Raw genomic sequence first — 461,373 nt, 5'->3', positions numbered from 1 at the left:
TCAGAAATGTTCCCAAATAGGAGATGAGTACCCCTAGAAATATTGGGTTACGCGAATATTTGAACAGTCCCTTGCTGATCAGTTTTGTCTTCTCATTGTAGTCAATACCAATCCGCCATGATTTTGACATTTGGTATTGTGCGATACTTGTCCAGATAAATGAAATAATCAGAAGCATAAGACCTGAAAACCTGAGCAGCTCATTTTCCAAATAGTCGATTGGTTGTAAATAATCATAAACACTTGGAAAAAACGAATAGCATCCGATAGACACCCATGTGAACAGTACCATCAGTTTATAAACCCTTCCGATATAGTCATGGGCTTTTTCCGATTTTCCAAAAACAAATGGATTTACCCCTGTCTGCTTCCAAAGAATCACTGACCTAAGAACAAAAACCAGCAGGAGGTAGAGTAGGGTCGCAATGGGTAAAAATATTTGATAAAAACTCATGATTATAAACTTATATTAATAATTCGACCATGCACTCATGTTCGTGTTTTCGGAAAATCAGGCCTCAAATGTGACCACCTGAAGATTTCAGAAGGAGAGTCCATTTTGCTGATTATGAATGTGATTTTACTCAATTTCTCACTTTTTATAAGCCAACAACCTCAAGGCATTAAATACTACCACCAGCGTAGAACCTTCATGAATAAGCACTGCAACACCAATATTGGCGAATCCGAAAACCGTAGCTGGAATCAATAAGGCTACTATTCCCAGGCTCATCCACAGGTTTTGCTTGATAATGCCTTTGGCCTTCCTGCTTAGCCCAATAGCGAAGGGCAATGTTTCCAGCTTATCGGCCATCAGGGCAATGTCGGCTGTTTCAAGGGCCACATCACTTCCTGCCGCACCCATGGCAATGCCCACTGTGCTGTTGGCCATGGCCGGGGCATCATTTACGCCATCGCCCACCATCGCTACTTTAGATTCCTTTTCCTTAAGTTTTTGAATAGCTTCTACTTTTTCTTCCGGCAGCAGGCTGCCCCAGGCATCTGTAAGGCCTATTTCTTTGGCTACTGCATCGGCCACTTTCTGGTTGTCACCGGTGAGCATAATCATGCGTTTGATGCCGATCTTCTTCAGTTGCTCTAAGGTATTTTTCGCTTCTTCTCTTGGCGTATCCATCAGGGCGATGATGCCTATGTAATTGTCATTCTGCCGGATGAGCATGGTGGTATTGCCATCAGACTCTAAGGATTTTACTTTTTCTTCTGTTTCCTTTGATGGCTTCTTATCATCCAGCGACTCAAACAACTCCAGGTTGCCAACGTAAACTTTGTCACTTCCCAGTGTGGCTTTGATCCCTTTCCCAAGCACGGCCTCAAGGTCTTTCGCCTCCGGTATGTCAGCACCCTTCAGTCGCTGTTTCCCGTCATGCACTACGGCCTTAGCCAATGGATGGTCACTGAGATTCTCTACCGCCACTGCTATTTTCAATAATTCCTCTTCATTCACCTCACCCAGGGCCACCACTTCGGTTAACTTAGGCTTACCTTCCGTTAGTGTTCCGGTCTTATCAAAAGCCAGGGCGGTAAGTACGCCTAAGTCCTCCAGTGGACGGCCACCTTTGATAAGCACCCCACTTTTGGCAGCCCTGGCTACTCCACTGAGCACCGCACTCGGAGTGGCAATAGCCAGCGCGCAAGGGCTGGCAGCAACCAGCACGGCCATGGCGCGGTAGAAGCTTTCGCTAAAAGTTTCGTCAATGACCAGAAAAGCGAAATGGAGCAACACCACTAGTACTAATACAGCAGGTACAAAATATTTCTCAAATTTGTCGGTAAGTTGCTGGGTAGGTGATTTCTGGGTTTGGGCTTCATTGACCAGTTTCACAAGGCGGGAGAGTGTAGAGTCCTTCGCTACTTTGATCACCTTTATTTCCAGTGTGTTGTTACCATTGATCGTACCGGAAAAAGCGCGGTGCTCGTCTTTGATGTCTTTTTCCTTTGACCAGTCTTTATCGGGATCATCCACCGGTGCTTTATCTACCGGTACACTTTCCCCTGTTATGGGGGCCTGGTTAACGCTACTTGTACCGCTGACGACCACCCCATCGGCAGAAATTTTGCTATTAGGCTTCACTACGATGATGTCTCCAATGCTCAGTTCCTCTATACCTACTTCTTTTGTTTTGCCATTTCTCTTGAGCAAGGCCGTTTTGGGGGCCAATTCTGCCAAAGCAGCAATAGATTTACGGGCCTTGTTCATGGCATAATGCTCCAGGGCATGGCCCATGCTGAACAGGAAGAGCAAAAGGGCCCCTTCTGCCCATTCACCAAGAATAGCCGCACCGATGGCTGCTACCAACATTAGGAAATCTATCTCAAAACCACCTTTGGCGACTGTTTGAATGGCCTCTTTAGCCGTGAAATATCCGCCAAAGAAATATGCACCTATATAAAGTGACAGGCTCACCCATGAAGGGACCGTTTCCACATAAGAAAGCCCAAACCCAATGCCTAGCAATACCCCGCAAATAACAGAAAAGATCAGTTCGGTATTTTTACCGAAAATACCCCCGTGTGAGTGATCGTGATCTTCACCTCTCTCATGATCATGCTCTTTTTCTTCTGACTCATACGGTTCAGATTTGCTGGCTTGCCGCAGAAATCGCTCGGCACTAACCTGTGTATCGGGAATGTCCAGGCCTTCTTTTCGCAAGGTTTTTAGTATTTCAGCCTCATCGGTCTGAGCGGTATCAAATTCCAAACGCACCATGCCTGAAGCCGAGACAGAGGCTTCCAGAATGACCGCTTTGTTACTAAGGTTTCGCTCTATGCTACGGGCATGGCGAGTGTGCCGTATCCCCTCAACTTCTATGAGTTTATGACCAAATTTTTTGGTGATTTCCGCTCCGGTTTGCTCCGCCAGTTTTTGGATATTGTGGATTGATATCACCTCAGGATCATAGTGAAAGCAGAGCTGTGGTACACCATTGTCGGTTTCATCAGCCACATGCACTTTTTCCATGCCTTTCTTTTCCTGGAGCTTTTGGATGAGTTTATAAACGCATTGATCTTTTTCATCAGGTACTTCAGGAAGCAGCAGAGGTATTTTTATTTTTAGTTTACCCATAATTCTATATAGTTTCGGTTAAACACTCCGGGCAAATTCCATTTAGCAACAGGCTGGTCTTCTTATTTTTATACCCCCTCGGCAGCTTGATATCCGGAGTCCTGAGTCGGGGTAAACAATAAGTAAGCTCACATACATTACAATGAAAGTGAGGATGGTCACCCTGATAAAGGCTGAAATCTTTCAGGTCATAGTTCAACCCATATGTAGGGAATCTTGTGCCATCATTAATGCTATGTACCAAACCACTTTCCTGGAAAATTTTCAGCGTACGATAGAGTGAAACCCTTTGAGATTTTGCTACCACCTTTCTTAGGTAAAAAAGACTGGTAGTGGCTTCCTGAGCTGCGAGCGTTTCCAGTATCAAGAGTCTCAAGGCCGTTGAGCGCAGCTTTTTCAGCGTCAATAATTGTTTAAACTTATTATCCATCGTTAGCATCTTTTAATGGGGTACAAAAAACTTATCCTCCCCATTAGACATAAGGATTCACTGCAAGGGAGGACATTAACAATCATCTAATGTTCATGTGAAGTCTCACTTTTCTTCATTTCTGAAATGAGGTAGTAAGCATTGTTCCAGGCTACAAGGGCCCCTTTTGGCAAAGGTTCCAAAAGCTTGATTTCAATCCAGCCATCGTCAATAAGACCCGTCCGTATCTCAACCGCTTTAAAAGCCCATTCTGTTTCCCCGTCTTCCTGATGTGAGGTGGCCATGAAAATATATGGTTTACCTTCTTCCTCTATAATAGCCGCCTCTGGCAAGGCAAAAACTGATTTAGTTTCTGTATGAATCTTGCCATTGATATACATGCCAGGAATAAGAAAGTCCCGCTTCTCCTCAATTTCTGCATGAACATGAACAGCCTTTGGGTTTTGCTCAAACTGTTTTCCAACAGAATAAATCTTTGCTGAAAGCATGGCCCCTGGTACGGACTCAACTGTGAAGAAGATGTCCTGACCCTTTTTGACTTTATGAACATCCTTCTCAAAAACCATGAGGTCTGCATGAATATGATCTGTGTTGACAATCAGGAACATTTCTGATTGAGGATCTACAAACTGACCAATCTGAACCTTGACTTTTTCGATGTATCCATCAATTGGACTGGTAACCGGTACATTTTGACGAACTCCCTCATTTCTTACTTCCAAAGCATTTAAGCCAACTTGATTCAGTTGAACTTCAAGTCCTTCTACCTCTCCCTTGGTGCTTTGATAATCTGCCAGAGTTTGTTGATAAGTTTTGCCGGAGCCCACTTTTTCTTCATACAACTTTTTTTGCCTTTTCATTTCCTTTTCCAGGTACTGCATCTGGCTAAGGGCTTTTATATAATTGGTTTGAAGCTGAGTCAGGTTAGGATGTGATAAGTTTGCTAAAACCTGTCCCTTACGAACTTTGTCCCCCTCTATCACATCGATAGTCACAACATTTGCACCCAAAACGGCTGTAACAGTGGCCTCATGTTGGGGGGGGACTTCCAACTGGCCATTAGCCTCCACCAGTCCGGAAAGAGGCCTGACCGAAAGAGTGTCTAATTTGATACCTAAACTATTAAACTTAAGTGAAGACAAATGTAATTCCCCTTCTTCAGAGTCCTTCTCCTCTTCATTCATTCCTTTTTGATTCTCGACTGTTGTCGCATCATTTCCTTCGCCCATACAGGCAGTGAAAAAGGTCATTGCTACAAGAAGGGTAACTATATATATGATCGTATTTTTCATTTTTTCTGATGTTTTCATTATTGAAACTATTGACCGATGAGGTATTCCAGGTGGATGAGGGCCTGATTGAACCCATTTATAGCGATGAGGTAATTGAATTTAATATCAAGTGCCTGATTCAGACTTTGAAAGTATTCCACATAATCAATGGCCCCACTTTCAAAGCTTTTTTGGGCGTTCTTGATCATTAAATCGGCCTGAGGTATCGCCTTTTCCTTATAGTAGGCCAGGCTACTTTGAAACTTTATGACTTCCTGCAACCCTTGACTGTATTGTCCCTGAAGACCCGTGTAGTAGTAGTCTGCTCTTATTTGCGCCATTTCTCTGTTTAGCTCCGCAGATTTAACTTTCGATTTATAAGCACCATAAAAAAGAGGGAGTGAGATGCCAAATTCCAGGCCATCGAATCTATCAGATGCTCCCGCCACGCTTCCGTCAACATTGGGGGTTCCGATCAACGACTGATTGAAATAACCAATAAACAGGTCCGGCAACCTCTTGGAAGATTGAACCGCCCGCTCAGCATTGGCTATGGCAACCTCTTGTCTGGTTAGTCCTAACAGTGGATTGTTTATCAGTGATGAACTACTTAGTGGAGCAATAAACTCCCTTTCTCGCAGGCCAGTGGGGTGGAAGGACAATTCGGTGCTGTCGTTTAGCAACACCTGAAGTTGTTTTTGCTGAATGGCCATGTCGGCTGTTAACAATCTCAACTGGTTTTGAATTTCCATGGCCCCCGTTTCCGCGCTGACCTTCTGCAGGTAATTCGCTTCCTGAGTTTCATACCTTAAGGTAGCGGTACGAACAAACCTGGCATAAATGGAATCCTGGTAGAGAAGAAGATTTTCCTTTGCCTCCAAATAGGCCAATTGGTACCATACCTGACGGATATTGCGCTTCAATTCGTTTTCAGTCACTGCAAGGAATTGCTGACTTCCTTTTGTTCTTTCTCCAGCGAGCTTTTTCTGATTTGAGTACACCGCGGGAAATTCAAAATTTTGACCAATACTGAAACTAAAGTCATTTTCAAAGCTGTTGTACTGACCAAGCTGAAAACCCAGGCTGGTTTTTCCAGGATTGAAGGATGATTTAGATCCTTGCTTCTCTATCGCAATTTTCGTTTTGGCTACCAAAACGCTACCGTTATTGGCCAGGCCAATGGAGATAGCCTCTTCCAGGGTATTGACCTGTTTAGCTTCCTGAGCACTGGCCGGTGATGGCACTCCAATAAGTCCGCCCACAACGAGCAATACAAGAATAATATTGGTATTAGGAGTCCGAAGCCCTTTCTTTTTGTCACTTCGCCTCTCTACGAAGGTGTAAAGCACTGGCAGTACAACAAGCGTGAGCAATGTTGCCGAAAGCATTCCTCCAATCACTACGGTAGCTAATGGCCGCTGCACTTCGGCACCTGCCGAACCTGAGAAGGCCATCGGTAGAAACCCGAAAATATCTGTGGTTGCTGTTAACATAATGGGTCTGATCCGTTCTTTTGTTCCTGTTAAAATTCGTTCTCGGATGCTGTTCACACCTTCCTCTTTTAATGAATTGAAGCGGTTAATCAATACCAATCCGTTAAGTACCGCCACCCCAAACAATACTATGAAGCCAACCCCGGCCGAAATACTGAAGGGCATGTCTCTCAACCAAAGGGCAAATACCCCCCCGATGGCTGCCAGTGGAATGGCTATATAGATCATGATTGATTGGGAAAATGAACCCAGGGCGAAATAAAGGAGTACGAAAATGAGAAAGAGTGCAATAGGCACCACTATGGCCAGCCTGCTCTTGGCTCTTTCCAGGTTCTCAAACTCACCTCCATAAGTAATGTAATAGCCAGGCGGAAGTTCCAGCTCTGCATCCAGCCTTGCCTGTATATCATTCACAACCGATTCTACATCTCTGCCTCGTGTATTTACCCCCACATAAGTCCTCCTGTAGGTGTTATCACGCGAAATCTGCATAGGACCTGGCACATAGCTGATATCCGCTACTTCTTTGATGGGAATCTGTGTTCCATCAGGCAAGTCAATAAACAAGGTTTTCAGGTCATCAATACTTTTTCGGTGGGCATCATCAAAGCGGATGACCAGATCAAAGCGTTTCTCCCCCTCAAAAACAACCCCGGCCACACCACCGGCAAAAGCAGCACTCACATACTCGTTCAACTTTTGAATGTCCAATCCATACTGTGCTACTTTATTTCGATTGTAATGGACGGTCATTTGAGGAAGGCCGGAAGTGCGTTCCGGACTAATATCTCCAGCACCAGGTACAGTCGAAATGATATCGGCCATCTCTTGTACCTTGGTAGCCAGAACCTCCAGGTCCTCACCGTACAGCTTGACAGCAATATCTTCTCTTACTCCCTCCAGCAATTCATTGAAGCGCAGTTCGACAGGTTGAGTAAATACCAGGTTAACGCCTACGAGTTGTTGATCCAACTTATTCTTGATGTTTTCAATCAACTCATCTTTGTTCTCAGCGGACACCCATTTGTCCTTATCCTTTTCCAAAATGAGGTACATATCCGCTATGTCCATGGGCATAGGGTCAGTAGGAATGTCAGCCACTCCGATACGGGCCGTTACCGTTTTTATCTCAGGAAAGTTTGCCATCAGGATGTTCTCTATCTTAATCGAAACCTCCTTGGATTCGGTAAGCGAACTACCTGGCCGGATCAACGCTTGCATGGCGATATCTCCTTCGTCCAATTGAGGAACGAATTCTCCACCCATTCGTGAAAAAGTAAATCCTGCCAGGACAAGTAGCACAAGGGCAGCTATGATTACTATGGCTTTAAATCTTAAGGCACTTTTCAGCAATGGAAGATAAAGGCGATTGATACCCCCAATTAACTTATCACTGACATACTCCAGCGATCGTTCGAAACGTCCAAACCAGTTTTTCTTGTTCTGAACAGGTTTCATAAGCAATGCCGACATCATGGGTACATAAGTGAGGCAAAGTACAATGGCTCCGATCATAGCAAAGCCGAAGGTATAGGCCATAGGCTGGAACATTTTACCCTCAACTCCGGTGAGAAAGAGTATCGGTGCAAAAACAATGAGGATAATGATTTGACCAAAGAAGGCGGAGCTCATCATGGTGCTCCCGGCTTCAGAGGCCAAGTCATCCATTACCTTCTGATTAAAGCCAAGCTTTCCAGACCTGATCCTTTTTTGAATTTCGTACACAGTGCCCTCTATGATTATGACTGCTCCATCAATGATGATCCCAAAGTCAATGGCTCCTAAACTCATCAGGTTTGCCCATACATTGAACTGCTTCATTAAGATAAAAGCGAACAGCAACGAAAGGGGAATAGTGGTGGCTGTAATGATTCCGCCTCGCAGACTTCCCAGCAAGATCACTAAAGCAAAAATGACAATCAAAGCCCCTTCTATCAGGTTGGTTTTTACAGTGTCAGTCGTTCGGGCAATAAGCGCACTCCTATCAATGATCGTGTTAATCTCTAATCCTTCAGGAAGTGATTTGGCCACTTCCTCCATACGGGCTTTTACGTTCTGAATAACCGCATTAGGGTTAGCACCCTTTAGCATCATAATGATGCCTCCGACTGCTTCCTTACCATCTTGAGTAAATGCGCCATATCTTACCTGATGGCCAAAATGTACTTTAGAAGCCACATCCCCAATGGTGACAGGAATACCGCTTTCAGTTTTGATTACAATTTTTCGAATATCGTCCAGGGAGCGAATAAGTCCTTCACCTCGTATAAAGTTGGACATCTTGTTCTTTTCGATATAGGCTCCACCGGTATTGACATTATTCCTTCCTAAAGCTTCATAAACTTGCGATATACTCACGTTCTGAGCGTTGAGTTTGTCAGGATTGATGGCTACTTCGTACTGTTTGATATAACCACCAAAAGAATTAACCTCAACCACTCCATCCAATAAAGTGAGCTGCCTCCTAACTATCCAATCCTGGATAGTGCGAAGCTCTGTTGGGGAGTACTTAGCCTCAAACCCTTCTTTTGGTTGAATGGTATATTCATAAATCTGACCAAGACCAGTTGAAATAGGTCCCATTGTTGGGCTACCAAATTTCTCCGGTATTGTTTCCTGCAACTCGTTGAGCTTCTCTTGTACCAACTGACGTGGAAGATAGGTGCCCATATCATCCTCAAAAACGATGGTAACTACTGATAGCCCAAACCTGGAAATAGAACGAATTTCTTCTACGCCAGGAAGGTTTCCCATGGCAAGCTCCACGGGATAGGTTACAAATTGTTCAATATCCTCAGTAGCCAGATTAGGCGAAACGGTCATCACCTGTACCTGGTTATTGGTGATATCCGGGACTGATCCCAGGTTAACAGTTGACATGGAGTAGATGCCTACTCCGATAAGAGCCAGCGTAAGCAAGCCCACAATGAATTTGTTCTTTATTGATAAAGAAATGATTTTGTTAATCATAAATAGATTGATTTAATATCTGATGTGAATTCCTGTTTCGGTATCCGAAACAGATCTGGGGATAGTGTATCTGTATCCCTTTAGAAAGTCGATATTAAACCTGTGGTGGCTGGAAAGGGGAGGAGAGATATCCACTGACCAATGGCGTAGTATAATCTCCTTTATGGCCTTGAAATTTAAACCCCTCTAAATAACTCATCATGAATTGATAAACGACAAGGTGTGAATGACAGCAATGGCAGATACACAGGGGTGAGCAAAAGTCCTCTGAACCGTTGTGATCGTGACCCCCGCTGGCATCCTGATATGAAATCTCAATATTATCAATTACAGGCTCATCCGCACAGGGTACCAGAGACAAGCCCAGAAGAAAAACAGATAATATGAGTGCGAGAACTTTCACCATGCAATTCTAATGAAAAACCAATGCAACCTGTTTGCAAAGTTCAGAGACAATTTGGACAAGTACCTTTGTAGACCATGCTGGCGCTTGATGCCCTGAAACCTACAGGGATATTTGTTTGGGGTATTTTAGACTGTGTCAGGCAATAGGTTTCATTACATTTCACACAATGAAAATGGATGTGTTGATCTTGTGGCTCGCATTCACATCCTTCTGCACAGAGTGCGTATTTTGTGGCCCCACTTCCATCATCTATGCTATGTATTAGCTTTTTGTCCTCAAAGGTTTTGAGTGTTCTGTAAAGGGTAGCTTTGTCAGCCCGTTCAAACTTCGCCTCTAGGTCGTTCAAACTTACTGCAGCACTCGATTCCACTAATGCTTTTAGCACCAATAGGCGCACAGCAGTGGGTTTGATGTTTCGATGTTCCAGTTTTTTCTCAAGCATTACACATTATTAACATCTATACATTCCTTGTTGTATTGGCGGACACTTGACCGATCCGTAAGAGCAAAATATGCAACAATCTCCTTCAAGTGGCTTTAGCACTTCATTGCAGCCATCACATTGATAAAAGAATTGACATGAATCGGTTGGCATCGTTTCCTCGTTGGAATGGCCACAATTCGGGCAAGTAATAACTGATTGTAATAAAACCTCCGATGCCATAACTATTCTTCTACAGGTGTAACCTTATAACCAGTCGTCTTAATGGCCGCTATAATATCCTCTTTATTCGTTTTGGATGCGTCAAACTCGACTTTAGCAGTTCCATCGGCATAGGAAGCCATTGTTTCGATTACACCATCTACCTCGCCTGCTGCATGTTTTACATGTGCCTCACAGCCGCTACAGGTCATTCCTTCAATTTGGAAACTCACTGTTTGAACCTGAGAGGTAGGAGTGAGCACCACAGCAGCCTCATTCTCAGGATAGAACACATGGGCATAACTTGGGAATGAAAGCATCACTGCTGCAAATACAGTAACAATACTCAAAAACGATCTCGATTGCCAAAAAGAAGGTTTATCATCATCACAGGCACAAGCCACCTCCTCAGCTGTATGAGGTTTCAATTTCTGATACCATGCAAACGCTAAAACTAAAATGGTAAGACCAATCAAGAAAGGTCTGTAAGGCTCCATCCAGGAGAATGTAGCCGCAATTCCACTAGTACCTGAGATTAGTGCAAAAACAGGTGTAATACAGCAAAGTGAGGAAACTACAGCCGTCAATACACCAGCACTTGCCACCTCATTGCCAGAGTTTTTATTTTTCATCTTGAACCTCCTTTGTTATTTGACATGAGAGAAGTGTAAGAATGGGCTTGAGTATTGAAATACTGTGATCAACCAACTGGTAAAAAACCGTTTGGCCAACCTTATTATCTATGACTAAACCGCCATCTTTCAACTTTCTTAAGTGTTGTGAAATAGCTGGAACCGACATACCTAATACATCACTTAAATCGCAAGGGCACATCTTTTCTTCAGAATCAAGCAAGTAAAGAATCTTCAACCTCACTTCATTTCCAGAGAGGTTTAGGATTTTGGCAATCTCAGAAATTGGGGTTTGAATCTCCTCAATTCTGGCTTTACAGTCCTTGATTTGAACAGGATCGGCTAAAACTCTAATACAGCGTTCAGACATAATTAATTATTTAAGCAACTACTTAAATACAAATTTAAAGAAAAACAACATTTAAGTAAGTGCTTAAATAGAAGATTCTACCTGATAAGACTAAGCACAGACATGTTAGCCAAGAAAGTTAGGCTAGAAAATCTGATTTATTTTCCTGGAAAATAGAAAGGTAAGTACAGGCAGTAAAGTAATGGCTAGAAAGGGAGAAAGACCAATATTCAGAAAGGGTACCAATGGCATTTGATCTGTGTATGTCCACCAATTCATATACAGGGCAATTTTTTCGGCCAAGAAAGATACCAAGGCACTAATGAGTAAAGTGGTTAGGATTTGGGCTGCTGCCAAGTGATGTATCCAATACGGATTTCTGAAAATTAAAGCAACTAAAAAGTAAACCAGAAAGATTAATAGTACATCCGCCAATGAACAGAGCACAAAATAAACCTGCTCCATCCATTGGGCGTAATTCGCATACAACGTAAAGTGCTGATTCTCCCAGAGAAAGCTCAGGATAAAGCCTGTAATAGCTATGAATAAATAAACCGACTTACTTGTTTTGCTAGTCATTACCCACCTAAGTCAAACGTTTCATTCTACATATTGGAATCAGTCCGTCTTTGATGTCCATAGGAGAACCCTTATTACAACCCGTATTTTTCGAGTAGTTTGATCCCCCGATACGAAAAGTTAAGCCAGCCAATCAAGAGCCCCCCCAATGCAGACATGAACATACCATTGATTATAAAAAGGCCGGGAGTGGCAGCAGCTCCAAAATAGTTGAAGTGCATGTCAAGACTGAAGCATACAAAATTGCAGAACAACCCTAAAATGACAAAGGAAATGAGTGCACAAGCAAAAATAGCCGATCGCCCCCAATACTTCCCTTCAACCCACCAGCTGATCAAAACACCAGTGGTCGCTCCCATACCCAAACCACAAAAGACAACAGTCCAAAGGAATTTATGCAGGATATTACCTTCGGGGTAAAGCCACACTCCCCATAAAAGAAAGATAAAGAATTCTCCTATCACTGAAAACAGAATCCCTAGTTTCACCGGCCTCAAAAGCTGTTTTTTATATAGGTATTTCGGAATATACTCCATTGGCTTGTCTTTTCTCTCCACTGAATTCTCTGGCTATTTCTTCTTTACCTTAATTGGGAATTTCTTCATCAACCGATGAACTGCTGGATGAAGATCATCATAGATCTTTTCAGCATCATATATATTTCCTTCGGCCACTCCTCTCCATATAAGCCGTTTTTCTTCTCTATTGAAAATGTTGAGTATAATAGCCCCATAGGCAAATTCCTTTGTCTTTATTTCGTAATCGATATCCTCTTCATCGAGGGCCTTAAAATCATTATGATACCAGTTATCGATGAAGTCTTGTTTCCAGGTAGGAACTGAACCAATCTCCGCATAATCAAAAGCCTTGGGAATGTTGACCCACTCCAACTTAAAAAGGAGGTCTGGAGCTAGTGTATCTATCTCATAAGCACGTTGTCTCATGCAGTGGTTAAAGAAAAGCCTTGTATTATTTCTAATAGTAGAATTATCATAGGCATTGTTCTTTGTACTGTCGGCAGACGGTAACCAGGCGAAGGAACTGTATTCAGAATAATCAAAACTTCTATCACCGTTTACAGTTACTTTCCTATAGACATTACACCCTACCAGTAGGCTTAATAAGCAGAGGGTCGATATACAGAGTATGATCCTTTTCATTGGTCTTTTGAATTGAATTCCATACATATTCCATGCGCTTCATGGAGTACACTTTCGGTACGCTTAGCGGATAAATCCAGAACTGACAGTACTTCCGGATGCTCGCAGATTTCTTTGCAAAGCACTATTGACTCCTTGAGAAGCCTTGCCTTTTCCTTTTTTGTCAGTGACGTCAAGCAGGTTAGAGGGTGTAAACCCGAAAGGTTAATCCGTTCATTCAGGCTTCCATTCATAGGATAGTCCCACCCTATCAGGTTCATGCCACTACATTTTCCGTAGTCTATGGCGTCTTTAGTGAACTTTGTATTTGTCACTACCCAGCCCTGGTGAAACTTGGCTTTATGACCAGGCATATGTATCCACTGGTTCCTTACATCTTCAAACCGTGAACGTATATAGAGTGGCACTTTGACATCTGATTTGGTACCGGGGTGATTGTGGAATTTGCATTCGATCATAAAATGATGATCATCTTTTTCAGCGATCACATCTACCTCGTGCATTACGCATTTACCCTGTACCATTACCCCTACCTGGGTTTGGTATCCTTGTGCCTTCAGGATTTCCCCAACGTATCGTTCAAAAGGATAACCAGACGGACCTAATTCCATGATGGCTCGTTTCAGATGATATTTGCCTGCCAATTTGCGGGAATGTGCCTTGAGTAAATTAAAGGCCAACCTATAGATTTTGCGCGTGCTCACTACCCCATTAAACTGACCTGCTACTTCTTTCAGAATCTGTGTAACAAGCTCAGGGGTAGCACCTGCTCTATTCAGGGATTGACGCAGTTTGCCCTCTTCAAAAACCTCATGCTCACCAGATGCTTTTATTACGGATAAACCCATCTTCTTCCTTCTCAATGTCCTTAGTTCATTGTTTTTCCAAATCCTCTTTCATCCTCTCGAATTGCTCCTGTCCAATTTCTCCGCTAGCATAACGCTTTTTCAAAATATCCAAAGGGCTATCCGGCTGTTTTCTTTGACCTGGCACATCCCAGGGGGTCACAAATATCCATATAAGCAGTACTATCCAGACAATCCACCACACTAAGTGCATTCCCCAAAAACTATATCCCCAATGCATAATTTTGAATTTAGGTTGTTGATTTCTTTGAAAGTCAATTTAGCATGAGGCAAGTAGAACCAGGGTACAGAATTACCCCTTAAATGTGTGAAATTATGCGACTTAGGCTTTTTTGATTCTTGTGGTTTTATGTAACCACACAGACCCCAAAATACCCGCCAGTGTAGAGGCAAAGAGGACACTCAGTTTTGCATAATAGGCATATTCCTCATTATCAAATGCGAGCTCTGTAATAAAAAGTGACATGGTAAAACCTATGCCTGCAATCAAGGCTACTGCATAAATTTGTCCCCAGGTAATGCTGTCTTGAAGTTGGGCCCAGCCCAGTTTTACCATTAACCAGGAAGCTCCGGCAATGCCAATGAATTTACCCCCTATAAGGCCCAGGCCTATTCCCAGCCCTATGGGATGAGTAAGAATTTCCGATAGGTTACCATGAATATGGATTCCGGCATTCACCAAAGCAAAAAGCGGCAGAATAAGAAAGCCCACAATTGGTGACAGCCCATATTCAATTTTCTGCAGGGGTGTTTCTGCATCATTGGATCTTGTCTTTATTTCTTCCAAAATCTCTAATTGCCTTTCTGAAATAAAACTGCCTGGTATTGGTCTGGTAACCAAAAACTCCCGATGAAGTAAATTCAGGTTTTTAAGGAAGTCTTCTTCTTTGATCTTCACCCTGCCCGGGATGGCGAAAGCGATGAGAATACCTGCAATAGTTGGGTGAACCCCCGAAAAAAAGAAAGCCAACCATACACCACCTATGCCGATAAGTCCGTAAAACCAAGCCTTTCGAATACCAATAAGGTTTCCACCCATAAGTAGTAGAAAAAACAAAAATCCATGGAGCAAATCCATCTCTGAAATACCCGAGGTGTAGAACACCGCAATAACCAAAACAGCTCCTAAATCATCAACAATGGCAAGCGCTACCAGGAATACTTTGAGCTCTGTCGGGACTCTCTTACCAAAAAGAGAAAGTACTCCAAGGGCAAAGGCAATATCTGTGGCCATGGGTACGCCCCAACCATTTTCACCAACTCCCCCAAAATTGAATACTGAATAAAGCAATGCGGGCACAAGCATACCGCCAACCGCTGCTCCCACAGGCAGTATGGCTAAACGAAAATTCGATAGTTTCCCTCCCAGGATTTCACGTTTGAGTTCCAAGCCAACGAAAAGAAAGAAAACGGCCATCAAACCATCGTTGACCCAAATCAAAAGTGGTTCGGAAAGCTCGAAATTATTGACTTTGATGGCTATTTCGGTATGGATGAATTCTCTATAGAAAACACCATAAGATGAGTTGGCCCAGACCATAGCAATGGCCACTGACAACATAATGGTGATGCCAATCCCTGCACGGCTCTTTCCCTTTATAGACTCTAAAAAGATTACTAAAGGATTGCCATTAAGAAGACTCATAAGACAAGAACTCTAATTTGTTTTGGTGCTATTCTTCAAGTACCGGATTGCTTTAAAACTATCATGAGTATCCCAATCGAGGCGGACACTTCTATACTCCGGCTGACAAAACATTAATAAACTGTTCTACTTCTCTGAGAGTAAATCCATCAAGGTCGAAAATCGACACTCTACTGTAGGGTTCCTCTTTTATGAAATCAACCATAATGAAGGCAGTCCCATCCTGCCTTTCTACATATTCCTGTCCTTTCAATGCCTTGATTTCGTCTTTGATTATCTGAAAAGCAATCTCAATCTGGGCAGGTGAGAAAAAACCATCCTCCGGCTTACCGGAGATTCGTCCGTTCTCTTTAAAAATATTGATCTTGAACTGGTCGCGAACCTCATCATCTTCATTCAAACTAATTCTAAACACTAACCAATCCCCCTCTGCTCCACAGCGTTCACATTGAATCCCATGGAAATTATCCATTTCGGCAATGAGTGCTTCTCGTGACATGTGCTCAATGACTTCTTCGGATTGAAGCATGGTCATACCGTTGGGGCGTATGTTCTTGCAATTTCGGCAACCCAGATCATAGTGAATATGATTAAAATGCATGGTGTATTTATTTAGTGAATGTTGTTTTTAGCAGGGCTTAAAACTTGTCTTGAAACTAGTAAGCGTATAGACTTTCTATTTTTCACTTCTGATCAATTTGCCTTTAAGCAATTGTGCATTAATTGCTACGATGATGGTACTCAAACTCATAAATACGGCTCCAACGGCTGGCCCCAACACAAATCCGGTAGAGTACAGTACCCCTGCAGCCAATGGAATGGCAAATGCATTATAACCAGTGGCCCAGACCAGGTTTTGGATCATTTTATTGTAGGTAGCTTTACCAAAGAGTATCAGACTAGCAATATCCTGGGGGTTACTGTTAACCAGGATAATATCCGCTGTTTCTGCTGCCACATCTGTGCCTGACCCAACAGCAATGCCTACATCTGCCTGCGCCAGTGCTGGGGCATCATTCACACCATCACCCGTCATGGCCACAAACTCTCCTCCTTCTTGTAGTTCTTTTACAATCTCTACCTTCTGATGGGGCAATACTTCCGCATAATATCCATCAAGCCCCAATTCATTACTCACCGCATGAGCCACAGTATCATTATCGCCCGTGGCCATCATCACCTTGATATTATTCTTTTTAAATATCCTGATAGCCTCCGCACTTTCCTCTCTTATCTCATCGGCCAGGGCAATATATCCTGCCAAAACATCATTAACAATCACGAACACGACTGTTTCAGCGGCACTTCCGTAGGCACCTTCGGGAAGATCCATACCGGATTCTTTCAAATATCCAGGACTTACCACTTTGATACCTTTCCCCTCAACCGATGCCTCCACACCCTTGCCGGTAATAGCGTTAAAATTTTCGGGCTTGGGAATAGTGATCTCCTGTTCCTTGGCCTTCTTTATTATGCCCACCGCAATAGGATGCTCCGAGCTCTGTTCTAATGCACTAGAAAGCCGGAGGATCTCGTTTTCAGAAAAGTCATCCTGCACCGATTCAATACGTGTGACTCCAAAGTCTCCTTTGGTCAAGGTACCGGTTTTATCAAAAACCAATGCAGAAATTTTCCTTGCTTCTTCAAAAGCGGTTCTGTTACGGATAAGCAGGCCGTTTTGGGCTGAAATAGCTGTGGAGATGGCCACCACCAAAGGGATTGCCAATCCGAGAGCATGAGGGCAGGCTATGATCATTACGGTAACCATTCTTTCTAATGCATACACAAATGGAAAATCCAGCATCAGCCACACTGCCAAAGTGCCAAAGCCTATAGCCAAAGCAACATAGGTGAGCCACTTGGCGGCCCGATCCGACAGATTTTGCATTTTTGATTTAGACTTTTGCGCTTCCTGCACTAGAGTAATGACCTTATTGAGATAACTGTCTTTGCCAGTATGTTCTACCTTGACTTTTAATGAACCATTACCGTTTATTGAGCCCCCGATAACCTTTATATCCAGTCCTTTCTTCACAGGTTTGGACTCTCCTGTAAGCATGGATTCATTTAAATAGCTTTCCCCCTCTACAATGACTCCATCTGCGGGTACTTTTTCACCAGGCTTTATCAAAATGATATCTCCAGGCTCAAGATCTTCTAATCGCACATCCTCTACATGGTCGCCTTTAACTCTGTGTGCTTCTGAGGGCATCATACTCACAAGCAACTGTAGTGCTTTAGACGCACCTAATACAGATTTCATTTCGAGCCAGTGGCCCAGTAACATGATATCTATCAGCGTTGCCAACTCCCAAAAAAAGTCCTCTCCAGGAAGTCCAAAAACCGTGGCCGAGCTATAGAAATAGGCGACACTGATGGCCATGGAGATCAGGGTCATCATACCAGGCCCTTTAGCTTTTACCTCACTGTAGAAGCCTTTGAGAAATGGCCAACCGCCCCAGAAATAGACAATCGAGGACAAGGCAAACAGGATATATGGATTACCTGGCAGTAGCCATTCGTAACCAAAAAATCCCTGGATCATGGGTGAAAAGGCCAGTATAGGAACTGTAAGTACCAGCGATACCCAAAACCGTTTTTTGAAATCTTCGATCATCATCCTGTGATGGTCATGTCCCATTTCTCCATGTCCGGGATTGTGCCCCATATGACCACCATGCCCTCCTTGATCCATTTCCCCATGATCATGCTTGGCTTCTTCTTTGTGGCTCATCTTATGAGACTGGTGGTCGTGATGATCATGATCTGAGTGGTCATGGCTATTTTTATGATCGTGATTGTCCATATTTCTGGTATTTATAATTTCGGGTTAGGTCAATACTTTTGGTTATAATTTAGCGCTATAGTACCTCATTGTGAAGTAGGCTCCGTTGTCTTGTGTAAACTCTTGCCGTTTCAGCACAATTTCATTGGCAAATAACTCAGCACTACTGATTATCAACTCCCTTACTCTTTTCATTTAGCTTTAATGTTCACAACCAATACGGGTAGTTCTGATTGGTTGACTAGGTTTTCTGAAACACCGGGTTCCAGCATCTTAAGGAAGCCGGACTTGCCATGAGTTATCAGTGAAATAACATCAGCATCAATCTTGCCTGCAAACTGCTTGATACCGGCCTCCTCTCTCCAAGAATTATAGATATTGATGGAACAGGTACCCCTGGGGCATTGCTCCAAAAATGCTTTCATCCTCGCCTCAGCAGTTTCGGTGTATACAAAGTGATCTGGGATATTGACATTGAGCAAATGGATATTGGCCCCCATTAAATCAGCAAACTCAATCACTTTCATAAATTGAGCGTGTACATCCTCCTCAAAGCTGGAGGCAAATACAATGTTTTTTACGCTGAACTCCTTGACCTCAGGTTTAATGACTAGCACAGGGCAATGGGCGTTTCTGACCACACGCTGTGTATTGGAACCAACAACCTTTCTCAGGCCTCCTGCACCGTGGGAACCCATGACAATAAAGTCGTGATTATGCTGCAAGATATGGTGGTCAATTTCCTCCCGGCCTTTGTTGAATACCAAAAACACCTTTGTCTTCAGCCCCAAATCTTCAGCCAAACTAGCAAGCTTGTGAAGTTCGACTTCCGCATGAGCTATCTCCGCTTTGGTTTTAGGGTAACGATCTTCTTTCTCTAAGGGTAGTTTAACCCAATCAACAGGAGTCTTGATCAGGTGTAAAAAGTGTATCTCTGCATTTGCCTTTTTGGCTATTTCTAATCCAATTCGCTCGGCTACTCGCGCGCAATCTGAAAAGTCTGTAGGGACGAGTATATTTTTCATGTTAATGTGTTTTGAGCACTCCGGAAACCTGTTAAACGTCTTTCAAGCACCGTTTCGAACAGATTTTGGTTCATTTATTTTACAAATAAAGATAGAATAAGACCCCATCGAATGTTTACAATATTCCGACTTCAATGTGTGAAATTGTGATTCATTTTGACTCTCCCAATTGGGCTATTACAAGCACGGATACTTTAAAAAAATCAATACTCAAAAGTCCCGGTCAAGAACGGTTTGATGAAGAAGGAATTCTATAACTTGTCCTATTCCGGGTAGCAACAGGCTTTCCGATTTCGAGAGTTTCAGCTGTAACATAAGAGTGCAGGTGTAGGTTTCTCCTCCGGGGTGGTGCTTCAGTTCTCCAGTCCCATGGAGTGTATATGTCTTGTTTTTATAATGCAATTTACCCCTTGTGAAAAAACGTTGATCCGGATGAGGCTGTGTCTTAATACTGGGAATTGACAGGCTCGCCTTCAATTCTATGGGCTCATCCCTAAAAAAAGTACTGTCCTCGACTGAGGCTTCAGGCATAAATCGTATTTCTACTTCAGCCTTATCGTAATCAAGAGAAACAGTTACCCGCTTAAAGCTATGACTGGTTATCACATAGTCATTCTCGGCCTTTGCAATAAGTAGCCCCGCCTTTGACTTATATGATTTTTGAGCCAATGCCTGAATATTTAAAAGAAACATGAAGGTCATCAGGCCCATTCGAATCGCGTTGTTCATAGCAGTCATTAATTAAATTTAAAGAGTCGGTCAAATGGTGCTGGTAAATCCAAAAGAGTTTGCTGACTTCAAAAAAATTGAGAGCATGCATCTTATAGGCAGACTTCAATCTATGCATCTGTCGACAATAGGTCTCATAATCTGTTAACCCATGACTTGTTCCACAAATTGTCCCTAGTACCTTAACTGAGTGATTGTTAAAAAGGGGATAGTGATAAGGCCAATGAGCGGCACAGTATTTTGATGCAAAGTCAGTCATTTGTTCCTTTTCGGATATTTCCTTAGCTATGTTAGTCACTAGTGAAGGATTCCCTTTAGAAATAATCTGATCTATGCCTAGCCGCATGATTGCTTCACAAATGCTGTCATGGGACTCGGGTTTCACCTGAGTATTTTGAGACAAAAAAGCTACTTTTTCACCAATCATTTCCAAGTCGGTATTGCCTGGCCTATAGGCTACAAAATTGATGATACGCTTGTCTTCCAGGAAATAACCTTTAATGTTTTCAATATGACCTACCAGCTCATGTATCATTGCTATTCTTTGTCTCAGTTGAAGCATACCATCTGTTGAACACCTTGCAGGCGGCTAAATCACCAGTAACATTTACTGCTGTACGAAACATTCCCAATAACCTCTCCACTCCAATGATGATGATGATCCCCTCTGCCGGGATACCGGCATTGCCCAAAACTGAGGCTAGTATGACCACTCCACCACCTGGAATAGCCGGTGTACCTATAGAGGCCGCTACAATGGTAATCACCACTATAATTATATTAAGGAGACTCATTTCAAGGCCATAGGCTTGTGCTATAAAAAGGGTGGTTATGGTTTGGTACAGTGCTGTCCCATCCATATTGACTGTGGCACCAATAGGAATGATAAAATTGCTTATGGTTTTATCGACATTCAGCTTCTCTTCTGCCGTTTTAAGTGACAAGGGCATCACGGCTGCTGAACTGGTGGTAGAAAATGCCAACAATTGGACATCAATAATTTTTTTCAAGAATTGAAATGGGTTGGCTTTTGACAAAAGCCCCACTAGTAGAAGATAAATAATCACCAGCATGAGTAAGCCGAGTAATACAACTAAAACATAGTAACCGAGCCCGGTTAGTGAGCTCAGGCCAACACTGGAAGTGAGTTGGGCCATGAGACCAAACACTGCAACAGGCACCAACAACATTGCCCATCTCACTACGGTCATACAAATCTCCTGAATAGCGCTTAATAAGAGTTTGACAGGTCTCAATAATTCATGTGGCAACGAAAGAACTGCAACACCTATGATAATTGTAAATATGACTATGCTCAGCATTTCTCCACTGACCATAGAGGCCAGCGGATTTTCAGGGAGTAAGTTAGAAATGGCGTCAGGAATGCTATTCAAACCAAATGAGGCTTCCGGAACTTGGTTTTCGGAAGCAACCTGATGATCTGCCACTGATTGTTGATGAAGATAGCGCCCTGGTTGAAAAAGTATTGCCAAACCAGCACCTATTGCCACCGATATGCTCGTAGTGGCAATGAAGTATATGAGTACGCCTCCTCCAAGCTTTTTTAGACTCTCTTTGTTGTTGCTGGCTATACCGGTTATAATGGAGGCAATGATCAGAGGGATCATAATCATTTGTACCAGCTTGAGAAACAGCGTTCCCGGCAGAGCCAGGTAATTCCCCAGTGTATCCGCAGTCTCATTACCTACCCAGCCGTTTTGAGGGCTGAGCAGAAGGCCAAAACCTACACCTGCAAACAGGGCAATAACCACTTTTAGCCAAAGCCTGCCTTCTACCAGTTTTTTCAGATAGGTATTAAGAGAGCTGAGAGTTTTTATTTCGTTGTCAAACATCTTTTTCCTTTCAAAGAATCCCAAGGCTTGTATTGGTCTTTTCAATGGAGATTTCGGCAGAAGTTTCCATTCCCGTGAGGGCACGGATGGCATCGATGGTTTCGGGAATAACAATCGCCTGATTATCTACCACATAAGCATAAAACAGTTCATCTCCTTCTGTTTTCAACATATCCTCCCATAGGGCTACCTCATACATATCTCCGTAAGGCCTGCCTTTGGCCATCATACACTCTTTAATGGCATTGTTCGCTGATAGTCCGTCTTCATACCGGATCATTTGGATTCGGGTCGATTCTTTGAATGCATCCAGAATTTCTTGTTTATCTGCTTTTCTGGTTAGCTGTACATTCCAGTAATGTAAGTGACTTAAGGTTTGAGGCACTTTTACTGCTGTGGTAATTACATCAATATCCGAATCTACCGTTTGTACATCTGGTCCCTGATGGCTGGGAATATCCTTTTCGGGAACCAGGGTGTTCATTATTCCCCCTAAGTGGCTCTCCCAGGGGTCCGTGGCTCTTCTCAAAAGAGTACCCCTGGCCCTTTTTAATAAGCCCGCATTTTTTATTGGTGTAAGTGTTCTAAGAATGGAAGTGGTATTACAGGAGACCACCCGTGTAGAACTTCTATCTATTGCAGAGGTATAGTTATTTTCCGCACTGAAAGAGTGACCTGTTAGCTCATGCTTCTCACCACCCTGAAGAATAAACTTCAGCCCAGCACTTTGATACAGCCCAATATTCCTCTTAACTGCTCCTTTCGGAGTACAATCGATGATGATCTCCGACCGTGTTATCAAATCCTTAAGGTTTCCTTTGACCGGAATACCTGAGTCTATCATTTTTGGTTTATATACATCGTAAAGAGCAAATACTGGGAATCCCTTTCCTACCGCCATTTTAATACGCCAATCTGCAGCCATATCACAAATCCCGACTAACTCCATGTCATTTTGTAGCGCCACAGCATCAGCTACCCGTTTGCCTATAACTCCGTATCCGTTTATTGCTACTTTGGTTTTTTTCATAATTTATCTGAAGTACAAAATTGTTATGTAGAGTAGCCCATCTTTAGGAATCGCTTTAAATCATGACTGCCTTTTAAGACACCTATACCTGCTGACAGAATGAGCCAGACCAAAAACGGGCTTAAATAATTGTATATATGGCTATGAGGCTCCATGTGGTTTGGTGGGTTTTAATGCGCTCACAGCCAATAGTTTTTTCCATTGAACTAACGAGGTGATCAACAAAAATGCTCCTACCATTATAAATGGAATTTGACCATTGATGGTATACAATGCGGTTCCTGCCAAAGGTCCAAGCATTTGGCCAATGCCACTGAATGAGGATTGCATACCGAATGCCCAGCCGGAAGATTGAGGATCTTTCTTTGATATGAAAGCCAGCAAATTAGGTACTACCAGTGAAGAGCCCAGACCAAATAATGCAATGAATAACAAGATCATCCACTTGACCTGTGTCACAGCAAAGACTGGCAATACCATACCTGCTATGAGCATACCTAAAGCCATTTGTTTTTTGGGGTCTTTGATGAACAAAGTACCCCATCTGGCTACGGCAGGTTGGAATAAAGCCATCACGAGGCCACAGACTAATAAGCTTGTACCGATAAAGGTGACCGAAAAGCCAGCTGAATCTTTAATGAATAGTGCAAAAACAGTCTCGAATAGGGTAATGCCAACTTGTAGTACCAATGAAATGATAAGTAAATCCTTGAGGCTTTTCCACTTGCCTTTCGGGAACAAATGCATTGGTTTTCTATTTCTTTGTACTGCCGGCCTTCGCTCACTGTTTTTCAAAAAAAGCAGGGTGATTATCATCACTGATAAGCCTAAGAGAGCCAGTACCAGGAACGGCAAACTAAATCGCTCAATGAGCCAATGTATTTTTGCCAAACGTATATGCAGATCGCTTCCAATCAAATAGCCACTCAGTCCGGGGCCCATGATCACGCCCGCACTTACAGCAGTACCCGACCAAGCCAATGCTTTGGTACGCTGTGCCTCGTTGGTCATATCGGCAATGTGCGCATTGATGACCGGTACCAGAAATGATGAGAGCAAACTGCCGGTAATTCGAGCGGTATAGAGCATAGCTAAACTTGAACTAAATGCAATTCCGAGCTGCATGAGTACAAAACCACTCAAGCCAAATATGATCAATGCTCTGGGGCCAACACGGTCTGAAATGCGGCCCCAAAAGGGTGCTGTAAACACCAGAGTGACTGGGTAAATGGCCGTAAGAATTCCGAAGTGAAAAGAAATATCACCTTGATAAGCTGTGTTTGCAGCGAGCCTTTCAATGAAATAAGGAAGTACGGGCAGCAAAACACCATAACCAATGGCCACTACAAACAAACAGGCCATCAAGCTGAAGAATTTCTTACTTAGTTTTAGTTCATTCATCTGCCATCTTCTCCTTTATTACTTCGGCCTTCACCGCTTTGTGCTCAAAGTGGCTGATGATTAAGCGATTCCCTTTGTCAAAAGTCATGTAATTCCAGGCCCAATTAAGCCCAACCATCAACTTATTTCTGAAACCGCTGATAGAAAAAAGGTGAACTACCGACCACAGTATCCAGGCCAGATATCCGGCAAATCTGAATTTTCCTAAATCTGCCACGGCTCTTCTCTTACCAATGGTAGCTAATGAGCCTTTGTCCTTATATCGAAATGGTTTTTGATAATTCCTTCCCGAAATCACATGTTTCATTACCTTACCTAAGTATTTACCCTGCTGTAAGGCTACCTGAGCTACTTGTGGATGCCCTCTTGGTGAGTCCTCAGTAGCCATTGAAGCTATATCACCTATGGCGAATACATTGGCATATCCGTGAACATTCAAGGTTTCATTTACACGCAGCCTGTTTCCATGTACGAAACTATCCTTACGAATACCTCTCGGCAAGGCCCCTTCAACGCCAGCCGTCCAAATCAGATTGCGAGCTCGTAATTCAGTCCCAGCGCTGGTCGAAACAATTGATCCATCATAGTGTTCTACTGCTTCATTGAACAAGACTTTAACCCCCATCCTGGTTAAGTACCTAAATGATTCACTTGAGGCTTTTTCAGACATGGCTCCTAAAAGCTTATCAGCAGCCTCCAGGAGATAAATGTCCATGATATCTGCATTATATTCCGGATAATCTTTGGGCAGGATATACTTTTTAAATTCAGCCAGAGCCCCAGCCATTTCTACACCAGCCGGCCCACCTCCTACAATGACAAAATTGGTGAGTGTATCTCTTTCCATATCATCGCAAGTAATAGCCGCTTGTTCCAGATTCTGGATCATCATATGACGAATGTTGAGAGAGTCCTGAATACTTTTCATACCAAGACCATAAGCCTCAATTTCTCCAAGTCCGTAGAAATTGGTCCTGGTACCAGTCGCTATCACCAGGTAATCATAATCTATAATCCCTTTGTTGGTAATTACCCGGCTTTTTGAGGCCTGAATTTCCAGCACTTCGGCATAGCGGAATATCACGTTTTTATAATCAATCAGTTGTTTCCGGAAAGGAAAAACGATGCTATCCGGTTCCAAGCTACTGGTAGCTACCTGGTATAAAAGCGGTTGGAATTGGTGGAAGTTATTTCGATCAATCAGCACCACTTGTACCTCAAGTGCTTTGAGTGATTTCACCAGTGCCAGCCCGGCAAATCCTCCTCCTATCACAACTACTCTTGGTAACTCATTGTCAGGCAGGCAAACCTGTTCATCTATGGCGCAGTGATCATCCATAGCTGTAGGTCTCAGGATTAACTTTCTCTGATTTTTGCCAGTAAAGGTGTTCGAACAAGCCTGACCAATAGGCACCAAAGACAAACCAAAGGGTTAAAATGATAGTAGACCAGGAGATCCAGACATATTGCATGTTCACTTTTTCATGGCTACGTTATAAAACCCTGCAATGCACGCTCCAATCAGCCAGGCAAGGATAAAGGTCTCAACAAGGCCAATCAAGGCTTTCCACCAAGGGATTTCCATTCTGATGATGGCTGCAGTATCGATACCATGAATAAGGCTATTGAAAAACTGAACCGTACCCTCTCGTCCTGCCAATGACATCACAATAATGCAGCCTAAATACAGCAGTGCACCAGTAAGGCCAAATGCAAAACCGAACTTCCTAATGTTTATGGTGTTCATGATCCTGATTTTTTGAGGTTGATGAATCGTCATTCTGATGTTGATGCCCATGTCCCCCATGATGAGGGATGAGCAAATGCACCGCAAACATGGCCACGATGAAAATTACCAATGAGTAATCTCCCGTAATACCCAAAGCGGGTGCAAAAAAGAGGAACAATAGAGGGAGTGTACACCCTATAATCATCCATATCATATGTTTACTCATAACAGTATCTTTAAAATTTCATCACTTCTTTTCATTAAGCGACTTGGAGATATTAAACCAATCGTTTTAAGTAGAGTAGTACCATAATTAAAGTAATGAGTAGTGTAATGGTGGCAAAAAACAATCCTCCGATCACCCACATAAAGGGTAAATAAGGGTCTGGTTGTTTGGAGGCGGCCGGGGCAAGTCCGGGGTCGGCTGGGGGCTTCTCCACTGGTCCTGCCACTTGATTGGCCGCTTTTTCTTCTTTGTCCAGAGTCTCAGTACGAACAGCAATGAATGACAATAATCCCTTGATCTCATCATCACTCAATGCTTGGTCGGGCATGGGTATATTATTGAATTGGTTGAATACTGCGATGGCCTTTTCATCACCGTTGGCCACCATAGTTTGAGAGGATTTGATGAAGCTCACCAACCAGCCTTGGTCATATCGGCTATTGACTCCCCTGAGGTCAGGCCCAACCAAATTGCCACTGCCAATACTATGGCAGGCCACACAGTACCCATTATATATCGCTTCTCCGTTAACCTGTTGAGCATTAACCGGAGAGATGCTGGCAAATGCCAGCACCAAACCAGTTACTCTACTAATCAACCTTAAAGCCTCCATTAATTTGCCGACTTCAAGAATTCGACAATCTTATTAACTTCTTCTTCTGAAATCTGTGCCCTGAATTGCATATGCTTTACGGCAATGTCCCAATCAACATCACTGAATGTACTCGGTGAGGCAGTATTGTGACAGCGTCCGCATGCCTCTCCCCACAACTGTGCCCCGCTTTTTTCAGAAATATGTGCAGGCGCTGCACATCCGGCAACGATCATCATGCCTGCGAAAATGATGAATGATAGCGTCAGTAAAATATTATTTCTTTTCATGATCATTCTATTAAAATCCTATGGTCCATTGAAGAAAAAACAGGTCGGTTTTAGTCAATCCCGAGCTGTCATGCCCTCCTTCGACCTCATCAGATTGAAAGGCAATTTTTATGGCCGATCTCCAGTCCACCCAATAATTCAAACCAAACGTCCACTGGGTGCTTTCCGACTCCCAAGGGGCCTCTTCCGGGGTTGTCATACGGGAATATCTTCCCACCAACTCTAAATTTTGAAGAAATTGACTACCAAATGTTGGACGATAGGCGAGCTGATAAAATGAGGTTCTGGATTCATTATCAAAATCAAAGGTTTCCAGATTTCCGTCCTCAATTACCTCATAGATACGGTTATCTACATTCACGAAATTCAACTGTCCTCTCATGTCGAGCCGCCCTCCAATTGCAGAAATGTTCTTTACATATGTCCAGTCAAAGGCGTATAAAAAGGCCCCTACATCTTCCAGTTCTGAGCCCTCGTTTCCCAGCTTGGCGGACTGTGCGGAAAAACCCAATTCAAGTGATTGATCGGCAAAAGGGAATAGACCAAAACGACCGCCAACGGCCTTATTTTTATTATTGTCAATATCCGATTCGGGCACAATCATACCCACCTCTTCTGCCTCATCTTCGCCATCTTCTATTCTAGGGCCATTTGTGAGGTAAAGCGAATAGTTCGTTCTCATACCTCCTAAAAAACCTGCCCCCCTTAATTCTATCCCCAGATCTGACGTAGGCAAAATCCCATCGTGTCCATAACCTAAAGGAACCGTGGGCATTTTGTTGATCCAGGAGGGGTGCAAGCGATCAAAAAAGGTACCAAATGGTACTAGAATCTTCCCCATTCTAACGGTTATGTTAGGGCTAAGCTGATAGTAGAAGTTGGCGTATTCAATGGCCATCTCTACCTCACCATCTTCAATTTCAAACTCAAGTTCCCCTTCAAAAAGTAAGCGGTCTGATTGTTTATAGATAAAGAGTGGAACAAACCTAGCGTTTCCAAAAGAGGTCTCCCCCTCACCGGAAATAAAATTTGCATCGGCATAGCCTCTGATCATATAGCGGCTATTGCCTGGCTTTGGTGAAAAGGAACTAGCTGTAGTCTGTGCTACTATGGTTCCACTCATCAACACCAGAAGTAGGAGTAAAAAGTGCTTCATATCATCATTTTTTAAAAGTTCTGAGGTAATTGACCAGCTGCCATCGCTGATCCTCTTTCAAAGTGTTTTTGTAAGAAGCCATAGGGGTTCTGCCTTCCGAAAGCTTCCAGAAAAGGGCTCCATCTGTTTGGGCCTGCACATTTGCCATTGTGAAGTTCGTAGGTTTGGGGTTGAGCGCTGCTCCAGCTACTCCATCACCCTTGCCTTTTGCTCCATGGCAAACCGCGCACATCTGATTATAAAGTTTCTTGCCCTTTATGAGTTCTGCCCCGTTCTCCGCCAAAGGATTCTTTAATTCATCGGCTTCCTTCGGGGCTTTCCATGTAGAATTTTGATCATCAGAATTATCCAGATTAGAGCTGGTAAATGCTAGTAGCGACAGTGTAGAAATCGCCACAATCAGGTGAAAAAACTTAGTGAATGACATGATAAATTTTGCTTTTGATCATGTCTAAAAGTAGGCTCAGGATCCCTAAAACAGGGTAATTATTATGTTTATGATGTATGATATTTTAACAAAAAAGGGAGTTGATTACTCAACTCCCCTGGGAGCATAACCCACCATCGGTAATATTGCTCCCTCCTCGTGTTTAGGTGAATTTATATCAAGCCACTTGAATAATTTTTTAAAAGAAAAAGTCCTATTCTGCTTCCAGAGGTGTAACCTCAATCGATTTAATACTGACTGATCCAGTACCTTCAAGCATAATACCTACATAGCCTGCCTCTAACTCATCCCCATGGCCATGGGTTATATTTTCATCTCCCAGGTACCCTTTGAAATGGGTGCCAGCCGCAGATACCCTGATGGTTATCCAATCACTTTGATCAGCCTCAAACTTTTTTCTATCAAAAAGATCTTCTTTACCTTCAACATAACGGCCCAGGCTCATGTCTTTCTCATCTATTGAGACAAACTCATAGGTGTTACCGTCTTGAGCATGATGTATGATCTTCAGATTGCCTTCAAAATTCGAGCGTTTGAGTGTCACAGCAATACCAACATTGCCCATTTTATTGTGAAAGACGAAAGCAGCTTGTCGAACATCTTTTGTAGTCAACTGCAAAATATCTTCTCCACCTTCAAACAATACCTCAGGTCTCACTTGGTCTACATTACCTGCGATAAAATGAAAATCCCTGCCAATCAATTCCTCTCCCTCTCCGCTGGGTTTCCAAATGGTAGTTTCTTCTTTGCTCAAGGCTGCTGCATGATGATCATGATCGGCAGAAGATTCTTCCTGACCTCTTGCCTGCACTTCAGTATTGTCTGTTTCTTTTGCTTCTTTTCCAGACTGACTGCAAGCACCCAACGACAAGACCATCATTAACATTAACAAATATGTAAAGGGGTTATTTCTCATGTTCTTTTCTATTATTTCGTATTTAATCAAGGAGTTCCTACTCCATATTTATAAACCAGTTTTGCACCTAATTCTCCGGTTGTGATCAATAGATATAAACCGAAACAAGCAATCAAAAAATAGACAAGTCTAACCCAGGTTTTGTCCACCTTCATAAATCTGGGCAGGACCAATTGAATGAGAGTGAAAGCCAGGAAATACCATAGTGCGGTGTAAGCACTGTCGGAATGACTGCTCAAGGTCATTTCAGCGCTAAAGGGTGGACTGACAGAATCCGCTGCTGCTCTGCCGCTGAGCAAAGTCACTACCAAACCAAGACTGCCCAGGATATACAACCATAGCCTGGAGCGGTTGACCCACTCTGGTTTGAAAAACACTTCAACCAAAGAAACAACCACAGCTAGTGACAACAAGGCGATGGGAAAGTGGACTACCAAAGGATGTATGTTTGGTGCCCACTCAGGTACTAATTGCATAATATCAGTTATCTACGACAATTCGTGTCCCGTTACTTAGCGTTTCGGGCGGAGGTATGTGTTTTCATAATTTTCCAATTCCCATCAATTTTTTTGAGCACCGAAGTGGCTACTCCTTTACGTTGGATGGTTCTATCCCCTTCTGCCAAAACAATGGTGTATATATAGGTTTCAGTAGTAAATGCGTAGGGCAGATCAATTTTGGTTTCAATTTTATGATCAGAGAAGTCAAAGGATTTAAAATGACCTAGCTCAGGTCCTAAATGATGCTCAAGGTAATGAGTAAAATTGCCCTCGACTCCCCCGGATTCAAAAACCTCTGAATCCTTCGTGAAAAGATCTGAAAGACCTTCAGTACTTAATTTTTCAATACCGTCTTTGTAAGCTTTCAATACTTGTTCCACGGCTTTTTTCTCACTCCTTTGCGCCTGAACGTTCGTTGAAAAAAACACAACGAAGGATAGGCACAGAAAAATCATTAATCTTTTTTGCATAGTCTTATTGGTTAAGTTGCTCTATTGTTTCAGCCAAACCCCGGTCAAATCAGTTTGAAACCAGGGAGACGTAGTTTTGTTAAGCAAATTATGCCGGTAGATACCCAACCCTGTATAAAATTTTGTTTTTGATATGCACTATTCCGCACTTGCTTTGCCTCAAACGTTCATAAATTGCTTTCAATCAAAACACCTTTAACATTATTACCTGTATCAATGGCAAAGACCGCTGACTTACCATGTCGACTGGTGGCTTCTTTAAACCTGTAAACTTCTTCCATCTTCAGACTCCTTGGATCGTAAAGTGTTCCTAGTTGTTGACAGTGCAATTGACTGTCTTCCCTACTGAAATCATGAACAAACCCCTTAGACTTTAAGTCATTCAATGCCTGAGACAATGAACTGTACCGGTGATGCAGTGATTTGACATGATCTTTGTATTCAGATACAGAACGGCCCGTAATCTTTTTGAACTGGTTGGATAAATAATGAACACTGCTATAACCCAGTTTAATGGCAATCTCACTTAACGTGAGCTCTTCATAATCCAGAAGCTGTTTCACTCTTTCAATCCGAATCTCAATAAAACGTCTTTCTATTGTCTGAGACTCGTGTTTAGAAAAGAGCTTACTGAGATAGTTATAGTTTTTGCCCAATTCTCTGGATAGAAATTCTGACAGGGTCACCTCAGTAGATGATTCCTCTTGCAGTTGAGCGTAGTGACCAATAGCAATCTTGATCTCCTCTACCAGCATGTCTTCTTTGTTTTCCAGCAATTCGAAACCGAATTGCTCCAGCCTTGACTCAATTGTGGGCAAAGTCAGTGACACCGGAGCAGTGATGGTGGCATGACCCAACTCAATGCTCAACACATTAGCTCCTAACTCCTTCAATTCATTTTCTATGACGAAAATGCACCTGGGACAAACCATATTCTTTATATGTAAACTGATTGATTTCATCACTTTTGCTTTTAGATCGATTAAAACGTGAGTTAATTGATGGCCTGGTCAGACGAGACCACACCAAATAGAAATGACACATGACGACATTGCAGTGTCAGCACCTGGACGTGCTGATCGCTAAATGGGCATGTGCTCACATTTTAAAGCAAAAATGACTGGAACCTTATCCGTATTTGATCGCCCGGAAGTGGGGGCGGTAGGTTAGAATAGAGAAATAAATTATCTACCTTTCGGCTATTGTAAATGAAGGCCTCATAACCATCATAGTGAGTAACAAGGGTTATTTTTTCAACCTTATTGAAGTCAAAAGACTGTGCCTTGTGCTTTATGAGTTGATCGAAAAATGGAGTAGTTAAATTCTCACAACACTCATCTTCTTCAGAGCCATCATGATCATGACCTGATGACTGATCGTGGTGGTGATCGGACACCATGGGTTGTGTATGGTGATGATCTCCTTCATGATCCTGAGAATGATGATCTGCGCCCTTTTGAAAATGATCATGAACCGCAGAAAACTCGATAATGCCTACATCACATAGAGCATCACAAATGAACATACCTGAAAAGCTGAGCACCAAACTCAAGGCTATTCCAAGTTTTATCTTGTTCAATTGGTTGATCATGACTTTTTCTGTTGTCCTACTCAGAGAGGCTCTGAGAGGCTCTGAGGATATCACTAAACAAAAATACTAATTTGTAGGTCTACTTTTTATGACTTACATCAGTTTTGGGAACATCTCGTCACATATACCTGAACTTTTTTTTAATTCATTAGGATAGCTGTTGGGTTCTCAAGAATAATTTCTCAGCGAAAAACACAATTAATATCATGATCATTGCAGTCAAAACAATTGTAATATCACTGTTTCCTTTGACCCATAAAAAAGCACCGAGGACTATTAAGTCGAGAACTATAGCTGTAAAGACAATGGAAGCTTTTGCACCCACATCTTCTCGTAGATATCGAAGCACACCGTAATGTATCGCTATGTCCATCACCAAATAGAAAATAGCTCCAAGCGAAGCGATTCGGCCCAGGTCGAAGAAGATGGTCAGTATAATGGCAATCACTACAATGTAAACGAGCATATGCTTTTGAATTCGTCCTGACATACCTAAGTGGCTATGGGGAATAAGGTCCATATCCGTGAGCATTGCAGTCATCCTGGACACCGCAAAAATACTGGCAATGATACCAGAAACAGTAGCGACTATTGCTATACCTACTGTAAACCACAATCCATATTGACCGAAGGCTGGCTTGGCAGCCTCTGCCAGGGCATAATCCTTGGCTTCTATAATCTCCTGAATAGACAGGTTGGCCGAAACTGCAAAGGCTACCAAAAGATAAATAACCAAACAGATGAACAATGAAATGATAATTGCCCGACCGACATTTTTATGAGGATTTTCCACTTCTCCCCCACTGTTGGTGATGGTAGTAAACCCTTTGAAGGCAAGTATTGACAGTGCAAGAGCGCCCAGATAACTGGCTACTGAATAATCTTCTGATTGCTGAGATGAAAAAGTCTGTTCAAATGAAAATCCCGTGGCCCATAGCCCTCCAATCGCGAAGACAGCTATCCCACCGATCTTGATAACTGCCATGGCCATAGATGATTTGCCAATGAAATTGTTCCCGGAAATATTAACAAGGAAGGCAACTACCAGAAGTACAACACCCAATATCGGCACCAGAAACGTATTGTCATCCACATCAAATAGCTGAAGAGTATAAGTCCCAAAAGTTCTGGCCACCAGGCTTTCGTTGATAATCATGCTCAATGCCATAAGTAAAGAAGCACTGGCAGTAATAGTGCTCTTACCGTAAGCTTTTTTCAAGATCATGGCGATGCCACCAGCTGATGGGTAAGTATTTGAAACCTTGATGTATGAGTAGGCACTAAAAGCCGAAATGATAGCCCCTACTATAAAAGCAAATGGAAACCACACTCCGGATAATTCGGCCACCTGCCCCAGCAGGGCGAAAATACCAGCACCAATCATCACACCTGTACCTAGTGCAACAGCACCGGCCAGGGTTAAGCTATCTTTTTTGTAATCAGACATAGTTTCGTTCGAGTATTGAATTTATGATTCGGATTAGACTTTTTTGCAACCTCTTTTAACTTTTTTGTCATTTGTGGAGTAGACCGTAGACATCAGGTTTATGACAGATTTTTCTAAAATGCCGTCCTCTTCCACTTCTTGAATAATTTTGTAAGCCATCATAAGACCAGTTCTTCAAAAGTTACGGGGCAGTATCCCTTGGGAATCTCATGCTGTTTCCATACTTTATTTATAGTTATACATGGCTCTGCTCTCTTCCTTAATCATAATTAACCGTTAGAGATTATTGATTGCGTTCTTCAACTTTCTTTGTATTTCGCTGGCAATACTCTCTAATTTTGAATTTTCTACTGCCAGCATGGATGCCATAGGATCAACGGCAGCTACTTCTATACCTTTTTCCACCTGTTGAACAATTACATTGCAAGGCAGCATAGTACCAATTTTTTCTTCGGCCTGAAGTGCTTTGAAAGCGTAAGGAGGGTTGCAGGCTCCCAGTATCCTGTAAGGTCTGAAATCCTCATCCAGCTTTTTCTTCATCGTAGCCTGTACATCTATCTCTGTGAGAATGCCAAACCCTTCACTTTTAAGAGAAGACGTTATTTTCTCGATGGCTTCATCAAAGGACACATTTTCCAAAATCTTTTCGTGGTAATACTTCATATGGTTTTCGTATTTAATTGAATGCTAAACATTAATGGAACAGAGAGGAGTTGCCTTGTAACTTTTGTCACAAACTCTTTCTGACCAAATACATCTTGAGTTCTCGGTGGTGTTTAAGTAACAATCAAGCACCAGGTATGGATAATTTATCTTGCTAAAGGTTCTAAAATCTCACCAACAATCCACCCCCCCAACCAAAGCGGTTGTTATAGTTTCCTTGAATTGAAAAGTTGCGTGAAAGTATATAAGAAACTCCAACGAGCCATTGAGTTTCACCTTCGTAAGAACTGTCATTTTCTAAATCATTGACCAAACCAAGATCGGCTCGATGCTCATATTCTCCTTCAAGAAAAATTCTTGGAAAAATTAATAACTCTCTGTCTAAGCGAATTCTAGGGCGTAATTGATGGTCTAGACTCACATCTACATTAAACATGTAGGGTGTAAAATATTTAACTCCAACCAGCCCTACGGTATTGAATTCCTCATAAGAATCGGGGATTTCAGTTTCTGTATTAACGCCTGCATAAATGCGAATCCAATCATTCAAATACCTATTATAATTTACCTCTATTTCCGTATTTCGATCATAATCCAACTCAGCTCTGAGCGAAAATTCATTACGGATATTGCTTGACACTAAATTAAGCTCAGTAAAGTTTGAGCCAGCTCGCGCCAATCCCCAAGAATAATAATGGTCCGTCTCATCAATAAGTTTTTGTATGGGGAATCGTTTTAATCTCTCATCGCGGGGCGTCTCATAACTGAACACACGTGCCATGCCTCCCATCATGTGATATAGAATATGGCAGTGAAAGAACCAATCACCATATTCTTCATTATAAAACTCGATAACAATTTTTTGCATTGGCGGCACATTGACCGTATGCTTTAAGGGCGAGCGATCCCCATTTTCATTAATCACCCGAAAGTAATGACCATGGAGGTGCATGGGATGATGCATCATGGTGAGGTTATTAAGTGTAATTCTTGTTACTTCTCCACCGCTAATTTTAATTTTGTCAGTTTCAGACAGTGGTACACCGTTCGTACTCCAAACGTATCGCTGCATATTTCCGCTTAGATTCAATAGAATTTCATTTACAGGCAGACCTGCCTTAAAAGAGGTGCTTGCCTGCGCTTTCAAAAAATCATAGTTGAAATAGGTTTTACGAGTGCTGTAGTCAAAATCCGTACTATCTTTTTGCATCAAAAGCATTTTGTTGTTCACCTGATGTGATGCTTCGCTATGGTCCTCAGACATCGAACCCATTTCCATCTGGTCACCTTTCATATCCATACTCATACCGTACTTCTGCATCAAAAATTCGGGGGTTTTTTTCTTGCTATTTCCAACCATTGCCGATGCACCCATCTTCATATCCATCTTAGCCATCTGCTTCATCATCTCTATTTTGTCAGGTCTTCCGACCACGCTTGCAGGATAAAGTGTTCCTCTTCCCAAACGGATTGAGGTGTGACCAGAACCATCTTGTGCCGTGGCTATAATTTCTAGAGTTCCCTCGGGAATAGTGACGATGACATCATAGGTTTCAGCAATTCCAAAGAGAAATCGACTCTTAGATACGGGTTGGACATCAATGCCGTCACTTGAAATCACCATTGGGTTTCCACCTCCAAAGTCCATCCAATAATAAGTAGAAGCTGAAGCGTTTATAAAACGTAGCCTTACTTTTTCTCCAGGCTGAAATCCAGGATATTCCGCCAGTTTTTTGCCATTAGTCAAAAACGCAGGATAATAAATATCTGCGATATCTGCACCCTCCATTCGGTCACGCCAAAACTTAAGTTGAGCCCCTAAGGCACCTTCTCCTATGACCCTGCTCAGCGGTACCGCTGTGTTCTTTTTTACCTGATACCATTCGTTTCCTCTTTTGAGGTTTCGTAATACATTCATTGGTTTTTCATTCGTCCAGTCAGATAGCACCACGACTAAATCTTTATCATAGTCCAACGTCTTTTCTTTTGGTTGAATCACTATTGAACCGTAAACCCCCTTTTGTTCTTGTAGTAAAGTATGAGAGTGATACCAATACGTCCCCGCCTGGTTGAGAGGAATTCTGTACTGAAAAGTCTCTCCCGGCTCTATCGGTGGTGTTGTTAAATAAGGAACACCGTCATAAAAATTTGGAAGTATCAGTCCATGCCAATGGACCGAGGTTTCTACATCCATCTTATTGGTAACATTGATTATGGCAAGGTCACCTTCTGTAAACTCTAATGAAGGGCCTGGAATACCGCCATTTATAGTCATCGCATCAGCAGTGATGCCACCAAGCCTCATTTCATTTTTCTCTATGATAAGCTTGTATTCCTTAACCGGTCTACCTTCTTCTTTTCTGTCCTGCCCGTTAGTTCCAACCTGGGCAAAGGTGGTCTGCGCAATGAACAATGTCAAAATAAAAGCGATCGTAGCTCTTTTCATTTTTGATTTATTTCCTTTTGATTGAAACTTTACTTTTTCTCAGAGTTATTTACTTTTTCCCCTTAACGCTTTTCTGCTAGTTCGTATCTTACAACTCAGACACATCATAAAATCATGCTGTTGATGATCGAACGGTCTTAATGCAAAATGCTGGTATTCTGAATAATGGCTGCTTCCCAAATGTTTTTATCTCTATAGGTCCGATTAAAAGAAATGAACATGCCAATTCGAGCCAAAATAAAAGTTTTGCAATTCAAGCTATTTCATGGCGCTTTTGTAAGTAAGTCCAAAGCATAAGTGACAAATTCTCTACAACACTGGGTAAATATTTCGCCAATTACATTCAGTATTAAAGTGTCTGGGTGACGGTGCTGCCTATGCACCAAATGCATACAGCTCCTACTAAAAATAGCTTCAGATCTTCATGTAGTCTCCCAAGGTTAGTGTCTTTGGTCTGTTAAAACTGGATATTTGCAGTTCTGATCCTGGAGTTTTCACCCGTTTCGGTCCAGGCCATATAAACCGTATTTCCCGAGCTGGTAATGACCGGAAAACCACTGTTTCGTGAAGAAGTTGACTCTGCAACAGTCAATTTTTCCTTTAATGCTCCCTGACTGGTGTAATGCCCCAATACAACCTTGGCTAACTCTCCTTCAGTTTCCATCCAACTTACGACCAGCGATTGATCTGCCAACATAGCAATACCTACACGTCCGTTAGTGGCTCCCTCACGTAAGGTTACCGCTGGTAGAAATGTGGCTCCCGCGTCACTGGATAAAGCCAACTTTACTCTCGGCTGTCCACCACTTGCCGTGAACCAGGCCACTGCCACGGCATTCACATTAGCGGTTATTGCCGGCCCATTGACCGGGCAGCCTGCAATGTTCCAATTGTCGTTGTAGATAATCTCAGGACTTGTCCAACTACCATCAACCCAACGCACAATCGACATATCTCTTATTTCATCCTCGGTTCGATTGCGATAAACCACCACTGGTCCATTGGTCGTCAAAGCCGCTGAAGTTTGGCAACAATCGCAAACCCGGTCATCTAATTCCCATTCTTCCAGGGGGATTCCTTCATTATCAAAAATCGCAGCCCTCAAAGTCATTGCGCCACCTCCTGAATGATTCCCGTGGCTTCCTCCTTTGGTATTGCGACCATCCAACCAGGTAGCAAATATTCTATCACCCTCCATCGGGAGCAAGCTCACAAAACCATGTTCTGCACTTACACCATCAGTATGGGGCACAAAGGAGTCATTCCAGCTTTGTCCGCTATTATTGGAAATCACCATCCTTACATCATAGTCGTAGGTTCCCTCATCGCGTTTTTGTAGCCAGTGTGCCGCCATTAACTGATCTTGTGCTATGAACGAGGGAAAATCAGCCCAATTCACGAACCAATTATTACCCTTGCTGATCACATTTGATGCCGACCAGGCCCCTGACTCCAGCTTGGAAAAAAGCAGTTTGGCCTGCTCTTCAGATTTCTCTATCCAGGATAAATAAACATCACCCCTCTGGTCTGTAAACAGGTTTGGTTCTTCACTAGATAAGGCAGCCGGTGTTTGAATGGCGGATACAATTGGTCCTTTATTCTCAGGGTTTTGGCAAGACCATAGTCCCAAAATGGCCATCATGAAAAAATACACTTTTGCTCTCATGGCATTAATTTTTAAGGTGTGATTTGAGTATTTTAAGATTTTTATCGCTATCCCAATATTCAGCTCCCACATGCTCATAGACCAGGTTGCCCTGGCCATCAACAACATAGGAAGTGGGAAGCGAATATATATTCAGGGCTTCGAGCCCTACTGCAAATTGAGCGAATTCAAAGGTGTACTCACTTCTGTCTACAAAACTTTGTATTCTGTCTTTGTCCTCATTAGAAACGGCAATGAACTGATAGCCCTCCTTTTCCAGAATGCTTTTGGCATTTTCAATAGATGGCATTTCCTGAAGGCAGGGTTTACACCACGTGGCCCAAAAATTGATAAAGGCAGGCTTGCCCTCCAAATCGGCTACTGTGAGGATTTTGTTATCCATGGTCCTTAACTCAAGCTTGTCAAAAAAGGACTTTTCTTTTTTGGGCGAACAAGCTATCAACAAAAACACCAGTAAGAACACCAAGTTTATCGGGCCCCGGTTCATAGTTCCTTCACATTGAATGACACTTTTACGTCTGCCCATGAAATAGATATGGTTCCTTCTTTATCTCCGGTGGGTTTCACCTCATAAAGCAATTGTTCTTGGGTTTCCGCGAGCTTTTCAGGTTTGACGGTGAACCTTGTAACATCCAACTCCTGGTCGTAGTCATCTGCCAGGTGCTGCTCATAGTTTTCATTGATGATGATGGTCCATTCTGATTCTCCTGGAATGGTGAAAAAAGCGTATTTGCCCTTGGGTACCTTGTTGCCATTTAAGCTAACATCGTTCGGGAAATTGATGGAAGTAGCACTATGTGCCCCCGTTACCCAAACTTCGTTGTAGGCCACCAGTCCACCGAAGATCTGTCTGCCTCTGACACTTGGGGCATGGTATTCTATGTGTACATGAGTATCACCAATATTGGTCATGGCCTGACTAGCCGGGCTTTTTGATTTGCCAGGAGAGGTGGTTTGTGCTGTTGCATGATCATGGTCTGCTTCGGCTTCTTTCTGCTTTTTATTGTTACCACAAGCAATTAAGGTTACAGCCAATAGCGACAGTAATAATAGGTTTATCTTTTTCATAGTAGAGTTAATTAAATTAGTATCAACCTTCTTTAGGCTGGTGTATTTTATCAAAATTCGAAATCACGAAAAATATCATTATAAAACTGGTGGCTATTTCCAGCACCACAAGTAGTTTGGCCTTCATCAATACTGGCGTGATATCTCCAAATCCTATAGTAGCAAAGGTCACCACGCTGAAATAGATGAAATCAAAGGCCTGCCCCGGCTGGCCGTTATTGGCCTCAATTCCTGAAAACGCTCCCGAAAGACAATTCTGAAGGCAGTAGTAATCTGCCGCAAATGAAAATACAATGAGGCCTATAACAATGCCGTAAACAGCTACCAGGTCATAAAACGAACAGCATTCGCGCAGGTGAGCTGTCAGCCTTTTGAAAGTGTAAATCAGAATATAGATGATTTTAAAAAAGGCAAAGAGCAACACGAAGTTTGAGAGTATTGGCCCATAAAAATGATGATCTATGGCGTAGAATAACACGCCATAGATCAGAATGCCTGCCGTCAAAAGAGGCAGTTCGTACCGAATGATTCGCTTCAGAAAAGAAGAGATAACCGGTCTGCTATTTGCCTTCTTGTTTCCTGGCATAGGCCTGATAGTTTTCCTCAGATTTAAAATAATGGATGCCAATATCTGACGAGCTTTTCAGCACAATGTAGGCCTTAGCCTTATCCACCTTTTCACCAGTATAGGGGTCAATGGCATACCTGTAATGAAGGCTGTCTTTTAATTTGGCTTCGCACATTTCGCAACAACCATAATAAGTCTTGTCTTCTACTTCAACAGGGATTTGTGCTATACCCATATAAGCATCATTGACCATGCACACCAACTCATTTTCAACATGCCTCCCCTCTTCCAACACTTGATGTGTAGGAAGAGTCCTGTAAACCTGGTAACCGATTATGGCTAGCATAAAGATTCCCAGTATGCTCAAACTAATTATTGATTGCTTATCCATAACAAAGGGTTTTAGTACCCGCAGGGTGAGGTCAGTCTACCACGACTTGATCACTTTATTACCCTCAACACCTGCGGGACAACCAATTCACTAATCGTTGATTTTTTCCTTGGTACTACCACATTTCATCATAGCATCACCGAAATATGGGTTTCTAATCTCAGCTTTATCGCTGAGCCAATAAGCACCTGTATTATTGAGTGCCATAGGGCAATGTTGATAATATGCCTCTTTACCATTGCTACCGAATGCTTTTAAGCTTTTATAAAGGTTGGCGCTGAAAGTGGCATAGGCCTCTCTTTGCTCAGCAAGGGATTCAGCTTTTTCAAAAACGATAATACTGCTATTCATCAGTGTGCTGTACTTCATCCAATCCATATGGGCCTGCCCTTTCAGCAGTTTCATATCCACTTTTCCCATGGCCTTTTTTATATCTACAGCTTTACGCTTGACCAATGCTGGATCTGACGAAACAAAGGCTTCTGTCAGAATCAAGCTAGATTCGTAAAGCCCTCCCAACTGATCCTGGAACTTCTTATCGGTATCATAGCGCTTAACTTCCTGACCCTCTTCCTGCTTACCATGCATGTTGGCATGGTCGTGTTGTGCATAAACGGACCAGCTCACTAAAGCCAGTGCCATAATTATGATAGACTTTCTCATTTTCTTAATTTTTATTGATTCAAAACTTGTATGATTACAACTCCTATGACTATTACCAGGACGAGACCCCAAACCACCCTACTCGTCCATATTTTCCATCTCGAAGGCTGGGGCTCATTCCCGGTTTTACAACAGTCTTTCATGTTTTCTTTTTAAGGGTGCAGGATACTCTTTCATCGCTGAGCCTTCCTGCACCATTTACTTAATTATTATTTTTGCCCTTGAAACCTCAAGGTGTAAGGATTGCCTTCATTCGTCATTCTGAAGTCAAACCCGAATGAATGGTCAGTCATCCCAAATCCACCAAAATGCTCATCGTCCTCTTGATGTTCATCTTCCATGTGGTGCTCCCATTCCGACTCTCCATCGTGCATATCACCCATCATACCTCCAGCATGGCCGGCTCCGAGCCTATGACCATACATGTTCTCAAAAGCATCTCCGGTCAGGCATACATTGACCTCATCTTGATGCTCATAATAATTCAATACCAGGGTAGTATCCAGATCGAGACCATAACAATGAACCTCTATTTCACGGTCTCCTATCAATGTGACCGTAGCAGTTCCTGTAAAGGAATCGCTACTCACACCGTTACTTTCAATCCGACTAATTGTGCCGGTGTAAGTACCTTGGATCTCTACTCCCACATCATCGGGAGTGTCATCCGAGCTCTCACAGGCAGCGACAGTCAAAACTGCCAAAATCCCCGTGATCAGAATTTTCGTTGGCCTTTTCATATTGCTTAATTTTATACTGCCTTATCATTACCGATCACTTACTTGATCGTTTCTTTTGTTTCTCCACAACGGAGCATGGCATCACCGAAATAAGGATTATTGATCTCCTGGGTTACACTCAACCAGTATGCCCCCTTGTTATCATTGGCCATTGGACAGTACTGGTAAAAGGCGTTCAGCCCTGTAATGGCAAAGGTTTTAATACCTTCGAAGAACGCATCGCTTAAGGTTCCCAAAACCATGCGTTGTGCTGCTATGTCGTCACTGGTAGATATGGTTTTGAGTGGGGTTTCAATCTTCTTTAAAATCTCCATCCACTTTAAATGAGCATCCCCTTTCAACAGACTCATATCTACTTTTTCAAGGCTGGTAGAAATCTTTTCTGCCTCCTTCTTCACCTTGCCTGCATCCGTTGCAACAAAGGCGTCTTTCATGAGAAGATACTGATCAAAAACAGCTGCCAATTGCTTTTTGAAAGCATCATCTACAGTCATGGTCTCCATTGCTCCCATGTCATGTTGAGAATGGTCAACCTTCTCTTCCTCTTTACCAGCATCTCCTCCTTCCATTGCTCCATGATCATGCGCCATCGACACTTTGCCACCATCAGGGTTCATCATACTGGATTTACCCAAAAGCTGAGCAGCTGCATCTATCTTGAAGACTCCATTGGTGGCTACCATCTCTCCTGGGTTAAGCCCTTCTTTAACTACATAATAATCTCCGGCTTCTTCTCCCAATACGATCTCCCGGTAGTCGAACATGCTTTTTTCTGACTCCAGGTTTCTCACATAGACAACTGCTTTTTTACCTGTCCAAAGAATAGCCGACTTAGGTACGGTCACGGCCATGGCATTACCAGAGAGCATTGCTTTTAAAATTCCCTTCACAAACATATCGGGTTTAAGCAGATCGCTTGGGTTGTTTAACTCTGCTCTCACCTTAGCTACCCGTGCTTTTGGGTCTATTACAGGGTCTATAAAAGACACCTTACCTGTAAACTCTCTGCCAGGGATGGACTTCACCGTGAAATTGATCTTATCGCTCATTTTCACCCACGGCAGGTCACTTTCATAAGCGTCAAACATTACCCAAACTCGGCTCAGGTCAGTCACTTCAAATAGCAACGAACCTTCCTTTACATAGTCTCCCTTACTTACATGACGCATGGTCACAGTGCCGGTAATAGGAGAAAGTATGTCAAAGTAATATTGTACCTCCCCAGATTTTTCAATTGCACTGATCTGTCCTTTGGTCAGGTCCCACAAGGAGAGTTTCGTTATTGCGGCCTGATAGAACTCTGGGTTGCTTTCTTTGAGTTTTTTGGCTTCAAAGAGCTCTTTTTGAGCGGTTACCAAATCGGGTGAATACACCGATGCCAGTACCTCTCCTTTGTTCACCTTCTGTCCTGTGAAATTGATTGTTAAGTCTTCAATCCTCCCTGGAAACCTGGCCGTCAATTCTGCGATCCGGGTTTCATCTGCCTTAATTTTTCCAGGCAAGTAGAGTTCGTTGTAGGGTGCTTTTGACTCGATCACTGTAGTTTCAACTTCAGCAATCTTCATGGCTCTGGCCGACATAATGATGCTGGTCGGCCCTTCATCATCATCTGCACTTGTCTCAAGAGGTATCAGGTCCATACCACATATGGGGCACGAACCAGGCTCATCTTCTCGAATTTGCGGGTGCATTGAACAAGTCCATATAGAACCACCTTCATGTTCGTGATCGTCTGCAATTAGGCTGGCCGGCTCACTCGTCTGCGAGCTACCACCACTGCCTCCGAAGATCAACCAACCAAGGAGTATACCTACTATGAGAAAGCCGATGCCCACCCAGATATTTCGGTTTTTAGTGATGCTTAATATTGTCATGACACTTGATTTATTTTCCGATTAAGTAATTGATGTAGGCTACAGTCGTATTTCTGTCGGCCCTTGCTTTTTCCAGTTCCAACTCATATTTCAGTAGTTGGCGATCCATTCTCAGTACTTCCTCGAAGTCTGACCCTTCCGTGGTATATTCCGATACCAGTAAATTCAGCGACTGACGGGCTATCCCACTCAATTGCTCGTATAGCTCTTCGCGCCTTACTGCATCGCGATAGTCCTTTATCCACTCTTCAAGATTGGTCTGCAAGCGATTGATTGTATTATCCTTTTGCAATCGCACAGACTCTCTCAAAATCTGCTTCTCCTTAACCATAGCCTGATATTTCTTGCGGTAAAGGGGTATTCTGATACCTACCTGAGGCAAGGCAATGGCGTCTCTTCCATTGCCTGAAACATCCACGCCATCACGCTTGGCAATATTTATATAGCTCAACCCAACACTGAATGACGGCTTTCCCTTTAACTCTGCCACTCTGGCCTGATTAGTCAATGATGACATCTCATAATCATACTTACTCAGGACTGGGTTATTTGCCAGAAGAGAGTCATTCAAAAAGGCACGATCAGTCTCCAAGTCATCGCTCCAAAGTGTATCCGGAAAGGCAATCACCGAAGGAAGCTCAGTGTTGAGCAGTTCTTTGAATCTGGAAAGAATGGGAGTCTCACTGTCTCTGAGTAATTCAAGTTGTGAATCCAACTCCAACACTTCCATGTCTATTCTCAAGACGTTGACAAAACTCCCTTTACCTGATTCAAACCTGACCTTGGCCAATTCTTTGAAGCTGTTCAGTAGTACGATATTCTCCTGAGTAATATCAATTGCCGAGTGCAAGACGTACAAGTTGTTGTAAGTAGACCTTACTTCGAACTGCAGCTTATTCTTTGCATCTTCGAACTCTTGGTATCTTGCTTTGGCAAGATCGGCCACAACGCTTTCCTGCGCTTTCAATTGGCCAAACCATGGGAACATTTGCGAAATCGAAATATTGGCCCTTTGAGCACCAACCCGGGTTTCGACCGGACTTACAAAAACTCCAAATGCAACCGTAGGGTCAGGCAATGATTTGGCCTGTGGCAATCGTTCCAGGGCTGCCATATACTGCTGAAACAAGGATTTAAGCTGAGGGTTGTTTTCTCCCGCAATTTGCACGTAACTATCCAGTTCGCTTTGGGCATTCACCACATTGGGCGAAAGCATGAGTGTGAACAAAACGAATAATTGTAGTAGGTTCTTTTTCATATTCATCTTAGGCCTCCTTTCTCATTAATCGCTTCACTCTGCCCTCTTGCCACATGCAGTAGAGCACGGGCACAACGAACACGGTGATGGCCTGAACCAACATTCCTCCAAACGTGGGGATCGCCATAGGCACCATAATATCAGATCCTTTACCAGTTGAGGTGAAAATCGGAAGTAAGGCTATCAGTGTTGTGGCTGTGGTCATAATAGCCGGTCTGATTCTTAGCTTACCCGCATGAAGCACAGCTTCTTTCACAGCGGCAACATCGGACGGTTTTCGCTCCTCGAAGATTTGCTTAAGATAAGTAGCCATAATCACACCATTGTCTGAGGCTACTCCAAACAAGGCTATGAATCCCACCCATACCGCTACACTTAGATTGACTGTATCTACCTGAAAGAGGTCTCTCATGTTAATTCCCACCATGGAAAAATTGAGAAACCATTCCTGTCCATATAGCCAGATCAGCAAAAAGCCTCCTGAAAACGCCACAAATACTCCTGAGAATACCATAGCAGTGGTAGAAACATTTCCGAACTGAAAGTACAGAATCAGAAAAATTGCCAAAAGACATACTGGTACTACTATAGCCAGTCTTTTGGTTGCTCTGATCTGGTTTTCATAGTTTCCAGTAAACTTGAAATTGACCCCAGCCGGTACTGTAAATTCACCGGATGCGATCTTAGCATCTATAAATCGTTGTGCTTCTTCGACTACATCAACCTCTGCAGTGCCTTCTTTTTTGTCAAAGATCACATAGCCTACCAGGAAAGTATCTTCACTTTTGATCACCTGCGGTCCACGTCTATAAGTGACTTTAGCCAGTTCACCTAAAGGAACCTGAGTACCGGATGGCGTGGGGATTAAGACCTTCTTCATGTCCTCTGGATTGTCCCGGAATTCACGGGCATAGCGTACACGTACGGGAAATCTCTCTCTGCCCTCTACAGTAGACGTAAGTTTTACACCCCCAATGGCCACTTCCACTGACTTTTGAAAGTCTTCTACCGTAAGGCCATAGCGTGCTATTTCGTCTCGATCCACTTTGAATTCGAGATACGGTTTTCCAACAATTCGATCGGCAAATACCGATGAAGCCTGAACACTGGGTACCTGCTGGAGAATACGCTCTAACTCCAAACCAACGGTCTCTATGGTTTGTAGGTCAGGCCCATAAACCTTGATACCTATTGGCGCCCGCATGCCTGTTGAAAGCATAATGAGCCGTGTTTGAATTGGCTGCAGTTTTGGAGCCGAAGTCATACCAGGTACTTTGGCCACTCTGATGATCTCATCCCAAATATCATTTGGAGACTGAATCTCTGGTCGCCATTGCCGGAAATATTCACCGTTTTTATCTTCAACCAGCTCTTCTTTGGAAACCTTTTTAAAACCGTTCTCTGGATTATAAGAACTACCATCCTTTAATACATAGGCCCCTTCCTTGTCTACCTTAAACCGCATACGGTTGCCATTTTCATTCACCATATACTCGGGCAAATAATTGATGGTATTCTCAAACATGGAAATGGGTGCAGGGTCTAATGCTGAGTTGACGCGACCCCACTTGCCCACTACCTGATCTACCTCTGGAATAGCGGATACATAGGCATCTACTTTTCGGATGACATCAACATTTTCCTCTACTCCGGAATGAGCCATAGTGGTGGGCATCAATAAATATGAACCCTCATCGAGCGCTGGCATAAATTCTTTACCAGTGCCCGGGAAGTTTTTGTTAAGTGATTGCCAAAGACTTGTTTGACGAACCTCCCAACCTGCTTTTTCAGCTGTATGGCCTGCCCAACCAAACATACTTTCAAACCCTGTCCATGAGAGTATCCCGAACAACAGCACGAAAACCGGGAGTGCCAGGAATTTCCATTTATTGTTGAGACACCATCTCAGAATTGGGGTATAAAATTTTACCAGGAGCAGCAAAGATCCAAGCACCAAAACAATCACCGCACCCACAAAAGTAAAGTTGGTCAGCAAGCTGTTTTGTGCACCTAAGGGTAACCACTCTCGTGTTAGTAAAATGGCAAGTGATACGATGATAATGGCAACATTAAGGTACTCGGAGACCCACCGCCATTTTTTGGATATCCATTTTTCCGATACCTTATTCGCCCCTAGTAGTATCAAAATAATTCCCATCCAACTGGATGAGTAAATGAGTATGAAGATTCCGAGAGCAATAAGTGCTGTGTTCCAAATTCTTACGGTCCGTTCTTTGCCTAACCTAATGGAAAACAACCAATGTGCTAAAGCTGGGATAACCGCCAGGCCTATAAACAGGGCAGCAAGCATAGCAAAGGTTTTAGTAAAGGCCAACGGCTTAAAGAGTTTGCCTTCTGCCGCCTCCATAGCAAAAACGGGTAGAAAACTCACTACCGTAGTGGTGAGGGCTGTAATCACAGCGGTAGCTACTTCTGTAGTCGCTCGATAGATCACCTCCAACTTTTCTTTGTTGGATATGCCTTTATTTTCAGGCTTATCAAGGTGCCGAATAATGTTTTCCGTGAAAACTACCCCCACATCCACCATGACTCCAATCGCAATGGCAATACCCGAAAGTGCCACAATGTTTGCATCTACCCCGGCATACCTCATGACAATAAATGTCATCAATACACCTAAAGGAAGAAGTGTAGAGATGATCACTGAGGCACGAAGGTTCATCACCACAATGATCACCACAATGATACTAATCAGAATTTCTTCGGTTAGCGCCTTTTCCAAGGTACCCAGGGTTTCTTTGATCAGCCCCGTACGATCGTAAAACGGGACAATGGTCACCTTAGACACTGTACCGTCTGCCAATGTTTTGGAAGGAAGTCCGGGAGCTATTTCCTTTATCTTTTCCTTGACGTTTTCAATGACTTCCAGTGGGTTGGCTCCGTACCTGGATACCACTACAGCTCCGGTAGCTTCAGCACCCTCCTTATCTAAACCACCGCGCCTTGTGGCAGGCCCAAAATTGACTACTGCCACATCTTTAATGCGAATGGGAGTGTTATCATTGGCTACCACTACCGCCTTCTCTAAGTCTTCCAGGTTTTCAATATATCCGAGCCCCCTTACCAAGTATTCCGCTCTATTGAATTCAATGGTTCGGGCCCCGACATCGAGGTTGCTCTTCCTGACTGCGTTCATAATCTGAGAAACAGTGACATTGTTCTCTTTCATGGCTACAGGGTCTATATCGACCTGATACTCTTTGATAAATCCTCCGATAGCCGCAACTTCAGAAACACCCTTTGCCGAAGTGAGAGAATAGCCTACATAATAGTCCTGAATGGTGCGAAGCTCTTGTGGGTCCCAGCCCCCGGTGGGCTCTCCAGTCTCCGGATTTCGCCCTTCCAGTGTGTACCAGAAGATCTGACCCAATGCTGTTGCATCCGGTCCAAGTGCTGGTTGAACGCCATTGGGCAAAATCCCTGCCGGTAGGGAGTTTAACTTCTCCAGAATTCTGGATCTACTCCAGTAAAATTCTATATCTTCTTCAAAAATGATATAGATACTCGACAGTCCGAAAATAGAGTTACTACGGATTGTTTTAACCCCTGGAATCCCCAGGAGTGCCGTGGTCAATGGATAAGAGATCTGGTCTTCAATATCTTGAGGAGACCGCCCCATCCAGGTGGTAAATACGATTTGCTGGTTTTCACCAATATCCGGTATGGCGTCTACCGCCACCGGGTCTCTGGGAAAGAAATCCATCTTCCAATTGAATGGCGCAGTGGAAACTCCCCAGCCGATGAATATGAGTAACAGCAATACTGTTACCAGCTTATTCTCTAAAAAGAATTTGATTGTTTTATTTAACATGGCCTTTTTAATTGATACTATGAACTAGTCAATCGAGGGGCGTCAAGGCACAACTCACATTTGTGGCTACCTGTAATCACCCAAAGAGGCGTGTATTAAAGAAGGAATGTCTGAATCTCTACCAGCAGGTCGGATTCAGCTAATGGAGGCGGTTCTGCAGTGTAAAAAGAATCAGAATGATCTATTTGCATAACCCTGAACAGCATTTGCAAATCAGCAAATGCGATAGGGTTTACAAGCTGAGGAGCCTTAAAAATGAAATTAAAGCTGTTAACCTGATATTCATCCAGCTGGTATGCTTCCTGTTCATCATGACAACAGCCTTTAGGCATATCAGCTCCTTCGCAGCAGGAGTCGACTTGTTGATAGATCGCTATGCTCTCCAACATTTCTCCACAGAAGTGCTTGTTAATCGTCACTCCCATGGAAATGGTAATCAACAGAATTACGAGCAATATGCGACTGATTTTTTTCATTAACTCAAATGAGTTGTCATTTTAACTAACGCAAATGTATAGAAAATGGCCTACTGGCTTTGTTCAATATTTGGTTTTAGATGTATAAGATTTTGGTTTTTATAAAGTCTAACGTTGTTCAGGTCGATAATCAACAGATGTGAGCATCAGTCGAAGGTCTTCTATTCATTTAAACCGCTTCAATCACAGCTCTTACATTTTTTTAAATCCAACTGAAAACTTACGATAATCGAATCGCTTGTTCGAATTACTCCAAACAACTTCTTGGGAGCTTGCAATCCAAAGTCTGAAAAGCGAAAAACCTGATTGCCATCCAACTGCTTAGTATTCTCACCATCTTCTTTCACCACACACGAAACGGAATATGTCTTGGATTTTCCAGCAAGTGTAATTTCTACTTTCCCAAAAAGTACTTTTTTGTCCAACAGGCTTTTCTTAAGCTCGACAAACCTGATTCCTATTTCAGGAAATTCATTTGCCTTTATTGTTTTAGCAAAATCTTTGTTCATGCTGGGTTTGTGACAATCAAAACCCACTGATTTCATGATTATTTGTCCACTCAGGGATGACGAGCCATCCCTGAGTGGACAGGATTCTTCCATAGTGTCTTGTCCCTCATAATTGACAGAGAGGCAATGAAAATCACTCACATTAGTGGTACCAGATATTTCCACTTTACTTTTACCTGTAACATGCCATTGTATCTCTGTACAATTTCCAGGACCTGAAAAAAACGGAATTGTTGTCAATAGAAATGTATAGAATAACGTCATGCGCGAATCACTTGGTCATTTCCCAATTCCGTTTCCAAATTTTGAATAGTACCAGAGTTTGAGTGTAATTGCTTCGTCTTTTGAGAGTAACTTCAATGCTTTATTGTATTCCTTGCCAAGCAATTCCCTGTCAAAGCTTACTTTATCGAGTATTTTTTTGCTGTACTGAAGCCGTTTCATATACAAGTGAACATAAGCGTAATGAAAAAGTGTCGATCATCTCTTAGGTCGACACTTATAACATTTTCTTAAAAGCTGATTACGGCTTCGATTACAATACCATCAAATTCTGCTCCTTGAAATTTAGAGCCGTTAAACCCATTTCCATCATATTTCTGGCTCACATATTCGAGTTTAGTCAACACATTTTTGGTCATATACCAGCCACCACCAATGTTTAGTCTGTTGATATCTACTGAAGGGGTAGCATCCGAAGATTCACCGGTTACCGAATTGTAACGTCCACCGATATAGAGCTGCTCAGTAATACCAAAGCGGTAAATGGCCTCTGCTCCCAGCTGGGTGTATCCTCCACCTACGGTATCATCACCATTGTTGGCCACTTCAAATACTCCGAAAAATTCAAGCCCTCTCATTTTTACAAATGGATTAATTTGATAGGCAGTCTGATAACCAAATCCTGGGTTTAATCGCGGCAGGAATGCACTGACACGGGTATCATTGACTCCCTCAAGCACACTGTAATAGCGAGCCCCGGCCCGATCACCATTGTACAAATAGTCTCTGGTACTTTTATCTGAACTGCTGTAAACTGAGCCTGTTAACCTAATTCTTAGGTCTTCATTTATTTGATTGTCGTACCCTAGCTTAGCAAAAAAGGCGATTCCATCATCGCCTGAAATGGGGTCTTGATTTAAGCGGCCATTACTTACTCCAACTACACCAATCAAACCTGACTTTTGCAGTGTTAACTCTGCAAAGGGTTCGGTTGTAAAAGCGTCCATAATATAATTTCCAACAAAAGGATTGAATATAGCCCGTGCGTTATCGGATCTTCGAAAGTGGGTATCTCCATAATTAATTTCGTCCATACCAAATCTTAAGGTGGCGAATTTCATAAACTCACTTAAAAAACCTTCCTGAATGAAATCCAGCTTATCCAATTGCAGATACCCTCCTTTTACCCATCCTTCATTGTGATTTCTGGAGGATAAGTAGTTTCGTAAATGCATCCGCAATCCATCGGCCAATTGAACATCAATATTTAAGTTGGCCGTAGGAAGATTAAAATTAGATGAAAGGTCTACCAAAATGTCACCTACCATATCATTTGACTGGGAAAGACCTTGAAATTGTAAGGCAAAATCACCCCCTATTCGAACTTTTAACCCTTCGAATTTTATGGTATCTTTTTTAGGGGTTTCGAATACATTGAGACCTCCTTTGTCATTGGATCGAAAGTACTGTAAAGCAGGTTGCTGTGCATATATAGTAGTTGATGCCAATAACATAAAGGCCAACAACATCAATTGATTACCGATATTCATTTTTTTCATAATTGCTCAAATTTTAGTTTACTGATTTAAAGGTTGTTCGAAAGGAAATTTGTAGCTCATCACCCGTTTTAATGGTTCCTAACAGGGCCTTCGGAGGCTCTATTTTAAATTGTGTGAAAGTGATGGGAAACTCTGCCTCAAAAAGGATAGCATTTTCAGAAATCTCGTAACTGACATCGAGCAGCACCTCTTGAATTGTCCCCGCTATAGTAAGCCGGCCTTTCGCTTTTATTCGCTGATCTGTCAACGTCTCAAACTCAGTCAATTCAAAATGTATGTTAGGATACTCCTTTGTATCAAGTGCTTTGTAGGCATTCTTATCCATAGCCTTTTTACCACTCTTTAATGAATTAGCCGGCAAATCGACAGTAAGTAATTGGATGCTGGTGATCTGGCCATCTGTCAACACGATTTTCGCGTTGCCTAGAGCTTCATCTGACACCATTTCCCAATCATGCAAGGTGGATGTACCTGCTACTTTGAAGCTTTGATCAGGAGTAAGGGAAAAAGTTGTCTGTGCTTTTAACTCTCCAAAAGCCAGGAGGAGTGTGATCAATAAATAAGTCCAATTCTTGAAGCTTCTTTGCCTTTTCTGACAAATCACTATGTGCGTTTTCTCCATTTTAAAAACAAGGAGGGATGTTGATTTTCCTTGAATTCAAAAGTATTAAGCCAACCCTTGATAGTCGTTACAGCATTGCGACTATGATGTATGAAGTTTTGTCCTGGGCAGGCCTTATATGAAGAGGGAAAAGCAGGAAGTAGACCACTCTGATAACATTACCATCAATGTGCTTTTCATATTCTTTTTCGCAGGTACTAGAAGCTTCTGTTTACAGAGTTCCTGCTTTTTTACTTTAAAAGGATGTGACCTTCTTCGAGTTCAGCGGTAAAACGCCATTGCTTGCACGACAAGAACGAGCTTAGAAAAAGGTCAACACTCCTGCACTTATTCTAAACATCCAGCAATACGAATCTCATTAGTATTTGCTTAGATATTTTTCTTCGGGCTGTAACTTATCTAATGGGTTGAGCATCGAACCCAACCTTGCTAAGGATAGAGATTACTTTTTCCTCGGAGACTCTACTACCCTCTATAGTCAGTAACTTATTTGGGTTTTCAAGATCAACCTCCCATTTTTCAATACTCTCTTCTTTCTCCAAAAATGGAGTGACCTTTGACAAGCATCCTGTACAATTGATATTTGATTTAAACTTTAACGTATTCATTTTGATCTGTTTTGATGGTTTATGTTTACTATAATTTGGCTGTTTTCAGCCTCAGGCTGTTTGCCACAACAGAGACCGAGCTAAAAGCCATAGCGGCCCCGGCAATCATAGGGTCGAGCAAAAACCCATTGTAGCTGTATAACACCCCAGCAGCAATAGGAATACCGATAATGTTGTAGATAAAGGCCCAGAACAGGTTTTGCCTTATACCTTGAACTGTTTTTCTTGACAACTTCAATGCCTTGGGAATTGCAAGCAGGTCTGAAGTAATGAGCGTCATCTTGGCTACGTCCATGGCTATGTCTGAACCTTTCCCCATGGCAATGCTCACATCAGCCTGGGCCAGCGCATGTGAATCGTTGATTCCGTCACCGACCATTGCCACGACCTTACCCTGCTCTTGCAATGCTTTTACAAATTCTGCTTTCTCAGAGGGCATTACTTCTGCTTTGTAGTTTTCAATACCAACCTTGTCAGCCACGGCTTTAGCTGTTTGCTCATTGTCACCTGTCAGCATATAGACCCTTATACCCCTGTTCTGAAGTGATTTAATTGCCTTAGCAGAACTTTCTTTGATTTCATCAGCTATGGCCAAAATGGCGAGCACACTCCTACTGCTTGCAAAGAAAATGACGGTTTTGCCTTGACTTCTCCAATGACTTGATTGATCTGCCTGAACAGTCGAAACAGAGATCTTCTTGCTCGCTAACAGACGTTGATTCCCTACATAAAATACTTCCCCTTCAACAGATTGGGCCTCAACACCCATTCCAGTAATGCTCTGAAAGGACTCAATAGCCTCTGGTTTGAAACCTTCCTCCTTTAATTTTACTACCACGGCATCGGCCAAGGGGTGTTCCGACTGTGTTTCAATCGCCAAAAGCATCTCTTTATAGTAGTTATTCTCATTCTCCCAGTGCCAAGCTGTTACGATAGGTTTGCCTTTTGTTATTGTACCCGTTTTGTCAAGCACTATAGCATTGGTCTTATGACCAAGCTCCAGGCTTTCTGCATCTTTTATAAGAATATTGTTTTCAGCTCCTTTACCTATCCCAACCATAATAGCCGTTGGAGTGGCTAGTCCTAATGCACAGGGACAGGCTATAACGAGTACGGCAACTGATGTAAGTAAGGCGTGAGTAAAGGCGTCATCGCCACCAGTCAGCATCCAGGTACTGAACGTTGCAATAGATACAATAATCACTATAGGCACAAAGATACCTGCTATCTTATCGACCAACTTTTGTACTGGTGCTTTACTACCTTGGGCTTCCTGCACCATTTTGATGATTTGAGAAAGCAGCGTTTCATCACCTACCTTTTTGGCCGTAAACTGAAAGCTGCCCTTCTGGTTCACCGTACCGGCAAAGACTTCTGAGCCCACCACTTTTTCAACCGGAACAGGCTCACCGGTTATCATACTTTCATCCACAAAGGAACTGCCTCTAACTACCGCTCCATCAACGGGTATCTTTTCTCCTGGTCTTACTACAATAGTGAAGCCTTTTTGGACCGCAGCAATTGGCATTTCTACCTCTTCACCGTTTTGTATCACCTTCAGGGTCTTCGGTTGCAAACCGATAAGTTTCTTTATGGCTGATGAAGTATTGGACTTGGCTCTTTCTTCTAGTAGTTTACCGAGTGAAATGAAGGTGATAATTACCGTAGCAGCTTCATAATAGACATGGGGATGAATCCCTCTGACATGCCAGAAATCAGGAAAAATGGTATTGAAAACGCTGAATATAAAAGCAATTCCAGTACTGAGGGCAACCAGAGTATCCATGTTGGCCTTCTTATGGCGTGCCTGTTTCCAGGCATTGATGTAAAAGCTTCTTCCAAACCAGAAAAGGATGGGAATTGTAAAGGCCATAGAAATCCACTGGCCTGGTACCCAACTCATAAAGAACATTCCCAGCACAAATACTGGTAGCGTTAAAATGGCCGACCATATAGTCCTCCATTTTATATCTTGATAGTGCTTATGCTGCAATTCCCGCTGAACCTCAGCTGGATCTTCAACATTTATGATCAAATCATAACCGACCGATTGAAGGGCTTCTCTCAAATCTGAAGGCTCTAAAACATCTTCATACTCTACAAGTACTGAACCTGAGGCAAAGTTAACACTGGCCTCGGTTACTCCTTCGGTATGCTTTAAGATTGATTCTACACTGGCGGCACAAGCCGCACAGGTCATGCCCGTTACCGGGTAAGACTCTTTAATACCACCCGCAGGGCTATCTCCTCTGTCTGTTTTTGATAATATTGCTGTATCCATTTCTGACCTATTTTCTTTGTGATACTGCAAATCTCCGAACTTGAACAGATACTTCTATTACATAATTTGGGCTAAGCTTAACAAGATTTCAACTATAGGGAATCGAGTGGCTTTCGTTCGGGCCTACTCATTTGTTTAAACTGACTGGGAGTCATTCCTGTCTCTTTTTTAAATTGATTAGAAAGATGTTGTACACTGCTGTAATCAAGATCGAAGGCTATCTCTTTGAAAGCCTTTTCGCCATAGGACAATAGCTCTTTCACCTTTTCGATTTTTTGTTTGATGATGAATTTCTCAATGGTAATTCCCTCTACAGAGGAAAATAGCTTACTCAAATAGCTATAGTCTTTATGAACCTGTTCCGATATATATTCTGAATAATTGATTCTTGGCAACTCCTGCCGATGATGGATCATATCGATAATCACCGTCTTTACCTTGTCTATTAGTGAACTATTTCCCTCCTCAAGCAACTCAAATCCCTGTTTTACAAGCCTTTCTACCAATAAGTTTTTCTCATTGATCGTGAGTGGGGCTTTCAAATTAACTTGGCCGAGGTGAACCTCAGTGTAAGGAATACCTAAAGATTTCAGGTCTGACTCCACCGTCATGATGCAACGTTGGCAAACCATATTCTTGATATGTAGATTTTTGCTCATTAGATAATCTTCTTTCCCAACAAAACCATTTCTTCCATTCAAAGATGTATAGAATTTTGGGTTAGGTTAATGAAATTATGGTCAGTCTATCCTTCTCGACCTAGGACTTTATTCAGCTTAGCTAATAATTCTAAATGCGCATTAGGGTTTTCCGTCTTAAGCTTTTCCAGGTTCCGCATTTTCCATTGCACACCCGGAAATCGTTCGAAGTCATAGATACTCCAATCGGGTGCCAACTCTTTTACTCCAAGTAAAAAGGCCTTGTCCATTTCAGTCAATGAACCTTGAATGGTTTTTATTAGCCTGATTCTCGTCTCCTCGTACTGCTCGTAGCTAAAAGGTTCCTCGGTCATACCTTCAAACTGATTTTCCATAGCTCTCCTCTGGTCTTGAAGATTGGGGTTCAGCAAAACATGAATAGGCCGGTTGCTACATAATAAAAATAATAAAAAACCCTCTTTGACCTCATCAGTAAAGCCCTCATTGTCCAAGAGGTATTTTACATCAAATAAATCCCTGGGATGCTGTCTGTCGAGCGCTGCACAAACTTTGCCTCCATAGAGTTGCCCCAACGAAACGATTGGCATAACACAAAAAGCCTCAAACTCCTCTTGTGCCAATCCACATAGCGCCATTTCCGATGGATCGACTAACACTCCCCTGTTAGTTTGATTAACCTCCAGCTTTATTTGAGCGCCCTCTTGCGAAATCTGTAGTTTAGATGTTTTCCTATTTAACTCAATCTGAACCTTGCTAATTACCTTCTCAATTCGTTTTTGGATATTTTCCAAGGCATCTCCAATGTTTTGCAATGAAGTTTCGCGATCTTCCAAAGGAATGTATGTTAGGTCAATATCTACTGAGAGACGCGGCATCTCTCGGACGAATAAGTTAATGGCCGTACCGCCATGTAGGGCAAAACACGGTTCTTTTGCTACTTCTGGCAAAACCACAAGTAGAAGGGATACTTGATTCTTGTATGGTTCTCTAGCCATGCTCTTCTAGGGCTCTGGGCAAGGTGATCATATACTTGTGGTTATAGACCCCTCCCTCAACTAAACTTCTTTTTCCACTTCCCAAATCAATGTTATTCATGCTCAGGTATTTCATCCATTTGTGGTCCGCCTTTTCAGCCATATAGAGGAACAAGCGCTTCACCTTTATCGATTTGCACTCTTCCAATAAGGGCTGCACTTGCTTCGGATTGAGGGCATTTAATGATTCCATCAACTCATAGCACTCCATCAGTTCCTGTTTTTCAGGTGCTAAATACAGACATTCCATCATGGCTCTTGCCAAATTAGAAACTCCCAGTTCTTGCCTTCCTGCTGCTATCGTGGTTAGCCCCATTTTAGGAGGCAGAAATGTGGAGCTGTGATAGCGAATGGTTAAGCCCCAATCATGCTTAAGAAACCAACTGGGAAGTTTCTCATTAGTCCCTCCAAAGATATCGAGCTTGCTTCTTGAAAATTCTAAATAATGGGATTTCCCTTGCATTGAAAGAGCACTTTTTCCTCCGGGATGGATGGTCATTCCAAGCTGAAACTGTAACGAACGAATACCATCTTCAACCGTCACATGATCTCCTGAACGTATTAACGCGCCATGTCCGATCGACTTCAGCCAACCACTTTTTTTATAGCGTTTTTGCAGCTCTAAACTATACCCTCTCCGCACCAGCCATGATGAAACAAATACCTTCTCGCCCGGAAATGTGGTTAGCAACTGGTTTATTTTAGTCCCTTTTTCGGTACTCATGGTACCAATATCTCACATATTTTAAACCAATTCAAGGGATTAGTTTAAAAAATACATAAAACAGGTACTCATAGTACCTAAATCAAACAGTTTTCAAACCAACTGCTATTCATCCCCTTCACCGGAATCGGTATAGTGAAAAAACAATTTGGTGGACAATTCATCTATGGAGTTCTGTAGACCCTTGATCTTGATTTCTACATGATGAAGCTCTACTGAAGAGTCAATCAAGGCATCTATAACTTTACCAAGCTTTTCTTTGGGAATAGTTGACATACCAATCTTATACAACAGGCGTTATCACTTGTCCAGAAAATACATCTGACTATTGTGGTTGGTCACCGAAATTCAGTCTGGTTTCAACCCGTCCCAGCCTGCTCTCCACCCGGTCCATTCTGTCCGATTGATGCGCTATATCAGTGTGTAAAGTAGCCAGCTTAGTATCTACTTGTGAAAGCCTGCTCTTTATGCTTTCGGTATCTTCACGTACAATCGCAACCTGAGACTGGATCGACTTCAGGACTTCATACAACAATTCATTGGTTACTTCATCAGGCATAGTACTATCCTATCAGAACTGGCCCAAAGATTCAACCACTCTCTTCCAAAAACAGGCATAAAGGATCGCTTTAACCAAATCTTTACCGGCCTGGGTGTAAAATGGACCAAGGTGAAGTGATTGAGGATACAGTTGTGCAAATCCGGGATGTAGAAGCAAAAGAACGCGAGGAAAAAGAAAAGGTTAACCGACACAACCTTACAGTAAAAGGTGAAGCGGACAACACCGGCATTATTGCTACCAATGCCTCTCATACAGAAGAAAAATTGCGAAGTGAAAAGAAAGAGAAAACCCTGGACTATGAGTTACGCCTCTTACTCAACCTGCTGGATGAACACATCAAGGTACTGGAACAAGAAATAAAAGATGTAAAAGTGCGCATTCAAGCACTTGAACGGCTACAAGAATTACTTCAAACCGAAAAGCTCAATCTTTCAAACCCCGATCATATACTGCTCCTGCAACAAGCTGAAATCAAAGCTGACCAGGCCAATACAGAAACAGTTAACGAAAGGATCAACCACGAACGTATTGAACTCTACAGGCTAGAACAAAACCTGGAAGAAGCTAAAAAGCTTAGACACGAAACACAGACCAATCCACATTCCCAGAGTTTGGCAGCAGCCATTAGGCAACTGGAATCCACCAATCAAGGTCAGGTCCAAAGCGACATTCTGGCTAATAAGGTTGACTCCAGGCTTGCTACTGAAATGGACGAAGCGCTAGACTTCAGCCCAGAAGAAATGGCTCTGTTAACGGCAGCAAGAGCAGGTAAGGACAAGGTGGGTAATAATGACAAAGTATCCTTTGCAAGTACACTGGATGAAACACCAATCACTACTGTAAGCCTTAAACAGGTCTTTGAAAGTGCCCAAGGAACAGACACAACAAATCACATACCCTCACCCACTCCGAGTCTGGACCCAACTGGCGGATTTAAAGGCATTCCAAAAACCTGGAATTAGCGTTTGTGCTTTGTTAGCAATGCCTCATACACCATTAGTCCGGCCAGACTATCCGCCTTTATACGATTGTATATGGGCTGCCCTGCTTCATAGATAACGAAACTCTGTGGATGATCCTCATGTGGTTTGCCTATCACCATCTTTTTCACTTCAATTCCACGCTTCTCAGCTAAGATTGCTGCATCACGAATAAGGTTAGCAAAAAACTCACTATCACCATTAAAAAGAATAACTATTGTACTGTCAGCAGAAAGTGCCGAGGCATAACGCTCAGTAAACCTCACACTCTTGTCAGTCTGCATTTCAAATGGGACTTCTGCAGCGACTTCATTACCCTTACCTGATTGGCCATGGACAGTCAAATTCGAAAATCCAGATAGGGTGGCTAAAGCTATGATTAAGAACTGAGCTTTCATTTACGTCATATATGACGTAAAGATAATGATAAAATCGAATAGCGTCATGTGTGACGTAATTAATTTCTGAAGCTTTCATGACCTTTTCCTTATGCAAGAAGAAGGCGCAAACAATGGTTTAATCGAAATAGGAAAGCGCATTAAAGATTTAAGAGTTAAAGCAGGTTATTCTAGTTATGAGAAGTTCGCCCTCGATCACGGTATAGAAGGAAAGCAGTATTGGCGATTGGAATCAGGAAAAGACTTTAAAATGACCACCCTCCTGCGTATAGCTGAGATTCACCAAATATCTCTCGAAGAATTCTTTAGGGGTCTTTAAGGCAGTACATTTACCAGGTCGTTTGAACCTTAAATGGTCCCTTTGTGCAATACCTGACACCCTTCTGACCCCGTTATGCCCCATTGTTCTTTGAGCCAAAGAGTTTCCATTTACTTCCTCTCTTCTCTCTGGATGCTTCCTTGAATTCCTTTAATTCTTTTTCCATGGCCCGGTACTTCTTGAATAGTCTCAGCCTGCGTTTTTTTTCTTCTTCCAGCAAACTATCCTTATTAGCCGCCTGCCCTTCCAATGCGGCCACGGTCTTTTTCCAAGGACTGACATCATTTTCTCTCTTCCTTTTATCCTCCAAAAGTTTGGGTACCTCTTGTGCCTTTTCAAGCGCCTTCTCGATGGTTTTGATGTGCGCCTCGTATTGTTCGGTGATTTTATCATGAAGTACCATGGGGATCATGCCCTCCATCACTCCCCTGCCCTCCGATAGTTGGGGCTTTGGGCTTACGGTCCGTTTTCTCGTTCCACCAATAGCAGAGTCAAAATCACAATTCTCCTCACCATACACACGGATCAACTCAGCGGCTTGGATAACCTTATTCCCTTCATGATCCAACTCGAATGAAAGCTTACCCCCTTTCATGTGTTTATTAATTGTAGTCCTGGATTTACCGGTTATCCGTTGTGCTTCTGATTGATTGAATTTCGATTTAGTCATTGTGAACACCTCTGTACAGAATTAGACATCGAACAGAGCCTATCAGACTTTCCTTCCATATTCAAGGGTTTCTGTGGCTTAGAAGTGAGTTGTCAAAACTAATTTTCGATTAAACTGCATAAGCACTGTTGAGTGATGTACAGTTCAGTTGGTCAGCATTGAACGTCCAAATGAACACATCTTAAAGGGCATAATATGTATGTCCATTGTTCACCACTTGTACAACGCGTCTGCGTGTTCATCCCTATGCCAGAAACTTTTGCACATTGCACTGAACATGTTCAGTTGCATCGAAAACTGTTCACCCAAACCACTGAAACCCTGTGGTAGGAACAAAACTCAGAGTAGGGTGTACAGAATGTACATGTGCTCTCCTATATAATTTGGGCTATACTGGACACCTTAACAATCATCTAAAACTGTGCATAACCTTGTGCAAACTTGTACATTGTAGTATTGTGAATAGTCTCTGCTCGAATCGGGCAGGGTACTTTCCGGGAAACTGCTCAGGTTTCTCACCAATTTCAACCCACTATCAAGGAGGAGCTTGCACCTTTTTAAAGACCTAAACAAAAACCCCCGTTGCAGCGGGGGTCTTTAGATACGAGGGGGAACCTCTAAAACTTATATACTCATGGTACCTCCCTGACGAATCGAATGCAAGTCATTTCTGACTCTGCAAAGGATTTTTGCATCCTTATTCACAAGTTTTTATCTGGCGGGCTACAACAATCATGACCAATGCAATTCTTCAAAACTCTCTGATCAACATCACCACACACATGCCCTCAGAACTCCAATCACTTTTATGGCAGGGCTCGAACTTGCCCAGGAGATACTTTATCGAAAGACCAGATGACAATGGGGCATTTATTCTACCTTTGAAACAAAGCTTTATTAAAGATGCCAGGCTTATGCCCGGCACCAGGTGCATGCTGGCATTGCTCCTAGGTTGGGCTGGAAAGGGCAGGGTGCTCCAATTGACCCAAGGTACCATCGCTAAACATATCGGTAGGTCAGTCAGACAAGTTTATCGGTACCTGAAGGATGCGGCCAGGGAAGGGTACTTAAGTTATAATTACACAAAGAACCGGCTTGGTATGATAACGGGCATCAAAGTCTTTCTGAGCTTTGATCTGATAAGATATACAGCACAGAAAAATCAAAAAAATGGCAGAAAACCGGCCCGGACATTAAAGTCTGACACTAATACATTCTTAAAGAATCTATATAATAAAGATGATGAATTAGAGCTCAAACTCGAAAGTCTCGGAAGACATATAGACCAAAAACACGAATAGTCACTACACCTATCCAACCAAACAGTCTTTCTCACTAGATCCAAATGCCTGGACTGAAGCTCTATGCCTATAATTTTAATCCGTTGGTACGGTAAGTCAGTTGTTTTGCTATCAGGGAATGAAGGTTTCAGGTATCCAGCATTCAAGCAACAATGAGAGCTTGGACAATTCTGTATCTAGCAAATAAGGCTCGCTCAATAGCCTTAGTCTCTATCCGTAACATTTTACAGCTCGAAGAATGAAAGGCAGTGAACGAAGCTTAAAATCGAAAACAAAGCATATTTGAGAGTAGGGTGGTTAAATCAACGATCTAAGTCCAAGTTCCTTTTTTGGTCATCCCTGGAGAAATCATCTTTAGACAAGCCTCGCTCTTTTTCCATTTTATACTCCTTTTGACCGTCTTCAAACCCGAGCTGATAATCTGTTGGACCATCAACATTCTTAAACGTCATCGATTGTCGTATATCAGGCATCGTTTTGGCTGTGAAATAACCGTCATTAAATCCTTTTAAATATTTGGTCTCGTCCATCTAAAATGTTTCTCTAGCGTGCCGTTCTAAATACTCATTAATAGAATCCCTATCATAAAGAATGATCTTCTTACGTGGTTGAGAAAACCTGACCTCACCATTATCTCGTAATTCCTGAAGTGTGGTCTTAGACTTGATCTTCAAAAGCTCCATTGCTTGAACATCTGAAATCCACTTCCAATCTGCCTCTTGTTCGACTATTGATACCTTTGCCGACATTCTCTTCACAACCTCCTCAATAAGGCTGTGAAATGCTTCCTCTTCTAAACAGATTACATTCACCGGAGTTTCTAAATGGGTTTAACCAAAGCTAATAATTTCCTCGGAAGTACTTTCATATTTACTTTCAAACTCAAAAGCTTACATCCAGATTCAAAAGTCACAGATGAACTTATGAATCCAAGATTTAGAACCCTACTACTTGATCCAACGCATCATCGGCTTCCTTGTGAATGAAATTCCCTTGATAACCAATTGTGGTTTTCAAACTAGAATGACGGTAGAGCTTTTGCAGCATCAGGGGATTGATTTTATCGCCTGCTATATTGCCAAAGGAATGTCGAGAAATGTGATTGGATAGGTTCTTCTCTATACCAGCTTTCTCAGCAATCCTTTTGAGATATTTATTGAAACGGCTCGTAGCATTACGTGATTTAACAAAGACATCCCGCTGATCCTCCTGGTTGGCGAGTTTCAAGTCAGGGAATATATAATCATCCTTGAATTCTCGATCACCTTTATATGCATCCAGAATTATTTGAGCTCGCTCTGGCACTTTCAACGAGACGGGTTTCTCATTCTTATTCATGAGGTAATACAATCGCCCGTCTTTGAAATCAGACCATTTAAGTTTGAGCACATCAGAAATTCGAACCCCAGCAAAATAGAATGAGAACAACCAAACATTCCGTGTATGCCAAATAGGTGTCCCTGGCTCCAAATCTAAACAGAGAATTGCTTCAATCTCTTCTTGGGTCAAACCAATCTTTAACCCAGATTTGATGCGAATCTTTATTTTTTCACCTGCAAACGGATAAGCCTTCTGGTCTACCATGCCTTCGGATAAGGCAATGTTGAAAATAGTCCTTATGAAAATCAATTGGTTGGTTACAGTTCTTGTTTTCTGCTTTCTTTCGGCAGAACAGAAAGTTTTAAACCTCTCCAAAAAACCAACAGTAATCTCTTGAAATGAAAGCTCTTCCTTCTTAATGAATCTTTTTAGATTATTACAAATCGACTCTTCAGCCTGAGCGACTGAAAATGTGCCCTTTGCCCTGTAAGCCTTTATCCTCTCATTCGCGACATCAAAGAAATCAGTGTTCGCTCTCGACCTTTTTACACGATTCTTAATTTGCTCAACAGAAATGTTTTCATCTGCAGTATCGGCTTGTAAAATGCTGTCATTGGCTTCAGAGATTTTTGTCCTGATCAAGTTATTCAATCGCTTCGCATTGGGATGCGACTTACGAATCATATTCACCTGCGAGTCATCATTCCAGTCCTTCTCCAAAACATATTGTCCAGTAAAAATAAAACGAGTCTTTCGATCCTTCGTAATACGTATAGCGACAGGAATAGTCCCATCTTTTCTCTGTTTGTTCCGTCTAAGTACTGCCTTAATAGAGGCCATATGCTTCGAATTTGGTACTTTAAGATACGAAAAAGAAAGCAGAATAGGTACAACATAGGTACAACATTTTTTGAATTTATATGGTTAAAAGTGGCTTTATATAACTATTACTTATTAGCTAAAACGCTATTATTGGCATATTTGGTCACATTTTGATTCATATTGAATCATATATCTTCGGGCTCATAACCCGAAGGTCGCAAGTTCGAGTCTTGCTCCCGCTACTCAGAAAGGCACTAATGAATTAGTGCCTTTTTTTGTACTCAAAAATCGATTTTCATTACCCTCTTTCCAATTAGCAACTGGAGTATTCAGACTTTTCTCAAAAACTTACAATCAAAAAAGCCTCAGCAAATGATGAGGCTTTCTAGTCTTTCTAGCAGTGTGCAAGTATTCTTAATCACATATCAACAGTTTTGAATACATGCCCAACCACATTCTTGAGTTGTTGTTTCTACTAACATTGGTAACGATACAAAGGATCCTGCTATAGGTATCCATATCCATGTTGTTGTAGTTACGTCATTACATTGCCACTCTTCAATAGTAGGCAAGTCGCTTCCCTTTGGGGGACCATATCTTAAATTATCAATACCAGGGATGACATTTTGAGCAAAGGATACAGAAGCAATAGTTAAGAACGTTCCAATTATTAGGCTGAGTTTAATAGAATTTTTCATATTTAGTTTATTGTTTAGATTAAAATATAATAATCCTCTATATCAATTGAAAACCTTATACTAGATATAATTGTGCAGAAAGGATTCTCTGAATAAACCATGCCCCTTGCCAATGACAAGAAATTTCACAAAGATTAGATACATCTCATTGGTTTCATGCAGTGGTTCTATTAAAACATGATGATAATCATGTGTCTATCTGATAGCGATCAGCCCTTAAAGCTATAAGTCGGAGTAGTTTCATTATATCATTTAACAGACTTAAAGGAGGTAACGATGAAAAAGCTATTAGTACCCGTTGATTTTTCCGAATGTTCAAAAAACGCCTTATCGAATGCCGTACAAATTGCAGAAAGAATGCAAATGGAGGTTCTTCTATTTCATTCTGTCATTGTACCGATCGGGCTAGCCGAGGGAGTGCCCGTAGGAAACATTGGTTATGATTTCGAAGAGTTGGAGAAAAGCTCACGGAATAGGATCGAAGAACTTATAGACAAAACTCCCTCTTTATCAAAGGTTCCTCATCGCAGTATTATTCAGTATGGTTCTCTTCATGAAAGCATCAATGAACTTTCTAAGGATGAAGAGATCGCACTGATTGTGATGGGAACTCACGGTGCAAGTGGAATCGCAAAGGCGCTGATCGGAAGCAATGCCTACCATGTGATTAAGCATGTTGAAATTCCTGTCATTGCATTGCCTGAAGACGCAAATGTTAGCAGAATGAAGCACATTGCTTTGGCCGGTGACTATCGCAATGTTCCCGACCATGACGCGATCCACCTAGTAGTAGATATTGTCAAGGCTTTTCTAGCACAACTGCATGTCATTCATATCGACAAAGGAGATGTATTGGTTAAGGAGCAAATAGATATTGCCAGAAGTATGGACAAGTACTTAAAGCATATCAACCATTCATTTCACTTCAGGAAATTTGATGATGTGGAAGAAGGACTTTTGGAATTCGCCAAGGAGGCCAATGTTGAAATGATCGCCATGATCTCTAAACACCATAGCTTTTTGGATAGACTAAGGCACGCAAGCCATACTAGAAAGATGATTCTGGATATTCCCATGCCGATCATGGTTATCCATGATTAGTACTATTTTGGAGCGGAAAGCGAAACACCAAAACACAATACCAAAGATTGCTGAGGTTCAACTAGACTGAGGCCTTCTTTGGTATTTAGTGCATTGATATTACCTGTCATTGGTTCAATGGCAATCGTTCGCCTATCATCAGGGGTGAATACTTGAACATAGGGGTGCTGATCATCTTGCCATACTTCAAGTAAGCTTTTATCCGGATAAATCAGATGGGTATAGTTTCTATCTTCTTTTTTGACAAACTTGAAGCAGTTGTCAAGCTTCAATTCTGAAATCTCAGCCCCTTCCTCGAGGGTACGATATGGCGTCATTTTCCCTGTTGGAATCATATGCTCATCTACTTCTATCAAATCCACTCCATGCATGTGAAGTGAGCCCAATTCATTGTCATCAGGCAAATTGAAATAGGGGTGCCAACCAAAAACACAAGGTAGTGCTGAAGAACCTGTATTGAGAATAGTGACCTTGACGGATAAACCTCCAGAAATCAATTCATAACGAAGATTTATCTCACAAGGAAAGGGGTAGTATGGCAGCTCACCCTTATATATATGTACCAATTCTATATGACTATCTCCCAGAGACTTTACTTCAAATGTACGATCATGGAGCATACCATGAAGTGCATTGGGTAAACCGAAATCGTTTAAGGGAAATTGGTAGTTCTTCCCTTCGAATTCAAAACTGCCTGATGCCAATCGATTGGGAAATGGGAACAGTAATGAAGACTGATAATGATAGCCCTCCTGAGGGCTGATAACAGTCTTTGTAATTCCATCTATAGAAAGGGTCAACTCGCGAATAGCCCCTCCCATAAAAGAGTCTAAGCTTAGGTACTGACCATGGCTTTTAAGTTCCAAGGCTACAAAATTTCTAATCGTTTACTTAATAATCATGTACAAGTATATACATGTACTCCAATCCTCTTGATAAAGCTAGAGTTAAATCACTAGGAAACCAATGGTCCTAGATATACTGATTGATAATATTTTCGAAGAGCTCCTGTTTCCCACTTGTCAGTGGCAACTCTCCATTAGTCGCTGCTATTTGATGTAAGTCATTCAGCGAAAGTTTCCCTTGCTCAAACTCCTGACCCTGAGCTTGGTTAAACGATGCATATCGATCGGCCAGCATCTGATTGTATTTGCTTTCTGAGAGAATTTTATCCGCAATGATCAATGCCCTTGCAAAAACATCCATACCTCCAATGTGAGCCAAAAAGATGTCTTCGAGATCAGTTGAGTTCCTTCTCGTTTTTGCATCGAAATTGATGCCTCCACCCTGGAGTCCTCCTGCTTTCAGGAACACAATCATGGCTTGCGCCAATTCATTGAGGTTGTTAGGAAACTGATCGGTATCCCAGCCATTCTGATAATCTCCCCTGTTGGCATCCATACTCCCCAGCAAACCTACATCCGCTGCTACCTGCATTTCATGTTCGAAAGTGTGCTGTGCGAGTGTAGCATGATTAACCTCAAGGTTCAACTTAAAATCATCCATGAGATCATACTGTCTCAGAAAGCCAATTACTGTAGCTGCATCAAAATCGTATTGATGCTTAGACGGCTCTGCCGGCTTAGGCTCAATGAAGAAATTACCTTTAAAGCCCTGACCTCGTGCGTAGTCTCTCGCCATATGGAGAAATTGCGCCATATGATCAAGTTCTGCCTTCATATTGGTATTGAGCAGTGACATGTAGCCTTCTCTTCCTCCCCAGAATACGTAGTTTTCACCTCCCAACTTGATGGTAACATCCAACGCATTCTTTACCTGTGCACCCGCATAGGCTACTACCTTAAAGTCCGGATTAGTGGCTGCCCCATTCATGTATCTTGGATTGGAAAAGAGGTTGGCAGTACCCCAAAGCACCTTGACGCCAGATGCCCTTTGCTTCTCCAAAGCATAATCAGATATGATACTTAGCCGTTTCTCGGACTCAGCCAGCGTTGGTCCCTCGTCTATTAAGTCAAAATCATGAAAGCAATAATAAGGAACCCCCATTTTGGTAATGAACTCGAAGCCCGCATCCATCTTGTCTTTCGCTCTTTGAATTGGGTCACTTGAAGCATTCCACGGAAATACTTTGGTGCCTGGGCCAAATGGATCTCCACCCGTTCCGCAGAGGGTATGCCACCAGGCTACCGCAAAACGAAAATGCTCTTTCATAGACTTACCAGCCACTTCCTGATCGGCATTGTAATACTTGAAGGCAAAGGGATTATCTGAGTCTTTTCCCTCAAACGGAATGGACCCTATTCCCTTAAAAAATTCTTGATCACCAGTGATAATCCCCATAGTTGAAATCTATTTTAATTGCGTTTCTAATTTTTTGACCCATAGGTCATAGGCCTTCTCATATGTCCCACTATGCTCAGCAGGTTCTATTGTTTTGATCTTGTCTTGCTTGCCCATTGCTTCTTTCAACTCAGCTAGATGACCCGCCCCGACACCAGATGCCTTGGCAGCACCAGCGGCACCTGTTGTATCAAATACTTCAATAGTGCAGTCCAGGGTAGTTGCCAAAGTCTCTGAAAAAATTGAGGATTGGAACAAGTTATCGTTACCCACTTTCATGGTTCTGATCTCCATACCCATTTGCTTCATAAGGTTGGCGCCATAGGCGAAAGCAAAAGCGATCCCCTCCAATGTCGCACGATAGATGTGGGCTTTATTATGTCGGTTGAAATCAATACCCATTAGGTGGGAACCGATCTCTTTGTTTTCAAAAATTCTTTCTGCTCCATTGCCGAAGGGAAGGCAAATGAGGCCATCGGATCCTACAGGAATTTGAGCCGCCTCCTGTTCTATTGTTTCATACGACTTCTCAGTGGTATCGAGCATCCTGCGTACCCAGCTGTACTGGATACCGGTGCCGTTAATGCAGAGCAAGATACCAATGCTCGCGTGATCTATCGTATGATTGACGTGGGCAAACCCGTTTACGCGGGATTTTATATCATGGATAGCCTCATTGGTGACACCATAAATCACACCTGAGGTACCTGCAGTTGCCGCTACCTCTCCAGCCTTCAAGACATTAAGCGACATGGCATTGTTGGGCTGGTCACCAGCTCTGTAGCTAATCGGTGTACCTGCCTTGAGTCCGAGTATTTTTGAAGCTGATTCACTCAATGTGCCTTGATGCCCAATGGTGTCAACAACAGTTGGTACCAATCGATCTGGTAGGCCTAGTGAATTCATAAGTTCCGTTGAAAACCTATTGGACTCAAAATCCCAAAAAACACCCTCGGAAAGGCCTCCGATGGTTGTGTTCATGCGGTCTGTCATCTTCATGGCGATAAAGTCACCTGGCAACATGAATTTATGTATTCGCTTATATATTTCAGGCTCATTGGCTTCGACCCACTTGAGCTTTGAAGCAGTGAAATTGCCCGGAAGATTAAGTAAATGACTGAGACAGTATTCTTCACCCAACATCGAAACCGCTCCATCTGCCGATGCTGTTGCTCTGCTATCACACCAAATAATAGCAGGGCGAAGTACTTCCATCTTTTCATCAACCAATACCAACCCATGCATTTGATAAGCGATACCGATTGATTGAACCTCTTTTCCATCAACCCCGGCCTCGGAAAGCAATTGCTTAGTAGCCATTTGAAGGTTTTTCCACCAATCCTCGGGGTTCTGTTCAGCCCAACCCTTCTGGGGCGAATCGATCGGCATTTCATGATCAGGATACTTTACCACATGAACAGCCTCATGCGTTTTGGCATTTACTAAAGCCGCTTTTATCGAGCTGCTTCCCACATCATAGCCTAAAAAGTACATGATAGAAATATACTAATTCCAAGGGTCGAAATGACGATCCGAAAGACCAATCTTCTTACCAGGGAATGCTGTCCAATGTCAAATCAGCGATGGACTCGACTACCAAATCAGGCTTGAAAGGAAAATCATTTAGTTGATCGCGACTAGACATTCCACTGAGTGTGAGGATTGTCTTATAACCCACTTGTACACCGCCTTGAATGTCTGTTGAGAGGGTATCACCGATAACGGTCACTTCATCTGTCGCCAGGCCAATATACTTTCTGGCTTGTCGCATCATAACCGGACTGGGCTTGCCCACAGAAAATGCTTTTTTGCCTGTTGCCGCTTCAATCATAGCGACTATAGAAGCAATCCCCAGATTATTCCAGCCTTTCTTTCGGGGTGAAGCATCTAGATTTGTTGCAATGAATTTAGCCCCTTCCAAAATAAAATCGATGGCTTTACGCACCATCTCCAAGGTAAAATTGATCCCTTCACCCACCACTACGAAGTCGGGATCATTTTGCACTAGTGTAAGTCCATTTTCATGAAGGCTGGAGATCAAGCCTCCTTCGCCCAGAACATAGGCCGTTCCATTGGGAAACTGTTGTGCCATGAAGTGAGCAGTGGCCATCGCACTTGTATAGACATTTTTCTCCTCCACATGAATCCCCATTTTCTCCAGCTTACGCACTGCATCCAATGGGGTACGCTGACTATTATTGGTCATAAAAGTGAATGGGATGTTATTGTCTTGTAGCGATTTCACAAAGATATCCGCACCCGGTATCATCTGATCTTCTACGTAGATAACCCCATCCTGATCGATTAAAAATCCTTTTGACATGTCCTTTACTTTTCTAATTGAAGATGGTTGAAAGAATACGTTCTACCAACCTGGCACTCATTAAGCTATCGTTAAGGGTAAATAAGTCTGATTCTGTTTTTCCTTGAAGAATACAGTCTCTTACTTCGATAATTTCGTGTGCATAGCCCGTGCTGGTCATAGGCAGTTCAAAGACCTGAGTTTCATCTCCTTTTACAATCTCATAAGATTCGCCTTTCCAAAACATAGGCATTCTGACAAATCCCTTTTCTCCATAAATACAGGCTTCTTTGTTGGTATGAAGGGCTATACTACCCAGCACCTGAGCCATCCGGTCATTCCCAAAATCAAACTGTATCTGAATGGTTTCATCAACACCTGTACTGGACTTGATGGCGTGTGCTTTGAAGTCTCTAGGCTCCCAGCCAAAAAGATCCGAAACGATGGTCAATGGATAAACACCAACATCGTAAAGGGCTCCCCCCGCTAAATCAGGGTTTAAGAGACGACCATCCTGAGTGAGTTTATCTTCGGATCGAAACCCGAAGCTTGCGGTCATATACTTAACCTCTCCTATTTCTCCTGACTTGACCACCTCGATCGCTTTTCGGTAAGCTGGGAGAAAGCGCATCCACATTGCTTCCATCAAGAACTTTCCGCTTTGCTTAGCCACTTGAGTCATCCGACTGATCTCATCGCTAGAAATCCCCATTGGTTTTTCGCAAAGCACATGCTTACCCGCCTGGAGTGCATCAATTGCATTTTGACAGTGAAAATTATGGGTGGTACTGATATAAACAATATCTACTTGAGGATCGGCCAATAAGGCTTCGTAAGTATCGTAAACCTTAACATTCGGGAATTCCTCCTGCAATGCTTCAGCATTAGACCTCGAAGCAAAAGCATAGGCCACTTCACCATCTACTGCATTAAGACTTTCTAAAAACTTTCTTGCTATTCTTCCGAAACCTAAAAATCCCCAATTCATCTACCTAAGAAAGCAAATTCAATAGAAAGAAGCTTGTGAAATGATACTTTTAAACGCTCACGTTTGCAAGCCTTTCTCAAAGGTCAATCACTTTGAATATTGTGTGTGACCAGATAGGTTTCTTGCCGGAAGAAAAGTAAGAAACGATCGGAACGAATCACTTTCAAATTCAAGTTTAGCAATCTGCATATGGCCTCCCAGCCCTCTCGAGTATTGTTAGTATGTGGGTGTCCTTTGAACTCAAAGTTGAACAGACTATCAGCAAAGTAAGTGAGGTATTGTTGGATCTTGTTTCGGTATACATCTTCGATGATGATGATCTCATTACTTACTCTTGCTACCTCGGATATTATCGCCTGAGGATTTGGCGTATGATGCAAAACAGTTAACAATAGTGACTGATCGAAGCTATTGTCGACAAATGGTAAGGTGGTGCCATCATAGCAAATAGGTTTTAAGTCTTGTTTGATAGAGTGATCCTTGACGTCCACCGGGGTGACATCATAACCCTCCTTTCGCAGTAAATCTGTCACCGTACCGTAACCTGAACCTATGTCTGCAATTGTTTCACCTTTGGAGATTAAGGGCTGAATGCGCTTGATTTTGTTTTTCGCATCCCAATACCAGCCTTTATAAATTATTCTTTTAATGAGGCCCAGTCTTCTGATCGCGCTTAAGCCCATATCGATATAGCAGGTTTGAAATTCATAAGACAGTTCAGCTTGATGCTAAGCTAATGAATACCTGTAAAATGAAAAGGCCCTCATGAAATGAGGACCTCTTCGACTCAATCGACTTGCTAGTAATTATCTTAATTTGATGGCCACATTGGCACCAAAGCTCAAAAACTTCACTCTTCCCTGGCCTATACCAGTCAATGGTAGCTTCATGAATGGCTCAATGGCAAGACCTAATTTCTTGTTAATTGGGGTTTCATAGCCCACACTGAAATTGGCAATGCCAAAGAAGTGGTTGTTCTCGCCTCTGACCTGACCATTTGGTGCCCAATTTGGACTGGGTCGAGTGTACTCGTACTCGTAATCCTCTCTCAACATGAGGTATGTGGATAATCCAGTGCTAATGAACCATTGATTACCATTTTTAGCAGCAAAGTATCTCCGCACGTTGATCGGTATATCAATCACCAAACATCTGGCCAGCGCACTTACCAGATTATCCGAACGCCCTCCAGGCCAGGTGGATGTATCATATTCTTCACCCAAGGCACTATAGTTCTTAACAGAATAGCTTAAACCAGATTGAATACTCCAGTTTCTGGAAAACCTGTATTCAGCCAGCAACCCAATCATGGTACCCGGATCGGTAAAGCCCTCTAAACCTGTTGCGCTTAAGTCTAAAGAAACCAAAGCACCAAACGACCATCTTTTGAATGCCTGCAGACTATCTAAGTCGGCTGTTTGGTAGTTACTAGTGTCTAAAGTCATGGGCTTTAATGACAGATCGAATAGAAAGACGCTAGGTACCCACCTCGGTGCTATGGTTTCCATACCTAACTCGTATAGTTGGGCTTGTTGCTCTCCTATACTGTCCAAAGCACCAATAGGCTGCTCAGGATCAAAATAAGTCACTGCCGAAGTTGATTTCTCCGTTTGTTTCGTTGTAACAGAGCTTACCGATCTGTTGATTTTACTCACATCTGCAGATGATTGGGTTGTGGCGAGCGCGGTTTCTTGACCCGAATTGCGCAAGTTCAAACTAGTTTTATCTTTTACACTCGTCTTATCTGTTGTCACCTCAGTTTCAGCAACCTGATTTTGATCTGTGGTTATACCTCTACTCGCTGCAGCGGTCGCAGAATTGGCTGGTTCGCTTGAAGGTGTATCGGTGTTTTTCTCCTCTTGATTCGGCTCATTTCCCTCTTGAGGTTCAGCCAATGTCTTTTCACTCTTGTCAGCTTTATCACCCTCTGGGTTTACACTTTCCGAATTTTTCTGATCGGTACTTTCTGGATTGTCTTTTTGAATAGCATTTTCGGTCAAAGCAGAATCTGAGGTGGTTTCACCTTCCTTTGCACCACCCGGAATGTAGATGATCAGCAAAACTATAATTGCCAATAATCCCAGTCCACCCCATAGCTTCCACCAGAAGAAACCTTTCTTAGGCGCATCAAGCTTTTGCTCCATCGCACTCCATGCCGATGGGTTAAACTCAAATTGAGCTCCCTCTGCTGCTTCCCTTACAAGCTGTTCTAATCTATCTCCGTTCTTCGCCTCATCCATAATTGTACACCTCCTTACTAAGCAAGGACCTTAGGGCTGCCTTTGCTCGCGTCAAATTCGCTTTCGAAGTACTTGTCGTAATCCCCAACTGTTCAGCAATCTCATGATGCTTGTATCCGTCAATGACGTACAAGTTGAAAACTGCTCTATAGGCTGGGGACAATTGTCCAATTTTCTCCAATATCTCCTGATAGTCCATATCATGATCTGGAGCCACTTGGTCTGTTTCTTCCACCTGTGCTTCCGATATATCGGCCAGATGGTTGTGCTTGGCATTCTTTTTTATATGGTCAATACATGCATTCACTAGAATTCTGCGTAACCAAGGCTTAAAAGGCTTAGTCTCATCAAACTTTTCAATGTTTTTAAAGACCTTCAAAAAACCATCATTAAGCACCTCCACAGCGTCCGCTTCACCTCCGGTGTAGCGCAGGCAAATGCTCATGGCATAGCTATAGAAATTGCTATACAATTCCTTTTGGCTCTGCCTATCATTCTCCTTGCAGCCTAGAATAATCGCTTCCAATAGTTTTTCGATCTTGGTCAAATGTAGCCCTTATGCTCCCTTTACAGCCTGTTATCAAAAAAGGCTGCGTAGTAGAACAAAAAATGCCAATGACTTTTGACAAGTAAAAGTAGTGGAGATTTTTAGAATAGTATCACGGTGGATGACACTTCACAATACTATCCTAAAATCAATGGACGCTTTGGCTGCTATTCGTACCTCAGTGCCTTTATTGGATTGGTTACAGCCGCTTTTATTGACTGATAACTTACCGTCAATATGGCTATAGAAAGGGATACTCCTGCGGCAATCAGAAATGTCACTGCACCTACATTGACGCGCTCCGCAAAATCTTTGAGCCAACCATCCATTAAGAAATAAGCCGCAGGGGCTGCAATCAGAAACGAAATAGAAACCAGCTTAACGAAATCTTTGGATAGCAGAAAAACCATACCGAATGCAGACGCACCTAAGACCTTTCTAATGCCAATTTCCTTCACTTTTTGCTGCGCTGTGAAAGCTGCCAAACCATAGAGTCCTAAACAAGCGATTAGGATGGCTATAATGGCAAAGAAGGTAAATACCTTACTAAAGCTCTCTTCGTTTTTGTATTGCTGATCAAAGTCCTGATTGAGAAAAGAGTACTCAAATATTCTGCCAGGCATTACCTCTTTGAAGGTAGACTCGATACGTTCGATGACATTGGCAAAATTTGCCGTCTCAACTTTCGCAGAAAGATACCCTGGGGTTCCTTGTTGCATTGGCATAATAAAGGGTTCAATTTCATTCTGAACAGACATGAAATAGAAATCTTTCAACACTCCGATGACCCTGCCCTGCCTATTCCGCCAGGCGAGTTGCTTGCCAATGGCATCTTCAGGGCTTGCAAAGCCTAGCCTATTGACACCGGTTTCATTTAAAATAAAGGCCTCATTTAAGTCTGTACCAAATGATTCATCAAATCCTCGTCCAGCAACAAGTTCCAGGTCATATGTATTGATAAAGTCATAATCAACGGTAATAAAGCGCATATCACTCCAATCTGCACTTTGGTCCCAACCCAAGCGTACGACATTATTTCCCATTTCTCTTCCCGGAACACGTGAAGAGAGTGAGACTTGACTCACTTCTGAAAATTGCTCCAACCTGTCTTTCAGTACCTGAAAACCCTGATCAGTTCCTGCGCCAAAACGTGATGGAACAAAAATGACGCGCTCTTTTTCAAAGCCCAGTTCCAAATCTCTCATGTAATTGAGTTGGTTAAACACGATCAATGTGGAGATAATAAGACCTATGGAAATCAAGAACTGCATAACCACTAGTCCTTTCCTTAAGATGATTCCCTTTGAGGATGTCTTAAAGCTACCTTTTAGGGTTTCGGTCGGTTTAAATGCCGATAATACAAATGCAGGATAACTACCAGAAACGAGACCTACAAAGAGCGTTATGCCGATCAATGCCGCACCCAAAAGAACATTTTCAAGGGGATTAAATACTAAGGCCTTTCCTGTGAAGGCATTTAATTGTGGAAGCGCCAACAGCGTAAGCGCAACAGACAAGACTAGAGACACAAAGGCGATGAAGATCGATTCGCTTAGAAATTGGGCAATCAAGTGCTTTCTAAATGCACCCACTACTTTCCTCACGCCAACTTCTTTTGCCCTATTGACTGATCTTGCAGTCGCCAAATTCATAAAGTTGATACATGCAATGATGAGGATAAAAATTCCCACAGATGAGAAAATATAAACATAGGCCTCCTGACTATTGGTTTCAAACTCGGCTCTCACATTAGACCTCAAGTGAATATCATTCAAGGAGGTCAGGAAATATTCTTGTCTATAGCCAGAGCCAGTTTCTTGGTTTAGAATGTACTCGGCAGAAATACGCTTTATCTTTTTTTCAAGCGCTACTGGATCTACACCCGGGGTAGTTTTTAAATAAGTATGGGTATTGAAGTTCCACCAGGTGGGACTGACCCTTCCTGCTGCTCTTAGTGTCTCAAAGGACACTAACATATCAAACTTAAGGTGGGTATTGCTCGGTATTTTATCCAAGACGCCTGTGACTGTCAGCAGGTATTGGTTGTCGGGTAGCTCCAAAGTCTCTCCTACGATATTCGTTCTACCAAAATATTTAAGCGCAGTGGCCTCGGATACTACTGTAGTGTTAGGCTCTTTTAAGGCAGTCAAAGGATTCCCCTCAAGCAAATCATAGTCAAAAACATTAAAGACATTAGAATCTGCATAAACAACAGATTCATAGAAAAGCTCCGTCTGACCAGTCTTTTGCACAACTACATTGGTGTTTCTTTGAAACCTTACTGATTCCAAAATCTCAGGATAATCGCTGACAAAATATTGGGCTACATAGGCTGAAATTGGTGCCCATTTCTCAGAACCTCCATCATTTGGTAGAAAATACTCGCATGAAACGCGATAGATATTATCGGCTTGTGAATGATTACTGTCGTAGGTTACTTCATCTTGTACATAAAGGAAGATTAATAATGAGCAAGTGATGCCTACTGTGAGTCCAAAAATGTTCAGAAAGGCGTAGACTTTGTTCTTTAGAAGAGAACGTAAGGCGATTTTCAGATAGTTTCTGACCATAGTTTTTGAGATTTTGATTCGGCTGTTGTACTAACAGACTTTGGAAATCACAATTCGTTACAGTTACCAACGAAATAATTAAGCAAAGGAAGTCTTACGAAGTATATGGGACACCACAATTACCATATTCATGTGATATACTACTTGTGCAATAGATGGCCTAGAAAGAGTTGCTAGCGTACGTTGCCGTAGAATCGAGCTAGTCTTTTGTTGGAGACGCCAAGTGCCCAAAGGCTAGTGATCGCCACGAATATGATGTTGGACTTTATTACTCCCCATTTGGCCACTCTTCTGTCCGAAGAATACACTTTAGTTTTGATCTGCCGGATTCTGCCAATGCGATTCATTTTGATACACAGGTCAGCTTCTTCCAAAATCATCATTTCTGGATTAAATCCTCCTGAGGAGAGATAATCAGTCTTTCGGCAAAAGAGTAATTGATCTCCGAACAACAGTCTTAGGCCTTTAAAAATAGTTCGGTAAGGGTTGTAAATAAAGGGGGCATAATATGTTTTGATCCTATTATGCCAGGTGGTCATTCGCTGGTGGCAAGTTCCTGTCATGATACTTCGAAAACCAGCCAGTTTTATACGATTGTCACTTAGGGTTTCTTCGACAATCTGTACCAGGTTCTTCGGAGCAAAAGTATCTGCGTGTAAAAAGCAGAGAATATCGCCATTGGCTTCAAGTGCTCCACAGTGCATCTGGGCTGCTCTACCACGTTTAGAAGATCTGATTAAGTGAACGTTTTGCCTTTGAGCTAAGGCGGTGGTGTTGTCATCGCTACCCCCATCCACAACAATCACCTCATAAGGTTTGGGCTCAAGCTTATCCAAACTATCTAGCAGAGCACCGATACAAGTCTCTTCATTATAGGTTGGTATGATGACTGATACTTTCAGCTTACTATGGAATTGAGTTTCTTCCTAAATCTTCATGTGCTGCTACCCAATCTAATGAAGAGATAGCGGCAGCTAGGGAAATTTCGCCAGCCAAGACCACTCCAGCAATGATTTCAGCCAATTTTTTGGCTTTACCGGCTCCATAACAACCGATCATCTCCAAACAGTCTCTTTGCGTTGGAAGTCCAGTCCCTCCACCTACCGTTCCCACGATGAGAGATGGCAAGGTGATGGTACCATAAAGGCTGTTATCTGCGGTGACCTCAGAATGTAAAAATCCTGCCGTACTCTCGGCCAAATTAGCTACATCTTGTCCCATGGCAATGAACATCGCTGCCAAGGCATTGGCGGTGTGTAATCCGTTATTGTTAACGCCAGCCATCATGCCCCCAAGGTTCGCCACCCCTAAGTGCTTTTGTAATTGGTGTGCATCAACACCAAAGTTTTGGACCAGCAATTTTTCTGTAAAGGTTATCTCAGCAATAACTCGCTTTCCTCTTGAGTTCAAAGAGTTGATAAAGGAATGCTTTTTATCACTCGCCATGTTGGATTCCAAAAAGAAGTGCTTGATCCCTTCAAAGGATTCCAAAATCCACTGACAAATCTGGAATGTAGCTTTATTCACCATATTCTGCCCAGCGGCATCTCCGGTAAAGAAGTTGAACCTCAGAAATACATTATTCCCTGCCTGATAGACTTCGACATTTTGATATTTCAAGTGCCTTGAACCCGATTCTGCCTCTGATTTTAAATCGTCAGTAACGGTTTCGATCCATTGACTGAAGTCAACTGCCCTATTCACATTATCGAAAATAAAGACAGGTGCGCGTTGCATTCCGTCCTTTACAACTCGACAGTTCACACCTCCTGACTCATTAACAAGTTTGATCCCTTTATTGTAGGAAGCCACTAATGTCCCTTCCGTTGTTGCTAAAGGGATAAGAAAGTCTCCTTGGGCATGTTCACCATTTATTCTGATTGGCCCAGCGATTCCAAGAGGTACCTGGGCAAACCCGGTCAGGTGTTCAATATTGCCTTGATAAACAGATGTATCATCAATCAACTCATGTATATGTTCTGGATCATTTCCCGTGAAGGATTTTACGAAGTCGAGTCTTTCGGCCATTGCCTCACGACTGTAGTCATCGTCATGATTTCTAGGAATCTTAATCTCTCGTTCTTTCTGAAACTCATTTACCTGATCATTCACTCCAAAGCTCAATGTGCCAAAGGGCTTGGTGTCAAACTTAAAGTCAAGTTCCAAATTAGCCTGGCCATTAAGCTGTGATTTCACAAGCACGTCAAAGCTTTTACCAAGCTTAAGGCCGAACCCATTTTGGGTATTGATTTGATTTACCGATACCCATTCGCCATCTCCTAAGTCTGCGAATACGAGATCTTGTGATATCTCATTGCCTGCAACCTCTATTGCTTTTAGGCCCTGAAAGTGTACATCGATCAATCGGTTCTTGATATTAAATGTGAAGCCTTGATCCACTTTGGTCAGACTACCACGGGTGTAGAGCTTTTTGAGAAGCGATTTAGGTATGAAATTCATAGGGTAGTCAGACTGTAGTATTGTCTGGTAAGTAGATTAAGCCAAGAACCGAAAAACGAAATTAAGAAAATTCAAAAGGGCAACACTGGATATCATGCTATTGTTTGGAACCAATGGTCATGCGAAAGATAAAGACCCTACAATTGTATTCGAACATATTCTGAAATATAGTAGTTAATCTGACTGACGGTTTGATTTGCTCCGGAACCCGAAGTAAATTTGTGACGTTGTCTAGTTGTTAGGAGAACAAAAATGAAAACCAGCGAAAAGAACGTAAAGCAATTCACAGATGCCCTTGAGGCAATGCTTATGAAGATGCAAGAAGTAGATAATTCGTGTATTGAAGTATCGAAAGATTTATCGAAAAGAGAGTTCGGTTTGGTTGTATTGCTTGGTAAGCATAAGTCACTTATCATGAAAGAAGTCGCAGACTTCACAGGAGTTCCTATGAGCACGGCAACTGGAATCGTAGATAAACTGGTCAATAAAGGCTATTTAATGCGTTTCTACTCCGAGGAAGACAGAAGAATCATCAGAATTGGTTTAAGTAAATACGGAAAGGAACTTTACGAAATGCTAGAATCCATGATGAATATGTTCGGCCAACACATCCTGGATGGATTCTCAGACGAAGAGCGACAGCAATTCATTTTTCTGATGCAAAAAGCTACCCAAAACCTCGACTTTAAACTGAAGGCAGAGGCCACTTCCTAATTTTTTTTGAAAATATATTTCGAATTTCGAACTATTTGGGAACTAAAATATACTTCAATCGTATTTTACGTTCATCGAATATCTTAATAACCGAAATATTTTTCGAATGGCTGTCCCCTATCATGACCGAGTGACGTCATTTCGCACAACCAATAGAAATCAAAATTTACCCAGATGAAAAAAAACATTGAAAACCTCAAAGAAGGCTCGCGTCAATTCGGTGAGCGATGGGGTAGAACAGTAGTCAAGTTTAGATGGCCTGTGCTAATTGGTACAATCCTTCTCGCAATGGCTTTTGGAGCCGGAGGCCAAATGGGCTTCAATAGTGACTACCATGTCTTCTTTAGTGAAGACAACCCACAAATGTTGGCCTATGACGGCCTCCAAAATAAGTATACGAAAGACGATAACGTCTTTATAGTCATTTCACCAAAAGATGGGCAGGTGTTTACGCAAGAGACGCTTACAGCCATTGAAGAATTGACAGCAGAGTCATGGCAGACACCATACTCCAGCAGAGTAGATGCCATAACCAACTTCCAATATACGAGGGCGGTAGAGGACGACTTGTTTGTAGAAGATTTAATAGAGGATGCCGCGAGTAAGTCCGATGAAGAACTGGCGGAATTCAAGAAAATCGCTACCGAAGACCCGAGGCTTGTCCACAGACTTATCAATGAGAATGGAAGTGTGACAGCGGTGAATGTCACCGTCAGACTGCCAGAGATAGATAATGGAGAAAGTGCCGAAGTAACCGCCTTTGCCAGGGATATGGTGGCCAAATTAGAGGCGAAATACCCTAACCTCGACACCTACCTTTCTGGAATGGTCATGTTAAACAGTGCCTTTTTTGAGGCTGCAAATGGTGACTTTCAAACTTTGACTCCTTTGATGTTTCTAATTGTTATCATCACCATTCTTTTAACTACCAGAACATTCTCAGGTACCTTTTCCACTCTAATAGTCATTGTCCTTTCGATAATGACCGCTATGGGTTTTGGTGCTTACATGGGCATTGGTCTTACACCACCGTCAGGGGCATTCATCAATATAATTCTCACACTTGCTGTTGCAGATAGTATTCATGTATTGATCACTATAATTCAGCAAATGCGAAAGGGAATTGAGAAAAGAGCCGCCATTGTGGAGTCATTAAGGCTGAATTTTATGCCAGTGTTTATCACAAGTCTCACCACTGTCATAGGATTCTTATCTATGAACTTTTCAGACTCACCTCCTTTTCATGATCTCGGAAACCTAACTGCCGTGGGTATGGTAGCTGCATTCCTCTATTCAACATTAACGCTGCCCGCCTTGCTGGCAATCCTTCCAGTAAAAGTAAAACAAAGAACTGCTGAAGGTGGAAAAAGCCCTTTTCTCGAGCGTTTGGCCGAATTTGTTATTGCGAACAAGCGACCGGTGATCGGTGTATCAGCATTGCTTATCATCACATCTTCTTTCCTAGTCTTCAAAAATGAGTTGAATGATGAATTCATCAAATACTTCAGCAAAGAAGTTCCCTTCAGGTCAGATACGGATTACATCTCAGATAACCTGACAGGCATCTATACAGTGGAATTCTCTATAGCGGCTAAAGAAGAAGGCGGCATTAATGATCCTGAATACCTTAATAGATTAAAGGCCTTTGAAGATTGGCTCTATACCAACGAAGAAGTTGTTCATGTAAACTCATTCACAGAGGTGATGGAACAGGTGAACAAGTCCATGCACGGAGACGATCTCTCCTATTACAAGATGCCAGACAATCGGGAAGAGGCCGCTCAATACCTGCTTTTATATGAAATGTCATTACCGTTTGGGCTTGACTTGAATAATCAAGTCAACGTGGACAAATCTGAGACGAGGGTAATTGTAACCATCAAAAACATCCCGACACAAAGCATGCTTAGCCTTAGTGACAAGGCTACCAATTGGCTTGAAGAAAACGCTCCTAGCCATATGAGGGCAGAAGGTGTGAGTAGCACTATGATGTTTGCTCATTTGTCGGAAAGACAGATTATGAGTATGATCAGCGGAACAGCCGTTGCCCTTCTTTTAATATCATTTGTTCTGGCCTTTGCTATTCGAAGTGGGAAATTCGGCTTCCTAAGTCTTATACCAAATATCACCCCAGTCATTATCGGCTTGGGAATTTGGGGCCTCTTTTACGGTTATATCAATACTGGTATTTCAATCGTATTTGGAATGACGCTGGGTATTATCGTGGATGACACCGTTCACTTTCTTTCAAAATATCTAAGAGCAAGAAGAGAATTAGGCAAAAGTCCAGAGGACTCAGTACGGTATGCTTTTTCTACTGTAGGACAAGCGTTGTTGGTAACAACATTTGTGTTGGTTGCTGGCTTCCTGGTACTGGCGCAATCCAATTTTGGCCTCAATTCAGACATGGCTAAGATTACCACCATCATTATCATTATGGCCTTGGTGCTGGACTTCTTAATGCTTCCTGCATTGCTGATGCTTTCGCCAGTAAAAAGGACTCAAGACTTAAAAGATACAAGCTCAATAGAAAGCACTGGAGACATAAGTGCTATTCCAGCTACTTAATTCAAAATCAAGAAAATAGTAAACAGATGAAAAACATATTATTAACCATAGTAGGACTGTTCATTGCCATTGGCTTGCAAGGTCAGTCTGCAGAGGAAAAAGGCATTGAAGTAGCCAAGGCTGCTGATGCATACGATCAAGGGTTTGGTAGTTCAGTCACCAAGCTCACTATGATTTTGACCAACAAGCAAGGTCAGGAAAGTACACGATACATGAGTAATCAGACATTGGAGTTGACTGAAGACGGAGATAAATCGCTGATCGTTTTTGATAGTCCAAGAGATGTCAAAGGCACCGCGACCCTGACTTTTACGCATAAGGAAGGCTCTGATGATCAATGGCTCTACTTGCCAGCCCTTAAGAGGGTGAAAAGGATCTCTTCTAACAACAAATCAGGTCCTTTTATGGGAAGTGAATTCGCTTATGAAGATTTGTCTTCTCAAGAAGTTGAAAAGTACACCTACAAATTTTTGAGAGAGGAAGAAATCAACGGTGTAAGCGCTTATGTAGTAGAGAGAGGTCCAGTTGACCCAAAATCAGGTTACGCCAGACAGGTGGTTTGGTACAACAAAGACAACTATCGCCTTGAAAAAATGGATTTCTATGATCGTAAAAATGCATTACTGAAAACACTTACCTATGGAAAATACAAAGTGTACGAAGAGAAGCATTGGCGAGCAGGTGAAATGAACATGATAAATCATCAAACAGGGAAAAAGACGCTTCTCAAGTTCGAAGATTATCAATTCGACCTTAATCTAAAAGAATCTGACTTCTCTCAGAACAGTCTTCAGAGAGCAAGTCGCTAAGCCATTGGGCATGATATTAAGAATAATCAATTCCAAGCCTATGAATAACCGATGGAGAAAGACGTTTTCCATCGGTTCCCTATGCCTCTTGTTATCCCTTCCGGCATGGGCTCAAAAAGACGAGAGTGTCTACCAGGAATTCTCGGGTTACATTGGTGCGGATTACCGCTACTTCTTTGAAGACGGTCTTTATGGTGGACAGAAAAATAGTTTTCCATCGCTAGTCATTCAACCTGAATACTTATATGAATGGAATGGAGGCGACAATCGCATCAAGTTCATTGGTTTCGGTCGATTTGATAGAGACAGCAGAAGAACGCATTTCGATGTTCGAGAGCTCTACTATCAAACCGTAAAGAACAATTGGGAACTCAGTATTGGGTTTAAGAAAGTCTTTTGGGGTAAAACAGAGGCTGTACACCTAGTTGACATTATCAACCAAACAGATTTTGTCGAAAGCTTCGATGGTGAAGAAAAGCTCGGTGAAGCTATGGTTCAATTTTCTTATGCTTCATCCATAGGAACATTTGATCTTTTTTACCTGCCTTACTTTCGGAAAAGAGTATTCCCCGGAGAAAGAGGACGTTTGAGAACCTCTTTTATCATTGACAATGATGATGTGGCGTTCGAGTCTGACGCGGAGGAAACGAGACCAAGTTTTGCCGCGCGGTGGTCAGCCTTTACAGGACCCTTTGACATTGGTTTATCTTACTTCAATGGCACCGGAAGAGAGCCATTCTTTCGTCAGACTACGGGAGGTGATTTTCAATTGTTCTATGGGATAATAGAACAAATAGGGATTGACATTCAAGCGACTACGGGACCAGTATTATGGAAGGTGGAAAGCATTGCCAGGAAAAGTGACTTTCAAGATATGTGGGCACTGGCTGCCGGTATAGAATACAGCTTTTTTGATGTCGCCAGTACAGGCCTGGACATCGGTATTGTTGCCGAATACCTGCATGATGACAGAGGCTTGCTTTCGTTTAGCAGTTTGGATAACGACTTGTTTGCAGGAACACGCTTCGCTTTCAACGACACGCAGAGTACCGAATTCCTTATAGGAGGAGTTTTCGACCTTGACAAAAGCACAAAGTTGTGGAGTATCGAAGGCAGTCGAAGGCTCGGTAACTCCTGGAAGGCCGAAGTTGAGATGAGGCTGTTTGACGATGTTGATCAAAATGAATTTCTAAACTTTATTCGCAGGGATAGTTTCTTGCAATTCAGTTTAAATAAGTACTTCTAAGAGGATTCGCTGCTTTTGAAAAAGCGAGGCCAAACTCAAAATGAGCTTGGCCTCCATTCACCAAAACACATGTTAACACAAGTCAGTGAAACATGATTATTATTATGTACTAGTCGAAAAAATTCAAGCGGATATTCTGTTTCAGCATCGTTATGAATGGTAAAAATTGATATATCCAATACACTCTCATACCCTTCTATTTTGAAACTGAAACTGTATAATTTCCTTGAATGCCTGCTCTTACCGGAGTGGTGCCGGCATGGAAGAAGGAAAACTCAAATTCTGTTAATGTTAAGTTGTTAATAGTTACCTCTTCACCCGTATCAAGGATAAGCAATCTGCCAGTATCTCCTGTCCATCGCCAGGTGCCACTGGCCCTGAAGAGATCTCCACCATTAGTCGTCTGGTAGGTACCATCAGCAAACGATAGGGTGAAGCCAGGATAGTTCGAACTGACGTCTTCTCCATCAAGCACTATACTGCCTTGAGTACCCATACTCCAACTCCCAGCCAACCTTTCAAAGGCAAGCTCTGTTGCAGTTGGAGCTCCATCATCACTTTTGCAGGCTGAAACCAGTAATACTGCCAGCACAAACACCATTGATATATATTTTTGAATTTTCATTGCTATCTCTTCTATCGTTTAATCATTACTTTCTTTCTCACCACTGACTGCCCATTACTAAACTGGACAATGTAAATACCCATCTCATAGCCTGACACATTTAAGGTCAACTGCTGATCAGTATGGTCTTTCTTACTGAACATCGAAACGCCTGTGGTATTGACAATCTCTATATCCAGCTTACTTCTACTTAGTGCCGATAGATCTATGGTCAATCGCCTACTGGCTGGGTTCGGGTACATCACTATGTCAGTGGCATTGATAATGCCATCGTCAACTGAGGTAATTATTGCGCCCTCTCCTGAAACTGGGTGGGCCTGATTTCCACCTTCATGGTTGAAGATGATATTGCCTCCAAAGTTCCCAACAGCTGTTGGCATAAAGGTGACTGTAACCTCAGCACTTGTTCCTGTCCGTAGCACTAGTGATCCTGGTAGTACACTAAAGCCTGCTGGAGTGGAGGTAACCCTCACTTCTACAGGCTTCTCTCCATCATTGGTCACTGTCAGTGTACGGGTTTGGCTTAGGCCTAAGGCAGATATATCAAATGCTCCATCACCCGTCACAAAAATCGATGGCTCAAGCACATTGTCTATCGTTATAGTTAGCGCTTTCTCAAAGCTTCCGCCATTACCATCATCTGTCTTAACTCGAATGCTATAGCTGTCTTTGCTCTCAAAGTCAAAGAATGCTGCTGCCTTCAGGTTGGTACCATCTATTATGAAGCTTGCATTGTCAGTATCGCCAGTACCAGACACTAATGTGTAGGTATGACTATCTTCTGTGTCTGCATCTGTACTAGTTAGTGCTCCTACTATATCTCCTATGGCATTATTCTCTGCTATGCTAGATGGCGTACTGATGATATCGGTTGGTAAGAAATTGGTCGTATAGACATCTCCAGCGAAGTCACCATTGCCTGTACCTGTGCCGCCAAGTTTGTTGGCTGCATTATCTAGGATGCTATCATCATCTTTTAGATTCAGTCCTATGGTTCCTTGTCCTGAAATACCATTGACATTCACATCATAGGTTTTCGCATCTACCTGATTCACTGAATTCAGTGCACCTGTAGTACCTGTCAAGGCTACCTCAAAGTCAGTCAGGTCAACACCGAGTACATCTTCTGAGAAGACTACTCTGAAGTCTGCCGAGGTCGTAGCTGTGTTTAATTGATCGGCATCTTTTCTGGTGATACTGCTTACTTCAGGAGCTGTACCGTCAAAAGTCTTGGTTACTACGGTTCCTTCAGCACTAGCATTACCAGCATTGTCTGTGGCAACACCTGCCGCCAGGCTTACGCTTACCGTTCCATCTGCTGTTGGTGTAATGTCAAAGCTCCATTTCGTGTCATTGGATATCGTTGTGAAGTTTGATGAGCTACCATTGCTTACAGTAAGGTCTGAAGCACTAAAGCCTGCTACTGGTTCATCAAATTCTACAAAGACCATATAAACTCCATTGACCGGATCTGTTGTATTGGCATTGCTAATGGTAGGAATTGGCCTGACCCCATCGACAAGTACTGCATTGGTTGCACCTACACCATTAAGGTCCACGACAGCATCCACATCGAACTCATCTTTCATCGTTCCACCATTCAGGTTGATGGCTGCGCCTACTGCTATACCGTCTGCGTCCAGCTCATCTTCTATCACCGTATAGCGGAATAGGATGCTGCTGCTATTGCTTACAGTGCCTACCTGAGTGGCATTCACCGTACTACTGCCTATTGTTACTGGAATGGTAGCTGTACCTGTCGCTGTTACTGGTGTCAACATGTTCACCGTAAAGTCCAGATTATCTCCTATGCCATAAGTACCACCTACTGGAACACCTACACTACTCACAACAGATGCTGCAATGGTGGTGAAACTCCAATCTGTGGCATTACTGATGCCAGCATAGTCGTTACCTGCATCATCGGTCAAAGCTCCTGCATCGATATTCACATAAAATTCTGTGCTCGGTGGCAGTATTAGGTTATCTGGATTGATTGTAACATCATTTCCTGAAATGCTCACCTTACTACTAGTCACATCTATGGTTTCCAATACAGTATTGTCACTCACTTGCCTAATGGTAATACTTCCGATGCCTTTGTTCATGTTTTCTCCAAAAGCCATGGTCAAGTCTGTGTTTGGCAATACGTCCACTGCATCGTCTAATGGAGCAAGTGTAGGTACAGTGAGACTCAAGTCAATTGTGATCTCTAAAGGATCACTATCTAGTCCCTCATTACCTGCTGCATCGGTAGCCTTGGCTGATATCACCAATACTCCCTCAATCAGGTCTTTACCTGGGGTCAATGTCCAATTACCGTTATCATCTGCTATTGTGGTTCCAATGCTTGTACCATCTATAGAGACTTCAACCGTTGCATTGGCTTCTGCCGTACCCTCTATGGTAGGGGTGGCATCATTCGTCACGTTATCGGTACTGCTTATACCTGAATCACTTGAGGTAGCCAAATCCACAACAGGTTGATCTGGCGCAGCAGTATCTACTGTGACATTCAATGCATTGCTTTCTGCACTGATGTTCCCTGCAGCATCTGTAGCCTTAGCCGTTATCGAATAAGCAGCGTCAGCTAGAGTAGTTGCTGTATGGTCAAAAGACCAATCTCCATCAATACTGGCATTTGTCGTACCAATGCTTACGCCATCTATAAAGATTTCTAAGACACTTCCAGATTCTGCAACTCCGCCAAAGTTTAGCGTATTATCATTCGTTATTCCATCGGCACCATTTAAGCCACTGTCTGTAGTGGCAATTGTCACTTCTGGCATAGCTGGTGCGGTAGCATCGACCGTCACACTCAAGACAGGACTGATTGTACTGGTGTTACCTGCTGCATCTGTAGCTTTGGCTGTGACATCAAATGAACCGTCCTCTCTTGGACTATCTCCATTATAGACCATGGTCCAGTTGCCATCAGCATCTGCATTGGTGGTTCCTACACTTACACCATCCACAAAAACTTCTACTGTGCTATTGGCTTCTGCTATACCATTAACATCTGGCATATTGTCACTAGTAATCTGATCAGCTCCATTGTTACCAGTGTCATCAGTTATACTGCTTACCACCGGTGCCGATGGGGCTGCCGCATCTTTGCTTGCACCATCAGTGGCTGCTACTCCAACATTGCCTGATGGGTCTGTCAGGGTAACTGATAGCGTCAGCGTACCATCGTTCAGGCCGGAAAGATCAGCTAGCGTAATCTGGTCTGTAGCCGTGGTAATGGTTCCAGTACCTGTTACATCGGCTCCTCCCTCGTCAGAAGAAACTGTGTAGTTATAGGTAGCGCCTTCTTCTGCCCCAGCAAAAGTGAAGGTTGTAGCTGTTGCTTCAGTCGCATTAATCAATGCATCATCCATAGACACTGAATATCCTGAAGGAGCCGTACCATCATCATCATCCAGGATAATCACCGTACCAATAGCACTGATATCTACTGCTAATGTGGTTCCTGCCAAGTTGCTCTGATTGATCAGGACAGTTTCATTGCCTTCTGGGTTACTATCTCCTAATGGTGTTACTGTAAAGGTTTGCGTCTCCCCGACTGTTCCTGCAAAGGTCAAGGTCTCAGCCGTAACTGCTGTATAGTCATTGTCTGCTATAGTGGCTGAGCCATCTGCCGTGCTTACATCTACACTAAAGCCTCCATCAACAGCATTATCCAGGGTAGCCGTGACTGTAATTGCACCGTCATTCTCATTGCTACTAACATCGGCTATTGTCACTGAGGCGGCATCGTCATTGGCTATGGTGATTGTAGCTCCATCTGTGATGTCAACAGGCAGTGTAGTTCCTGCCAGGTTGCTCTGGCTAATCGTAAGCGTCTCACCTGACTCCAGCTTGGTATCGGCTGTCGGTGTTACCGTAAAGGTTTGCGTCTCCCCAGCGGTTCCTGCAAAAGTTAAAGTCTGATTTGCTATTGCAGTATAGTCATTGTCTGCTGTAGTGGCTGAGCGATCAGCTGTACTCACATCTACACTAAAGCCTCCTTGGACTGCATTATCGAGTGTAGCGGTGACCGTAATCGTTCCATCTTCGGCACCGCCCACATCGGCTATTGTCACTGAGGCGGCATCGTCATTAGTGATACTGACCGAAGCTTGGTCGGTGATGTCAACAGTCAATGTAGTTCCTGCCAGGTTGCTCTGACTAATCGTGATTGTCTCATCTGCCTCAAGCTTGGTATCAGCTGTCGGTGCCACCATAAAGGTTTGCGTCTCTCCGGCTGTTCCTGTAAAGGTTAAGGTTTGAGCGGTAACTGCTGTATAGTCACTATCTGCTATAGTAGCCGAGCCATCAGCAGTGCTTACATCTACCGTAAAACCTCCCTGTACTGCATTATCGAGTGTGGCGGTGACAGTGATCGTTCCATCGTCCTCGTTGCTGCTTACATCGGCTATCGTTACCGATGCTGCATCATCATTGGCAATGGTGATTGTTGCTCCATCTGTGATGTCAACAGTCAACGCAGTGCTTGCCAAGTTGCCCTGACTAATCGTGATTGTCTCATCTGCCTCAAGCTTGGTGTCAGCTGTTGGTGTTACCGTAAAGGTCTGTGTCTCCCCAACTGTTCCTGTAAAGGTTAAGGTTTGAGCTGTAACTGCTGTATAGTCACTATCTGCTGTAGTAGCCGAGCCATCAGCTGTGCTTACATCTACCGTAAAACCTCCTTCGACTGCCTTGTCTAGAGTAGCCGTGACAGTGATTGTTCCATCATCTTCATTACCACTTACATCTGCTATCGTTACTGAGGCGGCATCGTCATTGGCGATGGTGATTGTCGCGCCATCTGAGATGTCAACACTCAATGTAGTTCCTGCCAAGTTGCTTTGACTAATCGTGATCGTCTCATCGGCCTCCAGCTTGGTATCTGCTGTCGGTGTTACCGTAAAGGTCTGTGTCTCTCCGGCTGTTCCTGCAAAAATTAAAGTCTGGTTTGCTATTGCAGTATAGTCACTGTCTGCTAATGTCGCTGTGCCATCAGCTGTGCCTACATCTACCGTAAAGCCTCCCTGTACTGCATTGTCCAAAGTAGCAGTGACAGTGATCGTTCCATCATCTTCATTACCACTTGCATCTGCTATCGTTACTGAGGCTTCATCGTCATTGGTGATCGTTCCTACCCCTTCTGCATCTACTATTACAGATAGTCCTGTCGCATTGGTAAGATTTACATTAACCGTCTCGTTACCTTCTAATATTTCGTCCCCAGTAATACTTACCTCTACTGTCTTGCTGGTCTGGCCAGGTGTAAACGTCAAGGTAGTAGTACCAAGTGCTGTGTAGTCAGAACCTGCAGTAGCCGTACCATCCGATGTGGAAACATCAACAGATACTGTCTCTGGAGCAGCAGTGTTCAAGCTGACGGTATAGCTTAATGTTGCTGCACCATCATCACCTTCTGTAATACTTGGATCATCTATCGAAAACTGAACCGCATCATCATCGAGTATTGTCACCGTACCCATAGCACTGATGTCTACTGCTAATGTGGTTCCTGCCAGGTTGCTCTGATTGATTTGGATAGTTTCATTGCCTTCTGGGTTACTATCTCCTAATGGTGTTACTGTAAAGGTTTGCGTCTCCCCAGCGGTTCCTGCAAAAATCAAGGTCTGGTTTGCTATTGCTGTATAGTCATTGTCGGCTATAGTGGCTGAGCCATCTGCAGTGCTTACATCTACTGTAAAGCCTCCATCAACAGCATTGTCCAGGGTAGCCGTGACTGTAATCGCACCATCATTCTCATTGCTACTAACTTCTGCTATCGTTACCGAGGCGGCATCGTCATTCGCTATGGTGATTGTAGCTCCATCTGTGATGTCAACAGTCAATGTAGTTCCTGCCAGGTTGCCCTGACTAATCGTGATTGTCTCATCTGCCTCCAGCTTGGTATCGGCTGTTGGTGTTACCGTAAAGCTCTGTGTCTCTCCAGCTGTTCCCGCAAAGGTCAAGGTCTGGTTTGCTATTGCTGTATAGTCACTATCTGCTGTAGTAGCTGTACCATCTGCCGTGCTTACATCTACCGTAAAACCTCCTTGGACTGCATTGTCTAGAGTAGCCGTAACAGTGATCGTTCCATCATCTTCATTGCTGCTTACATCGGAGATCATTACTGAGGCGGCATCATTATCTGTAATCGTATAAGTATGCACTGTATTTACTCCTAAATCGGCATTCGAAGGACTAGAAAGCGTAATAATTACAGTTTCATTAGCTTCCAGTATGGCATCATCTACTATACTGGCTATGGTTATTGTCTCACTGATGCTACCCGCACTAAAAGTCAATGTACCATCTACCAATGTAAAATCTGTGCTACTAGTAGCAGTACCCGATACAGTATAATCTACAGTGACATCTCTACCGCTAACAGCACTTAATGTCACTTCAATATTCTCGCTACTCACACTTTCTGCTCTGTCACTTGTCGTACTGGTAAAAGCTATCGTTGGCGTATCATCATCGTCCTGTATGGTGTAGGTATGTACCTGATTAGTCCCTAAATTGGCATTGGTTGGATTCGATAAAGTGACGATGACTGTTTCATCATCTTCATCCAGCTCATCCCCAATAATATCAGCAACCGTAATAGGCTCAGTTAAGGAACCTGCATTAATCGTTAATGTGCCATTGGCTAATGTATAGTCTATTCCAGAACCTGTTGCTGTACCGGTTACTACATAGTCGATCGTTACATCCTGACCACTTTCTGCACTTAGTGACACTGCTAAATCAGCTGAACTAATAGATTCTGCTCCATTGCTATTGGCTACATCAAAGGCTATCGTTGGTGTTGGGTCATCATCGTTGATGGTGTAGGTATGCACTTGATTAGTACCCAAACCTGCATTGCTTGGATTACTCAAAGTCACAATCACAGTCTCTTCTGTCTCGTCCAAAACATCATCGATAATATCTGATATTGTGATATTTTCTGTCAGTGAACTCACGCTAACGGTCAATGTACCATTGGCTAGTGTATAATCCGTGCCACTGCCCGTAGCAGTACCCGATACAGTATAATCAACCGTTACATCCTGTCCACTTAATTCACTCAGTGACACTGCTAAAATGGCTGAACTAAGAGATTCTGCTCCATTGCTATTAACCACATCAAAAGCTATTGTTGGTGTTGGGTCATCATCGTTGATTGTGTAGGTATGCACTTGATTGGTACCCAAACCTGCGTTGCTTGGATTACTCAAAGTCACAATCACAGTCTCTTCTGTCTCATCCAAAACATCATCGATAATATTAGCAATCGTGATATTCTCTGTAAGTGAACCTGCACTAATGGTCAAGGAACCATTGGCCAATGTATAATCCGTGCGACTGCCGGTAGCAGTACCCGATACAGTATAATCAACCGTTACATCTGTCGTGCTGATAGCATTCAAGGTTACTTCAAGATCGGCACTACTGACACTCTCTGCACCGCTAGAACTCGTACTGGTAAAAGCAACTGCAGTATTCACCGTTGTGAAATTGAGCGTGGTATTATCTGTAATACCTGCATAGCTATTACCGACCAAATCGTCAATGGCGGTGGAAGCAATTTGCACCGCGTAATTGGTATTCAGCTCCAGGCCAATGCTTGGATCTAGCGTGAGCACTCCATCGCTAATCGAGGCCTGAGCACCCGGTGAAGTCACATCTATGATCACCGTGCTAGAATTATCTCCTAAGTCAATGATCTCGATATTACCCGTTCCAAAGAAGATATCCTCATTGAAAGTAATGGTGATGTCATCAGCGATACCAAAATCTGTGGCGCCATTGATTGGATCTGAGGAACTAATGCTTGGCCCCGCATTGTCAAGGGTGTAGGTTTCATCTGTGGCTGGTAGAATATCCGTTAGATCATTTCCCACATTATCATCAATGCTTGGTTCGCTTACCAAGTTCAGGCCAACCGTGCCATTCAGGGCAGCCATATCACCACCAGAAACCATTACATCATAGGTTGATGCTGTCAATTGCGTAACGGTTATCGTGGCACCTGTTGGCCCTGTAACTTCAAAGTCGCTTATATCAACATCCGTCACATCTTCGCTAAAAGTCGCTAGAAAGGTAACCTCATCCGCATTGGTGCTTTCACTCGTTGGGGCCTTACGTGCAATGCTAGTGATTGTTGGTCTAACACCATCTACGGCAGTATTTGAATTGGCACTCAAGGAATTATCTTGCCCAGGTTCAGGTAAGATAAGTATAGCAGCGTTACCTGCAGCGTCTGTAATAGTCGCTCCATCATCCAAGAAAAATGAATTGGCGGATACATAGCTCAGGTCACTGCTTATATCTCCCTCTTGAACTTGATAATCAATAAAAACACCAATATTGTCATACCGTACTTCAATGCTTCTGTCTGTTGTACCCGTTTCAAGTGTAATACTCCCTAAAATAATATCTGATCCATCTGCTTGACCTGTAACCTCTACTGCTTCGCTAAAAAATATGTCTATAAAAATGGCTCGTCCAATACCTACTTGTGAAGGGAGCGAGTTATCGAAAGGAGCTAATCTTGTCACTGTAGGAGCCGTATTGTCAAGGGTATAGGTCTCATCGGTAGCCGGTTGAGTATTTGGGAGATCATTTCCTACGACATCGGTAATCGATGGTGCACCGCCCAAGTTCAGGTCTACCGTACCATCCAAATTGGGCAAATCACCACCAGAAACTGTCACATCATAGGTCGATGCTGTTACTTGTGAAACTGCAATCGTAGCACCTGTCGGGCCTACAACTTCAAAATCACTCATGTCAACTCCTGTGACATCTTCGCTAAAAGTTACCAGGAATGTAACCTCATCTGCATTGGTTATTTCACCGCTTGGTGTCTTGCGGGTAAAGCTCATGATTGATGGTGCTATACCATCTACCCTAAGTGCTGAATTGGCACTCAAAGAATTGTCTTCACCAGGTTCTGGTAATGTCAGTACAGCCACATTACCTGCAGCGTCTGTAATAGTCGCTCCATTTAGTGACAATGAAGTGGTGGATATATAGTCCAAATCATTACTAACATCGCCTGCTTGTACCGTATAGTTAAAGGTTAAAACAGTGGTACCATCACCTGAAGCATACTCAGCATTCTGGTCAGTAACTCCAGTTTCCAGAGCTAACTGGGGCATACCTGTCACATTTACCAGCTCATTAAAGTTTACCGTTAAGACAATCACATCGCCTTGTTTATAGCCGCCATCTGAAGTGGATGAACTTACGCTGGTCACTGTCGGACTTGTACTATCCTCTGTAATAGTAGGTACATCTACATCACCCGATGCATTGCCTACAACATCCACCGCGCGAACCACAAAGTTATTAATAGCATCAGCTGTGATGTTTACACTAAAGCTCCAAGCATTGCTGCTCACCGTAGCTGAACCTAGTGAAGTGGCATTGTCTGCTACTCCATCATTATCATTGTCTGCATAGGCATGGACTTCCACGTCATTTTCGCTGTGAGTTCCACTGATCGTTTGGGAGGCGGCATTCACCGTGACTGCACCAGATGGTGTAGTCACCAACGGGTCGACAGGGGCAGTTACATCATTTTGCAATTGGGGTGTTGCAGCCTGCGCAACAAAATCGCCAATACCATCTGGCAATCGAGAGATGGAATTATCAGCGTCACCCGCAACCCAAAGGTCACCACCTCCAAAAGCTGCCCTTAAAGCTGCATCATCTGTATCCCCATATACGATAAAACCAACTAACCCATCCCGAGTAACAGGAGATGATGCCGTAAAATCACTTTGACTGCCAACATACAGCGCAACAGCATCAGGACCATTTTGCAATGACGTGGTCCCCCAGTCTTGATCTTTACTAGAAAATTCTGTCTCGCCAATTACATAGAAACCGTTTGAATTGGTGGAGCCTGTCAAGTCAAAGTCTTTATAAGCCAAATCATCTCCCCCATTAAACCAAACTACCACAAGTCCGGCTAATGATGTGGCATTATTGTTTGTATTAAAAATTTCTATGAATTCTTCATCTGTAGCGGCCGAGGCATGTACCTCGTTGATCTTGATATTATCTGGGGTTACAAAAATGTCAAAGGTCTGTTCAGGAGAGGTGTCATCTCCTCCATTGTCAGTTCCACCATCATCTGATAAGCTCACAGTGACTGTAGCCTTACCAAAGCTTGAAGCATTTGGTGTAAAAGTTAGATTACCGGTAGTCCCATCAATAGCAGGTTGAGTATTAAAAATTCCGCTGTTGTCATTAGATACATGAAAAGTCAACACCTGAATGGTACCCGATTCTCCATCATTAAGGTCAGTTGCAAAACTCGAAACGGTCTGAGTCCCGGCATTTTGAGAAATGGTCTGGTTGGGAGAACCAATTAATGCAAAGCTAGGCTCATCATTGACCGCAGTGACATTGACCGTTGCCTGAATGGCACCTTCCGTACTTTCTGCTCCTTCGTTATCTTGTGCTGTAATGGTAAAAGCATTGAGCGTTCCGCTGGCATCCAAGGCTGGTGTCCAAGTCGCGCTTTTGGTAGCCGTGATTTCATCATTGGTACCTGAGGCAAAAGGTGCCCCATCGATTAGGAGGGTTCCACTACTAAGGCTTTGAACTACAAAAGCATCGACTGTGCCATCAATGTCCGCTGCGTTAGCCTGAGCGGCTATCTCCGCAAATGTGATCTCTACTCCCGTATCCTCGTTAGTGGTTTCCACCGCAGCAGTTAATTGGGTAAATGTAGGAGCATCATTGACAGCGACAATATCAAAGGTCACTGTTGCAGCATCCGAAACTATAATACCGTCATTCGCTGTGAAAGATATCGATCCGGCATTAGCACCACTCAAATCAGGATTAGGTGTAAAGGTAGTGGCATCTAATGCTGTATTTATTGCTGCTAAAGTTCCTGCTGCAGTAAAGCTCGCTGACCCATTGCCGTTACCTCCAAATGTAATCCCCGCAGTACCCAAAGTGACTGTACCTCCACTAACGGTAAAACTCACGGTTTGGTCATCTCCATTTAAATCTGACACCTGAATATCATCGGCCAATTCCACATTGGTATCATCCTCACTTACTGTTGGTACAGATGGGGCACTAACGGTTGGAGCTACATTTAACTCGATAAAAGAAATATCATGGATTTTCCAGGTAGCAGGTACTGAAAGTGAACCAGAAAAGTCAATAATGAATGTATCTATGTTATTAAAATCGTCATTGCCCGATAAATCCAAAAGACTAGTTTGAGTGGGATCATTAGGATCATTACTCAACGAAAAATTAGCTGATGCAACATTTACTCCGTCCCTCTGACCTGTGATTTGACCCACTGCTGGAGAAAAACTAAAGGAGTTCTCCAAGGTTAGTGATTCAAGGTCAAAACTTGCCCCATCAACCCGAGTAACCGTCATCTCATAGCTGCTTACTGAAGTATTAAGGACAGCCACCTCCATAGATCCATTTCTTTGAAATAGAGAGCCATTGCCTGCGGCACCTCCACTGGAAGTTCCTTCTGATAAAAAGTTGAAGGTATTAGTTCCATCATTGGCGGATATCGGATGGTTACCATCCGCTAAACTGCCAAGTTCTTCATCAAAGGTTACTGTAACAGTACCCTCTGTGATAATATTGAAGGTGACTTCCGCTGCGGCCGAAGACTCAGTTCCATCATTAGTGGTAAAGGATATCGTTCCAGCATTCGTACCACTTACACCAGGAGTAGGCGTAAAAGTAGCGGCATCTAAGGCTGTATTTATGTCTGCCAAAGTCCCGGCTGCGGTAAAACTCGCAGATCCATTACCATCCCCTCCAAAAGTAATACCAGTAGATCCTAAATTGACCGTGCCACCTGTCACGGTGAAGGTCACCGTTTGATCATCTCCATCGGAATCTGATACTTGAATATCATCGGCCAGGGCCACATTGGTATCATTTTCATTGACAACAGGCGCAGTGGGGGCAGTAGCTGTGGGAACAGTGTTTAAGATATCAAAAGAAACTTGTGCTGCTGCCGAAGACTCTGTTCCATCATTAGTGGTAAAGGATATCGTTCCAGCATTCGTACCACTTACACCAGGGATAGGTGTAAATGTAGCGGCATCCAAGGCAGCATTTATATCGGCTAAAGTTCCGGCTGCCGTAAAACTCGCTGATCCATTGCCATTTCCACCAAAAGTAATACCAGTAGCGCCCAAAGTGACCGTACCACCTGTTACAGTGAAGGTTACTGTTTGATCATCTCCATCGGAATCTGATACTTGAATATCATCGGCCAGAGCCACATTGGTATCATTTTTATTGACTATAGGCGCAGTGGGAGGAGTTGCTGTGGGAGCAGTGTTTGTTAATGGATCTAAAATGGTAATGTCCAAAAACTCCCATTGAGCAGGTACCCTAGATGCATTAAAAGTAATTATGAATTCATCAATATTATCAAAGTCACTGATAGCTGACAAATCAAAAGAATGAGACCCGGTTGGCGAAGTTTCGAAAGTGGCTGACGCAACAACCGACCCATCATTACGGCCCGTAATTAGATAATCAAAGTTTTCGGTTATAAAAGTGAGAGAGTTGTTTACTTCTATTAACTGAAGACCGAAATTTGCTCCATCAGTTCGGGTGATTGTAACACTATAGTCATTAATATCCCCAGAGAATGTAGTGATTCTCATCTGTCCAGTACTATTAGCAACTATAGTCGTTCCACTACCAGCTAAAGCAAAGTTCAAGGTGTTGCTTCCCTCACCAAAAGAGACTGGAAGGGACTCATTGAAGAATAATTGACCAAGGTTCTCATCAAAGTCTATAGTCGTTTGCCCATGAGTCCTATTGGCAAAACCGCATAATAACAGGAGTGAAAAAACTAGGTAAGATCTAAAAAGAATGGAGAGATTGGTACCATTGGGTACCACGGTATTCATAAAACACATACTGGAAAAGGTTAGGAATTAGTCCTTTTGCCAGCACGCTGTAAATGTAATGCAATTTATTTCAACTATAAAAAGCAATTACTTTATATTTTTTGAATAAGGTATTTTGATAATGATAATTCAATGGTTTGACTTTCTTGGGTATGAGCCAACCTTAAGTCAAGAAACTGATAGTAAATGCACTAGCCTTTGAAGAAAGAAGTAACACTTTTAAGGGCTTGGTAATCAAGAAGTAATGAAAGTTGAATAAGCTCTTGAAAACAAAAAAGGCCATTCGTATGAATCGCCTTTTTAACTCGTCTTTTATTACTTCTCTTAATTGTTCATTGAGATTAAGAATTCATCGTTGCTGCGGGTACCTTTCATTCTGTCCAATAAGAATTCCATGGCCTCGACAGAGTTCATATCACTCATAAACTTACGCAGAATCCATACACGTTGAAGTTCTTCTTTGCTCATCAATAGGTCTTCTCTACGTGTGCCAGATGCTGGCACATCAATCGCAGGGTAAACACGTTTGTTAGATAGTTTTCTATCCAATTGCAGTTCCATGTTACCTGTACCTTTGAATTCTTCAAAGATTACCTCGTCCATTTTAGACCCTGTTTCGATCAATGCAGTTGCGATAATGGAAAGTGATCCACCATTTTCAACATTACGGGCTGCCCCGAAGAAACGCTTAGGCTTGTGTAATGCATTCGCGTCCACACCACCTGATAGAATCTTTCCTGATGAAGGTACTACTGTGTTGTAAGCCCTGGCAAGTCGCGTGATAGAATCAAGCAGTATCACTACGTCATGACCACATTCTACCATACGCTTGGCTTTTTCTAACACGATGTTAGAAACCTTCACGTGACGATCGGCCTGCTCATCAAAAGTAGATGAGATGACTTCCGCTTTTACGCTTCTAGCCATATCGGTAACTTCCTCAGGACGCTCATCAATCAATAGGATGATCAAATAACATTCAGGGTGATTTTCAGCGATCGCATTTGCAATTTCTTTCAAGAGAACCGTCTTACCCGTTTTAGGCTGGGCGACAATCATTCCCCTTTGTCCCTTACCGATCGGTGCAAACATGTCTAGAATTCTAGTAGACATCATGCTCGGCTTGGTACTTAGCTTAATCATTTCCTCTGGGAAAAGTGGCGTTAAGTACTCAAAAGGAACCCTATCCCTAATTTCTTCAGTGGTCTTACCGTTTACAGACTCAACTCTTAATAGCGCGAAATACTTTTCACCCTCTTTTGGAGGTCTGATTTGGCCTTTCACCGTATCGCCCGTCTTTAGACCAAATAGTTTGATCTGAGATGGAGATACATAAATATCATCAGGGCTCGCCAGGTAGTTGTAGTCAGAAGATCTCAAGAAGCCGTAGCCGTCTTGCATCATTTCTAACACACCTTCGCTTTCAATCAGTCCATCAAAGTCTTTGATGTTCTGGTTGTATTCCTGACGCTTGTTTCTTCTTTGATCTCTGTCTTTTCTCTCTTCTCCGCCTTTCTCGCCATCTTGTCTTGGCTCTCTTTTGTCAGATCTCTTATCCTTGCGCTGAGGTTTTTCAGACTTTTCCTCATCCGCTTTCTCTTCTGAAGCCTCTTCCTTTTTATCAGCGGCAGTTTCAGTTACATTTTCTCTTTTTGGTCTACGCTTAGGCTTTTCAGACTTGGCAGCCTTAGGTTTTTCTTCCTTCTCTGTTTCAGCAGCTTCTGCGGACTCTTCTGTTTTTGTGGGTAGTTTATCTTCTGGGGTGATGGCTTGCTGATCTAGGATAGCATAGATGATATCTTGCTTGTTCAGCTTTTTGAAGTTTTTTACCCCCATTTTCTCAGCTATTTCTTTTAGCTCAGAAAGAAGCATGAGCTTCAATTCGTCAATGGTGTACATATAAATAATTGGGTTGGAATCCTCTCAAGTGAGGATTATAAAAATGAATTATAGTTTAGTGATAGTTGTTCGAGATGAACGTTGGACATCCCTCTCATCATCTTAGGATTGCACAATATTAGACTAAACAATCCAAACTGTCAAAGATTGACGTTTATTTTTATGCGCTATCCAAGGTTATAACCCGTTTTTCAGCATATTATTGAATGGAATTCGCTTAATTTGTCGCCTCAAATCCACAAGAAAAATGCTACAAGTAGCCAACATCATTGCCGAAAAGGAAAGATATGTCAAAGGACTCGAAAAAAGGGGTATTGACAATGCTGAGACTGTATTGAACGAAGTCATAGCGCTTGATGAGGATCGAAAGAAAACGCAACAAACTTTGGATAGCAATCTTGCCGAGGCCAATAGCATTGCAAAGCAAATTGGTGCTTTGATGAAGGAGGGCAAACGTGACGAAGCGGAAGTAATAAAGTCCCGTACAGCCGAACTTAAAGGATTGAACAAGGAATTGAGTGAGCAACTGAACGCCTATCAGGAAAAACTAAAGCAAGCGCTTTACAACATCCCCAACATCCCACACGATTCAGTGCCAGTTGGTAAAAGTGATGAGGACAATGAAGAAATCGATCGTTTCGGGGATTTCCCAACGCTAGACGATAGTGCTCAACCTCACTGGGATTTGATTAAGAAGTACGACATCATTGACTTCGATCTGGGCATAAAGATTACAGGCGCAGGCTTCCCTGTCTACAAAGGAAAGGGGGCTCGTTTGCAGAGAGCCTTAGTAAACTTCTTCCTTGATGAAGCAGTAGCCGCAGGCTATGCCGAAGTACAACCACCTATTGTGGTGAATGAGGCTTCAGGTTATGGTACCGGGCAACTTCCGGACAAGGAAGGACAGATGTATCATATTGGGTCAGAGAATATGTATCTGATTCCAACAGCAGAAGTGCCGATCACCAACCTTTATCGGGATGTTATCTTAGGTGAGGATGCATTGCCTGTAAAGCATGCAGGCTTTACCCCTTGCTTTAGACGCGAAGCGGGCAGCTGGGGAGCTCATGTCCGTGGCCTCAACAGACTACATCAATTTGACAAGGTAGAAATCGTTCAAATCAGAAAACCTGAGGAGTCTTATGATGCCTTGCAGGAAATGTGCGATCACGTTTCCGGTATTTTGAAAAAGCTTGAACTTCCCTTCAGAACACTAAGACTTTGTAGTGGTGACCTAGGGTTCACTTCCGTGCTTACCTACGACTTCGAGGTGTACTCTGCGGCTCAGGAAAAGTGGCTGGAAGTAAGTTCCGTTTCGAATTTCGAGACCTTTCAGGCCAACAGATTAAAGCTTCGATACAAGGACGAAAACAAGAAATCTGTTTTACTCCATACATTAAATGGAAGTGCATTGGCCCTGCCTAGAATTATGGCAGCTATATTAGAAAACAACCAATCGGCTAACGGGATCAAAGTGCCTGAGGTACTTATACCTTATACCGGTTTTGACCTTATAGACTAATAACCGAGGTCACATAGCCTAAAGTCCATACTTTGGGCGAAATTAATTTTTATGAAATTTGGCTAGACGCGCGCCATTTCTAAAAATCACAATCTACGCTGTAATCATTTTAGCGTTTGTGAACCAATGTCTGGAGGCGCAAACCATACCGGTCGTTAGGGCCAACGAAAAGTATTGCTTCGATCTAAGCCAACCCTTGGCGCTGAACTCCTTTGTAACTATTGATGGTACTGGCACAGACCTTTTGGATGGTATTCAGGTATCCATTTCTCAAAGTTATGACCCTGCCAGCGACCAGTTGAGTTATACTGATGCCGATGGAATTATCGGTGTATTCGACAGTACCAATGGCATTCTAACGCTATCCGGTAATGCTGACCTGGATGCTTATAACCTCGCTTTGAGTCGTATATTATTTAGCTCCAGCGCAACCGATAATTCATCAGGTGTTAAAGCGATTACTTTGTCCCTATCTAATCTGGACTATTACCCTGAAACTGGCCATTTCTATAAGTTCTTCTCCGATCCTGGAATTCTATGGACCATTGCTGCTGCCGAAGCTGCAAGTAAAACCCTGTTCGGTCTCAATGGATATCTGGCCACCATCACCACAACAGGAGAAAATCAATTTATCTTGGATAGGGTTAGTGGTACCGCATGGATAGGCGCCAGCGATGCTGCCGTAGAGGGGGTATGGAGATGGGTAACTGGTCCTGAGGCATTGCAAAATAATGGAGAGGGAAGGCTGCTCTCAGATGGATTTACAAATTGGGAAGTGGGGGAACCTAACAACCTTGGTCCAGAGCATTTTGCCCATATGATGGACTGGTCTAGTCCTCCAGGCAAATGGAACGACCTGGCCGACCCCGGAGGTGGAGGTCAATATGCGCCTACTGGATATATCGTAGAATATGGCGGACAAGCGGGCGATCCGGATGTCTTCTCTTCCATCACCGGCACTACAACTTTAGACTTTTCCCAAACCCTAGATGTAATCGGCTCCACTTCCGTATGCCCCAATTTAATGGAGGTTGCCTATACTGCACCTGACCTTTTTGGTTATGCCTATGAGTGGACCGTCACCGGTGGAACAATCACTTCTGGTCAGGGGACTCCCAACCTATTAGTGGACTGGGGTGGAACGAATGCCAATGCCAGCGTCTCATTGAAAGTCATTTCTGCGGTCATTTGTGAAACAGTATTCGACTTACCAGTCAAGGTGAATGTACAGCTCGAACCTCCACTTCCCATTGGCCCTGATGTCATTTGCTTTACCGATTTAGTTTCGACTCAAACTTACTCTACACCTTTAACCACAGGTTCCAATTATGATTGGCATATTACGAACGGAACCATAGTAGGTGGTGAAGGCACCAACGAGATTACCGTTTTATGGGATGGCCCAGGCACGGGTCAACTCTACTTCACGGAGTCTACCACCACCGCCACGGATATCTGTGATGGAGATTCGCCTATCCTCTCCATAGCTCTGCGTGAAGAGATCGTCCCCACCTTTGATATTGAAAATGTCAAATGCTTCGAAGGATCTGATGGTCAGATAACCATATCGAACGTCATAGGCTTAGCTCCCTTCTCCTATCAATGGAATGTGGACAATACCGCAGTCGTGAATGATAATACTGTAACAGGCCTCAGCGCTGGAACCTATTCTGTTAATATCAGCAGTACGGGCTGTACCATCAATGTCCCTTTTACGATTACTGAACCTCAGCCCTTGATGGGCTCAATCAATGTACAGGATGTACTGTGTTTCGGAGAAGCCACGGGAATCGCTGAAGCCTTAATTACCGGAGGAACCGGTTCTTATCGGTACGTATGGAGCCATAACCCTTCGGTCAATCAAGCCATTTTGAACAACATTCCAAAAGGTGATTATTCAGTGGACATCTACGATGAAAATAACTGTGTTTTAACGCTTGATTTCGAAGTAAATGAACCAGAAGCACTGATTATCACCGAAGTCATTTCAACACTCGTTTCCTGCCCGGGAGGAAATGACGGAACCTTAGAGGCCGTGGTTACGGGTGGAGTAGCACCCTACAGTTTCACTTGGCAGAGTAGCACTGAGACCTCATCTCTGGCAACAGGTTTTGCCAAGGGCACTTATCGAGTGACCGTTACCGATGACAATGGCTGCTCTACCTCAGCCACTCATCAAGTAGATGAAGCGATACCAAAAATCAACTTCCCTTCAGCATTCAGCCCCAATGGTGATCAAATGAATGACACTTTCGGGCCTACCACTCCTTGTGCTGTCATCTTCAATATGGAGGTGTATAATAAATGGGGCGAGGTGATCTTTTCCACCCAGGATGCCCAAAGACAGTGGAATGGTATACTCAATGGTGTGGCCGTACCATCTGGCAAATACAGTTATTTCGCAGTTTGGACAGTCCAAGCCAATGGCCAAAACATCTCCGGAGAAAAAAAGGGAGTAATCAGACTCATTCGATAGCGCAATTCGCTTACTATATTTTGGCAAAATGAGCCAAATTCCTCATTATTGCATCAGGCTGGCGGTTTAAAATCATTGCAAACAACGCAATGACTAACATTCCAGCCTATGTTATCATCTTTACGGAAATGGTCATTTCCGTCAATCATACTACCCTTTATTTGGTCTATATGGACCCTGTTTCCTGCGCACCTTCAGGCACAAGATCATGCTAGACTAAACGCATCCGATTCGTATGCACTCATTTCAGGAAACTCCCTAAGTATTGATGAAATCGTAAGCCTGCAAGGTCCAGATACCACCGCATTAAAAGGGCTCCAAATATCCATTTCACAAAACTATGAACCGGGTATTGACCTGTTAAGCTATACAGAGGCCGATGGAATAGTCGGTGTCTTTGACAGTGGAAATGGCATATTGACGCTAACCGGAAACAGCAATCTGGCTACCTACCAACTGGCCCTTAGCCGTATCATTTTCACTACCAGCGCAATAGATAATTCCAATGGCATTAAGACCATTACGGTATCCTTATCCAATCTCGATTACTATCCAGATACAGGCCATTTCTACGAGTTTTTCCCCGCACCCAACATTACCTGGCAAGATGCCGCGGCACTGGCAGCTAATCAGACACTATTTGGGTTAAGAGGCTATTTAGCGACCGTCACCACTTCAGGTGAAAACCAATTTGTGGTAGACCGGGTAAGTGGTACTTCCTGGATTGGAGCCAATGACGAGGTCAGCGAAGGGGACTGGCGCTGGGTAACTGGCCCCGAGGGCTTGGAAAATGGTGGACTGGGAAGAAAACTCACCGATGGATTCACCAACTGGGATGCTTCTGAACCCAATAACCTTGGTGAAGAAGATTATGCACATATGAAAGATTGGTCTAGTCCTCCAGGCAAATGGAATGACTTGAGAAACCAAGGGGCTGGTGGAGAATTTGCACCTAGAGGATTTATTATTGAATTTGGTGGTTTAGAGGATCCTTCCGAAGCATCCATTACCGGAACAACCGAAATTGACATTCTGCCCCCATTAGAACTTATAGGACCTCAAATCATATGTTCTGAACCGGGGCCTTTCAATTATTCAGCTACACCTTTTGATGGCTACAACTATTTCTGGACCGTCACCGGTGGACAAATATCAGAAGGTCAGGGAACGCCTGATATACAGGTTGAATGGGGACCAAGCAATGCTGATGCGGAAGCGAGCCTAAGAGTCACCTCACCCCTCAATAAAGAATTTGACATTAGTCTACCCATTGAGATTGTAGGAGGGATTGTGCCTGTACTCGTGATTGAAAACGTCAAATGCCATGGCCAATCTGATGGTAGTGTTACAATATCAGAGGTTTCCGGGTTATCACCATTTTCATATCAATGGAATGTCGATAACAATGCCATTGTAGTAGATAATGCCGTCACTAGCCTTAGTGCCGGATCTTATTCTGTTGACATCACAAGCCGTGGCTGTACTGTAAATGTTCCTTTCGTCATTACTCAACCTCAGGCCCTAACTGGTTCCGTGAGTGTTCAAAATGTATTGTGTTCCGGAGAAGCCACAGGCGCAGCAGAAGTCATTGTTTCCGGAGGCAATGGCCCGTACCGATATGTGTGGAGTAATGACCCTGATCTCAATCAAGCTTCACTGACCAACATGTCCAGTGGCGACTATGTTGTTGAGGTATATGATGACAACAATTGTATTTTGACTCTGGACTTTAGCATTACAGCACCTCAACCCTTAACGGGCTCAATTAGTACTCAAGACATATTATGCTCTGGAGAAACAAATGGCACGGCTCAAGCCGTAGTTTCGGGGGGTACAGCTCCGTACAGATATGTATGGAGCCATGACGCTTCCATTAATCAACCTCAAGTGGATGACCTATCAGAAGGAGATTATTCTCTTGAGGTATATGATGCCAACAACTGCTTGCTGACTTTGGATTTTACCATTGCAAAATCCCGAACCCTGGCTGGTTCAGTAAGTGTTCAAGACGTATTGTGTTCCGGAGAAGCCACGGGCGCAGCAGAAGTCATTGCTTCAGGAGGCATAGCCCCCTACCGGTATGTATGGAGCCATGATCCTAACTTGAATCAAGCTTCGTTGAGCAACACGCCAGGTGGCGTTTATTCTGTTGAGGTTTTTGATGCTAACAATTGTGTGCTGACTTTAGACTTTATCATTGCAGAACCCCGACCCCTAACAGGTTGGGTAAGTGTCCAAAACGTATTATGCTCGGGAGAAGCGTCTGGCGTAGCAGAAGTGGTTGTTTCCGGAGGTGTGGCCCCTTACCGATATATATGGAGTCATGATCCAAACCTCAATCAAGCTTCCTTGAGTAGCATGCAGAGTGGAGACTATACTGTTGAGGTTTATGATGCCAACGGCTGTATGCTGAACCTAGACTTATCTATCACTGAACCCGAAGCGCTTGTCATTACTGAAATCTACTCAACCTTGGTGTCTTGCCCAGGGGGCAATGATGGTAGCCTTGAAGCCATCGTTACTGGAGGTACAGGCCCATATACATATACTTGGAGTGATGGTTTTGAAACCAATTCATTCATTTCTGGTCTGACCCAAGGCACCTATCAACTCACAGTCATCGATGCAAATGGCTGTTCCACTACAGCCTCTCAAACAGTAGAAGACGCCATCCCCAAGATCAAATTTCCCACCGCCTTTAGCCCCAACGGAGATAATATGAACGATACCTTTGGACCCACCACCCCTTGCGATGTAGTATTTCGAATGAACATCTATAACACCTGGGGCGAGTTGATCTTCTCGACTCAAAATGCTCAGGAGCGTTGGGATGGTCGACTGAACGGGGTACCTGTCCCTACTGGCAAGTACACCTATTTTGCTGCATGGTCAATTGACGCCAACGGATATAATGCCATGCAAGAAAGAAGGGGGTCAGTGCTCCTAATTAGGTAAGCAATTCGTTTCTTAATCACTCTCCCACCGTTGAAAGTAATAGAGCGCAGAATCTTCTTCTAGATTGAACACACCAGAATGAAAACCTCAATTTATAAGTCAATAGTATTTGTATCAATTATGCTGCTTGGACTGACTACCGCTCAGGCACAGCAGGCCTTTAACCCAAACAATGTCCTGATAATATCCAAAGAGGACTCAAAGAGAGATGGTTTGATGAGAACAGGGCAAACCATCAAGTGCAAACTAAAAGATGGTAATACTGTGAAGGGAAAGCTCTACGTCTATTCCGATCATATAGTAGTTGATAAAAAGAGGGTTGAGTTCAATGAAGTCAAAATGATTAAACTTGTTAATGCAAAGTTCTTAGCCTCACAAGCCGGCAACATTGCATTAAACGAAATTATAAGAAGAGAGACCAACAGTTCCTTAGGGTCAGCCTATCTAATTCGATCCGTGATTTTTTTTGGTATTAGCTACTTTTTATTCAACAAGAAATATAACACGGCAAAGGGATGGGAATTGAGTGTTCGGGAGTTACAGGCCATAAACTTTCGAAGAAGGGCTTATCTTAGCTTCAAAATCAGATTGAATGCTTGTTAGAAAAGGTACTCCTGCAGATTTAGAAGCAGTTTTTGACTTGGTCATGGAGTTGGCTATCTATGAAAAGGCCCCTCATGAAGTGGCCAACTCTGTTGAACGCATGAGAGAAGATGGCTTCGGAGACAAGCCTGTTTTTGAATTCTTCGTTGCCGAAGAAAGAGGAAACATTGTCGGTACTGCTATTTACTATTACAGGTATTCTACCTGGAAGGGTAAAGCACTTTACCTGGAAGATTTGGTAGTACGCGATTCCGAAAGAGGCAAAGGCTATGGCAAAATGCTCCTTGACGCCATTGTGCTAGAGGCAAAACGTACCGACTCAAAACAGGTACGATGGCAAGTACTGGACTGGAACGAGCCCGCCATTAACTTTTACAAAAAACTTGGGGCCGATCTAGATGGAGAATGGATCAACTGCACATTAACAGAAGAACAAATTCAAAACTATCAAACAGACTGAAGTAGCGTTCTAAACGCTGCCATTTGGTTTGGAAATTTCAACAAGGCCTTTTGTTGCAATTCCGGAGCGAAAGCTGCCATATACATTTGAATATTCTTCATATCAGCGGCAAAGTACTGCACACTATAAGATGATGATTGAGGGTCTTCCGTATTCAGTACCTTAAAGAACTTGTGTTCCTCGAACTGATTCGTCTCCATCACCTCAGGGATATGAACCTCCTTCATCCAGGTAATCCACTCCGCCTCTACTTTCTTATCTATAGCAACTGTTACGTTATAAAGAATCATCACAATATATTTGTGGCAAATCTAAGGTTTATGAGTTCAAACATTTACCAATCGACTAAGTTTTGAAGGCTATGCTAGACAAAATTGATAGCCTCCCCTTTGTAAACCAAAAGAATGCCTTTCGACTCATGCTGGCCATGCATGTGGCCGGAGCCATTGGATTAGCTGTCGATGAAACCCGTGAGTTATTTCAGTGGTTGACCCCTTTTAACTTATTGGCGACAGCTGCTATCGTATTACACTTTGAGTCCGAAAAAGGACTGAAGTATGGTCTATTTATTATACTCACCTTTCTGATCGGTTTCTTTATTGAGGTAATAGGGGTAAGCACAGGGCAAATCTTTGGAACCTATAGCTATGGTGAGACCCTGGGGTATAAAGTACTTGATGTGCCATTAGCCATTGGGCTAAACTGGGTAGTGCTAATCTATGCAACTGCTCAATTAAGTAAAACTCTATTCAGCAGCCTCATTGCCCGTGTGGTGATGGGTGCTGGACTGATGACAGCCATAGATTACTTTATAGAGCCCGTGGCGATCGCTTATGACTTTTGGTCATGGGAATCAGCGGCAATTCCTCTTCAGAATTATGCCGCATGGTTTTTAGTCAGTGCCGTCCTGCATGTTTTATTTCAAAAGCTTATGCCTAATTCAAACAATTCACTGACTATTAGGCTTTTATATATACAAGTAGGCTTTTTCATAGTTTTAAATTTTATTTGAAAATTCCTTAAACAATCTGTACAACATCGAGTTAGGGAGCAGAACAATGATTGAAGCAATTGCATGGACCCTACTGGGTTTTGGAATTATGGAGGCGTTTTCATGGTGGGTGCATAAATATGTTATGCATGGTGTATTATGGAAAATTCATAAGACACATCATGAACATACGAAAGGCTTTTTTGAACTAAATGATCTGTTCACATTGCTCTTCGGAGGCTCGGCCATTGTCTTGATATTTTTAGGCGTTGGCAGTTTCGATTATCGGTTTTGGATTGGTTGTGGTATCAGTCTATACGGCATGTTATACTTTATATTACATGATGTATTGATCCACAAGAGACTAAAATGGCTTGGTCGTCCCAAAACAAAATATTTAAAAGCCATTACTAAAGCACATAGAGCTCATCACCGGACGAAAGAAAAGGATGATGCTGTTTCTTTTGGGTTGTTTTTTATACCAAAAAGATACTTTAAGGACGAAGGAGAAAAGATATAAGCGTGGCAAAGTATTCGATAAAAGATTTAGAACATCTATCAGGCATAAAGGCCCACACTTTGCGTATTTGGGAGCAGCGATATAGTCTGATCAACCCAAAGCGCACCGATACCAATATCCGATATTACGATCAAGAGGACCTTAAACTAGTCCTGAACGTCTCTCTACTCAAAGAGAATGGCTATAAGATTTCAAAGATTGCCGATATGTCTCGAGAAGAGATGTCAGAGGCGGTTTTGATGGTTACTGAGAAAACTACTAGTCATGCGGATCAAATCTACGCTCTAACGCTATCAATGATTGATCTGGACGAACAACGCTTTGAAAAGATAATTTCATCCAATACGTTGAAACATGGATTCGAAAGAACCATGCTCAATATCATCTACCCTTTCTTGTCAAAAATTGGCATCATGTGGATGACAGATTCTATCAACCCTGCCCAAGAGCATTTCATTTCTCATTTGATTAGACAAAAACTCATCGTTGCTATAGATGGTCAATACCCTTCGGTAGATGTCAATGCTAAAAAGTATATGATGTTTTTGCCTGAGAAAGAATTGCATGAGCTAAGTCTCCTATTTGCAAACTTCTTAGTAAGAGCCAGGGATTGTAAGAGTATATATTTAGGGCAGGACATGCCTTTCCATGATCTTCATGTAGCGCATGAACTCTACAAGCCTGATTACCTGCTAACCATTATCACCTCTAGAGATGCTAATATATCTCCTCAGGACTACGTCAATAACCTGTCTGAACGGTTTCCTGAAACAACCATTTTAGTTTCGGGTGGCCAAATCATCGGTCAAGACCTTGATTTGAATGATAACATCGTTCAAATCGCCAACCCTAATCATTTGATCTCATTCATAGAGGAAAATGTATCCCAGCCCGTGGGCAAGTAAAGTCAAATTATCTTTACATTTTGTTAAACACTTCTCGTTTTTATTGAAACGACCTGACTTTGTTCAACTTTTCAGATAACCGAATTCATTCCTTTTGTTTAACACATTAACAGCTTAAACATCATAAAAAGGGTCATTTTTCTCGTAACCTATATTTTTGTTTAACGTTACACCTAAATAATTACACAAAATTGTTTGGTTCTTGTTTAATGTTTCTCAATATTTGTTTAACAAAAATCTCTAAGCTATGACTACTTTAGAATTCAGTTACTCATTATCTCAGATGACCAAGTCTTTAAAACCTTTTGCCATGAAATTGACAAAAGATACTGACGATGCGAATGACTTACTTCAAGAAACCTTGATGAAGGCTTATAATAATAGAGACAAGTTTTCTGAAGGAACAAACCTAAAGGCATGGCTTTATACTATTATGAAAAACACTTTTATTACCAACTATCAAAGAATGGTAAGGAGAGGTACTTTCATTGATACCACTGATAACCTTCATTTTATCAATTCTAGTGACACGCGTATCGAAAATAAAGCGGCTGGTAACTTTGCACTAAAGGATATTAATGAGGCCATTGACAGATTAGACGAAGTTTATAAGACTCCATTTATGATGTACTTCAGAGGTTTTAAGTATCATGAAATCGCAGACAGATTAGAGATTCCTATTGGCACTGTAAAGAATAGAATCCACATCGCCAGAAAACAATTAAAAGAAAAGCTACGAACATATAGAGCCTAAGGCTAGTTTAGCCCTCATGCATAAAAAGAAGGCGCTGGTTATAGGTTCAGGTTTTGCAGGATTATCTGCGGCCATCAATCTGGCATCAAAGAATTTTGATGTTACTGTTTTAGAGAAAAATACTACCATTGGGGGTAGAGCTCGACACTTTAGTGAGTCGGGCTTTTCTTTTGATATGGGTCCGAGTTGGTACTGGATGCCAGATGTTTTTGAGTCCTTCTTCAACAAATTCGGTAAGTCAGTTTCAGACTACTATGAACTCATCCGGCTTGACCCAAGCTATCAAGTGATTTACGAAGGGGGTGATTTCATGCCGATCCCCGCTCAAATGTCTGAGCTCGAGGCTTTATTTGAGTCCATCGAAACAGGAGCAGGCTCACAACTTCGAGCCTTCCTAAAACAAGCCGCATACAAGTACGAAGTTGGTATCAATAAGCTCGTCTATAAACCGGGTAGGTCTTTGACTGAATTTGCCAGTCTGAAACTTCTGGTTGATGTCATACGAATGGACGTTTTCCAATCCATGAGCAAACATGTACGCAAGTTCTTCAAGCACCCCAAGCTTATACAGCTAATGGAGTTTCCTGTATTATTTCTGGGGGCTCTTCCTGAAAACACGCCTGCCCTATATAGCTTAATGAATTATGCAGATATGTCATTAGGCACCTGGTATCCCAAAGGTGGAATGCACAAGATTGTAGAGGCTCTGGGCTCTCTTGCCGAAGAAATGGGAGTAACCCTGCTTACCGATCATGAGGTGCAGAAAATCAATCATCAAAACGGGAAAGCCACTTCCGTGACTACAAATCACGGAGAAATATCAGCAGATGTGATCATTGCTGGTGCAGATTACCATCATGTAGAAACCAAATTGTTAGATCAGGGAACACGCAACTATTCAGACCAATACTGGCAAAAACGTGTTATGGCACCTTCTTCCCTCCTCTATTATGTTGGTCTGAATAAGAAGCTTGACGGACTTTTACATCACAACCTTTTCTTTGATACAGACTTTACGCCTCACGCCCACGATATTTATACTGATCCGAAATGGCCGGAAAAACCACTTTTCTATGCCTCGTTGACTTCTAAGACAGATGACACTGTTGCACCTGAAGGCTGTGAAAACTTATTCCTACTTATTCCTGTGGCACCTGGCTTGGAAGAAACTGAGGAGATCAGGGAGAAGTACTTCGATATGATTGTGAAGAGAATGGAAGAGCATACTGGGCAATCCATTAGCGAGCACATTATATACAAAAGAAGCTTTGCTCATCGAGACTTTATAAAGGACTATAATTCCTTCAAAGGCAATGCCTACGGCTTGGCAAACACCTTAACCCAAACAGCCATATTAAAGCCATCCTTAAAGTCTAAAAAACTCAAAAATCTCTATTACACAGGGCAATTGACGGTACCAGGTCCAGGGGTTCCCCCAAGTCTCATCTCTGGAATAGTCGTGGCCGATGAGGTCGAGAAAGATATGTTTTAAACCAGAACTACTTTTATTAGTTACTTTTAAATGATGGAATTATTTGATCAGACGACCCTTGAGTGCAGCAAGCTTATCACACAGCGCTACAGCACTTCATTTACTTTGGGTATTAAAACGCTTGGTAAGAAATTCCATTACCCTATTTATGCCATCTATGGTTTTGTGCGTTATGCCGATGAAATCGTAGACACCTTTCATGATCATGACAAGGCTGAATTGCTTGCCCGATTCAAAAAAGATACCTATCAGGCCATTGAGGAAGGCATAAGCCTCAACCCCGTCCTCCACTCTTTTCAGATGGTGGTCAACGAATACAATCTGGATCATGCCCTGATTGAGGCTTTCTTGCACAGCATGGAAATGGATTTGGACGAAACCACCTATGACAAAGCCGGCTACGAGGAATATATCTATGGCTCTGCCGAGGTTGTTGGTTTGATGTGTCTGCAAGTTTTTTGTGAAGGCGACAAGGACATGTATCAGGAACTGCTACCTCCTGCCAAAAGTCTGGGTTCGGCATTCCAGAAAGTGAATTTTATTCGGGATATCAAAAGTGATTTTGAAGATCGTGGCCGAGTATACTTCCCGGGTGTCGACTTTGAAACCTTCTCTCAACAGAGTAAAGAGGTCATTGAAGCAGACATTCAAAAGGACTTTGATGACGCATTGATCGGCATAAAAAAACTACCAAAGGGAGCACAAACTGGTGTATTGCTCGCTTACAAGTATTACCTCAAGCTTTTCAAGAAAATCAAGAATTGTCCTTCGGCCAAAATCAAGGAACAACGCATTAGAATCCCCAATTCAAGGAAGATGAGCATTCTGCTCGAAACGTATTTTCAGCAAGCGCTTAAAGCGGGTTAAAAATCCAAAACGAGATTTCAACTCGTATTTAGCATAGAATTAATATTCGATCGCAAACATAATTCGCATCTCAAGGTTATTTCTTTATGTTCAACCTCAACGTTGATATTGACATCAATTCTGGCTTCTGTTTTGGCGTAGTGTATGCTATAGAAATGGCGGAAGATATATTGAAGGAGGATGGTCAATTATATTGCCTTGGGGACATTGTCCATAATGACGAGGAGGTCAAACGGCTTGAGCAGAAAGGTTTGGAGATTATCAACCATGAACAACTCCAGCACATTAAGGACAGCAAAGTACTGATCCGTGCCCACGGAGAGCCACCAAGTACTTATCAATTAGCACTAGAGAACAATATTGAACTGATCGATGCTTCTTGCCCAGTAGTCTTGAAGCTTCAAAACAGGATCAAGAACTCTTACGATAAAGAAGAGACCATATACATTTATGGCAAGCATGGCCATGCAGAAGTGGTTGGCTTGCTAGGTCAAACCAATAACAATGCCGTAGTATTCCAAGATCTTGAAGAGCTTGATCTAGAAGAGTTGCCGAGAGAAATCACCCTCTATAGTCAGACTACAAAGAGCACCGATAAATTCTACGAAATCAATGAGATACTTCGTGAAAATGGTATTTCTGTGAAGACAAATGACACCATCTGTCGTCAAGTTTCAAACCGAGACAAGGAATTGAGAAATTTCGCGACCAATTTTGATGTGATTGTTTTTGTAAGCGGTACCAAGTCCTCTAATGGTAAAGTCCTCTACAAAGTGTGCAAGGAACAGAATAAACGCACCTATTTCGTATCGTCTATTGAAGATGTAAAAGCCGAGTGGTTCGGCATGAACGAAAGCGTTGGTATCTGTGGTGCTACTTCCACTCCGATGTGGCTAATGGAAGACATCAAAGGCCATCTTCAAAAACTTTAATACGTAAATTCGAGCGTGAGTAAGTCAAAGCCACATCTTGGGGTAATCATTGCATTGGCCATTATTGCACTATGGTTTACGAGCTTAGTGTTCGGTTTACAGTGGACCATTGACTACCAGTCACCAATACTCTATATCTCAATACTGGTACAAACCCATTTGTATACAGGGCTTTTCATTACAGCACATGATGCTATGCATGGAACGGTCTCGAAGAACAAGGCGGTTAACAAAGCTTTTGGGCAAGTGACGGCCCTACTATTCTCCTACAATTTTTATCATCGTCTGTTTCCAAAGCATCATGAGCACCATAAGTTTGTAGCTACAGATAAGGACCCTGACTATCATAATGGCAGCTTCTTTCCTTGGTATTTCAGCTTTCTGAAACAGTATATCACCTGGCAGCAGATTGTCTTAATGGCCATCACTTTCAACCTGCTCAAACTATTTTTACCCGTTGAAAACCTCATTCTGATCTGGATGCTCCCTGGTGTATTGGCCACCTTTCAATTGTTCTATTTTGGGACATACCTTCCGCACAGAGGCCATCACAATGCAGAAAATATTCACAAATCACGCAGTCAAAAACTCAACCATTTATGGGCATTTTTGACCTGTTACTTCTTTGGTTATCACTATGAACACCATGCTTCGCCCGGCACTCCTTGGTGGCAGCTTTATAAGACTAAGGAGCAGTTCGATCAAAGTGGTTACCCCACCAAGTCATAAAAAAAACCACCCCATCATTGGAGTGGCTTTAAAATATTCTTCAGTGCTAAATCTTAGTGCCTATCGTCTCTATCAAGACCACCATCTACTAAGTTGATGGTACGCTTTCCGTAAGCCGCATTGTCTTTAGAGTGCGTCACCTGAATAATGGTCATACCCTCTTCATTTAACTTTTGGAAAAGCTCCATGATTTCTTCAGCCTGATCAGAGTGTAAGTTTCCTGTCGGTTCATCGGCAAGTAATAGCTTAGGCTGACCAATTAACGCCCTTGCAACACCCACTAATTGCTGCTGACCACCGGAGAGCTGCTCTGGAAATAGGTCTTTCTTCGCCACCATTTGGAAACGATCCAGCATTTCTGCCACTAGACTTTTTCTCTCTGATGACTTCACACCTTTATACAAAAGAGGCGTTTCTATGTTTTCATAAACCGTCAATTCATCAATCAAGTGATAGGCTTGAAATACAAAGCCGATATGATGTTTATGGAGTTCAGAACGCTTACGTTCCTTCATTTTGTGGATGGGTTCATCGAAGAAGTAGTACTCACCTTGAGAAGGTTCATCCAACATACCGATGATATTCATCAAAGTAGACTTACCTGCTCCACTGGGGCCCATAATGGTTACGAATTCCCCCTGCTCGATTTCCAAATCGATCCCCTTAAGAATAAAGGTTCTCTGATATTTAGAATCGATGTATTTATCAATGTCTTGTAGTTTTATCATTTCTCTTGATTAATGTTTTGACCTCAATGCATTTACCAATTTATATGCCAATAGCGAATATATTGATTTTAGGCTTTAGGCGAAGAATACCCACTTGAAATATGTACACTTTCGATCACCCTTGTTCGATTATGACACTCTTATTCTGACCTCAAAGCCTTCACAGGATTAGATATCGCTGCCATACAGGTTTTGTAACTCACGGTGAGCAAAGCTATGACCAAAGCCCCCAAACCAGCCACTAGAAAAGTAGTCACTGTGATGTCAACCGCAAAGGCAAAGTTTTGCAGCCACCAGTTGGTTAAATAATAAGCCGCTGGCGAAGCAATCAAGATTGCCAGTACAATCAGCGTGGCAAAATCCTTGGAAAGCAAAAACAGCACTTGCCCCAATGAAGCCCCCAAAACCTTTCTAACACCAATTTCTTTGACTCTTTGTTCAGTGGAGAAGGAAGCCAAACCGAATAAACCAAGACAGGCTATGCCGATCGCCAAGAAGGCAAAATAGATAATGATCTGACTGAGCTCTTCTTCTGAACTATATAGGGCATTCAGATCTTCGTCTAGAAAAGAGTATTCGAAGGGTTGAGCTGGAGCAAATTTGGCCCAAAGTTCTTCTACATGTCGTATCGTTTCTGAGGCATCCACATCTCCCAACTTGATGAACAAGTGCTGATAATTGGGCAGAAAGTTCGCATAAAAACAGGACTCTGTTTTTCGTTGCAGTGGCTCGAAATTGATGTTGTCAATCATTCCAATAATTCGCTTACGCTCCCACTGTCCTTGAAAGTTTTGAACTTCTATCATCTTACCCACAGGATCTTCTAAGTTGAGTTCACGTGCCGCCTGCCGGTTAACAATAATTGCGGCAGTCGAGTCAGTCGGTGTATTCGAGTCAAAGTCTCTACCATCCACGATCTCAATTTCCATGGTACTCATGTAGTCGAAGTCGATATTAATTCCGGCCAGGTTAAGCCCACCTTCGTCATCGATCACTGTTTCCGACTTGACGAACATTATTGGTCTGAGCCCTCCAGGTTTGCTCAGCGTGGCAGTGACTGCCTCTACATTGGGATGACTCACCAGCTCATTCTTAAAGGTATTTAGCTGAGGAGTGATCGCCTGATTCGTGTTTGAAACCACCAGAATGTTCTCCTTCTGAAAACCCAAAGACTTATTTTTCATGAAGCTAAGCTGATTGTAAACCATAGTGGTACCAATCATCATCACAATGGAGATCACAAACTGAAAAACAACCAGGGCCTTTCTAAAGAAACCCGAGCTTCCCATTCCCGGAACGAGCTTCCCTTTTAAAACAATAGCAGGCCTAAATGCCGAAAGAAACAATGCAGGGTAAATTCCCGACCCAAAACCAATGATTAAGAGGACGCCACCCAGTAGTCCTATCACCTCTAAGTCCAGGAGCATGTCCAAGGTCAAGGACTTATTTATATACGTTCCGAATGGTCCCAAGAGTAAGGCCACTATTCCTACCGAAAGTAGCGTTGCGATTAATGTGAGCATGATCGACTCGCTTAGGAACTGACTGACTAATTGTTTTTTATAGGCTCCTAATACTTTTCGAATACCTACCTCTTGGGCTCTTCGCGCCGATCGTGCAGTGGCCAGGTTCATATAGTTGATTCCTGCGATCAACAATACAAAAACTGCAATGGCTGAAAAGATATAGACTACATCCATGCTGCCATTGGGTACAATTTCATTCCTCAGATTTGACTTTAGATGGATGTCTTCAAAAGCCGTCAAATCGGGGTTGACAATATTTTGCTGCTCCTTATTCACATTCTTATCCCTCAAGTCGAGCATGGTGGCCATCACCTTTGAAGCGTGAATCGGATCGGTCAACTTGATGAAAGTGTAGAAGCCCTGACCGTTCCAGTTATTTAAGCCGTTGCCCAGGCTTCTGAGTGTCTCTATGGATAGCAGAATCTGGAATTGAATATGGGAGTTCTGAGGAACGTCCTTCAAAAGACCCGTTACCACATAGTTGATTTCGTTGTTCCCCTTTACCTTGAATTCTTTACCAATGACATCCAGCGTACCGAAATATCTCATGGCTGCTGTTTCGGTAAAAACAGCCGTATTCGGATTATCAAGCACCTCAGATCTGTCACCCCTTAATAATTGAAAATTGAAGAACTCAAGGAAGGTACTATCGGCAAAGAAGTGGTCTTCTTCTTTGAACAACTCCGTTTCGACTTCAATGATAATTTGCTGACCCGCTCCACCAAGGCGTGTAAAAGCATTGACCTCAGGCATTTCATTCAATAGGGCTGGGCCAAAGGCAGAAGCGGTGGTTGGGTACTTGTAGTTACCACTTGATAATCGAAGCTCATTATTGATCCGAAAGATCTTCTCTGTTTCTGAATGAAATTTATCGTAGCTCAGCTCATACCTGACCACTAGTACGATCATCAAGAAGGCCGTAATACCCAGTGTCAAGCCAAGAATATTGACCCCTGCGTAACCAGGATTTTTTCGAATGGTACGGAGAACGATTAAAAAGTAATTCTTTAGCATAGCCTTGGACTTAGGCTAACTAAGCTAAGCTTTTTCTAAAAAGTGTAAAAGCCAGTTTGTTCCTGCGGTGGAAACATGAGCATCGCCACTACGAAAGCCACGATGGACAATACAAAACCGATCATAAATGTGGTATAGCAAAGCCTCAGCAGCTTATACTTCTTGCCCAGCACAACACCCAGGAAGTAGATGTCCTTGATCATACTGCCATAGAGATATTCGCCATCTTTCATCATTTCTTTCATACCCCACTCGTAACGATCCAGTCGCATTTTGTGAAAGTTTCCGAAGAAAAGGAGGTTAGTTTTTCTGCCCAAGACGTCATCATCGGTGAAGACACCCGAAGACACATTAGGTCGAGTCGCCAAAATCGCCAATACAATGGCCGCCAAACAAACCACTACTAACATGATGGTCGGCACGACAAGGTTTGGGTATTCGTAAAGCTTTCTAATAAGAACAGACACCACCACCGACAAAATGATTGTGTTTACCGAAATCATGATATTGGCCTTATTGTCTGCCATAGCACTGAGTTCCAGGTGATTTTTGGAGGTGGTACGGAACATTGTTTCAACACCCCTGTCAGGTTTAAGCGCAACCTTTCCCTCAAGTTTTAGAATCTTGGCTTCCAGTTGCTCTACATATTTTTTATCCTTCTTAGCCTTTTTATGAGCTTTCTTTATCGAGGCTAGGTTTTGGTCTTTTATCGGCTGCAATTTTGTCTTAGCATAAGGGGTGAAAAACTCATGATCCTTGAAGAATTCAAAGTTCATCTCATTCCAGGTCTCTGTGTCAATGGTTTCCTCCTTCATCATCTCTACCTCTTTGTGCATCTTTTCTGACATCATTTGATAGTCATTGCACGCGAGGTGATGTAGGTCTGCATCGCATAAAACCTGCTCAATAAGACTCTTTGGATTTTGAGGCATTTTTGTTGCCTCAATGCAGCCAACAATTGTGGCAATCTGTTCGGCTGGGTATGATTTTGACTCTAAATAAGCCTTTGCAATCTCACAACTCGTAGTCTCATGATTTGCACAGCCCTGTTTATATCCAGTATCATGAAACCAAGCCGCAATGGTCACCATTTCGACTTCATCATCTGAGAGGCCACTTTCGCGACCGATCATTTCTGCAGCCTTGACTACACGTTCGGTATGGTAGTCATCGTGGTACACAAACTTTTTTGGAATCTCGTTTTTCAAGATACCTTTTGCGTATTCTTCGATCTCTACTAAAATATTATTGCCTGCCACAGAATTGGATATAAAGCTTATAAATATAATGGGCTCATTTTAAATTACATACAATGAACGATTTAGTTATTACCGACATCATTCTACTTACTATGAATCATTACATGCGTATTTTTGTTCCATAAGCCATGAAAGAAACGTTAAGGATCGTCTTTATTTTATTCTCGTTAGCAATTTATTCCAAGTCTTTTGCACAGGCAGATAGTGTCTTTGCCTATGATTTGATGGACCCTGATGAAATATACATTCTTCCTGAGTATCTGGAGGAAGTTTCAGCATTGTCATTCTATGAAGATAATCAGCTGGCCATGCTTAATGATGAGCAAGGAAGAATGTACGTGTATGACCTTGAATCTAGAAAAGTGGTGCATAGGGTAAGGTTTCATGGGGATGGCGATTTCGAGGGCATCGAGCGTGTTGGCGATTATATATATGCAATAAAAAGTAATGGCAAACTCTACCGTTTCAACGTACACATGGAGGGCGTGGTGGAAGAAATAAAAACTCCATTTGACTCTGGGAATAATGTGGAAGGTTTGGGACATGATCCGCATACCGATCACCTGCTTATTGCCTTAAAGGAAGATGGGGATATAAAAGGTGTTGACGTCAAAGGAAAGGCGATTTATAGCTTCCATTTACCTACCGAAAGTTTTCAAAAAACTCCTCGCCATGTCATCCAAGACAAAGAGCTAAAACGAGTCGTAGGTAGTAAATTTAAGTTCAAACCTTCTGCAGTAGCTGTTCACCCCACAACTGGAGAAGTCTATGTGCTCTCTTTTGTCCAGCGATCGCTCTTGGTATTTGATGCTGAAGGAAAACCCAAGCACTTGACAAAATTGAAAGGCAGCCTATTTCCTCAACCTGAAGGCATTGCCTTCATGCCGAATGGCGACTTGTTTATTTCGAATGAGGTGGAAGGCGAGGGTGGCACCATTTTAAAATTCGTTAGTAATTAAGCATTTATACCGTGCCTATCAGGCCTAATTGTTATCTTCATTAATACTCAGTATTAAGCTCAATGAATTTTTTTGTTGAAATACGAGTTTAGAAGCATATCCTTACCTCAATACAAATGAACCGATATCTCCTCACCTTCCTAATACTTATCTGCATAGTTGGTAATTCTTATGCCTTCCAGCAAGACCCTGTTTACTCTGTATTTCTAGTCGGTGATGCAGGAGAACCTTATGAGAATCCTGTACTCACAAAGTTGAAAGATGAGCTTGCTAAAATTGGAGATAAAGGCGCTGTTATCTATCTGGGAGATAACATTTACCCGAAAGGTTTGCCACCAGTTGGACATCCATTGAGAGGTGAGGCTGAAATTGCAATTGACGGACAAATAGAGGCTGTCAGAGATTTTAAAGGAAGAAGAGTATTCATCCCGGGAAATCATGACTGGGCACAAGGAAGGGCTTACGGTTTAGAATGGCTCAACATACAGGAAGAGTACGTTGAAAATGCACTTGACAGTACTGATGTTTGGCTACCGACTGGCGGATGCCCAGGTCCATTTGAGGTGGAGCTCACTGACAAAATCACACTTATCACAATGGACACTCAGTGGTTTCTGCACAAGGGTAAGAAACCCACCGAGGCGTGTGGAGTTAACAATCTCACAGATGTGGCAGCTCTATTTCAGGATGCCCTCTTGAGGAATGCGCACAAAAAAGTAATAGTAGCGTCTCATCATCCTATGTATACCTATGGCATTCACGGAGGAGTCTTTAGTGCCAAAGACCACATTTTCCCATTAACCGCCTCTAAAAGTATCCCAAAACCAATCTCATATATTCCGCTGCCCATTATTGGATCGATTTACCCCCTATACAGAAAGTGGTTTGGCAATATTCAAGATACTCCACACCCACAATACAAGCGATTTAGAGATGGCATGGTGCAATTAATGTCTCAGCATCCTGACATTGTACATGTGGCGGGACATGAGCATGCACTTGAACATATTGAAAAGGAAGGGATGCATTTTGTTGTAAGTGGTGCTGGTGCTAAGAACAATGCTCGCGTAAAGCAAAAAGGCGATGCACAGTTTGCCTCCAATACAATGGGTTATGCGCGTCTGGATTACTTTGCTAACGGTCAGACCAAACTGAGTTTCTTTACTCCAGATCAAGGCAATGTAAAAGAACTATACACAGATGTGATCTCTCAAAGACCCTTTGCTCCTGCTCCGGAAGACTTAATGGCAAGGTTTAGCCGAATATCTTTTGCAGGTCAGGATACGCTATTTTCGGCTAGCAAGAAGTATATAGGAAGATCGAAGTTTCACAAATCTCTGCTTGGGGAAAACTACCGAAAAGAATGGGCTACGGAAATGAGGTTCCCGATCTTTGATATTGCCACAGAAAAGGGAGGATTGCGTATTCTCAAAAAAGGTGGTGGTCACCAAACAACCTCTCTTAGGCTTGAAGCGGAAGATGGAAAGCAATATGTCTTGCGATCCATGGACAAAAACCCTGCTTTGACCTTACCTCCGGAACTGCGAAATACATTTATCAAAAGTGTAGTACAGGATGGTATTTCAGCATCTCACCCCTATGCCCCATTAGTCGTTCCTGCATTGGCAGATGCGGCTGGTATTTTCCATGCTAATCCTAAAATCGTTTTTATACCGGATGATCCACGTTTTGGGATATACCGCAGAGAATTAGCCAACTCACTGGCCCTTTTTGAAGAGCGAGTCAATAAGAAACAGGTCAAAGAAGAGATGTTCGGTGCAGGAGATGATGTTATTTCAAGCCCGGACCTGTACATCAAGCTAAGAAAAGATAATGACAACAAGGTGGACGAAGACTTTGTGGTTCGCAATCGACTATTCGATATGTGGCTTGGTGATTGGGATCGACATGACGATCAATGGCGATGGATTGAGTATGACAAGAAAGACGATAAAAACATCTATCAACCTGTTCCTCGTGACCGTGACCAGGTATTTTTTGCAGGAGAAGGTGCTTTTAAAAAGCTCGCAGCATCTAAATGGGCGCAACCTGCTTTCAAAGGTTTCGAAGAAAACATTAGCTATACACCATCCTACGGTTTTTACCGAATCCGTTGGTTCGATCGTTACTTCATGACCGAGCCCTCATTGGAAGATTGGCTAAAACAGGCCAATGAATTGAAAGCAGCGCTGACAGATGAGGTAATAGAATCGGCTATTAAGTCCTGGCCGAAAGAAATCTATGATCTGCGTGGGGAAGAAATCATTCGCAAGCTCAAAAACAGAAGGGATAGATTCCCGGAATGGGCAGCCGACTATTACAAGTTTATTTCCAAAGGTGTAGATGTCCGAGGCAGCGATAAACGAGAATACTTTGTTGTGGAGCGAGTTGACGATGAGCATACCAAAGTGACCATGTACAAAATCTCTAGAAAGGGGAAAAGAGATGAAGTGCTGTATCAAAGAACTTTCAATAGCTCAGTCACGGATGAAATAAGACTATTTGGTTTCGGTGGAGAAGACGAATTTGAGGTAAAAGGAAATACCAATAAGGGCATTTTAGTGCGAATAATTGCTGGAGAGGGTGATGATATCATCACTGATGAAAGCACCGTGAACAAGGGAAAAAAGAAGACGATAGTCTATGATACACAAACCGGCACTCAGCTTACAGCTGGCAAGGAGACCAAAGACTTAAGATCAGATTCAGACCCGGCCATCAACCGGTATAACATGGAAGAGTTTGACTTTGATGTACGGATGCCATTGCTATCCTTTAACTTCAACCCTGATGACGGCTTGTTTCTAGGAGCGGGGTTCATGTTCAGAAAAGATGGGTTTAGAAAAGAACCGTTTGCTTCCAGTCAAAGCTTCACAGCCAATTATGCTTTGGCCACTTCTTCATACAATCTTGAGTATAGCGGAGAATTTACCGATGCCATTGGCAAGGCAGACTTTCTGCTCGATGCAAGTATCAAAGCCCCGAATTTTGTAAACAACTTCTTTGGCTTAGGTAATGAATCGATCTATGACGATGACATTGACCTCACTTTCTATCGTACCCGATTCACAGAGTTTGTAGTTAACCCATCGATCAACATCAATTTGGGAGACAAGGCCCATATCAACCTAGGTGCCCGTTACCAAAGCATAGACATTCAGAGAAGCCCGGATCGTTTTATCAATGACTTTGTTAATAACGGTCTCAATCCAAATGGGCTATTTGATGTCAAAGAATATGCTGGGGGGAGTATTGGGCTTCACTTTGACACTAAGGACAATGCGATTGTCCCCAAAAGAGGTATTACCTTCAATACAGAAGTGACCTACAATGGGGGATTGAACGATAACTCGAATAATAGCACACAGTGGAACTCAGATTTGACTTTCCGCTGGGCACTGGGAGCTTTCAGCAGAACTTCAATCGCCACAAGAGTGAATTACCAACGAAGTTTTGGAGACTTCGAGTTTTTCCAAGCAAGTAGACTTGATGGCTTCAATACGCTAAGAGGTTTTAGAAGATTTCGTTTTGCCGGAGAGAGCAGTTTTTCACATCAACTGGATCTAAGAGTGGATCTGTTTGAATGGAATAACTACATATTACCTTCTAAAGTTGGTTTGATCCTTTTCAACGACTTAGGACGCGTATGGGTAGATGGTGAAGACTCTGATACCCTTCACCATGGTTATGGCGGGGGTATTTACCTAACGCCCTTCAGCACTTTTGCTGTGAACATATTATTCGCAAAGTCAGAAGAAGCCTTCTTGCCCTTAGTGAAGTTTGGATTCTATTTCTAGTCTAAATCAGGAATAACAACGGTGAAGGTTGTGCCTTTATTGACTTTTGATTCATAGGTGATTGTACCACCATGCATCTCCACGAATTGTTTGACGATTACAAGCCCAAGACCGGTACCCTCAATGTCTCCGACATTTGAGGCACGTGAGAATGATTCAAAGAGCCCTTCTTGATCCTTTTTGGGAATACCTATTCCGAAGTCTCTCACTTGCAATTGAATCTCATCAGCCTCATAGAATATTGTCACTTCAGGGTCTTCTGCGCCCTGAGAATACTTAAGGGCATTATTAATCAAATTGGAGAGCACGTGACTGATCAGCTGACTGTCCAGTTTTACCTGCCGCTCCGCTCCCTCGGTATGAATGACGACTTTCCTATCCTTATAAGACACCGAATTTTCTAAAATCACCTGTTTCACAATGCCCGTAAGCGAAGTGATGTCCTTATTCAATCTGGCCTTACCGACATCGAGTCTACCGAGCGTAAATACGTCTTTCAAGAGAGAGTTCAGGCGTTCGAGCTCTGTTCGAATCCTCAATACATGTTTAGAAAGCTTGGTATCAACGGGTTCTTGTGTACTATCCAGATACATACTGATCAACTCGTTACTGGATTGGATAGTCGTAAGGGGTGTCCTAAACTCATGGGAGGCCATTGAGATAAAGCTTGATTTCAGTTTATTCAACTGGCGCTCCTTTTCGATCACCTTCATGATCTCCGAAATATCCCTCGTTGAGGTCTGAACAAACTTCGTTCGCCCATTTTCATCAAGCACGGCCGAAAGCGACACACCAACCCACAAATACTCGCCATTGGCCTGTTTCAATCTAATCGAAGATATGGTGTCTTTCCTCGTATTTTTGATAGTATCGATGAAGGCATCTCGGATTTTCTCCCTTTCCTCAGGATGAACAAGCCCGGCAAAGTCCTTGATGGCCATCGTTTCTTCGATCGTCAAGCCTAGCATTCGGTAGCAGGATGGCGATACAAAGGTCAGCTGTCCGTATAGGTCGTGTAGTGCGATAACGTCTCCTGAGTTCTCCGAAACCAATTTGTACTGCTCTTCCTGCTGTTTAAGCTTATCTTCCGTCAGCTTGCTCTCCGTAATATCTGTTTTGTTAGATCGGATATAGATCACATTGCCGCTATCGTCTAAGATGACACCTCCTGTGGCCTTTATCCATCTCCAGTTGCCTGATTTGTGCTTCAACCTAAAGGTGACAGCATCTTCTTTCGTTTTGTGCTTAACGACCTCTCCAATAACATCGGCCACCATACCCTGATCATCTGGATGAATAAATTCCAGAGTATTTCTACCCAGCATTTCATCAGGGTCATAGCCCATTTTATCCCTTATAGATGGTGACAAGAAAAGGTATTTACCTGTCGGATCCATCAAGGAAACAATATCGTTAGAATTCTCAGTGATGAGTTTGTAGCGCTCTTGACTTTCCTTAAGCTTGGTTTGAGCCTCGATCCGTTCTGTTACATTCCTTGTAGAAGTCTGTATGTAAATAGCGCGCCCGGTTTCGTCATCAAAAATGGCACCTACTATAGTTTCCAGCCACTCTGGTTTGGCTCCTTTGCTATAGGCTTTGTAAACAATTGAGCCTGTTTTATCTATCCCCTTGACTACATCAACCACTTTTTGTCTCATTAATGGTTGATAGTCTTCATGAACGAAATCGGAAAGATTTACATCCTTAAGTTCATCAGGTGAGTAGCCTAATACTTCTGTCGAAGAAGGACTGACAAAGACGAATTCCCCGCTGATTTTTTGAAGACAGATACAATCACTTGAGTTCTCGGAAATCAGCTTGTATTTAGCCTCACTTTCCTTAAGCTGTGATTGTGCCTCTTTTAAGGAGGTTATATTAGATAGCGAGCCAACCCCACGTTGAGGCTTGCCATTTTTATCATAAAGAATCCGAGCCTTAAAAAGCACCCAAATGATACGCCCCTCATTTGCAACAAAACGAATCTCCAGGGTCAAATCTCCTTCTTGATTGGCATATGCTTCAGAAAGAGTATCTAAAAATCCTTTTCTGTCTTCTTCATACAAATATTTACCTATCAATTCATCTGTTAACGGATTGTCTTCAGGCTCCAATTCCATGCCCGCCCAAAACTGTGGGGACAGGTAAGAATGCTTTGATCTAAAGTCATACTCCCAGATGACATCATTGGTACCTTCTACAGCCAGCTGATACCTTGCATTGCTTTCCTTGATCTCCCTCTCCAGGTTTTTACGAACCGTCACGTCTTGAAGAATGGTAATGAAACAGTTCTGGCTTTGAAAATCCAAAGGCATTGTTGAAGCACTTACCCAAAAGGACTCTCCTTTTCTATTCTTTAACAGGAGTTCATGGTTTTGAACATGACCATCCTTTCTGAGGTGTTTTATGTATGATTTTCTTCCTTCAAAATTCTCGTAGAACTGCACTGCCTTTTTACCCAGAAAATCTGAAGGGTTCATTTCATATACACTGAAGAGTATCTCATTGGCAAAAATGATTTTTCCTTCGTCTTTAGTCGAAATGAAGACTGGATCAGGAAGTGCATCAACAATACTCTTAAGCCTTTGCTGACTGAGCTCAAGGTTCATGCGAGACCTTCTAATACTATCGATATCTATGCTGATTCCATCAAGTCGTATCGGCTTACCTTCTTCGAAAAGTACACTTACACGGTCTCTAAAATATTTGTAGCCGTTGCCGTTTCTTTTGATCCTATAAGCATAGCTTGCAGAGCCGGTTCCCAAGGCATTTACTACCTCCTCCAGCACCCTATCACGATCTTCAGGGTGTATTAATTTTTGCCAGTCTTCAATAGTTTTAGGGGGAGGCTGATCACCCTCATTCGCTCCAAATTGATCGAAAGGATCATTGTGATAGTGTATTTCATAAGGCTCAGTCGTCAAGTTGATGGACCACACCGATTCACTCAGGTTGGAAACAACGGACGCTAAATCCATGTCTCTTACCTTCGCATCCGCAAAATCGTTTAAAGTATCTTTAAAAATGTTTTCCATCACAAATTACCCGTAGAGATATGAAATTCAGTATTTTTAAAATACTATTTTAATGGTATTAGGCCAATTAAAATATTAATTTCAGATATTCACCTAAACCAAAATTACTGATATGGAACAACCATACAGCCAAAGTCCACGCATCTTGATCGTTGAAGATGAGCCATTTATTGCGGAAAACCTGCAAGAAATGTTGAGTATTTTCGGTTATGACGATACTGAATTAGCGAACTCAGCCAACCAAGCCATCAAGGCCATAAAGAGCTCCAGACCGGATTTAGTACTACTAGATGTAAAGATTAAAGGAGATCAAGACGGAATCGAGCTTGGATCCATTATAAAAGAACAATACAAAGTACCCTTTGTATACATCACTTCATATTCCGACAAGGAAACCATTAACAGAGCCAAGCATACGCAACCTCTTGGGTTCATTGTAAAGCCATTCACCAAAGACGATGTTTATGCAGCTATTGAAGTAGCGCTTTTCAATAAGAACAGATTAGCAGCCAATGGCAGTGCTGATCGATTGATAGCTGCGAACCCAACGACCTACAGCAATGATTCCATCTTTGTCAAGAAGAAGAGTCTACTGGAAAAAATTAAGTATGAAAACCTCCACTGGATTGAGGCCGATGGTAACCATATTACCATTCACGCTGATGATGGTAGAGACTATACAATCAGAAAGTCCTTAAAAGAAATCACCGACAAATTGCCGAAAGACAGGTTTTTGAGAGTACACAAGTCATTTGTGGTGTTAGTTGATGCTGTGACGGCCATTGATACCAACTTTGTGTACCTGGGTGAGAAAAAGATTCCTATTGGTAGGTCATATTACAATGCATTTACGGCTACGCTCAATACCATTAGCGCTAGCTAATTAGTTGCGGTTGTAGTTATACAGGATCACCGGCTCATTATTCCCCGTTTCGCTAAGGGTAAAGTATGTCCCATTATCACTGTGCCATGCTATAGCTTCACCTTGAGGCTCTACCGTATAGGATAATCTGGCAGGTGTAGTCCCAAGTAAGTCTGAAATGCTTTCAGACCCTGACTTAGACCAGTGGTAAACGTTTAAATAGTTCTTGATAAGCACCTCATTCCCGTTGGGTGATATGTCGGCCGCGGTAACCATGGTAAAAGGTAATACCCTGAGCCTGTCAGCCGTATCCAACTGAGCTGTATTCTGCGGAAATGGCAGTGTATAAAGAATGACACTGGCTTCTCTTTTGGAGATGATATAGATATCACTTGTTGCTGGGTCAACCATGATGGCTTCTGCATCACGCGCATTCCCATCGTCATAAACATAAGATATAGCTTCCACACCCGATAGGGTGGATGTAGCGGGAATATCCTGTACTGTCAGATCAGGTTCTGGAACTCGGTAGATCGTATAGTTATCTCTCACAGCACGATTATCTCCAATATCAGCTGCATAAAGGTACTGCTCACCAACGGTCGGACCGGGACCGATAGCCAAATCCTCCCAATCAATATTTTGAGCACCATCTAAAACAAAACGACCTGAATCAGCACCAGCTTGCGTCATTAAGTATAGAAGTGGATCTCCTCCACTATCATTGTGAGACCAAATGTACAAGGAGTTCGACCTACTACTGGCCAAGCCAGAAGCTTCATTCAGGTCAGGAATCTGGATTTCACCCAGAGACTGCCGATCTGTAAACAGTGTTGAAAATTCTTGATTGTCAAGCTGTGGATTCGTGTCCTCTTCAGGGCTTTTGCAGCCATTGGCACAAAGCATTAAACAGAAAAAAGCAGCTAATAATTTCTTCATGATGTTTTTGATGGATTTTACAGACAGTCTGTACATCATTCCCTTTATTAACTGCGCTACATAAAGATTATTATAGGAACCTATTTCAAGCTGGCTCTCACCTTAGCAACTTTAGCCGCAGTAAGCGTAGACTTGGCCTTGTTACCCCAAGAATTCATGACATAGTTTAGAACGTCAGCAATATCCTTGTCGTTTAATCCACTTGCTGGCATTACCTGATTGTATTTTACCTCGTTAACTGTGATTTCACCCGACAAACCCTTGATCAAACTCTCAATGGCCCTATCGACATCTTCCATCAGGTAGTCGGATTTGGCTAATGGAGGGAACACATTCGGAATACCCTGACCACTATCCATATGACAAGCAATACATACAGCATTATAGGTACCTTTCCCGTCTTCCATGCTCTTTTTTAAGGCCGCATCCTGATCTTTGAAGCTGAAGGAAGCCATCATAATGCCTAGAAGAATAACGATTTGAACTGATTTTTTCATGAGTGTAACGCTTAGTCTATAGCTAGTTTTTGCTATGCTAAAATACTGATTTATCAATAGCAACAAGCAAAGTCCTTAAGACAGTTTGATTAAATATCAATCTCTACCAAGTTTCTTGTAAGGTCTTCGAAAACCTCTCTCTTTCTAATGAGGTGGGCCTTGCCTTCATAGATCAGCACTTCCGCAGGTCTCAAACGAGAATTGTAATTGGATGCCATACTGAAGGCATAAGCGCCAGCATTTTTAAAAGCAAGGATATCACCTTCCTTAACCTCGCCAAGTTTACGATCCAAACCGAAAGTATCCGTTTCGCAGATATAACCGACTATAGTATAGACCCTTTGGGTGCCTGTAGGATTAGATAGGTTTACGATCTCATGGTAGGCATCGTACATCATGGGCCTGATCAGGTGATTCATTCCTGAATCAACTCCCGCAAATACTGTTGCTGGAGTAGTCTTGACTACATTCGTTTTTACTAGAAACATTCCTGACTCACTTACCAAGAACTTTCCAGGTTCAAACCACATTTCTAGTTCTCTCCCATACTCCCGGCAGAAGTCTTGAAAGGAGGCACTTAACTTCTTGCCTAAATCTTCAATATCCGTTGTAATATCTCCTTCTTTATAGGCCACCTTAAAACCACTTCCGAAGTCTATAAACTGAAGGTTTTCGAAGTTTTTAGCCGCATCGTATAAGATATCCGCAGCTCTCAAAAATACTTCTGAATCCAGAATATCAGACCCCGTATGCATATGGAGTCCCACTACATTCAGGTTGTAGGTTTTCACCACACGCAAGATGTGAGTCATTTGGTAAATGGAGATGCCAAATTTTGAATCTGCATGACCCGTAGAGATCTTCTTGTTACCACCCGCCATGATATGCGGGTTCAGTCGAATGCAAACCGGTACCGAACCATGATACTCGTGACCAAATTGCTCAAGAAGCGAGATGTTGTCCAGGTTAATCATCACACCAATCTCAACGGCCTCTTTGATTTCTTCAAATGAAACACAATTCGGTGTATAGAGTATTTGTTCAGGCTCAAAACCGGCTCTTAAACCTAACTTCACTTCTTGAATGGAAACACAGTCTAATTCTGAGCCGTAGCTTTTCAATAGCTTCAGAATAGACAGATTAGTCAGTGATTTAGTGGCGTATTTGACCTTGAGTTTAACACCACTAAAAGCATTGTTAAGTCGGTCAAACTGATGCTTGATTTTTTCAGCATCATACACATAAAGCGGAGTACCATATTCATTGGCTAAATCAATCAAATCGACTCCCTGAACCTTGTATCTGTCGTTCTCTAAAAGCATTGCAATAAATTGAAGGCCAAATATAAGGGCTATAAAAAGAAAAAGAGGAAGCTTTCTGACAACTTCCTCTCCTCAACCAAAATGAAAGTATAAATGCTATTCTATAATCACCCTTTTTGTAAGGGCCTTGTTGTTTTGAACCACCTTCATAATATAAATCCCTTTACGCTGATCGCTTAGGTCTACACGAAAATCATATCTGCCATCTCTAGGGGACCCCGTTCTGTTATAGACCTCATTGCCATCAGGATCGATGATTGACACTTGAATGGCGGCATCGCTTCCAGTTTCTAGCTCTACATCAAAACGGCCATCGCTTGGGTTCGGGTAGAAGTTGATATCTCTCAACTCCAAGCCCTCCATATCATCCGTACCTGCAGCCTCCTTATCCTCATCTCGGGCAGACCGAATGAAAACCTTTACCCTGGAAATAACACGTACATCATCGTCATCATTACCAAAGCTAAATGAGCCGAAGGCATCATCATCCCAATCGCCAAAATCAAAGTCAAACATCATGTTGCCAAACTTATCTCTAAGTGCATCTCTCAACGAATCAATATCGTTCATTTCTTCTCCATTGAAGAAGAACCTGCCATTGTCATTTTTGAAATTGAAACGTTGCATCAATGAATCCATATCAAAAGCATCATCGTCAAAGCCAAAAGAGAAGGAACCCGGCCCAAAGCCTCTCATCATACCTCTAATGCTACTTCTCAGAGAATCCATATCGAAGTCATCATGGTTCCAAAAACTCTTGCCCGGGCCATTATGGAAGAAGAATTTAGGCTGACCCCCAAAACCTTTTCCAAACCCAAAAGAGTCAATATTGATTCCATATTTTTCTAAATCAGGATCGTTTTGCATCTCCTCATGTGAATCATATGTCTTTTCGAAAGTCGTCTCGTCATTACCTTTCTTGATAATAACTTTGAGTTTTACCTTGCCATCTTCCGTACTAGAAATAGAGACTGACTGACTTTCTTTGATGTTTTCATCTTGCGCCAAGGCGCTTTGATCTACCCCAATAAAAATCAACACTGCCAGTGCGATTGGGGAGATCATCTTTTTAAGTTGTTTTGACCAATTCATAATTTGATTCCTTTTAAAGTATTGATACAAACATATTTAGAAGTACTGCAAAAGGATGTTAAAGGGTAGTTAAACGATGTTAATAATTGTTAACCATGCATCTCGAGGCTATTAATTAGAGTACTTTTGAAGCATGAGCCGTGTGCGGATTCGTTGGTTGATTGGTTTACTAAGCTGCGCCCTTCTGGGACTCGTGGCCTTTCAGTACTATTGGATTACTGAGGTGAACAAGGTGAATAAGGAACGCTTCAACCAAAATGTGAATGATGCCCTGATACAGGTTACCCAGCGCCTGGCCATTGAAAATGACATTAGTTTTCTGCAACGTGGGATGAACACTGGGGTCCGCCCATTACCCCAAAGGAATGTGCCTTTCGACACCATGAATACCCTGGTAAGTAACAGCGAAGGAATGCCACAAGGCGAGATTCCTCCCTCAGAAGAATTCATGTCAGGTACCTTCCAGTTAGTTGATGAAACCACTGGTCAAGTGGTATTTGAGTTTGGTTTCGAATCACTAATGCAAACACCCGGATTTAACCCCAACCAGCTTGCCAATTCTCGCGCTAGACAAATTGAAATGGAGCGTCAAATGAATAGACGGATCGAGATGATGAAACAAAGCTGGTTTAATCATCTCGCGGGAAGCAACAACCTCTTTGCAAGAGTAAACCCTGACGTTCTTGACACTTTACTGTCTGAAGAACTCGCAAACAGAGGCTTAGACATTCCTTACAATTATGGTATTCTGCATGAACCTACCAATGAAGTGAAACTACTGAATGCAGAATTTAAAAGTGATGAAGAAGGCATTAAGAATTCTGACCTGGCCGTAAATCTTTTCCCTACCGATTTAAATGAAAAAGAGTTTTATCTGGCTATAGATTTTCCTGGTAAGAAAAGATACCTTATGCAGCAGGCTATAGTTCCCCTATCGGCATCCGGGCTCTTGTTGATCATTGTAATCGCATGTTTTGCCTATGCAATCATGGTTATCCTAAGGCAAAAGAAGTTATCTGAGATCAAGAACGACTTCGTGAATAACATGACCCACGAATTCAAAACACCTATTGCCACTGTTTCATTGGCTACTGAAGCCTTGCAGGACGATGATATCAAGGGCAATAAGGCTATTGTCGATCGCTACGTTCAAGTAATCAGAGATGAGAACAAACGTTTGGGTCTTCAGGTAGAAAAAGTATTACAGATCGCAAGTCTGGATAAAAAAGACTTCAAACTCAAATTCGAGCAAGCCGACCTCCATGACATCATAGAAAAGGCTTTAGTCAATATTAATATCCTCGTTGAGAAGAGAGGTGGACAAATCACCAGTCAGTTACTTGCCTCTAACCCATTGGTCGAAGCTGATAAGGTTCATCTGACCAATATCATCTACAACCTATTGGACAATGCCAATAAGTACTCTGCTGGAGCTCCTGAAATCCATATCAGAACTGATAACATTTCAACTGGTATCATTCTAAAGATCTCTGACAAGGGGATTGGCATGTCAAAAGAGTCAATAGAGAAAATTTTTGATAAATTCTATCGAGTTTCAACTGGCAATGTACATGATGTCAAAGGCTTTGGTTTAGGATTATCATATGTTAAAAACATCGTTGGCTTGCATCATGGCACGATCAATGTGAAAAGTGAAGTTGGACAAGGAAGCACATTTAAAATCTACTTACCCTTTAACAATGGCTAGTTTCAAATTATTATTGGTAGAAGACGATCCAAACCTGGGTCAAATATTGAACGAATACCTTTCCCTGAAAGGGTATGAAACTCGTCTATGCCGAGATGGCGAAGAGGGCTTGAATGCCTTCAAAAGCGAGCCGTTCGACTTATGCCTATTCGACATCATGCTTCCCAAAAAAGATGGTTTTTCTATGGCGAAGGAAATCAGGCGTAATGACTCAGTTACACCCATTATGTTCCTTACAGCCAAGTCAATGAAAGAAGATACGATTGAAGGGTTCAAGATTGGTGCCGATGACTACATCACAAAGCCATTCAGCATGGAAGAACTTCTCCTTAGAATTCAAGCTATTCTAAGAAGGACGGGAGAGAAAAACCCTCAGTTTTCTGACCAAAAAGACTTTGATTTTGGTGCCTTTCATTTCGACTACGATAAACAGCTTCTAATTGAAAACGATAATCAGACAAAATTGACGTCCAAGGAGTCTGAACTTCTAAGGTTGCTCTGTTTACATATCAACCAGCCTTTGGATAGATCCACTGCATTAAAGATGATCTGGAGGGATGATAGTTACTTCAACGCCAGAAGTATGGACGTCTACATTGCAAAACTGCGCAAGCACTTGAAAGTAGATCCATCCGTTCAAATCATGACCTTACATGGCTCTGGCTTTAAACTCATCACGAACGCCCAACCAGAATAAGATTCGAGCCCTTCTTGGGGGATTCGTTAATTTTTCGTATTTTCATAAGCTTCGGTTATAACAAAAATTTAAACTCTGCACTCCGCTCGTGAGCTTAAATTTTACTAGTTTAACCCCATTGATTTTTCTGAGACACTATGATTCAAATTATACCTTCTATCTCTATTATTGACGGAAAGCTTACTAGGCTCAAACAAGGAGACTACAAGAGTGAAAAGGTCTATAAAAACAGTCCAGTAGATATCGCGAAGCAATTTGAAGAGTACGGAATTCAAAAGATACATATAGTGGATTTGGATGGAGCACTCAAAGGCAGTCCAATCAACTACCACATATTAGAATCAATCGCGGGATACACAGGTCTGAAAATTGACTTCAGTGGTGGTATTTCAACAGATGGAGACATTAGCAAGGCATATGAGTATGGTGCCACTTCCATTACGGCAGCCTCAATAGCCGTGGATAAAAAAGAATTGTTCTCTTCATGGATGCTCTCTTATGGTCGTGAAAAAATCACCTTGGGCGCAGATTCTAAGAAGGGCAAAATCGCGATACGCGGTTGGCAAAAAAATACTAGAACTGAACTTGACGATCACATCGACTATTTCTATATGCGGGGCATTAAGTACGTCAAGTGTTCTGATGTCGACAAGGATGGCATTCAAGAGGGGCCAAATTTTGAATTGTATGAACGCCTGGTAGAAAAGTTTCCTGATATATTTTTCCTTGCCAGTGGTGGTGTAAGATCCGTTGATGACATCAAACGTCTCGAAGATATCGGTGTAAAAGGAGTGATTTTTGGCCGTGCGTACTACGAAGGAAACCTTACACTCAAAGACATTGAGAGTCTGGTTAAATAGCTAATTAGAAGCTATAACTAAGCTTAAGGCTCACGTTCCTTCCCAAATCATCTGCATAGTATCTGAAGCGATTTAAGTAATCCCTGTAGCTATTATTGAATAAATTATCAATTGACATAAAGACGTTCAGTCTATGGTCATTTTGAAATTTCAAGTCAAAGCCGCCACTGAGGTTAAAATTGACATAACCATCAGGTGGTGCGACAAAATCGAAGATTGATGGATCACTCGCGAATAGATCAACATCATTGTTCCTTGCTTCCAGCACCTCGGAGATCGTTACGACCCTAGGCGCATTACGCTGTCTGGCCACTGCTCTGAATCCAGCAGATAAAAATGGTTTTTGGAGCCTCCCCTCAGTAAAATTGTAAACGAACGCTCCTTCCAATTGGCTAGTTGGTATGTTAATCAGCGGACTATCCAAGAGCCTGTCTTTCGCTCTGATTAAGGATAACTTAGTTGTAGCCTCTAAACGATCTGAAAATCGATATTCAAAATCAGTATCTAAGCCATAGAGTAGTGCGTCAGTCTGACGATAGGCAAATACAGGGAACGCTCCTCGTATCGTCAGCGCTACACTTTCGGGCCTTAGGTATATATAGTCGGTAATTAGGTTGTAGTAAGCTGAAATATTTAAACTATACCGATCGGTATATTTTTCTAAGCTATTGATCCACTTGACAGACTTTTCGGAAACTAACTGATCATTGCCTTCTTCAATTGCAGCAGCCCCATGATGAAGCCCTTCACTGTAGAGCTCATTTACGTGCGGAGCCCTCCATGCTGTCCCTACGTTCGACCGTAAGGTCCATTCATTCGACAAAAAGAATACAGCTCCAACAGAGCCAGTCACATTATTAAAATCAAATTCAGGTTTCAAAAGGTTATTATTCCGATCAAAACGCTTTACCAAATAATGCCTGTAATCATATCGAACACCAAATTCTAGTTCATAGGCTGTTTTAATAAAGCGCCCAATGACGTGCGCACCAGCGGTCCAATTTTCAAAATCTGGAATCAAGGGACGAATGCCCGTTTCAGGATTATTCTCGTTCACCTGATATAAGAAACTGGCACCAACATCCCACTTCCAGTTTCCTCTTACCTCCATATCTAAGTCAACATCGAGCGTATGTGTTACTAGGTCTAACGAAAGCGCAGGAATAGTAGATCTGCCTGCTCTTCTTATATCAAACTCCTCTCTCTGATTCTTTTGAAGGCCATACTGTATGGAAAAATCACCAAGATCCTTGTACTCAACATGACCATTTGCCTTCAACAATTGATGCTTGACCGCCTGAAATGGATTATTAATATCATAACTGAAGTCTTCGATAAACAAGGGCCTATCACTATTGATAGCCAATTGCAAATCTGTCAGGTTCCCAATATGCGCACTTCTCAGCACACCTAATTCCGCATCGAAGCTACTGTAGAAAATCTCAAGGCCTGCATTCTCTTTATGATAGCCAAAGCCCAAGGAAAAATTTTGTTCTTCAGTACCCGTATTCGTAAGGCGATAGTCAGCCGCCTGAGCATCTCCTCCTTTTTTAAAAGTACCTTGAACGCGCCATCCGAAACCATCCAAACCTTTTATACCTCCCTCGAAAAGAGCAGAGGTGGCATACAACCTGCTATTCGAAGCCCCTAGTGCATTCACCCTGCCTGAAAACGAGGGGCTGTTAGGCAACTCTGCAGGGTTGACCAAAATGACCCCACCAATAGCATCAGAACCATACTTCACTGCGGCAGCTCCTTTGATTAATCTTAAATTGTTGGCTACAAAGGGATCAATTTCAGGAGCATGTTCTTGCCCCCATTTCTGTCCTTCTTGCCTTATACCATTGTTCAGAATCAGGATACGATTGCTATGAAGCCCATGAATGACTGGCTTTGCAATAGTTGGGCCCGTCTGCAGCATATTGACTCCTGTGATCTCGGTTAAGGTCTCGCCTAAGGAGGCTCCTGCAGATTTGGTCAGTGCCTCTTTATTGATTTCACTACGCTGGATGGTCACTATATCTGCAACCTTCTCTTCTTCCACGGTCACTTCCCCGAGATTCTTTACGTCAACCAGTAACTTGATTTCAATATCGTTCTGACCACTCTTCAGGACCATCTTCTCCTCAAAAGTCTGAAACCCGATAAACCTAACAAGTATAGACACCTCTGGCTGGCATATACTCAGAACCTCGAAGCTTCCATCAGACTTATTCACTAAAACCTGCTTACCACTATCTGCGGTAATCTCTATTGTAGCAAATGGGATTCCTTTACCACTTTCAGCGGAAATCACTCTTCCCTTAATATCATAAACACAGTGGGTTTGGGCATTCGAAATGCCTGCCGCGAGAAGAAAAATCAGAAAAATTGACAAAGGGCCCCTAAGCATGGAGCAAAAGTATAGGTTTTTGCAACGGTATTGCAAATAATAATTACAAACGGAGAATATTAGGATAACGGATCAGCCGTCTACGTGCTTGAACTTGTAGAACAGGTAATAGAAAATATTAAATGAAACGTCAGATTTTCCGTCTTTCGTTTTCACCTTTTCAGAATTATTCACTGGAGGAGTAACTAACTTTGGAGCCACACGATCAATGATAATGGGCTTGGGAGTCGTTGTAGGGCTATCTTCGGGCTGACCTCTCAATATATCACCAACTGGTTCAGGCTTGCCCTCTTCTAACAATATTTCAGTGCTAGAAGAATCGGTGTTAACGATTACTTCTTCTTCTGGATCTTCTTCACCACCTTCTTGAGCGAATGCCGCTACACTAGTGAAACACAATCCTATAAAGCAAGTTGTTACCAATACTGTGACCTTTTTCAGCATAGTTTACTCTTTTAAGGGCCATAAAAATAACAAAATTTTGTAACTAGCTTAACGCCAAGGCCAAATTTTTGTTTGGTAAATATCGATTATCTTCTTCCCAACGTACTTATGAGCACTATTACATGGCAAGATTTTGAAAAGGTTTCATTGAATATTGGGACCATAGTCAAAGCAGAGGACTACCCTGAAGCACGACATCCTGCATATATTGTTCACGTAGATCTTGGGGCCGAGATTGGTGTGAAAAAATCAAGTGCCCAAATCACAAAGCACTATGACATAGACGATCTAATTGGCAAACAGGTGATTTGTGTTACAAATTTTCCGCCCAAGCAGATTGGAAAATTAATGTCTGAAATATTAATTACTGGATTTCCGGATGAAAATGGAGACGTTGTACTCTCTACGGTAGATATTCCCGTTCCAAATGGAGCTAAACTCTTTTAATCCCTTTTGAATTGAAAATTGGAGCTATAGCCAAAATCATTGACGCCTCGATATTGAGTAAGGGAGTTGAAGTTGACATTGTCGATTTATCTCTGGATAGTAGGTCTGCCAAAGGTTTGCCGAACGAACTTTTCATCGCCATATCAGGACCTAACCATGAAGGTCATGACTTTATTTCCGAGCTCTCTACCAAGGGCATCAAAAATTTCATTGTCGAGAGAGACATCAGCCCTATCCCTGATTGCAACATACTTAAGGTAGAATCTTCGGTTGCTGCTGTTCAAGCCATTGCTAGAACAAAAAGGAAAGCCTTCACCAAAGAAGTCATCGGCATTACGGGAAGCAATGGTAAGACCATAGTAAAGGAATGGTTATCGACCATACTTTCCGTAAGGCATGATGTGATCAAAAGCCCTAAAAGCTATAACTCGCAAATTGGGGTTCCACTTTCTATTTGGCCACTTTCTGAAAAGCATGATATTGGTGTTTTCGAAGCGGGAATATCAAAACCCAATGAGATGGCTAAGTTGGCATCAGTGCTATCTCCTTCCATTGGTATTTTCACCAATATCGGCACCGCCCACGATGAATTCTTTGACTCTGAAGACCAAAAGATATCTGAGAAACTAAAACTCTTTGAGAAGAGCAAAGCACTCATCTTTCGGACAGAGCATACCAAAGTATCTGCCGCCATAAACTCATCTTTCACAGGGGAGAAAGTTAGCTGGTCCACCAGCCCTGGTAGCAATTCGACTGCGCAAGTCAAGATCACCGACCATCAAAACCTTGAGGTTTATTTTAGGAACAACCATTATTCTTTCGATTCCGAATTTAGAGATCAAGCGTCTTTAGAAAACCTAATTCATAGCATCATCTGCGCACTTTACATAGGACTTACAGAAGCTCAAATACAAAAGGGCATCTCTATGATCAACCCGATCAAGATGCGCTTAGAGCTGAAGCGGGGCATTAACAATACCTATCTCATTGATGACACCTATAATAATGACTTGGAGGGCTTGAATAAAGCGCTGGACTTTATGGACCAACAAAGACAGTTGACCAAGAGATCGATCATTCTATCAGACTTTATTCAAAATAAGGCGTCACTCCAATTTTACCATGAGCTCAATAAGCTCCTTCTTCAGAAGGGTATAGACAAGTTGATCGCCATAGGTCCTCAACTATCGGCAAACAAAGAGGCCTTTAGCCTACCTACTGAGTTTTATAAAGACACAGGGAGTTTTCTTGAGTCTTTCTCTCAAACTCAGTTTCAGAAAGAGTTGATCCTTATAAAGGGAGCACGCCAGTTCGCCTTCGAAAGAATTTCAATGGCCTTGGCTGATAAAGGCCATAAGACCGTTCTTGAGATCAATTTAGATGCGGTGACGCACAACCTCAATTTCTATAGATCTTTGCTCAAGCCTGAAACCAAAGTGATGGTTGTGGTCAAAGCGCTAGCCTATGGGGCGGGTAGTTCAGAAATTAGTAAGCTGCTGGAATTCCATAAAGTCGACTATTTGGCCGTTGCCTATGCCGATGAAGGGGTAATGTTGCGACAAGATGGAGTTAAGTTGCCCATTATGGTGATGAATGCTTCGCAAGATGACCCTTACAAGCTGATCGAGTATGATCTTGAACCTGAAATCTATAGTCTGGAACAACTTGAGGCATTTCTTAAAGCCTATCGATTTGTGAACAAGGTTTTACCGGCACACCTCATACTCAACACTGGTATGAATCGCTTGGGTTTCAATGAGGGTGATATTGACGCCTTAATCCAAAAGATTCAAAACAACCCTCACATCAAAATAAAAAGTGTCTTTTCACACTTAGCAGCTTCCGAAGAAAAGACACATGAGGGCTTTACACAAGAGCAAGTCAGCTTATTCCGTGAATATGCCAATCGGATTGAAACAGCCCTTAATCATAGGCCAATAAGACATATTTTGAACTCCGGAGGGATCGTTCGGCATAATGCATTTCAAGAAAATATGGTGAGACTGGGCATTGGACTACATGGCATTGAGGTGAGTGACTTACACGCAGACAAACTTCAAAATACCGCCACCTTGAAAACAGTAATCTCACAAGTTCGAACCGTAAAGGCGGGAGAAACCATAGGTTACGGCCGAAAAGGGAAAGCAGTTAATGATATGGTTATTGCCACCATCGCTATTGGTTATGCCGATGGCTACCTTAGATATTTTGGCAATGGCAATGCATATGTTTTAGTCAATGGTCAAAGAGCCAAAACGGTGGGAAACATCTGTATGGACATGACCATGATCGATGTTACCGACTTATCAGTAACAGTAGGTGATGAAGTGGTGATTTTTGGTAGTAATCCAACCGTGAGTCAACTTGCCGAATGGGGAAATACAATACCTTATGAAGTTTTGACCAACATTAGTGGTCGCGTAAAAAGAGTCTTTTATTCGGAGTAGTTAGCCGCCACAGCCTATATTTCTTTTTAAAGAAACATCCTTTGGAAATCCGCCAAAGTCAAGCTCCTGATTATCATCAAGATTCAATTCGTTCTCTTTCGGTTGTTTAAGAACCTTCTTTTGAACTGGCTTTTCAATAGACTTCTTTTTCTTTTCGGACATGGTTTTATAACCGTAAATTAGATGAATTGATTCAAATTTGAGCGATTTGATCTGGATAAGAAAGCAATTTCAACCTGTAGATAATGCCCCCTTGATTCTTTTCAGAATCATTTTTGGGTTTCTGCTGTTTGCAGAATCTTTCGGAGCAATACTCACCGGCTGGGTAAGAAAAGTTCTGATCGAGCCTGAATTTAACTTCACCATCATTGGCTTTGAGTGGCTACAAGCACCTGATGGTTATGCCATGTACATCCACTTTGGGTTAATGGCTATCTGTGGGTTGATGGTCATGTTTGGCTTTTACTATCGCATCGGAATAGCAGGCTTTACTCTGCTTTGGACTTTGGTCTACTGGATGCAGAAGTCCGCTTACAATAATCACTACTACTTCCTCATTCTTCTTTGCGTCTTTATGCTCTTTTTGCCGGCTCATGCTTATGCCTCTATTGATGCAAAAAGAAAAAATGCCATAGTTTCAACCACTTGTCCCCGCTGGTGCATTAGCATTTTCATTCTGCAAATGTGGATTGTCTACACCTTTGCCTCTCTACACAAATTTTATCCAGGGTGGCTCGAAGGCGACTTTATTGCCATGAATTTTCTAGGCAAGAGCGACTACTGGCTTATTGGTAGCCTGCTTCAAGAACCATGGCTACAAAAGGCGGTCGTGATTGGGGGAATCGCATTCGATGGTTTGATCATCTACTTTTTCCTTTATAAGAAAACCCGAAGAGCTGCATTTATTATCTCTATATTCTTCCATCTGTTTAACTCGGTGGTATTTCAAATAGGCATTTTTCCCTATTTGATGATTGGCTTATCTGTATTCTTCTTTGAGCCCGAATTGATCAGGAAGATATTCTTCAAAAAGAAACCTATTGTCAATTTTGATTCCCTCAACGTACCTCAAATTACCATGAGGAGGTTGTCCATAGCATTTCTCTTTCTGTGTTATTTCATTCTACAACTTTACCTTCCCTTGAGGCACCATTTGTATAAAGGTGACGTATTCTATACAGAGGAGGGCCACAGATTGGCCTGGAGAATGATGCTTCGGTATAAATCAGGCAACACGACTTTTAAAGTAAACTCCACAACACTAGACTCCACCTGGACCGTTACCCCTAGTAAGTTTCTTACAAGAAAGCAATCTGGAGCTATAGTGGGAAAACCAGATATGATTTGGCAGTTTGCCCAATATCTCGAAAAACACTATCAAGAAGAGGGCTTAGGAGATGTTGAAATTCGGGTTGATGCCTTTACACGTTTGAACCAAGGGCCCAATGTCCGGTTGATAGATAGCCAAACGGATCTCACTCAGGTCAAATGGCAGTCATTAAGACACTCTGATTGGATACTGAGTCCAGACAAAAGATAATTATCACTTTGTAAAGCCAAGCTTCACTGCTAAATTGCGCTCTTTATAATTAATCTAAATAAAGATTGAGGAATCTAACCCATCTCAAAATCCACGAAAAGGGGATTATCAAAGGTTTTACCGATGACGTACTATCGATAAAGCTCATGGAAATGGGCTGCTTACCAGGAGCCGAAATCTCACTCCAACTTATAGCTCCTTTTGGCGATCCAATTGCCATAGAAGTTGCGGGCTACCAACTCTCACTTCGCAAAATTGAAGCTTCAAGTATCCTTCTTGAAGAAGCATAAGATGTCAACCAGCAAAAACCTTAAAATAGCACTTGTAGGAAACCCTAATTCTGGGAAATCTACACTGTTCAATTTATTGACAGGCCTTAAACAAAAGACTGGAAACTTTCCTGGTGTAACGGTTGATAAAAAATCTGGCAGGATGAAACTGCCCAATGGCCAACAAGCAGAGTTAATTGATCTTCCTGGAACCTATAGCATCTACCCAAAAACACTCGATGAGCAAATCGTTCAGGAGGTGCTTTTGGACAAGGGTCATGATCAGCACCCAGATGTCATTATCGTTGTAGCTGACGCCTCAAATCTCAAAAGAAACCTACTGCTCTTCACTCAAATCCGTGATCTGAACATTCCGATGGTTCTGGTGCTCAATATGATGGATGTAGCTGAGAGAAGACAGCTGAAAATTGACCTTAGAGGCTTATCAATTGATTTGGGAGTCAAGATTATCCCAACGAATTCCCATACTGGAGACGGAGTCGAGGTCTTAAAAAATGTACTGATTCAGCCTCTTGTTCAGTCCAAGAAACCGTTCTATCAAGTAAAAGGCTTGGCTGAGCAGACTATTGATGACATTAAAGGTGAGTTCACCCTTCATGAGGACTATCAAGCCTTTCAATATGCTCAGCAAAGTGTCAGGTTGAAGTTTCTGGCAGAGTCCGAGAGACAAAGAATTGAAGAGATTAAGAAAGAAAATGGTTTCTACGATGTGCCTACGCAATCACAAGAAACTTTGGGCAGGTATGCACTGATTTCGGACATCGTAGACCGAAACATCAAACAATCCAATGATGCCAAAAAAGCAACGCTTTCACAAAGGATAGATAGAATAACCACGCACAAAGTCTTTGGCTACCTGATTTTCCTTGCCCTACTAACGCTAATTTTCCAAGCGATCTTTGCCTGGGCTGAAGGGCCAATGGACTTAATTGAAGGCTCTTTGGCTAGTTTTAGCGACTGGGTTAAGGGCGCTTTGCCTGAAGGTGTCGTCAACGACTTGCTCACTGATGGAATCATTGCCGGTTTAGCGGGTGTGCTGGTCTTTATCCCACAAATTGCCATACTATTTGGTTTTATTTCACTTCTCGAAGAGTCTGGCTATATGTCTAGAGCGGTCTTTCTTATGGATCGTGTAATGCGAAACTTTGGCCTTAATGGAAAAAGCGTTGTGCCATTGGTTTCGGGCATGGCATGTGCTATTCCGGCCATTATGGCCACTAGAAATATTGAGAACTGGAAGGACCGTTTGATCACGATTTTTGTGACACCTTTCATGAGTTGTTCGGCACGGCTTCCGGTATATACTTTGCTAATCGCCTTGGTAGTGCCTGATGATTATGTTTTCGGCTTATTCAACCTCAAAGGCCTCGTGTTAACAGGCTTATACCTACTCGGCTTCTTTGCTGCAATTTTATCAGCATTGGCCATGAAGTTCATTTTAAAGACAAAGCACAAAGGCTACTTTGTAATGGAGCTTCCGGGCTATAAAATTCCTCAGTGGAAAAATGTGGGCCTCACAATTTTTGAAAAGTCTAAAACCTTCGTAGTTGAGGCAGGAAAAGTAATTATTGCTATCTCTATTTTACTTTGGGTTTTAGCCTCTTACGGCTTTAGTGATAACTTCAAGAATGCAGATACTTATGTGCGGCAGGAACTACCTGCAGATGTCACGAACGCAGATTATGAAATCGCCCTGAATGCCTATAAACTCGAGCATTCACTAGCAGGATCATTTGGCAAAGTGATAGAACCCGCCATTGAGCCGCTAGGCTATGATTGGAAGATTGGCATTGCTCTCATCACTTCTTTTGCTGCACGCGAAGTATTCGTAGGCACAATGTCTACCATTTACAGCATTGGCGCTAACGAAGATGACGAACTGACAATCAAGGAAAAACTAAGCAAGGAGATCAATCCAAAAACTGGAAAACCCATGTACACTATGGCGCTGGGCTTTTCGCTAATGGTATTCTATGCCTTTGCCATGCAATGTATGAGCACTATAGCCGTAGTATATCGGGAAACTAAGGGGTGGAAATGGCCCATCATCCAAATGGTTTACATGACTGCCGTGGCCTATCTTTCGGCATTGCTGACTTATAATATCTTTTCTTAGTCAGGCTTATAATTCAGAGGTAGCCAGTCTGAAAAAGCGCCCCAACGCCACCAGCCTCCAAAGAGCACTTCGCGAGGGTTTTTGAACTGTCCTGGATATCCAATCTCAGTATCATAGTTTATAAAAAAGATGATCGACTTTTGAAAAAGATCAACATCGGTTACATCAAAACCAAAGGTCTGATAACTCGACAGACTTTGACTATCAGTGAGAGAGATGGAAGTCCTAACTTTTTTGTCAGTGTATTTATAATTACCACTTTTTGAGGTACTTCTATAAAGCTTCTTATAAGCATTGGCTTCAAATTCGCCTTTATAGGTAACCTCAACATCTGATTTCGCATGAAGGGTGTATAAAAACTCTTTGTCGGTTTTTTCTAGGGTCAAAATTTCATTGGCGGGAGGAGGATTGAGCGGTGTGGTATACTCAGATGTGACAGAATCATATTGAACCAAATTGAGTTCAAAACCCTCCTCGTCAAGCTTGTCATTGATCATGGCGTTTAAAAAATGCTGAACGGAGCCATTGTACGCTTTTTCACGTTCAATCTCCCACTTATTATAGCGCTTTCGAGATTTTGTTTCTAACTCCTGAAATTTGGCACTTCCGATATTTAGCTTTAAGCCATTCTGAAAACGAAACTCTTCGAGTAGATAGCCAATACGATAACCTAGAGCGCGATTTTCTACATAGAGGATATCATCAGCAGTGACTTTATAATTATCATCCTCATCTAAGTACTGAAAGTTCAGTACCTCAGGATTGACAATCACACACTTCTTGGCATTATCAGACCTACCAAGAAACTCTCTCCTAAAACGCTTAAGAAGCTCCCGATCATCTCTCTTAAATCTCTTCCTAGCCTTTCCCACCACCTGAATACTTTCGAGCACCACAGGGTCTATCTGCATTTCTATGATATACTTGGAATTATCTACGTCATGCTTGTAGTTGAAGGGAATTACCTTCGTTTTGTAACCCACATAGGACACTATGAGGTTAAAGCCGATATCCGGGATATCGTCAATTTCAAAGTTACCTTCGCTGTCGGTGGCGGCTCCTAGGGTACTTCTCTCTATGAATACATTCACATAATGCAGTGGTGCTCTCGTCTCAATATCGATGACCTGGCCAATGATCTTACGCTCACTGTATACTCTTTTTAGAATAATGACAGTGTTGCCTACCTCTCGAAAATAAAGACTGGCCTCGGAAAGAATTTCTGTAAGGATAGTCCTGACAGTTGTTTGTCTATACGCTTTTGAGATCTTAACATCTCTGGGAATGATGTTACTATTGTAAGAAAAATTGACCTCAGAAAGCTTGCCTAGTTGCCTAAGAGAAGCCGGTATGGACGTTCCATTAAACTGTATGGTAATAACGTCATCCAGCACAGATTCACTAGACTCTTGTGCTGAAAGTTGATAGGATGTTAGGAATAGAATAGAAACTAAAAAGCTCCTGACCATGCACCAATTTAATTAGCGCATGCCTTTCCTTCTAATTTTATCTGATTTTCTTTGGTGCGAACGACTTTTAATTGGCTATTAACGAAGGTCACTTGTATTAAATCCAAAACACTATCCAAAGACTTATTTTCGTAAGTCGCGGTCAGTTCACAGTTGTGCAAAGCATCACTGTAATCGATCTTAACCCAATAAGTTTCCTCCAAGTTCTTAATTACTTTTTCAAACGGAGTTTTTTCAAAAACAAGCTTTCTTGTCCACCAGGCCGCATAGTTTTGGTCAACAACAATGTCTTTTTCAATGGACGCCCCATCTTCAGAAAGCATTGCCATCTCACCTGCATTTACAACCTCAGCCTGTTCTTCTTTTTCTACAGAAGAAAACTTGACCGTACCCTCAGTCACATTTAGCTCTACACTTTTTCCGGGGTATGCCTTGACGTCAAAACTTGTGCCCAACACTTCCACTTTGCCTTTGCTTGCGCCAATAACAAAAGGTAGGCTTTCGATTCTTTCTACATCGAAGTTAGCCCCACCATCTAGTGTTACATTTCTATGAGTTTCTCCAAAACCTTTGGCATATGCCAATTTTGAATTAGCATTCAACTTTACAATAGAACCATCTGGTAATGTCACTTCCTTCATTTCAGCCTCAGTCGTAACTTCAGTCAATGAAGAAATACCAATAAGACTATTCACACCATTTCTACCGGTTTCGGATAAGAAGTATCCGGCAGTAAGCACGATCAATAAAGTCGCGGCTATTTTTAAGAACGTATACTTCGGTCTTCGTTCGATTGAGACAATTCTAGTTTGTGGTTTTATCTGATCAGCAACGGCATTCCATGCCTGTGATTTATCAAATGACAAATCATCAGACTGCTCTCCCTCAGCCCACAAATTGAGATAATCTTCGAGTTCAATTTTTAAATCCTCGTTATCAACGAGTTGTTTCTCAAACTCTGATCTCTCTTCTTCGCTTAACTCATTAGCCAAATATTTGACCATCAGCTCTTCCATCACCTATTTTTTTCTATTCACAAACTTAACAACCAACCTCATAGACACCCCTATAGCAATGTGATAATCGGCAGAAAAAAGACTAAGTAGTCCTTTAAACTAGCTCTCAACAGCTTCAGGGCCTTTCCCATGTGCACTTCTACCGTTTTCTTGGAGATTCCCAGCTCTTCAGCAATCTCATGGTATTTCAAGCCTTCCTCTCGGCTAAGCCTAAAAACCCGTTGACATTGCGGTGGCAAATCTTCTAAAGCGTCCTTGATCCGTTTTTGAAGTTCAAAATCGGGTTGGTGACTCACAAACTCCCTTTGAATCTCCACAATACGATCCTGTTTCTTAGAAACGTAGGTAGAAACCACCTTGCGGTGCTTGATGTAATTCAAAGCCGTATTGTAGGCCGCTCGGAAAACGTAGGATTTAAAACTTATGTCAGATCGAATCATCGATCGCTTTTCCCATAAGTTCACAAATGTGGCCTGAACAATCTCTTCGGTAGTATCGCTATCCCGAATAATCCGGATAACGTACCTGCAAGCAGGTTCATAGTACATATTAAAGAGTTTTTCGAAAGCTGCATTATCGCCATTTGAAAAGGCTTCGAGCAACTCACTTTCTTCTATTGCCACAGACAGTATTTTCAGTAAAAGCCCAAGATATAAAGAAATTCTAAATAGAAAGCATGCATCATTTTGTTAGCTTAGCGCACCTCTAAATCCATCTGCTGATTTATCCGTAAGCACATGGAGCAAACTTCTGATTCATTGAAAGATTCTATCCAAAGTACCTTCGAAAAAAGACAAGCTGAATTCCAAAAAGAAGCATCTGAGGCCAAGTCCCGTTACACTTCCTTATCATGGGTAAGGGTCCTGTTATTTGTATTCTCCCTAGTACTCATCATAGTACTTGTCAATGATAAGAATGGTGAGGCTGCCGGTATTGTACTCTTAATTGCTACAGCAGTTTACTTAGCCCTGTTGAAGACGCACTCCCAATTGCGTTTCAAAATGAAACTATCTGCGGCAATGGAGCAGATAAACAGTGATGAGATAAAAAGGCTTCAAAATGATTTTAATGGACTTCAGGAAGGAAACAAGTTCTATCAAGCCACCCATCCTTACCATGAAGATCTCGATGTCTTCGGTAAACACTCTTTATTTCAGTTGCTCAACCGTACCTCCACCTTCATTGGTGAAAACATTTTGGCCAAATGGCTGAGTAATAAAGCAGAGACCAAAGCGATTCTCGACAGACAGGAAAGTGTTAAGGAGCTGTCAACGGATATAGAGTTTAGACAACAATTCCAGGCCTACGGTATGGTGGGAGAAAGCGTAGAAATAAATCATCAACCGCTGTTGAATTGGCTGAAAGAAGACTCGCAGATAAAAAGTGCTACATTTTACAAAGTGGCCTTGGCCATCATGCCCCTTGCCACAGTCGCCACCATCATTATAAGTGGCCTTGGTTATTTGCAATCTGGAGTTCCGATACTCTTGGCCTTTGTGAACATGGGTATTCTCGCAGGACTTTTTAACAAAGTGCAGGCGATTAGCAAGAAGACCGAAACGGGCTATAAATCACTTAACTCTCTGCGCCATCATATTGATATGATTGAAAGAGTTGATTTTAAAAGCAGTCAGCTGAAAGCACTCAAAGCCACAGTCGAACATGACAATGTCAAGGCTTCCAAGATTATCAAGGAACTTCAATTGATTCTTGACAACCTTCAGAATAGAGTGAATACGCTTTACATTATATTCGATGTTTTACTTCTGCTAGACCTTTATTGGTACATAAGGGTCAATACCTGGAAACAAAGGAACCAAGCTGATATTGAAAAATGGTTCAAAACCATCGGAGAACTTGACGCCCTGATCAGTATAGCGGGCTTTGCCTATACGAATCCAGATTTTACTTACCCAAGCATCAGCAATGACCATTTCGACATCAAGGCATCGAAACTGGGGCATCCTTTGATCAATGCTAAGAACCGAGTGACCAATGATTTCGAATTCCATGGTAAAGGAGGTATTTGTCTGATTACTGGATCCAACATGAGTGGCAAAAGCACCTTCCTTAGAACAGTAGGTGTCAACTGTACATTAGGTTTAATGGGAGCCCCAGTGTGTGCTGAAGAAATGACGGTGAGCGACCTCCAGATTTTCACGAGCATGCGAAGTCAAGATGATTTGGAGGAAAATGTATCTTCTTTCTATGCAGAACTTAAAAGACTCAAACAGCTCTTGGCCTCAATCGATGATAAGACCCCGGTGCTCTTTATGATTGACGAAGTACTCAAGGGCACCAATTCTGAGGACCGACATAAGGGTGCTTTGGCCTTGATTAAGCAACTGAACCAAGCCTATGCCTTTGGCTTTGTCTCTACCCATGATATTGAGCTTGGCAACATCACCAATGAACTACAGGGAGTGAAAAACTATAGTTTCAATAGCGAGATTATCGGGGATGAAATCAAATTTGATTATACGCTTACACCCGGAATTTGCAAAAGTTTTAACGCCACCAAGCTCATGCAGAAAATGGGAATTCAGATTCCCGATTGAGTCAAATAAGGCGGCTTATCGTCAGTGATAACTTTGCCATATTTGATTAACTTTGGCCCTTTCTAGTAATACCCTATGTCATTCGATCCTAACCTAAAAATTGGTGTGCTTGGAGGTGGTCAACTTGGCCGCATGATGATCCAGTCGGCCATAGATTTTAACCTCGACATCCACGTCATAGATCCAGACGTCAACGCTCCCTGTAAAAATATTGCAACTACTTTTCAAGTGGGTGCACTGACGGATTTTGATGCCGTCTACAACTTCGGCAAAGACAAGGACCTGATCACTATTGAAATTGAGAACGTCAATACCAAGGCACTTGCGCAGCTCGCGGCTGAAGGCAAGAAGGTCTATCCGCAACCCCATATCATTGAGTTGATCCAAAATAAGCTGCACCAGAAACAATTCTATCAAGAACATGGCATTCCTACTTCAGAATTTATCGAGGTAAGTGGCAAAGCCGAAGTTGCTCAGCATACAGAATTTCTTCCCTTCGTGAATAAACTCGCCACTGGCGGCTATGATGGTCGAGGTGTTCAGATGGTCAGAGATGAAGAGGCCATGGATCAGGCCTTTGAGGCGCATGGCTTTATCGAGAAGCTAGTCGACTATGAAAAAGAGCTCTCAGTAATTGTCGCCCGAAACGAAGCGGGAGACATCACCACCTTTCCAACTGTCGAGATGGTCTTTCACCCAGAGCATAATCTGGTTGAATATCTTTTCTCACCAGCTGAAATAGATGCTAAAGCCGAAGAAGAAGCACAAGCACTGGCAAAGGACCTAATTCAGAAACTAGATATGGTAGGCTTGCTGGCCATAGAAATGTTCCTGACTAAAGACGGAAAACTTCTGGTTAACGAAATCGCTCCACGTACACACAATAGTGGTCATCAGTCAATCGAAGGTAACGTGACCTCTCAGTTTGAACAGCACCTGAGGGCAATACTGAATTGGCCATTGGGTGACACAGACCTTGTACTACCATCAGCCATGTTGAATGTGCTCGGTGAAGCCGGTTTTACGGGTGAGGCGCTATACGAAGGAATGGACGAAGTATTGAACACCGATGGGGTTCATGTGCATCTCTATGGTAAGAAACTCACGAAGCCTTTCCGTAAGATGGGTCATATTACCATTACAGATAAGGATACCGATCGATTAAAGGAAAAAGTTAACTTCGTGAAATCACAACTAAAAGTAAAAGCATGAGCCAGCCAGTTGTAGGAATAATCATGGGCAGTCAATCTGATCTCCCTGTAATGCGTCAAGCCGCCAATGTTTTGGAAGAATTAGGGGTTGACTTTGAGTTGACCATTGTATCTGCTCACAGAACACCTGAACGGATGTTTGAGTACGCTCAAAATGCGAGAAGTAAAGGGCTAAAGGCAATCATTGCCGGTGCAGGCGGTGCAGCTCACCTTCCCGGTATGGTGGCCTCCTTGACCACTTTGCCTGTGATTGGTGTTCCCGTAAAATCAAGTAATTCTATTGATGGTTGGGATTCTGTTCTCTCTATCTTACAAATGCCAGGCGGTGTGCCTGTTGCCACAGTGGCGCTGGATGGTGCCAAAAACGCGGGTATTCTAGCCGCTCAGATTATCGGAAGCTTTGATGAGGCCATTGCTGAAAACCTTCAGCAGTACAAAGCTGAGATGCGACTTAAAGTGGAAAGCAGCATTCACCAGGTAGCTGAAAACGGCTGGAAGGCTTAGACCTAACCCTCAAGCAAGTCATCCCGACAAAGGAGGAATAATCTTGACCGTTCTCCTTTTTGCTGAGTACACAGAGCGGTTAAACAACCGCCTGACCGCTTATAGCGGTCTGACGGAGACCTCCCATCTTATACGCTATCTGGGCTTGACCCGGAATCTCCTTTATGATAGTGGTTAAGATTTCTCCTTTCACTCGAAATGACGTGCTAATTTATTTTTCGGAAACGATTAAGGCTAGTCATCTTGAAATATTAAAGACTACAACTATGGATAGAAAATCAAAAGGCAATACATAGGGTATTAAATCATTATAATTGTTCAATTGGTACAGGATCCATGTTAGTTAATCTCAAGAATACTATCTCAAGCTGCCTCATCATTTTGCTTACAACATTCAGTTGTGGGTCTACTGGTGATTTGGCCCTAGGAACATATACATTCAGTGGTAAGCCTAACATCAATTCAAAACTGGTTCTGAAAAAAAATAATCGATTCGGATACGCAGAATTCAATCATATGATATCGCTTGGGACAAGCGGGGAATTCGAACTAATAGGAAAGAAATTGGTGCTGCATTCAGATACTGCCGAGACCAATTCATCAACTCTGGAATATCTTGAAAGTGATGAAAACTCTTCAATCAACTTAGAAGTGATTTCCCGCGATAATGTAGATAATCAACAAACTGTACCAGCTACTGTACATGTCATATATAAAAACGGAAGACAAAGGACATTTAGATGCAACGATAAAGGTGCATTGAAATTGAAAAATAATGACTTGATAAGTTTGGAAGTAAAATGGATAGGGTATATTCCTGTCAAACACTCTATTACTGAGTTAAAGAGTAACAATATCAGAGTAGTTCTTGTAGAATCAAGTAAGGGGAATACCAGTTTTCACGCCAAGAAATACGTTATTAAGAACAACAAACTGCAAGAAGTCTCTGGTGATAAGAGAAAGCTATTTAGAGTAAGGTGATATCGATCATCAATGGCTCATAAACTTCAATATAGAAACCCAATAGTCAAAACTTCCGCTAGATGAGCACTAGGAATGACTTGAGCAATTCACAAATTCTCTAGTCATCCCGACAAAGGAGGGATCTTTACCACCTAGAATAGGTTCAGAAAACATGACAGGATCATAAAGACCTAATTATCCTTCTTTTTCTTCTTTTTCTTGAAGAGGCCTTTCAAGGCTTCTTTTGCACCGTCAACCACCTTACTCACACTGTCTTTCTTTAAACCTAGTTTGTCTGCGGCCAGTGTGGCTATTGTATCCTTCTTGGCTTGAACAAGGGTATCTACTTTCGCTTTCAGTGAGTCCTTTTGTGCTTCGACCACCTTATTCGCAGAGTCTTTCGCCACTTCTACTTTACTTTCAATTTCTTCCTTAACCTCTTCTTTCTTTTCTTCCACTTTCGCTTCCACAGTAGCGGTCACGGTTTCCTTTACAGTATTTCCGTCCGCTGAAGAGACCGACTTCAAAGCAAACTCGGGTTGGGTAAAGAGTCCTCCCATACCAATATTCAAAATAAGATTGTTACCGGCTAAACTTTGGTTGCTTCCTGTCAAGGAGGAAACTAAGGAATTCAATTGCGATCCCACCTGGCCTGCAGGTACATTCATCTTAAGCAGGTAATCAACAGTTCCATCAATACCGGTACTACCGGCAATGGTTGTTTTATAGTCCCCTAGGTTTACATCAAATGGCTTGATGTACAAGCGGCCCTCTTTAATCTCGGCCTGCATTTTTAGTTTGTCCAAAGTGGCAGTGGAAACTTTTGCCAATTTGGTCACAGAGCTGAGTCCGGCCATTAAATCAGACTGACCTAAGCTAGCCTGTAATATTTGAATGAGACCTCCGCCTGTCAGGGTTGAATAGTCGGGCATCATATCAGCACCTAAGGCCCCATTGATATTGAAATCTGTCGAAAAGAGTCCAGTCATTTTTTCAGTAACTGGAGCCATCTTTTGCACCATGTCAATGGACTGGAATGATGAAGGAATGGATATCTCTTTCGCACCAATCTTGAAATCGAAGGTCGGTTGCTCCGGTCTACTATCATACTCTCCGGTAAGTCCAACAGTACCATTCATGGCTTTAAAGCCAGCATCGTTAAGATTGATAGTACCATCTTTCACGACAAGCTTGCCTTTCATATCGTCCATTTGAAGGCTATTGTAGGTCACTCGGTCCACAGCAGCATTCATGTTAAACTGGACGTTTTCTGGAATTCTCACCACTTCCATCGCCTCAGAAACGGTTTCACCTTCTTCTGCTTCGGCTTCTGTCATCCATTCGCTGATGATCAGTTGGTCGGCCTCGGCCGTAAGCGATCCTCGAAGCACTTCATCGTTAAGGGCAAAACCCAAGTAGTTCGTAATTTCTCCGCTTAGTGAATAACTCGTGGAGCCTGCGGTACCGTCATATTCGGTAAGGCTCATTTTGTCGTTTGTAAATGAAGCCGTCATCTTGCTGATGGTAATCGGCTGGTCGATCGCATCACCTTTGTAGTCAAATCCGGTTAATGATAGATTTCCTTTTGTTGGAATCCTGGAATAGCGTTTAGCTTCTAAATCGCTCATTTTCCCTTTACTTGAAAGGTCTGTCGAGATTTGACCCTTGAGGCTCATCCCTTCCATTGGATAGAGTTTCATCAACTTTTCGAGGTCTAGGTTACCTTCTACATTCACATCCCACTCAAAATTTTCTGGATTTTTTAGCGTCATTGCACCCTTAAAAGGCTGCCCGTCCAACTGAAGAGAGACATTATCTACTTGAATTCTTGTATCCTTCAACTGACCACTTTGGTTAGCCACTTGTGCCTTGATGATGAAATCCTCAATCGGGCTTGGGATATCCGGTGTTTTGATTCGACCATCGGCCAAATCGATATTCAGGTTCATTTGTGGAATGATGTTGCGAATGCTGTCATATACACCATTGGCCTCTGCATCCAGGTTTAGTGTTCCACTCAACTCATAACCTTCCATCGGAAAGTAATTGGCCAGTTCATTCAGGTTTAGATTTCCTTTTACATTGGCATCAAGGCGATAGTCTTTTAAATTTTCGATAACGAGCCGGGCGTCCAATGGATTCGATCCCATTTCTAGATGAAGTTGACTTAAGTCCACTCTTGTATCTTCTATGACACCCGTTGTATTCTGTACAGAAAGGTTCATCTGCACATTTTTGATAGCATCTGGTAGATCGGGGTACTGAAAAAGACCATCATTCACCTTCAGGTTCAAACCAAAAGCAGGCATAGAATTTTCATTGTACTCTCCAGTCACATTCCCAGAGAAAGTCAGTGTTCCTTGTGATTTTAAGTCTTCAAATGATTCCGTATAAACTCCCGGAATGAGTGATAGTAACTGCTTGAATTCGGATCTGGGCGCCTTGAATTTCAGGTCCATTCCAAAGCCATCTTCCAATAATGAGAAGTATCCGTCAACGGCTAGTGGAAAGGAATTAATGCTGATCTCATTTTCTTTGAAGGTGTACTTAGAGTTCGGTAAGTCCATGGACAGCACCACATCGAGATTTACGGTTTTGTCCGTGACATAGTCCGTACCCTCATAGTTCATGTCCACCAGATCAAGGCTCCCTTTACTGATCAAGTCGAATATGTCTGCTTCAAAATCACCTGAACCTTCGACATTAATATTGTCCATTTGCATGAAATACTGAATGCCCTGATCGTAATAGACGAATTCTCCATCTTCGATGCTGAAAGACTTAATACCAAAACTTACCGCAGCTGATTCCTCATTCGAAGTCTCTACCGCTGTCTCATCCGAAGCCTTAGCAATGTCATAGTTAGCTGTGCCATCGGCTAAGCTAATGATAGTAATGCTCGGTTGATCTAAATCGATAGACTTTAAACTGATCGTTTCACCAAATAGTACTTCATTTAGGTCAACAGAAGCGCTTAGGTTCCCTACACTCATGAGTGTATCTCCCTCAAAGATTCCTTTGCCGATAATCCCCATATCCGAAAGCCCTAGAGTAAAATCCGGGAAATTTTTGAGTAGACTCAAGCTAAAGTCGCCAAAATAGAGTTCTGCCTCAGTGCTCTTCTCAAATTCACTGATGACCAACTCCTTAATCTTACCTTTAAAAAAAACGGGGATCAAGAGTACAGCGAGGATGAGGAAACCAAAAAATATTAAGAGTACTTTACCGACCTTTTTCATATCAAAACGTGTGTTACGAAAAACGAAGTTAGCTAATAATAAAGTGTAGCGATGCTAAAGAATCGATTCTTCAACAATAATTAACATTAGCCACCTTTCTTGATTGCCCTGATTTTCTTAGGACCCCACCAAAGCCAAATTCCGGTAACAATGAGAAATAGCAGACCGAAACCTAAAAAGTTCATAGAAACCAGTTTAAAGAGATCAGAGATGATGGAACCATCATGAAGCCGTTCAATCCAATCAGAATGGCGTTTGGCAACTGAGAGAACTTTCAGGTTGGTAGCATCTACTTGGACCTCCCAAGATCCGGTATCAAAAATCACTTTGGCTATGCCTTTAGTCGGTCGATACTCTACACGATCGATATTCGTTCTGTCAAGACCTAAGGAATCTACCGCACTTGCCGCAACATTAGCCAAAGACTCAACCGGTTGATACTGGGCATAATCTAGTTGCTCGCCCTTCTGTGTAGGTGGTTGCAGCAAATCAACATTCTTCTTCCAGCCTAACAGAATCCCTGTTATAGCACTTGTGATTAGTAAAATGGAAATCGAGAGTCCAAGATATCGATGGATCTTCCTATAACCTCGGACGGACTTAGCAACTGACCTTGTACTCATGGGACTGTTAAGGGCGCAATAAGTGTAAAAATCAATCTTTGCGCAAGGATAAACTATATGTTATCTCAATGTTATGAAGAGATACTTGAATATGTTGTTGACATCCTATAAGTCCAGCATAATGGCCAAAATTTGTTTTAATGTTAACTTAATGTTAACTTAGTTTTATCTGAGTTTTACATGGACGACTTAATCAGCTTTAAAAGACAGGTTATTGAAGGCAATAAAATTCATATTGATCATGCTCATTTCTGGCATTTCGCATGTCGGTATGGGAGAGATATATGTCCAGAGTAAGCCTGGCTCATCACCCTCAGAACATCCCATCCATCAGTTTATTATAGGTGAAAAGCTTAAGAATCAAGCAGTAGAAACAAAGGCTCTAGCAAGTAATTACGATCAGATTATCCATAAACTAGAACGGATTAGATCGCGAAAAAAGAGTGATTTAAGCTTTCTCAGGTCTATTTTCTATAGGGTTCACAAGAATAGCCTGGTAGATTATAGCAAAATGGCGACCATGGATGAAACGCTGATGAAGGGTGAGTTTGGATGCTTAACAGGTACGGCCCTTTATGCGCTGATTCTCGATCACTTTGGTTTTGAATACAACATCATAGAGTTAACCAATCACGTGTATGCACAAGTCGAAGTTGAAGGGAGGTTAATCATCATGGAGTCTACACTTCCGGAAGATGGTTTGATGCGCTTGGAGCAAGAAATAAGCACTTCAATGGAACAAGAAGGGCTTGACCCACGTAATATAAGAGCACTCACTACAGTAGGCGAAGGAAGTGATGAATGGGATTTGGTGGATGGTTACAATAGCATAACCATTAAAGAGCTATCAGGACTACAATATTTTAACGAAGCAGTCCGGCTCTTCAAACAAGAAGAATATACAAAAGCGATGGAAATGATTAATGTGGCTTATGACCGCTATCCATCTAAAAGAAATGAAAAACTTATGCAATTAGTCATAAACAAAATATTGAAATACGATCTGATTAAGGAAGAGGTTAAGAACAAATACTTAACGCAGTATGTGAAGTTGGTGAAGCGTAAAAAACTGAGTCAGACTAAATAAATTACTCCAACTCTATTATTTGAAATTCTACCCTTCTATTGAATGCCCGACCCGCTCGGGTTCTGTTAGAGGCAATTGGTGATGACTCCCCGACCCACTTTATCCGCAGGCGTTTGGGGTCTATACCCAAAGTAGTCACTCCCTTTTTCACAGCTTGTACCCTCCTTCGTGATAGGTTTATATTGTACTCATCCGTACCATAGGAATCGGTGTGACCAACAAGTTCAACAATAGCATTCGGGTAGTCATTCATGAATTCAACCAAAGTTCTGATCTCAGTCCAGGACTCCTTTTTGAGCACGGCCAGATCAAAATCAAAGAATACATTCCGGATAATGAAGTATTGTTTTGGTGCCGCTCTTACTATCTGAGGCTGCGCATCCAGCGTTGGGGCTTGTATATCACTCAATATGGCATTGGGGCTCAGTTCAGGCAGACCCAATTCTCTGCGCTGAGCATTTAGTACTTCAAAAGTATCTCTCTTCAATTCTGGAAGTGCCAAAGTAATGGCAACAGCTCTGACAACATCTTCAGGCACTTCAATCGGTCTACCTGCCTCAAGTTGTGTACTATCTATATCAAGCCTATCTAAATTGACTGCATAGATATTCAAATCAGAAACATCCAAAAGATCGATGGTGGAGCCGACTGGTATAAATCCAGGAATTACGGCCTTATAGCTATAAATTTCATCCGCTGGTAATTCAATACAGTAATTACCTCCCAGATCTGTTCTCACGCGACCTACTTCCACGCCATCTCTTAATCGAGAAAACACCACTTCAGAGTCTAATGGCTCCCTAGTTTCCGGATCTACAATCTTGCCACAAAGTGTAACTAATCTGAGCTGTCTCGTCACTAAAGGAAGTGTAAGTGAGTGGATATCGAGGTCATTCCCTTCAACTTCTCGGCAGAAATAACCAAATGAACCATCCTTTGGTAAGAACAGGAACATATCGTCCTCCTCCGAATTGATCACTGGTCCCAAATTCTCCGGTTCGGTCCAACTTTGCCAGGAGTTGTCGAGTCTTCTGGTCATAAAAAGGTCTTTCCGACCATAACCACTATGTCCATTAGAAGAGAAGATCAATGTCTTTTTATCCGGCATTAGAAACGGCCCTTCTTCCTCCCCAGCTGTATTCAAGGTTTCTCCCATGTGGATCGGCTCTGTCCAGAGTCCATCTCTTTGCAAGAAGCTAACATACAAGTCTCGTAGCCCTTCGGTGCCCCGACCTTCTTCCGAAATGATCAGTACTTCACTATCTGTCGTTAACCAGAAGTTCACGTTTTCATGCACGTTGAGGTCATTGTAAATCCTCATATTTTGAGGATAGGTCCAGGTGGTTTTATTCAGCCTTCGGCTTTTAGAAATTCCATAGTTCATACGACCTGAGAGGTATTCATTTCCTAATACAATATACTCTTCGTCTTCCTGAAGAAAGCCACTAATAAAATTGGGGTCAAGATTGTTGAGGGGCTCTCCAATGTTAAGGCCAAGACTCCAATCTTGCGTGATATTATCGAAATCCGAGTACCAGATATCTTCCAGGTCATCCAGGCCACCTACATTGTTTTGATGCCCTCTGCGGCTGTAATAAAGCGTCTTGCCATCCTTTGTCAAAAGAGGTTTGATTTCACGCTTATCACTATTAATCAAGTCATTTAGTCGATAAACCTGAAGCTTAGTATTGATATCAGGCATCAAGTTGATCCTAGCTTCAATAGGTTCCTTATCATTCGATATTCCTATACAGTCAATGTCAGAAAAGCCATCGATAGCCGAGCCTTCCATAACCAGCTTCACGGATTTGACATTGTAGGTAGTCTTTTCAAAGAAGATCCGGAACATTCTGTATTGCTCTCTTACAGGACCAGGTTGCTGTTCGAAAACCAAGTATTCCTTACCATCAGGGTCGTAGGCATATACTTTTGAAATAGATCCAGGATTGTAAGTTTCACCAATGGCAATTTGCTCTATTGGCATGGGTAAATCGAACTCGACTTTAATGTACTCAGTAGTATTGGGCTTATAGGGTCGCCAGGCGTTCGGGTTATCGCCACCGCTTGGCAGAATATTAGGCTTGTCAAGGGCCTGTCTTGACGAGTGGCCCAACTCGGTAAACTCAGACGATACTTCAGCCACCCTCGAAGCCCACTGCACAGTGGTCTGCGCTGATGCTCCAAGCGTTAAAATGAATAAGAAAAGTAGTGTAAAATATTGCCTCATAGGTGAAGCGTCTGCTAACGCAATTCAATAATAATTAAAAATCCGCATTTCAGTTGATTCTAAGCAATGATTGAGGCAAAATCATGTTATTCGTATGATTTTCGGTTAAATATAAGATAACCAAATGACAACATCAGTCCAAACTGGACATTGTTATTCTCAATATAATTCAATCTGAGAGACAAAGGGCCAGGTGGCGTATTATAGATCAGCGCGGCCATTCCCTGAAAAGATGGGGTCTCAAATCCATCATTCAAAACGGCCTGTTGACTTGGGTTAGTAGTAATGCTTTTAAACGAACTGAACGCATACAACTCAAACCTGAAGTCTAGCTTCTTTCGAATATTCAGAATGTGTTTCATTCCAAGTGCTATATACCCAGGCGCTATATAGTTCTCTAGAAAGTAGGTCTGCGAGTCAAAAAGAGGCCCGAATGAGGGCAGGTAAAGCAGAGTACTCCTATAGTTGTCAAGTGCATTAATACTGGAGTATTCACTCTGGAATACCCAGCCAAAGGTGTACTTTTTTGATACCTCTGTATATTCATCAAACGCTACTTTGAAGGAAAACCATCTTCTATCATTTGACGTGGGTGTCAAGTTATTGGGGTCATAAAGAACCGAAGTGGTTCCAGATCGATAGTCAGAAGACCCGTTGAAATACTTCATTGAAGCGTAAAAGCGAGTCCCTATAGTGGGGAACTGTTTTTTATTCAAGCTATTCCTTTCATATGCCAACTCAGCATTAAATGCGGTAAGCTCCAGTTCGTCTAGAAAATCAGTGGAAGATAGCCCCGTAATGTTAGCAAATTCATCTGAGTTTCTAATCCCATTGACACTGGCTGTTACAACACTTCTTTGACCCAAACCCATCCCCGCAGTGAGCCCTACCTTACGGTCTATTCGGTTGAGAATAACAGGTTCAGCCGATCGATCAAACACGTCTTCAGTACTTAAATAGTCCCAATGATTAAAAGTAAATGCAGGCTCAATAAAGAAGCGATTCTTCGGGTTGATATTGAACCTTGTCGCTAGACTAACGCCTTCATAAAAGCGTCCAGTGGATAGCCTTACCTTGTATGTATTGAGCTTTTTTCGAAAGGAATTTAGCGTCATTCCCAGTTGCAAAGTGCTGACTTGCCTTGTTGAAAGATTACCACCAAAATCCAGAGAAAGTGCATTCTTTGCGGTTGGCTTTAAATAGAGTTCGATCACATAATGCTCAGCATTATCATCATAAGCGAAGGTGGGATAAACGTTTTTGAAATAAGGCTCGGAGACCAGTTGAAAATAGGCTTCTCTGATTTCCTCCAGAGATTTTGACCCCTCTTCAAAATCAATCAGTTTCCGAACAAAACCCTCCTGTTGCTTATCGAAACCAAACAATCGGAGAGCTCCAAAATTATAGTCTTCAAGCCCTGCTTTAAACTTGGCTCTTCTGTTTGCTATTGAGGTATTTGCCCCAATATTCAACTTTGCTTTTAGTTTTTCAATCTGCTCCTGGGCAGCCTCATATCCAGCATCAACAAAAAACTCTGCCTTATCAAAATCAGTCGCGCTAAATTGAAAGACCTGAGGCTCGATATAGACATTATTTTCACCCAGTAGAGTCGAGTCTGTCTTGTCGAGGAACATGTATAATAAAGCATCACTTATAAGCTCCTCATCCTCATCAAAAGGATATTCAGAGCTCTTTTTTGTGGCTACATTAGAACCAATGATTAGATCGGGGGCGAAATCATTCTCCATGATATCTACGGGAAAGTTGTCATAAATCCCGCCATCAAACAGGTACTTGTTCTGATACTTAATAGGCCTGTAAAAGAGCGGTACCGCCATAGACGATCTAACCGCCTGCATTAATGACCCGGTGTCAATCGCGATCGTTTCCTGGGTAAAAACTTCTGCCGCTACAGCCCGATAAGGGATCAGCAGCTTATCAAAATCAAAATTGGCATGCTGAGCCGCTTGTGTCAGATACTCATTGAGCACAAAATTGAGCACAATGTCATTGGCCAAAGGTGTATTAATCGTTGGGCCATTATCTGGGTTTAACAAGAGATCAAGAGACAACCAAGAGGCGTTGTCCTCTGATTTTGTGTAGTTATACTGATACTTCTCAGTCGAAGTGCCATTGATCCAATTTTGAAAAGAAGGATTGAGCACCAAGGCTTCGATTTCTGCAGGACTATAACCTGCCGCATAAAAGGCACCTACAACAGCTCCCATTGATGTACCGACAATGTAGTCAATCGGAATATCGTTTTCCTCCAGGGCCTTGATCACACCAATGTGGGCTATTCCCTTGGCTCCTCCTCCACTGAGGACCAAGCCAACACTCTGCCCAACTGAGCTAAAGCAAAATGTGATTAGGAAAAAGGAGATAAGGAGTCTCATCCATTCGAATAAACGAAAAAAAAGCAGGACGAATGCCCTGCGTCAAATTATGTTTTCTTAAAGATTACTCGTTGCTGGCCGAAATGGTCTTATCGGCCCAAGTGGTCGGAATATCGTCCAGTCTCTTATTGGTTAATTCAGCGGCAACTTCAAAGAGAAGCAATTCATCACCTTTCAATGGTTTTTCAGCAGGTAGCTTTTGTGTTAAAAAATCAACTTGTTTACCATTTTTCCAGAACCTAAAACACAAGTGTGGACCGGTCACATACCCTGTGGCTCCCACGTAACCAATAATATCTCCTTTCCTGACACGCTGTCCTTTTTTAAACTTTCCGAACTTACTCATATGCAAGTAGCCAGTAGTGTAAGTACCATTGTGTTTAATCTTAATATAGTTGCCATTTGGTTTCGTGAAGGCACGAGCTACAATTACGCCATCACTTGCCGCTTTGATGGGAGTTCCTACACCTGCTGCAAAATCAGTTCCTAAATGTGGCTGACTACGTCCGTACATCTTTAGATACCTACTTCTGCTATATCTGGAGGAAATTCTGGAAAACTCTACTGGCCATCTCAAAAATGCCTTTTGAACACTTTCTCCATTTTCATCAAAGAAATCTACCCCGTTGCCATCATCATAGCTATAGGCCATATAGGTATTCTTCATATGATTGAACTCTGCACCAATGATATTACCAATACCTACCGATTGCCCATCAACCATTCTGTCTTCATAGATGAGTTTAAACCAATCTCCTTTACGCAGCATTTTCATTTCAATCTGCCATCCGTAGACATCTGCCATAGCACTTACAAGTGCAGCAGAGCCTCCTTCTGATCTAATAGAATGATCCAGCGTTTCCGTAATGACACCAGCCATTGTACGTTCAACAATTTCTACTTTACGCTCTTCTTTGAAAACGGCTAGTGAATCTGTCAACTGATAGACCACATATTCTACCTCGTTTGGCTCATAGATAAAGTATGCCGCTTTTTTCTTATTGAGTGAGTCGGTATTATAGAAAATGCTATACCTTCTTTTCGGCACAAAATTCCTTACACTAAAGACCTTTTTTGAAATCTTGTCCATCGTGTAGATATCCTGGCGACTGATGTTATAAGGCAGTAAGATATCTGCAAAAGTCTGATTACGCTTTATTCTACCCTCTTCGATGTCAAATAGCTCGACTGGAATACCAAACTTAAACAGGGGTTCTTCCTCAAAAAATTCCTCGGCAAGTTCTTCAGGGAAGACCTCGCTTTCATCGAGTACTAGTTTGGGTTTAGAAATGAAATAGACTGTAACAATTATAGCTACAATACATACCGCAGCTAATGCGGTTAAGCGTTTGTTCATGGACTAATTTTTGCCTTTAAACGCTAAAATAACACATTTTAGGTGTAATTGGTTGAAAAAAATTTGAGAGGTACTATTTGATCGCTTTTAACCTAAGGCTATTTAGCACTACACTTAATGATGAAAAGGCCATGGCTGCACCAGCAATCATAGGGTTAAGCATGAATCCGTTGACGGGAATTAAGACACCAGCAGCTATTGGAATGGCAATCATATTGTAGACAAAAGCCCAGAAAAGGTTCTGATTCATTGTTTGGACGGTCTGAGCAGATATTTTTATCAAATCAGCGATTTTACCAAGATCGCCTGCCATTAATGTAACATCCGCACTCTCCATGGCAATATCTGTTCCTGTACTCATCGCAATGCTTAGGTCGGCTTGAGCCAAGGCTGGCGCATCATTGATGCCATCGCCAGCAAAGCCGGTGATACCGATTTTTTGTCCTGCTTCAACAACCCTCGCCTTGTCAGCGGGCATCAATCCGGCCTGATAACGATCGATTCCTACCGCGTAAGCAACACTGGCTACCGCTGATTCATGATCCCCTGATAGGATTTCTACAATCACTCCCTTTTTCTGTAGATCGGATATTATCCCTATCGAGCTACTCTTCAATGTATCTTTTAAGCCAAATACTGCTTTCGGCTCACCATCTCGCCAAAAGAGCACGATAGAGTAACCTTTTGCTTTGTAGGCTTCTACTAATTGAAATTGTTCAGATGATAACTTCTTAACACTGGTTTTATCAAGACCGGAAACTTCAAAATTGACTCCGTCTAATGCCGTACTCAAACCAACACCAGGCAAGGTTTTGACATTGGCTATTTGAAACGGAAAGAGTTGATAAGTATCATTCAGGTAATCAACGATCGCTTGGGCAATGGGGTGATTAGAACTTGACTCGATCCCATTTAGAATACTTAATAGCTCAAGTTTCTCCTCATCTGGGAAAAATAGTTGAGATGCCACGACTTCCAATTTGCCTTTGGAAATTGTGCCTGTCTTATCAAGAAAGAGCCTCTCAAGACGTCTCGCCTTTTCTAGCGCAACCGCATTCTTGATCAAGATTCCTCTGGAAGCGGCCTTACCAATACCCACCATCAAAGCTGTAGGCGTGGCCAAACCCAAGGCGCAAGGACAGGCGATGATTAAAACATTAAAGGTATTTACAAAGGCCAGGGTGAGTGATGAATCCGGAACTAAGAAATACCAGATACAGAATGTCGCTACAGCCAACAACAAAACGATCGGTATAAAAACACCTGCGATCTTATCCGCTAGTTTCTGTGCTGGTGCTTTCGAGCCCATCGCTTCACTCACCATTTTAATGATTTGGCCCAGAATGGTTTCAGCACCTAATTTCTCCGCACTAATCTTAAGTGTTCCGGTTTGGTTAAATGTTCCGGCTTTTACAGCATCCTCTTCAGTCTTATCGACAGGTACCGGTTCACCAGTTAGCATACTCTCATCAATGGTTGAAAGACCTTCGATAACCATCCCATCCACAGGAATTCTTTCTCCTGCTTTGATCAAAAGTATGTCCCCAAAAACGACCTCCTCTATCTTGACGGTCTTTTGCTGATTGCCTTCAAGCTTGGTGACCGTTTTAACGTTCAGGCTATACAGCTTCTCAATGGCAGAGGATGTCTTGCTTTTGGCACGCTCTTCCAGATATTTGCCGAGCAGAATAAAACTCACAATCACGGCAGCGGACTCATAATAGACATGTGCTGCCTGACCCTGATCAGTCAACCATTCTGGGAAGATGGTCACTACCAGACTAAATAGAAATGCAGCTCCGGTGCCTGTAGCAATCAGTGTGTCCATATTGACACTGAGTCTGGCCAGTTGTCTTATCGCGCTACCGTAAAACCGAAGACCTGACCAAAATAGTACCGGTAGTGTTAAGACCAAAAGCACATAATTCTTGTAGGCAAAGGGGCCTATAAACATGGAAAGCACTACTATGATGGCTGTAATAGGAAGCGCCAGATATAATTGCTTTTTGAGCTGGGTTAGGTCGGAATCTTTGGCTTTAGCATCACTTCCTTCCAGAAGAAGGTCATAACCCGACTTTCTTACGGCTTTTTTCAGATTTGACAGCTTGACCTGCTCAGAGAGACTGATAAGAACGGTATTTGTCGCATAATTAACTTCGGCTGAAGCTACACCTGCTTGTTTGTTAAGCGTTTTCTCAATGCTAGTGGCACAGGCAGCACAGGTCATTCCCTTAACGGGCAATGTATAGGTTTGCCGCTGTTCACTCATCTTAATGTCATTGTCGCCTATTGAATTCCTCCTTAGCCACATCTAAAAATTTGACGAAACTTTCAACGCTAGGATCATAGGCTTTCGGAGTTACTAAAGGTTGCTCGTTGTTGTCGAGCAATACGTAATAAGGTTGTGCATTGCCATTGAACTTGACAATCTGAAAATCAAAATTCTGCTTTCCGATCGTCTTTTTGACTTTTCCATCAAAAGTTGAAGTGTACCATTCTGACTCAGGTAATTCGGTCTTATCATCGACATAAATGGCTACCACCACAAAGTCTTCATTGAGGCGTTTCAATACTTCAGGGTCTGACCAAACATATTGTTCCATCTTACGGCAATTCACACAGCCATGACCAGTGAAATCAATAAACAGCGGTTTTCCGACTTCTTTCGCGAAGGCAATTGCCTGATCATAGTCAAAGAATCCTTTAAGCCCATGTGGCAATTCAAGAAAATCCGCATGCCTAACTTCTCCATCAAAACCGTCTGGCGTGACATCATGCTTTTCCTCAGGTTCAACCAAGCCTAATGCCTGCTGAAATGAAAAGTCCGTGGTCTTTTCTGGTGGAAGGTAGCCTGCCAAAGCCGTAAGTGGTGCATTGCCAAAACCTTGAAAAAGATATACCGCAAAGGCAATACTGCTGATGGCAACAACAAGCGCAATAGGTTTAATGCGTTGGCCTTTTGAATCGTGAGGAAATCGAATGACCCCGAATAGGTACAATGCCAATAGAATGGCCAATACAAACCAAATGGCGATATAAACCTCTCTATCTAGAAGGCCCCAGTGGTACGCCTGATCCGCTACACTCAAGAACTTGAAGCCCAAGGCGATTTCAATGAAGCCCAGTACCACTTTTACTGAATTGAGCCAGCCACCAGACTTTGGTAAATCCTTCAAAAGCCCTGGGAAGAATGCGAATAATGTAAATGGAATCGCGAATGCCGAAGAAAATCCAAGCATGCCCACTACAGGCTTGATAACCTCACCCTGAAAGGACTGAATTAAAACCGTTCCAACTATTGGACCTGTGCAGGAAAAGGAAACTAACACAAGGGTAAAGGCCATAAAGAAAACACCCAGAAACCCGCCCTTCTCTGCCTTTTTATCCATCCTATTGACGAAACTAGTTGGTAGATTAATCTCAAAATAGCCAAAAAAGGAAATGGCAAAAATCACAAATACCAAGAAGAATATGATGTTTGCTACCGCACCGGTTGCCAGATCATTAGCTAAGCCTACTCCAAAGAAACTGGTGAAAATTAGTCCGATCAATATGTAGATAGCAATAATAGAAATGCCATAACTCAGCGCTTTAACCTTGGCTTGGGATCTTGACTGGGAATTATTGGTAAAGAAGGCCACCGTCATGGGTATCATTGGAAATACGCATGGCGTCAACAAAGCGGCCAAACCGAACAAAAATGCAGCAATAAAGAAGCCCCAAAGTGAAGCTCCTCCATCGGCTTCTAAAAGATCGCTGTAGTCACCGGTAGGAGCTTGATCCTCCCCGTAAACCTTCTTGAAATCAAATTGTAAGTCTGCTGTGCCAAGCACACACGATAAGGTAATATCAGAACAGGTTTGGTAAGATACTTCACCCCTAACATCCAGATTGGGTTGAAGTACTTTTATCTTCTGCCTAAACTCTGCATAGTCATTGAAATAGCTGACATCCATTCCAAATGTCTCATCATATTTCTGTTTAGGGTCTATTGGTATCAAATCACCAATCACTTCGAAAGTAGAGCTGGGCTCAAAAGAGATTTCCGTGGAAATCGGGCCACCTTCTTCATTATCGCTTGAGTATAAGTACCAGTCCGCGTCAATTTTAGCTTTCAAAATAAGCTCGATTACATCGCCAGTCTTCACATCGCTTTGAGATGTCTCAAAAGTCCATTTCGCATGATTCTGAATTCCAGAACTACCGGGTCCCGGCCTTTGATTCCCACCCCCGTCAACAACCTTTATAAAGTTAAAATCAACGTCTTGAAACCCAGGAATACAAAGACCTGTTAAGTCTGTACAAGTCTGAAAGGACAGTTCACCGCGCAGGTTTAAGTCATTCTTTAAAACTCTGATACGTTGCCTAAACTCCGCAGTACCTTCAAAATAGGTCACGTCAGCTTCCCAAATCTTATCAAATTTCTTTTTGGCATCAATCGGTATGAGATCGCCAATCAGCTCGAATGAAAGGCTGTCTTCAAAGACGATTTCGGTTGGCATAGGCCCTACGTCTTCACCAATGTCACTTGAATAGAGGTACCAGTCATCAATGATCCTCACATTGAAAATCAATTCGATTTCATCTCCTACCTTTACCTCTTTTTTGGAGGCGTCAAAAGACCATTCGGTAGTTTTCCTCAACTGAGCTGAGGCACTGAAACTCACGAAGAGGACAATTAATAAGATGAGCGACTTTTTCATAGGCTTTTTACAGAACGAATTCAATGATGTTTTGATTCAATACACTTCATTGAAATTCACCCTACTTCATTTCAGCATAATTCTGATAGAATAGTGGGATAGTCTCTATCCCCTTATAATAGTTAAATAAGCCATAGTGCTCGTTTGGTGAATGAATCGCATCTGAATCCAAGCCGAAGCCCATTAACACTGTTTTAGCGCCCAAAATTTGCTCAAAGAGCGCAACAATCGGGATACTGCCTCCTCCTCTAAACGGAACAGGCTCCTTGCCAAAAGTCGCTTCCATGGCCTTGGCAGCAGCCAGATAAGCCGGAGAATCTGTCGGAGTCACCGCAGGCTGACCACCGTGATGAGGAGTCACCTTGACACTCACCGACTTTGGTGCTATACTTTTAAAATGCTCTTCAAACAGCTTCGTGATTTTTTCAGGATCCTGATTAGGAACCAATCTCATAGAAATCTTTGCATGGGCCTTGGAAGGAATCACCGTTTTGGCCCCCTCCCCAGTATAACCACCCCAAATGCCGTTGACATCCAAAGTTGGACGAATGGAAGTACGTTCCATTGAATTATAACCTGACTCTCCTTCAATATCACTCAGTCCAATTGAGCTCTTAAATTCTTCCAAGTTGAATGGTGCTCGAGCTAGCGCGGCTCTTTCTACAGAAGTCAACTCCACTACATCATTGTAAAAACCGAGGACATTGATCCGTTGATTTTCGTCCTTGAGAGAAGCGATCATTTCTGAAAGGATATTGATCGGATTGGGTACTGCACCTCCATATAGACCCGAATGTAAATCCCTATTGGGGCCAGTGACTTCCACTTCGACATAACTCAGCCCCCTAAGGCCTACGGTGATGGATGGAACATCATTCGCGATGATTCCTGTATCAGAAACTAATACGATGTCAGCCTCTAATTTCTCTTTATTATCCGCCAAGAAGTCTTCCAAATTATCCGATCCGACTTCTTCTTCACCTTCAATAATAAATTTCACATTACAGCCGAGCGTATTGGTGGCCATCATTGCTTCAAAGGCTTTGATGTGCATATACATTTGACCTTTATCATCACATGCACCCCGGGCAAAAATGGCGCCATCAGGATGAAGTGCCGTTTCCTTAATTACCGGCTCGAAAGGTGGTGAATCCCACAGTTCATAAGGGTCCGCTGGTTGAACATCATAATGACCATAAACTAAAACAGTCGGTGCCGATGGATCAACCATCTTTTCACCATAAACGATTGGATGCCCACCTGTTTCACAAATTTCTACGTTATCGGCTCCAGCAGAGATCAGTTTTTCTTCCAGAAAACTTGCCGCTTTTCGGACATCATCTTTGAACTTACTATCGGCACTTACTGAGGGGATCCTCAACAAATCCAACAGCTCATCTAGAAATCGATCTTTATTATTGGTGATGTAGTCGTTAATCTGGCTCATGCATTTCTATTTGCAGCAATTTAATCCAAAAGCTTCAAAATGCAGGGCTGCCCATCAGAAACTATGCTCACTTCAATAAATCCTTGATCTGTTTTTTCAGTGTCTTCTTCAGATTACTGGAGTAACCTGTTTGTGAAAAGATCACTTTACCTTCAGTATCAATAATGAGATGAGTCGGGTAGGCGTAAACGTCATAGTCATTGGCAATAGATCTGCCTTCTGGAATAATTCGATAATCAAATTTCTCCTTGGTTAAAAACTCTTTGATGGATGAGGCATTGTCAAGCGCAACAGCCAAAAAGACGATGTCTTCTCCCTTATATTCTTCCACCAACTCATTTAGTTCTGGCATTTCCATAATGCAAGGTTTGCAGCCAATAAACCAAAAATTAAGGATGACGAGTTTTCCTTGGAAGTCGCTTAACTTCAAAGCTTCACCAGAAAGATCCACTGTTTCGATCTCTGGTGAAGGCTTATTCAATAGAGGATCTTCACTATTCCTACGATTGTATTGCCTTCTTTTCTGTTCAATTTTTACTTGATCCTCTTCCTTCTCGAATACAATGGCCTTTAACTTCCAAGTTCCTTCCTTTACCCCGAAGAAACTTATCTTCAATTCAGGCTTAAACATGTAATCTGAGAGGTTCTTACTCTTAATAGCCGTGCCGTCATAAAGAAACGCAGGCGCTGTGAGCTTTATCGGTCCTTCAAAAGCTGTCATAGGAATTCGAACAAGCCCATCGTCTAAGAAGTCATACTCTTGGGCATAACTCATAGAGGTGAGTGAAAACATTAAGAGGAATAGGATGTACTTCTTCATGATTGCTTCTCGACTAGAAACCGTCCCCTTCGATGGTAGTCTTCTTCTTAAGGGACTGATTAGAATCATTGGCCATTACTAAACGGTAAGGTTCATCAATACCATAATATAGCTTTTTAAAGTCAATGGCCCATCGGGTAATCTCTTCGATCGTGGTCATATACACTTTGAAAGACCCTATTTTGGTCTTGCCGTTATTGCTATTCATCACCGTGGCATTATATAGCTCATTAGAAGAGAAAGAACCAAAGCTGAAACCATCATAATTGAAGTGATACCATGTGCCATCCGTCATCTCTAAAAGTACGGTGATAATGTCTCCTTCTGGAGTCTTTCTTATTTCTATGAAACCATCGAGTTCCATATTTAGATCGATATTTGAAACGTTGGAAACGCCTATTTTTCCTACACTATAGAAAGCTTTGCTCTGTTTAGACCATTTCAAATGAACATTTGAAATCACCAGGTCCTTGATCAATTCGCCTGTCTCGGTTGCCGCGGCCAAAGGAATAGGAACCGTCTCATAGCTTCTGTCCCAAGCGATCGTTGCGTCATTACCGATAAATTCCGCCACACGATAAATCATATCGGACCGATCTTGATGCGCACGAGGCACACCCAGTTGCTCACCCATTTCCTTGAGGTTTTGTCCCATGGCGGCCAGACCCTCCATGGGCAAGCCAAATGAGAAAGTCATGGTGGCGTCTAATTCATAGTTAGCTGAATCAAGATTGCCTGAACCCTTACCCGCTGCTTGAATATTTTGATTTCGCTCTCCCGAGAGGAAATTGAGTTTGCCCTCAAAGCTTACATCTTGAGTATACTCATTATAAGAGAACATGCTTCCGGCTAGATAGATATCGGGGCTTTGAGATTTCTGTGGATTTTCAATGCGATAAGCTTCTTCATCTGCATCATAGAACAGATTGCCTCCCCTTGGCACAAAGAAATCGTCATCTCCCGGATCACGTTTCTCCGTGATAAAAGACATGTAAGGCTCTTGTTTGGCATCGAAATGAATCCCTGCATTCAAAGGTAGTCCATCACTGGTCAAGGCTTGGTCAAAGGGAATGATTACCTCCTCGATGTCATCATCAGAAGCATATTCAATCCAGATATTTCGCTCTTTGATTTTTGCCAATTCCAACTTAACGGCTCCTTCCAGTTTAAGTGCCTTCTTGTAGGCAAACATGGTCACCTCTCCCTGATAAATGAAGCCTGGAGAAATCCGAATGTTACTTGCTGGGCTTACAACACCACTAGACATAGTATGTGGACCGTGTACCTCGTCATTCTCCACAAAACGGAATTGATCAAATTCAATCGCGAAAGTGTCTTGTACGGTCACCAATTCATAGGTGCCTCTACCTCTAAAACTGGTTCTGGAAAGAATTTCAATCTCAGCATTAAAAAGTCTGTGGTAAGCATTGGCTGTATCAATTAGGATCACAGCATTCTCTAACTTCTCAATTCTCGAGTTCTCCAGAATGGTCAACTCACTGCCTTCCGGTGTAATCTTTGCATCCGCCACTTTGATGAAAGGGATACCCTTTACATTGAGTTCTTTTTTGGCAATATCATAGAAGCCATCGGTTCCACTAAAGGCCAAGGAATCTAGGCGTTTGTTGGTGGAATAAAAGAAGGATTGCTCAATCGGTACATCTTCTGGCTTGCTCATCGTCACCATGTTGCCCTTTACATCCCATATGGCAGATGGAATGGATGTTTTGAACTGCGCCAGAGGAAATTCGAGTGCTGCTGTTCCTGCAACTTCAGGACCAATATTGGCTAACTCATTGGCTACGTCAAAATCGACACGAGCATCCGTGGTACTCAGAATAGGCTTTCTGGAATTAGGAGCCTTCAAGGTAAGGCTCGAATGTGCTGCGATAAATGACTTATTCTGAAAGGCCATCGAGTCGGACATCAGTTTAGCGCCATCTATGTCCATCTCTCCCTTACCATAGAGCCCTGCTTTCCGCAAGGTCATTTCTCCTTTCAATTGTGCCTTTTTATCGAAAATCTGGAAGGGTTTATTGATGTCTAGATTGGTTAAAACCATACTGTCTCTTTTGGTCAGCCAATTCATATTATAAGCCTCTACTTCCATTGAAGGATAAGAAACAGTATCTACAAAGCCTTCTTGCAAAACCGCTTTTATTCCTTTTGGAGCAACCAATGAGTCTAAGAATAGTGTGGATAACTCTGTATCAAATGAGCCAGTCAGATAGTCCATTTGGCCTGGAGTTGTAATCCCTTGCTTATCCAATTTCACCTCCCCAAACAATCGGCCTCCTGTTCGGTACAGGTTATAACCACTGTCAGGAATCGCGTGTACAAAACCAAAGCTCTTATCAGGCATAAGCCTTAAGCCTTCTTCAAAGTCTGGAAGCATACCATCCGTAGAAAAAACACCCTGAAATTCGTATTTGGAGGGGTCCTCATCAGCTACACTATCGATCTCAAAAGGCGGAATATCAAAGTAAACGGTGCTATCATAGGCGCCTTTAAGTACATCGTCTCCACCAAAATAGACATTAGCACTTTCGAAAGAAGTGAAGATTGGATACTCTGGTAATGACCTCAAACCCGTTTTATTATCAGGTTCATTGATTTGAATTTTACCTGATGTACTTACCAATTGGTTGCTGAGTGCCTCTCGTCTACCTTCAGCGACTTCTACCTGTAACCTAATGAAGTCGATCTTTTCCATGTCCACATAGAAGCTATCGTACTTAAACTTGAAGCCGTAGCCGTTGAATTGGAAATTTCCTGCGTCTAAAGCCCCATTGAATTCAATATCTCTATTCTTCAAAATCTTGATTTGACCATCATTAGGGGCAATAACTACATCCAATGAATCACTGACTAAGAAGCGCTGAACGCCTCTGACGGTCAACACTGAATCCTTAAAATTCAACGTAGCATTAGGGGCATTTCCGATAATTGACGGGATAAGAATGTCATCGTAATAAGGGTTTTTACTACCCGATTCCTCATAGTGATAACCCTTTTCCAAAACCTCAACACGGCCACTGGTTCTGTCATACTTGACCATACCACGCGCCATCAAAAGCTCCATCGTTTTCTTTACTAGACCTTCATCGAGATTCTTATCTCTCGCCATTTGGCTCGTATAAAAAGAACCTCCATAAGTTTTGGCCATATTCACCGCCATGATCAGCGGATGAAAGCTGAAAATCTGGGCCATATCCTGAAATTTCTGATTACTGTAGAAGTCCTTTGATTCAATCATCAAGGGGACATCAGCTCGTGCTGAGTTGATCGTGAGATCCAAAGAATCAGCATTGAGATCCCAGGTAAGCATATCGCCAGAAATGTCAACATTATAAAAGGATGAGCGAAATGGTGTGGTCTTATATCCCTGCACACTCGTCTCGACTTCCATCAAGTCGGCCTTATAGTCATATGTGAATTCTATCGCTGGATGAAAAATCGAATCTCCTTCATGATAGATGGTGAGTTCGGCATCCTCCGAAGTTAAAATGGAGTCTTCAACATTAAATACGAAGTCTTTGCTCCTGGACCTAAACCTCATTTTACCATCTAGTGTCCCAATAACCGTAGAAGTCTCTTCGTAGGCCGATCGAGAATAAAAGTTAGGGCCTTCATAAGTGATCCCCCCAGTAAACGTCAGTTTCTCCGAGCCCAATCCCTTGATGGGCGTATCCGCGTTGTATGATGTAAACCTTGGATAGGTACCTCGTTCAGTTCGTGATGGTCTTATGTTGAGGCTTAGTTCTCCTTCAACAGGTGCCTTTATCTTTTCAGGCTGACTGAAGAGTACATTTTCGAACTTAAACTCACGCTGGTTAATGCCAAACTCGTAGTTACTCAATCGAGCTTTCATCTGTTCTGGAGCCATGCCCAGGTTTGACCAGTCTACAATACCATCCTGACCGCGAAACACCTTTTTATCAAAAAGGAAATAGCCTTCGGCACCAGTGATTTCAAAAGTATCTTGACTACTGGCAAATACCAGATCTCCTTTTTTTAGGTGGATGACCGCGCCCATTTCCGGGTACATCTCTGGTAGGGCATCATTCATTTTATCAGTAGGAGGCGGCTCGGGTTCATTGTATTCACCTCTGGCCCTGGCCTTCAATTCCTCTACCGAAACAGATTTGGCAGCTGTATAAACAATTTCTTGTGGCTGATCAAAACTCTCTTCATTATAGAGCACTTCATAAGAGGCATTCTTCAATGTGATCGATTGATAACGATCTTTGTAAATGGCCTTTTCAGCCATAAAGGTGTGTAGTGTTTCTATATAGGATTGAATCTTTACACGATCATATTGCTCAGTTGCTTTTCGCATGGCATAGGTCAGATCTTTCATCCCCTGCTGATCAAAGTTATGCTCTTCTTTCGCGAGCTGAAGAATTTCCAGAAACTCTCTCAAATCATAGCGTACACGTATGTTAAGACTATCAAGCTTTCTCAAGCCTATCAATAGGTCTTTCTTCATCTCTGTTGAAAAACCACTGTTCTGATAGTTTTGAATAAAGAAGGCGTACTGAGGCGGAAACTTAGCGGGGTCGTCCGCTTTTATGATTGCTTCAATATCAGGGCTAAGCGGAATGGAGTCAAGGGGACTATTCTGCGCACGTACCAAAGTACTCAGTATAATCAGTGAAAGGAGTGCTATAATTACTCTTTGACCCTTGATCATAAAGTGTTGCTGTCTGTCTTGACCTATTAAATGAACGAAGATTTCGCCAGAATAGTGAAAACTTAGTTGACTTTCTGAAGCACCAGACCTACCCAGTTTTTACGGGTGGTGTGCTTCACTTCTTTCAAACCGTGGTTTGAGGTCAAATCTAATATTTGTGACATGTCTTTTTCGTAGAAACCACTTAGGAACAAATAGCCCCCATCAACCAGTAAATCGCCATAAACGGGAATTTCATTGAGCAAAACATTGGTATTGATATTGGCTAAAACGATGTCGTATTGCTCATTGAGTTTCAACTCATGGATAGTACCCTTCTTAACAAAAGTTGGTACCACATCATTTAGCCCAAAATTTTCAATTGAGTTTTCTATACACCACTCGTCAATATCAGTAGCGGCAACAGACTTGGCTCCCAGTTTATCGGCCATAATGGCCAGAATACCGGTACCCGAACCAACATCCAGCACCTTCTTGTCTTTGTGGTCAACTTCTAATTGTAGTGCCAGTAACTGGTGGGTTGTCTCATGATGACCCGTACCAAAAGACATCTTTGGTACTATCACTATTTCGTATGGGTATTCGGGTTTGGATTCGTGAAAAGTAGCTCGAACGTAAATTTTATCGTCCACCAGAATGGGATCGTAGTTCTTTTCCCATTCTTCGTTCCAGTTGACCTTCGGTATCTTCTTCAGCTCGTACCAAATTCTGGTTTGCTTCCTGTAATCATTAAATAGGGTTTGCAAAGCTGGATGGCTGAATTTCTCTTCTGAAATGTAGGCTTCGAAACCTACCTCTGTTTCGACAAAGGAATCATATTCAAGGTAACCCATCTCTGCTGTAAGAATATCTCTAAACGGAGGATCACAATGAACATTGATTTGAATGAAATCCATTAGTAGGATTTAGCGATATCAACGAAATCACGGGCTTTTAACGATGCTCCACCTATCAGACCACCATCAACATCAGGTTGTGCCAGAAGCTCCTGAGCGTTTGCCGGCTTCATGCTACCTCCATAAAGGATTGATATGTCGTCAGCGACCTCCTGACCAAATTGCCCTGCCAGTGATTCTCTAATACTCAAGTGCATTTCTTGCGCCTGAGCCGAACTGGCTGTGACTCCGGTACCTATCGCCCAAATTGGCTCATAGGCGATCACCACTTTCTTCATTTCTTCAGCGGAGAGTTCAAAAAGGCTTTCTTTCAATTGATTATTCACAAAACCGACATGCTCGTTGGCCTCTCGCGTTTCTAAAGATTCTCCGCAGCAAAAGATTGGTGTAATGCCTTTGTTCAAAGCTAACTTTACACGATCAGCAAGCTGCTGATTGGTCTCGAAATGATACTCTCTACGTTCGCTGTGACCGATAATGACAAATGAAGCACCAGCAGAAATAACCATCTCAGCTGATAAATCTCCAGTGTAAGCTCCAGACTCATGTTCGCTCATATTTTGGGCTCCAACAGAGACATTCGCAACATCCTTTACAATTCCCGAAACAGCCGATAAATGAATAGCCGGTGTGCACATGATCATGGTCACTTCAGAAGGCACTTCATCCGCGGCCATATTGGTGACTTCAGAAGCAAGCGCCAATCCGTCTTCTAAAGATTTATTCATTTTCCAGTTTCCTGCGATTATCTTTTTTCTCATGTCATTTTCTGTTGAGGCTCAAATATACTTGAGTTCAAAAGATAAGCGTTAGAACAAAGTGGAAATTTAGAGGTTTCGATTAGTGATTAGCACGTTAAAAACCATAACGAGGTATAATTTTTGCTAATTTCCTCTGACGTATAAATATCACATAAGCCGATAGCCAAAACCCGATGCGCCTACACAAATCTTCTACTGCTCTGATTCTCATTTGCTCCCTGATCATTATCTCATGCAAAGACAAAGAAGGTGGAACAGATATACCGACTGATCCAGATCTAGTGCTCCCAGAGGGCAGTGAAATCCCATATTTCGTCATTAGTTCCGAAGGAAACACCATCGTTGATGAGCCGAAGGTAAGTGGCACTTTACAAGTGTTCGTCAACCAACAATCCGTTTTCTCGAATCCAATTGGTATTGAATTACGGGGTTCAACTTCCAGAAGGCTTTTTCCGAAACTATCCTATGGCATTGAATTTTGGGATCAAAATGGCGAAGATATCTCCTTAGAGATTTTAGATTTTGGTAAAGAGGAAGATTGGGTGCTGCATGGCCCGTATAGCGACAAGACGCTGTTGAGAAACGTCCTGCTCTATGATTTGTCCAACGACATTGGCCGATGGGCTGCAAAAACACAGCTTGTCGAACTTAACCTTAACAACAGTTATAGAGGCGTGTATGCCTTTATGGAAAAAATCAAACGTGATGGCGATCGGTTGACCATAGAACCGATGGATCAGACGGTAACCTCTGGTGCTGAACTTACCGGTGGGTACATTTTAAAAATCGACAAGACCAGTGGAGATACCGATAACTCAGATTGGCCGGGTGATGCTTTGTATACTGAAAACCTGGGGTTCAGGTCACCTTACAGTCCTAATGGTAATATTCACCCTTTCGAACCCTATGGATCTAAAAGAGGAATAGAGACGTACTTTATGTATGAGTACCCACGAGCCGAAAACATTAATGATGCACAGAAAAACTATATTCAGCAATACATCAGCGACTTCGAAGAGGCCCTTATCCAAGAAGACTATTCAGGAGCAACGCGTGACTATGAAAATTATATAGATGTCGGCAGTTTTGTCGATTTCTTCATCCTGAACGAACTCAGTGCCAACCCTGATGCCTACCGGTTAAGTACTTACATGCATAAGTACCAGAATGGTAAGCTGGCTATGGGCCCTGTTTGGGATTTCAATTTGGCCTTTGGCAATGATGGCAGAAGTGCCACCAGCGAGTGGATTTACGAATTCAATGATCGAAATCCTCAAGATTTATGGCTTGTACATTTTTGGTGGGATAAACTACTCGGTGATCCAAAATTCAGAAGTGCCGTCAAAACCAGATGGACAGCGCTTAGAAGTAATGAACTGGGCCTGACCGCCATTAATGCAAAAATCGATGACTGGGTGACCTACTTAGAGTCAAACGGTGCTGCAAACCGTAATTTTGCTCAGTGGCCGGTTTTCGGCATTGCCCTGCCATTCAACAGCTTTGTAGGAAATAGCCTTGAAGAAGAAATCGACTACGTCAAAAACTGGTTAAGGCAACGTACCGTTTGGATGGACTCACAGATTCAAGGGTGGTAGCTCAAAAGGTATAAGTATACTTGAATGAAAGTATATGGGTTAGCTGCTTGATATTGAGTCCTAAAGAACTCTCAAAAAGATAGAAAAAGCCTAACTCACCGAATTTCTTATAATCTCGTTCTGTGCCGAAACCAAAACGAATTTGATTGTTCGTGCCTACCTCATCGTTTAGTGCATTGAAATACTCAACTCTTACTTGCGGATCGTATTTCCAGTCCTTAATCTTGTATTCTGCACTTGTCCTAAGCCTTAAGAATTTTTCAGGAATATCACCCTGAGCTTCCGAAATACCAACCTCATTCCGGTGTTGATATAAGGCCCTGTATTTCATTCTAAGTTGACCCAGGTCATGCTTATAACTAGCTCCGAATTGGTAGCGAAACAGATCTTCAAAGCCTTGAATGCTTCCGCTATTGTCATTTCTTGTAATGTATCTTGAAACGGCATGAAGACTCAATGCCTCGATCGGCTTAAAAGTCAGTTGAATTTCTGTGTGGAAATTCTTGAGTGCATTTACATCATCATCGAACCGAATCTGCTCTTCAAAGGCGATTTCCCATTTATCCGTAAGATCTACTTTCCCTCCTGCTTTCAACCATACCTCAACATCGCTTACTCGTCCTCCACTTTGGCCGAAGGCAGAAACAGTGAAAAAACAAACCAAAAAGGCGGTGAGAAGAATTCGAAACTTGATCATCTCGATTGAACTCGGTAAAAAATATTCAAGGTACAGACGCCATTGGCCAAGTCTGTTTTTAAAACAGATACCTCCGTAATATCAAGACCAGTTTTCTCCTTTAAATCAACCACAAGGCTATCGTAGTTTTCGGGCTTTAGTCTTTCTAAATCATTGTAAGTAACACTCCTTTGTTCGACTCTGGCTTTCGACAGTACATACTTTTCGATCACATAGATGGCCCCAACAATAGCCACATTCGCACCGATCACCTCGGCATAGCTCATATTTCTATTCGCCAAAGCATTGATCACAGAGACTCCAATCACCACGAAGAGGTAGGTCATCTCCTTAATGTCAATGGTTAAGGTGCGGTAGCGAATGATCCCGAAAATGGCAAAGAGACCCAAGGCCATTCCTAAATCAAGTGTAAAATTTTGTAGTGTAAAGCATAGAAAGAAAATCACTATGCTCACCATATAAAAGGTAAAAACGTATTCCGTTCTCCGGGCATGTCGGTAGTAAAGCCCTCGAATGATCACACTGATGAAGGTAAAATTCAGTGCAAACCGAAAGATCATTTTATAGATATCATTATCGAAGAGAGGAACTCCCAAAAACTCCATAAGCGCGCGTAAAAGTCAAGCTTACAAGATAATAGAATATCCCAAGCAATACCTTCTCTGTGGATTCAAAAGTCAAGCAAATTACCTAGGACAGAATCCGTTTAACAATGGAAAAATATTTGAAGGGAGGGTATCGGAAAGGAACATCTATCCAAGTTGGGGATTTCATAATAGCCCTAGCATTTGAAAAGGCCTCAAAACTAAATTTACCATGGTAACGCCCAATACCACTTGGACCCACACCACCAAAAGGCAGTGTGTGATTAGAAATGTGTATGAGGACATCATTGATACAAACTCCTCCTGAGGTATTCTCATTAAGGAGGCTCTTGGCATTCGAGCTTTTTCCAAAGTAATAGTAGGCCAGCGGTTGGTCTTTACTATTCACAAAGTCAATGGCTTCATTGATATTCGAATAAGTAATTAAAGGCAAGATGGGGCCAAAAATCTCATCACTCATTATGGTACCATCCAAGTCGACATCTTCCATCAAAGTTGGGCTGATGTACTTGTTATCTCTATCGCTTTCACCTCCGTAAATCACTTTCCCCTGGCTCAAATAACCTGATACTCGGTCGAAGGCAGCTGACGTGATCATTCTAGGAAGAAATTCACTCTGCTGTGGATCGCTGCCAAAAAACTCCTGCCAATTTTTGATGATCTTGGAAGTCAATTCCGTCTTAATACTTTCATGCACCAAAAGATAATCTGGAGCAATACAGGTCTGACCAAGGTTCACAGTCTTTCCCCAAGCAATCTTCTTTGCTGCTACATCCAAGTCAGCGCTTTCATCAACAATACAAGGACTTTTTCCTCCAAGCTCCAGAACTGTCGGTGTTAGCGTCTCTGCCGCGGCTTTGGCAACGACCTTACCTAACATTGTACTGCCGGTAAAGAAGATCATATCAAACTTTTCGGAGAATAAGGCTTGATTGGTGGGCTTACCCCCATGAACCATCGTTACATGGCCAGGTTCAAAGACTTCCCTTATAATATCCTCCATTGCAGCATTGGTGTTAGGAGAAAATTCTGATGGCTTAAGCATAACGCAATTCCCCGCTGAAATAGCCCCAATAAGGGGTGTCATAATTAACTGAAAGGGATAATTCCATGGAGCAACAATGAGCACAACTCCTCTGGGTTCATGCTTCAAATAGCTGGATGATGGAAGAAGGTATAATGGTGTTCGAACGCTCTTGGCTTTAGACCATTTTCCTAATTTCTTAAGGTGAAGGTCTATTTCTTTAATTACAAGGCCAATCTCAGTGATGAAGGCTTCTTGAGGCGACTTTCTCAAGTCATTAAACAATGCCTTAGCAATGACATCTTGCTGTGATAAAATGGCAACTCTAAGTTTCTTCAAGGACCTCTTTCGACTTTCGACCGATCGAGTCGAACCAGTTTTGAAAAACGCGGTTTGGGCTTTTAATTTTTCCTTGATGATATCACTGCTCGTTTCCTTCATTAACCACGCTGATGATGCGAATTTTTAAGGTACAAAATCTTAAGATGTATCAAAATGAAACTACCTCATGACTATCCACGAATAGCAATTTGAAATAAGTCCTTAAATTCAGACATGGCACGCTCCATTAGACAACTATTCAAACAGTCATTCTCATTATTCATTGCATTAGGCTTAATCCTGCCCTCACTCAGCTATGCTCAAGGAAACTCTGAAGAAAAGAAAATGGAATGGTTTGGCGATGCGAAACTGGGTATCTTTATTCACTGGGGAATTTATGCCGTCAATGGCATAGACGAATCATGGTCTTTTTACAATGGTTATATCTCACATGAAGACTATATCAAACAGGCGGAAGGCTTTGGAGCAGAAAACTACAAGCCAAAAGAATGGGCAAAACTGATTAAGTCTAGCGGAGTACAGTATGCTGTAATCACGACAAAGCACCACGATGGTTTTTCGCTTTGGAATACTGCATTGGGAAATTTCAATGCTGTGAAACACTCAAAGGCTGGTAAAGATTTAATCACTCCATTTGTCAAAGCAATTCGAAAGGAAAACCTGAAAGTTGGTCTTTATTACTCCCTTCCCGATTGGTCAAGTGACTTGTATACACATTTTACCAATACGGAAAAACGATACAAAATTGCTGACGAGCCCGAACGTTGGGAGAACTTCCTCTCCTATTATCAAGGACAATTGAGTGAGTTATCCGAGGCTTACAACCCAGACCTCTGGTGGTTCGATGGTGATTGGGAACACAAGGCGGAAGAGTGGAAAGCCAAAGAAACCAGAGCGATGCTCCTGGCTAAAAACCCCAATACAATTATCAATGCTCGGCTAAGTGAAAACGGGGACTATGCCACGCCAGAACAAGGCGTTCCGCTAATGAAGCCAGAAAGCCCTTTCTGGGAATTGTGCATGACCATGAATGACTCATGGGGCTTTCAACACAATGACACTAACTATAAAACGCCCAATCAGATCATCCGCATATTCGTTGATTGTCTTAGGCTCGGGGGAAACTTACTCTTGGATATCGGACCTAAAGCGGATGGCACTATTCCAGAAGAACAAGCAGCAATTCTCACAGAACTCGGCAGGTGGACGAATAAACATAAAGAAGCCATTTACGGAACTCAAGCAGGCATTCCGTTGGACTACTTCTATGGTCCAACCACACTATCGAAGGACAAGAAAACGCTTTATGTATTTCTAGCACATAAACCTAATGGACCCATTGTGATCCGAGGTCTGAAGAACAAAGTCAATCGTATCCGTGTAGTCGGGCAGGGCACAAAACTCAGTCAACAGGTGCATAACAAACCCTACTGGAGCAATAAAGCCGGGCTACTCTATTTCGAAGTACCTGAAGCTGCATTAGATGCCCAGGTGACAGTAGTAGCCCTTCAGCTTGATGGTGAAATTCAGTTAGACGATAAGTAATAACCGCCTAAAAATTAAGGACTTAGAGATTGGGTTGGCATGAGCCTCACCTCAGAAACTATCTAAATTTTTCGCATCTTTATTCTCACACTAAGGCATTAAGTGTATGAAAAAGAGCATTTACCTATTGACATTTCTTCTACTCGTAGCCTGTTCTAGCGGGAGCGATGATTCAGAAACTCCCGATCCCGATTCAATCGTTATTTCAGGAGCTCTCTCTGGCATTCAAAGTGCAGCCACGGTTGATATCGGTTCTACCACTATCAATACATCCCAAAGTGGCAGCTACAGTCTGGAGGTTGAGAATGGCGCTTATACCGTAATTCCATCCAAGGATGGTTTTGCGTTTAATCCTGTCGGTCGGACAGTAAATGTCAATGGCTCAGCGCAGAATAACATCGATTTCACTGGAGCCGCCACCCAAACCACTACGGCATTTTCAGCAAACTGGGATCTGTTCAATCCGATGGCTGTAGGCATTTCGGAAAACACAGACACCAGGCTCAACCTTACCATGGCTCAAAATGCCCTTTGGTTTGAGGGTAACCAGGGCGGACTTGCTTACCAAAATGTGACGGGCAATTTTACATTTACTGCTACAGTCTCGGTGAGAAAAACCAGCGATGCCAATGCGGCTGTTGACTGTAACATATGTCTTGGGGGTCTGATGGCCCGAAGTGCCGATAACAGATCAGGCGAAGACTATGTTCACATTGTCTCAGGAAATACCCCTCAAGGGCTCGGCTATGAGACAAAAAACACGAACAACAGTGCTTCCCCCTTTGAGCCGATCTCTGATGGAGCCACTGATCATGAACTTAGAATCTGTCGTGACGGATCGACTTTCCGCCTGTACCAAAGAGCTGTTGGTGCCAATACCTGGAATCTGGCTGCTACCTATGACCGACCCGATCTTCCACCCACATTACAGGTAGGGTTCAATATCTACACGGCAGCATCAGGGAGTGTAGCAGATTTGCGCGTGATATACGAGAACGTAAGTCTTGATACATTTTCGGGGTCCACTGGTTGCCAATAACAAGAAAGAGCCTCTCACAGAGAGGCTCCCTTTAATTTACTCAGACCTTAAAGACTTAACAGGGTTGCTCAAAGCCGCCTTCATACTCTGATGACTAACCGTTAATATGGATATCAGCACAGCTGTAGCCGCTGCAATGACAAATACTACCCAACCCATTTCTACTCTATAGGTAAAATCTTGTAACCAGCGGTCCATGGCAAACCAGGCAAGCGGTATTGAAACGAGAATGCCTATGCTTACCAGCTTCAAAAACTCTGAAGAAAGTCTCAAGGTGATCTGTGTCACCGAGGCCCCAAGTACTTTTCGAATACCAATTTCCTTTGCTCGTCTTTCGGCATTGAAAGCCGCCAAACCGAAAAGTCCAAGGCAGGCAATGAAAATGGAAAGCGTTGTGAAGGTGATAAAGATGCTACCCAAACGTTGTTCTGCTTTATATACCTCATCAAAAGAATCGTCCATAAAGTAGTAATCGAAAGGTTGTCCAGGTGCCATTTCTCCCCATAAGTCATCAATTTGTTCAATGGTCTCTGAAAAATCCGAGGCATTGAGCTTAACCATCATCCGATTGGCCTCTCTTTTGCCAATAATCAGACTTAAGGCGTCAATATTATTCCTCATGGTTTCAAAGTGAAAGTTCTTCACTACGCCAATCACTGTGTAGAAAGCCATTTTAGATTCGTCCGGGTTTCTGAAATCGTCCGTGATTCTCATTCCTAATACTTCTTCAGGAGACTTTCCAAGCATTTTCACTGCCGATTCATTCAGTATGACACCCATTGAATCTGTCGTCAATGCTTTATTGAAATTCCTACCTGATATTAGCTCAAGGTTAAGTGTTGGTACGTAGTCAAAATCAATATGCCATTGATCAATAATGATTGCGGAATTGGCTTGGAAGACTTCTCCCTCGGGAAAATAAGTCACGCCACTTCTATCCGATGGTGTGGGCAGGTAGCTGCTCAATGAAGTGCGTTCAACTTGTGCCAGGCGATTGATTTCTTCTTTAAAAGTCTCGACTTGTTCTCCCACTGCACTCACATCGTTCAACACCAAGATCTGATCCTTCTGAAAACCCAGGTCTTTGCCCTGAATAAAGCTAAGCTGCCTAAAAACGACCAAAGTGCTGGCAATTAGAAACACTGACACGGCAAACTGAATGATGACAAGTAGTCTTCTAGTATTTGCGCCACCTACTGTCTGTTCTGCTCCCTTTAAACCTTTCAATGGCGAAAATTTGGACATGAGAAAAGCTGGATAGCTTCCCGAAAAAAGTCCAAGAACCAACGTAGCTCCCAATAGAATTAACCAGAATGAAAGTTGATCAAATGGTAAAGTCATGGACTTACCAGCAAGCGCATTAAAGTAAGGCATCGCCAGAGAAGCCATACCTATCGCAAGAACCAGGGAAAAAAAGGTAACGAGTGTTCCCTCCGTTAAAAACTGTCCAATTATTGCCGATCGGTAAGACCCTAATGTCTTTCTGATCCCAACCTCCTTAGCCCTTTTCAATGATCGAGCAGTGGACAAATTCATAAAATTGACACATGCCAATAGAATTAGAAATAGCCCAATGAAGAACAGTATGTAAATGTTCTGAATATCTCCATTTAAGTTGAAATCACCCGAAAGGTTTGGAGACTTCAAATGCACATCTGTCAATGCAGTGGCATCAAATATCATATAGTTTCCAGATTCCTCTTGCTCTTTGACGCTTTCCATGGTCAACCCAGGAAATGACTTCATGGCCCAAGGCAGCAGGTACCTGTCCTTCACAGTGGCCAGATAGTCTTGAAGATCTGATTCGAGCGCTCCTTCTTTCAGCTTGATAAAGGTTGGGTAATTCCAGTCGTTCCAGGCTGGGCTATCATGATCATCGAAGCTTGTAATAGACAAAAACAGACCATAATCTTTGAGGAATGAGTTCTTTGGTAAATCCTCTATTACCCCCGTTACAATGTAAACCTCATCATTGTCCAGTAGCATTTGCTGACCGAGCGCATTATTCAAACCGAAGTGCTTTTCTGCAGCCGAACGTGAGAGCACAAGAGAATTGGCTTCTGCCAATGCCGATCGTTTATCCCCAATGATCAGGTCCAGACCAAACATATTGAAGAAAGCGGGGTCCGCCCCGACTACATTGTCTTCTTTCACATTTTGATCGGCATTCAGTTGTCGGATGAGCTTGCTGCCGGTATGCTTGAACCTGGTTATCGTCTCTAAGTGAGGATAATCCCTTTTCATGACTTCGGCTAAAGGACCAGAGACTGCGGCATACTTGTTCGTCTCACCAGCAATCTTATTATCAATGTTTGCTCTGTAAATCCGATCGGCATCGGCAAACATTTTATCATAGCTCAGCTCATCAAATATGAAAAGCGAAATGAGTAGAGCGCCTGCCATTCCTATGGCTAGGCCAAAGGTATTGAGGGCAGTAAAAAAAGGTTGACGTTTTAGGTTTCTCCAGGAAACCTTCAGGTAGTTTTTAAACATGGATGTTGTATTTGAGTTGTTGAATTTTTGAAATGACTTTATAAATGCTGGCCTGAAGTATTTGATAACACTCCAGGTAAATGCCCTTCTTGCTTTTGATGGAGCGACTTCAAAACGCTTTTCAAAGAGCTCCACAAGATCTCCCTCTACTTCCTCCAAGTAGTCTTCTCTACAAAACCATCGTAGAAATTTGAGTGAACGCTTTGGTGGCTGAGGTTTCATTGACCAAATGAAATATTAGGGATTTGCTTGTAAATACTAGTTCTCAATTCATACTGTCGATCGAGTGTCTTCTTTCCTAGGGCCGTTATTGCATAATACTTCTTTCGCCTACCACCTCGCTCGTTCGTAATACCGCCATAAGACGACTCAACAAAGCCCTTTTTCTCAATCCGCTTCAAAGCCATGTGCACTGCACTGATATTGACTTTTCTACTGAGCTTTTCTTCTAGGTTTTCAAGAATAAGCACGCCATAGGCCTCACGGTTATAGGCCGCAACCATCAGCAAAACGAGCTCTTCAAATTCTCCAAGTGAGTGATCAGACATAAGAAATACATTTACTTAACGAAAGTAAAAGTAATAATTATTTTCACTTTTGTTGAGTAAATAGTTTGAAAAATTTTCAAGCACTACTCAGTTCTGTCAATTCAACACCTGAAATAGGTGCATTAAGATCATTAGATGGCCACACAGCAGTTTCACATAGAATTTCTATCAGTTGGAATAAAACCTTAACCCAACACCACATTGTCTCGTGAGGATTAACGATCCTCACAATACCGAAAACGACTTTTTATCTGCTGACCCTTAGAAACTCTGCCATATGAAGACTCCTTATTCCTTTGCTCCCCCCAAGTTCATCGCATTTCTTTTACCACTATTCATGCTCTTCAGCGTATCGCTGAATGCTCAGTGGGAGTTCAGAGATGTTATCAAACATGACAACATTACTTATCCCAAGAGTAGCAAGCGAGCTCAAGTATCTCAGGAAATTGGGATTACGACCATTTCAGTAATGTATCATCAACCGGGGGTACGCAACAGGGTCATTTGGGGAGGGCTTATTCCCTTTGGGCAAGTATGGCGAGCGGGTGCCGAAGAGTCTACCGTAATCACCTTTATGGATGCTGTTAAGGTCAACGGATCAGCGGTACCAGCTGGTAAATATGGTCTCCATATGATTCCAGAAGCCGACAAATTCATCATTATTCTTTCTAAAAACCATACGCAATGGGGTAGCTTCTATTATCAAGCGACAGAAGATTTGCTCAGAATTGAAGTCAACACGGAGAAAGCTCCTTTTCGCGAATACCTGCATTACGGGTTTGACTTAAAAAATGAAAATACCACAGATCTTTTTATGTCATGGGCAGGCCTCAAAGTACGACTGGAGATTGAGGTGGATGAAACGGCCACAACCTTGGCCGTCATTAGAGATGAGTTGAGAACCCTTCCAAGATTTACTTGGCGAGGTTCCCGAGAAGCAGCACTTTTCTGTTGGCTTCATGATGTCAACCTTGAAGAGGCCTTACAATGGATCAATCTGTCCATTAGGATAGAGGAAAGGTTTGAAAATGTATTCATCAAGTCGAGAATTCTCGCATCACTTGGTCAAAAAGAAGCGTCTGAAGAGGCTTTGAGCCTAGCCAAACAACTGGGCGATGTCAACGACATGATATTTGTTGCTGCTGAGACAGTTGGACATCACAATAGTCCCGAAAAAGCCCTTGAAGTGCTCAGTATAGCGGAAGACAATTATCCGACTAACTACCAAGTAGATTTTCGAAGGGCCATTTGTTACGGTTGGCTTGGTGATTTAGAGAAGACAAAAGCGTTTTTCAATAGCGCCCTTACGAAGGCTACCAGTGAGTCTGAAAAAACCAGAGTCTTGCAACGCATGAAGGAATATGGTTTAAAATAGTTATCCTTGGCTGTGAGAAATAAGAAGGAATTAGCGCTTCATGTTCTTTTTTGGGTTTTTAACACCCTCATCTTCACTTTTATTGAAGGTGCCTATTCTGAAGAATTTCGAAGAGGCTTTTATCTCGAATTGGGCTTTCTACCCGGTAGGCTTGTTGTGGTATATATCAACTACTCCTGGCTTCTGCCTAAGTACTTACTCCAAAGCAACTACCCCAAGTATATATCCTATACCCTGATTTCATTGCTCTTGGGTAGTTTGATCCACAGGGTAGTGATGTATGCTTATGTAGAAGTGGCCGTGTTAGGTTTTGAAGAGCCAAGCCAATTCTGGGGTTTGGTCAACTTCGTTCAGGGAGGTATCATCATTCTGATTCCATTTATGTTTTTGATAGGCCTCACTGTCCTGACCAAGTGGAAAAGCGCTGAACAAAAAGCTGAATCATTTGAGAAAGAAAAACTAGCAGCTGAGCTCAATTACTTAAGGTCACAGATAAACCCTCACTTCTTCTTCAATACCCTTAATAGTTTATACGGACTGGCATTGAACAAATCTGAAAAGACACCGGAAGTAGTCTTGAGACTTTCGGAACTGATGAGCTATATTTTGTATGAAGCGGACAAAGCTGCAGTGACGGTTTCAAAAGAGCTCGAGCAAATAGAAAGTTATGTAGCCCTAGAGCAAATTAGATTTGGAAATCGGTTTGAGGTGGACATTCAGGTGGAAGGAGATACGGACTTTATAAAGATCCCTCCGCTCATCTTGCTACCCTTTGTTGAAAATGCTTTCAAACACGGTGTTAATACGGCCTCAAAAGATGGATGGCTGAGCATTAAAGTGAGTTGCGATAATGAAATCCTTGATTTCGAAGTGAGAAACAAGGTTTTTGAGCTTGATCGCGAAACCTCTGAAAATAAAGGCCTGGGGATTAAGAATGTCAGTAAAAGATTAGACTTACTCTTCCCCGAAAAGCATGAACTCAGTTGCCAGCATGTAGGACAAGAGTATCATGTAAGGCTACTACTAAAGGAAACGCTATGAGTATAAATTGCCTCATCATTGATGACGAACCGATCGCCCAGGAAATTATTGAAAGGTATTTGGCACCTTTTGATCAAATTCAGATAGTTGGCAAATGCATCAATGCTGTTGAGGCGAATTCCCTTCTCCAATCTAAAGCGATTGACTTGATATTTCTTGACATCCAAATGCCTCACATCGATGGTTTAGCCTTTATCAAAAGCTTAGCGAACCCTCCTAAGGTGATTGTGACCACTGCCCACAGGGAATATGCAATTGACGCCTTTGAAATTGACGTAGTGGATTATTTGCTCAAGCCAATTTCACAGGAACGATTTCTGATAGCACTCAATCGCGTTTTGTTGGTTGATAAAATTACCAAAGAGTCTGCCCCGTACATTTACTTGAAGGTAAACTCCAAAATGGTACAGGTCTATCTGAGTGAAATCTGCTATATACAGGGTCTGAGTAATTATGTTAAGGTCTATTGCGACAAACGAACGCTGATTTGTTATCAGAAGCTTAGTCATTTAGAAGGGGTCTTACCTGACCCCCAGTTCAAAAGAGCTCATAAGTCCTACATTGTAAACCTTAAAAAAGTACGCAGCTATACTAGTAGAGATTTAGATGTGGGCATTCAGGAGATACCCATTGGAGCGAACTACAGAGAAGGAGTCATCAGCCATTTAGCCAAGTATAAGGCATAAGACAGTCTCTTTGCATTGAATTTGCCGTTATCTACTTCTTACGTTCGGCCTGAAATTTTTTGCCTTTTGGTCCATGCATTTGCCACTTGCCTCTAACCAGTGCTTCAGTTTTCCAATCGATCAAATCGTCTGAAACACGGACGAAGGTTTCTCTAAAGTTTCGTACCCATCCTTCTAGCTCGGGATATGGAATTTGGGTATAACCTTCGGGATAATAAACGGCATACGTTCTCTGTATATTTCCATCTGCCAAGACGGTGTATTCTCCCTCAAATAGGATCTCATTTTCATGTTGGTATTCTAACCATACCAATTTCTCATTGAGTGGGTTAAATGTAATGATGCCCTCCGAATTGGTCTTTTCAGCCCCTGGTGTAGCGATCCCTGTCGTGGACCAAATCACTTTTTTATTCTGGCCCCACTTGAATGAAATTACTCTTAGATCCTTGTATTGTGGATTGGCTTTCAAAAAGTCATCGTTGCTTGGTGGACCCCACTCTCCAATATAGAAGGCCAAAGGTTCAAGCGGACTTTCCTTTTCTTGTGCTATCGCTATGCCTTGAAAAATCAGCAGTACCAAGCACATTTTGAGTAGTCTATTTACACTTTGTTTCATACTATTCATTATTTAATTCTCTTCCATGTTGATGTCCCTGTTGCCACCCACTTGTCATTCAATGCCATTTTCTGAAAAGTCTCTGCTTTCATTTCATCTTCGCCTATGACATAGTGAATGTCTCTTACAAAATACTCCTGACCTTGAGCGGTGGTAGATTTAAATTGAATATCCAGATGTTTGCCTTCATAAGGCACAATGTTGCCAATGCTGGTCTCTCCCCATGAAGTTCTCTGGACTAGTAGAATTTCTTTCTTTGCTGGGTTGATAAAATTCCAAACCTCCATCAAATGAAGGGTGTCTCCGTTGTTCTTAATTCCGATAATGTCGCCCCAAACGGATTGTTCATCGGCCATTTGAGCAAACTCCATCATAAAACTTCGAAAGTCTTCAGGCTTCCCGCTGTTCTTTTCATTTGTTGAAATCCATTTGCCGCCAACGGTATGGTTTAGGAGATGAACAAGATTGTTCTCCTGATCTTGCGCCAAGCCATTGTATAACGTCATGATGGTAATGACCACAACCAGTTTGAATTTCATTTTCATAGGCTCTTCAATGGTTAAAAAAGACCTGATAATTCAGGCAATGCCATATTGAGTTACGACAAAAAATGGGCTAAGAAATCTGATTTATCTCTACTGACAGTTTTGACCCTTGAAAGGGAGGTTATGCTATGCAAACACATTTCCTCAAATCTTAAGAAACTACAAGCATCTTATGTATGGATAACACCAATCATTTGAGCGTTGGGGTATTATACATGCCCAATTCATTTGGTTACTTAGAGCCCATCAAAAAAGCATAAAAAGATATGTTAAATTCAAGCATGTACTTTCACAATCTCACAATACTGCTATCCACTGAGAGCAATCCGTTCTTAATGAAATTTGTAATCATTTCACTTGGAGTAGTTGGTATTGGGTTTCTTCTGAGGCTAATTAAACAACCTCATGTGATCATTTATATCATCACTGGGGTAATATTGGGCCCTTCCGTCACCAATATCGCAGGTGACAGCAGCCTCATCGATCAACTAGGTTCTTTAGGGCTGGTTCTTCTACTATTCTTTATAGGTATGGAGATTTCTCTACCTAAGCTTATTGCAAACTGGAAGTTTTCATTGACGGGTACGCTTATCCAAATTTTGGCCAGTGTTTTTGCCATATGGATCATTGGCTACTTCCTTGACTGGCCCTTGGCGCGTGTGGTTACTCTTGGGTTTGTAATCAGTCTGAGTAGCACGGCAGTAGTGCTTAGAATCTTGGAAGAAAGAAATGAAATGGAAACCAGAGTTGGGCAAAACGCACTCGGTATTCTACTGGTTCAAGACGTTCTCATTGTACCAATGATGATCATATTAGGCTATATGTCCGGTGGTGAAATTCACGCCAAAGATGTGGTCTTACAATCAGTAGGAGCTCTGCTTATTATACTATTTGTCATATGGTTATATAAAAAGGGCGAGATTAAGCTGCCCTTTGACAAGCTCCTAAAAAATGATCATGAGATTCAGGTTTTCTTTGCCTTCGGCCTATGTTTTGGCTTTGCTGCTATCACCGGTTTCTTCGGTTTATCAACTGCCTTAGGGGCCTTTGTTGCTGGTATGCTGGTAGCCTCTTCTAAGACCACCGAATGCTTTCATCATAGCTTATACCCTCTCAAGGTTATCTTTTTGGCCTTGTTCTTTATTTCTGTCGGACTCCTAATCGACTTAGAGTTTATTTGGAACAACATCGGTTTAATCAGTCTTCTTGTTGGCGTGGTCTTTATTACCAATAATCTAATCACCGCCTTAACGGCCAGAATGTACAAAATACCTTGGGGTGAGAGTTTTTACCTTGGCGCGTTACTCTCCCAAATTGGAGAGTTCAGTTTCGTACTTGGTGCTTTAGCTTATGGTAGCGGAATCATTGCTGACTTTGCTTATCAGGTCATTATTTCTGTAATATCGCTGACACTACTATTAAGCCCTTTTTGGATTAAGGTTTCTTCTCGTCTCAGTAGAGACAAACGAGTCATCACAGGGAAAAAATCTAATGAACTGCAATCGAATATTTCCGATAATTCATAAACTCTGGAAAAAGGCTATATCAATGGATATTTCTATATTGACCTAATTCATCCATGCCCATTCAAAGTCCCTATGGCAAGATTTTTAAAAGATAGATCTAAGAAAATTGGTGCTGCACCTGGTACACCGGTGTTTATCGGCAAGCAGCGCCTCAAGGAAACCTCTATTCACCTTATTGACTATACCAATAAAGCGATTTCTGAAAAGCATTTTGAAAATGAAACGGCCTTAGAAGGATTAAAAGATAGTGGAACAGTATCCTGGATTAACGTTTGCGGGCTACATAATGAAGAACTTATTACCGAAATAGGCGGTCATTTTGACCTACATAATTTACTCATCGAGGATGTTCTGAACACGGGTCAGCGACCCACATTTACTGATTATGACGATTATTTCTTCATAGCAGTTAAGATGTTGAAATATGATAAAGTACGAGACTATGTTGATTCGGAACAACTCACCTTCGTTGTTGGCAAGAACTATATTTTAACTTTTCAAGAAGAGCTTGGAGATGTCTTTGACCCTATTAGGAATAGACTACGTAAGGAAGGTGCAAAGATTCGCGAAAGAGGTGCTGACTATTTGTGTTATGTCATGTTAGATACGGTAATAGACCACTATATCCATATCATCGAGCGTTTTGGAGATAAAATTGAACATCTTGAAAGTCAAATTTTAGGAAGCGATGCCTCCTCGGATACGATTCTAAAAATAACCGATTATAAACGAGAGATGAGCTATCTCCGAAAAGTCATTCGACCAGCACGCGAGGCTTGTATCCACTTTAGTAAATCTGACTCTGCCTTAATTCATAAAAGAACACAACCTTTTTTGAAAGACCTTGAAGGGCTGGCCAGCCTCACAGCTGAGTCAGTAGAAACATACAGTGATATTCTATCTGACCAATTGAATATTTACCAAACTACGGTATCTAATCGATTGAATGATGTAATGAAAGTACTCACCATCTTTTCGGTGGTCTTCATTCCTTTGACCTTCATTGCTGGTATCTATGGAACCAACTTCGAATATTTACCGGAGCTGCAATACCATTATGCCTATCCGATTTTCTGGGGCGTCATGATTACCGTTGCCTTAGGTATGCTCTACTATTTCAAACGGAAAAAGTGGATTTAGGCTAGGCCTTCTTTTGAAACGATGGTTTCTGAATGGCAAGGTTATTAGGATAAGCTGCCATACGACCATCTTCCAATTCTACATGGATGTAGAACATTTTGATATCTACAATCAATCCTTCTACAGAGTTATCACCATCCTGTATGCGGATGTAAGAACCTATCTTGTACGGAAAGAAGAAAAACAACACAACAGAGGCAGTAAGGTTACTTAAAATGGACCAGTGGGCGAACAACGCCACACCTACTACTGTGAAAATACTGGCAAAATAAAATGACAGACCAGAAAGGGAAATTTCCCAAGTAACTCCTAACAAAGCACCGAATAACAAGGTATTCGCCAGACCTGTGATTTTCTTGATATAGAGCATTCTTGACTTATCAAAACCATGCTTTTCACCATGTCTGATAACTAAAGTTCTGATAACTTTTCTACTTATCAGATAAAGAACGACAACCCCAAGGGAGATGAGTAAAGTGACCAAATGATCTGCGAACCATTTTTCGAGATCGACTATAATTTGCTCTATATCCATAGTGGAAATTTAGTGATTCCAATTTGTGTTCTACACAAAGCCTTATCGAATTTTTACCATCTATGCCCGATCCCCAACACTAAAATGTGTTGCGTCACAAAGTCGATAGAACTACCGGAAGGAACGAATATATACATATAGCCAAGCTTGAAAGTAGATTTAGCCGTTAACCTTCCTTTAATTCCTGCATAGATTCTATTCTGATCTAGATAGTTTCTTGTAATTCTCTCCCCGAAATTGATTAGTACCTCATCATATACTTCCAGCTTCAAATCATCAATCTTTTCACTTTGAATCGGTATGGCAAGACCCAATTTATGCCCTGCTCGATAATTAAAATTATAACCGCTCAGCACTTCACTACCCGCAGTTTTTCGATTGTATCTCAGCTCAAAACGAAAACGGTGCGTCACTTGAATTTTGCCCAATGGTTGTTTCCATTCAGCAAAAGTATAAGGCCTTACTTCAGGTCTATAAACAGGGTTTTCTCCATTGATATTATGCCAGAAAACAGCAGTACCCAAGGTAAATTTCACATCAGACTTTAAGGTATATGCCAGCCCAGGTCTCAGCACTTGCTGACTGCTGTAATTGACAAAGTCTTGCCTTCGGTGCTGAAAATCCAAGACAACCGAGAAACGATTACCCAAGTCTACATCTCCTTTATATTGGTACCACGTAAGCATATTGGCATCATTGTTCTTTTGAGCCCTTGACATAAAAGTGGCTAATATCATCAGACTCAAAATGAACACTAACCTTGTACTTATTGGTCTTCCCGAAATGTCAATAACCTTGTTCAACATCTCTTTATCTTTTTGGGATTACTTTGGCTTCCACAGGAGGCAACTTATCGATCGCTTTCAACGCGGCCTCATGAATTTGTTCCTCAAAAATATTCTTTCCCACAACGGAAGTATGACTAAGCACAATGATTTGTAAATCCTTCTTGGGAAAGTAGGCGATCCCGTTTCGAAAGCCTTCCCATAAACCATTATGGAAAACTTTCAATAGTCTGAATTTTGACCACTCAAGCTTAAAACCCATACCGTAGCTTTTTGAAGTCTTCTCAAAGTCTTTAGGATAGAACATAAGGTCTATCCATTTTTGATTCAGTATTCTCCCTTCCTTCAGCGCGATGAACCACCGGTTCAAGTCCCAAGCCGAGGAATAAATGCCCTTGTCTCCAAAAACTGCATTAGACAGGCTGGATTGAATCGGCAGATATAGTTTTGTAACACTATCCCTATCGTATCCCGTCAACGTTAAACCACCACGTACAAAACTGGTTTTAGTCATATTCAGAGGTTTAAAGTATTGCCTTGACATATAGTCCTTAAATGGTGTACCTGTAATGTCCTCTACTAAGAGTGCTAGTAAAGCATATCCAGTATTTGAATAAGCATGATCGGTACCAGGTGCAAAATCTGTAGACGAAATGTATCGATTAATCAATGGTATGATATCTTCATTTTTCGGCCCCAAATCAGACTTCCAGGTATTTTCTAAATACCAAAAATAGTCTGGCAAACCCGATCCATGTGTAAGCAAATGCTCAATGGTGATCTCTTTAAATTTGAATTCAGGAAAGTATTGAGAAAAAGAATCATCTAATGAGAGTTTGCCTTTGGCAATCAACTCTAAGATAGCTACTGCCGTAAACTGCTTGCTGATCGATGCCAACTGAAACCTGTAGCCTTTTTCTAAGTTCTCTTTTTGGAAAGGGTTGGCAAAGCCAAATGAAGAATGCGTCAAAATGCGATTGCTCTGACACACCAATACCTCACCGTTAAACCTATAGCGTTTGGCCATTGATTCAATGGTATTTTTCAACTCGAGAATAGCGAGTTCTTCAATACTGGTTTTGGGTTTAAAGTAAAGTGAATCCTTATTTCTTTGAATTGCCTCTACCGACTGAGCAGCTGAGACTGTCTTAGCGTGCATTTTAGCCCTCAAAGCTTCTATTGCCGTTTGACCAGTGAGGTCTGTGCAGCAAAGAACAGTTAGAATTGATAGAAAATATTTCAGAAAGGAAGTTCTCACTCTGTTATCAATCGTCTAGTGACTAATCAATAGTTGTTCTACCAATATGCATGACTGCATCTCCCATATGCAGAATTGGGTTATTCTGTAATCCAATAATGTACCCTTCCGAAGGCGCTTTTAAGGCTACACTGAATTCTCCAAAAGGATCGGTAATATGACCCACCAATTGATTCTTTTTTACATACTCTCCGCTCTGTACTAAAGTCTGGAAAAGGCCTGATGACCTTGCTCTAACCCAAGAGGAATGGTTGATCATCTTGTTCTCATAACCAGGATCAGTCATTGGCTTAGCCGCCATGCCTAAGTGATGCATCAATCGTTGTGTTCCATTGATACCTTCCTGAATCGCAAATTCATCAAATCGGCCTGACTCACCTCCTTCAAAGACTAGTATCTTTTTACCAAGCTTGGCAGCAGATTGCCTGAAAGATTTTGGTCGATAGGGTGAGTTCAAAGTGAAAGGGGCATGAAAAGCTTTAGCCAAGTCGGCATTGATAGGATCTTTGGTCAAACATCTTACTTGAGGGTAGTTAGTCCGATCGGCACCGCCCGTATGAAAATCTACTCCATAGTCTATCATAGGAACGATATCTCGCATCAAATAATAAGCAACTCTTGAAGCCAAAGATCCATTTTTATTTCCTGGAAACGACCTATTCATATCTTTTCCATCAGGTAAGGATCTTGAAAAGTGAATGAAGCCATAAATATTAATGATAGGAATACAAATGACCGTTCCGATCTCTGGTATATGGATATCTTGATCGATGATTCTTCTTACTGTTTCAATCCCGTTGATTTCATCGCCATGTAAGCCCGCAGATAACAACAATACGGGACCAGGCTTTTCTGCTCGCGCAATGGTAATAGAAATATCAATGGGTGAGTGAGAGGGTAGCTTGGCTACATTGACTGTTATTCTATTTGTTTGACCAGGTAAGGTCTCTACGTTATTGATGATCATATGAATTTCTTAGGCCTTATTTCTTCGTCTCTTTTTCTTGGCAGACACTTCTATAAAGTCAACTATTTTACCCGCAATATCAACATTCGTGGCTTTTTCAATGCCCTCCAGACCTGGCGAAGAATTAACTTCCAACACCATAGGACCAGATTTTGATTGTAGCATGTCTACACCAGCAATTGCTAAACCCATACTTTTTGCAGCAAGCAAGGCAGTCGATTTTTCTGCCCTTGACAATTTAATAATATTGGCGTGACCTCCTCTGTGAAGGTTAGAGCGAAACTCACCTTCTTTGCCTTGTCTTTTCATAGATCCGACAACTTCTCCATTGACCACAAATGCCCTTATGTCTGCCCCTCCTGCTTCTGCAATGAACTGCTGTAAAATTACGCGAGTTTTAAGGCTTTCAAACGCCTCTACCACAGAAGTAGCAGCCTTATCAGTCTCCGCTAGCACAACGCCTAAACCCTGAGTACCCTCAAGGAGTTTGATGACTACAGGAGCACTTCCGATATGCTTAAGTACCTTATTTTCTCCCTTCGCAAAGTTTGTAAAAGCTGTTTTAGGCATTCTCACACCTACACTGGAGAGGATTTGAAGACTCCTTAATTTATCTCTCGATCTGGTAATGGCCAATGATTCGACAGCAGAAAAAACATTCATCATCTCGAATTGTCTAACCACGGCTGTACCATAGAAAGTGACTGAAGCTCCAATTCTTGGAATGACGGCATCTATATCTGTCAACTGCTCTCCTTTGTAGTGGATGGACGGTCCTACTTCATCCATAATAATATCACATTTCAAGTGGTCTATCACGAGAGCTTCATGCCCTTTTGCGGTAATGGCTTCAACCAAGCGACTCGTAGAATACAATTGTGGATTTCTGGATAATACGGCAATTTTCATAGTGTCTCATTTTTAAGTTTAGCGGTGCATTGAATTCAATACACAGAAGCAGTCTAGGAGATTGTTAACCCGTTGTGAAAAGCCTCCGGAGTATTCGGCCTACTTCTTAAAGACCCACCTCTTTCTAAGACCAGCTAACAGTAATTAGGATTGAGTGTTTTTGACCATTTACTTTTTGACACACTAGACTAAATGCCTGATGAAATGATGTAATATCTGAAATTAAGGAAATTATACCGCTTCCCATGACGCTCTGCCTCTTAATAAACCAATAGGCTATTTGCCAATTGTTGGTAATGTGGTCAAAGAAATCGAAATTGATTCCTAGTCATTATTTGTAACTAAGGTTTGTATGTTCAATCAGATTCTCGTTCCTGTAGATTTTTCTCAAAAATCTCGTCACTCTCTGGAGATGGCCTGTCAAATAGCCGAAATATCTAAAGGTGAGGTTGATGTTTTCCATATTGTACAGGCAGCGTTATCCGTCCAAATGAACGAGGCGGGTGAATATGAAAGCCTTGGGAGCAGTGGGAAACAATTCCTTCAGGATATTCTGCAAAGCAATCAACTACGTCTAGAGCGGTTGACCAATGAGTACAAATCGGAAAATTTTGACTTAAAGCTCAGGCTAAAAGTAGACGACTTACCCGATAAAGTGGCTGAGCACATTCACAATGAGAATTACGACCTTTTGATTGTAGGAGGGCATACGGAATACAAAATCGATAGCGCTTTCGGTATCAATCACAACGAGCGTATCGTCAGATTAGCGAAGAAACCTGTGCTGGTTGTTAATAACCCCTCGCAGGACAGACGAATAAAAAAGATTCTGGTACCGACCGATTTTACAAATAACTATGAACAGTCCGCTCATCAGTTGAAAGAGATCCAGCAGTTTTTCGATGCGCGTCTGGAGTTCCTGCATATCAATACGCCCTCCTTTTTTAGTACAAGCTATGAATTAGATAAGCGCATTGCTTCTTTTCAGAACAAGCATAATTTTGAAAATTGTGATTTTAAGGTAGTCTCTGATAAGAGTCGAAAAAAGGGAATCCTCAGAGCCTCTATGCACTATGGGGCAGATATGATATTATTGCTATCCTTTCAACCCAATCAATTGCAGCGCATCTTAAGAGGTGATATAACTGAATATGTAGTGAACCATTCGGAACTTCCGGTAATGGTATTGAATGTAGAGAAGTAGCATTTTTGATCAGTAAGAAGAGGCTTTTCTAAGATTCCGACTATCGAGTAAGCCTTCTTTCTCGAGCATTTTTCTGATTTCCCTATGGCTCTCCCAAAACTGATCATCGATTTTCTGCATAGTCGGTGCATAGTCAGGATGTACCTCTAGTCGCTTCATAATAGGGTCATCCTTCATCAACATTACCAACCAATAATAGTAATCGCGTTGCTCCGAGAATTTCTTTAGGTATTCGATAGCCTTTTCGACATCTCCCAAATAAGCATAGTAGCTCGACATGATTAAGTCTTTGTAGATGGAATTGTCATTTTGAGCAAACTCATAATAAGTCTCTATTTGTTCTTTCGCCTCCTCTTCCCGGCCGAGTTGGTCGTAAACAAAGGCAATTTTTAATGCTTCACCTTCAAAGATGCTAAGACCATAAGTCTTTTTGATGGTGTTGAATATATCGTAGAAATATGCAGCCTCCTCATACTTTTCCATGGTGTAATAGACCTTGGCTACCTCTTGGATGATATCAAGACGCGTAGTGTCCTTTCTCAAAACATCTTTCAATAGATCGACCGTTGTGGGCAAATCATTGCCCTGAGCCATTTTGATGTATGGATATAAATACTGTGAAAATAGATTCGTACTGTCCAAGCTGATTGATCTCTTCACAATAATTTCTGCCTCATCGAAAAAACCAGTCTGCGCTAAAGCATTGCTAAGATGCAAAAACGAAATACTCGTCATTGTAGAGTCGGCATTCGTTCTATCAAGCTTAAAGACTTTTAGTGCATGGGTCAAATACCTTCTTGTGTTAGGCATGTACACATTATAAATCTCAGACAAGAAATTATTAGCGCTCACCGAACTTGGGCTATAGGTCAAGGCCTTTTCAAAGTATTCCACTGCCAGAGGATACTGAGCATCTTGCATGTAAAAAAGGCCTTTAGCCACTTGGCTAGCAAAAAGTTCGGGGTCCAGGAAAAGGGACCGATCTGAAAGCTCATTGAGTTGTTTGGTAAACTGTTTCTGAGCTGCATAAAGGTCTATGTAATAGTAGCAAATCGCCATATTGGCATAGCCAAGGGCAAAATTAGGATCTTCTTCGACTGACTTTTCAAAGTATTCCAAAGCCTGGTATAGATCGGCACCAAAGAGTTTGTTCATAATGGCCAAGCCTCTGAGAAAGTAATCATAGGCCAAAGCATTTTCGGTAGGTAATTTTTCGATCCGTCTTATTTCATCGGGTGAGATATAAACCTCAATCTGTTGGGCAATATCCTTAGCAACCTCTGCCTGAAGGTCGAACACGTTATTGGATAACCTTTGATACTGCTGCGACCAGAGATGATCATCTTTTGGCGCCTCGATCAGTTGGATCGTTAACAGGATTTCATCCCCTACTTTTTGACCGCTTCCTTCCACAATATAATCGGCATCAAGTTTATCGGCTATTTCAGCAATTGATACTGCCTTATCGCGATAACTCTCTACTGAGGTTCTACTGATAACTCTGAGGTTTTCAATCTTCTGTAAATTATTCAGCACCGCTTCCATCATACCATTAACAAAGTAGATATTGCTGGAATCGTTACTATCATTTTTAAAAGGCAGAACGGCTATCGATTTCTCCTGATTGCGATTTTCAGCTGGCTTCTGGTTTGGGAAAAAGATAATGGTCAGTACAACTGCACAAACTATTGCAATGGGCCAAAGCCACTTTTTTGAGCTTTTATTTCGTGTGTCACCTACCGTAGCTTCTGATTTCGATGCTAGAAACCTTGACTTTTCCTCACCTGGAGGATAGCCATAATGCTCTCGATAGCATTTTGTGAAGTAGGATACACTGTTGAATCCGACTTTGTAGGAAACCTCGGAGACCGTAAACTCATCGCTTCTTAAAAAATCCTGTGCATGATGCAATCGGGTTTGCCTGATCAAAACACTAACGGAAAGGTTCGTCAGTTTCTGAACCTTTCGGAGTAGGTTAGAGCGGCTCATGTCCAAACTTTCTGCCAATTCAGAAACGCCAAAATCTTGATCGGACAGGTTCTCTTCAATCGTTGAAATGGTCCTATCGAGAAAGTCGCTCTCTATGTTTAAGAAGTTTGACATATCGTCAGTTTGCACATTTAATAACTATACAAAAAAGAGCAGGATAGTTACCAATTCCAAACCCCTTAAAATTAGTGCTAATCCAGTGTTTGCGTCATAGTTTATAGCCAAAGGTCATAATTTCTAAGTTTTTAGCATAGCTGATATAATCCGCAACATTCCAATATAGCCCACCCAGAAACATTTGAGGACCTTTGTATTATCAGAAAAAATAGAACTCAAACACGTTTATCATGAAATACAAAAAGACAAATTTTTTAAAAGCTATAGTAGCTATTTTACTATTAACAATTGGCTTTTCTCTCCAGTCATGCAACAGTGAGAAGAAGGGAAATAACGAAGAAGAAGTAGTCAGTGCACCAAGGCAAACACTCTTTGAAGCAGCCTTTACCGGAAAGCTAAACTTGATAGAGCAACATATAAAGGCTGGAACTGATTTAAATCAAAAGGATGATTTTGGTTCAACCGCCCTGAACATCGCTATCACTTTTGGAAAGACTGAAATCGCCAAAGCACTTATAGAAGGAGGGGCAGATTTATCAGTGACTACGGCCGATGGATCAACGCCTTTACATTCAGCGGCTTTTTTCGGAAGAACAGAAATCGTAAGAGCTTTGCTTGAAAATGGTGTTGACATCAATACGCGAAATAGCTACGGTAGTACTGCTCTCGAATCTGCCCAAGCACCCTTTGAGCAAGTAAAGCCAATCTATGACCAAATGAAGCGTGAATTAGCACCATTGGGTCTCAAGCTTGACTATGTCGAGATTGAAAAGGCACGAAAAGAAATAGTAGCTCTTATTACTAACTATCAAGGGTAATGGAGATCAATACGACAGACTACCAGAGAAGGTATGATATCGACTGGCTAAGAGTTATTGCCATTGGTCTTCTTCTCATTTACCATATCGCCATTGGCTTTCAATCTTGGGGAGGACTTATTGGTTTTATTTTGAGCGATGAGCCTATGGACTCTATCTGGATACCGATGTCGGCACTCAACGTTTGGCGTATTCCCCTGCTCTTTTTTGTATCGGGAATGGGAGTAGCCTTTGCCATGCGTAAGCGGAGTTGGAGCCAACTCATGAAAGAACGAGGACAGCGCATTCTAATTCCATATGTATTCGGAATTGTCGCCATCGTTCCGCTCCACTTTCTAGTTTGGCAAACTCATTATGAGCTTCCATTGTCTTATGAAGCTAACCCTGCACACCTATGGTTCCTCGGTAATATTTTGATGTATGTGGTGGTTCTTTCGCCTTTCTTCTATTACCTAAAGAGAAATGAGGGCGGTAAGTTTCACAAACTGCTAGTATCACTTTTCAAGAACCCCTTGGGGCTATTGGTGGTAATCATTCCCTTTGTCATTGAATCCATAGTGATTAACCCAATGAGTTTTGAGACCTATGCTATGAACTCTCATGGCCTATTTATCGGGTTTCTCGCTTTTTTCTTTGGGTACTGTTTCATCTATGCTGGAGAAACCTTTACAAAAACGCTTATCAAGTGGAAATGGGTATTCCTTACCCTTGCCTTCGGCATGTACTTATACAGGCTTTTCAATTTCGAGCTAATGGGACCAAACTACCTCAAATCAGTTGAGTCGAATTTATGGGTCTTTGCTGTATTAGGAATTGGCTTTGCCTATTTAAACAAACCGAGCAAAGCATTGAGTTATCTAAGCGAAGCCGTATACCCTGTCTACATCATACACATGGCCGCCTTATACCTTGGCTCATTACTCATTTTTCCATTGGCCATACCAATCTTTGCTCAGTTCATACTGTTGATTCTATTCACGGGGATCAGCTGCCTGCTCACCTATGAGTTGATTATCAAACGAGTTAAGGTATTGCGACTTCTCTTTGGGCTAAAAATAGCGAAGCACAAAAAAGCATTAGACAAGTAATTATTAGGTGCCATTCATTTGGCACTTTTATTAAAACTTCAATTAGTATAATAATAATCGCTTTCCTATATTTACTTCAATTAGAATAAAATAATTTGCCATGAAGAAGCATAAACTTGGTGAGTTCCAAGAGCTAGTCCTTATGAGTGTGGTCATCTTAAAGGAAGATGCTTATGGAAACGAAATCGATCGCTATTTGGAGAGTTGCCTCAATGAGCGACAAAGTATGGGCGCTATACAGACCGCTCTGAAACGCATGGAGGAGAAAGGTTTTCTCACTTCTAAATGGGGAGAAGTAACCCAAAAAAGAGGCGGCAAACGCAAACGCATTTATGCGGCTACACCCTTAGGTCAAAAGGTGCTTAGAGAAATGAGAGACCTGCGCACACGCATGTGGAACGAAATGCCGGATTTGGAAATTGGCAGTCTCTCATGACGAAAAACCCCAATCACCATCCGCCACAATGGCCTATATGGTTACTGCGAAAATTCCTAAGGCCTCAGTATGCCGAAGAAATCGAGGGTGATTTAGAGGAGAGATTTCTAGACGATATCCAACGATACTCTGCTAAAAAAGCCAAAAGACAATTTGTATGGCAGGTGGTCAAGCTTATGCGTCCTGCCTTGATCAAAATGATTGGCGGAACTCAACAATTAAACAACATTGGAATGCTCAAAAACAACTTTAAAACCATTTTAAGAATCATTGCTCGTGAGAAAATGTACACGGGCATTAACGTTATCGGTCTAACGGCAGGCATCTCTGTGGCACTCTTAATTCTATTCTACGTCCATTTTGAATTGAGCTATGAAAGCTATAATCCAAAAGCAGACCGCATAGCCCGCATTACCACCGACTATATGGATGGCGGAGCCTTAATAGATCAAGATGCAGAATCTTATCATTTGCTCGGTCCAATGATGAAGGAAGAATTCCCCGAGGTCGAAGAATTCACTAGGGCCTTCCGCATGTCCGAGTCAGTTCTCAAGGTTGATGAATCGACCTTTAGAGCCTCCAGAATCTTTGCCGTGGACCCAAGTTTTTTGAGCCTTTTTGGATATCCATTGATTCAAGGAAATCCTAATACGGCCTTAAAAAGCCAACGAGATATGATACTCACCGAATCCGCGGCTTTGAGGTACTTCGGCACAACAGACATTGTAGGAAAAACCATGTGGGCCTCCGTTATCGGTGGAGATTTAAAAGTAGTAGGTATCGTCAAAGACAGCCCAGCCAATTCACACTTGAAATTCGACATGCTCTTCTCTTATGTTACCATGAAGGAGACATTGGCCAAACGTGATAGTCCATGGAATAGCAACGATACATTCTCTTATCTTCTACTTACGAGTGCCGATCAGTTCGACACATTTAATCAATCAGTCCAACGACTTTCTGATCGTTTAGTGAAAGAAGATAAAATAGAAAACGAGCGTGTAATCGCTCAGAGAATGCAGGACATTCATTTATACTCTCACAAGTCCTATGAGCTGGAAGCAAACGGTAATGCTACAATCGTCTATTTTCTATTGTCCGTGGCACTATTGGTAATTACGATTGCGATAGTAAACTATATCAACCTTGCTACTGCCAAGTCTATGGATAGAGCCAAAGAAGTCGGCATTCGGAAGGTAATCGGCTCTACTAGTAATCAATTAAAAGTCCGGTTTTTCATTGAGTCATTGGTGATCAATGGCCTCTCAGCTATTCTTTCATTGATTACCCTATATCTCTTATTGCCAGATTTTAAAGCAACGGCCGGTTTGCCAATGACCTTTTCCTTGTTTGACAACGGTCTTTTTTGGGCTGTCTTTACAGGACTAATTCTTTTCAGCACCTTGGTAGCTGGGAGTTTCCCAGCCTTTATTTTGTCCTCCTTCAAGCCCGTGGCGGTATTAAAAGGAAGGTTTTCTCACTCAAGTCGGGGCATCTTACTAAGAAAAGGGTTAGTCGTTTTTCAATTCGCCATTGCCATTTTTCTCTTGATACAAACCTCAACATCTTCCCGACAATTGGATCATATGCAGTCCAAAGATCTGGGGCTGAATTCAGAGCAAGTCGTGGTTGTATCCGCCCCTCCAACAACTCCGGAAATAGCAAATTTCAAGCTTTTCAGAAACGAACTTTTGGATAATAGTTCATTCAAATCTGTGGCCTTGTCGACCACTGTACCTGGCCAGCCCACTAGTATGATGGGCAGTACAACAGGTATCAACCTAGTGAATGCGGTAGAAGAACACAACTTCAATTTCTTCCTCTATTTCATAGATAGTCGCTTTATACCCACCATGGAATTTGAGCTATTAGCAGGTGAAAATTTCAGAGAGGATGCCAGCGAAAGAGAAGTAGTAGTAAATGAAGAAGCGGTTAAACTTTGGGGAATTTCGGATCCCAAAGATGCGATTAATCAGAAAATAGATCTTTGGGGAAATGAGCATACAATCATTGGGGTATTAAAGAATTTCCATCAAACAGGAGTCAAAGGAGGCTATATCCCCATGATATTTCGTCATAATAATTTCGGTGGTTTTGTCAGTATTAGAACAGAAGCTGGAGACATCACCACTCAACTAGCCGAAATTGAATCGCTATATGACACCCACTTCGATAGCCCTTTTGAGTTCTTCTTTTTGGATCAAAAGTTTGACGAGCACTTCAAGTCTGATCAGCAATTTCAAACAGTTTTTAGCGTCCTGAGCATTTTTGCTTTGCTCATTACTTGCCTTGGTCTACTGGGCCTCTCCTCTTTTACCGTTGCCAAACGCAAGAAAGAAATTGGGATTCGCAAAGTGCTTGGAGCAAGTGTCAGTCAGATCATTACACTCATCTCTCGGGACTTCATTTGGCTAATTGGTATTGCCTCTATGATTGCCTTACCTATCACTTATTACATTGTCGGAAGTTGGCTCAATAGCTATAGCTATCGCATTGACATTACTTTCTGGCTCTTTGCGGGACCAGCGATCCTCGTCTTTCTAGTAGCTATCACTACGATCTTCTCCCGAACACTGAGTATTTCGAAGATGAATCCAGTAAACTCTTTGAGAGATGAATAAGCTGTTTCTATTATCAAGTAAAAAAGGGCAGCCAATTGGCTGCCCTTTTTTAGGTGTTAATAACCTTAATCCTGTAACATCATGAGTGGGAGCGGCATATCTTCGATCAGCTCTTTGGTCGTACTACTCTGCATAAACCAATCCAGCAAGCCATGCTGTCTTGGCACCATTGCTAGTAGATCCACCTGATTCTGAACACAGAAGTCAATTAAACCATCCTTGACTTGGTCATACGATTTGAAATGGAAGCTGTGCGAAACATCCTTTAGGTACAAATGCAGACTTTTGGCAATATCGATTTGCTCATCTTCCAAAGCGGCTTCATCCGCCACGTGCACTACGTGAATGTGTGAGAAGAAGTGTTTGGCAATATTAATGAGTTGTTCAAATACCGATGGATCATAAGCCTCAGAGTAATCACCAGCCAATGCAATGTGTTTCATACTCATTATCTTTGCCTCTTCTGGCAGTACCACAACTGGACAGTCAACGTGTTTGGCAACATTATAACTCTGAGAGCCAGTTAGGTTTTCCAAAAAACCACTTTTTCCAGAAGATGCCATCACCACTAATCCTATTTCATGCTCCTCTGTGATGCGCTTGATGGCATGTGAAAGATTACCATAAGTGACTTTAGTTGTGCAATTCATATTGGAATCAATGGCAACTTCCTTAATCAAATCATGGAGCCTCTCTTGGGCAGCATCACGTTGGACATGTAGGTTTTGATAATTGGCCCCAACGACTGGAGAAGTTGAAAATCCTGCTGGTAGCTCTAACGAGTGCATCAAAATGATACCCATCTCAAGGCGTTCTGCCATGTGAATGGCATTCTCAAGAGCTGTTACTGATTGCTTTGTAAAATCTATAGGTACTACGATATTTTTCATAATAGTGGGTTTATGGGTGAAACATTTGGGATAATTCTTATAGCTCGCTGGCGGGTACAAATTTGAACTTCTGTCCACCGATCGATGCCTCATACATCAGGCCACCGTTGGCTAAAGTGAATACGGCTACTCCGTCAGTGTATTTAGCGTCAGCTGAAATTCCTGATTTCAATGCTACTGCAGAAGCCTGAGCAGCAAACTGAAATTCGTTACTGATAAATCGGTTGTATGCGTCAGCATTCTCAAAGAAGATTACCTCTCCGTAGGATTTGCCTCCAAACTGAAAACCGATAGTTACTTGTTTCATTTTAGATCCGCCTTGAACGGCACCGTTCTTAAAGACCAATCCTTTTCCAGCAGCACCACCGATACCGATAGCACCTTTCCCTATAGAAGGGAATACTGCATAACCATACGATGTCTCGAAAAATCGATTAATCTTTGGATCTACTTCTTGAAATTCAGCAATTGCTTCATTCACCTTGCCTCTATCGAAGCCATCTTGTGCGAAAGCTCCTTGGCTCAAAAGTAGGGTGAGTGCTATAAGTGTTGATTGTAATATGTTTCTCATTTTCATTTTCTTAATGTTTTAAATTTTATAATTCGATTGATTTTAGCTGTATTGAAAAAACATGAAGAGGGTCATGAATGTCAGTACACTCAATGTTAGTCCAGCCATAAAAACATTGTAAGAGTAAGTCACCAGCTTGTACTTTTTATCAAGTACAAGACCGAGGAAATAGATGTCCACAGACATGCTATCATACACCCTATCATCATTCTGCCTGAATAAGCCCATCTCCCTTACAAAATCTGTTTTCTTGAGAGCAGTGAAATTTCCAAAGAATAGAATACTACTCTCTTTGCCCAGCAGTCGCTTTTTATTCACCTCTTTATTGGTGACTTTAGGTCTTGCAGATAGAATGGCAAAAATTACCGCAGCAAGAGAACCTGCTACAAAAATCATTACTGGTATTGTAAATCGGCTGTACTTAAAGAATCCTTCTTCAAAGAAGGTATAACCCGTACCCCCAAGGGTGATAATGATGGAAAGAATAATCGTGTTAACACGAATGATCAGGTTTGCCTTTTGATCTGCTATAGAACTCAGATTGATATGGTTTCTATAAACAGTGCGGTACATGGTCTCGATACCCCGACCTAGTTTTCTGCTTTTTCTTTTTGCTTTCTTTTCTTTTCCTTCCTCTTTTTGAATTCGCGCCAGAAGCTTCTGGCTATTCTTCGCTTTTCTCTTTGCCAAGTTTTTGATGGCATACTCAGTTCTATATTTATGGTTCGTAATTAATTCATACCCCTCTCTTAGTGCATTGAGTACACTCTCTTCCGCATCTTCCTCTACTGTCTTAAATTGCAGCTGACGGATGAGTTTTTTCTTTCCTAGGTATTCATAGTAGGCGTCATAAAACACTTCTTCTTGGAGAGTTTTATCATCCGAATCGTCCTCTACAGACTTCATTAATGATTGTATAGGAGCAGTGTCAAAACTTTCATCAAGACCTTTTTCAAAATCTTCTAAGTCTTGAATTGCCTTTTGTAAATGAGTTTCTCCAGGCTCCCACTGACCCGTATGTATGAAGGCAGCAGCTATAATGACTTCGAAACATTGTTGGTCGTTGAGGCCTTCCTCGGAGCCAATTTTCTCTGCAGCCTTCATAAGGCTCCAAGTCTTGTCAATGGAGTGGAAGGGTGTCTGTTCTTTTTCTCTTTCTTTATATAGTTGGATCAAGAAAGACCTGACTTGTTCCACAATGTGTTTTGACTGTTTCATACTCCATTAAGAGCCAATTCTCATACCATATGTGTAAAGCCCATCCGTGCTAAAATTTGGGCCCTCAAGCACTTAGAATAAAATGAAGTGTGGAATTAATTACCCATTTCACTTTGAGAATTGGGTCGTCAATTCCCCAAAAGTCATACAGATTCATTTCAAAAAGTCTCTGAAGATCGAAAAATGACGATTTCGATTTATGCCATAGTGTTTGCAGTAGTAGAGGCATGCAACACTATAAAATTTTTGTCCTACTTATTATTATAAATGTCAGCGCGACACCCGCGCTGGCTCAAAACGTTAAGCAACTCAAACCTGATTCGACTGCCACAGCAGCCGCTAACGTAAACTTCTCCAACGGGGCTATCGGGAAATTCTTTATGGGTAAACATTATAGAAAGGAATGGATAACACCCATTACAGCACCCGTATTTGATGTAAACTCCTATAAAGGAGGCCTTGAGATTTTAAAGCTTGGTGGCGGCTTCCAGACAAAGTCAGTACGTCTTCAAGACAGTAATGGTATACAATATAATCTGCGCACAGTAGACAAGTTTCCAGGAGACAAGTTACCCAGCGCATTTCGAGGAACGTGGGTAGACAATGCTTTAAAGGATCAGATCAGTACTGCGCATCCTTATGGATTTCTAGCAGTACCAGTGTTGGCCGATGCAGTCGGTGTCTACCATACCAAACCCAAATTAGTGTATGTGCCTAAAAGTGCTCCATTGGGTGACTTTGCCAAAGCATATGGTGACAAACCTTTTATGATTGAAATACGGCCAGACGAAGATCTGTCTGGTTTCGATCGGTTCGGGAATTCAGAAAATATCGTGGGTACTGATAAAATGTATGAGCACATCATCGAAGACAATGACAATGAGGTCGATCAAAAATCCTTTGCAAAAACACGACTACTAGATGTATTGATTGGTGACTGGGATAGGCATAACGATCAATGGAGATGGGCTGAATATGAAAAAGAAGATAAAGGCTCAATTTTTAGAGCCGTACCAAGAGATCGTGATCAGGTGTTCGTCAAAATGGAAGGACTTATTCCTCGCATAGTGACGTCCAGATTTTTTATCAGACGTATGACTCATTTCGGGTATGAAATTGGAGATCTCAAAGGCTTCAATTGGGCGGCCAGAGACTTAGACCATAACTTTTTAAATGAACTTACCCTAGATGATTGGGTTGAGACTGCACAATATATACAGGATCAATTGCCAGACGAGGTAATAGAAAAAGCCATTAATCAATTACCGAAAGAAGTAAAAGATATTTCAGGTGATCAGATAGTCAGCAAACTCAAAGCTAGACGTAATGACCTAGTGAAATATGCCACAGAATTATATTACAACCTCTCTAGAGAAGTAAGAATTTTTGGGAGTGATAAGCACGAACGATTCTTAGTTGAAAGACTTGATGATCAACGAACTAAGGTGACCGTCTTTAAAACTGAAAAAGACGGAGACTTAGAACAGAAGCTTTATGAGAGGACATTTTTCTCTAATGAGACTGAAGAAATTCAATTATACGGGTTGGACGGTCAGGACGATTTTAGAATATCTGGTCAAGTCAATTCCGGTATAAAGGTCAGAATTGTAGGAGGACCAGATGAGGACATCTTTAATGATGAATCTCAGGTCAAAGGAATGAGCAAGAAGACTATCATTTATGATAATACTTCGGACAGGGATAATATTGAATCAAGTGCCGAAACCAGAATTAAGTCTTCTCAAAAAGATTGGATCAATGAATTCAACAGAGACTATTATGACATAGATTATTTAGGTCCAAGAGTTTCCTTCGAGTTCAACCCAGATGACGGTTTGTTTTTAGGAGCGGGCATCTACTGGGAAGATCAAGGCTTTCGTAGAAACCCAGGATCCGATCACTTGCTTGACTTTAATTTTGCCACACGAACCTCAGGTTTCAACATAGGGTATGAAGGAAACATCTATTCAGCACTAGGGCACAATTGGGATATAGCCATTCGCGCTGATGGTAATAACGATAAGTTTGCATTCAACTACTTTGGACAAGGCAACAGCACTAAAAATGTAAGAGACATAGATTTCTACCGCGTCCAGCTGGCTCAGATTAACTTTTCTACACAGATTGTCAAACGTGTCAGTCGTGCATTCTCTTTAGGCTTCGGTCCTGCCTACCGATCCGTCCGCGTAAATGATGAACCCAACACCATTTTAGGTGAGCCAACCATCAACCCTGAACTTGTATCCACCGAGACAAAACACATGTTCGGAGCCAAATTCTTTACTGACTTTACACTTAAGGATCACCCTGTGCATCCGAGTAAAGGAATTAGTTGGAGAAATGAGTTCGCTTACTGGAATGAGATCGATGGTAATGATATTGATTTTGGTAGAGTAAGCTCAGAATTATCTCTCTACTATACACCTGAATGGTCGTTCAGAATGACCATAGCCAGTAGAACTGGTGTGAGCACTAACGTGGGTAACTACCTTTTCTATCAATCCAACTTTCTAGGTGGACAGGAAAACCTAAGAGGTTTTAGAAGAACTCGTTTCGCAGGAAAAGGAAGCGTATATCAAAATACAGAAATCAGATTGAGCCTAGTGAATATTCACAGCGTCATTCTTAATGGTGATTTTGGGCTGATCGGGTTTATAGATCACGGTAAAGTATGGGCTGATGATGTAAGCGAATCCAATAACTGGCAAAGAACTTACGGTCCTGGAGCCTACTTACATTTTTACGAGCGCCTGGTTTTCTCAGCGCACTACGGTATCAATGAGACATCTGACGATAACACACTATTGGTTAGAGCAGGGTTCTTATTCTAAAAATACGCACAATGAAAAGATATATAAAAACCATATTACTCATATTCTGCTGTAGTGTTAATGCCATGGCCCAAGGGGGTTATCAACGCGCTAACGATACTATTCCGTCAGCAACCGTACCTGGCATGCCATTACCGAAAGGAATGGAGTTTAACTATCAAAGGTTATCAGGTGCCGATCTAAGATCAATACCCATATCTGGAGGTTTTGTAGGTGATGAAGCCACCATTGATGGTGTCTCATCCTTTCAGTTTCAGTTGAAAATACCAATCATCCTAAAACCGAAAACAACACTTCTTTTTGGGATTGATTATCAAGAGCGAAGGTACAACTTCGAACAACCATCGCAGTTAGAATCCAGCTTACTTAAGCAGATCGAAAAAGTGACGCTCAAAAGTAGAGAAATGACTTTCTACTATAACACCGCACTGGACAAAAAACACTTCCTTTCCGCAAGGATGGATCTGGCCCTTAACGGTAATCTCTCAAACATTGATGACAACCGATTTACCAGTTTTATCAGATACTCCGTGGCAGCAATGTACGGATGGAATCCACACAAAAATTTAGCTCATGGTGTAGGTCTTTACTTGAACTATACGCTGGGGCGACCAAGCATCTATCCAGTATTTCTATGGAACAAAAAATTAAATGACAAATGGGGAATTGAAGCCAAGCTACCCGCCAATTTCAAATTTCGCAGAGACTTCAATGATAAAAGCCGTCTCTATATGGGCTATGCTATTGACGGAGGATCTTATGTAATCAATGGCAAATTTGAACCCCTCAGCAATTTTGAGACAGCAGAACTAAGGCGGTCTGATATTGCGCTCGAGGTGAACTATGAGCGCGAACTCTATGACTTTGTTTGGCTCAAAGCAGGAGTAGGTTATTCCTATAATATCAACCTGCGTGTGTCAGAAGAAAACAGTTTTAACAATGACAGTTTGGTGAAAAATGAAGTAGATCCAAGCCTACTGTTCAACTTCTCACTCTTTGTGGTACCAACAGAAGGACTCAAGAAGCTCTTAGGCTTCAACAATAAATAATGTTTAACACTAAAAAATAAATAAGATATGAAAAATGACAATAGATTAATGACAGTAGAAGACCTTTCGAATAGTTATGTGGTGAATGCCGCACACGAATCGATCGGCTCAATTAAAGACATTGTAGTAGATGTCAATCAAGATAAAGTAGCATACGCGATTCTTAGCGTAAGCCATACATTGGGACTTGGCAGCAAGGAATTACCTATTCCACTAGCCTGCTTTAAGCTCGATACCAGAGAGGAAAATAAAGTAATTCTCGATGTAGATAAAGACCGTTTATTAGAAGCACCAGCGATCGACCCAACAGATTGGAAGGACTTTAACCATATTGATTTACTAATGAAGGTGTATGCCTTTTACGGGGTGAAACCTTATGTGAATCAAATGCAGTCAAACGAGCCTGGTGAAAACTCGGATGCTTCATCTGTAACACCGAATACATTTGAAGAGGCTAGTTTTAAAACGAATAAGTTTGACAATCATAGCAATTCTATTCGCGACAGGCATCAGTCAAAACATGGATTTGGTTCGTAATCAGAATAGACAATCAACATGAAAGGCAGTGAAATTCACTGCCTTTTTTATTGCTCAACGTCCGTGCTTTTGGAAAGCACCTCTTTCACCTCATCTATATCATCCGCTTCGGGTGATGGTTTTTCCTGCTGTTCAAACAGGTTGAGATTTACGTCAATGAGAATGGGAAAATGATCTGAACCTATGGAAGGAAGTACGGCCATTTGGTTGAGTGTAAAATGTGCCGAAAGGAAAAAATGATCCAAAGGCCATCTGAAAAATGGCAACTTTGTATGAAAGGTACTAAAACTGCCTCTGCCAATTCTTGGGTCTAATAAACCACTATACCTACGAAACAACCTAGAGGTATGAGACCAGGCCACGTCATTGAAATCGCCTGCACAGACGATCGGCTTATCAATAGCTTTCACTTCTTTGGCAATCTTCAATAACTCGATATCTCTGGGTGTTGAAGTATCGCTTTCAGTTGGGGAAGGTGGCTCAGGGTGCAGACCATAGTAGATTATTTCCTTGCCCTCATTCGTCTGCAAGACGGCCCTGATAGAAGGAATATCATCCTTCAATAGGAACCGTATTTCATGATCAATGATTTTCAACTTACTGTAGAATAATAAGCCATAGGTGTTTGCCAGTGGGTATTTGATTTGAAATGGGTATTTCTGATCTAAACCCAGTGCCGCGTTCGACCAATTAGCATCCGTTTCTAATAACAGTAAACAATCTGGATCTTCTTTTTCAACCAATTTGAAGAGCCGGGTATATTGATCGTTTTCCATATACACATTGGCCGACAAAAACTTTATGGATTCTCCATGCTCAGCAGAGGTGCTTTTAATATCCTTCGGATGAAGGATGGTATATGGCCAAATGGTATAACTCAGAAGCGCTACACAAACAAACCCTGTAATCATTGGTATTATATGAAGTAGCAGGGAACCATCAAATACAGATAGGTACATGATGAATGAGAGTGCCAACTGAATAATCACCATCTGCTTGACAGGAAAATCAAACATTCTCACAAGCCAGTGAGAAATACGCAGTTGATGAGCGATAACCATACTAAGACAAAGGAACGTTGAAATTAGATAGAGTACTTCTAATAATCTTGTAAGCAGTATACCGTTATTCATCCTTTTGTTCTGGTTTTATAAGATTTTGACCCATCAACTCTCCAATTGGATGCAGGCTATTTGTCTCCATCAATACTATCTTCAACATAGCGGCAAGCGGAAGGAACAAGATCATTCCTGCTAGCCCCCAAATAAAATTACCAAACACCACCGCCAATAAGGAAACGAAAGGATTTAGCTTCATTGATCCTCCTACAATCTTTGGCGTCAAAAAATTCCCCTCCAGCATTTGAATGGTCATTATACAAGCAATTAAACCTAAGGCTATATAGTGATTTTCATATGATAAATAAGCGTATACAACGGGCAATGAGGCTCCCAGCGTAGTACCTATATAGGGTATTACAGCCAAAGTAGCAGCAATTACCGCGAAAACGATGGCGTATTCCAATCCAAATGCCCAAAATGTAATCGCATATAGAATGGACAAAAGGACAATTAATGCTGCCAAACCACCAACGTACTGTTGACCTGTTTTGAGAATTCTGTTTATAATGATTGATTGATCACTCTCTTCTGAATTTGACCAAATCTTTAATATTGATTCAACTATTCCTCTTCTATAAAGTAGAATGAAAAATGTATAAATCATTGACAAAGCAGCATTGCTTATTATGTACCCCGTAGACTTGAAAGTGTTGCTAATAAATGGCACCCCAACATCTCCTAACCATTTTCTGAAAGTGTCTGAAACTTCATTTTTATCTAAATAGAGCCACTCACTATTAAGCTGACTATTAAGCTCTTCGGCAATCACTTGAGAGGGCTTATCAATATTCAATTCTGTTTTCAAGGTAGTCATGACTTGAACGGTCTCATTTGCCAATAAATAGCCAAAACCGGTCAGAATGACTGTACCAAGTAAAAGGGTCAATAATACAGATGCTGCTCTACCAAGTCCTCTTTTTTCTATCCATTGGGCTGGCTTGAGATAAATAGTAGCTGCCAGAACCGCAAAAACCATAGGTTTTAGAATGTTTCCCGCGTGGATAGCAATCATGGCAGAAGCTATGACAAAGAGTAAGATATAGGTGGCCTTTTGTATGGAGAGTTTCATATTAACACAACGGCTAATATCCTGCCAGATAATTAATTAGCCCCTCATTGGGTTTTTGGAGCACATGGCTAGCTGGTTGTCCAAAAAGTCCTCAACACGGGGAATTATTACACACTCAAATTTGGGCTAATATCCATTTCAAGTCTATAGAACAGACTTCAGAAGGTGGCTCACAATTTGGAGTTAAAAGTGTAGATACACATAGTATCAGGTTCAATAATGTTTCACTTTAAAAAATTTATATTATGCTTTACTGGGCACTAGTTTTTTTTATTGTAGCAGTCATTGCTGCGCTATTCGGCTTTAGAGGCGTTGCTTCGGCCACATCCAAAATCGCAAAGTTTTTGTTTTTTCTATTTGTGGTACTCTTTGTACTGTCTTTGTTGGGCCAGGTGCTCTTATAGAAAAGCAGAAACAATAATGACCTTCTCATTTCGAGAGGGTTTTTTTGTGATAATATCAGGCTGTTCCGCTAAATCAATGAAAATTTGCTAAGTCTTATCAAAACAAAAAAGGTATGAATCCAATGAAGATTCATACCTTTTTAGGTGTTTGATTTGTCAAATCAGGATTGGAGATCTTCAAAGAACTCTTCCATTGATTCATAGGCATCTTCGGCCCAGTCCTTGGTACCTTCCCAAGCGGCCTCAGTCGATCTTTCGAGCCTTTCAAGGCCTCTTTGGAGTTCTGACCTTTTCTCTACCAGTTTATCTCTAGTTTCTCTTAAACTCTCGGCCACATCGCCTCCTGCACTTTCAAGCTCATCATCAATTTCAGAAATTTTTTCATCAATGCTATTTATACCTTTTTCAAAGCTCTCTTTAAAGTCAGCTCTTTCTTTTTCAAAATTCGATTTCTTTTCTCCCGAGCAGCTAAATATGAATAAGCACAGGGAAAAAATTAATGTTGATTTTATATAATTCTTCATAATTAGTGATTTTGACTTCGTATTATTTGATTTTGCCACCTGCGTTGATCTTCCTTACTAAACCCAAGCTATCGAGAGACTTTAGTGTAGCCTCAATCCACTGGTTGATTTCCTGGCAGTCTTGTTGAAGAACCAACAACTCAGCATTACCCGCGTTTTCGACAGACAAGGCAGCTAAGTTCAAATCCTTTTTTCTTGTCTTAATAAGACTATCAGTATTTGAACTATATGTGGTTGCCATTTTACGTTCCAAGGTTTCCAATGAGTTCATTGCAACCTCAATAGTACGAGTAACCTCAATTTCTGAGGGAGTGGCTATTGGAACCGTTTGTTTTCTCGCATAAGAGAGAAGCAAAAAACCCAATACCAAAACTGCGAGCATTCTAAGGATATCTTTCATAGGATTTTTTTGGATGAAGATTATGAAAAAGTGGGCTAAAGAGCCCACTTGTTTGTCATATGAAGACACTAATCATTAGTCAATCATTGCACTAAAAATCAGTGAAAGATTCAGTTGAACGTTAGCCTCAACAGCTACCACATCTGTTATCTCTCCCTCTGCACCAGCAGAAGTCTCTATAAAGCTTTCGAACTCTAATTCACCAGTCAAGGTGTTTTCTGAATAGGCTGCGTAAACTAGCTCATAATTGCCCGCTTCCATAAAGTTAAGTTCGAATCTATCAGAGATTGCACCTTCAGCAATGGCTGTACTACTTACTGCATTTGCGAACATAACGTTACTAGAACCTTGTCCACTTGTTTCTGTCTCTCTATTGAAAGTACCTTCTTTGTATGCATAAACAATCACCTTGTCAGCATCATCAAAATCGTCCATGTCCACCTGACCCACAATAGATCCTGTAACTCTTTTTTCAACTAGTCTCAAAGCAGCATTTGCTTCTGCTCTTGTTACGAAGGTATAATCATCAGCTCCATTAGTTTCTTCCTGAATCATTTTCCTTAGGTCAAAGTCTACCACTAGGGCATTAGAACTGTTGGCCAAAATGTTATACGAACCTGTAGCTATTAAATCTACTTCGCTTTGACCTTCCATTTCCAGTGCTTGCTTCCCCGAGCTGGTCATCACATAAGACCCTGGTGTATTGCCTGAGGCATCTGTTGCCAAGTCTAATGTAAAAGTGATACTGTTATAAGTTCCAGCATCCAATTCTTCGTTAGCCAAAATTTCCGTTCTACCATTTTGAAGGGCTAACAAGTCAACTGTTGTCTTGCCATCAAATGACGATGCCGACTGGCCATTAATTTTCACGTCCGTAATGGTCACAAAGACTCCTTGTACTTCAGTGTTATCAATGGGTGCATCAGTTACTTCAATAGAAGCCTGGCCAGAACCATCCACTTCATCATCGTTGCCACACGAGCTAAATGTTAATGCTAATACTCCGATAAGAGCAAATTTTAAGGTTTTAAGAGTTTTCATATTATTTATTTTTTGGTTAATTCTTTAAACCTCTAAGACCAATACTCATGCCACTGCCCAAATGACCCGTATTGATCGATTGACCTAGATTATTGTAGAAAAATCTCCCCAGTCAAAAGTTATTGTGTAGAGGGGATGCAACATTGGTTCTAATGACATGAACCTTCCAACCAACAAAAGGCTGTTGAAATCCAAAACATAACGCCCTTCTTATGAGTATCTCTCGATTGAGTGATACATAAAATAAGGCCACCCCGATTAATCGGGGTGGCCTTTGACTTTCATTGTGAGTGAAGTGTTACTAGAACTTAAATTTTATTCCAAAACCTGGATCTGGTGCTCCATAAAACCTTCCGTCTGTATCTATTTCCAAAAACGGCTTAAACCCAAGGCTGATCGCAAATGGTATTTCTGGTAAGTGGTATTCAAGTCCAAATATTGCATCGACACCAAAGGCCATCTCATTGGAAAGGTAAGTCCTGTTACCACGCCCAAAATCATTGCTCGGATCATTGTCATTAAAAAAGGCTACGTGACCACCAAAACCATAATACCAATTAAGACCTACAGCATCGAATGCTTGTTTACTCTTTTCTTTGAGTGCTGTGATACTAATACCATTACCCCAAAAGCCAAGAATTGCTTCGAACGAAGAATTATGCTTGTAAGTAATGCCGCTTGTTCCTCCAAACCGAAGTCCGATGGAATTATTATTCTGGGCAAATCCTGATGAACCAATAAGTATCAAAAGGAAGAGGGTAATTGTAAGTTTTTTACAAGTTTTCATATTGTATAGGTTTTAGTTTCAATTTCATTTAGTCAAAAGTCATACCAGCTAAAAGATGGAGATGAGTACATTTTTTTTAAAACTGCGTGAGGCTTCCTTCATTCAAGGATAAGAGACCGAACATCTTCTACCCTCCAAACATTATTTAGCCAAGAGTATTGATGGATGATTTCTTTATAACGCTAGATGGCTTATTTGGACGCCTTCATAGGAATAAGCTTAGTACCTGATGAATCAATTTGCTCATTCAGCGTCTGTCCACCCTTAATACCAAAATCCAATGTTCTGATAGGGAAAGGAATGGTAATATCATGCTCGTTGAAGGCCTTCTTAATGGCAATAATAGCATCACTTCTGGCCTCAAGGTAATTTGGGTTTTGAGGAGAATAGTTCACCCAGAACATTACTCTGAAGTTAACGGAAGAGTCTGCAAACTCCTCAAAAACGAAACGAATGTCCTTTTCATCAGTCAGATAGGGATTTGAAGCCACCGCCTTTTCAGTGATTTCCTTCACCTTGTCAAGATCTTCAGCATATGAGACGCCAACGTGCAAATCAACCCTTCTTCTAAATGTTTTAGTATAGTTTGTCATCGGGTTTTGAAAAATCATCCGATTTGGAATGATGACATGCAATCCGGTAAAGGTTTCGATGATCGTAGCTCTCAGTTGAATTTCTCTTACAAAGCCCATGTAGCTGTTGGTTTCAATGATATCGCCAACGCTGATAGGGCGTTTAAAGGCCATAATAACCCCGGAAATGAAGTTTGCCGATATATCCTGAAAGGCAAAACCAATGGCCAAACCAATGATACCCGCACCCGCGAGTAAGGAAGTGACTGCCTGGCTTAAGTGAAGCAAATTAAGAGCAATAATTAATCCCGTACCGAGCGTTAGGAAGGATAGAATTGTAGAAAACAGACTTACTATGGTCTCTTGGTCTACCAGCCTGCTGAGCAACTTTCTAGACAGTACTCTTACTCCTCTTGAGAGGAAGTAAAAAAGCACCATCACTAAGAGGGAGACAACAATATTTGGTAGCAGGGCGGTGATTTTCTCTAGCCATCCCTCCAACTTATTCTGTACTATTGATAAGGCCTGTGACAGGTCAAAATTCATATTTTTTTATTTAGATCTTGTAATTATTTTTCTCAATTCTGACATCAACTCTGATTGGTCCATGTTTAATTTGAACCGCAAATTTCTCAAGAGCTCTTCTTCTGACCCATCTTGATACCTTAGGTCACTCTCAGTCAATGAATCATATTTGGCGCTTAACCTGGATTTTATCTGATCCCAATTTCCTTGAATAAATCGCTTCATAACTTTTTTAGCTATCGGCAAAAAGGAAGAAAACATCATACCAAATTGTGAATCGTAGCATAGGGGCATTTTTTCAAGGGTGTGACCTTTTCACCCGAACCATGATGTGGAGAAATCACTACACTTTGGGTATTTTCTACACAAAAAAAGTGGTGGGCGAGTGCCCACCACGGTCAATCTCCTCCGCACTAAACGGAGATAACTCAAAACACACAACACTATTTTTTAGAAAATGCTGTTAGCATCCAATGATTTTTCTCTGTCTTCTTGATGAATGTATTCATCATATCTACCGTCCCACTGTCACCATTATCGAGTGCTGCGTTCACTACATTGAACATGTATTCTAAGAGAATACTATAATCTTTCAAGATTTCTGAGACCATTTCCATACCTGTTAGATCCGAACCTGATTCTTTGATTTCCGAGGTTTCTAAATAATCCCGCATGGTACTTAATGGCGTTTGCCCGAATACTCTGATTCGCTCTGCAATGTCATCAATGGCTACTTTGGCGCTATTGTACTGTTCTTCAAACTTCTCATGGATATCAAAAAAGTCTGCCCCTTTTACGTTCCAATGAAAGTTTCTGAGCTTTTGATAGTGCACGCTATAGTTCGCCAATAATTTGTTCAGCGATTCTACAATCTCTGCAGTCTCTAGTTTTGTATAACCCAGTTTAACGAAGGGTCTTTGAATTTTATCTGAATGTACTTTTGTTGCTATTCCGTTTTCCATATTTATCTTTTTTTCCGTTCTACACTTATTTCGCTTAATAGAGTTGCCAAAAGCATTCCAAACGTCTCAGGCCGTTTAAAGGGGGATTTTACTCTAAAAGAGCGCAAATTTTTCCCCATACTCGGGGAATGTCTTATACACTTGTATTTAACTTGCCTAAGGTCTTCTCTCTCGATTCATGTAGAGGAGCATAAAAAAGAAGCCGCCACCGAATTGGCATAGAATTCTCATATCTAAGGGTGAAATCAGTTTTAACTTAAACCCAAACGATATGATACGATGGTCACTAACATTTCTTGTAATAGCAGTAGTAGCAGCAATTTTTGGCTTTGGAGGTATTGCCGCTGGAGCAGCTTACATCTCTAAGATTATCTTTTTTGTATTCTTAGTACTACTAATAGTCTCACTTGTCCGTGGAGCAGCGAAAAAAGTATAATCCTTTTAAGAAGCTCAAAAAACAAAACCTCTTCACCGACATGAAGAGGTTTTTTCTTAAAAGGATCTTATCCATTACTAGTAAGATCGTGTAGCATCATGTCTCAAGGAAATCATGGTTTGATCAGAGCGCTTTAAAGATTCAAAAAGTAGCTGATCGTCCACCAGATTCTATGCCTTGGGATGTCGTTTACAAACCTATCTAAGCGATAGTCTATGCCCGTTTCAACCTTATTCTTAGAGTTGAAGTAATATCCTAAGCTACTCACAAAACGTTGCTCGTAATCCCACTGACTACTTTGGGTACTCGCAATCATTTCTGCAGAAACAATTAGGTACCATTCATTATCATTGATCGAAAGGCCCTTTAAGGGTAGTTCTGAGGAGAAACGGTAACGAAATCTATATTCGGTTGACTCTTCTTCAAAGAAGGTCTGGTCTGTTCTCAAGCGATGTCCTATTCTGACGCCAGTCAGTGGAATGGCTGAAGAAATCTGTTGTAAAAACCTATGTACCAGCTGCTGATCAGTAAACCGTAGTAAATAGCCTGCCCCAAGTGACCAGTCTGGATTGAGTTTGTAGCTTAAAGCAGTCGTTAAATCTGTTCTTATGTATTCATAATTACCAATTAGGTCAGAACCATTCTCTTTCCGCCATACCTGTTGCATAGACTCAACCTGACCTGTAATGCGCCATTGGTTCCAACGGTGCGAAATGTTGACCTCTGGTAAGAAACCCGATGATACAACGGACTGAGCGTTCAAACCAAATGGCAATAACAGTAAACCGATCAACAGGAGTCTTTTCATTAAAAATCAAAGTTATCGGTCGGCCTAGTCTGTATTCTTCTTCTTTTGATGAGCTCTCCAGAATCTTTAAAGAGTCCTTCCCAATAACCCAAAACATTCTCAATCTCGGCTCGAAATTCAATCTCGTAGCGAACAGTAATCGCTGATAAATCATTGGTTTTTATGGCTTTGATCAAGTCATCACTTTTTTCAGCTGTCCATTGTTCTTGAATTTTTCTGAGCTTAAATTTTTTATAGGCTTTAAGGCTCTTTTCAAGCTTTACTTTCAGTCCCTCATTAAGCTTTCTCCAAGGCTTCACCACTTCAACATCCTCAATGTCACCATCCTCATCAAACTCAACACTGTATCGCTTACCTTTCAATTTGAATTTGGCTTCGTATGTTTCATCATCCTTGCTCTCTTCGAAGTACCACTTTACTCTTTTTAGGGAACCAAAGGCCTCTTCCAGCCATTCAATAGCATCCTTGGGTACATCATCTGCAAATACTCGAAATTCTTGCTCGACTTTCACATCTTGGGCATTCAGGCCCATCGTAATCATAAGAAAAATGAGTGTTAAGAACCGTCTCATAGGCTATTGGGGAAATGAAATATAAAAAGTTGTTCCAAGGCCAAGCTCACTAGTCACCTTAACGCTGCCTAAGTGACTTTGAATGATATTTTGGAAAGTGGTTAAGCCCAAACCCATTCCACCTTTCTTTGCCGTAAAAAATGGTTCGAACAGTTTACCAAGGTTTTCCTTTGGAATTCCTTTACCATTATCCGTAACAGCAAGTACCACCGAACCTTCTTCTTTGTAAGTACTGATCGATAGTTCTCCACGATCTGGTTTCATCGCTTCAATGGCGTTGATAAAGATATTCAACAAGGCAATTTTGATCTGATCGTGATCTAGTGCAATGTCTGGCAAGTCTGCATCATAGGACTCATTCATCTTCATGTTCTGGAGCTTAATTCTGTCAGCTACCAAGGCTACAGTTTCTTTGACCACCTCATTTAGAGGCTGCTCTTTTAGTTGTAAAGATTTCGGCTTAGAAGAATCTAGCAACTCTGTTACCAGTGTACCAATTCTATCGGCATTCCTTTTGATAATATTGAAATACAGCTCAGCATCTTCAACCTCTTCTGGAACTTCGTCTTTCAATTGCTCTAAAGCCAGACTTAGATTGGTCAGTGGGTTTCTCACTTCATGCGCTATACTTCGGGCAATTTTTCCCGTCATTGATAGCTTCTCCGCCCAAAGTATTTCCTGATCAGCGCGCTTTTTTCTGGATATGTCCTTGATTACTCCCTGATAGCTATTGATCCGATCTTCATCTGGCGAGAGATTGATCAAGTTGATAACACAATGGACCGGTTTATTATTTGAAGACACCAATTCAGCCTCAAATTCTTCTACCTTGTCGTGTTTATAAAACTCTTGGTTAAATCTCAAAAAATCATTTTCGTCTTTGAATAGATCTTTTAAAGTGATCGCCCTCAACTGGTCAATGGTATATCCGAAGATGTTAACCATGGCATCATTGATTTCTAAGAAGAGTAGTTCATTGTTCGCAATGAAAATTGCATCCATGGACTCATAAAAGAGTTTTTTATAACGTGACTCACTTCTTTCTAGAGCCACCGTCCTACCCTTAAACTCGGTGATGTCAAGAAAACTCACTACAAAGCCATCCTCAAGTTTTTCGGCTTGAATTCTAAACCAATTATCAAAGTGTTCTCCTTCATAATGCTGATCGAGAGACAAAGGATTACCTGTATTGACTACATCACAATATTTGTCGAATAAGCCAGCATCTTTATTTCCAGGCAGCTTATTCATCATAGTATTCCCAACGAGTTCATCGGCCGCGATACTCACCATTTGGACAGCAGACTTATTAACGGTCAAGAATTCAAAGTCTTCAATTACTCCTTCCTTATTCCGAATCGACTTAAAGGTCATGATCCCATACGGTGCACTATTTAATACACTGGTCAGTAAACTCTCTGTATTCGGTATATTCACCATGCTCTAAATATTTATCTCGTAGGCCTTTAGTTTATTGTAGAGCGTTTTACGATCTACTTTCAAAAAATCAGCTGTTTGACTCTTATTATTATTGGTATGTCTTAAGACAGCGAGTATGGCTTTTTTCTCTGCCTCTTCTGCCACAGACTTCAAATCTTTGGGTAACTCTCCGTTAAATGAAACAGCCATAGAACCGACATCATCAGTATCCGGACTCAGTATTTCTTGTGGTAAATGCATAGGCCCAATCAATTGATCTTGGCACAATAGCACCGAACGCTTCACTACGTTTTTCAATTCCCTCAGATTACCATGCCAAGTATAGGCTTTTAGTACCTCCATGGTCTTCGGCTCAAAGCCTGCGATTGATTTGCCCAATTGTGCATTGGCGGACTGTAAAAAGTGCTCAGCAAAAACCTCAATATCATCTGGTCGCTCTCTGAGTGGAGAGAGCTCGATCTTGAACTCATTTAAGCGATGATATATATCTTCCCTAAATTCATCTCTTGCTACTGCCTCTTTGAGGTTTTCATTCGTAGCGACAATTACCCTTACATCTACAGCCACTTCCTTGTTACTACCGATAGGTTTGACTCTCCTTTCCTGTAGTACGCGTAAGAGTTTTACCTGATTGTCATAAGAGAGATTACCTAACTCGTCTAGGAATAATGTACCCCCATTGGCCGCCTCAAAGCAACCTCTTTTATCATTGATAGCGCCTGTAAAGGCTCCCTTGATATGACCGAACAATTCGCTGCCAGCCAGTTCTTTTGGAAGCGCACCACAGTCTAAGGCGACAAAGGGCATGCCGGCTCTCTTACTTCTATTATGAATGGCTTTTGCCACATATTCCTTTCCAGTACCTGTCTCGCCTAAAACGATTACGGACATATCTGTTGGTGCGATCAGGTCGATATGCTTGATCACCGTCTGAGAAGCGGGGCTCACGCCATTCACGAATTCTTCTGGCGCTGGTGCCGATACAGACTTCTTTTTTATCGGTTGAATGGCTACCTCTTCTTGATCTCTCCTTGCGTTAAGCGCATTCTCAATAGTGATCAGAATCTCATCCGGATACAGTGGTTTCGTCACATATTCATACGCACCCTTCTTTAACGCTTCGACTGCAATACGAACATCAGAGTAGCCAGTAATGATGACCACCTGAATTCTTGTATCGATGATTTTGATTTTTTGCAGCATTTCAAGGCCCGTATAATCAGGCAATTTAAAATCACACAAGACCAAGTCAGCATTATTATCCTTGAGCCACTTTTCACCTTGTTTGCCATCTTCTGCTACAAAGGTCTCGTAGCCCTTTTTGGCCAAGTATTTTTTCAATAGAAGACAGATATCCGGATCGTCATCTATAATTAGAATTCTTTCTTTACTCATAATTCAATGGCTTCAAGTATATCTTTCTTTGTGAATGGTTTTTTGACGAAGGCCGTTACTTCAAACTCTTTTGCTTTGGAAGTTTCCAAGTGACCATCGTAAGCACTAATAATGATGACCTTGGCTTGAGCGTCCTTTTGCCTTATGGTCGGCAACAAGTCAAACCCTGTTCCATCGGGCAAATTCAAATCCAAAAAATAGAAGTCGAATGTTTCTTCTTCAACTCGCTTAAAAGCAGGTGTAACTCTACTTAGGTAGGTAGTCTTGATTCCTGCTTTTTTCAAAAACACAGAGACCATCAAACCGATATCCTCTTCGTCATCAACAATTAAAGCTGTCATGCCTTCCTTCATAATGGACCTATTTCAGTGACTATATTCCCCGAATTTGGGGAATTATTTACACACCATATCTATAGTAAGCTGCTTTCAGGCATTTTGTTGGCAACGGCACGAATTTTTCACCAGAAAAGTCGAAACAAGAAAAAGAAAGGATAAAAAATGAACAGATTAAAAAAAATGAAACCTCTTATTTGGGCTCTGCCGATAGCATTAATAATGGCTTCATGTGTATCAAATCAGAAATACATGAGTGCGCAAAATGATATCGAAAGATTGAAAAACGACAGCTTGCAATTAATTCAAGCTGCAGAAGTTTCAATTGAAGAGATAGAGAAGCTCAACAAAGAGAAATTATACTACAAAGCACAACTAGAAGCGAAAGAAGCTGAGTTGGCGCAATCAAATATGACATTAAATGCAGCCACTCAAAAACTCGTGGCAACACAGCAGCAATTGAACGAAATTGCCAAAGACCTTGAAGTCTTCAATACGGATTTCAGGATTGTTACAGTAGAAGACGGTCATGTAAAACTCAGCATGGATGAAGCGATTCTCTTCAAGCAAGGAAGTACCTACATCAATGGAATGGGTGATCGTTTCTTAAAAGAGTTGGCTCCTATCTTCAAAAGAGCTGATGTAGAAATTGCCGTAGCAGGACATACAGATCCGATTCCAGTAGTCGGTCAAGATAACAACTGGGATTTGTCGGTAGATCGATCCATTGCGGTAATCGAAAAGCTGACAAATGATTATGGCGTATCGCCAGAAAAGTTGATGGCAGCCGGTAAAAGTAAGTACGATCCTATTGTACCAAATGAAAAGGCTTCTGATATGGCAAAAAATAGAAGAGTCGAATTCATTATCATTCCAAATTTAGAAGCCCTAGCTTCAGCAATAGAAGACTAATAACAATTGAATCAACGAGACCCTGTCGAAAGGCAGGGTTTTTTAGCCCTAAACTATAACAATGAATCAAACCAAAGACCACAGTTACTCCCTTACACGCGGAATGGGCGGACTATTCATATTCGCATCCCTTGAATTTCTCGAAAACGACCTTTTCATGTGGATGGCAATCACCTTAAGTATAGGTATCCTAAATGCAATGCCCTACTTATGGAAAGCACGATGGAGTGCCATGTTGCTTTATGCTATAAATATTGCCGCATCGGCCACTGTATTCTACCGATTTATTCAGTTAGATACACGTTACATTCAGTGGCTCTGGTTGATCGTATTAGTATACTATGTGATCAGACTAAGAGACCTCTGGAATAAACATAGGGCAGAGAATAGTGTTGAGTACAAACAGAATTTAGACAAGTCGTAAGCTTTGAAAATATTACTCACAGGTGCAAACGGATATATCGGCAAGAGGCTACTTCATGCTTTGATCAAAGAGGACTATGAGGTAGTCTGTTGTGTGAGAAAACGGAAAACTTTCAATCATCCATTGAAAGATCATGCAGCTGTATCAGTAATTGAAGTAGACTTTCTGGATGTTTCGAGCTTAAGTAAAATTCCTAACGACATTGATGGTGCGTTTTACTTAATGCACTCCATGTCTGGTGGAAACAAAAAGTTTGAAGATACTGAAGCTCAAATTGCCGAGAATTTTGTCGAAGCTATGGCACCTACAAGTGTCAAACATGTGGTGTATTTGGGCGGCATCGCAAATGATGAACACCTCTCCAAGCACCTTTCATCAAGGCTGAAGACGGAAGAAATCATACAACAGGGCGAATATCACTTTACGGCATTTAGGGCTGGAATTATTCTAGGATCGGGCAGCGCTTCTTTTGAAATCATGCGAGACCTGGTTGAGAAACTTCCGGTGATGGTTGCCCCCAAATGGTTGAAGACGGAATCACAACCCATAGCGGTTAGAAATGTGTTGGAAATTCTGAGTAGAGGCATGCTCAATGAGCAAGTTTTCGATCAGGTATATGATATAGGGGGTGAAGAAATCATGACCTACAAGCAAATGCTTTTGAGGTTTGCCAAGGTCAGAAAACTGAAAAGATGGATTTACACCGTACCAGTATTGACACCTAGGCTCAGTTCCTATTGGTTATACTTTGTTACCTCTACAAGCTACAGTCTAGCCAGTAGCCTTGTGGATAGCATGAGCGTATCTGTGGTTTGTAAGCCAAACGATTTGATGAAAGCCTTGTCCATTGACCTCATCCCATTTGATGAGGCTATCGAGAGGGCCTTCACTCGAATTAAGCAAAATCACGTGGTGTCTAGCTGGAAAGACAGTGGAGCCGAAAGGTCTTTCTACAGTGACTACGATGATCTTATAGAAGTTCCGGAATTCGGATGCTTTAAGGATGAAAAGTCCATTGCCATCAAAGATGTTGATAAAGTTCAATCTAACATATGGGCACTGGGTGGTGATACAGGTTGGTACTATGGCAACTGGTTGTGGAAACTAAGAGGCTACCTAGACAAACTCATTGGCGGAGTTGGCCTGAGAAGAGGTAGAACAAATCCAGTAGAAATTTTCAACGGAGACTCATTGGATTTCTGGCGTGTACTAGTGGCCGACAAGGCTAACAAACGACTTCTGCTCTATGCAGAAATGAAGCTTCCAGGCGAAGCTTGGCTCGAATTCAAAATTGATAAGGATCAAAAGCTTTATCAAACGGCAACCTTCAGACCACACGGTCTTTTCGGGCGACTTTACTGGTTAGCCGTATTACCCTTCCACTATTTCGTTTTTAACGGAATGATCAGGGGTATCTCAAAATAGACAAATCATACAGTGTTATTGACACTGTTCACTTTAAAAACATTGACATGAAACTTATAAAAACAGTAACATCAGGGTTTATCATTTTTGTATCACTCATATTCCTCACCGTGGGAGTAGGAGCCATTACGGCTCCAGAAATGGTGATGAGCTATCTGAAGGTTGAGGCCTTAGATGATAGTGCACTGAACTCAATACGATCCATTTACGGAGGACTTAATTTGGCTTTTGCCATCTTTCTAGCCTATGGCGCCATTAACATGAGAAAGTCGGCCTTGGGGCTCATCATTCTCTACATGAGTGGTTTCCTCTTTGGTAGAATCTATAGTTTTCTACTCAACGGCCTGAATAGCGGTTTTGTACTTAACTGGACCTTCTTGGAGGCAGCTTTACTCATTGTCAGTTTTGTACTGCTCAGAGCTTTGGTAAAAGCAAGTCGTGAGGAGCGAAGAATAGCTCGCATAGGTGGATGGAACTAATCCACCTTATTCACTGATCGACCAAGCGTAAAAACAAAACAAGCATTATGAGAAATCTATCAGCCTACTCGTGGCGAAAAACGATACCAGAAGAATTATCAAGTCCAGCACTAAATGCTTTGAAGCACTATCCTTCGCTTCAGACCAAGAAAATAGTTTTCAAATACACCAGAAGAGCGGGTAGCTCTATTATGAAAGCTCAACCTATGATAAGTTCTGTGCTGCAAGTAGGTGACGACAGAGCATATATAATCTATGTAAACAAAAAGATCGATTTGGGTAAAGAAAAGCTATCCATAACTGACTTACCAGAAGATGTGCTTAAAGGTTGGTTTGGCCATGAGCTGGGTCATGTGATGGACTACGAGAACCGAACTATGCTGGGCCTTATTGCATTTGGATTGGGCTATATTTTTTCCAAAGGTTTCGTCAAGCGTGCCGAGAATAGAGCGGATCGAATTGCTATTCAACATGGCTTAGGCGATGAGATCATTCGAACCAAGAACTTTATTTTAAACCATGCCGGTTTGTCTGAGAAGTATAAGCAAAAAATTAAAAAGCTTTACCCATCTCCTGAACAAATAATGGAAATCATTCAAGGAGAGAAGACTTTACAAGAAGTAGCCGAATAGCTTAAGAAGAACCTCAAATAAAAAGGGCCTGATCAAATGATCAGGCCCTTTTTTAGCCCGTTGATTAACGTTTCTAGATTTTATCCTGGATAAAGCTTTCGAATTCTTTCAACCCTTCTTCGGACATCATTCTAGCAGTCTTGATCTGACCGCCCTTCTTCTTATTCTTTTCGCTCCAGTCGTGAAAAAGAGATGATGGTATTGCTTTAATCTTCACTCCTTTCAGGGCCTTTCCTCTCGCTACACCATAGTTCTTATTTAATTCCTTAAACTTATTGTCGAGTGCTTCGATGAGTTGTTCTTCTTCTACTTTCGAATGATCGTCAGTGCCTAGAAACCATTGGTGATAAAAATCTCCGTTCTCCTTAATCGCTCCAACGGTAAATTCAGGAATTGAGATGTCGAACTTTTCTTCGAGGTGTTGCACGCCATCATTCATTTTGGCTACCGAAAGCTGTGAACCTACAACATTCAAAAAGTGCTTGGTTCTTCCTGTAATCTTAATTTCAGCTCTACTCTTATCTGTGAATTGGATCGTGTCGCCAATGCTATATCGCCACGCGCCAGAAACAGTCGAAATAAGTAAGGCGTAGTCTACACCTTCTTCGACCTCCGCAAGCGTCAGTGCCGGAGCATCTTCGAGTGGGCTTCCGTTCTCATCGAAGTATTGCTCTTCAAATGGAATGAATTCGAAATATATGTCGCTTTCATAGGCCAACTGCATGGCCATATTCTCGTTGGGTCTGCTTTGATAGGCGATAAATCCTTCTGAAGCCAAGTAAGTATCTAAATAAAGCAATGGCCGAGCCAGGTGCTCTTCAAAACTTTTTTGATACGCATCAAAGGCTACTCCGCCTGATGTATAGACCATAAGATTAGGCCATATGTCGTGTATATTATCGAGCTTATTATGCTCAATCACTTTCTTCAACATCAGCTCAATCCAGGATGGAATGCCAGATATTGCACCAATGTCCCAATCTTTAGCTCTTTCAGCTATCATTTGGACTCTTTCATCCCAGTCGTCAATGGCCGCAATTTCATCTCCTGGTTTATAGTATCCCTTAAACCAAAAAGGAATGTTGCTGGCACTAATACCGCTTATTTCTCCCTCATAGTGACCATCACGCTCAGTCAGGTCAGTGCTACTGCCCAACATCATGATTTCCTTCTCAAAAAATTCCTCGGGAAGCTCATGATTTGAGAGGCTCAAAACTTGCTTGACTCCAGTGTCTCGGATCGCTTGGATCATATCTGAGGTCACCGGAATTCTTTTACTCTCGCTACCGGTGGTTCCCGAGCTTAGTGCAAAATAGTCCGGAGATCCAGGCCATGTTACATTCTCTTCTCCCTCAATGGTACGGTGCCACCAAGCTTTTTTCATTCGATCATAGTCGAAAGTAGGCACTTGGTTTCTAAACACTTCAGCTGGCTTTTTATGCCACTGAATCTCAGCGAAGTCATACTTCAGACCGAAATCAGTGTCTTTGGCTTTATCGATAAGACTGAGCAACACACGCTTCTGTGTTTTAGATGGGTTTTGATCTTTATCTACAATTCTACTACCCACATTGATGGCAGTTTTTATAAGCTTTCCGATTAATGGCATTTGATTATGTTTTGAGTGATGTGTCGTGAACTAGTTTGTGAGGTTTAGACAAAATAAAAGCCTTGCTGAATGCAGGGCCTTTATTGTCGATTAACCTGAGCAGTGATTATACTTTAAGTGTTTCTTTAGTCGATTTCACACCGTTAATGGTGCGTTTCGCTGACTCTTCCAAAATATCGTTGTAAGAATCTTTTACACTTTCCAATTTCTTATTAAGCTCTTCCTTTGCATCGGCAGCCATATCTTGTGTCTTATTGACTAATTTCTTTCTGGTATTCTTTCCACTGTCTGGCGCAGTCAAAATTCCTGTAATTAAACCTGCTGCTGTTCCTGCTAAAACTCCTGTAATTATTTTTGCTGTATTATTCATATCTCTTTTTTTTGTTTGGTTCACTCTCTATAGCGTAAGAACCATGCCACAGTGCTAAAAACAGGCTAACGGCACTCAATAAGGTATTTCGATGGGATTTTGATAGGATTTGTGTAGAGATGCTACTCAAGCAAAGGGGATTTTTTTCCACACTTTGAAAAACGAAGATCGAATCTCTAGAATGGATATCCGATGGCAAAATTGAGAAACCTTCCTGCTACATAGCACTGATATCTGAGACGGGAGATATTCAACCCCATGAGCTTCTTCTTTAGCACGAGACTATGAAAGGAGACCAGTTCCTTGAAAAAAGTTTTTGTCTGGATGATCTTGTACCAGACCTACTTGTCGGTAGACAGTCCCATACGCTCAGAAGAGCATAAGACTTTAAGTGTATGACTCGACAAGCATCAAGTTCTGCCCTTTCGACTCCTCTTATCAGCAGTTCGAAGGTAAAGTTGGGTATTTAACGGGGTGATGTTCATAAGGCGCTTATTTCTAGCGTATTGTAATTCGTAACCAAATGAACTATCAAATGAAACAAACGCTACTAACACTTCTCTTAATTTTTGGTCTAGCAACGACCTCGGCCTTTTCGCAAGAAAGAAAAGAATACCATATACCGGGTCATGAGGAAGTCGAGAATATGATCGGTTATACCCATGCGATCAAAGTAGGTAACACCCTTTACATATCTGGTACTGTAGATGGTCAAAGCGCTGACATGGCAGCACAGATGAAGAAGATTTACGAATACGTGAACGAAACTCTAATACACTATGGGATTACACCAGCTGCAATTGTAAAGGAGAACATCTATACAACAGACATTGACGAATTCAAAAAGCACATACCTGTAAGAAAAGCATTTTACAGAGGTGGTATCTTCCCCACTTCCACATGGGTGCAGGTAGAAAGGTTATTCATACCCCAACTCAAAGTTGAGATGGAGTTTGTCGCAGTTTTCAAAGAAGGTCAATGAACTACTTTTTAAAGAGATGGACCTACCTATGATTGGCAGATTAGGTTAAGACTTGTAGAAATGGCCGATATAGAATCGGCCATTTTCAATGATGTCTCACTGACTAATTCTGAGCTGTGTACTTTACTAAATCGATCCCTATTCCATTTGGGTCTTTAATAGCAAAGTGTCTGTCTCCCCAAGGCTCATCCCTGATATCAATTTCAATCTTCACACCTTCAGACTTCAGTTTGTTATACAATTCATCCACATCATCAACCTCTATGGTCAGGTACATCCCCTCACCCATAAATTTTGGCTGAAATAAAGGTTGTTGGGTCGGATGTTCAGGTAAAAGGAAACTCAGCTGGGCCTCATGTCCAGGCGTATGCATAAGTAAATAGAATTCATTTTCAAACGTCACTCCAAACCCAAGCTTTTCTTGGTAAAAAGCTTTAGTCTCTTGAATTTTTTCTGTGATGATTCCGGCATTCATTTTCATGGCAAATTGTTTTTTAGATTCAACATTGTTTTGAGCATAGCAACCAGCAACTATACCGGTCGCAAAGAGAATAATTACTGATAATCGTCTCATTGTTTTAAAGTTTGATTTGATACAAACTTCTTAGAAACGACTTAAGCGCCATTGTATAAAACGGACAAAAACTAACGTAGGTAGGAGCTGACATCCACCAGCTGATATTTTGGACTTCTTCTTAAAAAAGTATTGAAAAAGGCCGTATGGGTTCCACCCATTAGAATGAATATTCTGTCTTGTTCATCTACCTGAATCCGATTGAGATTTGAATACATTCTTAGATTACGCTGATAGAACTTGGCAGCCTCATCGGCACCCTCAAATTTGCTATCTGTACCAATATGTGTCAGAATATCAGCATTCTCATTTATCAAAAAATCCATAAACTCGGGTGTGTTAATGCTTTGAATTTTTTCAATCGTAGTCATCTGATTTAGCTTGGCAACGACACCTGGAGCTGAAAGGAGTGGATCGTTTGAATAGGCATTATACATCTTAGGGTCTAGCGTATTATCTATCTTACTGTTTATCATGTAATCATAGGCCATTAGGTGATTGATTCCATAAATGGAATCAACTCCCGTTAATTTGCCAACCTCAAAAGCAATAAAACTTACCTCGCCTAGATCACTGTCATGTTCGCTTGAGCTAAGAAACTGTCGGTATTTCCTATTTATCTCTTCATGCCTATTAGGTTCAATCTCCACACAAATGATTGTTGGGTTGAACTTCGCAATCAATCTGCTTAGCTGCCGAGTCTCCTCAAGAACTTTCTGATCTTCTTCATTGAAAGCAACAGCATTTTTATCTGGAGTCATGCGCATATGAAAAGTACCTACATTGAGCACTGGTACTTTCTTTCGCAATTCTTGCGTACCTAAAGAAAAAATGCCAGTAGTGACTAGGAGTATACAAACAAGTAACCTTGATTTTTTCATGAGCTCTGAATTTAAGAAGCGTAAGAGTTTTACGTTATAACTATCGCCATGTTAAACTCAAGCTGACGAACTGCACCATTGCATTATCTAAATGTCAATCTGTACGGCCAAACGCCTTTGAAGGCGTCACTCCGTAAAAATTTTTGAACTCTTTAATGAAGTGTGCTTGGTCATAGTAACCTAGGTCATAAAAAATTCTGTTTTGCTTCAAGCTTTCCAAAGAGGGTTTGGCCTTCAAGATATTTTGAAACCTAACAACCTGGCTGAAGGTCTTTGGTGAGTCGCCAAAGTAAAATTGAAATCGTCTTCTCAATTGACGACCGCTCAACCCTGTATCCAAGGCATTGATATCTTTATTTCCGCCCGATTTTAAAATCTCGATCATAGCCTTCATCACTCTAGGATCCGGCTCCACCACTAAGTCATTTTTCGACAGTCCGCTCATAAAGTGCCTGTCAAACGTTTCTTTATATTCATAAAGGTGCTTATTCGGAGAAATAGTGTTAGCGATATCCTTTGATAGGTCTGGAAGAATCTCTCCAAGGCTAAAAAAATTATTGGTCAATTCAGAAGCCGGTAAATTAAATAGCAGAGGGAAACCAGTGGGTAAAAACCGAACGCCAACATAGTCGAACTCATGCCCTAGAGAATACTGCAGGTAGTTCGAAGAAAAACCAGTAATGTATATGTCTTCAGGCTTAGAAAGCTCTAAAAGGATATCGACACAGCCGTCTGACACTACCCTATATGTGAAATCATGATCGAGCTTTCTAATAGTTCTTAGTCGCCAATAACAGTAGATATACTCTTGTAGTAAATGGTCGGGAGCTATTTCCTCATAAGACACAAACCCTTTGGACTCATAGTTGATACTAGGCTGAGAGGGGCTAAAAAGGTCTCTAATGATCATTTATTCTTTACGCTTCGAGAGAGAGCAGTGAGTACACATCTCTCTACTTATATCAGTTTAATTTTCTTCATGAGCATATCCTTACTCGTTCTACCCACTGGAATGATCTCTTTACCAATAAGAATATTATTTCCTGATATACGATCAATAGCGGCAATATTCACGATATACGATTTATGACACCTGAAAAACTGATCATTCGGCAACACCTCCTGCCAGAACTTTAGACTATAGCCTAAAAGAAGGGTCCTGTTGCCTAGGTAAAGCTTGGTGAAATCTCCGTCTGCAGTCACAAATTGAATACTTGCTAAGTAAATCTTGATTATGTCATGACCGTCCTTGGCAAAAATGAACTTCGATTGTTCATAATCCTCCTTCCTGGCTGTACTAATTTCTTCTTTGTTGTTCTGTAACCTCGAGATGGACTTGAAAAATCTTTCAAAAGAAATTGGCTTTAAAAGATAGTCGTGAACATTAAGTTCGAAACCCTCAATTGCGTACTCTTTATAGGCTGTAGTAATAATGATATGTGCTTCAGGCTGATGGTTTCTCAAGAGCTCTAAACCGTTCAACTTTGGTAGATTAATGTCCAAGAAGACGACATCTATTTTTTCCCCACTATTTTGAAGAAAAGTCATAGCTTCTATGGCATTGTTAAAGGTTGACAATAGTGTCAAGTGCGGAACACTAGCAATATGGCGTTGAAGTATTTTCTGCGCTTGTAACTGATCTTCTATAATTATACAGTTGAATTCCATCAAACTAAATCTAATTCCAGTTTTACTACATACAGATCGTTATCATCACTAATATCTAGTTGATACTTCCCTTGATAGAGCATGTCTAGACGCTCTTGTGTATTCTTTAATCCAATACCGCTTGGGCTCAGGTCGCTACCTTCCATTGCCGAGAATGAGTTTTTCGTTTCAAAAAATAGTCGGTTTCCAGAGATAAGAATCTTTACCGAAATAATAATATCATTGATTTGAGAACCCATACTATGCTTAAAACAATTTTCTACGAATGGAACCAACAGCATTGGGGCTATGGTATAACCTTCACAATCGCCTTCTATCTCAAAGTTGACTATACCCCTTCCCTCAATCTGAATTTTTTGCAGTTCCACATAGCCCTTTAAATGGGCCAATTCTCTGGAAAGCAAAACTCTATCTTCAGCACTCTCATAAATCACATACCGCATTAGGTCCGACAGCTTCAGTATAATCTCCGAGGTCCTAGGGTCCTTTTGCTCAGAAAGTGAGTAGATATTATTGAGGTTGTTAAATAAAATATGTGGGTTAATCTGAGATCTTAAAAACTGAAGTTGACTTTGTGACTTTTCTCTTTCCAGCCTGTTAATGGTGAGCTGTTTATCTCTGAAATAAATCATCAGTTTCAAGACTATAAATACAAAAGCCGGAATGCCATTTTGAACAAAAATTGACCCCGGATTGGCAATTGGATAGGCCTGTGGATCATAATAAATAAGCTGCTCTATTACAATCTCCTCAAAGTATCCCACCACAAATATTCCAACGATTACCCACAGAACAAATGCACCGACCTTACCCTTTTCATAAAACTTCGGGAAAAGATAATAGCTAATTACAATGACCAGACTGACATAGTTTATTGATAAGAGTACTTCATGCCAATGGAGATGAGCACTGTCCTTCCGAAATGCAAGTATGAGCAGGGAGATTATCCAATAATTGAATATTAGCCACTTGTGACTTGAAAATAACCTTTCCAATCTGTGCTTTTTGTACTGATAGCTCTCCACACCTACAAAGCTACAATATCAAGCCCTCTTTAGGTGATTCTATCGCCAAACGTCACACTTCGACCACTGAATTACAGAATTAAGGGGTTATAGTTTAGCAGGAAAATTTATGTGATTTGGCATATGAGGTAAGTAGTTAAGCCATTGATCCGAACAGAATTTCACTGGTTAGTAAAAATCCTCGTATGAACTGACAATAAATTTACCGCCATGAAACGTTTACTTACAGTTCTATTACTCCTCAGTGTCTTTGCGTGTGGTCAAGCTCAAGATATCAATGGACTTATCATTTCCAACATTTCCATTGTAGATCTAGAGAAGGGATCAGTTGTACCAAATCAGAGTGTTAAGATTTCAGAAGGTCGAATTACTCAAATAGACGATATTGGCCATCAAGCCGAAGATGACTTTCCTGTGATTGATGGAACAGGCAAATACCTCATTCCAGGGCTAATGGATTGTCACGTCCATACGACAGCGGGCCCTCCTAATGTCTTGATAAGTCAGTTAGAAAAAGCCCTAAAAGATGGGGTTACCATGGTTAGGGATATGGGAGGAGATGCAGTCATGATCAACGAATGGCAGAAAGACGAAAATCTTGAAATTCCCACGATTTATACCAGTGCCATTTTTGCAGGTAAAAGCTGGATGAATAATGACAGACGAGCGTTAATGTCAGCGCATAGGACTACTCCAGGAACAACTGCTTGGTTACGATCTATTGACTCCACAGAAAAAATTGATCAATACCTAGATGAGGCTAAGGCTTTCGGACTAAATGGAATTAAAGTATATGCTGATTTAACGGCAGAAAAACTCAATAAGATCACTGATAAGGCCAGTGAAAGGGACATGATCGTCTACGCTCATGCCACAGTTTACCCAGCAACACCCATAGAAGTTGTCACTAGTGGTGTTGTATCTGTATCACACAGCGAACGTTTATTGACTGTACTTGATGAAAAAGTTGCCCAGACCTATCATTTAGATCAGAACAACAATCGCAATTACATACCTGAAGACCTGAACAGTCAACCAGTCATAAACCTTATTGATGCCATGAAACAAAACAATGTAGCTCTAGATGCTACATTGCTCGTATCCAAGATCAGATCCGAACAAATTGGAGATAATCAGGACTCTAGGTTAAAAACAGTGTATGCGCTTACGCGAAAAATTTATGAGGCGGGTATAATGGTGTTGGCCGGGACAGATTATATGATCGAAAGAGAGAGTGGTGCTACCAACCTTCATGACGAACTGATCTTATTAGTAGAGAAAGCTGGGTTAAGTAACCTTGATGCGTTGCGAGCGGCTACCATTAATCCAGCAGAAGTGTTCAAACTCGATGGCTACGGTCAAGTGGCAATAGGAAAAATTGCTGACCTGGTCTTACTTAACAGCAATCCATTAGACAAAATTGCCAATACAAAAGATGTATTTCTGGTTATAAAAAATGGAAAGCGCCTAGACTGAATGCTCCTTTCTTGAAACCAGGAGTGCCAATACAAATAGTCCTGAGTTTAAGGCCGAAATACCAACTAAAGTCCAGCTCAACCAACCCAGCCTTGCAGGAAGAGGCATTGGTTCCACTATCTGATAAACTGTGTTAAAACCCCAAAAAAGTAGTAAAATCCATGATAGCGTTTTCAATACTTCACTATTGTGATGCTTGTTAGTCAAGTGATACATTAATGAAAACCCTAAAACAAGGAGAATAAAACTGAAGTAATTATTGATCGTGAATAGTGCCCAGTTGATCGTTGGAATTCCTTCATCCAGATATTCTCTCCATTGAAATTGAATGGGTATAAAAAAATGGTAGATAGCCATCAGCATGGTCTGAATGGCACCTAGTTTTAGAAGTGACTTCTTATGCTTCATCTTTTGAACGCTTTGGGAGGTATAATCAAAAAATTCTGTACTTATATCTTTTTATGGGGCCATATATCTCTTCCATTCTTAAAATCTGATTAGAACTTTTAGAGATCCAAAAGACCGCATTATTGATGTTTGAATACTCAATCTGTACTTTCCAGCAATCATGACTAGACCCTAAAACCGCAACCCCTTCATCTCCGATCACTTTGTATTCATGGTACTTTGGAGGCGTTTTACTCCCAGGGTGGTAAAACTGGATCACATAAGCCTTGTTAACATCATACATCAGTGTTTCAAGTATTTCCATATCCAGCTCCCAATTGTAGGTTGGAAGTTCCAATTTGAGATAGAAGTCCTTTCTACTGTTATTTTTTACACTGTCAAGCCCGACAATATCGCTTTTTGTAAATCCGAAGGCCTCAATGCCGTTATCTGAACTTGTAAAATGATATTCGGGAAGGAATGTAGTTCCATCATTGATTGAATGCAGTTCTTTCCTCCATGATGAATCTTGGCTTTTCCACCTCTGTTTTACATAAATTTTTCCTTTCCCCTCCACGATCCTTTTAGTGGTTTCTCTTTCCCATATTGCCAAGCCGAGCAATTGATTCGACTGTACATTCTCCATATAGACCACATATTTTTTCAACCCTGTATCTAGCATGTCAAGGTCGAGTCTCGATTGAATGCCTATGGTATCGACCTGAGCAGATAAAGCGGCACTTAGAACAGTCAGAATAAAAAAAATGCTCTTTCTCATCCACGTTAAAACGCCCTAATCTGAATTCAGGCTGATGTAACAAAGTGAATAACCTATTTGACCCATTGAAATACACAGTTTGCCCGTTGACATTGATTGTTTCTAACCACACCTAAAACCTGAGGAGATTTATTAACTGTGTGAGTAGTGTGATAACGCAAGACAATTAGGCTGTGATCACATAAGAACTTTTGACTTATCATGAATTGAAACCAAATCAATCGTCCGTATTATCATGTCGTATGGCTATAAATATGAGTAATTCAGCAACTCGAGTGCCTTATTATTAAAGAGGATTCGTATAAAATATAAAGTGATTTGAAGTGGAAGGTAGACTGCTAGAGTCATCACTGTGATATTCAACATTTCATAATTCGCAGTCGAGCTTTCGCATCTATCTATTAAATCGGTTAAAAACCCAAAGAGCTTTCCTAGCATAGAAGAAGCCTCTGCGAGGATTGTCCAAAATTTTTCGAAGCATTGTCGATAGATAAATCAATCTTATGAAAAGCGGTCTACTTATAAAAACTCTCATTTTACTGACCTTATGTCACTTTTTTATTGAGAAACCCAAAGAACAAACAGAGCCATTCTTTTACCTACTTGGAGACTATACAGTCTATGCCTATTTACCTAGTGACAAAGAAAGTTGGTTACAAAGCGGATTGGGTAAAGCCTCTTTTACGCCCATTTTTGACAGCACATACGTTGTAGAAAAAGTCTTCACTGATATGGGTGAATGGACACTCACCATGCAAAACACCTTCGGCATAGACAAGAGCTCGGGAAAGGTCAAAATATTCACCATTGACAAAGAATTCGGCACTATGGACACCTATGTGGGTAAGGTGGACGAAGATAGGGTTTCCGTAAACAACCTAAGTTCTGACTCCAGGTTCATTTCACCCTCACGGGAGTCATTGGCCTTTCGACTTACATACTCTAAACTGAATGATGAGTCAAATCAATTGATCGTGGAGTCTACTCATGACGAGGGAAAATCATGGAAACCCTATGTCAAATATATCTATCAAAAAAGAATCTAACTGGGAACACTATGGGCAAACTAAAAGGTGAACTAATTCTATTGATCAACGGATTAAGAATGTCCTTCCGGGTACTGAGAAGGAACAAGTTGGCATCAGCAATTTCGATTCTCAGTTTGGTACTGAGCTTGTTGTTTTCAATAGTCATATTCAATTACGTAAAAATTGAGCAAGACTATGATACCTCAATTCCGAGTGCCGAATATAAATACAGGATGAACTTCGATATTTATGGTGAGTCGGGAAGAAACGTTCATTCTGCCACCTCACCCGCCCCTTTCGCTCCTTTTTTCCAATCACAAAACCCTGAAATCAAGTCTTTTGTCAGGATAAATAGTCGAGAAAATGTATTACTCAGTAACCCTGGTACTAGGTCAACAAAACTTCAAAGAATTGGCTGGTGTGATGAAAATGTTATTGATTTCCTGGGAGTTAATATGCTTCAAGGAAACCCTATAATTAATGACTTGAATAGTTTGCTAATCTCTCAATCCACGGCAAATGAACTTTTTGGTTCTACCTCAGATGTATTAGGAAAAACCCTTCGTTACAACGGTTCTAAAAACATGGTGGTGCAAGGAGTTTATCAGGATTTTCCTGAAAACAGTTCGATCAAACTCGATGCAATCGGTGCGCTCGATGTGCTGCAGGAACTAATCCCGGATTTCTATCAGGATGGTATGAATTGGGGTGGTTACTCCTTTTATACCTATTATGAATTCAATGAAAATACTGATTTAGACAAGCTAATCAGTTCATTCAGAGCTCAGTATTATGAGAGATTCGACATAAAAGCTGATGACCTGCCAAATGAATACTTTGATTTTGGATTGATCCATGTGAGAGACATTCATCTTCATTCCGATGCGGACGGAGAGATGGTGCCTTCTTCAAGTATTCTGCAAGTTCAGGTGTTAAGGTTCCTGGCCATAATCATCGCAATCATCGGATGGATCAACTTTATAAACATTCAGTCTTCTAGAATACCTGAGAGGCTAAAGGAAATTATGGTTAGAAGATCCCTAGGGGCGGATATCTATAGTCTCCGTATTATGTTCTTTACTGAATATTTCTTTATCTGTGCATTGTCTGTTGCTATGTCTTTTCTGTTAGCGACATTTATAGCCCCAGCTTTTTCTTACCAGTCCTTTGGTCTTTCTCTACCGTATTTTCGGCTCGAGGCTTCGTCCACATTTATAATAATTCTGGGCAGCTTTATTTCAGCACTATATCCATCCATAATGGCTTCGAGAGAAATCCAAAATCAGGTAGTCCTCGGTGCCAAAAAAGGTTGGTCTAATGATGTCATGATTGGATTTCAATTTGCCACTTCTTTGTTTCTAATTGTACTTACCCTTACAATCGACCGACAGGTCTCTTATATGGTCTCATTAGATCCTGGTTTCGACACCAAGTCGCTTCTAGTGATAGATGGCCCAATCACTAGCTTCGATGATGACCAACTGCGAGCTGAACGTTTTAAGAGAGTACTTGCCAATTCCACCGGAGTAGAAGCAGCAACTTTCTCTACACTTGCACCGGGAAAGAATAAAGGATGGGAAGGTAACCTCCGATCGATTAATGGTGATAGCAGTGTTTTTCAGCGAGTCAACCTTGTGAACATATTTCCAGAGTTCTTTAGTGTCATTGATATGGAAGTATTAGCTGGAAATATTCCTTCAGGACCACAATTTCCCGAGCAAATCCCTAGGGTCATACTGACTAAAAAAACTGCGGAGGGGTATAATTGGACACCTGCAGAGGCTATTGGGAAGAAAGTTGGTTATTCATCGGGAGCTGTAGTAGTAGCTGTCGTCTCAGATATTAAAACAGTCGGATTTCAACAAAGCCTTGCTCCTATGGTATTCATTTACGACCATGTGTTCTTTCAACATACAACTAATGACTTCTTTTTGGCAAAGGTCAATGGCCCAAACATCTTCGAACAACTGAAAAACCTAGAGGAAAGCTATTATAGCATCTTCCCAGAAAATAATTTCTCCTATCATTTCTCAAATGAACTCTTTGAAGAGCAGTATCAGTCTGAAAGAAATTTCAAGCAGCTCATTCTTACTTTTAGTTTTTTGGCAATCGTCCTTTCTCTCACAGGCTTGACAGGAATCACCATTTACCACGCAGCATTGAGGCGCAAAGAAATTGGTGTCAGGAAAGTACTGGGGTCCAGTTTGACAAGTCTTCTAATCTTAATGGTTCGTAGGTATTTGTTGGTTGTCTTGATCTCAGGGCTTTTTGTATTGCCTATTGCCTTTTATTACGTAGAGTATTGGTTAAGTTCCTTTGCCTCCAGAGCAGATAACAGCCCAGTCCTATTGCTAATTCCCCTGTGCTCACTTCTGGTATTGGTAACATTGTTAGTAATGCTGACCTCTTTGAACGTTGCAAGGTTAAATCCTGTGACTGTTCTAAGAGATGAGTAAGACAAACCGGATCCCTACAACCTCTTGTCTATGAAAACATATCAACTCTCGATTTTTCTAGCTTGACGACTTTGATTTCTTAATCATGAAAGTTTATTAATCCAAAAGGACACTTTCTATAAAGCACTTATTTGCAAATAGATAGGTCATTAACAGGCCGCTAGAAATCTGGGTGCCGAAGGAAGAGTGTCAAGGTTGGTATATATATTACATTTCACTTAAAACATTACTAAATAATCCTTGCCCGAGTTCTTCTCCTTGTGCGATTATTCTGACCGGAGGTTTTTAATAGGATTTGCTTGTATGGCTTTCACTATAGTACCCGAAATAATGACTAACGCAACGAAAAGGATTAAGGCTATTGGCAGACCAAAGAAGATGATATCGAGATCAATTCTGCTTGAATAGTCATTTAACCATTGGCTAAAAAGGTAATAGCTTATTGGTAAGCCAATGATCGATCCCAAAAGGACTAGTTTCAAAAACTTAAATGAAAAGTATGTATATAATACACTAAAATTTGCCCCTAAAACTTTTCTTATGCTCAGCTCTCTTTTTTCTTGATTAATGGTAAATACCGTTAAGCCTATGAGCCCAAGGTTGGCAACCAGAATACCAAGGAGAGAAAAGAGGCTAAACACTTTTTGAAAAGCCAAATGAGAAGAGTAAGCTTCGTTATAAGTTCTGTCAAGAAACCAATAATTCAGCTTATCATCAGGAAAGAACTTATCATATTCTGATTCAATAAAATCAATGGTATTAGAAACCTCTTCCGTACTGAGCTTTAAGCAGAAGTAATCAGAAGACATCCAATAAGCTTGTTCATCCAACATGAAAATCATTGGGCTTGGCTCTTCCATTGGACTTTGATAATAGTCATTTACCACTCCTATCAACTTCAAAGGTATTTCTCTTTGACTATATGTTATGTGAACCAATTCACTTTCTATGGCTTCTAATGGTTTATCATACCCTAATAACCTGATCGCAGATTCATTCATAATTGCCACTCTATCACCCTCATGCTCTCTGCTTCTATCAAAAGTTCTACCTCCGAGTAAATTCAATTCAAATACTTCTTCGAAGTTGTAGTCAACCAAATGAAATTTTAGTGGCTCAGCTTCCTCATTTGCCTGGTGTTTCAACCTAAACCTTTCTAGGCTGTTGTTATAAACTCCTGGAATGGTACCCACTGAGGTAATCGCCTCTATTTTGGGATTATGAAGAAGGGTGTTCGTAAAAGATTGGTATTTGATATCATAGTTGGTTGTCTGATTTGGCTCATTAATTACCAATACCTGTTCTGGCTCAAATCCCATATCTCTATTGAGAAGGTAGGAGATTTGTTCATAAATAATATAGGCTCCCACAATCATAGTAGCGGTTATGGTAAACTGAAATACAACAAGCCCTTTTCTAACCAACTGGCCTTCTTTCGAACTCTTGAAGGCACTTTTTGCAGCAAGCGTAATGTCAAGTTTACTTATGAGTAGTGAAGGATAAATAGCCGAAATCAATGCTCCGAGGATAAATATCATAGCAAACTTACCAATGATAAAGGCACTGATCTCTCCTGTTTCCATAACTTCAACAGGAAGAAGCTCTGAAATCTGAGTGTAGAACACCAGCATTGTTAATGATGCTAGAAGCAGTGAAAGCGTATTAAATACAAAAGATTCCTTTACTAGCTGAAAAATCAGTGAGCCTCTGGAGGCTCCCATAGTCTTTTTAATTCCAATCTCTTTGGCTCTATTTATTGACTTGGCAGTGGTGAGGTTAACATAGTTAACCCATGCAATTAGTAAGATGAAATAAGAGATCCCGTTTAATAAGCTTACCGTACTGGCATTCCCATTATTGACAAACTCATTACTTAAGTTAGAGTTGAGATGAATGTCTTGTACTTGCATCATGGAATACTCCATTGAAAAGTTCATTCTTTCGAATTGTTCAGAGCCCAATGATGCAATGCTTGCGTTGAAAGATTCTTCGAACTCCTGTGTGTTGGTTCGTGGGTCGAGAACTACATAACTATGAAAGTAATCCCAGTACCAGGCATCCAGCCAATTCCAATCTGGATGTTGTGCTTGAAAAGTGGACAGGCTGACTAAATAGTCATAGGGCAAATGGGTATTACTTAGTAAATCTTCGATTAGGCCAGTAACCAACATCTCATGATCTTCATCATCGACTAATGTCAAGGTCTTTCCAACTACATCTTCTGAACCAAATAGAGCCAGAGCAAGCTTTTTGGTCAACACGATTGAAAAAGGCTCGATGAGACAGTTTTTGGCATTTCCAGAAATCATTTCTGTCGGAAAAACATTGAAGAAAGTACCGTCTACATGATACCCTTGATAATTATCAAAAACAAGACGCTGATTGTTCTTACCCTCTACCTGAAGCAGCACCCTATTTTGGTCAAACTTATGGACTCGAGTCGCTTCTACTATATGATCATAGTTCTGCCTTAAATACTCAATAAGGTTTACAGAGGTCGAAGATTTCCATGGTTGTGGTTGATTCCCCTGAGTCTTTCTACTATGAATTCGGTATATATTTTCTGAATTCTGATAAAACTTATCATAACTATTCTCCCCGACTACATAGAGCTGAATAATTATAAAAGAAATAAAACCTAATGACAGACCTATTAGGTTAATAGCACTGTGCACCCTATCTCTTAGAAGAGATCGCAAGAAGATTTTGAAGTTTGCTCCCATATTTTCAATTGAATAATTGTCTGAACGCAATCTCCCCTATCCTCGAGGTGGATAATCGATGAACAACCAGGAAAAGCCATTAAACTGTCTTGATGAGTCAATAAAAGTTTTGGTGAAAACGCATTATTGACAGCAGAAAAATTTAGAGCAAGTGGACATGTATTTATCGTACCTATGTTGAACCCAAAAATCATTATACGTTTAAAGCCCCGACATGTCCGGGCTTTAAACGTACCAGACCTGCTTTCGATGAATCCATAGCAGGTGAATAGATTTTTGGCAAAAAATAAGCCCTTCCGATTTCTCAGAAGAGCTTATGTACCAGAGATGGGACTTGAACCCATACGCTCAGAAGAGCACAAGATTTTAAGTCTTGCGTGTCTACCAATTCCACCACTCCGGCATTGACTACTGAGTAGTCTTTAGTTTCTTTAAGTACTCTCTGCCAACACCTGACTTCAAATACTTTTCTCTTTGCCTTGCCTCAATTCTCGTTTCGAATTGCTCTTGATAAAACAACTTAAATGGCCTATATGCCTTTGTCGTCTTATTGTAACCTTTGTTATGCTGTTCGAGACGCCTTTCAATATTATCTGTCAAACCTACATAAGTGTAAGTTCTAACTTGGCTATCTATGGCATATACAAAGAACATTTTGTAAACCTTTTGTCTACCAACCTGCCTGTCGGCAGACAGGTTCCACCACTCCTGCCTACGGCAGACAAGCCGGTTAAATACCGACCCAATATGAATGGCTCTAAACTAAAAAAGCGTGATCGCGATCACGCTTCTTCAATTATGAGCGGGAGACGGTCCCGAAGCTTCGGGACGAACCGCGACCTACATGTTCATGTAAGTGCGATAAGCCATTAAGCATTCAATTAATGCGTCTTCCGACTTATGAGCGGGAGACGGGATTCGAACCCGCGACCCCGACCTTGGCAAGGTCGTGCTCTACCAGCTGAGCTACTCTCGCTTATTTCAGTACTTCAAATTTCGCGCTTGTTGCGAAACGGACTGCAAATTTAGTGAAGGGCTTTTAATTTGCAACGGCTTTTGAAAAAAATTACTCCTTCAATTTACCCTTAATCTCATTGAGCTTTAACAATGCCTCTACAGGTGAAATTGTATTGATATCCAGAGTCTCCAAAATCTCTTTGATTTCGTTGAATGTAGGATCGGCCTCAAAGAGGTTGAGTTGGAAGTTGTTTTTGGGAACTTCCTTCAACTTATCCTCTGTCTGGTTTCTAATCTTGTCTTTTTCCAGATGGCTCATGATTTCGGCAGCACGAATTACCACGGGATTCGGCATTCCTGCCATTTGCGCCACATGGATACCAAAACTATGCTCACTTCCCCCCTCCTTTAGCTTGCGCATAAAGATCACTTTGTTACCCACTTCTTTGACAGAAACATTGAAGTTTTTAATCGCTGGAAAGTCTTCTTCCAGTTGATTTAACTCATGATAGTGAGTAGCGAATAAAGTCTTTGCCTTGAATTTGTCATGGTTATGCAGGTATTCGACAATAGACCAGGCAATGGAAATACCATCATAGGTACTGGTTCCTCTGCCTATTTCATCCATCAACACCAGGCTTCTTTCTGAAAGGTTATTCAGAATACTGGCCGTTTCGGTCATTTCTACCATAAAGGTAGATTCACCTTTTGAAAGATTATCGGAGGCCCCTACACGTGTAAAGACTTTATCCGTAATACCCAATTTAGCCTTGGTAGCAGGCACATAAGAGCCCATCTGCGCCATCAGTACAATCAAGGCAGTCTGCCTAAGCAAAGCAGACTTACCAGCCATATTCGGACCGGTGATGATTAATATCTGGTGTGTATGGTCATCTAGAGAAACATCATTCGGTACGTAGGATTCTCCAACCGGTAGCTGTTTCTCGATAACAGGGTGTCGGCCTTCCTGAATATCAATGATCATCTTATCATTGAGCTCAGGGCGGCAATAGTTGTTCAGCTTTGCAATATTGGCGAAGGAGACCAGACAATCGATGGTCGCAATGACGTGAGCGTTTTTCTGAACCTTAGTTGTGAAATCACCTGCAAAGGCCACAAGATCAAGGAAGAGTCGCTGCTCTATTACCTTGTATTGATCTTCCGCATTGATGATCTTTTCCTCATAGGTTTTGAGCTCCTGAGTGATGTATCGTTCGGCATTAACTAGCGTCTGCTTTCTGATCCACTCTTCGGGTACTTTATCCTTATGTGCATTGCTGACTTCCAAGTAGTATCCAAAAACCTTATTGTAAGCAATCTTCAAAGAAGTAATACCCGTGGCTTCACTCTCTCTTTGCTGAATCTGGACCAGATAATCCTTCCCGCTAAAAGCGATAGACCTGAGTTCATCCAATTCCTCATCGACCCCTTCTGCGATAATACCTCCCTGATGCACCAGCATAGGAGCATCTTCTTTGAGCTCTTTGGTGATTCGCTTGAGTAGTTCTTCGCATTCATCCAACTGCTTAGCAAGGGCTTGAAGTGACTTATGTGAAGACTTAGACAAGGACTCTTTGATAGGAATTAGCCTTTCCAGAGCGCTTCTCAACTGATTAAGCTCGCGAGGGTTAATACGCCCCACAGCCACCTTGGAAATCAGTCTTTCCAAATCGCCAATACCGTCCATTGCCTCGGCAATACTCTCAGTCAAATCGTTATCGGCATGGAAGGCATCAACTATGGACAGTCTTTCCTCTATCTTCTCTAACTCCTTCAAGGGTAAAACCATCCAGCGCTTGAGCATTCTGGACCCCATTGGAGTCAAAGTTTTATCTAGGATTTGAATCAGTGGAATACCACCATCCTGTTGAGGATAAATGAGCTCGAGGTTTCTAATCGTGAACTTATCCAACCAGACGTATTTGTCTTCTTCGAGTCTACTGATCGAAGCAATGTGACCTATTTCTTTATGTTCTGTGTCCTCCAGATAATAGAGTACTGCTCCTGCCGCTGGAATGGCCAAATTCATCTCTTCAATGCCAAAACCTTTAAGGGACTTGGTAGAAAAGTGATTGGTCAGCTTCTCATATCCATAGTCGAAGGCATATACCCAGTCATCTAAGTGATAGGTATTGAAGCTGTCTTCGTAGTGGGATTCAAATTCCCCTTTCTGCGCCCTTGAGAAGATAAACTCTGAAGGATTCAGTCCTTGAATCAGTTTATCGATGTATCCAGGTTTGCCCTGAGCGGTAAGGAACTCTCCAGTCGACAAGTCGAGGAATGCGGCTCCAATTTCATCTTTGCCAAAGCTCAGCGAGGCAAGATAATTATTTCGTTTCTGATCGAGGACGTTGTCATTGAAAGACAGGCCAGGTGTTACTAACTCTGTTACCCCCCGCTTGACAATTCCCTTAACCGACTTGGGGTCTTCTAATTGATCGCAGATGGCCACCCTATTACCAGCCCTAACCAACTTTGGTAAGTAGGTATCCAAAGAGTGGTGCGGAAAGCCCGCCAATTCTATGTGGCTCGCGGCTCCATTGGCCCGTTTAGTGAGTACAATATTGAGCACATTGCTGGCCTTAATGGCATCCTCCCCAAAGGTCTCGTAAAAGTCTCCTACACGAAACAAAAGTAGCGCCCCTGGGTGCTTTGCCTTGATGGCATTGTACTGTTTCATCAGTGGGGTTTCCTTCGCCTCTTTCGTTTTGGCCATAGTCAAAAAATGATGGGAGTTCGATTTTTATTGGCTTCAAAAATAAAGATAATTGAGTCTAATCTTAAGCCATCGGTACAAGATTTCGGGCCCTAAAATTCGAGTGAGCACTCTTTCGAAATGGGTAGAAGGGAGAAAAGGAAGTAGAGCGACCTAAAAAAATCCGATTATGAGTAATTAAGCTCAAGTCTATTATTATTTTTGCCCTATATTAGAATCAGTCTAAATAAAAATAGTGTGAAGAAGGCGGCCATTTATGACCCTCAGTTTCTTTCCAGTACCGGCATTAAGATCATCCTAGAGAACAGCGATGAGATTAGTGAGGTAATTCTATTCAATACAGAGAAAAATCTATCTGATCAAATCCAGCGCCATCAGCCTGACCTCCTCATACTAGAATACTTAGGTGAGTTCATGGTGCAAGACACCATCACAAGCAGGCTTAAAAAAGAACATCCGAATTTGAGAATTCTGGTGATCTCCGAAGACGATGATGCCGTGGTTATCAACAAGCAAATCAAAGCAGGGGTTGATGGATTCCTCACCAAAAGTTGCTCGGTTGAAGAAATGCAAACGGCTCTATCGGTTGTGCAAAAGGGAGGTAATTTCTTTTGTCAGAAAGTGCTTGACCTGGTGAACGACTTACAGCTTAATGGTGATTCCGAGTTGTCCGAACGTGAAATGCAGATCATCAAGTATATCGGTCGTGGGCTTCCCTCTTCAGAAATTGCCGATCACCTGGCCGTAAGCATTCACACTGTAAACTCACACCGCAAGAACATTCTAAAAAAACTTGGCCTTAAATCACCTACCGAGTTAATTATATATGCAGTAGACCGGGGCTGGCTGAAGCCTAGGAAACCAGGCTTATAACCTCACTTTTCAACTGAAAAGAAATAATAACTAATTTTCTAGTTCATCTTCACAATATCAACTAAGTTTCTCGTTATATAAGCGAGAATCATCACAAACCTATTCTCAAAACCACCAATCCAAACCTTCCGCTATGCGTCACAGGAATCTGTCTCTAAGAGCCTGATTCAGCATATTTTTTAATCCATTATTTAACATTAAAACCTAAGGAAGATGAAACAAACATTAAAAGTGAGCATGGTATTGCTCGGAGCACTCACCATCGCCATGTGGTTCGGAATCTCGTCCACTAACAAGCAAAAAGAAGTACTGGAAGGCCAATTTGCAAAATTGGAAAAGGAGGTGATTCGTAAGGAATCCGCATTTGAAGAAGTTATGGGACTGATCACAGAAGTCGAAGATCAGATCGGAGCCATTGTAGAAAAGGAGAACCTAGTCCATGGACAAAGTCAGGAGCCACTAAACAGCGGAAAGAAGGAGAACATTATGAGAGAGATTGCCATGATTGATGACTTGATCATTAGATCAAATGAAAACATCAAGACCCTCTCTGATAAAATCAAAAGCACCGATCTCAAATTGGGTGTATTCGAAAAACGTATCAACGCACTTCAGGCAGATTTAACAGCCCGACAAACGGTCATCGGTGACTTAAAAACTGAGTTGGTTGCGAAAGATGAGGCACTCGCTTTATTAGCGGATCAAAAGGACTCCCTTAACAAGACCCTAAATGCCAAAGTCGAAATCATCGGTGAAAAAGAACTTGAGGTAACTCAACTGACCGCACTGAATGATGAATTAAACAAAAGTTACTTAGCCGTTGGCACTTTTGAAGACCTACAAGCTAAGGGTGTGGTAGACAAAGAGGGTGGATTCTTAGGCTTCATCGGCAGAAGCGTGGCTTTACAAGATGATGCGGATAAGACCGAGTTTATGGAGCTAGACCGCAGAAAAGTCAGCCAGCTTAAAATTCAGGCTACCACGCTTTCTCTGGTGAGCAACCACCCAAGCGGATCTTACCAGATACTTCCGGGAGATGACGAAAGCACTAAGGTTCTCGAAATCACAGATCCAGAGTCCTTCTGGCAAATCTCTAAATACCTGGTGATTTCCAAGAACAGCCGAGCTGCTCGCTAATACATCATTTGACAAAATTATTGATTGGTGTTGTTTTGGGCTGTCCACTCGTAAGGAGTGGGCAGTTTTTTATATATTATTAACCTTGTAAATCAGGAATAACATTCCTAATTTACAAGGATGATTGATCGGTATAAATCTCAAGAATTAGCAGAACTATTAGCCTCTTTTCCAGCCGTGGCTCTCCTTGGGCCTCGTCAGGTGGGAAAAACTACCCTAGCCAATCAATCCATCATAGCCAAGGATACCATCTATCTGGACCTAGAGGCTCCAAGCGACATAGCCAAACTCACAAATCCTGAACTATATCTTCAACAGCATCGAGATAAACTCGTTATACTCGATGAAGTGCATCGGCTACCGGAAATTTTTCAGATTCTCCGAGGCTTGATTGATCAAAACAGGCGGTCAGGAATTACCGCAGGTTCCTATTTGCTATTGGGCTCGGCCTCGATTGACCTGCTCAGACAGTCTGGAGAAAGCTTAGCTGGACGTATTGCTTATCTTAATTTAGATCCCCTCAATTTGATTGAGGTCCAACAGACCCACCAAGATATGCTTTGGTCAAGAGGTGGTTTCCCAGATAGCTTTTTAGCGAAGTCTGAGAAACACAGTAATCAATGGAGGCAAAACTTTATCAGAACATATTTAGAAAGAGATATTCCTCAGTTTGGTCCACGAATTCCTTCAGAAACACTCAGGCGATTTTGGACCATGTTATCTTATGAGCAGTCCAGCATAATCAACGCCAGCAAACTTGCACGTAACCTAGGGGTAGATGCTAAAACAATCACTAACTACCTTGATCTACTAGTAGACCTTTTATTGGTCAGGAGACTTATTCCATGGCATAAAAACATTGGCAAACGCTTAGTTAAGTCTCCTAAAGTTTTTGTTCGCGACACTGGAGTAGCACACACACTTTTAGGCATAGATAACTTTGAAACTCTACTTTCACACCCAACAGTTGGTGCTAGCTGGGAGGCATTTGTGATTGAAAATATATTATCCATTTTACCAGATAGCATATCGCCAAGCTTTTACAGATCATCTGGAGGGGCAGAAATTGACCTAGTCCTTAGTTCAGGCAAGGCGACTTGGGCAATAGAAATAAAGCGCAGTCTAACACCAAAAGTAGAAAAGGGGTTTTACTATGGCTGTGATGATGTAAATGCTACTAAAAGATTTATCGTTTACCCTGGCAAAGAAACCTACCCAGTAAAGCAGGAGACTATTGTCACATCTCTTTACAGCTTAATGAAGGAAATAAAAGCACACAATTAAGAAAATGCGCAAACTAAAGAATGAAGAGTTAAACAGGCCCGACCTTGACCAATTCAAGGAATCTGAAAAGACACCGATTGTTTTGGTGCTTGACAATGTGCGCAGCATGCATAATGTAGGCTCTGCTTTTCGAACCGCGGATGCATTTGCCATAGAAAGTATTGCACTTTGTGGTATTACTGCACAGCCTCCCCATAGAGAGATTCATAAAACAGCACTGGGCGCCACCGAATCGGTGGAATGGAAGCATTATAAAAACACCATGGAAGCCTGTAAATCATTGCGTGATGAAGGCTATACACTTATGGCCATTGAGCAAGTAGACGATTCCATCTCTTTAGAGAGTTTTAAGCCCTCGGTTGACCAGAAGCTGGCTGTAATTTTTGGCAATGAGGTATTTGGGGTTGAGGAAGAAGTTGTGGCCTTCGCGGACAACTCCATCGAAATCCCTCAGTTTGGCACGAAGCACTCTCTTAATATCTCAGTCAGCATAGGAGTGGTACTTTGGGATTTGGTCTCGAAAATGAGATTCGGATAGTCAGTAATGCTTCTATTGCACTTCATTTAATTGGGCTAGACTTCTAAATGGATTTCGTTTATTTATCAGAATACAATTCCTCAAGTGAGTTTCCGGATATTTTTCTTTTAGTTTTAGGTATCAAAAGAAAAATTTCGGAATGACGAAAGGTTATTAGTAATGAAAGATATCAACAACAAAGGCAAAGTCAACAGGTTCAAGTACATGCTCTATTTTTATGGACTCTTTGTCGTTTTCATCTTTGTGTATAAGTACATCATCGCTCCAGAGCTTCCGGGCATTATTTTGCTGGCAGCTTTCGCTCCCATCTTTGGTTTTATGTCTTCCATTATAAACTGGCCTGTATACATACATGCCAGTGAAGCGGATGGGGGCATGGTAGTCAATTCTAAACGCCTTTTTTCTAAAAAGCAGGATTCGATTATCATCAACAAATACAACTTCGATAGCTACTTTGAAACGGATCATTTGCACATAGGACTTAACCTGCTAAACGAAGAAGAAAAGATGCAACAGCATAAAATCAAAGTCAGCTGGATGAAACTCAAGGACCTAAGAGCTCTGGAAGAAAAACTCAGAGAGATTAATCCTCACGCTCCAGTCAATGAGTCTTAAGTTTAGCTCAGACTATTAAAAATAAGGTTGTCCTTTAGAGGCTAAACCACCCCTAACCCCTCCTTTAAAAGGGGGGGAACTTTTCCCCCTTTGTTATTGAAGATTCTATTCTAACTCCTCCCTTTTTTAAGGGGAGGTGGTCGAAGACCGGAGGGGTCCAATTCAATAAAATCAAAAAGGAAGTTTAGCCAAATCAACATTTCCTCCTGTAAGGATCACGCCTACTTTTTTACCGGCAAAAACCTCCTTATTCTTCAGCAAAGCCGCTACAGGAACAGCGCAAGAAGGCTCAATAATGATTTTCAGGCGCTCCCAAATCAGGCGCATCGCTTCAACGATCTCTTCATCTGTCACCAAAAACACTTCTTTGACCAGGGGTTTGATGATCTCAAAGTTCTTATCTCCCATACTTGCAAGTAAGCCATCGGCAATTGAGGATGGCTCATCTACCTTCGTGATCTCTCCTGCTTGCATTGAAAGATAAGTATCCTTTGCTCCCTCAGGTTCTCCCGCATAGACATCAATTCGGTTATTAATATAATGAGCAGATAGCAAGGTTCCCGCCATCAATCCACCACCACCAACAGGAGCTATGATGATGTCCAAATCTGGTTGATCTTCCAGCAATTCCTTGGCACAGCTGGCTTGGCCTGTAATTACCGAATAGTCATTATATGGAGAGATAAAAGTAGCTCCCGTTTCCTTTTGAATTCTTGCAGCGTTCTCTTCTCTTGACTGCTGGGTTGGTTCGCAGAGGGTGATTTGCGCTCCGTAGCCAGCGACCGCTTTTCTTTTTACCTCAGGAGCAGTTTTGGGCATTACGATATAAGCTGGTATACCGGCCATCTTTGCTGCAAGCGCTATGGCCTGGGCGTGGTTTCCTGAACTATGCGTAACGACTCCATTTTTTCTTTGGTCTTCAGGTAAAGAAAGCACCGCATTAACCCCTCCTCTGGCCTTGAAGGCACCAACTTTTTGAAAGTTTTCGCATTTGAAGTACAACTCACAGCCAGCAATCTTATCGACACTTTCTGACGTCAAAATAGGCGTGCGATGGATATACGGAGCAATCCGCTGATGTGCTGCAATTATGTCTTCTAGTGATATAGGGAATTCCATAGGCCAGTTCTTCTTCGGCCCAAACTTATCAATTTTTTTGAAGGGTTATATCAGTCACTTTCGTCCATTCAATCTTTTCGCCATTGATCCCTTCAAAGACCTGAATCAGTGCTACTCCCGATTCGGAAAGATCCCATCGGTATTTCTTAATCAGTTTTCCAGCCACAGTGCTTTCTTCCATTTCATAGATTTTAGAATCTTGTGAATATTTTCCGAAATACCTTCTAAGATTATCTTCTTCGCGGTCTCCTATTTGTCCATCCTCTAGCATCTTTGCGAAGAAATTATAACTCTTAATACTGAAGTGCTCCGAAGTATCTCCATGAACATCCAAGGTCATAAAGTTGAGCACTGCACAGCCATTTAATACCTCAAAGCCTTTCATTTCGGCTTTACCTTCTTTCCATTTGTTATCAATTTTCTCTTTGACGGTACCTACCCAATTCCCCTTTAAATCCCTGAAAGCAGAGAATTCAGGTAGGTCGCACCGATCGGCTACATCATAGGTATGGGCTCTTTCACCTTCAGGCCAGTCAGGCGTTTCAGCAGTACGGGTAAACTCCATGATCCAATTGTTGCGCCAGTTTTTTCCTCCATCACTGGTAAAGGCATCATCCCATCGCAGATAATATGGTGTGATGTCTGAAAAGGTATAGACCGAAAGTGTATCCCCGTTACCTCCCCAGAATTCACCACGGCCATGACGAAAATTTCCCGACATAGAACTCAATGCAGAGTAGTTTTGATTTGGCCAATTCAACCATAAATCCCACTGTTCAGATTCGAAATTGTAGTAACGAAGACTGAAGCCCTTGATGCCATTTGGTCGCTGATCATTCCAAAGCTCCAAAATGGCACGACCATCATTTATCGAATATATTTTTGCTATTGACTTGATGTCATCCTTCCAGGAATTATCTGCCTGTTTGACCCTTAAATTCACATCCCATTCGCCTATCCAAAAATCGAATTGACGATCCTTAGGAAGTTCTAAGTAGTTGATTTGAGCGGAAAGGGTAGTACTAAAAATTATCAGAAAACAGGTTGTAAAAATGGATCGGATATGAATCATAGCCAGGTTGTTTATCCTATAAGAACGCATGAAAGGCACCTCTAAAGATCACATAAACGTGTGAATTTTAGCCATTTAATGAGGCTTTTCTCCTTGGGTACGTTCTAGCACAAAAAACTACTTATGTCTAAAAAGATCTCTTCAACAGCCCCTTTCCTATTAATACTTTTCGCACTGATATCTTCATGTGGCAGCGATGGAGGTGATGATGGCGGTGGAGGTCCAGAACCGAATATTTCAGTCTCGAACCTTGTTGTCGCTGATCTGAATAATAATGCAGATGCTTCAGATTTTAGGGTTTCATTCAGCATCTCCAATAATGAATCCTTTGTAAGGGAATACAGAGTGATCGTAGCACAAATTGATGCCATCGCCAACTTGTCTTTGGCCTCAATAGAAACACTACCCACCAATAGTTTCCACACAATTGCACCGACTGGTAATGACATTGTCACAAACCTACCTTCAAGCCTCCTTGATGTTGAAGGAAACCCAATCACAGAAGGTGAAACATACCGTGTGTTTGTGCTTGCCATAGCAGACGGGACCACGGTGACCGCCAATAAATTAAGTAATCAATCGAGTCAGGTTACACTTGAAAATGCCGATGTGCTGGAAATCATGGCTGAGCTACCGATCGGTACAGGTGGCTTGGAAGTGGACAATGAGGGTAATATATATTGTGCTGATTTTGGCCAATCGCTTAATAGTCCACCTGGTACATTAGTCTACAAGATTACCCCAAATGGGGAGGCTAGCATTTTCGCAACTGGACTTGTAGGTGCTTCAGGCAACACTTTCAATGCTGATGGAACATTACTCTATCAGTCTAACATTCAGGGAGGAAGGGTGAGTACTATCAATTCATCTGGACAAGTGACTACTTTCGTCTCTGGTATGTCATCTCCAGTTGGTGTTGTATTTGACAGTGAGGGGAATTTGTATGTGGCCAACTGTGGCGATAATACAATCAAGAAGGTCACCCCTGAGGGAGAGGTCAGCACTTTTGCCAGTGGCAACTTGTTCGCATGTCCTAATGGCATTACGATCGACAATGATGGAAATCTATATGTTGCGAATTTTAGCAACGCCAGTGTAGTTAAGATTGACACGCAGGGAAACCCTTCCGTGCTGGCCACCTTTACTGGAAATAATAATGGTCATATCACTTTCTATCAAGGCAATCTGTACGTAGTAGCACGGGCAGCCAATCAAGTTTACAGATTAGATCTTGAAGGCAATGCTGAATTGATTGTAGGCAGTGGAACTCGAGGACATGATGAGGGCTCTGCCCCTCAAGGAAGCCTATCCCTACCGAATGATCTCGAATTTAGTCCTGACGGAAGATTTCTTTACATCAACGATTCCAAACCACTTACAGGTACTCCCGCCAATAGTGATATAAAGCCTACCTACTTAAAAAGGGTAAGGTTCAAACGTCAGTAGTTAGACGAGACGATCCTTCAGTGCTTTGGCCACTGCTTCTGATTTGGAATTGACTTCAAGCTTTTTGTAGATGCTCTTGATATGAGACCTTACCGTGTCTTGACTTATAAAAAGGGCATCTGCGATGAGTTTATAGCTTTTGCCTTGACAAAGTTGGTCCAGCACGTCCATTTCTCTTTCTGTCAAGTCAGACTCCGTCTTTTTGCTGAATGATTTGACCACCATTCTAGCGATGCTGGTACTCATGGGTGCGCCTCCACCTACGGCCTCGCGGATGGCATCAATAATTCTTAAAGGAGGAGTGCTCTTTACCAAATAACCTGAAGCGCCAGCACAGAGTGAATCAAAGACTAGCTGATCGTCTTGGTGAACGGTCAGCATCAGGGCTTCTGCCTTAGGCGCTTTTTCCTTCATCTTTTCTACTGCCTGAATTCCTGTCATACCGGGTAGAGAGATGTCCATCAAAACAATATCAGGCTTTTGAGCTTCAAGGTTTTCAAGAAAGCTTTCGGCATTTTCAAAAGTCCGTTCACAAATCATCCCTTCGCTTGTGTTAATAATCAAAGCGAGGTTATTTCTAATCTCAGGATCGTCTTCAACAATATTCAATCTTATTTTATCACTCATACCCTACTTTCGCTTATTGATGGTTTTCCGCTAAATATTACTTTCGTTCCGGATTCAATTTTTGTCTGTATTTCAATGTTAGCGGCTAGTTCATTGACTCTCGACTTCATATTTCTCAGGCCATATCCCTCGTGGTGCTTCTCCAGGTCAAACCCCTTCCCATTGTCTGTCAGGACAATCTCAATCCGGTCATTTTTATAATTAAAACTCAAAGACACGTTCTTGGCTTCCGCATGCTTCAACACGTTATGCATAGCCTCTTTGAAGGTCATGATCAAATGACGTTTCCAATCCATAGTCAAGTTAACGCCTTGGAGAACAGTCGGTATTTGGTCCACTGAGAAGGCGATGGAGGTCTTATCGAATAGCTCCTCTCCAAAATCCTTCAACATGCTGGCCAAATCATAGGCAGAATCTTTCTTGGGATCCAAGGCCCATAAAAAGTCACGCATGGAGTTATTAAGGTTTCTTGAGTTGTGTTTGATCTTTTCGACATAAGCAGCGGCATCGGGATTCGAACCATTTATTTGTCTTTCCAATACTTCCGAAAACAATGCAATACGCGTTAGCTTATTTCCCATCTCATCATGAAAGTCAGCCGCGGCCTTTTTTCGGGTGGATTCCATAAAGGAAAGCCGCTGTATTTTCCGCTGAACACGATACTGATGAATGGCATAAAGGAGCGAACAAATAAATACAAACAAGATGGAATAGAACCACCATCGTTGCCAAAATGGGCTTAGAATTTCGATCGTCAAACTGGCCTCGACAGGCCCCCAATCACCAGCATCTCGACCTGCCCGAACTTTAAAAGTATAGGTTCCAGGTGATAAGCTTGCGTAGTTAACTGAACGCAGCTTAGTACTATTTGACCATGAGTCATCCACACCTTCCAGCTTGTAGGAATAAACGACATCATTGGGATTCAGATAGTCAATGGCGATGAAATCAAAACCAATGAAATTCTGGTTATATCGAAATTCTAATTCATCAATCTGCTGTATGGGTCTGTCTTTTTCAACCTGTTCATCAAAAAGTCGAACACTTTCTATTTGTATGTCGGGGTAACTCATATCCCCCTTCACTTCACTTGGATCGAAATACGTTATCCCCTCAGTTGAGCCAAAGAACATCTTGCCTGTTTCCGTTTTTGTTGAAGAGTGAAACCGGAATGTATTACCTGGTAATCCGTTGTGAATTGTATAGTGTTTGAATTGGCGTTTTGCAGGCCAATAACTGTGTAATCCATTAATTGATGAAATCCATAAGGCTCCATCATTGGCCTGCTCAATAGACTGAATATTCGGTATAGGCATCGATCCTTTAGGCGTATGACTGATCCAAGTTTCATTTTGCCGATCGAATTCCATCAGACCGCTACTGAAACCGCCAATCCAGAGGTGGGAATCCGCATCCTCGAAAATTTCGTTAACGGTTTGACTTAGAAAGCCAGATGCTCTGACTCCAGAATATTTGAATTGCTTTACATCATACGCACCATTTTCTTCTCTAATTCGAAACATGCCTTCTCTAACCGTTGCCAACCACATAGTTTCTTCCGAATCAACAAATAGCTTTCTGCCCTGAGCAGCTTTAAACTGAACTGGGACATCGGCCCATTCGCGGGTACTCGTAAAACCATTAGGTGTTTGTTTGAAAAGCTGTTCATTGACGATTACCCAAAGCGAATCATTGCTATCATAAAGAAAATCGCTTACTATTCCAGAAATGGTCACACTAGGGCCTCTTAAGGCTTTGGTCTTCTTGTCAAGAAAGAAGAAACCATCATCTGTCGCCAACATTATATTCTCCCCATTATCCCTCAATAGTCTGATGTAGTGGTAAAAATCTTTTGTTGAGTAATCTAAGACCAATTGGACCTTTTGATTTTCAGCATCGACTGCGATCAGTCCCTTTTCCGTAGATAGATACACCCCTCCGTCAGTTGTTTTTCCAACAATCCGAGCATGAGTAGAATGCCCTAGTTTGTCATCGTCCTTCCAGTCTATTATGTCAAAAAAGTTCGGTTTACTCGAAGCTTGGATAACCCCACCACCCCGAGAGCCCAACCAAATGGTCGCTTCCCGATTATCTAGCCAAAAAGTGGAAAGCTTGAAATCTGACTTGATTATCTTCTCAAGAACGCCATCTGATCTTAGTCTGAACGCTTCATTATTTGTGGTAACAATTAGAAATTCACTGCTCTTTGGGTTCTCGTGTGCCACCAATAACTGGCTTGTTTCAAAATCTGGAATGATTACTTCTTTCCAACCATCATCTACGTATTGGTAAATCCCTCTTTCTGGCACTGAAATAGTCAATGAGCCATCGCTTGTCTGGAAAACATTAGAAATCCATGAGCCCAACAAGTCGACATTTACTTTACTTACCTGTTGGTTAGAAGTATGAACCCGATAAACTCCCTCATTAAACACGGCTAACCAGAGTGAGTCGCCAATTTCGATAGGCAAGTAGGCCCCTTTTATTGGGAATCCATTACTCTCAACTGGTTCAAACTGGTTTAGAGAGTCGCTATAGAGAAAAACTCCTTCGATGGCCGTAACCCATATTTGGCGGGTATTACTCTCGTAAATGCTTAAGACATTAATCTCTTCTTTACCTACTACGGAAACAGGTACAAATTTTTGTAAGCTTTCGTCTATTAGATTGACCTCCTTTTGCGTTCCCACCCAGCCTCGACCTTTAGAATCGAATACCATCGTCTTAACGAAGTTGTTGAGATGGTTAGGCTGCTCGTTGTTGTAGTTGTAGAAAAAGAATTTTCTTGAAGCCCTGTCATACTTATTGACGCCACCAATATCCAATGTCACCCAAATGTTGCCCGGTAAGTCCTCAAAAATTCTGCCTTGGCTGTTGGCTTGTAAAGAATAGGCATCCTGGGGGTTATGCCGAAAGACTTCAAAATTATAGCCATCATATTTATTCAGTCCATGACCCGTTGATACCCACTTATAACCAAATCGATCTTCATGAATATCTCTCACATCATCATTAGAAAGACCTTCTGCTGTGGTAAATTTTTTTATAGTAGTTGTCTGTGCAACTAAATGAATTTGAAATGGAAGAATGACTATTGTCAGATGGACAAACAAGCGCTTCTTAATGCATTTCAAAAAGCTAAAAGGCATGGTTCAAGTTAAGGAATTCTTACTTGAGCCAATTCACATGATTATGTGATAATATTAATGGGCTACCAACCAGTTTTCACCGACTCCAACTTCTACGTCCATAGGCACATCTAACTCAACTGCTCCTGTCATCAATTCAGGTATTTTGGCCTTCATGATTTCCAATTCTGAATTATGTACATCAAACACAAGTTCATCATGCACTTGCATGATCATTTTTGACTTCATGTTCTCTTTTTTCATCCAGTCATGAATGTTGATCATGGCCACTTTAATCATATCTGCGGCACTTCCTTGAATGGGGGCGTTAATGGCATTGCGTTCGGCATGACCACGGACAGTCATATTCTTAGAGTGAATGTCTCTGAGGTATCTTCTCCTACCTAGAATGGTCTCCACATAAGTGAACTCTCTGGCCTTGTTGACCTGGGCATCCATATAGCGCTTCACACCTGGAAACTCGTTGAAGTAAGCGGTGATAATCTGTTGGGCTTCAGTTCTTGAGATGCCAATGTTCTGGGCCAATCCAAAAGCGGAAATACCATAGATAAGTCCAAAGTTCACTTCTTTGGCCTTTCTTCGCATGTCACGATCTACTTCTTCAAGTGGTACATTAAACACTTTCGAAGCAGTAGTGGCATGAATGTCTCTTCCAGACTTAAATGCCTCAATCATGCTTTCATCCTTTGCAAAGGACGCTACGATCCGTAGTTCAATTTGAGAATAATCTGCTGCCAGTAGGGTAAATTCCTCTGACCTCGGAATGAAGGCCTTTCTTATCTCTCTTCCCTTTGGTGTTCTAATGGGGATGTTCTGGAGGTTCGGGTTATTCGAGCTTAGCCTACCCGTAGCCGCCACAGCCTGTCGGTAATCGGTATGGACCAATCCATCCACCGGACTGATCATGGTTGGCAGGGCGTCAACATAGGTAGATTTTAGTTTTTGATACTCTCTGAATTCCAAAATCCTTCTGGCAATGTCATGTTCTACCGCCAATTTGGAGAGAATGTCTTCACCTGTCGCATACTGTCCCGTCTTTGTCTTTTTCGGCTTATCAACAAGTTTGAGGTTATCGAAAAGCACCACACCCAATTGCTTAGGAGAGGCTACATTAAACTCTTCGCCTGCCATTTCGAAGATTTCAGCCTGAGCTTTTCGGCTTTCTTCTTCCAATTCCTTCGACATAGCCGTCAGGGTATCGACATCTATCTTCACTCCATTATACTCGATATCTGCTAATACATGCATCAATGGAGTCTCAACTTCCTCTAAGAGTTTCTTAAGTTGACCATCCCCTAGTAAAGGTTCGAGACTGTTTTTGAGTTGATAAGTAATATCTGCATCCTCGCCTGCATATTCCACCACCTGATGCACGGGTACATCTCTCATATTCCCCTGCTTGACTCCTTTTTTGCCAATGAGTTCAGTAATGGAGACAGGGGTATAATTCAGGTAATTTTCGGATAGCACATCCATGTTATGCCGTGTGTCTGGGTCAATAAGATAGTGGGCAAGCATCGTATCGAAGATTGGCCCTTTGACCTCAACACCATAATTCTTTAAGATTTGGACATCGTACTTTGCATTCTGGGCAATTTTTGAAATTTTCTCACTTTCAAAAACCGATCGAAACTCTTCTACAATCTTTTGTGTCGTGGCCTTGTCATCCGGTGGAGTCGGTACGTAATAGGCTTCCCCTTGCTTATAAGAAAATGCAAGACCAACCATATTCGCCTCAATCGGTTCTAGGTTATCCGTCTCTGTATCAAAGCAGATCTCATTTTGAAGCATCAGGTATTTAACCAGCCTTTGCCTCAACTCAGGTGTATCTATTAAATGATAGTCATGCTCAGTAGTAGAAAGGTCACTTTTCTCTTGAATAGCCGGCTCTTCAGACGATGACTGCAAGGTTGGCGCATCGTCAGCAAAAAGTCCCATTTGCTCCGATGCAGCTGGTTTTGGTTTGGCACTCTTTGGCGTTGAAGTTGGCTGACCGAGAATTCTCTTTAGCGTAGTTCGGAATTCGAGCTCTTCAAAGATCTCGGTGAGTTTTTCAACATTTGGTCCCTTGTAAACTAGGTCTTCTTCCTTAAACTCAATGGGCACCTCAATCTCAATTCGTGCTAGTTCTTTAGAGAGAATCCCCTGTTGTCCGAACTCTGCGACTTTTTCGGCAAGCTTCCCTTTCAATTCGTGGGCATGCGCTACAATCTCTTCGACAGTTCCATATTGCTTCAATAGCTTTGCAGCAGTCTTGGGTCCTACACTCGGAATTCCTGGGATGTTATCGACCGCATCACCCTGCAAACCAAGCATGTCCACCACCTGATCAATCCGTTCTATATCCCATTTGGCCAAGACTTCGGGGATTCCCATTATGTCTACACCATTGCCCATAAAGGCCGGTTTGTAGAGGTAAATATGCTCTTCTACTAACTGGCCATAGTCCTTGTCAGGAGTCATCATAAACACCTCAAAACCTTGCCGTGCCGCTTTCTTGGCGAAAGTGCCTATGACATCATCAGCTTCGTAGCCATCTAATTCCAGAACAGGAATATTGAAGGCTCTTACAATGTCCTTGATGATGGGTGTACCGATCTTAATGTCTTCAGGTGTTTCTTCTCGATTGGCCTTATAAGGCTCGTATTGCACATGCCGAAAAGTAGGCGCACTGGTATCAAAAGCTACTGCAATATGCGATGGCTTCCGCTTATCTATGATTTCGTACAAGCTATTGGTAAAACCGAAAGGAGCTCCTGTGTTGAGTCCTTTTGAGTTGATTCTTGGGTTTTTACTAAATGCAAAATGGGCTCTATAAATGAGCGCCATTGCATCTAAAAGAAAGAGGGTCTTTTCCGGTTTACTCATATTATAAAGGTAAGTATTCCGGAAAACTGAGAAAGAGGAAATTGCTTAATTCGAACCGAAAGAATTTCGCTGACTAATTAACTCCAAAGCATACTCAAATACAGAATCTTTTTTATCCAAAAGATCTTCAAAAGTAGTCTGTACAGCATAATCAGGAAAAGTCCCTCTACCGGCATTGTCAGTCGATACATTCACAAATTCCTCATAGATGACAGGTACTTGAAGGGTTGAGCTTGTATTTGGCAGGCTATAGTTTACCAACATATTAGCCGCTCTGCCCACATGGGCACCACCAGTTTCTTCACCTATCAATATCACATTATCCATTTGGCCTAATATCCTAGCAAGGTCAGCTGCTGCAGAGAAGGTCCTTCCAGAAATCAAGACATAAATGTTGCCATCAAACTTGGCTCCTTTGTAATCTGTTGTTCCTTCGAACTCGTCATACCAGTTCAGCAGAGGGGCTTCAAATCGTCCTTCTTTCGGTGCTTGGAAATACTTTTGAATATAGTCTTCAGCACCTTTTAAAGATTCATCTGTCTTTAAACGACCATTAATCGAAGCAACATATTTCTTCATCTCGATGCTCTGAGATCTGGTATACGTCTTTGAAGGATCGTTGAGTTTTCTACCGGTTAAAAACTGGTACATCGTGTTCAACAATCTGCGATCGCCCCCCTCGTTTATTCTCAGATCAATAACGAGATTTTCAAAGTCGAACTCCTTGTCTTCCTCATTGTAACGTGATCCTAACTTCTGATCAAACCAGTCCGGGTTAGCCTGGAATGTATTCAATGTTAGAACGAGCGTCTGAAGGGAGTCGATCGCATCAAGGTTCGTAAACCGATTGTATCGCTCATGCGACATGTTGATTGGTCTGTAGTAATTGTTCGCCAGCATGGTATTTCCCGCCACGCCTTCAACAATCACTTGTCGAACTTGACCAATAGGGTCCTTATAGCTTACTGAGAAGCTAGAAGAAGCACCGTTTTTTAAGAAGTAGTAATAGCCAAATTTGCTCTCTACTTCTCTTAAAGGTTTTGTTTCACTGAAACCATCAGTGACTGTAAGGTTGATAAGTTTTGGCAATAGAGCCGGAATTTCCTCATCATTAATGCTTAGTAATTCCGCACCATGAGGAATGTCACTGCGCTCGAAGTCTACATAAGCTCTTCCCTCTATAATCTTTATCGGTAAGGGAAAGAATTGAGATAACCCTAAATCCTGACGAACAACCGATTTATCCATTCCCACCTTTGTATGACCACAACGCAATGTATTGTTGAGCTCAGCAAGGAGCACCTCAAATTGTTTGAAAGTAATGGCCTCAGGAAGGGATGCTACTTTGTCCAATACCAATTTTTGAAATGCCTGGCGGCTGATATATTGGTAAGGATTGCCGTGCTGCTTATCGATGATCTGAAAGTAAACTTCCAGATCATCGGCAGCCTCTTGACGAGTAATTGTTCGATTATAGTTGTTAGATAAAAGGGAAAATGTATTTGTCAGTACTAACAAACTGACCAATACTACCTTATTGATTGTACTTAAATGTCTTTTCATAACCCCGGTTTTTAAGCCAGGGTGACTTCATCGTTGATTTTTCAATAGCCCGTTCGACTTGGCTGTAATTGAAATTGAGATTTAAAGAGTTCGGCAATAAACCTCCAATGATCACCCTGAGAAATCAGGGCGTAGGAAAATTATGAGGTAGCGCTCGTTCGACTTAGCGCAATAGGAAGTATACAGGTTGGTTTAGTGAAATACCTGAGGGTAGATGATAAGAAGATAGTAAGGAGGTGTTCTTGTGAAAGTGAAACAAACATACAGAAAAAAGTCGTTGACCCCAAATTTTCATGTCGTTCACATACATTTTCTTGATCTTCACAAAAGCATGTATATACCTTCAAATTGGATATGTTTTTTAATAATTCGGTTTCACAAAATAGAATTTGGTCAAATGGACATTCAGCTACAGAAATGAATGGGATCAATGATATCTCGCGAAATACGCAGTTTACATAAAATAATATGCAGTACTAGTCGTAATTTTAAGGCGATCCCTAATCATTTTTGATCATTATAAATCGGAGAATCTTTTTTTTAACGCTCATTCTCATTGGCCCGTGGCTGAAGGCCCAAGAGTTTAATGGATTCATTCAGTCCGATTTCTCCGGAGTACTAGGAGCCAGAGTCCAGCCCGCTTCCATAGCAGATTCGCCATATAAATTCGATTTCAGCCTTATCAATGGCAATTATTATCTGACTAACAATATTGGGTTTACGAGAACGAATGCTGAAGGGACCAGCCTTATTAGATTTTTAGATTTAGATCCTAGATTCTTACATGCCAATCTAGACGTAGGTGGCCTTTCAGCCATGTTGTCTCTTCCGAGAAACCAAGGCATTGCCCTACAGTTCCAACTTCGATCGGTGAGCAGCATTAATGATCTATCACCACAGTTCATTACCCAGGTAAATCGCTTTACTGACATGCGATTTTTAAACACGACAGTGACCAATCAAAAAGGTGATTTCGCTACTAGCTTATGGCAAGAAGTGGCTCTGAGTTACGCCTTTGTAAAGAAAGATGATGGCTTCCATCGCTGGAAAGTCGGAGCCACCTTCAAACTGATAAACCCATTGGCTAATGTCTGGGCAAGCATCCAGGATATCGATTATAATATTACAGGCTCAGGGCTGGCCCAGTTCAACAACTTAGAAGCTGAACTGGGTTATTCGTCTACGCTCGATGAATTCGAGCAATTTGATGGCACTCAAAGCTTTAATCGACTACCGAAAGGAACAGGGTTTAAACCTGGCGGGGATATTGGAGTAGTCTATGAAAGAGTTGCTCATCGTGAAGACCCGCGTGGCAATAGGGAAACCAGGCTAAAACCTGATATCACCTATGAATTCAGACTGGGCATTTCCATTACTGATATCGGGGTAATGAAATTCGATCAGGGATCTGCGGCCTTTGCTGCCACTGGCATACTTCCGAATCAGGGAGACATCAACTTTGATGATCTCTTCGGTAACATAGATAGCTTTCGGCAAGTGAGGGATTCTTTGGAGACTATACTTCAGGTAGGCGATAAGTCAGGCAGCTATACTGTGACTTTACCTACCTCTCTTAATCTGGATTACGACTATAATTTTTGGAACAACTTCTATCTAAACGTAGCTGGTAGGTTTGACCTAACGAGCCTGGTACCAGCTGACTATAGGGTGAACTACCCGAGTAGTATCACCATCACTCCTCGCTACGAAACTGGATATGCGGGGTTTTACCTGCCCTTTTATCGTAATCTGGATGGTGACTCCGAGCTTGGAGCTGCACTAAGATATGGAGCATTCACGATCGGCACACAAAGCTTAGGCTCACTGTTCTCCAAAGAGAAAAAGTCTGGTGGTGTATTCTTTAGCATCAACCTAAAACAGTTGAAAGCTAACTCTAAAAAGACTTATTGTTTTGGATCTTCAAGAGTAGGTAGTGGATTTGCGCGATCAGAAAGGACCCCGCTCTACAAGCGGAAAAAGTTCCTATTCTTTTAAGCCTGATTTTCGGTACTACGCTTGAACTTAGAGTAGGCGTGGGCTCTCAGGCCAATGAATACCAAGAAAGGAACCCAAATGCCATCATTCATCAACAAATGGAAAGTAGCTTTGTCTCCCACCTGTTGCTCTAGTATATAGAAGTAAAACCATATCCCTCCAGCAATTTTGGTAAAGGCAGCAAAGAACAAGAGGTACCAGAACCTTCCCGGATGAATGGCACAAGTCAAATAAACCCCTGCCATCAACAACACTCCTTTTCCCTGCCAAGTAATGGCTCCAGGGACCGAAGCCTCTGACTCTGTCACCCATTGAAAGAATGTTTCTGGAAAGTAACCGATGAAAATCCCCCAGAGGATATTGTAAGCTGCCGATATGAGTAAAAAACCACGCATCCAGTTAGGGAAAATGGTTTGTGGTGTCTTTATGGAATTCATAACTTGTCTTTCTGCTGAGGTAAGGATTAAATCTCCCTCAAATCTATAAAACACTTCTTCAATGACTATACTGAATACAAAGTTTAAAAAGGCACCAGTTGTTTTAATCTTGCTGCTATTGACCACTGGTTTTTTAGCAGGCTTTAAAATGGCGCAGAATATGGCCATAGAAAAAAGCGATGTTGAAGCAGCTCAAAAGATCCTCAACCTCGATTTTGATGATCAGGAAATTTCGCAAATGCTCCCCAATATAAACCGCAACCTGAGAGGTTTGAAGGAATTGCATGAGTATAAAATTGACAACAGCGTTCCTCCTGCATTGTGGTTTAATCCACCCAAGGGAAATAGACCAATTCCGACCAAACAACAGCAAATCCAATGGGAACTCCCAAAAAATGTAAAGCTTCCAGAGAATAAAAACGACCTAGCCTTTTACACTGTCGCAGAGCTATCAGTGCTCATCCGAGAGCGGAAAATCACTTCTGTCGAGCTTACAGAATTCTTCATCGGTAGACTTAGAAGGCATGATGATTCGTTGAAGGCCGTTATTAGCATCACGGAAGAAAGAGCTTTAGCACAAGCCAAACGAGCAGATGACCTTTTGAAGAATGGTACTTATCTGGGCCCTCTTCATGGAATTCCATATGGTGCTAAGGACCTTATGTCGGTGCCTGAATACAAGACTACCTGGGGTGCTGGGCCTTATAAGGACCAAGACAGAGGCAAGGAGTTGGCCACCGTGGTAAAGAAACTTGACGAGGCTGGTGCTGTGTTAGTCGCTAAACTCACCTTAGGAGCGCTCGCCATGGGTGATGTCTGGTATGGTGGAACAACTAAAAATCCCTGGAACCTGAAACAAGGGTCTAGTGGGTCGTCAGCAGGTTCAGCCTCCAGTACCTCTGCGGGGCTTGTGCCTTTTGCCCTTGGCACAGAAACACTGGGATCAATTGTCTCTCCATCAACCAGAAATGGTGTAACTGGCCTAAGGCCAACTTTTGGTCGCGTTAGTCGCGCTGGAGCAATGGCACTGAGTTGGAGTATGGATAAGATTGGTCCGATTACCAGAAATGCCCTTGACTGCGCTCTTGTTTTTGACGCCATTAGGGGAGTAGATAATATTGACCTGACGGTCGAAGACCATCCTTTTAATTATCAGGGCAAGGTAGATCTATCAAAGCTTAGGGTCGGGTATCTGAAATCTTACTTTGACAGAAATAGACCAACCCAAAAAGAAAATGACGACAAGTCACTAGAAGTATTAAGGTCGCTTGGGGCTGACCTTCAACCTGTCGAATGGGTTTCTAATTTGCCTTTTCCGGCAATGCAAGCCATCCTCAGTGCCGAAGCTTCAGCTGCCTTTGATGCGCTTACTCGATCAGACAGAGACACGCTATTAGTGAGACAGAGCGCAGGAGCCTGGCCAAATTTGTTCCGTAGCGCCCGCTTTACCTCCGCGGTTGATTATATCAATGCCAACAGGGTCCGATATGAAGTAGTGCAAAGGGTAAACGCGCTTATGGAGGACTATGATGTAATCGTTACACCGAGCTTTGGTGGAAGTCAACTTCTGACTACTAACCTGACAGGTCATCCCTGTGTGGTGCTCAAGAATGGTTACAACCAGAATGGCAGTCCGACCAGTATCTCATTCATTGGTAACCTTTTCGATGAAGCCACCATTCTAGCAGTTGCCAGGGCCTATCAAGAGGCGACAGCATTCGATGAGCAACACCCTCCGGGCTTTATTGATTAAAAAACATTCGACCCGAGCGTGCTTTGGACATATGCATTTGTAAGATGCTGAAACAAGTTCAGCATGACGGTGCGTATTAGAATAATTAATATCTTCAACTATGCTACTCGCGATAGATGCCGGTAATACCAACATTGTTTTTGGGATCCATGATGGTACTGACTGGATTCAGGAATGGCGATTTGAAACCGTACCAATTAAGAATCAAATTGAGTACGAACTCTTCCTGAGGTTAAACTTCCTAGAGGCTAATCTGACGTTAGAAGATGTCAATCGAGTGGTTATCTCTTCGGTCGTTCCTCAATTGAATGACATTCTTTCAGAATTCACAAAACCCCTAATCGACAAGGAGCCTGTATTTGTGGGGCCAAAAGTTTATGATAAGCTACCGATCAATACGCAAAACCCTTACGAAATTGGTACGGACCTTATTGCCAATGCCATGGCGGGCCATGTACTTTATCAAGAAGACATAATCATCGTAGATTTCGGTACAGCATTGACCTTTACCGTAGTGGCAGGTGACGGTAATATCAAAGGAGTGAACATTGCTCCCGGCTTAAAAACTGCCATCGTAGCCTTAGTCGGCAATACGGCACAATTACCAGAAGTACCTTTAGAATTACCAGATTCTGTGATTGGAACCAATACAACTACCGCTATCCAAAATGGAGTGCTTTGGGGCTATGTGAGTATGGTCGAGGGTATGCTGGATCGTATCCAAAAAGAACTGAACAAAGAGGCAAAAGTCATCGCTACGGGAGGGCTTTCCTCTATCTTGCACCCCTTGCATGATCGTTTTGATCAGGTGAATCGGCACCTTACACTTGAAGGGCTACGTTTTATACATGAGGCAGTAATAGAAAAGGTATGAGAAACTACGGTTGGGTCGTTAAAGGACTCGTTTTTGGGGGATTAGTTTGGGTTTTAATGTACATCATCTTTCCGCAATTCAGCGATGACCAAATCGTAGAACCTGAGAACCACATTACCGAACTAATCTTTGCTGTGCCAGCAGGCTTACTCTGGGGCTACTATCGCTTTGTAGTCCTTCCAAAGAAAATGGCGCAAAGAGATAAGGATAAAGAGACAAGACTAAAGAAATAAGGAGCTCGAGACCCTGAAATGAACCTGCTTGTCAGCAGAGGGGTTCAGGGTCTCGAACGTATTCAATCAATTCATTCCGTAGAGCTTTTTGCCAGTCTCGTAATACTTGTCACCTTCAACCCAGAATGGTCTTTCGGCAGCATTACCAATCATACGAGATGCATAAACATAACTCTTGAAGAATTTCTCCAAGTAGTCATAGTCGACAGTATTTGGATTGTCACCCGGTTGGTGATAGTATTTTGTAATCTCACTGTCAAAAGCGCGGAAACCCAAACTATACGTAGGGGCAGGAATCCCTTTTCGAGCGAAGCTCACGTTATCAGACCTATCAAATAACCCCTGCTCACCTGCAGGATCGTCAATGGCTTCCAGGCCGAAGGCCACGTTAGCATCTTTGATATACTGTGACGCAGTAGTTCGTTCAAGGCCAACAATGGTTGAAATGGTCTTGTCATTATAGCCCCCATTGTCACTATTCCAACAGAAAACAATCTCCTCATTGGGCAAAATTGGATTATTGGCTAAATAACGACTTCCTAAAAGCCCTTTTTCCTCTCCAGTAAACAAGACAAACAAGGCCGATCGCTTCATCGGGTATTTGGCAATATTCTCAGCGGCCGAAAGCACTGTAACAGTGCCTATGGCATTGTCTCTGGTGCCATTGTAGATTGAATCTCCCTCGGCATCTGCTCGCCCAACACCTACGTGATCATAATGAGCGGAGAACATGATAAATTCTTTTTTCAATTCAGGATCCGTACCCTCCACCATGGCCAAAATGTTCTTGTCCCTGGTGATTTCATTGGTCATTCCTTCGATTTTCAAGGAGGCTCTTTTGATACTCCTTGTTCGCATAAAGCGTTGATTCGAATTATCAAGATCTTTTAACCACAGGTGAGGGATAATCTCTTTATCGTTATCAAAACTATCAAGAGTTAAGTTTACTCTATTAAAAGTGAAGCCCAATTGCGCCCATGGCGTGGCAGGTGAGTTGTAAAACTCAACAAGGCCTGCGGCACCATTGTCTCTGGCAAATTCATATTTCTGACGACTTAGACGAAGAATGGCTCTTCGGTCAGCGGTAGTTCCATCTCCAGCTTTAGCAAAGACTATTTTACCAGCAACATCCTTGCCTTCATAATCTCCCTCAAGGGCATATTCCAAATACACTACTTCACCTTCATAGTCACCGCTTTTACCATCGACTACCAAGAAATCTTCGTTTAAGTCGAAATCTCGGCCTGCGTAGCTAAAACTGCCCGAGGTGGCTGGTGTTTTTTGCCTAAAAGGAACGGGTTGAAAGTAGCCTTCAGCTCCCGGAACTGGCTGTGCTCCATAGCTCTCAAGCTGATCAGCCAAATAATCAGCCGCCTTTAAAATCTCTGGAGATCCAGTATTTCTACCTCGCATTTCGTCAGAAGCGATGTAGTAGATATGATCTTTAATAGTCTGCTGACTTACTGTATCAAGTGTCTTTTCCAAATCAGTCTTTTCAGCACAGCCTATGATGGCGGTGGTAACAAGGACAGATAATAGGTTCAATTGCTTCTTCATATCGTTTACTTAATCTCGAAATACTTAAAAATTGGATATTCGACAGGTTTTTCGGCAATGCCGTTGCTATCGAAGTGCTCGTCAAAGAAATTCCAGGTGACCAAACCATCATCTGACTCAGGCTCCAATAAATAGAAAATCAAATTGGCTAGTGGTTGGGCCATATCCACCCAGAAGTCTCCTTTACCGAACTTCTTGTTTGCAGCTGCATAAGACCCTTCGATTGTAGCCATCTTGTGTTTTTCGAAAGCTCGGTTAGATCTTTGAAGCTTGGTGGCGGTAAAGACCTCTCCTTTTGCTCTCTTGTTTTTTGTGAGTTCAGTCACTTGAACTCCATGCATTTTCAGGTGCTCGGCAATAGTAGCGAACTCTTTCGGTATAAGATAGCCCTTGGGTAAAGTGGTCGTTTTTGTTGCTTCGAAACCACTGTGATTCACCACATCTTTTAACTCAATGATCTCGGGTTTTCTCAAATAGGTCTTTTGCCCCCGCTCATTGGTCGTTTCCATGTGATTATAGGTTCTATAAGCAGGAATCGGCTCATCCAATGCCACCATTTTAAAACGAACACCTTTTTGTACTTTGCCTCCCTGCTCTTTAACCAAATTGATAGCGTCTTGCTCAGCTTTGGCATTGATGCGCAGCATCTCATCACCGTTTTTGTTTGTAAACTCAAGAATCTCGCTGACAAAAGCGTAGGTAGAATTGATTCGCTGATAGAGCCTTTCATGTGCGAAAGCTTCGCTGAGAATGGCCATGCGATTTCTCAAACCGAATTGGTTAACCAAATAGCGTGGATGGTGATTATAGGTATAAATCGACTTGATTGGCCAGCCTTCTCTTCTTGTATAGTAGTAACCATAAGGTCCCAAATGCACATCATATTTGTCCAGTGCTTTTTCGGTGACTTCAGGTAAGATTCTGTCCCAGGTAAAATCGTAAGGGGCTTTTTCTCCCGCTGTGTGATAGCTTGGCGCCCAAGTCAAAGAATATCCATGCCAGGTGCCATTGGTCGTATGTAAGTCAACAAAAAGTGTTGGATCCCAAGGCACGATGATATTTTGGAATAGCCCTCTGGACTCAATAGTCTCCATTTTCATTCCGTCTCTATTCAAGTCCCAACCCTGACTGTTTGCACGGATGCCTGTCTCTATTGGACTTCCCTCTTGAGAAGGCCTTCGTCCTGCCTCCATTTTATCATTGCTGTCAGTATTATAGATCGGCACGAAAAGTATGATCTGATTATCGAGTAAGTAACTCTTTTCTCCCGTCAGGATATCTCGCATCAGAATTTGAACCACTTCCTTCCCTTCAACCTCGCCTGAGTGGATATTTCCTTGGATATAGATGATCGGCTTACCGCTTGCCTTCGCTTGCTCCGGGGTTTCAATTTTGGGGTTTGCCAACACAAAAACGGGAATGTCTTTTCCCTCCAAACTAGTCCCCATGCTGACCTTAGTGACATATTTACTATCCTTGGTGACAAGGGTGGTAAAGTCAATTACTTCTTGATAGGTAGAGGTCTCTCGGTAGTTGGTCCTTTCTGGTTTTATCAACAAGCTTCGGTCTACCTGCTGGGCTAGGGATTGAAAGGTTAGGAAACAACTGAGAATTAGAAGCGCTGGTCTTTTCATTATGTGAAACTTTGTCCACCAAATTACAAAAAGCCCTAATAAACCTGAGCTGTCGAACTTTCATTTACATCAGTGGTTAGTACTTCAGCCCTAAGGCTACTAAATTTCAATAAATAAAAATGTCATGACGAATCGCAGATCATTCATTAAGCAAAGTACAGCCCTAAGCGCCCTATCTATTCTCCCAAATGCATCCCTTTGGGAAACGCTTTTTCAAAATGGGTATAAGATGGAAGCCTTGAGAAATAACGTGGGTATTTTCACAGAGCGGGGTGGTACCATAGGTTGGATGATTTCTGACGAAGGCATTGTGGTCGTTGATTCTCAATTTCCCGCCCAAGCTCAAAACCTGGTTGACGAAATCAAGAAAAAATCAGACCGACAGGTTGACCTTTTGATCAATACACATCACCATGGGGATCACAGTTCGGGTAATATTGCTTTCAAAGGGATTGTGAAAACTGTGATGGCGCATGAAAACTCTCTTAAGAACCAAAAGGCAAATGCAGAAAGAGCCAATAATGCTGATAAGCAGCTTTTTCCTGACACCACTTATAAAAAGGGTAAGATTAGGCAAAAAGTAGGCGGTGAAAGAGTCGCCTTGCACTACTTTGGAGCTGCGCATACAGATGGTGATTCATTTGTTCATTTTGAGAATGCGAATATTGTGCATTGTGGTGATTTACTCTTTAATCGCAGAGCTCCCTTTGTTGACAAATCAGCCGGTGCGAATATCACTAACTGGCAAGTGGTGATGGAAAAAGGCTACAAGGCATTCGACAAAGACACACAATTTGTTTTTGGTCACTCTGGCAATGGATTCGGTATAACCGGAACTCGTGAAGACTTAAAAGCTTTTCAAAACTACCTCGGTAAGGTAATCGAATTTGTGAAGAAAGGGCAGGCTGCTGGCAAGACTAAGGAAGAGTTAGCGAGTGCCACAGAAATTCCTGGCGCACCTGAATGGAAAGGTCGACAAAGCAGACCTGTGAATGCCGCCTGGATGGAACTCTTCGAGGAGTAATAAATCGAGTTCTAAAAAAAATTTCCCCTGTGCCGATCAAGCATGGGGTTTTTTATGTTTTCGCATCGATAATAGCAGCTTCATAAAGTAAGCTTCTGAGTTTTTCGAAATCAATTTCCTGAAGGGAACGAAAGGTTTTGGTTCGTACGTACTTTCTCGTTCCAGCTTCCAGGTAACCATCTTCGTTCAGCATTAAATGCCCTTTGGTAAAACCAAATTGGACGCCCTTAAAGGTACCTCCCCATGGCACCGATCCCGGCCAAATAAAACAGATCGTTTTTCTCCCTCTAAAGAAAGGTACATTGTACGAAAGCTTCTCTTTTACCTCTGGAATACATTCAAAGACAAGGTTTCTCAAAACCTCAACAAGCTTCAATTCTTGTTCAGGTAAAAAGGCAAACAGATCATCCAGATCTTGAAAATCGATAGGTTGAAATTTATTCATCTGGAATTGGCTTAATCAGCAATTGGCGTCATAAGCTTTTTGCAACCATGCGGCCAGATTATCATCCACCTGACTCGGGTCAGTCAGCTTTACTCTGTGACTTACCATCGCATTCCAGCTGCCTGCTGCTTCGATGTTTCCTTCAGGAGCAACTCCTTTAAGGTTTAGACCGACATCAACACGTGTTTTTGTACTTGGCTGGAGTAAAGCAAATTGCTTTTTAGGTGTTCTGAGACTGATATAGGTTTTCTTATAAGAAAATTCAACTTCGCCATTAATGGCTTCGAACTGGGCTTTTACACTCTTGAAGATATCTGCAATCGCTTCTTTCCCCTTTAGCAGTTCATCATCTTCGTTTCCTGAATTTGTTTTTGGTGCCAGCAACTCTGGCTTTAAGTAGAGTTGAGAAATGGTATTTGCAAAACCGTGCGTCACTCCATGCTCTCCCTTCAGAAGTTTCATTATGTCTCCATGCTTGGCCAGATCAGTGGAACCTAATAATGCCCTCCACTCATCTAAAGACTTCCCTGTCTTTTCAGGCATATTACTGATCATGGTTTGGAGCATTTCTTCTGGAGTGGCCATAGCTAAAAAATTTGATTGGGATTAAGTTAGTAATTCAGATATAAATTCAGAAGGGGCATATAGCATATCCTTTAAAATCGTTTTTATTTCATTTAACTTGACGCGATGCAAGTACCTTTTTTAGACCTGAAGAGAACTCATAAGCTTATACAAAGCGAGCTGGAGAGCACCTTCACAAGAGTACTTGAAGGCTCATATTTCTTGCATGGCGAGGATGTAAGCAGTTTCGAAAAGGCCTTTGGAAAGGAACATGAGTATGCACATTGTGTAAGCACAGGCAACTGTACCGATGCCCTCCAACTGACTCTACAGGCAATAGGTATTGGCTCAGGTGATGAGGTAATCGTTCCGGCAATGACATGGATTACCGATGCTGAGGTGGTCTCAAACCTTGGCGCTACTCCAATATTTGTTGATGTCAACGCAAGCGGACTTATTGATGTCAATCTTTTGGAGGGAAAGCTAACTCCAAAAACGAGGGCGATCATCCCTGTCCATCTATATGGTCAAATGGCCGAAATGGAAACCATAATGGCGTTCGCTAAGAAGCATGATCTATTTGTCATTGAAGACTGTGCCCAAGCCACCTTTGCACAGCACCAAAGCAAAAAGGCTGGTACATGGGGCCATGCCGCAGTATTTAGCTTTTACCCCACGAAAAACCTTGGTGCACTAGGTGATGCTGGGTGCATGTTGACCCAAGATGCTGACCTTGCCGCAAAAGTTAGAAAATTAGCCAACCATGGTGCCGCAGATAAGCACTCTCATGAAATGCCGGGTAGTAATAGTAGAATGGATACGCTGCAGGCTGCCGTTCTCAATCTCAAGCTCCCATACCTGGAAAAATGGAACGAAGAGAGACGAGAAATTGCCACTCATTATAATGAGGCCTTTGCAGATTTACCCATTTCCCTTCCTAAGATGGAGTCTGATAACATTCACACATTCCATGTATATCAGGTTCAAACTGACAGACGAGACGATCTAAAGGCTTTTTTGCGGGATCGTGGAGTCCAAACTCAAATTCATTACCCAAAAGCTATACCTTTTACCAAGGCCTACTCTTCCTTAGCTTACCAGGCGGAAGATCTTCCTGAAGCCTATCGTGTCCAAGGTCAGACGATCTCCCTACCACTATTTCCCGGTATGACAAATACTGAAAAGCAATATGTAATTCAGTCTGTGAGGGAATTCTTCAAAAAATAACCGGCCCAATTTACATTGAAGGCCGGTTGAATATTTTCAGTTCAAGTTAAATCTATAGGTCATACATGATACTAAACACCCAATATCGCTTCTGAATAAAATACTCAAATGTACTGATCAAACTTTCTGTAAATGAATCTCGTCTGATTCCTGTCGTATTCATCAGGTTCATACCTTCCACTTTGAACTCCCATGGGCTGCCCTCCTGACGATAGGTCAAGTTAGCGTCTAGCAAGTCAAAAGTGCTTGAGTTATTTCCTGAGCTGATGTAACTATTGTACTCGTATTCCACTTCAAGCTCAAATCCCTTCAAGAACTTCTTACTCAAGCTAGCAAAGGGCTTGTGGTTTTCGAATTGACTCGAAACGTTTCTACCCTCATACGTATTAAATGACACATCATATCCTACGTCCAGAAATAAAGATTTAAACAGTGTGGTAGATATAGTGGCCTTGTATGACTGTTGAAAGTTTGTATTCTCATTAGGTGTATCACTAATGATGTTATTGCTGGTGCTCCTAGACCAATTGGCTCTGAAATTCAAGCGCCATGCATCAAAACGCTTGTCAGTACTGGCATAACCTGAAAGCACTTCGTTAGCGGTATTGATGTTAATTGGCGTGTTAACACGCTCAAGATTATTGAAGCTGACAATATTTGTAATGTCATCAAATCGTCTTGAGTAAGTCAGACCACCATATACGTTGAAGAAGTTATACATGTTGAAGTTGAAGTAATTTAACTGTACACTGTGGTATAGACTGTTCTGTAAATTGGCATTGCCTCCAAACAATGAGTTATACCCGCTGACGAGTAGCCCCTCCGCAATATTTGCTACATCTGTGAACTCTGCCGTAACCCTATAATCCAAGGTCAATGAGTGAGACGTTCTAAAGGTATACTTCGCATTGACTGAAGGTAGTAGCAAGGTTTTATCGAAACCTGCTTCAGCACCATTTTGCTCATTGGCAATATCATAATAGTGCAGGTTTAGGGAAGGTGTAAGTACCAGTTTACCCAACTTAGTTTTGTAAAGTACGCCCAAGTAATAATTCTGGTAGGTGTAGTCCACCAAGTTGACCAATGTCGGATCGCTAAACTCATTTGTTGACAAATCGCTAAGCCTTTCAAACATGTTAGAAGTCAAAGTTTGGCTTGAATAGGTGTTACCAACCTTGAAATTGATGTGATTTGTTTTGTTCAGAATGCGATAATAGTTGAATACTGCCTCCTGCTTTTTTGTCGTCACATCTCTTAATTGTGTCAAGTCGAACGGGCTACTTCCAGTCATTGGTATGATGCTGGCAAATGGCTGACCTGTGGTTACCAGGTTGTAGGAAGGGTCTTGGTTTTGATACTGATAAGACCCCTCAAAGGAGAAAACATCTCTTTCATTCGGGGCATAAAAACCACGCAATTGTTGCTCAATCGATCTTGGTTCCTGGTTTCTTAAACCAGAGATATCATTCGTAATTGCTCCAAAAACAGAGGTTTGATCATCTGAATTTGTAATATCCGAAAGTCTTCCAAAAGCACTGTAATCAATCTGTAGGCTTGGGTTAGGCGTGAATTTGCCGGCAAACTTAAATAAGCCCGAAGTACTATTCACATTTTGTATTGAACTAAGCGTCTCTTGGTTAGCATTTGGCTGAAGGATGTAGGTTCGTTGCTGCACAGACCCTAAGGTATTGTCTACTTTTGAGCCAATGGCAAAACCTGAGAAGCTCCATTTATTCGTGGGATTCAGGTTATAATTAAATGCCCCGACTATATTTTTCAGGTCACGTGCATTATTTCGTTCAGCCATTGGGATACCCAGATTATTAGAGCTTACCTGAAAAGATGAGCCCGCTCCTCGAGCGAAACTTCCAAGCCCACCTGTAAACCTGAAGTAATCGCGCATAGTGAAAGTAAGCTCACCTACATTATTCAAACCTGCAATTAAGTTGAGGTTGGTTTTCGGGTTATAGTAAAAAGTATTGGCCTTCGCTTTGTAGCGCTCCTCTGGGCCTGCTCCTGCCGAAATATCTCCAAAGACTATGTTCTTCTTGTCTTCTTTGAGCTGAATATTCAAGGCAATTTGCTCACTGTTGTTCACTCCACTCAGTGGTCCTACGTTATTATAATTCTGTAGCACCTGTACCTTGTCTACCACATTGGCCGGAAGATTCTTTGTGCCTAATTTGGTGTCTCCATCAAAGAACTCCTTACCATCTACTAACAATTTACTGACATCTTTCCCTTGAACTTTAACTCCTCCATCTTCATCCACTTCAACACCAGGGAGATCTTCAAGCACATCTTCAAGCTTTCTTTCATTGCCCTGCGTAAAGGCATCTACTTTATAAGTAATGGTATCACCCTGTATGAGCACAGGCATCTCCGAAACCACCTCTACATCACCAAGCTGTGTAACATCAGACTTCAATATAATTCCGTAGGGAACATCGTTGCTTTCTTCAGGAGTGAAAACCTGCTCAAAGGGCAAATATCCGATGAAACTTACTTTTAATCTGTAAGTCACCCCGCGATCCAATGAAATCCTAAATCGTCCTTGTTGATCAGTAACGCCAAAGGCTGACATTGTCTTTTTAACCGTATCGATCGCCAAAACATTAGCAAACTGAAGAGGAGTCCCCAAAGAATCCCTAACCTCTCCGCTAAAGGCTATTTTCTGTGCATTGGCGGCAAAGTTTAGGCATAGCAATGCCACTAGAAGCAGTATGAATCTGTTCATAATCTTGTTGTTTTTGACCTTAATGATTATTGATCTCCGCCTATTCTAATGGTGGCCCCGCCTTTTCCGCCTTGCTTGAACTTCTTAGACATCTCTTCCATCTTGGCATCCATTTCCACACGTAGTTCCTCTCTAGTGACTTTTTTACCTTTGCTCGGTCTTTTAATCTTAATTTCTTCTTCCGGATTCAGAACAACCTTAGTACACAGGTAAGTAGTACTACCATCGCCTAACTCTAAGATCAGTCCAGGCAAACCCCAGTAATCTGCTGGTCCTTGAGAAACAGGGATTTCAGGTGTGTACCAAGCAGTAACGCTGATCGTATCCATATTGACGGTAGACTCGCTAGACTCCTTGTCTTTATCATCGCTATCAGAAGTGAAAGAGATAGACCTGCTTTCCCTGATGTCTTTATATACAGCTTTGTAGGCAGTGTAATTACCAATAGTCTTGGTCTCATCCGTCATCTGCCATTCATATGGTTCTAATGTATCTTTCACTAAGAATGGTTTACTGAAGACGGTAGTCTCCTGAAGGTATAAGTTTTCAGATGTGTTCTTATATGTGATCCCTCCACCAGCAGTTGAAAAAGATATCCTCATTCCTCCAGAAGAAGCCGTTGCCGGTCCTCCATCGAGACTCTCCTCTTCTTTCCAACTGGATTCCATCAAGTTGAACTGTAATTCATATTCTCTTTGGAACTGCTTTTTCATCTGCTCCATTAATTGCTTTTGCATCGCTTCAGTAACTCCTTCAGCCTTAATCTGCATATTATTCATATTTCTTGAAGACTGATATGTAGCGATACCCTGAAAGTTTTGAGCATGAATAGTCCCCATGGTGACCATTAAGAGACCAACTATTATTGAAATTCTTTTTTTGAGTGCTGTCATGTTTCGAAAAGTTTGATGGGTACAAATAAAAATGGAACACTGCAAACGCTGGGTTAACCAGTGTTAACGAGTGTTAAGCCACGATACTGAACTTATCATTGTCCGTATATTTGAATTGTGAATGCATTGAAATTCAAACGTATAAGCTATCTGATTGCCCTCACTGCTCTGATTACTGTGGGCATTCAAGTGTATCGCAATATTCAAAACTACCAGTTGAATAAGCAGCGTTTCATGAGCGATATGCAAGCTGCATTGGACATCAGCGTTGAATCTTACTTCACTGATCTTGCACGAAATGACCTTATCATCTTTTCCTCAGAAGACACCCTGATTAATCGACTAGGCGGCAGATCATGGTCTATGGTAAATCGTATCGGAGGGGATACAGCACACCTTGTCTCCGGCCTCGAAGATAGTAGTAGTAAAAGACTCCTGTCCTTTAATGGCAGAAGGGCGAATGCAACCACCACTGTGAGTATCAGAAACACTTTTCCAGATCTTGATAGTCTCCTTTCCAATGACAATAGCCTCACCGGCATCAGTATTGAGGGCAGCCAGATCACCAATTTTGACTCTCTGAATGATATCAAAGGCTTCTTTAAAAAAGTAATGTTTTCGCTTTCAAGGACCAGCCTGGATCATGAGAGGCTTACTGAAATAATGATTACCGAGTTAGACCGAAAAAATATTGAGGCTGGCTTTGTGCTCTGGCATTATGTTGATGACTCGCTTATTTCTGAGTCTAATCATGATCATTACAACCTAAGCACTGTTTCCCAATCTAATTATCTTCCGAGGGATCAAAAACTGGTCATGAATTATGAAAATGCCTCCTTGAATATTTTGAAACGAGGTGCCTTGGATTTGTTTATCTCCTTACTCATTACTGGGGCGGTTATCGGATGTCTTTTATACCTATACAAAGTGATAAGTGAGCAAAAGCAACTAGCTGAAATTAAGAATGATCTGATTAGCAATATCACACACGAGTTTAAGACACCAATCGCTACTGTTTCTACCGCTATTGAAGCCATTTCGAGTTTTAATAAGGCAAACGATCCGGCTAAAACGGCCAAATACCTTGATATCTCCAGCAATCAACTGCAAAAGTTGAATGGCATGGTTGAAAAACTCTTAGAAACGGCCTCGTTAGATTCAGATGAGTTAGAACTCAGTTTGGAATCGGTTGAACTCGTTAGGTTTAGCCAACAAATCTTCGACAAATTTCAATTGATCAAAGGAGATAAAACCCTTTACTTCCAAACAGCAATCTCAGAATACCGAAAAGAAATTGACCCCTTTCACTTGGAGAATGCCATCTCTAACCTAATCGATAATGCGATTAAATATGGGGGTGATGAAATTACGCTCAAGCTATCTACCGAAGGAGACAATGTTAGCTGGCAAGTAGTGGACAATGGTGGCAAAATTGACAAGACCCAACAACAACGGATTTTTGATCAGTTCTATAGAATTCCTACTGGAAATGTGCACGATGTGAAGGGCTTTGGCATTGGTCTCTACTACACCAAGAAAATTGTCGAGAAGCATGAAGGTGAAATTTCCCTCTCAGTAGATCAAAACGTTACGGACTTTACAATTCAGATATAATATGTCGGAAAACACCAAAATCTTGTTGGCCGAAGATGAGCTGGCTCTGGGTACTATTGTCAAAGAAAGCTTGGAAACAAGGGGTTTTGAAGTCAGCTATGCCATGGACGGTGAAGAGGCCAAAAAGCTTTATCAATCCAGCAAGCCCGAGCTTCTAGTACTTGATGTCATGATGCCTAAAAAAGATGGCTTCACTTTGGTGAAGGAAATTCGAAAGGTAGACGACAGGATTCCGATTATTTTTCTTACCGCTAAATCGAGAACCGAAGACGTTGTGGAAGGCTTTGGCTATGGTGCGAACGACTACCTCAAGAAGCCTTTCAGCATGGAAGAGTTGATCGTGAGGATCAAAGCACTGCTGGACAGAAAAGAAGGGAAATCCGCTTCAGAAGATGTTCAAATAGGCCAGTATACCTTTAATTTCTCAAAGCAAATTTTGAGTTTCGATGACAGTGAAATTATGCTTACCCATAGGGAAGCTCAGCTACTCCATGAACTCTACAGGCATAAAAATGAGCTTACCGAAAGGACGCTGATTCTGAATACCCTTTGGGGCAATGACGACTTCTTTAATGCGCGAAGCATGGACGTTTTTATCACCAAACTCAGAAAGAAGCTCACGCTTGATCCGGAAATTCAGATTATGAATGTGCGCGGTTATGGCTACAAACTGGTCTGCTAATCCAATAAGCCTTCTTACATTTGTTCATGCACGATTTCGAATCTCGAAAACGCAAAAAACCGATCGATCGTAAAACGGCACTCCTTAAAGCAGCCGACTATTGTGCATATCAAGAACGCTCTCAGCAAGAAGTTCGGGACAAACTGTACAGTTATGGTCTTCACCATGATGAGGTTGAGGAAACCATCTCAGAATTAATTACGGATGGCTATATCAACGAAGAACGATTTGCCAAGGCCTATGCCGGAGGAAAATTCAGGATTAAAGGCTGGGGTAGGCGAAAGATCATTCAAGGTTTGAAGCAGCATCGTATTTCAGAATACTGCATTAAAAAAGGTATGCTGGAAATCGATCCAGACGACTACTTTGAAACGTTGATAAAGCACCTGGAGAAGAAAAAGCCTTTGATCAAATCAGATTCCATGTATATACTCAAAGGAAAACTCACCCAGCATGTAATGGCAAAGGGTTTTGAAATGGACCTGATTCAAGAAGCGATCAAACATGTGCTAAGCAAGGAAGACTAAGCCGTCTTTAGTCCCTTTTGCCATAAGAACCCATATCTCACCGCAAGCAGAAGCATGATTGGTAACATGGCCATGTTAAATACCTGAAGCTTTAACAACCAGACAAAAGCCATAGCAATCAGCAGAATAAACAGAAACCTAATGTAAACACGTACCCACTTTGGGGTTTCTCTCTTGATTAGGTAAAAAGCTACAACCACATTGGGAGCGAAAGCCCAAAGGATATTCAGGTTATTGACTGTGGTTTTGTGATAGGTGAAGAACCATAAAAAGATTAGAAAAGCCCCCAATAAGCCAGTGACTAGCATAATACCAAAATCCAAGAATCTGGATCGTTGCCCCTTCATATAATCACGAACTGTGAAAATTGTCAGTACAACCGCAATCACCACGAACAAAAGTGTCGGAGACAGCTTTTCTTGCCTGATTTCATAGTAGTCAGATTCAAAGAGTTTATTCGTTTGCTTCACCGCTGGTACTGCACGTCCATCTCTAATAATGGAAGCATTTGCATAGGCCGCTAAGACATAGTCCGGCAGGTACATATACTGCTCAGGTGTAGCCGTTTTATCAATAATAGCTCCCAACGCAACATCAATTCCCAAATCTACCCAGGGGTGGTTATAAGAGTTTTCATCCACTAATGATCGGATAGTAGACGTTTTGGTTAGGTGATCGCTATTGTATAGAATCGCATCACCCATAACCTCCTTAACAATATCACGCATTCTGGTTGCGCAGTTATCGAAGAACGGGTCGTACACATACTTTCGGTTTTCAGGCAGGTGATTGGTTTCCAGCGCATTGTATATGGCCTGCTTTTCTTCCAAATTCAGGTTTAAGACTTGCTCCGTCAGCCATCTGTTTTCCTGAACGTAGTTATTGTAAAAGTTCTGAAATGGATAAGCTCCAAGTCGGTATTGGGCAATACCCATACTAAACTTAGCAACGAATCCTCCCTCCGTAAAATCAAACTGCCCATAGTTATAGGCTCTGTCTAAGCCTTTGGCTGGGTCCTTAATACGGAAAGCACTATGGCCGAAACAGTCGTATAGATTAGCTCCTGGGCCTACAGTTATAATGCTTACTTCCGCCTGATCTGAAAGTCTGCCAAACTGGGCTGAAAGCTGAAATGAAAAAATTAGAAGTAGAAAAATAATGAAATGCTTCACAGTTTAAAGCTATGATTTTGAATTGATTTTGATGCAAAAGTAACGATCAATTTTGATGCCTACCCATGGGCAGCTAACTTGAGCTTATGAACCGAAATTGGAGGGATGGATTGAATTATGTGTCGAAGCTGACACCACCAAAAATATTCAATATGGTTCAGCTAGTAGGAAGTTACTATCTCTCCAAACTGACGGGCAGGCCCATCCATTATGGCATGCCCACAAGCATCTCACTAGAACCCACTACTTCTTGTAACCTTAGGTGCCCTGAATGTCCAAGTGGTCTTCGAAGTTTTACTCGGCCAACAGGTATGCTCAAGAATGATACCTATAAAAAAGTAATTGACGAATTAGCACCCAGCCTGTCCTATTTAATCTTCTATTTCCAAGGAGAACCCTATCTCAATCCGGACTTCCTTGATCAGGTAAAATACGCTGGGCAAAAGCGAATCTATACTGCTACATCAACTAACGCGCATTACTTAGATGACCAACAAGCCAAGGCTACCGTTGAATCTGGCTTGGATCGACTGATTATTTCTATTGATGGCACAAGCCAGGAGACTTATGAGCAGTATCGCGTTGGGGGAAAACTTGACAAAGTAATTGAGGGTACAAGAAATGTGATCAAATGGAAAAGGGAATTGAAATCCAATACTCCCCATGTCATTTTTCAATACTTAGTAGTAAAACCAAACGAACATCAGCTCGATGAAGTGAAAGCACTAGCCGATGAACTGGGTGTGGACGAAGTAGCTTTTAAGACTGCCCAGATTTATGACTATGAAAATGGGTCAGAATTGATTCCCTCATTGGAGCAGTACTCGCGCTACAAACAATTGCCTAATGGCAAATGGTCTATAAAGAACAAGTTGGTGAATCACTGCTGGAAGATGTGGCACTCTTGCGTCATTACCTGGGATGGTAAAATCGTTCCCTGCTGTTTTGATAAAGATGCACACTATCAGTTAGGCACTATGGAGTATCAGTCATTCAAAACGGTCTGGAAGGGAGAAGCCTATCAAAACTTCCGAGCATCACTGATCAAATCACGAAGTGAAATTGAGATGTGCAAAAACTGTTCTGAGGGTACTAAGGTTTGGGCCTAAGACTTTAAATGACCCGGCAGTTTGAATTCCTTTTTTGGCGGTGCACAAGAATCACAACCTGCAGCACAGCCGCTTTCTACTTTGTATTGCTTATATAGCTTTCTGCCCATGTAAATGGCTGCGGCTACAAACAATAAGATTACAATTACCTCTTGCATCGATTATCTAAACTGACTTTTAGAATTCTTGGTTCTCAAAATCGAGACAAAACTAATAAAGCTTTGGCAATTAATGGTATCACTGTCATTTCCAATACTTCTGAATAGTGGAAAGCATAGCAGGTTGGGTAGTATTTCCGGCCACAATCTCCCTTCCAAATAAGAAATCGTCACCGCCCTTAAAGTCTGTCACTACTCCTCCAGCCTCTTGCACAATCAGTGCTCCTGCTGCCACATCCCAGGCGTTAAGGTTATACTCAAAGAAGCCTTCAAACCTACCGCAGGCCGTATAAACCAAGTCCACTGCAGCACTGCCCATTCTTCTAAGTCCATGAGTAGTTTGCATAAACTCATTGATGATGGTGAGGTACTGCCGCATCTGATCGAAGTTATAATAGGGGAAACCAGTGGCCAATAATGATCTTTCCAAAGTCTTGGTTTCAGATACTCTGATGGGTGTATGATTTAAGAATGCCCCTTCTCCCTTGATGGCATGAAAGCATTCGTCTCTGTTAATCTCATAGACCACACCGAGGGCTAGGACACCCCGTTTCATCAATGCCACCGACACCGCATACACGGGAATGCCATGGGTAAAATTGGTAGTTCCATCTAGCGGATCGATGATCCAGTTATAGATATCAGACTTGTGGGTTGAGGTTCCTTCTTCAGCGATAAACCCACTGCCAGGTAAAATATCTGACAATCCCTTCACTAGTTTTTGTTCTGCTTCCTTGTCCACATAAGACACCAGATCATTCTTGCCCTTATATTCAATCTTGGACTCATCAAATTTTCGTGATTCCTGGCGAATGAATTCACCCGTTTCTTTCACTAAAACAATGACATCTTGAAGCAACTTTTGCATGCCTCAAAATTACATGAATGGCCGAAAGAACGTCTATATCTGACACTTTCATTTTTATTAATTCACTAACTTGATCGTAACATGAAGAGACTTTTTCTCCTTTTGGCCTCGACTTCTTTACTTTTTACTGCTTGTCAGCAGGAGTCTCCCAAAAATGAGGTCATTGTAATGGGAATGATCCACAGTGGTCATCGCACAAATCCGAACTATGATATAGAAGTTGTAAAGTCTCTCGTCAGGGCGATTGACCCTGATTATATACTCACTGAAATTCCTCCAGACCGATACCCGCAGGCAAGAAAGGAGTTTGACGAGTTGGATACCATTATGGAATCTCGTGTACGCGTTTTTCCGGAATATGTAGACGCAATTTTTCCGCTTACACGCGAAATGAATTTCGAAATCATTCCCACGGCTGGATGGACCAAACCCATGAATGATTATCGTAGACAGAAGTTGGCCGAAATTCGCAATGACCCAGAGCGTGCAGAAGACTGGAAGGCTTACCAGGCCTCCATTCAAAGAGGCGGAGAGGCAATGCGTGCCAATGGCGATCCAAACGATCCTTATTACATTAATTCTGACCTCTTCGATAGCTTGGTAGACATTCGCTATCAGGTGTACAATGAGCTTTTTAATGAAGAGCTACTCCTTGGTGGTTGGGATAACATTAACATCGCGCATTATTGGCATATTGAGAAAGCGATAGAGAAGCACCGTGGAGAGGGAAAACGCTTTTTGATCACCTATGGATCAGCACATAAAGGCTGGTTTTTAAGGGAATTAAAAAAACGTGATGACATCATTATCAAAGAAATGACACCATATCTAGACCAAGTTTTGAAATAATATGGATAGAAGAAGCCTTTTGAAATATTCGTTCTCGGGGATCGCAGCGTCCTCTTTGCTCGCCAGTGGAGTGAGGTCATCATTCCTAGAAAAGGTCCAAAAAACAGGTTTTAACCTGGCCTCAAATGACAATAGCGAAGACTATTGGGAGCTCGTTAAAAGTGAGTTTTCCATGGAGAAGGGGCTTTATTATTTTAACAATGCTTCGCTCGGCCCTTGCCCAAAACTCGTTGTGGATGCGACCAACCATTTCAGAGCACTTTTAGATGGTTTCCCTTCCAAATATATGTGGGGTGGCTGGCAAGAAGAGAAGGAGGCTACGCGCCAAAAAGTGGCGGATATGTTCTCTGCTGATAAGGAAGAAATTGCCATGGTGCATAATACCACCGAAGGAATGAACCTAGTTGCGCATTCGATAGAGCTTGGGCCTGGTGATGAGGTAATTCTAGCCGATCACGAGCATCCTAGCGGCACAGTGCCATGGCAGCACTGGCAAGAGATCAGAGGCTTTAAAATTGTTAGGCCTAAACTCCCCATTCTGCCAGAATCCAAGGATGAATTAGTCGAGGTTTACCGAAAAGCAATTACCCCAAACACCAAGGTGATTTCGATGGTGCATGGTACTAATACCAATGGAATGATTCTGCCGGTAAAAGAGGTAAGTGCCATGGCACACGAGCGCGGCATTCTTGTGGCAGTAGATGCAGCACAAACGGCTGGTACCTTTAAGATTGACCTGCATGATCTGGGTTGTGATTTCTATGCAGGTAGTGGCCATAAGTTTATGTTTACGCCTAAAGGAATGGGGGTATTTTACGCTCGAAAAGAATCGCAAAAGCATTTAAAACCGTTGATTGTATCTCGCGCTCACTTTAGAGATAAGTCTATCCGAAGGCTGGAGAACTATAATACCCGTAACTATCCTGAATTGTTAGGTATGGGCACGGCCATCGACTACTACAACTTGATTGGTGCCGAAAAACGTGAGGCTAGGCTTCGTGATTTGAAGGCTTATTTCAGAGGGAAAATCGAAGCCGATGACCGTTTCAAATTGAAAACACCTGGCGCTGCTGATCTCTCTTGTGCGATACAGAACGTGGAAGTGATCGGTAAGAAGGTGGGCGATGTCAAGAAGGTGCTGTTCGACAACCACATGATCGATTGTAGACCGATTGGTAGTCATGGTATTAATGGGGTTAGGATTTCCCTATCTGTCTTTACCACTAAGGCGGATGTTGACTATTTGGTAGATGCGCTAAAGAAGGTTTAGGGCTTTCCCTCAACCACCACAACGAACTCTCCTTTAACCCCTTTTTCAGTGAAGTGAGCAATCACTTCCGTTATTGTACCCCGTACCGTCTCCTCGAACATTTTCGTCAGTTCCCGTGAAACGGAAACCTGTCTATCGCCTAAGAATTCCTTTAACTGTTCAAGGCTCTTAACCAATCTGTGAGGTGATTCGTAAAGGATAATCGTCCTGGTTTCTTCAGCTAAAAGCTTCAAACGTGTTTGACGGCCTTTTTTATGGGGTAAAAAGCCTTCGAAAACGAATTTATCCGATGGTAAGCCGGAATTAACCAATGCCGGTACGAAAGCTGTGGCTCCTGGTAGGCAATTCACTTCTAAGCCTGACTTCAGTGCTTCTCTAACCAACAGAAATCCTGGGTCTGAAATAGCGGGGGTTCCAGCATCCGAAATCAATGCAAACACCTCTCCGTTTGCCATTTTTTCCACAAGTTTTTCGGCAGTCTTATGTTCGTTGAAGATGTGGTAACTCTGAAGTGGTTTGGTAATGTTATGGTGCTTTAAAAGCTTCCCGGAGGTTCGTGTATCTTCCGCCAGGATGATATCCACCTCATTGAGCACCTTTAGTGCTCTGAGCGTGACATCCTCCAAATTTCCTATGGGAGTTGGTACAAGATAAAGGTTGACTTTTTCTGGCATTAGGCCAAATTATCTATGATTTGGGCTAAGTTACGATCATTATCGGTAACAATGTTTCCAGCATCATGTGTGGTCAACTCAATAGTAACCTTATTATATACATTCGACCAGTTTGGGTGATGGTCCATTTTTTCTGCAGCAATCGCCACACGAGTCATAAAGCCAAATGCTTCTATAAAATCCTTGAATTCAAAAGTCCTGACCAGTTTGTTATCTACTTCGTTCCACATGATTTACTTCTTTTCAGCGGTAATTATATATTGATATTGTAAGCTTTTCTCGTCAATGTCAATCTTTCGGAATGAAGACTTCCTCAAAAAAGATTTGACACTTGAAGCCTCAACCTTATACTCATCTGCAGGACCTACGGGGATATCTCCTTTTTTGAAATCAACAATGATCAATCGTCCACCGGGTTTCATCCCATTTAGAAGCCTGGGAAAGTATATTTCTTTATTCGGGATGTAGTTATAGGTGTTAACGATCAACACGATGTCGGCCTCCTCTTCTAAAAGATTTGGAACATCGGGAGGCGTAAGTCTTGGCTCAATATTATCAGACCACTTTCCAACGATCTCTTTTTGGCTATCTATATATTCAAGCGCTTTCGGGTCAATATCAAGGGCAATGACTTTTGCAGCTTCTCTGGCAATTTTAAAAGTGAAATAGCCCGAACCTGCACCAATATCAGCCACAGTTTTATTGGTCAGGTCACCGATTCTCTCTAAGATCAAATCAGGGTTTTGCCACTCTGTTCTTTTGGGGTCTTCAATCTCCGCCTGTAGCCTTTCCTGCGTTGGTGAGACACGTTCTGTAACCGTGCCAACGCGATCAGGGTCATTATTTTGCTGCGCCTCTTCTTGCTTCCCTCCACAAGAGATTAAGAACATTGGCAGAATTAATATGACAAGTTTCTTACTCATTAAAGGGCTATAATACCTTCTATCTTTTGGGCTTCTTTGTAGACATCAATGACATGATCACTTGACTGAATCATCACTTTTGCAGTAACACTAGTATACTTACCCTTGCTTGAGGGTTTGTAGTTCAACTCACTTGATGGAAAGAGGGCTTTTACAGCACTCTTCTTGTCTTCCGTCACAATGAACTTAAACATGTATAGCGTAGGGAAGTCATGGATATCGTCCAGCTTCCTTTTGAATTCTTCTGTAGTAAATTGACTCATGGATCAGGTTAACATCAATAGCCAGGAAAAAGTTACGCAAAAAAAAATCGGCCGATTGGCCGATTCCTTTTTAAAAGTATTTGTAGCGTTCGTCTACAACTTCAACTCGATCAATAACGGCTTGCCTAAGCTTACCTTGAATCGCAGCGAATGCTTCTTGTAGAATTTGATTTTCGTAGGATGTATAATCACCAATTTCTGCAGCACTAGAAATTGATTTCAATTCCAGTACAACCACTCCCTGATTGTCCACCACATAAGGCTTAGTCTTGTCACCAACATTTTGTAAGGCAAAAGCAGCTCCTATGGCTTCAGGCGCAACACCAGCATTTGGTAAGCTTACATCCGCCAACTTCAAAGAGTTGTTGCTGTATACGCTAGCTTCAGGTCCATAAGCAGTTGCCATGGCACTTACAGTACCAGACAGGCCATTGATCTTAGCTTTAATGAACTCTGCTTTCTTCTCATTCATAAGCTTGGCCGCAATCTGGATTCTTACATCCTCTAAAGGCTGTACTCCTTCTTCTGTCTTATCTCTGTAGACTGCAACTACGTACTCACCATCCAAGTCAAAATCTTTTACATCACCTATAGATGCTTCTCCATATAACCACGACACCACTTGACGAGCATTTGTCAGTCTGCCCACAGAAATGGCATTCTTGTCAATTCCGTTACCGTTAAAAACAGCATAACCATTCTCAGCAGCATAGTCATTAAATTCCTGAATGCTATTTACATCACTAGCAAAAAGACCTGCTTTTCTGTAAACCTCGTCAATGGTTTGAGTAGAAGGTGTTAGCTCCACAATTACCTGAGCTACCTTATATCTGTTTTTGATCTTAGGCTCAGTTACACTGACAATGTAAATGTTGTTATCTGTTTCAACTAGTCTTCTGATCAAGCCTTTTCTTGTAGTACCAAATACTGCTGCTTCAATGTCAGCCGTTCTGGTATCACCTTTCTTCATCCAGCCAGCATCTCCTCCAACATTGTTGTAAGCTCCTTCACTGTGCTGTCTCGCCATGTCAGCGAAGTCGGCACCATTTCTGATTTGTCTTAGGATGTCATTCGCCTTTGTTCTCACCCCAGCTTTATCCACTGCAGAAAGACCAGCAATATTGAATACAATTTGGCTAGCTCTGGCAAACTCGTTATCTGTAGGAACAATTTCGGTTAGTTTGTGCAACGTGTAAACACCATTTTCCAAATTAGGACCAATAATATCTCCCTCTTTCAATGATGTTAACTGGTCTGCTACTGCAATCGGTAGGGCTGTTGGGTCATATTCCATGAAGCCAGTACCTTGTTCAGTAATACTAGTCGCATAGATAGAGTCATTATCACCAGTTTCGAATCTGGCTTTAATATCAGCCAATTGTCTGTCGTAGGAAGCAGTGTCTTGTGAAGAAGGAATTACAGGAAAAGAAACGAAGTCAATCGCTCTAGTCTCCTCAACGGTAAACTCATCTTCGTGGCTATCAAGGTAAGCCCTGATCTCATTATCAGGAATCGTACCTATCTGATCGTTGCTCACACTAGAGAATGGTACCGATAGGTATTCGACAGCTCTAAAGCCCAATTGCTCCTGATATGCTTTTTGTGCTTCAGCAAGTGTTACATATTCAGTTTTGGCCAAAAGGTTTTCAAACTTCTGGATGGTTCTCTGAATAATGGCGTTGCGCTCATAAGAAGCGAATAGGTATTGTTCGTTCTGATCGAACTGAATACTTGCTAAATATTGTTTGATAGATGCTGGATCGTTTGATCCAATTCTCTGCAAGAAGAAGTTGCTCATTTCAGGCGAAAGATTTCGTCCTTGAACCATGTCGATTCTTTCATTAGGACCTATCTCTAAACCTAATTCATCCAATTTATTTGAGTAAGCTACATCAGCAATGATGCTATTCCATACCTGATCTCTTAAGAACTGCATGATTTGCGGGTTGCCAGATGGGTAGCCAGAGTTTCTCTGTGCGTTTTGGACCATAGTAGCAAAGCTCTCCTGAGTGATCTCTTCACCGTCAATCTCCCCTACATTTCTACCATTCCCAAGCAATGTCGAATTCTGGCCTAAAAGGTCGCCTAAGACGAAAGCCACAATTGACAATCCAACTACCACGATCAGTAGTTTTCCCATTTTCTCACGAAGCGTATTAATTATTGCCATCGGTTATTTTTTAAACAGGCGCAAACATAACGGAATTATGGCCTAAAATCAAAGGAAAAAGGGGACAAAACTGCCTAAAAATCAGATGCCTCCGTGTTATTTGATGGTGAACAAGACATTATCGATTCTGGCATCTTCCATTGTCTCAATTTTTACCTCAAATGGCGGATAATCAATGATGTCTCCAACTTCTGGAATATCTTCGGTAATGGATAGAATGAAGCCCCCCAAAGTGTCATATTCACCTTCTGGAATATCCCACTCATAAGTATCATTGAGGTAGTCTATTTCATGCCTGGCACTGAGCCTGAATTTGTTCTCCTCCAGTTGTACCTCTACCCAATCTTCATCTTCATCATGCTCGTCTTGAATCTCTCCAAAGATCTCTTCTATTACATCTTCAAGGCTCACAATACCTGAGGTGCCACCAAATTCATCTACTACCAGTGCAAGGCTCTTTCTTTCCTGAATAAACTGGATCATCAATTCGTTGGCCAGCATAGTTTCTGGAACGATCAGTATTGGCGTCAGAATACTCTCAATGTCCTGAGGCTTTTTGAAGAGCTCTAGTACATGACAATAGCCTATAATTTCATCAATGTTGCCTTTATGTACTAACACTTTAGTGTGGCTACTATCAAGAAACTCTTTCTTAAGTTCCTCAATATCGTCTTCAACATCCACTGCTGAAATCTCCGTTCTGGGAATCATGCACTCGCGAACCCTTACGGTTTTGAACTCCAGTGCATTGTTAAAAATCTTTGTGTCTACTTCGATCTTCGCTTTCTTAACATCCTCGTGCGTGTTACGCTTGATGTAATTGCCAAGGTCAGTCAAGCCAAAAACCTGACGGTCTTCTTCATATTTCTGTCTCAGCACATAAATGATGATAAACCTAGACATTTGCTCAATCACCCAAACAAAGGGAAACATCAGCCCAAAAACGACAATCAGGGGTACTGATAGGATATTCAGAAGACTATTCGGGTTAATGAGAAAAATACTCTTGGGTGTAAACTCAGCAGTGACCAATACTATAATAGTGGACAAGATAGTTTGAGAAACGACTACTGTACTTGTAGTATTAATTGATTCGGGCAATCGTTCGGCAATCCATGGCTCCAGCAAGAAAGCCATATAAATACCGTAAATCACCAAGGCGATGGTATTACCCACTAATGCCGTATTGATTAACCTTGAGGGCTTTCTGGTAAAGAAAGAGAGTATTCTTCCCCCTAATTTTCCTTGCTGACCTTGAAGTTCAATTTGCAGTTTACTAGCACTGACGAAGGCGATTTCAGCTCCTGAAAAAAATGCTGAAAACACCAGGCATATCAGAATGATCGTTAACTGAGTGGGATCCATTAACGTTTCTTAGCTCTTTTTGACTTTGTTTTTTTAGCCTCTTCCAACTTTTCCTTCTCTTTTCGTTTGGCAATGCGATATCTATATAAAAATAACAATCCCATGGAGAGCATGAAAATGAAGTAGGCATAACCGATGCCGAATGTCATAGTCTGGTGTACTCCAATAATGAAAGTGACAACAGTCAATGAAAATATAATGGTATCTCCTAGATTCTTCAATTCTCTTGTATTTCGAATTTACCCTCTTTTGCCTTTGTGAACTCGTAGGTAGAAAAGTCTTGAGGGGCAGTTAATCCTTCGGCCTGAATAAGTTCTCTTGGTGTTTGTACGGTAACAAACTTGTTGGTATAGATTTTTTCGGTTTCAGGATTCCAAAACAACTCTTCAGTTCTTAGGGTCTCTTGCTTCTTTAAGTTTCTAACCACTACGTCACCATTCGCTCGATAGACATTTTCTTTAGCCGATTTAAATCCTTTTTGAGCCGTTAGAATAGATGTTTTTTCACCAAGCTCATCAAAAAAAGTTACCTCTATACCTTCAGGAAATTCAATGTCTCCGTTTTGATGCTGAAGCTGCTTCTTACCCTTCATAATAACCTTGGTAATGGTAGATTGACTCAGATTGATCTCCACATTGTCGGATTCAAAGAGAGGACCGGTATACTCTTCCATTTCCGACAACTTTTGATCATCAGAAAAGCAGGAACTTATCAGGAATACCAGTATGATAAAAGGGTAATATTTTAAAAGCTTATTCATTTAAGTAAAACGGTCTTCTCCGAAATCGAAGAAGACCGTTTTAATACTTTGATTTAATTCTTATTGATCTGGTCTCTTCTTAAGCTTAACGTTTTGCTGAATCCAGCAGCCAACAAATACGGACTGACCTTCTTCTTTATTAGCGGTAAAGATATCTCCCATTGTAGGGAATTGCTCACTAGCTGCGTTTGCTTTCACTGAGTTGCCTCCTCGCATGTAATAATCGTATGCAAGAATATATCGAGCTCTATCATCTACCTGGCTCTTCTTAGCGTCACATTCCAAGCTACCCATAATCATGTCACCGATTAGCGTGAACATCTCTTCTTTCAAAGTTGGGTCAACTTCAGCTGCCTGCATCGCATACTTCTGAGCTTCTTTGTAATTCTTTTGAATTCTTTCGGTTACCGCAACTTGTTTGATCGCTTTGGCCTTATCTGTATTGTCATCAGTTACTTCTGCCGCTCGCATGAAATAATCCTTAGACTTGTCAAAGTTCTTCTCAGCTCCAAATTTCGCGCCAAGTAAATATCCAACACCATATTGTGGATCACTTTCAAACACTCTTTCTGCCGCAGTAACAAACCACTCTGCATCTGTACAACCACCTTCGTAGGCATACACGAAAATTTTATTGGCTAGCTCGGCATCATTTGGATTTTGCTCGAATTCAGGTACTAGTTTCTCAACGATGAATTCGCAATCGATTAGGTTAAGATCTACCAACTTTTTGTCGATAAACTCTTTAATTGCTACATATCTTTTTAGGCTCTTATTTTCTGATTTAGCTTTTGCTGTCTGGAAATCGATGTGACGCGTGCAAGTGTCATAGATTTTCAAAATTTCATCGTCAGAGATGCCTGTATTTCTGGTATAGGCTAATGCTGCGATATTCATATAGTATCTACCCAATGGGTAATAGGCATTATTGCCCTTGATAGTATATGCCTCAGAAAAAAGATCCAATAACTCCTGCGTCTTTGGCTTTAGCTTATAGTAATATTGAAAAGCATCAATGGCTTGTCTGTCTATAACCTTTGCTTTTTCATCAGGAAAGTTCTTATATCTCAATTCATACAGCTCCATGATCCTGTCAGCAGCTGCCGATTTCAATTGAGCATCTTTTTCGTTCTTGTAAGTATCTTTCCAAACCTTAATGGCATTGATATAAACAGCAGTACTTAAGGTTGGATACTTTTCAACAATTTGCTCCAGATAAGGCTTGGCAGCCTCATAGTCGCCCTGACCATACGTGTCGTCAAACAACGTCCACAAAGTCTGGGCATCTGACCTTTGCTCTGGATTTTCAGGCCAAAAGAACTGTGCTTGTGCTGTAGTACACAAAGCCAGCATGGCAGTCAATAGAAGAGCTTTAAATCTCATAGTAATAGTAGTTTAGTTAAATCTTTGTCTAGTAAACCAGGTAACATCCTGTAAGCTAAATCCAAAATGGATTTTGAAGTAATTCTCTCTTACCAAACTATTGGAGACACTTCCCCTTCTTCCAATAGTAGCACCGAAGTTCAAATGGGCTTGTCCCCAAAACGCGTTCAATGGGAACGATGCACCTAAACTGACCCCAATATCGTCAATCGTTTCGTTATTGACCAAAAAAGGAGTCTGTTCGTAATGAAATCCAAACCTAAAGGTAGTTAAACTTAAGAGTTTGGTTCTTGCTTCACTGTTGGGTACAAAGCTTCCGCCAAGCACCATTCGGTAAGAATTTCCATAGGCATTGTCAACAGCACCGTCTTCATCTCGGTAAGCCGACCAATCTTGAGAAAGAAAGTCTAAGCCAATGGTAAGCGCACGAATCTTCTCATAAGAAATTCCAAAGCCGAATTTCTGTGGAACGAGCACCGTCTTTTTATCTGCCTCATCAAAAACCAAAGTATCAGTGCTAAAGGCTACACCGTTCTGTGTCTGGTTTTCAAAGGTTGCAAGCGTATTTTGTCTCATCTTAATTTCAGGATGATAAAAACCGCCAATATTTAATCTTGATCCCTCTTTTAGTGGTAATTGATATACCGCTCCTAAACCAAAAGACAGATTGTGAAAGCTTTTTCTTCGGGCCACTGCCGAGTTTCCAAAACCGCCCTGGCTTATGCCTTCTAAAAAGAATAGATCTTCTTTTTGAATTGAACCAAATAGGAATTGAGCGTCAATACCAAGTAAAAGGTTTTTCAGTCTAAAGGAGTTGGTCCAGGAAAGTTTGTCTATTCCACCGGTCCCAGACACTTCCACCACGGTTGTCGAACCCTCGGGCCCTCCTCCTTCATCTCTATTGACAAAACCATAATTAACCGCGCTATAAGGACTAAGGCTCAACCCACTATTCCATTTGCCAAGTTTGATTGGAAGGTTTAAACCAAAATCTTTGAAACCGCCTGTAGTTGAGTTATTTCTTGTTTGCCCCTGAGTAAATTGACGCCCATCAATAGCACCCCCCATTTGAAAAACGGACTCAAGGTTCAGGGCACCAAGCGCAGGGTTTAGACCGTTGTTTAGAAAGAGCCTGTCACCATAAGAAACTCCAAAGCCTCCCATTGCAGCATTGTGCGAGTAGCCACCCCAGTTGACAGAACCAAGACCAATGATTGAATAACTCGACTGATCGTACTGAGCAGTAGCCTCATTAAACAAAAATAAGCTCGAGATAAGAGCTAATGAAATTCTGATTTTACTCCACATTATATTCCAAAACACGATTCAATCCAACGAGCACAATTTCGAGGGCTACAAAGATGTCAGATTTTATTTTAGATTCAAATATTTTGGCCCCGCCACCGGTCATAATCACCTTTAAATCAGCATTATTTAACATAAATTGTGAGATGTGCGACTCAATTTCTCCAACGATTCCGTTGATTACTCCGCTCACCATACTTTGCTCAGTTGACTTGCCAATAAGCGTTGAAGCTTCCCTTTGATTCAACAACGGCAAGTTCTTAGTATAGTCATTCATTGACTTGTACCTGAGCTCAACACCGGGACTAATGATGCCTCCCTTATAGACTCCCTTATTGACAAAATCATATGTAATACAAGTACCTACATCAATAACCATTAGTGGTTGCTCAGAAAAAAGTGTAAAAGCCCCAATAGCGGCAGCCAATCTGTCCATCCCTAGTGTTAGAGGGGTGTCATAGTCAATTTCGAGTGGTGATGGGGTGTCGGGAGACAAGAAGAGAGCATTTTCAAGCTCAGGGATATCCCCTACTATCTCTTCTCTACTTTGATTTACAGAACACACACCGATTTGGAAGTATATATCACGAGTGATGAAGGTTCTGGCTTCACTGACATCCGAAAATGTCAATTGATTAACCAACTGATCAGCATCAAATACACCACATTTAATATTGGTGTTTCCAAAATCGATTACGAGATTCATAGCAAATGAACCGCAATTATAACGAAAAGTTTAGTTTTGTAAACATCCATGGTATCACAAATGCACTATAAAATTGTTGGTGTAATGTCGGGGACATCTCTTGATGGCCTGGATCTGGTATTGGTTGATTTTCAAAAGCTCAATCATAAATGGAAGTTCTCGATCCAGAAAGCAGAAACAGTCGCTTACCCTGAGACCATAGTGCAAAACCTTAAGCATGCTGTGGATTTTAGTCAGCCTCAAATTCAAGAATTGGATATCTCACTCGGTCAATTCATCGGTACCACAATAAAAATATTCATTGGCAACAGTAGTGTGGATTTCATTGCCTCACATGGTCATACCATATTTCATCAGCCGGAAAACCGATATACACTTCAAATAGGCAGTGGAGAAAAAATTTCAGAAGAGTCAGGACTACCCGTCATTAATAATTTTAGAGCCAAGGATGTATCTCTGGGAGGTCAAGGGGCTCCTCTGGTTCCCATAGGAGACCGAGATTTATTTTCGGAGTATACTTATTGTTTGAACTTAGGTGGTATCGCCAACATTTCTTTTGAAAGAGATAACGCTCGGATAGCCTTTGACATTTGCCCTTTTAATATGGCCCTAAATGAACTCGCTAACCAAAGTGAACTCGCTTATGACGACAAGGGGGTAATGGCAAGTGGCGGTATAGTGGACCACCAGCTTCTAGAAGCCCTTAGTAAGATTCCATATTTATCAAGTACAGGCCCCAAATCTCTTGGTCTGGAGGATTATCAAAAGTATTGGCAACCCTTGATAACTTCTTCAACCCTCTCCCTGAAAGATAAGATGTGTACTTTCACTGAACACGCGGCTCTGGAGATTGGGAAACAGCTGGCTGGAACGCAAGCGGACAAGACACTTGTGACTGGAGGAGGTACCTTTCATGATTACTTCATCAGCAGGTTAAAGCTTCATTCAGACACAACCATTTTCATTCCTGATCGGCAAACCATTGAATTTAAGGAGGCACTGATATTCGCTTATCTAGGTCTACTCAGATATTTGGATGAGCCCAATTGCTTATCATCAGTCACGGGAGCATCTGAAGACAGCAGTGGTGGAGACCTCTATAATTTCTAGGCTTTTCTATCCGCAAGAGGGAGTCGTTTGATATCTTGATGTAGAGGTAATAGTGGATAAAAATCAATCCATTATCTTCTATTCGAGTATTGGAATACGAATTTTAACGAACTAATTATATATTAGCATCTCACATCAACCTTCATGCTAAAGAGTCTTCGCTTCTTGGTAGTCATTATTATGCTCGGAATTTTTGTTCCGAAAGCTGCTTTGATTGCCGAAGGTTCTACTGAAGTGAATGATGCTAGCCTTGAGCTTGTTCAAGATCATGCTACTCCAGATGATCACGAACCTCAAGACTCACATGGAACAAAAGATGATGGTCATGGTGAAGTTGAAGGGGAACATCATGGAGCCCCTCCGGGTTGGACTGTGATTCCTTTCGTGCTCCTGCTTGGTATGATTGCCACCGGGCCTCTGTTTTATGAGCATTTCTGGCATAAGAATTACCCTTTAATTGCTGTTTCACTGGCCACTTTGGTGGTTATATATTACTTATTCGCCCTGCATGACACGCATGCACCTGTCCACGCTTTAGCTGAGTATGTTCAATTTATAGCCCTACTATCCTCTCTATACATTGCGTCAGGGGGAATAATGATCAATGTAGATAAGAAAGCAACACCGATGGCGAACGTAGGATTGTTGGTGGTTGGGGCCATTATTTCAAACTTGATCGGAACAACGGGAGCTTCTATGTTATTGATTCGTCCCTTTATTCGATTGAACAAAGGACGTATAAGACCTTATCATATCATATTTTTTATTTTCATGGTGAGTAATATTGGTGGTGCCTTAACCCCAATTGGTGACCCTCCATTATTCCTTGGATTCCTTAAAGGGGTTCCATTTATGTGGACGCTAACCCAAAATATTCTGCCTTGGGCTGTGGCCTTGTTAATCCTTTCAGTCCTTTTTTACTTCTTTGACGCGCGCAACAAGGACCTGGATCTTGACCTTGAACCAGAGGTACAGTTTACTAACAAAACGACCATTGTTGGCAGCAAAAACTTCTTATGGCTAGCCATCATCATTGGGGCGGTATTTATTGATCCAAATGTTATTGATGGTGTTCCAGCGATTATCTATGATGGTCAAAAGTTCTCTTTTATCCGAGAGATCATCATGCTTTCTGTAGGCTTTCTATCTTTCAAGTTTGCAGATAAAAAGGCCATTGATGGAAATGAATTCAATTTTGAACCCATCCGTGAAGTCGCATTCATCTTTGTTGGCATTTTTGGTACAATGATGCCTGCCCTAGCATTGGTGAGTGAATTTGCACAATCTCCTTCTGGTGCTGACCTAATAGGCCCGAATTCACTGTATTGGGGAACTGGCATTCTATCAGGTTTCCTTGATAATGCTCCTACTTACTTGAACTTCTTAGCTGCTGCGCTAGCTTCTCAAGGAGGTGATATTAGTGTGATTGCCAATGTTCAAGACTATGCCGCAGGCGGAGTCTACCCTGACTCTGTGATCAATCTTATGGCCATAGCCGTAGGTGCGGTGTTCTTCGGTGCTATGACGTATATCGGTAATGGACCAAACTTTATGGTTAAATCTATAGCGGAGCAAACCGGGATTCACATGCCTTCATTCTTCGGCTACATTCTTCGGTATTCAATACCCATCCTCCTGCCCATCTTCTTTGTTATTTGGCTGATCTTCTTCGTTTTTTAAGGACCAAGCCGAACCATTCTGCCAAACTTCGAGTATATTGAATTAACAGAATTCATGAAATCCATCTATTACGATATTTTCCTAAGTGGACTCACCTATGTCCTTTTGACTTATCTAACCTTTAGACTAATGAAGAAGAGAAAGTCAAAGGGTTCTGATGACGATGGTGGAGGTACAATTTCAACTACTCCTAAGATTGACTTACCACCTGGAGTTGTTTGGCCCAATGACCCTAAGGCTTTGGCCCCGAAGGAAGAAGAAGTTGTGTGCTAACTACACTTGTTACAAGTGCCTGTGATGAGGTAATTACTCTCTGACATTTTAAACCCACTCGGAAGATTTACGTCAGGGATATTCACGTTGTCAAGACAAGTCGTTTCATTACAAACCTGACACTTGAAATGGATATGATTGTGTTGGTGACTTACTTCACTACAGCCATCGCTACAAAGCGCATATCTCGTAGCCCCAGTATCATCAAGTACCTTATGAATTAACCCTTTTTCAAGGAAAGATTTAAGTGTTCTGTAGATGGTTACTCGGTCGTACTTGCCGTCCACATCAGACTCGATATCTCCATGCGAAATGGCCACGTTGCGATTCAGGAAAATAGAAATAACATCTGCCCTACCTTGGGTAAGCCTTAATGAGTGTTCTTTCAATAAATCTTTTACCTGTGCTTCCACGCCTAAATATAATTAATAACCTGCTTTAAGATTTCTTGGGTGCCTTGTCTTTTCTGGCACGTCCTGTCATTCGTTGCACCATTTTCTTTTCCCATGCCCAGAAGAACGCAAATTGCCCGAAAATAAATCCATAGATCAAAATCAATATCTGGTAGAGGGGAAATATCATCACTATATAGAGTAAAATCCCTGCGATGCCCTCAATACTATCAAAGCCAATTAAGTCAAAAAGAAATGGCTTAATAAACAAGACCGTGCTCCCAGTAAAGGCAAACACAATTAGCACCATAATTGTCTGAAATAAGGATTTCAACCCCCACTTTGCCTGTAATCTCTTTAAATATGGTTTATCCTCCACGCTAATAAGGTTCAAAGGCTGCAAAGGTAATTAAGCAAGCTGTTTATCTAAAAAAACCTTCTGTTTTCACCTTAAAAATTTGATCAGGGTGTGGAATAGGCGTGATTAATTCAATAAATTACCATATAAACCTGACTTCAACCATGCATGATTTAAGTAAGTTTCGAAGAATGTTAGTCGCCCTTGACCTTTCGGATATGGATGTATTCGTTGTCAAGTATGCCTCTATGATCGCCAAGGTTTTTGGAATAGATGCGGTCTACTTTCTACATGTGACCACCTCTCTGGAATTACCAGAGGAAATTCAGGAAAAATATGGGAATGTAATTGCCCCAGTTGACGAGACCCTAATGAAGGAAATGGAAGTGGTGATCAATGACCACTTTGTGGCTCCAGAAGGCTGCGATATCAATGTCAATGTCTTAGCAGGTACGGTCACAGACGAGGTACTCAAATTTGCAAAAGTAAAGGTGGTTGATTTGATGCTTCTAGGTAGAAAAGAAGTCCTAACGGGAAGTGGACTTAACTCTCGCAAAATTGCAAAAGGTACTGCCTCTTCAATAATTTTTGTTCCTGAAGAGCCTAAGAACAGACTTGAAAAAGTATTAGTATCCATTGACTATTCTGAACACTCTCAGATGGCCTTTGAAATTGGCATAGATATACAGAAAAAATCAGGCGCGAAGCTCTTGAGTAACAATGTCTATCGAGTTCCTGTTGGCTATGCAAAATCGGGTAAGAGTTATGAGGAGTTTGCAGACATTATGCTTGAAAATACCAGAGCCGAATGCGAGCGATTCTTCAAGAAAATCAATCTCGAGGGTGTTGAATATGACCACACTTATGCCTTGGATGATGACCCACACCCGGCCGATAAAATCTATAAGACCGGTGCCGAACTGGATGTCGATATGATCATTTTGGGATCCAAAGGCCGGTCAAGCGGTGCTGCTTTCTTAATTGGTAGTGTTGCCGAGAAACTATTGATGGAAGATCGTGACATACCCCTCTTCTTAGTTAAAAAGGGTAAAGAGAATATGAGTTTTCTGGAAGCTTTATTCAGGCTATAAAGATCTGACAATAGCGCCTTGAATCTGATAATTCAAATCTTTTTTCAAGCGCATGGTCTCTTCTCCTTTTATATCAAAGCTGCTTAGTCCATTTTGGTCAAAGTAAAGACTCAACTCCTTTTCAACACTATAAATGGTATTGATCTCTTTTACCAGGAGGCGTATTTTGGTCATAAAGTCATTTTCATAGAAACACTCCATTACTTGAACCGGGTTTCTTTGACTCTTAGAAGTATAAATGACTTTCGAAACTCCGTTGATTGACGGTAGTTCTTCTTGGAAGTATTCTCCGATAAAACCCGGCTTATTAATATCGGCCTCATAAAATAGCATGAGTTGCCCATGCCATCCTGCCGAATCGGGGCTAAGCGTCAATCTTTCTTCTTGACCATTAGTCTGCAACACTTTTTCTAATGTTGCTCCTTGGTTCGTAAGATTATCAATTTCTTTGTCTAGCAATCCCCCTAGGTCAAAATAAGCATTGCTCTCATCAGTTTCTCCTTCTAGTTGTGAGGAACAGCTGGCCGCCAATACAAAGGCCAATGTGATTAAAGTAATCGGAAGTCTTTTCATAAGAGAAAGTCGCCTGTCATTTCGGAAGGAATATCTACGCCCATCAATTTTAATATGGTTGGGGCAAGATCTCCCAGTTTTCCGTCAGTCATTTCAGGTTTTATATCCTTATCAACTAGAATACAGGGGACAAGGTTTGTTGTATGTGCGGTATTCGGAGAACCGTCCGCATTAATCATGATGTCTGAATTGCCGTGATCAGCAATTACAATGGATGTGTAGCCATTGGCCAAAGCCGCTTCCAATACCTCACCTGTGCACGTATCTACTGTCTCACAAGCTTTCACTGCAGCCTCAAACACCCCGGTATGCCCTACCATATCTGCATTGGCGAAATTCAGACACACGAAGTCAACCTCACCTGCATTGAGCTCAGTCACAATTGCATTTTTGATATCGTGGGCGCTCATCTCAGGCTGTAAATCGTAGGTAGCCACTTTTGGAGAAGCACATAAGATTCTCTTTTCACCTTCGAATTCGGTCTCACGACCTCCACTAAAGAAGAAGGTCACATGTGGATATTTCTCTGTTTCGGCAATTCTAATTTGTTTTTTACCTGCCTTGGCAAGGACGTCCCCTAAAGTATTGACTAGGTTATCCTTATCGAACATGACTTCGACCCCTCTAAAGGAATCGTCATAATTCGTCATGGTGACGTATCTTAAATCTAGTCTTGACATATCTTGATCAGGGAAGTCAGACTGTGTCAATGCTTGAGTGATTTCCCTACCTCTGTCTGTTCGGAAGTTGAAACAAATGACTACATCACCTGCCTCAATATTTGCTCCATCAGTATTAATTATGGGTTGTATGAATTCATCCGTGACACCTTCATCATAGGAAGATTGAATTGCGAAGACGGGATCGTCAGTTTTCAAGCCGACACCCTTCACCATGGCATCATAAGCGAGCTTCACGCGTTCCCATCGGTTATCTCTATCCATGGCAAAGTATCGGCCAATGATCGAGGCTATCTTTCCTGTAGTTTTTTCAGCATGATTTACCACATCCTGAACAAAGGCCTTTCCACTTTTCGGGTCTGTATCACGGCCATCTGTGAAAGCATGGACAAACACTTGCTCCAAATCATGTTGGGCACAAATCGATAGCAAGCCTTTTAGGTGGTTGACATGAGAATGAACACCTCCATCAGAAACCAAGCCTATCAGGTGGACCTTCCTTGCCTCAGATTTAGCATAGATTAAAGCTCGTTTGAGTGTTTCATTGTCTTCTAAAGTTCCTTCTTCAACCGCTTTATTGATTTTTACCAGGTCTTGATAAACCACGCGACCGGCACCAATATTCATATGACCTACCTCTGAATTACCCATCTGTCCGTCAGGCAAACCAACAGCTAAACCAGAAGCCTCAAGCTTCGAATGAGGGTAGGATTCAAATAGTTTATCCAAAACAGGGGTTTTGGCCTGATCAATGGCTGAAACCGACTTATCTTGTGCAAGTCCCCAGCCATCGAGGATCATCAATAAAACGCGTTTGTTCATGCCTCAAATATAAATATTTAAGGCTGGTTTGTAAGTGGAGGCGCATTGTATTAATTTCAATTCACTATGCTTTGATGCATACTATTTGGCACAATTTTCGTTCAACAACCGAATACAAGCCTTAGACATGTACAACCTATTAAGAAACACACTTATAGTAATTGCCCTATGCGTTGCAGTTTCTGCTAACGCTCAGGATGCTGAAACCATCATTGAGAATGTTGAGGAAGCATTGAGGGCCAGCAGTTCTAAAGAGCTGACCAAGCATTTGTATTCCAAAGTCGAAATTAAGCTAGACGGTGATCGCAAAGAATATAGTGTCAACCAAGCTGAGATTGTCCTAAAAAAATTCTTTCAGCAGTACCCGGCTGATAGTTTTGAGTTTATCCATGATGGTGACAGCGACTCTGGAGCCAGAATTTATGCGATCGGCACATACAAGTCCTCTTCCGGGAAGCATAGGGTAGTCATTCGGGCGAAAGAATACAATAAGGTCTATAAGGTCTATCGACTGGAATTCACAAAGGATCGCTAATTCCTCAAAAATCACTTTTAGAAACCCTCTTTTGGCTACTTTTGTGCCATGAGACCTGATTACGTTACCCAAGAGGGTTTAGACGATTTTATCGATCGCGCTTTTCAAGAAGATTTAGGTGATGGAGATCATTCCTCACTCGCTTCCATTCCATCAGATGCCGTCAAATCGGCTTATTTAGTGATGAAAGAAGACGGTGTGATCGCTGGAATGGCACTCGCATCCCTGATATTTCATCGCCTTGATTCAGATATGGAGATAGAGGCTCAAGTAAAGGATGGAGATCAGGTGAAAACCGGTGACGTAATCCTCCGACTTCGTGGAAAGGTGAGAGCGATTCTCGGAGGAGAACGATTGTTGCTCAACTGTATGCAGCGTATGAGCGGCATTGCTACTAAAACCGCACAACTTAATGCGCTGATATCTGGTACAAGTGCTAAGCTCCTTGATACTCGAAAAACTACTCCAAACATGCGCATGCTGGAAAAATGGGCTGTGGTTATCGGTGGGGGGGTCAATCACCGTTATGGTCTTTATGACATGATTATGCTCAAAGACAACCATAACGACTTTGCTGGAGGGATCACTGCTTCTGTAAATGCTACCAAAAAATACCTGGCAGAAACCGGACGCAAATTGAAAATTGAGGTAGAGACAAGAAATTTGGAAGAAGTAAGTGAGGCCTTAGCAGTGGGTGGTGTGGATAGAATTATGCTGGACAACATGTCCACTGAAGAAATGACGGAAGCTGTGAACCTGGTAGCCGGCCGTTCAGAGACTGAAGCATCCGGTGGAATTACCGAGGAAACCATTCGTTCAGTTGCAGAAACTGGAGTAGACTATATTTCCGTTGGTGCACTTACCCATTCTATCAAAAGTCTGGATATCAGTCTAAAAGCAGAATAACACTTTGCCACGAAACAAACGTAATTTTTTAGTTAAGATGATTGAAGCCTTCATTTTGATCATTATGTTTGTGTTCCTTTTTCGACACTGTGTATAGAGAGGCTTTAAGATGATCGTAAAAACTAAGAAATACGCCTTAGATAAGAAGGCATACAGAAAGGCGGGTATGCGCAATGTACTCAGAGAGCAATGGTGGGTTGGATTAATAGTTCTTGCCATCTCTTCAATGACCTTTGTGATACCATCTAACTGGTGGTGGATCGGGGCACTAATCGCTTTCACACTCTATTTACTTTTTTGGCTTATCCAGTTTGCCGGAGTTACACAACTAGAGCAAAGTAAGATGCTGTTTGAAAAGCTCTCTTACGAAATCAACAGTCAGCAAATATTGATCAAAATGAATTCCAAGCAGGGAATGCCCATGAAGTGGGATCAGATCAAAAGGGCCTGGATAGACAAAAATCAAATCGTTTTGGTGGTGAATAAGGCACAACTGATGCTCTTTCCCTTCAACGCCTTCAAAACTCAGAATGAAGTAAAGTTTGTGGAAACTATACTGAAGCGCAAAGGGTTAATAAAGGAATAAGGAAATTTAAAACGCATTGAAACGCAGCTTAAGCTGCGTTTTTTGTTTGAAGACAAATGAACTCTCGCTATTACACCGAAGGCTTAATCGCTGTCTTTCTTTTTGGAATAACACCCGTGTTTATCAAAGAGGTTTCAGCCAATGCCTTTACGATCGGTATTGTTCGATTAGTCATTGGCACTGCCTTTTTATACAGTGTAGTTAGGGTCAGTAAGCTCAAGAAACTCAGCAAACAGGACTGGAAGGGTCTTATCTATATAGGTCTGCTCTTCGGGGCACATTGGATTACCTATTTCATTAGTGTAAAGCTCTCGACACCTTCCATTGCCATTCTATCCGTTTCCTCCTTCGGGCTGCACATGATCTATTTGAACTGGATTATCAATGGACAGAAACCCGTACTTCCAGATTTAATTGCTGTGGCAGTGGCCTTGGTGGGAATCTTCTTAATTGTCCCAGAATTCAACCTAGAAAACGACCTTACCGCTGGTATCCTAGTTGGCTTGGTCAGTGCATTCTTCTTTGCGGTGCTCCCTTTTGTCCAAAGGAAACATCAGCATATAGACTCAATGACCCGAGCCTTCGGACAATATGCTTTTGCACTGGTAGTGTTCTTAGCATTTACCTCTGAGTCAAATTGGGACCTAACGCAGCAGGACTGGATCTTTCTCGGAATCTTGGGTGTGGTTTGTACCGTTGGTGCGCATACACTTTGGCTTCGGGCATCAACCATGCTAGCGCCCACAACGACAAGCCTTATCTTCTACTTAGGCACTCCAGTGGCCATGATCACCAGTTACATCTTCCTAAATGAAGAAATGAACTCTTCTAAGCTTATCGGGGCCTCTTTGATCGTGTCTGCCAATGTATTCAGTGCATACCGAAAGCGCTTGAAGAAGGGCTAGGATAAGGCTTCTTTCAGGTAATTAGCAGTGTAATTGTCTTTTAGCTTCACCATTTCTTCCGGTGTTCCGGCAAAGCAAAGATCACCACCGTTTTCACCACCATCTGGACCAAGGTCTATCACCCAATCTGCGCACTTGATCACTTCGGTATTGTGCTCAATGATCAGCACTGAGTTACCCTGTTCGATCAGCGCATTGATGGATTTCATCAACTTACTGATGTCATGAAAATGAAGCCCTGTGGTCGGTTCATCAAATATGAAAAGGATATTGTCTTTTGAAGCACTTCTGGACTTTGGAGAACCTTTACCAAGGAAATAGGCCAACTTAACCCGCTGGGCTTCGCCACCACTAAGGGAGTTTGAAGATTGACCGAGTCTGATATAGCCTAAACCCACCTCTTGCAATGGCGCAAGTTTTGATATCACTGATCGCTCACTTGCAAAGAACTCCATGGCATCGTCAATGGTCATATCCAGTACCTCGGCAATGTTCTTGTCATTATAAGTGACTTCTAAAATCTCCTGTTTGAAACGTTGCCCCTTGCAGCTTTCGCAAGTCAGATGAATGTCAGCCATAAACTGCATTTCAATCTTCACGACACCTTCTCCCTGGCAAGTTTCACATCTACCTCCATCTACATTAAAGGAGAAAAATGCCGGCTTATAGCCTCGTTGTTTGGCAATGGGTTGATCGGTGAAAAGCTGCCTGATCGCATCGTATGCTTTTACATAAGTCACTGGATTCGATCGTGATGATTTACCAATAGGATTCTGATCAACAAATTCAATTTGCGTGACCGTTTTGAGCGACCCTTCCAGCCCATCCATTTTGCCTGTCTGCTCACCTACCGTACCCAGCATCTTGCCCAAAGCCGGATAGAGAATTCGCTTAATCAAGGTGGATTTTCCTGATCCACTGACTCCTGTAATCACAGAAAGCACACCTAAAGGCACTTCTACATCGATATTCTTGAGGTTATTCTCTCTTGCACCCCTAATTGATATGCTATCTCTCCACTTTCTTCTGACTTTTGGAACCTCCAACCTTTCAGTTCCATTCAAGTATTTGGCCGTGTAGGTATTTCCTGCTTCCTTCAGTTCGTCAAGTGAGCCTTGGAAAACCAACTCTCCACCGTTCGATCCTGCATCCGGACCAATGTCAATGATCTGATCAGCAGCCTGCATTACTTTCTCCTCATGCTCCACTACTACTACTGTATTCCCCAAGTCTCGCAAGGTTTTCAAGACTGAAATCAAACGATCCGTATCTCTAGGATGAAGTCCAATGCTGGGTTCGTCCAGAATATACATTGAACCTACCAAGGCGCTTCCCAGCGAAGTGGCGAGCTTAATTCGCTGATATTCTCCTCCGGAAAGGGTATTCGTTAAGCGATTCAGCATTAAGTAGCCGAGCCCTACACGATCGAGATACTCCAGGCGATTTCTAATTTCTTTCATGAGTCGCCCAGCCACTTTTTCTTCAAAAGCAGTCAATTCAAGTTCATCAAAAAACTTGAGCATGTTTTGAACCGACATAAGCACTAAGCCTGTGATCGATTCGCCCGAAATCTTAACATATGAGGCATCCATTCTGAGTCGCGTTCCCTTGCATTCAGGGCAGTCAGTCCTTCCGCGATATCTGGATAGCATCACGCGATATTGAATCTTGTGCATTTTAGACTCAAGAAATTCAAAGAATTTGTTGATGCCTTTGAAGTACTTATTGCCCGTCCAGAGTAATTCTTTCTCTTCGGCTGTCAGTTCACTGAATGATCGGTGAATAGGAAAATCAAATTCAATACCATGCTTCAAAAGTGGCTCAACCCACTTTTTCATGGTCTCACTGCGCCATGGCGCAATTGCACCCTCATACACAGAAAGCGATTTGTCCGGTATCACAAGGTCAGGATCAATCCCTAAGATTTTTCCGAAACCCTCGCAACGCTTACAGGCGCCAAAAGGATTGTTGAAAGTGAAAAGATTAACACTAGGTTCTTCGAATATGATGCCATCGGCCTCGAAGCGATCGGAAAAAGAAAAACGCCCTTCTCCGGGAAAGTCGATAATACAATCTCCCTCTCCTTCAAAGAGAGCCGTCTGTACCGAGTCGCCAAACCTAAACTGCGTGTCTTCATCCTTTTGAATAACCCCTCGATCTATCAAAATTTCTAGAGGCTTGCCTTCGGCATTCTTCAAATCTCCGAGTAAGTCTTCTATAAAATAGGGTTCGCCTTCAGACATTACTCTCGTGTATCCTTTTTGGAGGAGTATATTCAATTCCTGTTCTAAAGTCCGATCATCCTTTTCAACCAAAGGGCACAGAATCATCACCCTTTTACCTTCTTCTTTGGTAAGCATAAAATCAACTATGCTACTCACACTATCTCGTTGCACCTCTTTACCACTCACCGGAGAATAAGTCTTACCAATTCGCGCAAAAAGTAACTTTAGGTAGTCATAAATCTCTGTTGACGTTCCTACCGTTGATCTTGGGTTTCTGGTGCTGACTTTCTGTTCTATGGCAATGGCTGGGGAAACTCCTTTGATGTAATCCACCTCAGGCTTTTCCATTCTACCCAAAAACTGCCGGGCATAGCTACTCAGGCTTTCTACATACATGCGCTGACCTTCGGCAAATAGGGTATCAAAGGCCAGGGAAGATTTTCCCGAACCCGATAAACCCGTCACAACTACCAATTTATTGCGTGGAATGGCCACACTAAGGCTTTTAAGGTTGTTTACCTTGGCTCCTTTGATAATGATGAACTGCTTTGGGTCAAGCTCATCGATAGGGGTGTTGTTCAGAACAGTTGTTAAATTCATGAGAGTGCAAAGATAAGAGAGCTTATATGTTTTATGGCTTTAATTTTATCTTGATGACTCAGAATAATATTTCACTTTTTGGCACTATGATTGCTTAATGTTTGGAGTGAAATAAGAACGACAAAAGGAACTAATCTGGATTTGATAAAGACAAATGGATATTTGCTTTGTAATTGAGATTTTCTACTTTTGAAATAATTGAAAATAATTCCAACCCTAAAAACCGGCACAATATGATATAAACCTCTACGTTAACCTAACAATTACTGACATGAGGAAATATGCTGTAAGCGATAGTCAATTGATATCGCAGTATAAAAATGGTAGCGAAGAGGCTTTCACCACGCTGGTAAAACGTCACACTAAAAAAATCCATACAACCATCTACTTGATCGTAAAAGATCAGTACTTGGCTGAAGACTTGTTGCAAGAAACCTTTGTGAAGGTGGTTAACACCATCAAATCGGGGCGATACAATGAGGAAGGTAAGTTTTTACCATGGGTGACAAGAATTGCACATAATCTGGCGATTGATAATTTCAGAAGGGCTAAGCGCTATCCAACTATTGTCATGGAAGATGGCAGTAGCGTATTTAATTCATTAGAATTTTCGGAGGACTCAATTGAGTCCAAACAAATAAAAGAAGACACTCACGCCTTGTTGCGCGACTTGATCAAAGAGTTGCCTGACTCTCAGCGTGAAGTGTTGATGATGAGGCACTATATGCAGATGAGCTTTCAGGAAATTGCTGATACCACTGGTGTGAGTATCAACACTGCCCTAGGCCGTATGCGTTATGCGCTCATCAACCTTAGAAAAAAGATGGACAAAAAGAACATTGCGTATGATCAAAACCTTTACCCAAGATGACCTAGTACGTTACATTTACAAAGAAACTACCCCTGAAGAGAGTTCAGAGATAGAAATCGCGATGCTCTTCGATGAGCAGCTTGCGGAAGCCTATACAGACCTTTTCAGTGTAGTTAATGATTTAGAAGCATCCATGAAGTCCCCTTCAGAGAAGACCATAGATGCTATTATCAGTTATTCTAAATCTTACCATTTACATTCCGTGGATTAGGCTATTTTAGCGTAATGACACGGAAGGAACGGTACGAAAAATTTGTAGCCTATTTTAGCGAAAATCAGCCACAGGCTGAGACAGAACTCAACTACAGCAACCCGTTTGAATTACTGGTTGCCGTAGTTTTAAGTGCTCAATGCACTGATAAAAGAATCAATTTGGTTACACCTAAGTTGTTTCAGGATTTTCCTACGCCTGAACATCTGGCTGCTACCAATTTTGACGAACTATTCCCGTATATCAGATCCGTATCCTACCCCAACAATAAAACCAAGCACCTTATTGGCTTGGGTAAGATGTTGGTGGAAGACTTTGGTTCGGAAATCCCCCAGACAATAGAAGACTTACAAAAGCTACCAGGCGTTGGTCGTAAAACCGCTAACGTCATTACCTCTGTAGTGTGGAATCAACCTTCTATGGCCGTTGACACTCACGTTTTCCGTGTTTCAAAAAGACTTGGCCTGGTTAATCAAAACCTTACCACACCCCTTGCGGTCGAAAAGGCTTTGGTCAAGAATCTGGATAAGGAGGTCATCCCTTTGGCCCATCATTGGCTTATTCTCCATGGACGTTATACTTGCCTAGCCCGAAAACCTAAGTGTGAGGAATGCAACTTGATCCACTTCTGTCGTTACTTTGAGAAGAAGGAGAAAATCATTCGATAGGTTGATTTTTGTAAATTTGATCTGTGTCATCACGTATTCTCTATATTCACCAATACTTCAAAACACCTCAGGAAGGAGGAGCTATTCGCTCTTATTACCTTTCAAAAGGCTTGGTGGACAATGACTTTGAGGTTGAAATGATTACCAGTCACAATGACTCCATTTATACTGTAAAAGAAATTGATGGCGTAAAGGTGCACTACCTGCCTGTGAAGTATAACAATGACATGGGCTTTGTTAAGAGGGTCCTTTCCTTTTTCAAATTCGTAAGGAAAGCCAAAAGGTTGGCCAAGAGAATTGACAACATCGACCACGCCTACATTACTTCAACGCCATTGACAGTTGGACTAATCGGCTTATGGTTGAAAAAAAGACTGGGCATTAACTATACCTTCGAGGTTCGTGACCTTTGGCCAACTGCACCCATAGAAATTGGTGCCATCAAAGGGCGTTTTTTCAAGAATCAACTGTATCGTCTTGAGGCAAAAATTTATCGTAATGCCGATAGAATCGTGGCCCTGTCTCCTGGTATGAGGGATTGGATCAAAAAAGTAGTTCCTGACAAGGATGTTTTTATGATTCCCAATATGGCCGATTGTCAATTCTTCAAGAAGGAGCTAAAAGACCCTAAGCTGATCGAATTCTATCACGCTGAAAAACCCTTTGTGGTGACCTATTTGGGGAGTATTGGTGCTACAAACCACTTGGAGTTTCTACTAGATATAGCTGAAGAAGCAAGAACCGCCAATTTGAATATTGATTTCAAAGTAGTGGGTGAAGGGTCGCAGCTTCAAAACATTAAGTTAAAGGCCTACCTAAAGAAATTGACCAACATAGAGTTTATCGGTCACCAGAATAAAGAAGGCGTTAGGCGAATATTGAATGTTACAGATGCCACTTACGTGAGTTTCGCTGATTTACCCGTATTGGCCACCAATAGCCCTAACAAATTCTTTGATAGCCTAGCTTCGGGAAAATTGACCATTGTGAATACTCCCGGCTGGACCAAGGCTATGGTTGAACAGTATAAGTGTGGTTTTTATGCAAGTCCACACGAGCCCAAAGACTTTGTAAATCAGCTTAGACCATATCTAGAAAACCGCGAACTCCTCGAAGCATCAAAGAACAATGCAAGAGCTATTGCGGAGTCTCTCTATTCTAAAAAGCTTCAAATAGACAAACTGGTTAAGGTATTGAACAACGAAAGCCAGATTAGGGCTAACGAGAACGAGGTCTATATTTTGACCGCGTGAGCACTTTCTGAGCGTCCGTTTCCTTCATCAGGTCTTGAATACTAGCACCAGTCTCTTCTCGATAGGCCTTTACTATTTGCCAACCCAACCATTGGCCTATTCGACCTGGACAGTTTTTATCAATTTCTGGAATATTCGGGCGCTCATCTATATACTTGGTGATGTTAGATGGCACATCACTGTAAAGTAGCTTTCTTTCTAAAAAATGAGCCCAAATGACCCCTTCGCTCACAGTGGCATCTGCAATTTGCTTATTTGTATAACCCATAATCAAGCTATCGGCCACACAGGGCAACATTTCGCTGGTAAATTCCATGGCCTTACCATAGTAAATCATATCCTCCAAAATGGTCCTTTTTCCCTTTTTGGTATCATTGAATTTCAGCGAAGTGAACTGAAGTAATTGGGGCACTAAGTGATCAGGTGTAAGCCTCACCCTCAAATAGTCATACACATTCGGTCTGAAAGATGCGTTTTCTCCCAAATAATAATCTAGTCCTATAATCAGTAGTGAGTCTGTGAGGTAAATATCCTTACCAAAACCCGAATAGACCGCCTGAACTTTTGGAGGGTTGAAATCAGGGTAAGCCTTTTTGACTCGTTTATAAGCCCTATCTAATTCATAGCTGACCACACCTGCATCAATCAGGTTCATGGTTTCCTGATAAAGCGTATCGACAAAGTCGTTTTGCAGTAACTCATAATTGTCCTTCAACAACTGATCATCTGTACGATAGGCAAATAGAGTATAAAAATAATCTCGTTCCGAAGGGTTTGCCTTCAGGTAGCTTCTTAATGGCTCAACACTAGTGATCTCTGTACCTGCCAGAGATGTCACCTGCGAAGCAGAAAGCATATCATAAAGACTTCTTAGGCTTTTTCCCTTATTGATCGCTAAGTAATCATAGGTCAGAAACTCTCTTAGGTCCCTATTTTTCTCCAGTATCTGATCGAAAGCGGAAAAGGATCTAGCTGTAAGCACTGCCTTGATCTCAGGTGTTTGAATCAATTTGGATAGATCGGCCAGTACTTGCGCTTCAGAAGGTCTTCCACCAAATTCGAAGAACTCATCTCGAATGATCGGGTTAGCCTCAAAAAAGTCATTCAATGCATCCAAGCTTCGAATTTCACTTATCTCATAAGTCAGGTTTTCAAAGTCGAGGTCCAAATCGACATCTGATAGGTCTACATCACGCTCACAAGAATCGTCACTAGCGCAGGCCAGTGAAGTCAGCAATAAAACCAGAATAAAGTACCGTTTAAGCATCTCCTCTTTTTAAATGACAAATGTATTTATTTATTTTATCGAACATGAAGAAATACATTTTCTCAGCCATCATTCTGATGGTTTTAGGTCAATTCGCTACTGCACAACAAGACTATAGAATCGGAATTAAGTTAGGCCCATCCTTATCCGTTTCGCGTACGTCAGCCGATGGTGCCAATACCGATATACAAAGAGACGGGACTTCCATCAAATTCTTAATTGGAGCCTTTGTGGATTTACCCTTCAAGGAAAATTATATCCTCCATGCTGGTCTTAATTTTGCCTCTAAGGCCACCCGAATCAGTCTAACCGATCCAGGAGTTCTCGCTGGCCAAACGGTATCCGAAAGGTATGATCATGAATACCTACAGCTTCCCGTATTATTAAAACTCTATACCAACGAAATTCTCCTGGATACAAAAGTGTTTTTCAATTTTGGCCTTGTACCAGAAATAAGGCTCAATACAGATAATGAAACTCCAGGGGTTGGTTTTGTGAGTGAATTTCAGAGACTAGATCTATCAGGAAATTTTGGTGGAGGTTTGGAAAGAAGTATTGGGGTGAATACTCGAGTTTATGCTGGCCTCAACTACTACATCGGATTCCTCAACCAGGTAAAAACACAAAACCCTATTTATGATGACTTTCAGGTGAAGAGTAACCTCTTCAGCCTGGAATTTGGCATTAAGTTCTAATAAAAAACCCCGACAAGTCGGGGTTTTTTATGTTTATGCTTTCATTTCGATTTCCTCTCCCATCTTATTGTAGAGGGTATAATCGGAGAGTCCCAAAGAACTATCTTTTTCAATCTTCACCCAAGTGTGATACTTCCTGTACCACTGCCATCTCTTCGAGAAGACACCTTTTGTGAAGTACGCATGCAAGAATGGATGTAGCGCAATTGCCACGCCCTTCTCGTTCTGAGTACTCAAAATGTATTCTATATTCTTTTCGATCTGATCTGAGACCAAAATGGTTGCGCTCACCTTACCCGTACCGTTACAAGTAGGGCAAACCTCCCTTGTGGCAATGTTCATCTCAGGACGAACTCTCTGACGGGTGATCTGCATCAAACCAAACTTAGAGAGAGGCAGAATGGTGTTCTTAGCACGATCCTCACTCATCTGCTCCTTCATGAATTGATAAAGCTGCTTCTTATTCTCAGCTCTTCTCATATCGATGAAGTCGATGACGATAATTCCACCCATATCACGAAGTCTCAATTGACGCGCCACTTCTTTAGCCGCCTCCATATTGACTTGCAATGCGGTAGATTCCTGATCGGCACCAGCATTTGATTTGTTACCACTGTTCACGTCAATGACATGCAGCGCTTCCGTATGCTCAATAATGAGATACCCTCCCTTTGGAAGACTTACAGACTTTCCAAAAAGTGATTTTAACTGCTTCTCTACATCAAATGATTCAAAGATTTTGGCCTTGCCATTATACAGCTTGGCTATCTTTTCCTTTTCCGGGGCAATCTTTTGGATGAACCCTTTAATCTCTTCGTGGATCTCCTTGTCATCTGAAACGACACTGTCAAATGACTCGTTGAGGATATCTCTCAAAAGGGAAGATGCTCTGCTCACTTCGCCAATTACCTTGTCTCTAGGTTTGACTTTATGCAGGTTCTTAATCCCCTGTTTCCAGGTTTCCTGAAGATTACGAAGATCTTTGTCTAATTCAGATACGCTTTTGGTCTTGGCCACTGTTCTAATAATGACGCCAAAACCTTCCGGTTTAATAGATGAGATAAGGCGTAAAAGTCTTTTACGCTCTTCACCATCGGTGATTTTTTTCGAAACGTTGATAGCATTAGAGAAAGGCACTAAAACCATGTAGCGCCCCGCTATCGACAACTCACAAGTGAGTCGTGGCCCCTTAGTTGAAATAGGTTCTTTGACAACCTGAACAAGTATTTTTTGTCCTTTTGTCAAAACCTGGCTCATTTTGCCAAGCTTATTAATGTCTGGTTCGTTCTTGAATTTGCCCAGGCCACCAGTAATGTTCTTATTGGTAAGGGCCTGTTTGGTATACTTATTCAAAGATCTAATCTGCGGACCTAAGTCCAAATAATGCAGAAAAGCATCCTTTTCGTATCCGATATCAATGAACGCGGCATTTAAACCTGGTACAATCTTCTTGACTGTACCCAGGTATATATCTCCGACATTGAATTTTGTTTCATCATCATCATGATGAAATTCAACTAAACTCTTGTTTTTAAGAAGGGCTATACGACATCCACTCTGAGTTGAATTAATGATTAATTCATTACTCAATGTGATAGTATTTTAAGTTAAAAAAGAACTGTTATTCGTGTATAGCACATAAGCGAAGTGAATTACTTCTTCTTATGTCTGTTCTTTCTTAGCCTCTTCTTTCTCTTGTGAGTAGAAATCTTATGTCTTTTTCTTTTTTTACCGCAAGGCATAATTGTAATTTTTTAATGTTTTAACTTATTCTTTCCAGGTACTCGTCAGCAGCTGTTATAATCTGCTCATCGGCACCTAATTCTTTGACTTTATTGAATTGTGCTTTCGCCTTGACCATCTGGCCAGTTTCGTAATAGCACACTCCTAAAAAGAAAATTCCTTCGATATCCTGTGGATAGTATTGCACGTAGGTTTCAAATCGCTCAACGGCATTTTCAAACTGGTTTGTTTGAATAGACATTCTACCCATGCTCATCAATGTTCGTTGGTTATCTGGATCTTGCTCCAAAATCTCCCTTAACATCATTATTCCTTGCATAGGGCTTGATGAAGACACATAAGTCATTGCGACATTGTGTTTGACATCATAATTGTCTGGCTGCTCTTCGAGTATCTTTTGATAAATCTCGCGTGCTTTAGCTCCAAGGAAATCAATTTTTGGCTTATCTAAAGCGAACGTAAATGCTTCGAAATAAGCATCTCCAGCCTTCTGCCAGAGTGGTATTTGATTAAGTTCTTCAGCATATAATGCCGCATAGTAAGCAGCACTATCATATTTGTTTATCTCAATAAAAACGGCCATCAAAGAGTCAAGCGACTCAATATTTGGCTGAATTCGACCATTGCTGAACAGTTTGTCCTTCCAAAAAACTATCCGAGGTTGAACCTCTTCAGGAATTTCCGTACTGTGATCAACTATTCCACCAGGAACGGTCTCATCGATAAACTCTGCTTCTGCTGTACCATCATTGTCAACAACTACTTTAGGTAGGCTATAAATGCCAACGACCAGTAGAATTCCAATAACAACGAGTAATACTTGAAACTTATTCATAAAGCCCAATTAGGCTTTTAATATTAATTATTGGCAGCTTTAACTTTGTCGCTACCTTTTACTTGTTCAATAAAAACCTTTGAAGGTTTAAAGCTTGGCACATAATGTTCGTCAATCACGATTGCCGTGTTTTTCGATATGTTCCTAGCAATTTTTTTAGCTCTCTTCTTGTTTACGAAGCTTCCGAATCCCCTCACGTAAATGTTCTCTCCTTCCGCCATTGAGTCTTTCACTACTGCAAAAAGAGTCTCAACAGTTGTAGTAACATCAGACCTGTCAATTCCGGTCTTTTCGGCTATCTGATTGATAACATCTGCTTTAGTCACTGTAACTTATATTTTTAGGTTAATAAAATTGTGTAAAAAACTTATTCCCAGTTAATTTGGCCTGCAAAATTAAGGGTTCGTTACTAATTAAAAAACGTATTCCCAAAAAAAATGGAGAAGCCCTTAATGTCAACACCCTCCAATCCATCAATATCCACTTTGGAAAGCGAAACATTTGTAAATCAATTAATTAGCTGGTACGAACACCAAAGAAGAGATTTGCCTTGGCGACAAACCAACGATCCGTATAAAATATGGCTCTCTGAGATCATTTTGCAACAAACAAGGGTCAAGCAGGGTATGCCATACTATCTTAAGTTCATTCAGCAATACCCGACTGTAAATGACTTAGCTGATGCTCCGGAAAGCGAAGTGCTCAGGCTTTGGCAAGGACTTGGTTATTATTCGAGGGCGAGAAATCTTCATGCTTGCGCAAAAACGGTTTCAAATGAACTCAATGGTAAATTCCCCTCAGAATTTGAATCTCTACTAAAACTGAAGGGTATTGGCCGATATACAGCAGCAGCCATTGCCTCCATTGCTTTCAATAAACCATCGGCTGTGGTAGACGGCAATGTATATCGCGTGCTAAGTCGTGTGTTTGGGATAGAAGACGATATTTCCGAGGCCAAGACATTAAAAGTATTCGAGGCTAAGGCCAACAGCTTGATAGACAAAAAAGCTCCTGGTGAATTCAATCAAGCGATTATGGACTTCGGTGCCATGCAATGCACACCAAAGAGCCCAGCATGTGCCATTTGTCCCATGAGCACTTTCTGTTATGCTTTTAATACGGGAAAGCAGGATAAGCTACCAGTCAAGACTAAAAAAGTAAAAGTTCGAAATCGCTACTTCTATTATTTCATCTACGAATATGGAAACAAGCTCCTTATGAAAGAGCGAGGTCCAAAAGATGTCTGGCAAGGCTTGTACGATTTTAGCCTTTTTGAAAGCACTGAATCACTTTCAGAAGAGGCTATTTTGAAGGAAGGAGCCAACCAGCAGGGGCTCATGGTAATGGATATTTCCGAAGAGGTGAAACATGTACTTACTCACCAGCGAATTTTCACTCGTTTCGTTAGGGTTAAGGTCAAGGATTTAGGTAACTTTGAATCACTCTCTAAGAGCAAAAGTCTGAAGGCTTATGAATTGGACGAGGTTCAGGAATTACCCAAACCAATACTGATTCAAAACTATTTGCAGAAAGAGATTTTTTAATTAGATTCATCCAGCTCAATCTTAAATTAAGTAAAACATTATGGCAGGAGTAAACAAAGTAATCTTGGTTGGTAATTTGGGTAAAGACCCTGAAGTTCGTCACTTGGACAATGGTAGAGCAGTAGCCAACTTCTCTCTAGCGACAAGTGAGACCTACAAAAACAAGCAAGGTGAACGTGTAACTAATACTGAATGGCATAATGTTGTCCTTTGGACGCCTCTTGCTGAAATCGCTGAGCGATTTTTAAAAAAGGGTGGCCAAGTGTATATTGAAGGTAAGTTGACAACTCGTTCTTGGGACGATCAAGACGGCAATAAGCGATACACTACCGAAGTTGTGGGACGCGAAATGACTTTACTGGGCAGCCGCCCTGAAGGTGGCGGTGGAGCTCCTCAAAGTAGCCCTGCTAACCCTGCTACAGAAAGTCCCGTATCTAGTATTCCGGAAGACGATACTGACGACTTACCATTCTAATGTTGGACTAAAAAGTACAATTTGGACTTACCCGCAGACGACCCCGAGCCTAGTTTAGTGCTCTTTTCCCAGTTCACAGAACTATCAGGCAGTTATGTAATTATTAACGGGGTAGCCTTTATTTTACTTATTCTGGCTTCGGCCCTGATCTCAGGATCTGAGGTTGCTTTCTTCTCTTTGGATAGAACACAATTGTCTAAGTTCAAAGAAGAAGACACGCCATCAGGAAATGCCATTCTAAAGCTTCTAGATAGAAAAAGGTACCTGCTTGCGACCATTTTGATCATGAATAACTTGATCAACATTGCCATAGTCACGCTGGCCACTTTCTTTACCTGGACGCTTGTAGACACTAAAACTCCAGAAGGAGCTGTGGTACTGACATTGACCATCATCGTCACATTTATCATTCTCTTTTTCGGTGAAGTGGTCCCCAAAAATTTCGCTAACCAGCACAATGCTACTTTCGCCAAGACAACGGCAAAAGGCCTACTCCTCCTCGAAAGAGTCCTCAGACCATTCTCTTTTCTCTTAATCTCAGTTACCAATGTGATTGAAAAGAACGTGGAGAAAAAAGGTCAGAACCTAACGGTAGATGAGCTAAACCAAGCGCTAGAAATTACTACTGGAGAAGACACCACCGAAGAGGAAAAGGGAATCCTAAAAGGTATAGTGAACTTCAGCACACTTGGGGTGAAACAGGTCATGAAGTCCAGAATGGACATCACTGCTGTTGATATTGAGCTAGACTTTCATGAGCTCATGGATAAAATCAATAAGTGCGGCTTTTCAAGAATCCCCGCATTTAACGAAACCATAGATAAAATCGAAGGCATCTTATACATCAAAGACCTAATTGCTCATATTGACAAGGATGAAGACTTTGCTTGGCAAACCCTGCTTCGACCTGGCTTCTTTGTCCCTGAGAACAAAAAAGTTGACGCTCTGCTGAAAGATTTCCAAGAGCAGCGGGTTCATATGGCAATCATCGTAGATGAATATGGTGGCACCTCAGGGCTGATTACCATGGAAGATATCATCGAAGAAATCGTAGGTGAAATCAATGATGAGTTCGATGATGAAGACATAGCCTACAATAAACTCGACAACGCTACGTATATCTTCGAAGGCAAAACGACCCTAAACGATTTTTGCAAAATTGTGGAAGTCGAGCCTGCACTTTTTGACAAAGTCAAGGGAGAAAGTGAGTCTTTAGGAGGTTTACTTTTGGAGATCAACGCCAAACTACCTCGCGCTGGAGAAAAGATTGCTTTTGAAAACTTCCTATTCACTATTGTCGCGGTTGACGCCAGGCGCATAAAGAGAATTCGAGTTTTTATTAAACCCACAGCCTAATTTGAAGCTTCGCAGAAGATACATCATCCAATCTCTGGTAATTCTATTGCTGGTGTTATCCGCATGCGAAGAAATATACCTACCTAAACCTAAAGGCTATAACCGCATTGATCTACCAGAAAATGTCTATCGAGCCCTTCCAGATACATTTCCCTATCAATTCGATTATTCAAGCTACGCTCAGTTGTCTGGTGATTCAAACGTAAATGCCGATAGATATTGGGCCAACCTATATTATCCAGATTTTGAAGCCTTGCTCCAGATCACTTATAAAGATTTAAGGACCAATGACAACCAAGCCAGAACATTACTGAATGAAGCCTTTGAGTTAGCGATGAAACACGATATCAAGGCCTATGGCATTGAAGAAACGTTGGTGGCCATGCCCAGAGGGCAAGTTGCTAGCCTGACACAACTCGAGGGTGAAGTACCAACTCAATTGCAATTTTTTACTTCTGATTCTACCCGTCACTTCTTTAGAGGCGCACTATACTTCAACACCGCCACAAAAAACGACTCACTGCAGCCTATTATCAACTTCATCAAAAAGGATGTCTTGCAAATGCTCAATTCTTTTGAGTGGAAATATTAAATTGACGCATGCCCTCATTCTTCGATACCAGTATCGAATTTCTTAAGGGAGTTGGTCCCCAAAAAGCCGCCTTGATCGGTAAAGAACTTGGCCTGTTCACCTATGGTGACTTGATCCAACATTATCCCTTCCGCTATGAGGATCGCACCAAATTCCAGAAAATCGGTGAGGTACATGCTGATATGCCTTTTGTTCAAATGAAGGGACGCATTACTAAGCTCGACACCATTGGTGAGCTTAGAAAAAAGCGATTAGTGGCCCGCTTTTCGGATGACACCGGTGAAATTGAACTGGTCTGGTTTAAAGGCATCCCTTGGGTTAGCAAGAAGCTCAGGCTTGGTGTTGACTATGTTGTCTTTGGAAAGCCTGCGGCATTTGGTAGAAAAATCAATGTCGCTCACCCGGAAATTGAAGTTCTCACCACGCAAAACGAAAAAACTTCTTTCCTACAACCTGTCTATCATACTTCTGAGAAGATGAAGGCAAAGTTTCTGGATAGCAAAGCGCTTTCGAAACTGGTGAGGCAAGTGATGGTTTTGGCCGAGCGTCACATTCATGAAACTCTACCCCAGCATCTGACCGATCAATTCGGACTAATCGAAAAACACTTTGCCTTATGGCATATTCATTTCCCTTCGAACAATGAGCTATTACAGAAGGCCATTTTCAGACTGAAATTTGAAGAGCTGTTCTTTATTCAGCTAAAACTGTTGACCTTAAAAGTCTCTCGGGTAGAGAAATTCAAAGGGCAGGTCTTTCGAGACTCAAGCTTGCTGACGGCTTTCTACAATGATCATCTTCCTTTTGATCTGACTAATGCTCAAAAAAGAGTGATCAAAGAGATTTATCAAGACATGAAATCAGGGCGCCAAATGAACCGATTACTCCAAGGAGATGTCGGCTCGGGCAAAACTATTGTGGCTTTTATCTGCATGCTGTTAGTCGTCAATTCTGGAAGTCAGGCATCCATGATGGCTCCCACGGAAATACTGGCCGATCAGCACTATGAAGGCCTGAAGGAATACGCTGACAAATTGAATATTGGGATCGCCAAGCTAACAGGTTCCTCCAAAACCAAAGAGCGAAGAATTATTCATGAAGGTCTGCAATCGGGCGAAATTAAAATCCTAGTGGGTACACATGCCTTGATTGAAGACACAGTCCAATTCAAAAACCTGGGACTTGCAATTATAGATGAGCAGCATCGCTTTGGTGTGGCCCAACGGGCAAAGCTCTGGAACAAAAACGTCAGCCTCTTCCCCCACATATTGGTGATGACCGCCACCCCAATTCCGAGGACTTTAGCCATGACACTCTATGGTGACCTTGATGTATCGATAATTGACGAGATGCCAGCAGGTAGAAAGCCGATTAAGACCTTGCACCAGTACGATGCCAAGCGTCTGGAAGTCTTTGGCTTTATGAAAAAAGAAATTGCCAAGGGCCGACAGGTTTATGTAGTTTATCCTTTGATTGAAGAGTCGTCCAAACTCGACTTGAAAGATCTAATGGATGGCTATGAGAGCATTGCAAGAGCCTTTCCCGAAAACCACATCAGCATTGTGCATGGTAAGATGAAGCCTCAGGATAAAGACTTCGAAATGCAACGTTTCGTCAAACATGAAACTCAGATAATGGTCGCCACTACGGTTATCGAAGTGGGCGTTAATGTACCGAATGCCTCTGTAATGGTGATTGAGAATGCCGAACGCTTCGGCTTAGCGCAATTGCACCAATTAAGAGGTAGAGTAGGTCGCGGAGCGGATCAGTCTTACTGTGTACTTATGACAGACTATAAACTGAGCAAAGAGGCAAGGACAAGACTAGAAACCATGGTCCGAACCAACAATGGCTTCGAGATTGCCGATGTCGACTTGAAGCTACGTGGTCCTGGAGATATTACTGGCACTCAGCAAAGTGGTGTATTAGATATGTTGATCGCTGACATTGCCAAGGACACTAAAATTCTTCAGGCTGCTCGAAATGCTGCCAGTGATTTGTTAGATGAAGACCCAACGCTCGCCAAGCCAGAGAACAGCAATATTCTAAGACATATCAAGTCCCTAAAAAAGACAACTGTAAATTGGGGAAGAATTTCTTAGTTAGCTTAAAGCCTCCAGAGATATGAGGCCTTAAAGAAGAAGCCACTAAAGGTCTGTAAGTAATTGTCAGCAGGCACATATTGTTGCCCATCCCATCGAGTTCTCTCCAATACCGTACCATAGCCAAGGTGCACAACCGTACCGGGAATGTAGGTAAAGGAGGCCAGGAAGTTAGGGCTCCAAACCTTTGAGAGGCTGTTGTACTGACCAATCGCCCTAAAGAACAAGTATTGGTTGGCCTGGTAGACCAAGCGCCCTCTAAGGATATGTAAGTCATAATATTTGACGTCAGTTGCTTCACTGTAGAGTGACACAAAATTGTGGGACACTTGAAAATTTAATTTATCGGAAGCCTGATAGTCTAGAAAGTTTCTGATGCGTTTACCATAACCCTGCTCAGCCGCTTGATAGAAAATACCGTTATCCCAGTCATAGTTAGTGCTCACTCTAAGTCTCTTATTCAACTGAGAACTTGCGGAAAGACTAATTGACCCATCTCTAAACTCAACCCCCTGAAATATTTCGGAAGAACGATCCGCAGAAACACTTAGTCGGGTATTCTTCGGCAGGTTAGCCGCTATTGACCCATAAAGTACGCTTTCATTTAAACCACTGGGTTTGTCCTTAGTAATAGAGCCATAAACGGTGAAATCCCATCTTTGTACCAGGCCCTCTTTTGGAAATAATTTTGGTGATACTGAACCTGAAAGTCTTGTGATTCCTGTTCTTGTCACAAACCCAACTTGGGATTGAAAGTCTTGGGCAATGTCTTCAATATTGATATTACCGCTGAAGCTTCTGGTATTTCTGGCAATCCTTATCGCCATAGAATTGTCACTGGTGGAATTGCTATTCCTATCTGCCTGAGTTGTCGAGTTTAAGAAATTGCCACTAATCACATTGGCTTCGTTAAAACGATATTGCCCATCGAAGCCGACCACTGAGTTGGAGCCCCCATTTCTGGATCTATGCGTGCCGATAAAGCCCAGGTAACTGTCCTGAGTGAAAGAACGCATATATCTAATGATACCCACATCAGCCGTTTCATCCTCAGCAAAATCACTCAGCGACCGATCGGCCCGATCCAAGGCGTAAATGGTAGAAATGATATTCTTATCACCGATCTTTCCAGTCAGTTTAGTAGCAGCTCTTGGTGATACAATGGTCCTTGTATTCACAACCTGCCTCACAGGTGAGAACATAGAGCTAGCCGCGAAGTTAAAATTTTGACTCCCTTCCAAAAAGAATGGTCTCCGTTCAGGGTAGTTAACGGCAAATCGTTGATTCACTTCTACCTGCTGCGCATCTGACTCCACTTGGCTAAAGTCAGGGTTAATGGTAGCATCCAATACAAGCTCTGATGTTAGGCCAATTTTGGCTGTAAGACTCGGCTCAAAGTTATCCTCGCTTACGTCCTGCCCGTTTTCTTGTATCGTATTATTGCTATAGGTGATGGCAGGCAGCAATTCTAGCAGTGTATATTTTCTCACACCAGAATAGTTCAAGGGCATCATCTGAGTAAGAAAGGCGAAGCCTTTTTCGGGGTCGAGGGCTGGAGAAGATACTTGGGTAGAAAGACGCGAAATCCTTCTTTCGAAGATTACACCCATTTCTACATTCCCGTCATCATCGCTATAGCGAATACTCTTAAATGGAATTTTGATCTCTACGCTGTAACCCTCATTGTCAATTTTTGCAGCACTGTACCATATAAGATCCACACCAATATCTTCTGAACCTGCGGCAAACTGAGTGTCCATTTGAATACCATTAGGATTCACATAAAGACCCAATAAGGACTGGCCACCATTAAAGGTGTCAAGGTTAATACATATCCAGTCATCGGCTCTGATTCTATCTCTTGCGGCAATGGAGGTCTTAATTAGATTGGGTTCATCAAAACACTTGATTGCGAAATATAGGTTTTCCGAATCGTGCGCCACATAGGCAATGGTATTATAGGGAATGTCTTTACCAAAGTCGGGCACGAAGGTTTTGAAACCCGAAACCTGAGGACTTTGCTTCCAAATGTCATCATCCAGAACACCATCAATTTCTGGTGGAACATCCGCTTTAACCGATTTGACTTGTGCCTTGACTGTCAGTGTTAAAAGTAATGTACACACTGTCACAAGCACTCTTGACCTATACCTCAATCCTAAAAAATTTTGCCCAAAATTAACTGTATCAATAGATAATAGGTAACCACTTATATATTATTGTCAGTCGTAAAACAACCTTTACAACTCTAGCCATTTAACTTCGTTAAGTTTTGACATGAATTGTATGAAAGTTCTTTACTCCTGTTTGATCATTTTAGTTACGTTGGCTGCTTCGGCCCAAGACCTTAAGGTCACCTATATCGCCAATGAAGGTGTACTTTTAGAGGGGGGTGGAAAGAAAGCCATGATAGATGCGCTCTTTGATGACTTCTATAAGGATTACCTCAGCCCGAGTGAAGCCACTGTTGAGCAAATGATGACATCTCAAAGCCCTTTTGATCAGGTGGACCTAATAATGACAACTCACTTTCATAGAGATCATTTTGAGGCCAATCTGACAGGCAATTTTCTCAAGAACCATCAAGAGTCCAGGCTCTTAAGCTCTGAGCAAGTTAAAGGGGAATTAGAATCAAAGTATGTCGATTATGATAAGGTCAAGACACAGATTAAGGGCCACCAACGCGGAGTCCACACCTTACAAGATAATATCAATGGCCTGAAAGTTTATTCCTTTTTCATCAATCATGCAGGCGGAGAAAGGACAGCACATATTGAGAATATGGGCTTCATTATTGAAATAGGTGGAAAACGAGTATTGCACCTTGGCGATGCAGATATGAATCCAGAAAGATTCAGGGAAGTGGATTTAGCTAAGTATAATATCGATGTAGCACTAGTTCCTTACTGGTATATGAGTAGTGATGAGGGTATGGATATTATTAACAACCATATCAAAGCCAAAGACCTAATAGGAATTCATTACCCTAAAGCACCATCGCCATCTGCGTTGAGTCAGATTAAAGAAAATTACCCAAAGGCTACAGTATTCCAGAAAACTCGAACTGAAGTTCAGTATTGACAGAACCAGCTCTTCTCTCTATGACCCAGAGAGTCGAACTTCTCTTTTTGTTGGCGTAGCATTTCAACAATCTCATTGACTCGCTTACCCTTTGATAGCGTGTTTGTCTTAGACTCAATTTTCCGCACCCTACGCCATTTTCCAATAGATGCGCGATCGTCTATTACATAGACAATTAGCTTTATGTAAAACCAAAAGAATCTTTCTATGCGATAATCGCAGATTTTCTCGGGGGATAAGTTGGGGGATTGAAACTGATTGGGGAAGAAGTCGTCAAGGTTTGTCTTCTTCAAAGGAAGTTGTGTGGTAGTATTCAAGGTGAAATTCATTGTGTGATGAATGATAAATAAAGATAATCATCTTTCACCAAAACTGAGAGAAAAAAGCGTAGACAAATCGTCCACTAACTACTCCCCATCGAACCACTTCTTAAAGGCGCCTACCTTCTCGCGGCTCACAATAATTTCACGGTCGAAGTCCATATTCAGAATGATCTTCAAACGACTGTTCGAGTATACCAAAACATCCTTGATGGCATTAATTTCAATGATAAAGGTTCGGTTTACTCTGAAGAATGATTGTGGATCGAGCATTTCTTCCAGTGTCTCAAGCTTATAATCTATGATAAGCCTTCTACCCTGATCCGTGACGATATAGGCGTTTCGACCTTCGGCATAGAAGAGTTCTATTTGATCGGTCGTCACTGACTTAATATGCTCACCGATCTTGACCATAAACCTGGTTTTGTATTCGCGTTTGCTCAACATCTGCAGGGCGCTCTGCAAATCAATGACTGAAGTGGCTTCCGATTGCCCCGGTTCCGAAAGCTTTGTCTTTAGGTTTTTGAACTTATCCAAACTCTCTGTTAACGCTTCGAAAGTGATCGGTTTGAGTAGGTAGTCGATGCCATTGGCTTTGAAAGCATCAATCGCATATTCATTATAGGCCGTAGTGAAAATGACAGGAATGTCAAGATCGACTTCTTTGAAAATATCAAAACTCAATCCATCCGTTAATTGGATATCCATCAAAAGTAGATCTGCATTGCCATCAGTCTGCACCCAATTGACAGTTTCCTTAACGCTCATTGCTCTACCCACAATCTCAATACTTTCATCATAACGATGTAAGAAGCGTTCAATCTTCTCTGCAGCAGGTATTTCGTCCTCTATGATAAATACTCTCATACGTTCTCTTTAATGTCTAGCAATGGCAGTTTGATAAAAGCATCTCCATAAGCTTTGATCTGAATCACAGGTTTATCCGTAAAAAAGGCAAAGGCCTCATGAAGGTTTTGATATCGATTTTTAATGTACTTATTGTTGCTCAGTTTGTCATTCTCTTTATGTTGAATGACCAAATAATCATCCTCTCCTCCACAGTCAATTACAATATTCATCGGCTGCCAAGGGGAAATAATACTACCGTTAATCATACAATCCAAAACCATGGGCAAGGTGTTGGGCACCATATACTTTCCTATGCCAAACTTCTCGTTTTTGATTTCTAGAGATAACTGCTCTGGAAACTTCTCTTTGAATAAATAGATGAGGTTCTTAGCTGCTCTAAGCTCATCGTCCAAGGCCACAACCTCTTTCTTTCGATTATCTAAGATGTACCGATAAACGATCGCCAGGCGATCTACAAAATCTTCTGCTTTATCAAGGTTATGATGAACCAGTGAAATAAGTGTCTCCAAGCTCTGAAAAAGCAAGTCGGGATTGATTTCATTGTTGAAAATCTCCAATTGGTGCTCAAGATTCTGGCGCTTTAAGTCTTCCTTTTTCAGTTCCGATTCATTCTTTATCGACAGCAAGTGAATACTCAGGAAGAACAAGGTGTAAAGCATTGCGCTTACACTGTAAGTGATCACTATCGTATAGAGGGTGTTCGAATAGGACGAGAAGTACTGATAATCCTCAAAATATCTGAAATAAGCGTCTACAGCAAAGAAGTTAACCACAGCCCCCGTCAGCAAGCTCACACCAAATAGCATAACTATGCTTCCTGTTTTTCTCAGGTTTTCCTGAAGCCTTCTTTCGACTAAAACAATTACAAAACGTACCGACTCAGAAGTAAGAAAGGCCAGTACGGCACAGAGCATCAGCTCATCATTCAAAATGGTTTCCGAGAGCTGTTCCAGGTCGTTGTTGATCATTAAAATCAACAGGTACATCATGATCCCATAGATCGGTGGAACCATCAGGCGGAATATGGGCTGATTCAATAGGTTCCTTTTCATGACGTGATCATTGGGAGTTTAACTTCGAAATAATCATCGTCCGAAAGCTGAATATGCTTGGAGGTAAAGAAAGCATAGCGCTTTCTGATATTGTCTAACCCAACCCTATGACTAGCCGTTTTTGAAGGCGACCCAGTCTTATTATTCAAAACAATCACCTCTTCTTCAGTAGCTCGAATATTGACTTTAAGAGGGTTATCATTGCTAATAATGTTATGCTTTACAGCATTCTCGACCAGCAACTGTAAAGTCAAAGGAGGTATCGACCGATCGTGATATTGGCTATCAATTTCAATTCTTAAATCTACCGCTGCCGCATATCGAATATTGAGCAGGTAACCGTAGTCCTTCAATGCCTCTATCTCTTCTCGCAAAGTGACCACTTTGGCTTCTTTGGTATAGAGCACATAGTTGAAAGTATCGGCTAGGTTTCGAATGAAGTTCTCTGCCACATGCGGATCTCGATACACGAGTGACGAGATAGTGTTCATACTATTGAATAAGTAATGCGGGCTTAGCTGGCTTTTTAGTGCTTCAAACTGTAGCTCAAGTTGCTTACGTTCGGCACGTAGTTTTCTAATCTGTCCTACTGAATACTCATTGTAGCTAAAGGTATTAAACTCTACCAGTGTGACCACAAACATGGTCAAGAAGCAAAGTACAATTAGTTTGATTTCTATCTGTCGAATGAACATGTCCTCAGCAAACATTTCGTATTCGATCAGGCCTGTCAGGTTACCTAACCAACCCATTAACAATAACAGGCCGCCTAAAAACGCAAAGTCGAGCGCAAAACCGGCCATAAAACGACCTAAGATGTGCCTACGCCATGGTATTCGATGATTCAACCAGTGATTAATGTAGAAGACGCCAAAGCCTGTAAGGATAGCACCCAAAAATGTGAACCCATAGATATTGATGTGCCTTGATAGATTGGGCAGTACGCCATACTCTCCATAAAAAAGATAAAAGAGAAAGAGTAAGCCGATGATAAGAAAAAGGAGCAGCCTGAGCAGCTTAGCCATAGCAGCGAGTTTTGATGAAGATAATAAATACCCCCTCCATATTGCTTAGAGAGCAAAAATTTATGTGGAAATAGAAACAAGAGCCTCCATAAAGAAGGCTCTTGGGTGGATAGAAAACATTAGTCTACACAACGTGCCACGCGACCGTAGTACGTATCAGACCTAATTCCTTTGGCTACTCTTTTGAACTGAGACTTGACGGTGTCATCGGCATCTTGGACAGCACTACAAGCACCTTTTAATACTTCAGACTTGTAGTAGTCTGACCCTATTGAGTCCGCTACTTTTAAGATGCTCACCAGGTGATCCTTCTTCAAGTTTCTTTCCTTCAATACGTTTTTAAGAATATTGACTTTGTAGTGATCTGAACCAATATCAGCAACACGCCCAAGTACTTTTGCATAGGCATCAGAATCCAAATCCTGATCTCTTAATACTTTAATTAAAATCTGACTCGCATAATGGTCTGAATCAATATCATTCACAGTATTGAGGATGTTATCGAAATACTTGGATGAAATACTCTGGTTATCGAACAGGTCGTTAATGATCACGTTTCTATAGTGATCAGAATCCATGTACTCTAACTTGCTCATCACAGCTTCTACTACTTTATCTGAAACCTGTCGAGAGTTTAGCATTGACTTAAACGTCTCAGTGGTATAGTGGTCAGAATCGATATTAGATACCGCATCCATTAAGTTCTCGAACGCTTTATCAGAAAGGTTAGGACGGTCCAAAGCCTTCTTTAAGACGATAGTAGCATAGTGGTCAGAATCAATATCTGCGGCAGACTTAACGATTTGATCGATCAGATTATCACTCAAATCTCTACGCTTTAGTAAGTCCTGGAAAACATTTGTCTTGTAGTGATCCGAATCCATAATCTCAGCAGCAGCAAGCACCTTGATGGTAGCCGCTTCACTCAAATCTTCTCTCATCGCTCTTTTAAGTATAACAGACACGTAGTGATCAGAGTCCATGCGATCAATCGCATTTAAGAAGGCTTCTGTCGTCTTCTCATTCTTAAAGAACTTATCGCTATGATCTTTGAATACCTCAGTGATGTAATGATCAGAGTCTAACTCTCTTGGCACATAGCCTGCAAGCTTTTCTAATTCATTATCATTCAGATCTTGATCCTCAAGAAGTACTTTCAAATAGATTTGGCTTACGTAATCACTTCTGATATCACTGACTTCATCTAAAACTGCATCAAGGCCACCTTTCTTGTAAAACCTTTCAACACGGCTTTCTGCACCAATACCAGTGGTTCTGATAACTTCGAGCAACATATCAGCCAGGAATTCCTCAGCTTCTTTGCCCCACTCTTCTTTTCTTCTGCCAACTCTGTATTCATATTCTACCGTACCATCAGAATTTGGCTCAGCCAAAACCTCTCTTCTTTTTCCGAAAGAGGTTTTTCTGATGAAGAGGTAACCTCCTCTGGAGATAGATTTAATAGACTTGTCATCCTCGGCAAATTCAATCTCACCTTCATATTCCACATTGAGGCTTTGAGACCCCGTTTTGTGAGTGAAGGTGTGAGCACCGTTCTTTGATGACGAAATTGTTGTTGACTTACCTCCCGAAGAGGTAACAGTAGTTGAGCTTTTACTTCTTTGGGCATGCGAATCATTGACCAATGAAAAAATCGCTAGTAAGGCGATCGCTATTCCCATGATAATACTTCTATTCTTCATTTTTTGAGCTTTCATAATCGTAATCTTTTTGTTTTTGTCTCAGGTGCTTGGTGGGCGACCAACCCACACCTGAAACTTGAGTTTTTGACTTTTGGTAAACCCACCTTGTTGTTAGTGGCGGATTGACAATACAATGATGAAAAGATTGTATACAACAAAAAACCCAAGTGAAATGAACTGTAATCTTTCTGGACTGAACTGTTGAAACTATGTCAAAACAAGTTTTTGGACATAAAAAAAGCCACCTTGAAAGATGGCTTCAGTCTAATTCATTAATACCCTATTCATACCGCATGGACTGTATGGGATTGGCTGTAGCTGCCTTCACAGTTTGGAAACCTACAGTCAGCATGGCCACCCCAAAGGTGCTCAGAAGCGCAACTATAAAGACGAGTATTCCTATTTCCGTTTGATAGGCGAAACTATCAAGCCATATATTCAGACCGTAAACCGCCAGTGGTACTGAAATAACAAAGGCAAGCAAAACCATTCTCGTAAAAGCACTGGAGAGTAGTCTGACGATACCGAATACCGAAGAACCCAATACCTTGCGAATACCGATTTCCTTGGTCCTTTGAGTCGTCATTAGGGATGATAGTCCCAATAAACCCAAAGACGCAATGATAATGGCCACCACGGAGAAGGCCCCAATCGCACCGGTCAAACGGTCCTCTTGCTCATAGAGCTGTGCAAATTGATCGTCAAGAAAGTAATAGTCAAAAGGCACATTGGGTAAAGCAGACTGCCATTCCGTTCGTGCCAATTCGACCGCGTCTTGCGCTCTTCCCTCCTGAACACGAGCCACAGTAAACCCATGAATTCCATTAGTTGGTCGTCTGTAATAATGAATCACAGGAGCGACTTCATTGGCCAGCGACTGATAGTTATAGTTTTCTGAGACCGCAATGACCTTCATTTTTCGGCTACCGAAATTCAGGTACTTCTCATCAATATCTGTCCATCCAAAGGCATCCATCGCGGCTTGGTTGACAATAGCAGACCCTGTTCTGTCTTGCTCACTATCGGGAATAAAGTCACGCCCCTGTTTCAACTCTATCTGAAAATTCGAGAAAAAATCATGGTCTACATACGTAAAACGCATCCGTAACCTTTGCTCTCTTGTGAAACCATCAGGAACTACAAAAGTGAATCTTCCAGGAAAATTTCCAGGTAGTGAAGAGGTGGCATTCAATGAGGCTACCGAACTATGATTTCTCAGACTATTTCTAAAGTTGTTAAGCCGATCGGTCCCTTCCGCCTCATTTGGAAAGTCACTAAGACTTATGGGTAATACCAAGAGATTAGCCTTGTTAAATGACATGTCCTTATTCTTCATATAATTCACCTGCTTGCTGATCACAAGGGTCCCCACAATCAAGAGAATGGAGAAAACGAATTGTAATACCACCAGACTATTCCTTACAAATTTACCCATTGGACGAGCCTTGAGTACTTTGCCTTTCAGAGAATCCACACTCTTCAATGAGGTTAGGTACAGAGCAGGGTATAGCCCTGAAGACAAACCTATGAAGAGGCCAATTCCAACCAATAATCCTAGCTGTAGTGGATTTTCGAGCAAGTTCAGTGTTAGCGCTACATTATAGAAATTGTTGAAGCTTGGCAGCAAAAGTGCAGCAAGGATAACACCAAAGGTCAGAGAGAAGAAGGTAATCGTCATGGATTCGATCAGGTACTGAGCGATCATTTGACCTCTGAGTGCCCCTAAAACTTTTCGCATGCCTGCTTCTTTTGCCCGTTCCATGGATCGTGCTGTAGCAAGATTCATAAAATTGATAGAGGCGATTGTCAAGATAACTATGGCCACGGTGAGCAAAATGTAGGCATACTGTCTATTCTCATTAAACCGATCGTAGACATCAAGTAAGTTCAGCAGCTTGAAATTTGTATTAGCCGCTGTTTCAGCATTCCAGATTTTAGCAATGAAGTCTTCAAACTTAGTTTCCAGTGCTGCAATGTCAGTTCCTGGTTGTAGCAATAGGTATGTTTCTAAAAAAGAGGAATTCCAGTTGCCGGCAATCCCCTCATACTGGGGATGGCTTTGAATTGGGATCACCACCTCTGGTTGAAGCCTGGTATTGTAGGGTATGTCTCCCAAAATCCCTGTTACGATATATTGATTGTCCAATGATGCGGCATCGATGGTTTTTCCTATCGGGTCTTCATCCGGAAAAAGGCGATCGGCAACGTCTTGGCTAATTACAATAGAATTCAAGTTCTCCAGCACCGATTCCCTGCTTCCCACCTTAAGGGAGTAATCAAAAAGCGTAAAGAAAGAGGGGTCGGTTAGAATCACATTTTCCAGAAACCTCTTTTCACCAACATTTAACCATATCGGATTATTCGTTAGGCGTGCACCATCCAAAACCTCGCTATAATCTGATTTCAAAGCCTCCAAGGTTGGCGCCCATGTATCATAGGTGTCTTGAGTTCCGGTAGGAGTAACCCTTTCCTTATACAGTAATTGAATCTGTTCTCCTTGGCTATGCATTTTGTCATAGCTGAGTTCACTTTGCGCATAAAGCAAAATCAGAGTTGCGGCAGCAATGCCAACAGTTAATCCGAATACGTTGATAAATGAATATCCCTTGTGCCTCATAAGGCTCCTAAGGGCAATTTTGAAGTAATTTTTGAGCATGACCGTTTTGTTTGAGTTAAAGAGCAATGTAAGCGATTACAGAATTGCCCATCAAATTGGATGACACCAATTGCCTATAGGTTACAGTCAAAAGTCTGATCAATGGATTGAACCGTAAAGCTGAACTTCCTAACTTGACCGAAAATCAGGTACTATGAAACTCAAGCACTTCTTTCTTTTCTTGACATTAGCGATCATCGGATTTGTAGGCTGTAACTCAGCTTCAGAGACCAATACTGAAACTGTCTATGGCAATCCTCCTGCCGAAGGCTTCAATATGGCTGGCTCTGATGCGAAAGCCATTGCCATTGCCGATGAGGTAATGGAAGCCATGGGCGGAAGAAAAGCATGGGACGACACAAGACACATCTGTTGGAACTTCTTCGGCAGACGAGAACTCATTTGGGATAAATGGACAGGTAATGTAAGAATCGACTCGGGTGAGTCCACTTACCTGATCAATATTAATGACGATACAGGAAAAGTATTCCGTGAAGGAAATGAAATTGAAGTAAATGCTGATTCCATGCAGGTACTTGTCAACAGAGGCAAAAGTATCTGGATCAATGACTCCTATTGGTTGGTGATGCCTTACAAGCTTAAAGATTCGGGCGTTACATTAAAGTACGTGGGTGAAGAAGCCACCGAAGATGGTAGAGCTGCAGACAAACTCAACCTGACCTTCGAGGGTGTAGGCAGAACGCCTCAAAACATGTACTATGTCTGGGTCGATAAAGAAACCAAACTAGTAAGCCAGTGGGCCTACTACCCTAATACATCAACTGAGGCTCCTCAGTTCGTGAACCCTTGGATTGAGTATGCCAAATACGAGGACATTATGCTCTCTGGCAGCAGAGGTCGTGGAAAAATGGAAGACATTATGGTCTTCGATGAACTTCCTGAAAGTGTTTATACCTCTGCTGAGAAACCAACACTGAAGCCAGCCAATACCAGCGAATGAGACAGGTTTTAGCCTTTTGCTTATTGGTAACACTGGTTTCATGCGGAAGCAAAGAAACAAAGGAGAAGGAAATTGCCTTAGTACCCGCTTGGGAACCACAAACGTCTAATACGGAAGCAAGCCTCAGAGGCCTATCTACAGTATCGGATCAAGTGGCTTGGGCCAGCGGTAGCGGTGGCACAGTGATACGTACCATTGATGGTGGCACTACCTGGACAGATGTGAGTATTCCAGGTCAAGAGACCATAGACTTTAGAGATATAGAAGGCTTTGATGCCAATACTGCCATTGCATTGAGTGCTGGCTTACCGGCACTCATTTTCAAAACTACCGATGGTGGTCAAACTTGGGAACAAAAGTATTTTAGCGATGCAGAAGGCACTTTTTATGATGCTATGGATTTCTGGAACGATCAGGAGGGAATAGCTTTTGGCGATGCGATCGATAGTCGTTTACTCATCCTTAAAACTTCAGATGGCGGTGAGACATGGTCTGAGCTTCCTTTTGATCAGCGGCCAGTATCAAAACCCAACCAAGGGGGATTTGCTGCTAGTGGTACCTGCCTAAGAACCAATGGAGAAAGCAATGTTTATATAGGTCTTGGTGGACCTGAAGCCAGCCTATTCTATTCCTTTGACAAAGGAGAGACTTGGGCGAAGACCATTACGCCTCTTCAGTCGGGCGAACCAACACAAGGTATTTTTTCTATTGATTTCAAAAACGAAGAAGAAGGTCTAATGGTCGGAGGCGATTATCGTGGGGATTCACTCACAAGAATCAATGCTGCCTATACTACCGATAAAGGAGAAAGCTGGTTTCCGGTGATGGCTAGTCAGAGCCCCAGCGGATACCGATCGGGAATAGCTGTATTTGATGATAATCTCATCTTAGCCGTTGGTCGCCAAAGCTGCGATTACTATCGCGTAGGCGATGAGGCCTACACTCCAATGGAAGGCCAATACTATGCCGTATCGGTCAGTAAAACAGGCAAATCAGCCTGGGCTTCAGGACCAAGAGGGGCCGTTGCTAAGCTGACCTTTAAATAGATTACAATCCGAAAAGGTGTTCATTTAGCTTTTTGAGGGCTCTTTCCTTATTGGCACTATCCGTGAGTAAAGAAATATTATGACGGCTTCCACCATAGGAAATCATTCGAATCGGAATATCCGTAAGTGACTCGAAGATTTTATTCACGATTCCCTTCTGTTCTGCCACAAAGTTTCCTACCACACAGATAATCGTCTGGTTCGTATCGATTTCCACCTGTCCAAATTGACTCAATTCACTGGTAATTTTCTCAAGGTTATCGTCCTCATCAATGGTGACAGAAACGGCAACCTCTGAAGTGGTGATCATATCGATCGGTGTACGATACTTTTCAAAAATCTCGAAGATCTTTCTCAAGAAACCATAGGCCAATAACATACGAGTCGACTTAACCTTTATGGCGGTAATACCATCCTTGGCTGCCAAGGCTTTCACATCAGCAGAAATTGTGGACTTGCTGATGATCGTGCCCTTTGCTTCTGGCTGCATGGTATTCAACAGCTTGACGGGGATTCCAAATTTCTGGGCCGGCCATATAGATGCGGGATGCAGAATCTTAGCGCCAAAGTAGGCTAGCTCCGCTGCCTCATCGAAGGACAGTTCGGCTATCGGATATGTTTTGTCAACGACTCTTGGGTCATTGTTATGCATACCGTCAATATCTGTCCAGATTTGGATTTCATCAGCACGTGCGGCAGCACCAATCAGAGATGCCGTGTAGTCACTTCCTCCCCGTTGGAGGTTGTCAATTTCCCCCTTATAGTTCTTACAAATGTAGCCTTGGGTGATCAGTAAGGGAATACCCTCATATGCCTTTAGCTTATCTGCCAGGCGATCGGCAATCAAGTCTAAATCTGGTTCACCTGCCTCGTTCGTCCTCATAAAATCAAGGGCCGGCAATAAAGCGGCATTGATTCCCGATTCTTGCAGGTAGAGTGTGAATAGTTTCGTAGACATCAGCTCTCCTTGAGCCAAAATATCTCGATTCAATGCTTCGTTGAAGGATATTTTTAAGGTAATACCAAAGAACTCAAAATGCTCTTCAATTATAGCTTCTGCCTCCTTTCGCTTTGCTTCCGAGGATAGCAAGTCCTTTATGAAGCTATTGTAGTGGGAATGAAGCGCATCAATTTTTTTGAGGGCCCCATTTTTGTCGTCATCGGCAAGCGACTGACCAATACTCACCAAAGCGTTGGTAGTACCAGACAGAGCCGACAATACGACAATCTTAGGCTCATCATTGCGGGTAATAATTTCCGCTACAGACTTCATCCGATCAGGTCTTCCAACTGAAGTACCTCCAAACTTTAATACCTGCATCATTGCTTGATTAGAAGCCCAACATTTTTATTGCGGTAATGGCAGCTTCATCGCCCTTGTTACCATGTTTTCCACCTGCTCTATCCAAAGCTTGTTTTTGGGTATTGGGTGTAAGCACACCAAATATTACAGGCTTGTCATACTTCAATGAGACATTGGTGATGCCATGTGCCACCGCATCGCAAATGAAATCAAAGTGTTTGGTTTCACCCTGAACGACACAACCAATACAGATCACCGCATCAATCGCTTCTTCTTTTGCCATCCACTGTGCGCCTAATGAAAGCTCGAAACTGCCTGGTACACTCTTTCGAATGATATTCGATTTTTGAGCTCCATGACGCACCAAAGTTTCAAAAGCACCTTGATAGAGGGCTTCTGTAACTTCTTCATTCCATTCCGACACCACAATGGCGAAAGTGCTTTCGCTGATGTCTTTTACATTCTTACTACTGTAATCGCTTAGGTTTTTTACGCTTGATGCCATAGTTCTATAAACAAAAAAAGGTAAGACATTACGCCTTACCTTCTAATTCAATTTTCTTTTAAATTCAATTTCCGGCAAGGACTTCTAGTCTGGCCTTATGTTTTCGAGCTTCAGTGTATTCTGAGGCCTCCTTGTAATTATCAATAATCTGATCTAAGGCTCTAATCGCACCAGTAAGGTCAGAAGCTTTTTCATAAGCCAAAGATGCGCTTAGCAAATAACCAGGTGCAAAGAACTCGTCATCAACAGTTTCTGCTGCATCCATATAGTTCTTAGCGGCAGTTGTGAAGTTTCCTTGCTCCATGTAAGCATCACCTAACAACTTATTCGCCCTAGCCTGAACAATCTCTTCTGAAGTGCTGAACTTCTCGAGGTATTCAATCGCCTCAGCATAATTTCTTTGCTTAAGGTAAGAAGCACCAGCATAGAAGTGTGCAAGGTTAGCCACTTCAGTACCACTATAAATGTCAATGATATCCAAAAAGCCAAGGCTTCGACCGTCTCCTAATAGAGCCGACTCGATACTATCGTTCTCGTAGTAATACTGTGCTTGGAAAATCTCGTTTTGAGCACTGTCGTTTTTCTGATCTTTCTTGTAATCAAGGAAGAAAATAACAGCTGCTCCCACTAGAACGATTAAGCCTACAATCGCTCCAATAAACCCGATTGGGCCCACCTCTTTTTTGAATTCCTCAACTGAATTCGCTGATTTTTTGGTGGTTTTTGTCTCCTCTGAAGAATTATTCTTCGCCATCTCTTGAAAATTAGGTCGCAAATATAAAGAAAATGTTGAATAACAAGGCTTTAAAACCTATTCCATTATATAAGGATAGTCTTCCTGAACGTATACATCTTTGTATGCTTCTGAAGGATCAGGATAAGGAGACTCTTCTCCAAACTTGACACACTCTTCAACCTCAGCTTTGATTTTAACATCAATAGCCTTCAAATCTTCTTCAGAAGCCCATTTATTGTCCAAAATCTTAGCTCTTACAAACTCAATTGGATCTCTGTCTTTATATTCTGCAACCTCTTCTTTGCTGCGGTACTTAGCAGGGTCAGACATGGAGTGTCCTTTGTATCTATAAGTTCTGAACTCAAGCAATGTCGGTCCATCCCCTCTTCTGGCACGATCAGCAGCTTCTTCAACTGCTACGTGCACGTTTTCTGGATTCATTGCATCAACTGGTGCAGATGGCATATCGAAGGCTTCACCCAATGTATAAAGCTCTCTTACATTTGAAGTTCTTTCAACAGAAGTACCCATGGCATAACCGTTATTCTCTATAACGAAAATCACAGGCAGCTTCCAGGTCATTGCCATATTCAAGGCTTCGTGAAAGGCACCTTGTCTCACGGCACCATCTCCCATCATACAAATACACAGATTGTCTGTCTTATTGTATTTTTCAGCGAAGGCAATTCCAGCACCTAATGGTACCTGACCACCTACAATACCATGTCCTCCAAAGAAGCCTTTCTCTTTGTCAAACATGTGCATCGAACCTCCTTTTCCTTTTGAGATACCCGTGGCCTTTGCCATTAATTCGGCCATCACTTTTTTAGGGTCAGAACCCAATGCCAGCGGTTGGCCATGATCACGATAAGCGGTGATCCACTTATCGCCTTCTTTTAATGCACTTACCGATCCACTAGAACAGGCCTCTTGTCCAATGTATAAATGGCAGAAGCCCTTAATTTTTTGCTGTCCGTAAAGCTGACCTGCCTTTTCTTCAAACCTTCTTTGAAACAACATATTCTCAAACCAGAACATGTATTGGTCTTTAGAAAATTTAGGTTTTTTAGTCGCCTTTGCTTTGCTTGTTCCTTTCGTTGCAGCCATAGCTTTATATTTTCGGAGGATTAACCTCTTATCTTCATTTATTAAAACAGGAGTGCGAAAATAAGACAAAAACCCTCAACTTTGAAATTAATGCACCTCGAATCGTTAAGGCTCTCCAATTTCAAAAATTACCCTTCTGCTCAGCTAGAGTTTTCAAGGGAAATCAATTGCTTTCTTGGCAAAAATGGAAGTGGAAAAACTAACCTTTTGGACGCCATATTCTATTTGTCTTTCACCAAGAGCGCCTCTCAATCTCAGGATCAGCAATGTGTTCTTCACGATGAATCTTTTTTCTCAGTACGAGGAAATTTTGAACTCGAAGAAAAATCCAGAACTGTAATTTGTGGCCTTCAGCTTGGCAAAAAGAAGCTCGTCAAATTGGATGATAAGCCTTATAAGCGGGCCAGTGAACATGTTGGTAAGTTTCCAGTGGTACTTATTGCACCCAATGATACAGACGTAATTCGAGGGACAAGCGAAGACAGACGAAAGTTCTTTGACGCAATCATCTCTCAAGTAGATGGCCACTACCTTCAGAACTTGATACAATACAACCACGCCTTAAAACAGCGTAATAGTTTGCTGAAACAGTTTGCCGAAAGAGACTTCTTTGATGCTGATCAACTTCAGCCTTTTACCGAAAAGCTGATCGAGTTGGGAAGTGAGATCTTCAAAGTTCGAGAGCAATTCCTTAAGGCTTTTCAAAAGCTTGTCAACGGGCATTACGCTAATCTGTCAGAAGAAAGTGAGGCAATCGATCTGCAGTACGAGTCTCACTTCTTTGAAAACATTAGGGAACTATTCGCTGAAAGCTTAAAAAAGGACCTGATTCTAAAGAGAACGAACATCGGCATTCATAAAGATGACTTTCCTTTTCTCATGAATGGAAAACCCATTCGCAAGTTTGGCTCTCAGGGGCAACAAAAGTCATATCTGATTGCACTCAAATTGGCCAACTTCGACTATCTATATGATAAGAAAGGTATTAAACCCCTTCTCTTGTTAGATGACATCTTCGATAAATTAGATGATTTTCGCATCACCAAATTGGTAGAAATGGTAGCTTCAGAAACCTTCGGTCAAATCTTCGTGACGGACGCGAGACCCGAAAGAACACTTTCAATTTTTGAAGAGATTAACCAGGACGTCAAGCTTTTCTCAATAGATCAGGGCCAGGTGGAATTACTTGCCTAAAGCTCATTTTTGAGCCTCATAATCCCCTTAGGCAACTAAGGGCTCTCATACACGTAAAAAGTTGAGGTTTAACAAAAACAACTACCATGAAAACTACCTTCAAACTATCAGCTGTGGCGCTCACGCTAATTTTGTCAGCTACTTTTTTATTTACCTCTATGAAACCTGCTGAAGATGGCGGGTATGACTGGATGAAGAATAGGCTAAACGCTTCCAAAGCCTTCACCATTGAAGTTTTAGAAGCCATGCCAGCCGAAAGCTATGATTATAAACCGAATGAAGACCAGCGTACTTTTGCTGCTCAGGCTTATCATATCGCCTATAGCATTGACTATTTCAGAAGAGCACTGGAACAAGGTGCTGGTGCACAATGGGCTCCGGGTGATGAAAATTCAAAGACAAAAGAGGAGCTCGTAAAATGGGCAACCGAAAAATTTGACGACATCAATAAATTCATTTTAGAGCAAGAATCTAATGATGCCTTTACAGCGGGTGTTATGTCTTATCTAGATCATAATACGCACCACAGAGGTCAAATTGTCACTTATTTGAGAATGAAAGGAATTACTCCTCCGAGTTACAGATAGTATTTATCACACCAATTAAAGGCGTCATTGCGGTTCGTTTTCGTGCTGCGGTGACGCTTTTTTTATTGTCAAATTTCATAAATGTAGATTTTGTTTATATGTTTGTTCTACAAATACGAAATTTGATTGATCAAAATTCTATCTGAGTATCTAAAAAGAAATAAAAATGAAAGGAACTCAATTAGGCGAATTTGAAGAGCTGGTCTTATTGATTGTAGGGGTATTGCACCCCGAAGCATATGGTCTCAACATTCGCGAAGAAATCATTAGCCAAACCAAAAGAAAGGTGGCGATTGGGGCAGTACACTCATCCCTCAGTCGACTGCAGGAAAAGGGTTTTTTAAAGTCAGAGTTAGCCGAAGCTACCCACGAAAGAGGGGGAAGACGCAAACGCCTCTTTTCGATTACAGCTAATGGGAAAAGGGCTTTGGAAAAGAACCATGAATTACGAAACGGTCTTTTCAACCAAATTCCTGAGATAGCACTTAAAGGGCTCAATTTCGGTGTCGCCTGAACTAAAATTGCATAAGCCACCAAGGTTGGCAAACTGGATTTTGCATGTGGTGTGTAAGGGCAGTCTGCTGGAAGAAATAGAAGGGGATCTTTTAGAGCATTATCAAGTGCTCCGAGAAGATCATCCGAAATGGAAATCCGATGTATTCTATTGGTTCCATGCACTAAATTTTTTAAGACCCTTTGCCTTAAAAAGGGTCGCTCAAATATCAAACAACACTGTTATGTTCAAAAATTATATAACCATCGCGCTGAGAAACTTTAAAAAGCATTCTCTCTATTCGTTCCTCAACCTCTCCGGTCTGATTGTGGGCATTACCTCCTGCTTACTCATCTTTCTTTATGTCAGACAGGAATATAATGTAGATAAACACTTTCCAAATTCTAAGGACATTTATCGGGTGGTCACCGACATGAAATTAGGAGATCGTGAAATTCATACGCCTACTGCTCCAGTAGTATTAGCCGAGCATATGCTCGAAACTGTACCGGAGGTAGAAAATGCAGCACGTCTCATGGTCGGGCAATTTAAAACTGTAGTTGACCTGGAAGAAATACAGATGCAGGTTTTGAATGTAACCTATGCCACCAGCGAATTACTCGAGATATTCTCATTTTCTTTTGTCTCAGGGAACCCAGAAGGTGCCTTGGACGAACCAAAAACGATGGTCATTTCAGAGTCTATGTCTGAACACCTCTTCCCTGGAGAAGACGCCCTTGGCAAGACGGTTTCTTATAACAATGCTGACTTCATCGTCAAGGGGGTCTACGAAGACATGGTTGAAAACTCGCATTTCAAGTTTGACCTGATCATGTCACATGCGTACCAGACCAGCAGATATGACTATGGTTGGAACAACCTCAACTCTTACACCTATTTACAACTTAAGTCAGGAACAGACCCTAAACAAATAGAGTCAAAATTGAATGCGGCTCTTGAAACCCACATGAAACCACTGATGGAAAGCTGGTTCCAGGTACCTGCCGACCTTATCAATTCTGAGGGTAATCATGCCCGATTTTATCTTCAACCTCTTGTAGATATTCATTTAAAATCTAACCTGCCCAGAGAATTTCAGGTCAATGGAAGTATTGAAAATGTAAGAACAATCTCCTTGATTGGCATCATCATTTTACTGATAGCGAGTATCAACTTTGTCAACCTGAGTACCGCGCGTGCCGCACTCAGAGCTAAAGAAGTAGGCGTTAGAAAAGTAATGGGCTCTCAACGCCAACAACTCATCACGCAGTTTCTCTTCGAATCAAGTCTTTACAGCTTTGCTGCCTTCACAGTATCGGGGCTGCTGGCATTTCTCACGTTACCCTATTTTAACAGACTAGCAGGTACAAATATGAGCTTTGACATGGGAGGTGCAACACCATTATGGCTCGTCATGATAATCGGTGCCGTAGTGATAGGTATAGTTGCCGGCTTTTATCCGGCCATAGTACTCTCCTCTTTTAATCCAGTTAAAAGTCTCAAAGGACAAGAGGGCAAAAGTGGGAGCAAGGCTTGGTTAAGAAGTGGACTTGTCGTTTTACAGTTCTCTATTTCCACGTTTTTGGCCATTTCCACAATCGTGATTAACAATCAGTTGGATTATGTTATGGACAAGCCTTTGGGCTTTGAAAAAGATGAATTGATCAACTTGGAAGTTATGGACCTGACCCGTTACGACAGAGGAGAAACGGCCATTAGGAATGAACTAGAAGCGAGTCCGAATATTCTCAATTTTAGTCGAACAGATTACACCCCCATCAAAGGTACCAGAAGAGAATACTATGTGGATAAGATTGATGAAAAAGGGGAAATACAAACAGTAAATGCACAAAGCTGGGCTATTAACGAAGCTTACATTCCTACCATGGGCATGGATGTTATTAGGGGTAGAAATTATGAAAACGGACTTGCTTCAGATAGTAATGCGGTGATCATAAATCAGAGTATGGCTCAGGCATTACAAATGGACGACCCAATTGGTCAAAGTTTACAGTGGAAAGTTAGGGGTCAAGTCTATAATATGAATGTGATCGGTATGGTTAGAGACTTCCATTTCAGCTCTATGAAAGAGACTATCAAGCCACTGATGTTTTATAAAGGTTACGATCCATGGACCTTGTCAGTAAAGTTTACAGGCAGCCCCTCTGAAGCCCTATCAACATTAGAAGCTATATGGAACGAACACTCTGGAGGCCAACCATTTATAGCGCGTTTAGCAAGTGAGGACTATAGAAACCTTTACCAAAAGGAAACTCAACTCAAAGGTCTAGTCAATTCCTTTTCAACATTGGCAGTTCTAGTGGCCATTTTAGGACTCGTAGGTCTAGCCTCATTTATGGCACAGCAACGTCAGAAAGAAATGGGTATAAGAAAGGTCCTGGGAGCTAGATCTATACAACTCTTCAAGAAAATGATTGGAGGCTTCACGCTGCTAGTTGGAATTGCCTGTTTGATCGCCATACCAGTAGCAAATTGGTTAAGTAATCAATGGCTGAGTGATTATGCCTACCGCATCAAAATTAGTCCATTAATCTATGTTTTAGCCTGTTTACTCATGCTAGTGCTATCATGGATAACGGTGAGTTTTCAATCCCTCAAAGTGGCGAACACTAACCCAATAGACAATTTAAGAACTGAATAAATTAAACGGCTTGGCATCTAAAGAACTATATAACCCTCCCAAGCTAGCCGATCGGCTTCTAAAAGCAGTTTGTAAAGACAGTCTTTTAGAAGAAATCGAAGGTGACCTTTTTGAGCACTATCAGGTCGAGCGTGCTGAAAAAGAAAAGTGGAAAGCCAATCTGGCCTATTGGTTCCACATGTTCAATTTTCTAAGGCCTTTTGCACTAAAAAAAATCGGTCAACACTCAAGTATCATTATCATGTATAGAAGTTATCTCAAGTTCGCCATGCGGAATATGTGGCGACAAAAAATGCACACTACTTTCAATCTGTTGGGCCTTGTCCTCGCTTTCACAGTTTGTGGACTCATTTATTTACACGTACAACAGGAGCTGTCCTACGATCGCTTCCATCAAGATTCTGAAGACATCTACAGAATCGCTTGGATGAGTGAAAATCCTCAGACAAGAACTCCTCATCCCTTGGCACAGGCAATGGTGCGCGACCTGCCCGAGGTATCAGCAGCTGTGAGCCTGTCTCCAATTTACGGTGCGGGACTGACGAAGCAGACCATCAAACTGACCTTGGAGGCCGAAAACATTAGCTTCAATGAGCCTGATGGCTACTTTGTAGACAGCACTTTTTTTGATGTATTTGATTTCAAATTTATAGAAGGCAACCCAGAAACAGCACTGAAAAACCCTTGGGGCGTAATATTATCCAAATCAACGGCTGAAAGGTATTTCGGAGACAAACCGGCTGTCGGTAGCCGCCTTTCCTTTGACGTCAATATAGACATGCTTGAGGTGGTGGGTGTTGTAGAAGATGTACCAATCACTTCGCACTTCCACTTTAACTTTTTGATTTCTTATGTGTCTCTTAAATCACTCAACTTCAATGATCCATGGATGTCATGGGCAGATTTTGGTCACTTTAACTATGTGAAACTCGCACCTGAAAGTGATGCAAAAGCACTCGAAGAGAGAATCCCGAATTGGGTAGAAAGTTATCTGGACTGGTCTGAAGAAGGGCTCGAACGATTAAGAGCAGGCGAATTACGTTTTGAACTCCAGCCCATCCATGATATTCATCTGCATTCCAACTTACGTTGGGAACTAGAAACCAATAGCAGTTTCTCCTACCTACTTATCTACGGTGTTTCTGGGCTTTTTATTCTGCTAATATCGATTATCAACTTTGTAAACCTCAGCACCGCTCGTTCTGCAGAAAGGCTTAAGGAAGTCGGGGTGAAAAAAACACTTGGAGCCCAGAGAAAACAGCTTTTGACACAATTTCTATTTGAATCGCTGCTGATTTCTTTTTCCTCCATGGCCTTGGCCATACTCGTAATTTATGGTTTAGAACTCCCTTTTAATCAATTGGTGAATGGCAACATTGTGGCTGATGATATCTGGCGAACTTCTCCCATGATCTTCATGATAGGGGCAACATTACTTACAGCAGTACTTGCGGCTGCCTACCCGTCCTTTTATCTAAATTCACTGGATCCTGGACGTATTTTGCAAGGCACTGCAAAAAAGAAAGTTGGTGGAGCTGCGGTTAGAAATAGCTTATTGGGCATCCAGCTGGTAGCCGCAATCGTGATGGTCAGCGGAAGTCTCATCATCAATGGACAGATTAGGTTTTTAAAACAGAAAGACCTGGGTTTCCGACAGGAAAACCTCGTGGTGATCGATTTGGACAATTACGAGAACAAATCTGAATTGGTCAAATCAGCCTTTAGCCAATATTCAGGGGTAACATCTGTAGCAGCGGTATCGAATGTGCCTGGCGGTCAGTTTGATCAACATCCTATTTATGCCGAAGAAAACCCATCATTGACAATCGATGCAGCCGAAGCCTTCATAGATGACGATGCCATGCAGACTTTGGGAATAGAGTTGTTGGCTGGCAGAACACTTGATGAAACAATGGCCGCTGATTCAGCGGGAGTTTCGTTTTTGCTGAACGAAACGGCCATACATGAGCTCAACATTGAAAACCCAATTGGTCAAAGCATCTTTTGGGTTAACAATGAAGAATTAGTAAAAGGTCAAATCGTGGGTGTGGTCAAAGACTTTCACTACAAGTCATTGCATGTGCCTATTCGGCCCTTGATCATGATGACACGGCCAAGGGGCTATAACTACGTGGTAACAAGCATTGATGCTCAAAACTTAGGAAGCACGTTGCCTCAATTAGAAGAAGCCTACAAAGAAATTTACCCTCAAAACGACTTTGTATACAGGTTTTTGGATGATGAGATAGCTTCCCTATATCAAGAAGAATCCAGAACCTTATTGCTGACATCACTACTCTCTAGTATTTCCATCTTCTTGGCCATCGCTGGGCTCATCGGCATCGTTTCGATTGCTATAAAACAGCGTGTTAAGGAAATTGGCATTCGCAAAATACTGGGTGCATCGGCTAAGCAAATTCTTATGCTTATCAATGTGAGGTACATTATCATCGGTGGTATTGCCAGTCTTTTAGCAGTACCCACTGCTTACATTTTTATGAACCGATGGTTGGAAAATTTCACCTACCAAAACATGATCAACCCACTGGTTTTTGTCCTCACGGCTGCTGCGGCTCTGACATTGATTTTTGTCACCATAAGTGGTATATCAATTAAGACGATAAGAAGCAATCCTGCTGATGCATTAAGGAACGAATAATGTCCTTGCCTAAAACATATTCAACGCCACGATGGGTCGATCGACTTTTGAATGCTGTCTGTAAAGACGAGTTGTTAGAGGAGATTGAAGGTGATCTGTTTGAACAATACCAGATCGAGCGAAAGTCGAGGCCAAAATGGCGAGCTGACCTCAGCTATGTCATCCATGCAATGCATTTCCTTCGGCCTTTTGCGCTCAAAAAAATAAGTCAAAACTCAAATTTCATAACCATGTACAGAAGCCACATAAAATTTGCCTGGCGCAATGTCCTTAAGCATAAGGGCAGCACCGGTATCAATGTAGCCAGCCTTGGAGTAGGCATTGCCTGCTTTATATTCATCTTCATATATCTGAAAGGAGAACTCTCCTATGATAAATTCCATCAAGATTCTGACCGAATTCATCGAGTTGCAATCGATTTTGTAGACGGGACTGGAAGAAGGTTGCCAGATGCAACCACACCACCAGCACTAGCACCAGCCTTAAAAAACGAGTTTCCGGAAGTAGAGTCTTCCGTGAGGCTATTTCCCAGCTGGGGCGGAAAGTTCCTGATAGGCGCAAACGAAGAGAGTAAGTTCTACGAAGAAGCGTTCTTAAGAACAGATTCTACTTTCTTCGATGTATTTGATTTTAAAGTGCTTTATGGTCAGACAGATCACGCCCTAGATGATCCAAGTCAAATTGTCATCACAAAGCGCATGGCTCAAAAGTATTTCGGCCGTGAAGATGTGGTGGGTGAGTCATTGACCATTTATGACACAGAAAACAGGGTCCTTAACATATCTGCCGTACTGGAAGATATCCCAGTCAACTCCCATTTCAAATTCGACTTTCTCGGTAGAATCACCTCCGAAAATGTTGATGGGAACTGGGGCTGGTACAACTACTATACTTATATGAAGCTAGTACCGGGGGCTAAAATCGAGAACATTGAACCAAGACTTCAGCCGTTTTATGAATCCAATATCCCGGAAACAGAATATTACAACATCATCTATTCTCAAGCCCTGACCGATATACATTTGAAATCAAACCTCAAATGGGAATTGGAAGCCAATGGCGACATGAACAATATCTACATTTTCGCGGCCCTTGGCATTTTCGTACTCTTAATTTCCTGCTTGAACTACCTAAACCTGACGGTAGCAGGATCTCTCAGGCGCTTTAAAGAAGTTGGTGTTCGAAAGGTTTTTGGAGCACATAGACAAGCACTTGTAGGTCAATTTATTGTGGAAACACTCTTGGTGACACTCATGGCCTTAGTGCTGGGCAGCTTTTTATCTGAATTCCTATTCATCAACCTCAGCGATATCTTGGGAAGAGAAGTTTCCTTACTTCAACCTGAAAACACTTTGGTTTTCTTAATCATCTCTGGGCTAATAATCGCCATTGGACTTGTGGCAGGATTGTACCCCGCTTTGCACCTGTCCTCTTTCAAGGCAGCCAATGCAGTAAAAGGCATTTTTAAAAATTCCGGAAAATCCGTTTTGGGCTTGAGAAAAGTACTTCTGGTAGTACAGTTTGCCATTTCGGCCTTTATGATTTTCGGCACTATAGCTGTCTATCAGCAGTTGCAACATGTCAAGAATAAAGACAAAGGATTCGGTGCGGAACAAATTCTGGTCATTGAAAACGCAGAAAGTGTAGCCAATCAGGAAGTACTCAAAAATGAATTGACCAAAATACCCGCTGTGGCTCAGGCAGGCATCTCCAACGGTATTGTTGGTGGCCTCAACTGGACCACAGGTATTGGCTATCCCGATCAGTTTACAATGAACTATGTGGTCATCGATCCGGATTATGTAGAAGCCATGGGGTTTGAGTTGGTTGCTGGAAGAAACTTCTCCAAAGATAGGCCTACAGACACTCAGGGGCTTACCATGCTCATTAATGAGACAGCATTTAATGAGCTAGGAATAAGCCTTGACGATCTGGAAAAGGAGATCCCGATGGCAAGGCAAAACGACTCAACCACGAGAAACGGTAAGGTCATTGGTGTAGTCAAAGACTTCCATTTTGCTGATTACAAATCTTCTATAAAGCCATTTGCCTTCTTTTACCGAGAAGAGCCAATGGATTTTCTTAACGTAAAAATCTCAACGGAAAATGTCTCCGAAACCCTAAGAGCCATTGAAAGCACTTGGTCAGAAGTCAGCAACGGAGCCCCTCTGGAATACTTCTTCCTCGATCAAACTTTCACCGATCTACTTGCCGAAGAAAGCCGGCTCTCAAACATTCTCCTCTATCTCACGGTATTGGCTTTATTTATCGCGGTGATTGGTATGTTCTCCATTGCCAACATGACCATCAAGGACAAGCGAAAGGAAATTGCCATCAGGAAAGTACTTGGAGGATCTGTTTCAGGGGTTTCGAACCTTATCGTAAAGAAATTCATCTTTTTAGTGCTGATCGCTAACGCCATTGCTGCTCCTGTTGCTTATGTGATTATGCAGAATTGGCTTGATGGTTTCGCCTATAGAACTTCCTTGAGTATCCTGCTCTTTATAGCAGCTGCTGGGTCAACGCTGCTGGTAGCATGGATAACTGTAGGCGCACAATCGGTAAGAGCAGCGGTATCAAACCCGGTTAAGAGCCTCAGGGCAGAATAAACTTCGTTAACTCAAACACATGAAGCCTCACTTTTCTAAGTGAGGCTTTTTCATTTTTCAGACTCAAACACTTCATTAAAACTACAAATAGGAATTAAATTCTACTTGTAATGAAAAAATACTAGCTCGGAGAGTTTGAAGCACTAGTACTTCTCACTGTTGGCGTACTCTATGGAGAAGTCTACGTGTAGTCATCGATGACGAAATTGAAGAGAAGCACTCACGGAAAGTATCAGTATTGGCTTTGCTATCTATCGCTTACTGGCCTGCTAGTAAGGATAAACGTCTTCAGGTCAGGAGATTTGCGTTAGTTTTGTTTAATATAGATGGACAAAGAGAGGTAGAAAGAAGATTCTAAAACCTTTAAATTCCGAAGATTCAACTTTTATGGTCATTTGATTCAAATAAAATTTAACCATAATGTTTAAAAGCTATTTCAAAATTGCTTGGCGAAACATAGTCAAAAAGAAAACCTATTCTATTCTAAATATCTTTGGACTTGGGTTAGGGATTGCCTGTTGTTTTTTGATTTTCATGTTTGTGCAGGATGAAAAATCTTATGACACCTATCATGAAAAAGGAGAAAGGATATATAGGGTAACCCATGGATACAAACCGCCAGGTGGTAATGAGGAAGATGCCAAGGCAAATACATTTTGGGTCTGGGCGAATGCAAGAGTCGGACCAGCTCTTTTAGACTATTTTCCGGAAATTGATAAGATCGCTCAATTTTCGGGTAGATCGGATCTTCTGCTAAGGAATGGTGACAACCTGTATCAAGAGGAGGGAGTTTTCTTTATGGACTCGACTGTCTTTGATGTTTTCAGTTGGAAGTTGTTGGAGGGTGATCCTGAAACCGCTTTGACAGCTCCATTCAGCATTGTCCTGACAGAAACTACTGCAAAAAAATATTTTGGGGACCAAGATGCGATAGGTAAAGTATTGAAAGGTAGTGCGTCAGCAGGTAGAAGTAATGCTGGTGATTACGTTGTGACAGGTATTATGGAAGATATTCCATCCAATTCACATTTTCGTTTCAACGCTTTACTCTCTTTGAGTACTTATAAGAAATCCAACCCAAGGGTCTTCGATATGTGGGGTTACGCAGATTTTTATACTTATTTCCTTGTCAACAAAGGATTTAATGCCGCTACTTTCAAAGAGAAAATTCCTGCTTTCATTTCAAAGAATCACCCCTCCCCTGAGTCTAATTATACCATAGGAATCGAAGGGCTCAAGGATGTTTATTTAAGAACCGTAGCACAAAGACAACCCGGAGAAACAGGGAGTTTATCTAGTATTTACGTGTTCACCGTTATTGGCTTATTTCTTCTGGCTATTGCCATGATCAATTTTATGAACTTGTCAACAGCCCGGGCCATGGATCGAGCAAAAGAAGTAGGAATCAGAAAATCAATTGGTGCAGATCGAAAGAATTTGATCATTCAATTTTTAGGCGAGTCTTTTGTTTTCGTTTTTCTATCCATGATTATCGCAATCATCCTTGTGTTCATAGCACTCCCGTTTATGAACGACCTGACTAATAAAAAATTCCTGATCCAGAACTACCTCAACACACAGACAATTCTGTTGCTCATTAGTGTTATGTTCATCATAGGAATCATAGCGGGTTCATATCCTGCCTTTATCCTTTCTAGTTTTAAACCTGTTTTGGTATTAAAAGGGATCTTAAAATCAAACACCAATGGCGTGAATCTGAGAAAGATCTTGGTGGTATTCCAATTCAGTATTTCCATTGCCTTAATTGCTGGGACAGTCACTGTTTATTCTCAATTGAATCATCTATTAGAAAAAGACCTAGGGTTTGATCAGGAGCGTATGTTAGTGTTGGATTACAACTATGACGGTGCCGTCAATGGCAAGATGGAAGTACTAAAGACCAATATGGAAGCCAACCCTGCCATTTTATCTACTGCTTTTTCTAGGTCCGTACCTGGGAGTTTTTTTCCTAATGCTGTTACACAAATTCGAGCCGCTGATGGAGAATTAAAGCACATGGGACAGCCTATCTTTCAGGTTGGCATGGATTTCATTACTCATTTTGATTTAGAAATAATTGCAGGAAGATCCTATTCTAGAGATTTCCCTACAGACTCTACCAGTGCTCTCGTACTCAATGAAGCTGCTGCTAAGCAATATGGCTATTCCAATCCTGAAGACATTATTGGCAAAGAATTTTCCCAATGGGGAAGAACAGGGAAAGTAATAGGTGTTGTAAAAGACTTCAATTACGTTTCGTTACACCAAGGTATAGAACCCTTGACCTTACCTTTTTCACCTTACGCTAGCAGGTACTTGTCACTCAAGATAAAATCTGATGACCTAAGTCGAACAATTAAAGAAGTGGGTGAAGTCTGGACTCAACTCGCTCCACATAGGCCATTTGTTTATAGTTTTGTTGACGATAACTTCAATCGTCAATATCAGGCCGATTTCGTTTTTAGAAAATTGTTTACCAAGTTTTCCTGTCTAGCAATATTTATTGCATTTCTTGGTTTATTGGGCCTAGCCACGTATACAGCTGAGCAACGCACGAAGGAAATCGGTGTCCGAAAAGTATTAGGTGCCAGTATCTCAAATATTTTACGTTTGTTATCCATAGACTTCATTAAATTGATTATTGTAGCCATTGTGGTAGCTGTACCTCTGGCCTATTTTGGAATGGACAAATGGCTGGCTGGCTTTGCTGTTAGGATCGAACTTCAATGGTACCTCTTTGCATTGCCCGGAGTAGCTGTACTGTTGATGGCTCTGACTACAGTGAGTTTTCAAACATTCAAAGCAGCCAAAGCAAATCCTGTGAAATGTTTGCGGGATGAATAAGTACACACGAAACCATACAGCTCGACCCAAGTCCCATATCGCTTTTACCCAGTGCTAAAGTCACAGTCTTGAGGAGTGAGCAACAGTAGTTCAGTTTATCCCTATTTGTAATACAACCCTGGTTTAGTCGTCTTCATAAAGAATCTATTAAAACTACAAATAGGAATTTTTAATTTGACTTTCTCTTTTTAAAAACTACATTTAGGAATTAAATTCTACTTGTAATGAAAAAATATCAGTTAGGAGAGTTCGAGGAGCTCGTCTTGCTTACAGTCGGAGTACTCTATGGCGAGGCTTATGGTGTAGCCATTAAAGAGGAAATAGAGCAACGCCATAAACGAAAGGTTTCTGTTGGAGCACTTCAATCGGCTCTCAGGCGTATGGAAGACAAAGGGTTTCTTATCTCTGAACTAGGTGAATCTACAAAGGCCAGAGGAGGAAAGAGAAAGCGATACTTCAAAATTACCGCCCACGGCAAAAACGCGCTTGACTATAATATTCAGACGCGACTTGAACTCTGGAATCAGATACCGGATATCGCATTTGATTTCAAGTTATGCTAAAAAAACTCGGGCTTTGGATCTTTAAGAGCTATTGCCATCCAGACTTCCAGGAAGATATTCTTGGCGATCTGGAAGAGTACCATGAGTGGAATACCGAACAAAAGGGAGCCCAATATGCCGATCGAAAATTCTTTATTGACTCAATCCTACTGTTCAGACTCTCACTACTCAAAGACAATCTGATAACTCAAAATATAATTTATACAACCATGGTCAAAAACAATCTTAAAATGGCGTACAGAAGTATGATGCGCCATAAATTCTATTCACTGCTCAACCTTGTAGGGCTTGCCATAAGCATGACGGTTTGTGTCTTTATTGGGATTTACGTTCAAAATGAACTGAGCTTTGACAAGCACATTAAGGATTCTGAAAGGATTTTTCGAATAGCCACTCATATTAAATATGCTGACAACCTGTTTAATATTCCAGCAGCTCCAGACCCCATGGCCAAAGCACTCAAGGAAGACTTCCCTGAAATTGAGTTTGCCGCCAGAACACATAATAATTCAACAAATCTGGTCGAAGTAGATTCTAAGTTTTTTAGGCAAAGCGGGGTTACTTATGCCGATCAGTCCTTTTTTGACCTTTTTGATTTTCCTTTGCTAAGAGGAGACAAAGAGCATCTTTTGGATGAGCCCAACACTACTGTTCTTGAAGAAAGTACTGCTAAGAAGCTATTCGGAGAAAAAGACCCAATCGGTCAAATCATTAAGTATAATGAACAATTCGACCTGAAAGTAACAGGTGTAATTAAGGACATTCCTGAAAACACACATTTCGATTACGACATGTTCATAACTACCCTGAACGATCGAAGTGCCTCACAAAACATCTGGCTCAGTAACAACTTCATCACTTATTTGAAAGTTGCCGAGGGGCATACTAAGGAGTCTTTGGAGGCTAAACTTCCAGAGTTCGTTGAAAGGCATCTTGGCCCACAGGTAAAGCAGCTCATGAATGTAAGTTTTAAGGATGCTGTGGCAAGTGGTGGTTTGGCCATCGACTATTATTTACAGCCGCTGGAAAACATTCACCTCCACTCAAAACTCGACTTTGAATTGGGTGAAACAGGGACAATCAGTCAGGTCTATATGTTCAGTATAATCGGGCTATTTATATTACTGATTGCCTGCATCAATTTTATGAACATGTCTACAGCGCGGGCCTCGGTTAGAGCAAAGGAGGTTGGTATGAGAAAAGTACTTGGTTCGCTTCGCAAGCAGCTCATCAGTCAGTTCTTAACCGAGTCCATCATCAATGCAGGCTTAGCGCTAATATTGGCCGTGGGTATGGTTTACCTTATTCTACCAGGGTTTAACCAACTCACAGGGAAATCTATTGTTGATCCAATTTTTGGGGTCAATGGGCTTTGGCTATACCTTCTGCTGGGCACAATTATAATAGGGTTTCTGGCTGGTATTTACCCTGCGTTTATTCTCTCCAGCTTTAGACCCATTAAGGTTATCAAAGGAGAACTATCAAGTGGGAGAGGTTCTGCCTGGATGAGGAATATTCTCGTAGTTATCCAATTTGCTACCTCGATATTCTTGATCATTGCATCAATAGTCATATACAGTCAACTTGACTATTTGCAATCAAAAAAGCTCGGCTTCAATAAGGATCAAATTCTTATCATTAACGAAACCCAATTATTGGGAAATCAGATCGAAACATTCAAGAATGAATTGGAGAAGGAAGCCATTATTGAAAGTGTTTCTGTCAGTGGCTATATACCTGGCACTAATATCAATAGTGATACCCCCTTATTAAGAGAGGATGCAACATCGCCTGATGATGGTGTGGCTATTCAACATTGGTCAGTTGACTATGACTACATTGAAACATACGACATTGAATTGACTCAGGGACGCTTCTTTTCCGAAGAGTTTGCAAGTGATAGTAATGCGATAGTCGTTAATGAAACTGCCTTACGCAGATTTGGGTATTTAGATGAACCTATTGGCAAAAAAGTCAAAACATTGGCAGGAATTGTCGGGAACAGGGCACAGTCTTTCACCATTATTGGAGTCATGAAGGACTTTCAATTTAAATCTGTAACTGAAGCCATTCAACCTCATGCCCTACTCTTAGGAAATAGCGTTGGCTCTGTGAGTGTAAAATTCAATAAAGAATCGGCCATGGAGGTGGTTAGTAGTGTTGAAAGCATCTGGAACCGATTTGCGGAAGGGCGACCATTTGAATACTCTTTCCTTGATCAAATTTTTGAATCTTCGTTTCGCAATCAGAATCGAGATAAGACCATCTTCGCAATTTTCGCGGCACTTGCCATTATCATAGCCTGTCTGGGTCTATTTGGTTTGGCTGCCTTTATAACGGAGCAGCGTAAAAAGGAGATCGGCATAAGGAAAGTCCTTGGGGCCTCCACACAGACGCTACTCAGACTGCTTTTTAGCAATTTTACAAGCTTGATACTTATCTCCTCTGTAATCGCTATACCAGTAGTTTGGTGGTATCTCAGTGGCTGGCTGATCGACTATCCAGAGGCAATCTCATTGAACCCACTGTTCTTTGTCATTGGTGTAATCATTGTTCTGACCATCGCCATACTTACGGTTGGCTTTCAGTCTTTTAAGGCTGCCAAAAGGAACCCTATCGATAATCTCAGATATGAGTAACCTGCGTTATAAAAAGCCGGTCATCTCGTCTTCTGTTAAGCTATGTTAAAGAAATTCGGTCTTTGGCTCTTCAGAGGATACTGTCATCCCAATTATCAAGAAGACATTCTGGGTGACTTGGATGAATACTACGAATCAAATATTTCGGAGAAAGGAAGACGATATGCAGAAGCTAAGTTCTTAGCCGATGTCATATTGCTCTTTAGACTTTCTCTGCTCAAAAAACAACTCTTTAGAAAACAGATAATCTATACAGCTATGGTCAAAAACATCTTTAAAACAGCGTTGCGCGTCTTTTGGAAAGAACGCGGTTACTCAGCTATGAACATTCTCGGGCTTACAGTAGGTATTGCCGCTAGCATGCTCCTACTGCTCTACGTACAGTCTGAAAAAGCGGTCAATGGGTTCCATCAAGACATTGACAATATCTATCAGGTAATGCAACACCAGACATATCCTAGTGAGATTTATACTTACGAATCTAACCCTGGTCCTCTGGTTACTGTATTTAAAGATGAAATGCCAGAGGTCGATTATATGGCAGCATTCACTTGGACAGAAGAAATGCTTTTTGTCTTAAATGGCGAGGGTTATAGGGAAACAGGCAGGTTTGCGAGCGAAGACTTCTTTCAAATTTTTGATGTAGAGTTTATCGAGGGCTCCAAAGAGGGATCGCTTCGAGAGCCCACCGATATTTACATCTCCGAAAGTGTTAAAAAAAGGATTTTCGGCAATACCAATTCATTATCAAAAACTATAGAAGTAAGCGCATGGGGAAATTTTCGCATAGCGGGAGTCTTCAAAGATGTGCCTAACGAAAGCACTATCGACTTTGATTTCCTAATGCCATATGAGGTATGGCGCGCAAGAAATGATTGGGTCGAAGACTGGGGTAATAACGGCATAAGAGGCATAGCAAAACTCAAACCAGGAGTAGATATGGATGCCTTTAACACGAAAATCCTGGACTATGTAGACAACAAATTGCCAGATGAAGAATCAATTGTGACCATATTCGTTCAGCCCTTTAAGGACAGGTATTTATACAACAATTATGAGAATGGGGTTCTTTCGGGTGGACGAGTTGTCTATGTCAAGCTATTCACTGCTGTTGCTTTCTTTATCCTGCTGATTGCCATCATCAACTTTATGAATCTTTCTACGGCAAGATCGACCAAGCGAGCCAAAGAGGTAGGCGTTAAGAAAGTGGTGGGCTCTACAAAAACACAGTTACAGTTACAATTCATGGTGGAATCTGTGTTCTTGGCTTTGATATCGACTGCCTTATCTGGGTTATTGATTTCTGCAGTGATCCACCCCTTGAATCTTTTAGTAGGCAAAGAGATGAGCTTTTCTTTTCTTAACTGGAACCAATCTACATGGCTATTGTCTATTGGTCTCGGTGTTGGAATTTTAGCTGGCATTTACCCTTCTTTCGTTCTTTCAGGTTTCAAAGCCTTGAGCGTTTTGAAAGGATCGTTTAAAACCTCAGGCTGGTCCAATGGAATGAGAAAAGGACTAGTGGTATTTCAGTTTACCATCTCCACTATACTGATCATCTCTACCCTTATTATACGTAGTCAAATGGACTACATTAAAAATAAGAATCTGGGGTACAAGAAAGAGCACCTCTTGACGATTCCAGTAGAAGGTGCGATGCAGAGCCCATCGGTACGAGAACAACTCAGATCCAATATTTTGGCCAACACCAATTTCACTCATGCTTCTTTCTCTGTCGGTTCTCCCATCAATGTGGGTAGCTCTACATCCGGAGGTTATTCATGGGAAGGCAAAGAAGGTGATCATGACAACAACTTTCATATTATAAGAACTGATGCTGCCTTTGTGGACACCTATGGAATGGAAATCATAGCGGGAAGGGACTTTGACGTTAATCTTGCCACTGACACCATGAATGTGATCATCAACGAACAAACAGCCAAGGTCATGAATGTGGAGGACCCATTGTCTGTACCCGTAACCTTCTGGGGCCGAACAGGAAGGGTAGTGGGCATAGTGAAAGACTTCCACTTTAGTTCTTTACACGAGAGCATTGAACCCATGGTCATTTCCTACCGACCTACTTTTGCAATCTCCCTTACGGTGAGAATGACCGGCCAGGATATACCTGAGAGCCTAAAATATCTGGAAGGTTTGGTGACTGAAATCAACCCTAATCACCCATTTGATTATAGTTTTGTCGATGACGGCTATGAGCAACTTTATCAAAGCGAATCAACAATCGGTATTCTAACAGACTACTTCTCAGGTATTGCCATATTCATTTCTTTATTGGGCCTTTTTGGGCTATCAAGTTTTGCCGCGGAACAAAGAATCAAGGAAATCGGGGTAAGAAAAGTCCTGGGAGCCAATATCCTTAATCTAATTGTATTGATGTCAAAAGGGTTTTTACTGCTAGTAGGTATCGGCTTTGTTTTGGCTGCTCCAATTGGTTACAGTTTCATGAGCAATTGGCTAAATACATTCGAGTATAGTGTAAAAATAGGCGCTCCTGTGTTTGTCTTAGCTGCGGCTATATCTCTTCTGATTACCATTCTTACCGTGAGTTATCATGCGCTCAAAGCGGCTTATGCCAACCCAGTCAAGAGCCTGCGATATGAATAGTAATTATACCTCAACTACTGAGCCCATGCGATTGTCAAGATAGAAAGGGTTTGAAAAGAACTCGCCATAGAAATTGTCCTCCTTTAATAAGAGCTCGGGTGTCCCATGGACACCCGTGTTTCCATTTTGGAGCAGATATATATAGTCTGAGTCGCGTGCTATAAATGGATTGTGCGTGATTTGTAGGATGGGCATCTCATACTTCAGTTTCTGAAGGATCGCAGCTACCAGCGCCTCACCTTGCCTATCTAAGGATGAAGTAACCTCATCGAGTAGTAACACCATGGGGTGATGATACAGTGCTCTCAAAAGCCCTAGTATTCTTTTTTGACCCCCAGAAAGCCTAACGCCATTTTCACCCAATACTGTGCCCATTCCAAGAGGTAGGTTTGCGGTAAATGATTGAAGTTGGTGGGTAGAAATGAGCTCTTCTACTCTATTTCTAGCCACTCGATTATCCTCACCCATGGATTTGACCGCTACATTCTCCCAAAAAGTGGCATTGAAGACCTTTGTCTCTTGAGGAACCACTCCAATCAAGCTTCTCCAATTTAATAGTGATTCATGGATGTCTTGACCATTGAAGCGGATTACCCCAGAATCTGGAAAATATAGCGTAGCAATAAGGTTGATCAGCGTGCTTTTTCCACTTCCACTTGCTCCCAATAAGGTTACAAGCTTTCCGGCCTTTAACTTCAGGGAAACATCCTTTACCAATTGAGGGTGGCCCGGGAATGAAAATCCAAGACCCTCAATGATGAGTTCATTATCCGATTTAATCAATAGCGGTTTTTCCTCCCGAAAGCCCTCCGTACTTTGACCTATCAAATCATACATTCTCTCGAAAGAGAGTTTCACCTGTTCGAAATCTATTAAGGCATAGGCCATGTTGGTAGTATTTGCAGAAGCAATGGATGAAATAGAAATTATCGCCAGGAAGTTTCCCATTTGTAAACTCCCTTGAAGCACCTTGAAGCATGAGATTCCAATCACCGATATCGTAATAAGAACGGCTAAGCATTGAACAACCAACCCAAAGCTTATACCCACCTTTTCCGCACGAAAGACCTTGTTGCGAAATGCACGGTAAAGCGCCAATGTATTCTTTCCAAACGCGACTTCAGCTTGCCGTGACTTAATGACATCCATCCCAGTGATCACATCTACATAGTTGGCATTGTTCATAGCATGGCCTACCATCGCTTCTCGTTGAGAGGTATTGACTTGGCTTTTACGGTTAAGAATGACTACAAAAAGCAATGGCAGTAGTATAAGATTGACTAGGGCCAGCTGAACATCATAGACAAACAATAAGCCTATGGCCACTATTATGACCAAAAAACCTATGATGCCATCTTCTATCCATTTTGTGGCAGACTCTTCTATATCTTCAACATCTTCAAGTCGAGTTACCAAGTCCCCGGTCTTCTTGCTGTCAAAAAACGACTTGGGCAAGTAGAGTAATTTGTCAAAAAACCTTTTAATCAAATCGGCATTGAAATCTCTGCTAAAAAGAGCAGTATAATGACTTCGAACATACGACAGCCCTAAGGCTAGAACCAGAAAAGCTGCCCATAGGAGTACCCCGCTAAGGATGATGCTTTTGTCTTTCGATGGTAGCAACTCATCTACGAGTCGTTCGGTAAAGATTGAGGTACTAAAGAGAAGAACCGCATGCAGAATACCCAAAGTCAGAATGAGAAAAAGCCTTTTTTTGTGTGAAGTAAAAAGAGGTAAAAACCATTGGCTTAGAATGTCCGATTTACCTTTCGGAAGGTTAAGCTTCTCTTTGAACTTAAGTCGTAGCAACACCCCTTGCCACTCGCTCATGAGCTGATCGTCTGTGTATTTTTTTACCCCGTCCTCGGGGTCGGCAATCAGCCATTTTCCGTTCTCTTTGCCTACGCATAAGACAAAATGTTGTAGTTGCCCATACTTGAGCGTATGAAGAATGAAGAGGTCATCTGTATCAGACAAATCCCCGAGAGATGCTCGAAAAGCCTCCGCTTTAAACCCTATTTGGTTGCCAGCTTGCTGCAGGCCCAGGAGGTTGACGCCCTCCGCGTTTGTGCCCGTCAATATTCTTATGTGCTCCAGGGAATCTTTATATCCGTACCACCTAATAGCAGTAAGAAGGCATGCCGAACCACAGTCCTTTTGGTCATGCTGATATGCCATGACTCTTTTGAGAAGTGCTGATTTATTCACTCTGAATATTTTGAGAAATGTGAAGGGTCTCGGAAGTGATATTTCACCTTCAGAGCCAATTCGAAGCATTTAGCAAGCCCTTCTATACTTTCTCATATTGCGAATATATCTTCTGGAAAGGGGCTTTAACTTTAGCCTTCTACGATATAAACGAGCGCAGCGATCGCCCCCAATGACCTGACTAGATTCCGTTTCTGTTAGCTTTATCATGACGAAAATGATTTAAGTTTTAGTGTCGAATCCTTACTCAACCTAACAAAAAAATATGGCTTCAACATAGCCTTTTGATGAACAACAATTTTCTATTATTGAACAACCTAAATGCGGAACTTAAAAACGCGGCAAGTACACTTTCAATGGAGAAACTAATCTTTCCATTCCCGAAAAATCAGTTTTATAATCCTTAATTTTTCGTCAATTTATCCATGATTAAAAAGGCCCTCTATGAGCAACAAGATTCAAACCTTATCGGGATACTTCCACGAGTATCAAAAAAGTGTTTTAGACCCTGAGACATTCTGGGCTAGAATAGGAGAATCATTTCATTGGAGAAAACACTGGGATCAGACATTGTCATGGGATTTTGATGGCCCAGATGTAAAGTGGTTTGTCAACGGCAAGCTCAATATCACAGAAAACATTTTCGAAAGGCACCTGCACACCAAAGGCGATACACCAGCCATTATCTGGGAACCTAACGATCCTCAAGAAGCCAATCGAGTCGTTACATATCGAGAGCTATATGAAATGACCAACCAGTTCTGTAACGCGCTGGAAGCTCAGGGCATTCAGAAAGGTGATCGGGTCATTATCTATATGCCAATGGTACCTGAAGCAGCCGTTGCCATGTTGGCCTGTGCCAGAATAGGTGCTATCCACTCTGTGGTGTTTGCAGGCTTTTCTTCTTCGTCATTGGCCGATCGAATTAATGACTGCGAGGCCAAAGCGGTATTGACTTCAGACGGCAACTTCAGAGGAGCCAAGCAAATTCCTGTCAAAGCAGTAGTTGACGAAGCAGTCGAAAATACTCCGAGCATCGAAAGAGTAATCGTACTCAAACGTACGGGTGACGATGTCACCATGAAGAACGGTCGAGATATATGGTGGCATGAGGCAATTGATGGGCAATCGACATCATACAAAGCCCAAGAAATGGATTCGGAAGATATGCTCTTTATTCTATACACCTCTGGTTCTACGGGTAAGCCCAAAGGAGTGGTCCATACGACTGGTGGTTATATGGTTTATGCTGAGTATTCGTTTTCCAACGTGTTTCAATACACACCTGGCGATGTCTACTGGTGCACAGCTGATATCGGTTGGATCACCGGGCATTCCTACATTGTCTATGGACCGTTGTTAGCAGGGGGTACCACATTGATGTTTGAAGGAGTTCCTACCTTCCCACATGCAGGAAGGTTTTGGGAAATCGTTGACAAATACAAAGTCAACCAATTCTATACAGCGCCAACAGCCATTCGAGCACTACAAGTCTTTGGACTGGAACCCATCGAACCTTATTCGCTGGAATCATTAAAGGTCATCGGCTCAGTAGGTGAACCGATTAACGAAGAGGCTTGGCATTGGTATCACGATCATATCGGCAAGGGCAATTGCCCTCTGGTAGACACTTGGTGGCAAACAGAAACTGGTGGGATAATGATCTCAGCTTTGGCGGGAATTACCCCTAACAAACCAGCACACGCATCCCTTCCGCTACCTGGAATACAACCCATCATTGTTGATGCCGAAGGCAATGAATTAAAAGGCAATAATGTGGAAGGCAATCTCTGCATCAAATTTCCATGGCCATCAATGCTCAGAACCACTTATGGCGATCATGAAAAATGCAAGAACGTATATTTCAGCGCCTACAAAGGCATGTATTTCACTGGTGATGGCGCCAAAAGAGATCATGACGGTTATTTGAGAATTTTGGGCCGAGTAGATGATGTGATCAATGGCTCTGGTCACAGAATGGGTACGGCAGAGGTTGAAAACGCGATTAATGAACATCCGAAAGTCATCGAATCAGCAGTGGTGGGTTATCCACATGATGTGAAGGGACAAGGTATTTACGCCTACGTCATCTGCGATATGGAGGGCCGCTCTGAACAGAGTTTAAAAGATGAAATCAAGGATACGGTTAGAAAAATTATCGGGCCGATCGCTAAGCCCGATATGGTTCAAATCGTCCCTGGTCTTCCGAAAACACGTTCAGGCAAAATCATGAGACGAATCTTGAGAAAAGTTGCCAGTGGCGACATCTCAAGTTTGGGTGATACTTCCACGCTACTCAATCCAGAAGTGGTAGATAGCATTATTGACGGGGCTGGTATTCAGAAATAAATAAACCACACAAGATGTCAAATACCGGATTAATCATAGAAGAACGTAGTCGAGATATCGGTGACTTCCTTGTCGGCAGACTGATCCCTTTCCGTAAAAAAAGGATGGTTGGTCCGTTCATTTTCATTGACCATATGGGACCTTCTACCATAAAGCCAGGTCATTATATGGACATTGGTCAACACCCACACATAGGGCTTTCCACTTTGACCTATTTGCTCGAAGGGCAAATTATGCACAGAGATACGCTGGGCACTGAACAGTTGGTCACTCCAGGATCAGTAGGGTTTATGACTTCTGGTAGAGGCATTGTGCACACAGAAAGAACGCCTGCTGCGCTTCGAGATGGAGGGCAATATCCAGTTCATGGTTATCAGATTTGGGTAGCTTTGCCCAAGGCCCTGCAAAAAATGAAGCCTGAATTCTCATTTACACCGGCCGATCAACTATCTCGGTGGTCTGAGAGTGGCATTGACTTTACTTTGGTGGCAGGTAAGGGCTATGGAAAAGAATCTCCCGTTCCGGTTTACTCTCACCTGTTTATGGTAGAAGCCAAAGCAAAAGACAAGGCCGTACTTGATGTAAAGGGCCAAGTCAAAGGCGAAGTAGGTATCGTTATAGTGGATGGTTACATAGAAGCTTGTGGTGAACGCATTGATAAAGGGAATATGCTGGTGTCGAAAGAAGAAGATATCTGCAAAATTGTTCTCGGTGAAAACACGCATGTGTTCCTATTCGGAGGAGAGCCTTTTGCGGAAGAAAGGCACATCTACTGGAACTTCGTTTCTACTGAAAAGGATCTGATCGAGGAAGCAAAACAAAACTGGAAAGACCAGAAATTCGAAATGGTTCCTGGAGAATCTGGATATATTCCTCTTCCTGGATCCTAGTTTCTCCGCCCCTTTGCAAAAATTTTAAAATACAATCGATTGCAATCCTAACCGCCCCAATAAGCTGATTTAGGTCAGTCTTTTGATATTTTCAATGACCCATCTTAGCGGTCAATCATGAAGATCAAAAGGAAAAGGCGAAAGTTATTCGAGCGAATTCACCTCCGGTTTGAATTAGACAGAGCCTATTTCAGGGAGTTACTCGATTATGTACCGCGGCCACTGCTTTCGAGACATTTGCTTATGTTCTTAGGCAGTACAGTCTTGTCTGCCATTACCGTCTTCATTCTACTCAATCATCAACCACAAGAAGTAGCCTTTATGGCTGGTGTTTTTGTGCTGTCAGCATTGCTATGGGTGACGGAAGCCTTACCCCTATTTGCTACTGCCCTTTTGGCGATCGGTTTACAAATCATACTATTGGCAAACCCTGGTGAATGGCTTGGCGTTGGTTTTGAATCTGGCAACAACCCAGACTTTCGAGAAATTTTGAGTCCCTTTGCCGATCCCATTCTCATCCTTTTCCTAGGAGGCTTTATCCTTGCCCGAGCAGCGGTCAAAGAAGGGGTCGATCGGGCATTGGCCAGCAGTATTCTTAAAGTTTTCGGTAATAAGCCGGGTATGGTCCTTCTAGGTTTGATGCTTATCACAGCTGTATTCTCCATGTTCATGAGCAACACAGCGACAACAGCCATGATGATTACGCTGGTTTCTCCACTTATCATCAATATGCCGACAGGAGATCCCTTGCGCAAAGGTTTGGTGCTGTGTATTCCCTGCGCTGCCAATATCGGTGGTATGGGAACGCCAATAGGTTCTCCACCCAATGCTGTGGCCATCGGTTTTTTAAGAAATGAGGGCATTGAAGTAGACTTTTTAAGTTGGATGATCATAGGAGTCCCCCTAGTTTTAATTTTGCTATTCTTGTCTTGGCTGGTGATCAGCCGGCTTTACAAATCTCCTACCAAAGGCCTGCAACTAAAAGCAGATAGTCAGAGAATTCAACCAAGAGGTTGGTTCGTGATTTTGGTTTTTTCAAGCACCATTCTACTCTGGCTCACCGATCAATGGCATGGCTTGCCTTCTGCCGTAACGGCACTATTGCCCGTGGTGATTTTCACTGCAACCAGCATCATTGATCGTAAAGATTACAACAGTTTGGAATGGCACATTTTGGCACTAATTGCGGGCGGTATTGCTTTAGGTTTGGGTATGAAGCTGAGCGGGCTTGACAAAGAGTTGGTTGCCTTAATACCCGCAACCTCATCCTTTGTTTTTGTTCTTCTGGTTTTGGCCACCGTGCTGCTAAGCATCTTCATGTCGAACACTGCCGCAGCCAATTTGATCATCCCTTTGGGTATATCACTGGCTACCATGGCCACTGGTGGGCCTGATCACCAAGTGGTTTATTATGGCTTGTCTATAGCACTCGCGTCAAGTGCCGCTATGGCCCTCCCCATTAGTACACCCCCAAATGCTATTGCCTATGCCAAGGGAATTGTTGAGACCAAGGATTTCGTTAAAATTGGAGGCTTTGTCAGTCTGATGGCGGTATTGCTTATTGGTCTATTGGGTCCTCAAATCATTGGGTTTTGGCTCGATTTCTTGGGGTAAGCCTAAATTCCTATTTTAGGGATTAACAAAAAGGAAAGTAATGCGATTTTGATCCGCACGTATATCTATCTTTAAGTATAAACCCTAGTACCATCTCAAGAGAATATCTATTTGTTTTTAGCCTGCTTGGAGTCTTCAATGGAGTCTTTTTAACAAGCTATTTCCTTTTCAGCAAGAAGGGCCGATCATACACCAATATCTACCTTGGCCTGCTCTTGATGGCGCTTGTCATAAGAATCGGCAAATCGGTATTCTTCTATTTTGACAGTGGATTAAATGAGAACTACATCCTCCTCGGACTTCTAGGCTGTGCGGCCATTGGACCGATGTGTTATTACTTCACCAAGTCACAAATCAGTGGTGAAAAGGCTTTTGACACCAAGAGTCTTTTACATCTGATCCCAATGGTGTTACTGGCTGCATACGCTATTTTCTATGAGTCTTACGCAGAAAACAGAGCTTTCTGGAGTAATAAAATCGTTCGCGGAATTTATGTCTACTGGGGCCTTTATATTCTAGCTGCTATCTATTTGCTAATTAAACAACGGTTTTTCATCAAGAAACCCTTTGCCGAGGAATACTGGACCTATGGGGTCGTTTTTGGGGTTTCCTTGGTATGGCTTGCGTACTATACCTCCAGTTTTACCTCTTACATTGCCGGTTCACTTACCTTCTCGTTCTTAGTATACCTCTTGGCCTGGCTACTCATTACGAACCGAAAACAGGTTGTTGCTAATAAAAAATCCAAGGCTGAAGTCAAGTCAATGCCACAAGCCGAGGTCGATCGGTTGAGCGAAAAAATTCGATCCAAGATTTTAGAGGATGAGCTTTACAAGGATCCAAACCTCAAAATGCCCGCGCTGGCAAAAATGGTTGGTTTGTCGACACACCAGTTCTCAGCCTTTATCAATGATCAGCTTCAACAGAACTTCTCTCAGTTGATGAATTCATATAGAGTCGAAATCGCCAAGAAGCTATTGCAAACGGAGCATCACTTGACAGTGGAAGCCATCGGTTTCGATTGTGGGTTCAATTCCCCCTCAACATTCCATACCACATTCAAAAAAGCTACTGGTCTGACCCCTGCCGGATACCGCAGTAAGACTTCAAGTTTATAAAGCAGAAGTTCTGCTTTATCGCAAAACCGCGCTTCCTATTGATATCATGGCTATCTAGAGTCTATGAATGAGATCAAAAACACAAAACCAAGAAACGTGAGAAGGTTGACCCTCACATTGTTCGCTATTCTAGGCATGAGCCTAGTCACCTATGCACAGTCTGACAAGGCTGCTGTTGAAGCCACATTGATGGATTATATGGAGGGTACCTCAAAAGGGCAAGTTGCTCGTATTAAAAGGGCCTTTACCGAAACGGCCGCTTTATACTCGGTCAACCCTGATGGCACTCAAAAAAGACTACCCATTGCCGAGTATATTGGTTACTTCAAGGAAGGTCAGGCCAGAGACAGGGTAGGAAAGATTGTATCAATCGATATTGTCAACAATGCAGCCCACGCCAAGGTTGAAATCATTTCGGGGAACACAAAGTTCACCGACTATATGCTTTTGCTCAAGCTTAAGGACGGATGGAAAATTATCAATAAGTCTTTTACCCGAGAAGCGATTAGGTAATTGCCTAAACAATTCCAAGAGAGATTCCATTCCCTTTCTTGGAATTGTTTAAACACCAAACCTTATCCACAATGGTGATGAGCTAATTCTTTGTAGAAGTGTTTAAGAGCCTGACAAGTTTAATGGACTATTCATCCTCTAATACTTCTGTAAACTTGAGGAAGAGCATTCTTTCTTCCTTTGCCAGCTCAAATAAGGCCCTACTATCAGCTTCATAAAAATACTTTATACCCACATCGGCATATTTCAGCCATTCTTCAGATACATTTTTTGGTAGTTTGGATTCTTTGATTATCTCACCGATCATAATGATATGATCTTGATCTAATTCATCATGAAGCGATAGTAGATCAAAAACTGCTGATAGAATGTTCTTTTCCAAATTTGATTCTAGTTGATATTCAGTCATCAACTGGTAGCCGTCATTTATAAAACTCTCAATGAAGTCTCTTGAGTTGAACAAGAGTATGGACATGGTTAATGAGTGGAACTGATAAAGTTCTTCAACTTTCTGCTTGGCAGCCAACTTCAACCAGTCTCTAAAGTATCTTAAAAAATCTTTCTTCTCATTGATTTGAGTATAGTAGTACGTATTTAGCGAACTGATGTGCTCATGATCGGGAAAGGTTTTTAGAGCTTTCTTCAAAATGGACTCAGCTGCTTGATAGTCATTTTCATCCATATAGGTCAAAATCAAGTTATTCCACGTTTCATACTGACCTTGTTCCAATTCTAATGACCTTTTAAAAGAGACTATGGCTTTATTATATAGTTTCTGAACTCTTTGTAAATTACCAAGCTTAAACCAACCATAACCATCTTCTTCTGTCAAAGTCACAGCTACCTGAAGTGCCTTTTCAGAACTGTCAAAGTCATTTATCTCGTGGTATATTTTTCCAAGCTGAAACCATGAATCATAATTTTTATCATCAGTTTCGATTGATTTATTGTAAGCTTGAATCGCTTTTTCAAGCTCATCCTCAGAAGAATGTATAGAACCAAGTACATTCCAAGCATTAGAGTCTTTTGGTTTATGTTTAACTACCTTGTTATAAACTTCTTTTGCCTTAGACAGATTCCCTAGCGCAACATAGCTGAAACCTGCCGCGGATAAGGCAAGGGAATCATCCGGAGATTCATCCAATATCTCCAACGATAACTCAAGAGCTTGTTCAAAGTTCTCATCATCAATAAGCTTTCCGATTTGTTCATCATAACCCTTTAAACTTTCCTTTCTTTTAAGTGAAATTGACGCTATAAATTCTTCCCTTTCTTTTGAAGATACGATTTGTGATATTCTGTCCTCCAACTCCTGAAGGTCAAATTGATTTGAATTACCTAAGGCTTGTTTATAGAGAAATGCCTCCTTTTCATAAGTAGTTTTCCGGAGAGGGTCAGTTTGAAAAGCTGACATGTGCTTATATTTTAAGTACCTCTTAGTTATTTCTTCAACCTCATACAATTGTGTGAGAAAGTCTATAAAAATAGATACTATACCTTTCTTATTTTCATTGACCTCAAAAGCTATTCGAAGCATTGGTTCGGCTATTTCATAGTAGGCATCCTTTCCAATTTTGTTGCTTTCGACATACCCTAACCTTTGTAACTCGGACATTTGCTTACTGATAGTAGTATGCGCAATAAAGCAGTTAAGAGAAACCTCCTTCCCAGTCACAGCATGACGCTCACTACTCAAATACTGCACTATTTTCTGTTGTTGAGGTGAGAGCAGTTTGAAATAAGACTCATAATAAGGCTTTAATTTATCAATTGTGTGTAAGAAGGCCTCTGCCAGGTCTGACTTAAATTCTGCTTTCAAAAAATCAAAAAAGGTAACCAATAGCCTGTGGTTGCCTTGGGTAAGATCATACACTGCATGTACATTGGCCTTTCCCCTTGGCGTCTCTAAGAAGGTTTTAAACTCTTCGTGTTTGTCCTCTTCAGCCAAGGTATTTACTAAACTCATTGCTTCTTCGTAAGTGAGTTTCTTAAGATGAGTTATGTTGAAAAAGTTTTGAAATGGTTTATCCTCCTTCTGAATGTCAATAAATAAAGCTTGAGATGAGCCAAAGAATGCTACATTATTATATTGTTGGACATAATCCCTAAGTTGAGATTGACCCAATTTACCAAGACCCTGAAAAACCTCATTTAAATTCTCAATGATTATAAGAAGGTCTCTACCATCGAGGTAATTGTTTAGGATTTCAATTGCTAGTGTTTGACGAGTATCAGGAGGTGTTCTCTTTAATTTCTCTATTTCAGAGAAGAGTTTCTTTGTTGATTCATCATCATACCATCGCATAAAAGCATTGAAAATCCGTATTAATAGGTCCAGGAATGTATCTATCCCGTACTCATCTTCAACCATATACGCAATAACAATCTTCTTATCTTTTTTGGGGTGATTCCAAATGCGGTTAAAAAAGACTCTGAGCATATGGGTCTTTCCACTACCTCTTGGCCCTATAAGTAAAGATTGAGAAAGAGTACCTTTTTCAATGAGTGCGTTTGCCTTTTTCTCTAGTAAATCTACAAGGGACTTCCTTGCTACAAGCATCCGTTCTAATCGATCCGGATTCTCTATTTTGCTGTTGAATACATAAGCCATAATTATGCCTTGTTAATTTTCCACCACTTACGGATCAGGTTAAATTTAAATTTATAATGTCGTCCTTCATCTCTTATTTCTCTATCAATACATAAGTCTTTCCATAGTTTAGTCAGTACATCTTTAACCTGCTTTTCATTTGAATCAGATGTTTGAGTTTTTACAGCGTTAATGATTAGAGTTTCATTGATCGGTTCCTTCGTTCTGCATAAATAATTGAGAATATGATCTGCTAAGACAATCTCAGTTTCTTCATAGTATACTTCAATACGTTCGGAGAAATGTGAGAATTGATGGCTCTCATTGGGATCATTCAATGCTTCATTAAAAGCAGATACAACATCTTCCGGAGCTGGACGGTCTATTCCTTTCTTCTGAAAAAAGTCAAATGCCATTTCTATATAGTAGGGTATCCTGTCGGTGATCTCTTGTATCTTACTTATGAGCAAATCGTGCTCGAGGTCATGAGGATAGTCTTCCAGAAAGTATTTGCAAAGCTCTACACTATCGGGCTCACTCATTTCAACCACTGTCTCAATTTTCATGTTGTTGGTAGGTTGGCCCATATATTTATACTCATTTTTGAACTTTTGAAGTACTATCCCCATTCCTATAGAGCCACAAAAAATAAACCTCAGATTAGAGTTAGCTTCATGTGCAACTCTTAGTGTTCTTAGAATATCTAATAACTCCATTGCACTTTCTGCTTGCTCTTTTCCCTTGTTCATCAGTTCCCACAGCATCAGAGGCAGTTCATCAATCATAATCACCAATTTTAGATCAGATTCTGCAACCTTTCGAACTATATCGGTAAGAAGGTCCTTCCACTTACCCTTAAATGATGGAATCTTAAAACTTCCAAAGTCTTTATCTCCTAGGTTTTTTTGACCCCAGTCGGAAATACTTTTCCATTTAGTATGCTTGAGGATTCCTTGGCTCTTTAGTAGTTTATATAAATCATAGGTAAATTCTTCCGGTGATATTTTGCCTTGAACGAAGTATTCGACACCAACCCAACCATCTGCTGGTTGATCGCACATCTTTCTTAAAATACACGTTTTGCCTATCCTTCTCACAGAAGATAGCAACAGGCTCTGTTTCTCAAGTATCTTCCAGTAATGGGTCATTTCTTGACCTCTACCAATTATATCTTCTGCCTTCTTTGTTGAACCGTGCGATGCTATTGCCATACCAAATTTATCTTAAGATGATTTTATCTTGCGTTAAATTTATCGCATGTTTTTAAAAAATCCAAATTAACACTTCGGGCTTCAATAATTCGTTCTGAATAATGATTATTTAAGGATAAGGTTTCTCCCACTGAGTGCGGTTGCTGAAAGATGGCTGGAAAATTATCAACAAGTCCTATACACGAGAATCAATCAGGTAATCTGATTTCATCTTTTAATTTAAAGCCTGTCTATTCTGGTAGACAGGCTTTATTTTTATACGGTGTTCTCCAGTATTCCTTTTTACCAAACCATTGATCGCTATAATCAGGCCATCAACATTCCTCTGCCAAAGTACAGCGATTTTGATGTCAGGAGTTTTGAGGAAAATATGAAGACGGTACGGTTATCCATGCCGGCATTTCGCCATGGCTTTTATCAAATAGCACTTTTGGCTTCTGGAGGTGGAAAAGTGAGTTCTGGAGGAAAGGTCTTTGACCTCGATAACTTCACTTTGTTTTTCAATCAGCCAGGTCAAATCATTCAATGGCAAGTACCTAAGAATTGGAGTGGGTACTACCTTTCTGTTTCAGAATCATTTTATACGATGGCCCTGGATCAGTTCAAACTACTTCCTGATTTTCCTTTCTTTCAGAAGTTTACTCCCGCTTTTAAGCTTAAGCCAAATGAAGCTGAAAAGATACTGGCACTCTTTCAGGAGGTTGATGAAGAGTATCAAGCCAATACCAAGCATAGTGTATCTGTAATTAAATCACATCTGGCGCTAATCTTAAGTCATTGCCTTAGGTTTTACGAAAGAGAAACACTCGAAGAAGAAGAACAAGGCCTACAACTCGCGCTCCCCGATCGATTTAAAAAAGAGCTCCGAAACTATGCCCTCGCTGTCGGCTCTGGATTGATCACGGATCATAAAAGTGTGTCGGATTTTGCTGAGGACTTAGCCATAAGTTCAAAGCACCTTTCTGAAACGATTAAAAATGCAACAGGTCAAAGCCCCATTGAGCACATTAATCAAGTCTTAATCGAAGAGGCACAAAAGCTACTGCTCACCACCGACATGAGTGTAAAGGAAGTAGGGTATTATATGGGCTTTTCAAGCCCTTCCTATTTCAACAGGCTTTTTAAGAAGGTGACCAATACCTCTCCTGCCGAATTTCGAAAGGCTTAGAAGCTCTCCATCCACTTTTCATTGAATCTCCGAAATCCGTGCAATCCCTACGGAATTCTGTGCAATGCTGCCGCATCCAGCACCCCGTTCTTTGTAATAGAAATTAAAACAAGGAAATCATGAAATACATCAGTTCAATCATTTTGCTCGCAACCACCTTATGGCTTGGAGCAGACTTAAACAGAGAAAACAACAATCCTATGAATACTAAAGATTTAAAAGTGGGTAAGAATAATATTGAATTTAAAAGCGATGGCCTCAAGCTTGCAGGACACCTACACCTTCCAGAAGGATTTGATCCTAAAAAGCAATACCGCGCTGTCGTAGTAGCCGGATCGCTGACATCAGTTAAAGAGCAAATGGCAGATACTTATGCCGATCGATTGTCAAAGCAAGGCTTTATCACTTTGTCATTTGATTTCAGAAACTATGGAGAAAGTGAGGGAGAAATAAGACAGTATGAAGACCCAGAATTGAAGCTAAGAGACCTTGAGGCTGCAGTTTCCTATTTGGTAAACCTGGACTACGTTGAATCCGTGGGAGGTTTAGGAATATGTACTGCCGGGGGTAATATGGCATACTTAGCTGCTCAAGATAAACGATTAAAAGCCTTTGTAACCATTGCGGCCTGGCTTCCAAATGCAGAAACACTTCCTCTTCTCTACGGAGGAGAAGAGAACCTGAAAACGCTTAGATCTAAAGGAGTAAATGCCAAAGAGGCTTATCAAAATAACGGAGTCAACGAGATCATACCGGCATACTCGGACCACGATCAGACCGCCTCTCATGTAGGCCCGATGGAATACTATATGGACACCCATCGTGGTGGTGGTGTGCCTCAATGGAAGAATGAATTTTCGGTGATGAGTTGGAACACCTGGTTGGATTTTGATCCGATTAGTAAGGCAGACCAAATCGAAACTCCAGCCATGATCATTCATTCCGATGGCAGTGCATTACCCGATAATGCCAAGCTGTTCTATGAGCAACTAAAAGGAAAAAAAGAGCTGGTTTGGTTGGATGGAAATCACTTTGACTTCTACGACCAGAAAGATCAGGTGGACCGCTCCTCAAAACATGCCGCTGACTTCTTCCGCCAAACACTAAACAAATAATTAGACACCTTAAAACATAAGAAAATGGAAAATACAGAAACAAATAAAGTATGGTTTATCACTGGCGCCTCGGCCGGTTTTGGAAAAGCATTTGCAGAATATGCCATCTCTCAAAACTACAATGTGGTGGTTACGGCACGAAGGCTGGACAAGCTGGCTGCACTAGAAGCCTTAGCCCCAAATCAGGTACTCGCACCGAAAATGGACGTCACTGATAATTCTCAAATTGAGGAAGCTGTCGACAAAGCCATGAAGCGCTTCGGCCAGATTGATGTACTTATCAATAATGCCGGTTATGGGACAGTTGGAGCTGTGGAAGAAACGCCAGAAGACGAACTTAGAGCCCAAATGGAAACTAACTTCTTTGGGGCGATCGCGGTCACCAAAGCTGTGTTACCCCATATGAGAGATCAAAAGTCTGGCGCCATTGTGAATATGAGCAGCATGGGTGGCCAAATGTCTTTCGGAGGCTTTGGACCTTACTCTGCATCTAAATTTGCTTTGGAAGGTGCTTCAGAGGCTTTAGCACAAGAAGTGGGCCCCTTTGGCATCAAGGTGATGATTGTGGAGCCAGGCGCCTTCAGAACTGACTTTGCAGGCAGTGCCTTAAAGCATATGCCTGAGATGGACGCCTATAAAGACATCGTTGGAGGAACCCGTGAGTTTGCCCAGAGTATGGACCAAACCCAAGAAGGAGACCCTGCCAAGGCAGCCATTGCCATTGACAAAGCCTTGCTTGCAGATAATACTCCACTAAGGTTACAGTTGGGGGAAGACTCCATCAATGCCGTTCGCGATCACAGTGAAGCCTTGCTGGCTGAAATGAAAGCTTGGGAGCATGTAGGCTTAGATACCAAAGTTTCAGCTTAACAAAGCCTTGTATACAAAGCGCTCGATAGATTTCTGCATTTGATTTAATCACTAAATGGTGCAACTTGTTACTGTGTCATCCCTGATCATTCATAACAGCATTGCAGACCTTTATCGGGCGCTCAATTTACCCATTGAGCAAGACTTGGATTTTACCATCCACAACCTCAAAGAGATTCACCCTGAGTTGCCCTTCACTTCTCCCACATTTCGGGCGAATTACTACTCCTTCGTCTTTGTCAAAAATGGCCGAGGGACCTACACCACGGATGACCAAGTATTCACCACAGCTCCTGGCACCATTTACTTCACTAACCCCGGTCACATCAAAGCCTTCGATCTGCAAATGCTTGAGGAAGCCTATATCATTACGCTTACTGAGGCCTTTTTAAAGGAAAATGTGCATCAAGACATCTTTGCAGAATTTCCTTTTTTGCTGGCCGAAACCGTACCACCAAATACATTATCACCAGAAGAGTTCGAGCCCTTCGAGAGCCTCTATCTTCAGATAGAAAAAGAGTACCAATCAGATTCCCCTTACAAAAACAAGATCCTGGGCAACCTCTTCGTAGTCTTACTCCTTAAGATCAAGGATCAGTTTTGGGAGAGCTATAATCCGATCGAAGAGGGTGATCGGAGCTCTCAGATTGTAAAAGTTTTTAAACAACACCTGGAAAAATACTTTCGAGAGCTATCGGCCGGACAGCATGAATTTCACTTTCAGGTACAAGACTATGCCAACGCGCAAAGCCTTCACCCCAACTATTTGAGTAATGTGATCAAAAGCAAGACTGGCAAATCGGTAAACACATGGATTACTGAAAAGTTGATTGCCGAGGCTCAGTCTCTACTTAAGAACACCTCCTTGACCGGAAAAGAGATCGCCCATCGATTGGGTTTTTCGGAAGCAACGCACTTCAATAGCTATTTTAAAAAGCACCTAGGGATCACTCCAGGAACCTATCGCAAGGGACAATAATTGACTTTTTCCAATTGTTACCTTGAGGTTTTTAAGTCTTCTTAGAAATCCGTCATTCGCTCTTTAAAATCCGTCATACCCATGCTTATGACCTGCCGTTTCTTTGTGATATAAACATTGAAACAAAACGAAAATCATAAAATCATGGAAAATCAATTACAAGGAAAAATCGCATTAGTTACAGGAGGAAGTCGAGGTTTGGGTAAAAATGAAGCACTGGCCATCGCTGGTTTAGGGGGAGATTTAATCATCACCTACAGAAGCAAGCAGGCTGAGGCTGAAGAAACTCTCAAAGCAATAGAAGCACTGGGTAGCAAAGCCATAGCATTACAATTAGATGTGGCTGATACGAAATCTTTTGACACATTCTTCGGTCAAGTCAAAGACGAACTACAAAAGGTCTGGGGTCGAGATTCCTTCGACTTTTTGGTCAACAATGCGGGCATAGAAAGAGCGGGACTCATTGAAAGTATCCCAGAAGAATATGTGGATGACCTGATCAACGTGCACTTCAAAGGAACCTTCTTTGTCACTCAAAAAGCACTCCCACTAATGGCTGATGGTGGTAGCATTGTCAACACTAGCTCTGGCCTCGCCAGATTCTCGATTCCGGGTTACGGTGCCTATGCATCTATGAAATCCGCGATCGATACCTTTACCCGATACCTCGCAAAGGAACTCGGCAATAGAGGTATCAATGCGAACACTGTTGCCCCAGGAGCCATAGATACAGACTTTAATGCAGCAGCCTTTGAAAACAATCCTCACATGAGGGATATCATTGCCCAAAACACAGCTTTAGGAAGAGTAGGTATGCCGGAAGATATTGGTGGGGTTGTTGCCATGCTATTGACAGACAATGCCAAATGGATTAACGCACAGCGCGTAGAGGCCTCAGGAGGTATGTTTGTATAATGGTTCTTAAAAATGAAAAAAGGGCTCTCCATTTAAGTATGGAGAGCCTTTTTTGCTATTGCTCCATACCTGCGGCATTGTAATAGAAGCGTTCATGGACAACCTTTCCATCTTCCCACTTCTTTACAGATACCTCTTCCATTTTCATACGCTGGCCCCCTTTGAAACTGAAGTCCCCCCAGGTTTCTGTACAGGTATGGCCCGTTTCTTCATTGGCTGTCATGGCTGTAACACCTCCCCCATGCATTCCTTCTAGTGACTCCAGCCACTTAACCTCAAATTCTCTATTATAGGCTTTGCCTTCTCTGACTTCTCCTGTGGCTTCAACCATCACCACATTGTCAGCATAAAATTTATCAAAAGCCTCTAACATCTGGCCCTGACCCATCATCGTTTGTAATTCTTGTTCTAAAGCGAGTATACTCATAGTGTTATTGTTTAAAAAGTTTCGAATAGTAACGATCTATGTTTACGGGAGGGGACATAATTAGATATTTTTCTGCCTTTCAGGAATTGCAATGCATTCGCTAACTTTATTCCTATGTCAAGTCTTAGGATCAGGCCAAGATTTAAAGAAAGCGTTCCAGAAAACGTTGAATCTTTCAAGAACAGGATTCAAACCGCACTTGATGCCGAAAATGAATTCAGCGGCTTAGTCTCCGACCAATACTGCGTTATTAAAATCCGACCAGAGGAGCGACACTATTGGTCGCCTCAGCTAACCTTGACGCTTGAGGAAAATTCAGAAGATGATTTAGAGGTTCGGGGACTTTACGGACCGAAGCCAAGTGTCTGGGCAGTATTCTTCATGTCTTATGCGGCACTCGGTATACTCTCACTATTTGCTGGCGTATTTGGTCTTTCTCAACTGATGCTCGACAAGCCTGCTCCCATACTCTGGGCCATACCCATTATGGCAGCTGTTGCCTTGGGTTTGTATCTGATTGCTCAGGCAGGCCAGAAGGTAGGGGCCGAACAAATGTTTCGAATTCACCACTTCTATGAGCAAGTGATTAAGCATAGAGTGGCTTTGACATAAAAAAACCCGAGGTTAACTACTCCTCGGGTTACTAAACAAATAAACTACTAACTATATATGAAGAGAATTACTGACTGTAATTCTGAAAATTCAATTGTGTTTGTGTCTTTCAATAATCATACCAACTGCTCTTACACAAACCCTACTATATAGATGCAAATTTGGCCCAAAAGTTTCATTGGTGGGGTTATTTTAACCTTAATTAACCTTTGTACTTGGTAACAATAAGGAAACATCCAATTTTTGTTAAAAGTTTGGCCGTTTGCATTGATACGCTATCTTTAACGAAGTCTTTAGTTAAAAAAGTATCCGGTCATGCTCAAATTTGCACTTAGGGTTTTATGGAAAAACCGCCTCTTCAGTTTTCTTAACATTTTTGGTCTCACACTCGGTTTATCAGCGGTCATTTGGTTGACCCTGTTTCTTCAGAATGAATTGACTTACGACAAGCATCACCCTAATCACGAAAGGGTGTATCGAGTTAGTCACTTATTCAGGGCCCCAGCCGTTGAATTCAATACCGCCTATACCGCCTCTGAGTTAAATCCTATGCTCAAGGAAGAATTTCCTGAAATAGACAGTTATGCGCGATTCAGACCATTGGATGCTTCTCAAATAGAATATGATCAACAAATCTTCATTCAAGATCAAGTGTATTATTCGGAGCAGGGAGCCTTCGACATCTTTGGAATAAACCTTATCTCGGGTAACCCAAAAAGTGCTTTAACGGAGCCAAGGTCAGCCATTATCTCAAAAGCTTTTAAGGAGAAGCTTTTTGGAAATGCTCCGGGAATTAATCAGGTAATCAAAGTAGAAGGAAACGACTTTAAGGTAACAGCCGTGTTTGAGGACATTCCCAAGAACTCTCACTTCAAATTTGAAATACTACTGAGTGGTGTTGACGGAAGAGAGTGGGCAACCCAAGATGGTGTATTCAATTCCGAAGTCTTATGGAATTCGGATTGCGCAGGATACATCCGATTGACACCGGGAGCCACCAAAGAAAGCTTTCTTGCAAAATTCGATGCATTCAACGAAAAGTACTTCATGCCCTTTGGCAATCAAATCGAGGGTTCACATCAAATTAGGCTACAAAGGCTCTCAGAGATTCATTACGATGCCGAACAAATCGATGATGACTTTGCAAAGGGCAACCCGACCAACCTGATTATTTTCTCATCCGTTGGTTTTGCGATCCTCCTGCTTGCCTGTATTAATTATATCAACTTATCTACAGCGGGTGCGGGTGCCCGCGCCAAAGAAATTGCCATTCGGAAGGTCTTAGGTACCAACCTTCAACAATTGAAAGCCTCATTGCTGATCGAATCCCTGGTACAGGTTTATCTGGCATACGGCCTATCTATACTCATGGTATGGTTAATGATCGCCCACACACCTTTGCAAACATGGTTGGGTGTTGCTTTCGATTTTACCCTGCTTCAAAACATTGAGCTCCTATTGGTATCTTTTGCTGTGGCCAGTCTCACGGGACTCATTTCAGGCCTTTACCCGGCCTTATACCTTTCAAAAATCAGAACAGTCGCTGCCTTAAAAGGCAATTGGGTAGCAAATAAAAACGGCAAAACGATCCGTCAGGGATTGGTATTATTTCAGTTCGTGATCTCGATCGGTGTACTACTGAGCACTTTATTGATGCGAGATCAAATCGACTTTTTGCAGAAAAAAGATATGGGCTTTTCCAAGGATCAAATTCTCTTAATCAATACTGCGGATTCCGTTTCACAGTCAAGAACTCAGATACTGAAAGATGCTTTTGAAGCTAGCCCAAGCATTCAAAAGGTTACCTCTTCCAATTTTATTGCTGGAACTAGTGTTGGCCAAATTGTCTTCACGGTCGATAAGGAGGGGGAGATGGTTCAGCAAGAGTTTAAATTCATTCATGGGGATGAGGACTACCTTGAGACGTTTGAAATTCCACTGGCTGCAGGACGTACTTATTCGGGTGAAGAAACGCGTGGCAATCAGTATTTCGTGATTAATGAGAAAGCCGCAGAGTTACTTGGTTGGGAAGATCCCATCGGAAAAAAACTAGGCTTTTTCCATCAGGAAGTACCTGGACAAGTAATCGGGGTAATGCGAGACTTTAACTTCTTTTCGCTTCACAATCCAATTGAGCCTTTAGTTTTTGTCTACAACCCCCAGCCTGGCCGAAACCTGATTGTTAAGTTCAATCAAGATCAAATGTCCGAAGCACTGGATGTCATTAAAGCCAAGTGGGATGAGGTATTGCCTAATTATCCGCTGGAATATAGCCTCTTGAATGATCAACTACAGGCGCAATACGAGGCTGACCAAACGCAGAACAAGCTTATCAGTTCTATGACTTTGTTATGCATCTTGATCTCGCTGATTGGGCTTACTGGTCTTACTTCCTTTAATATAGGTCAGAGAAGAAAGGAGATTGGAATTAGAAAAGTATTGGGCGCTATGTCCGGCCAAATTGTCGTTTTTATGTACTCGGGTACTTTAAAGCTGATCGCTTTGGCCGGTGTCATAGCTACTCCCTTGGCCTATCTCGTGATCTCTAAATGGATGCAGAATTTCGAGTATCAGGCGGCTATTAATATAGGCCTAATCATTATCGGATTGTTGGCTGCACTGTTATTGACCTTCTTGCTAGTGGGTAGTTTGGTAGTGAAAACGGCACGAAAGAATCCAGTCGATTCTCTGCGATACGAGTAGGTACTTCATCCTTATTGCCAGATAAACCTATCTCGCGTAGGTCATTTCGACCATAGGAGAAATCTGACCATTCAGAACCAAAACGATCCGACCGCTCAAAGCGGTCGGATCGTTCTTTTTAATATCGAATTAGTATTAACCGTCACACGGCTTCGAATAGTCTGACGGTTGTTATAGTCTATCGCTTCTTCTTCAAGGTCATTGACTCGGCCAGCTTAACCGCCTCAGCCGCATTGATGATTCCTCCGGAAACTGATAGATCCCCAAATCTCACGTCTTCACCAGATCCAGGAGCGGAAACCGTAAGCCCTTTTAGGCTTCTGGAAGACCTGATCAAGATATCTTTAATTTGCTCAGCTTTCAAGTCAGGAAAGTAAGATAACAGCATGGCTGCAACGCCCGCGGTCACGGGAGAAGCCATGCTCGTTCCCTGAGCATCTTGATAGTCATTATCAGGAGCAAGTGAGTAAATGGCTACACCAGGAGCAAAAACGTCTACATTCTTCTTACCATAATTCGAGAAGACTCCTACGTAGTTTTCATCTAAACCTGAATCCGAAGCACCAACCTCAATCCAGTTAGGCATATTCTTTCTTTTTCCAATATAGTCGTTGGGGAAGTTATTGGCTTCATCAATATTCTCTGCACTGTTGCCAGCAGCATGTACTAATAAGACTCCTTTTGAAGCAGCATATTCAATTGCTTCATATACATACTCCTTATGTGCTGAATAACTCTTACCAAAACTCATATTGACGATTTGGGCTCCATTGTCTACCGCATAACGAATCGCATTAGCGACATCCTTATCACGCTCATCGCCATCAGGAACAGCTCTCAAGGCCATAATTTTGACATTATCAGCGACTCCATCGATGCCTAGACCATTGCCTCTCTTGGCTGCAATAATTCCTGATACATGTGTACCATGAAAGTTCTTAGTACCGATGCCGATCACGTCATTGTTTCCGTATCCTACTTCGTCCAACTTGTTAGGGTCATCTCCAACAATTCCTCTGGGGTCAAATTCTAAGTCATAGGCACCAGCCTGAGTAGTCACTTGCTCAAGATCTTTGCCTAAGAAGTAGATCAGGCTATCCAAAACAAGGCTCTTGTCTGTAGCCTCATAAACACTGGACAAAATCGCTTTCCCTTGAAGTACCGTCTGGTCTGTAGAACTCACTTTCTGAACAATATCATAGGTGATAGAATCGATCATAAAGTAGGCTTGAAAAAGCTTATTGAATCTTCTAAGCTGTGTATCTACATTCTCTAATAATTGCAGTTGACCGAGCGTCTCTTCAGATCCTTTTTCGAATTCTTTTCGAACCTCTTCCCAATACTTGAATCCCTCTAACTCCTTCTTCTTAAAGTCGCTTTTGGTCTTCCCATCATAAATAGGTTTTAGTCTCTTATATTCTCTGGCTAAGGCATAAGAATCCCTATTGACGTTGGTGCCATCTTTACCTCCAATGAAGTTCCAGCCGTAGACATCATCTACATATCCATTATTGTCATCATCAATACCGTTATCAGGAATTTCATCTTCATTTATCCATACAACATCTTTTAAGTCTTCATGCAAAATGTCGATGCCTGAGTCAATTACAGCGACAATGACTGTCTTTGATTCCTTGCCTCTTAAGTATTCATAAGCCCTTTCTGTACTCACACCATTCACCTTGTCTTCGACAGGGTCAAGGTTAAACCAGTTCTTCGGTGGTGCAGTGGTTTGAGCTGCTAAAGACATTGAAAGGCACAGCAGTGCCATTGAAAGTACTTTTCTCATATTTCTTAAAATCATATTATTTCGTTTCGAACAAGCCCGTTTCTGGGTGCTTATAACATGTCTCGGGCTCCATTATTTTACCATTCATGGCAATAAGCGTGCCTTCTGTTAAAACATTCAAAGCACCGACTGCCACACCGATATTAAAGTCAGCATCAGATTCGGCAAATCGTTGAGGCCTATACGATCCTGTGAACAGTATTGTTTTCCCTTTTATATTACCGATGTGTTGGGCGGTTTGAACCATGGTGTCTGACCCATGGGTTACGACAATCTTGGAATATTCAGTGGATGACAATAGTGACATGAGCTCATTACGATCTTGATCGGTCATATCCATACTGTCCTTTTTGAAAAGGCTCTTTACCTCAAACTGAAAGCCTGGGAAACTCTTTTCCAAAATTCGGGAAACAGCAGGTTCGTCTATCTCAAAGGCATATCCCGCATTGGTTTTAGGGTAATCCTTGTCAATAGTACCACCGGTCTGAATAAAGAGAACTTTCATTCAGCCAATATAAAGAGAAGGTTTAATACTTAAAACATGGTAAAATCGTATCTCTTCTTGTCCTTTTGACGATCTTTCCGAAAGACAATGTCAAGGAGAACTCGTGTGCGCCTCCCGTTACTCCAGCTAATTGAGAAACTGTAAAGTCGTAGCTATAACCAAAAGACAGGTCTTGGTTGAGTTCGAGCCCAAACAAGGCTATTATCGATTCATTCTTTGCCACCTTATTGACGTTCTGAATCGGTATTCCGCGGTACCATGCACCAATGACCAATGGTTGAAAGTACAACTGAACTCCAGCATCTAACTGCCGAAATCCTCCCTGAGATTTGTAGTTAACTGCGAACGTTGCCGATCGCTCTTGAAACTGGTAAGAAACGGTTCTTAACCGCCTGCCTTTTGAAAACATCAGTTTGTACCCAGCGTGCAAAGAGTACTTCCGGTCCAGTCGACTTTCTTGATCTAAGAATGATTGATTGGGCCGGTTGATGTGATGAATTGAAAAACCTATCCAAGTGTCACTCGAATAGAGAAGGGTTCCTGCAGAAGCACTCAAGAAGTCGACCCTTGCCCCACGATCAAAAACTTCTCCACTCGGTCCGATCACCTGGCCATTGTCAATGTCGATTTGATTGCCGAATACGAGCTCTTCAAAATTGAGGTTCTTGTTGAAATATGACATCTGCATGCCTGTCCTCATAATCAAGGCATCTGAAATTCTAAGCTTATAAGAATATAACAACCCTACTTCACTTGACTTAAAGTCAAGAAAGCCTTCTTTGTGCTCTGTAATGATCACCCCGATACCACTCTCCGCAGCTTTAGAAAAGTAGTCCAGATAAGCCGAAATTGTGGTAAAAGAATGCGTAAGTGACGGCCATTGATTTCGGTAATTCACACCAACCCTTGCTCGATCTGTAGAGCCTGTTAAGGCCGGGTTCAAGTACAATGGTGAGGCATAAAACTGAGAAAATTGGGGGTCTTGGGCTTGTAAATTTTTGCAAAGGCAAAGGAGTACCAGCACCGCTAGTAGTGGTAGACTTTTCTTCATACGCTATTTCATTAGAGCGAAGATGCCTTCGCGTTCGACTTTGAGACCATTGAAACTGACACCAATGAGTTTGAAAACATAATTTCCGTTTTCAGCTCTTTTGCCCTTGACTGTACCATCCCAACCCTTCGTTTCTACATCGTCAGTACTAAAGATTACTTCTCCCCAAGTGTTGTATATGATGAGGCGGACTTTGGTAAGTCCGAGCATTCTCGGCCGGAAGAAGTCATTGTTTCCATCATTGTTAGGTGTAAATGCAGTAGGCACCATGATGCGATAACCTTCCGTAATTTCCAGTGTAGTGGATTTAACCGTCTGGCAACCCGTTCGATCCGTCACGGTCAGCAATACTTCGTAGGTGCCCGGAGCATCGTAAGTGTGGATGGGATCAATTTCATCTGAGTCGAAGCCATCGCCAAACTCCCATTTCCAGTCGACCACTTCTCCTACGGACAAGTCAAAGAAACTCACAGGATCGTTAGATGCCAGCTCTCCTGTCAGGTCGATCGATTCGGCATTATATTCAAAGTCAGCAGTACCTAATTCGGGGATATCAATGTCTATTGCTCGCGTGCGGAAACAACCTCGGTCATCCGAAACCTCAATGGAAATTCGGCCGCCATCGGTTACCAGAAATTCTGAGCGTGTGCCTCCTCCTCTTGACCATCGGTATCTATAATTACCTACACCACCCTTCACATTGGCTTTCACTAAAGTCCCGGCAATTCTATTTTCACAATCAATATATGGTTCGGTGCTAAAACCGACTTGCAAAGGTTCAGGCTGCAAAACGGTGTAAGTACCCTGAACGGTACAACCAAAACGATCGGTGACTTCCACCACATAGGTTCCCGGCAGTACGTCAATCAAAGAAGACTCTGTAGCTCCGTTTGTCCAGCGATATTGGTAGGGCTCTTGGCCACCTGAAACTATTACATTGACTCGACCACTTTGCGGGTCATTACACCTGGTGGCATCTTCAATATATGCGTCCAAAGTGAGTGGTAATGGATCGAAGATATTGAAGGAGTTCTGAATCGTACAACCATTCTTATCGGTAACCAAAACATTATAAACCCCAGGGCTTAAATTGGTGAGTGTTTCTGTGCTAGCCCCTGTGCTCCAACGAATGGCAATCGGTTCTATCCCTCCTTCAATATTTAATGAGATGGACGCATCATTTGCCCCTACACAACTTATAGGGGATATTTCTGGGCTGATGCGGTATAATTCTGGCTCTGCCAAGGTATAGGTACCCTGCACCTGACAACCATTAGCATCGGTAACAAGTACATCATAAGTGCCCGAGCTTATGCCTATAAGATTTTTAGTCACCGCTCCAGTATTCCATTGGTAAGTATAAGGACCTGTTCCTCCCTTAATGTTGAGCTCGATGGACCCGTTACGATCGTCATAACACTGGCTTTCATTGACCACAGCATCTTCTAGGCTAAGCAGTTCTGGCTCTGTTACGGTAAAGATACGTTCCACCACACAGTCGTTGGCATCTTTTACTCTTACCGTATAATCTCCCGCACTCAGGTTGGCGATTGAGGTTCCTCTATCTCCAGTACTCCATAAGTATTCATATGGTCCAGTTCCCCCCGTTACATCAATATTGATACTGCCGTCTCCATCATCTAAGCATGAAAGATTCAGTTTTCCACTTGTCGCGATGGTAATTGGAGCGGCTGGCTGTGCGATTGTCACGGACTGCTGCACCAGGCACCCATTGGCATCCGTAACGGCTACCGAGTAGGTTCCTGCTCCTAAGCCTGTAATTCGACTAGTGCGTTCCCCATTGCTCCACAAATAGGTATAAGGACCGATTCCACCTTGTGGAAGGGCGCTAATAACTCCCGACTGATCGCCAAAACATAGGAGATCTTCATAATCAGCAAGGGCCACTGTTAGGGCTTCGGCTGGCTCAGCAATAACAATAGAGGCAGTGGTCGAACACCCTCCTGCGTCTGAAACTAATACTTCATAAACACCGGCATTCAAATCGACTAGTTGATCTGTGGTTTGACCGGTATTCCAGGTATAAGTATACGAACCACTACCTCCCGTGACATCCAGCTGAATGAATCCAGTGGACGCTCCCTTACATAAGACATCCTGCTTCTGAATCTCTACGGTAAGGTCTCTGGAATCTCCAACCTCGACCGACCTTGTAATGCTACAATTGTTTGAATCGACTATGGTCAGGTTGTAGGTTCCGCCACTAATATTTACAAGGTCTTTGCTTGTGCTTCCGTTTGACCAGACATAAGAATATGGTCCGGTTCCGCCCGAAGCAGTAGCGATGATTGAACCATCAGAGTCCCCAAAACAGGAGGTACTGGTGGCATCAAAAACAATATCCAGGGCATCTGGCTCACCAACGACATAGGTCTCAGTAAACACACAACCAGAAGCATCTGTAATGGTGACGGCATAGCTGCCAGCAAATACATTGACCAAGTCTCTTTGGTTTGAACCGTTACTCCATAAATAGTTAAAAGGTGCCGTGCCACCTGTAACAGCCAGTTCCACAATACCATTCGGCTGACCATTACAGAGCGTATTGGTAATAGTGGCTGTGGCTCCTAGGGGGGCACTTGGTGCGCCTATGGCAATATTGGTAGTCAGTACGCACCCTCTTGCATCGGTGACCATCAGCTCGTAGTTACCTCCGGCCAGGCCTGAGATATCTTCTGTTGTGGCCCCATTATCCCAGTTGTAAGTATAAGGCAAGGTTCCTCCACTAACAGTGACATCAATACTGCCATCATCGGCACCAAAGCAAGTGACATTCTGTGCCAAAAAGTTGGTAGAAAGCTGTAACGGTTCGGTAATGGTATAGTTGGCGGAATAAGTACAACCACCTACATCCGTTACCAGTACGGCATAGGTGCCAGGAGTGAGGGTATTTAAGTCTTCGTTGGTACTTCCATTACTCCACGCAAAAGTGAATGGTCCGGTACCTCCGGCAACTGTTAAATCAATACTCCCATCTCCAGCACCATTACAACTAATTGTGCTGACATCAGCAGACAAACTAATAGCTGAAGGACCCGAAACAGTATAATCTTGTTGAATCGAACATCCATTGTTATCGGTAATTGTCACCTGATAAGTGCCTTGAGAAAGCCCAAAAATATCCTTCGAAGAAGACCCTTGATTCCAGGAATAAGAGTAAGGTGCGGTTCCCCCGGTTACATTTAATACCACCGCACCCTGATTGTCTCCGAAACAAGTTTCATCAGTAATTACAGCCGTAGAAGCAAGTGGAGCCGATGGCTCTGCCACTACTATAGTTTCTGAAGTTTGACATCCATTATTGTCAGTGACCGTGAGCGTATATGACCCTCCCGAAATACCGGTTAGATCTTTTGTCGTTTGCCCTGAACTCCATGCGTAGGTATAGGGTAATGTTCCACCCGTTACGGATACTGCTATACTTCCATTGCCATCCCCAAAGCAGTTGACATCATTAGCTGTATATCCAATTAAGATAGAAGCCGGCTCGGTAATGGTATAGTTTTGAAAGGTGGAACATCCATTGGCGTCAGTAATCGTCACTCCATAATTTGCTGGAATCAGACCTGTGCGATCTTCGGTGGTCGCTCCATCTGCCCATAAGAAAGTATAAGGTCCCACTCCTCCTGAAATTGATAAATCGATTGAGCCATCGCCAATACCATTACAGGTCACATCGTTCACGATGGCCGTTGCGCTCAGTGCTGCAGGTCCCCCAATCGTGAAGTCTCCTTGAATGACACAGCCATTATTATCCGTGACCGTGACTTGATAGGTTCCTCTTCCTAGACCAGAAACATCTTTGGTTGTTGATCCTTGATTCCACGAGTAACTATAAGGCGCTGTTCCACCCGTCACCGTCAACTGAACTGCTCCCTGGCTATCCCCAAAACAGTTTTCATCCGTAACAATACCGGCAACTGCCAAAGCAGCTGTCGGCTCATTTACTGTATAAGTATTTACCGATTGACAGCCGTTAGCATCAGTGACTGTAAGCGTATAGCTCCCACCAGAAAGGCTGATCAAGTCTTGAGTAGTCTCACCGCTTGACCAGCTATAAGTGTAAGGTGCTATTCCTCCCGAAACGGATATGTCAATGCTACCATTATTATCACCAAAGCAAGCCACATCATTAATTGATTCAGTGACGATTAAGGCGGTAGGTTGAGTAATCACGTAGTTTCTGAAAGTCGAACAACCATTTGCATCGGTGATGGTCACACCATAGTTGGCTGGACTTAGACCACTTCGATCTTCCGTGGTCACACCATCAGCCCATAGGTATGTGTAAGGACCTACTCCTCCTGAAGGAGATAGGTCTATGGAACCATCACCATTGCCATTACAGGTCACATCATTTACGATTGCCGCTGCGGTTATGGCTGCCGGTCCTCCAATCGTAAAGTTTTCTTGAATGACACAGCCATTGTTGTCTGTTACTGTTACTTGATAGGTTCCTCTCCCCAGACCAGAAACATCTTTGGTCGTTGACCCTTGATTCCACGAATAACTATAAGGTGCAGAGCCACCTGTCACCGTCAGTTGAACTGCTCCCTGGCTATCCCCGAAACAGTTTTCGTCTGTAACAAGACCAGAAACTGCCAAGGCCGCTGTTGGTTCGTTCACTGTATAAGTATTTACCGATTGACAGCCATTAGCATCTGTCACAGTAAGCGTATAGCTTCCACCAGTCAGGTTGAACAAGTCTTGGGTGGTTTCCCCACCGGACCAGCTATAGGTATAAGGTGCGATCCCACCAGAAACAGAAATGTCAATACTGCCATCGCCATCGCCAAAGCAGGCCACATCTACAATATTGTCTACAACATTGAGCGCCAGAGGCTGTGTAATAGTGAAGCTTCTATTGATTGAGCAGCCTCGTGCATCGGCAATCGTAACAGTATAACTGCCTGCCACAATATTACTAAGGTCTTCAGTCGTAGACCCATTGGACCAAGTGTAGGTGTAAGCTCCAGTTCCACCTGTAACCGTAAGGTCGATGCTTCCTGTGTTATCTCCATTACAGAGCACATTCACTTGTGTTCCACTTGATTGAAGAGCGATCGGCATGGAGATGGTATAATTTTCAACAATACTACATCCGTTCGCATCCGTGATCGTCACTTGATAACTCCCATCTGAAAGGCCAAAAATATCCTTGTTCGTAGAGCCTGTATTCCAACTGTAGGTGTAAGGTGCGGTTCCCCCTGCAGGCGTAAGTTGAATGCTTCCATCACTTCCACCAAAACAACTGATATCCGTGACAACCTCTGTCGTACTAAGTGCAGCTACTGGTTGAGTCACTGTAATGGTTTCTATCAATGAACAGCCATTAACATCGGTGACGGTTATAATATAGTCGTCTGCAATTAGTCCGGTAATGTCTTCAGAAGTACTCGCATTTGACCAAGAGTAGCTGTAAGGCGCGGAACCTCCGCTGACGGTAATATCAATCGAGCCATTGGCCAATCCAAAGCAACTCACATTGTTTACAGCATAGCCTAGGCTCAGTGCTGAAGGCTCAACGATGTTAAATGCTTGATTGGTTGTACAGCCTCGAGCATCCGTAATATTGACCGTGTAATTTCCCGGAGCAAGGCTAGTCACATCTTCAGTCGTTTCACCGTTTGACCAGGCAAAAGTATAAGGCGCTTCACCACCAGAAACGGTGATATCAACGGTTCCGTCATCGGCTCCAAAGCAGGAGACATCCGTTTTAGTACCAGACAAAACAAGCACGGGTGGATCTGTTATTACATAGGTATCATTGATGGTACAGCCGTTATTGTCTGTAATGGTAACCGAATAAGACCCTGCCGGAAGGCTATTTAGGTCTTCGGAAGTACTGCCATTTGACCAGTTGTATGTATAGGGAGCTGACCCACCCGTGACAGTTAGATTGATAATACCATCAGCTGCTCCATTACAGGTAATTTGTTGGACAGCTTCTGTTTTCGAAAGTGCACTAGAAGGCTGAGTGATAGTAAAGTTATCATTGATGGTACATCCATTAACATCGGTAATCACCACGGAATAATTACCTGCAGGGATATTCACAAGATCTTCCGTCAAAGCACCATTAGACCATGAAAATGAGTACGGGGCTACACCTCCTGAGATGGAGAGGTTTATAGCTCCCGTACTCTCACCAAAACAACTAACGTTTTGTACTACATCAGAGGACGTTAGTTGAGCCGGTTCAATAATGGTAATACTTTCTACATCCATACAGCCGTTGGCGTCAGTAACTGTGACTGTATAGTTTCCGGGATTCAAGCCTGATCGTGAGCTCGTTGTTATGGAACCATCGTCTGCCCAGGCATAGGTATAGGGCCCTGTTCCTCCGGAAACGGATACGTTAATTGCACCATCATTCGCTCCGTTACATGTGATATCTGTTTTGGATGGGCTTGCAGCTAAAGGTGCTGGCTCCGTAATGGTAAAACCTATGGACTTAATACAACCATTCGCATCTGTAACCGAAACAGAGTAGTTACCCGGTGCCAGACCTGTGACATCTTCGGTAATAGCACCAGTATTCCATGCGTAGCTATAGGGCCCTGCACCTCCGGTTACTGTGACATCGATAGAACCATTATTCGAGCCATTACAGGTAGCATTCGTTTGTGTTCCTGACAGGTTTAAAACCAAAGCGGGTTCGGTAATAGTCACATTTAATACAACAGCACAACTGGATGCATCTCTGACGGTAACACTATAATTTCCTGCCGCTACATTGGTTAAGTCCTGAGTTGTAGCTCCGTTTGACCACAAATAGCTATAGGGTGCGGTGCCACCAGAAGGTGTGATATCAATACCGCCAGTAGAAGCTCCTTTACAAAGAATATTGGTTTGTGTGAAAGCGACTCCGATCGGAGCCGGATCAATGATATTGTAATTCTCAACGATAGCACATCCTGCAGCATCCGTTATCGTGACCGAATATGCTCCAGCACTAAGCCCTGTGATGTTGTTAGTAGTAGCACCCGTATTCCAGCTGTAAGTATACGGCCCTGTTCCTCCGCTTACTGCAAGGAATACACTACCGTCAGCCGATCCATTACAAGAAATATTATTAACAGTGGCATTGCCTACTAAAACCGCTGGCTCACCTAAGACAATATTCTCCATCACTGAACAACCTCCAGCATCAGAAACGGTGACAGTATAGGTTCCTGCGACCAGACCTGTAATCGTTGGGCCAGAGTCTCCGGTATTCCAGTTATAGGTATATGGACCAGTGCCATTCGATGCGGAAACAGTTATTGCCCCATCAGCTCCGCCATTACAGGTGGGCAATGTCAGCACTGGGGCCACGGCAATTCTCGCAGGATCAGTCAATGTAAACGCCTCCATATAGGTACACCCGTTGGCGTCAGTGACTGTTACGGAGTGAATCCCTGCATTAAGACCAGTCGCAGTTGCTGTGTTATCGCCATTTGACCACAAATAAGAATATGGCGCGGTTCCACCTTGCATAGTGATCGTGATGGACCCATCACTATTGCCAAAACAGGCTGGATCCGTTTGAACATCAGAAAGTTTTGAAAGCGCCATTGCTGGTTGTGATACAGTCAGGCCTACGGCAGTAGCCACACAGCCATTGGCATCGGTGACCGTCAATGAATAAGTCCCCGCCACCCTGTTATTCAGGTTTGTACTTGTATTGCCGGTAGACCAGGCATAGATATAAGGTCCGGTTCCTCCAGAAACATTACTCTGAATACGACCTGTGTTATCACCAAAACAATCCACATCAGTTATCACAGGATTGATTGTCAAAACGGCTGGTTCGGTCACCGTGAAAGTCTCCACATCCGTACAACCCGCATTATCCGTTATGGTCACCGTATAGGCACCAGCCGCCAGCCCAGAAATATCCTGAGTAGTGGCTCCGTTCGACCAAGAATATGAGTAGGGAGCAACTCCCCCAGTCACAGATAAGTCTATTGATCCGTTGGCATCTCCATTACAGAGTGCATTAGAAATACTTGCTGTTGGAATGATCTCAGGAGGTGAATTGATAGTTAGTGTTGGGGTGCTGATCGTACAGCCCGTACCACCCCGATCAATAATATCCAGGCGATAGTCTCCTGCCGCCAATCCGGTAATGGTGGCTGCGGTTCCAATCACCGCATTATCAGAAAGCCTAATCCATTGGTAGGTATAGGCTCCCCAACCTCCTGTTCCTGTCGCTGTAATGGAGCCATCAGCCGAATTAAAACAGGTGGCATCAGTAGATGAGCCGATGGAATAACCTAAAAAGTTAGCAGGCTGTGTTACGGTGAATACAATGTCTCCCGTACATCCATCCTGATCAGCCGTTCTGAGGGTATAATTTCCTATGCCAAGACCGGTAATCGTAATCACATTGTTTGGAAAGGCGATAGATCCCGTGCCAATCGAAGTCATACTTCCATTGAATAGCTCCCAATCGTAGCCGGGGTTTCCATTTCCCATAGTCACTACAATCTGAGCGTCTGAGTCCCCTCGACAAGTTACATCATTAACGACAACAGTACCGACCAAATCTGGTGGATTGGTCACCGTATAGGTTGCTGGGCCTGTGGAATCCCCATTACCATCGGTCACCTCAACTGTATAATTTCCAGCCGTTAGGCCACTGGCAATAAAACTGGTAAAAGGCAACACTGTACCTCCATTATCCTTCCATTCATAGGTGTAGGGGAGCACACCCGAGGTTACGCTAATCGTAATTGAACCAACACAACTGTTAATGCTTACAGATGAAATCACAGGCCCCGTTTGCTCCTCATCTTCTGAGGCAAAGCCTAGTTTTGCAGTACATGAAAAAAGTATCAACAATAGAATTATTCTAAGGTAATACCTTTTGTTGGTTGTGACTGGCATTTTTGTGGTTGTTTTGCTTAGGTGAGTAATTCGGTTACCACATCCTGAATATGAGGGGTTTAGGGCTAATAATCAAGCCTTCGGCCAAAAGAGGCTCCCTTTGAATTGTGCAAAATTATGGCGCTTAGCAGCGTATTATATTTTGTGTTTTTCTAATATTTGCTTTCGGCCTTCGAAAATGAAAATGTGAAAAACAATTCCGTGTATTTCAGGCGAATAGTAGAAATCAAGGAGGGGCTTAGATTCTTTCGAGCATTCTTCTGAAAAAAAATTTGAAATAATTTTGGCTGTTAATTCTTGTTAAATGCCAGAGGCAGATTGTGACTTAATTTGGCTAAGCTTCATATTTGCGGTTTACTAACCATATAAAACCTTTGGCGCTCGTATAAGTATTATGGTTAGCATATTATCTATTTGATTATTTTAGCGCGCTTTAAGAATTGAAAATCATGGAAGAGGTTGTATCAAACGACTTAAAAAAAGAACATCAGGAAAAAATCAATCGAGTTGCTTCTGAAGTAAGTAAAATCGTTGTAGGCCAGGAGTATATGGTCAACCGATTATTGATTGGTCTATTTACTAACGGTCACATTCTCTTAGAAGGTGTTCCAGGTATCGCAAAGACTTTGACAGTTAACACGCTTGCTGAAGTCCTCCATTTAGATTTTCAACGTATCCAGTTTACGCCAGACCTTTTACCTGCAGATTTGGTGGGTACTATGATTTATAACCAGAAGAAAGCCGAATTCGAAGTGAAAAAAGGCCCAATCTTTGGTAATGTAATCCTAGCGGATGAGGTAAACCGTGCTCCTGCAAAGGTGCAATCGGCCTTACTTGAGGCTATGCAGGAAAAGACCGTGACCATTGGTGAAACGAGTTACAAGCTTGACAGACCTTTCATCGTATTGGCTACTCAGAACCCAATCGATCAGGAAGGAACCTATAGCCTGCCGGAAGCACAGATTGACAGGTTCATGTTAAAGGTTAAGGTAGATTATCCTACCAAAGAAGATGAGCTAGAAGTAATGCGCAGGATGGCTAACATGAAATTCCGTCCGGAAATTGAAACGCTACTGACGAAAGAAGACATCTTTGCCATCAGAGATGAGGTGAATGCAGTCACTATATCTGAATCGTTGGAGAAATATATCATTGAACTGGTTTTCGCTACACGCCATCCAAAAGAGTATGGCCTAGACGAAGAAGCCTATTATATGCAGTTCGGAGCTTCTCCAAGAGCTTCGATTAACTTAAACCTTGCAGCTAAGGCAATCGCTTTCTTTAATCAGCGTGACTATGTATTACCAGAGGACATCAAAGAGATTGCTTCTGATGTACTGAATCACAGAGTTATACTCAATTATGAAGCTGAGGCTGATGGTATTACCACCGAACAGATCATAGAGAAGCTCCTAAAGAAGATTCCAATCAATCACTAAGGCTCTCCTTAACATTCGCATAATCTTCCTAACACATTGTTAAACAGAATGACAACTATTCTTAACAAAGGCGTAAACGCTTTGTAATTGCTTTCATGTTGTTTTGGGTTTAGAAATTAAAACCTAATCAAAACATGAAACGTTCTCTTAATCAACTATTTAGCCTGCTTTTTGCGGCAGCAATCGCACTGATTGTTTCTGCATGTGGCGAAGATGACCCGCAAATTGCGGCTCCGGTGGTAAGCGGCCCAAATGAGGTCACCGTTACTGAAAATGAATCAACTGCAATAACATTCAACTTAACTCTTCCTGGAGGCTACGCTAGCTCCACTGTTGAGGCCACAGGCGGAACAGCAACCAAAGCGTCTGAGCCTACCGTTGGAGATGTCAGCGGTACCCTAGAAGTATCATACGCTGCCGGGTCTGATGGCGCTGGTTCCGTTACTTTAACTGTTACAGATCAAACAGGTAATTCTACTACAACAACCGTTATCATTGAAATTGGCGAAGTACAGAGAAACTTCAATGTTATAGATGCTGATGAAACTAGAAACATTGGTGGACAAGATGTGGCATTCAATCAAAAACGAGTTTCTGGATCATTCAACGAAGACTTTACTTTTACGAATGACCATATCTGGATCATTGACGGTCGTGTGATTGTAGAGCCAGGAGTAACACTTACAATTCAGCCAGGTACAATAGTTAAAGGACTAGGCGAGCAAGGTGCATTAGCTTCAGTACTTCTTGTTGCTAGAGGTGCAGATATCCAGGCAAATGGTACAGCCAATGATCCAATCGTGTTTACTTCTTATCTAGATAATATTAATGTTGGTGAATTTGCTTCTACACTTGATATTGAAAATGACTTAGGTCTTTGGGGTGGTGTAATTATTCTTGGAAACGCCCCAATCGTTGCTCAGGCAAACGAAGTTCAAATTGAAGGTATCCCTTCTTCGGTAACGGCTGGTATCTACGGTGGTAGCGATCCGGCAGACAACTCTGGTTCTTTCACCTACTGCTCTATTAGATACACTGGCCAGCAATTAGGCCCAGGTAATGAGCTTCAAGGCTTAACCCTTGGTGGTGTAGGTTCTGGAACTGTAATCAGCCATGTTGAATCTATCAACTCTGCTGATGATGGTGTTGAAATCTTCGGTGGAACAGTTAACATTTCAAACTTCATTGTATTGAACCCTGACGATGATGGTTTCGATGCTGATCAAGGATGGTCTGGTACTGCAGATAATATCGTTTACATCGGTGCTTCTACTTCTGCTGGTTTCGATTCTGATCACCCATTTGAATTAGATGGCCCTGAAGGAAACGATGCAGGAGAGCCTGAAATTGGAAAATTCACTAATGGCTCTATATGGGGTAGAAGCGCTTCTGACTTCGCTGACCTTAGAGACGGTGCTCAGTACGATCTAAAAGACATCTACTTCTTTGGTTTCAAAGCAGGTGTTGATCTAGAGCTTGATGCTGATGGATCTACTGATCCTAACGATGCTTCAAAAAAGCTATCTGACAACCCTACGATTTCTGATAATTACGCGAATGACATTGTTGCTTTCTCTGGCTTACAATTCAATGGTTTGGATAGAGATGGAGCTACTTCATTCACAGATATCACAAAAATTTTAAATGACAAGTTGGATGCTTCAATTGCCTCTGTTGCTGACAGAGCAGCCCAAGTAACCAACAATGAAGACGTAAAATTTCCTGGTGCTAACAGTATTGTTACCACCGCTAACAAGTCTGTTGGTGCAGATGTATCAGTATTAGGCTGGTCATACACTTCAGCTTTAGGACTATTGGCCAATTTCTAATAAGAAAGACCATATCGCAAGAACTTTGCTCGTGAGCTCTGCTCACGGGCAATTTTATTTAGTAAGAAATACTAACACTGATTTATAATGAAAAATCTAAAATTTGTTTTACTCTTATCTTTGATTGCCTTCGGTCAAAGTGCGTTTGCCCAAAAAGGGAAGATAAGAGGCACCGCTTATGAACGCTCTAATGGGGAGGGTATGTACAGTGTACAAATCTTCATTCCAGAAGTGTCTTCTGGTACAGTTACTGACTTTGATGGAAAGTTCGAAGTTGAACTAACGCCAGGCACCTATACACTTCAAGCCAAATTCATCGGATTTACTACCGTAACAATTAGTGACGTGGTGGTAAAAGCCGGAGAAGTCACGCTTATCGAAGCCATCTGGATGGAAGAAGCCGTTTCAGAGCTAGATGAGATTGTAGTAACAGCTGAGGCTATACGTACTACAGACATCGCGTTATTACAGGCAAAGCGAAAGTCGGCAAATTTAATTGATGGTATTTCATCACAACAAATCAAAAGATCTGGTGACAGTGATGTTGCCGGAGCGATTAAAAGAGTACCTGGGGTGTCTATCCAAGGTGGACAATACGTATTTGTAAGAGGTCTAGGAGATCGTTACACAAAGACCATCCTGAATGGAATGGAAGTTCCTGGATTAGATCCAGATAGAAACGCCATCCAAATCGACATCTTCCCTACATCACTAATTGACAATATCGTTGTCTATAAAAACTTTACCCCCGACCTAAGCGCTGACTTTGTGGGAGGAACTGTCAATATCGAGACCAAGGATTTTCCAGATGAGAAAACCATGAACCTCTCTTTTAGCCTAGAGTATAACCCAAACATGCACTTTAGAAATGACTTCTTAGGATATGCTGGAGGCGGTACTGACTTTCTAGGTTTTGATGATGGCACAAGAGGTTTGCCATTTGACGGAAGAAACGGTGACATCCCTTCTCCAATCCTTCGTGACCCACAAACAGAAGACATCACAAGGTCTTTTGATCCAACAATGGCCGCTGCTGAGCAGTCAAACTTTGCCAATATTAGTTTCGGATTCTCTACTGGAGATCAGCTTGATTGGAAAGGAAGAAAATTGGGCTACATCGCAGCCCTCAATTACAACAACTCTTCTACCTTTTATGAAAATGCCATTGATGCTGCGGAAGTAAAGCCAAGTCAAAGAGATGACTTCGGCCTTATCTCAGATACTCGATTCGAAGGAGGCTTAGGTATTCAAGATGTTCAATTGAGTGGTTTAGCGGGTCTTTCTTTAAAGACTGATAAAAACAAGTACCGATTCCAAGCCATGCATATCCAGAATGGTACGCAGCGTGCGGCAAATAGAACCAGAGTACGTTCGAACAACAACTTCAACACAGCGATAGTGGACAACTTGGAGTACACCGAGCGTTTCCTTACCAACTTCTTGTTAGCTGGAGAGCACTACTTTAATCAAAGCGATGCCAAGCTAGAGTGGAAAGTTTCTCCTACTTTCTCTACCATCAATGATAAAGACATCAGAATTACTCCATTCACAATCGATGATGGTTCTATCGCGATCAACCCACAAGAAGGTGGCGAGCCAAATAGAATTTGGAGGCTACTTACTGAGCAGAACTATGTGGCTAAAGTAGATTACACGCAGAATTTTGCTTTCAAGGGTAGAGAATCAAAATTCAAAGTTGGTGTTAGCAATATTTACAAAACAAGAGATTACGAAATCCAGAACTTCGTTGCCTCTATCAGAGGAAACCAAGACCTATTGAACCTTGACTCTAACCCAGACAGATTGTTTGCTGAGGAGAACATTTGGACGCCAGACAGAGGAACAGGAGTTTATGTACAAAACAACTTCAACCTTTCAAATGCTTACGAAGGTCGCATTAATACACTAGGTGCATACGCGATGAGCGAACTGGCGCTTACTCCAAAGCTTAAAACCATCCTTGGCTTAAGAGTTGAGCAGTATGATCAATGGTATACTGGTGTAAACCAAGCAGGTGCTAACCCTAATGATCCTACAGGAAGAGTTTTCGAAGATGACAAAGTGTTGAGTTCATTTGAGTTCTTCCCATCTGTCAATTTCGTGTACAACGTAGTTGAGAATTCTAACATTAGAGCTTCTTATGCAAGAACAATCGCAAGGCCTTCGTTCAAAGAAAAGTCTACCGCAGAGATACAGGATGTGCTTACGGGCAGAACCTTCATCGGTAACATTGACCTAGTAGAAACTACTATCGATAACTTTGATATCCGTTGGGAGTACTTCTTTGGAAGAGGTGAGACTATCTCAATCGGTGGTTTTATTAAGGACTTCACTAATCCGATTGAGTTAATTAGATCAGAGACTGCTGCTAATGACTTTACTCCTAGAAATGTGGGTAATGCCGAAATCACTGGGCTTGAGCTAGAAGTGAGAAAGAGCCTTGCCTTCATCACTCCAAAACTGGAAAACTTGACGTTCATCACTAACATCACAGTAACAGATGCTAAAGTGAACTTAAACGCTGCCGAGCAAATCGGTCGAATCAATGGTTTAAGAACTGGTGAGACTTTCAACTTGACGAGAGACTTCGTTGGGCAGCCTCCTTACATTGTAAACGCTTCATTCAACTATACTGACTTTGAAAACTTCTGGGAAGCCAGCGTGAGTTACAATGTTCAGGGAAGAACATTAGCCGTTGTAGGTGTTAACCGTACGCCTGATACATATGATGTTCCGTTCAATAGTTTAAATCTGAATATTCAAAAAGGCTTTGGTGTTGACGGTCAACATGTTATTGGTTTAAGAGTCAACAACCTATTGGGTGACTTAAGAGAGAGAGAGTTTGAATCTTTTATGAGTGCAAATGCGATAGAGACTCGTAGAGATCCTGGAACATCTTTCAGATTAAAATATAGCTACAACTTCTTAAGGTAGTATAATTGATATAATGTCGAAGCCCCTACATTGCTGTAGGGGCTTTTTTTATGCCCAAAAGTCTATATTCGTAGAACATATTCGGCACCAATTTGCTTTTAACTATATGTCTCAGAAGATATTGATTACCGGGGGTACCGGCCTTGTAGGTTCCGTCCTTATTCCAATGCTCAAGGCCAAAGGTCATAAGATTGTTGTCTTAAGCCGGACCAAGAAAGAACATCCTGATTATGAAGTTTTTGAATGGGATTATAAGCGTGACTATCTGGAAGAAGGTGCCTTAGCAGGTGTAGATACCATTATGCATCTGGCAGGTGCTGGTGTCGCTGATGCCAAGTGGACGCCAGAGCGGAAAGACGAAATCTACAATAGCCGAATTAAAACATCCCTGCTCTTACACAATGAGCTTCAAAAAGGAGGGCATCAAGTTAAAACCTTCGTGGCGGCTTCTGCCATTGGGCTCTATGGCGATGACACGGGCAATCAATTGATTAGAGAGACCATGCCGGTAGGTCATAATTTCCTGGCGCATGTCACTGATGCCTGGGAAACCGCCACCAATAAAATCAGTTCATTGGGCATTCGATTGGTACAGCTTAGAATAGGCATTGTTCTAAGTAAGGACGGGGGTGCTCTTGTTGAATTACTCAAACCGCCCGTTGCCGCTCCCTTAGGAAAAGGGAAGCAATATATGAGCTGGATTCATATTGTTGATCTGGCTCAGATGTTTATTGAGTCTGCTGAAAATGAAAGTTATGTTGGCGCTTACAATGCCGTAGGGCCAAAGCCAGAAACGAATAGAGATTTTACTAAGAAAGCTGCGAAGGCTTTCGGAAAAGTCTTTCTACCAATTCCAGTTCCATCCCTTGTATTAAAGCTTATGCTAGGGGAAATGGCCTCCATTGTTTTAGGTGGAAGCAGGATCAGTAGCCAAAAGATTGAGGAGGCAGGTTTTAAATTTCGCTTTCCTAAATTGGAAAAGGCCCTAGACGACCTTAGTACCAAGTAAGGGAACAAGAATTCATTTAACCTTTACATTACTTGATCGTTAATGGTAAGCCGAACTGACTAAATTGGCATAAGCCGCGTTAATAGTCCGCACAAAGTAGAATACATATGACAAACGAAGATAAAATCAAACAAGCCTTTAAAGACCGTAACTGGAACGAGATCAAAACCCATGACTCATGGGTAATTTTCAAAGTGATGGCGGAAATGGTCGAAGGTTTTGAAAAACTGGCAAAAATCGGTCCCTGTGTCTCCATTTTTGGATCTGCCAGAACTCAGCCAGACAATGAATATTATACCATGGCCGAAGAAATTGCTGCTAAACTGGTAAGACATGGTTATGGTGTCGTAACAGGCGGTGGACCCGGTATCATGGAAGCTGGTAACAAGGGAGCACAAAGTGAAGACGGTAAATCCGTAGGTTTGAACATCGAGTTGCCTCATGAGCAGGGTAACAACATTTACATAGATCCAGATAAATTGATCTCATTTGACTACTTCTTTGTCAGAAAGGTCATGTTTGTCAAGTACTCTCAAGGCTTTATTGTAATGCCCGGAGGCTTCGGCACCTTGGATGAGCTTTTTGAAGCCATCACCTTAATCCAAACCAATAAAATCGGTCGCTTCCCGATCGTTTTAGTAGGTACTGAATTCTGGGGAGGGTTGTTGGACTGGGTAAAAGGCACCATGCTTTCATTTGGCAACATCAGTCCACAAGATTTAGATTTAATCAACTTAGTAGATACTCCAACCGATGCCGTTAAGGTGATTGATGAATTCTATTCTAAATACCTCCTATCACCGAACTTCTAATGATCAAACACATACTTTTTGACTGTGATGGTGTACTGATAGATACGGAAATCGTGGCTGCTGAAGTAGTCACTGATTGGCTCAATAGTGAGAACGTAGCCATCGACATTGAGGAGTTTATCCGTGATTACACGGGTAAGACATTCACTGACATCATCAATATCCTGAAAAAAAAAGGGAGCCTAAGCCCCGACTTAGACCTAAGCTTAGTTGTACCTGAACTAGATAGCGAAATTCGAGATAATCAGCGTCCCATTGATGGTGTTTGGGAAATGTTAGATTCATTGAATACGGCAAGGTCCGTGGTGTCCAACAGTGCTAAAGACTATGTGGAACTGGCACTGGAAAAGCTTAAAATCACACATCATTTTGAAGGCAGAATTTACTCTGCTGAAATGGTAGCCAAAGGCAAACCAGACCCAGGAGTCTATTTGCTCGCCCTTGAAAAACTATCCGTGACAAGGGACGAGGTACTTGTTGTTGAGGATAGCGTAGCGGGTGTGGTGGCTTCAAAAGCAGCAGGACTAAAGACTATCGGCTATTTGGGGGGAAGTCATGTGAGACAAGGTCATGGCGATCAATTATTAATGGCAGGAGTTGATGCTTTAGTGCAAGATCATGTCGCCTTAACACATTACTTATCTGAGTATTAAAAGATTCCTAGCTTCACCACCACGCCAAAACTAAGGCTGTTAAGAGCACTTCCAGCCGCAATTTGGTCCGAATTACTCTGATAATTCAGTGTAGTGTCAGTCGTGTATCGATAACTGAGTGAGGCTCCTACTCTTATAAACTTAAGGAGGTTAGCTTCCACTGCCACACCAGGTTCAATTACCGCGAAGGCCTGAGAATCTTCGATTAGAGCATTCCCGAGATTCAGACCTCTGTCTACCTGCTGCATATAGGCAACTCCACCTCCACCAATCAATATTGGAAATGATAGATGAATTTTGTCCGATGGTCTGGGTGTATATTCTACGAAAAAGCCTCCGTAACCTCCTGCAAGACGGTAGTCATTCGAAAGAACCTGGTCATTCTCAACTGCTCTTTGCACCGCATAGCCAGATAGTCCAAAGCCCCATCTTCTGTTTTTTAACCAAACCAAACTGCCCCCCATTTGAATACCTGACTTACCTCCAACTTGCGTTAAGCCGGTATAAGATGTAGCATAGGCCCTGAACTTCTTTTCTTCATTTTGCCTTTCCTCTTGACGTTGAAGCCGTTTGAGTGCTTTCTGCTCTTTAGCTAAAGTTCTTTTACGCTTCTTACTTTCCAGATAACTACTGTCAATAGCAGTCTCGGGAAAATTCAATCTTGGGGAAGAAAAAGTCCTCTTCTCAAAACTGAGATACTTCTCATTCCTAATCACATGGATATTAGTATCAAGGCTTGAAACTAAAGTAGTCGACTCATTACTAGCTGTTTGAATTTCTTCTTGAGCCACCAAGACCTTCGATTGCTGTTCAACCTCTTTCGAACCTCTAATTGTAGTCGTGTCAACTTTCTTTTCCTGGACCGGCCTGACTCTCGGTTTTGACCTCAGCTCCACTTTTTTAACCTCACTACCCTCTTTCGCAGCTGTTTGGCCTTTAGGCTTATCCCTTTTCTTCGGCCTGATGATAACCTTCGAGCCTTTTTCCTGAAAATCGACCTTTACTCCCTTAAAAATTTCTTTTAACAGCACCCTTAGGGTGACATGCCTAAAGCCCCCAGATACTTTCTGCTGCAGATCAAATGCACTTGATGAGTAGACAAAAACCAAGCCTTCATGGTTTGATTCCAAAGTCTTTAGTACATCAACTATCGTTTGACCCTCCAATCGATAGGTCACCTTTTGATCCAAAAAAGGCTGGTTCTCCTGTGCTTGCACAACACAGGAGAAAGCCAAAAATGATAGTATAATTCTAATCTTGAGCACTTCGGTTTTAGTCCCTAAAACTTACCAAACTTAAGCGTCACCCCACCAGAAAGACCTCTCAAGGCATCTTTTGGAGCAATCGCCTGACCTGAACTGGCATAATTAAGCTCAATATCCGAAGTATGACGATAACTTACACCAAAGGCAACACGCATAAATTTGATCACATTCAATTCCAATTCTATTCCTGGTTCAACTACAAAGAAGGCCTGACTGTCTTCTTCAAAGAAATCAAAGTCACCTCCTCTAAACGAGTTGTGCGCTCGTGAATAAGCAATACCTCCCGCTCCGATCGTAATCGGGAAGCTCAGGTGTACAGGACTTTCAGGGTTCACTATAAATTCTAAGAATAAGCCCCCGTATCCACCGATATATTCATAGCGATTATTCAATTGAGTGTCAGTCCGTGCTTCCGTGAGAAAGCCTGTCCCGGCAAGGCCAATTCCTATTCTGTGATTAATGAGCCAGGCACCTCTGCCCCCAATTAAAATCGCATCACGATTGTCAATACTGGAGTAGCTCGTGGTGATACCTCCATAACCCCCGTGCGAATAGATTCCTCCGTTTCCGAAGAGGGTTTTCATCTCTCGATCTTCTTGTGAAAAGGCCAGAGTTGCTATTAATAGTAAGCAAATTGTAATTGTTGTTTTTTTCATGACTTTTGGTTTTTTGATATTCCGTTAAAAATGAGTTCTATATGAATTACTTGCTAAAAGGCCATAGTTGTCCAATAGTGATTAAATCACATGCAGCTATTACCAACTTTCCAGTTTCTTAGAGTTATCTGTTTACAGGGCAATGACTAAAATTCGCAGCCCTTTCCACTCAATTGATAGAGTTGACCATTTTGTTTTATTTCTATATTAAAAAGTAGCGCTATAGTCTCGAGCACACCATCAAGGGACTCGTTTTCAAACGTAGTAGTCAGTGGACAGTCCAAAAAGTCCTTATCTTCAATCTCAAGCACTACATTATATAAGCTTGAGATTTCACCAATCACTTCTTTCATTGGTGCATCCTCAAAAGTAAGTGTGCGGGTTTTCCATGACATAAAGTTTGGGTTGTCATTATCCCTTTTGGTCACCTCACCTTTCGCATCGACCACAACCATTTGTCCTGGTGTCAGTGTGACTCTTTGATTCCCTTTTGTAAAGCGCACCTTACCCGTTGCCAATACAAGCTCCAGAGATTCACCCTCTCCCTCGCTCACCGTGAAAGTGGTTCCCAACACTTCAGTTGTTGTGCCATCGGCCATCACCCTAAAAGGCTTTTCAGGATTGTGAGCAATATCAAAATATGCTTCTCCACTTAGTGTCACTTCTCTGGTAGAGGTAGAAAATTCCTCAGGATAGTCTAGCGTAGCTCCCTCGTTTAGCCAAACGGTTGAACCATCCGCCAAAACCACTTCTAGGGGATCAGTTGAGGCCATCGCCTGCCTCATTATGACCTCTCCTGGCCTGAGTAGAAAGACTGAAATTGCTGCAATCAATAAGACTGCAGCGGCATACTTCCAGATTTGCCACTTAGAGCCTACGCCTTTCTCATTTTGACCGATTTTACCTCGAATGGATCGCCAGTTCTTATCTAGATCTATCGCTTCAAAGTCCTTTAAGCTTTCTGACTTTTCCCAAACCAATCTTATCTTATCCAGTTCTAACTGATTTGCAGGATCGCTATTAAGCCAATCTTCCACTTGCCTGTTCTCCTCGGCACTAGTCTCTTGCTTCAAGTAGTCGATCAATAAATGATCCGATATGATGGCCTTTTCTTTCATTAACTTTCAACATTATGACGAGCCTAGTGAAAAACACACGTAAGTCCCTTCAAAAAATTTACTAAAACAGCCTTGAAAGGATTATAATCAAGAGATTGACGTACGGCAGTACATCTTTTCTCAATCGCTTCAAGGCATTACTCACCTGCGTTTCTACTGTTCTTTTTGAGATATCCAGTTCTTCTGCAATCTCCTGATTCCGCTTTCCGTCAAAGCGACTCATCTTAAAGATTAACTGGCACTGATCTGGCAATACTGAAATCGCTTTCGCAATCCTTTCTTCAAGTTCGGATTGTTCCATCGTGTCATTCCAGTCGGCAGACTCTGCAACACTCAATAATTTGAATTGATCGTGATGATCTGACTTTGACTTTAACGACCGCAGATAGTCGATTGATTTGTTTCTAACCGATTGAAAGAGAAACGCTTTAAGCGAAGTGTGAAATTGGATGGACCTTCTGTTTTCATAAAGTTTGAGCAAAACCTCTTGAACCAAATCCTCAGCCACACTCAAGTCTTGCACAAACTTTTTTGAGAATACGGTAAGTACCTTGAAGTAGGCTTGAAAAACCTCTTCAAAGGCCTTTTCACTGCCTTGCGACAGTTGCTGTTGAAGCCTGATCTCGTCTTGGTCGTGCACGATGGTCAAAAATACTTCGAAAATTTATGCGATGACGAATTGCACAATAAAATTCCTTTCTTTACTTTGTAACTCAAAGTACTTTTAAAATGGAAAAAGATTACTTAAAAGACATTTCTGAGATTCGCTCCATTATGGAGAAGTCATCTCGGTTTATCTCGTTGAGTGGATTATCAGGAGTCATGGCCGGTATCTATGCACTGATTGGTGCCGCCATTGCACACGAACTTGTTTATACGAGCGAGATCATCGTATATGAACAACTGGTATTGCGCGATGTCCGTGGAAACCTAACCGCATTGATAATCATTGCCTTATCCGTGTTGCTCCTAACCATCATCACAGGGATTCTTCTCACAAAGCGAAAGGCAAAGAAGGAAGGTGTGAAGACCTGGGATGAGACCACGAAGCGATTGTTGGTTAACCTTTTCATTCCATTGATCGCTGGAGGTATTCTCGTGATCATTTTCTACAATCAAGGCTTGATAGCACTCATTGCGCCAGTCACTTTGATCTTTTATGGTATGGGCCTCATCAATGCGAGTCACTATACCTATAGAGACATTCGGTATTTGGGAATTTCAGAGGTAATATTGGGGCTTATTGCCAGTGCAGTCTTAGGTTACGGGCTTTTAATTTGGGCTTTGGGCTTTGGTGTACTACACATAGTCTATGGAGCCATGATGTACTTTAAATACGAACGTTGAAAGTAGATATTCACAAGCTGAATAAAGCCTTTGAAAACAGGGTACGATTAGGGATTATGTCTGCTCTAATAGCCGGTGAAGCGATGGATTTTAACCGGCTAAAAGAGCTGCTCGATGTTACAGACGGTAACTTGGCAAGTCACTTAAAAGCGCTGGAAAAAGAGGCTTTTGTCGAGGTTCAAAAGTCCTTTATCGGCCGAAAGCCGAATACAAAATATAGGGTCACAAAACCGGGTAAAAAAGCCTTTAATGAGCATATCAATGCACTTGAAGCACTCATAAAAAAGCAAACAGGGAAAGGGTAATATTTTTTTATTCTTTCACTTTGAACTACAAAGTACTTTTAAATGAAATAAAATATGGAACAAAAACAAGAATCTACCTTTGAAAAGGTAAACAACGCCATTAAGAATTCCATCAGCATCAAGCTGCTGAGCATTGGATTTCTCATCGCTATACTCCTCATTCCACAATCGATGATAAAATCCCTTATCAGCGAACGGCAATCGAATCAATTTGTAGCGGTTAACGAAGTATCTGACAGTTGGGCAGCACCTCTCGAACTCACAGGCCCCATCTTGACCATCCCTTTTGAGGTCGTATATAGCGATAAGGACAAGACCTATCGTACTAAGAAGTACGCTCATTTTCTACCAGAAGAATTACTTATTGATGGGGCACTAAACCCAGAGACTCGCAAACGGGGAATTTATGAAGTGATTGTTTATTCGACCTCTTTGGCCCTAAAAGGGAAGTTCGGCAAAATTGATATGAAGCAATTCACTGATCAGCCACAGCACATTCTCTGGCAAGAAGCAACGCTAAGCATTGGTATTCCGGATATGAGAGGGATTCAATCGGATATACAGTTTCAGCTTGAAGATACAGCTTATAGAATGGAGTCAGGGATTCCCGATTTTCTTCATCTTGACTTAGACCAAAACGATCTGCGCTATGGTTCAGTAAGCGTCCGAAATAGTAAAAATCAAACAGGAGTCAACAGCAGGGTCAAAATCGATGAAAAACAAAAGCAAACCAGCTTCTCTGTTGATTTGGATATAAGAGGAACGAAAACCCTCATGTTTAATCCAGTTGGCAAAACCACAAAAGTTAAACTGACATCAAGCTGGCCTCACCCGAGTTTCGAAGGGCAATTTCTACCGAATGATCATCAAATCTCGGAAGACGGATTCACAGCAGAATGGTCGGTATTCGACCTCAATCGAAATTACCCACAGCAGTGGATTGGTGAAGCCCATAGCATCAGCAATGCTGACTTTGGGGTTAACCTTTATCAACCTGTAGACAACTATCAACAGAATACGCGTTCGGCCAAGTATGCCGTGCTGATTCTATTCCTCACTTTTATCTCATTCTTCTTTATTGAGGTTTTGAATAAGAAGAAGATTCATCCGATTCAATACATTCTCGTTGGTCTGACACTTACAATATTCTATACATTACTGCTTTCTCTTTCTGAATTGATCGGCTTTGGTGGAGCTTATTGGGTTGCCTCTTCCATCATAATCGTTATGCTCACCTCCTATTCGCTTTCCATTCTTAAGAGCAGAAAGCTGGCTGGTTTCATGTTGCTGTTTTTTACCATGATATACAGTTTCATTTTCGTCATTCTCAGAATGGAAGATTTCTCATTATTAGTGGGAAGCTTTGGCCTCCTGATTGTTCTCGGTTTCTGCATGTACCTATCCAGAAAAGTAGACTGGTATAATATCAAATCAACTAAAAATGGACTCTCTCATGAAAGCGCTTAAACTCAAAATATTGCTCAGAGGAGGATTGTTCCTCCTCCGGGCTTACTGCTGGATAAGACAAAAGAAAAACAAGGAAAGAATGGTAGCAGCCATGTTGTTAATACCTGCCATGATTCTCCTTATGCCGACATATACGTTCACACTCACTTTGCTGCAGTCTTTTCTGTTCCAAGCCATGTTGGTCTATGGCATTTTCAGCATCATTTGGATCTTCAAACATCACTATCGATTGGCAGGGATAAATTTTAGCATTTATCTGCTGCTACTCATCAAGATCAATAGCCCCATCGACATGGGGTATAGTGTAAGCCAAGGCAAGGAAGAGTTGAAGGTGATGCAATTCAATGTACATGCTGTGAATACCACCTTCGAGGAAACCATTGATCGTGTTATCCAATTAAGCCCTGATTTTATCTCTTTTCAGGAAGTTGCACCAGTGTGGGCCGAAAAACTTGAAGAAGGCCTGAAAGCCGATTTCCCTTATTATACCGTAATGACCCACCCTTTAGAAAGTCAAGGAATTGCCGTTTTTAGTAAGTATCCGCTGATCGAAACCGAAAGGGTGATTTGGGCAGGTACCGCCAATATCACAGGCAAAGTGCAGGTGGGAGAAGAGCAAATCAACTTCCTGGCCCTACATACCATGTCGCCCACAACAAAAAACCGATGGGACTATCGGAATGCTCATATTCAAGCGGCTAAAAGGTTCATTCAGGAAAGAGAAGGTGAGTTTTTGGTCTTGGGAGACTTTAATACAGTGCCATGGGATAAACGCTTGATCAGTTTTAAGTCTAGTACTGACTTAAAGGACAGCCGCAAGAAGCTGACACCAACTTATCCTACATGGAACCCTTTTGTAGCTCAGATCCCTATAGACTACATCTTCCATTCCAAGGGTATTGGCTGTGACTCACTAAACGCGGTAACAATTACCTCAGATCACAAAGCGATTATGGGCACTTTTCAGATTGCAGGATGATGCATGACTCAAGAACCTTAAAGTACCTCATCAGAGGGTTTCTCATTCTTTTGACTTATGTAATACTAACCTTAATCACGAGTAGTCATTTACCACTCGAGTGGCACGATGAGGGGTTGAAATTCGAGTATGACTTGACTCTAATTTTGGCCACTCCATTGCTCGTCTTTATCCTGGTCATTTTAGACTATTTAAACAACAAAAACCAACGATCGTTCTTTATCAACTTTATTCTGGGAATTCCGCTATCCATTATTAGCCTACTAGCAGTTCTGTTCTTATATAGGAGTTTTGATTCAAGCAGGGGAAATGAAAAAGTGCTGTTCGAAAACCGTTTCAAAAATGGACAAACGATTATTTCCAGAACTCGATACTGGGAAAGCGAACCCAACAAAACTTCCATTCACAGAGTTATAAAATTGGGTGATTGTTTTCAATGGACTACCAAATACGATACAGCTAATATAAATCTGTATAGGTGGGTACCAATAAATCCATAATTCCTTTAAGCTTATGAAGACATTTCTCAACATAAAACTTGTTTGCTTTCTGTTCGATTGCCTGGTCGTAGGCCTTGTACTTTATGCATTAGTACACCCCGTTTTAGCCAAAACAGTACTACCTTAATAAGTCTCTGTTTCTTAGAAAACTTAGTTGCAATTACCCACTGAAATCAAGACCTTTGTGAATTCTGCATTTTGCAGTCCAATTCATGGAAAAACTCAAGGAAAACACCTCTATCGATCTTGCCCCCGTAGACCTTTCTGGTCACGAAAACATCGAAATTTTCGGTGCCCGGGAGCATAATCTGAAGAATATTGATACGGTGATTCCTCGGAACAAACTGGTGGTAATCACTGGTATCTCCGGCTCCGGAAAATCCTCTCTCGCATTTGATACCATCTATGCCGAAGGCCAGCGCAGGTATATGGAAAGTTTTTCGGCCTATGCCCGTTCTTTTATCGGGGATATGGAGCGCCCAGATGTTGATAAAATCAACGGGTTGAGCCCAGTCATCTCTATTGAGCAGAAGACTACCTCTCGTAATCCGCGATCCACCGTAGGTACACTCACCGAGATTTATGATTTCCTTCGACTTCTCTTTGCGCGAACGGGTGTAGCCTATTCCTACCTGACGGGAAAGGCAATGATCCGCCAATCAGAAGATCAGATTGTCGATCACCTGATTCAAAACTTTGATAAGCAGAAGCTCATCCTGCTGGCTCCAGTAGTAAAAGGAAGGAAGGGTCATTATCGTGAGTTATTCGTTCAGATCAGAAAAATGGGCTTCACCAAAGTGCGTGTCGATGGCGTGGTGATGGATATGGTGCCCAAAATGCAAGTCGATCGGTATAAGACGCATGATATTGAGATTGTAGTTGACCGTATCATTGCTGAGGCTGAAGATCGTTATCGCATTACACAAAGTGTCAAAACGGCACTTTCCCATGGTAAGGGGGTGATGATGGTTCGAGACGAAGAGACCAAGATCCATCACTTTTCGAAATATCTGATGGACCCTGAAACAGGATTGTCCTACGATGAGCCAGCTCCGAACAACTTCTCTTTTAACTCACCCTATGGTGCTTGCCAGACCTGCAATGGACTGGGGCAGATTGAAGAGATCAGTAAAGAAAATGTTGTTCCAGATAAAAGCTTGAGCATTAGCCGTGGTGGTATCGCCCCGCTTGGAGACTATCGCGATATCTGGATCTTTAAAAAGATTGACGCCATTCTGAAGCGTTATAAGGTTAACCTTTCCACCCCAATAGAAAAGATTCCTGAAGAGGTGATGGACGTCATTCTTTATGGGGATGATGTTCCAGTCGCGGTAAGTTCAAAAAAGTACCCCGGTACAGAATGGAGCACCAAGTTTGAGGGCATCATAAAGTTTCTGGAAAAGCAGAAAGACGAAGGAACGGAGAAGACCAAACGATGGATTGAAGACTTTATGTCCATCAAAACCTGTCCGTCCTGCAATGGTGATCGTCTCAAGAAAGAATCCCTTCACTTCAAAATTGCGGATACCAACATTGCGCAGCTCGCCCGAATGGACATCACTCAACTGAGCAATTGGTTTGTGGGTGTGGAAGATCGGATGACGGAGAAGCAGAGACAGATTGCTCCGGAAATTCTAAAAGAGATTAGAAAGCGCATCGGCTTTTTGCTCGATGTAGGTCTAGACTATTTAACACTAAACCGACCTTTAAGAACCCTTTCAGGGGGTGAAGCCCAAAGGATACGACTGGCTACGCAAATCGGCACTCAGTTGGTTGGTGTGCTGTATATCATGGACGAACCTAGTATTGGTCTTCATCAAAGAGACAATGTGAAGCTGATCAATGCTTTGAAGAACCTACGAGATATTGGCAACACCATTATCGTGGTGGAACACGACAAAGACATGATGCTGGCTTCCGATCACATCATTGATATTGGACCAGGTGCTGGTCGGCACGGGGGTCAGATTGTTGCCGATGGATCGCCAGAGACTTTCTTAAAAGAAGGCGGCATTACGGCTGACTATCTAAAAGGCCAGCGAAACATAGAAATACCTAAGAAGCGAAGAGCTGGAAACGGTGATCAAATTGTACTCAAAGGAGCTGAAGGCAACAATCTTCAGAATGTCACCTTGAAATTGCCTTTGGGTAAAATGGTTTGTGTGACTGGCGTATCTGGAAGTGGGAAGTCCACATTGATTCACGATACCCTGTTCCCAATCCTGAATCAGCATTTCTTCCGTTCTAGAAAGAATCCTCTGGCTTACAAGTCGATTGATGGCCTCAAAAATGTGGACAAAGTGATTGAAGTAGACCAATCACCGATTGGCAGAACGCCAAGGTCTAACCCCGCCACTTATACGGGGGTATTCTCTGACATCAGAACCCTATTTACTGAATTGCCTGAGGCAAAAATCCGGGGCTATAAAGCGGGAAGGTTCTCCTTCAATGTAAAAGGAGGTCGTTGCGAAACCTGCGAGGGTGCCGGAATGAAGCTTATCGAAATGGACTTCTTGCCAAATGTACATGTGCCTTGTGAAACCTGTAAAGGGAAGCGTTACAATCGTGAGACGCTGGAAGTACGATTCAAAGGCAAATCGATCTCCGATGTGCTTGATATGACGGTAGAGCAAGCCGTTGAATTCTTTGAGCATCAGCCAAAGATTTTAAGAAAGATCAAAACCCTTAATGATGTCGGCTTGGGGTATATCTCACTCGGTCAGCATGCGACTACCCTCTCAGGTGGAGAAGCGCAAAGGGTTAAACTAGCCACAGAGCTTTCCAAGAAAGACACTGGAAAAACCCTTTACATTCTTGATGAACCTACCACAGGCCTTCACTTTCAGGACATTCAGCATTTGTTGGATGTTTTGAACCGATTGGTGGATAAAGGAAACTCTGTATTGGTGATCGAGCACAATCTGGATGTGATCAAAGTTTCAGATCATATTATTGATTTAGGTCCAGAGGGAGGAAATGGTGGAGGAACCATTGTAGCCGAGGGAACGCCTGAAAAGGTTGCCAAGAGCACAAAAGGCTATACCGCACAGTTCTTGAAAGAGGAGCTCTCATAGGTACAAAAAAAGATGCTGCCGCTTTCGCGAACAGCACCATCTTCAACCAAAACATTAAAATCGATACAACTATCTCACTCCTCAACAGTCTGTAACCTAACACCAGTTACGGACATCCATTATCGATTCTAATTTCTTTCTAAAATTCTTTTGAAAGCTCACCATTAGAACGGCAAGTGGTCAATATGTATTATACGTGTTGTGCATATTTATTGGATTTTAACATTTCTTAATAAATTGAGGTATCTACCAATAATAGAGGGTAGAAACATCAACTTTCGGCATTCAAAAACGTTATGATTACTAACGTATTGCCTATGTCTACCTTTCAACATTTGCACCTTGAAATTCCAAGGTGTGAAAAGCCAAGAGTCGTTGTAATTGGCGGTGGATTTGCCGGAGTCCAATTGGTCAAATCCCTTCGAAAACTCCCTTATCAAGTAGTACTTCTCGATCGGCATAACTATCATACTTTTCAGCCGCTACTTTACCAGGTGGCGACCGCGGGTCTTGAGCCCGATTCGATTGCTGGTGCTCTCAGACAGCTCTTTGAAAAGCATGAGGACTTCTATTTCAGAATGGCCAGGGTTACGGGGATAGACTTGGAAAAGAAGTGTATTAAGACACTTGTCGGAGAACTCGACTACGACATGTTGGTGATCGCCAACGGCTCTAAGACGAATTACTTTGGAGATAAGAAAATGTATGAGCGGACCTTCCCTATGAAACAGGTTCCTCAGGCACTCGATCTTCGAAGCCACATGCTGCAAAACTTTGAGCAAACCGTAATGTCACCAGACCCCGATGAGCAGGATCGCTTAACCAATTTTGTTATTGTTGGAGGAGGACCGACAGGCGTAGAGGTTGCCGGAGCACTGGGTGAGCTCAAAAAGCATGTACTCCCTAAAGATTACCCTGATATTGATTTTGACATAATGAAACTCCATTTGGTTGATGGCGGACCAAGGCTCTTAGCAGGCATGTCTCAAAAGTCGAGCGACAAGGCCATGGAGTACTTAAAAGAGTTCGGGGTCGATGTAAGAACGGACACAAGGTTGGCAGACTATGATGGGAAGGATGTAACACTTACAGATGGTACCGTTATACCTGCCAAAACAGTCATCTGGGCTGCAGGAGTAACCGGAAATATTATTGATGGCCTGCCCGAAGGTACTGTCGAACGTGGTCGTATCCTTGTCAATGAGTTCAACCAGTTGAAAGGTTATGAAGATGTTTATGCCATTGGAGACATCGCCATGATGAAGACAAAGGACTATCCAAATGGGTTTCCAATGGTGGCACCCGTAGCCATGCAACAAGCCGAATACTTAGGCAAAAACCTAAAGCGAAAAATTAAGGACAAGCCGTTTGTTCCTTTTAAATACAAAGACAAGGGATCGATGGCTACGATAGGAAGAAACCGTGCGGTGGTAGATTTACCAAAGTTTCATTTTGGAGGTTTTGTTGCCTGGCTGGTTTGGATGTTTGTTCACCTGATGTCTATTGTGGGCTTCAGAAACCGCCTGGTTGTGCTAAGTAATTGGGTTTGGAACTACATGACCTACGATCGGGGTACACGACTCATCATCAGAACTTTTCTCCGGAACCATAAATACAAGCACGGAGATACCCTTTAGCCTCCACAGATAGACGCAGACTACCTCTCGTTAGAAAGCATGCTTTATAATGCTTAAAGTTTGCTTATTTTCCGTTCAGGAAATGAGAAAAAAGCGGCTCTACTGGACACTTCAAATATTGGGTTGGGGAATTTATTTCTTCGTCAACTTCATTACTATGTCCATTAATCCACAAAATCTGGATGAGGCAACCATGCGTATCTCAAGAATTGAGGTGATGATTCACTCTCCTCTTTTGCTCATGTGCTCTCATTTTATTCTAAGAGAGATCATCATAAAGCGGGGTTGGCTGCAAATCAACATCGCAAGAGTAATACCCAGGATCCTTGGCATAATCGGACTCTCCTCTTTAATTGTTGTAGTTCTTTCCTTTGCCCTTTATGGTCTAGTAGGAGCCCTTACTGTAGGACCTGCTTTGCCCACTGATATACTGTTTGCCTTCATCACCTTTGTGATTCTATATGTGATTTGGTCGACCGTCTATTTCCTATACCATTTTCTAGAAACTAACACCAGATCACTCAAGTATGAGGCTGCCATGAATGAAATGCACCTCAATCAGTTAAAATCGCAATTGAATCCACACTTTATTTTCAATGCGCTTAATAGTATGAGAGCTTTGGTAGATGAAGAGCCCAGCAAGGCTAAGATTGCTATAACTCAGTTGTCGAACATTCTCAGGAACTCACTGATTACGGATAAGAAAAGGGTGGTCAGTTTTGGTGATGAGTTAAATACTGTGAAAGACTATCTAGCACTAGAAAGTATAAGGTTTGAAGAACGACTTGAAGTGAGCTACCAGATAGACCCTAAATCTGATGGCTATGAAATTCCTCCCATGATGGTCCAGACGCTCGTTGAAAATGCAATCAAACATGGTGTTTCTAACCTGATGAAAGGTGGCCTTATTGAAATTCAGTCCATTGTGGAACACTCCATTCTGATCTTGAAAATTAGGAATAGCGGACAACTCGTCAATGGGCAAGTAAAAAGAGGTGGCCGAAAGGGCGTAGGCCTAATTAATACCAAGGAAAGACTAAAACTGATCTACGGAGAGGCTGCGTCATTTCGTATTTACAATGAAAATAATAAGTTTGTTGTGACTGAGGTGAAAATACCCCAGCGCATTTAAAAATAGAAACCAATGAGAGCACTGATTATTGATGATGAGAGGTTAGCCAGGAAGGAATTGACCAATCTGCTACAAGAATATCCTGAAATTGAAATAGTGGGAGAAGCAGTAAATGCGGAAGATGCTGAGGAAAAGATTCAAAGCCTTCAGCCAGACTTACTCTTTTTAGATATTCAGATGCCTGGTAAAACTGGTTTCGAGTTATTGGAAACGTTGGACTCAGTACCAGATGTTGTCTTTACGACTGCCTATGATGAGTATGCGCTGAAGGCTTTTGATTTTAATGCGCTTGACTATTTGTTAAAACCAATCGAGCCAGACAGATTGAAAGAAACCATAACTAAACTGATCAACCGCCCTAAAAAGGAAGCTGTTGCAGAAGTAGTGAGCGACCAGAAACTCGGCCCGCAAGATCGTGTTTTTGTCAAAGACGGGGATAAGTGCTGGTTTGTAAAGCTGGAGAATATCAGACTATTCGAATCAGACGGTAACTACATCAAAATCTACTTCGACAACTTTAAGCCGATGATTCATAAATCATTGAATGCGCTAGACGAAAAGCTTGACGATAGATCTTTCTTTAGAGCAAGCCGAAAACATATTATCAACCTTACCTGGGTAGAAAGCATTGAGTCTTGGTTCAATGGAGGCCTGATGGTAGTGCTTCGTGGTGGAGATAAAGTTGAGGTAAGCCGTAGACAGGCAGCAAGGTTTAAAGAGATGATGAGTCTATAATGCTCAACTGAAATTATACATACCCAGGCACTTCTGCCTGGGTTTTTTTATGCTCTACTTAATTTCGCTATCTTTTTGATAATGAATCTTCGGAAAAAACTCGACATCATCATTTTTGGAACCGACACCCCTGCCGGAAAAGCATTTGATGTTGGTTTGCTGATTGCCATTTTGATCAGTGTACTAGCTGTTATGCTAGAAAGTGTCGAGTCGATTGAAAAGAATTTCGGAAATGTCTTCCGCATAGTAGAATGGGGGCTAACCATACTCTTCTCCCTTGAATATCTGACACGGATCTACATTACCGACCGGAAAAGGGGATACATTTTCAGCTTCTATGGGCTCATTGATCTGCTTTCCCTCTTGCCTACCTACTTAAGTCTCATTTTTGCAGGCACACAATATCTGCTGGTCATCCGTGCCTTAAGGCTTCTAAGAGTATTTAGGATTTTGAAGTTGGGACGTTTTGTTGGTGAAGGAGAACAACTGGCAAGAGCACTTAAGTCTAGCCGCCATAAGATTACTGTTTTCATGGCCACGGTGGTCATGCTCGTAGTGATGATGGGTACCATTATGTACCTGGTAGAAGGTGGTGAAAATGGTTTTAGCAGTATCCCTAGAAGTGTTTATTGGGCCATTGTCACGCTTACCACGGTTGGGTATGGAGATATTGCCCCCCAGACTATTCTGGGTCAAACCATAGCGTCATTCGTGATGATCCTTGGTTATGCCATCATTGCTGTGCCAACGGGTATTGTTACCGTAGAACTAGGAAAGGACAAGAAGAAAAGGGAGCAAGTCACTTGCGAAAATTGTGGTCAAAAAGGACATGATAGCAATGCCGTTTTTTGCAAGTTCTGCGGTGAAATGTTGGATAATTGAGCAAGCCCAAACTGGATGTTTACACGCCCGAAGAAGAGCAGGCAAATGCCTTAACTCATGCCACAGGCATCGTTTTGGGCCTCGTAGGATTACTGCTCGTCATAATTAAAGTACCAGTGCATGACGCTGCCCGATTTTGGAGTTGCATTATCTTCTGTGTGAGCATCATCTTGCTTTATGCCGCTTCTACCGCATACCATTCTGTAAAGGCCAAGAAACAAAAGTACTTGTTTAAGCAACTAGATCATATTGCCATCTACATCCTAATTGCTGGCACATTCACTCCTTTTGCCTGGGGAGTACTGGGAAGCGAAGCTTTCGGTATCAATATGCTCTTGGGTGTATGGCTCATTGCACTGGCAGGGATTATCTTTAAAATCTTCTTCACTGGGCGATTCGAGGCTATTTCCTTGCTCTCTTATTTAGCAATGGGTTGGCTGGGGTTCCTGATGTTTGACCGGATTTCTACAATCCTTGGCTCCGAAGTGGTCAACCTGATGATCTATGGTGGTGTATGTTATACTACGGGGATTATATTCTACTTGATGAGGCGACTCAAATATCACCATGCCATTTGGCACCTGTTTGTTCTAGGGGGTACTAGCTTTCACTATTGGGCTGTACTCAATCATATTGTCTATTAATCGTATTTCACATACTCTTCCCATTTGGTGAGTACACTCTGAAAGTCTTCAGGAAGTTCGGAATCAAACTGAACAAACTTCTTTGTTCTTGGGTGTACAAAGCCAAGGGACTTGGCATGCAGTGCCTGCCTTGGGATCATCTTAAAGGCATTGTCAACGAAAGACTTGTACTTGGAAAACTGTGTCCCTTTAATTACCCGATCGCCACCATAAGTCGCATCATTGAAAAGCGGATGGCCTAAATACTTGAAATGAGCTCTGATTTGATGTGTTCTACCAGTCTCAAGGTTACACTGAATCAATGAAACATAGCGTAGCTCTTTAAGTACCTTGTAATGGGTAATGGCGGTTCTTCCTCGAGAGCCATCTTCAATGGCAACCGTAACACGTCTGTCCTTTTCGCTCCTCCCTAAATTCACATCAATGGTTCCCTCTTTTGCTTCGGGTGTTCCCCAGATTAGGGCATAATAAGTGCGCTCAATACTGTGATCGAAGAACTGCTTCGCAAGGCTCTTCATGGCCATTTCCGACTTTGCAATTACCAAAAGACCCGAAGTACCCTTGTCTATACGATGCACCAAACCCGGCCTTCCGTCATTGCCCTCCATTGTTGGTAACTGCTGAAAGTGATAAGCAAGTGCATTGACCAAAGTCCCTGACCAATTATTATAGGCAGGGTGTACCACCATCCCGGGTTCCTTATTGACGATCAGTAAATCATCATCTTCATAGATAATGTTTAAAGGAATGTCTTCCGGAATGAGCTCACTCTCCCTTGGGGGTTCTGGCAAGGCAACCACTATTTCATCCTCGGGATGCACCTTATAATTCGGCTTTACATCATTGCCATTGACTTTTACAAAGCCATCTTTGATTCCCTGCTGTACTTTATTGCGCGTAACATTCGGAAGTCGGTCCATTAAGAACTTATCAATACGATAAGGCTCCTGGCCCGGATCGCAGACAATTCTATGGTGCTCAAATAAATCGCCTTCTTCCAATTCTTCGCTCATGAGATAGCTTTAAAGTCAAGCAAAGATATGACTAACTTCGCAGTGTGGAAATTATGCCCTCTCCAGTTCAGGAAATTAAGGAAGAGCTCTTCAAAGAGAAGGGGGTTCAAGTCTTTATAAAGCGCGAAGACCTCAACCACCCCACGGCACCTGGAAACAAGTGGCGGAAGCTTAAGTATAATTTAGAGGAAGCTAAGCGCCAAGGACATGATACACTGCTCACTTTTGGCGGTGCTTATTCAAACCATATCTATGCCGTGGCTGGGGTAGGTAAAGCTCATGGTTTTAAGACAATCGGAGTCATTCGTGGTGAAGAAACGCTACCATTGAATGACACCCTCAGCTATGCTGCTTCTTGTGGTATGAGAATACACTACTTAAATAGGACTCAGTATCGGGACAAAGATTCAGCCAATGTAAAGCAAACATTACAATATGAGTTTGGTGATTTCTATACTATACCTGAAGGTGGCACCAACAATTTGGCCATCAAGGGTTGTACAGAAATCATCTCTGAATTAGAAGAAGACTACAGCCACTACTGCCTCTCCGTAGGCACTGGGGGCACCATATGTGGAATTATTCAAGGCTTAGGGGGAAGTGGCAGTATTCTAGGCTTTTCTTCTCTGAAAGGCTCTTTTCTGACTGCTGAAGTCGAAAAACTCAACTCGGAATACGTTGATACCGTTTTTGCTAACTGGCAGATTAATAACGATTTTCACTTCGGAGGATATGCCAAAGTCAAGCCTGAATTGCTCAAGTTTACGTCAGACTTCGAAAGCAGGCATCAGATATTGCTCGACCCTGTCTATACCGGGAAAGCTATGTATGGCCTTTATCAACTTATCCACAATGGCCATTTCAAATCTGGAGATCAGATTCTCTTTATCCATACTGGTGGATTACAGGGCAGAAAAGGCTTCGGCTTATAGCTATTTAAGTGGTGATCCTCCCCAGAGCTTAGTGTACTCTTCGCAATGAACAATGATCGTTTTGTACTGACTAAGATCGATTGTAGATGGAATGTCGTAAGTAGCAGCACCTTTATATGCCGTAAGCTTGGCCACAAACACTGGGTCACCGTCCTTTAATGCATTCTTACTTTCAATATCGTCAAAGTCCGCTTTGGATAAGAAAATCTTCAGGTCCGGGGCCTTCTTTGCATTAAAGTCATCTCCAAAAACCACCTGATGACTATCTCCTGACTTTACAATTTTCCAACTGCCTTCAAAAGTTGTCCATCGGCTGTAGTTGTCAAACTCTCCTTGATAAACCACTTCCTGCTGATTCAGAAATGACAGGGATATGAATATTAAAAATGTCGATATGATCTTCATGACTTAAAAATTTCAACCATAACACAGGCCAAGCTCGAAATCGTTCCTTCGAGATTGTCGGCCATGATACTAAGCAAGTAAGTCTTCAAAAACCTCACGCAATTTGCCGAAAGGTTTAATCATAATGTCTCGGCCCTTCAGGTCAAGGCCTTTAACATTGTACTTTGAAACGTAAATTTCATTGAAACCCAATTTCTCGGCTTCGGAAATACGACTCTCAATGCGATTCACTGCCCTAATCTCTCCGCCTAAGCCTACTTCAGCAGCAAAGGCCACTTTCTCGGAGATGGCTACATCATGATAAGAGCTCACCAATGATGCGCAAACTGCCAAGTCAAGAGCAGGTTCTTCAATGCGAATGCCTCCAGCCACATTTAGAAATACATCTTGAGCGCTAAATCTTAAGCCTCCACGCTTTTCTAAGACTGCCAAAAGCATATTCAAACGCTTGCTGTCAAAGCCCGTTGTACTTCTTTGTGGTGTTCCATAGGTCGCAGAACTCACCAAAGACTGAATTTCAATCAATAATGGCCTATTTCCTTCAATTGTAGCCCCTATAGCAACTCCGGTTAAGTCTTCCGCTCTTTGGGAAATCAGAATTTCTGAGGGGTTGGAAACTTGGCGCAGCCCTGACTCTTGCATTTCATAAATGCCAAGTTCAGAGGTTGAACCAAAGCGGTTCTTTACCGTGCGAAGAATTCTATAGGTTAAATGCCGATCGCCTTCAAAGTGCAATACGGTATCGACCATATGCTCGAGGATCTTTGGTCCGGCTATACTTCCGTCTTTAGTGATGTGCCCCACCAAGAATACCGGTGTATTGGTTTCTTTGGCAAATTTCATCAGTTCGCTAGTACATTCTCTCACCTGAGAGACTGAGCCCGCTGCAGATTCAATTCTATTCGTATGCAAGGTCTGGATGGAGTCAATCACTAAAACTTGTGGCGACATCTCCTTGATTTGGCCAAAAATGTTCTGGGTACTCGTCTCAGATAGAATAAAGCAATTATCGCTTTGCACACCGATACGATCGGCACGCATTTTTATTTGCTGTTGGCTTTCCTCTCCAGAAACATAAAGGACTTTCGTCTTGGCCGAACTTAAGGCCACCTGCAGCATTAATGTGGACTTGCCAATTCCTGGTTCACCACCAATGAGGACAAGCGAACCTGCAACAATTCCTCCTCCAAGAACGCGATTTAACTCAGCATCTTTAGTCACGAGTCTGCGTTCGGCACCCTTTTCAATTTCTTTGACATTAACCGGTTTCTGCTTGACGGTGGGCTGATCAGTATCTCTCCATGAAGTCTTGGCTGGGTCTCCTTTCTCTACGACTTCTTCAACATAGGTATTCCATTCGTTGCAGGAGGGGCATTTTCCAATCCACTTAGCCGAATTGGCTCCACAGTTTTGACAGATATAGACGCTTTTTACCTTGGCCATTGAGCAGCAATATAAACGATTTTGAAGCCCTAAGCGAGTAGCTCAGAGATGTCTTCGGTCGTTAGCTTTTTGATGAAACTTTCTTCAGTAGAAATAAGGTCTGAAGCCAGCTTGAGTTTGTTCTTTTGCAAGGCCAGAATCTTCTCTTCGACCGTGTCCCTAGCAATGAATTTATAGGTAAAGACTGTTTTCTTTTGACCTATTCTGTGCGCTCGATCTACTGCCTGCTCCTCAATGGCCGGGTTCCACCAGGGGTCTAATAAAAAGACATAATCGGCCTCGGTTAGGTTAAGGCCGAGGCCGCCTGCACGAAGCGAAATCAGAAATAGCTTAATGTCTTTGTTATTCTGGAAAGCATCGACCTGGCCCTGGCGATCTTTGGTCGTTCCATCCAGATAGGAATACTGAAGCCCCTTATCGTCAAAGTACTTGCGCACGATGGTCAAATGCTTCACAAACTGGCTAAAAATTAAAATCTTATGCCCTTCGCTAAGCGCAGACTCGATCATGTAGCGGATATCTTCCAGCTTACCAGAATCTCCCTCAAAGTCTTCCTCGACCATTTTTGGGTGGTTGGCTATTTGACGAAGCTTTGTCAAACCTTGTAGCAATAGCAATTGCGACTTTTTAATACCACTTGACTCAATAGTATCAAGAATTTTATTTCTGTAGAATGATTTGACCTCTTCGTACTTCTCAGCCTGTTCGGGAGACATTTCACTAAACTTGACACTCTCAATCTTTTCAGGAAGATCTTTTGCCACTTGAGACTTATGTCTCCGCAGAATGAATGGTTTGATGATCACATTGAGCTTGCGCGTTTTCTCAACATCTTGTTTTTTCTCAATCGGCAGTTGGAACTCGTTTTTGAAGTATTTCTCGGCACCCAAAAGGCCTGGGTTAACAAAGCTCAATTGAGACCAAAGGTCCATCGTGCTGTTTTCTAACGGAGTACCAGTTAGAATGAGGCGATGTCGCGATTTGAGTTTACCGACAGATTTCGCTATCAGTGAGTCAGGGTTTTTAATGGCCTGCGACTCGTCCAATATCACATAGTTGAAATAGAATGATTTTAGTATATCAATATCTACTCGGGTTATGCCATAAGAGGTAATCACTAAATCATAATTTGCGAATCGCTCAGGGTTCTTGTCCCGCTGAGTTCCGGCATATATGAGCACTTTCAGCTTAGGAGTGAACTTAGAGGCCTCAATTTGCCAGTTATAGATAAGCGAGGTTGGCATAATGAGCAAGGACGTTTGAATGGCTCCTTCGCTTTTCTGAGATTGTAGTAAGGCCAATGTCTGCACCGTTTTACCAAGCCCCATATCGTCTGCCAGACAACCTCCAAAGCTATACTCAGCCAAAAATCGCATCCAGTTATAGCCCGCCTTCTGATAGGGCCTGAGTTGCCCTTTGAAACCTTCCGGAATAGCATAGTCTTCGATTTCATCAAAGCCTTGAAGCTTTTGAAGCTTTCGGTCCATAGTAACCTGAGCCAACCTTCCGTTTCTCAGGTCTTCTACCAGCGAAAGGTGATGTTTTCGAAGCTTAAGGCTTTGGCCTTGCCCATCTTCTTCAATAAAGGCAAAAAGTTCCGCGTAATCCGTTAGCCAGGCCTCAGGGATCACAGCGATCTCACCATTGGGAAGCTTAATTTCTTTACTCTTTTTATTAATGAGTTTACGAAGCTCATTAAATGAAATCTCGAAGTCTCCGAAACGTACTACAGCATGAATATCAAACCAGTCGATGCTTTCGTTTACCTTAATTTCCAGTGAAGATTCACCAACAAAGTACTTCTTGCGCTCGGCATCGGTCTGCTTGACACTGATATTGTAAGCTTCAAGCACCTCAGCGTTGTCTTTTAGCCAAGAGAAGGCTCTTCCTCGAGACATGGCGACTCTTCCATTCTGAAATTTCAAGCCTGACTCCTGCAGCCGCTGTACCAGGTCTATTTCAGTATCTGCATCACGCCTTACTTTATGGAAAACATAGGAGTCGTCCTTCTTTTCAAGTTTCACCGATGAATTGGGTGCACTTTCATAGGGAAATTGATAAGGGCCATAGTCAAAACCTAGTTTGAAAAGTATTTTACTCTCCTCATCGTTCCCATTCGAATTGCCATTACTAGCAAACAGCTCTCCATTAGTTGTTTGAACAAGTTCTGAAAAAGCAATTACTGGTTTAACGGGGTAACTCTCCGTATTAATGTCAAAACCCTTGGCATATACATCGAAAGAGGCCACTAATTGGGTGACAAACTTTTCGTAATAGGTCTCTTCAACCTTTCTGGGTACTACAATGAACTTTTTATTTAGGAAGGGTCGAAGTTTCTTGCCATCCACATTTTTGGCAAAGCGCAAGAGCTTGTTGCCAACAATCAACCAGGCTGGTTCATGGCACACTAGAAAAGATCCATTATACTGCCATTCCACTTTCTCCCCCTTATGCTTCATAGTAGGGAAGTAGTGGGTGTTTTCCTCGTTTCTTCTAAAGTGAAAGAGGACCGTTGCCTTTTCCTTTTCCCAAGAGATCTCTTTCCAGGCTGGCTCGCCATCGCGGCCCATTTCAAAGATTCTCTTACCATCGAGCCTCTCCAGAATCTTGGCTCTTCTATGCTCGAGGTGATGATGGATAGTATCTTGCAATGCCTTATCGCCCTTTTCCTTATCGTAAACCTTGAAGAAAAAGTCGGCAGGCTTGACTCTTTGCTTGTAGAACTTCAATACAATGGCCTCCTGCTGCATCTCGTCCATTAACTTGATCAGCTCGTAGTCCGTATCGTCTAAACCAGCACCAAACTCTGTGGCATTTTTAGAGGAAATATTCTGATGTTGCAGTGTTAAACGCCCTTTTTCATCGAGTTGAACAACGAAAGATTCGAACAAGTACCCGAGGTACTCATGCTCATAGAGAGAGTAAATTAATTGGAACGGTTGAGCAGTTGAAACCTTCATTTGAATCTTGAGCGAATCGCAAATTAAAGATTTCTCTCAAAGAGAAAAACTGTCTGGTGGAAAGTAAAATGAATTTAATCTAAGTAGGCGATTGGATTGACTTTGGAGGCCAAAACGGCCGGTCTATAAGCTGTCAGAATGGTAATAATCGTAATGCTTAATCCAACCATTAAAAAGTCTGACCACACGATCTTTACGGGGTAAGCCTGATTGACAGCATTTGACATGCCCAGACCTACCAACTCATAGGTTTTCTGAATCCAACAAAGCAATAAACCCAGCGACAAACCAGCCAAGCTTCCGATAACTGCAATGATGACACCCTGTTTGATAAAAATCCCTTTAATCAGGTTTTTAGTAGCGCCAAAGGCGAAAAGGACAGACACATCCCTGCGTTTTTCAATGGCAAGCATAGACAATGAGAAGAAGATGTTGAAAGACGCAATCAGCGTGATAAATGTAAGGGCAATGTAAACAAAGAGCTTTTCGATTTTCACGGCTTTTAGCAACTCAGAATGCTGTTCATCGCTATCCAGAATACGGAACTCATCTCCCAATAAGGTTTGTAAGTCCTTCTTAACCTGTTTAAGGCTTGCATCCTCATTAATGTAGACCTCCACTGAAGTTCGTTCTTCTTTATACCCTAAAACTCGCTTTGCCGCATCAATCGATGTAATCACTAGCGATTCGTCATATGCCTGCTCTACACTGAAAACTGCCGCTGGTTTGACCTTCGTTCTTCTCAATGAATTGGTTGAAAAAGTGGCCTCAGGTCTCAGGTTTCGAGGATAAACGATTTCGATTTCAAAGAGATCATTGTCTAGGAGAACACCCAGTTCATAGGCCACTCCTGCGCCTAGGATCGCAAAGTTCTGATCTGCTTCCTTCAGTTTTAGTTCGCCTTGGAGTAAAAAGGTATCCAACTTATTGGCCTTCAAATAAGCCTCTTCAATGCCCTTGATACTCACCACAACCTGCTGATCGCGATAAGAAACCAAAGCGTTGTCTTCTATTACTTGTGCCGTAGCCGAGACGCCAGAGATTTGGCGAATGTCAGTGATAAATTCATCTGAAACTTCGAAGGATTTTCCCTTCACAGATTCAATTTTCAGGTCCGGATCGAAAGTTTGGTATACCGATCGCAACACATCTTCGAGGCCGTTGAAGACTGAAAGCACAACGATCAATGCCATGGTGCCAATAGCCACACCGATCATAGATACCCAGGAGAGTACCTGAATAAAGTTCTTTGTCTTTTTAGAGCTAAAGTAGCGCTTTGCTATGAAGCTGGAGACGTTCAATCTTCCTCTGATTCTGATGATTCGTCCTTAGGAATATCCAGAGAGCCCAAGATGGCATCCATTCTAGAGGCTGTCTCAGCGGTGCTATCATTGAAGAAGGCCAATTCCGGTATAACCCTTACGTCCTTGCCGATAGCCCTTCCCAATGAGCCTCGGATTCTTGATTTTACGCTATTTAGAAACTCCAAGGACTCCTCAGCAGCGCTGACAGGAAAGATGCTAATATAAAGTCTCGCTAAGCCTAAATCGGGGCTCATCTCAACATCCGTAACGGTAACCAGCTTACCTATGAAATTTCCTGAGTAGTCTTGCTGAATAATCTGACTCACCTCTTTCTGGATCAGTTTAGAAAACTTCTGCTGCCTTTTGCTTCCTGCCATTTTGCAAATATCTGATATAATTATTGATTTTCCTTCCAGCCTAATTTTTAGCTTATTTGCACAGTCTTATAAATCCAAATCTTGCTCAGTTATTTTAAGAAGAACGACCCCTACCGAATTATCGGGCTACTCTTGATCATTTTGGTCACAAGGACCTTATTTATTTTACTCTTTAATACCGATGATTGGGGTTTAAGTCTTGACGATAGTGGTCCACTTTCTACCCAAGTCATTCATGCTGGTCCGATATCGAACCTCCTACTCATTGCACTTGCGTCAATTAATCTCGAGGTAATTGACATCATCTTAGCTGGGGGGCTCATCCTGCTCAATGGAATTTTACTGAATTCCATTTTCATTAGAAATGCCTCTTTTCAAGAAAGCACCTATGTTCCAGCGGCCATCTACATTATCCTGATGAGCGCATCTAAAGACTTTTATTACTTAAGTCCTGCCTTGATAGGCAGCAGCTTTCTTTTGATCTCTCTCAACTATTTGTTCTACCACATTAAGTACAGGGGAACAGAAGAGAATATTTTAAGCACTGGCTTTACGATCGGCCTAGCAGGTCTGTGTTATTACCCCTTCCTATGGGTTTACCTGATGGTACTGATCATTTACTTGCTGTACTCAGGTACCATTACGCGCAGGTATTTTCTTTTGACTTGGGGGTTCATACTTCCTCCACTTTTGACCTGGCTTGTTTTCTTTTTAATGGATAATGATCAAGCCTTTTTGAATACCATGTTTTCTGGAATGGTAGATTATCAGGTGCTTGGTGAACTGCTTAATCGACCCCTAATTGTGTACGGCTTAGCGCTTGCCCTCAGCCTGGTAGCAGCCATTCAAAACTTCTCAGGCCAAGGCATGACAAACCATCAGATTTTGGTCCAGAAAGCTATTAGTTGGGTTGGTTTCTTCGGTATTACATCCTTTGCCATTTTTGGATCGGACAGTCTTACCACTTTAGCCTTTGCGCTACCTGCTCTGGCCTATTTCGGTACTAAGTTGTTTGAGGATATTGCCAAGAAGTATGTGGCAGAATTGCTCTTCTTTGGTTTGGCCGCAGCAGCCATCGCTACACTGGCACTTGCTTATTGACAGCTAATTTTATTGACCCTGCGCTCGTGACGACCACCTTCAAAATCTGTTGTCAAGAAGGTTGATACCATTTCTTGAGCCAAGTCATAATCTACAAACCGAGCAGGTATGCACACGACATTCGCATTATTATGCTGTCTTGCCAGAGCCGCCAACTCGTTTTCCCAAACTAATGCAGCGCGAATATCCTGATGTTTGTTGGCTGTCATGCAGACGCCATTGCCACTACCACAGATGGCTATTCCGCAGTCTAATTCTCCCGCTTCAATGGCGTTAGCCATCGGATGGATATAGTCAGGATAATCCACTGAATCGGATGAATCAGGTCCAAAGTCCTTCACCTCATACCCTTGAGCATTCAAAAAGGCGACTACTTTTTGCTTGTATTCAAATCCGGCATGATCGCCACCTATTCCTACTTTTTTCATAATCGCTGCTTTTCTATTTTCTTTTGGATTCGTCTCGATATGACTATGCTTACCTCATATAAGAAGGCTAACGGCAAGGCTATCATTATTTGGCTAATCACATCAGGTGGTGTAATAATGGCCGAAATAATCAGTATTACTACAATTGAATGTCTTCTATAGCGCTTCATCAACTTGGGTGTGATGATCTCGGCTTTTGAAAGTATGTATGTGACCACAGGCAATTGGAACATAATACCACAGGCCAAGGCCAAGGTAGCAACCATTCCAATAATAGAGGACAGGTCAATAATATTATCAATCTTGATACTCAGCTCGTAATTGTAGAGAAAGTTGAAACTCAATGGCGTTACAATGAAGTAGCCAAAGAACACTCCCAATAAAAACAAGAAGGTAACGACTACCACTACGCCTCTTGAAGCCCTTTTCTCATTGTTTCTGAGACCGGGCTTGACAAAACGCCAGATTTCCCAAAAGGTATACGGAAAGCCAAGGATTAGTCCCACTACTAGTGAAGACTTAATATGCCAAACGAATTGACCCGTGATGGTCCTGTTCTGAATAATCATATCCATGTCTCCTAGGCATAAGGCAGGGGTGTTGATCATATCAGCCAGCTTACAAAGCTGCTGATAGGTCCAAAACTCAGACTGAGTCGGACCAAGAATTAACTCGAATATGATATCCTTAAAAAGGAAGGCAACAATCGAGAAAACCAAAACAGAGGCCACAGCACGTACCAAATGCCACCGGAGTTCTTCCAGGTGGTCAAGGAAACCCATTTCCTTTTCTTGTGGATCGTCTGGTAGCTGGTCTAGTGCCAATTATGCTTTGAATAAAGGGTATTGATTCATCCAGGCGTTTACTTCACCTTTCACATTATTAAGGTTCTCTTCGTTTTCTGGATCCGATAAGACTCTATCGATAAAATCCACAATCCTCTCCATATCCGCTTCAACGAGTCCTCTTGTTGTCACGGCAGCGGTTCCTACTCTCATTCCTGAAGTAACAAAAGGAGACCTGTCATCAAAAGGAACCATGTTCTTATTGATGGTGATATCTGCCAGGCCCAGCGCTTTCTCCGCCAACTTGCCCGTCAGTCCCTTTGACCTAAGATCGATCAACATTAAATGGTTATCAGTTCCTCCTGAAATCAGGTCATAGCCCTTATTTACAAAAGCCTGTGCCATTACTGCCGCATTCTTCTTAACCTGTAGCACATACTCCATGTACTCATCACTTAGGGCCTCACCAAAAGCAACAGCCTTTGCAGCAATCACATGTTCTAAAGGTCCACCCTGCGTTCCTGGAAATACGCCACCATCCAATAACTGAGACATCATTTTTACGTCTCCCTTCATGGTCTTGTGACCCCAAGGGTTTTCAAAATCTTCGCCCATCATGATCAGTCCACCACGTGGACCTCTCAAAGTTTTGTGGGTAGTCGTTGTTACAATGTGGCAGTGTTCTAGTGGATCGCTGAGTAAGCCTCGCGCAATTAGCCCAGAAGGGTGCGAAATATCAGCCAGGAGGATTGCTCCAATTTCATCGGCAACTTCTCTTAACGTGGCATAGTCCCAGTCACGGCTATAAGCAGAAGCGCCACAAATGATCATTTGAGGTTTTTCTTTGCGTGCAGTGGCTACCACTTTGTCCCAATCGATCAGGCCTGTCTCTTTCTCAACACCATAAAAGAAGGGCTGGTAAAGTTTACCAGAGAAGTTAACAGGAGACCCGTGCGTTAAGTGACCCCCGTGGGAAAGGTCAAATCCTAAAATTTTATCCCCTGGGTTTAAGCAAGCCAACATAACGGCAGCGTTCGCCTGAGCACCAGAGTGCGGCTGCACATTCGCCCAAACTGCTCCAAAAAGTTCTTTTACTCGGTCAATTGCCAGATTTTCGATTTCATCGACTACCTCACAGCCGCCATAATATCTTTTTCCGGGAAGTCCTTCAGCGTATTTGTTGGTCAGAACGGAGCCCATGGCTTGAATGACCTGAGGTGAAGCATAGTTTTCTGAGGCAATTAGTTCGAGGCCTTCGGTTTGTCTTTTCTCTTCTCTTGATATCAGATCAAAGACGGTTTGGTCTTGCTGCATTCAATAACGTTTTGCCAAAAATACGCTTTGGTTCAGTAATTACCAATGGCATTACGTTCGAAGATTTTAGAGGAATTAATGAAGGGAGATTAAGCTTGTTTTGAATCGGATTCAATGCTCAAAACCGACATGATAGTTTCAAAAACCTGACCTTGAGTAAACGGCTTTCCAATATATCCATCGAGCTTGTGTGCCTCAACTTTTTCTTTTACCTCATCATAAGCAAAAGTAGTATAGGCCAATACCGGAACAGGTGATTCCTTATACTTGTCTGATTCGTGAAGCAGCTTAGTGCCCTTATAGCCATCTATACCGGGCATATGCAAATCCATCAACACCAAGTTGACCTTTTCAGAAGAGAATTTTTGAATTCCCTCTTTAGCCGAAAGTGCTTTAATTGATTTTGCTCCAAACTTTTTTAAAGTTTTCTCCGCCACGATCAGGTTAATGGGGTTATCATCAATAATGAGAATCGTTATCTCTGATAAAACATCGTTGAAGACGGTTTCCTTTTTCTCAACACCATCCACGAACTCTTCGTCCATTGGTTGGATTTTGTTGTCAATCAGAAAATACGACTTAGCACCCATAAATTAGCTACTTGTATATTATTAGTGATTCGGTTAGACGAATGTCACCCTTTTAGTCCATATTTTTTTCGTAGATTTTAAAAAAAACGGCCAAATGTGCCTTTTTCCAGTATTTTTTGACTTTTACCTTTTTCATAATGAGAATTGCTCCCCAACATGAATTTTTTTTAAAAAAAACTCTCTCTTTTGGGTGACCTTTTAATTGCCTAATCACTAAAGAAGTAGAGCATGAGTGTAAACTCGTTGATCTTGCGATTGCGGAACGGTGATCGTACTGCACTTGAGGACATTTATAAGAAATATAGGGCCAGTTTTTTAAAGTGGATCACCTATACCCACAAGTGCACCGATGACGAGGCTGTTGATATTTTTCAATACTCCATACTCTCCTTCTACGAAAACGTTCTAGAAGAGTCATTTGAAGAAATGAATGAAGCAGGGATTAAGACTTATCTCTACTCTATCGGCAAGAACAAGCTACTCGCAGACACGCGAAAAAATTCAAAGATCTCTTATCAAGAAGAAATTGATGAAGACGAGCTTTTCGAGGCACTGGAAGAAGAAAATCCAGAGAAAGAGGTCAGACTTAATAAAATCAAAAAGCTCGTTTCCGAGCTGGGAGAACCCTGTAGTGAAATACTAAGACTTTTTTATTTCAACAACCTGAGCAACGATGAGATTGCCGAGGTAATGAGATATAAAAATGGAAACACTGTAAAGAATTTGAAATACAAGTGTATCCAGAGAATAAAGAATCAACTATAGGTAAACCCTTATGATGAGCAATTTTGATCTGCTAGACAGATACTTTTCCAATGAGCTTGACAAAAGCGAACTTAAAGCCTTTAATGAAAGGCTGAAGACTGATCCACAATTCAACCATGAATTTCAGGAGATCAAAGAGGTTAAACTTGCCGTCAAATTAGAAGCCCGCAAAAACATTAAGTCCTTACTGACTGACATCGAGGACTCCCTCAACCAAGAGGAATTGACGACTAACAACAATCAGACTGCTATGAAAAGAATGTTAACCGTGGCTGCCAGCCTGATACTGATGGTATCGGTCAGCTACTTTGTCCTCAACGGGAGCGGGCAACCGTCACCGCAGGACGTATTTACAGAATATTACAAACCTTATAATAACCTTAACGGACAAGTCAGGGGCGAAGCCATAGAAACAGAATCAATGAGTGCTGCTGCTTACAGTGCTTATGATGCAGGTAACTATGCCTTGGCAGTTGAAAACTTCGAAGCTTTAGTAGAAGTAGAAAAGACCGCTGAAAACTACTTCTATATGGGTATTGCCAATATAGAAATCGGTGATTATAAAACTGCCGTTGAGAACTTAAATACTACACTGAATAACTTCTCTACTTTCAAAGATCAGTCGAAATGGTATTTGAGTATGGCGCTTTTAGCTGATAAGAAAGTGGAGGAAGCGTTGACTTCATTGGTTGGCCTAAACTTTTCAAAAGGGTCATTCCAAAAAAGAAGTAAAATGGTACTTAGTCGATTGGGTTATGAAACTCTCGAAACCGCAGGTGAAGGACCAATAATTATAATAGAGGAAGAGCCGGATATTGATTCTCCCGATGGTTCGTTCGTTGACCAGAGGAGGGTCCAGTTTGGTGAGTTATCAGACTTCAATTCCAGAAAACTATACAGATTTCATACAGACGACCCTATTACTGGTCTGCAAGATGGAGACATTGTTGAGTTTATTATTTTACGTGAGGCCAAAGGTAGAAATGGGAAAGGCTTTGCTTTTATTCTCGACAAAAGAATGTAAGAATTTTATTCCACACACATATACACGCGAGAAGAAGGGCTATTAAGCCCTTTTTCTTTTTCTTCGTATAACAACATAAAGTATAGCCCCAGACATTATTGTTGTAAGGACGTACCATAGGTAGTCTTTAAATAGATTGTCTCCATTATCTAACATTATATCTTCCCCTAAATGCAAGAAAGAAGCCCAATAGTATGGGTGCGCGGAATACTCATCGCCAGATCCTAGGTACTGTAACTTAGAGTCATGAAGTGCATCATTTATTGCCACACCATGATTCACAAAATTATCGTACATATCTACCATCATTTCTGATGTAATCTTGTCATTTACCTTCCAAAGACTCATTACTATCGATGGTATTCCAACCAGAGCAAATCCGCGAGCTATACTAAAAGTCCCCTCCCCTTGATTAATTTGACCTCGACCACTTTCACATGCACTTAAAACGGTCAACCTGGCTTGAAGACCTGCCAAATACAAGTCATTAGTGTTCAATACATTATCGCTGGCCCCATTAAAAATCAAGCTAGACTCATACCTACTGCTACTATCAGCTTTACCATGCACTGCTAAATGAAGAACATCATAATCACGAGCTTTATTAAGAAAGTCTTTTTTTGTTCCATTTGGCAAGTAGGTTCCAGAAATACTGCTCTGAAGAAAAGCTATTTCTTTTTCTGTCCCAGGCAATGAACCCATTGAGTAGCCTTCATGGACTGAAGTGCTTTCTTTAAAACCTATACCTAGGAGTTGACCGCTTGCATTCCTAGTAGCTTTTCTATTTCCATACAATTCTGACGAAAGTAGATATTGAAACTTGTACTTCAACAACAAATATTGTAGTTGATCAAAGCTATTTTCTGAGCCATTCAGGTTTTGAACTAGGGCTCCAAAAGCTAGACGAGATAATATTTCATCGGGAACAACAATAAGTCTATCTATTGAACCATCAAGGTCCTTGAGTGACGGTTCAATAAGCGCACGATATAAAAAGAACGCGTTCTCTGAGAACTCCTCAAATTCCTCTTGAATATTTTTGACTTTTGGAGCCCTAGAAGTTAGAGTAATTACAGAGTTCAATGAGCTCAACAATGAGCTATCTATCTCTACTCGATGAAATGCTATATTTTCAAAGTCTCTCCCAAGTATATAAACATGATCAACACCGAAAAAGAACTCTATAAGAGCCTGACCTTCCTCGAGTTTGCCCATTGCTTCGTTTTGTAATAGCCCTTCAAAAAATGCTTCTCCTCGGTCAAAACCTCTTAACTCCTCTTTTATTCTTTTCTTGATATTTTCGTTGTCAAGTCTCGCTTTTAAAAGTTCTTCGTTTAGACTTAGTATTGAATCACCAGTGACTGAGACATTAATTAGCTCATAAAACGCACGTTGGAGCCTTTCAATATTACTCTTGGAGTTAAAAAATTCCTCTTTCAATGAAGGCGAAATAAAGTTGTTATTAACTAAAGTGAATTCATGTGACTGTTCGAGGAATAGGATAGCCTTGCTTTGCCTTGCGAAGGACATCGCATTCTCAAAAAAACGCCTGTCCTTAGTAAGCCTGAACAGCTCATAGTTGGTGCTAATTCCCGTTTCATATAGCCTCTTGAAATTCTCACTCAGAAACAATTTCCCTTCAGATTCAAGAAACTCTTCTCTATTTTTTAGTAAGACTTGAGCAGTAAGCTCCACATACTTTTTTGCCGCCAACAAATACTTCTTATCAAAATCATTTTTAACTCCTTGTCTCTTTAAACTCTCTGCTTTCTTTGATAAAGTTCTAAGATCAACGAATGAATAATTGACAGTTTTACTTGTGCTGGGAAAATCAAGTATCCCACCGTCAAATGATGACAATCCATTTCTGAGTGCGGAATCATAAGATGTTATTGCATCACTTAACTTAGCCTCTCTTGAATAGAAATCTCCCAAATATTCATAGTTGTCATGAAGATTCGGGCTGGGAGAGGTCATAAGGTTTTTCATTTTTATTAATGACCCCTCTAGATATGTTTTCGCCTTTTCCATCTGGCCAAGGCTTTCGTAACATAGTCCTAGATTAATCATCTGCCTTGCTTGAAACAGAGAGTTTTGCCTTTGGTTAGACATATCGCCTACACCCAATGGTATTTCACTTGCAACCTTGAAATACTCAAGAGCAGTTTTGCTATCACCTAAGGACATATGAATTAATCCAATCAAATTATTGAATGAGTAATATTCTGGCATTTGGTCTATCGGGGTAGATTCCAAAAAGGGGACTGCCTCCTTCGATATGTCAAGTGCTCTTTTAAAATCTCTTCGGTAGAACAATACTTGGGTCAAATAGAATTGAGCTTCAACAAAATATCTTGTTGATATCCTATCCTTGTTTTCAATGGCAAACCTGTAAGCTTGAATAGCATAAGCAAGAGCTTGACTAAAGTCTCCTTTCTGAATAAAGATTGTAGGATACCCTTGCAATAAGTTGCTCACGCGATTAGGGCTTCCATTTCTCGCTTTTTCTAGGAATACCAGTTTGTCCAAGTACTTTAATAGGGTGTCAGGACTGCCCTCAGAATACTGATAAGCATAGTATTTATATTCCATGATTCTGTAGTGCGCAGTGGAATCATAGGTGCTGGCATTCTCATAATAGATTTGGGCTGTATCCATATAAGCTCTGGCGTCATAGTAGTCACGCAAAATATGATCGGTAGAGCCTCGAGTATAGTACATCTTAGAGATCAAAAAGTGATCTCCAGGTAAATTTCCCTTCGCTAGGAGTATTGCCTGATCCATTGTAGAAACAGCTCCATCATACCTACCCAGCCTCCTCAACGCCAAGGCCTTCTTCTCCATTGCATAAACGACCTCCTCATAGTTTTGCTGTGCTTCGGCTTCAGCAATGATGGCTTCAAAAGCGGCTAGGGCTTCAGGGTATTTCTTTTGACTGTAAAGTTGTTGAGCGGCATCCAGAGCCGGAGTGGAATAGGCGTATTTTGATTTAAGCGCAAGCTCTTGTGATAGGATAATGCCTTGGGTAGCCAATAACAAGAGTATAGAGGCCATTAAGCGTATGACCTGCGGGTATATTTTAAACACTTTAACTAGTCGAGGTGAATCTAAATGAAGATACGAACAATCATTCAACATACAAACAACTGTTAGGCACTAACATTTAGTCGCATTTCATGTTATCCTCCTATGCATGTAAAGGTGACCACAGAAGTCCGGCAATCTTTAGCCCAAGTGAAGGCTGGCTTTAATGAGGACTTGTTCCTGAAATTGAACCCTCCGTTTCCCTCGGTCTCCCTACTGAGGTTCGATGGCTGCCTAAAAGGAGACCTGGTAGAGCTGTTATTGGACTTTAAAGTTGGCAAGCAAAAGTGGGTCAGTGAAATCACCTATGATAATGAAACACCGGATCGTTTCGAGTTTATCGATGAGGGAATTGTACTGCCCTTCCCGTTCCGTTTCTGGAAACATCACCACATCCTGATTGGCAATGCTGATGGCTGTCAAATTGTGGATAGCATTGAGTATAAAGCCAATAATAAAATGATGACCGTTCTACTCTATCCTTTGCTATTTTTGCAGTTTGTTTACCGTAAACCTATCTATAAGAGGGTTTTCAAATAAAACTAAGGGTATGAATAGTCCGTTAGTGTTAATTAGTTGGCTCAACAGCCTTCCAACCAAAATCATTACTATGCGATATACCATACTGACATTCGCGTTACTTTTTACAATCAATAGTTTTGCCCAAAACTCGCTAGGTTTCTCCTTTGACGATGGCAAACAATATGTAGAACTCAGCTTCAAAGATGAGAGTAACCTCATCATCGTTCCTATTCTTGTGAATGGTGAGGGACCCTTCAACTTTATTCTAGATACAGGCTCTGAATCGGGAATGATCTTCGATCGTTTTGTCATAGCCGATAATAACCTGGCCAATGCCAGAACCATTCCAATATACGCTGGCAATGGAGATAAAATTACCGACTTGATCGTGGCTAGTAACCTAAGCATCAAGCTCAATGGCGTCAGTGGAAAAGATCAATCCATGTTGTTATTGGAAGATAGTGGCTCAGACATCCGTAATGTACTAGGGGTTGAAGCCCATGGTATTTTGGGCTCGGAACTGTTTAATCGCTTTGTGGTGGAGGTTGACTATGAGAACGAAAAGCTTCGCCTTTACGAACCAGATAAATTCAGGGCGCCTAAAGGTTTTAGAAAAGTAGATGTAGAGATTCGCGATTTTCGCCCATATATCGAGGCTCAAATCAAGCAGAAAGGCCAAAGAAGAAAAGAAGTGAACTTACTGATCGATACCGGTGCGAGTAGCGCCCTGTTTTTGGATCAGGAACGTCATGAAGAGATTGTACTTCCGAAGCACACAGTTGACCACTCTCTAGGCAGCAGTTTGATTGGAGAACTGGAAGGAAAAGTTGGTAGGGTACAGGGTCTTCGTTTTGGAAGAAAATTCAGGTTTTCAAAAGTCGTCACTTCATTCCCTGAAAATTGGCAGGTAAAGAAAGTCGTAGATGGAATTGAAGGAAATGCCAAGCAAATTAAGCGATATGGTACCATCGGTTCTGACGTATTGTCTCGATTCAACATCATTTTTGATTACCTCAACGAGGCGATCTACCTAAAGCGTAACGACAACTATAAAAACTCTTTCAAGTTCAATACAGCAGGCTTCACGTTTAACGTTTCTGGTGAAGAGCTTAACCGATATTTTGTCGCTAAAATCATTCCTGATTCACCGGCACAGCAAATGGACATCCAACCTGGTGATGAGATCATTTCTATTGGTGACAAGCCGGTATTCTTTTATTCTTTTGCCAGTATGAACAGTCTTTTAAGACAGCCCTCTGGAACTGTGCTCACCATAGTCGTTAAGAGAGACGGTAAGTTAATAGAGAAGAAAATAGAGCTAAGGAACCTGATATAATTAGCAAAGCCTAAGACATAAAAAAAGCCCCGACTAGTCGGGGCTTTTTTATTGAATTGAATGAAATCTTATTTAGGATCAAGGATGTTCTTGATTCTTTCAAGCGCATCTTCCAGGTGAATCTTAGACATTCTGTCTGAAGTTCTAGGAATAGCAGCTCTTACTCTCGACTGAAGCGTTTTCAACTCAGCTCTCACTACTGGTCTGATGTCTGATTGACTCGCATCAATACCAGGACCAAAGAACTGTCTGAAACGTGCAGGTACTGGAGGCATTTCACCAGTCATAAGTAATTCTAAACGCTCAATATGTGCTCTCTGAAGGTTTCTTCTATACGTATCGATCGCTCTTCCTCTTGGAAGCTCTGACCAGATACCGTTTCTCACATCTGAGAATAGTTCTGTGATGCGGTAAGCATCAGCGCCATTCATAGCGTCATTTTCGATCACTCTACCAAGCTTTCTCCACTCAAGAAGAGAGTTCATAGCATTGACCTGAAGAGAACGCATGCTTTCAACTGCACCGTAATCCTGAAGTCTACCGATAATCTCCTGATCTAACATCCACTTAGGTGTGTTGAAGAGGTTGTCAATAATGAACTTAACAGCTTCTTTCTGCTTGGCCTTCGGTGCATGCGTATATACTAAACCATCTTGATCGGCAGTCTTGTAGTTCTCTTTTACACCACCTACATATCGGCCCACATGGCCCATGTATCTGTTGAATTGAGATCTTACTTCACCATACATTTCTTGTAGTTCAGTATAATCAGAACCTGGAACATAGGTCCAGTCGCGAAGGTTGGTCATGATTCGCTTAAGGTTGGCAATACCATAATCACTGGCTTTCATTGCATCGTCACCTAAGTCTTCACTTTGAGCAGTGTAATCATTCGCATTACCCTGACGACCGTATCTGTAAAGTGGGTCTCCGTTTTTCTCTTCGATCCATCTTCTCAAAGTTGGCAATTCTGCTTCTGGTGAATCAGCATCCAAAATTGGTCTGTAACCCCATGCGATGGCGTACTTGTCATACTCACCCACTTCTGGCATCAGAGCTACGCCTTCATCCTCTGGCTGAGCGATGTAGTTGAAACGCGCATAGTCCATGATAGACGGAGCCGTTCCCATTCTCTGTGTAAATGAAGCTGATCTCAAGGAATCAACCGGATATGCATTACTAGAACCAAAGTTATGTGGTAAACCTAAAGTGTGACCTACCTCGTGAGAAGACACGAAACGGATCAAACGAGACATCACTTCGTCATCGAATTCTGAGCTTTGCGCCTGTGGATTGATGGCCGCTGTTTGAACGAAGAACCATCTTCTCAATAGCGTCATTACGTTGTGGTACCAGTTGATATCACTTTCCAGAATTTCTCCAGAACGTGGATCAGATACGTGAGGACCATTTGCATTTGGAATAGGAGAAGCCAAGTATCTTACTACAGAGTACCTCACATCTTCTGGGCTCCAATCAGGATCTTCTTCAGGACTTGGTGGGTCAGCAGCGATAATTGCATCTTTGAAACCAGCAGCTTCAAATGCTACTTGCCAATCTTCGATACCATCTTTGATGGCCTGCACCCACTGCTTAGGAGTAGCTCTATCTACGTAATAAACAATTTGTTTCTTAGGCACTACAAGCTCTCCTCTACGGAACTTGTCCATGTCCTCTTCTTTGACTTCCAGTCTCCAACGATCAAGGTATCTCACCGTTTTTGATTGCTGAGCGTCCAAACCGTAGTCTGTCGTTCCTCTGGCAAACCAACCTACTCTTTCGTCAAAAAGCCTTCTTTGCATCGGTACTTCAGGCAAAAGAATCATCGAGTTACTCATTTCTACCGTGATCGATCCATCAGCAGAGCTTGATGGAGAGTTGCTTGCGAAATATGTTTTCACATGTCTTAACTCAATGTTTTCAGGGTAACTGCTTACGCGAGAAACATAGGATCTAGAGGCATCCAATCGGGTAACTCTGTATTGTGTTCTTCTGAACTGCGGTAAACCCAAAGGCTTTACATCTCCAGTCAATAGTGCACTTACATCAACAACAACGCCCGATGAGTCTTTTGACAAGGCTTTGATATCATAAGCCGCCAAAATTGGCTCGAGGTTAGAGTTATTAACCGCTTCGCTTATTGGAAGTGAATCTGCAGCTGTAATGGTCGTTGAGATAATTCTAAGAAGAATTTTGTCATTGACTCTTTCCCAACGCAACATCTGAGTATTGGTCTTACCACCACCAAAACCAATGCCTGAAGCAGTTTTGGCAATACGCGTTACCATCAACATATCTCTTCCCAACATGTCATTAGGAATCTCAAAGAAGTACTTCTTATCAATTTTGTGAACGTTGAAAAGACCTTCATCGGTCTTAGCTTCTTTTGTAATTACTTTATCGAAAGGCTGAATGCCTCCCTTTTTAGGAGCAGGTTTTTTAGGAGCAGGCTTTGGTGTTTCTTGCTCTTTCTTAGCATCCTTCTTCTTTTTCCTCCGCTGAGCCTCAGCAGGGTTTACAGCTATCAGCATAAAAGCCGCTAGCATGCAAGCAACGAATGTTGCTGGTCTAAGATTTCGTATTTTCATTGGATTGTATTTTAGAAATTCTGGTTCTTGTTGAAATATAAACTTAATTCAAATTATAATGCGTCTGTTCCATTTTATTTGAGTGGTTATTGATCTGTCTTAAGGGATATCTTGAAGGAAATTACAGTCATTGGTGGTGGTTTAGCTGGGCTCGTCAGCAGTATTCTTTTGCAGCGTAAAGGCTACAATGTCAGCCTATATGAGAAAAAACAGTATCCATTCCATAGAGTGTGCGGGGAATATATTTCTGACGAAGTAAAGCCTTTTCTCCAACGAAACGGTCTCTTTCCCGACAGTTACAATCCTTCGGAAATCCAAAAATTTGAATTCACCTCCGTGAAGGGAAGAAGCTTTGAATTGCCACTCGACCTTGGGGGTTTTGGGATCAGTCGATATGTTCTAGATAATTTTCTCTCTCAAATTGCTCTTAAAGAGGGAGTCAATGTTGTAACCAAGACTTCTATTTTGGATGTAAACTTTCATGCCGATCGCTTCAACATAAGCACGGCTAATGAGCAATTCGAAAGTGAACTCGTCATCGGTGCTTATGGTAAAAAAAGCGTTTTAGACAAGAAACTTGAAAGGCATTTTACCCAAAAGAGAGCTCCCTATATTGGGGTGAAGTACCATATCAAAACAGACTACCCTAAAGACAAAGTTGCGCTGCATAACTTTCCCAGTGGCTATTGCGGCATTAGCGCTATAGAAGATGACAAGTACAACCTCTGCTATCTCGGAAGCAGGGACGCACTAAGAAAGTATGGCTCTATAGAGGCCATGGAGGCAGCCGAGGTAAAACGAAACCCATTCCTTAAGAACATATTTGACAATGCTGAGTTCCTCTTCGAAAAGCCGGAGGTCATCAACGAATTTTCTTTTGCTCCAAAGACTGCCGTGGAAGATCATATCTTAATGACTGGCGACTCCGCAGGGTTGATTACCCCTTTATGCGGCAATGGTATGGCCATGGCCATTCACTCTGCCAAAATCCTTGTCGACTGCATTGAGAAGCACTACAAAAAAGGTGAACTAAAGCGAGAAGCTTTGGAACAAGCCTATGAAGCCGCCTGGAACGGTACCTTCAAAAAGCGACTGAGGGTAGGACGAAGGACACAATCTCTTTTCGGGTCGGCCATTACTTCTGAAATCGCGGTGACGCTGATGAAAAACTCTTCATTCCTGGCTTATCAAATTATGAAGAATACCCATGGGCAGCCTTTTTAATAAACTCCAACTACCGATAGAATATTCGTTGAGTGCAAGAATAGGTAAAGGAAAAACCCACCCAAACAAGTAGCCGAAATCCAGTTGAGCCGCATGGTATTGGTATAGTCGGCATTCGATTCATCCTTGAGAGTTTTGAAAAACCACTTGCCAAAGAAAATGATCACAGGCGACATGGCCGCCAGGAAAACCAGGCCATAGTTTAGATTGAAATATTCATTGAAGTACAACACATAACCCAAACTGGCCAGACCGAAAAACACGCCTGTAAACATGAAGGTGCCTTTGATGCCTAGTTTTATCGATAGCGTAATATCTCCTCGCTTGGCGTCCTCCTCGTGCTGATAGATTTGGGTCATCGGATACGAACCCCAAAGGATAGCAGAAGCCAAAAGGCCCGGTATCAGCACGTGAGGTTTCAGGATATTGGCAAATGGAAAATCATTCAAGCCAATGTAAACCAACCATACTACCCATGCGCCTTGAAAGAACCCCGCGATCAGCCAACTGGTAATGGGATATTTTTTAAGCCGTATGGCAGGATTACTATAAGCTCTGGATGCCAAAATGTAAGCTAGCAACATAGCCAGCAGCGTATAATTCTTGGGAAAATAGATGAAGGCGATCAACAGACCGATCAAGTCGAATAGCTGTGCGAGCCAATAGAGTCCTTTATCTACCGGAGGAGGATTTTTCAGGCCACCAATACTCTTCTCGTCCTTATCATAGAAGCTATTATAGGCATTGCTCGCAGGGTAAATGAAGAGGTGAAGAATTACAAACAGCCCCAAGAGGCCAGCCTCACTCAAGTTGGGACTAATAGAGAGTGCAAAGAGGTAAATGGGCAGCAGAAAATAGGAGAAATGGATGCGTAAGTGCAGCCAGTTTGATCTTTTAAACATAATCCGATCTTTCGGCAAACAATTTAGCTTAAAAACCACTAATATAGGACGTGACTAGTTCCATTCTTTCAATCGGCACTGCCGTACCCAAACACAAAATTCCCCAAACGCAAGTCGTAGAGTTTATGGCCAAAGCGCATGGCATGAAGGGGGCAGAACAAGGTCGCCTAAGAGCACTTTATCGTGCCTCAGGTATTGAAGATCGCTATTCCACCATTCCTGATTACGCCTCCAACCAATTAGAAGAGAGGGCATTCTATCCACCGAGTGAAGGGCTAGATCCATTTCCAACTACCAAAGCACGGTCGGATTATTATCGCAAAGAGGCCATTGAGCTTTCAGTGGAAAGCTCGAATAATTGCCTGGCTCAAACTGCTGTTGAGTCAAAAGACATCACCCATTTAATTACAATCAGCTGTACAGGAATGTACGCGCCCGGTTTGGATATTGACTTGGTCAATCGCCTTGGACTAAGTAAAAGTGTCCAACGTACCTGTATCAATTTCATGGGTTGTTATGCAGCCTTTGTAGGTATAAAAGCCGCGAATGCCTTCTGTGCTGCCGACCCAAAGGCGAAAGTTTTGGTTGTGGCGACTGAGCTTTGCACCCTCCATTTCCAAAATAAAACGGATGATGATAACTTAATCTCCAACGCCATTTTTGGTGATGGTTCAGCAGCCTTATTGATTTCCGCTGATACAAGCTTGGGTGCCGAAGTTCAGTTGAAACCTTTGACTTTTTACAATGAAGTCTTCTCAGAAGGCGAGCAAGAAATGGCATGGAACATTGGTGACTTTGGCTTTGAGATGAAACTCAGCGCCTATGTGCCGGTGCTCATCGAAAAAGGGATAAAGAACCTTGTGCAGCAGCTCAAAGATCAGGTCTCCATTGACGAAATTCATCATTATGCACTTCACCCAGGTGGGAAACGCATTTTGGAAGTCATAGAACAAGAGCTTGGACTAGATAAGAACCAGGACTGGGCTGGTCGTGAAGTATTAAAGAATTATGGTAACATGTCTTCTCCCACAGTGGTGTTTGTGTTAAAGAAGCTCTTCGAAACACTGAGTTCAAAGCACAAAGGAGATAAGATACTTTCTCTTGCCTTCGGACCAGGCCTTACCGTGGAGTCTATGATTTTAGAAGTTATTTAAGCTTCAAAAAGCCTTCGTTATAAAGCAAAAACTTTCCTAGGTTGGGGTGAGCGCTCAACAGACGCTTTTGCTTGCCTAAGAAGAAAGAGGAATCACCACTAAGCGAGGCTGGTTTCTTTCGACCAAAGAAATCCCGAAACATTGGGTTTCCAGAGGCATCTACAAAAGGCTCCCTATCTACTTCAGCACCAGGTTTCATAAAAATAAAGGGTCCAACAACGATCGAGTTATCTGGGTAGCTATGCCTCAGCTCAGTCTTCATGACCTCTTCTTCAGTTGGAAGGAAAATGTCCTTTCTTAATGGGTAGTAAGCCAAGGGGTTTTTGTATTCGCGCATGACTTTTAAAATGTGAGTCTGCGCCCTTTCATTCAAAGATGCTTCTTGCGCAAGTGCAGTGCCTGCCAAAGTACCCAGCATGAAGAGTGAAAAGAATAGTCTGGCAACGCGCATTATCCTTTAATTTAATGATTATGTTTAATAATAACAGATTGGTTTAGCGCATGTTTGAGAAAAGGGCTTACGAAGAAGAGTTAATGGATGATCTGGATTCTGGGGGAGAAATCATTGACCAAACCCTGAGAGAACTCGAAACCATCAATCGTTTATTGGGGGGAAACCAGGTGACCATCAATGGCCTGCAGAAGCTCCTCAAAAATCACACAGCCACTAAGCCGATCGTTATTGCGGACCTTGGCTGTGGCGGGGGAGACATCATGATTCTCGTAGCCAAGTGGGCCAGGAAAAAGGGCTACAAAGTCGAACTGAAAGGTTATGATGCGAACCCTAACATTATCGATTATGCCCGTAAGAACTGTATCGACTACCCCGAAATTTCATTTTACACTGAAGACATCTTTTCCGATGATTTTAAGGCCAATCGTTTCGATATCGTCATTTGCACACTTTTTACGCACCATTTTAAGGATGATCAACTGATATCCATTTTCCATCAGTTCAAAACACAGGCAAAGATTGGTGTAGTGATCAATGATTTACATCGACATTGGTTTGCCTATCACTCCATTAAGTTGCTCACACAACTATTTTCAAAATCACCTATGGTTCAATACGATGCCCCACTTTCGGTACGCAGGGCATTTCGGAAAAACGAATTGGAAAAGATTATGGCTTCGGCAGAAATCAACGCATTCTCCCTGAAGTGGATGTGGGCCTTTCGCTGGCAATTGATCTTCTAGCCTACCCAGGTGACTTTATCGTCAATAGACTTTCGTCTGCCCTTGGGCCATTTCTCCTTATTGATATTACCAACGTAGAGAAAGCCCATTAACTTATCATTAGGCCCCAAACCGAAGAAGGGCTTTGCTTCTTCGTAATAGGTGACACCTCCAGAACCCCAATAGCAACCGATGTTATTGGCCGCAGCGGTCAAGTACATATTCTGAACAGCCATTGCCACAGAGGCTAGCTCTTCCTGCTCGGGAACCGAAGCCTTAGGGTCTCTGGCCATGCCGATGGCTATGATATGCGAAGCCAACATGGGCTTTGTGGCCAATTTCTCGAATTTTCCTTGATCAAATTTCCCTTCTCTGGTACTCACTTCCTTATAGAGCTCAGACTGAAAGCCTGCTAACTTCTTTAAGCCTTCTCCACTAAAAACCACGAACCTCCATGGCTCTGTCAATCGATGTGTCGGTGCCCAGTTGGCATTTTCCAACATCTCCTTAATGATGGCATCATCTACAGGTTCGCCTGTGTATTGTGCTGGATATAGTGATCTCCTTTCTCTGAGGAGTTGATTGACAAGGTCTGGGTTCAAATCAGGCATATCAGTGATCGAGTTTTACTTTTAATCCAAAGTAATAGTTAATTGTTGCGGCAGGTTGAAAATATCTTCTACCAAAGGCATTCAAATCATTTCCTAAGCTGTAAGAAACATCAAATAGGTTGTCCACTCCACCATAGAGTTCAATGGGCAGGTTAAATAAGCTACCCTTATAACCGGCTCTCAGGTTCACCAAATTATAAGCTCGGGAAAAGAAGGTATTCGCATCATTTAAAGGAATCGGGTCTGAATAGTGATAGGTCAAGTTCAAATAGGCTCCTCCCTTCAGCATTAGGTCCGTTTGAATGTTCAACACATGGGGTGCTGTACCGGGCAGCGCCATACCTGAAAAGTCGTCACCATCATCAATATAGTCTTCGAATTGAAAATCATGGTAGGTATAAGCAAGAGAAGTACTGAGGCCTTGGATAACACCAGTTGGTGAGCTCAGCCAGTCCATTCTGGTTGATAGCTCCAGCCCTTTTTGACTCGTTTCCCCGGCATTTCTAAATAAGACCACTCCCTGACCATCTGTGAAAGTGGTAATGGCATCACTTAGCTGAAAGTAGAATAGGGCCAAGTCGAAAGAAAGCCTCTTTTGGGCCGCGGAACCACGAAAGTTCAGTTCGTAATTGGTTCCTGTTTCAGCTTGCAGACCAAGGTTGATACTGCCTTCATTAGTTCTTACCTCTGTGGTAGTAGGCGGTGAAAACCCCTTCATTACACTAAAGTGGATGGAATAATTGGAGCCCACTTGTTGAGAAATGGCCAGCCTTGGAGACCAAACGCCATCAAATTCCTTTACAAATCGCTGTGGTGCATTGTTGATTCTGTCAATGGTTCGGTTGATGTCATACTCCAAGGCATTCTGGCTTAGGCCAAAGGTCAAGCTTGTCTTATCGCTCAGCTGGTAATCCAGGTTCGCGAAAAACAATCGCTGGTCAATTTCAACCTCATCCGCAAAGCGGATCGTATCGGCCTCACCACCTATGTTCCCGAAGTTCTTACCATCAAAGAATGACTTTTGATATTCGATACCATAAGATAGGTTGAGGGGCTTGCCTCCCATGCTGAGCTTATTCTCGAACTCGGACCTCAAGCTAAACACCTGCTGATTATCTGATTTATAGTCTAGGATAAAGGGGTTTTCAAAATCACTCGTGCTTAAACCCAGGTTGGTCTGGTTAGACCAGTTTTCGTGGATCTGATACTCTTGGCCAACCGTAAAGAGAAAGAACTCATTGGCGATTGAAGCGTTACGCTCAATGCTTCGAGGTCTGGACTGACGAGGGTTTTCGGCACGCTGATCTGGGTTTAGACCTCCAGGAATTTCATAAAAGAGATCTGAATATAAAATGGAGGCGGTAATGGTTCTTTTCTCGCTAGGGAAAAACAGTCCATCGAGTTCAACGGTAGTTCTATCCAATGCATTATGTTCTCTGTAACCATCTGATTGCTGGTTCGACCATTTCAAGGTCAAGCTGCTGTTTTCGTTCAGCACATTATGGCTACCACTAAACTTCTGTGCCCCAAACGATCCAAATGACGCGCTCAAAAGTGAAGCATTCGACAGTGTTGACAAATCAGTGCTTTGAATCTTTATGACCCCTCCATTTCCAGCTCCAAAGGCACTGGCCGAAGGCCCTTTCATAATTTCCAGCTTTGCCGTATTGTTGAGGTCCAAAAGATTGAGAAAAGTATTTCCTCCGGGCTCTGTAAAAGGGATTCCGTTCCAATAGACTTTCACATTTCTAACCCCAAAAGGCGAGCGAATTGAGCTACCCCTTATGGATACCCGATAGCTTCCCCCAGCTCTTTGCTCAAACCGGATACCCGGTACGGTATTCACCGCATTGACCAAGCTAGACTCATCGAAGCGACTCAGAGTTCCCGGAGTTATTGCGGAAATGGCCCCTGCCTGACGGCTTAAGGACTGTTTACCAGTAAAGCCCTCCACAATCGCCTCACTCAAGACTCTATTTGAGGTACGAAGGATAATAATCAGGTCTTGATCAGGTCTTATAGTCACAGCTTGTCCTTCATAACCGACAAAAGAGACCCAGGCCAATTTAGGTTCAGCAACCTGAAGGTCAAACCTTCCATTCGGGTCGGATACGTAACCGACTGAATCATCTAGCAGCAATAAATTTGCGCCTTCCAGCGGTTCAAAAGATTCATTCTTAACCCGGACTTCCTGACCATTTATGAGAGTCGGAATACTAGCGCATAAAACAAGAAGGAGGAGTAAGCGAAGGTTTTTCAAGGGGTCGCGCATAAAATTCGGGCACTAATATCGGTGATTCGGGGGCTAAACAAAGTTCTTGATTATATTAATGGCAATGGGTTCAGCGTATAGACGTGTCAAAATATTCAATAGTCAGTCGGCTATGGAACAAGTATTCGTGGAAAAAGCCATAAGGGTTTTAAGAGTCGGGGAACAAAAAGTGTGTTTGGCAAAGACAAAAGGTGAGTTTTTCGCTTTTGAAGCCTTATGCCCTCACCAAAAACAACCCTTATCTGAGGGTAGCCTCAATGCCTTCGAAGAAATCATTTGTCCCTTGCATTTCTATCGGTTTAACTTGAAAACAGGGCAGGAAGCGAATAGGCTTTGTCAAGACCTCAAGACATTTCCGCTTGAGATTGAGGCGGACGGTGTCTATGTCAGGGTCTATTGAAGTTTTTATATTCCCCCAGATTGCATAATTTTCCAGCTTAGTGACCAAAGCTACGTACATTCTAAACCCTGTCGATCCCAATGCTCGGATCGTCTCAATGGATATATTGAGAGGCGTGGCCGTATTAGGCATTCTGGTCATGAATATTCAGAGCTTTGCCATGCCTTCTGTGGCTTATAGCAACCCCACTGCTTATGAGAATTTATCGGGCAATGATCTTTGGGTTTGGTTGATGAGTCATGTATTTGCTGACCAAAAGTTCATGGCCATATTCTCCATGATGTTCGGTGCCAGCATTGTTATGCTTTCTCAAAAGGCGAGAAAAGAACATATGCGTTCCACTGACCTGCAAAACAGGCGCTTTGTCTTTTTAGCCATTTTCGGCTTGATACATGCCTACCTTATCTGGTATGGTGACATCTTATTCGTATATGCCATTTGTGCCTTTTTCATGTTTATGTTTCGCAGCAAGAAATCAGGGGTTCAGATGAAAGCGGGTGTCATTCTGTTGATCATAGGCTCAGCCATTAGCCTCATCATAGGCTATACTACTCCATTGTGGGAGCCTGGCGAGTATGAGGCTGCCCGAACAGAAACCTGGATGCCAGAGCCCAGTACGATTGCCGAAGAAATAGAGTATTCACGGGGTACCTGGGAGCGTCAAATTCTTTATCGTGCGCCACAAGCTTTTAAAATGCAAACCACTGTTTTCATTTTCGAGACTTTTTGGAAGGTAGCCGGACTGATGCTGATCGGTATGGCCCTTTACAAGAGACGTGTATTCAAGGGAAAGCAAAGCACCAAGTACTATAGCAAAATGATCGGTTATGGCTTGGGATTAGGGCTTCCGCTGGTTGTTGTGGGCACCATGCTAAACTTTAATTATGAATGGGATTTCAGAATGAGTTTCTTTTTCTTCTCCCAATTCAATTATTGGGGCTCTGTTTTAGTTGCCCTGGGATATATTGGTGTTGTGATGCTTGTGACGAAGAACTCTACCCGCAGCTTTATTGCCAAACGCTTAGCCAGCGTAGGCAGGATGGCTTTGAGCACTTACTTGATACAATCGATTATTTGTGGCTTTTTATTCTATGGCCATGGACTTGCCCTTTTCGGAGATCTCGATCGGTCTTTTCAGTTGGTGGTTGTTTTGGCCATTTGGGTCTTTAACATAGCCTTTGCCAGTGTCTGGCTCACCTATTTCAAATATGGTCCATTTGAATGGCTATGGCGATCGCTTACCTATGGCAAAATGCAGCCGCTCTACAAAGAAGACTAGCTACCGTAATAATCTGCGTCTATTAACTCTTCCTGATCATTAGATTTCACAGCAAAGTTGAAGCCCTTGTGTATGGAGTAGGCTCCATATTCGCCACTTTTACTCAATGCCAAAAACCCAACCTGAAGGTCCTTGTAGTCATTCGGATATTTACGAACAATACGCTCTACTGCCTGTTTGCAAGCTTCATAGGGAGACAAACCCTGTCTCATGAGCTCGACAATCATATGCGCTCCGCAAATCTTTATGACGAACTCTCCTAAGCCTGTTGCCGTACAGGCGCCCACCTCATTGTCCACATAAAGACCTGCACCAATAATAGGGGAATCCCCCACACGACCATGCATTTTCCATGCAGCGCCACTGGTGGTACAAGCTCCGGACAGGTTACCCATATCATCAAGTGCTACCATGCCGATCGTATCATGGTTTTCGATGTTAATCTTTGGCTTGTAATCCTGATTCTTCAACCAGTTCTTCCATGCCTTTTCCGATTTTTCGGTGAGTAGGTTCTCTTCCTTGAAGCCTTTTTCTACAGCAAACTGTCTGGCACCTTCACCCACCAACATGACATGGGGGGTATCATCCATCACCTTTCTGGCTACAGAGATTGGGTTTTTGATGTTTTGGAGAAAGGCCACCGACCCGCAGTTTTCGAACTCATCCATAATGCAGGCGTCCAGCGTAACCACACCATCACGATCGGGAAAACCACCAATGCCAACAGTCGCATTATTCGGGTCATCCTCGGTAATTCGAACGCCCTTTTCTACCGCATCTACCGCACGGCCCTTTTGAGAAAGCACTTCCCAGGCACCGGCATTCGCTTCCATTCCATGGTTCCAGGTAGAAATCACGATCGGCTTTTTAGGGGCTTTCGGTGCCTCACAAGCCATACTGCTTAAACTAGCCGTTGTTACGGCCAAACCGCTATAGATAGATGATTTTAAGAATTTTCTTCTGTTCGTCATGTCGTCCGTTTTGACCAAGATATTGAAATCATATGGCTATTGCTCAACCGTTGATCAATGGATTTCATTTTTCCCTCAAACTGAATAACTTCCGCCATGAAAAATTTTTTGATGCTGGCCATCGCCTTGATATTTTTTGCCAGCTGCCAACCTAAATCCCCTGAAGTTATTACTCCCCAAATTGTTCCGCAGCCTCAATCCCTGGAATACAATTTGGAAAAACACTTTAACCTGAACAGCAGACCCATTCTTTTGTCTGAAACAGAAGAGGCCAAACAAGTCATGCTCTTTCTCCATGACTACTTTAAGTCAACGGGTTGGTCTTCGGAACTTCATGAGTCTGGCAATGCCCAAATTCATTTTAAGGCGAATCCCGAACTAGCCGAAGAAGCCTATTCGCTGACGGTAGATCATGAAGGCGTCACTATAAAAGCCTCCACTTCCAAGGGCTTTTTCTATGGTACACAGTCTCTGATTCAAATGCTTCCCACGGACAAGCACATTGCAGTGCTTCCTTATATGACCATTAACGATGCGCCTCGTTTTGCCTGGAGAGGACTACACCTTGATGTTTGTCGTCACTTTTTCCCGGTCGACTTTGTGAAAAAATACATCGACCTGATGGCTTTCTATAAGCTCAATACCTTCCACTGGCACCTGACAGAAGATCAAGGTTGGCGCATAGAAATCAAGAAATATCCAAAGCTCACCGAAATCGGTAGCCAGCGAAAGGAAACCATAGTGGAGAAGAACTTCGATCCATTTATCGGAGATGGTCAACCTTATGGCGGTTTCTATACGCAGGATGAAATTCGTGAGGTAGTCGCCTATGCAGCCGAAAGGCAGATTACCGTGGTTCCGGAAATTGAAATGCCCGGACATAGCCTTGCGGCCTTAGCGGCCTACCCTGAATTGGGTTGTGGCCCTGGGCCTTATGAAGTCGGTACCAAATGGGGAGTATATGAAGACATTTACTGCCCTAGCGAAAAGACTTTTGAGTTTCTGGAAGATGTACTGACGGAAGTGATCGACTTATTCCCAGGGGAGTATATCCACATTGGGGGTGACGAAGCTCCAAAAGCCGCTTGGAAGAAGAGTCAACTCGCGCAGCAGGTGATCAAGCGGGAAGGACTTAAAGATGAGTTCGAATTGCAGAGCTATTTCATCAAGCGCATGGAGAAATTCTTGGTGAGCAAGGGCAAAAAACTGATCGGCTGGGATGAGATTCTCGAAGGTGGCCTGGCCCCAGAAGCAACGGTAATGTCCTGGCGTGGTGAGAAAGGTGGTATTGAAGCTGCTGAGGCGGGTCATGATGTCGTGATGTCACCCAATGCCGACATGTACTTCGACCATTATCAGGCGCGAAAGGAAACCCAACCCTTGGCCATTGGTGGCTTCACGACATTGGAAAGTGTTTACCACTATGAACCTATTCCCGCTGAACTGGGTGAGGCACATCACAAGCATGTATTGGGTGCACAAGCTAATGTCTGGACAGAGTATATGAAGACGACCGATTATGTGGAATACATGGCTTACCCTCGTGTAGTGGCGCTATCCGAAACGGTATGGACGAAGCCTGAGCATAAAGATTGGGCTCATTTTCAAAACAAGATGGCCCAGCAGTATCGATTGCTGGATGCACGTGATGTCAATTACTTCAATGCAGCAAAGGACACTGTAGCCACAAGCAATTAGGCGGTTGGCTCACTGTCTTAACGAGTGTTAACGTTCGCGTCCATTCGTAACCAGATGCAGATGTTCGAGTATACTAGGTAAAATATCTTCTATGAGAGTTCTTGTGCTGTCCCTTTGCCTACTGGTTAGCCATGTGGTAAAGGCCAATGATCCAATTGTCGCCTTACCCTTTGAAATTCATCTGGGTCATGTCTATATCAAAGGACAAGTCAATGATGGTCGTCCGATCAATGTTGTTTTTGATACAGGCGCTGCCGCCAATCTGGCGAGCGAAGCTGTTGCCGAAGAAATCGGGTTAACCGTATCGGGCGAGCAGACCGTTTTAGGCGCTTCCGGACCTGTAACCATTAAGCGTTCGACTAATAATGACCTGATGCTGGGGGACGATCTCAAATTAAAGAATCAAACCTTTCTGGTGATGAATCTCGATCACTTGGGCGATGAGGACTATCCATTGGACGCAGTGATCGGGGCAAACGTTTTAAATCGGTATACCGTGGAAATGGATTTTGAAAAAGGATTAATCAATCTCTTCACCAGAAATAATTTTCCTGCTCCCGAAGGTTATGAAGCTCATAAAATTTCCCTCGTTCCCTTTAACGTGCCAAAAATTGATGCGAGTCTTTTGCTCGAAGATGGCGAAGTGATTACAGGTCCTTATCTAGTCGATACTGGAGCAGCGCTGGCATTGCGTATCAATTCACCTACGGTGAGAGAAAAGGAATTGGTGGACAAAGTCACGCCCAATTACAAATACACTTCAAAGGCATTGGGCAATGAAGCTACCGACTACATAGGGCGCTTGAAAACTTATGAGGTCTTAGGTCAAAAGTTTGATGCTGTGCCGATGAGAATGGCCACGGTCCGCAATGGCGTGAGTGGACGAAGCGATATCAACGGCATTCTGGGACTGGAAATCTTAAAGCGATTCAACACCATCTATGATTACAAAAAACAGGTGATGTACATCAAACGCAATAGCCTGTTCGATCAACCCTATCGCGAAAACAAAAGCGGATTGAAGTTCAAGAAAGAGGATGGTGCCCTGACCGTTGTCAATGTTATTGCTACTTCGTCCGGTGAAAAAGCCGGAATCAAATTAGGCGACATTATCGTATCTGTCGATGGCCAAAAGGGAATGACCCATGACGAATGTGTGGCCTACTTATCCAATGCCAAGGGCACCGTGAAATTGAAAATCATGCGAAATGGGAAGGCAATCGATATCTCTTTGAAGCCGGCTTCCTTGATTTAGCAGCGCTATTTTTTTGAGGGGTTCTCAACCCCATGCATCCTTTGTTCCAGGCTTTGCGTCTTTGATAAGGAGTTTAATTTCAGCATATTAGACTTGGTCAAACCGCCAATAGGCGAAAAACTCAAAATTAACCACTATGCTCTATTCCTATTTTCGCACTGCCTTCCGCAGCCTGCTCAAAAACAAAGCCTTCTCTTTTCTTAATATCATCGGTTTAGCCCTGGGCATGGCCTGTTGTATGGTCATCTTTCAGTATGTGACCTTTGAGAAGAGTTATGATAAGTTTCACTCCAACTATGAGAACATCTATCGGGTGCAGTACAATTACTTTCAAAACGGTAATAACATATTTGAGTGTGCCGCAGCTGTTCCTGCAGTCGGACCCGAGATGAAGAATAACTTTCCTGAAGTGTTGGAGTTTTCTCGTGCCTTTCCCGTTTCGGGATTGATCACACAAGAGGATGTGACCTTCCGAGAGGAAAAGCTACAAATTGTGACCCCTTCCTGGCTGACCATGTTCGATTGGAAAATGGTGGAGGGCGATCCGGAAACGGCCTTGGAAGGACCTAAGAAAGCGGTGCTATCACAAAGGGCAGCAAAGAAATATTTTGGGGATGAAAGCCCTATCGGTAAAACTATTAAATGGAGCAGCCAGTGGCTGAATATTGAGTTTATGGTCACAGGAATCTTTGAAGATGTTCCCGACAATTCGCATATCAAATTCGATATCCTTTTGTCATTCCAAACCTTAGTTGATGCTACCGATGGCGATGCCGAAACCAATTGGGGCTGGTATGACTTCAATACTTATGTGGCGCTGGCCGATGGTACCGATCCGATCGCTTTCAACAAAAAATTTGATGCCCACCTGAATGAAATTAAGGGCGAGGAATATGCCAATGGCAATAGGCGTCAGGAGTTTCCGCTGCAGGCCTTGACGGATATTCATTTACAGTCCGACCTGCTGCAAGAGTCGGAGCCTGAGGAGAATGGTGATGCTCAGTCTGTTTATTTTCTAGGGATCCTCGCGATTTTCATTTTGGTGATCGCCTGGGTGAATTATATCAATCTGGCCTCCGCTAAATCGATGGAAAGGGCCAAAGAAGTGGGCGTGAGAAAGGTTATGGGCGCTTTCAAGCGTAATCTGATCTTCCAATTTATCATAGAGTCTATCCTGATCAACTTTGTGGCCGCTTTGATTTCCGTTGGGCTGGTAGCGCTGTCTCTGCCCTACTTTAATGACCTGACAGGCTCGCCACTGACGCTAGGCCTTATTTTCAATTCTGGCACCTGGGCGATCGTGATTGGTGTGTTTTTTCTCGGTGCTTTTCTATCCAGCTTATACCCAGCCTTTGTGCTTTCTTCCTTCAGGCCAATAGCCGTTTTAAAAGGAAAAATGACGACTTCGCACAAAGGTATTTTCCTTAGAAAGGGTTTGGTGACCTTTCAGTTCTTGGCTTCTGTATTTCTGATTGCCGGAACGCTGATCGTTTACAAGCAGCTTCAGTTTTTGAAAAACCAAGACCTGGGCTTCGATATGCAGGAGACTTTGGTACTTCAGGGTCCTGGAATTCTCGAGGTAGATTCACTCTTTGGCAATTATTTGGGAAGCTTTAAAAATGAGGTGCTCAAGTTGCCGAACGTTACGGAATTCAGTAGCTCCAGTAATGTGCCTGGTGATGAAATCTTCTGGACCAATGGGGCCAAAAGAGCCGAAGAGCCCAACTCAGAGTTTAAGACCATCTATAATGTTGGTGTAGATTATACATACTTCCCTGCCTATGATATTGACGTGATTGCTGGGCGAAACTATGACAAGACTTTTCCTACCGATGCTGATGCGGCCATAATGAATGAGGCGGGGATCAAGTTTCTGGGTTTTGCTTCGGCTGAAGAGGCTGTTGGTCAAAAAATCACCCACAATGGTCAGGAGAAAATGATTGTCGGGGTGGTGGACAACTACAACCAGATGTCATTGAAGAATACGGTATCACCCATACTCTTTAACCTGATTCCGAATAACCGAAGTTATTTGACCGTCAAGTTTTCCGGAGGAAGCGGCCGAGAGGTCCTATCCGGACTTGAACCAAGTTGGAATGCCTTCTTCCCGGGTAACCCGATCGATTATTTCTATTTAGATACCTTCTTTAACCGTCAGTATGAGAAGGAAGATCAGTTTGGAAAGGTGTTTATCATCTTCTCGGTGCTGGCCATTATTGTTTCTTGTTTAGGGCTGTTTGGCCTATCTGCTTTTAGCGCACTTCAGCGTACGAAGGAGATTGGCGTGCGGAAAGTACTGGGTGCTTCGGTGTCCAATATCCTCCTATTGCTATCCCGAGAGTATTTCTTACTGATCTTGCTAGCAGTCGTGATCGGAACTCCGATTACCTACTTTGTAATGGACGGCTGGTTGAACAACTTTGCCTATCGCACCGATATCGGTGCGGTGGTCTTTGCCGTTTCAGCGGTGATTGTTTTGTCCGTAGCCCTATTAACCGTGAGCTATCAAACGATCAAGAGTGCTAGGATGAACCCATCGAATACGTTGCGGTATGAGTGATTGGGTTTTGGGTTGTTGGGAATTAGGTGAAAGGTATAACAATCCATAGCCTAGAAACCAGAACCAAAGCGTTATTCCGGAATTTTTATTCCTAAATTCAAGAGGGAATAAAAATATCCGGAATCTAAATCGTTAACAAGCTATGAACCTCGTTGGCAACATTATATGGATCGTCTTTGGGGGGTGCCTGCCTGCCGCAGGTAGGGATGATTCTCCTGGGAATCGACTGAGTGATGTAAAAATGTATGGCTGATGAACTTGGTTGGTAATATCATTTGGATTGTATTCGGAGGTTGGATGATCGCACTCGAATACATTATTGGAGGCATTGCCCTATGCCTGACCATTGTGGGAATTCCGTTTGGCATTCAGTGCTTTAAACTGGCCATACTGGGTTTTGCACCTTTTGGGCAGCAGATAGAACCCGGTAGAACCTTAAGCGGTTGTCTGTCCTTACCACTCAATATTATCTGGTTGGTCTTTGGTGGATTCTGGGTATTTCTCACCCACCTGATCTGGGGCCTAATCTTTACCATTACTATTATCGGTATTCCTTTTGGCGCCCAGCACTTTAAACTGGCAGGCCTGGCTTTCGCTCCTTTTGGGAGGGGGATATGAGTAAGTAAGTTAGTCTTGAAGTTCCAAATCCAAAACGAACCTATCGCCAGTAATCACGGTATTGAAAATCGACCCTAAAAGGATTCCGGATACTATGATATTGGCATTCTCCATTAGTTTTCTTTGTTCTCCCAAGCCTATGAATCCTACAAGCTCTCTTAACTTGTCAAGTGTCATAGCGTCTGACCTGTTTAACCTCTCTACTAACTCCGAAGCGAATCTACCGATATCATCAATCAACTCAATCGGGTTGTTTTTAGAGCGGTCTTTATTTGTCCAGTTTTCTTGCAGCCCTGGAGCATCAACAGAAGCTACGAAATCCTGAAAGTTCATTAAGATATCACCAATTTCGCAATCTAAAGCCATAATTTGTAAGGACTCCCAGACTGTCTCAAAGCTTCTTTTATCCAAGGGAAATTGCATTAAGTTCTTGGAATTTCCGTAGCAAAAATTGACCCACCAAAATGTCTTCTCAATTTCCTTATTACTTACATTTCTCAGCTCAAACCTGACTCCGCTACCAAGCCTTAAGCCTGGTACTGCGAGCCAAAAAGACCTTTTCCAAGAGAATTTACTCCCCTTGCTTTCAGGACTAAAAAACTTAGGTACGTTTTCCGTGGACAAATTTATCCTTCCCTCACTAACTGGTACAGCTACTTCGTCTAGGCTCGTTTCGAGCATACTTTGAGCAATATAATAAGTCAACAATGGCGGAACCGCGTTGCCTATCATTTTCAGTTTGCCACCATAGGAGTTGCTATGGAACTGATAATCAGCAGGAAAGGTTTGAACACACCCTCGCTCTCGAACGGTCAACCTTCTGTACTTCTCAGGGTCATCTTCAATTATTATGCTCTCGCGTGATACCCTTGTACAGAGGGCGGTTATAGTTCTCGAAGGTCTATCGAGAATATCCGGGAAGGACATTTTATTGTAAACAGGGTGATGGGTTTTTGAATCAGAGTTGATACGTTTTTCCTCGTCCGTTAATGGCGCCTCATGAATATTATCTGTTAGTGTCTTTAGTGAGTGGCCATAAATCGGGTCCAAGAGGTTTTCTCGCTTTAGGCCCATGACTACTTCTCCAAGGGTTCTTCTTGGAGTGACTTCCTGATATGATTCGAAAAGCCCAAAAGGAAATCTTCCAGCAATCATTCTTTTCCGGTTTTGAGGAACTCCGTAGTCCGCGGAGTTGTAGACTTTAATGACTCTGAACTGATCGTCAAAAAGGTGTGAGTATCGTTCCAGGGGCCCACCCTTTTCAATACTTTTCTCTATTATGCCAGCCACTCTAGGAACATTCTCCATCGCCCAGTATTTCGGCTTTATGTAATCCACTACTTCAAGAAATTTTGCTACATCAACTAACCCATCTACCAAATCACCATTTCCACCTCTATTGGCAAATGAAAATTGCGTACAAGGCGGGCTTCCAACCACAAAATCGATTTCATCTTTTGGAGGCAAATCACTATAGACATCTAATTCTCTAATGTTTTTTTCCTTGTGCTTAGTTCCAAAATTAGCGTTGTGGGTCTCATTGGCATCCTTCCACCATTCAAAAGAGGAAACCACTTCTATTCCAGCCATCTTAAAGCCAAGGGTCCAGCCGCCTATCCCACTGTATAAATCAATCGCTTTCATTTTCAAAATTTAGTTTAGACTGAACAGATTTCTTTTCACGCCCGTAGTGAACCTTAGCTTCTGTTACTTTCAAGATTTCTTGGTAATCTTCTTCTGTTTCCAAAATTGAGGCTATCTCATCACTTAAGTATGTTAACTTGAGGTACGACTCAGGCGTATCAAACAAGTTGGATACAACCCTTATAATATCTCCAACTCTCTTCTTTGGAAACCTATTTTCATTCTCAATTCTACTAAGAACTGCTACGTCAACATCAAGTGCATTCGCAAGCCGTCTTTGTGTCCATTGCTCTTTTTCTCTCAGTTCCTTTATCTGTTGGCCAAAGGATTTCATGGCATAATTTTATTGATAAATTTTATCTTGACAAAATTTATCAATACAAAATTTATCAATACATCACGAAATATGAGGCTCAGCTTCAAAGTTCTAAGCAGGCCTTGGTCCTATTTCCGATAAACTAGAAACACCTTCAACTGGTTGATCATTTAGATATGCATTTATTATTCTGTACAAATTAGCTGACCTTCCTTTTCTAGTTATATCCTTTATTCCATCGAATTGAGATTGAGAAACATCGATTATGGGCGTTTCATTGTCGGAATAAATTCCAACCATGAGAATAGGGAGGGTAATCGACAAATCCGCAGAGGGTAGCTCCCTTATGCATCTCTCAAAATTGGTAATGTTAGAATCAATCCGTCTTGCAAGACTATTCATCGGTACGATGCACAACCCCATGTTTATCAAATTCTTTGAATACGCAGTTTGAAATTTAAATATATCTGAGTACCATCTAGACATATTTCCAAATTGTACTTCAGATTGTATAGTAAGGCCATTAAAATCCTTTTTGAAGTCAGCCTTTAAATTGGAGCCCTTTATTCCTGTAGCATCAGGGTGAAACTGCCACCCGTGAGTTGATGAAAAACCTACATCAAAATATGCATTCAATAGCTGCTGAACTACCTCTAAGCCAGCATTCTTACGCGACTTTCCTGGCCAAACAAATAAAGGACATTCTCTTATGACTGCTGAAATCTCATGAATGGCTGCAGCGTAGGTAGGATGTTCAATTATTTCTCTAGCAAACCTATAGCTGAAAATCTCAAAATTCATTAAGCAGAGATTCTTTCCTTCCCTATTCCAATCAAGACACATGGGCAAGGATCACCCACGCCTCTGTCCATTCTAGTAGTCAGTTTCTGCATGTGTGTAGTTGAGGTTCCATACTTGGATGAGCATAATAAACGTGCAATGGCAGCGACTGACTCTTCTCGATCAAAACTTACCATATTCGATATTCTTGCACTTGCCTTCTGGGATAAACTTAACTTTTCTGACAATTGCTCAATACTATAAGGGTATATATCGTTCAGAAATCTTTTATATACTTCTATCAACTCCTGCTGAAGGCTTTCGCCACGGGTGATTATTATACCAAGCGTAAGTTCTCCTAGTTGATGTAGCTTTCTAAAGTTTTCTAAATCTCTATCAAAGAATGGGTCCTTATTGTTCCACTCGATTTCTAAGCCAATATTTCCTTTGCCAAACTCCTTGTAATGATCAATCTCATGGCTTTCAGAGGTAAGCACTTTTTCTCGTACCTTATGCTCACTCTCAATATTGATCTTTTCCCAGTTGTGCTCATAAAGTTTGTCTCTAAGGTTTTGTGTTATTGAGCTTAACCCTCCACCAGCAGAAATTAGTTGTGCCTCAGTAATTTGGAACTCTTCAAGTACCTTCTCTAAATCTGATAGAGCATCCTGAAAATGATCCTTGATAATTGAGTCTGCAAAACGTGTGAAGTAAACTTCGTATCCAAAAACTGTGAGTACTTCGGGGTTTTTGTAATAATTTGACATAATGATCAAAAAAGAAATATAATAAATCCAAACTGCAAGATGGCACATGGATACCATCAATTTAAGCTTCCAAATGCTTTAGGAAACCTAACTCTTAGTCCCCACCAACAGCTCTCTAATATCTACATCGAGTTTTTCGGCAATGCGAGAGAGCATGTCTATGCGGGGTTGCATTTCGTTAGTACACCACTTGGAGACAGTGGTTTTATTTACATCTAGCTGTTCGGCTAGCCATAGATTGGTGCGGCCCGTCTCGGCCAGTACGGCCTTGATCCGGTTCAGTTTCTTGGTCATGTGGAGCTTGTTTACTCCAAATTATCAAATTAATGGCTTATCGCTTCTTGTTTGCAATAGCTTTTAACAGCACTTTGATTCACTTTAATTATACTAAGTTTGTTTTATAGTATTATTTAAAATACATTTAAGCAATTATATGGATGTATAAAACAACTATATCATACGACTCAATTGACTACTGATTTTCTCTGAACCATGATAGGATAGGGAAGAAACAAACATCAACTGATCAATGAGCTCAATACCTCTTTACGGAGCTTGTACCGTCTCACAGATGGTGGGCGGTTGAGGTGTTGGTCCTTTGATATGATTTTTAGGTTGTGTTTGGTGTAAAGCGATAAGGGGTTCTCGGTACCTAAGCACCCATTGGTATTGAGGCCTCTTTCGTGTTTACCCCCTCCGCTCTTCGAGCACCTCCCCAAGGGGAGGACAAGGCCAACTCCGGCTTTGCGCCTGCGCTGAAGCTTCAGCGTAAGCGTTCGTTCACCCTGTCTGCCGACAGGCAGGCTCCCCAGTTTGGGGGAGGATTTGGACTCGTGAATAAAAAAAGCGAACCGTATGGTTCGCCTTTTATTTGTTTAGAGGGCTGGGCCCTGGTGTCCAAAAGACATTTATCTTAAAAGAGGTATACCCCCTCCGACCTGCGGCCACCCTGTCTGCCGACAGGCAGGCTCCCCAAGGGGAGGACAGGCTAAGCGAAGAAGTATGGGAATTTACCTTCTTTGATCATGGTATCAGCTACTTGTCTTCTGAGCTCTTTGGTGTTCACCAAATCCATTTTAGTGAATCGCTTTAAGCCCATTAGCATTACCTTTTGCTCATCTCCTTTTGTGAATGAGGCAATGGCTTCTTTTGCAGCAGCGTTGATTCTATCTACAGCT

The 461,373-nt window shown here is 42.1% G+C and carries 388 protein-coding genes, 3 tRNA genes and 1 pseudogene (2 of these 392 only partly in view); 159 read left to right on the top strand and 233 right to left on the bottom strand.

Going from position 1 to position 461,373, the window contains the following annotated elements; translation table 11 throughout:
- The 61 genes from BFP97_RS16765 to BFP97_RS16480 form a co-directional block, all read right to left on the bottom strand.
- Nucleotides 1–454, bottom strand: the 5' portion of a protein-coding gene (locus tag BFP97_RS16765; RefSeq protein ID WP_069843523.1) for a methyltransferase family protein. Its footprint begins 146 nt before the window's first position; only the first 454 of its 600 coding nucleotides appear in the window; the start codon lies at nt 452–454; the stop codon falls past the left edge of the window.
- A 138-nt stretch (nt 455–592) separates the two neighbouring features.
- A complete protein-coding gene (locus tag BFP97_RS16760; protein ID WP_069843522.1) occupies nt 593–3,085 on the bottom strand; it encodes a heavy metal translocating P-type ATPase in 2,493 nt (830 codons plus the stop codon).
- A 4-nt stretch (nt 3,086–3,089) separates the two neighbouring features.
- On the bottom strand, nt 3,090–3,515 hold the full coding sequence (locus tag BFP97_RS16755; protein WP_069843521.1) for a Fur family transcriptional regulator: 426 nt from the start codon (nt 3,513–3,515) through the stop codon (nt 3,090–3,092).
- 86 nt (nt 3,516–3,601) lie between these two features.
- Entirely contained in the window at nt 3,602–4,825 is a 1,224-nt protein-coding gene (locus tag BFP97_RS16750; RefSeq protein ID WP_255399481.1) for an efflux RND transporter periplasmic adaptor subunit, read from the bottom strand.
- 8 nt (nt 4,826–4,833) lie between these two features.
- Complete coding sequence (locus BFP97_RS16745; RefSeq protein ID WP_069843520.1) at nt 4,834–9,249, bottom strand: CusA/CzcA family heavy metal efflux RND transporter; 4,416 nt, start codon at nt 9,247–9,249, stop codon at nt 4,834–4,836.
- 94 nt (nt 9,250–9,343) lie between these two features.
- On the bottom strand, nt 9,344–9,655 hold the full coding sequence (locus tag BFP97_RS16740) for a DUF6660 family protein (protein WP_069843519.1): 312 nt from the start codon (nt 9,653–9,655) through the stop codon (nt 9,344–9,346).
- Between the two features lie 40 nt (nt 9,656–9,695).
- Entirely contained in the window at nt 9,696–10,097 is a 402-nt protein-coding gene (locus BFP97_RS16735) for a Fur family transcriptional regulator (RefSeq protein WP_069843518.1), read from the bottom strand.
- Nucleotides 10,098–10,106: 9 nt separating this feature from the next.
- Nucleotides 10,107–10,319, bottom strand: coding sequence for a GDCCVxC domain-containing (seleno)protein (locus tag BFP97_RS20860; RefSeq protein ID WP_083262631.1), 213 nt, complete (start codon nt 10,317–10,319; stop codon nt 10,107–10,109).
- A 2-nt stretch (nt 10,320–10,321) separates the two neighbouring features.
- Nucleotides 10,322–10,930, bottom strand: a complete 609-nt coding sequence (merTP, locus tag BFP97_RS16730; RefSeq protein ID WP_069843517.1) for a mercuric transport protein MerTP — start codon at nt 10,928–10,930, stop codon at nt 10,322–10,324.
- Nucleotides 10,920–11,300, bottom strand: coding sequence for an ArsR/SmtB family transcription factor (locus BFP97_RS16725; protein WP_069843516.1), 381 nt, complete (start codon nt 11,298–11,300; stop codon nt 10,920–10,922). The genes merTP and BFP97_RS16725 overlap by 11 nt, the downstream gene beginning before the upstream one ends.
- A 123-nt stretch (nt 11,301–11,423) precedes the next feature.
- Nucleotides 11,424–11,858, bottom strand: coding sequence for a hypothetical protein (locus tag BFP97_RS16720; protein WP_139135347.1), 435 nt, complete (start codon nt 11,856–11,858; stop codon nt 11,424–11,426).
- Between the two features lie 74 nt (nt 11,859–11,932).
- On the bottom strand, nt 11,933–12,415 hold the full coding sequence (locus BFP97_RS16715) for a hypothetical protein (protein ID WP_139135346.1): 483 nt from the start codon (nt 12,413–12,415) through the stop codon (nt 11,933–11,935).
- Nucleotides 12,416–12,427: 12 nt separating this feature from the next.
- Nucleotides 12,428–13,018, bottom strand: a complete 591-nt coding sequence (locus tag BFP97_RS20390; protein WP_170827496.1) for a DUF4136 domain-containing protein — start codon at nt 13,016–13,018, stop codon at nt 12,428–12,430.
- Nucleotides 13,015–13,881: a restriction endonuclease gene (locus tag BFP97_RS16705; RefSeq protein WP_255399480.1), complete on the bottom strand. Its 867-nt coding sequence runs from the start codon at nt 13,879–13,881 to the stop codon at nt 13,015–13,017. Before BFP97_RS16705 ends, BFP97_RS20390 begins: the two co-directional genes overlap by 4 nt.
- Nucleotides 13,882–13,891: 10 nt before the next feature.
- Nucleotides 13,892–14,104 carry an SHOCT domain-containing protein gene (locus BFP97_RS16700; protein WP_069843512.1) on the bottom strand — a complete coding sequence of 71 codons (213 nt, stop codon included), beginning with the start codon at nt 14,102–14,104 and terminating at the stop codon, nt 13,892–13,894.
- Between the two features lie 102 nt (nt 14,105–14,206).
- A complete protein-coding gene (gene nhaA, locus BFP97_RS16695) occupies nt 14,207–15,529 on the bottom strand; it encodes a Na+/H+ antiporter NhaA (RefSeq protein ID WP_069843511.1) in 1,323 nt (440 codons plus the stop codon).
- Nucleotides 15,530–15,620: 91 nt separating this feature from the next.
- Nucleotides 15,621–16,130, bottom strand: a complete 510-nt coding sequence (locus BFP97_RS16690; protein ID WP_139135345.1) for a hypothetical protein — start codon at nt 16,128–16,130, stop codon at nt 15,621–15,623.
- A 75-nt stretch (nt 16,131–16,205) separates the two neighbouring features.
- Nucleotides 16,206–18,335, bottom strand: a complete 2,130-nt coding sequence (locus tag BFP97_RS16685) for a copper-translocating P-type ATPase (protein WP_069843509.1) — start codon at nt 18,333–18,335, stop codon at nt 16,206–16,208.
- 42 nt (nt 18,336–18,377) lie between these two features.
- Nucleotides 18,378–18,509, bottom strand: a complete 132-nt coding sequence (locus BFP97_RS20855) for a hypothetical protein (RefSeq protein ID WP_255399479.1) — start codon at nt 18,507–18,509, stop codon at nt 18,378–18,380.
- Complete coding sequence (locus tag BFP97_RS16680) at nt 18,506–19,339, bottom strand: universal stress protein (RefSeq protein WP_069843508.1); 834 nt, start codon at nt 19,337–19,339, stop codon at nt 18,506–18,508. Before BFP97_RS16680 ends, BFP97_RS20855 begins: the two co-directional genes overlap by 4 nt.
- A 210-nt stretch (nt 19,340–19,549) precedes the next feature.
- Nucleotides 19,550–20,008 (bottom strand): hypothetical protein, encoded by a 459-nt coding sequence (locus BFP97_RS16675; RefSeq protein WP_170827495.1) that lies wholly within the window; start codon nt 20,006–20,008, stop codon nt 19,550–19,552.
- Nucleotides 19,989–20,630: a hypothetical protein gene (locus BFP97_RS20780; protein ID WP_170827494.1), complete on the bottom strand. Its 642-nt coding sequence runs from the start codon at nt 20,628–20,630 to the stop codon at nt 19,989–19,991. The genes BFP97_RS16675 and BFP97_RS20780 overlap by 20 nt, the downstream gene beginning before the upstream one ends.
- Nucleotides 20,593–21,921: a dicarboxylate/amino acid:cation symporter gene (locus tag BFP97_RS16665; protein ID WP_069843505.1), complete on the bottom strand. Its 1,329-nt coding sequence runs from the start codon at nt 21,919–21,921 to the stop codon at nt 20,593–20,595. The genes BFP97_RS20780 and BFP97_RS16665 overlap by 38 nt, the downstream gene beginning before the upstream one ends.
- Nucleotides 21,922–21,931: 10 nt before the next feature.
- The gene (locus tag BFP97_RS16660; RefSeq protein ID WP_069843504.1) at nt 21,932–22,951 is read right to left on the bottom strand and encodes a type II glyceraldehyde-3-phosphate dehydrogenase; all 1,020 of its coding nucleotides are present in this window, start codon (nt 22,949–22,951) and stop codon (nt 21,932–21,934) included.
- Nucleotides 22,952–23,092: 141 nt separating this feature from the next.
- The gene (locus BFP97_RS16655) at nt 23,093–24,352 is read right to left on the bottom strand and encodes an MFS transporter (RefSeq protein WP_069843503.1); all 1,260 of its coding nucleotides are present in this window, start codon (nt 24,350–24,352) and stop codon (nt 23,093–23,095) included.
- Entirely contained in the window at nt 24,345–25,691 is a 1,347-nt protein-coding gene (locus BFP97_RS16650) for an NAD(P)/FAD-dependent oxidoreductase (RefSeq protein WP_069843502.1), read from the bottom strand. The genes BFP97_RS16655 and BFP97_RS16650 overlap by 8 nt, the downstream gene beginning before the upstream one ends.
- Before the next feature lie 135 nt (nt 25,692–25,826).
- Entirely contained in the window at nt 25,827–26,099 is a 273-nt protein-coding gene (locus BFP97_RS16645; RefSeq protein ID WP_069844366.1) for a DUF5676 family membrane protein, read from the bottom strand.
- Nucleotides 26,080–26,307 carry a hypothetical protein gene (locus BFP97_RS20810; protein ID WP_083262629.1) on the bottom strand — a complete coding sequence of 76 codons (228 nt, stop codon included), beginning with the start codon at nt 26,305–26,307 and terminating at the stop codon, nt 26,080–26,082. Before BFP97_RS20810 ends, BFP97_RS16645 begins: the two co-directional genes overlap by 20 nt.
- A 52-nt stretch (nt 26,308–26,359) precedes the next feature.
- Nucleotides 26,360–26,920 (bottom strand): c-type cytochrome, encoded by a 561-nt coding sequence (locus BFP97_RS16640; RefSeq protein WP_069843501.1) that lies wholly within the window; start codon nt 26,918–26,920, stop codon nt 26,360–26,362.
- Complete coding sequence (locus tag BFP97_RS16635) at nt 26,920–27,189, bottom strand: c-type cytochrome (RefSeq protein ID WP_069844365.1); 270 nt, start codon at nt 27,187–27,189, stop codon at nt 26,920–26,922. Before BFP97_RS16635 ends, BFP97_RS16640 begins: the two co-directional genes overlap by 1 nt.
- 10 nt (nt 27,190–27,199) lie before the next feature.
- A complete protein-coding gene (locus BFP97_RS16630) occupies nt 27,200–28,345 on the bottom strand; it encodes a hypothetical protein (protein WP_069843500.1) in 1,146 nt (381 codons plus the stop codon).
- Nucleotides 28,346–28,349: 4 nt separating this feature from the next.
- Nucleotides 28,350–28,772 carry a c-type cytochrome gene (locus BFP97_RS16625; protein WP_069843499.1) on the bottom strand — a complete coding sequence of 141 codons (423 nt, stop codon included), beginning with the start codon at nt 28,770–28,772 and terminating at the stop codon, nt 28,350–28,352.
- 214 nt (nt 28,773–28,986) lie between these two features.
- Nucleotides 28,987–29,709, bottom strand: a complete 723-nt coding sequence (locus tag BFP97_RS16620; protein WP_139135343.1) for a hypothetical protein — start codon at nt 29,707–29,709, stop codon at nt 28,987–28,989.
- A gap of 26 nt (nt 29,710–29,735) precedes the next feature.
- Nucleotides 29,736–30,185, bottom strand: a complete 450-nt coding sequence (locus BFP97_RS16615; protein WP_069843497.1) for a DUF2231 domain-containing protein — start codon at nt 30,183–30,185, stop codon at nt 29,736–29,738.
- Nucleotides 30,186–30,217: 32 nt separating this feature from the next.
- Nucleotides 30,218–30,679 (bottom strand): YybH family protein, encoded by a 462-nt coding sequence (locus tag BFP97_RS16610; protein WP_069843496.1) that lies wholly within the window; start codon nt 30,677–30,679, stop codon nt 30,218–30,220.
- A 167-nt stretch (nt 30,680–30,846) separates the two neighbouring features.
- Nucleotides 30,847–31,641, bottom strand: coding sequence for an AraC family transcriptional regulator (locus tag BFP97_RS16605; RefSeq protein WP_069843495.1), 795 nt, complete (start codon nt 31,639–31,641; stop codon nt 30,847–30,849).
- Nucleotides 31,642–31,784: 143 nt separating this feature from the next.
- A complete protein-coding gene (locus tag BFP97_RS16600) occupies nt 31,785–32,270 on the bottom strand; it encodes a hypothetical protein (RefSeq protein WP_069844364.1) in 486 nt (161 codons plus the stop codon).
- Nucleotides 32,271–32,418: 148 nt separating this feature from the next.
- On the bottom strand, nt 32,419–33,717 hold the full coding sequence (locus BFP97_RS16595; RefSeq protein ID WP_069843494.1) for an APC family permease: 1,299 nt from the start codon (nt 33,715–33,717) through the stop codon (nt 32,419–32,421).
- 276 nt (nt 33,718–33,993) lie between these two features.
- Complete coding sequence (locus BFP97_RS16590) at nt 33,994–34,380, bottom strand: DUF302 domain-containing protein (protein ID WP_069843493.1); 387 nt, start codon at nt 34,378–34,380, stop codon at nt 33,994–33,996.
- 163 nt (nt 34,381–34,543) lie between these two features.
- Nucleotides 34,544–36,826, bottom strand: coding sequence for a multicopper oxidase domain-containing protein (locus BFP97_RS16585; protein ID WP_069843492.1), 2,283 nt, complete (start codon nt 36,824–36,826; stop codon nt 34,544–34,546).
- A gap of 457 nt (nt 36,827–37,283) precedes the next feature.
- Nucleotides 37,284–38,492 (bottom strand): hypothetical protein, encoded by a 1,209-nt coding sequence (locus BFP97_RS16580; RefSeq protein WP_069843491.1) that lies wholly within the window; start codon nt 38,490–38,492, stop codon nt 37,284–37,286.
- Nucleotides 38,493–38,496: 4 nt separating this feature from the next.
- Nucleotides 38,497–38,979, bottom strand: coding sequence for a TlpA family protein disulfide reductase (locus BFP97_RS16575; protein ID WP_069843490.1), 483 nt, complete (start codon nt 38,977–38,979; stop codon nt 38,497–38,499).
- Nucleotides 38,976–39,560, bottom strand: coding sequence for a DUF2911 domain-containing protein (locus tag BFP97_RS16570; protein WP_069843489.1), 585 nt, complete (start codon nt 39,558–39,560; stop codon nt 38,976–38,978). Before BFP97_RS16570 ends, BFP97_RS16575 begins: the two co-directional genes overlap by 4 nt.
- A 22-nt stretch (nt 39,561–39,582) precedes the next feature.
- Nucleotides 39,583–40,146 carry a potassium channel family protein gene (locus tag BFP97_RS16565; protein ID WP_069843488.1) on the bottom strand — a complete coding sequence of 188 codons (564 nt, stop codon included), beginning with the start codon at nt 40,144–40,146 and terminating at the stop codon, nt 39,583–39,585.
- Nucleotides 40,121–40,519 carry a TRASH domain-containing protein gene (locus BFP97_RS16560; RefSeq protein ID WP_069843487.1) on the bottom strand — a complete coding sequence of 133 codons (399 nt, stop codon included), beginning with the start codon at nt 40,517–40,519 and terminating at the stop codon, nt 40,121–40,123. Before BFP97_RS16560 ends, BFP97_RS16565 begins: the two co-directional genes overlap by 26 nt.
- A 90-nt stretch (nt 40,520–40,609) precedes the next feature.
- Nucleotides 40,610–41,182 carry a DUF3347 domain-containing protein gene (locus BFP97_RS16555; protein ID WP_069843486.1) on the bottom strand — a complete coding sequence of 191 codons (573 nt, stop codon included), beginning with the start codon at nt 41,180–41,182 and terminating at the stop codon, nt 40,610–40,612.
- 209 nt (nt 41,183–41,391) lie between these two features.
- A complete protein-coding gene (locus BFP97_RS16550) occupies nt 41,392–41,922 on the bottom strand; it encodes a hypothetical protein (RefSeq protein ID WP_069843485.1) in 531 nt (176 codons plus the stop codon).
- A 38-nt stretch (nt 41,923–41,960) separates the two neighbouring features.
- Nucleotides 41,961–43,796 carry an efflux RND transporter periplasmic adaptor subunit gene (locus BFP97_RS16545; RefSeq protein ID WP_069843484.1) on the bottom strand — a complete coding sequence of 612 codons (1,836 nt, stop codon included), beginning with the start codon at nt 43,794–43,796 and terminating at the stop codon, nt 41,961–41,963.
- 10 nt (nt 43,797–43,806) lie between these two features.
- Entirely contained in the window at nt 43,807–45,054 is a 1,248-nt protein-coding gene (locus BFP97_RS16540; RefSeq protein WP_069844363.1) for a TolC family protein, read from the bottom strand.
- 7 nt (nt 45,055–45,061) lie between these two features.
- The gene (locus tag BFP97_RS16535) at nt 45,062–48,886 is read right to left on the bottom strand and encodes an efflux RND transporter permease subunit (RefSeq protein WP_069843483.1); all 3,825 of its coding nucleotides are present in this window, start codon (nt 48,884–48,886) and stop codon (nt 45,062–45,064) included.
- A gap of 95 nt (nt 48,887–48,981) precedes the next feature.
- Entirely contained in the window at nt 48,982–49,362 is a 381-nt protein-coding gene (locus BFP97_RS16530; RefSeq protein WP_069843482.1) for an HYC_CC_PP family protein, read from the bottom strand.
- Nucleotides 49,363–49,541: 179 nt separating this feature from the next.
- On the bottom strand, nt 49,542–50,135 hold the full coding sequence (locus BFP97_RS16525) for a YceI family protein (RefSeq protein ID WP_069843481.1): 594 nt from the start codon (nt 50,133–50,135) through the stop codon (nt 49,542–49,544).
- A gap of 248 nt (nt 50,136–50,383) precedes the next feature.
- Entirely contained in the window at nt 50,384–51,652 is a 1,269-nt protein-coding gene (locus tag BFP97_RS16520) for a hypothetical protein (RefSeq protein ID WP_069843480.1), read from the bottom strand.
- Between the two features lie 13 nt (nt 51,653–51,665).
- A complete protein-coding gene (locus BFP97_RS16515; RefSeq protein WP_083262623.1) occupies nt 51,666–52,274 on the bottom strand; it encodes a YceI family protein in 609 nt (202 codons plus the stop codon).
- A gap of 395 nt (nt 52,275–52,669) precedes the next feature.
- Nucleotides 52,670–52,882 carry a heavy-metal-associated domain-containing protein gene (locus BFP97_RS16510; RefSeq protein WP_069843479.1) on the bottom strand — a complete coding sequence of 71 codons (213 nt, stop codon included), beginning with the start codon at nt 52,880–52,882 and terminating at the stop codon, nt 52,670–52,672.
- A 28-nt stretch (nt 52,883–52,910) separates the two neighbouring features.
- On the bottom strand, nt 52,911–55,163 hold the full coding sequence (locus tag BFP97_RS16505; protein ID WP_069843478.1) for a heavy metal translocating P-type ATPase: 2,253 nt from the start codon (nt 55,161–55,163) through the stop codon (nt 52,911–52,913).
- Nucleotides 55,164–55,255: 92 nt separating this feature from the next.
- Entirely contained in the window at nt 55,256–55,822 is a 567-nt protein-coding gene (locus BFP97_RS16500) for a helix-turn-helix domain-containing protein (protein WP_069844361.1), read from the bottom strand.
- Between the two features lie 86 nt (nt 55,823–55,908).
- Nucleotides 55,909–56,817, bottom strand: coding sequence for a nucleotidyl transferase AbiEii/AbiGii toxin family protein (locus BFP97_RS16495; protein WP_069843477.1), 909 nt, complete (start codon nt 56,815–56,817; stop codon nt 55,909–55,911).
- Nucleotides 56,810–57,580 carry a type IV toxin-antitoxin system AbiEi family antitoxin gene (locus BFP97_RS16490; RefSeq protein ID WP_069843476.1) on the bottom strand — a complete coding sequence of 257 codons (771 nt, stop codon included), beginning with the start codon at nt 57,578–57,580 and terminating at the stop codon, nt 56,810–56,812. The genes BFP97_RS16495 and BFP97_RS16490 overlap by 8 nt, the downstream gene beginning before the upstream one ends.
- Before the next feature lie 105 nt (nt 57,581–57,685).
- Nucleotides 57,686–57,856, bottom strand: coding sequence for a hypothetical protein (locus BFP97_RS20775; RefSeq protein ID WP_170827492.1), 171 nt, complete (start codon nt 57,854–57,856; stop codon nt 57,686–57,688).
- Between the two features lie 49 nt (nt 57,857–57,905).
- Entirely contained in the window at nt 57,906–58,139 is a 234-nt protein-coding gene (locus BFP97_RS16480; protein WP_069843474.1) for a hypothetical protein, read from the bottom strand.
- A gap of 101 nt (nt 58,140–58,240) precedes the next feature.
- Between BFP97_RS16480 and BFP97_RS16475 the strand changes: the two genes are divergently transcribed.
- Nucleotides 58,241–59,104 carry a hypothetical protein gene (locus BFP97_RS16475; protein WP_069843473.1) on the top strand — a complete coding sequence of 288 codons (864 nt, stop codon included), beginning with the start codon at nt 58,241–58,243 and terminating at the stop codon, nt 59,102–59,104.
- On the opposite strand, the gene BFP97_RS16470 is transcribed toward BFP97_RS16475, so the two are convergent.
- Nucleotides 59,101–59,520: a hypothetical protein gene (locus BFP97_RS16470; protein WP_069843472.1), complete on the bottom strand. Its 420-nt coding sequence runs from the start codon at nt 59,518–59,520 to the stop codon at nt 59,101–59,103. The two genes, BFP97_RS16475 and BFP97_RS16470, sit on opposite strands and share 4 nt — an antisense overlap.
- Before the next feature lie 91 nt (nt 59,521–59,611).
- Between BFP97_RS16470 and BFP97_RS16465 the strand changes: the two genes are divergently transcribed.
- Complete coding sequence (locus BFP97_RS16465; RefSeq protein ID WP_069843471.1) at nt 59,612–59,839, top strand: helix-turn-helix transcriptional regulator; 228 nt, start codon at nt 59,612–59,614, stop codon at nt 59,837–59,839.
- Nucleotides 59,840–59,912: 73 nt separating this feature from the next.
- Here BFP97_RS16465 and BFP97_RS16460 read toward each other — a convergent pair whose 3' ends face one another.
- A complete protein-coding gene (locus BFP97_RS16460; protein ID WP_069843470.1) occupies nt 59,913–60,509 on the bottom strand; it encodes a hypothetical protein in 597 nt (198 codons plus the stop codon).
- A gap of 734 nt (nt 60,510–61,243) precedes the next feature.
- Here BFP97_RS16460 and BFP97_RS16455 point away from each other — a divergent pair.
- Complete coding sequence (locus BFP97_RS16455; RefSeq protein WP_069843469.1) at nt 61,244–61,810, top strand: hypothetical protein; 567 nt, start codon at nt 61,244–61,246, stop codon at nt 61,808–61,810.
- Between the two features lie 302 nt (nt 61,811–62,112).
- Here BFP97_RS16455 and BFP97_RS16450 read toward each other — a convergent pair whose 3' ends face one another.
- The 3 genes from BFP97_RS16450 to BFP97_RS16440 all read right to left on the bottom strand — a co-directional run bounded on the left by BFP97_RS16450 (nt 62,113) and on the right by BFP97_RS16440 (nt 63,970).
- A complete protein-coding gene (locus BFP97_RS16450) occupies nt 62,113–62,340 on the bottom strand; it encodes a hypothetical protein (RefSeq protein ID WP_069843468.1) in 228 nt (75 codons plus the stop codon).
- Nucleotides 62,341–62,622, bottom strand: a complete 282-nt coding sequence (locus BFP97_RS16445) for a helix-turn-helix domain-containing protein (RefSeq protein ID WP_069843467.1) — start codon at nt 62,620–62,622, stop codon at nt 62,341–62,343. It lies immediately after the preceding gene.
- Between the two features lie 124 nt (nt 62,623–62,746).
- A complete protein-coding gene (locus tag BFP97_RS16440; protein WP_069843466.1) occupies nt 62,747–63,970 on the bottom strand; it encodes a site-specific integrase in 1,224 nt (407 codons plus the stop codon).
- A gap of 134 nt (nt 63,971–64,104) precedes the next feature.
- Between BFP97_RS16440 and BFP97_RS20770 the strand changes: the two genes are divergently transcribed.
- Nucleotides 64,105–64,194: transfer RNA gene (locus BFP97_RS20770), tRNA-Ser, on the top strand.
- Between the two features lie 183 nt (nt 64,195–64,377).
- On the opposite strand, the gene BFP97_RS16435 is transcribed toward BFP97_RS20770, so the two are convergent.
- Complete coding sequence (locus BFP97_RS16435) at nt 64,378–64,650, bottom strand: hypothetical protein (RefSeq protein WP_069843465.1); 273 nt, start codon at nt 64,648–64,650, stop codon at nt 64,378–64,380.
- Nucleotides 64,651–64,926: 276 nt separating this feature from the next.
- On the opposite strand from BFP97_RS16435, the gene BFP97_RS16430 reads away from it, so the two are divergent.
- Complete coding sequence (locus BFP97_RS16430; protein ID WP_069843464.1) at nt 64,927–65,751, top strand: universal stress protein; 825 nt, start codon at nt 64,927–64,929, stop codon at nt 65,749–65,751.
- Between the two features lie 2 nt (nt 65,752–65,753).
- On the opposite strand, the gene BFP97_RS16425 is transcribed toward BFP97_RS16430, so the two are convergent.
- The 11 genes from BFP97_RS16425 to BFP97_RS16375 all read right to left on the bottom strand — a co-directional run bounded on the left by BFP97_RS16425 (nt 65,754) and on the right by BFP97_RS16375 (nt 79,159).
- Nucleotides 65,754–66,617 (bottom strand): aldose 1-epimerase, encoded by an 864-nt coding sequence (locus tag BFP97_RS16425; protein WP_139135342.1) that lies wholly within the window; start codon nt 66,615–66,617, stop codon nt 65,754–65,756.
- A 106-nt stretch (nt 66,618–66,723) separates the two neighbouring features.
- The gene (xylA, locus tag BFP97_RS16420) at nt 66,724–68,052 is read right to left on the bottom strand and encodes a xylose isomerase (protein WP_069843462.1); all 1,329 of its coding nucleotides are present in this window, start codon (nt 68,050–68,052) and stop codon (nt 66,724–66,726) included.
- A 9-nt stretch (nt 68,053–68,061) separates the two neighbouring features.
- Nucleotides 68,062–69,546, bottom strand: a complete 1,485-nt coding sequence (locus tag BFP97_RS16415; RefSeq protein ID WP_069843461.1) for a xylulokinase — start codon at nt 69,544–69,546, stop codon at nt 68,062–68,064.
- Between the two features lie 55 nt (nt 69,547–69,601).
- Nucleotides 69,602–70,375, bottom strand: a complete 774-nt coding sequence (locus tag BFP97_RS16410) for an HAD-IIA family hydrolase (protein ID WP_069843460.1) — start codon at nt 70,373–70,375, stop codon at nt 69,602–69,604.
- Between the two features lie 13 nt (nt 70,376–70,388).
- Nucleotides 70,389–71,342, bottom strand: coding sequence for a Gfo/Idh/MocA family protein (locus BFP97_RS16405; protein WP_069843459.1), 954 nt, complete (start codon nt 71,340–71,342; stop codon nt 70,389–70,391).
- A gap of 83 nt (nt 71,343–71,425) precedes the next feature.
- Nucleotides 71,426–72,025 carry a class I SAM-dependent methyltransferase gene (locus tag BFP97_RS16400; RefSeq protein ID WP_069843458.1) on the bottom strand — a complete coding sequence of 200 codons (600 nt, stop codon included), beginning with the start codon at nt 72,023–72,025 and terminating at the stop codon, nt 71,426–71,428.
- 123 nt (nt 72,026–72,148) lie between these two features.
- Nucleotides 72,149–73,582 (bottom strand): outer membrane beta-barrel protein, encoded by a 1,434-nt coding sequence (locus BFP97_RS16395; protein WP_069843457.1) that lies wholly within the window; start codon nt 73,580–73,582, stop codon nt 72,149–72,151.
- Entirely contained in the window at nt 73,575–74,129 is a 555-nt protein-coding gene (locus tag BFP97_RS16390; RefSeq protein WP_069843456.1) for an RNA polymerase sigma factor, read from the bottom strand. The genes BFP97_RS16395 and BFP97_RS16390 overlap by 8 nt, the downstream gene beginning before the upstream one ends.
- 167 nt (nt 74,130–74,296) lie before the next feature.
- On the bottom strand, nt 74,297–76,699 hold the full coding sequence (locus BFP97_RS16385) for an ABC transporter permease (RefSeq protein ID WP_069843455.1): 2,403 nt from the start codon (nt 76,697–76,699) through the stop codon (nt 74,297–74,299).
- 173 nt (nt 76,700–76,872) lie between these two features.
- Entirely contained in the window at nt 76,873–77,583 is a 711-nt protein-coding gene (locus BFP97_RS16380) for a TIGR04283 family arsenosugar biosynthesis glycosyltransferase (RefSeq protein ID WP_255399563.1), read from the bottom strand.
- 22 nt (nt 77,584–77,605) lie between these two features.
- A complete protein-coding gene (locus BFP97_RS16375; protein WP_069843453.1) occupies nt 77,606–79,159 on the bottom strand; it encodes a hydroxymethylglutaryl-CoA reductase in 1,554 nt (517 codons plus the stop codon).
- Nucleotides 79,160–79,411: 252 nt separating this feature from the next.
- Here BFP97_RS16375 and BFP97_RS16370 point away from each other — a divergent pair, with 252 nt between their 5' ends.
- The 4 genes from BFP97_RS16370 (at nt 79,412) to BFP97_RS16355 (ending at nt 84,496) form a co-directional block, all read left to right on the top strand.
- The gene (locus BFP97_RS16370) at nt 79,412–79,873 is read left to right on the top strand and encodes a MarR family winged helix-turn-helix transcriptional regulator (RefSeq protein WP_069843452.1); all 462 of its coding nucleotides are present in this window, start codon (nt 79,412–79,414) and stop codon (nt 79,871–79,873) included.
- A 174-nt stretch (nt 79,874–80,047) separates the two neighbouring features.
- Nucleotides 80,048–82,441 carry an efflux RND transporter permease subunit gene (locus BFP97_RS16365; RefSeq protein WP_083262622.1) on the top strand — a complete coding sequence of 798 codons (2,394 nt, stop codon included), beginning with the start codon at nt 80,048–80,050 and terminating at the stop codon, nt 82,439–82,441.
- Nucleotides 82,442–82,467: 26 nt separating this feature from the next.
- The gene (locus BFP97_RS16360; RefSeq protein ID WP_069843451.1) at nt 82,468–83,250 is read left to right on the top strand and encodes an outer membrane lipoprotein-sorting protein; all 783 of its coding nucleotides are present in this window, start codon (nt 82,468–82,470) and stop codon (nt 83,248–83,250) included.
- A 10-nt stretch (nt 83,251–83,260) separates the two neighbouring features.
- The gene (locus tag BFP97_RS16355; RefSeq protein ID WP_083262621.1) at nt 83,261–84,496 is read left to right on the top strand and encodes a hypothetical protein; all 1,236 of its coding nucleotides are present in this window, start codon (nt 83,261–83,263) and stop codon (nt 84,494–84,496) included.
- 196 nt (nt 84,497–84,692) lie between these two features.
- On the opposite strand, the gene BFP97_RS16350 is transcribed toward BFP97_RS16355, so the two are convergent.
- From BFP97_RS16350 to rho, 3 genes are all read right to left on the bottom strand, one after another.
- Nucleotides 84,693–85,121, bottom strand: coding sequence for a hypothetical protein (locus BFP97_RS16350; protein ID WP_069843450.1), 429 nt, complete (start codon nt 85,119–85,121; stop codon nt 84,693–84,695).
- An 11-nt stretch (nt 85,122–85,132) separates the two neighbouring features.
- The gene (locus tag BFP97_RS16345; RefSeq protein ID WP_069843449.1) at nt 85,133–98,035 is read right to left on the bottom strand and encodes a Calx-beta domain-containing protein; all 12,903 of its coding nucleotides are present in this window, start codon (nt 98,033–98,035) and stop codon (nt 85,133–85,135) included.
- A 324-nt stretch (nt 98,036–98,359) separates the two neighbouring features.
- On the bottom strand, nt 98,360–99,934 hold the full coding sequence (rho, locus tag BFP97_RS16340; protein WP_069843448.1) for a transcription termination factor Rho: 1,575 nt from the start codon (nt 99,932–99,934) through the stop codon (nt 98,360–98,362).
- Between the two features lie 247 nt (nt 99,935–100,181).
- On the opposite strand from rho, the gene serS reads away from it, so the two are divergent.
- The 5 genes from serS (at nt 100,182) to BFP97_RS16315 (ending at nt 107,950) form a co-directional block, all read left to right on the top strand.
- Nucleotides 100,182–101,456 carry a serine--tRNA ligase gene (gene serS, locus BFP97_RS16335; protein WP_069843447.1) on the top strand — a complete coding sequence of 425 codons (1,275 nt, stop codon included), beginning with the start codon at nt 100,182–100,184 and terminating at the stop codon, nt 101,454–101,456.
- 58 nt (nt 101,457–101,514) lie between these two features.
- Nucleotides 101,515–103,932, top strand: coding sequence for a gliding motility-associated C-terminal domain-containing protein (locus BFP97_RS16330; RefSeq protein WP_083262619.1), 2,418 nt, complete (start codon nt 101,515–101,517; stop codon nt 103,930–103,932).
- 108 nt (nt 103,933–104,040) lie between these two features.
- On the top strand, nt 104,041–106,887 hold the full coding sequence (locus BFP97_RS16325) for a gliding motility-associated C-terminal domain-containing protein (RefSeq protein WP_069843445.1): 2,847 nt from the start codon (nt 104,041–104,043) through the stop codon (nt 106,885–106,887).
- Nucleotides 106,888–106,965: 78 nt separating this feature from the next.
- A complete protein-coding gene (locus tag BFP97_RS16320) occupies nt 106,966–107,490 on the top strand; it encodes a hypothetical protein (protein WP_139135341.1) in 525 nt (174 codons plus the stop codon).
- Nucleotides 107,480–107,950 (top strand): GNAT family N-acetyltransferase, encoded by a 471-nt coding sequence (locus tag BFP97_RS16315; RefSeq protein WP_069843443.1) that lies wholly within the window; start codon nt 107,480–107,482, stop codon nt 107,948–107,950. Before BFP97_RS16320 ends, BFP97_RS16315 begins: the two co-directional genes overlap by 11 nt.
- On the opposite strand, the gene BFP97_RS16310 is transcribed toward BFP97_RS16315, so the two are convergent.
- The gene (locus BFP97_RS16310) at nt 107,938–108,240 is read right to left on the bottom strand and encodes a DUF4286 family protein (RefSeq protein ID WP_069843442.1); all 303 of its coding nucleotides are present in this window, start codon (nt 108,238–108,240) and stop codon (nt 107,938–107,940) included. The genes BFP97_RS16315 and BFP97_RS16310 overlap by 13 nt on opposite strands.
- A 71-nt stretch (nt 108,241–108,311) precedes the next feature.
- Between BFP97_RS16310 and BFP97_RS16305 the strand changes: the two genes are divergently transcribed.
- The 8 genes from BFP97_RS16305 (at nt 108,312) to BFP97_RS16270 (ending at nt 115,140) form a co-directional block, all read left to right on the top strand.
- On the top strand, nt 108,312–108,962 hold the full coding sequence (locus BFP97_RS16305) for a carotenoid biosynthesis protein (RefSeq protein ID WP_069843441.1): 651 nt from the start codon (nt 108,312–108,314) through the stop codon (nt 108,960–108,962).
- A gap of 46 nt (nt 108,963–109,008) precedes the next feature.
- The gene (locus BFP97_RS16300) at nt 109,009–109,461 is read left to right on the top strand and encodes a sterol desaturase family protein (RefSeq protein WP_069843440.1); all 453 of its coding nucleotides are present in this window, start codon (nt 109,009–109,011) and stop codon (nt 109,459–109,461) included.
- 2 nt (nt 109,462–109,463) lie between these two features.
- Nucleotides 109,464–110,366 carry a MerR family transcriptional regulator gene (locus BFP97_RS16295; RefSeq protein ID WP_069843439.1) on the top strand — a complete coding sequence of 301 codons (903 nt, stop codon included), beginning with the start codon at nt 109,464–109,466 and terminating at the stop codon, nt 110,364–110,366.
- 247 nt (nt 110,367–110,613) lie between these two features.
- Nucleotides 110,614–111,120 (top strand): RNA polymerase sigma factor, encoded by a 507-nt coding sequence (locus tag BFP97_RS16290; protein ID WP_069843438.1) that lies wholly within the window; start codon nt 110,614–110,616, stop codon nt 111,118–111,120.
- A gap of 16 nt (nt 111,121–111,136) precedes the next feature.
- On the top strand, nt 111,137–112,612 hold the full coding sequence (locus tag BFP97_RS16285; protein ID WP_069843437.1) for a phytoene desaturase family protein: 1,476 nt from the start codon (nt 111,137–111,139) through the stop codon (nt 112,610–112,612).
- Between the two features lie 30 nt (nt 112,613–112,642).
- Nucleotides 112,643–113,479, top strand: a complete 837-nt coding sequence (locus BFP97_RS16280) for a phytoene/squalene synthase family protein (protein WP_410527948.1) — start codon at nt 112,643–112,645, stop codon at nt 113,477–113,479.
- Between the two features lie 86 nt (nt 113,480–113,565).
- The gene (locus BFP97_RS16275; protein ID WP_069843435.1) at nt 113,566–114,411 is read left to right on the top strand and encodes a 4-hydroxy-3-methylbut-2-enyl diphosphate reductase; all 846 of its coding nucleotides are present in this window, start codon (nt 113,566–113,568) and stop codon (nt 114,409–114,411) included.
- 15 nt (nt 114,412–114,426) lie between these two features.
- Nucleotides 114,427–115,140 (top strand): fatty acid desaturase, encoded by a 714-nt coding sequence (locus tag BFP97_RS16270; RefSeq protein WP_069843434.1) that lies wholly within the window; start codon nt 114,427–114,429, stop codon nt 115,138–115,140.
- A gap of 53 nt (nt 115,141–115,193) precedes the next feature.
- Here the strand turns inward: BFP97_RS16270 and BFP97_RS16265 are convergent, their stop codons facing one another.
- The 3 genes from BFP97_RS16265 to BFP97_RS16255 all read right to left on the bottom strand — a co-directional run bounded on the left by BFP97_RS16265 (nt 115,194) and on the right by BFP97_RS16255 (nt 119,667).
- Nucleotides 115,194–115,868 carry an ABC transporter ATP-binding protein gene (locus BFP97_RS16265; protein WP_069843433.1) on the bottom strand — a complete coding sequence of 225 codons (675 nt, stop codon included), beginning with the start codon at nt 115,866–115,868 and terminating at the stop codon, nt 115,194–115,196.
- A 140-nt stretch (nt 115,869–116,008) separates the two neighbouring features.
- Complete coding sequence (locus BFP97_RS16260; RefSeq protein ID WP_069843432.1) at nt 116,009–118,408, bottom strand: ABC transporter permease; 2,400 nt, start codon at nt 118,406–118,408, stop codon at nt 116,009–116,011.
- 35 nt (nt 118,409–118,443) lie between these two features.
- On the bottom strand, nt 118,444–119,667 hold the full coding sequence (locus tag BFP97_RS16255; RefSeq protein ID WP_069843431.1) for a Pycsar system effector family protein: 1,224 nt from the start codon (nt 119,665–119,667) through the stop codon (nt 118,444–118,446).
- A 128-nt stretch (nt 119,668–119,795) separates the two neighbouring features.
- Between BFP97_RS16255 and BFP97_RS16250 the strand changes: the two genes are divergently transcribed.
- Nucleotides 119,796–120,626, top strand: a complete 831-nt coding sequence (locus tag BFP97_RS16250; protein ID WP_069843430.1) for an SdiA-regulated domain-containing protein — start codon at nt 119,796–119,798, stop codon at nt 120,624–120,626.
- 116 nt (nt 120,627–120,742) lie between these two features.
- Entirely contained in the window at nt 120,743–124,423 is a 3,681-nt protein-coding gene (locus BFP97_RS16245; RefSeq protein ID WP_069843429.1) for a BamA/TamA family outer membrane protein, read from the top strand.
- Here the strand turns inward: BFP97_RS16245 and BFP97_RS16240 are convergent.
- A complete protein-coding gene (locus BFP97_RS16240; protein WP_069843428.1) occupies nt 124,420–127,455 on the bottom strand; it encodes a PAS domain S-box protein in 3,036 nt (1,011 codons plus the stop codon). The two genes, BFP97_RS16245 and BFP97_RS16240, sit on opposite strands and share 4 nt — an antisense overlap.
- A 112-nt stretch (nt 127,456–127,567) precedes the next feature.
- Between BFP97_RS16240 and BFP97_RS16235 the strand changes: the two genes are divergently transcribed.
- Nucleotides 127,568–128,338, top strand: coding sequence for a LytR/AlgR family response regulator transcription factor (locus BFP97_RS16235; protein ID WP_069843427.1), 771 nt, complete (start codon nt 127,568–127,570; stop codon nt 128,336–128,338).
- On the opposite strand, the gene BFP97_RS16230 is transcribed toward BFP97_RS16235, so the two are convergent.
- The 4 genes from BFP97_RS16230 to BFP97_RS16215 form a co-directional block, all read right to left on the bottom strand.
- A complete protein-coding gene (locus BFP97_RS16230; protein WP_139135340.1) occupies nt 128,339–129,256 on the bottom strand; it encodes a hypothetical protein in 918 nt (305 codons plus the stop codon).
- An 80-nt stretch (nt 129,257–129,336) separates the two neighbouring features.
- On the bottom strand, nt 129,337–129,753 hold the full coding sequence (locus BFP97_RS16225; protein ID WP_069844357.1) for a c-type cytochrome: 417 nt from the start codon (nt 129,751–129,753) through the stop codon (nt 129,337–129,339).
- Nucleotides 129,754–129,842: 89 nt separating this feature from the next.
- Nucleotides 129,843–131,075, bottom strand: a complete 1,233-nt coding sequence (gene lysA, locus BFP97_RS16220; RefSeq protein ID WP_069843426.1) for a diaminopimelate decarboxylase — start codon at nt 131,073–131,075, stop codon at nt 129,843–129,845.
- A 96-nt stretch (nt 131,076–131,171) separates the two neighbouring features.
- Nucleotides 131,172–132,167 carry a T9SS type A sorting domain-containing protein gene (locus tag BFP97_RS16215; protein WP_069843425.1) on the bottom strand — a complete coding sequence of 332 codons (996 nt, stop codon included), beginning with the start codon at nt 132,165–132,167 and terminating at the stop codon, nt 131,172–131,174.
- Nucleotides 132,168–132,300: 133 nt separating this feature from the next.
- Here BFP97_RS16215 and BFP97_RS16210 point away from each other — a divergent pair, with 133 nt between their 5' ends.
- The 3 genes from BFP97_RS16210 (at nt 132,301) to BFP97_RS16200 (ending at nt 135,432) form a co-directional block, all read left to right on the top strand.
- Nucleotides 132,301–133,875, top strand: coding sequence for a sensor histidine kinase (locus tag BFP97_RS16210; protein ID WP_069843424.1), 1,575 nt, complete (start codon nt 132,301–132,303; stop codon nt 133,873–133,875).
- Nucleotides 133,868–134,572 carry a response regulator transcription factor gene (locus tag BFP97_RS16205; RefSeq protein WP_069843423.1) on the top strand — a complete coding sequence of 235 codons (705 nt, stop codon included), beginning with the start codon at nt 133,868–133,870 and terminating at the stop codon, nt 134,570–134,572. Before BFP97_RS16210 ends, BFP97_RS16205 begins: the two co-directional genes overlap by 8 nt.
- A gap of 137 nt (nt 134,573–134,709) precedes the next feature.
- Complete coding sequence (locus BFP97_RS16200) at nt 134,710–135,432, top strand: HisA/HisF-related TIM barrel protein (protein ID WP_069843422.1); 723 nt, start codon at nt 134,710–134,712, stop codon at nt 135,430–135,432.
- A 4-nt stretch (nt 135,433–135,436) separates the two neighbouring features.
- Here the strand turns inward: BFP97_RS16200 and BFP97_RS16195 are convergent, their stop codons facing one another.
- Nucleotides 135,437–137,824 carry a TonB-dependent receptor gene (locus tag BFP97_RS16195; protein ID WP_069843421.1) on the bottom strand — a complete coding sequence of 796 codons (2,388 nt, stop codon included), beginning with the start codon at nt 137,822–137,824 and terminating at the stop codon, nt 135,437–135,439.
- Between the two features lie 72 nt (nt 137,825–137,896).
- A complete protein-coding gene (locus tag BFP97_RS16190) occupies nt 137,897–138,268 on the bottom strand; it encodes a hypothetical protein (protein WP_069843420.1) in 372 nt (123 codons plus the stop codon).
- 108 nt (nt 138,269–138,376) lie between these two features.
- Here BFP97_RS16190 and BFP97_RS16185 point away from each other — a divergent pair, with 108 nt between their 5' ends.
- Nucleotides 138,377–138,715, top strand: coding sequence for a tRNA-binding protein (locus BFP97_RS16185; protein WP_069843419.1), 339 nt, complete (start codon nt 138,377–138,379; stop codon nt 138,713–138,715).
- Between the two features lie 11 nt (nt 138,716–138,726).
- On the top strand, nt 138,727–141,162 hold the full coding sequence (locus BFP97_RS16180) for a bifunctional UDP-N-acetylmuramoyl-tripeptide:D-alanyl-D-alanine ligase/alanine racemase (protein ID WP_170827491.1): 2,436 nt from the start codon (nt 138,727–138,729) through the stop codon (nt 141,160–141,162).
- On the opposite strand, the gene BFP97_RS20765 is transcribed toward BFP97_RS16180, so the two are convergent.
- Nucleotides 141,163–141,324 carry a hypothetical protein gene (locus BFP97_RS20765; protein ID WP_170827490.1) on the bottom strand — a complete coding sequence of 54 codons (162 nt, stop codon included), beginning with the start codon at nt 141,322–141,324 and terminating at the stop codon, nt 141,163–141,165.
- A gap of 46 nt (nt 141,325–141,370) precedes the next feature.
- Here BFP97_RS20765 and BFP97_RS16175 point away from each other — a divergent pair, with 46 nt between their 5' ends.
- From BFP97_RS16175 to feoB, 3 genes are all read left to right on the top strand, one after another.
- Nucleotides 141,371–142,702, top strand: coding sequence for an HTTM domain-containing protein (locus tag BFP97_RS16175; protein ID WP_255399475.1), 1,332 nt, complete (start codon nt 141,371–141,373; stop codon nt 142,700–142,702).
- Nucleotides 142,703–142,767: 65 nt separating this feature from the next.
- On the top strand, nt 142,768–142,992 hold the full coding sequence (locus BFP97_RS16170) for a ferrous iron transport protein A (protein WP_069843418.1): 225 nt from the start codon (nt 142,768–142,770) through the stop codon (nt 142,990–142,992).
- Between the two features lies 1 nt (nt 142,993).
- Nucleotides 142,994–145,108 carry a ferrous iron transport protein B gene (gene feoB / locus BFP97_RS16165; protein ID WP_069843417.1) on the top strand — a complete coding sequence of 705 codons (2,115 nt, stop codon included), beginning with the start codon at nt 142,994–142,996 and terminating at the stop codon, nt 145,106–145,108.
- Here the strand turns inward: feoB and BFP97_RS16160 are convergent.
- From BFP97_RS16160 to BFP97_RS16150, 3 genes are read right to left on the bottom strand one after another with little or no spacing between them, the layout of a single operon-like run.
- Nucleotides 145,105–146,577 carry a carboxypeptidase-like regulatory domain-containing protein gene (locus BFP97_RS16160; RefSeq protein WP_069843416.1) on the bottom strand — a complete coding sequence of 491 codons (1,473 nt, stop codon included), beginning with the start codon at nt 146,575–146,577 and terminating at the stop codon, nt 145,105–145,107. The genes feoB and BFP97_RS16160 overlap by 4 nt on opposite strands.
- An 8-nt stretch (nt 146,578–146,585) precedes the next feature.
- Complete coding sequence (locus BFP97_RS16155; protein ID WP_069843415.1) at nt 146,586–147,593, bottom strand: FecR domain-containing protein; 1,008 nt, start codon at nt 147,591–147,593, stop codon at nt 146,586–146,588.
- Between the two features lie 50 nt (nt 147,594–147,643).
- Nucleotides 147,644–148,216, bottom strand: a complete 573-nt coding sequence (locus BFP97_RS16150; RefSeq protein ID WP_069843414.1) for an RNA polymerase sigma-70 factor — start codon at nt 148,214–148,216, stop codon at nt 147,644–147,646.
- 114 nt (nt 148,217–148,330) lie between these two features.
- On the opposite strand from BFP97_RS16150, the gene BFP97_RS16145 reads away from it, so the two are divergent.
- The 4 genes from BFP97_RS16145 (at nt 148,331) to BFP97_RS16130 (ending at nt 152,847) form a co-directional block, all read left to right on the top strand.
- Nucleotides 148,331–150,151 (top strand): MutS-related protein, encoded by a 1,821-nt coding sequence (locus tag BFP97_RS16145; RefSeq protein ID WP_069843413.1) that lies wholly within the window; start codon nt 148,331–148,333, stop codon nt 150,149–150,151.
- A gap of 75 nt (nt 150,152–150,226) precedes the next feature.
- Complete coding sequence (locus BFP97_RS16140) at nt 150,227–151,363, top strand: 5-(carboxyamino)imidazole ribonucleotide synthase (protein ID WP_069843412.1); 1,137 nt, start codon at nt 150,227–150,229, stop codon at nt 151,361–151,363.
- On the top strand, nt 151,360–151,866 hold the full coding sequence (gene purE / locus BFP97_RS16135; RefSeq protein WP_069843411.1) for a 5-(carboxyamino)imidazole ribonucleotide mutase: 507 nt from the start codon (nt 151,360–151,362) through the stop codon (nt 151,864–151,866). Before BFP97_RS16140 ends, purE begins: the two co-directional genes overlap by 4 nt.
- Before the next feature lie 336 nt (nt 151,867–152,202).
- Nucleotides 152,203–152,847 carry a hypothetical protein gene (locus BFP97_RS16130; RefSeq protein ID WP_069843410.1) on the top strand — a complete coding sequence of 215 codons (645 nt, stop codon included), beginning with the start codon at nt 152,203–152,205 and terminating at the stop codon, nt 152,845–152,847.
- Nucleotides 152,848–153,020: 173 nt separating this feature from the next.
- Here BFP97_RS16130 and BFP97_RS16125 read toward each other — a convergent pair whose 3' ends face one another.
- Together BFP97_RS16125 and BFP97_RS16120 are read right to left on the bottom strand one after the other, a co-directional pair.
- On the bottom strand, nt 153,021–156,068 hold the full coding sequence (locus BFP97_RS16125; protein ID WP_069843409.1) for an AsmA-like C-terminal region-containing protein: 3,048 nt from the start codon (nt 156,066–156,068) through the stop codon (nt 153,021–153,023).
- Between the two features lie 86 nt (nt 156,069–156,154).
- The gene (locus tag BFP97_RS16120) at nt 156,155–156,691 is read right to left on the bottom strand and encodes a PepSY-associated TM helix domain-containing protein (RefSeq protein ID WP_069843408.1); all 537 of its coding nucleotides are present in this window, start codon (nt 156,689–156,691) and stop codon (nt 156,155–156,157) included.
- A 214-nt stretch (nt 156,692–156,905) separates the two neighbouring features.
- Between BFP97_RS16120 and BFP97_RS16115 the strand changes: the two genes are divergently transcribed.
- On the top strand, nt 156,906–157,778 hold the full coding sequence (locus tag BFP97_RS16115) for a hypothetical protein (protein WP_069843407.1): 873 nt from the start codon (nt 156,906–156,908) through the stop codon (nt 157,776–157,778).
- Between the two features lies 1 nt (nt 157,779).
- On the opposite strand, the gene BFP97_RS16110 is transcribed toward BFP97_RS16115, so the two are convergent.
- The 10 genes from BFP97_RS16110 to tpiA all read right to left on the bottom strand — a co-directional run bounded on the left by BFP97_RS16110 (nt 157,780) and on the right by tpiA (nt 177,078).
- Nucleotides 157,780–160,005, bottom strand: a complete 2,226-nt coding sequence (locus BFP97_RS16110; RefSeq protein WP_069843406.1) for an OmpA family protein — start codon at nt 160,003–160,005, stop codon at nt 157,780–157,782.
- 86 nt (nt 160,006–160,091) lie between these two features.
- The gene (locus tag BFP97_RS16105; RefSeq protein ID WP_069843405.1) at nt 160,092–162,401 is read right to left on the bottom strand and encodes a patatin-like phospholipase family protein; all 2,310 of its coding nucleotides are present in this window, start codon (nt 162,399–162,401) and stop codon (nt 160,092–160,094) included.
- 64 nt (nt 162,402–162,465) lie between these two features.
- Nucleotides 162,466–163,758, bottom strand: coding sequence for a peptidoglycan DD-metalloendopeptidase family protein (locus tag BFP97_RS16100; protein WP_069843404.1), 1,293 nt, complete (start codon nt 163,756–163,758; stop codon nt 162,466–162,468).
- Between the two features lie 73 nt (nt 163,759–163,831).
- Entirely contained in the window at nt 163,832–166,027 is a 2,196-nt protein-coding gene (locus BFP97_RS16095; RefSeq protein WP_170827489.1) for a heavy metal translocating P-type ATPase, read from the bottom strand.
- Between the two features lie 7 nt (nt 166,028–166,034).
- The gene (locus BFP97_RS16090) at nt 166,035–168,461 is read right to left on the bottom strand and encodes a thioredoxin family protein (RefSeq protein WP_139135339.1); all 2,427 of its coding nucleotides are present in this window, start codon (nt 168,459–168,461) and stop codon (nt 166,035–166,037) included.
- A 61-nt stretch (nt 168,462–168,522) separates the two neighbouring features.
- Nucleotides 168,523–169,899: a dipeptidase gene (locus BFP97_RS16085; RefSeq protein ID WP_069844353.1), complete on the bottom strand. Its 1,377-nt coding sequence runs from the start codon at nt 169,897–169,899 to the stop codon at nt 168,523–168,525.
- Between the two features lie 76 nt (nt 169,900–169,975).
- Nucleotides 169,976–170,728 carry a TlpA family protein disulfide reductase gene (locus tag BFP97_RS16080; protein WP_170827487.1) on the bottom strand — a complete coding sequence of 251 codons (753 nt, stop codon included), beginning with the start codon at nt 170,726–170,728 and terminating at the stop codon, nt 169,976–169,978.
- Between the two features lie 13 nt (nt 170,729–170,741).
- The gene (locus tag BFP97_RS16075; RefSeq protein WP_069843401.1) at nt 170,742–175,421 is read right to left on the bottom strand and encodes a hypothetical protein; all 4,680 of its coding nucleotides are present in this window, start codon (nt 175,419–175,421) and stop codon (nt 170,742–170,744) included.
- A gap of 62 nt (nt 175,422–175,483) precedes the next feature.
- On the bottom strand, nt 175,484–176,317 hold the full coding sequence (gene prmA / locus BFP97_RS16070; RefSeq protein WP_069843400.1) for a 50S ribosomal protein L11 methyltransferase: 834 nt from the start codon (nt 176,315–176,317) through the stop codon (nt 175,484–175,486).
- Entirely contained in the window at nt 176,317–177,078 is a 762-nt protein-coding gene (gene tpiA, locus BFP97_RS16065) for a triose-phosphate isomerase (RefSeq protein ID WP_069843399.1), read from the bottom strand. Before tpiA ends, prmA begins: the two co-directional genes overlap by 1 nt.
- 173 nt (nt 177,079–177,251) lie before the next feature.
- On the opposite strand from tpiA, the gene BFP97_RS16060 reads away from it, so the two are divergent.
- The gene (locus BFP97_RS16060; RefSeq protein WP_069843398.1) at nt 177,252–178,673 is read left to right on the top strand and encodes a CotH kinase family protein; all 1,422 of its coding nucleotides are present in this window, start codon (nt 177,252–177,254) and stop codon (nt 178,671–178,673) included.
- Nucleotide 178,674: 1 nt separating this feature from the next.
- Here the strand turns inward: BFP97_RS16060 and BFP97_RS16055 are convergent, their stop codons facing one another.
- The 3 genes from BFP97_RS16055 to BFP97_RS16045 form a co-directional block, all read right to left on the bottom strand.
- A complete protein-coding gene (locus tag BFP97_RS16055; protein WP_069843397.1) occupies nt 178,675–179,370 on the bottom strand; it encodes a DUF2490 domain-containing protein in 696 nt (231 codons plus the stop codon).
- Nucleotides 179,367–179,975, bottom strand: a complete 609-nt coding sequence (locus BFP97_RS16050) for a DUF4956 domain-containing protein (protein ID WP_069843396.1) — start codon at nt 179,973–179,975, stop codon at nt 179,367–179,369. The genes BFP97_RS16055 and BFP97_RS16050 overlap by 4 nt, the downstream gene beginning before the upstream one ends.
- A gap of 85 nt (nt 179,976–180,060) precedes the next feature.
- Nucleotides 180,061–181,440: an aldehyde dehydrogenase family protein gene (locus BFP97_RS16045; protein WP_069843395.1), complete on the bottom strand. Its 1,380-nt coding sequence runs from the start codon at nt 181,438–181,440 to the stop codon at nt 180,061–180,063.
- Nucleotides 181,441–181,554: 114 nt separating this feature from the next.
- On the opposite strand from BFP97_RS16045, the gene BFP97_RS16040 reads away from it, so the two are divergent.
- Together BFP97_RS16040 and BFP97_RS16035 are read left to right on the top strand one after the other, a co-directional pair.
- Entirely contained in the window at nt 181,555–182,886 is a 1,332-nt protein-coding gene (locus BFP97_RS16040) for an alpha-L-fucosidase (RefSeq protein ID WP_069843394.1), read from the top strand.
- Nucleotides 182,887–182,992: 106 nt separating this feature from the next.
- Nucleotides 182,993–183,925, top strand: a complete 933-nt coding sequence (locus tag BFP97_RS16035) for a hypothetical protein (RefSeq protein ID WP_069843393.1) — start codon at nt 182,993–182,995, stop codon at nt 183,923–183,925.
- A 36-nt stretch (nt 183,926–183,961) separates the two neighbouring features.
- On the opposite strand, the gene BFP97_RS16030 is transcribed toward BFP97_RS16035, so the two are convergent.
- Nucleotides 183,962–186,640 (bottom strand): ABC transporter permease, encoded by a 2,679-nt coding sequence (locus BFP97_RS16030; protein ID WP_221406615.1) that lies wholly within the window; start codon nt 186,638–186,640, stop codon nt 183,962–183,964.
- Complete coding sequence (locus tag BFP97_RS16025) at nt 186,637–186,966, bottom strand: PadR family transcriptional regulator (RefSeq protein WP_069843392.1); 330 nt, start codon at nt 186,964–186,966, stop codon at nt 186,637–186,639. Before BFP97_RS16025 ends, BFP97_RS16030 begins: the two co-directional genes overlap by 4 nt.
- A 277-nt stretch (nt 186,967–187,243) precedes the next feature.
- Here BFP97_RS16025 and BFP97_RS16020 point away from each other — a divergent pair, with 277 nt between their 5' ends.
- The 3 genes from BFP97_RS16020 to BFP97_RS16010 are packed head-to-tail and all read left to right on the top strand — an operon-like array spanning nt 187,244 to nt 190,068.
- A complete protein-coding gene (locus BFP97_RS16020) occupies nt 187,244–188,341 on the top strand; it encodes a DUF2911 domain-containing protein (protein WP_069843391.1) in 1,098 nt (365 codons plus the stop codon).
- 12 nt (nt 188,342–188,353) lie between these two features.
- On the top strand, nt 188,354–189,382 hold the full coding sequence (locus BFP97_RS16015) for a sensor histidine kinase (RefSeq protein ID WP_255399561.1): 1,029 nt from the start codon (nt 188,354–188,356) through the stop codon (nt 189,380–189,382).
- A complete protein-coding gene (locus tag BFP97_RS16010) occupies nt 189,379–190,068 on the top strand; it encodes a LytR/AlgR family response regulator transcription factor (RefSeq protein ID WP_069843389.1) in 690 nt (229 codons plus the stop codon). Before BFP97_RS16015 ends, BFP97_RS16010 begins: the two co-directional genes overlap by 4 nt.
- 31 nt (nt 190,069–190,099) lie before the next feature.
- Here BFP97_RS16010 and BFP97_RS16005 read toward each other — a convergent pair whose 3' ends face one another.
- A complete protein-coding gene (locus BFP97_RS16005; RefSeq protein ID WP_139135338.1) occupies nt 190,100–190,684 on the bottom strand; it encodes a hypothetical protein in 585 nt (194 codons plus the stop codon).
- Between the two features lie 8 nt (nt 190,685–190,692).
- Nucleotides 190,693–191,223, bottom strand: coding sequence for a hypothetical protein (locus BFP97_RS16000; RefSeq protein WP_139135337.1), 531 nt, complete (start codon nt 191,221–191,223; stop codon nt 190,693–190,695).
- A gap of 341 nt (nt 191,224–191,564) precedes the next feature.
- On the opposite strand from BFP97_RS16000, the gene BFP97_RS15995 reads away from it, so the two are divergent.
- Together BFP97_RS15995 and corA are read left to right on the top strand one after the other, a co-directional pair.
- Nucleotides 191,565–192,755: a cation:proton antiporter gene (locus tag BFP97_RS15995; RefSeq protein WP_170827486.1), complete on the top strand. Its 1,191-nt coding sequence runs from the start codon at nt 191,565–191,567 to the stop codon at nt 192,753–192,755.
- 72 nt (nt 192,756–192,827) lie between these two features.
- Nucleotides 192,828–193,895, top strand: coding sequence for a magnesium/cobalt transporter CorA (corA, locus tag BFP97_RS15990; protein WP_069843386.1), 1,068 nt, complete (start codon nt 192,828–192,830; stop codon nt 193,893–193,895).
- A gap of 1 nt (nt 193,896) precedes the next feature.
- Here corA and BFP97_RS15985 read toward each other — a convergent pair whose 3' ends face one another.
- The 5 genes from BFP97_RS15985 to rimK form a co-directional block, all read right to left on the bottom strand.
- On the bottom strand, nt 193,897–194,430 hold the full coding sequence (locus BFP97_RS15985) for a mechanosensitive ion channel family protein (protein ID WP_069843385.1): 534 nt from the start codon (nt 194,428–194,430) through the stop codon (nt 193,897–193,899).
- Nucleotides 194,431–194,483: 53 nt separating this feature from the next.
- A complete protein-coding gene (locus BFP97_RS15980) occupies nt 194,484–195,236 on the bottom strand; it encodes a DUF2490 domain-containing protein (protein ID WP_083262612.1) in 753 nt (250 codons plus the stop codon).
- Between the two features lie 4 nt (nt 195,237–195,240).
- Nucleotides 195,241–196,374: a serine hydrolase domain-containing protein gene (locus BFP97_RS15975; RefSeq protein WP_069843383.1), complete on the bottom strand. Its 1,134-nt coding sequence runs from the start codon at nt 196,372–196,374 to the stop codon at nt 195,241–195,243.
- Between the two features lie 121 nt (nt 196,375–196,495).
- The gene (locus BFP97_RS15970) at nt 196,496–197,440 is read right to left on the bottom strand and encodes a succinylglutamate desuccinylase/aspartoacylase family protein (RefSeq protein WP_069843382.1); all 945 of its coding nucleotides are present in this window, start codon (nt 197,438–197,440) and stop codon (nt 196,496–196,498) included.
- Between the two features lie 9 nt (nt 197,441–197,449).
- A complete protein-coding gene (gene rimK, locus BFP97_RS15965; protein ID WP_069843381.1) occupies nt 197,450–198,349 on the bottom strand; it encodes a 30S ribosomal protein S6--L-glutamate ligase in 900 nt (299 codons plus the stop codon).
- Nucleotides 198,350–198,701: 352 nt separating this feature from the next.
- On the opposite strand from rimK, the gene BFP97_RS15960 reads away from it, so the two are divergent.
- Entirely contained in the window at nt 198,702–199,553 is an 852-nt protein-coding gene (locus BFP97_RS15960) for a universal stress protein (RefSeq protein WP_069843380.1), read from the top strand.
- A gap of 9 nt (nt 199,554–199,562) precedes the next feature.
- Here BFP97_RS15960 and BFP97_RS15955 read toward each other — a convergent pair whose 3' ends face one another.
- Complete coding sequence (locus BFP97_RS15955) at nt 199,563–201,656, bottom strand: helix-turn-helix domain-containing protein (RefSeq protein WP_069843379.1); 2,094 nt, start codon at nt 201,654–201,656, stop codon at nt 199,563–199,565.
- Nucleotides 201,657–201,889: 233 nt separating this feature from the next.
- Between BFP97_RS15955 and BFP97_RS15950 the strand changes: the two genes are divergently transcribed.
- The 4 genes from BFP97_RS15950 (at nt 201,890) to BFP97_RS15935 (ending at nt 206,622) form a co-directional block, all read left to right on the top strand.
- Nucleotides 201,890–202,477, top strand: coding sequence for an ankyrin repeat domain-containing protein (locus tag BFP97_RS15950; protein WP_069843378.1), 588 nt, complete (start codon nt 201,890–201,892; stop codon nt 202,475–202,477).
- The gene (locus BFP97_RS15945) at nt 202,477–203,565 is read left to right on the top strand and encodes an acyltransferase family protein (protein ID WP_069843377.1); all 1,089 of its coding nucleotides are present in this window, start codon (nt 202,477–202,479) and stop codon (nt 203,563–203,565) included. Before BFP97_RS15950 ends, BFP97_RS15945 begins: the two co-directional genes overlap by 1 nt.
- Nucleotides 203,566–203,665: 100 nt before the next feature.
- On the top strand, nt 203,666–204,001 hold the full coding sequence (locus BFP97_RS15940) for a PadR family transcriptional regulator (protein WP_069843376.1): 336 nt from the start codon (nt 203,666–203,668) through the stop codon (nt 203,999–204,001).
- Nucleotides 203,998–206,622 carry an ABC transporter permease gene (locus BFP97_RS15935; RefSeq protein WP_083262611.1) on the top strand — a complete coding sequence of 875 codons (2,625 nt, stop codon included), beginning with the start codon at nt 203,998–204,000 and terminating at the stop codon, nt 206,620–206,622. Before BFP97_RS15940 ends, BFP97_RS15935 begins: the two co-directional genes overlap by 4 nt.
- A gap of 65 nt (nt 206,623–206,687) precedes the next feature.
- On the opposite strand, the gene BFP97_RS15930 is transcribed toward BFP97_RS15935, so the two are convergent.
- From BFP97_RS15930 to BFP97_RS15920, 3 genes are read right to left on the bottom strand one after another with little or no spacing between them, the layout of a single operon-like run.
- A complete protein-coding gene (locus BFP97_RS15930) occupies nt 206,688–207,512 on the bottom strand; it encodes a universal stress protein (protein WP_069843375.1) in 825 nt (274 codons plus the stop codon).
- A gap of 37 nt (nt 207,513–207,549) precedes the next feature.
- Nucleotides 207,550–208,083 carry a YSC84-related protein gene (locus BFP97_RS15925; RefSeq protein ID WP_139135336.1) on the bottom strand — a complete coding sequence of 178 codons (534 nt, stop codon included), beginning with the start codon at nt 208,081–208,083 and terminating at the stop codon, nt 207,550–207,552.
- Between the two features lie 42 nt (nt 208,084–208,125).
- Nucleotides 208,126–209,301 carry a Pycsar system effector family protein gene (locus tag BFP97_RS15920; protein WP_069843373.1) on the bottom strand — a complete coding sequence of 392 codons (1,176 nt, stop codon included), beginning with the start codon at nt 209,299–209,301 and terminating at the stop codon, nt 208,126–208,128.
- A 227-nt stretch (nt 209,302–209,528) separates the two neighbouring features.
- On the opposite strand from BFP97_RS15920, the gene BFP97_RS15915 reads away from it, so the two are divergent.
- Genes BFP97_RS15915 through BFP97_RS15905 form a run of 3 tightly spaced genes read left to right on the top strand, consistent with a single transcriptional unit; the run spans nt 209,529 to nt 213,718 of the window.
- On the top strand, nt 209,529–212,132 hold the full coding sequence (locus BFP97_RS15915) for a BamA/TamA family outer membrane protein (protein ID WP_069843372.1): 2,604 nt from the start codon (nt 209,529–209,531) through the stop codon (nt 212,130–212,132).
- Between the two features lie 11 nt (nt 212,133–212,143).
- Complete coding sequence (locus tag BFP97_RS15910; RefSeq protein WP_139135335.1) at nt 212,144–213,181, top strand: DUF6268 family outer membrane beta-barrel protein; 1,038 nt, start codon at nt 212,144–212,146, stop codon at nt 213,179–213,181.
- Nucleotides 213,182–213,208: 27 nt separating this feature from the next.
- Nucleotides 213,209–213,718, top strand: coding sequence for a PRC-barrel domain-containing protein (locus BFP97_RS15905; RefSeq protein ID WP_069843370.1), 510 nt, complete (start codon nt 213,209–213,211; stop codon nt 213,716–213,718).
- Nucleotides 213,719–213,765: 47 nt separating this feature from the next.
- Here BFP97_RS15905 and BFP97_RS15900 read toward each other — a convergent pair whose 3' ends face one another.
- Nucleotides 213,766–214,851, bottom strand: a complete 1,086-nt coding sequence (locus tag BFP97_RS15900) for an endonuclease/exonuclease/phosphatase family protein (RefSeq protein ID WP_069843369.1) — start codon at nt 214,849–214,851, stop codon at nt 213,766–213,768.
- Nucleotides 214,844–215,908, bottom strand: a complete 1,065-nt coding sequence (locus tag BFP97_RS15895; protein WP_069843368.1) for an AI-2E family transporter — start codon at nt 215,906–215,908, stop codon at nt 214,844–214,846. Before BFP97_RS15895 ends, BFP97_RS15900 begins: the two co-directional genes overlap by 8 nt.
- 245 nt (nt 215,909–216,153) lie before the next feature.
- Here BFP97_RS15895 and BFP97_RS15890 point away from each other — a divergent pair, with 245 nt between their 5' ends.
- On the top strand, nt 216,154–216,312 hold the full coding sequence (locus BFP97_RS15890) for a DUF1328 domain-containing protein (RefSeq protein ID WP_069843367.1): 159 nt from the start codon (nt 216,154–216,156) through the stop codon (nt 216,310–216,312).
- Nucleotides 216,313–216,473: 161 nt separating this feature from the next.
- Here the strand turns inward: BFP97_RS15890 and BFP97_RS15885 are convergent, their stop codons facing one another.
- The 6 genes from BFP97_RS15885 to BFP97_RS15855 all read right to left on the bottom strand — a co-directional run bounded on the left by BFP97_RS15885 (nt 216,474) and on the right by BFP97_RS15855 (nt 221,123).
- On the bottom strand, nt 216,474–216,836 hold the full coding sequence (locus BFP97_RS15885) for a hypothetical protein (protein ID WP_139135334.1): 363 nt from the start codon (nt 216,834–216,836) through the stop codon (nt 216,474–216,476).
- 22 nt (nt 216,837–216,858) lie between these two features.
- Nucleotides 216,859–217,236: a hypothetical protein gene (locus tag BFP97_RS15880; RefSeq protein ID WP_139135333.1), complete on the bottom strand. Its 378-nt coding sequence runs from the start codon at nt 217,234–217,236 to the stop codon at nt 216,859–216,861.
- A 75-nt stretch (nt 217,237–217,311) separates the two neighbouring features.
- A complete protein-coding gene (locus BFP97_RS15875) occupies nt 217,312–218,277 on the bottom strand; it encodes a DUF4382 domain-containing protein (RefSeq protein WP_069843364.1) in 966 nt (321 codons plus the stop codon).
- A 301-nt stretch (nt 218,278–218,578) separates the two neighbouring features.
- Nucleotides 218,579–219,064 carry a hypothetical protein gene (locus tag BFP97_RS15870; RefSeq protein WP_069843363.1) on the bottom strand — a complete coding sequence of 162 codons (486 nt, stop codon included), beginning with the start codon at nt 219,062–219,064 and terminating at the stop codon, nt 218,579–218,581.
- A 191-nt stretch (nt 219,065–219,255) separates the two neighbouring features.
- The gene (locus tag BFP97_RS15865; protein WP_069843362.1) at nt 219,256–220,182 is read right to left on the bottom strand and encodes a mechanosensitive ion channel family protein; all 927 of its coding nucleotides are present in this window, start codon (nt 220,180–220,182) and stop codon (nt 219,256–219,258) included.
- 422 nt (nt 220,183–220,604) lie between these two features.
- Nucleotides 220,605–221,123 (bottom strand): Dps family protein, encoded by a 519-nt coding sequence (locus BFP97_RS15855; RefSeq protein ID WP_069843361.1) that lies wholly within the window; start codon nt 221,121–221,123, stop codon nt 220,605–220,607.
- 271 nt (nt 221,124–221,394) lie between these two features.
- Between BFP97_RS15855 and BFP97_RS15850 the strand changes: the two genes are divergently transcribed.
- The gene (locus BFP97_RS15850; RefSeq protein ID WP_069843360.1) at nt 221,395–221,559 is read left to right on the top strand and encodes a DUF1328 family protein; all 165 of its coding nucleotides are present in this window, start codon (nt 221,395–221,397) and stop codon (nt 221,557–221,559) included.
- A gap of 133 nt (nt 221,560–221,692) precedes the next feature.
- On the opposite strand, the gene BFP97_RS15845 is transcribed toward BFP97_RS15850, so the two are convergent.
- Genes BFP97_RS15845 through BFP97_RS15825 form a run of 5 tightly spaced genes read right to left on the bottom strand, consistent with a single transcriptional unit; the run spans nt 221,693 to nt 226,127 of the window.
- Nucleotides 221,693–222,367, bottom strand: coding sequence for a DUF2490 domain-containing protein (locus tag BFP97_RS15845; protein ID WP_069843359.1), 675 nt, complete (start codon nt 222,365–222,367; stop codon nt 221,693–221,695).
- Nucleotides 222,367–222,939, bottom strand: coding sequence for a hypothetical protein (locus tag BFP97_RS15840; RefSeq protein ID WP_139135332.1), 573 nt, complete (start codon nt 222,937–222,939; stop codon nt 222,367–222,369). The genes BFP97_RS15845 and BFP97_RS15840 overlap by 1 nt, the downstream gene beginning before the upstream one ends.
- Before the next feature lie 3 nt (nt 222,940–222,942).
- The gene (locus BFP97_RS15835; protein ID WP_069843357.1) at nt 222,943–224,379 is read right to left on the bottom strand and encodes a two-component system sensor histidine kinase NtrB; all 1,437 of its coding nucleotides are present in this window, start codon (nt 224,377–224,379) and stop codon (nt 222,943–222,945) included.
- Nucleotides 224,380–224,382: 3 nt separating this feature from the next.
- A complete protein-coding gene (locus BFP97_RS15830; protein ID WP_069843356.1) occupies nt 224,383–225,774 on the bottom strand; it encodes a sigma-54-dependent transcriptional regulator in 1,392 nt (463 codons plus the stop codon).
- Entirely contained in the window at nt 225,771–226,127 is a 357-nt protein-coding gene (locus BFP97_RS15825) for a response regulator (protein WP_069843355.1), read from the bottom strand. The genes BFP97_RS15830 and BFP97_RS15825 overlap by 4 nt, the downstream gene beginning before the upstream one ends.
- 234 nt (nt 226,128–226,361) lie before the next feature.
- Between BFP97_RS15825 and BFP97_RS15820 the strand changes: the two genes are divergently transcribed.
- From BFP97_RS15820 to BFP97_RS15800, 5 genes are all read left to right on the top strand, one after another.
- On the top strand, nt 226,362–227,021 hold the full coding sequence (locus BFP97_RS15820) for a flagellar motor protein MotB (protein WP_170827485.1): 660 nt from the start codon (nt 226,362–226,364) through the stop codon (nt 227,019–227,021).
- A gap of 61 nt (nt 227,022–227,082) precedes the next feature.
- Entirely contained in the window at nt 227,083–227,445 is a 363-nt protein-coding gene (locus BFP97_RS15815) for a hypothetical protein (RefSeq protein WP_069843353.1), read from the top strand.
- Between the two features lie 3 nt (nt 227,446–227,448).
- Nucleotides 227,449–228,870 (top strand): SDR family oxidoreductase, encoded by a 1,422-nt coding sequence (locus BFP97_RS15810; RefSeq protein ID WP_069843352.1) that lies wholly within the window; start codon nt 227,449–227,451, stop codon nt 228,868–228,870.
- 47 nt (nt 228,871–228,917) lie between these two features.
- Nucleotides 228,918–229,349: a DUF4345 domain-containing protein gene (locus BFP97_RS15805; RefSeq protein ID WP_069843351.1), complete on the top strand. Its 432-nt coding sequence runs from the start codon at nt 228,918–228,920 to the stop codon at nt 229,347–229,349.
- A gap of 47 nt (nt 229,350–229,396) precedes the next feature.
- A complete protein-coding gene (locus tag BFP97_RS15800; protein ID WP_069843350.1) occupies nt 229,397–229,981 on the top strand; it encodes a hypothetical protein in 585 nt (194 codons plus the stop codon).
- Nucleotides 229,982–230,054: 73 nt separating this feature from the next.
- On the opposite strand, the gene BFP97_RS15795 is transcribed toward BFP97_RS15800, so the two are convergent.
- A complete protein-coding gene (locus tag BFP97_RS15795) occupies nt 230,055–231,590 on the bottom strand; it encodes a GH3 auxin-responsive promoter family protein (protein ID WP_069843349.1) in 1,536 nt (511 codons plus the stop codon).
- A 106-nt stretch (nt 231,591–231,696) separates the two neighbouring features.
- The gene (locus BFP97_RS15790) at nt 231,697–231,960 is read right to left on the bottom strand and encodes a YtxH domain-containing protein (protein WP_069844348.1); all 264 of its coding nucleotides are present in this window, start codon (nt 231,958–231,960) and stop codon (nt 231,697–231,699) included.
- A 535-nt stretch (nt 231,961–232,495) separates the two neighbouring features.
- Between BFP97_RS15790 and BFP97_RS15785 the strand changes: the two genes are divergently transcribed.
- Nucleotides 232,496–232,942: a RidA family protein gene (locus tag BFP97_RS15785; protein WP_170827484.1), complete on the top strand. Its 447-nt coding sequence runs from the start codon at nt 232,496–232,498 to the stop codon at nt 232,940–232,942.
- A gap of 103 nt (nt 232,943–233,045) precedes the next feature.
- On the opposite strand, the gene BFP97_RS15780 is transcribed toward BFP97_RS15785, so the two are convergent.
- The 5 genes from BFP97_RS15780 to BFP97_RS15760 form a co-directional block, all read right to left on the bottom strand.
- Nucleotides 233,046–233,516, bottom strand: a complete 471-nt coding sequence (locus BFP97_RS15780; RefSeq protein WP_069843347.1) for a VOC family protein — start codon at nt 233,514–233,516, stop codon at nt 233,046–233,048.
- A gap of 71 nt (nt 233,517–233,587) precedes the next feature.
- Nucleotides 233,588–234,397: a DUF5694 domain-containing protein gene (locus BFP97_RS15775; protein ID WP_069843346.1), complete on the bottom strand. Its 810-nt coding sequence runs from the start codon at nt 234,395–234,397 to the stop codon at nt 233,588–233,590.
- A 94-nt stretch (nt 234,398–234,491) separates the two neighbouring features.
- Complete coding sequence (locus tag BFP97_RS15770) at nt 234,492–235,307, bottom strand: helix-turn-helix domain-containing protein (protein WP_069843345.1); 816 nt, start codon at nt 235,305–235,307, stop codon at nt 234,492–234,494.
- A gap of 47 nt (nt 235,308–235,354) precedes the next feature.
- A complete protein-coding gene (locus tag BFP97_RS15765; RefSeq protein ID WP_069843344.1) occupies nt 235,355–236,065 on the bottom strand; it encodes a LytR/AlgR family response regulator transcription factor in 711 nt (236 codons plus the stop codon).
- Entirely contained in the window at nt 236,065–237,060 is a 996-nt protein-coding gene (locus BFP97_RS15760; RefSeq protein ID WP_139135331.1) for a sensor histidine kinase, read from the bottom strand. The genes BFP97_RS15765 and BFP97_RS15760 overlap by 1 nt, the downstream gene beginning before the upstream one ends.
- Nucleotides 237,061–237,300: 240 nt before the next feature.
- Here BFP97_RS15760 and BFP97_RS15755 point away from each other — a divergent pair, with 240 nt between their 5' ends.
- Nucleotides 237,301–238,566, top strand: coding sequence for an amidohydrolase family protein (locus BFP97_RS15755; RefSeq protein ID WP_069843342.1), 1,266 nt, complete (start codon nt 237,301–237,303; stop codon nt 238,564–238,566).
- Here BFP97_RS15755 and BFP97_RS15750 read toward each other — a convergent pair.
- Both BFP97_RS15750 and BFP97_RS15745 read right to left on the bottom strand, forming a co-directional pair.
- Entirely contained in the window at nt 238,558–238,974 is a 417-nt protein-coding gene (locus tag BFP97_RS15750; protein ID WP_069843341.1) for a hypothetical protein, read from the bottom strand. The genes BFP97_RS15755 and BFP97_RS15750 overlap by 9 nt on opposite strands.
- A gap of 25 nt (nt 238,975–238,999) precedes the next feature.
- Nucleotides 239,000–239,731, bottom strand: a complete 732-nt coding sequence (locus BFP97_RS15745; protein ID WP_069843340.1) for a hypothetical protein — start codon at nt 239,729–239,731, stop codon at nt 239,000–239,002.
- Nucleotides 239,732–240,234: 503 nt separating this feature from the next.
- Here BFP97_RS15745 and BFP97_RS15740 point away from each other — a divergent pair.
- Nucleotides 240,235–240,777, top strand: a complete 543-nt coding sequence (locus BFP97_RS15740) for a DUF1579 family protein (RefSeq protein ID WP_069843339.1) — start codon at nt 240,235–240,237, stop codon at nt 240,775–240,777.
- Nucleotides 240,778–240,788: 11 nt separating this feature from the next.
- Entirely contained in the window at nt 240,789–243,215 is a 2,427-nt protein-coding gene (locus tag BFP97_RS15735) for an ABC transporter permease (RefSeq protein ID WP_170827483.1), read from the top strand.
- Nucleotides 243,216–243,481: 266 nt separating this feature from the next.
- Here the strand turns inward: BFP97_RS15735 and BFP97_RS15730 are convergent, their stop codons facing one another.
- The 5 genes from BFP97_RS15730 to mutS form a co-directional block, all read right to left on the bottom strand.
- Nucleotides 243,482–245,938, bottom strand: a complete 2,457-nt coding sequence (locus BFP97_RS15730) for an ABC transporter permease (RefSeq protein WP_069843337.1) — start codon at nt 245,936–245,938, stop codon at nt 243,482–243,484.
- 319 nt (nt 245,939–246,257) lie between these two features.
- Nucleotides 246,258–246,341 (bottom strand) — tRNA-Leu (locus BFP97_RS15725).
- Between the two features lie 5 nt (nt 246,342–246,346).
- Complete coding sequence (locus tag BFP97_RS15720) at nt 246,347–246,592, bottom strand: GIY-YIG nuclease family protein (RefSeq protein ID WP_069843336.1); 246 nt, start codon at nt 246,590–246,592, stop codon at nt 246,347–246,349.
- Nucleotides 246,593–246,841: 249 nt separating this feature from the next.
- Nucleotides 246,842–246,914, bottom strand: a tRNA-Gly gene (locus tag BFP97_RS15715).
- A gap of 90 nt (nt 246,915–247,004) precedes the next feature.
- Nucleotides 247,005–249,611 carry a DNA mismatch repair protein MutS gene (gene mutS, locus BFP97_RS15710; RefSeq protein WP_069843335.1) on the bottom strand — a complete coding sequence of 869 codons (2,607 nt, stop codon included), beginning with the start codon at nt 249,609–249,611 and terminating at the stop codon, nt 247,005–247,007.
- 237 nt (nt 249,612–249,848) lie between these two features.
- Between mutS and BFP97_RS15705 the strand changes: the two genes are divergently transcribed.
- The 5 genes from BFP97_RS15705 (at nt 249,849) to BFP97_RS15685 (ending at nt 254,058) form a co-directional block, all read left to right on the top strand.
- Nucleotides 249,849–250,484: a response regulator transcription factor gene (locus BFP97_RS15705; protein WP_069843334.1), complete on the top strand. Its 636-nt coding sequence runs from the start codon at nt 249,849–249,851 to the stop codon at nt 250,482–250,484.
- A 213-nt stretch (nt 250,485–250,697) separates the two neighbouring features.
- Complete coding sequence (locus BFP97_RS15700) at nt 250,698–251,621, top strand: hypothetical protein (protein WP_069843333.1); 924 nt, start codon at nt 250,698–250,700, stop codon at nt 251,619–251,621.
- Nucleotides 251,622–251,741: 120 nt separating this feature from the next.
- A complete protein-coding gene (locus BFP97_RS15695) occupies nt 251,742–252,905 on the top strand; it encodes an ATP-binding protein (RefSeq protein WP_069843332.1) in 1,164 nt (387 codons plus the stop codon).
- A gap of 4 nt (nt 252,906–252,909) precedes the next feature.
- The gene (locus BFP97_RS15690; protein ID WP_069843331.1) at nt 252,910–253,443 is read left to right on the top strand and encodes a TrmH family RNA methyltransferase; all 534 of its coding nucleotides are present in this window, start codon (nt 252,910–252,912) and stop codon (nt 253,441–253,443) included.
- 159 nt (nt 253,444–253,602) lie between these two features.
- Nucleotides 253,603–254,058, top strand: coding sequence for a hypothetical protein (locus tag BFP97_RS15685; RefSeq protein ID WP_069843330.1), 456 nt, complete (start codon nt 253,603–253,605; stop codon nt 254,056–254,058).
- Between the two features lie 171 nt (nt 254,059–254,229).
- Here BFP97_RS15685 and BFP97_RS15680 read toward each other — a convergent pair whose 3' ends face one another.
- Entirely contained in the window at nt 254,230–255,177 is a 948-nt protein-coding gene (locus tag BFP97_RS15680; RefSeq protein WP_069843329.1) for a threonine/serine dehydratase, read from the bottom strand.
- 28 nt (nt 255,178–255,205) lie between these two features.
- On the bottom strand, nt 255,206–256,249 hold the full coding sequence (locus BFP97_RS15675) for a hypothetical protein (RefSeq protein ID WP_139135330.1): 1,044 nt from the start codon (nt 256,247–256,249) through the stop codon (nt 255,206–255,208).
- A gap of 123 nt (nt 256,250–256,372) precedes the next feature.
- Here BFP97_RS15675 and BFP97_RS15670 point away from each other — a divergent pair, with 123 nt between their 5' ends.
- On the top strand, nt 256,373–257,695 hold the full coding sequence (locus tag BFP97_RS15670) for an SMP-30/gluconolactonase/LRE family protein (protein WP_069843327.1): 1,323 nt from the start codon (nt 256,373–256,375) through the stop codon (nt 257,693–257,695).
- Here the strand turns inward: BFP97_RS15670 and BFP97_RS15665 are convergent, their stop codons facing one another.
- Genes BFP97_RS15665 through BFP97_RS15650 form a run of 4 tightly spaced genes read right to left on the bottom strand, consistent with a single transcriptional unit; the run spans nt 257,696 to nt 265,902 of the window.
- Entirely contained in the window at nt 257,696–258,322 is a 627-nt protein-coding gene (locus BFP97_RS15665) for a response regulator (RefSeq protein ID WP_069843326.1), read from the bottom strand.
- Nucleotides 258,319–261,471, bottom strand: a complete 3,153-nt coding sequence (locus tag BFP97_RS15660; protein WP_069843325.1) for a triple tyrosine motif-containing protein — start codon at nt 261,469–261,471, stop codon at nt 258,319–258,321. The genes BFP97_RS15665 and BFP97_RS15660 overlap by 4 nt, the downstream gene beginning before the upstream one ends.
- Before the next feature lie 54 nt (nt 261,472–261,525).
- Entirely contained in the window at nt 261,526–264,339 is a 2,814-nt protein-coding gene (polA, locus tag BFP97_RS15655; RefSeq protein ID WP_069843324.1) for a DNA polymerase I, read from the bottom strand.
- Nucleotides 264,340–264,384: 45 nt separating this feature from the next.
- Nucleotides 264,385–265,902 carry a S41 family peptidase gene (locus tag BFP97_RS15650; RefSeq protein WP_069843323.1) on the bottom strand — a complete coding sequence of 506 codons (1,518 nt, stop codon included), beginning with the start codon at nt 265,900–265,902 and terminating at the stop codon, nt 264,385–264,387.
- A gap of 510 nt (nt 265,903–266,412) precedes the next feature.
- Between BFP97_RS15650 and BFP97_RS15645 the strand changes: the two genes are divergently transcribed.
- Complete coding sequence (locus BFP97_RS15645) at nt 266,413–267,897, top strand: DUF5723 family protein (protein ID WP_069843322.1); 1,485 nt, start codon at nt 266,413–266,415, stop codon at nt 267,895–267,897.
- Here BFP97_RS15645 and BFP97_RS15640 read toward each other — a convergent pair.
- Nucleotides 267,894–268,334, bottom strand: coding sequence for a hypothetical protein (locus BFP97_RS15640; RefSeq protein ID WP_139135329.1), 441 nt, complete (start codon nt 268,332–268,334; stop codon nt 267,894–267,896). The two genes, BFP97_RS15645 and BFP97_RS15640, sit on opposite strands and share 4 nt — an antisense overlap.
- Before the next feature lie 61 nt (nt 268,335–268,395).
- Here BFP97_RS15640 and BFP97_RS15635 point away from each other — a divergent pair, with 61 nt between their 5' ends.
- The 3 genes from BFP97_RS15635 (at nt 268,396) to BFP97_RS15625 (ending at nt 271,194) form a co-directional block, all read left to right on the top strand.
- On the top strand, nt 268,396–270,087 hold the full coding sequence (locus BFP97_RS15635; protein WP_069843320.1) for an amidase: 1,692 nt from the start codon (nt 268,396–268,398) through the stop codon (nt 270,085–270,087).
- Nucleotides 270,088–270,187: 100 nt separating this feature from the next.
- A complete protein-coding gene (locus BFP97_RS15630) occupies nt 270,188–270,961 on the top strand; it encodes a type III pantothenate kinase (protein ID WP_069843319.1) in 774 nt (257 codons plus the stop codon).
- On the top strand, nt 270,958–271,194 hold the full coding sequence (locus BFP97_RS15625; RefSeq protein WP_069843318.1) for a hypothetical protein: 237 nt from the start codon (nt 270,958–270,960) through the stop codon (nt 271,192–271,194). Before BFP97_RS15630 ends, BFP97_RS15625 begins: the two co-directional genes overlap by 4 nt.
- 66 nt (nt 271,195–271,260) lie before the next feature.
- Here the strand turns inward: BFP97_RS15625 and BFP97_RS15620 are convergent, their stop codons facing one another.
- Both BFP97_RS15620 and BFP97_RS15615 read right to left on the bottom strand, forming a co-directional pair.
- A complete protein-coding gene (locus BFP97_RS15620; protein WP_069843317.1) occupies nt 271,261–272,751 on the bottom strand; it encodes a M28 family peptidase in 1,491 nt (496 codons plus the stop codon).
- Nucleotides 272,752–272,756: 5 nt separating this feature from the next.
- A complete protein-coding gene (locus BFP97_RS15615) occupies nt 272,757–274,385 on the bottom strand; it encodes a M14 family metallopeptidase (protein ID WP_069843316.1) in 1,629 nt (542 codons plus the stop codon).
- Nucleotides 274,386–274,509: 124 nt separating this feature from the next.
- Here BFP97_RS15615 and BFP97_RS15610 point away from each other — a divergent pair, with 124 nt between their 5' ends.
- Nucleotides 274,510–275,409: an MBL fold metallo-hydrolase gene (locus BFP97_RS15610; RefSeq protein WP_069843315.1), complete on the top strand. Its 900-nt coding sequence runs from the start codon at nt 274,510–274,512 to the stop codon at nt 275,407–275,409.
- Between the two features lie 52 nt (nt 275,410–275,461).
- On the opposite strand, the gene BFP97_RS15605 is transcribed toward BFP97_RS15610, so the two are convergent.
- Both BFP97_RS15605 and BFP97_RS15600 read right to left on the bottom strand, forming a co-directional pair.
- Nucleotides 275,462–275,854, bottom strand: a complete 393-nt coding sequence (locus BFP97_RS15605; protein WP_069843314.1) for a DUF1801 domain-containing protein — start codon at nt 275,852–275,854, stop codon at nt 275,462–275,464.
- Between the two features lie 15 nt (nt 275,855–275,869).
- Nucleotides 275,870–276,439 carry a DUF4287 domain-containing protein gene (locus tag BFP97_RS15600; RefSeq protein ID WP_069843313.1) on the bottom strand — a complete coding sequence of 190 codons (570 nt, stop codon included), beginning with the start codon at nt 276,437–276,439 and terminating at the stop codon, nt 275,870–275,872.
- A 105-nt stretch (nt 276,440–276,544) separates the two neighbouring features.
- Here BFP97_RS15600 and BFP97_RS15595 point away from each other — a divergent pair, with 105 nt between their 5' ends.
- Nucleotides 276,545–277,645: a DegT/DnrJ/EryC1/StrS family aminotransferase gene (locus BFP97_RS15595; RefSeq protein WP_069843312.1), complete on the top strand. Its 1,101-nt coding sequence runs from the start codon at nt 276,545–276,547 to the stop codon at nt 277,643–277,645.
- A gap of 52 nt (nt 277,646–277,697) precedes the next feature.
- On the opposite strand, the gene BFP97_RS15590 is transcribed toward BFP97_RS15595, so the two are convergent.
- The gene (locus BFP97_RS15590) at nt 277,698–280,382 is read right to left on the bottom strand and encodes a carboxypeptidase-like regulatory domain-containing protein (RefSeq protein ID WP_069843311.1); all 2,685 of its coding nucleotides are present in this window, start codon (nt 280,380–280,382) and stop codon (nt 277,698–277,700) included.
- A 26-nt stretch (nt 280,383–280,408) separates the two neighbouring features.
- Nucleotides 280,409–281,275 (bottom strand): GLPGLI family protein, encoded by an 867-nt coding sequence (locus tag BFP97_RS15585; RefSeq protein ID WP_069843310.1) that lies wholly within the window; start codon nt 281,273–281,275, stop codon nt 280,409–280,411.
- A 126-nt stretch (nt 281,276–281,401) separates the two neighbouring features.
- On the opposite strand from BFP97_RS15585, the gene BFP97_RS15580 reads away from it, so the two are divergent.
- Genes BFP97_RS15580 through BFP97_RS15570 form a run of 3 tightly spaced genes read left to right on the top strand, consistent with a single transcriptional unit; the run spans nt 281,402 to nt 284,098 of the window.
- Complete coding sequence (locus BFP97_RS15580; protein WP_139135328.1) at nt 281,402–282,889, top strand: sensor histidine kinase; 1,488 nt, start codon at nt 281,402–281,404, stop codon at nt 282,887–282,889.
- A 1-nt stretch (nt 282,890) separates the two neighbouring features.
- A complete protein-coding gene (locus BFP97_RS15575) occupies nt 282,891–283,571 on the top strand; it encodes a response regulator transcription factor (protein WP_069843308.1) in 681 nt (226 codons plus the stop codon).
- Between the two features lie 26 nt (nt 283,572–283,597).
- A complete protein-coding gene (locus BFP97_RS15570; protein ID WP_069843307.1) occupies nt 283,598–284,098 on the top strand; it encodes a regulatory protein RecX in 501 nt (166 codons plus the stop codon).
- On the opposite strand, the gene BFP97_RS15565 is transcribed toward BFP97_RS15570, so the two are convergent.
- Nucleotides 284,095–285,270 carry a DUF4105 domain-containing protein gene (locus tag BFP97_RS15565; RefSeq protein ID WP_069843306.1) on the bottom strand — a complete coding sequence of 392 codons (1,176 nt, stop codon included), beginning with the start codon at nt 285,268–285,270 and terminating at the stop codon, nt 284,095–284,097. The two genes, BFP97_RS15570 and BFP97_RS15565, sit on opposite strands and share 4 nt — an antisense overlap.
- Before the next feature lie 86 nt (nt 285,271–285,356).
- Here BFP97_RS15565 and BFP97_RS15560 point away from each other — a divergent pair, with 86 nt between their 5' ends.
- Nucleotides 285,357–286,379, top strand: coding sequence for an SPASM domain-containing protein (locus tag BFP97_RS15560; RefSeq protein ID WP_069843305.1), 1,023 nt, complete (start codon nt 285,357–285,359; stop codon nt 286,377–286,379).
- Here the strand turns inward: BFP97_RS15560 and BFP97_RS20380 are convergent.
- Nucleotides 286,376–286,537, bottom strand: a complete 162-nt coding sequence (locus tag BFP97_RS20380; RefSeq protein WP_083262605.1) for a FeoB-associated Cys-rich membrane protein — start codon at nt 286,535–286,537, stop codon at nt 286,376–286,378. The two genes, BFP97_RS15560 and BFP97_RS20380, sit on opposite strands and share 4 nt — an antisense overlap.
- A gap of 85 nt (nt 286,538–286,622) precedes the next feature.
- On the bottom strand, nt 286,623–287,405 hold the full coding sequence (locus BFP97_RS15555; RefSeq protein ID WP_069843304.1) for an inositol monophosphatase family protein: 783 nt from the start codon (nt 287,403–287,405) through the stop codon (nt 286,623–286,625).
- A gap of 81 nt (nt 287,406–287,486) precedes the next feature.
- Here BFP97_RS15555 and BFP97_RS15550 point away from each other — a divergent pair, with 81 nt between their 5' ends.
- Together BFP97_RS15550 and BFP97_RS15545 are read left to right on the top strand one after the other, a co-directional pair.
- Complete coding sequence (locus tag BFP97_RS15550; protein ID WP_069843303.1) at nt 287,487–288,254, top strand: hypothetical protein; 768 nt, start codon at nt 287,487–287,489, stop codon at nt 288,252–288,254.
- A 1-nt stretch (nt 288,255) separates the two neighbouring features.
- The gene (locus tag BFP97_RS15545) at nt 288,256–289,524 is read left to right on the top strand and encodes an aminotransferase class V-fold PLP-dependent enzyme (protein WP_069843302.1); all 1,269 of its coding nucleotides are present in this window, start codon (nt 288,256–288,258) and stop codon (nt 289,522–289,524) included.
- On the opposite strand, the gene rsmI is transcribed toward BFP97_RS15545, so the two are convergent.
- From rsmI to BFP97_RS15490, 11 genes are all read right to left on the bottom strand, one after another.
- Nucleotides 289,521–290,198, bottom strand: coding sequence for a 16S rRNA (cytidine(1402)-2'-O)-methyltransferase (rsmI, locus tag BFP97_RS15540; RefSeq protein ID WP_069843301.1), 678 nt, complete (start codon nt 290,196–290,198; stop codon nt 289,521–289,523). The two genes, BFP97_RS15545 and rsmI, sit on opposite strands and share 4 nt — an antisense overlap.
- Nucleotides 290,198–290,428, bottom strand: a complete 231-nt coding sequence (locus BFP97_RS15535) for a 4a-hydroxytetrahydrobiopterin dehydratase (RefSeq protein WP_069843300.1) — start codon at nt 290,426–290,428, stop codon at nt 290,198–290,200. Before BFP97_RS15535 ends, rsmI begins: the two co-directional genes overlap by 1 nt.
- A gap of 3 nt (nt 290,429–290,431) precedes the next feature.
- The gene (locus BFP97_RS15530; protein WP_083262604.1) at nt 290,432–291,121 is read right to left on the bottom strand and encodes a class I SAM-dependent methyltransferase; all 690 of its coding nucleotides are present in this window, start codon (nt 291,119–291,121) and stop codon (nt 290,432–290,434) included.
- Nucleotides 291,121–291,384, bottom strand: coding sequence for a DUF493 domain-containing protein (locus BFP97_RS15525; protein ID WP_069843298.1), 264 nt, complete (start codon nt 291,382–291,384; stop codon nt 291,121–291,123). Before BFP97_RS15525 ends, BFP97_RS15530 begins: the two co-directional genes overlap by 1 nt.
- A gap of 70 nt (nt 291,385–291,454) precedes the next feature.
- Nucleotides 291,455–293,554: a peptidylprolyl isomerase gene (locus BFP97_RS15520; RefSeq protein WP_083262603.1), complete on the bottom strand. Its 2,100-nt coding sequence runs from the start codon at nt 293,552–293,554 to the stop codon at nt 291,455–291,457.
- Between the two features lie 96 nt (nt 293,555–293,650).
- Complete coding sequence (locus BFP97_RS15515; protein WP_069843296.1) at nt 293,651–294,919, bottom strand: hemolysin family protein; 1,269 nt, start codon at nt 294,917–294,919, stop codon at nt 293,651–293,653.
- Nucleotides 294,919–295,140, bottom strand: coding sequence for a hypothetical protein (locus BFP97_RS15510; RefSeq protein WP_069843295.1), 222 nt, complete (start codon nt 295,138–295,140; stop codon nt 294,919–294,921). Before BFP97_RS15510 ends, BFP97_RS15515 begins: the two co-directional genes overlap by 1 nt.
- Nucleotides 295,137–295,679 (bottom strand): LPS export ABC transporter periplasmic protein LptC, encoded by a 543-nt coding sequence (gene lptC, locus BFP97_RS15505; protein ID WP_069843294.1) that lies wholly within the window; start codon nt 295,677–295,679, stop codon nt 295,137–295,139. Before lptC ends, BFP97_RS15510 begins: the two co-directional genes overlap by 4 nt.
- A gap of 60 nt (nt 295,680–295,739) precedes the next feature.
- Nucleotides 295,740–297,062, bottom strand: coding sequence for a hypothetical protein (locus BFP97_RS15500; RefSeq protein WP_069843293.1), 1,323 nt, complete (start codon nt 297,060–297,062; stop codon nt 295,740–295,742).
- 12 nt (nt 297,063–297,074) lie between these two features.
- On the bottom strand, nt 297,075–298,385 hold the full coding sequence (locus tag BFP97_RS15495; RefSeq protein ID WP_139135327.1) for a hypothetical protein: 1,311 nt from the start codon (nt 298,383–298,385) through the stop codon (nt 297,075–297,077).
- The gene (locus tag BFP97_RS15490) at nt 298,360–299,073 is read right to left on the bottom strand and encodes a type III pantothenate kinase (RefSeq protein ID WP_069843291.1); all 714 of its coding nucleotides are present in this window, start codon (nt 299,071–299,073) and stop codon (nt 298,360–298,362) included. Before BFP97_RS15490 ends, BFP97_RS15495 begins: the two co-directional genes overlap by 26 nt.
- A gap of 48 nt (nt 299,074–299,121) precedes the next feature.
- Here BFP97_RS15490 and BFP97_RS15485 point away from each other — a divergent pair, with 48 nt between their 5' ends.
- The 3 genes from BFP97_RS15485 (at nt 299,122) to BFP97_RS15475 (ending at nt 302,136) form a co-directional block, all read left to right on the top strand.
- A complete protein-coding gene (locus BFP97_RS15485) occupies nt 299,122–300,183 on the top strand; it encodes an anhydro-N-acetylmuramic acid kinase (protein ID WP_069843290.1) in 1,062 nt (353 codons plus the stop codon).
- Between the two features lie 144 nt (nt 300,184–300,327).
- Nucleotides 300,328–301,863, top strand: coding sequence for a sodium:proton antiporter (locus BFP97_RS15480; RefSeq protein WP_069843289.1), 1,536 nt, complete (start codon nt 300,328–300,330; stop codon nt 301,861–301,863).
- Nucleotides 301,864–301,917: 54 nt separating this feature from the next.
- Nucleotides 301,918–302,136 (top strand): hypothetical protein, encoded by a 219-nt coding sequence (locus BFP97_RS15475; protein ID WP_069843288.1) that lies wholly within the window; start codon nt 301,918–301,920, stop codon nt 302,134–302,136.
- Here BFP97_RS15475 and BFP97_RS15470 read toward each other — a convergent pair.
- Together BFP97_RS15470 and BFP97_RS15465 are read right to left on the bottom strand one after the other, a co-directional pair.
- Nucleotides 302,133–302,549 carry a Fur family transcriptional regulator gene (locus tag BFP97_RS15470; RefSeq protein ID WP_069843287.1) on the bottom strand — a complete coding sequence of 139 codons (417 nt, stop codon included), beginning with the start codon at nt 302,547–302,549 and terminating at the stop codon, nt 302,133–302,135. The two genes, BFP97_RS15475 and BFP97_RS15470, sit on opposite strands and share 4 nt — an antisense overlap.
- A gap of 25 nt (nt 302,550–302,574) precedes the next feature.
- Nucleotides 302,575–302,907: a DUF6787 family protein gene (locus tag BFP97_RS15465; RefSeq protein ID WP_083262602.1), complete on the bottom strand. Its 333-nt coding sequence runs from the start codon at nt 302,905–302,907 to the stop codon at nt 302,575–302,577.
- 143 nt (nt 302,908–303,050) lie between these two features.
- Between BFP97_RS15465 and BFP97_RS15460 the strand changes: the two genes are divergently transcribed.
- The gene (locus tag BFP97_RS15460) at nt 303,051–303,977 is read left to right on the top strand and encodes a universal stress protein (RefSeq protein ID WP_069843286.1); all 927 of its coding nucleotides are present in this window, start codon (nt 303,051–303,053) and stop codon (nt 303,975–303,977) included.
- Here BFP97_RS15460 and BFP97_RS15455 read toward each other — a convergent pair.
- Both BFP97_RS15455 and gpmI read right to left on the bottom strand, forming a co-directional pair.
- The gene (locus tag BFP97_RS15455) at nt 303,972–304,550 is read right to left on the bottom strand and encodes a hypothetical protein (protein ID WP_069843285.1); all 579 of its coding nucleotides are present in this window, start codon (nt 304,548–304,550) and stop codon (nt 303,972–303,974) included. The genes BFP97_RS15460 and BFP97_RS15455 overlap by 6 nt on opposite strands.
- Complete coding sequence (gene gpmI / locus BFP97_RS15450) at nt 304,547–306,052, bottom strand: 2,3-bisphosphoglycerate-independent phosphoglycerate mutase (protein WP_069843284.1); 1,506 nt, start codon at nt 306,050–306,052, stop codon at nt 304,547–304,549. The genes BFP97_RS15455 and gpmI overlap by 4 nt, the downstream gene beginning before the upstream one ends.
- Nucleotides 306,053–306,179: 127 nt before the next feature.
- Here gpmI and BFP97_RS15445 point away from each other — a divergent pair, with 127 nt between their 5' ends.
- From BFP97_RS15445 to BFP97_RS15430, 4 genes are all read left to right on the top strand, one after another.
- Nucleotides 306,180–306,587, top strand: coding sequence for a DUF4783 domain-containing protein (locus BFP97_RS15445; RefSeq protein WP_069843283.1), 408 nt, complete (start codon nt 306,180–306,182; stop codon nt 306,585–306,587).
- Nucleotides 306,588–306,635: 48 nt separating this feature from the next.
- Nucleotides 306,636–307,493: a carboxylating nicotinate-nucleotide diphosphorylase gene (gene nadC, locus BFP97_RS15440; protein ID WP_069843282.1), complete on the top strand. Its 858-nt coding sequence runs from the start codon at nt 306,636–306,638 to the stop codon at nt 307,491–307,493.
- A gap of 109 nt (nt 307,494–307,602) precedes the next feature.
- Nucleotides 307,603–308,079: a YcxB family protein gene (locus BFP97_RS15435; RefSeq protein ID WP_069843281.1), complete on the top strand. Its 477-nt coding sequence runs from the start codon at nt 307,603–307,605 to the stop codon at nt 308,077–308,079.
- Between the two features lie 56 nt (nt 308,080–308,135).
- Nucleotides 308,136–308,984, top strand: coding sequence for a DMT family transporter (locus BFP97_RS15430; protein WP_069843280.1), 849 nt, complete (start codon nt 308,136–308,138; stop codon nt 308,982–308,984).
- Here BFP97_RS15430 and uvrA (BFP97_RS15425) read toward each other — a convergent pair.
- Entirely contained in the window at nt 308,981–311,809 is a 2,829-nt protein-coding gene (gene uvrA, locus BFP97_RS15425; RefSeq protein WP_069843279.1) for an excinuclease ABC subunit UvrA, read from the bottom strand. The two genes, BFP97_RS15430 and uvrA (BFP97_RS15425), sit on opposite strands and share 4 nt — an antisense overlap.
- A gap of 271 nt (nt 311,810–312,080) precedes the next feature.
- On the opposite strand from uvrA (BFP97_RS15425), the gene BFP97_RS15420 reads away from it, so the two are divergent.
- The 4 genes from BFP97_RS15420 to BFP97_RS15405 are packed head-to-tail and all read left to right on the top strand — an operon-like array spanning nt 312,081 to nt 314,812.
- Nucleotides 312,081–312,680 carry an RNA polymerase sigma factor gene (locus tag BFP97_RS15420; protein WP_069843278.1) on the top strand — a complete coding sequence of 200 codons (600 nt, stop codon included), beginning with the start codon at nt 312,081–312,083 and terminating at the stop codon, nt 312,678–312,680.
- Nucleotides 312,655–312,891, top strand: a complete 237-nt coding sequence (locus BFP97_RS15415) for a hypothetical protein (RefSeq protein WP_069843277.1) — start codon at nt 312,655–312,657, stop codon at nt 312,889–312,891. The genes BFP97_RS15420 and BFP97_RS15415 overlap by 26 nt, the downstream gene beginning before the upstream one ends.
- A gap of 14 nt (nt 312,892–312,905) precedes the next feature.
- Nucleotides 312,906–313,559: an endonuclease III gene (gene nth, locus BFP97_RS15410; protein WP_069843276.1), complete on the top strand. Its 654-nt coding sequence runs from the start codon at nt 312,906–312,908 to the stop codon at nt 313,557–313,559.
- A 23-nt stretch (nt 313,560–313,582) separates the two neighbouring features.
- A complete protein-coding gene (locus tag BFP97_RS15405; protein WP_069843275.1) occupies nt 313,583–314,812 on the top strand; it encodes a glycosyltransferase family 4 protein in 1,230 nt (409 codons plus the stop codon).
- Here the strand turns inward: BFP97_RS15405 and BFP97_RS15400 are convergent.
- The gene (locus BFP97_RS15400; RefSeq protein ID WP_069843274.1) at nt 314,778–316,079 is read right to left on the bottom strand and encodes a hypothetical protein; all 1,302 of its coding nucleotides are present in this window, start codon (nt 316,077–316,079) and stop codon (nt 314,778–314,780) included. The genes BFP97_RS15405 and BFP97_RS15400 overlap by 35 nt on opposite strands.
- Before the next feature lie 44 nt (nt 316,080–316,123).
- Here BFP97_RS15400 and BFP97_RS15395 point away from each other — a divergent pair, with 44 nt between their 5' ends.
- Nucleotides 316,124–316,774 (top strand): porin family protein, encoded by a 651-nt coding sequence (locus BFP97_RS15395; protein WP_069843273.1) that lies wholly within the window; start codon nt 316,124–316,126, stop codon nt 316,772–316,774.
- Between the two features lie 33 nt (nt 316,775–316,807).
- Here BFP97_RS15395 and BFP97_RS15390 read toward each other — a convergent pair whose 3' ends face one another.
- The 3 genes from BFP97_RS15390 to BFP97_RS15380 form a co-directional block, all read right to left on the bottom strand.
- The gene (locus BFP97_RS15390; RefSeq protein ID WP_069843272.1) at nt 316,808–318,364 is read right to left on the bottom strand and encodes a ribonuclease E/G; all 1,557 of its coding nucleotides are present in this window, start codon (nt 318,362–318,364) and stop codon (nt 316,808–316,810) included.
- Nucleotides 318,365–318,536: 172 nt separating this feature from the next.
- On the bottom strand, nt 318,537–319,352 hold the full coding sequence (locus BFP97_RS15385) for a tetratricopeptide repeat protein (RefSeq protein WP_069843271.1): 816 nt from the start codon (nt 319,350–319,352) through the stop codon (nt 318,537–318,539).
- A gap of 23 nt (nt 319,353–319,375) precedes the next feature.
- On the bottom strand, nt 319,376–319,678 hold the full coding sequence (locus BFP97_RS15380; RefSeq protein WP_069843270.1) for an HU family DNA-binding protein: 303 nt from the start codon (nt 319,676–319,678) through the stop codon (nt 319,376–319,378).
- Between the two features lie 111 nt (nt 319,679–319,789).
- Here BFP97_RS15380 and mutY point away from each other — a divergent pair, with 111 nt between their 5' ends.
- The 5 genes from mutY to recG are packed head-to-tail and all read left to right on the top strand — an operon-like array spanning nt 319,790 to nt 325,421.
- Nucleotides 319,790–320,896: an A/G-specific adenine glycosylase gene (gene mutY, locus BFP97_RS15375; protein WP_255399473.1), complete on the top strand. Its 1,107-nt coding sequence runs from the start codon at nt 319,790–319,792 to the stop codon at nt 320,894–320,896.
- 40 nt (nt 320,897–320,936) lie between these two features.
- Nucleotides 320,937–321,371, top strand: a complete 435-nt coding sequence (locus tag BFP97_RS15370) for a single-stranded DNA-binding protein (protein ID WP_069843269.1) — start codon at nt 320,937–320,939, stop codon at nt 321,369–321,371.
- Between the two features lie 21 nt (nt 321,372–321,392).
- The gene (gldE, locus tag BFP97_RS15365) at nt 321,393–322,727 is read left to right on the top strand and encodes a gliding motility-associated protein GldE (protein ID WP_069843268.1); all 1,335 of its coding nucleotides are present in this window, start codon (nt 321,393–321,395) and stop codon (nt 322,725–322,727) included.
- 1 nt (nt 322,728) lies between these two features.
- A complete protein-coding gene (locus BFP97_RS15360; protein WP_255399472.1) occupies nt 322,729–323,319 on the top strand; it encodes a gliding motility lipoprotein GldD in 591 nt (196 codons plus the stop codon).
- A gap of 8 nt (nt 323,320–323,327) precedes the next feature.
- Nucleotides 323,328–325,421 carry an ATP-dependent DNA helicase RecG gene (gene recG / locus BFP97_RS15355; RefSeq protein ID WP_069843267.1) on the top strand — a complete coding sequence of 698 codons (2,094 nt, stop codon included), beginning with the start codon at nt 323,328–323,330 and terminating at the stop codon, nt 325,419–325,421.
- A gap of 5 nt (nt 325,422–325,426) precedes the next feature.
- On the opposite strand, the gene BFP97_RS15350 is transcribed toward recG, so the two are convergent.
- A complete protein-coding gene (locus BFP97_RS15350; protein WP_170827481.1) occupies nt 325,427–327,577 on the bottom strand; it encodes a carbohydrate binding family 9 domain-containing protein in 2,151 nt (716 codons plus the stop codon).
- A gap of 130 nt (nt 327,578–327,707) precedes the next feature.
- Here BFP97_RS15350 and BFP97_RS15345 point away from each other — a divergent pair, with 130 nt between their 5' ends.
- Complete coding sequence (locus BFP97_RS15345) at nt 327,708–328,502, top strand: MBL fold metallo-hydrolase (protein WP_069843265.1); 795 nt, start codon at nt 327,708–327,710, stop codon at nt 328,500–328,502.
- Here BFP97_RS15345 and BFP97_RS15340 read toward each other — a convergent pair.
- The 6 genes from BFP97_RS15340 to BFP97_RS15315 form a co-directional block, all read right to left on the bottom strand.
- Entirely contained in the window at nt 328,493–328,831 is a 339-nt protein-coding gene (locus tag BFP97_RS15340; RefSeq protein WP_069843264.1) for a hypothetical protein, read from the bottom strand. The genes BFP97_RS15345 and BFP97_RS15340 overlap by 10 nt on opposite strands.
- A gap of 78 nt (nt 328,832–328,909) precedes the next feature.
- Nucleotides 328,910–329,689, bottom strand: coding sequence for a LytR/AlgR family response regulator transcription factor (locus BFP97_RS15335; protein WP_069843263.1), 780 nt, complete (start codon nt 329,687–329,689; stop codon nt 328,910–328,912).
- A complete protein-coding gene (locus BFP97_RS15330; RefSeq protein ID WP_069843262.1) occupies nt 329,686–330,744 on the bottom strand; it encodes a histidine kinase in 1,059 nt (352 codons plus the stop codon). Before BFP97_RS15330 ends, BFP97_RS15335 begins: the two co-directional genes overlap by 4 nt.
- Entirely contained in the window at nt 330,741–331,769 is a 1,029-nt protein-coding gene (locus BFP97_RS15325; RefSeq protein WP_069843261.1) for a sensor histidine kinase, read from the bottom strand. Before BFP97_RS15325 ends, BFP97_RS15330 begins: the two co-directional genes overlap by 4 nt.
- A gap of 119 nt (nt 331,770–331,888) precedes the next feature.
- Entirely contained in the window at nt 331,889–333,472 is a 1,584-nt protein-coding gene (locus BFP97_RS15320) for a hypothetical protein (RefSeq protein WP_221406613.1), read from the bottom strand.
- A gap of 280 nt (nt 333,473–333,752) precedes the next feature.
- A complete protein-coding gene (locus BFP97_RS15315; protein WP_069843259.1) occupies nt 333,753–336,128 on the bottom strand; it encodes an ABC transporter permease in 2,376 nt (791 codons plus the stop codon).
- A 154-nt stretch (nt 336,129–336,282) separates the two neighbouring features.
- Between BFP97_RS15315 and BFP97_RS15310 the strand changes: the two genes are divergently transcribed.
- Both BFP97_RS15310 and BFP97_RS15305 read left to right on the top strand, forming a co-directional pair.
- The gene (locus BFP97_RS15310) at nt 336,283–337,089 is read left to right on the top strand and encodes a hypothetical protein (RefSeq protein ID WP_069843258.1); all 807 of its coding nucleotides are present in this window, start codon (nt 336,283–336,285) and stop codon (nt 337,087–337,089) included.
- Entirely contained in the window at nt 337,086–338,135 is a 1,050-nt protein-coding gene (locus tag BFP97_RS15305) for a WD40/YVTN/BNR-like repeat-containing protein (protein WP_083262599.1), read from the top strand. The genes BFP97_RS15310 and BFP97_RS15305 overlap by 4 nt, the downstream gene beginning before the upstream one ends.
- A gap of 1 nt (nt 338,136) precedes the next feature.
- Here BFP97_RS15305 and BFP97_RS15300 read toward each other — a convergent pair whose 3' ends face one another.
- The 4 genes from BFP97_RS15300 to pdhA form a co-directional block, all read right to left on the bottom strand.
- Entirely contained in the window at nt 338,137–339,456 is a 1,320-nt protein-coding gene (locus BFP97_RS15300) for an aspartate kinase (protein WP_069843257.1), read from the bottom strand.
- 10 nt (nt 339,457–339,466) lie between these two features.
- Nucleotides 339,467–339,943, bottom strand: coding sequence for a 6,7-dimethyl-8-ribityllumazine synthase (ribH, locus tag BFP97_RS15295; RefSeq protein ID WP_069843256.1), 477 nt, complete (start codon nt 339,941–339,943; stop codon nt 339,467–339,469).
- 64 nt (nt 339,944–340,007) lie between these two features.
- Complete coding sequence (locus BFP97_RS15290; RefSeq protein ID WP_069843255.1) at nt 340,008–340,697, bottom strand: tetratricopeptide repeat protein; 690 nt, start codon at nt 340,695–340,697, stop codon at nt 340,008–340,010.
- 57 nt (nt 340,698–340,754) lie between these two features.
- On the bottom strand, nt 340,755–341,786 hold the full coding sequence (pdhA, locus tag BFP97_RS15285; RefSeq protein ID WP_069843254.1) for a pyruvate dehydrogenase (acetyl-transferring) E1 component subunit alpha: 1,032 nt from the start codon (nt 341,784–341,786) through the stop codon (nt 340,755–340,757).
- A gap of 90 nt (nt 341,787–341,876) precedes the next feature.
- On the opposite strand from pdhA, the gene recF reads away from it, so the two are divergent.
- The 11 genes and pseudogenes from recF to BFP97_RS15235 all read left to right on the top strand — a co-directional run bounded on the left by recF (nt 341,877) and on the right by BFP97_RS15235 (nt 360,661).
- Complete coding sequence (gene recF / locus BFP97_RS15280; protein WP_069843253.1) at nt 341,877–342,980, top strand: DNA replication/repair protein RecF; 1,104 nt, start codon at nt 341,877–341,879, stop codon at nt 342,978–342,980.
- Nucleotides 342,981–343,066: 86 nt separating this feature from the next.
- Nucleotides 343,067–343,567, top strand: a complete 501-nt coding sequence (locus BFP97_RS15275; protein ID WP_069843252.1) for a DinB family protein — start codon at nt 343,067–343,069, stop codon at nt 343,565–343,567.
- 166 nt (nt 343,568–343,733) lie between these two features.
- A complete protein-coding gene (locus BFP97_RS15270) occupies nt 343,734–344,081 on the top strand; it encodes a PadR family transcriptional regulator (protein ID WP_069843251.1) in 348 nt (115 codons plus the stop codon).
- A pseudogene (locus BFP97_RS20945) lies at nt 344,071–344,265 on the top strand (permease prefix domain 2-containing transporter); the annotation flags it as partial. The gene BFP97_RS15270 and the pseudogene BFP97_RS20945, both read left to right, overlap by 11 nt.
- A gap of 39 nt (nt 344,266–344,304) precedes the next feature.
- The gene (locus tag BFP97_RS15265; protein ID WP_139135325.1) at nt 344,305–346,722 is read left to right on the top strand and encodes an ABC transporter permease; all 2,418 of its coding nucleotides are present in this window, start codon (nt 344,305–344,307) and stop codon (nt 346,720–346,722) included.
- A 10-nt stretch (nt 346,723–346,732) separates the two neighbouring features.
- Entirely contained in the window at nt 346,733–349,381 is a 2,649-nt protein-coding gene (locus tag BFP97_RS15260; RefSeq protein ID WP_069843249.1) for an ABC transporter permease, read from the top strand.
- Nucleotides 349,381–351,990, top strand: coding sequence for an ABC transporter permease (locus BFP97_RS15255; protein WP_069843248.1), 2,610 nt, complete (start codon nt 349,381–349,383; stop codon nt 351,988–351,990). The genes BFP97_RS15260 and BFP97_RS15255 overlap by 1 nt, the downstream gene beginning before the upstream one ends.
- 420 nt (nt 351,991–352,410) lie before the next feature.
- A complete protein-coding gene (locus BFP97_RS15250; RefSeq protein WP_069843247.1) occupies nt 352,411–354,834 on the top strand; it encodes an ABC transporter permease in 2,424 nt (807 codons plus the stop codon).
- Nucleotides 354,835–355,058: 224 nt separating this feature from the next.
- On the top strand, nt 355,059–355,397 hold the full coding sequence (locus BFP97_RS15245; RefSeq protein ID WP_069843246.1) for a PadR family transcriptional regulator: 339 nt from the start codon (nt 355,059–355,061) through the stop codon (nt 355,395–355,397).
- Nucleotides 355,391–358,036 (top strand): ABC transporter permease, encoded by a 2,646-nt coding sequence (locus tag BFP97_RS15240; protein WP_083262598.1) that lies wholly within the window; start codon nt 355,391–355,393, stop codon nt 358,034–358,036. Before BFP97_RS15245 ends, BFP97_RS15240 begins: the two co-directional genes overlap by 7 nt.
- Nucleotides 358,037–358,078: 42 nt before the next feature.
- Complete coding sequence (locus tag BFP97_RS15235; RefSeq protein WP_083262597.1) at nt 358,079–360,661, top strand: ABC transporter permease; 2,583 nt, start codon at nt 358,079–358,081, stop codon at nt 360,659–360,661.
- Nucleotides 360,662–360,664: 3 nt separating this feature from the next.
- Here the strand turns inward: BFP97_RS15235 and BFP97_RS15230 are convergent, their stop codons facing one another.
- A complete protein-coding gene (locus BFP97_RS15230) occupies nt 360,665–362,869 on the bottom strand; it encodes a peptidase domain-containing ABC transporter (RefSeq protein WP_170827479.1) in 2,205 nt (734 codons plus the stop codon).
- A 444-nt stretch (nt 362,870–363,313) separates the two neighbouring features.
- Here BFP97_RS15230 and acs point away from each other — a divergent pair, with 444 nt between their 5' ends.
- From acs to BFP97_RS15205, 5 genes are all read left to right on the top strand, one after another.
- Complete coding sequence (acs, locus tag BFP97_RS15225; RefSeq protein ID WP_069843244.1) at nt 363,314–365,218, top strand: acetate--CoA ligase; 1,905 nt, start codon at nt 363,314–363,316, stop codon at nt 365,216–365,218.
- Nucleotides 365,219–365,232: 14 nt separating this feature from the next.
- On the top strand, nt 365,233–366,108 hold the full coding sequence (locus BFP97_RS15220; RefSeq protein ID WP_069843243.1) for a pirin family protein: 876 nt from the start codon (nt 365,233–365,235) through the stop codon (nt 366,106–366,108).
- 117 nt (nt 366,109–366,225) lie between these two features.
- Nucleotides 366,226–367,722, top strand: coding sequence for an SLC13 family permease (locus tag BFP97_RS15215; protein ID WP_083262596.1), 1,497 nt, complete (start codon nt 366,226–366,228; stop codon nt 367,720–367,722).
- Between the two features lie 218 nt (nt 367,723–367,940).
- The gene (locus BFP97_RS15210; RefSeq protein ID WP_069843242.1) at nt 367,941–368,840 is read left to right on the top strand and encodes a helix-turn-helix domain-containing protein; all 900 of its coding nucleotides are present in this window, start codon (nt 367,941–367,943) and stop codon (nt 368,838–368,840) included.
- A 63-nt stretch (nt 368,841–368,903) separates the two neighbouring features.
- A complete protein-coding gene (locus BFP97_RS15205) occupies nt 368,904–369,353 on the top strand; it encodes a nuclear transport factor 2 family protein (protein ID WP_083262595.1) in 450 nt (149 codons plus the stop codon).
- 127 nt (nt 369,354–369,480) lie between these two features.
- Here the strand turns inward: BFP97_RS15205 and BFP97_RS15200 are convergent, their stop codons facing one another.
- A complete protein-coding gene (locus BFP97_RS15200; RefSeq protein ID WP_069843241.1) occupies nt 369,481–371,964 on the bottom strand; it encodes a tetratricopeptide repeat protein in 2,484 nt (827 codons plus the stop codon).
- 2 nt (nt 371,965–371,966) lie between these two features.
- On the bottom strand, nt 371,967–373,154 hold the full coding sequence (locus BFP97_RS15195; protein WP_069843240.1) for a hypothetical protein: 1,188 nt from the start codon (nt 373,152–373,154) through the stop codon (nt 371,967–371,969).
- 262 nt (nt 373,155–373,416) lie between these two features.
- Here BFP97_RS15195 and BFP97_RS15190 point away from each other — a divergent pair, with 262 nt between their 5' ends.
- The 5 genes from BFP97_RS15190 (at nt 373,417) to BFP97_RS15170 (ending at nt 378,201) form a co-directional block, all read left to right on the top strand.
- On the top strand, nt 373,417–374,322 hold the full coding sequence (locus tag BFP97_RS15190) for a helix-turn-helix domain-containing protein (RefSeq protein WP_069843239.1): 906 nt from the start codon (nt 373,417–373,419) through the stop codon (nt 374,320–374,322).
- 119 nt (nt 374,323–374,441) lie between these two features.
- A complete protein-coding gene (locus BFP97_RS15185) occupies nt 374,442–375,437 on the top strand; it encodes an alpha/beta hydrolase (RefSeq protein WP_221406611.1) in 996 nt (331 codons plus the stop codon).
- 24 nt (nt 375,438–375,461) lie between these two features.
- On the top strand, nt 375,462–376,307 hold the full coding sequence (locus BFP97_RS15180; RefSeq protein WP_069843238.1) for an oxidoreductase: 846 nt from the start codon (nt 375,462–375,464) through the stop codon (nt 376,305–376,307).
- A gap of 55 nt (nt 376,308–376,362) precedes the next feature.
- Nucleotides 376,363–377,286 carry a helix-turn-helix domain-containing protein gene (locus BFP97_RS15175; protein WP_069843237.1) on the top strand — a complete coding sequence of 308 codons (924 nt, stop codon included), beginning with the start codon at nt 376,363–376,365 and terminating at the stop codon, nt 377,284–377,286.
- 144 nt (nt 377,287–377,430) lie between these two features.
- Nucleotides 377,431–378,201 (top strand): SDR family NAD(P)-dependent oxidoreductase, encoded by a 771-nt coding sequence (locus BFP97_RS15170; RefSeq protein WP_069844338.1) that lies wholly within the window; start codon nt 377,431–377,433, stop codon nt 378,199–378,201.
- Between the two features lie 55 nt (nt 378,202–378,256).
- On the opposite strand, the gene BFP97_RS15165 is transcribed toward BFP97_RS15170, so the two are convergent.
- Nucleotides 378,257–378,628, bottom strand: a complete 372-nt coding sequence (locus BFP97_RS15165) for a SnoaL-like domain-containing protein (RefSeq protein ID WP_069843236.1) — start codon at nt 378,626–378,628, stop codon at nt 378,257–378,259.
- Between the two features lie 114 nt (nt 378,629–378,742).
- Here BFP97_RS15165 and BFP97_RS15160 point away from each other — a divergent pair, with 114 nt between their 5' ends.
- Entirely contained in the window at nt 378,743–379,240 is a 498-nt protein-coding gene (locus BFP97_RS15160; RefSeq protein WP_069843235.1) for a hypothetical protein, read from the top strand.
- A 315-nt stretch (nt 379,241–379,555) separates the two neighbouring features.
- Nucleotides 379,556–381,943 (top strand): ABC transporter permease, encoded by a 2,388-nt coding sequence (locus tag BFP97_RS15155; protein WP_069843234.1) that lies wholly within the window; start codon nt 379,556–379,558, stop codon nt 381,941–381,943.
- Nucleotides 381,944–382,121: 178 nt separating this feature from the next.
- Here BFP97_RS15155 and BFP97_RS15150 read toward each other — a convergent pair whose 3' ends face one another.
- From BFP97_RS15150 to BFP97_RS20665, 4 genes are read right to left on the bottom strand one after another with little or no spacing between them, the layout of a single operon-like run.
- On the bottom strand, nt 382,122–383,747 hold the full coding sequence (locus tag BFP97_RS15150; protein WP_255399471.1) for a S8 family peptidase: 1,626 nt from the start codon (nt 383,745–383,747) through the stop codon (nt 382,122–382,124).
- A gap of 1 nt (nt 383,748) precedes the next feature.
- Nucleotides 383,749–384,237: an asparaginase domain-containing protein gene (locus BFP97_RS15145; RefSeq protein ID WP_069843233.1), complete on the bottom strand. Its 489-nt coding sequence runs from the start codon at nt 384,235–384,237 to the stop codon at nt 383,749–383,751.
- A 22-nt stretch (nt 384,238–384,259) separates the two neighbouring features.
- Nucleotides 384,260–385,288 carry a type IX secretion system membrane protein PorP/SprF gene (locus BFP97_RS15140; RefSeq protein ID WP_069843232.1) on the bottom strand — a complete coding sequence of 343 codons (1,029 nt, stop codon included), beginning with the start codon at nt 385,286–385,288 and terminating at the stop codon, nt 384,260–384,262.
- 3 nt (nt 385,289–385,291) lie between these two features.
- Complete coding sequence (locus BFP97_RS20665) at nt 385,292–394,180, bottom strand: PKD domain-containing protein (protein WP_069843231.1); 8,889 nt, start codon at nt 394,178–394,180, stop codon at nt 385,292–385,294.
- A 449-nt stretch (nt 394,181–394,629) separates the two neighbouring features.
- Between BFP97_RS20665 and BFP97_RS15130 the strand changes: the two genes are divergently transcribed.
- The 6 genes from BFP97_RS15130 (at nt 394,630) to BFP97_RS15105 (ending at nt 402,856) form a co-directional block, all read left to right on the top strand.
- Complete coding sequence (locus BFP97_RS15130; protein ID WP_069843230.1) at nt 394,630–395,619, top strand: AAA family ATPase; 990 nt, start codon at nt 394,630–394,632, stop codon at nt 395,617–395,619.
- Nucleotides 395,620–395,753: 134 nt separating this feature from the next.
- Nucleotides 395,754–397,448, top strand: a complete 1,695-nt coding sequence (locus BFP97_RS15125; protein WP_083262594.1) for a hypothetical protein — start codon at nt 395,754–395,756, stop codon at nt 397,446–397,448.
- Nucleotides 397,449–397,535: 87 nt separating this feature from the next.
- On the top strand, nt 397,536–400,382 hold the full coding sequence (locus tag BFP97_RS15120) for a TonB-dependent receptor (protein ID WP_069843229.1): 2,847 nt from the start codon (nt 397,536–397,538) through the stop codon (nt 400,380–400,382).
- 106 nt (nt 400,383–400,488) lie between these two features.
- A complete protein-coding gene (locus BFP97_RS15115) occupies nt 400,489–401,391 on the top strand; it encodes a TIGR01777 family oxidoreductase (RefSeq protein ID WP_069843228.1) in 903 nt (300 codons plus the stop codon).
- A 107-nt stretch (nt 401,392–401,498) separates the two neighbouring features.
- Nucleotides 401,499–402,203 (top strand): TIGR00730 family Rossman fold protein, encoded by a 705-nt coding sequence (locus BFP97_RS15110; protein ID WP_069843227.1) that lies wholly within the window; start codon nt 401,499–401,501, stop codon nt 402,201–402,203.
- Complete coding sequence (locus BFP97_RS15105) at nt 402,203–402,856, top strand: HAD family hydrolase (protein ID WP_069843226.1); 654 nt, start codon at nt 402,203–402,205, stop codon at nt 402,854–402,856. The genes BFP97_RS15110 and BFP97_RS15105 overlap by 1 nt, the downstream gene beginning before the upstream one ends.
- On the opposite strand, the gene BFP97_RS15100 is transcribed toward BFP97_RS15105, so the two are convergent.
- From BFP97_RS15100 to BFP97_RS15085, 4 genes are all read right to left on the bottom strand, one after another.
- Complete coding sequence (locus BFP97_RS15100) at nt 402,853–404,121, bottom strand: hypothetical protein (protein ID WP_139135324.1); 1,269 nt, start codon at nt 404,119–404,121, stop codon at nt 402,853–402,855. The two genes, BFP97_RS15105 and BFP97_RS15100, sit on opposite strands and share 4 nt — an antisense overlap.
- Nucleotides 404,122–404,135: 14 nt before the next feature.
- Nucleotides 404,136–404,777 carry a hypothetical protein gene (locus tag BFP97_RS15095; RefSeq protein ID WP_069843224.1) on the bottom strand — a complete coding sequence of 214 codons (642 nt, stop codon included), beginning with the start codon at nt 404,775–404,777 and terminating at the stop codon, nt 404,136–404,138.
- A 146-nt stretch (nt 404,778–404,923) separates the two neighbouring features.
- The gene (locus tag BFP97_RS15090) at nt 404,924–405,895 is read right to left on the bottom strand and encodes a FecR domain-containing protein (protein WP_069843223.1); all 972 of its coding nucleotides are present in this window, start codon (nt 405,893–405,895) and stop codon (nt 404,924–404,926) included.
- Between the two features lie 61 nt (nt 405,896–405,956).
- Nucleotides 405,957–406,535, bottom strand: a complete 579-nt coding sequence (locus tag BFP97_RS15085) for an RNA polymerase sigma-70 factor (protein WP_170827478.1) — start codon at nt 406,533–406,535, stop codon at nt 405,957–405,959.
- An 89-nt stretch (nt 406,536–406,624) separates the two neighbouring features.
- Between BFP97_RS15085 and BFP97_RS15080 the strand changes: the two genes are divergently transcribed.
- From BFP97_RS15080 to trhA, 11 genes are all read left to right on the top strand, one after another.
- Nucleotides 406,625–407,242: a hypothetical protein gene (locus BFP97_RS15080; protein WP_069843221.1), complete on the top strand. Its 618-nt coding sequence runs from the start codon at nt 406,625–406,627 to the stop codon at nt 407,240–407,242.
- Nucleotides 407,239–407,547, top strand: coding sequence for a winged helix-turn-helix domain-containing protein (locus BFP97_RS15075; RefSeq protein WP_069843220.1), 309 nt, complete (start codon nt 407,239–407,241; stop codon nt 407,545–407,547). Before BFP97_RS15080 ends, BFP97_RS15075 begins: the two co-directional genes overlap by 4 nt.
- A gap of 54 nt (nt 407,548–407,601) precedes the next feature.
- Nucleotides 407,602–409,014, top strand: a complete 1,413-nt coding sequence (creD, locus tag BFP97_RS15070) for a cell envelope integrity protein CreD (protein ID WP_069843219.1) — start codon at nt 407,602–407,604, stop codon at nt 409,012–409,014.
- A complete protein-coding gene (locus tag BFP97_RS15065) occupies nt 409,001–409,993 on the top strand; it encodes an endonuclease/exonuclease/phosphatase family protein (protein WP_221406610.1) in 993 nt (330 codons plus the stop codon). The genes creD and BFP97_RS15065 overlap by 14 nt, the downstream gene beginning before the upstream one ends.
- The gene (locus BFP97_RS15060; RefSeq protein ID WP_139135323.1) at nt 409,990–410,493 is read left to right on the top strand and encodes a hypothetical protein; all 504 of its coding nucleotides are present in this window, start codon (nt 409,990–409,992) and stop codon (nt 410,491–410,493) included. The genes BFP97_RS15065 and BFP97_RS15060 overlap by 4 nt, the downstream gene beginning before the upstream one ends.
- Nucleotides 410,494–410,705: 212 nt before the next feature.
- Complete coding sequence (gene uvrA, locus BFP97_RS15055) at nt 410,706–413,567, top strand: excinuclease ABC subunit UvrA (RefSeq protein ID WP_069843216.1); 2,862 nt, start codon at nt 410,706–410,708, stop codon at nt 413,565–413,567.
- Nucleotides 413,568–413,884: 317 nt separating this feature from the next.
- Nucleotides 413,885–415,204 (top strand): NAD(P)/FAD-dependent oxidoreductase, encoded by a 1,320-nt coding sequence (locus BFP97_RS15050; protein WP_069843215.1) that lies wholly within the window; start codon nt 413,885–413,887, stop codon nt 415,202–415,204.
- 82 nt (nt 415,205–415,286) lie between these two features.
- On the top strand, nt 415,287–416,336 hold the full coding sequence (locus BFP97_RS15045; RefSeq protein ID WP_069843214.1) for a sensor histidine kinase: 1,050 nt from the start codon (nt 415,287–415,289) through the stop codon (nt 416,334–416,336).
- Nucleotides 416,337–416,348: 12 nt separating this feature from the next.
- Nucleotides 416,349–417,071, top strand: a complete 723-nt coding sequence (locus tag BFP97_RS15040) for a LytR/AlgR family response regulator transcription factor (protein ID WP_069843213.1) — start codon at nt 416,349–416,351, stop codon at nt 417,069–417,071.
- An 81-nt stretch (nt 417,072–417,152) separates the two neighbouring features.
- A complete protein-coding gene (locus tag BFP97_RS15035) occupies nt 417,153–417,953 on the top strand; it encodes an ion transporter (protein WP_069843212.1) in 801 nt (266 codons plus the stop codon).
- Nucleotides 417,950–418,597: a PAQR family membrane homeostasis protein TrhA gene (trhA, locus tag BFP97_RS15030; protein ID WP_069843211.1), complete on the top strand. Its 648-nt coding sequence runs from the start codon at nt 417,950–417,952 to the stop codon at nt 418,595–418,597. Before BFP97_RS15035 ends, trhA begins: the two co-directional genes overlap by 4 nt.
- On the opposite strand, the gene BFP97_RS15025 is transcribed toward trhA, so the two are convergent.
- A complete protein-coding gene (locus BFP97_RS15025) occupies nt 418,594–419,610 on the bottom strand; it encodes an RluA family pseudouridine synthase (RefSeq protein WP_069843210.1) in 1,017 nt (338 codons plus the stop codon). The two genes, trhA and BFP97_RS15025, sit on opposite strands and share 4 nt — an antisense overlap.
- A 53-nt stretch (nt 419,611–419,663) precedes the next feature.
- On the opposite strand from BFP97_RS15025, the gene BFP97_RS15020 reads away from it, so the two are divergent.
- The gene (locus tag BFP97_RS15020) at nt 419,664–420,542 is read left to right on the top strand and encodes a 1-aminocyclopropane-1-carboxylate deaminase/D-cysteine desulfhydrase (protein ID WP_069843209.1); all 879 of its coding nucleotides are present in this window, start codon (nt 419,664–419,666) and stop codon (nt 420,540–420,542) included.
- Here BFP97_RS15020 and BFP97_RS15015 read toward each other — a convergent pair whose 3' ends face one another.
- From BFP97_RS15015 to rbfA, 5 genes are all read right to left on the bottom strand, one after another.
- Nucleotides 420,543–420,947: a DM13 domain-containing protein gene (locus BFP97_RS15015; protein ID WP_069843208.1), complete on the bottom strand. Its 405-nt coding sequence runs from the start codon at nt 420,945–420,947 to the stop codon at nt 420,543–420,545. It abuts the gene before it with no gap.
- Nucleotides 420,948–421,016: 69 nt separating this feature from the next.
- Nucleotides 421,017–422,390: a DNA repair protein RadA gene (radA, locus tag BFP97_RS15010; protein WP_069843207.1), complete on the bottom strand. Its 1,374-nt coding sequence runs from the start codon at nt 422,388–422,390 to the stop codon at nt 421,017–421,019.
- Nucleotides 422,391–422,419: 29 nt separating this feature from the next.
- Nucleotides 422,420–425,350: a DEAD/DEAH box helicase gene (locus BFP97_RS15005; protein ID WP_069843206.1), complete on the bottom strand. Its 2,931-nt coding sequence runs from the start codon at nt 425,348–425,350 to the stop codon at nt 422,420–422,422.
- Between the two features lie 74 nt (nt 425,351–425,424).
- Nucleotides 425,425–426,651, bottom strand: coding sequence for an FtsX-like permease family protein (locus BFP97_RS15000; RefSeq protein ID WP_069843205.1), 1,227 nt, complete (start codon nt 426,649–426,651; stop codon nt 425,425–425,427).
- Nucleotides 426,648–427,031, bottom strand: coding sequence for a 30S ribosome-binding factor RbfA (gene rbfA, locus BFP97_RS14995; RefSeq protein WP_069843204.1), 384 nt, complete (start codon nt 427,029–427,031; stop codon nt 426,648–426,650). Before rbfA ends, BFP97_RS15000 begins: the two co-directional genes overlap by 4 nt.
- 81 nt (nt 427,032–427,112) lie before the next feature.
- Here rbfA and BFP97_RS14990 point away from each other — a divergent pair, with 81 nt between their 5' ends.
- Nucleotides 427,113–428,132, top strand: a complete 1,020-nt coding sequence (locus BFP97_RS14990) for a DUF6427 family protein (protein ID WP_069843203.1) — start codon at nt 427,113–427,115, stop codon at nt 428,130–428,132.
- On the opposite strand, the gene rpiB is transcribed toward BFP97_RS14990, so the two are convergent.
- From rpiB to BFP97_RS14970, 4 genes are all read right to left on the bottom strand, one after another.
- Nucleotides 428,126–428,563, bottom strand: coding sequence for a ribose 5-phosphate isomerase B (gene rpiB / locus BFP97_RS14985; protein ID WP_170827521.1), 438 nt, complete (start codon nt 428,561–428,563; stop codon nt 428,126–428,128). The two genes, BFP97_RS14990 and rpiB, sit on opposite strands and share 7 nt — an antisense overlap.
- Nucleotides 428,557–429,384 carry a twin-arginine translocase subunit TatC gene (gene tatC / locus BFP97_RS14980; RefSeq protein WP_069843201.1) on the bottom strand — a complete coding sequence of 276 codons (828 nt, stop codon included), beginning with the start codon at nt 429,382–429,384 and terminating at the stop codon, nt 428,557–428,559. The genes rpiB and tatC overlap by 7 nt, the downstream gene beginning before the upstream one ends.
- On the bottom strand, nt 429,385–430,659 hold the full coding sequence (gene glyA, locus BFP97_RS14975; RefSeq protein WP_069843200.1) for a serine hydroxymethyltransferase: 1,275 nt from the start codon (nt 430,657–430,659) through the stop codon (nt 429,385–429,387).
- An 89-nt stretch (nt 430,660–430,748) separates the two neighbouring features.
- Nucleotides 430,749–431,204 (bottom strand): response regulator, encoded by a 456-nt coding sequence (locus BFP97_RS14970; protein WP_069843199.1) that lies wholly within the window; start codon nt 431,202–431,204, stop codon nt 430,749–430,751.
- Nucleotides 431,205–431,477: 273 nt separating this feature from the next.
- On the opposite strand from BFP97_RS14970, the gene BFP97_RS14965 reads away from it, so the two are divergent.
- On the top strand, nt 431,478–432,014 hold the full coding sequence (locus BFP97_RS14965; RefSeq protein WP_069843198.1) for an RNA polymerase sigma factor: 537 nt from the start codon (nt 431,478–431,480) through the stop codon (nt 432,012–432,014).
- A gap of 10 nt (nt 432,015–432,024) precedes the next feature.
- Nucleotides 432,025–433,038: a tetratricopeptide repeat protein gene (locus BFP97_RS14960; protein WP_139135322.1), complete on the top strand. Its 1,014-nt coding sequence runs from the start codon at nt 432,025–432,027 to the stop codon at nt 433,036–433,038.
- 42 nt (nt 433,039–433,080) lie between these two features.
- On the opposite strand, the gene BFP97_RS14955 is transcribed toward BFP97_RS14960, so the two are convergent.
- The gene (locus tag BFP97_RS14955; protein ID WP_069843196.1) at nt 433,081–436,092 is read right to left on the bottom strand and encodes a CHAT domain-containing protein; all 3,012 of its coding nucleotides are present in this window, start codon (nt 436,090–436,092) and stop codon (nt 433,081–433,083) included.
- A gap of 135 nt (nt 436,093–436,227) precedes the next feature.
- Between BFP97_RS14955 and BFP97_RS14950 the strand changes: the two genes are divergently transcribed.
- Both BFP97_RS14950 and BFP97_RS14945 read left to right on the top strand, forming a co-directional pair.
- On the top strand, nt 436,228–436,662 hold the full coding sequence (locus BFP97_RS14950; protein WP_069843195.1) for an SRPBCC family protein: 435 nt from the start codon (nt 436,228–436,230) through the stop codon (nt 436,660–436,662).
- Between the two features lie 10 nt (nt 436,663–436,672).
- Nucleotides 436,673–437,980, top strand: a complete 1,308-nt coding sequence (locus BFP97_RS14945) for an aspartyl protease family protein (protein ID WP_083262589.1) — start codon at nt 436,673–436,675, stop codon at nt 437,978–437,980.
- 68 nt (nt 437,981–438,048) lie between these two features.
- Here the strand turns inward: BFP97_RS14945 and BFP97_RS14940 are convergent, their stop codons facing one another.
- The gene (locus tag BFP97_RS14940; RefSeq protein ID WP_255399470.1) at nt 438,049–440,568 is read right to left on the bottom strand and encodes a zinc-dependent metalloprotease; all 2,520 of its coding nucleotides are present in this window, start codon (nt 440,566–440,568) and stop codon (nt 438,049–438,051) included.
- 111 nt (nt 440,569–440,679) lie between these two features.
- Here BFP97_RS14940 and BFP97_RS14935 point away from each other — a divergent pair, with 111 nt between their 5' ends.
- The gene (locus BFP97_RS14935) at nt 440,680–441,792 is read left to right on the top strand and encodes an NAD(P)/FAD-dependent oxidoreductase (RefSeq protein WP_069843192.1); all 1,113 of its coding nucleotides are present in this window, start codon (nt 440,680–440,682) and stop codon (nt 441,790–441,792) included.
- Here BFP97_RS14935 and BFP97_RS14930 read toward each other — a convergent pair.
- On the bottom strand, nt 441,789–442,694 hold the full coding sequence (locus BFP97_RS14930) for a UbiA family prenyltransferase (protein ID WP_069843191.1): 906 nt from the start codon (nt 442,692–442,694) through the stop codon (nt 441,789–441,791). The genes BFP97_RS14935 and BFP97_RS14930 overlap by 4 nt on opposite strands.
- A gap of 50 nt (nt 442,695–442,744) precedes the next feature.
- On the opposite strand from BFP97_RS14930, the gene BFP97_RS14925 reads away from it, so the two are divergent.
- On the top strand, nt 442,745–443,848 hold the full coding sequence (locus tag BFP97_RS14925) for a type III polyketide synthase (protein WP_069843190.1): 1,104 nt from the start codon (nt 442,745–442,747) through the stop codon (nt 443,846–443,848).
- On the opposite strand, the gene BFP97_RS14920 is transcribed toward BFP97_RS14925, so the two are convergent.
- Nucleotides 443,841–444,299, bottom strand: coding sequence for a hypothetical protein (locus BFP97_RS14920; RefSeq protein ID WP_069843189.1), 459 nt, complete (start codon nt 444,297–444,299; stop codon nt 443,841–443,843). The genes BFP97_RS14925 and BFP97_RS14920 overlap by 8 nt on opposite strands.
- 50 nt (nt 444,300–444,349) lie before the next feature.
- On the opposite strand from BFP97_RS14920, the gene BFP97_RS14915 reads away from it, so the two are divergent.
- Nucleotides 444,350–445,045, top strand: coding sequence for a methyltransferase domain-containing protein (locus BFP97_RS14915; RefSeq protein ID WP_069843188.1), 696 nt, complete (start codon nt 444,350–444,352; stop codon nt 445,043–445,045).
- On the opposite strand, the gene BFP97_RS14910 is transcribed toward BFP97_RS14915, so the two are convergent.
- Nucleotides 445,042–445,635 carry a nitroreductase gene (locus tag BFP97_RS14910; protein WP_069843187.1) on the bottom strand — a complete coding sequence of 198 codons (594 nt, stop codon included), beginning with the start codon at nt 445,633–445,635 and terminating at the stop codon, nt 445,042–445,044. The genes BFP97_RS14915 and BFP97_RS14910 overlap by 4 nt on opposite strands.
- A gap of 1 nt (nt 445,636) precedes the next feature.
- Entirely contained in the window at nt 445,637–447,907 is a 2,271-nt protein-coding gene (locus BFP97_RS14905; protein ID WP_083262588.1) for a TonB-dependent receptor, read from the bottom strand.
- A 112-nt stretch (nt 447,908–448,019) separates the two neighbouring features.
- On the opposite strand from BFP97_RS14905, the gene BFP97_RS14900 reads away from it, so the two are divergent.
- Both BFP97_RS14900 and BFP97_RS14895 read left to right on the top strand, forming a co-directional pair.
- On the top strand, nt 448,020–448,307 hold the full coding sequence (locus BFP97_RS14900; RefSeq protein ID WP_170827477.1) for a Rieske (2Fe-2S) protein: 288 nt from the start codon (nt 448,020–448,022) through the stop codon (nt 448,305–448,307).
- Between the two features lie 40 nt (nt 448,308–448,347).
- Entirely contained in the window at nt 448,348–449,586 is a 1,239-nt protein-coding gene (locus BFP97_RS14895) for a DUF418 domain-containing protein (protein ID WP_069843186.1), read from the top strand.
- Here BFP97_RS14895 and BFP97_RS14890 read toward each other — a convergent pair.
- Nucleotides 449,583–450,557 carry an isoaspartyl peptidase/L-asparaginase family protein gene (locus BFP97_RS14890; RefSeq protein ID WP_069843185.1) on the bottom strand — a complete coding sequence of 325 codons (975 nt, stop codon included), beginning with the start codon at nt 450,555–450,557 and terminating at the stop codon, nt 449,583–449,585. The two genes, BFP97_RS14895 and BFP97_RS14890, sit on opposite strands and share 4 nt — an antisense overlap.
- Before the next feature lie 96 nt (nt 450,558–450,653).
- Here BFP97_RS14890 and BFP97_RS14885 point away from each other — a divergent pair, with 96 nt between their 5' ends.
- The 4 genes from BFP97_RS14885 to BFP97_RS14870 all read left to right on the top strand — a co-directional run bounded on the left by BFP97_RS14885 (nt 450,654) and on the right by BFP97_RS14870 (nt 456,688).
- Nucleotides 450,654–452,255, top strand: a complete 1,602-nt coding sequence (locus BFP97_RS14885) for a beta-N-acetylhexosaminidase (protein ID WP_069843184.1) — start codon at nt 450,654–450,656, stop codon at nt 452,253–452,255.
- 91 nt (nt 452,256–452,346) lie between these two features.
- The gene (locus BFP97_RS14880) at nt 452,347–453,510 is read left to right on the top strand and encodes an aspartyl protease family protein (RefSeq protein WP_083262585.1); all 1,164 of its coding nucleotides are present in this window, start codon (nt 452,347–452,349) and stop codon (nt 453,508–453,510) included.
- Nucleotides 453,511–453,646: 136 nt separating this feature from the next.
- A complete protein-coding gene (locus BFP97_RS14875; RefSeq protein ID WP_069843182.1) occupies nt 453,647–456,070 on the top strand; it encodes an ABC transporter permease in 2,424 nt (807 codons plus the stop codon).
- 252 nt (nt 456,071–456,322) lie between these two features.
- A complete protein-coding gene (locus tag BFP97_RS14870; RefSeq protein ID WP_069843181.1) occupies nt 456,323–456,688 on the top strand; it encodes a YccF domain-containing protein in 366 nt (121 codons plus the stop codon).
- A 9-nt stretch (nt 456,689–456,697) separates the two neighbouring features.
- Here the strand turns inward: BFP97_RS14870 and BFP97_RS14865 are convergent, their stop codons facing one another.
- The 6 genes from BFP97_RS14865 to BFP97_RS14840 all read right to left on the bottom strand — a co-directional run.
- Nucleotides 456,698–458,332, bottom strand: coding sequence for a DNA cytosine methyltransferase (locus BFP97_RS14865; RefSeq protein ID WP_069843180.1), 1,635 nt, complete (start codon nt 458,330–458,332; stop codon nt 456,698–456,700).
- Nucleotides 458,319–458,666, bottom strand: coding sequence for a helix-turn-helix domain-containing protein (locus BFP97_RS14860; RefSeq protein ID WP_069843179.1), 348 nt, complete (start codon nt 458,664–458,666; stop codon nt 458,319–458,321). Before BFP97_RS14860 ends, BFP97_RS14865 begins: the two co-directional genes overlap by 14 nt.
- A gap of 93 nt (nt 458,667–458,759) precedes the next feature.
- Nucleotides 458,760–459,449, bottom strand: coding sequence for a BglII/BstYI family type II restriction endonuclease (locus BFP97_RS14855; protein WP_069843178.1), 690 nt, complete (start codon nt 459,447–459,449; stop codon nt 458,760–458,762).
- Entirely contained in the window at nt 459,449–460,195 is a 747-nt protein-coding gene (locus BFP97_RS14850) for a BglII/BstYI family type II restriction endonuclease (RefSeq protein ID WP_069844333.1), read from the bottom strand. The genes BFP97_RS14855 and BFP97_RS14850 overlap by 1 nt, the downstream gene beginning before the upstream one ends.
- 87 nt (nt 460,196–460,282) lie before the next feature.
- A complete protein-coding gene (locus BFP97_RS14845) occupies nt 460,283–460,489 on the bottom strand; it encodes a helix-turn-helix transcriptional regulator (RefSeq protein WP_069843177.1) in 207 nt (68 codons plus the stop codon).
- Nucleotides 460,490–461,183: 694 nt separating this feature from the next.
- A protein-coding gene (locus tag BFP97_RS14840; protein ID WP_069843176.1) for an acyl-CoA dehydrogenase family protein crosses the window boundary here: on the bottom strand, nt 461,184–461,373 show its 3' portion. The gene runs 1,616 nt beyond the window's last position; only the last 190 of its 1,806 coding nucleotides appear in the window; the start codon falls outside the window, past its right edge — the gene reads right to left on this strand; the stop codon is at nt 461,184–461,186.

The sequence above is a fragment of the Roseivirga sp. 4D4 genome, assembly GCF_001747095.1.
GTDB lineage: Bacteria > Bacteroidota > Bacteroidia > Cytophagales > Cyclobacteriaceae > Roseivirga.
This window is presented reverse-complemented; position numbering and strand designations above follow the sequence as displayed.

Coding starts and splice junctions, on each gene's coding strand:
- BFP97_RS15755 (WP_069843342.1), top strand. CDS start 237,301: ATGAAACGTTTACTTACAGTTCTATTACTCCTCAGTGTCTTTGCGTGT.
- serS (WP_069843447.1), top strand. CDS start 100,182: ATGCTACAAGTAGCCAACATCATTGCCGAAAAGGAAAGATATGTCAAA.
- BFP97_RS16660 (WP_069843504.1), bottom strand. CDS start 22,951: ATGAAAAAAACCAAAGTAGCAATAAACGGATACGGAGTTATAGGCAAA.
- BFP97_RS15475 (WP_069843288.1), top strand. CDS start 301,918: ATGAAATCCATCTATTACGATATTTTCCTAAGTGGACTCACCTATGTC.
- BFP97_RS16645 (WP_069844366.1), bottom strand. CDS start 26,099: ATGAACACCATAAACATTAGGAAGTTCGGTTTTGCATTTGGCCTTACT.
- BFP97_RS16565 (WP_069843488.1), bottom strand. CDS start 40,146: ATGCCAGGAAACAAGAAGGCAAATAGCAGACCGGTTATCTCTTCTTTT.
- BFP97_RS15800 (WP_069843350.1), top strand. CDS start 229,397: ATGAGAAATCTATCAGCCTACTCGTGGCGAAAAACGATACCAGAAGAA.
- BFP97_RS16375 (WP_069843453.1), bottom strand. CDS start 79,159: ATGAATTTCATACCTAAATCGCTTCTCAAAAAGCTCTACACCCGTGGT.
- BFP97_RS16395 (WP_069843457.1), bottom strand. CDS start 73,582: ATGGATGAGGCGAAGAACGGAGATAGATTAGAACAGCTTGTAAGGGAA.
- BFP97_RS16540 (WP_069844363.1), bottom strand. CDS start 45,054: ATGAAAAAGAACCTACTACAATTATTCGTTTTGTTCACACTCATGCTT.
- BFP97_RS14945 (WP_083262589.1), top strand. CDS start 436,673: ATGAATAGTCCGTTAGTGTTAATTAGTTGGCTCAACAGCCTTCCAACC.
- BFP97_RS15940 (WP_069843376.1), top strand. CDS start 203,666: ATGAAGAAGCATAAACTTGGTGAGTTCCAAGAGCTAGTCCTTATGAGT.
- BFP97_RS16010 (WP_069843389.1), top strand. CDS start 189,379: ATGAGTATAAATTGCCTCATCATTGATGACGAACCGATCGCCCAGGAA.
- BFP97_RS16025 (WP_069843392.1), bottom strand. CDS start 186,966: ATGTCTGATCACTCACTTGGAGAATTTGAAGAGCTCGTTTTGCTGATG.
- BFP97_RS14915 (WP_069843188.1), top strand. CDS start 444,350: ATGTTTGAGAAAAGGGCTTACGAAGAAGAGTTAATGGATGATCTGGAT.
- BFP97_RS15665 (WP_069843326.1), bottom strand. CDS start 258,322: ATGAGTGATAAAATAAGATTGAATATTGTTGAAGACGATCCTGAGATT.
- BFP97_RS16310 (WP_069843442.1), bottom strand. CDS start 108,240: ATGATTCTTTATAACGTAACAGTTGCTATAGATAAGAAAGTAGAGGCG.
- BFP97_RS16370 (WP_069843452.1), top strand. CDS start 79,412: ATGAAAACCAGCGAAAAGAACGTAAAGCAATTCACAGATGCCCTTGAG.
- BFP97_RS15170 (WP_069844338.1), top strand. CDS start 377,431: ATGGAAAATCAATTACAAGGAAAAATCGCATTAGTTACAGGAGGAAGT.
- BFP97_RS15970 (WP_069843382.1), bottom strand. CDS start 197,440: ATGATCATCAATAACGTAGAGACCTTACCTGGTCAAACAAATAGAATA.
- BFP97_RS15985 (WP_069843385.1), bottom strand. CDS start 194,430: ATGGATATAGAGCAAATTATAGTCGATCTCGAAAAATGGTTCGCAGAT.
- BFP97_RS15960 (WP_069843380.1), top strand. CDS start 198,702: ATGTTCAATCAGATTCTCGTTCCTGTAGATTTTTCTCAAAAATCTCGT.
- BFP97_RS16545 (WP_069843484.1), bottom strand. CDS start 43,796: ATGACAATATTAAGCATCACTAAAAACCGAAATATCTGGGTGGGCATC.
- BFP97_RS15385 (WP_069843271.1), bottom strand. CDS start 319,352: ATGAATAAGTTTCAAGTATTACTCGTTGTTATTGGAATTCTACTGGTC.
- BFP97_RS15480 (WP_069843289.1), top strand. CDS start 300,328: ATGCTAAAGAGTCTTCGCTTCTTGGTAGTCATTATTATGCTCGGAATT.
- lysA (WP_069843426.1), bottom strand. CDS start 131,075: ATGCTTTTAGAGAACGACAGATACAAGGTTCAGGGAGTCGATTTGATT.
- BFP97_RS15240 (WP_083262598.1), top strand. CDS start 355,391: ATGCTAAAAAAACTCGGGCTTTGGATCTTTAAGAGCTATTGCCATCCA.
- BFP97_RS15490 (WP_069843291.1), bottom strand. CDS start 299,073: ATGAATCTCGTAATCGATTTTGGAAACACCAATATTAAATGTGGTGTA.
- BFP97_RS16510 (WP_069843479.1), bottom strand. CDS start 52,882: ATGAATACGTTAAAGTTTAAATCAAATATCAATTGTACAGGATGCTTG.
- BFP97_RS15060 (WP_139135323.1), top strand. CDS start 409,990: ATGATGCATGACTCAAGAACCTTAAAGTACCTCATCAGAGGGTTTCTC.
- pdhA (WP_069843254.1), bottom strand. CDS start 341,786: ATGGCTGCAACGAAAGGAACAAGCAAAGCAAAGGCGACTAAAAAACCT.
- BFP97_RS16080 (WP_170827487.1), bottom strand. CDS start 170,728: ATGAAGAAGTACATCCTATTCCTCTTAATGTTTTCACTCACCTCTATG.
- BFP97_RS15180 (WP_069843238.1), top strand. CDS start 375,462: ATGGAAAATACAGAAACAAATAAAGTATGGTTTATCACTGGCGCCTCG.
- BFP97_RS15845 (WP_069843359.1), bottom strand. CDS start 222,367: ATGAAAAGACTCCTGTTGATCGGTTTACTGTTATTGCCATTTGGTTTG.
- BFP97_RS15095 (WP_069843224.1), bottom strand. CDS start 404,777: ATGAAAAAAACAACAATTACAATTTGCTTACTATTAATAGCAACTCTG.
- BFP97_RS15730 (WP_069843337.1), bottom strand. CDS start 245,938: ATGGGAGCAAACTTCAAAATCTTCTTGCGATCTCTTCTAAGAGATAGG.
- BFP97_RS14865 (WP_069843180.1), bottom strand. CDS start 458,332: ATGAAAGCGATTGATTTATACAGTGGGATAGGCGGCTGGACCCTTGGC.
- BFP97_RS15770 (WP_069843345.1), bottom strand. CDS start 235,307: ATGATCATTAGAGACCTTTTTAGCCCCTCTCAGCCTAGTATCAACTAT.
- BFP97_RS16225 (WP_069844357.1), bottom strand. CDS start 129,753: ATGAAAAAATCAGTTCAAATCGTTATTCTTCTAGGCATTATGATGGCT.
- BFP97_RS16130 (WP_069843410.1), top strand. CDS start 152,203: ATGTTAGTTAATCTCAAGAATACTATCTCAAGCTGCCTCATCATTTTG.
- rbfA (WP_069843204.1), bottom strand. CDS start 427,031: ATGGCAGGAAGCAAAAGGCAGCAGAAGTTTTCTAAACTGATCCAGAAA.
- BFP97_RS16655 (WP_069843503.1), bottom strand. CDS start 24,352: ATGAATGAACTAAAACTAAGTAAGAAATTCTTCAGCTTGATGGCCTGT.
- BFP97_RS15635 (WP_069843320.1), top strand. CDS start 268,396: ATGACTATACTGAATACAAAGTTTAAAAAGGCACCAGTTGTTTTAATC.
- BFP97_RS16635 (WP_069844365.1), bottom strand. CDS start 27,189: ATGAAAAGAAATAATATTTTACTGACGCTATCATTCATCATTTTCGCA.
- BFP97_RS15585 (WP_069843310.1), bottom strand. CDS start 281,275: ATGACAGCACTCAAAAAAAGAATTTCAATAATAGTTGGTCTCTTAATG.
- BFP97_RS15185 (WP_221406611.1), top strand. CDS start 374,442: ATGAAATACATCAGTTCAATCATTTTGCTCGCAACCACCTTATGGCTT.
- BFP97_RS14900 (WP_170827477.1), top strand. CDS start 448,020: ATGGAACAAGTATTCGTGGAAAAAGCCATAAGGGTTTTAAGAGTCGGG.
- BFP97_RS14930 (WP_069843191.1), bottom strand. CDS start 442,694: ATGTTTAAAAGATCAAACTGGCTGCACTTACGCATCCATTTCTCCTAT.
- BFP97_RS15335 (WP_069843263.1), bottom strand. CDS start 329,689: ATGAGAGTATTTATCATAGAGGACGAAATACCTGCTGCAGAGAAGATT.
- BFP97_RS14905 (WP_083262588.1), bottom strand. CDS start 447,907: ATGCGCGACCCCTTGAAAAACCTTCGCTTACTCCTCCTTCTTGTTTTA.
- BFP97_RS16685 (WP_069843509.1), bottom strand. CDS start 18,335: ATGGACAATCACGATCATAAAAATAGCCATGACCACTCAGATCATGAT.
- BFP97_RS15125 (WP_083262594.1), top strand. CDS start 395,754: ATGAAACGTTCTCTTAATCAACTATTTAGCCTGCTTTTTGCGGCAGCA.
- BFP97_RS15035 (WP_069843212.1), top strand. CDS start 417,153: ATGAATCTTCGGAAAAAACTCGACATCATCATTTTTGGAACCGACACC.
- BFP97_RS16300 (WP_069843440.1), top strand. CDS start 109,009: ATGATTGAAGCAATTGCATGGACCCTACTGGGTTTTGGAATTATGGAG.
- BFP97_RS15415 (WP_069843277.1), top strand. CDS start 312,655: ATGATCAAAACCTTTACCCAAGATGACCTAGTACGTTACATTTACAAA.
- BFP97_RS16555 (WP_069843486.1), bottom strand. CDS start 41,182: ATGAGAAAGTCTATCATAATTATGGCACTGGCTTTAGTGAGCTGGTCC.
- BFP97_RS20855 (WP_255399479.1), bottom strand. CDS start 18,509: ATGAAAAGAGTAAGGGAGTTGATAATCAGTAGTGCTGAGTTATTTGCC.
- BFP97_RS16550 (WP_069843485.1), bottom strand. CDS start 41,922: ATGAAAAGGCCAACGAAAATTCTGATCACGGGGATTTTGGCAGTTTTG.
- BFP97_RS16520 (WP_069843480.1), bottom strand. CDS start 51,652: ATGAAAAAAATGAATATCGGTAATCAATTGATGTTGTTGGCCTTTATG.
- BFP97_RS16205 (WP_069843423.1), top strand. CDS start 133,868: ATGGCTAGTTTCAAATTATTATTGGTAGAAGACGATCCAAACCTGGGT.
- BFP97_RS15575 (WP_069843308.1), top strand. CDS start 282,891: ATGTCGGAAAACACCAAAATCTTGTTGGCCGAAGATGAGCTGGCTCTG.
- BFP97_RS15325 (WP_069843261.1), bottom strand. CDS start 331,769: ATGGCTAAGCTGCTCAGGCTGCTCCTTTTTCTTATCATCGGCTTACTC.
- BFP97_RS16620 (WP_139135343.1), bottom strand. CDS start 29,709: ATGAGAAATAACCCCTTTACATATTTGTTAATGTTAATGATGGTCTTG.
- BFP97_RS16190 (WP_069843420.1), bottom strand. CDS start 138,268: ATGCTGAAAAAGGTCACAGTATTGGTAACAACTTGCTTTATAGGATTG.
- BFP97_RS15305 (WP_083262599.1), top strand. CDS start 337,086: ATGAGACAGGTTTTAGCCTTTTGCTTATTGGTAACACTGGTTTCATGC.
- BFP97_RS16535 (WP_069843483.1), bottom strand. CDS start 48,886: ATGTTAAATAAAACAATCAAATTCTTTTTAGAGAATAAGCTGGTAACA.
- BFP97_RS16245 (WP_069843429.1), top strand. CDS start 120,743: ATGAACCGATATCTCCTCACCTTCCTAATACTTATCTGCATAGTTGGT.
- BFP97_RS16385 (WP_069843455.1), bottom strand. CDS start 76,699: ATGGTCAGAAACTATCTGAAAATCGCCTTACGTTCTCTTCTAAAGAAC.
- BFP97_RS15520 (WP_083262603.1), bottom strand. CDS start 293,554: ATGGCAATAATTAATACGCTTCGTGAGAAAATGGGAAAACTACTGATC.
- BFP97_RS15895 (WP_069843368.1), bottom strand. CDS start 215,908: ATGAAACTCTCCATACAAAAGGCCACCTATATCTTACTCTTTGTCATA.
- BFP97_RS14940 (WP_255399470.1), bottom strand. CDS start 440,568: ATGAAAATACGAAATCTTAGACCAGCAACATTCGTTGCTTGCATGCTA.
- BFP97_RS15105 (WP_069843226.1), top strand. CDS start 402,203: ATGATCAAACACATACTTTTTGACTGTGATGGTGTACTGATAGATACG.
- BFP97_RS15620 (WP_069843317.1), bottom strand. CDS start 272,751: ATGAAGAAGCAATTGAACCTATTATCTGTCCTTGTTACCACCGCCATC.
- BFP97_RS16580 (WP_069843491.1), bottom strand. CDS start 38,492: ATGAGAGCAAAAGTGTATTTTTTCATGATGGCCATTTTGGGACTATGG.
- BFP97_RS15090 (WP_069843223.1), bottom strand. CDS start 405,895: ATGAAAGAAAAGGCCATCATATCGGATCATTTATTGATCGACTACTTG.
- BFP97_RS15435 (WP_069843281.1), top strand. CDS start 307,603: ATGATCGTAAAAACTAAGAAATACGCCTTAGATAAGAAGGCATACAGA.
- BFP97_RS15245 (WP_069843246.1), top strand. CDS start 355,059: ATGAAAAAATATCAGTTAGGAGAGTTCGAGGAGCTCGTCTTGCTTACA.
- BFP97_RS16350 (WP_069843450.1), bottom strand. CDS start 85,121: ATGAAAATTCAAAAATATATATCAATGGTGTTTGTGCTGGCAGTATTA.
- BFP97_RS15695 (WP_069843332.1), top strand. CDS start 251,742: ATGATTGATCGGTATAAATCTCAAGAATTAGCAGAACTATTAGCCTCT.
- BFP97_RS16575 (WP_069843490.1), bottom strand. CDS start 38,979: ATGAACCGGGGCCCGATAAACTTGGTGTTCTTACTGGTGTTTTTGTTG.
- BFP97_RS15015 (WP_069843208.1), bottom strand. CDS start 420,947: ATGAAGATCATATCGACATTTTTAATATTCATATCCCTGTCATTTCTG.
- BFP97_RS15150 (WP_255399471.1), bottom strand. CDS start 383,747: ATGATTTTAAGAAATATGAGAAAAGTACTTTCAATGGCACTGCTGTGC.
- BFP97_RS16630 (WP_069843500.1), bottom strand. CDS start 28,345: ATGAAGCACTTTTTACTCCTACTTCTGGTGTTGATGAGTGGAACCATA.
- BFP97_RS15775 (WP_069843346.1), bottom strand. CDS start 234,397: ATGAAAAAATCAAGGTTACTTGTTTGTATACTCCTAGTCACTACTGGC.
- BFP97_RS15995 (WP_170827486.1), top strand. CDS start 191,565: ATGAAATTTGTAATCATTTCACTTGGAGTAGTTGGTATTGGGTTTCTT.
- BFP97_RS16400 (WP_069843458.1), bottom strand. CDS start 72,025: ATGGGCTTAAGCGCGATCAGAAGACTGGGCCTCATTAAAAGAATAATT.
- BFP97_RS16050 (WP_069843396.1), bottom strand. CDS start 179,975: ATGGAGTTTTTGGGAGTTCCTCTCTTCGATAATGATATCTATAAAATG.
- BFP97_RS16690 (WP_139135345.1), bottom strand. CDS start 16,130: ATGCATTTTAATCATATTCACTATGATCTGGGTTGCCGAAATTGCAAG.
- BFP97_RS16455 (WP_069843469.1), top strand. CDS start 61,244: ATGACCAATGCAATTCTTCAAAACTCTCTGATCAACATCACCACACAC.
- BFP97_RS16410 (WP_069843460.1), bottom strand. CDS start 70,375: ATGTCAAAAGGATTTTTAATCGATCAGGATGGGGTTATCTACGTAGAA.
- BFP97_RS15805 (WP_069843351.1), top strand. CDS start 228,918: ATGAAACTTATAAAAACAGTAACATCAGGGTTTATCATTTTTGTATCA.
- BFP97_RS15740 (WP_069843339.1), top strand. CDS start 240,235: ATGAAAAGCGGTCTACTTATAAAAACTCTCATTTTACTGACCTTATGT.
- BFP97_RS16120 (WP_069843408.1), bottom strand. CDS start 156,691: ATGAGTACAAGGTCAGTTGCTAAGTCCGTCCGAGGTTATAGGAAGATC.
- BFP97_RS15690 (WP_069843331.1), top strand. CDS start 252,910: ATGCGCAAACTAAAGAATGAAGAGTTAAACAGGCCCGACCTTGACCAA.
- BFP97_RS16605 (WP_069843495.1), bottom strand. CDS start 31,641: ATGAAATCAATCAGTTTACATATAAAGAATATGGTTTGTCCCAGGTGC.
- BFP97_RS15790 (WP_069844348.1), bottom strand. CDS start 231,960: ATGAATAATACAGCAAAAATAATTACAGGAGTTTTAGCAGGAACAGCA.
- BFP97_RS15040 (WP_069843213.1), top strand. CDS start 416,349: ATGAGAGCACTGATTATTGATGATGAGAGGTTAGCCAGGAAGGAATTG.
- BFP97_RS16405 (WP_069843459.1), bottom strand. CDS start 71,342: ATGAATTGGGGATTTTTAGGTTTCGGAAGAATAGCAAGAAAGTTTTTA.
- BFP97_RS16230 (WP_139135340.1), bottom strand. CDS start 129,256: ATGAAGAAATTATTAGCTGCTTTTTTCTGTTTAATGCTTTGTGCCAAT.
- BFP97_RS15115 (WP_069843228.1), top strand. CDS start 400,489: ATGTCTCAGAAGATATTGATTACCGGGGGTACCGGCCTTGTAGGTTCC.
- BFP97_RS16000 (WP_139135337.1), bottom strand. CDS start 191,223: ATGAAATTCAAACTGGTTGTGGTCATTACCATCATGACGTTATACAAT.
- BFP97_RS15515 (WP_069843296.1), bottom strand. CDS start 294,919: ATGGATCCCACTCAGTTAACGATCATTCTGATATGCCTGGTGTTTTCA.
- BFP97_RS15370 (WP_069843269.1), top strand. CDS start 320,937: ATGGCAGGAGTAAACAAAGTAATCTTGGTTGGTAATTTGGGTAAAGAC.
- BFP97_RS15825 (WP_069843355.1), bottom strand. CDS start 226,127: ATGAAGGAAGGCATGACAGCTTTAATTGTTGATGACGAAGAGGATATC.
- BFP97_RS16610 (WP_069843496.1), bottom strand. CDS start 30,679: ATGCAAAAAAGATTAATGATTTTTCTGTGCCTATCCTTCGTTGTGTTT.
- BFP97_RS16525 (WP_069843481.1), bottom strand. CDS start 50,135: ATGACGTTATTCTATACATTTCTATTGACAACAATTCCGTTTTTTTCA.
- BFP97_RS16700 (WP_069843512.1), bottom strand. CDS start 14,104: ATGCATTGGGGATATAGTTTTTGGGGAATGCACTTAGTGTGGTGGATT.
- BFP97_RS16155 (WP_069843415.1), bottom strand. CDS start 147,593: ATGGAAGAGCTGATGGTCAAATATTTGGCTAATGAGTTAAGCGAAGAA.
- BFP97_RS15545 (WP_069843302.1), top strand. CDS start 288,256: ATGGATAGAAGAAGCCTTTTGAAATATTCGTTCTCGGGGATCGCAGCG.
- BFP97_RS16640 (WP_069843501.1), bottom strand. CDS start 26,920: ATGGAGGCTTTAAGGTTGATTAGTAGAGTAACTGGTTTGGTGCTGGCA.
- BFP97_RS16450 (WP_069843468.1), bottom strand. CDS start 62,340: ATGGACGAGACCAAATATTTAAAAGGATTTAATGACGGTTATTTCACA.
- BFP97_RS16590 (WP_069843493.1), bottom strand. CDS start 34,380: ATGAAGTATTACCACGAAAAGATTTTGGAAAATGTGTCCTTTGATGAA.
- BFP97_RS15290 (WP_069843255.1), bottom strand. CDS start 340,697: ATGGCGAAGAATAATTCTTCAGAGGAGACAAAAACCACCAAAAAATCA.
- BFP97_RS15200 (WP_069843241.1), bottom strand. CDS start 371,964: ATGGCTTATGTATTCAACAGCAAAATAGAGAATCCGGATCGATTAGAA.
- BFP97_RS15720 (WP_069843336.1), bottom strand. CDS start 246,592: ATGTTCTTTGTATATGCCATAGATAGCCAAGTTAGAACTTACACTTAT.
- BFP97_RS15130 (WP_069843230.1), top strand. CDS start 394,630: ATGGAAGAGGTTGTATCAAACGACTTAAAAAAAGAACATCAGGAAAAA.
- BFP97_RS15820 (WP_170827485.1), top strand. CDS start 226,362: ATGAGTGCGCAAAATGATATCGAAAGATTGAAAAACGACAGCTTGCAA.
- BFP97_RS15315 (WP_069843259.1), bottom strand. CDS start 336,128: ATGCTCAAAAATTACTTCAAAATTGCCCTTAGGAGCCTTATGAGGCAC.
- BFP97_RS15875 (WP_069843364.1), bottom strand. CDS start 218,277: ATGAAAACTCTTAAAACCTTAAAATTTGCTCTTATCGGAGTATTAGCA.
- BFP97_RS16745 (WP_069843520.1), bottom strand. CDS start 9,249: ATGATTAACAAAATCATTTCTTTATCAATAAAGAACAAATTCATTGTG.
- BFP97_RS16325 (WP_069843445.1), top strand. CDS start 104,041: ATGTTATCATCTTTACGGAAATGGTCATTTCCGTCAATCATACTACCC.
- BFP97_RS16110 (WP_069843406.1), bottom strand. CDS start 160,005: ATGAGGCAATATTTTACACTACTTTTCTTATTCATTTTAACGCTTGGA.
- BFP97_RS16495 (WP_069843477.1), bottom strand. CDS start 56,817: ATGGCTAGAGAACCATACAAGAATCAAGTATCCCTTCTACTTGTGGTT.
- BFP97_RS15175 (WP_069843237.1), top strand. CDS start 376,363: ATGGTGCAACTTGTTACTGTGTCATCCCTGATCATTCATAACAGCATT.
- corA (WP_069843386.1), top strand. CDS start 192,828: ATGGCAAGATTTTTAAAAGATAGATCTAAGAAAATTGGTGCTGCACCT.
- BFP97_RS16625 (WP_069843499.1), bottom strand. CDS start 28,772: ATGTCATTCACTAAGTTTTTTCACCTGATTGTGGCGATTTCTACACTG.
- BFP97_RS16145 (WP_069843413.1), top strand. CDS start 148,331: ATGGAGCAAACTTCTGATTCATTGAAAGATTCTATCCAAAGTACCTTC.
- BFP97_RS15835 (WP_069843357.1), bottom strand. CDS start 224,379: ATGGTGAATATACCGAATACAGAGAGTTTACTGACCAGTGTATTAAAT.
- BFP97_RS15140 (WP_069843232.1), bottom strand. CDS start 385,288: ATGAAGAAAAGTCTACCACTACTAGCGGTGCTGGTACTCCTTTGCCTT.
- BFP97_RS15605 (WP_069843314.1), bottom strand. CDS start 275,854: ATGAATAAATTTCAACCTATCGATTTTCAAGATCTGGATGATCTGTTT.
- BFP97_RS16290 (WP_069843438.1), top strand. CDS start 110,614: ATGACTACTTTAGAATTCAGTTACTCATTATCTCAGATGACCAAGTCT.
- BFP97_RS16200 (WP_069843422.1), top strand. CDS start 134,710: ATGATTCAAATTATACCTTCTATCTCTATTATTGACGGAAAGCTTACT.
- BFP97_RS16440 (WP_069843466.1), bottom strand. CDS start 63,970: ATGGCCTCTATTAAGGCAGTACTTAGACGGAACAAACAGAGAAAAGAT.
- BFP97_RS15500 (WP_069843293.1), bottom strand. CDS start 297,062: ATGAGATTTAAAGCTCTTCTATTGACTGCCATGCTGGCTTTGTGTACT.
- BFP97_RS16430 (WP_069843464.1), top strand. CDS start 64,927: ATGAAAAAGCTATTAGTACCCGTTGATTTTTCCGAATGTTCAAAAAAC.
- BFP97_RS16570 (WP_069843489.1), bottom strand. CDS start 39,560: ATGAAAAAGATAAACCTATTATTACTGTCGCTATTGGCTGTAACCTTA.
- BFP97_RS15275 (WP_069843252.1), top strand. CDS start 343,067: ATGAAAACTACCTTCAAACTATCAGCTGTGGCGCTCACGCTAATTTTG.
- BFP97_RS16530 (WP_069843482.1), bottom strand. CDS start 49,362: ATGAAAAAAATCAGTCGCATATTGCTCGTAATTCTGTTGATTACCATT.
- BFP97_RS15675 (WP_139135330.1), bottom strand. CDS start 256,249: ATGATTCATATCCGATCCATTTTTACAACCTGTTTTCTGATAATTTTT.
- acs (WP_069843244.1), top strand. CDS start 363,314: ATGAGCAACAAGATTCAAACCTTATCGGGATACTTCCACGAGTATCAA.
- BFP97_RS14845 (WP_069843177.1), bottom strand. CDS start 460,489: ATGACCAAGAAACTGAACCGGATCAAGGCCGTACTGGCCGAGACGGGC.
- BFP97_RS14890 (WP_069843185.1), bottom strand. CDS start 450,557: ATGACGAACAGAAGAAAATTCTTAAAATCATCTATCTATAGCGGTTTG.
- BFP97_RS16250 (WP_069843430.1), top strand. CDS start 119,796: ATGAAAGAAACGTTAAGGATCGTCTTTATTTTATTCTCGTTAGCAATT.
- BFP97_RS15925 (WP_139135336.1), bottom strand. CDS start 208,083: ATGAGAAACATATTACAATCAACACTTATAGCACTCACCCTACTTTTG.
- BFP97_RS15145 (WP_069843233.1), bottom strand. CDS start 384,237: ATGAAAGTTCTCTTTATTCAGACCGGTGGTACTATTGACAAGGATTAC.
- BFP97_RS16275 (WP_069843435.1), top strand. CDS start 113,566: ATGTTCAACCTCAACGTTGATATTGACATCAATTCTGGCTTCTGTTTT.
- BFP97_RS16030 (WP_221406615.1), bottom strand. CDS start 186,640: ATGAAACCTCAGCCACCAAAGCGTTCACTCAAATTTCTACGATGGTTT.
- BFP97_RS16760 (WP_069843522.1), bottom strand. CDS start 3,085: ATGGGTAAACTAAAAATAAAAATACCTCTGCTGCTTCCTGAAGTACCT.
- BFP97_RS15685 (WP_069843330.1), top strand. CDS start 253,603: ATGAAAGATATCAACAACAAAGGCAAAGTCAACAGGTTCAAGTACATG.
- BFP97_RS16345 (WP_069843449.1), bottom strand. CDS start 98,035: ATGAATACCGTGGTACCCAATGGTACCAATCTCTCCATTCTTTTTAGA.
- BFP97_RS16755 (WP_069843521.1), bottom strand. CDS start 3,515: ATGGATAATAAGTTTAAACAATTATTGACGCTGAAAAAGCTGCGCTCA.
- BFP97_RS15905 (WP_069843370.1), top strand. CDS start 213,209: ATGAAAAATGACAATAGATTAATGACAGTAGAAGACCTTTCGAATAGT.
- BFP97_RS16490 (WP_069843476.1), bottom strand. CDS start 57,580: ATGAGTACCGAAAAAGGGACTAAAATAAACCAGTTGCTAACCACATTT.
- BFP97_RS15420 (WP_069843278.1), top strand. CDS start 312,081: ATGAGGAAATATGCTGTAAGCGATAGTCAATTGATATCGCAGTATAAA.
- BFP97_RS15615 (WP_069843316.1), bottom strand. CDS start 274,385: ATGAAAAGACCAGCGCTTCTAATTCTCAGTTGTTTCCTAACCTTTCAA.
- BFP97_RS15265 (WP_139135325.1), top strand. CDS start 344,305: ATGTTCAAAAATTATATAACCATCGCGCTGAGAAACTTTAAAAAGCAT.
- BFP97_RS15880 (WP_139135333.1), bottom strand. CDS start 217,236: ATGAAAGATATCCTTAGAATGCTCGCAGTTTTGGTATTGGGTTTTTTG.
- BFP97_RS15485 (WP_069843290.1), top strand. CDS start 299,122: ATGGTATCACAAATGCACTATAAAATTGTTGGTGTAATGTCGGGGACA.
- BFP97_RS16210 (WP_069843424.1), top strand. CDS start 132,301: ATGAGCCGTGTGCGGATTCGTTGGTTGATTGGTTTACTAAGCTGCGCC.
- nadC (WP_069843282.1), top strand. CDS start 306,636: ATGAGACCTGATTACGTTACCCAAGAGGGTTTAGACGATTTTATCGAT.
- BFP97_RS15460 (WP_069843286.1), top strand. CDS start 303,051: ATGCATGATTTAAGTAAGTTTCGAAGAATGTTAGTCGCCCTTGACCTT.
- BFP97_RS15610 (WP_069843315.1), top strand. CDS start 274,510: ATGACGAATCGCAGATCATTCATTAAGCAAAGTACAGCCCTAAGCGCC.
- BFP97_RS16720 (WP_139135347.1), bottom strand. CDS start 11,858: ATGACTAGCAAAACAAGTAAGTCGGTTTATTTATTCATAGCTATTACA.
- BFP97_RS16560 (WP_069843487.1), bottom strand. CDS start 40,519: ATGGATAAGCAATCAATAATTAGTTTGAGCATACTGGGAATCTTTATG.
- BFP97_RS16595 (WP_069843494.1), bottom strand. CDS start 33,717: ATGTCTGATTACAAAAAAGATAGCTTAACCCTGGCCGGTGCTGTTGCA.
- BFP97_RS15930 (WP_069843375.1), bottom strand. CDS start 207,512: ATGAAAAATATCGTAGTACCTATAGATTTTACAAAGCAATCAGTAACA.
- BFP97_RS15205 (WP_083262595.1), top strand. CDS start 368,904: ATGAATGAGATCAAAAACACAAAACCAAGAAACGTGAGAAGGTTGACC.
- prmA (WP_069843400.1), bottom strand. CDS start 176,317: ATGGATTTCATTCAAATCAATGTTCATTGTGATCCTCCGTTTAGAGAT.
- BFP97_RS15885 (WP_139135334.1), bottom strand. CDS start 216,836: ATGAAGAATTATATAAAATCAACATTAATTTTTTCCCTGTGCTTATTC.
- BFP97_RS15680 (WP_069843329.1), bottom strand. CDS start 255,177: ATGGAATTCCCTATATCACTAGAAGACATAATTGCAGCACATCAGCGG.
- BFP97_RS16735 (WP_069843518.1), bottom strand. CDS start 10,097: ATGCTTGAGAAAAAACTGGAACATCGAAACATCAAACCCACTGCTGTG.
- BFP97_RS15735 (WP_170827483.1), top strand. CDS start 240,789: ATGGGCAAACTAAAAGGTGAACTAATTCTATTGATCAACGGATTAAGA.
- BFP97_RS15340 (WP_069843264.1), bottom strand. CDS start 328,831: ATGAATTTCACCTTGAATACTACCACACAACTTCCTTTGAAGAAGACA.
- BFP97_RS16650 (WP_069843502.1), bottom strand. CDS start 25,691: ATGGATGATCACTGCGCCATAGATGAACAGGTTTGCCTGCCTGACAAT.
- BFP97_RS16075 (WP_069843401.1), bottom strand. CDS start 175,421: ATGATCAAGGGTCAAAGAGTAATTATAGCACTCCTTTCACTGATTATA.
- BFP97_RS15980 (WP_083262612.1), bottom strand. CDS start 195,236: ATGTTGAACAAGGTTATTGACATTTCGGGAAGACCAATAAGTACAAGG.
- radA (WP_069843207.1), bottom strand. CDS start 422,390: ATGGCCAAGGTAAAAAGCGTCTATATCTGTCAAAACTGTGGAGCCAAT.
- BFP97_RS15785 (WP_170827484.1), top strand. CDS start 232,496: ATGAAACAAACGCTACTAACACTTCTCTTAATTTTTGGTCTAGCAACG.
- BFP97_RS14955 (WP_069843196.1), bottom strand. CDS start 436,092: ATGGCCTCTATACTCTTGTTATTGGCTACCCAAGGCATTATCCTATCA.
- BFP97_RS14875 (WP_069843182.1), top strand. CDS start 453,647: ATGCTCTATTCCTATTTTCGCACTGCCTTCCGCAGCCTGCTCAAAAAC.
- BFP97_RS16500 (WP_069844361.1), bottom strand. CDS start 55,822: ATGAGCAAAAATCTACATATCAAGAATATGGTTTGCCAACGTTGCATC.
- BFP97_RS15920 (WP_069843373.1), bottom strand. CDS start 209,301: ATGAAACAGTCAAAACACATTGTGGAACAAGTCAGGTCTTTCTTGATC.
- BFP97_RS16185 (WP_069843419.1), top strand. CDS start 138,377: ATGAGCACTATTACATGGCAAGATTTTGAAAAGGTTTCATTGAATATT.
- BFP97_RS16240 (WP_069843428.1), bottom strand. CDS start 127,455: ATGGAAAACATTTTTAAAGATACTTTAAACGATTTTGCGGATGCGAAG.
- BFP97_RS15850 (WP_069843360.1), top strand. CDS start 221,395: ATGATACGATGGTCACTAACATTTCTTGTAATAGCAGTAGTAGCAGCA.
- BFP97_RS14880 (WP_083262585.1), top strand. CDS start 452,347: ATGAGAGTTCTTGTGCTGTCCCTTTGCCTACTGGTTAGCCATGTGGTA.
- BFP97_RS15855 (WP_069843361.1), bottom strand. CDS start 221,123: ATGGAAAACGGAATAGCAACAAAAGTACATTCAGATAAAATTCAAAGA.
- BFP97_RS15945 (WP_069843377.1), top strand. CDS start 202,477: ATGGAGATCAATACGACAGACTACCAGAGAAGGTATGATATCGACTGG.
- BFP97_RS16505 (WP_069843478.1), bottom strand. CDS start 55,163: ATGGATACAGCAATATTATCAAAAACAGACAGAGGAGATAGCCCTGCG.
- BFP97_RS15590 (WP_069843311.1), bottom strand. CDS start 280,382: ATGAACAGATTCATACTGCTTCTAGTGGCATTGCTATGCCTAAACTTT.
- BFP97_RS15600 (WP_069843313.1), bottom strand. CDS start 276,439: ATGGCCACTCCAGAAGAAATGCTCCAAACCATGATCAGTAATATGCCT.
- BFP97_RS15235 (WP_083262597.1), top strand. CDS start 358,079: ATGTTAAAGAAATTCGGTCTTTGGCTCTTCAGAGGATACTGTCATCCC.
- BFP97_RS16355 (WP_083262621.1), top strand. CDS start 83,261: ATGATATTAAGAATAATCAATTCCAAGCCTATGAATAACCGATGGAGA.
- BFP97_RS14970 (WP_069843199.1), bottom strand. CDS start 431,204: ATGGACGAAGAGTTCGTGGATGGTGTTGAGAAAAAGGAAACCGTCTTC.
- BFP97_RS15625 (WP_069843318.1), top strand. CDS start 270,958: ATGAGAAACTACGGTTGGGTCGTTAAAGGACTCGTTTTTGGGGGATTA.
- BFP97_RS16055 (WP_069843397.1), bottom strand. CDS start 179,370: ATGATCAAGTTTCGAATTCTTCTCACCGCCTTTTTGGTTTGTTTTTTC.
- creD (WP_069843219.1), top strand. CDS start 407,602: ATGGAACAAAAACAAGAATCTACCTTTGAAAAGGTAAACAACGCCATT.
- BFP97_RS15430 (WP_069843280.1), top strand. CDS start 308,136: ATGAACTCTCGCTATTACACCGAAGGCTTAATCGCTGTCTTTCTTTTT.
- BFP97_RS16725 (WP_069843516.1), bottom strand. CDS start 11,300: ATGTCTGAACGCTGTATTAGAGTTTTAGCCGATCCTGTTCAAATCAAG.
- BFP97_RS15210 (WP_069843242.1), top strand. CDS start 367,941: ATGGCGCTTGTCATAAGAATCGGCAAATCGGTATTCTTCTATTTTGAC.
- rsmI (WP_069843301.1), bottom strand. CDS start 290,198: ATGCCAGAAAAAGTCAACCTTTATCTTGTACCAACTCCCATAGGAAAT.
- BFP97_RS15110 (WP_069843227.1), top strand. CDS start 401,499: ATGACAAACGAAGATAAAATCAAACAAGCCTTTAAAGACCGTAACTGG.
- BFP97_RS15455 (WP_069843285.1), bottom strand. CDS start 304,550: ATGAAAAGACTTCCGATTACTTTAATCACATTGGCCTTTGTATTGGCG.
- BFP97_RS20860 (WP_083262631.1), bottom strand. CDS start 10,319: ATGGCATCGGAGGTTTTATTACAATCAGTTATTACTTGCCCGAATTGT.
- BFP97_RS15840 (WP_139135332.1), bottom strand. CDS start 222,939: ATGAGACGGTTCTTAACACTCATTTTTCTTATGATTACGATGGGCCTG.
- rimK (WP_069843381.1), bottom strand. CDS start 198,349: ATGAAAATTGCCGTATTATCCAGAAATCCACAATTGTATTCTACGAGT.
- BFP97_RS15765 (WP_069843344.1), bottom strand. CDS start 236,065: ATGGAATTCAACTGTATAATTATAGAAGATCAGTTACAAGCGCAGAAA.
- BFP97_RS16095 (WP_170827489.1), bottom strand. CDS start 166,027: ATGAGTGAACAGCGGCAAACCTATACATTGCCCGTTAAGGGAATGACC.
- BFP97_RS16435 (WP_069843465.1), bottom strand. CDS start 64,650: ATGAAAAATTCTATTAAACTCAGCCTAATAATTGGAACGTTCTTAACT.
- BFP97_RS15640 (WP_139135329.1), bottom strand. CDS start 268,334: ATGAATTCCATAAAGACACCACAAACCATTTTCCCTAACTGGATGCGT.
- BFP97_RS16260 (WP_069843432.1), bottom strand. CDS start 118,408: ATGCTAAAGAATTACTTTTTAATCGTTCTCCGTACCATTCGAAAAAAT.
- BFP97_RS15160 (WP_069843235.1), top strand. CDS start 378,743: ATGTCAAGTCTTAGGATCAGGCCAAGATTTAAAGAAAGCGTTCCAGAA.
- BFP97_RS16160 (WP_069843416.1), bottom strand. CDS start 146,577: ATGGTCAGGAGCTTTTTAGTTTCTATTCTATTCCTAACATCCTATCAA.
- BFP97_RS15670 (WP_069843327.1), top strand. CDS start 256,373: ATGTCTAAAAAGATCTCTTCAACAGCCCCTTTCCTATTAATACTTTTC.
- BFP97_RS15330 (WP_069843262.1), bottom strand. CDS start 330,744: ATGAAAAGGAACCTATTGAATCAGCCCATATTCCGCCTGATGGTTCCA.
- BFP97_RS15025 (WP_069843210.1), bottom strand. CDS start 419,610: ATGAGCGAAGAATTGGAAGAAGGCGATTTATTTGAGCACCATAGAATT.
- purE (WP_069843411.1), top strand. CDS start 151,360: ATGAGCCAGCCAGTTGTAGGAATAATCATGGGCAGTCAATCTGATCTC.
- BFP97_RS16475 (WP_069843473.1), top strand. CDS start 58,241: ATGGACCAAGGTGAAGTGATTGAGGATACAGTTGTGCAAATCCGGGAT.
- mutS (WP_069843335.1), bottom strand. CDS start 249,611: ATGGCCAAAACGAAAGAGGCGAAGGAAACCCCACTGATGAAACAGTAC.
- BFP97_RS15550 (WP_069843303.1), top strand. CDS start 287,487: ATGAAGAGACTTTTTCTCCTTTTGGCCTCGACTTCTTTACTTTTTACT.
- BFP97_RS16460 (WP_069843470.1), bottom strand. CDS start 60,509: ATGACTAAATCGAAATTCAATCAATCAGAAGCACAACGGATAACCGGT.
- BFP97_RS16600 (WP_069844364.1), bottom strand. CDS start 32,270: ATGATCAACCAATTGAACAAGATAAAACTTGGAATAGCCTTGAGTTTG.
- BFP97_RS16045 (WP_069843395.1), bottom strand. CDS start 181,440: ATGAAGGAAACGAGCAGTGATATCATCAAGGAAAAATTAAAAGCCCAA.
- merTP (WP_069843517.1), bottom strand. CDS start 10,930: ATGAAAAATAAAAACTCTGGCAATGAGGTGGCAAGTGCTGGTGTATTG.
- xylA (WP_069843462.1), bottom strand. CDS start 68,052: ATGGGGATTATCACTGGTGATCAAGAATTTTTTAAGGGAATAGGGTCC.
- polA (WP_069843324.1), bottom strand. CDS start 264,339: ATGAGTAAACCGGAAAAGACCCTCTTTCTTTTAGATGCAATGGCGCTC.
- BFP97_RS15445 (WP_069843283.1), top strand. CDS start 306,180: ATGTACAACCTATTAAGAAACACACTTATAGTAATTGCCCTATGCGTT.
- recF (WP_069843253.1), top strand. CDS start 341,877: ATGCACCTCGAATCGTTAAGGCTCTCCAATTTCAAAAATTACCCTTCT.
- BFP97_RS15535 (WP_069843300.1), bottom strand. CDS start 290,428: ATGTGGAACGAAGTAGATAACAAACTGGTCAGGACTTTTGAATTCAAG.
- BFP97_RS15870 (WP_069843363.1), bottom strand. CDS start 219,064: ATGAAAACTTGTAAAAAACTTACAATTACCCTCTTCCTTTTGATACTT.
- BFP97_RS16265 (WP_069843433.1), bottom strand. CDS start 115,868: ATGATAAAACTACAAGACATTGATAAATACATCGATTCTAAATATCAG.
- BFP97_RS15155 (WP_069843234.1), top strand. CDS start 379,556: ATGCTCAAATTTGCACTTAGGGTTTTATGGAAAAACCGCCTCTTCAGT.
- BFP97_RS15650 (WP_069843323.1), bottom strand. CDS start 265,902: ATGAAAAGACATTTAAGTACAATCAATAAGGTAGTATTGGTCAGTTTG.
- BFP97_RS15560 (WP_069843305.1), top strand. CDS start 285,357: ATGAACCGAAATTGGAGGGATGGATTGAATTATGTGTCGAAGCTGACA.
- BFP97_RS20765 (WP_170827490.1), bottom strand. CDS start 141,324: ATGTCCGAAAAGAAAAAGAAGTCTATTGAAAAGCCAGTTCAAAAGAAG.
- ribH (WP_069843256.1), bottom strand. CDS start 339,943: ATGGCATCAAGCGTAAAAAACCTAAGCGATTACAGTAGTAAGAATGTA.
- BFP97_RS16365 (WP_083262622.1), top strand. CDS start 80,048: ATGAAAAAAAACATTGAAAACCTCAAAGAAGGCTCGCGTCAATTCGGT.
- BFP97_RS15050 (WP_069843215.1), top strand. CDS start 413,885: ATGTCTACCTTTCAACATTTGCACCTTGAAATTCCAAGGTGTGAAAAG.
- lptC (WP_069843294.1), bottom strand. CDS start 295,679: ATGAATAAGCTTTTAAAATATTACCCTTTTATCATACTGGTATTCCTG.
- BFP97_RS15660 (WP_069843325.1), bottom strand. CDS start 261,471: ATGCCTTTTAGCTTTTTGAAATGCATTAAGAAGCGCTTGTTTGTCCAT.
- BFP97_RS15195 (WP_069843240.1), bottom strand. CDS start 373,154: ATGGCAATAGCATCGCACGGTTCAACAAAGAAGGCAGAAGATATAATT.
- BFP97_RS16750 (WP_255399481.1), bottom strand. CDS start 4,825: ATGAAAACATCAGAAAAAATGAAAAATACGATCATATATATAGTTACC.
- BFP97_RS15310 (WP_069843258.1), top strand. CDS start 336,283: ATGAAACTCAAGCACTTCTTTCTTTTCTTGACATTAGCGATCATCGGA.
- BFP97_RS16470 (WP_069843472.1), bottom strand. CDS start 59,520: ATGAAAGCTCAGTTCTTAATCATAGCTTTAGCCACCCTATCTGGATTT.
- glyA (WP_069843200.1), bottom strand. CDS start 430,659: ATGCAGCAAGACCAAACCGTCTTTGATCTGATATCAAGAGAAGAGAAA.
- uvrA (WP_069843279.1), bottom strand. CDS start 311,809: ATGAATTTAACAACTGTTCTGAACAACACCCCTATCGATGAGCTTGAC.
- nth (WP_069843276.1), top strand. CDS start 312,906: ATGACACGGAAGGAACGGTACGAAAAATTTGTAGCCTATTTTAGCGAA.
- BFP97_RS16480 (WP_069843474.1), bottom strand. CDS start 58,139: ATGCCTGATGAAGTAACCAATGAATTGTTGTATGAAGTCCTGAAGTCG.
- BFP97_RS16285 (WP_069843437.1), top strand. CDS start 111,137: ATGCATAAAAAGAAGGCGCTGGTTATAGGTTCAGGTTTTGCAGGATTA.
- BFP97_RS15020 (WP_069843209.1), top strand. CDS start 419,664: ATGCCCTCTCCAGTTCAGGAAATTAAGGAAGAGCTCTTCAAAGAGAAG.
- BFP97_RS14870 (WP_069843181.1), top strand. CDS start 456,323: ATGAACTTGGTTGGTAATATCATTTGGATTGTATTCGGAGGTTGGATG.
- BFP97_RS14950 (WP_069843195.1), top strand. CDS start 436,228: ATGCATGTAAAGGTGACCACAGAAGTCCGGCAATCTTTAGCCCAAGTG.
- BFP97_RS15250 (WP_069843247.1), top strand. CDS start 352,411: ATGTTTAAAAGCTATTTCAAAATTGCTTGGCGAAACATAGTCAAAAAG.
- BFP97_RS16740 (WP_069843519.1), bottom strand. CDS start 9,655: ATGGTGAAAGTTCTCGCACTCATATTATCTGTTTTTCTTCTGGGCTTG.
- BFP97_RS16515 (WP_083262623.1), bottom strand. CDS start 52,274: ATGGAGAAAACGCACATAGTGATTTGTCAGAAAAGGCAAAGAAGCTTC.
- BFP97_RS15935 (WP_083262611.1), top strand. CDS start 203,998: ATGACGAAAAACCCCAATCACCATCCGCCACAATGGCCTATATGGTTA.
- BFP97_RS14885 (WP_069843184.1), top strand. CDS start 450,654: ATGAAAAATTTTTTGATGCTGGCCATCGCCTTGATATTTTTTGCCAGC.
- BFP97_RS15065 (WP_221406610.1), top strand. CDS start 409,001: ATGAAAGCGCTTAAACTCAAAATATTGCTCAGAGGAGGATTGTTCCTC.
- BFP97_RS15220 (WP_069843243.1), top strand. CDS start 365,233: ATGTCAAATACCGGATTAATCATAGAAGAACGTAGTCGAGATATCGGT.
- BFP97_RS15595 (WP_069843312.1), top strand. CDS start 276,545: ATGCAAGTACCTTTTTTAGACCTGAAGAGAACTCATAAGCTTATACAA.
- BFP97_RS15570 (WP_069843307.1), top strand. CDS start 283,598: ATGCACGATTTCGAATCTCGAAAACGCAAAAAACCGATCGATCGTAAA.
- BFP97_RS16665 (WP_069843505.1), bottom strand. CDS start 21,921: ATGTTTGACAACGAAATAAAAACTCTCAGCTCTCTTAATACCTATCTG.
- BFP97_RS14960 (WP_139135322.1), top strand. CDS start 432,025: ATGATGAGCAATTTTGATCTGCTAGACAGATACTTTTCCAATGAGCTT.
- BFP97_RS15215 (WP_083262596.1), top strand. CDS start 366,226: ATGAAGATCAAAAGGAAAAGGCGAAAGTTATTCGAGCGAATTCACCTC.
- BFP97_RS15955 (WP_069843379.1), bottom strand. CDS start 201,656: ATGTCAAACTTCTTAAACATAGAGAGCGACTTTCTCGATAGGACCATT.
- BFP97_RS16235 (WP_069843427.1), top strand. CDS start 127,568: ATGGAACAACCATACAGCCAAAGTCCACGCATCTTGATCGTTGAAGAT.
- BFP97_RS20380 (WP_083262605.1), bottom strand. CDS start 286,537: ATGCAAGAGGTAATTGTAATCTTATTGTTTGTAGCCGCAGCCATTTAC.
- recG (WP_069843267.1), top strand. CDS start 323,328: ATGCCCTCATTCTTCGATACCAGTATCGAATTTCTTAAGGGAGTTGGT.
- BFP97_RS15865 (WP_069843362.1), bottom strand. CDS start 220,182: ATGAATTTTGACCTGTCACAGGCCTTATCAATAGTACAGAATAAGTTG.
- BFP97_RS15795 (WP_069843349.1), bottom strand. CDS start 231,590: ATGCCATTAATCGGAAAGCTTATAAAAACTGCCATCAATGTGGGTAGT.
- BFP97_RS20810 (WP_083262629.1), bottom strand. CDS start 26,307: ATGAGTAAACATATGATATGGATGATTATAGGGTGTACACTCCCTCTA.
- BFP97_RS16360 (WP_069843451.1), top strand. CDS start 82,468: ATGAAAAACATATTATTAACCATAGTAGGACTGTTCATTGCCATTGGC.
- BFP97_RS15890 (WP_069843367.1), top strand. CDS start 216,154: ATGCTTTACTGGGCACTAGTTTTTTTTATTGTAGCAGTCATTGCTGCG.
- feoB (WP_069843417.1), top strand. CDS start 142,994: ATGTCAACCAGCAAAAACCTTAAAATAGCACTTGTAGGAAACCCTAAT.
- BFP97_RS15780 (WP_069843347.1), bottom strand. CDS start 233,516: ATGAGACGATTATCAGTAATTATTCTCTTTGCGACCGGTATAGTTGCT.
- BFP97_RS15555 (WP_069843304.1), bottom strand. CDS start 287,405: ATGCAAAAGTTGCTTCAAGATGTCATTGTTTTAGTGAAAGAAACGGGT.
- BFP97_RS15630 (WP_069843319.1), top strand. CDS start 270,188: ATGCTACTCGCGATAGATGCCGGTAATACCAACATTGTTTTTGGGATC.
- BFP97_RS16035 (WP_069843393.1), top strand. CDS start 182,993: ATGAAAAAGAGCATTTACCTATTGACATTTCTTCTACTCGTAGCCTGT.
- BFP97_RS15345 (WP_069843265.1), top strand. CDS start 327,708: ATGAAAGTTCTTTACTCCTGTTTGATCATTTTAGTTACGTTGGCTGCT.
- BFP97_RS15400 (WP_069843274.1), bottom strand. CDS start 316,079: ATGCTTAAACGGTACTTTATTCTGGTTTTATTGCTGACTTCACTGGCC.
- BFP97_RS16040 (WP_069843394.1), top strand. CDS start 181,555: ATGGCACGCTCCATTAGACAACTATTCAAACAGTCATTCTCATTATTC.
- BFP97_RS14910 (WP_069843187.1), bottom strand. CDS start 445,635: ATGCCTGATTTGAACCCAGACCTTGTCAATCAACTCCTCAGAGAAAGG.
- BFP97_RS16320 (WP_139135341.1), top strand. CDS start 106,966: ATGAAAACCTCAATTTATAAGTCAATAGTATTTGTATCAATTATGCTG.
- BFP97_RS15700 (WP_069843333.1), top strand. CDS start 250,698: ATGAAACAAACATTAAAAGTGAGCATGGTATTGCTCGGAGCACTCACC.
- uvrA (WP_069843216.1), top strand. CDS start 410,706: ATGGAAAAACTCAAGGAAAACACCTCTATCGATCTTGCCCCCGTAGAC.
- BFP97_RS16140 (WP_069843412.1), top strand. CDS start 150,227: ATGTCATTCGATCCTAACCTAAAAATTGGTGTGCTTGGAGGTGGTCAA.
- BFP97_RS15900 (WP_069843369.1), bottom strand. CDS start 214,851: ATGAATAACGGTATACTGCTTACAAGATTATTAGAAGTACTCTATCTA.
- BFP97_RS15165 (WP_069843236.1), bottom strand. CDS start 378,628: ATGAGTATACTCGCTTTAGAACAAGAATTACAAACGATGATGGGTCAG.
- BFP97_RS16215 (WP_069843425.1), bottom strand. CDS start 132,167: ATGAATTGGTCAAAACAACTTAAAAAGATGATCTCCCCAATCGCACTG.
- gpmI (WP_069843284.1), bottom strand. CDS start 306,052: ATGAACAAACGCGTTTTATTGATGATCCTCGATGGCTGGGGACTTGCA.
- BFP97_RS14965 (WP_069843198.1), top strand. CDS start 431,478: ATGAGTGTAAACTCGTTGATCTTGCGATTGCGGAACGGTGATCGTACT.
- BFP97_RS15080 (WP_069843221.1), top strand. CDS start 406,625: ATGGAAAAAGATTACTTAAAAGACATTTCTGAGATTCGCTCCATTATG.
- BFP97_RS14920 (WP_069843189.1), bottom strand. CDS start 444,299: ATGCGCGTTGCCAGACTATTCTTTTCACTCTTCATGCTGGGTACTTTG.
- BFP97_RS16020 (WP_069843391.1), top strand. CDS start 187,244: ATGAAGACTCCTTATTCCTTTGCTCCCCCCAAGTTCATCGCATTTCTT.
- BFP97_RS20780 (WP_170827494.1), bottom strand. CDS start 20,630: ATGCTTCAACTGAGACAAAGAATAGCAATGATACATGAGCTGGTAGGT.
- BFP97_RS16680 (WP_069843508.1), bottom strand. CDS start 19,339: ATGAAAAATATACTCGTCCCTACAGACTTTTCAGATTGCGCGCGAGTA.
- mutY (WP_255399473.1), top strand. CDS start 319,790: ATGGAGAAGCCCTTAATGTCAACACCCTCCAATCCATCAATATCCACT.
- BFP97_RS15395 (WP_069843273.1), top strand. CDS start 316,124: ATGAAGAAATACATTTTCTCAGCCATCATTCTGATGGTTTTAGGTCAA.
- BFP97_RS15045 (WP_069843214.1), top strand. CDS start 415,287: ATGAGAAAAAAGCGGCTCTACTGGACACTTCAAATATTGGGTTGGGGA.
- BFP97_RS15830 (WP_069843356.1), bottom strand. CDS start 225,774: ATGAGTAAAGAAAGAATTCTAATTATAGATGACGATCCGGATATCTGT.
- BFP97_RS15915 (WP_069843372.1), top strand. CDS start 209,529: ATGCAACACTATAAAATTTTTGTCCTACTTATTATTATAAATGTCAGC.
- BFP97_RS16125 (WP_069843409.1), bottom strand. CDS start 156,068: ATGAAAAAGGTCGGTAAAGTACTCTTAATATTTTTTGGTTTCCTCATC.
- BFP97_RS14860 (WP_069843179.1), bottom strand. CDS start 458,666: ATGAAATCCTTTGGCCAACAGATAAAGGAACTGAGAGAAAAAGAGCAA.
- BFP97_RS14850 (WP_069844333.1), bottom strand. CDS start 460,195: ATGTCAAATTATTACAAAAACCCCGAAGTACTCACAGTTTTTGGATAC.
- BFP97_RS15950 (WP_069843378.1), top strand. CDS start 201,890: ATGAAATACAAAAAGACAAATTTTTTAAAAGCTATAGTAGCTATTTTA.
- BFP97_RS14855 (WP_069843178.1), bottom strand. CDS start 459,449: ATGAATTTTGAGATTTTCAGCTATAGGTTTGCTAGAGAAATAATTGAA.
- BFP97_RS15005 (WP_069843206.1), bottom strand. CDS start 425,350: ATGAAGGTTTCAACTGCTCAACCGTTCCAATTAATTTACTCTCTCTAT.
- BFP97_RS16615 (WP_069843497.1), bottom strand. CDS start 30,185: ATGCAATTAGTACCTGAGTGGGCACCAAACATACATCCTTTGGTAGTC.
- BFP97_RS16195 (WP_069843421.1), bottom strand. CDS start 137,824: ATGCTTAGGGGCCCTTTGTCAATTTTTCTGATTTTTCTTCTCGCGGCA.
- BFP97_RS15120 (WP_069843229.1), top strand. CDS start 397,536: ATGAAAAATCTAAAATTTGTTTTACTCTTATCTTTGATTGCCTTCGGT.
- BFP97_RS15910 (WP_139135335.1), top strand. CDS start 212,144: ATGAAAAGATATATAAAAACCATATTACTCATATTCTGCTGTAGTGTT.
- BFP97_RS16280 (WP_410527948.1), top strand. CDS start 112,643: ATGATGGAATTATTTGATCAGACGACCCTTGAGTGCAGCAAGCTTATC.
- BFP97_RS15975 (WP_069843383.1), bottom strand. CDS start 196,374: ATGCACGCTAAGACAGTCTCAGCTGCTCAGTCGGTAGAGGCAATTCAA.
- rho (WP_069843448.1), bottom strand. CDS start 99,934: ATGTACACCATTGACGAATTGAAGCTCATGCTTCTTTCTGAGCTAAAA.
- BFP97_RS16415 (WP_069843461.1), bottom strand. CDS start 69,546: ATGTACTTTTTAGGCTATGATGTGGGAAGCAGCTCGATAAAAGCGGCT.
- tpiA (WP_069843399.1), bottom strand. CDS start 177,078: ATGAGAAAAAAGATAATCGCAGGAAACTGGAAAATGAATAAATCTTTA.
- BFP97_RS20775 (WP_170827492.1), bottom strand. CDS start 57,856: ATGTCAACTATTCCCAAAGAAAAGCTTGGTAAAGTTATAGATGCCTTG.
- nhaA (WP_069843511.1), bottom strand. CDS start 15,529: ATGAGTCTTCTTAATGGCAATCCTTTAGTAATCTTTTTAGAGTCTATA.
- BFP97_RS16060 (WP_069843398.1), top strand. CDS start 177,252: ATGCGCCTACACAAATCTTCTACTGCTCTGATTCTCATTTGCTCCCTG.
- BFP97_RS16465 (WP_069843471.1), top strand. CDS start 59,612: ATGCAAGAAGAAGGCGCAAACAATGGTTTAATCGAAATAGGAAAGCGC.
- BFP97_RS16305 (WP_069843441.1), top strand. CDS start 108,312: ATGCTAGACAAAATTGATAGCCTCCCCTTTGTAAACCAAAAGAATGCC.
- BFP97_RS16090 (WP_139135339.1), bottom strand. CDS start 168,461: ATGAAAAAGTCGCTCATCTTATTAATTGTCCTCTTCGTGAGTTTCAGT.
- BFP97_RS15525 (WP_069843298.1), bottom strand. CDS start 291,384: ATGAGTCAATTTACTACAGAAGAATTCAAAAGGAAGCTGGACGATATC.
- BFP97_RS15750 (WP_069843341.1), bottom strand. CDS start 238,974: ATGAAGCATAAGAAGTCACTTCTAAAACTAGGTGCCATTCAGACCATG.
- BFP97_RS16100 (WP_069843404.1), bottom strand. CDS start 163,758: ATGAACAAACGCTTAACCGCATTAGCTGCGGTATGTATTGTAGCTATA.
- BFP97_RS15530 (WP_083262604.1), bottom strand. CDS start 291,121: ATGAGTAAGAAACTTGTCATATTAATTCTGCCAATGTTCTTAATCTCT.
- BFP97_RS15255 (WP_069843248.1), top strand. CDS start 349,381: ATGTCCTTGCCTAAAACATATTCAACGCCACGATGGGTCGATCGACTT.
- BFP97_RS16005 (WP_139135338.1), bottom strand. CDS start 190,684: ATGAAACAAAGTGTAAATAGACTACTCAAAATGTGCTTGGTACTGCTG.
- BFP97_RS16105 (WP_069843405.1), bottom strand. CDS start 162,401: ATGAGACTCCTTATCTCCTTTTTCCTAATCACATTTTGCTTTAGCTCA.
- BFP97_RS16315 (WP_069843443.1), top strand. CDS start 107,480: ATGCTTGTTAGAAAAGGTACTCCTGCAGATTTAGAAGCAGTTTTTGAC.
- BFP97_RS20665 (WP_069843231.1), bottom strand. CDS start 394,180: ATGCCAGTCACAACCAACAAAAGGTATTACCTTAGAATAATTCTATTG.
- BFP97_RS20390 (WP_170827496.1), bottom strand. CDS start 13,018: ATGAAAAGGATCATACTCTGTATATCGACCCTCTGCTTATTAAGCCTA.
- BFP97_RS15270 (WP_069843251.1), top strand. CDS start 343,734: ATGAAAGGAACTCAATTAGGCGAATTTGAAGAGCTGGTCTTATTGATT.
- BFP97_RS16585 (WP_069843492.1), bottom strand. CDS start 36,826: ATGAAAAGAGCTACGATCGCTTTTATTTTGACATTGTTCATTGCGCAG.
- BFP97_RS15320 (WP_221406613.1), bottom strand. CDS start 333,472: ATGAAGAATAGAAGTATTATCATGGGAATAGCGATCGCCTTACTAGCG.
- BFP97_RS15300 (WP_069843257.1), bottom strand. CDS start 339,456: ATGCAGGTATTAAAGTTTGGAGGTACTTCAGTTGGAAGACCTGATCGG.
- BFP97_RS15745 (WP_069843340.1), bottom strand. CDS start 239,731: ATGAGAAAGAGCATTTTTTTTATTCTGACTGTTCTAAGTGCCGCTTTA.
- BFP97_RS15815 (WP_069843353.1), top strand. CDS start 227,083: ATGAATCAAACCAAAGACCACAGTTACTCCCTTACACGCGGAATGGGC.